This is a genomic window from Massilia atriviolacea, from assembly GCF_003953935.1.
Classification (GTDB): Bacteria; Pseudomonadota; Gammaproteobacteria; order Burkholderiales; family Burkholderiaceae_D; genus Telluria_A; species Telluria_A atriviolacea.
On the sequence record NZ_RXLQ01000004.1, the window covers coordinates 228,492 to 557,148 of the forward strand.

The 328,657-nt window shown below is 65.5% G+C and carries 288 protein-coding genes and 3 tRNA genes (1 of these 291 running past the window's edge); 148 read left to right on the forward strand and 143 right to left on the reverse strand.

Translation table 11 applies throughout. The features are described 5' to 3' along the window. From EJB06_RS09055 to EJB06_RS09120, 14 genes are all read left to right on the forward strand, one after another. On the forward strand, positions 1-225 hold the 3' portion of the coding sequence (locus EJB06_RS09055; protein WP_229426986.1) for an XrtA system polysaccharide deacetylase. It extends 660 nt beyond the left edge of the window; the window shows 225 of its 885 coding nt (coding positions 661-885); the start codon falls outside the window, past its left edge; it ends in the stop codon at positions 223-225. Continuing rightward, positions 222-1,319, forward strand: a complete 1,098-nt coding sequence (locus EJB06_RS09060; protein WP_126073682.1) for a FemAB family XrtA/PEP-CTERM system-associated protein — start codon at positions 222-224, stop codon at positions 1,317-1,319. The genes EJB06_RS09055 and EJB06_RS09060 overlap by 4 nt, the downstream gene beginning before the upstream one ends. 2 nt (positions 1,320-1,321) lie before the next feature. Beyond that, positions 1,322-2,530 carry a TIGR03087 family PEP-CTERM/XrtA system glycosyltransferase gene (locus tag EJB06_RS09065; RefSeq protein WP_126073683.1) on the forward strand — a complete coding sequence of 403 codons (1,209 nt, stop codon included), beginning with the start codon at positions 1,322-1,324 and terminating at the stop codon, positions 2,528-2,530. Continuing rightward, positions 2,530-4,077 carry an exosortase A gene (xrtA, locus tag EJB06_RS09070; RefSeq protein ID WP_126073684.1) on the forward strand — a complete coding sequence of 516 codons (1,548 nt, stop codon included), beginning with the start codon at positions 2,530-2,532 and terminating at the stop codon, positions 4,075-4,077. The genes EJB06_RS09065 and xrtA overlap by 1 nt, the downstream gene beginning before the upstream one ends. Then, positions 4,074-5,222 (forward strand): TIGR03088 family PEP-CTERM/XrtA system glycosyltransferase, encoded by a 1,149-nt coding sequence (locus EJB06_RS09075; RefSeq protein ID WP_126073685.1) that lies wholly within the window; start codon positions 4,074-4,076, stop codon positions 5,220-5,222. The genes xrtA and EJB06_RS09075 overlap by 4 nt, the downstream gene beginning before the upstream one ends. Continuing rightward, positions 5,210-7,114 (forward strand): XrtA/PEP-CTERM system amidotransferase, encoded by a 1,905-nt coding sequence (locus EJB06_RS09080; protein ID WP_126073686.1) that lies wholly within the window; start codon positions 5,210-5,212, stop codon positions 7,112-7,114. The genes EJB06_RS09075 and EJB06_RS09080 overlap by 13 nt, the downstream gene beginning before the upstream one ends. Positions 7,115-7,143: 29 nt before the next feature. Then, the gene (locus EJB06_RS09085) at positions 7,144-8,343 is read left to right on the forward strand and encodes a TIGR04063 family PEP-CTERM/XrtA system glycosyltransferase (protein ID WP_126073965.1); all 1,200 of its coding nucleotides are present in this window, start codon (positions 7,144-7,146) and stop codon (positions 8,341-8,343) included. Beyond that, on the forward strand, positions 8,340-9,521 hold the full coding sequence (locus EJB06_RS09090) for a glycosyltransferase family 4 protein (RefSeq protein ID WP_126073687.1): 1,182 nt from the start codon (positions 8,340-8,342) through the stop codon (positions 9,519-9,521). The genes EJB06_RS09085 and EJB06_RS09090 overlap by 4 nt, the downstream gene beginning before the upstream one ends. Beyond that, positions 9,512-10,486, forward strand: coding sequence for a glycosyltransferase family 2 protein (locus EJB06_RS09095; protein ID WP_126073688.1), 975 nt, complete (start codon positions 9,512-9,514; stop codon positions 10,484-10,486). Before EJB06_RS09090 ends, EJB06_RS09095 begins: the two co-directional genes overlap by 10 nt. Further along, complete coding sequence (locus tag EJB06_RS09100; protein WP_164557875.1) at positions 10,483-11,607, forward strand: glycosyltransferase family 4 protein; 1,125 nt, start codon at positions 10,483-10,485, stop codon at positions 11,605-11,607. Before EJB06_RS09095 ends, EJB06_RS09100 begins: the two co-directional genes overlap by 4 nt. Beyond that, complete coding sequence (locus EJB06_RS09105; protein ID WP_126073690.1) at positions 11,604-12,884, forward strand: glycosyltransferase; 1,281 nt, start codon at positions 11,604-11,606, stop codon at positions 12,882-12,884. The genes EJB06_RS09100 and EJB06_RS09105 overlap by 4 nt, the downstream gene beginning before the upstream one ends. Continuing rightward, a complete protein-coding gene (locus EJB06_RS09110; RefSeq protein ID WP_126073691.1) occupies positions 12,881-14,338 on the forward strand; it encodes a lipopolysaccharide biosynthesis protein in 1,458 nt (485 codons plus the stop codon). The genes EJB06_RS09105 and EJB06_RS09110 overlap by 4 nt, the downstream gene beginning before the upstream one ends. Next, complete coding sequence (locus tag EJB06_RS09115; RefSeq protein WP_126073692.1) at positions 14,335-15,321, forward strand: acyltransferase family protein; 987 nt, start codon at positions 14,335-14,337, stop codon at positions 15,319-15,321. Before EJB06_RS09110 ends, EJB06_RS09115 begins: the two co-directional genes overlap by 4 nt. A 348-nt stretch (positions 15,322-15,669) precedes the next feature. After that, positions 15,670-18,921, forward strand: a complete 3,252-nt coding sequence (locus tag EJB06_RS09120) for a hypothetical protein (protein ID WP_126073693.1) — start codon at positions 15,670-15,672, stop codon at positions 18,919-18,921. Between the two features lie 7 nt (positions 18,922-18,928). Here the strand turns inward: EJB06_RS09120 and EJB06_RS09125 are convergent, their stop codons facing one another. The 5 genes from EJB06_RS09125 to EJB06_RS09145 all read right to left on the reverse strand — a co-directional run bounded on the left by EJB06_RS09125 (position 18,929) and on the right by EJB06_RS09145 (position 27,029). Then, a complete protein-coding gene (locus EJB06_RS09125; protein ID WP_126073694.1) occupies positions 18,929-21,046 on the reverse strand; it encodes a GNAT family N-acetyltransferase in 2,118 nt (705 codons plus the stop codon). Continuing rightward, positions 21,043-22,209, reverse strand: a complete 1,167-nt coding sequence (locus EJB06_RS09130; protein ID WP_126073695.1) for a DegT/DnrJ/EryC1/StrS family aminotransferase — start codon at positions 22,207-22,209, stop codon at positions 21,043-21,045. Before EJB06_RS09130 ends, EJB06_RS09125 begins: the two co-directional genes overlap by 4 nt. Before the next feature lie 6 nt (positions 22,210-22,215). Further along, a complete protein-coding gene (locus EJB06_RS09135) occupies positions 22,216-24,120 on the reverse strand; it encodes an asparagine synthetase B family protein (protein WP_126073696.1) in 1,905 nt (634 codons plus the stop codon). A 78-nt stretch (positions 24,121-24,198) separates the two neighbouring features. Continuing rightward, a complete protein-coding gene (locus EJB06_RS09140; protein WP_126073697.1) occupies positions 24,199-25,434 on the reverse strand; it encodes a pyridoxal-dependent decarboxylase, exosortase A system-associated in 1,236 nt (411 codons plus the stop codon). After that, positions 25,431-27,029 carry an acyl-CoA ligase (AMP-forming), exosortase A system-associated gene (locus EJB06_RS09145; protein WP_126073698.1) on the reverse strand — a complete coding sequence of 533 codons (1,599 nt, stop codon included), beginning with the start codon at positions 27,027-27,029 and terminating at the stop codon, positions 25,431-25,433. Before EJB06_RS09145 ends, EJB06_RS09140 begins: the two co-directional genes overlap by 4 nt. A gap of 236 nt (positions 27,030-27,265) precedes the next feature. On the opposite strand from EJB06_RS09145, the gene EJB06_RS09150 reads away from it, so the two are divergent. The 7 genes from EJB06_RS09150 (at position 27,266) to EJB06_RS09180 (ending at position 33,702) form a co-directional block, all read left to right on the forward strand. Then, positions 27,266-28,600: a putative O-glycosylation ligase, exosortase A system-associated gene (locus EJB06_RS09150; protein WP_126073699.1), complete on the forward strand. Its 1,335-nt coding sequence runs from the start codon at positions 27,266-27,268 to the stop codon at positions 28,598-28,600. Positions 28,601-28,626: 26 nt separating this feature from the next. Then, positions 28,627-29,643 carry a polysaccharide deacetylase family protein gene (locus EJB06_RS09155; protein WP_229426987.1) on the forward strand — a complete coding sequence of 339 codons (1,017 nt, stop codon included), beginning with the start codon at positions 28,627-28,629 and terminating at the stop codon, positions 29,641-29,643. A 128-nt stretch (positions 29,644-29,771) separates the two neighbouring features. Then, positions 29,772-30,017: an acyl carrier protein gene (locus EJB06_RS09160; RefSeq protein ID WP_126073700.1), complete on the forward strand. Its 246-nt coding sequence runs from the start codon at positions 29,772-29,774 to the stop codon at positions 30,015-30,017. After that, positions 30,017-30,913: a hydrolase 2, exosortase A system-associated gene (locus tag EJB06_RS09165; RefSeq protein WP_126073701.1), complete on the forward strand. Its 897-nt coding sequence runs from the start codon at positions 30,017-30,019 to the stop codon at positions 30,911-30,913. Before EJB06_RS09160 ends, EJB06_RS09165 begins: the two co-directional genes overlap by 1 nt. Next, the gene (locus EJB06_RS09170) at positions 30,900-31,769 is read left to right on the forward strand and encodes a hydrolase 1, exosortase A system-associated (protein WP_229426989.1); all 870 of its coding nucleotides are present in this window, start codon (positions 30,900-30,902) and stop codon (positions 31,767-31,769) included. Before EJB06_RS09165 ends, EJB06_RS09170 begins: the two co-directional genes overlap by 14 nt. Positions 31,770-31,806: 37 nt before the next feature. Further along, complete coding sequence (locus EJB06_RS09175; RefSeq protein WP_126073702.1) at positions 31,807-32,433, forward strand: tetratricopeptide repeat protein; 627 nt, start codon at positions 31,807-31,809, stop codon at positions 32,431-32,433. 51 nt (positions 32,434-32,484) lie between these two features. Then, entirely contained in the window at positions 32,485-33,702 is a 1,218-nt protein-coding gene (locus EJB06_RS09180) for a VanZ family protein (protein ID WP_126073703.1), read from the forward strand. Between the two features lie 21 nt (positions 33,703-33,723). Here the strand turns inward: EJB06_RS09180 and zapE are convergent, their stop codons facing one another. Then, positions 33,724-34,812 carry a cell division protein ZapE gene (gene zapE, locus EJB06_RS09185; protein ID WP_126073704.1) on the reverse strand — a complete coding sequence of 363 codons (1,089 nt, stop codon included), beginning with the start codon at positions 34,810-34,812 and terminating at the stop codon, positions 33,724-33,726. Positions 34,813-35,457: 645 nt separating this feature from the next. Here zapE and EJB06_RS09190 point away from each other — a divergent pair. The 7 genes from EJB06_RS09190 (at position 35,458) to EJB06_RS09215 (ending at position 46,408) form a co-directional block, all read left to right on the forward strand. Next, positions 35,458-36,207: an iron-containing redox enzyme family protein gene (locus EJB06_RS09190; protein WP_164557876.1), complete on the forward strand. Its 750-nt coding sequence runs from the start codon at positions 35,458-35,460 to the stop codon at positions 36,205-36,207. A 148-nt stretch (positions 36,208-36,355) separates the two neighbouring features. Continuing rightward, positions 36,356-37,636, forward strand: a complete 1,281-nt coding sequence (locus EJB06_RS09195) for a pyridoxal phosphate-dependent aminotransferase (protein ID WP_126073706.1) — start codon at positions 36,356-36,358, stop codon at positions 37,634-37,636. Beyond that, on the forward strand, positions 37,636-39,294 hold the full coding sequence (locus EJB06_RS09200; protein WP_126073707.1) for an FAD/NAD(P)-binding protein: 1,659 nt from the start codon (positions 37,636-37,638) through the stop codon (positions 39,292-39,294). The genes EJB06_RS09195 and EJB06_RS09200 overlap by 1 nt, the downstream gene beginning before the upstream one ends. A 4-nt stretch (positions 39,295-39,298) precedes the next feature. Beyond that, positions 39,299-39,868, forward strand: coding sequence for a hypothetical protein (locus EJB06_RS31815; protein ID WP_164557877.1), 570 nt, complete (start codon positions 39,299-39,301; stop codon positions 39,866-39,868). A 19-nt stretch (positions 39,869-39,887) separates the two neighbouring features. Next, complete coding sequence (locus EJB06_RS09205; protein WP_164557878.1) at positions 39,888-41,120, forward strand: MFS transporter; 1,233 nt, start codon at positions 39,888-39,890, stop codon at positions 41,118-41,120. A gap of 273 nt (positions 41,121-41,393) precedes the next feature. Continuing rightward, positions 41,394-45,782, forward strand: coding sequence for an RHS repeat-associated core domain-containing protein (locus EJB06_RS09210; protein ID WP_126073709.1), 4,389 nt, complete (start codon positions 41,394-41,396; stop codon positions 45,780-45,782). A 53-nt stretch (positions 45,783-45,835) separates the two neighbouring features. Next, positions 45,836-46,408 carry a tetratricopeptide repeat protein gene (locus EJB06_RS09215; RefSeq protein ID WP_126073710.1) on the forward strand — a complete coding sequence of 191 codons (573 nt, stop codon included), beginning with the start codon at positions 45,836-45,838 and terminating at the stop codon, positions 46,406-46,408. An 8-nt stretch (positions 46,409-46,416) separates the two neighbouring features. On the opposite strand, the gene EJB06_RS09220 is transcribed toward EJB06_RS09215, so the two are convergent. The 6 genes from EJB06_RS09220 to EJB06_RS09245 form a co-directional block, all read right to left on the reverse strand. Next, the gene (locus tag EJB06_RS09220; protein WP_126073711.1) at positions 46,417-46,608 is read right to left on the reverse strand and encodes a hypothetical protein; all 192 of its coding nucleotides are present in this window, start codon (positions 46,606-46,608) and stop codon (positions 46,417-46,419) included. A gap of 66 nt (positions 46,609-46,674) precedes the next feature. Beyond that, positions 46,675-48,024, reverse strand: a complete 1,350-nt coding sequence (prsR, locus tag EJB06_RS09225; RefSeq protein ID WP_370660120.1) for a PEP-CTERM-box response regulator transcription factor — start codon at positions 48,022-48,024, stop codon at positions 46,675-46,677. A gap of 37 nt (positions 48,025-48,061) precedes the next feature. Next, positions 48,062-50,137 (reverse strand): XrtA/PEP-CTERM system histidine kinase PrsK, encoded by a 2,076-nt coding sequence (gene prsK, locus EJB06_RS09230; protein ID WP_126073713.1) that lies wholly within the window; start codon positions 50,135-50,137, stop codon positions 48,062-48,064. A 94-nt stretch (positions 50,138-50,231) separates the two neighbouring features. Then, the gene (locus EJB06_RS09235; RefSeq protein ID WP_370660121.1) at positions 50,232-51,596 is read right to left on the reverse strand and encodes a TIGR03013 family XrtA/PEP-CTERM system glycosyltransferase; all 1,365 of its coding nucleotides are present in this window, start codon (positions 51,594-51,596) and stop codon (positions 50,232-50,234) included. Between the two features lie 110 nt (positions 51,597-51,706). Then, positions 51,707-52,768 (reverse strand): SDR family oxidoreductase, encoded by a 1,062-nt coding sequence (locus tag EJB06_RS09240; protein ID WP_126073715.1) that lies wholly within the window; start codon positions 52,766-52,768, stop codon positions 51,707-51,709. Positions 52,769-52,810: 42 nt separating this feature from the next. After that, positions 52,811-54,103, reverse strand: coding sequence for a nucleotide sugar dehydrogenase (locus EJB06_RS09245; protein ID WP_126073716.1), 1,293 nt, complete (start codon positions 54,101-54,103; stop codon positions 52,811-52,813). A gap of 788 nt (positions 54,104-54,891) precedes the next feature. On the opposite strand from EJB06_RS09245, the gene EJB06_RS09250 reads away from it, so the two are divergent. Together EJB06_RS09250 and EJB06_RS09255 are read left to right on the forward strand one after the other, a co-directional pair. Next, a complete protein-coding gene (locus EJB06_RS09250) occupies positions 54,892-55,344 on the forward strand; it encodes a hypothetical protein (protein ID WP_126073717.1) in 453 nt (150 codons plus the stop codon). 106 nt (positions 55,345-55,450) lie between these two features. Beyond that, entirely contained in the window at positions 55,451-55,786 is a 336-nt protein-coding gene (locus EJB06_RS09255) for a hypothetical protein (RefSeq protein ID WP_126073718.1), read from the forward strand. On the opposite strand, the gene EJB06_RS09260 is transcribed toward EJB06_RS09255, so the two are convergent. The 3 genes from EJB06_RS09260 to EJB06_RS09270 form a co-directional block, all read right to left on the reverse strand. After that, positions 55,783-56,595, reverse strand: a complete 813-nt coding sequence (locus tag EJB06_RS09260) for an ATP-grasp domain-containing protein (protein ID WP_164557879.1) — start codon at positions 56,593-56,595, stop codon at positions 55,783-55,785. The genes EJB06_RS09255 and EJB06_RS09260 overlap by 4 nt on opposite strands. Next, a complete protein-coding gene (locus tag EJB06_RS09265) occupies positions 56,592-57,083 on the reverse strand; it encodes a hypothetical protein (RefSeq protein WP_126073719.1) in 492 nt (163 codons plus the stop codon). Before EJB06_RS09265 ends, EJB06_RS09260 begins: the two co-directional genes overlap by 4 nt. Positions 57,084-57,154: 71 nt before the next feature. Further along, positions 57,155-57,466: a hypothetical protein gene (locus tag EJB06_RS09270; RefSeq protein ID WP_126073720.1), complete on the reverse strand. Its 312-nt coding sequence runs from the start codon at positions 57,464-57,466 to the stop codon at positions 57,155-57,157. A 120-nt stretch (positions 57,467-57,586) separates the two neighbouring features. Between EJB06_RS09270 and EJB06_RS09275 the strand changes: the two genes are divergently transcribed. Both EJB06_RS09275 and EJB06_RS09280 read left to right on the forward strand, forming a co-directional pair. Next, positions 57,587-57,856 (forward strand): MoaD/ThiS family protein, encoded by a 270-nt coding sequence (locus EJB06_RS09275; RefSeq protein ID WP_126073721.1) that lies wholly within the window; start codon positions 57,587-57,589, stop codon positions 57,854-57,856. 2 nt (positions 57,857-57,858) lie between these two features. After that, entirely contained in the window at positions 57,859-58,947 is a 1,089-nt protein-coding gene (locus EJB06_RS09280) for a WD40/YVTN/BNR-like repeat-containing protein (protein ID WP_126073722.1), read from the forward strand. On the opposite strand, the gene EJB06_RS09285 is transcribed toward EJB06_RS09280, so the two are convergent. Further along, on the reverse strand, positions 58,926-59,564 hold the full coding sequence (locus EJB06_RS09285) for a TetR/AcrR family transcriptional regulator (protein WP_126073723.1): 639 nt from the start codon (positions 59,562-59,564) through the stop codon (positions 58,926-58,928). The genes EJB06_RS09280 and EJB06_RS09285 overlap by 22 nt on opposite strands. A 127-nt stretch (positions 59,565-59,691) precedes the next feature. Here EJB06_RS09285 and EJB06_RS09290 point away from each other — a divergent pair, with 127 nt between their 5' ends. Further along, on the forward strand, positions 59,692-60,729 hold the full coding sequence (locus EJB06_RS09290) for an MBL fold metallo-hydrolase (protein ID WP_198420796.1): 1,038 nt from the start codon (positions 59,692-59,694) through the stop codon (positions 60,727-60,729). A 324-nt stretch (positions 60,730-61,053) separates the two neighbouring features. Then, on the forward strand, positions 61,054-61,407 hold the full coding sequence (locus tag EJB06_RS09295; protein WP_164557880.1) for an energy transducer TonB: 354 nt from the start codon (positions 61,054-61,056) through the stop codon (positions 61,405-61,407). A gap of 50 nt (positions 61,408-61,457) precedes the next feature. Here the strand turns inward: EJB06_RS09295 and EJB06_RS09300 are convergent, their stop codons facing one another. Next, complete coding sequence (locus tag EJB06_RS09300) at positions 61,458-63,914, reverse strand: TonB-dependent receptor (protein WP_126073726.1); 2,457 nt, start codon at positions 63,912-63,914, stop codon at positions 61,458-61,460. A 339-nt stretch (positions 63,915-64,253) separates the two neighbouring features. Here EJB06_RS09300 and EJB06_RS09305 point away from each other — a divergent pair, with 339 nt between their 5' ends. The 10 genes from EJB06_RS09305 to EJB06_RS09350 all read left to right on the forward strand — a co-directional run bounded on the left by EJB06_RS09305 (position 64,254) and on the right by EJB06_RS09350 (position 74,762). Beyond that, entirely contained in the window at positions 64,254-65,237 is a 984-nt protein-coding gene (locus EJB06_RS09305; protein WP_229426991.1) for a LacI family DNA-binding transcriptional regulator, read from the forward strand. A 125-nt stretch (positions 65,238-65,362) separates the two neighbouring features. After that, positions 65,363-67,708, forward strand: a complete 2,346-nt coding sequence (locus EJB06_RS09310) for a glycoside hydrolase family 65 protein (protein WP_229426992.1) — start codon at positions 65,363-65,365, stop codon at positions 67,706-67,708. After that, entirely contained in the window at positions 67,705-68,346 is a 642-nt protein-coding gene (gene pgmB / locus EJB06_RS09315; RefSeq protein WP_126073728.1) for a beta-phosphoglucomutase, read from the forward strand. Before EJB06_RS09310 ends, pgmB begins: the two co-directional genes overlap by 4 nt. A gap of 156 nt (positions 68,347-68,502) precedes the next feature. Beyond that, positions 68,503-69,714, forward strand: coding sequence for an MFS transporter (locus EJB06_RS09320; protein ID WP_229426993.1), 1,212 nt, complete (start codon positions 68,503-68,505; stop codon positions 69,712-69,714). 51 nt (positions 69,715-69,765) lie between these two features. Further along, positions 69,766-70,776, forward strand: a complete 1,011-nt coding sequence (locus EJB06_RS09325; protein WP_126073730.1) for a substrate-binding domain-containing protein — start codon at positions 69,766-69,768, stop codon at positions 70,774-70,776. 240 nt (positions 70,777-71,016) lie between these two features. Further along, positions 71,017-72,351, forward strand: a complete 1,335-nt coding sequence (locus EJB06_RS09330; protein WP_126073731.1) for a reverse transcriptase family protein — start codon at positions 71,017-71,019, stop codon at positions 72,349-72,351. Beyond that, positions 72,348-72,878 carry a hypothetical protein gene (locus tag EJB06_RS09335; RefSeq protein ID WP_126073732.1) on the forward strand — a complete coding sequence of 177 codons (531 nt, stop codon included), beginning with the start codon at positions 72,348-72,350 and terminating at the stop codon, positions 72,876-72,878. Before EJB06_RS09330 ends, EJB06_RS09335 begins: the two co-directional genes overlap by 4 nt. 17 nt (positions 72,879-72,895) lie before the next feature. Continuing rightward, positions 72,896-73,339: an ATP-binding protein gene (locus tag EJB06_RS09340; protein WP_126073733.1), complete on the forward strand. Its 444-nt coding sequence runs from the start codon at positions 72,896-72,898 to the stop codon at positions 73,337-73,339. Further along, positions 73,329-74,087 carry a tRNA(His) guanylyltransferase Thg1 family protein gene (locus EJB06_RS09345; protein WP_126073734.1) on the forward strand — a complete coding sequence of 253 codons (759 nt, stop codon included), beginning with the start codon at positions 73,329-73,331 and terminating at the stop codon, positions 74,085-74,087. The genes EJB06_RS09340 and EJB06_RS09345 overlap by 11 nt, the downstream gene beginning before the upstream one ends. Positions 74,088-74,222: 135 nt before the next feature. Then, positions 74,223-74,762 (forward strand): hypothetical protein, encoded by a 540-nt coding sequence (locus EJB06_RS09350; RefSeq protein WP_126073735.1) that lies wholly within the window; start codon positions 74,223-74,225, stop codon positions 74,760-74,762. 11 nt (positions 74,763-74,773) lie between these two features. Here EJB06_RS09350 and icmF read toward each other — a convergent pair whose 3' ends face one another. The 3 genes from icmF to EJB06_RS09365 form a co-directional block, all read right to left on the reverse strand. Continuing rightward, entirely contained in the window at positions 74,774-78,061 is a 3,288-nt protein-coding gene (icmF, locus tag EJB06_RS09355; protein ID WP_126073736.1) for a fused isobutyryl-CoA mutase/GTPase IcmF, read from the reverse strand. Between the two features lie 172 nt (positions 78,062-78,233). Continuing rightward, positions 78,234-81,797, reverse strand: coding sequence for an indolepyruvate ferredoxin oxidoreductase family protein (locus tag EJB06_RS09360; protein ID WP_126073737.1), 3,564 nt, complete (start codon positions 81,795-81,797; stop codon positions 78,234-78,236). Positions 81,798-82,026: 229 nt separating this feature from the next. Then, positions 82,027-82,959 carry a LysR substrate-binding domain-containing protein gene (locus tag EJB06_RS09365; protein WP_126073738.1) on the reverse strand — a complete coding sequence of 311 codons (933 nt, stop codon included), beginning with the start codon at positions 82,957-82,959 and terminating at the stop codon, positions 82,027-82,029. A 115-nt stretch (positions 82,960-83,074) separates the two neighbouring features. On the opposite strand from EJB06_RS09365, the gene EJB06_RS09370 reads away from it, so the two are divergent. Continuing rightward, entirely contained in the window at positions 83,075-84,295 is a 1,221-nt protein-coding gene (locus tag EJB06_RS09370; protein ID WP_126073739.1) for an HD-GYP domain-containing protein, read from the forward strand. Positions 84,296-84,328: 33 nt separating this feature from the next. On the opposite strand, the gene EJB06_RS09375 is transcribed toward EJB06_RS09370, so the two are convergent. Next, positions 84,329-85,369, reverse strand: coding sequence for a GGDEF domain-containing protein (locus EJB06_RS09375; protein WP_126073740.1), 1,041 nt, complete (start codon positions 85,367-85,369; stop codon positions 84,329-84,331). A gap of 449 nt (positions 85,370-85,818) precedes the next feature. Here EJB06_RS09375 and EJB06_RS09380 point away from each other — a divergent pair, with 449 nt between their 5' ends. The 15 genes from EJB06_RS09380 (at position 85,819) to EJB06_RS09450 (ending at position 99,538) form a co-directional block, all read left to right on the forward strand. Further along, a complete protein-coding gene (locus EJB06_RS09380) occupies positions 85,819-85,995 on the forward strand; it encodes a Flp family type IVb pilin (RefSeq protein WP_126073741.1) in 177 nt (58 codons plus the stop codon). Positions 85,996-86,083: 88 nt separating this feature from the next. Continuing rightward, positions 86,084-86,641 (forward strand): prepilin peptidase, encoded by a 558-nt coding sequence (locus EJB06_RS09385; protein ID WP_126073742.1) that lies wholly within the window; start codon positions 86,084-86,086, stop codon positions 86,639-86,641. Positions 86,642-86,730: 89 nt separating this feature from the next. Then, entirely contained in the window at positions 86,731-88,176 is a 1,446-nt protein-coding gene (locus EJB06_RS09390) for a DUF8689 domain-containing protein (RefSeq protein WP_126073743.1), read from the forward strand. Continuing rightward, entirely contained in the window at positions 88,173-89,060 is an 888-nt protein-coding gene (cpaB, locus tag EJB06_RS09395) for a Flp pilus assembly protein CpaB (protein ID WP_126073744.1), read from the forward strand. Before EJB06_RS09390 ends, cpaB begins: the two co-directional genes overlap by 4 nt. Before the next feature lie 32 nt (positions 89,061-89,092). Next, complete coding sequence (locus tag EJB06_RS09400) at positions 89,093-90,634, forward strand: type II and III secretion system protein family protein (RefSeq protein WP_229426994.1); 1,542 nt, start codon at positions 89,093-89,095, stop codon at positions 90,632-90,634. An 11-nt stretch (positions 90,635-90,645) separates the two neighbouring features. After that, entirely contained in the window at positions 90,646-90,921 is a 276-nt protein-coding gene (locus EJB06_RS09405; RefSeq protein ID WP_126073745.1) for a hypothetical protein, read from the forward strand. Next, complete coding sequence (locus EJB06_RS09410) at positions 90,918-92,393, forward strand: TadE/TadG family type IV pilus assembly protein (RefSeq protein WP_126073746.1); 1,476 nt, start codon at positions 90,918-90,920, stop codon at positions 92,391-92,393. The genes EJB06_RS09405 and EJB06_RS09410 overlap by 4 nt, the downstream gene beginning before the upstream one ends. Then, entirely contained in the window at positions 92,390-92,854 is a 465-nt protein-coding gene (locus tag EJB06_RS09415) for a hypothetical protein (protein WP_126073747.1), read from the forward strand. The genes EJB06_RS09410 and EJB06_RS09415 overlap by 4 nt, the downstream gene beginning before the upstream one ends. A 15-nt stretch (positions 92,855-92,869) precedes the next feature. Further along, positions 92,870-93,472, forward strand: a complete 603-nt coding sequence (locus tag EJB06_RS09420; RefSeq protein ID WP_126073748.1) for a TadE family protein — start codon at positions 92,870-92,872, stop codon at positions 93,470-93,472. 30 nt (positions 93,473-93,502) lie between these two features. Continuing rightward, positions 93,503-94,678 (forward strand): CpaE/TadZ family protein, encoded by a 1,176-nt coding sequence (locus EJB06_RS09425; RefSeq protein WP_126073749.1) that lies wholly within the window; start codon positions 93,503-93,505, stop codon positions 94,676-94,678. A gap of 49 nt (positions 94,679-94,727) precedes the next feature. Continuing rightward, entirely contained in the window at positions 94,728-96,074 is a 1,347-nt protein-coding gene (locus EJB06_RS09430) for a TadA family conjugal transfer-associated ATPase (protein ID WP_126073750.1), read from the forward strand. 8 nt (positions 96,075-96,082) lie between these two features. Beyond that, positions 96,083-97,060 carry a type II secretion system F family protein gene (locus EJB06_RS09435; protein ID WP_126073751.1) on the forward strand — a complete coding sequence of 326 codons (978 nt, stop codon included), beginning with the start codon at positions 96,083-96,085 and terminating at the stop codon, positions 97,058-97,060. Between the two features lie 9 nt (positions 97,061-97,069). Further along, positions 97,070-98,005: a type II secretion system F family protein gene (locus tag EJB06_RS09440; RefSeq protein ID WP_126073752.1), complete on the forward strand. Its 936-nt coding sequence runs from the start codon at positions 97,070-97,072 to the stop codon at positions 98,003-98,005. 27 nt (positions 98,006-98,032) lie between these two features. Next, positions 98,033-99,130, forward strand: coding sequence for a LytR C-terminal domain-containing protein (locus EJB06_RS09445; protein WP_126073753.1), 1,098 nt, complete (start codon positions 98,033-98,035; stop codon positions 99,128-99,130). A gap of 96 nt (positions 99,131-99,226) precedes the next feature. Then, on the forward strand, positions 99,227-99,538 hold the full coding sequence (locus EJB06_RS09450) for a BON domain-containing protein (protein WP_126073754.1): 312 nt from the start codon (positions 99,227-99,229) through the stop codon (positions 99,536-99,538). Between the two features lie 46 nt (positions 99,539-99,584). On the opposite strand, the gene EJB06_RS09455 is transcribed toward EJB06_RS09450, so the two are convergent. The 15 genes from EJB06_RS09455 to petA form a co-directional block, all read right to left on the reverse strand. Continuing rightward, a complete protein-coding gene (locus EJB06_RS09455; protein WP_126073755.1) occupies positions 99,585-99,800 on the reverse strand; it encodes a hypothetical protein in 216 nt (71 codons plus the stop codon). Between the two features lie 161 nt (positions 99,801-99,961). Then, complete coding sequence (locus tag EJB06_RS09460) at positions 99,962-100,477, reverse strand: hypothetical protein (RefSeq protein WP_126073756.1); 516 nt, start codon at positions 100,475-100,477, stop codon at positions 99,962-99,964. A 147-nt stretch (positions 100,478-100,624) separates the two neighbouring features. Further along, on the reverse strand, positions 100,625-101,149 hold the full coding sequence (locus tag EJB06_RS09465) for a DUF2867 domain-containing protein (RefSeq protein WP_126073757.1): 525 nt from the start codon (positions 101,147-101,149) through the stop codon (positions 100,625-100,627). Positions 101,150-101,279: 130 nt separating this feature from the next. Beyond that, positions 101,280-102,062, reverse strand: a complete 783-nt coding sequence (locus EJB06_RS09470; protein ID WP_126073758.1) for a 3-hydroxybutyrate dehydrogenase — start codon at positions 102,060-102,062, stop codon at positions 101,280-101,282. Further along, positions 102,046-103,281 (reverse strand): patatin-like phospholipase family protein, encoded by a 1,236-nt coding sequence (locus EJB06_RS09475; RefSeq protein ID WP_126073759.1) that lies wholly within the window; start codon positions 103,279-103,281, stop codon positions 102,046-102,048. Before EJB06_RS09475 ends, EJB06_RS09470 begins: the two co-directional genes overlap by 17 nt. Beyond that, entirely contained in the window at positions 103,274-103,840 is a 567-nt protein-coding gene (locus EJB06_RS09480; protein ID WP_126073760.1) for a carboxymuconolactone decarboxylase family protein, read from the reverse strand. Before EJB06_RS09480 ends, EJB06_RS09475 begins: the two co-directional genes overlap by 8 nt. A 185-nt stretch (positions 103,841-104,025) precedes the next feature. Next, positions 104,026-104,448 (reverse strand): helix-turn-helix domain-containing protein, encoded by a 423-nt coding sequence (locus EJB06_RS09485; RefSeq protein WP_126073761.1) that lies wholly within the window; start codon positions 104,446-104,448, stop codon positions 104,026-104,028. 133 nt (positions 104,449-104,581) lie between these two features. After that, complete coding sequence (locus EJB06_RS09495; protein WP_126073762.1) at positions 104,582-107,206, reverse strand: S8 family peptidase; 2,625 nt, start codon at positions 107,204-107,206, stop codon at positions 104,582-104,584. Positions 107,207-107,247: 41 nt separating this feature from the next. Further along, complete coding sequence (locus tag EJB06_RS09500; protein ID WP_126073763.1) at positions 107,248-108,240, reverse strand: AAA family ATPase; 993 nt, start codon at positions 108,238-108,240, stop codon at positions 107,248-107,250. 924 nt (positions 108,241-109,164) lie between these two features. Beyond that, a tRNA-Thr gene (locus EJB06_RS09505) sits at positions 109,165-109,240 on the reverse strand. 26 nt (positions 109,241-109,266) lie between these two features. Then, complete coding sequence (locus tag EJB06_RS09510) at positions 109,267-109,785, reverse strand: ClpXP protease specificity-enhancing factor (protein WP_126073764.1); 519 nt, start codon at positions 109,783-109,785, stop codon at positions 109,267-109,269. A gap of 102 nt (positions 109,786-109,887) precedes the next feature. Beyond that, the gene (locus EJB06_RS09515) at positions 109,888-110,499 is read right to left on the reverse strand and encodes a glutathione S-transferase N-terminal domain-containing protein (RefSeq protein ID WP_054265664.1); all 612 of its coding nucleotides are present in this window, start codon (positions 110,497-110,499) and stop codon (positions 109,888-109,890) included. A gap of 106 nt (positions 110,500-110,605) precedes the next feature. Further along, positions 110,606-111,367 carry a cytochrome c1 gene (locus tag EJB06_RS09520; protein ID WP_126073765.1) on the reverse strand — a complete coding sequence of 254 codons (762 nt, stop codon included), beginning with the start codon at positions 111,365-111,367 and terminating at the stop codon, positions 110,606-110,608. A gap of 29 nt (positions 111,368-111,396) precedes the next feature. After that, positions 111,397-112,809, reverse strand: coding sequence for a cytochrome b (locus EJB06_RS09525; RefSeq protein WP_126073766.1), 1,413 nt, complete (start codon positions 112,807-112,809; stop codon positions 111,397-111,399). 2 nt (positions 112,810-112,811) lie between these two features. Further along, entirely contained in the window at positions 112,812-113,420 is a 609-nt protein-coding gene (petA, locus tag EJB06_RS09530) for a ubiquinol-cytochrome c reductase iron-sulfur subunit (protein WP_126073767.1), read from the reverse strand. Between the two features lie 292 nt (positions 113,421-113,712). Between petA and mscL the strand changes: the two genes are divergently transcribed. The 6 genes from mscL (at position 113,713) to EJB06_RS09560 (ending at position 118,281) form a co-directional block, all read left to right on the forward strand. Beyond that, positions 113,713-114,132 carry a large conductance mechanosensitive channel protein MscL gene (gene mscL / locus EJB06_RS09535; RefSeq protein ID WP_126073768.1) on the forward strand — a complete coding sequence of 140 codons (420 nt, stop codon included), beginning with the start codon at positions 113,713-113,715 and terminating at the stop codon, positions 114,130-114,132. Positions 114,133-114,144: 12 nt separating this feature from the next. Then, the gene (locus EJB06_RS09540) at positions 114,145-115,293 is read left to right on the forward strand and encodes a Do family serine endopeptidase (RefSeq protein ID WP_126073769.1); all 1,149 of its coding nucleotides are present in this window, start codon (positions 114,145-114,147) and stop codon (positions 115,291-115,293) included. 56 nt (positions 115,294-115,349) lie between these two features. Then, positions 115,350-116,039, forward strand: coding sequence for a DUF2461 domain-containing protein (locus EJB06_RS09545; protein WP_126073770.1), 690 nt, complete (start codon positions 115,350-115,352; stop codon positions 116,037-116,039). Positions 116,040-116,050: 11 nt separating this feature from the next. Beyond that, positions 116,051-116,380: a cupin domain-containing protein gene (locus EJB06_RS09550; RefSeq protein ID WP_126073771.1), complete on the forward strand. Its 330-nt coding sequence runs from the start codon at positions 116,051-116,053 to the stop codon at positions 116,378-116,380. A 75-nt stretch (positions 116,381-116,455) separates the two neighbouring features. Then, positions 116,456-117,181 (forward strand): substrate-binding periplasmic protein, encoded by a 726-nt coding sequence (locus tag EJB06_RS09555; RefSeq protein WP_229426995.1) that lies wholly within the window; start codon positions 116,456-116,458, stop codon positions 117,179-117,181. Between the two features lie 83 nt (positions 117,182-117,264). After that, a complete protein-coding gene (locus EJB06_RS09560; protein WP_126073772.1) occupies positions 117,265-118,281 on the forward strand; it encodes an Rpn family recombination-promoting nuclease/putative transposase in 1,017 nt (338 codons plus the stop codon). Here the strand turns inward: EJB06_RS09560 and EJB06_RS09565 are convergent. After that, positions 118,278-119,858: a methyl-accepting chemotaxis protein gene (locus EJB06_RS09565; protein ID WP_164557881.1), complete on the reverse strand. Its 1,581-nt coding sequence runs from the start codon at positions 119,856-119,858 to the stop codon at positions 118,278-118,280. The genes EJB06_RS09560 and EJB06_RS09565 overlap by 4 nt on opposite strands. A gap of 269 nt (positions 119,859-120,127) precedes the next feature. Between EJB06_RS09565 and EJB06_RS09570 the strand changes: the two genes are divergently transcribed. Next, the gene (locus EJB06_RS09570) at positions 120,128-120,559 is read left to right on the forward strand and encodes a cupin domain-containing protein (protein ID WP_229426996.1); all 432 of its coding nucleotides are present in this window, start codon (positions 120,128-120,130) and stop codon (positions 120,557-120,559) included. 20 nt (positions 120,560-120,579) lie between these two features. After that, positions 120,580-121,650, forward strand: coding sequence for a thioredoxin family protein (locus EJB06_RS09575; protein ID WP_229426997.1), 1,071 nt, complete (start codon positions 120,580-120,582; stop codon positions 121,648-121,650). Here EJB06_RS09575 and EJB06_RS09580 read toward each other — a convergent pair. After that, on the reverse strand, positions 121,629-122,984 hold the full coding sequence (locus tag EJB06_RS09580) for an ATP-binding protein (protein WP_126073775.1): 1,356 nt from the start codon (positions 122,982-122,984) through the stop codon (positions 121,629-121,631). The two genes, EJB06_RS09575 and EJB06_RS09580, sit on opposite strands and share 22 nt — an antisense overlap. Beyond that, positions 122,981-123,721 (reverse strand): response regulator, encoded by a 741-nt coding sequence (locus EJB06_RS09585; protein ID WP_126073776.1) that lies wholly within the window; start codon positions 123,719-123,721, stop codon positions 122,981-122,983. The genes EJB06_RS09580 and EJB06_RS09585 overlap by 4 nt, the downstream gene beginning before the upstream one ends. A 210-nt stretch (positions 123,722-123,931) precedes the next feature. Here EJB06_RS09585 and EJB06_RS09590 point away from each other — a divergent pair, with 210 nt between their 5' ends. Next, positions 123,932-124,333, forward strand: coding sequence for a RidA family protein (locus EJB06_RS09590; RefSeq protein ID WP_126073777.1), 402 nt, complete (start codon positions 123,932-123,934; stop codon positions 124,331-124,333). Between the two features lie 3 nt (positions 124,334-124,336). On the opposite strand, the gene EJB06_RS09595 is transcribed toward EJB06_RS09590, so the two are convergent. The 11 genes from EJB06_RS09595 to EJB06_RS09645 all read right to left on the reverse strand — a co-directional run bounded on the left by EJB06_RS09595 (position 124,337) and on the right by EJB06_RS09645 (position 136,846). Continuing rightward, positions 124,337-125,224 (reverse strand): LysR family transcriptional regulator, encoded by an 888-nt coding sequence (locus EJB06_RS09595; protein WP_126073778.1) that lies wholly within the window; start codon positions 125,222-125,224, stop codon positions 124,337-124,339. A 214-nt stretch (positions 125,225-125,438) separates the two neighbouring features. Continuing rightward, positions 125,439-126,899, reverse strand: a complete 1,461-nt coding sequence (locus EJB06_RS09600) for a sigma 54-interacting transcriptional regulator (protein WP_126073779.1) — start codon at positions 126,897-126,899, stop codon at positions 125,439-125,441. A 1-nt stretch (position 126,900) separates the two neighbouring features. Continuing rightward, complete coding sequence (gene kdpE / locus EJB06_RS09605) at positions 126,901-127,599, reverse strand: two-component system response regulator KdpE (RefSeq protein WP_126073780.1); 699 nt, start codon at positions 127,597-127,599, stop codon at positions 126,901-126,903. Further along, positions 127,592-130,294, reverse strand: a complete 2,703-nt coding sequence (locus EJB06_RS09610) for a DUF4118 domain-containing protein (protein ID WP_126073781.1) — start codon at positions 130,292-130,294, stop codon at positions 127,592-127,594. The genes kdpE and EJB06_RS09610 overlap by 8 nt, the downstream gene beginning before the upstream one ends. 92 nt (positions 130,295-130,386) lie before the next feature. Further along, a complete protein-coding gene (gene kdpC, locus EJB06_RS09615) occupies positions 130,387-130,959 on the reverse strand; it encodes a potassium-transporting ATPase subunit KdpC (protein ID WP_126073782.1) in 573 nt (190 codons plus the stop codon). A gap of 12 nt (positions 130,960-130,971) precedes the next feature. Continuing rightward, the gene (kdpB, locus tag EJB06_RS09620) at positions 130,972-133,071 is read right to left on the reverse strand and encodes a potassium-transporting ATPase subunit KdpB (protein WP_126073783.1); all 2,100 of its coding nucleotides are present in this window, start codon (positions 133,069-133,071) and stop codon (positions 130,972-130,974) included. Positions 133,072-133,090: 19 nt separating this feature from the next. Continuing rightward, complete coding sequence (gene kdpA, locus EJB06_RS09625) at positions 133,091-134,842, reverse strand: potassium-transporting ATPase subunit KdpA (RefSeq protein WP_126073784.1); 1,752 nt, start codon at positions 134,840-134,842, stop codon at positions 133,091-133,093. Then, entirely contained in the window at positions 134,842-134,928 is an 87-nt protein-coding gene (kdpF, locus tag EJB06_RS33085) for a K(+)-transporting ATPase subunit F (protein ID WP_126073974.1), read from the reverse strand. Before kdpF ends, kdpA begins: the two co-directional genes overlap by 1 nt. A gap of 199 nt (positions 134,929-135,127) precedes the next feature. Further along, on the reverse strand, positions 135,128-135,874 hold the full coding sequence (locus EJB06_RS09635; protein WP_126073785.1) for a TorF family putative porin: 747 nt from the start codon (positions 135,872-135,874) through the stop codon (positions 135,128-135,130). A 34-nt stretch (positions 135,875-135,908) separates the two neighbouring features. Then, positions 135,909-136,547 (reverse strand): nucleotide-binding protein, encoded by a 639-nt coding sequence (locus EJB06_RS09640; protein WP_126073786.1) that lies wholly within the window; start codon positions 136,545-136,547, stop codon positions 135,909-135,911. Next, positions 136,544-136,846 (reverse strand): hypothetical protein, encoded by a 303-nt coding sequence (locus EJB06_RS09645; RefSeq protein ID WP_229426998.1) that lies wholly within the window; start codon positions 136,844-136,846, stop codon positions 136,544-136,546. Before EJB06_RS09645 ends, EJB06_RS09640 begins: the two co-directional genes overlap by 4 nt. A gap of 238 nt (positions 136,847-137,084) precedes the next feature. On the opposite strand from EJB06_RS09645, the gene EJB06_RS09650 reads away from it, so the two are divergent. From EJB06_RS09650 to EJB06_RS09660, 3 genes are all read left to right on the forward strand, one after another. Beyond that, the gene (locus EJB06_RS09650; RefSeq protein ID WP_126073787.1) at positions 137,085-138,209 is read left to right on the forward strand and encodes a GNAT family N-acetyltransferase/peptidase C39 family protein; all 1,125 of its coding nucleotides are present in this window, start codon (positions 137,085-137,087) and stop codon (positions 138,207-138,209) included. A 28-nt stretch (positions 138,210-138,237) separates the two neighbouring features. Further along, positions 138,238-139,866: a RimK family ATP-grasp domain-containing protein gene (locus tag EJB06_RS09655; protein WP_126073788.1), complete on the forward strand. Its 1,629-nt coding sequence runs from the start codon at positions 138,238-138,240 to the stop codon at positions 139,864-139,866. Positions 139,867-140,044: 178 nt separating this feature from the next. Continuing rightward, positions 140,045-141,877, forward strand: coding sequence for a TFIIB-type zinc ribbon-containing protein (locus tag EJB06_RS09660; protein ID WP_126073789.1), 1,833 nt, complete (start codon positions 140,045-140,047; stop codon positions 141,875-141,877). Positions 141,878-142,067: 190 nt separating this feature from the next. Here EJB06_RS09660 and cueR read toward each other — a convergent pair whose 3' ends face one another. Both cueR and EJB06_RS09670 read right to left on the reverse strand, forming a co-directional pair. Beyond that, the gene (gene cueR / locus EJB06_RS09665; protein ID WP_126073976.1) at positions 142,068-142,457 is read right to left on the reverse strand and encodes a Cu(I)-responsive transcriptional regulator; all 390 of its coding nucleotides are present in this window, start codon (positions 142,455-142,457) and stop codon (positions 142,068-142,070) included. Between the two features lie 5 nt (positions 142,458-142,462). Further along, entirely contained in the window at positions 142,463-144,652 is a 2,190-nt protein-coding gene (locus EJB06_RS09670) for a heavy metal translocating P-type ATPase (RefSeq protein WP_126073790.1), read from the reverse strand. Positions 144,653-144,790: 138 nt separating this feature from the next. On the opposite strand from EJB06_RS09670, the gene EJB06_RS09675 reads away from it, so the two are divergent. The 6 genes from EJB06_RS09675 (at position 144,791) to EJB06_RS09700 (ending at position 149,052) form a co-directional block, all read left to right on the forward strand. Continuing rightward, positions 144,791-144,988 carry a heavy-metal-associated domain-containing protein gene (locus tag EJB06_RS09675; RefSeq protein WP_126073791.1) on the forward strand — a complete coding sequence of 66 codons (198 nt, stop codon included), beginning with the start codon at positions 144,791-144,793 and terminating at the stop codon, positions 144,986-144,988. Between the two features lie 77 nt (positions 144,989-145,065). Continuing rightward, positions 145,066-145,386 carry a hypothetical protein gene (locus tag EJB06_RS09680; RefSeq protein WP_126073792.1) on the forward strand — a complete coding sequence of 107 codons (321 nt, stop codon included), beginning with the start codon at positions 145,066-145,068 and terminating at the stop codon, positions 145,384-145,386. A 56-nt stretch (positions 145,387-145,442) separates the two neighbouring features. Then, positions 145,443-145,775, forward strand: coding sequence for a hypothetical protein (locus tag EJB06_RS09685; RefSeq protein WP_126073793.1), 333 nt, complete (start codon positions 145,443-145,445; stop codon positions 145,773-145,775). Positions 145,776-145,777: 2 nt separating this feature from the next. After that, positions 145,778-147,187, forward strand: a complete 1,410-nt coding sequence (locus EJB06_RS09690; protein WP_126073794.1) for a TolC family protein — start codon at positions 145,778-145,780, stop codon at positions 147,185-147,187. A gap of 13 nt (positions 147,188-147,200) precedes the next feature. Further along, positions 147,201-148,595, forward strand: a complete 1,395-nt coding sequence (locus EJB06_RS09695; protein WP_126073795.1) for a multicopper oxidase family protein — start codon at positions 147,201-147,203, stop codon at positions 148,593-148,595. Between the two features lie 28 nt (positions 148,596-148,623). Beyond that, on the forward strand, positions 148,624-149,052 hold the full coding sequence (locus EJB06_RS09700) for a nuclear transport factor 2 family protein (protein WP_126073796.1): 429 nt from the start codon (positions 148,624-148,626) through the stop codon (positions 149,050-149,052). Here the strand turns inward: EJB06_RS09700 and EJB06_RS09705 are convergent. The 6 genes from EJB06_RS09705 to EJB06_RS09730 form a co-directional block, all read right to left on the reverse strand. Next, positions 149,025-149,561: a GNAT family N-acetyltransferase gene (locus EJB06_RS09705; RefSeq protein WP_126073797.1), complete on the reverse strand. Its 537-nt coding sequence runs from the start codon at positions 149,559-149,561 to the stop codon at positions 149,025-149,027. The two genes, EJB06_RS09700 and EJB06_RS09705, sit on opposite strands and share 28 nt — an antisense overlap. Positions 149,562-149,601: 40 nt before the next feature. Then, entirely contained in the window at positions 149,602-150,495 is an 894-nt protein-coding gene (locus tag EJB06_RS09710; protein WP_198420799.1) for an SMP-30/gluconolactonase/LRE family protein, read from the reverse strand. 7 nt (positions 150,496-150,502) lie between these two features. Beyond that, entirely contained in the window at positions 150,503-151,870 is a 1,368-nt protein-coding gene (locus EJB06_RS09715; protein ID WP_126073798.1) for an MFS transporter, read from the reverse strand. A gap of 89 nt (positions 151,871-151,959) precedes the next feature. Further along, positions 151,960-153,540, reverse strand: a complete 1,581-nt coding sequence (locus tag EJB06_RS09720) for an aldehyde dehydrogenase (NADP(+)) (protein ID WP_126073799.1) — start codon at positions 153,538-153,540, stop codon at positions 151,960-151,962. Between the two features lie 20 nt (positions 153,541-153,560). Continuing rightward, the gene (gene kdgD / locus EJB06_RS09725) at positions 153,561-154,472 is read right to left on the reverse strand and encodes a 5-dehydro-4-deoxyglucarate dehydratase (protein ID WP_126073800.1); all 912 of its coding nucleotides are present in this window, start codon (positions 154,470-154,472) and stop codon (positions 153,561-153,563) included. 205 nt (positions 154,473-154,677) lie between these two features. Continuing rightward, entirely contained in the window at positions 154,678-155,433 is a 756-nt protein-coding gene (locus EJB06_RS09730) for a FadR/GntR family transcriptional regulator (protein ID WP_229426999.1), read from the reverse strand. Between the two features lie 97 nt (positions 155,434-155,530). On the opposite strand from EJB06_RS09730, the gene EJB06_RS31820 reads away from it, so the two are divergent. Then, entirely contained in the window at positions 155,531-155,797 is a 267-nt protein-coding gene (locus tag EJB06_RS31820) for a YkgJ family cysteine cluster protein (protein ID WP_164557882.1), read from the forward strand. Positions 155,798-155,812: 15 nt separating this feature from the next. Here EJB06_RS31820 and EJB06_RS09740 read toward each other — a convergent pair whose 3' ends face one another. Beyond that, positions 155,813-156,352, reverse strand: a complete 540-nt coding sequence (locus tag EJB06_RS09740; protein WP_126073802.1) for a hypothetical protein — start codon at positions 156,350-156,352, stop codon at positions 155,813-155,815. A 792-nt stretch (positions 156,353-157,144) separates the two neighbouring features. Between EJB06_RS09740 and EJB06_RS09745 the strand changes: the two genes are divergently transcribed. Then, complete coding sequence (locus tag EJB06_RS09745; protein WP_229427000.1) at positions 157,145-159,793, forward strand: TonB-dependent receptor; 2,649 nt, start codon at positions 157,145-157,147, stop codon at positions 159,791-159,793. Positions 159,794-159,798: 5 nt separating this feature from the next. Here the strand turns inward: EJB06_RS09745 and axe2C are convergent, their stop codons facing one another. The 5 genes from axe2C to EJB06_RS09770 are packed head-to-tail and all read right to left on the reverse strand — an operon-like array spanning position 159,799 to position 166,408. After that, positions 159,799-160,842 (reverse strand): bifunctional acetylxylan esterase/glucomannan deacetylase AxeC2, encoded by a 1,044-nt coding sequence (axe2C, locus tag EJB06_RS09750; RefSeq protein WP_126073804.1) that lies wholly within the window; start codon positions 160,840-160,842, stop codon positions 159,799-159,801. Between the two features lie 6 nt (positions 160,843-160,848). Further along, positions 160,849-161,586: a GDSL-type esterase/lipase family protein gene (locus EJB06_RS09755; RefSeq protein ID WP_126073805.1), complete on the reverse strand. Its 738-nt coding sequence runs from the start codon at positions 161,584-161,586 to the stop codon at positions 160,849-160,851. A 6-nt stretch (positions 161,587-161,592) separates the two neighbouring features. Then, entirely contained in the window at positions 161,593-162,801 is a 1,209-nt protein-coding gene (locus EJB06_RS09760) for a glycoside hydrolase family 27 protein (protein ID WP_164557883.1), read from the reverse strand. Positions 162,802-162,820: 19 nt separating this feature from the next. Then, the gene (locus tag EJB06_RS09765; protein ID WP_126073806.1) at positions 162,821-164,158 is read right to left on the reverse strand and encodes a glycoside hydrolase 5 family protein; all 1,338 of its coding nucleotides are present in this window, start codon (positions 164,156-164,158) and stop codon (positions 162,821-162,823) included. Positions 164,159-164,164: 6 nt separating this feature from the next. Continuing rightward, positions 164,165-166,408: a beta-glucosidase gene (locus tag EJB06_RS09770; RefSeq protein WP_126073807.1), complete on the reverse strand. Its 2,244-nt coding sequence runs from the start codon at positions 166,406-166,408 to the stop codon at positions 164,165-164,167. A gap of 372 nt (positions 166,409-166,780) precedes the next feature. Between EJB06_RS09770 and EJB06_RS09775 the strand changes: the two genes are divergently transcribed. The 3 genes from EJB06_RS09775 (at position 166,781) to EJB06_RS09785 (ending at position 170,024) form a co-directional block, all read left to right on the forward strand. Continuing rightward, the gene (locus tag EJB06_RS09775; RefSeq protein ID WP_126073808.1) at positions 166,781-167,800 is read left to right on the forward strand and encodes a LacI family DNA-binding transcriptional regulator; all 1,020 of its coding nucleotides are present in this window, start codon (positions 166,781-166,783) and stop codon (positions 167,798-167,800) included. Between the two features lie 105 nt (positions 167,801-167,905). Further along, positions 167,906-169,114, forward strand: coding sequence for an AGE family epimerase/isomerase (locus tag EJB06_RS09780; protein WP_126073809.1), 1,209 nt, complete (start codon positions 167,906-167,908; stop codon positions 169,112-169,114). A 1-nt stretch (position 169,115) separates the two neighbouring features. Beyond that, positions 169,116-170,024 (forward strand): carbohydrate kinase family protein, encoded by a 909-nt coding sequence (locus tag EJB06_RS09785; protein WP_126073810.1) that lies wholly within the window; start codon positions 169,116-169,118, stop codon positions 170,022-170,024. A 3-nt stretch (positions 170,025-170,027) separates the two neighbouring features. Here EJB06_RS09785 and EJB06_RS09790 read toward each other — a convergent pair whose 3' ends face one another. Further along, complete coding sequence (locus tag EJB06_RS09790; protein WP_126073811.1) at positions 170,028-170,927, reverse strand: AraC family transcriptional regulator; 900 nt, start codon at positions 170,925-170,927, stop codon at positions 170,028-170,030. Between the two features lie 100 nt (positions 170,928-171,027). Here EJB06_RS09790 and EJB06_RS09795 point away from each other — a divergent pair, with 100 nt between their 5' ends. The 4 genes from EJB06_RS09795 to recQ all read left to right on the forward strand — a co-directional run bounded on the left by EJB06_RS09795 (position 171,028) and on the right by recQ (position 175,383). Then, entirely contained in the window at positions 171,028-171,774 is a 747-nt protein-coding gene (locus EJB06_RS09795) for an SDR family oxidoreductase (RefSeq protein ID WP_126073812.1), read from the forward strand. Between the two features lie 68 nt (positions 171,775-171,842). After that, complete coding sequence (locus tag EJB06_RS09800; protein WP_126073813.1) at positions 171,843-172,589, forward strand: YoaK family protein; 747 nt, start codon at positions 171,843-171,845, stop codon at positions 172,587-172,589. 137 nt (positions 172,590-172,726) lie between these two features. Next, complete coding sequence (locus tag EJB06_RS09805) at positions 172,727-173,560, forward strand: undecaprenyl-diphosphate phosphatase (protein ID WP_126073980.1); 834 nt, start codon at positions 172,727-172,729, stop codon at positions 173,558-173,560. Then, positions 173,560-175,383: a DNA helicase RecQ gene (gene recQ / locus EJB06_RS09810; protein WP_126073814.1), complete on the forward strand. Its 1,824-nt coding sequence runs from the start codon at positions 173,560-173,562 to the stop codon at positions 175,381-175,383. Before EJB06_RS09805 ends, recQ begins: the two co-directional genes overlap by 1 nt. Before the next feature lie 3 nt (positions 175,384-175,386). Here the strand turns inward: recQ and EJB06_RS09815 are convergent, their stop codons facing one another. Continuing rightward, complete coding sequence (locus EJB06_RS09815) at positions 175,387-176,274, reverse strand: helix-turn-helix domain-containing protein (RefSeq protein WP_126073815.1); 888 nt, start codon at positions 176,272-176,274, stop codon at positions 175,387-175,389. 101 nt (positions 176,275-176,375) lie between these two features. Between EJB06_RS09815 and EJB06_RS09820 the strand changes: the two genes are divergently transcribed. Then, on the forward strand, positions 176,376-177,305 hold the full coding sequence (locus tag EJB06_RS09820; RefSeq protein WP_126073816.1) for a DMT family transporter: 930 nt from the start codon (positions 176,376-176,378) through the stop codon (positions 177,303-177,305). Here EJB06_RS09820 and EJB06_RS09825 read toward each other — a convergent pair. The 4 genes from EJB06_RS09825 to EJB06_RS09840 all read right to left on the reverse strand — a co-directional run bounded on the left by EJB06_RS09825 (position 177,229) and on the right by EJB06_RS09840 (position 180,127). Further along, entirely contained in the window at positions 177,229-178,404 is a 1,176-nt protein-coding gene (locus tag EJB06_RS09825; RefSeq protein ID WP_126073817.1) for a DUF418 domain-containing protein, read from the reverse strand. The two genes, EJB06_RS09820 and EJB06_RS09825, sit on opposite strands and share 77 nt — an antisense overlap. 128 nt (positions 178,405-178,532) lie before the next feature. Continuing rightward, a complete protein-coding gene (trmB, locus tag EJB06_RS09830; protein WP_126073981.1) occupies positions 178,533-179,213 on the reverse strand; it encodes a tRNA (guanosine(46)-N7)-methyltransferase TrmB in 681 nt (226 codons plus the stop codon). A 103-nt stretch (positions 179,214-179,316) separates the two neighbouring features. Beyond that, positions 179,317-179,739, reverse strand: a complete 423-nt coding sequence (locus EJB06_RS09835) for a phage holin family protein (RefSeq protein ID WP_126073818.1) — start codon at positions 179,737-179,739, stop codon at positions 179,317-179,319. A 181-nt stretch (positions 179,740-179,920) separates the two neighbouring features. Then, complete coding sequence (locus tag EJB06_RS09840) at positions 179,921-180,127, reverse strand: helix-turn-helix transcriptional regulator (RefSeq protein ID WP_126073819.1); 207 nt, start codon at positions 180,125-180,127, stop codon at positions 179,921-179,923. Between the two features lie 89 nt (positions 180,128-180,216). Here EJB06_RS09840 and EJB06_RS09845 point away from each other — a divergent pair, with 89 nt between their 5' ends. Both EJB06_RS09845 and EJB06_RS09850 read left to right on the forward strand, forming a co-directional pair. After that, on the forward strand, positions 180,217-180,924 hold the full coding sequence (locus tag EJB06_RS09845) for a LexA family transcriptional regulator (protein ID WP_126073820.1): 708 nt from the start codon (positions 180,217-180,219) through the stop codon (positions 180,922-180,924). A gap of 141 nt (positions 180,925-181,065) precedes the next feature. Then, positions 181,066-181,347: a hypothetical protein gene (locus tag EJB06_RS09850; protein ID WP_126073821.1), complete on the forward strand. Its 282-nt coding sequence runs from the start codon at positions 181,066-181,068 to the stop codon at positions 181,345-181,347. A 4-nt stretch (positions 181,348-181,351) separates the two neighbouring features. Here EJB06_RS09850 and EJB06_RS09855 read toward each other — a convergent pair whose 3' ends face one another. The 3 genes from EJB06_RS09855 to EJB06_RS09865 form a co-directional block, all read right to left on the reverse strand. After that, entirely contained in the window at positions 181,352-181,657 is a 306-nt protein-coding gene (locus EJB06_RS09855) for a hypothetical protein (protein WP_126073822.1), read from the reverse strand. Positions 181,658-181,752: 95 nt separating this feature from the next. Then, positions 181,753-181,826, reverse strand: a tRNA-Gly gene (locus EJB06_RS09860). A gap of 85 nt (positions 181,827-181,911) precedes the next feature. Continuing rightward, positions 181,912-181,987, reverse strand: a tRNA-Arg gene (locus EJB06_RS09865). Between the two features lie 279 nt (positions 181,988-182,266). Between EJB06_RS09865 and EJB06_RS09870 the strand changes: the two genes are divergently transcribed. Then, a complete protein-coding gene (locus EJB06_RS09870) occupies positions 182,267-183,376 on the forward strand; it encodes a hypothetical protein (RefSeq protein ID WP_126073823.1) in 1,110 nt (369 codons plus the stop codon). Between the two features lie 19 nt (positions 183,377-183,395). Here the strand turns inward: EJB06_RS09870 and EJB06_RS09875 are convergent, their stop codons facing one another. The 11 genes from EJB06_RS09875 to leuS all read right to left on the reverse strand — a co-directional run bounded on the left by EJB06_RS09875 (position 183,396) and on the right by leuS (position 197,963). Beyond that, entirely contained in the window at positions 183,396-184,871 is a 1,476-nt protein-coding gene (locus tag EJB06_RS09875; RefSeq protein WP_126073824.1) for a UdgX family uracil-DNA binding protein, read from the reverse strand. After that, entirely contained in the window at positions 184,847-186,079 is a 1,233-nt protein-coding gene (locus EJB06_RS09880; RefSeq protein ID WP_126073825.1) for a putative DNA modification/repair radical SAM protein, read from the reverse strand. The genes EJB06_RS09875 and EJB06_RS09880 overlap by 25 nt, the downstream gene beginning before the upstream one ends. Positions 186,080-186,192: 113 nt before the next feature. After that, positions 186,193-188,409 (reverse strand): putative bifunctional diguanylate cyclase/phosphodiesterase, encoded by a 2,217-nt coding sequence (locus tag EJB06_RS09885; RefSeq protein ID WP_126073826.1) that lies wholly within the window; start codon positions 188,407-188,409, stop codon positions 186,193-186,195. Positions 188,410-188,738: 329 nt separating this feature from the next. Beyond that, on the reverse strand, positions 188,739-190,019 hold the full coding sequence (locus tag EJB06_RS09890) for a multidrug effflux MFS transporter (RefSeq protein ID WP_126073827.1): 1,281 nt from the start codon (positions 190,017-190,019) through the stop codon (positions 188,739-188,741). A gap of 2 nt (positions 190,020-190,021) precedes the next feature. After that, positions 190,022-191,224, reverse strand: coding sequence for a THUMP domain-containing class I SAM-dependent RNA methyltransferase (locus EJB06_RS09895; protein WP_404932166.1), 1,203 nt, complete (start codon positions 191,222-191,224; stop codon positions 190,022-190,024). Between the two features lie 188 nt (positions 191,225-191,412). Further along, entirely contained in the window at positions 191,413-192,012 is a 600-nt protein-coding gene (locus EJB06_RS09900; RefSeq protein ID WP_126073828.1) for a 2-hydroxychromene-2-carboxylate isomerase, read from the reverse strand. A gap of 10 nt (positions 192,013-192,022) precedes the next feature. Further along, a complete protein-coding gene (locus tag EJB06_RS09905) occupies positions 192,023-192,433 on the reverse strand; it encodes a CopD family protein (protein ID WP_126073829.1) in 411 nt (136 codons plus the stop codon). 15 nt (positions 192,434-192,448) lie between these two features. After that, complete coding sequence (locus EJB06_RS09910) at positions 192,449-193,714, reverse strand: glutamate-5-semialdehyde dehydrogenase (RefSeq protein ID WP_126073830.1); 1,266 nt, start codon at positions 193,712-193,714, stop codon at positions 192,449-192,451. 60 nt (positions 193,715-193,774) lie between these two features. Next, complete coding sequence (gene holA / locus EJB06_RS09915; protein ID WP_126073831.1) at positions 193,775-194,791, reverse strand: DNA polymerase III subunit delta; 1,017 nt, start codon at positions 194,789-194,791, stop codon at positions 193,775-193,777. A 7-nt stretch (positions 194,792-194,798) separates the two neighbouring features. After that, positions 194,799-195,317, reverse strand: coding sequence for an LPS-assembly lipoprotein LptE (locus EJB06_RS09920; RefSeq protein ID WP_126073832.1), 519 nt, complete (start codon positions 195,315-195,317; stop codon positions 194,799-194,801). 3 nt (positions 195,318-195,320) lie between these two features. Further along, positions 195,321-197,963, reverse strand: coding sequence for a leucine--tRNA ligase (gene leuS / locus EJB06_RS09925; RefSeq protein ID WP_126073833.1), 2,643 nt, complete (start codon positions 197,961-197,963; stop codon positions 195,321-195,323). Positions 197,964-198,111: 148 nt separating this feature from the next. Here leuS and EJB06_RS09930 point away from each other — a divergent pair, with 148 nt between their 5' ends. From EJB06_RS09930 to EJB06_RS09945, 4 genes are all read left to right on the forward strand, one after another. Next, positions 198,112-198,291, forward strand: a complete 180-nt coding sequence (locus EJB06_RS09930) for a hypothetical protein (protein ID WP_126073834.1) — start codon at positions 198,112-198,114, stop codon at positions 198,289-198,291. A gap of 4 nt (positions 198,292-198,295) precedes the next feature. After that, a complete protein-coding gene (locus tag EJB06_RS09935) occupies positions 198,296-199,126 on the forward strand; it encodes a CCDC90 family protein (protein ID WP_126073835.1) in 831 nt (276 codons plus the stop codon). Between the two features lie 53 nt (positions 199,127-199,179). Next, positions 199,180-199,944, forward strand: coding sequence for a DUF6597 domain-containing transcriptional factor (locus EJB06_RS09940; RefSeq protein ID WP_126073836.1), 765 nt, complete (start codon positions 199,180-199,182; stop codon positions 199,942-199,944). Positions 199,945-200,017: 73 nt separating this feature from the next. Beyond that, positions 200,018-200,380, forward strand: a complete 363-nt coding sequence (locus tag EJB06_RS09945; RefSeq protein ID WP_126073837.1) for a VOC family protein — start codon at positions 200,018-200,020, stop codon at positions 200,378-200,380. Positions 200,381-200,440: 60 nt separating this feature from the next. Here EJB06_RS09945 and EJB06_RS09950 read toward each other — a convergent pair whose 3' ends face one another. From EJB06_RS09950 to EJB06_RS09970, 5 genes are all read right to left on the reverse strand, one after another. Further along, a complete protein-coding gene (locus EJB06_RS09950) occupies positions 200,441-200,767 on the reverse strand; it encodes a barstar family protein (RefSeq protein WP_126073838.1) in 327 nt (108 codons plus the stop codon). 1 nt (position 200,768) lies between these two features. Further along, a complete protein-coding gene (locus EJB06_RS09955) occupies positions 200,769-201,191 on the reverse strand; it encodes an ExbD/TolR family protein (protein WP_126073839.1) in 423 nt (140 codons plus the stop codon). 9 nt (positions 201,192-201,200) lie between these two features. Continuing rightward, positions 201,201-201,857 carry a MotA/TolQ/ExbB proton channel family protein gene (locus EJB06_RS09960; RefSeq protein ID WP_126073840.1) on the reverse strand — a complete coding sequence of 219 codons (657 nt, stop codon included), beginning with the start codon at positions 201,855-201,857 and terminating at the stop codon, positions 201,201-201,203. 8 nt (positions 201,858-201,865) lie between these two features. Further along, positions 201,866-202,660: a 4-hydroxy-tetrahydrodipicolinate reductase gene (dapB, locus tag EJB06_RS09965; protein WP_126073841.1), complete on the reverse strand. Its 795-nt coding sequence runs from the start codon at positions 202,658-202,660 to the stop codon at positions 201,866-201,868. Between the two features lie 68 nt (positions 202,661-202,728). Continuing rightward, on the reverse strand, positions 202,729-203,289 hold the full coding sequence (locus EJB06_RS09970; RefSeq protein WP_126073842.1) for an outer membrane protein assembly factor BamE: 561 nt from the start codon (positions 203,287-203,289) through the stop codon (positions 202,729-202,731). 90 nt (positions 203,290-203,379) lie between these two features. Here EJB06_RS09970 and fur point away from each other — a divergent pair, with 90 nt between their 5' ends. Next, the gene (fur, locus tag EJB06_RS09975; RefSeq protein ID WP_126073843.1) at positions 203,380-203,808 is read left to right on the forward strand and encodes a ferric iron uptake transcriptional regulator; all 429 of its coding nucleotides are present in this window, start codon (positions 203,380-203,382) and stop codon (positions 203,806-203,808) included. A 45-nt stretch (positions 203,809-203,853) separates the two neighbouring features. Here the strand turns inward: fur and hrcA are convergent, their stop codons facing one another. Together hrcA and EJB06_RS09985 are read right to left on the reverse strand one after the other, a co-directional pair. Beyond that, positions 203,854-204,870, reverse strand: coding sequence for a heat-inducible transcriptional repressor HrcA (hrcA, locus tag EJB06_RS09980; RefSeq protein WP_126073844.1), 1,017 nt, complete (start codon positions 204,868-204,870; stop codon positions 203,854-203,856). Positions 204,871-204,987: 117 nt separating this feature from the next. Beyond that, positions 204,988-205,704: an HAD family hydrolase gene (locus EJB06_RS09985; protein ID WP_126073845.1), complete on the reverse strand. Its 717-nt coding sequence runs from the start codon at positions 205,702-205,704 to the stop codon at positions 204,988-204,990. 214 nt (positions 205,705-205,918) lie between these two features. Here EJB06_RS09985 and EJB06_RS09990 point away from each other — a divergent pair, with 214 nt between their 5' ends. Then, the gene (locus tag EJB06_RS09990; RefSeq protein WP_126073846.1) at positions 205,919-206,527 is read left to right on the forward strand and encodes a hypothetical protein; all 609 of its coding nucleotides are present in this window, start codon (positions 205,919-205,921) and stop codon (positions 206,525-206,527) included. A gap of 49 nt (positions 206,528-206,576) precedes the next feature. Then, complete coding sequence (locus tag EJB06_RS09995) at positions 206,577-207,191, forward strand: hypothetical protein (protein WP_126073847.1); 615 nt, start codon at positions 206,577-206,579, stop codon at positions 207,189-207,191. Positions 207,192-207,374: 183 nt separating this feature from the next. On the opposite strand, the gene EJB06_RS10000 is transcribed toward EJB06_RS09995, so the two are convergent. Beyond that, positions 207,375-208,511 carry a serine hydrolase domain-containing protein gene (locus tag EJB06_RS10000; RefSeq protein WP_126073848.1) on the reverse strand — a complete coding sequence of 379 codons (1,137 nt, stop codon included), beginning with the start codon at positions 208,509-208,511 and terminating at the stop codon, positions 207,375-207,377. A gap of 220 nt (positions 208,512-208,731) precedes the next feature. On the opposite strand from EJB06_RS10000, the gene EJB06_RS10005 reads away from it, so the two are divergent. Then, positions 208,732-210,984, forward strand: a complete 2,253-nt coding sequence (locus tag EJB06_RS10005) for a PhoX family protein (RefSeq protein WP_126073849.1) — start codon at positions 208,732-208,734, stop codon at positions 210,982-210,984. Positions 210,985-211,106: 122 nt separating this feature from the next. Here the strand turns inward: EJB06_RS10005 and EJB06_RS10010 are convergent, their stop codons facing one another. Genes EJB06_RS10010 through EJB06_RS10030 form a run of 5 tightly spaced genes read right to left on the reverse strand, consistent with a single transcriptional unit; the run spans position 211,107 to position 217,006 of the window. After that, a complete protein-coding gene (locus EJB06_RS10010) occupies positions 211,107-211,448 on the reverse strand; it encodes a DUF5710 domain-containing protein (RefSeq protein ID WP_126073850.1) in 342 nt (113 codons plus the stop codon). A gap of 13 nt (positions 211,449-211,461) precedes the next feature. Then, positions 211,462-212,241: a 16S rRNA (adenine(1518)-N(6)/adenine(1519)-N(6))-dimethyltransferase RsmA gene (rsmA, locus tag EJB06_RS10015; protein WP_126073851.1), complete on the reverse strand. Its 780-nt coding sequence runs from the start codon at positions 212,239-212,241 to the stop codon at positions 211,462-211,464. Positions 212,242-212,275: 34 nt separating this feature from the next. Next, positions 212,276-213,334 (reverse strand): 4-hydroxythreonine-4-phosphate dehydrogenase PdxA, encoded by a 1,059-nt coding sequence (pdxA, locus tag EJB06_RS10020; protein WP_126073852.1) that lies wholly within the window; start codon positions 213,332-213,334, stop codon positions 212,276-212,278. Between the two features lie 4 nt (positions 213,335-213,338). Beyond that, on the reverse strand, positions 213,339-214,721 hold the full coding sequence (locus tag EJB06_RS10025) for a peptidylprolyl isomerase (RefSeq protein WP_126073853.1): 1,383 nt from the start codon (positions 214,719-214,721) through the stop codon (positions 213,339-213,341). A gap of 50 nt (positions 214,722-214,771) precedes the next feature. Next, positions 214,772-217,006 (reverse strand): LPS-assembly protein LptD, encoded by a 2,235-nt coding sequence (locus EJB06_RS10030; RefSeq protein WP_126073854.1) that lies wholly within the window; start codon positions 217,004-217,006, stop codon positions 214,772-214,774. Between the two features lie 97 nt (positions 217,007-217,103). On the opposite strand from EJB06_RS10030, the gene EJB06_RS10035 reads away from it, so the two are divergent. From EJB06_RS10035 to EJB06_RS10050, 4 genes are read left to right on the forward strand one after another with little or no spacing between them, the layout of a single operon-like run. After that, complete coding sequence (locus tag EJB06_RS10035) at positions 217,104-218,159, forward strand: aminoglycoside phosphotransferase family protein (protein WP_126073855.1); 1,056 nt, start codon at positions 217,104-217,106, stop codon at positions 218,157-218,159. A gap of 13 nt (positions 218,160-218,172) precedes the next feature. Then, on the forward strand, positions 218,173-218,895 hold the full coding sequence (gene murU / locus EJB06_RS10040) for an N-acetylmuramate alpha-1-phosphate uridylyltransferase MurU (RefSeq protein ID WP_126073856.1): 723 nt from the start codon (positions 218,173-218,175) through the stop codon (positions 218,893-218,895). After that, the gene (gene pepP / locus EJB06_RS10045) at positions 218,892-220,238 is read left to right on the forward strand and encodes a Xaa-Pro aminopeptidase (protein WP_126073857.1); all 1,347 of its coding nucleotides are present in this window, start codon (positions 218,892-218,894) and stop codon (positions 220,236-220,238) included. Before murU ends, pepP begins: the two co-directional genes overlap by 4 nt. Then, entirely contained in the window at positions 220,238-221,386 is a 1,149-nt protein-coding gene (locus tag EJB06_RS10050; protein ID WP_126073858.1) for an FAD-dependent monooxygenase, read from the forward strand. Before pepP ends, EJB06_RS10050 begins: the two co-directional genes overlap by 1 nt. Positions 221,387-221,521: 135 nt before the next feature. Here the strand turns inward: EJB06_RS10050 and EJB06_RS32970 are convergent, their stop codons facing one another. Next, complete coding sequence (locus tag EJB06_RS32970; protein WP_126073859.1) at positions 221,522-223,198, reverse strand: methyl-accepting chemotaxis protein; 1,677 nt, start codon at positions 223,196-223,198, stop codon at positions 221,522-221,524. A 290-nt stretch (positions 223,199-223,488) separates the two neighbouring features. Between EJB06_RS32970 and EJB06_RS10060 the strand changes: the two genes are divergently transcribed. The 3 genes from EJB06_RS10060 to EJB06_RS10070 all read left to right on the forward strand — a co-directional run bounded on the left by EJB06_RS10060 (position 223,489) and on the right by EJB06_RS10070 (position 225,615). Further along, a complete protein-coding gene (locus EJB06_RS10060; RefSeq protein ID WP_164557884.1) occupies positions 223,489-224,406 on the forward strand; it encodes a sensor domain-containing diguanylate cyclase in 918 nt (305 codons plus the stop codon). Positions 224,407-224,672: 266 nt separating this feature from the next. Further along, positions 224,673-224,945, forward strand: a complete 273-nt coding sequence (locus EJB06_RS10065) for a hypothetical protein (RefSeq protein ID WP_126073861.1) — start codon at positions 224,673-224,675, stop codon at positions 224,943-224,945. A 214-nt stretch (positions 224,946-225,159) separates the two neighbouring features. Beyond that, the gene (locus EJB06_RS10070; protein ID WP_126073862.1) at positions 225,160-225,615 is read left to right on the forward strand and encodes an Hsp20 family protein; all 456 of its coding nucleotides are present in this window, start codon (positions 225,160-225,162) and stop codon (positions 225,613-225,615) included. A gap of 93 nt (positions 225,616-225,708) precedes the next feature. Here the strand turns inward: EJB06_RS10070 and EJB06_RS10075 are convergent, their stop codons facing one another. From EJB06_RS10075 to EJB06_RS10085, 3 genes are all read right to left on the reverse strand, one after another. Beyond that, positions 225,709-227,169, reverse strand: coding sequence for an NAD(P)(+) transhydrogenase (Re/Si-specific) subunit beta (locus EJB06_RS10075; protein WP_126073863.1), 1,461 nt, complete (start codon positions 227,167-227,169; stop codon positions 225,709-225,711). After that, on the reverse strand, positions 227,166-227,492 hold the full coding sequence (locus EJB06_RS10080; RefSeq protein ID WP_126073864.1) for a proton-translocating transhydrogenase family protein: 327 nt from the start codon (positions 227,490-227,492) through the stop codon (positions 227,166-227,168). The genes EJB06_RS10075 and EJB06_RS10080 overlap by 4 nt, the downstream gene beginning before the upstream one ends. A gap of 147 nt (positions 227,493-227,639) precedes the next feature. Further along, positions 227,640-228,752, reverse strand: a complete 1,113-nt coding sequence (locus tag EJB06_RS10085) for a Re/Si-specific NAD(P)(+) transhydrogenase subunit alpha (RefSeq protein WP_126073865.1) — start codon at positions 228,750-228,752, stop codon at positions 227,640-227,642. 244 nt (positions 228,753-228,996) lie between these two features. Between EJB06_RS10085 and EJB06_RS10090 the strand changes: the two genes are divergently transcribed. Continuing rightward, a complete protein-coding gene (locus tag EJB06_RS10090; protein WP_126073866.1) occupies positions 228,997-229,482 on the forward strand; it encodes an NUDIX hydrolase in 486 nt (161 codons plus the stop codon). Between the two features lie 29 nt (positions 229,483-229,511). Further along, positions 229,512-230,627 (forward strand): tRNA 2-thiouridine(34) synthase MnmA, encoded by a 1,116-nt coding sequence (mnmA, locus tag EJB06_RS10095; RefSeq protein WP_126073867.1) that lies wholly within the window; start codon positions 229,512-229,514, stop codon positions 230,625-230,627. Positions 230,628-230,900: 273 nt separating this feature from the next. Here the strand turns inward: mnmA and EJB06_RS10100 are convergent, their stop codons facing one another. From EJB06_RS10100 to EJB06_RS10110, 3 genes are read right to left on the reverse strand one after another with little or no spacing between them, the layout of a single operon-like run. Further along, positions 230,901-231,284 carry an ANTAR domain-containing response regulator gene (locus EJB06_RS10100; RefSeq protein WP_126073868.1) on the reverse strand — a complete coding sequence of 128 codons (384 nt, stop codon included), beginning with the start codon at positions 231,282-231,284 and terminating at the stop codon, positions 230,901-230,903. A gap of 19 nt (positions 231,285-231,303) precedes the next feature. Then, on the reverse strand, positions 231,304-232,080 hold the full coding sequence (locus tag EJB06_RS10105; RefSeq protein ID WP_126073869.1) for a 5'-3' exonuclease: 777 nt from the start codon (positions 232,078-232,080) through the stop codon (positions 231,304-231,306). 4 nt (positions 232,081-232,084) lie between these two features. Then, complete coding sequence (locus EJB06_RS10110; RefSeq protein ID WP_126073870.1) at positions 232,085-232,756, reverse strand: glutathione S-transferase family protein; 672 nt, start codon at positions 232,754-232,756, stop codon at positions 232,085-232,087. Positions 232,757-232,827: 71 nt separating this feature from the next. Here EJB06_RS10110 and EJB06_RS10115 point away from each other — a divergent pair, with 71 nt between their 5' ends. Together EJB06_RS10115 and EJB06_RS10120 are read left to right on the forward strand one after the other, a co-directional pair. After that, a complete protein-coding gene (locus EJB06_RS10115) occupies positions 232,828-234,453 on the forward strand; it encodes an FMN-binding glutamate synthase family protein (RefSeq protein ID WP_126073871.1) in 1,626 nt (541 codons plus the stop codon). Between the two features lie 196 nt (positions 234,454-234,649). Beyond that, positions 234,650-236,572 (forward strand): CocE/NonD family hydrolase, encoded by a 1,923-nt coding sequence (locus tag EJB06_RS10120; RefSeq protein ID WP_126073872.1) that lies wholly within the window; start codon positions 234,650-234,652, stop codon positions 236,570-236,572. 40 nt (positions 236,573-236,612) lie between these two features. Here the strand turns inward: EJB06_RS10120 and EJB06_RS10125 are convergent, their stop codons facing one another. Genes EJB06_RS10125 through EJB06_RS10135 form a run of 3 tightly spaced genes read right to left on the reverse strand, consistent with a single transcriptional unit; the run spans position 236,613 to position 239,014 of the window. Further along, positions 236,613-236,831 carry a hypothetical protein gene (locus EJB06_RS10125; RefSeq protein WP_198420800.1) on the reverse strand — a complete coding sequence of 73 codons (219 nt, stop codon included), beginning with the start codon at positions 236,829-236,831 and terminating at the stop codon, positions 236,613-236,615. Position 236,832: 1 nt separating this feature from the next. Beyond that, positions 236,833-238,725, reverse strand: coding sequence for a ferrous iron transporter B (gene feoB, locus EJB06_RS10130; protein ID WP_126073873.1), 1,893 nt, complete (start codon positions 238,723-238,725; stop codon positions 236,833-236,835). A gap of 22 nt (positions 238,726-238,747) precedes the next feature. Further along, positions 238,748-239,014: a FeoA family protein gene (locus EJB06_RS10135; protein WP_126073874.1), complete on the reverse strand. Its 267-nt coding sequence runs from the start codon at positions 239,012-239,014 to the stop codon at positions 238,748-238,750. Between the two features lie 225 nt (positions 239,015-239,239). Here EJB06_RS10135 and EJB06_RS10140 point away from each other — a divergent pair, with 225 nt between their 5' ends. The 3 genes from EJB06_RS10140 to bfr all read left to right on the forward strand — a co-directional run bounded on the left by EJB06_RS10140 (position 239,240) and on the right by bfr (position 240,748). Continuing rightward, positions 239,240-239,455 carry a (2Fe-2S)-binding protein gene (locus tag EJB06_RS10140; RefSeq protein WP_126073875.1) on the forward strand — a complete coding sequence of 72 codons (216 nt, stop codon included), beginning with the start codon at positions 239,240-239,242 and terminating at the stop codon, positions 239,453-239,455. Positions 239,456-239,463: 8 nt separating this feature from the next. Beyond that, on the forward strand, positions 239,464-240,165 hold the full coding sequence (locus tag EJB06_RS10145; protein WP_126073876.1) for an energy transducer TonB: 702 nt from the start codon (positions 239,464-239,466) through the stop codon (positions 240,163-240,165). Positions 240,166-240,271: 106 nt separating this feature from the next. Continuing rightward, complete coding sequence (bfr, locus tag EJB06_RS10150) at positions 240,272-240,748, forward strand: bacterioferritin (RefSeq protein ID WP_126073877.1); 477 nt, start codon at positions 240,272-240,274, stop codon at positions 240,746-240,748. 250 nt (positions 240,749-240,998) lie between these two features. On the opposite strand, the gene EJB06_RS10155 is transcribed toward bfr, so the two are convergent. From EJB06_RS10155 to EJB06_RS10165, 3 genes are read right to left on the reverse strand one after another with little or no spacing between them, the layout of a single operon-like run. Continuing rightward, positions 240,999-241,925, reverse strand: a complete 927-nt coding sequence (locus EJB06_RS10155; protein WP_126073878.1) for a PfkB family carbohydrate kinase — start codon at positions 241,923-241,925, stop codon at positions 240,999-241,001. Beyond that, the gene (locus EJB06_RS10160; protein ID WP_229427001.1) at positions 241,922-242,950 is read right to left on the reverse strand and encodes a LacI family DNA-binding transcriptional regulator; all 1,029 of its coding nucleotides are present in this window, start codon (positions 242,948-242,950) and stop codon (positions 241,922-241,924) included. The genes EJB06_RS10155 and EJB06_RS10160 overlap by 4 nt, the downstream gene beginning before the upstream one ends. A 19-nt stretch (positions 242,951-242,969) precedes the next feature. After that, positions 242,970-243,578, reverse strand: coding sequence for a glutathione S-transferase family protein (locus EJB06_RS10165; protein WP_126073879.1), 609 nt, complete (start codon positions 243,576-243,578; stop codon positions 242,970-242,972). A gap of 179 nt (positions 243,579-243,757) precedes the next feature. On the opposite strand from EJB06_RS10165, the gene purB reads away from it, so the two are divergent. Together purB and EJB06_RS10175 are read left to right on the forward strand one after the other, a co-directional pair. Beyond that, positions 243,758-245,137, forward strand: a complete 1,380-nt coding sequence (gene purB / locus EJB06_RS10170; protein WP_126073880.1) for an adenylosuccinate lyase — start codon at positions 243,758-243,760, stop codon at positions 245,135-245,137. 141 nt (positions 245,138-245,278) lie between these two features. Further along, entirely contained in the window at positions 245,279-245,821 is a 543-nt protein-coding gene (locus EJB06_RS10175) for a glycine zipper 2TM domain-containing protein (RefSeq protein ID WP_126073881.1), read from the forward strand. A gap of 5 nt (positions 245,822-245,826) precedes the next feature. Here the strand turns inward: EJB06_RS10175 and EJB06_RS10180 are convergent, their stop codons facing one another. Both EJB06_RS10180 and EJB06_RS10185 read right to left on the reverse strand, forming a co-directional pair. Beyond that, positions 245,827-246,267 carry a zinc-ribbon domain containing protein gene (locus EJB06_RS10180; protein ID WP_164557885.1) on the reverse strand — a complete coding sequence of 147 codons (441 nt, stop codon included), beginning with the start codon at positions 246,265-246,267 and terminating at the stop codon, positions 245,827-245,829. Then, the gene (locus EJB06_RS10185; protein ID WP_126073883.1) at positions 246,264-248,201 is read right to left on the reverse strand and encodes a TOL_0244 family TonB-dependent receptor; all 1,938 of its coding nucleotides are present in this window, start codon (positions 248,199-248,201) and stop codon (positions 246,264-246,266) included. The genes EJB06_RS10180 and EJB06_RS10185 overlap by 4 nt, the downstream gene beginning before the upstream one ends. A gap of 174 nt (positions 248,202-248,375) precedes the next feature. Here EJB06_RS10185 and EJB06_RS10190 point away from each other — a divergent pair, with 174 nt between their 5' ends. The 3 genes from EJB06_RS10190 (at position 248,376) to EJB06_RS10200 (ending at position 250,120) form a co-directional block, all read left to right on the forward strand. Then, positions 248,376-248,903, forward strand: coding sequence for a cytochrome b (locus EJB06_RS10190; protein ID WP_126073884.1), 528 nt, complete (start codon positions 248,376-248,378; stop codon positions 248,901-248,903). Between the two features lie 29 nt (positions 248,904-248,932). Continuing rightward, on the forward strand, positions 248,933-249,487 hold the full coding sequence (locus EJB06_RS10195; RefSeq protein ID WP_126073885.1) for a YceI family protein: 555 nt from the start codon (positions 248,933-248,935) through the stop codon (positions 249,485-249,487). Between the two features lie 63 nt (positions 249,488-249,550). Continuing rightward, a complete protein-coding gene (locus EJB06_RS10200) occupies positions 249,551-250,120 on the forward strand; it encodes a YceI family protein (RefSeq protein ID WP_126073886.1) in 570 nt (189 codons plus the stop codon). 92 nt (positions 250,121-250,212) lie between these two features. On the opposite strand, the gene EJB06_RS10205 is transcribed toward EJB06_RS10200, so the two are convergent. After that, complete coding sequence (locus tag EJB06_RS10205; protein ID WP_126073887.1) at positions 250,213-251,355, reverse strand: hypothetical protein; 1,143 nt, start codon at positions 251,353-251,355, stop codon at positions 250,213-250,215. Positions 251,356-251,700: 345 nt separating this feature from the next. On the opposite strand from EJB06_RS10205, the gene EJB06_RS10210 reads away from it, so the two are divergent. From EJB06_RS10210 to EJB06_RS10265, 12 genes are all read left to right on the forward strand, one after another. Next, positions 251,701-251,970, forward strand: a complete 270-nt coding sequence (locus EJB06_RS10210) for a GlsB/YeaQ/YmgE family stress response membrane protein (protein ID WP_126073888.1) — start codon at positions 251,701-251,703, stop codon at positions 251,968-251,970. A 60-nt stretch (positions 251,971-252,030) separates the two neighbouring features. Beyond that, positions 252,031-253,308 (forward strand): cardiolipin synthase, encoded by a 1,278-nt coding sequence (gene cls / locus EJB06_RS10215; RefSeq protein WP_126073889.1) that lies wholly within the window; start codon positions 252,031-252,033, stop codon positions 253,306-253,308. A 158-nt stretch (positions 253,309-253,466) separates the two neighbouring features. Further along, positions 253,467-255,623 carry a S46 family peptidase gene (locus EJB06_RS10220; protein ID WP_126073890.1) on the forward strand — a complete coding sequence of 719 codons (2,157 nt, stop codon included), beginning with the start codon at positions 253,467-253,469 and terminating at the stop codon, positions 255,621-255,623. Between the two features lie 484 nt (positions 255,624-256,107). Beyond that, a complete protein-coding gene (locus EJB06_RS10225; protein ID WP_126073891.1) occupies positions 256,108-257,325 on the forward strand; it encodes an MFS transporter in 1,218 nt (405 codons plus the stop codon). Positions 257,326-257,351: 26 nt separating this feature from the next. Beyond that, the gene (locus EJB06_RS32475; RefSeq protein WP_126073892.1) at positions 257,352-258,818 is read left to right on the forward strand and encodes a glycosyltransferase; all 1,467 of its coding nucleotides are present in this window, start codon (positions 257,352-257,354) and stop codon (positions 258,816-258,818) included. Further along, positions 258,808-259,434 (forward strand): GNAT family N-acetyltransferase, encoded by a 627-nt coding sequence (locus tag EJB06_RS10235; RefSeq protein WP_229427002.1) that lies wholly within the window; start codon positions 258,808-258,810, stop codon positions 259,432-259,434. The genes EJB06_RS32475 and EJB06_RS10235 overlap by 11 nt, the downstream gene beginning before the upstream one ends. After that, positions 259,431-260,402 (forward strand): phytanoyl-CoA dioxygenase family protein, encoded by a 972-nt coding sequence (locus EJB06_RS10240; RefSeq protein ID WP_126073894.1) that lies wholly within the window; start codon positions 259,431-259,433, stop codon positions 260,400-260,402. The genes EJB06_RS10235 and EJB06_RS10240 overlap by 4 nt, the downstream gene beginning before the upstream one ends. A gap of 32 nt (positions 260,403-260,434) precedes the next feature. After that, positions 260,435-261,988 (forward strand): beta-N-acetylhexosaminidase, encoded by a 1,554-nt coding sequence (nagZ, locus tag EJB06_RS10245; protein ID WP_126073895.1) that lies wholly within the window; start codon positions 260,435-260,437, stop codon positions 261,986-261,988. Positions 261,989-262,729: 741 nt separating this feature from the next. After that, on the forward strand, positions 262,730-263,116 hold the full coding sequence (locus EJB06_RS10250) for a hypothetical protein (RefSeq protein ID WP_126073896.1): 387 nt from the start codon (positions 262,730-262,732) through the stop codon (positions 263,114-263,116). 14 nt (positions 263,117-263,130) lie between these two features. After that, complete coding sequence (locus EJB06_RS10255) at positions 263,131-264,483, forward strand: peptidylprolyl isomerase (protein WP_126073897.1); 1,353 nt, start codon at positions 263,131-263,133, stop codon at positions 264,481-264,483. Continuing rightward, the gene (locus EJB06_RS10260) at positions 264,480-265,016 is read left to right on the forward strand and encodes a hypothetical protein (protein WP_126073898.1); all 537 of its coding nucleotides are present in this window, start codon (positions 264,480-264,482) and stop codon (positions 265,014-265,016) included. The genes EJB06_RS10255 and EJB06_RS10260 overlap by 4 nt, the downstream gene beginning before the upstream one ends. 91 nt (positions 265,017-265,107) lie before the next feature. Continuing rightward, positions 265,108-266,130, forward strand: a complete 1,023-nt coding sequence (locus EJB06_RS10265) for a phospholipase C/P1 nuclease family protein (protein ID WP_126073899.1) — start codon at positions 265,108-265,110, stop codon at positions 266,128-266,130. A gap of 58 nt (positions 266,131-266,188) precedes the next feature. On the opposite strand, the gene EJB06_RS10270 is transcribed toward EJB06_RS10265, so the two are convergent. Further along, positions 266,189-267,661 carry an APC family permease gene (locus tag EJB06_RS10270; protein WP_126073900.1) on the reverse strand — a complete coding sequence of 491 codons (1,473 nt, stop codon included), beginning with the start codon at positions 267,659-267,661 and terminating at the stop codon, positions 266,189-266,191. Between the two features lie 222 nt (positions 267,662-267,883). Here EJB06_RS10270 and EJB06_RS10275 point away from each other — a divergent pair, with 222 nt between their 5' ends. After that, on the forward strand, positions 267,884-268,348 hold the full coding sequence (locus EJB06_RS10275) for an RrF2 family transcriptional regulator (protein ID WP_126073901.1): 465 nt from the start codon (positions 267,884-267,886) through the stop codon (positions 268,346-268,348). An 87-nt stretch (positions 268,349-268,435) separates the two neighbouring features. Next, positions 268,436-269,632 (forward strand): globin domain-containing protein, encoded by a 1,197-nt coding sequence (locus tag EJB06_RS10280; RefSeq protein WP_126073902.1) that lies wholly within the window; start codon positions 268,436-268,438, stop codon positions 269,630-269,632. Between the two features lie 25 nt (positions 269,633-269,657). On the opposite strand, the gene EJB06_RS10285 is transcribed toward EJB06_RS10280, so the two are convergent. The 9 genes from EJB06_RS10285 to EJB06_RS10325 form a co-directional block, all read right to left on the reverse strand. Beyond that, positions 269,658-270,758: an NADH:flavin oxidoreductase/NADH oxidase gene (locus EJB06_RS10285; protein ID WP_126073903.1), complete on the reverse strand. Its 1,101-nt coding sequence runs from the start codon at positions 270,756-270,758 to the stop codon at positions 269,658-269,660. Positions 270,759-270,814: 56 nt separating this feature from the next. Then, positions 270,815-271,834: a succinylglutamate desuccinylase gene (locus tag EJB06_RS10290; protein ID WP_126073904.1), complete on the reverse strand. Its 1,020-nt coding sequence runs from the start codon at positions 271,832-271,834 to the stop codon at positions 270,815-270,817. After that, the gene (locus tag EJB06_RS10295; protein ID WP_126073905.1) at positions 271,835-276,541 is read right to left on the reverse strand and encodes an NAD-glutamate dehydrogenase domain-containing protein; all 4,707 of its coding nucleotides are present in this window, start codon (positions 276,539-276,541) and stop codon (positions 271,835-271,837) included. Between the two features lie 127 nt (positions 276,542-276,668). Next, positions 276,669-278,009 carry an N-succinylarginine dihydrolase gene (astB, locus tag EJB06_RS10300; protein ID WP_126073906.1) on the reverse strand — a complete coding sequence of 447 codons (1,341 nt, stop codon included), beginning with the start codon at positions 278,007-278,009 and terminating at the stop codon, positions 276,669-276,671. Further along, complete coding sequence (gene astD, locus EJB06_RS10305) at positions 278,006-279,517, reverse strand: succinylglutamate-semialdehyde dehydrogenase (protein ID WP_126073907.1); 1,512 nt, start codon at positions 279,515-279,517, stop codon at positions 278,006-278,008. Before astD ends, astB begins: the two co-directional genes overlap by 4 nt. Then, the gene (astA, locus tag EJB06_RS10310) at positions 279,504-280,538 is read right to left on the reverse strand and encodes an arginine N-succinyltransferase (protein WP_126073908.1); all 1,035 of its coding nucleotides are present in this window, start codon (positions 280,536-280,538) and stop codon (positions 279,504-279,506) included. The genes astD and astA overlap by 14 nt, the downstream gene beginning before the upstream one ends. Before the next feature lie 11 nt (positions 280,539-280,549). Next, entirely contained in the window at positions 280,550-281,581 is a 1,032-nt protein-coding gene (locus EJB06_RS10315; protein ID WP_126073909.1) for an arginine N-succinyltransferase, read from the reverse strand. Positions 281,582-281,650: 69 nt separating this feature from the next. Further along, positions 281,651-282,904: an acetylornithine/succinylornithine family transaminase gene (gene astC / locus EJB06_RS10320; protein WP_126073910.1), complete on the reverse strand. Its 1,254-nt coding sequence runs from the start codon at positions 282,902-282,904 to the stop codon at positions 281,651-281,653. A 408-nt stretch (positions 282,905-283,312) separates the two neighbouring features. Next, a complete protein-coding gene (locus tag EJB06_RS10325; RefSeq protein ID WP_126073911.1) occupies positions 283,313-284,263 on the reverse strand; it encodes a GlxA family transcriptional regulator in 951 nt (316 codons plus the stop codon). A 247-nt stretch (positions 284,264-284,510) separates the two neighbouring features. Here EJB06_RS10325 and EJB06_RS10330 point away from each other — a divergent pair, with 247 nt between their 5' ends. From EJB06_RS10330 to gntR, 4 genes are all read left to right on the forward strand, one after another. Further along, the gene (locus EJB06_RS10330; RefSeq protein WP_126073912.1) at positions 284,511-284,978 is read left to right on the forward strand and encodes a MarR family winged helix-turn-helix transcriptional regulator; all 468 of its coding nucleotides are present in this window, start codon (positions 284,511-284,513) and stop codon (positions 284,976-284,978) included. Next, complete coding sequence (locus EJB06_RS10335; protein ID WP_126073913.1) at positions 284,975-285,256, forward strand: hypothetical protein; 282 nt, start codon at positions 284,975-284,977, stop codon at positions 285,254-285,256. Before EJB06_RS10330 ends, EJB06_RS10335 begins: the two co-directional genes overlap by 4 nt. A 121-nt stretch (positions 285,257-285,377) precedes the next feature. After that, positions 285,378-286,211: an HDOD domain-containing protein gene (locus EJB06_RS10340; RefSeq protein ID WP_126073914.1), complete on the forward strand. Its 834-nt coding sequence runs from the start codon at positions 285,378-285,380 to the stop codon at positions 286,209-286,211. A gap of 285 nt (positions 286,212-286,496) precedes the next feature. Then, complete coding sequence (gene gntR / locus EJB06_RS10345; protein WP_126073915.1) at positions 286,497-287,525, forward strand: HTH-type transcriptional regulator GntR; 1,029 nt, start codon at positions 286,497-286,499, stop codon at positions 287,523-287,525. A gap of 14 nt (positions 287,526-287,539) precedes the next feature. On the opposite strand, the gene EJB06_RS10350 is transcribed toward gntR, so the two are convergent. From EJB06_RS10350 to queA, 9 genes are all read right to left on the reverse strand, one after another. Next, positions 287,540-289,891, reverse strand: coding sequence for a GH36-type glycosyl hydrolase domain-containing protein (locus tag EJB06_RS10350; protein WP_126073916.1), 2,352 nt, complete (start codon positions 289,889-289,891; stop codon positions 287,540-287,542). 21 nt (positions 289,892-289,912) lie between these two features. Then, on the reverse strand, positions 289,913-291,259 hold the full coding sequence (locus EJB06_RS10355) for an MFS transporter (RefSeq protein ID WP_229427003.1): 1,347 nt from the start codon (positions 291,257-291,259) through the stop codon (positions 289,913-289,915). A gap of 361 nt (positions 291,260-291,620) precedes the next feature. Then, positions 291,621-292,235: a glutathione S-transferase family protein gene (locus EJB06_RS10360; RefSeq protein ID WP_126073917.1), complete on the reverse strand. Its 615-nt coding sequence runs from the start codon at positions 292,233-292,235 to the stop codon at positions 291,621-291,623. A gap of 62 nt (positions 292,236-292,297) precedes the next feature. Then, entirely contained in the window at positions 292,298-292,990 is a 693-nt protein-coding gene (locus tag EJB06_RS10365; RefSeq protein WP_126073918.1) for a helix-turn-helix transcriptional regulator, read from the reverse strand. Between the two features lie 106 nt (positions 292,991-293,096). Further along, positions 293,097-294,116: a protein translocase subunit SecF gene (secF, locus tag EJB06_RS10370; RefSeq protein ID WP_126073919.1), complete on the reverse strand. Its 1,020-nt coding sequence runs from the start codon at positions 294,114-294,116 to the stop codon at positions 293,097-293,099. 27 nt (positions 294,117-294,143) lie between these two features. Continuing rightward, positions 294,144-296,018 carry a protein translocase subunit SecD gene (gene secD / locus EJB06_RS10375; RefSeq protein ID WP_126073920.1) on the reverse strand — a complete coding sequence of 625 codons (1,875 nt, stop codon included), beginning with the start codon at positions 296,016-296,018 and terminating at the stop codon, positions 294,144-294,146. 55 nt (positions 296,019-296,073) lie between these two features. After that, complete coding sequence (gene yajC / locus EJB06_RS10380) at positions 296,074-296,409, reverse strand: preprotein translocase subunit YajC (RefSeq protein ID WP_126073921.1); 336 nt, start codon at positions 296,407-296,409, stop codon at positions 296,074-296,076. 314 nt (positions 296,410-296,723) lie between these two features. Beyond that, entirely contained in the window at positions 296,724-297,863 is a 1,140-nt protein-coding gene (gene tgt / locus EJB06_RS10385; protein WP_126073922.1) for a tRNA guanosine(34) transglycosylase Tgt, read from the reverse strand. 26 nt (positions 297,864-297,889) lie between these two features. Next, entirely contained in the window at positions 297,890-298,912 is a 1,023-nt protein-coding gene (gene queA / locus EJB06_RS10390; RefSeq protein ID WP_126073923.1) for a tRNA preQ1(34) S-adenosylmethionine ribosyltransferase-isomerase QueA, read from the reverse strand. A gap of 114 nt (positions 298,913-299,026) precedes the next feature. Here queA and recG point away from each other — a divergent pair, with 114 nt between their 5' ends. Continuing rightward, positions 299,027-301,078: an ATP-dependent DNA helicase RecG gene (gene recG / locus EJB06_RS10395; protein WP_126073924.1), complete on the forward strand. Its 2,052-nt coding sequence runs from the start codon at positions 299,027-299,029 to the stop codon at positions 301,076-301,078. Between the two features lie 41 nt (positions 301,079-301,119). Here recG and EJB06_RS10400 read toward each other — a convergent pair whose 3' ends face one another. The 3 genes from EJB06_RS10400 to pyrC are packed head-to-tail and all read right to left on the reverse strand — an operon-like array spanning position 301,120 to position 303,969. Continuing rightward, complete coding sequence (locus EJB06_RS10400) at positions 301,120-302,103, reverse strand: Gfo/Idh/MocA family protein (RefSeq protein WP_126073925.1); 984 nt, start codon at positions 302,101-302,103, stop codon at positions 301,120-301,122. Between the two features lie 9 nt (positions 302,104-302,112). Continuing rightward, positions 302,113-302,916 (reverse strand): DUF3025 domain-containing protein, encoded by an 804-nt coding sequence (locus EJB06_RS10405; protein ID WP_126073926.1) that lies wholly within the window; start codon positions 302,914-302,916, stop codon positions 302,113-302,115. Between the two features lie 3 nt (positions 302,917-302,919). Then, complete coding sequence (gene pyrC / locus EJB06_RS10410; RefSeq protein WP_126073927.1) at positions 302,920-303,969, reverse strand: dihydroorotase; 1,050 nt, start codon at positions 303,967-303,969, stop codon at positions 302,920-302,922. Here pyrC and EJB06_RS10415 point away from each other — a divergent pair. Then, a complete protein-coding gene (locus EJB06_RS10415) occupies positions 303,968-304,300 on the forward strand; it encodes a hypothetical protein (RefSeq protein ID WP_126073928.1) in 333 nt (110 codons plus the stop codon). The genes pyrC and EJB06_RS10415 overlap by 2 nt on opposite strands. After that, positions 304,288-304,545 (forward strand): type II toxin-antitoxin system RelE/ParE family toxin, encoded by a 258-nt coding sequence (locus EJB06_RS10420; RefSeq protein ID WP_229427004.1) that lies wholly within the window; start codon positions 304,288-304,290, stop codon positions 304,543-304,545. Before EJB06_RS10415 ends, EJB06_RS10420 begins: the two co-directional genes overlap by 13 nt. A gap of 33 nt (positions 304,546-304,578) precedes the next feature. On the opposite strand, the gene EJB06_RS10425 is transcribed toward EJB06_RS10420, so the two are convergent. Beyond that, the gene (locus EJB06_RS10425) at positions 304,579-305,304 is read right to left on the reverse strand and encodes an amino acid ABC transporter ATP-binding protein (protein ID WP_126073930.1); all 726 of its coding nucleotides are present in this window, start codon (positions 305,302-305,304) and stop codon (positions 304,579-304,581) included. A 206-nt stretch (positions 305,305-305,510) separates the two neighbouring features. Between EJB06_RS10425 and EJB06_RS10430 the strand changes: the two genes are divergently transcribed. The 3 genes from EJB06_RS10430 (at position 305,511) to EJB06_RS10440 (ending at position 309,295) form a co-directional block, all read left to right on the forward strand. Further along, positions 305,511-306,770, forward strand: a complete 1,260-nt coding sequence (locus EJB06_RS10430; RefSeq protein WP_126073931.1) for a dicarboxylate/amino acid:cation symporter — start codon at positions 305,511-305,513, stop codon at positions 306,768-306,770. Positions 306,771-306,893: 123 nt separating this feature from the next. Further along, on the forward strand, positions 306,894-308,189 hold the full coding sequence (locus tag EJB06_RS10435; RefSeq protein WP_126073932.1) for a metal-dependent hydrolase family protein: 1,296 nt from the start codon (positions 306,894-306,896) through the stop codon (positions 308,187-308,189). Between the two features lie 65 nt (positions 308,190-308,254). After that, positions 308,255-309,295, forward strand: coding sequence for a type II asparaginase (locus tag EJB06_RS10440; protein ID WP_229427012.1), 1,041 nt, complete (start codon positions 308,255-308,257; stop codon positions 309,293-309,295). 61 nt (positions 309,296-309,356) lie between these two features. Here EJB06_RS10440 and EJB06_RS10445 read toward each other — a convergent pair whose 3' ends face one another. After that, positions 309,357-311,195 (reverse strand): ABCB family ABC transporter ATP-binding protein/permease, encoded by a 1,839-nt coding sequence (locus EJB06_RS10445; protein WP_126073934.1) that lies wholly within the window; start codon positions 311,193-311,195, stop codon positions 309,357-309,359. 62 nt (positions 311,196-311,257) lie between these two features. On the opposite strand from EJB06_RS10445, the gene EJB06_RS10450 reads away from it, so the two are divergent. Both EJB06_RS10450 and EJB06_RS10455 read left to right on the forward strand, forming a co-directional pair. Next, a complete protein-coding gene (locus tag EJB06_RS10450; RefSeq protein WP_126073935.1) occupies positions 311,258-311,719 on the forward strand; it encodes an acyl-CoA thioesterase in 462 nt (153 codons plus the stop codon). A 3-nt stretch (positions 311,720-311,722) separates the two neighbouring features. Further along, positions 311,723-313,288 (forward strand): alkaline phosphatase D family protein, encoded by a 1,566-nt coding sequence (locus tag EJB06_RS10455; RefSeq protein ID WP_126073936.1) that lies wholly within the window; start codon positions 311,723-311,725, stop codon positions 313,286-313,288. 48 nt (positions 313,289-313,336) lie between these two features. On the opposite strand, the gene EJB06_RS10460 is transcribed toward EJB06_RS10455, so the two are convergent. From EJB06_RS10460 to EJB06_RS10475, 4 genes are all read right to left on the reverse strand, one after another. Further along, on the reverse strand, positions 313,337-315,019 hold the full coding sequence (locus EJB06_RS10460; protein ID WP_126073937.1) for a long-chain fatty acid--CoA ligase: 1,683 nt from the start codon (positions 315,017-315,019) through the stop codon (positions 313,337-313,339). 94 nt (positions 315,020-315,113) lie between these two features. Next, the gene (locus EJB06_RS10465; protein WP_126073938.1) at positions 315,114-316,802 is read right to left on the reverse strand and encodes a long-chain-fatty-acid--CoA ligase; all 1,689 of its coding nucleotides are present in this window, start codon (positions 316,800-316,802) and stop codon (positions 315,114-315,116) included. A gap of 234 nt (positions 316,803-317,036) precedes the next feature. Beyond that, positions 317,037-318,095 (reverse strand): aminopeptidase, encoded by a 1,059-nt coding sequence (locus EJB06_RS10470; RefSeq protein ID WP_126073939.1) that lies wholly within the window; start codon positions 318,093-318,095, stop codon positions 317,037-317,039. Between the two features lie 21 nt (positions 318,096-318,116). After that, entirely contained in the window at positions 318,117-320,195 is a 2,079-nt protein-coding gene (locus EJB06_RS10475) for a molybdopterin-containing oxidoreductase family protein (protein ID WP_126073940.1), read from the reverse strand. Between the two features lie 152 nt (positions 320,196-320,347). Here EJB06_RS10475 and EJB06_RS10480 point away from each other — a divergent pair, with 152 nt between their 5' ends. Beyond that, positions 320,348-321,541, forward strand: coding sequence for a M20 aminoacylase family protein (locus tag EJB06_RS10480; RefSeq protein ID WP_126073941.1), 1,194 nt, complete (start codon positions 320,348-320,350; stop codon positions 321,539-321,541). Between the two features lie 38 nt (positions 321,542-321,579). Here the strand turns inward: EJB06_RS10480 and EJB06_RS10485 are convergent, their stop codons facing one another. Beyond that, on the reverse strand, positions 321,580-322,485 hold the full coding sequence (locus EJB06_RS10485; RefSeq protein ID WP_126073942.1) for an NAD(P)-dependent oxidoreductase: 906 nt from the start codon (positions 322,483-322,485) through the stop codon (positions 321,580-321,582). 156 nt (positions 322,486-322,641) lie between these two features. Between EJB06_RS10485 and EJB06_RS10490 the strand changes: the two genes are divergently transcribed. Continuing rightward, the gene (locus EJB06_RS10490) at positions 322,642-323,202 is read left to right on the forward strand and encodes an acyloxyacyl hydrolase (RefSeq protein WP_198420801.1); all 561 of its coding nucleotides are present in this window, start codon (positions 322,642-322,644) and stop codon (positions 323,200-323,202) included. 67 nt (positions 323,203-323,269) lie between these two features. On the opposite strand, the gene EJB06_RS10495 is transcribed toward EJB06_RS10490, so the two are convergent. Next, positions 323,270-325,306, reverse strand: coding sequence for an esterase-like activity of phytase family protein (locus EJB06_RS10495; protein WP_126073943.1), 2,037 nt, complete (start codon positions 325,304-325,306; stop codon positions 323,270-323,272). A 169-nt stretch (positions 325,307-325,475) separates the two neighbouring features. Between EJB06_RS10495 and EJB06_RS10500 the strand changes: the two genes are divergently transcribed. Continuing rightward, a complete protein-coding gene (locus EJB06_RS10500; protein WP_126073987.1) occupies positions 325,476-326,681 on the forward strand; it encodes a M20/M25/M40 family metallo-hydrolase in 1,206 nt (401 codons plus the stop codon). Positions 326,682-326,985: 304 nt separating this feature from the next. Further along, complete coding sequence (locus EJB06_RS10505) at positions 326,986-328,542, forward strand: M20/M25/M40 family metallo-hydrolase (protein ID WP_229427007.1); 1,557 nt, start codon at positions 326,986-326,988, stop codon at positions 328,540-328,542. Positions 328,543-328,657: the final 115 nt, after the last annotated feature.

The window sequence follows — 328,657 nt, forward strand, 5'->3', positions numbered from 1 at the left end:
TCGCGCTGGATGATGCGGCGCGTGAACAGCGAGGACGGACAGCCGGCGATCTTCTACTTCCATCCGTGGGAGCTCGATCCCGGCCAGCCGCGTCCCGGCGGCGCCAGCCTGAAAACCCGTTTCCGCCATTACGTCAACCTGCAACGCATGGAAGGGCGCATCAAGCTGCTCACCCGCGACTTTGCCTGGGACCGCATGGACCGCATCTTTTTAGGGACCCAATGAGTTCGACCACCGACGCAGTGCAGGACCGCTCGCCCACCACCCACGGCGCAGGCGCCAGCGTGCACCTGCTGCGCGCCGGCGACGCGCGCGACATGGCGCGCTGGGACGCCTTCGTGGCGGCCTGCCCGGAAGCGACCTTCTTCCACCGCGCCGGCTGGCAGACCGTGATCGAGCGCGTGTACGGCCACAAGACCTGGTTCTACTACGCCGAACGCGATGGCCTGATCATCGGCGTGCTGCCGCTGGCCGAAATCAAGAGCCGCCTGTTCGGCCACTCGCTCGGATCGCTGCCCTTCTGCGTGCTCGGCGGGGTGGCCGCGAGCGACCCCGCGGCCCGTCCCCTGCTCGACGCCGCCGCCGACAGGCTGGCCGCGCAGCTCGGCGTCGGCCACCTCGAATACCGCAACCTGCTGCCGGCGCACGCGGGCGACCCGGCCTGGCACCAGAAGGAACTGTACGTCACCTTCCGCAAGGCCATCAGCGCCGACGACGACGAGAACATGAACGCCATCCCGCGCAAGCAGCGCGCCATGGTGCGCAAGGGGATCAAGTGCGGCCTCGCCGCCGAAATCGACCAGGGCGTCGAGCGCTTCTTCACCGCCTACGCCACCAGCGTGCACCGCCTCGGCACCCCGGTGTTCCCGAAAAAATACTTCGCGGTCATCAAGGAAGTCTTCGGCGAGGAATGCGAGATCCGCATCATCGTCAAGGATGGCGCCATCGTGGCCGGGGTGCTCAGTTTCTACTTCCGCGACGAAGTGCTGCCCTACTACGGCGGCGGCATGCCGGCCGCGCGCGAATTCGCCGGCAACGACTTCATGTACTGGAACCTGATGCAGGCCGCCGCCGCGCGCGGCGCCCGCATCTTCGACTTCGGGCGCAGCAAGCTCGGTACCGGCGCCTTCGACTTCAAGAAGAACTGGGGTTTTTCGCCCACCCCGCTGGCCTACGAGTACCGCCTGTACGCCTCGACCGAACTGCCCGACAACAACCCGCTCAATCCCAAGTACCAGCTGTTCATCAAGCTGTGGAAGAAGATGCCGCTGGCGCTGGCCAATGTCCTCGGCCCGCACATCGTCAAGAGCCTGGGCTGAGCGTGGACGACCTGCTGCTGCTGATCCACCGGATTCCCTACCCGCCCAACAAGGGCGACAAGATCCGCTCGTATCATCTGCTCAAGCACCTGGCGCGCCACTACAGGGTGCACCTGGGGACCTTCGTCGACGACGCCGACGACTGGCAGCACCTGCCGCGCGTGCAGGCCCTGTGCGCGTCGAGCCACTTCGCCCGGCTCGATCCCGCCATGGCGCGCGTGCGCAGCCTGGGCGCGCTGCTGGCCAACCGGTCGCTCTCGCTCGACTACTACCGCGACAGGGGTTTGCGCGACTGGGTCGGCAAGACCATGGCGGCCCACAAGATCGGGCGCATCCTGGTGTTTTCCTCGGCCATGGCGCAGTATGCCGAGCCGTATCCGCAGGCGCGCCGCGTGGTCGACTTCTGCGATGTCGACTCCGACAAATGGCGCCAGTACGCCGCGCAGAAGCCCTGGCCGATGAGCATGCTGTACGCGCACGAAGCGCGCCAGTTGCTGCGCTACGAGCGCAAGGTGGCGCTCGAAAGCGCCGCCGCGCTGTTCGTCTCGGCGCCGGAAGCGGCCCTGTTCCGCCAACTCGCGCCCGAAAGCGCCGAGCGCACCGGCTTTTTCAATAACGGCGTCGATACCGACTACTTCACGCCGCAGGCGGCCTACCCGAATCCCTTCGTCGCCGGCCAGCAGGCGCTGGTGTTTTGCGGGGCCATGGATTACTGGCCCAACGTGGACGCGGTGAGCTGGTTCGCGCGCGAGATTTTTCCGGCGCTGCTGGCGCGCCATCCGGCGGCGCAATTCGTCATCGTCGGCGCGCGCCCCTCGGCCGAGGTGCTGCAGCTGGCCGCGCTGCCCGGCGTGACCGTCACCGGCACCGTGCCCGACGTGCGCCCCTTCGTCGCGCACGCCGCGCTGTGCGTGGCGCCGCTGCGCATTGCGCGCGGCATCCAGAACAAGGTGCTGGAGGCCATGTCGATGGCCAGGACGGTGGTGGTCTCGCCGCAGGCCCTGGAGGGCATCGCCGCCGAACCCGGGCGCGACCTGCTGCTGGCCGCCGACGCGCCGCAGTTCGCCGCCGCCATCGGCCAGGCCTTGAACGCGCCCCGTCCCGAGATGGGCGCCTCCGCGCGCCACGTGGTGGAAACCCGCTACGGCTGGTCCAGCAACCTGGCGCCGGTGGTCTCCCTGTTAGAACAGATGTCTGTCGAAAGCGCATAGTGGAACAAGGTCTTGCCCTCAATCCGGTGCGCCCGGCCCAGTCGTACCTCCTGCAATCGCTCCTGATCGGGGCCGTGCTGCTGTTTCCCTTCCTCGCCTATTTCGGCACGGCGGCGTCCATCGTCGGCATCTGGGACAGTTCCGGCACCTTTGCGCACGGCTACGTGATCCTGCCCATCAGCCTGTGGCTGATCTGGGGCCGGCGCGAGCAGCTGCGTTCCATGCCGGTGCGGCCGTGGTGGCCCGCGCTGCCGCTGCTGGCCGCCTGCGGCGCCGCCTGGCTGCTGGGCGAGATGGGCCAGGTGCAGATCGTGCGCCACTACGCCTTCGTGGCCATGCTGCCCCTGTCGGCGCTGGCGATCCTCGGGCTGCCGATCGCGCGCAGCCTGGCGTTTCCGCTCGCTTTCATCCTGTTCGCGGTGCCCTTCGGCGACGTCTTCATCGAACCGCTGATCGGCATGACCGCCAACTTCACCATCGATGCCCTGATCGCCACCGGGATTCCGGTTTTCCGCGAAGGGAACAACTTCAGTATCCCGAGCGGCAACTGGTCGGTGGTGGAAGCCTGCAGCGGGGTGCGCTACCTGATTTCGTCGGTGACGCTCGGCTGCCTGTACGCCTACCTGACTTACCGCAGCACCTGGCGCCGCGCGCTGTTCATCGTCGCCTCGATCATCGTGCCGGTGTTCGCCAACGGCGCGCGCGCCTACCTGATCGTGATGATCGGCCACCTGAGCGGCATGACGCTGGCGGTCGGCGTCGACCACCTGATCTACGGCTGGGTGTTTTTCGGCATCGTGATGTTCCTGCTGTTCTGGATCGGCGCCATCTGGCGCGAAGACACCGCCCCCGACGCCGCGCCGGCGGCCGCGCCGGCCCTGCCCGACGCGCCGCCGGCGCCGCTGCGCAAGCTGCTGCCGGCCGCGCTGGCGATCGTCGCCTGCGTCGGCATCTGGCCCGCCTACCAGTACTATCTGGAGAAGAGCGAAGCGGCGCCGGCGCCGGTGCTGCTGGCCGGCGTGGCGGCCGCGGCGCCGCGCGCCCCGGCCTTTGTCGACTGGACCCCGGCCTTCCCCAAAGCGAGCGCCGAACTGCAGCAGTTCCACGACGTTGGCGGCCAGCCGGTCGGCTTCAAGCTGCTGTACTACCGCAAGCCGCCCGACGGCACCAAGCTCATTACCACCACCAACCGCCTGTCGCCGGTGACCGACCCGGTATGGCGCACCATCACCACCGCCGTGCGCGATGAAGCCATCGGCGCGCGCGCCCTGCGCCTGCGCGAGAGCACCATGCACGGCCCGGGCGGCAAGATGCTGGTGTGGCACTGGTACTGGATCGACGGCAGCACCACCAGCAACGACTACGCCGGCAAGCTGCTGCAGATCCGCCAGAAGCTGCTGCACGCCAGCGACGACGGCGCCGCCGTGATGGTGTTCGCGCTGTACGACGAGGATCCGGAGCCGGCGCGGGTGGCGCTGCGCGCCTTCCTCAAGGACGACCTGGCCGCCATCGAAGCCGCGCTGGCTGCCAACACGGTGCGCCGATGAGCGATATTCCGCTCGTGGTCCACCTGATCTACCGGCTCGACTTCGGCGGCCTGGAGACCTTGCTCGTCGAGCGCATCAACCGCATGCCGGCCGCGCACTACCGCCACGCGGTGGTGTGCCTGACCGACTACACCGCCTTTGCCGACAAGATCGGCAAACCGGGGGTGGAACTGTTCGCCCTGCACAAGCGGCCCGGTTTGTCGCCCGCGACCCACGCGGCCTTGTGGAAGCTGCTGCGCCGCCTGCGCCCGACCATCCTGCACACCTACAACCTGGCCGCCGTCGAATACGCGCCGGCGGCGCTGCTGGCCGGGGTCCCGGTGCGCATCAACGGCCTGCACGGGCGCGACGCCGCCGATCCGCAAGGGCGCAACCGCAAGCACAATCTGCTGCGCCGGCTGATGGTCCCGTTCTACGACTGCTGCTACGCCAATTCGGCCGACATGCTGGCCTGGAACCGCACTGTCATCGGCGTGGCCGAGAACAAGAGCCTGCTGCTGTCGAACGGCATCGACGCCGACAAATTCCAGCCGCAGGGCGGCGTGGTGCGCCATTTCGGGCCGGAGACCGTCGTCATCGGCAGCGTCGGCCGCATCCAGGACGTCAAGGACCACGCCAGCCTGCTGCGCGCCTTCGTGCTGCTGCACGCGCGCCTGCCGCAGGTGCGCCTGGCCATCGTCGGCGGCGGCCCGCTGCTGGCGGCCCTGCAGGCCCAGGCCGAACAGGCCGGCGTGGCGCACCTGGTCTGGCTGCCCGGCGCGCGCCTCGACGTGGCCGAGATCCTGCGCGGCTTCGACATCTTTGCGCTGTCCTCGATCGCCGAAGGCACGCCCGGTTCGGCCCTGGAAGCGATGGCGAGCGGCCTGCCGGTGGTCGGCACGCGCGTCGGCGGGGTGCCCGAAGTCGTCGCCGAGGGCACCACCGGCGCGCTGGTTCCGCCGTCCGACGCGCCCGCCATGGCCGCCGCGCTGGAACGCTACGCGCTCGACGCCGGACTGAGGACGGCGCACGGCACGGCGGGCCGCGCGCGGATCGAACGCCACTACAACATGGCGGCCATGGTGGCCGCTTACGAATCTTTGTACGATGCCTTGTGCGAACATAAAAAACAATTCAGGAAGAGTGCGAAATCATGTGTGGAATAGTCGGCATTTTTGATACGCGCGGTGCGCGCGAGATCGACCCGGCGCTGGTCAGGCGCATGAACGAAACCCAGCACCATCGCGGTCCGGACGAAGGCGACGTGTACACCGAGCCCGGGGTCGGCTTCGGCCACCGGCGCCTGTCGGTGATCGACATCCTGAGCGGCCAGCAGCCCATGTTCAACGCCGAGGGCAATGTCGGCGTGGTCTTCAACGGCGAAATCTACAACTACCCCGAGCTGACCGAGGAACTGCAGCAGCTGGGCTACGTGTTCCGCACCAAAAGCGACACCGAAACCATCGTGCACGCCTGGTCGGCCTGGGGCGAGGAGTGCGTGCAGCGCTTTCGCGGCATGTTCGCCATCGCCGTGTGGGACCGGGTCAAACAGACCATGTTCATGGCGCGCGACCGCCTCGGCGTCAAGCCCTTCTACTACGCCGTGCTGCCGGACGGGATGTTCATCTTCGGCTCGGAACTCAAATCGCTGCGCGCCCATCCCGGCCTGCCGCGCGCGATCGACCCGCGCGCGGTGGAAGACTACTTCGCCTACGGCTACGTGCCGGAGCCGAAGACCATCTACAGCAGCGCCTTTAAGCTCTCGCCGGGCTTTTGCCTGACCGTGAAAATCGGCCAGCCGATTCCGCAGCCGCGCCAGTTCTGGGACGTGCCGTTCAAGCTGCACGGCGCCATGACCCAGGCCGACGCCGAGGGCGAACTGGTGGTGCGCCTGCGCGAAGCGGTCAGGATCCGCCTCAAGGCCGAAGTGCCGCTCGGCGCCTTTTTGTCGGGCGGGGTCGATTCGAGCGCCATCGTGGCCATGATGGCCGGCCTGATGAAGGACCCGGTCAACACCTGCTCGATCGCCTTCAACGACAAGGCCTTCGACGAATCGGAATACGCCGAACAGGTGGCGCGCCAGTACCGGACCCACCACCATACCGACACCGTGGACACCGACGACTACGCGCTGCTCGACACCCTGGCCGACCTGTACGACGAGCCGTATGCCGACAGTTCCGCCATTCCCACCTACCGCGTGTGCCAGCTGGCGAGGAAGCGCGTGACGGTGGCCCTGTCGGGCGACGGCGGCGACGAGAACCTGGCCGGCTACCGCCGCTACCGCTACGCCATGGCCGAAGACAGCGTGCGTTCGCGCCTGCCGACCGGCCTGCGCAAGCTGGTGTTCGGACCGCTCGGAAAATACTATCCCAAGGCCGACTGGGCGCCGCGCATGTTCCGCGCCAAGACCACCTTCGAAGCGCTCGCGCGCGACCTGGTCGAAGGCTACTTCCATGGCGTGTCGATCATGTCCGACGCCATGCGCGCGCAGCTGTTTACGCCCGCCTTCCGCACCCGCTTGCAGGGCTACCGCGCGATCGACGTGATGCAGGGCCACGCGGCCAAGTCGCCCACCGACGATCCGCTGTCGATGATCCAGTACCTCGACATGAAAACCTACCTGCCGGGCGACATCCTCACCAAGGTCGACCGGGCCAGCATGGCGCACGCGCTCGAAGTGCGCGTGCCGCTGCTGGACCACAAGCTGGTGGAATGGATTTCGGGCCTGCCGCCGGAGATGAAGCTGCGCGGCAGCGAAGGCAAGTACATCTTCAAGAAAAGCCTGGAGCAGTACCTGCCCCACGATATCCTGTACCGCAAGAAGATGGGCTTCGCGGTGCCGCTGGCCGGCTGGTTCCGCGGCCCGCTGCGCCAGCGCGTGCGCGATTCGCTGCTGGGCGACACGCTCAAGGAAACCGGCATCTTCAACAACGCCTACCTGAGCGAGATGGTGGAACAGCACGAGTCGGGCCGGCGCGACTACAGCGCGCCGATCTGGACCCTGCTGATGTTCGAAGCCTTCTTGCGCAAAGAGCTGCTGGGAGCGGGCGCATGACGGTGGCTGCTTCTTCCGCCGGCGCAGCCCTGCGCATCCTGCACGTGCTCGATCATTCGATTCCGCTGCACAGCGGCTACACCTTCCGCACGCGCGCGATCCTGAACGAACAGCGCATCCGGGGCTGGCAGACCTTCCACCTCACCAGCCCCAAACAGGGCATGACGCAGGCCGCCTTCGAGCATGTCGACGGCCTCGATTTCTATCGCACGGCCGCCGCCGGCGGACCGCTCTCGCGCCTGCCGGTGTTCAACCAGGTGGCCGTCATCGACGTGCTGGAAGACCGCCTGTACAACGTCGCTCTCGAAGTCAAGCCCGACGTGCTGCACGCGCATTCGCCGGCGCTGAACGCGGTGGCCGCGCTGCGCGTCGGACGGCGCCTCGGCATCCCGGTGGTGTACGAAATCCGCGCCTTCTGGGAAGACGCCGCCGTCGACCACGGCACCAGCCGCGAATGGGGCCTGCGCTACCGCATGACGCGGGCGCTGGAAACCTACGCGCTCAAGCGCGTCGACGCCGCCACCACCATCTGCGAAGGCTTGCGCGCCGAAATCGTCGGGCGCGGCATCCCGGCCGGCAAGGTCACCGTCATCCCCAACGCGGTCGACGTGGCCGACTTCAGCGTCGACGGCGCGCGCGACGAAGCGCTGGCCTCGCGCCTGCAACTGGCCGGCAAGTCGGTGCTCGGCTTCATCGGTTCCTTCTACGCCTACGAAGGCCTGGACGTGCTGCTGCGTGCGCTGCCGGCCATGCTGGCGGCCGATCCCGGCATCCGCGTGCTGCTGGTCGGCGGCGGCCCCCAGGATGCGGCGCTCAAGGCGCTGGCGCAGGAGCTGAACGTGGCGCAGCAGGTGGTCTTCACGGGGCGCGTGCCGCACGACCAGGTGCAGCGCTACTACAACCTGGTCGACGTGCTGGTCTACCCGCGCCTGAAGATGCGCCTGACCGACCTGGTCACGCCATTGAAGCCGCTCGAAGCGATGGCCCAGGGCCGCCTGCTGGCCGCCTCCGACGTGGGCGGGCACCGCGAACTGATCGAGGACGGCCGCACCGGGGTGCTGTTCGCCGCCGGCGACCCGGCCGCGCTGGCGCGCAAGGTGCTCGATTTGCTGGGCGCGCCGCAGCGCTGGCCCGCGCTGCGCGCCAACGGCCGCGCGTTCGTGGAGCGCGAACGCACCTGGGCCGCCAGCGTGGCGCGTTATCAGAAGGTGTATGGCTCCCTGACATGAAGATCCTGACCTTCACGACGCTGTTTCCGAACCAGGTCAAGCCGAACCAGGCCATTTTTGTCGAAACCCGCCTGCGCCACCTGGTCGCCAGCGGCCAGGTGGAGGCGCGCGTGGTGGCGCCGGTGCCGTGGTTTCCGTTTACCGGCAAGCGCTTCGGCCAGTACGGCGACTTCGCGCGCGTGCCCGCCGTCGAGGAGCGCTTCGGCCTGCCGGTGCTGCATCCGCGCTACCCGGTGATCCCGAAGGTCGGCATGAATTTTTCGCCGGCGCTGCTGGCCGGCGCCGCCAGGGCCACGGTGGGGCGCATGCTGGACGAAGGCTACGACTTCGACCTGATCGACGCCCACTATTTTTATCCGGACGGGGTGGCGGCGGTCAAGCTGGGCCAGCATTTCAACAAGCCGGTGGTGATCACCGCGCGCGGCTCGGACATCAGCCTGATTCCCAACTTTGCCAAACCGCGCAGGATGATCCAGTGGGCGGCCGCCAATGCCGCCGCCGTCATCACCGTGTGCGACGCGCTCAAGACGGAGCTGGTGCAGCTGGGCGCCGACCCGGCCAGCATCACGCCGCTGCGCAACGGCGTCGACCTGCGCCGCTTCCACCAGGGCGACCGCGCCGCGCTGCGCCGCGCGATCGGGCTCGATGGCTTTACCCTGCTGTCGGTCGGGCACCTGGTGGAGCTCAAGGGCCACGACCTGGCCATCGGCGCGCTGCCGCTGCTGCCGGGCGTGAGCCTGCTGATCGCCGGCAGCGGCGTCGAACTGCCACGCCTGCAGGCGCTGGCGCGCGAACTGAAGGTGGAGGAACGGGTGCGCTTCCTCGGCGCCGTGCCGCAGCCCGAGCTGCCGCGCTACTACGGCGCGGCCGACGCGCTGGTGCTGGCATCGAGCCGCGAAGGCTGGGCCAATGTGCTGCTCGAATCGATGGCCTGCGGGACGCCCGTGGTGGCCAGCCGCGTGTGGGGCACGCCGGAAGTGGTGGCCGCGCCGGCCGCCGGTGTGCTGATGCGCGAACGCAGCCGCCAGGGCGTGGCCGACGCCGTGGACGCCCTGCGCGCCGCCTATCCCGCGCACGGCGACACGCGCCGCTACGCCGAGCAGTTCAGCTGGGACAGCACCACCGCCGGCCAGCTGACCCTCTTTAACGCGATCCTGGGGAGACAGCGATGCCGTTGAAAAGTTCGCCGTTGACGACGCCGCCGCTGGTCTCGGTCATCATCCCCTGCTACAACGCCTACCGCTACATCGGCGCGACCATCGCCTCGGTGCTGGCGCAAAAGGACATCGCGCTGGAGATCATCGTGGTCGACGACGGCTCGCGCGACGAGTCGGTGGCGCTGGTGCGGCGCGGTTTTCCGGCGGTGCGCATCGTCGAGCAGGCCAATGCCGGCGTGGCGGCGGCGCGCAATACCGGCATCGCCGCCGCGCGCGGCGAGTGGGTGGCCTTTATCGACGCCGACGACATCTGGCTGCCCGGCAAACTGGCGGCCCAGCTGGCGCAGATGGCGGCGCTGCCCGGGTGCCGCATGGGCTACACCGCGTGGAAGGTGTGGCCGAGCGACGTGGCGCAGCCGTCGCCCGACTACCTGGCGCGCCTGCAGGAGGAAGCGGCGGACGGCGCGCGCTGGAGCGGCGCCTCCGGCTGGATCTATCCGCAACTGCTGCTCGACTGCGTGGTGTGGACCTCGACGGTGCTGATGCAGCGCTCCCTGCTGGCCGAATTGAACGGCTTCGACACCAGCCTGCGCCTGGGCGAAGATTACGACCTGTGGCTGCGCGCCTCGCGCATCACGCCGATCGTGCGCGTGGCGCGCCCGTACGCCCTGTACCGCATCCACCCGGCCAGCATCACCCGGGCCACGCCGGCCGAAAACTACCGCGCGCGCGTGATCGGCCAGGCCCTGGGCCGCTGGGGCCTGGCCTCGCCGGACGGGCGCAGCGGCGACGCCCGGGCGGTGCGGCGCATGCTGGCCAAGAGCTGGAGCGACTTCGCCGGCGCCCACCTGGAAGCGCGCAACCTGGGCCAGGCGCGGCGCGCCGCCTTTGCCGCGCTGCGCACCGACCCCGCCCACCTGCCGGGATGGAAAGTGCTGGTCAAGACCGGCCTCAAGGCGCTGTCGCCATCAAAGGAAAAAGCATGAGCCTGAACATCGGACTGGTAGCGCGCTGCCTGAACACGGAACACATTCGCGGCATGGGCAAGTACGTGTTCGAGCTGCTCAGCCACTCGAAGCACCATCCCGAGATGCACTGGCGCCTGTTCGGCGACGACCAGCGCTTCGGCATGGTCACGCCGCCCGGGGCCAACGTGGAAACCGATATCTTCACGTTTCGCGGCGACCGCTTCCGCGCCTGGGAACAGGTCGGCCTGCCGCTGCGCCTGCGCAAGCTCGATGTCGACCTGCTGCACGCCACCGAAGGCGTGCTCTCGCTGTGGCAGCCGAAACCGACGGTGGTGACCCTGCACGACACGCTGGCCTGGGAAGAACGCGCCGACACGCTTGGCGCGCGCCTGTACTGGGACCATACGATTCCGGCGGCCCTGAAAAAGTGCGCGCACGTGATCACCATCAGCGAATGCTCGCGCACCGACATCCTGGCGCGCTGGCCGTGGCTGGAGCCGAAGCTGACGGTGATCCCGCACGGGATCGACGAAGCCTACTTCACCAGGGACTCGGTCGATCACCCCTGCCCGATGCATCCGCAACTGGCGCAGAGCATCGGCGCCGCGCCATACGCCGTCTACCTGGGCGGGCCGATGAAGCGCAAGCGCCCCGAGTGGGCGATGGAAGTGATCGCCGCCAGCCGCCAGAAGGACCTGAAACTGGTGGTCTGCGGTTTCGGCGCCGCCGCCCGCCGCGCGGCCCTGGCCGAACTGCCGCCGCATTTGCAGGGGCGCGTGCTGTTCGCCGAATTCCTGTCCGACGCCGAGCTGCGCGCGCTGTACCGGGGCGCGCAGGCGGTGCTGTATCCGACCCTGTACGAAGGTTTCGGCTTTCCCGCGCTGGAAGCGCAGGCGGCCGGCGTGCCGGTCATCTTCAGCGCGCTGGGCAGCCTGAAGGAGCTGATCGGCCCGCTCGCCATGGTGGTGCCGCCGCACGACCTGGACGCGTGGGTGGCGGCGCTCGAGCGCGCCGGCAATCTAGGCGAGCAGCGCGCGCCGATGGTGGCGGCGGCGTTCGACTGGGTGCGCAGGTTCGCCTGGTCGGAGAGCTTCGCCAGCCACCTGGCGGTGTATCGCAAAGTGCGTGGCGGCCGATGAAGCGCGTGCTGGCGATCGCCTATCTTTATCCGCCGATTTTCAATTCGGGGACGCGCCGCAGCCTGGAGTTCGTCAACCACCTGCCGGACCATGGCTGGACGCCGACCGTGCTGACGGTGGACAGCCCCGACCCGGCGTCCTGCGATGCCTCGCTGCTCGATGAAGTGCGCCCCGGCACCCGCATCGAGCGCGCGCCCCTGTGGACGCGCCACATGGCGCCCAGGATCGCGGCCCGCTTCGCCAGGCTGGTCGACCCGCAACGCCTGGCCGGCGCGCTGGAATGGCGGGTGCGCCGCCTGTGGAACGTGCCGGACGAATGCGCCAGCTGGATTCCGATGGCGGTCGCGCATGCGCTGCGCCTGCACGCGCAGGAGCCGTTCGACGCCATCTACGCCAGCGGCTGGCCGTGGTCGTCCTTCCTGGTCGCGCGGCAGGTCGCCCGCCGCACCGGCCTGCCCTTCGTGGTCGATTACCGCGACCTGTGGAAGCCGGCCGAGGTGGAGTGGGACAAGACCAGCTGGCTGCAGCGGCGCCTGAACCCGGGCATGGAACGGCGCGTGCTGCGCGCGGCGTCGGGCGTGATCGCCACCACCGAATCGTTCCTGGGACTGCTGCCGCAGGAGCTGCTGCCGCCCAACCGCTTCTTCATCACCAACGGCTTCGATGAAGACGATTTTCCGCCCGCCGCGGCGGCGCCGGCCGGCGACGGCATGCGCATCGTCTACACCGGCGTGTGGCGCCCGGGCTACGGCCCGGACGACCTGTACGCGGCGGTGCGCCTGCTGAAAGAGAAGGGCGCGCCGAACCTCGCGCGCCTGAAGATCGTGGCGGCCGGCTACGCGCCCGGCCCCGCGCGCGAGTACGGCATCGACGACATCGTCGAGGAACGCGGGCGCGTGCAGCACGCCGAGGCGACCGCGCTGATGTCGGGCGCCAGCGTGTTGTACCTGCCGGTCTCGAAAGGCGTCTACGAGCACGCCAGCATGCCCGGCAAGCTGTTCGAATACCTGGGCAGCGGGCGCCCGATCCTGGCCTCGGCGCAGCCGGTCAGCGAAGTGGCCAAGACGCTCACCCAGGTGGGCGGCGCGCGCCGCGCCGACCCGGGCGACGTGGCCGGGCTGGCCGCCATCCTCGCCACCCTGTGCGAGAGCGGCCCCGGCGCGATCTTCTCGCCGCGCATTCCGAGCGAACTGGCGATGTACACGCGCGCCAGCCTGACCGGCAAGCTGGCGCGCGCGCTGGACGCCATCGTGAACCAGCCACGGAGCGCCGCATGAGCGCCGTGCGGCGCGCGATGGCGTTTTCGTTCCTCGAGAGTTATCTCGGGATCGCCCTGAACCTGGTGTCCTTCGTACTGCTGGCGCGCCTGCTCACGCCCAAGGAGGTCGGCCTGTTTTCGGTGGCGCTGGCGATCATCAGCGTCACCCAGGTCATTCGCGATTTCGGACTGGTGAACTTCCTGATCCAGAAAAAGGAGCTCACCGCCGAGTACATCGCCAGCGCCTGGGGCCTGGCCCTGATCCTCGGCACCGGCCTGTTCCTGCTGATCCAGCTGTGCGCGCCGCTGATCGGCGCCTTTTATCATGAAGACAGCCTGACCGCCATCGCCCGCATCGTCGCGCTCAACTTCCTGATCCTGCCTTTCAATTCGGTGTGCCTGGCGCTGCTGCGGCGCGAACTCAATTTCAAGACGGTCATGCGCATCAACCTGTCCGGCGCGCTGCTCTCGACCGTCGCCACCCTGCTGATGGCGTGGCAGGGCGCGGGCGCCTACGCGCTGGCCTTCGGCGCGGTGCTCAACAACGCGATCATTGCGGCCGGCATCTGGCACGTGGGCGCGGCCGCGCGCCTGCTGCGGCCGGCCCTGAGCAAGTGGCGCGAGATCATGAAGTTCGGCGGGCCGCTGACGGTGGCCAATGTGATCACCTCGATCACGATGGATATCAACGACCTCGCGGTCGGCAAGATCATGGGCTTTTCGGCGGTGGCGATCGCCAGCCGCGCGCAGGGCTTGATGAACCTGTTCCACCGCGACTTCATGGGCGCGGTGCGCAATGTGGCGTATCCGGCGTTTTCGAAGGCGGTGCGCAACGACGACAATCTGGAAGAGAAGTACGTCGCCAGCGTCACCAACGTGACGGCGATCGCCTGGACCTTTTATGGTTTTGCGGCCCTGTTCCCGCTCGAAGTGCTGCGCCTGATGTTCGGGCCGCAGTGGGACCAGTCGGCGCCGCTGGTGCCGTATTTCTGCCTGGCCGGCGCCGCCAGCGCCCTGATCAACCTGACCCCGACCGTGCTGCTGGCCGCCGGCCACTCGCAACTGGTGGCCACGGCCGAACTGATTATCCAGCCGGTCAAGGCGATCGCCCTGTGCCTGGTGGTCTTCTATTACCGCAACCTGCAGTATTTCGCGATCGGCTTCATGGTCATGGCCGTGGTCAGCGTGCCGTACTGGTATGCGCTCAAGCAGCGCCGCCTGCCGACCGACTTCGGCGCGCTGGGCCGGAATGCGGGCATGAACCTGATGCTGGCCGTGCTCAGCCTCGCGCCGGCAATCGGCATCGCGCTGTGGCTGCGCCCTGCCGGCCAGGCGCTCGGCCACGCCGCCTTCTTTGCCTGCGTCGGCGCCACCTGCGCGGCCTGGCCGCTGCTGCTGTGGGCTTGCCGCCATCCCCTGTACCGCGAGTTCCTGGCCGTCGTCCAGGCGCGCCGCGCGCAGGCCGGCGCATGAGCGCGCAAGCGGGCTACGTCCCGGCCCTCGACGGCTGGCGCGGCATGGCCATCGGCCTGCTGCTGGTCGGGCACTTCATGCCGCTGCCCGGGATCAATATGGGGCGGATCGGCGTCAGCCTGTTTTTCGTGCTCTCGGGAATGCTGATGGCGCGCTTGCTGTTTATCGACAACGTGGAGATCGGCCATTTTTACAGGCGCCGCATTGCGCGGATTATTCCCGCGCACCTGGTGTTTATTCTCCTGACCTCGATTGCCTGGCTGCTTCTCGGATTGCCGATAAGCTTGTCAGAGATATTACCACCGTTGTTTTTCTTTAATAATTACGTATTCAGCAGCGCGCTCCAATTCGGCCATATCTGGTCCTTGTCGGTCGAGGAGCACAGTTATATCGCGCTGTCGCTGGTGGCCATGGCGGCGCGCGCCTGGCGCCGCACCCCGCTGCTCATCCTGCCGGTATTGGCGCTGCTGTGCGCCGCCGCGATTATCGGGTACCAGCGCGCTTATCCGCCCGGCCAGCAATTGTACGGGCTGATGCTGCATACCGAAACGGCGGCCTATGGAATTGTGCTGTCGGCATTGTTTTGCGTACTGTTTCACCGGCGCGGCCTGCCGCGCACGCATGGCGCCGTCGTTCCGCTGCTACTGGCCGGCGGCATCTGCCTGCACTGGTGGTCGGTGCCGCCCGCCATCGCCCAGGTGGTGGGCGTGGGCGCCTTCGCGCTGGCGGTCAACCTGTTGCCGCGCGCCGCCGCGCCCGTGCAGGCCCTGTTCGCGCTGCGCCCGCTGCGCCAGCTGGGCTTGTGGTCGTTTTCGCTGTACCTGTGGCAGCAGCCCTTGTATGCGGGATGCCTGAAACACGGCTTGCCCCTGCCGCTGGCCCTGGCCGGCGCGGCGGCGTTCGGCCTGGCCTCGTACTACCTGGTCGAAGGGCCGGCGCGCCGCTTCCTCAATGCGCGCTGGGCGCCGCCGCGCGCCGCTTGACCATGCCCGCGCTGTTAATTCGCCGCGCCGTCGGTTAATATACCCACGCTGCTTAAGATAATGCCATCAGGCTATCTGATTATTCGCAGGGTAATATTGAGCAGACTTTCATTGTTATTCCTATTCGGCAATTAAATAATCATTGCCATTCAATCATCCCGCGAAAATTTAATGCGAATTATCTGGATTTGTTTGTGAACGGTCATTTCGTGCGCGGCAAATATGCGGTTAGAATGCTGTTTCCATGCCGCAACAAAAGATATCCTCTCCTCGCTATTGGGGCTGTTGAATGAACGAGCGACGCCGCGTTAATAGCACTCTTTTCATTGTTATTACGAAGAAACCATTATGACCGATTTGCAACGCCGTATTTTCCTCCGCCGCTCCACCATGCTGATCGCTTCCGGCGCGCTGACCGCCTGCGGCGGCGGCGGTGGCGGCGGCAATGGCGCAGCGGCCGCGCCCACCTCGACCGCCGCTTCCGGCGTGCAGACGCCCACCGCCGGTCCGTTCGACCCGGGCACGCCGCCGGTCGTACCGCAGCCGGGCGCGCCGATCGCGAATGCCTCGTTCAGCGTCGTCAGCACCACCGGCCAGGCTTCGGTGCCGTTCTGCCTGGGCTTTGCCTTCCGCCGCGGCGACGTGCCCTCGGTGCGCACGCTCGGTTCGGACAAGGGCGCCTTGCAGGTCAACGTCAAGAACCTGTGGCCGGACGGTTCGATCAAGTTCGCGCTGCTGTCCGGCCAGGCCAGCCTGCCCAGCGCCGCCGGCACCACCGTCAACCTGGGCGTGATCGCCACGCCGGCGGCCGAGACCCCGATCGACACCGCGCGCCTGCGCAACAGCGGCGCCATCGCCGAAGTCGGCTGCGGCGCTTTCGGCACGGTCAGCTGGCAGGGCGCCGACTGGGACAACCCGTTCAAGGTCTGGGTCAGCGGTCCGCAGATGTCGTCCTGGATCTACCGCAAGCCGGTCGGCAGCGACCCGCACCTGGTGGCCTGGCTGGAAGTGCGCCTGTGGGCCAGCGGCGCGCTCGAAGTGCTGCCGTGGATCGAGAACGGCTACCTGCGCGTGGCCGCGCCGAGCAACAAGGCGGCCACGTATACGTTTTCGCTCAATGGCAGCCTGCGCATGTCGGCCGCCATCGACCTCAAACACCACCAGCGCACCCCGCTGATCAGCGGCACCGCCCTGTCGTACTGGGGCGGCGCCGATCCCGGCGTGGTGCCGCGCCAGAATCCGGCCTACCTGCAGGCGACCGAACTGGTGCCCTCGTACCAGGCGCGCCTGGCCGCCGATGCGGCCGCGGTGAAGGCCCTGGCGGCCAGCTACACGCCGCTCCAGGCCGGCAATTTCACCTACGACGGCGACAGCATGGCCTCGTCGGGCTACCAGGATCCGATCGGCCTGCTGCCGCAGCACGACGTGCTGTTCCTGGTGGCCGACACCCCGGCCACCTTCGCCGGCGTGGTGCGCAACGGCTTTTCGGCCGGCCGCTACGGCCTGCACTACCGCGACGAGAGCACCAACCGCCCGCTGCGCTTTTCCAGCTATCCGACCCTGAACATCCGCAACGGCCATGGCTTCAAGGATGCCGGCGGCTCCACCAACGGCCAGTACACCCCGGTGGCCACCGGCGGCAATCCGCCCGGCTGGGACGTGGCGCACAGCCCCTCGGTCGGTTTCGCGGCCTACCTGGTCACCGGCCGTTTCTACTTCATGGAGCAGGTGCAGTTCGCCGCCACCGCGAATTACCTCGGCAATGGCGACAACGCCGCGCTGCGCACCGGCAGCAAGGGGCTGGTGCAGACCGCGGTCGGCGCATGGCAGACGCGCAGCTGCGCGTGGGACTGGCGCACCCGCGTACAGGCCCTGTGCGTCACGCCCGACGACGACAGCGCCCTGCGCGCCGAATTCATCGCCTCGGTGGAAGCGAATATCGAGCATTTCCACGGCCGTTACGTGGCCCGTCCGAACAATCCGTTCGGCTGGATCAAGCCGGGCGAAGGCTACGACGGCACCATCCGCGTGGCCTCGCCCTGGCAGCAGGACTTCGTCACCGCCGCCTTCGGCTATTCGCTCTCGCTGGGCTTGCCCATTTCCGCAGCCGCCAGCACCAAGCTGGGCGCCTTCTTCGCCTGGAAGGCGCGCAGCGCGGTGGGACGGCTCGGCACCAAGGACGGATTCTGGTACGTCAACGCGGTGCCGTACACGATGGTCATCTCGCCCGATGCCAAGCCCGATTACGATAACGGCACCGGTCCCTGGTACAGCTCCGAGGCCGAGGTGTATCGCGCCACCTATGCCACGCCGCCGGCCTGGCTGGGCAAGGTCGAGGGCACCCTGGCGGCCGAATACATGCCGGGCGAACGCGCCATGTGGGGCAACCTGGTGCCGGCCATCGCCTATGCGGTGCGCCACGGCGTGCCGGGCGCGCGCGAGGCGTACGAGCGCATGACGCGCGCCAGCAACTGGGGCGCCTTGCGCGCCGCCTTCGACGTCAAGCCGGTGTGGGGCGTGAAACCGGCGTTCTATACCGCGATCCAGCCGCTGCCGGTGCCCACCACGCCGCAGGAAGGCGATCCGTCCTGGTTCGCCGGCAAGGCGCTCGGCGAATGGATCGAGATCGCCGGCACCGCCGGCGCGGGCGGTTCGGCGGTGCATGCGTACAGCGGCATCGCCTTCAACGAGCGCACCAACGAGATCCTGATCGCGGCCGCCGGCGGCCACCTCGATTCGGCCGACAACCGCGTGGTGTCGCTGCGCCTGACCGACAATGCGCCGGTATGGCAGCTGCGCCACAGCCAGACCGTGACCACCGCGATCGACCTGGCGCACTACGTCGACGGCAAGCCGACCTCGCGCCACCTGTACAGCACCATGCATTACGTGCCGCAGCTGAACCGGGTGATGACCTTCGGCGTGCGCGCCGCCTACGGCAACGCGCATTCCTTCCACAAGGTCGACGGCTTCGACCTGGAGACCAACACCTGGGACCCGGCCGGCACCTGGCCCGACATTCCGGTCGGCCACCTGGGCGCGGTCGGCATCCGCGCCACGGGCGACGTCTGGAGCACCGGACTGGCGCGTTTTTCGGCCAGCACCCGCAGCTGGAGCCAGCCGATCACGCAGCGCACCAACGACAGCGTGCGCTGGCCGATCGCGCACGACTCGCTGCGCAACCAGCTGTTTTCGCTGAACTGGGCGGACGGCATGGGTTACGGGGCGCTGGGGGTCTTCGCTTCGCGCGTGCCGCTCGACGGCGCGGCGCAGATCTCGGTGTCGTTCAATCCGAGTGAAGCGCTGGAGCGCTTCAAGGCCGACAAGCCGACCTACGCCGGCATGGACTACGATCCGGCCAACGACCGCTTCCTGTTCTACTGCGGCCAGGACGGCGGCGCGGGGCGCATCTACGTGATCAAGCCGAACGGGGGCAATACCTGGGACATGAGCATGTTCGAGGTGGCCGGCAGCACCATGCCGCCCGCGACCTCGTCGGCCGGGGTGCATAACCGCTTCCGCTACGTGCCGGCGCTGCGCGGTTTCATGCTGATGCCGAACGGGAAGTCGAACATCTTCTTCATCCGTACTTCGGCATAGGCGCGGCCTATTTCAGCTGGTCGGCCACGCCGCGCGCGGCGCGGCCGGCCGCTTCGCGCGCCAGTCCGGTCAGGCCGCGCAGCGCTTTGGGGTTGTACGCCACCAGGCCCCAGCGCTCGCGCCGGTGGCTCATCCAGGTCGCCTTGTACGGGTCGTCGCCGATCAGGTAATCGATCTCGCTGACCTTGTCCTTGTCGAGCGCATGCTCCATCAGCATGGCCGTGACCAGGGTCCCCGGCGAGTAGTTCTTGAAGCGCTCGTCGTAGGCCAGCTTGTAGATCTCGGCCCGTCCGTGCGCGACGATCCACAACTGCGCCGCCACCGCCTCGCCGTTCAGCCACGCCACGCCCAGGCGCAGGAAGCCCTTGGCGGCGTAGGTCTGCATCAGCGCCGGCATGAACCTGGGGAAGGGCTCCGGCTTCTTCCAGCTGGCCGCGTACACCTTCTCGTAGGCCGCGATCGCCGCCGGCAGTTCCTTCGGGCTGGTGACCATGGCCAGGGTGCCGCCGTCGGCGGCGAACTTCTTGCCCATGCGGCGCAGGGTGTTCTGCAGCTGCCCGCTGCGCGCCTTCAGGTAGCTGGCCCAGTCGAAATCGACCGGCTGGTACCAGTTCCCGAACGAGAAATACTCGAACGCGATCCAGCCCTTGATCCGCATCGCGCTCAGCAAGGTCTGGTAGGCGTGCGAGTCCGGGTCCATCGGCGTCAGGGTCAGCGAGGCCATGCCGGGGAATTCCTGTTGAATCGCCGTCAGCACCGCCACCATGTCGCGCGATTTGAGGCCCGCATCGAGCACCGGTTCGTACAGGCTGGTGTAGAAGTTCGACAGCGAAGCGAGCTGCCACGCGCCGCGCACTTTCTCGGCGCGCAGCGGCAGCACCGCCAGCGGATGGTCGCCGTTGCGCAGCACGTAGAAACGCAGGCCCGGATTGTCCGGGTACACCGTCTCGACCAGGTTGCGGTACCACGCCAGGCCGCAGCCGACGTTGTGCTTTTCGGCCTTGGTCATGAAGGCCTGCACGTCCGCCGGCAGCTCGTCCGGGTGGTGGAACACGTCCACCGCCAGGGCGTCGGGGGTCCTGGGATTGCTGCGCCAGGCGTGCAGCGTTAACGTCAGCGCTTCCGTCACGTCCCACCGGTACAGCGTGCGGTGGCGGATCCAGCGCTGGCCGGTGGCCCACTCGAGCTGGTTGTGGTCGGCGTCGGTGTAGAACTCGATGACGCCGCCCGGTTGGTCCGCAAACGCGTGCTCGATCACGCTGCGCAGCAGCAGGCGGCCCGGCGAAAAGTCCGACAGGGTCTCGTCGTAGCAGGTCTTGAGCATCACGTACATGCCGTTCTGGCGCAGGATCAGGCGCGAGGCGGCCAGCCTGTCGTCGAACCACAGCTCGCAGACCAGGGCATGTCCCTCCCTGGCGGCGCGCCGCAGCAGGTCGCGGTAGAACTGGTGCTGGGCCGGCGACGAGCCGACCGAGGTGCCGCTGCGGCCCTTCCAGCCGGCGCCTTCGAGTGCGGCGTAGCGATCCACCGCGGCGTCCATGTCGTCGACGTCGACCAGGCGCGCCTGGTGCTTGACCACGCCGCTTTCGGCCAGGCGTTTCTGGTAGCGCTTGATATTGCTTTGCAGGCGAGGGCGCGCGGCCCAGTACTGTTCCAGGGTGCCGGCCAGGGAAATCTGCATCGTCAGCGCGTGATTGAGCAAATGCCCGCGCGGCGCGGCGCCCGACAGCACGCCGCCGACGTGCGGATCGTTGCACATCAGGTCGAGCTGGATCGCCATGCCGGGCAGGCTGGCCAGCAGCAAGGGCAGCAGCGTGGCATCGGCCACCAGGGTGGGGGCGATCTGCGCCTGCGACGGCAAAAAGCTGGTCCACACCAGCGGATTGCGCCGCCGCAGCACGCACATGGCCTCGATCGCGCCGTCGCGCCGGTACACGCACAGGCGTTCCTGGCCGTTGCCGAAGTGCTGCAGCAGGTCCTCGATGAACACCGTGGTAAGCAGCGGATGGTCGCCGAAACGGCGCGTGTTCAGCTCATCCCACACGGGGCCGTAGGCGCCCAGGGAGCGCCGCAGCGCCATGGTGGTCCAGCCATCCGGGCCGCGCAAATCGTCCGCACTCCTCATGCCAGCACTTTCGCGACCAGCGCCGTCATCCACGCCATCTGCTGCGCGGACAGGCCCTGGTGGCAGGGCAGGTGCAGCAGGTGCAGGCGGTAGTTGCGCGCCACCGTGCAGCTCGACACCGCCATGTCGTCCCAGCGGAAGATCGGCATGCCGGCTTGCTTCAACTGGTAGAACACCGGGTCCGGTTCGGCGATCGTGATCGGGAACATATACGGCGCGCAGTCGTCCGGCAGGTCGGGCATGAGGGCCTGGCCGCCGCGCGCGCCCGCTACGGCGTCGAGCCACTGGCGGTAGTGCAGGCGCCGTTGTTCGACCAGCGGCGCGATGCGGGTGTGGCGCATGACCCAGCGCGACAGGGCCAGGCTGTTCTTGTTTTCCATGGCGCGCTCGTACATGGGCGAGGGCTGGTCGTGGCGCTCGGCGATGTCGTGCCCGCGCAGCGCGGGGTCGCGCGGCACGGCGTCGCTGGCATCGGCACGGGCGGCGCGGTTGCGCGACCAGGCCGACGTGAAGGCCTTGATCTCGCGCAGCAGGCCGGGACGGGCCGGCGGCGTGATCGGAAACAGCGCCGGGTTGGCCCACAACACGCCGCCGTCTTCGCAGCCGAAGAATTTATAGGGGCTGGCCATCAGCACATGGTCGGCGTTGGCCTGGCCGGTCTGGGCCCGTTTGGCGGCCACCTGCCAGGCGTGCGAACAGTCTTCGATGAACATGATGCCGTGGTGGCGGCACACCGCGCTCACCGCCGCCAGCAGCGCCGGCGGCTGTTCGAAGCCGAAGTAGTGCGGCAGCACCAGCGCCTTGACGCCATGGTCGCCCGGCGCCAGCAGGGCGCGGATGCTGTCCACGCGCGGGCGCAGGTCGCTGTCGACCTCATAGAACAGCACCGTGCCGCCCAGCGCCAGCGCCGGGTCGATCATGGTGCGGCAGTGGTAGGACGGGGCCAGCAGCACGCTGCCGGGACCGATGCCGCCGGCCTGGCAGGCCGCGTGCATGGCGTAGCGGCCGCGCGCGAAGTGGCGCACGGCGGTGCCGTCGATCAGGGCCGGGGCCACCGTGCCGCCGCCGAAACCCAGGTCGGCCCAGCGCAGGACCGGGAACAGGGGAGCGCGCGGACGGGGAAACTCACATGCAACGGCGTCGAAACGCTGGTATTCGGGCATCGGTAATCAGCTTTGCGGTGCGGAGCGCTGCTTGAACCACTGCTCCATCATCATCAGGACCCACACCATGGTGCCGTGGTAGCCGGCATGCTCGTTGAGGTGCTGGCCGACCAGCGCGTCGATGAACTCCGGACGCACGATCTGGCGCGCCTTGAGGTCGGACAGGCTGTCGAGCGCGAGCTGCTGCAGCGGCTTGTGCTTTTGCAGCCACACGCCGAAGGGCAGGCCGAAGCCGTGCTTCTGCTTGGTGATGATGTCGTCGGGCAGGAAGCCGCGCAGCGCTTCCTTGAAGAAGTAGCGCAGCTGGGTGCCGTTCAGTTTCTGCCTGGCGGTCAGGCGCGCCGAGAAGGCGACCATGCGGTCCGACAGGAAGGGGAAGGCCGCTTCCATCGCCGCCAGCTCGCAGGCCTTGATCACTTTCGGCAGGTCGTTGTCGGCCAGGGTGACCTTGAGGTCGAGCGCCAGCATGCGGTTGATCAGGCTCGATGCATCGTTCTGGGCCCAGGTGTGCGCCAGGCTGGCCAGCGGCGCGCCGGTGTCGGCACCGGCCAGGAAGCCGGCGGTAAACACCTGCGACGGGCCGAAGCGACCCAGCAGGTTGTAGGTTTCCAGGCGCGCCGGCATCGGCAGCGAGGCTTGCTCGATGTAGCTGCGCGCCTTGCGGATCAGTTTCAGGTGGCGGCCGGCCGGGAAGTTGAAGACGGCCGGTTCCAGCAGGGCCTTGCGCAGCAGGCCGGGGACCTTGTCGTACAGGGCGAACACGTGCTGCTTGGAGTAGCGCTCGTTGCCGCCGAAAAGTTCGTCGCCGCCGTCGCCGCCCAGCATGCGGGTGATGCCGTCGGCGCGCGCCATGCGCGCGCAGTAAAAAGCCGGCACCGCCGAGGCGTTGCCGAAGGGCTGGTCGAACACCGCGCCGATGCGCGGAATCGCGGCCACCACGTCGTCCGGGGTGACGTAGTACTCGTGGTGGCTGGTGCCGAAGTGCTTCGAGGCCAGGCGCGCGTACGACATTTCGTCGTAGCCTTCGGCTTCGAAGCCGATCGAGTAGGTGTTGACCGGCTTGTCGTTCAGCTCGCGCATGACGCCGGCGATGGTGGAACTGTCGGTGCCGCCGGACAGGAAGGCGCCGTAGGGCTGGGTGCCGGCGGCATCGAGCACGCTGCTGCGCAGCAGCTCGCGGAACTGCTGCTTGAGGTCCTCGAAGGAGTGTTGCGGCTGTTCGTCGAACACCATGCGCCAGTAGGTGCGCTTTTCCACGCCGCCGTGTCTGAAGCGCAGGCATTCGCCCGGCAGCAGGCGTTGCTGGCCGCGGTACACGGTGCCCGGCGCCGGCACCATGTGGAAGTAGACGTAGTTGTACAAGCCTTGCGGATCGATGGCGGCCGGCGTTTTCGGGTGGCGGATCAGGGCGTCGGACGAGGTGGCGAACACCAGCGCCTCGCCCGCCGTCTGGTAGCTCAACTGGTGGGTGCCCATGCGGTCGATCGCCAGCAGGGCGTCGCCTTTGGCGTCGTCCAGGATGGCGAGCGCGAAGGCGCCGCCCAGTTTGACGCAGACGGCGTCCGGGTCGCGCCGCCACAGGCGCGCCACGCGCTCGGCCAGGCCATCCTGCTGGCCTTGGCCTTGGCCTTGGCCTTGGCCTTGGCCTTGGCCTTGGCTTTGGCCTTGGCCCTGCGCGGCGGCGCCGTCGTCGAGTTCAGGTTCGCCCCATACCGCCACCAGCAAGCCGTCGCCCTGCCAGACATGGCTGCTTTGCGCGCGCGCGGACAGCGCCAGCGCGCTGCGCGAGGCCTGCAGGGTGGCGACCGGGTTCTGGTCGAAGGCCGCCAGCGGGACCGCCATGGCCTCGATCAGGACCCGGTTGTCGGCGGCGCCGGCGCCGTGGCCGATCCAACCACACAGCCCGCTCACTGCGGCATCCCGGAAAATTCAGTCATTGCACTCCTCGCGCTTGCGTTGGGTTTTATTCGTTGGTTGCGGATTATGGCATCAGACCAGCACTTCCAGCGCCACGGGATGGCTGAGGAAGGCGGCCGGGCTGGCCGACAGGCCGTAGGCGCCCGACTGGAACACCACCACCAGGTCGCCGACGTCCGCTTTGGCGAGCGACATCTGGTCGGCCAGCAGGTCGAGCGGGGTGCACAGGGGGCCGACCACGGAGACGGTTTCGCGTTCTTGCGCGTGCATGCGGTTGCCGATGGCGACCGGGTAGTTCTTGCGGATCACCTGGCCGAAATTGCCCGATGCCGCCAGGTGGTGGTGCAGGCCGCCGTCGGTGACCAGGTAGACCTGGCCGCGCGACTCCTTGCGCTCGATCACGCGGCTGACGTAAATGCCCGCCTCGGCCACCAGGTAGCGACCCAGTTCGATCACGATCTCGGTGTCCGGCAGGTCGCGCCGCACGTCCGGCAGGATGCGCTTGAGGTTTTCGCCCACGGCGGCCAGGTCGAGCCGTTCTTCGCCGGGGAAGTAGGGAATGCCGAAGCCGCCGCCGATGTTGAGCGTGCGCAGGGGCCCGGGCCAGTGCGCGGCCAGGCGGATCGCCAGCGCGAAGGTTTTTTCGTGGGCGTCCTGGATCGAGGCCGCTTTCAGGTTTTGCGAGCCGCTGTAGATATGAAAGCCCTGGAAGTCGAGCGCCAGTTCGCGGATGCGGCCCAGCATGGCGGGCACGCGCTCGGCGTCGACGCCGAACTGTTTCGGCCCGCCGCCCATTTTCATGCCGGACGATTTGAGTTCGAAATCGGGATTGACGCGCACCGCCACGCGCGGCGCGAGGCCCAGACGGCGGCCGATGACGGCGATGCGTTCCATCTCCGCCTCGGACTCCATGTTCAGGGTCACGCCGGCGGCGATGGCGCAGCTCACATCGCTGTCGCTCTTGCCCGGACCGGCGAAGCTGACCAGGTGCGGCGCCATCGGCGTGTCGAGCGCGACCCGCTGTTCGCCGCCGGAGGCGATGTCGATGCCGTCGACCAGGGTGGCCATGTGCTGCACCACGGCCGGCATCGGGTTCGCTTTCATGGCGTAGTGCAGGCGGATCTCGGGCGGCAGGTGGCGCCGCAGCAGTTCGACCCGCTCGGTCAGGCTGGCGCGGTCGTAGGCGTAGAAGGGCGTGCGTCCGACCCGTTCGGCCAGGCGCGTGAGCGGCATGCCGCCGATCCGCAGGCAGTCGCCCTCGACCTCGAATTGCGTCAGCGGCGCGTGTTGCGGGCGCGGGGCGCTCATTGCGCGGCTCCGTGCGCGGTTTCCATGAACAGCTGTTCCATTTGTACGCTCAAGAGTTTGCGGTCGATCTTGCCGTTCGGGTTGCGCGGCAGGCTCTCGGGCGCGATGATCACGCGCGCCGGCAGCATGTAGGCCGGCAGGTGCGGCTTGCAGGCCGCCAGCAGGCTGTCCGCCGTCAGGCCGCAGCCTTCCTTCGGATGGGCGACGACGACGATGGCCTGCCCCAGGGTGGGATGGGCCAGGCCGATGGCGGCCGCTTCGGCCACGCCTTCGCGCGCGTAGATCACTTCTTCGACTTCGGAAGGGCTGACCCGGTAGCCCGAGGTCTTGATCATTTCATCGTTGCGGCTGATGAAGTACAAAAAGCCTTCTTCATCCTTGCGCACGGTGTCGCCCGACCACACCGCCATTTCGGTCAGGGTCAGGCCGTGGTGGATGGACACCACCGGCTTGAAGCGTTCGGCGGTCTTGGCGCGGTCGTTCCAGTAGCCGAGCGAGACCAGCGCGCCGCGGTGCACCAGTTCACCGGCTTCGCCGGGATCGCATTGGCTGCCGTCGGGACGCAGGACCATCACTTCGGCATTCGGGATCGCCTTGCCCATCGAGTCGGGACGGCGATCGAGTTCCGCCGGCGGCAGGTAGGTGGAGCGGAAGGCTTCGGTCAGGCCGTACATCAGGAACGGTTGCGCCTTCGGCAGCGCGCGGCGCAGCGCGTCCAGGGTGGGGCGCTGCATGGCGCCGCCGGAATTGGTGAGGTAGCGCAGGGTGCAGTCGGCCGGCCAGGGCAGGGGCGCGATCTGGATCCACAGCGGCGGCACGGCGGCCAGGCCGGTGATGCGTTCCGCTTCCACGGCCTTGAGGATATCGCGCGCCAGCAGGTGGTTGATCAGCACCGCGGTGGCGCCGACCGAAAACGCGGTGGTCAGCTGGCTCAGGCCATAGTCGAAACTGAGGGGCAGCACGGCCAGGATGCGGTCGGCCGGCGTGTTGTCCAGGTAGCTGGCCACGCTGTTGGCGCCGGCCACCATGTTGCGGTGCGACAGCACCACGCCTTTCGGCTTGCCGGTGCTGCCCGAGGTGTACAGGATGGCCGCCATGTCGGTATCGATATTGCGCGCCGGGGTGGCCGGCGCGGCGGCGGCCAGGGCCGCATCCCAGGCCAGCACCCTGACGCCGTCGAGCGCGGGCGCGCTGTCGAACTTGCCGGTGACGATGACGGTGTGCAGGTCGGGGCAGGCGCCCAGGGCCGCTGCCAGCAACTTGAGGCGGTCGGCCGAGGTGACCAGGATGCGCACATTGCAGTCGGCCAGGATGTAGGCCACCTGCTCGGGTTTGAGCAAGGGGTTGACGGGAACGAACACCCCGCCGGCGGCCGCCGCGCCGAACATGGCGGCCACATTCTCGATGTTTTTCTCAAGATAGACGGCGAGCCGCTCGCCCCGGCCCAGGCCCAGGCCGAGCACGCTTGTCGAGACTTGCCGTACGGAATCCGCAAGTGTTGCGTAATCCAGACGGCGGCTGCCATAAACCAGCGCCTCCGCTTGTGGTGAACGGCCGGCAGAGCGGAAGATGAAGTCGTGGATCAAGTCACTCATTGAAACCTTGCATACGGCTGGAAGCCAAAGCGTTGCTGTTCGGGGTGAAAAGGGGGCGACTTGCGCCATGGTTGCGCGCTGGTCAAATTGTGCGGAGAACAATTTTTCTCCGCAAGCGATATTTGGAAGAAGTTCAAGTACAATCTTACCACTTGAACACTAACAATATCAATTACATATTACTTAAGCGAATCCGTCATGGCCGCTTAGCCTAACCGGACCTTGCCAGATCGTTCATGAGAGACCTTGTCATTACGCTGGCTGTGTTCGGCTCGCTACCGTTCATCCTGAAGCGCCCGTATATCGGCGTGCTGATGTGGGTATGGATCAGCGTGATGAATCCGCACCGGCTCAGCTGGGGCTTCGCGTATTCCTTCCCGTTCGCCGCCATTATCGCCGGGGTGACCCTGATCGGCCTGCTGGTCACGCGCGAGCCCAAGAAGCTGCCCATGACGCCGATCGTGTGCACCCTGATGCTGTTCAGCGCGTGGATGGGGATCACGACGATTTTCTCGATGTGGCCGGACGAATCGGTGGTGATGCTCAACCGCGTCTCGAAGATCATGCTGATGACCTTCGCCACCATCATGCTGATCAAGACGCAGAAGCAGATACAGCTGCTGATCTGGACCCTGGTCGGCTCGCTCGGCTATTACGGGGTGAAAGGCGGCATCTTTACCGTCGCCACGGGCGGCAGCAGCATCGTGTGGGGGCCGCAGGGCAGTTATATCGAGGGCAATAACGAAGTCGCGCTGGCCTTCATCACCATCATTCCGATCATGTTCTACCTGTATATGTCGGCGGAAAAGAAGTGGATTCGCTGGGGCATGGCGGCCTCGATCATGCTGTGTTCCTTCGCCGCGCTCGGTTCCTATTCGCGCGGGGCGCTGGTGGGGATTGCCGCGATGCTGTTTTTCCTGTGGCTGAAAAGCCCGAAAAAGGTCTTGCTGGGCGGCCTGATGGTGCTGATGGTGCCGTTCGCCATCGCCTTCATGCCCGACAAATGGTCCTCGCGCATGGAGACCATCAATACCTACAAGGAAGACAGTTCGGCCATGGGGCGCATCAATGCCTGGTATATGGCCTACAACATGGCCAAGGACCGTCCGCTCGGCGGCGGTTTCGAGATCTATAACCGCACCGCCTTCGAGCTGTACGCGCCGGTGCCGGACGATGTGCACGCCGCCCACAGCATCTATTTCCAGGCGCTGGGCGAGCATGGCTTTGTCGGGCTCGGCATTTATTTGCTGCTGGCTTTCCTCACCTGGCGCAAGGCGGCCTGGATCGTGCGCATCTCGGCCACAAGGGAGGACTTCAAATGGGCCGGCAACCTGGCCCGCATGATCCAGGTGAGCCTGCTCGGCTTCGGGGTGGGCGGCGCCTTCCTCAGCCTGCTGTACTACGACGTGCCCTATTACCTGATGGCGGCGGTGGTGAGCATGGGCTACATTATCGATAAAACGCTGGAGGCCGAAGCCGCCGCCGCCAGGGTGGCCGCGCGCGAAGCCGCCCGCGCCGCCCAGATCGAGGCCCATGCCCAGTCCCAGGCCCACAGTCCGGCCGCGCCATGACCCTGTCGACCATGAAAGAGCATTCCATGCCGTATCAGCGTACCGATCGCTTCGATTCCGGACCGGCAGGACCGGCCTGGGCCGGCATGGCCAGCCGGGCCATGCGCCACCTGGGCTTCCTGGGCAGTGCGCGCCAGCGCCTGTCGATCCTGATCTTCCACCGCGTGCTGCAGCAGCAGGATGCGATTTTTCCGGACGAGGTCGATGCGCGCCGTTTCGACGCCCAGCTGACCCAGCTGAAGCAGTGTTTCAACATCATCCCGCTGGCCGAGGGCGTGCGCGGCCTGAAGGCGGGCAAGCTGCCGCCGCGCGCGGCCTGCATCACCTTCGACGACGGCTATGCCGACAACGCCACCGTCGCGCTGCCGATCCTGCAGCGGCACGGGGTGCACGCGACCTTCTTTATCGCCAGCGGCTTCCTGGACGGCGGGCGCATGTGGAACGACACGGTGATCGAGCTGATCCGCCGCGCGCCTGCGCGCATCGACCTGCGGCCAGCCGGGCAGGGCGAATTCGCGCTCGATGGCGCGGGCCAGCGCCAGGCGGCGATTGCGACCCTGCTCGGGGCGCTCAAGTACCTGCCGCTCGAGCAGCGCCTGCGCCAGGTGGCGGCGCTGTGCGCGCTGGTGCCGGTCGACTTGCCGGACGACCTGATGATGACCTCCGGCCAGGTGCGCCTGCTGCACCGGGCCGGGATGACGATCGGGGCGCATACGGTCAACCATCCGATCGTGGCGCGCATGGACGCGGCCGGGGCGCGCCAGGAAATTGCCGATGGCAAGGCCGCGCTGGAAGCGATCGTCGGCGCGCCGGTCACGCTGTTCGCTTACCCGAACGGCAAGCCGGGACAGGATTACCTGGCCGAGCATGTGGCGATCGTGAAGGAACTGGGTTTCGAGGCGGCGGTGTCGACCTCCTGGGGCGCGGCGCGGCCGGGCGGCGACCTGTTTCAATTGCCGCGATTTACGCCGTGGGACAAGGGCCAGTTCCGCTACCTGCTGCGCATGATGCAAAATTTGCGGCGCAATGGCGATACCGTCTGAGGGGCGCACGCGAAGTGGCGCTCTGGACGGTTTATCCGGGCGCCGTGTACCATGGCGCGCTCTCCACGTCGTTGCCGCCCTGACGCGGGAACGGCGCTACATCTGCATTCAATCTCTCTAGGATTTCCATGTATCTCGAAGACATCAAAACCATCCTCACCGACGTGCTCAGCCTGGGCGATGCCGGCAAGGACCTGAACGAACAGTCGGCCCTGCTGGGCAGCATCCCCGAGCTCGACTCGATGGCGGTGGTGAACCTGATGGCCGCGCTGGAAGAACATTTCGGCATCACCATCGACGACGACGAAATCAGCGCCAGCACCTTCGAAACGCTGGGCAGCCTGAACGCCTTCGTGCAGCAAAAACTGGCCTGATGACTGCCCATCCCAAGCCGCCGGGCGCCGAGCCCTTCTTTCTCCGGACGGACTTGGGTCAACGTTTCTGCCTGTTTCACCCGCCCGCCGGCGCGCGCTGCCGTGGCGCGGTGCTGTACGTCCATCCTTTTGGCGACGAAATGAACAAGGCGCGCCGCATGGCCGCCCTGCAGGCGCGCGCGCTGGCGGCGCAGGGTGTCGGCGTGCTCCAGCTCGACCTGTACGGCAGCGGCGACAGCAGCGGCGAGTTCGCCGAGGCGCGCTGGGAGATCTGGAAAGACGACCTGGCGGCCGGCTGCGCCTGGCTGTCGGCGCGCCTCGACGGCGCGCCGCCAAGCTTGTGGGGCCTGCGCCTGGGCGCCCTGCTGGCGCTGGACTACGCGCATGCCGCCCGCCATCCCCTGGCCAGTCTGGTGCTGTGGCAACCGGTGCAGAACGGCGCCACCTTCCTGACCCAGTTCCTGCGCCTGCTGACCGCCAACGCCATGCTGGCCGAGGGCGCCGACGGCGCCGTCGGCGCCCTTGGCGCCCTCGGCAAGGCGTCCGGCAAGAGCGCCAGCGCCTTGCGCGCGGCCCTGCTCGGCGGCGAGATGCTGGAAGTGGCCGGCTACGAAATCGCCCCCGCGCTGGCGGCCGCCATCGATGGGGTCGACGCGGCCCGGCTGGCGCCGCTCGGCTACCCGGTGCACTGGCTGGAAACGTCCAGCGCGGCCGAGCGAGCGCTCACGCCCGCCGTGACGCGCCTGGCCGACGCCTGGCGCGCGGCGGGCGTCGCGCTGCACCTGCAGCAGGTGAGCAGCGCGCCGTTCTGGTCGACCCAGGAAATCGCCGAGTCGCCCGCGCTGCTGGCGGCCACCTCGGCCCTGTTCGCAGGAGGACCGCATGCACGATCGTGACATGGACTATGCTGAAAACGTCGTGCGCTTCAGCTGCGCCGGCGAGGCCTTGTTCGGGATCGTCAGCCTGCCCGTCCAGCCGGCCAGGCGCGCCGTGCTGATCGTGGTCGGCGGCCCGCAGTACCGGGTCGGCAGCCACCGCCAGTTCACCACCCTGGCGCGCGGCCTGGCGGCGCAAGGCATCGCCGTGCTGCGCTTCGATTACCGGGGCATGGGCGACAGCGAAGGCGCCATGCGCGACTTCGAGGCGGTCGGCGAAGACTTGCGCGCCGCCGTCGACAGCCTGTTCGAGGCCGTGCCCGGCCTCGACGACGTGGTCATCTGGGGCTTGTGCGACGGCGCCTCGGCCGCGCTGTTCTACGCCGCCGGCGATGCCCGCGTGAGCGGGCTGGTGCTGCTCAACCCGTGGGTGCGCACCAGCGGCGGCCATGCCAAGGCCACCATCAAGCACTATTACCGCGCCCGCCTGTTCGACCCGGCACTGTGGAAGAAGATCGTGCGCGGTCAATTCGACGTGCGGGCGGCCGCCGGCTCCTTCCTGCGCATCGCCGCTGCGGCGCTCGGCAAGGGGCAGGGCGGCGCGGCCGGCAGTGCTGTCGCGGCGGCATCGCTGCCCGAACGCATGCAGGCCGGGCTGGCGCGCTTTCGCGGCAAGGTGCTGTTGATCATCAGCGGCGCCGACCTGACCGCCCAGGAATTTCTCGACACCGCCGCCGGTTCGGACGCGTGGCAGGCCTTGCTGGCCGCGCCGCGCGTGTCGCGCCAGACCCTGGCGGAAGCCGACCACACATTTTCGCGCCGCGTGTGGAAAGAGCAGGTGCTGCACTGGACCGGCGACTGGCTGCGCTCGTGGTAAGCCGCGCCGCCCCTTCATGCCAGACGAGAGGACATCGATGAAACTATTGCCTTACCTGTTAGCCGGCACCGTGCTGCTGACCTCGACGGGCGCCCAGGCGCTCAATTATTGCGGCGAGCTGAAGAACCACTACGGCCCGCTCGACTACCGCAAGCGCGGCCAGGTCAACCTGGAAATCGTCGAGGGCGCCCACTTCACGCCCGACATCGAGGCCGGCATCCGGGGCAACACCAGCTATCTCGGCGGCGACCTCGACTACACCCTGCGCGCCATTCCCAACCACGTGCGCGCCCTGGCGACCCTGGCCATGGTCAGCCTGCGCGACAAGCAGGTCAAGGTGCCGGCCACCAAGTGGCCGACCGAATGCTATTTCAACCGCGCCATCCGCTTCGCCCCGGACGACGGCGCGGTGCGCGCCACCTATGGCAGCTACCTGCTCGCGCTCGGCAAGACCGGCGAGGCGGTCGACATGTTCGCCACCGCCGTCGAGCTGGCGCCGGAAGACCCGACCATCAATTACAACGCCGGGCTCGCGTATCTCAAAAAGAAGGACTACGACAAGGCCAGGCTGCACGCCAAAAAGGCCTACGACTTGGGATTCCCATTGCCGGGGCTCAAGAACAAGCTGGTCGAGGCCGGCAAATGGGACGAGCCGGCCAAATGAGCGGCATGCCGCGCTCCGGCCATCCCCTTTGCACGCCCTGAGGCGCAGCCGATGCGCCGCCTGGTCCTTGTCTTCCTTGTCCTGATCGTCTACGGCAGCCTGTATCCCTTCGGCGGCTGGAGCGAGCCGCCCGCGCCCCTGTTCAGCTTCCTGTTCGCCAGCCCCGCGCGCGTGGAAAAAGCCGACCTGGTCCAGAACGTGCTGGCCTATATGCCCTTCGGCCTGTTCATGGTGGCCTGGCTGATGCGCAGCACGCGCTTCGGCGTGGCGCTGCTGACGGCGGCCGTGGCCGGCGGCGTGCTGAGCCTGGCGATGGAGTCGATCCAGCAATTCCTGCCGAGCCGGGACGCTTCGCGCATCGACCTGGTCTTGAATATTGCCGGCAGCGTGGCCGGCGGCATGCTGGCCTCCCTGTTGCGTGGCCACACCCTGGGCGGACCGCGCCTGGCGGCCGTGCGCGCGCAATGGCTGCGCAGCGGCACCTTGCCCAACCTGGGGCTGGCGGCGCTGGCGCTGTGGGCGCTGTCGCAGACCAGCCCGCTTGTGCCGACCTTCGACATCGGCCAGGTGCGGCACGGGCTGGCGCTGCTCTACCACGCGCTGCGCGAACCGGGCAGCATGCAGCCGGCCCAGCTGCTGACCTACGCCTGCTACCTGGCCGGCCTGGGCTTGCTGGCGCGCACCCTGACGCGCGACGGCAAGCCGGCCCTGCCGCTGTTCGGCGCGCTGGTCGCTTGCGTACTCCTGCTCAAGATCATCGTCGAGGGGCGCCAGTTGTCGCTCGAAGCGGTGGCCGGGGCCTTTGCCGCCTGGATGTTCCTGCTCGCCGCCAGCCGCCTGCGCCAGGCTGCGTGGATGGGGATGGCGCTGATCGGCGCCGGCTTCGTCGTCAGCGAACTGGCGCCGGGGCCGGAAGGCATGGTCTACGGCTTCAACTGGATTCCGCTGATGGGGCAGATGCGCTCGCTGTCGGGCTTGCAGAATATCCTGGAGATTTTCTGGCCGTTTTTCGCGATCGCGTATTTTGCGCGCCTGGCGACCCCGATCGGGCACCGCCAGCCGGTGGTGGTGATCGGCAGCGCGGCGATCGCGGCGCTGGTATTCTGGCTGGAATGGTCGCAGCAAGGCTTGCCGGGGCGCTTCGGCGATATCACCCAGGTCTTGCTGGCCTGTGCCGGGTGGATCATTCCCTGGACCTTCGCCGGACCGGATTTCAGTGCGTATCGGGCGCCAGGCGAGCGCTGCCTTCGCCGCGCGCCGGATCGCTGACGGCGCGGCCCGCGGCGCCGCTCAGGCCGGTTCCCCCGCCACCCGCGCATCCTGCGCCAGCAGCGCGCTGACCTCGTCATAGCTGCGCGCCTGCATTTCCGCCAGCCGGCTGAGCGTCCTCGACAAGTCATGCGCGCCTTCCAGCTCGCGGATCGCCGGGGCGAGCGGGCGGTCGGACGCGATCAGGAGCTGGTGGCGGCGGTCGTAAAAAATGTCCACCAGCCAGATAAAGCGCTGCAAGGTGCTGGGAGAGGACAATGCCTTCACATGCACCTGGTCGAGGATCAGGGCTTGCCAGCGCTCGGCCAGTTCCAGGTAATCGAGGTGCGAACGGCTGGCCACGCACAGGGCGTCGAAGTCCACCCACAGCATGCGCTTGCCGGCGCCGCGCGCCTGCAGCGGGCGCCCGGCCACGGCCACCATGGCCGCCTGGGGCTGGTAGCTGTCCTCGGCGTGCGCGTAGATGCGGCCCAGCTGCCCGGCCGTCAGGGAGTTCAGCGGGGTCAGGAAGCGCTGCGCTTCAGGACGTTCGCCCTTGCAGCGGTAATCGCGCGCGCCGGTGAAATGGACGACCTCGAAATCCTTCTCGATACGCTCGATGGTGGGGCGGAAACGTTCGTGAAACTGCGGATTGGGCAGCAAGCCCTCGGGCGCGTAGTTCGAGGTCAGCACGACGCGCACCTCGAGTGCCAGCGCGGTGTCGAGAAACCAGCCGACCAGGAAGGCGTCGGCAATGTCGTGGACGTGGAATTCGTCGAAGCACAGCAGTTCGATGCCGTCCAGCCAGCGCCGGGTCGCCATGACCAGCGGATCGCCGGCGCCGGGCGGCTCGCTCATCTGGCGCTGCCGGATCTCGCGCAGGAATTCGTGGAAATGGATGCGCCGCTTCGAACACGTGGCCAGGGCGAAGATCGTATCGACCACCATGCTCTTGCCGCGCCCGGGCAAGCCGTGGCAATACACGCCCAGCGGGCCGCGCCGGCGCCGCAGCCAGCCGCCCTTGTCCGCGTCCAGCAAGGCCAGGATGGCGCCGATGGCGCGCCGCTGGCTGTCGTCGGGATCGATGCCGCGCGCGGCCAGGGTGCGCAGGACCAGGGCGTCGTCAAGCATGGCCCACCCTTCGCCATCGAACAGATTCTCTGCCTCCGCTGATCATCGCTTGTTTTCTCCGGATTATGATAATCGAATAAGTCGCGCATGCCGCGCGCGCTCACGATACCACAAACGCATTTTTAATTGTTCTCGGATGCAATCCGGATAAAACAAACGGATTGTTCGTGATTATATGGAGTAATTCATAATACCGCCGCCCGCGCTTATCGGCCCGGCTATCCGGCAAGTCAATTTTTTCTGCATGATTTCGTTTAAAAATTTTTCTGCTTGAAGATAGGCGCAAGATAAACCGAAAATTCCTCTGAAAACGTCGTCAGGTCGAATAAAATTTCTCTAAATTGCCGTGCAATATTATTTTATAAAAAACATTGCGTAAAATATAAAATATGACTTGCAGCGGTTCCCGGCTGCATTAGAATTCATTCCGTGCCACGTGAATACCGGGATAAAAAATCAAGGCCGAACTGGGCCTGGCGCAACCACGCCGATCTCTCACCATATAAACCGGGCAGCGCGCGCATACGCTATCAAGACGTATCGGGACGCCATGCGAAAGGGATGCAGGACAAGCATTGCGTGTTTAAGGGAATGTACAGTACCTAACTTTGCGAAATATCAATGAAACATCAATTACTTGACCATATGAAAAGCCTCGAAGTCCACCCGGTCTTCGATAACGACTACTTCAGGTTTGTCAAAGAAACGCCGCTGACGCCGCAGCTGTATGCGGTGCACCGCGCCAATTTCTTTTTCAGGACCATGGCGACCGTGATCGGCATCGCCCATGTCTGCGCCGCAGCGGCCGCCAACCACGACCAGGATACCCTGATCCTCTTTTCCTATATCCTCAACGAGGAATGCGGCGACGGCCAGCAGTCGAAATGCCACGAACTCCTGATGGAGCATTCGCATAATCTGTTCGGGCAGTTCGAATTCGATTTGCCGGCCCTGAAAGTGCGGGATCTGGAAGGCCGCCGCGATGGCACGCGCGATGAAAAAGCAACTAGCCTGGTGATCGATGAAACCAAGGATTACCGCACCAGGATCCATGCCTTGTTAACCCGGAATTATCCAACCATGCTGGGCGTCGCTTATGCGCTGGAAACGCATGCCAGCGTCATGCTGACCTGCTTCAGGGACATGTTCAACCTGAACCGCAAATATCTGGACAAGGACGATTTCGTGCGCAAGGTGGAGATTTACTTTAATTGCCACCTCGATAGCGGCGTCGAAGACCGGCATGCCAGCGATGCGCAGCAATGCGTGCTGAATAATTGCGTCTCCGAACAGGATCTGGCCGATATCAAACACGGTATCGATGCCACGCTGGAGATTCAGCATGCCATGTGGAATGGCATGTACCGGCGCGCCATGGAAATCCGGAACAACTAGCAAAACAAGCGGCGGAACGGGCAGTGACGACCGGTTAATTCCCGCCAGCCTGTTTTCGTGCCGCCCTGCCGGACTACACGGTCCGGCAGGCGGCCGAGCTGTTCCGCGATACGCCATCGGGCCCCCCTACATTCTAAAGGTTGACATAATGAGCAAGACACAAAGTGCTTTTTCCGATGCCGCCCTGAGCATCGGCGAATCGATCACGCATGGCGCGCGCATGCGCATCGCCAAACTCAATGCGGGCTACGACGAGAAGGACAAGATCATCGACCTGAGCATCGGCACGCTGGACCTGGCGACCGACCGCTTTATCGACAACGGCGTGATCGAGTTTATCAAGACCAAGCCCGAGCTGATCCACCAGTTCGCGCCGGTCAAGGGCTTCGATTTCCTGCTTGAAGCGATCTCCAGGCGGCACGAGCGCCTGCATGGCGTCGTCTACGATCCGGCCACCGAGATCATGGTCACGCCGGGCGGCATCAAGGGTTCGATCGCCGTGGTGCTGCATACCTTGCTCAATCCCGGCGACGAGGTGGTGGTGCCGCTGCCGAACTGGCCGCATTATGCCGACATGATCCATCTGCACGGCGGCAAGCCGGTGTTCGTGCAGTCGCGCGATTTTGTCGAAAAGGGACTCGATGCCGAGGACCTGGACCGTGCCATCACGGCCAGGACCAAGCTGCTGATCCTGGGCGATTGCATCAATCCGACCGGAAAAGTGTATACGACCGAGGAGTTGACCAGCCTGGCCGCGGTGATCGCCAGGCACAACCGGCAGCGCGCCCACGATGGGCAGAGCCCGCTGTTCGTCCTGTACGACTGTCCGTACGAAGCGCACGTGCTGCATAAGCGGCCGCAGGCGCTGGCGGCGCTGTCGGTGGGCGACTATGCCTTGCGCCAGCATGTCATCAACGTCACCGGACCAGGCAAGACCTATGGCATGCATGGCGACCGGATCGGCTATCTGTGCGCGCCGGCCGGCTTCGTTGCCGTGGCCGCGAATGTGCAGGTCAACCTGAATTCCTTTGCCTGCACCTACGGCCAGGTGGCCTGTTTTTACGCCTTGCACCGCAATATGGACGAAGTCGCCCTCAGCCGGGCCACGCACGCACGCGAGAATACCCTGCACATGATCGACCTGCTGCGCGCCAGCGGCCTGTCGGTGCACACGCCGCAAGGGGGTTATTTCATCTTCGTCGACCTGGCCGCGTATGCCGGGCGCTATGCGCAGCGCGGCATGGACAGTGCCGAGCAGTTTCTGCTTGAAAAAGCCCGTGTCGCGGCGATCAACGGCGAGCATTTCGCCGAAGGCTATGCCGACGCCAGCCGCTACCGGCACTTTGTGCGCATCAACTGCGGCAGGGAGCGCGAGGTACTGGTGCAGGCGGCGCGGCGCATCGCGCTTGCCTTGGAAGAGCTCGGCTGATGGTGCGCTACTGCATCATCGGCACCGGCTTCTCCGGCACCTGCATGCTCTGGCATCTGGTCGATGCCTTGTGCAGGCAGGCGCCGGAGAATGGCGGCCTGCGCCATGTCGAGATAGCCACGGTCGAGCGGCGCCCGCGCAACGGGCCGGGCCTGCCTTACGACAGCGACGAGGTTGCGCCTTACCATCTGTGCAATAACCCGGCCGACAAAATGGCGCTGTTCGGGAACGATTTCGTGGACTGGATGCTGGCGCACCGGGACGAGCTGATCGCGCTGCACCCGGACCTGATCCGGGAAGCCCATCCGACCCTGGCGCTGGACCAGTGGCAGCCGCAGGCGTCGACCTTCTATCCGCGCGCCCTGTTCGGCGTGTATCTGTCGATGCGCTTCGAGCAGGCATGCGCGCTGGCGCGCAGCCGTGGCGCCACGATTCGCCGCTACAACGGGGTCGAGGCGATCGACGGCGTCACGCGCGACGGCGGCTTCGACCTGACCCTGCGCGAGCTGGCCACCGGGCAGCTGCGGATCCTGGCCGGCATGGACAAGGTCTTGCTGGCGTCCGGGCATTGGGAGCAGGCGGCGCCGCGCGCGCCGCACGTGCTGGCCTCGCCCTATCCGGCGCGCCAGGTGCATCGCGCCATCGCCGCCCTGCAGCTGGCGCAGCCGAAGGAGCGCCTGACCCTGTGCGTGCGCGGCATGGGGCCGAGCGCGGTGGACGCCATCCTGAGCCTGTGCGAAGGCGGGGTGTTCGAACTCGACGCCGACGGCCTGGCGACCCGCTTCCTGCCGTGCTGGGACAGTTTCCGGGCCAGCGCGGTGCGCATCGTCGCCACCTCGCGTTCGGGCTTCTTTCCGGGCGTGCGCTGGCCGCTGGCCGATTACGCCTTTGCCCACCTGACGGACGAAAACATGGCCGCCCTGCGCGCGCGCCATGACGGGCGCGTCGACCTGACGGCGCTGATGGCGCTGGTCGAGCGCGAACTGCGCGCGGCCAGCCACAACGATCTGGACCTGGACGCGGTATTCCGGCCGCCCTACGCCGACGCCTACCGCAAATTGCTGGTCGACGTGCGCGGCGAGCCGCTCGAGCGGCTGGCCCATACCATCATCCTGCGTGCGCGCCGCCTGCGCTTTTATCAGGACCTGAACGCGGCCGACAAGCGCCTCTACGATACCCAGCTCGATACCCACTTCATCCGGACCGCGGTGCCGATTCCCCTGCAGAACGCCAGGAAGCTGATCGCCCTGATCGAGGCCGGCGTGCTGTCGACAGTCGCGCTCGGCTATGAGGCCGACGCGGCGGGCCCGGCCGGCCTGACCGGCATCGAACCCGATCTGGTGATCTGCTCGCACGGCCAGAACTACGACCTGAACCGGCATCCCTCGCCCCTGATCCGGCACTTGCTCGAAAGGAAGGAAGTGCTTGCCTACAGCGAAGACGGTTACCGCACCGGCGGCATCGGCGCCAGCGAGGCCACCGGCTTCCGGGTCTTGAACGGGCTGGGCGCAGCGGGCGCCTGCTCGGCGCATCTGTCTTCCTTCGGTCCGGTCACGCAGTACTGGCAAAACCAGAACAACTTTGCCGCCGCTTTCGTCAGCGCCGCCCAGGTCGTTGCGCAAGACTGGCTGGCCAGCGCATCCATTGAGAGGGAGTGAAGGGATGGATTTCAAGGATTTTTCGTTCAGCCCGGATATCCGGGTGAGCATCTATCACGTCGGCCATGAAAACCTGGCCTATCATCGGCACATGCATGTGTCGGACATTACCTATTGCGCTGCGGGGCGGCTGATGCTGGAGCTGCCGGCGCTGGAGAGCGCGTTCGTGTTTCATCCGGGGCAGTTCGTCCAGGTTCCCTGCGATACGGTGCACCGGGTTTCCCACTGCGGAGCGCAGACCGGGGAGTCGACCTACATCCTGGTGCAGATCGGGCAATTCGGCATCGACTTCGTGCGCGACGAGGCCATGGCCGCGGCCCCGGATCCGGTCGACCTGGGCGCGACCGCGCTCGGCTACCGCATCGGCGACGCCAGGGAGCGCCTGCTGGCGGTCGCGCGGCAATTGCGCGAGGAACGCCCGGCCAACTTGTCCGACAGCGAACATGCCAGTATCCTCGGCATGCTCGATACCGTGTGCAAGGATGGGATTGCGCTTGCGCCCGACAGGGAGGCGCTGCTCGCGCAGTTCCGCGCGCTCGGGGCCGGAGCGGCCGAGGCGCGGGCGCACCACTAACCATGTTCTGGAATTTCCGATGACGACAGACAGCAATCGCAACGAAAGCAATCGCAACATATCGATCGTACTGATGGTCCTGCTGTTGTTTGCGACCCAGGCCTGCACCGACATCTTCCTGTCGGGCTTGCCGATGATGGCGCAGGAATTCGGCACCACGATGAACGTCACCAACCTCACGATCTCGGTGTATAACTACAGCCAGGCGGCGGTGGTGCTGTTCATCGGCGTGATCAGCGATGTGCGCGGGCGCCGCGCCACCATCCTGACCTGCCTGGCGCTGCATATCGGGGCGACGGTCTGGATCGCGCTGTCGTCCTCGATCTCGTGGGTGATCGTGATGCGCGTGCTGCAGGCGACCGGCAGCGCGGCGGTGTACATCATCCTGCGGCTGATCATCAAGGATACGATGGACAAGAAGGCGCAGATCCACGCGACCGGCCTGCTGGTGGTGGGCCTGGTGCTCTCGCCCATCCTGGCGCCGGTGGTGGGGGCGTGGATCATCCACTGGTCGAGCTGGCGCAACTGCTTCTGGGCCATCGCCCTGTTCGAAGCGCCGCTGTTCGTCTGGGCCTGGATGACCATCCGCGAAACCAATCACAAGCAGATGGCGCTGCGTGCCGCGTTCAGCCTGAAGAACCACTTCCTCAGCTATCTCGGCGTGCTGCAGGACCGCTACTTCCTCGGCATGGCCTTGATTGTGGGGTCGGTGTTCGCGGCGTTTTATGCCTTCATCAGCATTTCCAGCTACCTGTACATCCAGCAGTTCGGGATGCGCGAGACCAGCTATGCGTATGTGTTCATCGGCATCGCCGTGTCCTACCTGATCGGCAATCGCCTGATGAGCAAGCTCAATGCCGACAATCTGACGCCGCAGCGTATCATCGGCCTGGGGATCTCGGTCTCGCTGGTCGGGGCCGCCTGCATATTCGGCGAGCTGCTGACCGGAAACCGGATTGCCGTCATCGCGCTGATCACGCTCGGCACCTGCCTGCTGCGCCTGGCGACGGCGCTCATCAACCCGCCGGCGCAAGTGGTCGTGACGAATCATTTTCCCGACAGCGGATCGCATGCGCTGGGCATGCTCACCTGCATCCAGTATTCGTTCGCGGCCATCGGCACCATGGTCGTTTCCGGACTGCCGCTGGCGCCGAGCGGCAATTTCATGATCAGCACGGCCCTGTTCGTCGCGCTGTCGGTCGCCGGTTATCTGTTTGCGTTCAGGCGCGGCGCCGCGGTGCAAGCGAGTTAGGCAAGGCCAGGCTGCGCTCGGCGGCGCGTCCGCCCGCAGCCTGGCTGTGCGATCCTGGCGCCGCCTTGCAGGCCAGTGCCGGTGCCATCCATTGACCCCCTCGGGTCGTGCAGGCGCGATTTCCCCCCACTCTTCAGAGCAGACCACCCGCTCATTCTCTAGCCGCAACCGTCTATTGCGGTAAAGCAACGTCAACGACACTGGCTTCGCTACGCTGTGCTTTCCATGTGGCAATCACTTGCAATCATTCTCTTGAAAAAGACTGGATAAGCCATGCATGCTTCCCCCAAGCGCCTTCGCGTTTCCATAGTCCATATCCTGCAGTGGGTATTTCTGTCCCTGGTACTGGCACAGACCAGCGTGCGCGCGGAGCAAGAAATGCCCGAGGGAACGTTGGGCTGGATCTATTACACGGGCGTGTTCGGGCCGGACATCTATGCGCCCGATCCGGTGACGGCATGTCACAGGCAGTCCACGCGTCATAACATGCGTCAACCGCTGGTCGCGGTGCGGCCCATGAACAATGCCGGCACCTGGTTCGACTGCAAATACCGTCATTTTCTGATCACCGGCGGGGTCACCTGGTTTGGCGGCCCATTGCTAGTGTGTAAGCCGGGATACAAGCCTTACGCGCCAGGTATCTGTCTGAAGGATGCGCCGGAAGTGCCGGTGCCTGTCAGCTGCAAATCGGGCGCGCCTGGAAGGGCCAATGGCAATCCGGTGCAACTGGCCAGTGGCGCGAAAGTACAAACCGAGTCCGATTTGCCGGGCGCTGCCGAAGGGGCGCTGCGGGTCGATCGTACCTATCGCAGCCTGCGCCGCAGCATCAAGGGCCAATCGGCCGGTGCGGGCTGGTCATTTTCTTTCGACCGTGCCTTCGTCGCCCGCCGCGAGTTCGGTACCAAAATCCGGTCGACTGTCACCGGCGCCCTCGGGGATGGCAGTTATTTCGAGTTCTGGCGGCAAAGCGACGGCAGCTATCGGTCCGTCTACGACAGCGGCATGACGCTGGCAGTGCAAGGCGCCGATGACGCCGTGTGGCTGCTGACGACCCCGGATGGCAGCGTGGAGCGCTACACCCGGCTCGACGACGATTTCAGGCTCGGCAGCGTGCATACCCGCGACGGCAGGGTCACGCAGTACGCTTACGATAGCAACAACCAGCTCAGCACGATTACCGATGCCAGCGACCGCAGCGTCTCCATCCGGTGGCAAGGCGATGTCGTCGAGCAGGTGTCGAGTGCCAGCGGCAGCGTGCGCTACGAATACGACAGGGTCGCAGTGGACGGGGGCATGCCCGTGGAAGGCTCCGAACGCCTGGTTGCCGTCCATTTCCTCGACGGTTCCGGCGCCGCGACGGCCTCACGCAGGTATCACTACGAAGACCGCTACCAACGCTACCTGCTGACAGGGATCAGCGACGAACTCGGCAAGCGTTTTGCCACCTACGCCTATAACGGCCAGGCCCAGGCCGTGCTGTCCGAGCATGCCGGCGGCGTCCAGCGCCATGTGTTTGCGTATCCCAGCCGGACCAGCCGGATCGTCACCGATCCGCTCGGTAGCAACCGCACGCTGGGCATCGCCTACGGCGCGGACGGCAAGGGCAGGATTACCACCGAAAGCCAGCCGGCCGGCGCTGGCTGCGCCGCGTCGGCGAGCGAGCTGACCTACAGCGCCAAAGGCGACCTGACCAGCAGCACCGACTTCAACGGCGGCAAGACGTGCTTGATCAGCGACCCGGCACGTGGGCTTGAGCTGGCGCGGGTGAGCGGCTTGTCCAAGGGGACGGCGTGCCCCGCGGGAATCGATCGGGCGATCCCCGCCAGCGCGCGTAAAACCAGTACGCGCTGGCATCCTGACTGGGCCCTGGCGCTTGCCACCGCCGCGCCGGGACGGCTGGAGACCAAGGTGTACAACGGCCAGCGCGACGCCGCCGGCACGGTGGTGGAATGTGCCGACGGAGCGTTGCTTCCGAACGGGAAGCCGATTGCCGTGGTCTGTCGTGCCACGGCCCAGGCGAGCAACGACGGCAACGGCGGACTCGGGTTTGCAGCGGCAGGAACCGGCCCGGTCCAGGAATGGCGCTACACCTACAACCGCAACGGGCAATTGCTGACCAGTAGCGGTCCGGCCGATGCCGACGGCAAGGCCGCATCGGCCAGCATGCGCTATTACGCCGACAGCGGTGCAAGCCACCGTCCGGGTGACCTGGAAAGCGTGCGCAACAGCGTTGGCGAAGTCACCAATTACCTCGAATACAGCGAGGATGGCTTGCCGACTAAAATCCGGCGCCCGAATGGCCAGATTGTCGAATCCGACTACGGCCCGCGCCAGCGCTTGCTGTCCAGCACTGTCCGCGCGGACGGCGTGCAGGCCGAAGTTACGCGCTACGAGTACGACCTTGCGGGCCAGCTGACCCGCATGACGGGGCCCGACGGCGCGGTGCTGGAATACGCGTACGACGAGGCCCACCGCCTGATCGGCGTGCGCGATAGCACCGGCAACAGCATCGATTTCACGCTCGATGCGATGGGCAATACCGTGCGTCAGGAAGTGAAAGATCCCGCAGGCAAACTCGTGACAGCGACCACGCGCGCCTTCGATGCGCTCAACCGCCTGCAGCGCGAGCAAAAGAGTCAGGCTGACCCGGGCGCGCGCTTCGAATATGATGCGGTCGGCAACCTGACCGCGAGCATCGATCCGATGGCGCGCGTCAGCAAGGGAACTTACGACACGTTCAACCGTCTGATACAACAGACGCTCCCTGCGGCGGGGGCGACAGGCAAGCCGGCAACGATCGATTACGCCTACACGCCGCAGGACCAGCTCGCGTCCGTGCTCGATCCGCGCCGCTTGCAGACGCGCTATGTCCTCAACGGACTGGGGCAGCGCACGACGCTGATCAGTCCGGACACCGGCACCACGACCGCGCAGTTCGACGGTGCCGGGAACCTGACATCGAGCCTGGATGCGGCCGGACGCAATACCGCTTTTCGGTACGACGCGGCGGGGCGGGTGACCGCCATCGGCGCCAGCACGTTCGAGTACGGCGCGTCCGGCACGCCCGCAGCCGGCCTGGTCACGACGATGACGGATGAGGCTGGAAAAACTGTCTACACCTACGACGGCATGGGGAGGATGTTAAGGAAAGAGCAGACAAACGGAGGGGCGTCACGGCGCTTCGTCACCGCCTATACCTACGGCGACACTGGCAGTGCAGTCGGTCACGTCACGTCGATGACCTATCCCAGCGGCAATCGCATCGACATCACGTACGACAGGAATGGGAAACCCTCCGCCCTCGGCCTGACGCGTCCGAATGCGGCGCGCATGACGATTTTGAGTGACGTTGCGTATCAGCCGTTCGGTGCCGTGCGTTCTTGGCTGTGGGGCAATCACAGCGCAAGCAGTCCCAATAAATACGAGCGTCAGTTCGACCTTGAAAATCGCCTGATTAGTTATCCGCTGGGGCATCTTGCGGCCGGCGGTGCGTTGCGCACGCTCAGTTACGATGCTGCCGGACGCATTGTGGCCAGCACGCACAAGGGGAATGCCACGCCGGGCAGACTGGACCAACGCTACTACTACGATGGACGGGATCGCTTGATCGGATTCGACAGCGTTACCACGAGCCAGCGATTCGAATATGACGCCAACGGAAACCGCACCAAGGCGACGCTGGGTTCCAACAGCTACCTCAACACGATCGATCCCGGCAGCAATCGGCTCGCTTTCACTTCCGGGCCGGTGCCGGCCAGACGGAACACGTACGACGCCACGGGGAACCTGACTAGCGATGGAACGCTGCGCTTCGGCTACGGCAACAATGGTCGCTTGAACAGCGTGTCGGGTGGCAGTGGTGTTGCCGTTCAATACCGCTACAACGGAATTGGACAGCGGACGATCAAATCGAATGCTGCCGAGGGCACAACGTACTTTGTCTATGATGAGGCAGGGCACATGGTCGGCGAGTATGACGGCGCCGGTTTGCCTATACAGGAGACGATCTACCTCAAGGGGATGCCGGTTGCGGTAATCAAACCGCGTGCGGCTGGTCGCGGGGAAGATGCATACTACATCTATGCGGATCATCTGGCAGCGCCGCGAGTAATCACAGGTGTAAGTGACAACAGGATGGTATGGCGCTGGGACGCATCCAATCCGTTCGGCGAGGATTTCCCAGATGAAAACCCAAGTCGTTTCGGACGCTTCTCCTACGACTCGCGTTTTCCAGGACAATATTATGATCACGAAACTAATCTCTTCTACAACTATTACCGCGATTACGATCCACAAATCGGCCGGTACGTGCAGAGCGATCCAATCGGCCTTGACGGCGGAATTAATACATATACCTATGTGGGGGCAAATCCCGTTTCTCGGATCGATCCCTTCGGCCTATCGTTTAGGGAAAGCGTTGAAGAAGACTCTCCAGGCCCCACCAATGCGGAGACGTCTGGTACCTGTGATCAGAAAGATCATAAATGCGAGCCACCAAAAAAACTCGCGGCTTTTGCAAAAGCTCTTTGGCTAGCACTCTGCTTGATAGAGGGGAAGAAACCACCGGAAACTCCTAAAACCCCACCTAAACCACCACCAGCACAGCCGGGTCCGCCGCCTCCGAAAAAGCCTACGATTCCGCCTTTGAAGCCTAAAAAATAGTTTTACGGGCATAGGGTAGCTTCGACACAGAGAATTTTTATTTTGGATGAATCATGAAACAGGATGAAAAAAATAGCCGTCTCTTAAAAGCACACGCTGACCTGTTGGCCGGAAGGTACGATGCGGCTCGGGCAGTGTTCGAGGAACTCGGTGCACTGGGCGACGACCGAGCCTTGCTTTATTTGGGTTCGATGCACGAACGCGGTCTCGGGGGGCCGGTCGACGAAGTTCGGGCGGCTGCATTGTTTAAAAAGTCGTGCGACGGCGGAAATTCCACGAGTTGTTTTTTCCTGGGGATGCTGCAATACAGAAATCGCGACCTTGCGGCAGCGCTTGAGTCATATTGCCTCGCCGCCGCCGCGGGTCATCCTGCTGCGGCATACTGGATTGCGCAAATCTACGGAGACACCAGTCATGCCATTGCAGACAACGTCGAAGAAATGCGCTATTTGGAAATAGCTGATCGAGGCGGACATGCATTTGCCGCTCGTGATTTGGCCAAAAAGCGCATGCATGCATCAGGATCGATCATGTCGAAGCTACTTGCCCGCGCGCAGTATATTAATGCGATCATTAAAGGAATTATGATCATTGCCAGAGATGCTGATGACCCCCGAGTGCAATAGACAATCGTTCAAACGACGACATAAGTTGCTGCCTGGATGAGCTTGTCCACCGTACTCCTCAGCCTGCCGGCAGCGAACGTCGTCTTCGAGCTGCCCGGCCTGTTTCGGCTCCATCCCCGATGGATATCGGCGCCGACATTGTCCATGGATTCGGCGCCCCGGCCGCGCTGGTCGCGGACCTCGGCAAGGCCTTCGGCCATGGGGCCCTGGCAGCGTCGCTATACTGGCTGGTGCAAGGCGCCATCGCCCTATCCCGGCTAAACGCCTTACCCGCCCGCCGCCGCCGACTTGATCGCGTGCCGCCCCATCAGATCGTACAAGGTCGGCCGGCTGATCCCCAGCAACTCCGCAGCGCGCACGATATTCCCGTCGACCCGCGCCAATGCCTTGACGATGGCCGCGTACTCGGCCTCGTCGCGCACCTGGCGCAGGTTGATCGGCTGTTCCGGCTCGGCCGAGGCCGACAATCCCAGATCGTCCGCCGTGATCTGCGGCCCGTCCGCCATGATGATGGCGCGCTTGATGCAGTTTTCCATCTCGCGCACATTGCCCGGCCACGGGTAGCTTTCGATCACGCCGATCGCTTCCTGGCTGAAATGCAGGGTCGGACGCGATTCCTGCGCGCAGAACTTGTTCTTGAAGTGATGCGCCAGCAAGGCCGCGTCGCCCACCCGGTCGCGCAGCGGCGGAATGGTGACCACGATTTCCGACAGGCGGTAATACAAATCCTCGCGGAAGCGCCCGCTGGCCGACAAGGCTTTGAGGTTCTGGTGGGTCGCGCAGACGATCCGCACATCGACCGCGATTTCCTCGTGCCCGCCGACGCGCTCGATCACCCGTTCCTGCAGGAAGCGCAGCAGTTTGGCCTGTAGCGACATCGGCAGATCGCCCACTTCATCGAGGAAGAAGGTGCCGCCGTGGGCCAGCTCGACCTTGCCCTTGGTCTGCTTGGCCGCGCCCGTGAACGCGCCTTTTTCGTAGCCGAACAATTCGCTCTCGAGCAAATTCTCGGGAATCGCCGCGCAGTTGATCGCCATGAAGCGCTGGCTGGCGCGCGGACTCAACTGGTGCAGCGCCCGCGCCAGCACTTCCTTGCCGGTGCCGCTTTCGCCCAGCACCATCACCGAGGCCGAGGTCGGGGCGACTTTTTCGATATTCCGGCACACGCGCTGCATGCCGGCGTCGCGGCTGATCACCCCGCTCAGCGGCGAATCGACCTGCGACTGGCGCATGCGCCGGTTTTCCTGCTGTAAGGCGTGCAGATAGAAGGCGCGCTGCACCACCAGTCCCAGCATTTCGGGATCGAAGGGCTTCTGGTGGAAGTCGTACGCGCCCAGCCCGATCGCTTCGACCGCGTGCGCGTGGTTCTGGTTCCCGGTCAGGACGATGACCTTGGTGTCCGGCGCCAGCGCCAGGATCTGGCGCAGGGTGGCCAGGCCTTCGGTGGCGCCGTCCGGATCGGGCGGCAGGCCCAGGTCCATGGTCACCACCGCCGGCTCGTGGCGGCGTACTTGCGCCAGCGCGGCGTCGCGGTCGCCCGCCACCACCACCTCGTAGGCATCGAAGCACCAGCGCAACTGCTTTTGCAGGCCGGGGTCGTCTTCGATGATGAGCATTTTCATTTTATTCTGGGTCACAGCGATCCTCTGGCCGTCAGGCGGCTTTGTCGACAGTTTGAGTGTCCTGCTGGCACATCGGCAGGGTGATTCTGAAGGTGGTGCCACGGGGCGGTGTACTGCTGACCGCCAGGCTGCCGCCAAGTTCGTGGATGTACTCGCGGCTCTCGAAAGCGCCTATCCCCATGCCCGCCGATTTGGTCGATTCGAACGGTTTGTACAGGCGCTCGCGGATGAATTCTTCGCTCATGCCTTCGCCGGTGTCGCGGATCTCGATGATAACCGAATCGTCCGCACGGCTGAGCGTGATTGCCACCTGGCCCTCCTTGGGCGTGGCTTCGATGGCGTTCTGGATCAGGTGGCCCACCACCCGTTCCAGCCGTTCCCAGTCGGCCAGCACGCGCAGGCGCGGCTCGGCGATCGTCAGCAGCGGACGCGGCTCGAAGGCGGCCTTGCTGGCCACCGCCTGCGCCAGCAGTTTTTCGATCGACAGCGGCGCCGGGCGTTCCTGCGAGGCGCTGCGGCTGAGCTTTTGCAGCATCAGGCGCATCTTTTGCACCGACAGTGTCACCGTTTCGAGCATGTCGCGCTGGAATTCGGGGTTGTCCTTGTGCTTTTCGGCATTCGGGATCAGCAAGCCCAGTTGCGACACCAGGTTCTTCAGGTCGTGCACCACGAAGGTGGACATGCGGTTGAACGATTCGAACTGGCGCGCCAGCATCAGGGCGCTGGCCGCTTCGTGCTGGGCCAGGTAGCTGGCGGCCTGGCTGCCGGCAATCTTGAGCAGGTCGATCACTTCCCAGTTCAGGGTGATGGCGCTGCGCGGCTGCAACAGCAGCATGTAGCCGAACAGGCGGCCCTGCAGCATCAGCGGCACCACCAGGCGTCCGCGCGGAAACTTGCCCAGCCACTCGGGCAGCACCAGGCCTTCGTACTTGTCTGGATCCTTGGCGAATTCCTGCAGGTCGACCACCCACTGGCGCGATTCCAGGAAGCGGCAGAAGGCCGAGTCGTCCGGCTCGGCCGGCGCCAGCTCCGGCATGTGCCAGCTGGCCGCCGGTTCGCACAGGCCCGCTTCGCGCCGGATCCACAGCATGCCGCCGGAACTTTCGACCAGCTCGCCCACGGCTTGCAGGGTGCGCTCGCCCAGGTTGGGGCCGGCTTCGGAGAGGGTGCGCGTAAAGCGCAGCCATTCTTCGCGGTAATCGTAGTTGTAGCTGTAAAAATGCTTGCTGATGAAAACCTTCAGCCAGGAGCGGAAGGTGCCCGAGAACAAAATCCCGGCCAGCAACACCACGGCGCCGAACAGGAAGGCCATCTGCATCAGCGAGCCCCACTGGCCGCCGAAGTAGCGCAGGTAGTAACCGGCCGCGCCCATGGCCAGCAGGTAGGCGGCCGAGCCGAACAGGGCGGCCGAATGGAACAGCAGGCGGCGCGACACCGCGATGTGCGAGGACCACGAGGCGCTGCGCGCCACCGAGACCGCGATCAGGGGCGCGGTCAGGGCGTCGACCACGCCGCGCGCCGACCAGATTTCGGGATTGACCTGGCGCATCAGGAGCGCGTTGCTGTACAAATAAAAATCGAAGACGAAGATGCCGCCGATGCCGAGGCAGGCGAACTTGATGGCCCAGCGTTCCTGCACCGGCTTGTTGCGGTACAGCTGTTCGACCAGCAGCATGCCGAGCACGGCCATGCCGATGCGCGCCATCACGCCCAGGATCCCGCTTTGCTGGCCCAGCACGGAGGGCATCAATTCGGACAGGATCTTGTCGCCCAGCACAATCAGATACAGCAGGGCGATGGCCGGCAGGGCCGGGGTGCGGCGCAGCTGGCGCCAGCTGCTGCCGTCGAAGTGGCCGAGCAGCGACAGCAGCACCACGGTCCAGGCGCCGTTGCGCGCCACTTCCAGCAGTTCGCCGGCCCAGGCATAGCCCTGCCGGCCCCAGGCCTGGGCCGCCAGCGCGGCGCCCCACAGCACCGTCAGCGCGCAGGCGCAGGCCAGCACCGACGCATGCTGGCGGCTGCGCCAGTGCGTCAGCAGGACGGCGCCGAGCAGCGCAAACGCGAGCGCGGCAATCGAATAGCTAAAGGTGGCGATGTTGGTCAGCATTCCGCTCCGCTTGTCTTTCCGCTGTGGATCACGGTGTGGATCGACGCGCCGGGCCGGGCCGGCGCCCGCGCCCGCCCCGCGCCGCAGGACGCGGTCAACGCCCGTGACTGCCCATGACGACCTTGAGCGTGTCGATCAGGATCAGCAGGTCGAGGAACAGACTGTTGTTTTTCACATAATACAGATCATACTGGAGCTTTTGCACCGCGTCATCGACAGATGCGCCATAACCGTAACGCACCTGGGCCCAGCCGGTGATGCCGGGCTTGATGCTGTGGCGCACGTTGTAGTAGGGAACCTGCTCGTTCAACTGTTCCACGAAGTAAGGCCGCTCCGGACGCGGGCCGACGAAACTCATCTCGCCCTTGAACACGTTGAGGATCTGCGGCAACTCGTCGATGCGGCATTTGCGGATGAAGTTGCCCACCCGCGTGACGCGCGGATCGTTCTGGGCCGCCCACTGCGGCTTGCCGCCCTTTTCGGCATCGTTGTACATGCTGCGGAACTTGAGCACCTTGAAGGTCTGGCCGTTGGTGCCGACCCGTTCCTGCTGGTAAAAGATCGGGGCGCGGTCTTCGATGTAGATGGCCAGCGCGGTCAGGAACATGACCGGCAGGGACACCACCAGCAAGGTGCCGCTGACCACCAGGTCGAAGGTGCGCTTGACGAAAATGCGGATGAAGCTCTGGTCGAAGCCGCCGCCGAAGACCAGCCAGCTCGGCTGCAGCGAATCGACCCGGATCTGGCTCGTTTCGCGCTCGAAGAAGGTGGCGGCGTCGATGACTTTCACGCCGTACAGCTTGCATTCGAGCAAATCCTTGATGGGAAAGGCGCCGCCGCGGCGGTTTTCCACCGACACCACGATTTCCTCCACATCGTGGCGGCGCGCCAGGGTCAGCAGCGATTCGCCGCCGCGCACTTCCAGCAGGGCCGAGGCCGGCACACGCGATTCTTCCGAGGGCATGGCGATGAAGCCGGCGATTTCGTAGCGGTGGTAGACCTGGTCGCGGTTGGCCAGTTCGCGGCATTCGTTGGCCAGGGCGCCGCCGCCGACGAACAGGATGCGCGATTCGAACTTGCGCGCTTCCGAAGTCTTGAGGAAAATCGTGCGCGCCACAAAGATGCCGGCGGCGCCGATCATGAAGACCAGCAGCATGATGCCGCGCCCGAAATACAGGTTCGGCACCACGTAGAACAGCAGGGTCAGGATGCAGAAGCCCATCGCGAACGAGGGCAGCAGCTTCTGGAAGAAGGGATTGCGCAAGCCTTCGGTCAGGTTGAGCTGGTACATGCCGAGCGCGCTCATGCTGAAGACGATGGCGACCGCGTAGGCGATCGCGGAAATCAGGAAATTGTCCAGGTGCGGCGGCATGGAAGTCTTGCCGTCTTCGTAGACGCGCAGCGCCGCGCCCGCGTACGCCGAACCGATCAGTATCAGCACCTCGACAAACAGCAGCACGAATACGACGCGTGAGACATAGTGATTAGAAATCCGAAGCATTTTTCCACCCCTGGACAGGATAAGTGGCGTTGTATGGCGGGCGACTCTGGCGCCCTGCCGCAGCGCTTTTAGTTGTTGTAAGTCAAATTCCGGATGTACCACGCCATGGCTTGCTGCATGCCCTCGCCGATCCGGTGGGTGGGGGCAAAGCCGAGCAACTTGATCGCTTTGGAAATATCGGCCTGCGAGTGGCGCACATCGCCGGCGCGGAACGGCGCGTACTGCGGCTGGTGCGCTCGCACGTGCGGAAACTGTTCTGCCAGCAATTCGCACATCATCGCGTGCAGCTGGTTCAGGCTGGTGCGCTCGTTGAGGGCGACGTTGTAGACCTGGTTGCTCGCTTCCGGGTCGTCGGCCAGGGCGGCCAGCAGGTTGGCCTGCACCACATTGTCGATGTAGCAGAAGTCGCGGCTGGTTTCGCCGTCGCCATTGATGAACAGCGGCTTGTTCTTGATCAGCGCGGCAATCCATTGCGGGATCACGGCGGCGTAGGCGCCGTCCGGGTCCTGGCGCGGGCCGAACACATTGAAGTAGCGCAGGCCGATGGTCTGGGTGCCGTAGCAGCGCCCGAACACCTCGGCGTACAGCTCGTTGACATACTTGGTGATGGCGTAGGGCGACAGCGGGCTGCCGATCTCGTCCTCGACCTTGGGCAGGGCCGGGTGGTCGCCGTAGGTCGAGCTGGAGGCGGCGTACACGAAGCGCCTGACCTTGGCATCGCGCGCGGCCACCAGCATGTTCAGGAAACCTGTGACGTTGGTGTCGTTGGTGGCGATCGGGTCTTCCATCGAGCGCGATACCGAGCCCAGCGCCGCTTCGTGCAGCACATAGTCGGCCCCGGCCACGGCGCGCGCGCAGTCGGCGGGGTCGCGGATGTCGCCGCGGATAAAGCTGAAGCTGGCCCAGGCCGCGCTGCCGACCAGTTCGCGCACCTGGTCGAGGTTGTGCTGGTGGCCGGTGGCGAAGTTGTCGAGGCCGGTGACCTTCTGGCCCAGCCGCAGCAAGGCTTCCACCAGGTTCGACCCGATGAAGCCGGCCGCGCCCGTGACCAGCCAGTGGCTGCGGTGTTCGCGCAAATGCTGTTGAACCTCGATAAATTTACCCACGGCAGACTCCAGTTTCTTATTCATGCTGCATACAGGGAAGCGCCGGCGGGCGCCTCCCGAAGGCCACTACAGGCGCCAGACCGAAAAGCCGGCGGCGCGCAAGGCATCCTGGTCGAACAGCGATTTGACATCCATGAAGCAGCCGCCCGGGTTCAGCTTGGCCTGCAGGTCGGACAGCGGGCGCGCCAGCAATTGCTGGTGCGAGACCGCCGCGATGATGGCGTCGGCCTGCGGCAAGGCTTCCCAGCTGTCGAGTTGCACGCCGTACTCGTGCATGGCTTCGGCGGCGTCGGCCACCGGATCGTGCACATGCACCTGCACCCCGTAGCTGGCCAGCTCGGTAATGATATCGGCCACCTTGGAATTGCGCAGGTCCGGGCAGTTTTCCTTGAACGTCAGGCCGATCACGTTGACCTTGGCGCCCTTGACGCTGAAGCCGGCCGCGATCATCGACTTGACGGTCTTTTCGGCCACGAACTTGGCCATGCCGTCGTTGATGCGGCGTCCGGCCAGGATCACCTGCGGGTGGTAGCCGATCATGTCGGCCTTGTGCGTCAGGTAATACGGGTCGACCCCGATGCAGTGCCCGCCCACCAGGCCCGGACGGAACGGCAGGAAATTCCATTTGGTGCCGGCCGCTTTCAGCACTTCCAGCGTATCGATGCCGATCTTGTCGAAAATGATGGCTAGTTCGTTCATCAGCGCGATATTCAGGTCGCGCTGGGTGTTTTCGATGACCTTGGCCGCTTCCGCCACCTTGACGCTCGGGGCGCGGTAGACGCCGGCCGTGATGATCGATTCGTACAGCTTGGCCACGTCGTCGAGGGTGGCCTCGTCGTCGCCCGAGACCACCTTGAGGATGGTGGTCAGGGTGTGTTCCTTGTCGCCCGGATTGATGCGTTCTGGCGAAAAGCCGACGTGGAAATCCTGCTTCCAGGTCAGGCCGGAATGCTGTTCCAGGATCGGAATGCAGACTTCCTCGGTCGCGCCCGGATACACGGTGGACTCGAAGATGACGATCGCGCCCTTCTTCATGTGCAGGCCGACGGTCTTACTGGCGCCCGCGAGCGGGGTGAAGTCGGGATTGTGGGCGCTATCGACCGGGGTCGGCACGGCTACCACGATGTAATCGGCGCCGGCGATGGCGGCCGGGTCGGCGCTGACGGTCAGGTGCCGGGCGGCGCGCATTTGTTCACTGCTCAGTTCGCCGGTAGGGTCGATGAAGCGCCGATAGCTGTCGATCTTGCTGGTCGACAGGTCGAAACCGATGGTCGTGCGTTTTTTGCCGAACTCGACAGCCAACGGCAGGCCGACGTAACCCAGGCCAACGACGGCCACTACTTTTGCTGCTGCTTCCATCTTCGGATTCCCTGTTTAAAACGTATTTTGTTATTATAACAACTGAATTACGCCAGCATAATTTCCATCTTGAAAACAAGTGTGCGCCCTGTGGCGCCAGTGTCAATACCGGTCAGGCATCGAGGCGCTCCGCTGCGCCAAGATGGCATGGACCAGGGCAATGAACGCCGCAGCGGTCTCAGCGGACGACAGGCGGGAGCTGTCGCTGAGCAATAAATAATGATCGGAATTGTATACTTAGGAATATACACTCTTTCCTTGCGAAATAGCAAAGTTCGTTACAACTTAACTAACTATTAGAGAAATTGGTGTTGTTATTTTTATCTGTCCATGACAGGACGGGTCGTTCGCGGGAGAGGCGCGCCCGGATGCGTCCGGAGGCGGCGGCGCAGGCCGTGCCGCGTTCCGGAAAAGGCCGCATAAGACGGGCCTGAATCCTTATTGTAATGAGGTGCACGCAGGCCCAAAAAGTATTATTGGTAACTGTTGCGTTTTCGCCCTGAGGGCCGATTTCCGCTATGTGAGCAGGGTATCGGCGCCTGGTTTGCGCGTGCGCAAAGTGCCCGGCGCGATCTTGAACATCGATGGCCGCGCGCGCCGCAACAGGCGAGGGGCAGTGGCAGGTTTTTGCCCATTTGGTATCGAATATCGCTACCTGTCGATACGTTTACTTTTTTGAAAGAGGGTTACCTATACTGCGACCCATCCGAACCTGCAGTGCGTCAGCCAGACTGGATGACGCTGCAGAGGCGCGCTTGCAGTGCGTTTATACTCAGGAGATTGGTAACATGGTCAAGGCAAAAACTATTCTGGCATTGGTGGCGGTATCGAGCCTGCTGTCGGCATGCTACGTCGTTCCGATCGATCAGTATCCGCCGCGCGCCAACGGCAATTACAGCCACAACAATGGCGGTGTCGCCATCGTGCCGGCAGCGGCGGTCCGGCCGGTCTACACCGCCCGCCTGTATCCCGCCAACGACGCGGCATCGCGCATCGGCCGCATTTCCGGCACGATCAGCAATCCCGAACGCGGCCATGGCGAATTCTCGTTCGCGGCCGACGGCGAAGCCTTCTCCGGCGAAGCGACGCGCGATCCGGGCGCGGCCAAAGGCGTGGCCAACGCCTCCGGCAACCGCGGCGGCTATGTGCGCTGCGACTACGCGATGACCCGCGCCGAAATGGGTTCGGGCACCTGCGTGTTTTCCAGCGGCGCGCGTTTCGACATGCACATCACGCAGTAAGCCGAGGAGCCCGGGCAGGGCGGGCGGATACGGGACAAGCACGCTGTGTGTATGACACGATGGTGCGCAGCAGCCTGTCCAAGCTGTCCTGTTTGTGGCTGTATCGATGAACATGTCTATTCTGGTGCGCGACGACGTGCCGCTCGGTTTTGCGATGGTGGCCGTGGCCCATGCATCGCTGGCCGGCTATCTTCAATTCAGGGACACACCGGAAGTCCAGGCATGGCTGGCAGGCCCGTTTTTCAAGGCGGTCTGCATCGTCAACGCCAAGCAATTCGAGAATGCCAAGCAGGTGGCCGACCATGTCGTGCTCACCGAGTCCGCGCTCGACAAGCGCGAAGTGGCGATTGTCTTGCGTCCGCGCGAGGAGTGGCCGAAGATGTTCAAGTTCCTCAAGCTGTACCGCAGCGTGCCGGTGGCCGGCGAAGACAAGACCGCTTAAAGACGCCTGCCGTCCAGCATGGCCATGAAGCGCTCCACCTGCCACTGCTTGCGGTCCGATACCTGGCCGTCGCCCAGCTCGATCAGGCGGAGGGTCCCCTCGCTGGAAGCGGCCACGTCAACCGAGAAGAACGGGCTGTCGATGCGGCGCGCAAGTTCATGCACCAGCGCCGGTGCAATGCCCTCGCGGCCGAACGCCTGTCCACGCAGCACGAAATAGCGCTCCTCGCTGTCCGCTTGCAGTTGTTCGAATTTGCGGATGCATACCCCGCCCTCGAGCGCGCCCCGGTAGCGTTCGATCAGGCCGACCAGCTCGCCAATCTCGTGCGGGGTTGCCGCCACCGAGCCGCGCTGGGTCGTCAGCGATTTGACGTAGTCCTTCACGAAATAGGCGGGCCAGTTGCGGCCCTCCATGGCGGCGGCAAAGTCCGCATCGCGCGCAAGGACCACTGTTTCAGGCGTGAATTCTTCGCACAGTGCGTACCACTCGGGCAAGTAATGGCAATGACGATACTGGGCCGGACTCGTCAGCATCGCGCAGCCAACCCCGGCAATGCCCTGATGCAGGCGCACATAGCGATCGGGCGAGAGCATCCAGCCACGGTAGAGCACCTCGACGCCGGCAGAGAGGGCCGGCAGCGCCCTGAATTGCCCCGTTTCAAAGTCTTCGAAGGAAAACAGCGAGCATGCGACACCGGCCGCGCGCGCGGCCGCGTATTCCTCGCCATACGCTTCGTCGGCAAGGCGCTTGTTGAAGGGATCGCTGGGGAACAGCAATTGGACCGGATGGGCAGCCTGGACCTTGGTCATGTGTTCAGCAGCCCTTTGTAATAGTCGGCAACGTTATATCCTGCACCCTTGCCGATGCGCTGCGCCGCCTGTGTCCATGGCCAGAAGGGGGTCCCCGCCGCAGTCCGCATCCCCGGCAATGTCTGTCCTTCGCGCGTGGCCATGCCCCAGGCCCCGCCGTGCTTGAGCCGAACAACTTCGCCAAGGTAACTGCCGTACATCCGCGCTACCGCCATGAGCTGCTCGTCCGACGGACGCGGCGATTTGCTGGCGTAGGCGATGTGAACGCGTGCCAGCACGGCGTCGAGCTGCGCCATGCTGGCATCGGTACCGTCGAGCTTGATGCCGAACTGGTCGCGCGCCGTCGCCACCGCTTGCGCCGCGTAGGCGGTGGCGGCGCGCTGCACCGCCGCGTCGGGGACGAACCCGGCTGCCGGTGTGCCGGCCGCCAGCGTCGCGTTAGCGAACAGCGCGGCGGAGACGAACAGGAGGGTTTTGATCGGCGGCATGCGGACTTTCCATGGGGGAACGCGTCGATTTTAACATCGCGATGCCGCCCGGCCGCACCGGCGCCGGCCGCTCACGCCCCGTCCTGCTTGCGCAGCCGGCTCAGCAGTTCCTCGACGCTGTCGCTCACCGGCAAGCCGTGCTGGCGCAGCAACTGCAGGTGCAGCACCAGGTTTTCCAGCACCAGCTTGGCCGACACCGCCAGCAAGGTCATCAGCCGGTCTTCGGTGCTGAAGTTCTCCATCGCGGCGGCCATCTCGCACAGATGCGCCGCCACCAGCTCGCGCAGCTCGCCCTCGCCGAAGGGCAGGTCGGCAAAGTCGATGGGGTCTTCCTGCTCGACTTCTTGCATCAGCGCGGCAAGTTCCTGAGGTTTGATCGGCATGCCCATCTCCAGAAAGTTGACTCGCTTCCATTCTAGGCCGGGACGCGACAGGCGCGCCGATCCACGCTAAAATGAAGCGGCGTTGATTCCCCATCGTCGTCAGCCACGTGATCGGATGCCATGGCGCGTCTCATTTTCACTCAGCAACTCGCCCGCTTCACCGCCGTGCCCCAGGTCGAGACCAGCGCGGCCACCCTGCGCGGCGGACTCGATGCCGCCTTCGCGGCCAATCCTTTGCTGCGTGGCTACGTTCTCGACGACCAGGACCACCTGCGCGAGAATGTCGTCGTGTTCATCGATGGCCGCCGCAGCGAGGAACGCATCCGCCTCGACGATCCGCTCGCACCCCACAGTACTGTTTACATTCTTCAAGCACTTTCCGGAGGCTGACTATGCAAGCGCGTGCCTATCTTTCCACCCGCAAGGGCCTGTTCGAATTGCAGCGCGGCGGCAGCGGATGGGAGATCGGCCCCAGCCACTTTCTGGGCGAGCCGGTCTCGATCGCCCTGGCCGACCGGCGCGACGGCGCGCTGTACGCGGCACTGAACCTGGGCCACTTCGGCGTCAAGCTGCACCGCAAGGATGCCGGCAGCGGGGCCTGGACCGAGATCGCCGCGCCCGCCTATCCGCTCAAGCCGGAAGACAGTCCCGACAAGATCGAGTGGAAAAACAAGCTGATCTGGTCGCTGGAGCCCGGCGGCGCCGACCAGCCCGGCGTGCTGTGGGCCGGCACCCTGCCGGGCGGCCTGTTCCGCTCGAACGACCGCGGCGCCTCGTGGGAGCTGGTGCGTTCGCTGTGGGACGTGCCGCAGCGCGCCGAATGGTTCGGCGGCGGCTACGACGTGCCCGGCATTCACAGCATCTGCGTCGATCCGCGCAACAGCGACCATGTGCTGATCGGCGTCTCCTGCGGCGGCGTCTGGCGCACCGAAGACGGCGGGGCCAGCTGGGCCATCAGCGCCACCGGCATGCGCGCCGACTACATGCCGCCCGAACTCAACGAAAATGAAGCCGTGCAGGACCCGCACCGCATCGTGCGCTGCGCAGGCGACCCGGACGTGCTGTGGTGCCAGCATCACAACGGCATCTGGCGCTCCGCCGACAACGGCCACCGCTGGACCGAAGTCACGCAGGCGCCGCTGTCGAACTTCGGCTTTGCCGTGGCCGCCCATCCGCGCGATGGCGGCACTGCCTGGTTTGCCCCGGCCGAGGCCGACCAGCGCCGCATTCCGGTCGGCGCCGCCATGGCGGTGACCCGCACCCGCGACGGCGGCGGCAGTTTCACGGTGGGCAAGGCGGGGCTGCCGCAGGCGCATTGCTACGACCTGGTCTACCGCCATGGCCTGGCGGTGGCCGAAGATGGCGCCACCTTGCTGATGGCCTCGACCAGCGGCGGCGTGTGGATGTCCGACAATGGCGGCGACAGCTGGCATACGCTGTCGACCACCATGCCGCCTGTCTATGCTGCGTGTTTTGCCTGAGCGAAATAGCTCAGGAACATGCTGACGGCGGCGTCGACCACGGCCGCCTGCAAGGCCGGCGCCAGCGGCGGGGCGCCCATGGTCACCTGCGGCCAGAACGCCATCGCCTTGACCTGTCCCTGCAGCAGGGTGGCGGCGAAGACGGGGTCGCATTCCTTGAGCCTGCCGTCGGCCAGGGCGGCGCGGATCCAGCGCGTCACGCCTTCCTCGCGTTCGCCCAGGCGCGCCACGATCGCGCGCGCCCGTTCGGGTGCGTGCATGCCTTCGGCAATGGCCACCCGCGCCAGGTCGAGAAAGTCCTGGTCGGCCATCGCTGCGACCTTAACGGTCATCAACTCCGTCAACTGCGCGCGCAGGCTGGCGTCCTTGCGATAAGGCAAGTCCAGCGCGGCGGCGCTGCGCTCGAACAATTGCACCAGGGTTTCGGCGAATAACTCATCCTTGCTGGGGAAATGGTTGTAGACCGTGCGTTTCGACACGCCGGCATTCGCGGCGATCTTGTCCATGCTGCTCGCTTCGAAGCCCAGGCTGCGAAATTGTTCGGCGGCCGCCGCCAGGATGGCCAGGCGCTTGCGGTCGGTCAGGCGCTGAGGCGCCTTCGTTTGCGGTGAGTTCATCTCAATATTTTACACCCGCCAGTTTACTTTTCCAAAAATTGAAACTACACTGTGTAGTGTACATTTTTGATCGGGACTTTCCGTGCACCGACTTTTTCTCCCTCTCCTGTTAATAGGAATATGCATCATGGCCTCTTGCACCTTCGCCGGCAGCCCCGCGCCGCGTTATTCCTCGCCCCAGTTCAGCGAGGGCAAGTTCCGCAATCCGGTTCCCATGTTCAAGCAAAGCGCGACCGAGATGGTGGGCATCTTCTGGACCTTTTTGACGGGCAAGAACAAGAACACCATGCCGAGCGGCGCGATCCCGGTGCAAGCGCTTACCCGCGCCCAGTTGCTGTCCGCGCCAGACAATACCCTGTTCCGCCTCGGCCATTCGACCCTGCTGCTCAAGCTCGACAACGCCTTTTACCTGACCGATCCCGTGTTTTCCAAGCGCGCCTCGCCGGTGCAGTGGGCCGGTCCCGCGCGCTTTCACCAGCCGCCGATCGGCATCGACGAGCTGCCGCCGCTCAAGGCGGTGATCCTCTCGCACGACCATTACGACCACCTCGACCACGCCTCGGTGCTGGCGCTGGCCGCCAAGACCGAGCAATTCCTCACGCCCCTGGGCGTGGGCGACCGTCTGGTGGCCTGGGGCATCGATGCCGCCAAGGTGAGCCAGCTCGACTGGTGGCAGGAGCGCAAGGTCGGCAATGTGCGCCTGGTCGCCACCCCGGCCCAGCACTTTTCCGGACGCAGCCTGTCCGATGCCAACTCGACCCTGTGGGCTTCCTGGGTGTTCGTGCACAAGGACTTGCGCGTGTTTTTCAGCGGCGACACCGGTTACTTCGACGGTTTCAAGGCCATCGGCGACAAGTTCGGCCCCTTCGACGTCGCCATGCTGGAAACCGGCGCCTACGACAAGCAGTGGCCCGATGTCCACATGCAGCCCGAACAAACCCTGCAAGCTTTTCTCGACCTCAAGGGAAAATGGCTGATGCCGGTGCATAACGGCACCTTCGACCTCAGCCTGCACCCCTGGAGCGAGCCTTTCGACCGCATCGCCGCGCTCGCCACCGCGCGCGGGGTGCTCCTGACCACCCCCGAAATGGGGCAGGCGCTCGACCTGAACCAGCCCGCAGCGGGCCAGGCGTGGTGGAAACGCGTCGATCCGGCACCGGGCTGAGGATTTTTTGCCCTTGGCGTCGCATTATTTCCACATGCCAATATCATGCGGATATAGTGCGTTTTGCTATAAATCGGGTCATCTGAAAGCGTTTTCGCGAGGAGTTGCACCAGCATGGATCTGGCATAACCGTCATACGGTTTATGAATGCAATATGTTGGTGCAAGGCAACAAGTTATGCGAATCCGGCATAACTGCCATTGGGAGAATAAATTAAGAAAATATGCTGCGGCGCAGTATATTTTGAACCGTCAGCTGGCTACGCAGCAGACGATTCGAGCGCCAGAAGCGCCGGATTTATCCATCATCCCCTCTGGAGGTTTTATGTTTGCCACTACCCGTTTTGCCACCGTACTGTCCGCGACCTTACTGTGCCTGAGCGCGACCCAGGCCATGGCTGAAGACCGCCCGGCCCGTCTCGACGTAGCTGGCTGCGAAAAACCCGAGTTCCCGGTGCGTTGGCAGGATGACGGCGAAAGCGGCACCGTCACCGTCGCCTACCTGATCGATACCGACGGCAAGGTCGTGCAGTCGAAAGTGGTGGAGTCGAGCGGCGCGGTGCGCGTCGATCGCGCCTCGGTGCGCGCCGGCGCCCGCTGCAAGTTCGAACCGGGCGCCAAGGACGGCCAGGCCGCCCTGGCGTGGGCCAAGGTCAAGTATTCCTGGATCGTCGAGTAAATGGGCGTGCCCCGGCGTGGACATCTGCCTGTCCACGCCTGCCAGGTGGTTTAGAAGCGGTACAGTAGCGACGCTTCCAGCGCGCGCCCGAAGATCGGCCGTGCATTGATCGGACCGCTGCTCTGCGCCCCGGTCAGGCGGGAATTGCCTTCCGTCAGCCCCAGTTCATTGCCCAGGTTCGTGCCCGCGAGCCGGAATTCCCAATGCGTGCCCACCGATGCAAGGATGCCGGCGTCCACCGTTTGATACGATGGCAGGTAGGACAGATTGGCCTGGTCGGCCCAGCGGCTACCCACGTGCGCGTAGGTCCCATACAGTTTCAGCGAATTGTCGCCCATCGGAATCCGGTAGCTCGGCGACAGGCGGAACTGCATCTTCGGCTGGCGCTGCACCAGCTTGCCCGCAATCGCCGGATTGTCGCGGTATGTCGATTCCTGATAGTTGCCCATCAAGCTCACCTGCAGGTTCTTCACCGGCCGCACGGCCAGTTCGAACTCCACGCCATGCCCGCGCGAGCCGCTCACCGAGTTCAGCACGGCGTCGGTCGTGATCTGCTGGAAGGAAATGCCGGTGAAGTCCGTGTAAAAGCCGTTGATGTAGGCACTGTACAGTTCGCCCACGGTCTTGAAGCCGACTTCGTACTGCGTCACCTTCGGCGTCGGCACGCCCTTGCGGTCGTTCAGCGCCGCCTGGGTGCCGGCGTTGCGCATGTCGTCGAAATAGATGAAGGTGTGGCCGGTATTGGCGCGCGCAAACACGCTCATGTCCTTGGAAAACTTGTAGATCCCGCCCACGGTAAAGGAATTGACGCTGTCGTCGCGGCTGAGCTGGGTGTTGGTGCCGGTCGGCACCGAGGTGCCGTTGTTGTACACCGTCAGCGGATTGGCGTCGGTATCCATCGACGTCAGCGTGGAAATCGTCGCTTTCAGGCTCTGCTTTTCGCGGCGCGCGCCCACGTCCAGCTTGATCTGCTCGTTCACCTTCCATTCGTTGGCGAGGAACAGGGCGGTATTGTTGCCCTTGTACGATGCCACAGGCGCATAGAACACATTCCCGTCGACCCCGTTGCGCGAGACGATGGTGCCGTTCGCCAGTTGCACATCGATCAGGCTGGCGTTGGGCGTGGCCGTCATCAGGTGGCTGTTGCCCAGGTACCATTCGTCATTCGACTTGTAGCGCGCCAGGTAGGCGCCGACGGTGGTCGTGTTGTTCTTGAGCAGTTCGCGGCTGATGCGGAATTCGTTGGTGAACGAGCTCAATTTCTTCTCGACCGACCACAATCCCGCCTGCACCACTTGCTGGTTGGGGTCGACCACGCCGCCTTTCACATAGCTGATGCTGCCCGAACCGGCGGCCGCGCCCGGATTGTGGGTCGCGTTGGCATTGGCCAGGTAAGCCGCCGCCGTCAGCGGGTTGTTCCCGGTGAACATCGAGATCGTGTTCAGGTCGCCGTTGAAGTAGTTCGCCTTGTTCGACACGTCCCAGCCGCCCAGTTTTTGCTCGTACTCGGCGCCGAAGACTGTCGCATCCATGCCGCGCCCGTCGGCCAGGTCGCGCGTGAGGGTCTTGCCGGGCGCCGCGTCGATGGTGAAGTGGCGCATCTCATTGCTCATCAGGGTGCCGGTGAGCGGATCGAAGCCGGGAAATGCCGTGATCGTGCGCCCGTTGTCGCTCGAAATGAGCGGCACGCCGGTGTAGAAGGCGTTCTTGTCCTTGGTGCTGCGCACGTAGGCCGTCACTTCGCCTTCGTTCAGCTTGCGCGTGACGGACGCCGTCAGCTGCTTGCCGTCGTCGGCCTTGAATTGCGGATCGCGCACGCCCTGGGTCTGGCGCGCGAAGCCGCCGATGGTCCCGTACCAGCCATCGGCAATCTTGCCGCCCACAAAGGCATCGAGCCGGCGCAGCTTGCCGGTGCCGGTGGTAAAGCGCAGGGTGGCTTCCGGCGTATCCTCGCCCTTTTTCAGGATGAAGTTCATCGTCGCGCCCGGCTGGCCGACCGAATAAATCGTGCTCGGCCCGCCGCGCAGCACTTCGACGCGCTCGACCGTGTCGTCCAGGCGGAAGGCCGACGATCCTTCGAAGAACGACAGCACCGGTACCGGATAGATGGGATTGCCGTTCATCTGCACCGACACGAAGGGCGAATCGCTACCCGAGGGAAAGCCGCGCACCTCGATATTCGCGCCCGACTGGCCGCCGGTCGACTCCGCATACACGCCCGGCACCAGTTTCAGCACGTCGGCGGTGCTGCTGGGCGAGGCCGATTTGAGCTGCTCCTCGGTCGCCGTGGTGATCGAAAAGCTGGTGTCGATCTTGCGCGTGCCGCGCGCCGACGCGGTGCCGGTCACCACCACCTGCTGGATTTCGGTCGCCACCGCTTCGGCGGCCGCCGCATCCAGCGCCGCCGGGGCAGGGGGCGCGGACTGGCCGGCTGCCTGGGCCTGGTTGATCAGGGTCAGCACGGCCAGCGTGACTGAGGAAAGCAGGAAGTGCTTGTGACTGTTCATCGTTATGCTCGCTTTTTTATCTGTGTTCTTGTTGAAATCCGTCTCCTGGACTGGCGGCGCCCTGGCTTGGTGGCGCCCGCCGCATGCCTGTCCCCTGTCCGTTCCCGCCACGCCGCGCGGTGGGCCGGTCGGCAATTTATTATGATGGCAAGAAAAGACGAATCATTGAAACAAGAAATGATATCGATGTCAATCGAAATGTTATCGATGTCATTTGGCCTGTAGAAAGGCGTAAACCTGTCATAATGCGTCGGTGTCGTTGTTTTCCTACCAAAATTGAGCGTTTCCATGCCCGCAAACAAGGCTGCAAAAAAGACTGCCGCGCCGGCACCGAATAGCGTGCCGCGCAAGAATGAGGCCTCCCTGACGATGGAAGACCTCGCCAGCCTGGCGGGCGTATCCACGATCACGGTCTCGCGCGCGCTGCGCGACAGCCCGCTCGTGACCGAAAAGACGCGCGAAAAGATCCGCCGCATCGCCGACGAGCAGGGCTATCGCCTGAACATCAGCGCGCGCAACCTGCGCATGCGGCGCAGCTACTCGGTCGCGGTGGTGGTCGAAATGACGCCGGTGAAGGGCCGCCCCATGTCGGACCCGTATCCGCTCGAACTGTTGGGCGGCATCACCCAGGAACTGACCACGGCCGGCTACAGCGTGGTGCTCACCTCCAAGCAGTTGATGGATACCGCGCCGGTGCAGGGCGCCGACGGCCTGATTCTGCTCGGCCAGGGCTCGCACGGCGAAGCGGTGCGCTTCCTGCAGAAGGCCAACCTGCCGCTGGTGGTGTGGGGCGCGCCCGAGAGCGGCGCCATCGTGGTCGGCAGCGACAACCGCCGTGGCGGCGCCAGCGTGGCCGAACGCTTCCTCGCGCAGGGCCGGCGCAAGCTGGTGTTCCTGGGCGATGTGGACCACGCCGAAGTCCAGGAACGCTGCGCCGGCTTCATCGACGCGCTGGGCGGGCAGGGCACGGTGCACATCATCCGGCCCAAGGCCTTCACCTTCGAATCGGGCTTCGACAGCATGACCGCGCTGCTCAAGAAAAAGGGGCATGCCTTCGACGGCGTGTTCGCCGCCAGCGACCTGCTGGCCATGGGCGCGATCCGCGCGCTCACCGAAGACCAGCTGCGCGTGCCGGACGACGTGTCGGTGATCGGCTACGACGACACGCCCGGCGCGGCCAGCTTCGTGCCGCCGCTGACCAGCGTGCACCAGTACCTGCGCGACGGCGGCGTGCTGCTCGCCAAAAAAATGCTGGCGCTGATGAACGGCGAGCCGGTCGAGTCCGAAATGCTGCCGACCACCCTGATCGCGCGCCAGACCTGATTTTTCCTGATTTTTCCAAGGTAATCTAAATAAATTGACAGTCCAAACCGATTTGAAATAGACTCGGCTCGAATCCAAACCGGTTTGAAACGTAAAAATTCAAAAGACAGACAAAGGACAAACCCGTGCCGCACGCCAGCATCCCCCACGCTCTTCCGACCGATCCATGGTCTCTTCGCGAGACCAGCTTCGACCCCGCCACGCATTTTCTGCACGAGACCCTGTTCGCGCTCGGTAACGGCTACATCGGCCAGCGCGCCACGCCCGAAGAAGGCTATAGCGGCCCGGCCGGCAGCTCGCTCGACGGCACCTACCTCAACGGCTTCTACGAGTCCGAAGCGATCGTCTATCCGGAAGCGGCGTACGGGCTGGCCAGGACCAGGCAGTTCATGCTCAACGTGCCGAACGCGAAAGGCATCGCCATCTGGATCGGCGACGAGCGCTTCGACCCCTTGCAAGGCACGCTCGACCGCTACGAGCGCGTGCTGGACTTTCGCACCGGCGTGCTGCGGCGCAGCCTGGAATGGACCTCGGCCGGCGGCAAGCGCCTCGGCCTCGTCACGCGGCGCGTGGTCTCACTGGCCGACAAGCACCTGTTCGCGCTCGATGTCGAACTGACCGCGCTCAATTTTTCGGGCCAGGTGCGGGTCGAGTCGGGCATCGACGGCGCCGTGCGCAACCAGGAAGCTGGCGACGATCCGCGCATCGGCTCCGCCGTCTCCGGTCCCGCGCTGCACCTGCTGGCGCTGGAGCAGGGCGCCACCATGTCCAGCCTGACCCAGCGCACCCACAACAGCGGCTTCACGCTGGTGAGCGCGATCGACACCTTGGCCGCGGTGGCGGGCAGCGCGATCTCGCGCGATCTCGCGGCCAGCCACAGCTTCACCTTCGACCTGGATGTGATGCTGCCGCAACGCCTGACCAAATACGGGGTCTACTTTTCCTCGCGCGACTATCCGGAGGCCGAACTGGCAGGACTCGCCGGCGCCGCCCTGGCCAAGGCCAGGCTCGATGGCTTCGACGCCCTGTGCGCGCGCCAGGCGGCCTACCTCGCCGACTTCTGGGACCGCGCCGACGTGGAAATCGCCGGCGACGACGCGCTCCAGCAAGGCATCCGCTTCAACCAGTTCCACCTGCTGCAATCGGTGGGCCGCGACGGCAAGACCAATATCGCCGCCAAGGGCGTCACCGGCGAAGGCTACGAAGGCCACTACTTCTGGGACACCGAGATCTACATCTTCCCGTTTTTCTTGTACAGCAAACCCGACGTCGCCAGAGCGCTGCTGGCCTACCGCTACGCCGGCCTGGAACAAGCCCGCGCACGCGCGCGCCAGATGTCGCACGCCAAAGGCGCGCTGTACCCGTGGCGCACCATCGCCGGCGAAGAGTGCTCCGCCTACTTCCCGGCCGGCACCGCGCAGTACCACATCAACGCCGACATCGCCTACTCCATCAAGCTGTATCTGGACGCCACCGGCGACCTCGATTACATGGCGCAGGCCGGGGCCGAAATCGTGCTGGAAACCGCGCGCATCTGGATCGGCATCGGCAATTACGACCGCGCCGGGCGCTTCTGCATCAACGAAGTCACCGGTCCCGACGAATACACGGCGCTGGTGAACAACAACTACTACACCAATGCCATGGCGCAGATGCACCTGCGCTTCGCGGCGGAGATTGTCGACACCCTGCGCGGCGCGCGTGCGCACGACTTCGAACGCATCGCGCAAGCCATCGGCCTGGACGACGCCGAACCGGCCGCCTGGCGCCGCGCCGCCGGCCGCATGGCGCTGCCCTACGACGCCGCCCTCGGCATCCACGAGCAGGACGACAGCTTCCTCGGCAAAAAGCCGTGGGACTTCGCCGCCACGCCGAAAGAGAACTACCCGCTGCTGCTGCACTACCACCCGCTGGTGATCTACCGCCACCAGGTCTGCAAGCAGGCCGACGTGGTGCTGGCGCTGCTGCTGCTGTCCGACCAGTTCACGCAGGACGACAAGAAGCGCGACTTCGACTACTACGAAGCGGTGACCACCCACGATTCGTCGCTGTCGTCCTGTATCTTCAGCATCATCGCGTCCGAAGTGGGCTACCACGACAAGGCCTACGACTATTTTCTCGAGACCGCGCGCCTGGACCTGGACGACACGCACGGGAACACCCATTACGGCGTGCACACGGCGGCCATGGCCGGCACCTGGATGGGCGTGGCCTACGGCTTTGCCGGCATGCGCGTGGCCGACGGCGCGCTGCGCTTCGCGCCCACCCTGCCGCCGCGCTGGCAGCACTACCAGTTCCGGATTCACATCCACGGCGCGCTGCTGCAAGTGCGCGTCGACGCCGCCGAAGCGCGTTACACCCTGCTGCAGGGCGAGTCGCTGACGTTGACCCACGCAAGCGAGCGCGTGTCGCTCACGCGCGCCGCGCCATCGGCAGCGGTGGCGCGCCAACTTCAGGAGCAAACGGCATGAGCAGGTTCAAGGCAGTCATTTTCGATCTGGACGGCGTCATCACCGACACCGCGCATTATCATTACCTGGCCTGGAAGCGGCTGGCCGAAGCGGAGGGCGTGCATTTCGACGAAGCCTTCAACGAACAGTTGAAGGGCATCGACCGCATGGGTTCCCTGAACCTGATCCTGGCCGGCGCGCCGCGCAGCTACAGCGATGCGCGCAAGCTGGCGCTGGCCGACGCCAAGAACGGCCACTACCAGGAGCTGATCGCCACCATGTCGGAGGCCGACCTGCTGCCCGGCGCGGTCGAGGCGCTGGCGGCGGTGCGCGCGGCCGGCCTGCGCATCGGCCTCGCCTCGGTCAGCAAGAACGCCTTCACGGTGCTCGAACGGCTCGGCATCCGCGCGCGCTTCGATTACGTGGTCGACGCCGCGCTGATCGCCAACAGCAAGCCGCATCCGGAGATCTTCTTGACGGCCGCGCGCGAACTGGGCGTGGCGCCGGCCGACTGCCTGGGCGTGGAAGACGCGGTGGCCGGCGTGGCATCGATCAAGAGCGCCGGCATGTGGGCGCTCGGCATCGGCAGAGCGGACGTGCTCACGCAAGCCGACCGGGTCATCCCGGCGCTGGACCGCTTCAAGCTGGAGGAATATTAATACCAATAAGCGCCATGACACCGTCATTCCCGCGCAGGCGGGAATCCAAGGCTTCTTCGCCGTGGGGCGCCTGGCCCGTCGCGGGAATGACGGTGCAGCAGGAAGTAGCACACCAAAATAAAAAATATTGGAGACAGTGTGAAAAACCAACGCATCATGTTAGCCCTCTTCTTGATTTACTTCGTCTTTGCGATCCTGTTGAACAGCGTCGGCACGGTCATCCTCCAGGTCATCGGCAACTACGGCGTGAGCAAATCGAGCGCCAGCATCCTGGAAGCGTTCAAGGACTTGCCGATCGCGCTCGTGTCCTTCCTGGTGGCGTCCTTCCTGCCGCGCATCGGCTACAAGAACGCCATGCTGGCCGCGCTGGCGCTGGTCACCGCCGCCTGCGTCGCCATGCCGCTGCTGCCCGCCTTCTGGACCGCCAAGCTGCTGTTCCTGTGCGTGGGCGTGGCGTTCGCGCTGGTCAAGGTGTCGGTGTATTCGACCCTGGGCCTGATCGCGCGCGACCGCCGCCATCACGCCGGCATCATGAATACGCTGGAAGGCGTGTTCATGGTCGGTGTGTTGAGCGCCTACTGGATCTTCGGCTGGTTCATCGACTCGTCCGACCCCGCCTCGCGCAGCTGGCTGCAGGTGTACTGGGTGCTGGCCGCGCTGTGCGGCCTGACCTTCGTGCTGGTTCTTTGCACCGCCTTCGACGAAGGCACGGCGCAGCTGCCGCAAGGGCGCAGCCGCTGGGACGACTTTACGGCCATGCTCAAGCTGTTCTTCAAGCCGCTGGTGTGCGTGTTCGTCATGACCGCCTTCCTGTACGTGCTGATCGAGCAGAGCGTGGGCACCTGGCTGCCGACCTTCAATAACGAAATCCTCAAGCTGCCGGCGGCCATGAGCGTGCAGGTCACCAGCATCTTCGCCGCCTGCCTCGCCATCGGGCGCCTGTCCGCCGGATTCGTCATGCGCAGGATGAACTGGTACCCGGTGATGAACATCTGCGTGATCGGCATGGCCGCGATGGTGCTGCTGGCGCTTCCGCTCACGCACGACGTGGTGGCCGACCCCGGCATCAGCTGGTCCAGCGCGCCGCTGGCGACCTTCCTGTTTCCGCTGATCGGGCTGTTCATGGCGCCGATCTACCCCGGCATCAATTCGGTCATGCTCAGTTCCCTGCCGCCGCACCAGCACTCGTCGATGACCGGGCTGCTGGTGATTTTTTCGGCGCTGGGCGGCACCACCGGCTCCTTCATCACCGGCTACGTGTTCGGCAATTTCAGCGGCCACTTCGCCTTCTACCTGACGCTGGTGCCGATCACCCTGGTGCTGGTTACCTTGTACTTCTTCAAGCGGCAGGTCGATCGTGCCGCCTGACCGTGTTGCTATAATTGCCGTCTTTACGACATCGACCAACGAAGTTCGACCATGAATCTCAAGAGCCTGGCCCGTACGCTCGGGATTTCGAAGACCACCGTCAGCCGCGCCCTGAACGGCTACCCCGAAGTCAATGTCCACACCCGCGAACGCGTGCTGGCCGCCGCCAAGGAAGCCGGCTACGAAGCCAATCCGATGGCGCGCAGCCTCGCGGTGGGCCGCACCAATGTCTTCGGCATCATCTACCCGCTGCTGCCCAGCGACCTGGGCGACCCGATGTTCCTGGGTGTGGTGGGCGGCATGTCGGCCGCGCTCGAAAAGAGCAAGATGAACCTGATCATCGCGCCGGTCTCGCCGCAGAACGAGCTGCCCTCGTACGAACAGATGGTGCGCGGGCGCCGCGTCGATGGCCTGGTCGTCAGCCGCACGCTGGTGCACGACGAGCGCATTGCCTACCTGGTGAAGAAGGGTTTTCCCTTCGTGGCGCACGGGCGCACGGAACTCAAGCAAGCGTACGCCTGGTTCGACTACGACAACGAGGCCGGCATCGGCCTGGCGTGCGCGCACCTGATCGAACATGGCCACCGCCGCATCGCGCTGGTGAGCGCACCGCTCGAACTCAATTTTGCATGCCAGCGCAAGAACAGCTTCATCGCCTGCATGACGCAGGCCGGCCTGGCTGTCGATCCGCGCCACCTGGTCGAGAACACGCTGGACCGGCGCACCGGCTACCAGGCCATGCAGGAGCTGCTGGCCTGTTCGCCGCGCCCGAGCGCCGTCATCGTCGACAATCACCTCTCCGGCGTGGGCGCGGTGCGCGCGCTGCTGGACGCCGGGATCGACATCGGCAAGGACATGTCGGTCATCGTCTGGGGCAGCATCGAGGACAGCCTGGTCGGATCGAACGTCACCACCATCGACCAGCCGGGTCCCACCGAGGCCGGCGCGAAGATGACCGAGATGCTCTCGGCCCTGGTGGCGGGCACGCCGCCGGCGCAGTTGCAGGTCCTGTGGCAGCCGGTGCTGCTGCCCGGCGCCACGGTCGGGCGCTGTCCCGCTTAGATTGCGGCGCGCCAGTCGCATTGACGTTCATGCAAAATTGCCTTACTCTCTACACGGGCGGATCCTTCAAGCCGGCCTGTTCTTGCCTCGTGCAGGGACAAGCCTCTACGGGGCTACCCCGTGGGACAGGTAGTATTGTGCAATTCACCGCATGAGCCGCCGTGCGCTGCCGCGCACGCTAGCTCGCGCATCACGAGACTGGTTGAAGGCGCTCCGCCCACCCCTCAAAGTTAAGCAGGTATGATTCCCAAAGACGCCGTCGCCCTGGCGCTCGCCGACACCATGCTGGCGCGCGATGCAACGCTCGCAGGCCTGATCGCCAGTGCGACCTGGGCGTTCGACCATCCATGGCCGTGGATCCCGGCGCTGTGCGAAGCGATCCACGCGCGCACCGCCGAACACTTTTACCATGTCAGCCGCGATGAACTGGCGCGTATCATCTTCGAGCTCGACGTGTTTCACGACGCCTGGGAGGGCGACGCGCCCGCGCCGCACATCAAGCGCTACTGCCTCGACCTGCCGATCGTGCCGCTTGCGCCCGACTGGCTGGCCGCGCTCGCGCTGCCGGCCCTGCCGTCGGTGGGCGAACTGGCGCAGTGGCTGCGCCTGCGTCCCGACGAACTCGACTGGTTCGCCGACCGGTGGCGCGTGGCGCCGTCGGCGCAGGCGCAGCTTCGGCACTACCACTACCGCTGGGTGCCCAAGCGCAGCGGCGGCGTGCGCCTGATTGAAATTCCCAAGCAGCGCCTGCGCGCCATGCAGGCGACCATCCTGCGCGAGATCCTCGAGCGCGTGCCCGCGCATCCGGCTGCGCATGGCTTCCGCCGTGGGCGGTCCTGCCTCACCCATGCGGCCCTGCATACCGGACAGCGCGTGGTAATCCGCATGGACCTCAAGGATTTCTTCCCCAGCATTCCGGCCTCGCGCATTCACGCGCTGTTTGCCAGGCTCGGTTACTCGCAGACCGTCGCGGGCGTGCTGGCGCGCCTGTGCGTCAATCGCGTGCCGGCCGGCGTGCTGCGCGAACCGGCCGGCGAGAACACGCTCACCTGGGCCCAGCGCCAGGCACTGCGCGCGCCGCACCTGCCGCAAGGCTCGCCCTGTTCGCCCGCGCTGGCCAATGCCTGCGCCTGGCGCCTCGACGTGCGCCTGGACACGCTGGCGCACTCGCTCGGCGCGCGCTACAGCCGCTATGCGGACGACCTGGTGTTTTCCGGCGGGCGCGCACTGGAACGGGCGATGGACCGCTTTCACGCGCAGGTCGGCGCCATCGCCCTCGAAGAAGGCTTTGCCGTCAACACCCGCAAGACGCGCATGATGCGTGAAGGCGTGCGCCAGCAGGTCACCGGGATCGTCGTCAACCGCCATCCGAATATCGCGCGCAGCGAGTTCGACCTGCTCAAGGCCACGCTGACCAACTGCGTGCGCCACGGACCGCAGGGGCAGAACCGCGACAACCGGCCGGATTTTCGCGCCTGGCTGGCGGGCAAGGTGGCCTATGCCGCGATGGTCAATCCCCGCCGCGGCGCGCGCTTGCAGCGCCTGTTCGGCGCGATCGCCTGGAGTGCGCCGTGACGCCGGTGCCGCCCAATGTGTACGCCGCGCCCAAGTCCAGCTTCCAGGAAGCGCCCCTGGCGCATTGCTGGCGCGAGGGCGACATGCTGGTCGCCCCGGCCCAATCGCGCCTGCCGCTGCGCTGCGTCAAGTGCAACGCGCCGGCGACCCTGGACAGGCCGCGTGCCTTTTACTGGAACCATCCTGGCTGGTACCTGCTGTTACTGGTCGTCGTGTACGTCGCGATCGCCCTGTTCGTGCGCAAAAAGGCGATTGTCTCGATCGGCCTGTGCGGCCGGCACCGCCGCCGTCGCCGCCTTCTGTCCTGGGGCGGCTATGGCCTGTTTGCGCTCGGCCTGTACGCGCTGATGTCGGCCATCGACCCGGTCAGGCCGTTCCTGGGATGGGTCGGATGCCTGCTCATGCTCGCAGGTATTCTGTGCGCCAGCATCGGCGCGCGCTTGCTGCGCGTGGTGCGCATTACCGACCACGAGATCCGTTTCAAAGGCTGCGGCCCCGCCTTTCTCGACTCGCTCCCCCCGCATTGAGAAAACACAGGAAACAATTGGAAGCCATCATCTTCGTCGGCCTGCAAGCCAGCGGCAAGTCGACCTTTTACAAGAACAACTATTTCAACACGCACCTGCGCATCAGCAACGACCTGTTGAAAACCAGATACCGCGAGAAAAAGCTGCTGGAGATCTGCCTCGAAACCGGTATGCCTTTCGTGGTCGACAACACGAATCCCACGCGCGAGGTGCGGGCGAAGTACATCGATATGCTCAAAGGCAGCAAGTTCAAGATCCGCTGCGTGTATTTTCGCATCGACCTGGAACGCTCGCTGGCCTGGAACCGCGGCCGCAGCGGCGCCGCGCTGATCCCGGATGTCGGCATTTTCGACACCCACAAGCGCATCGAACTGCCCAGCCTGGCGGAAGGCTTCGACGAACTGCATTACGTCGACATCATCGACAATCAATTTATCGTAAAGGCATGGAATGAAATTTGACGAACTCGACGCGATGATGCGCGCTTACGAAACCGCCAGCGACCGTTGCGTGGAGCCCGGCGTGTACATGGTGGCGCGCATCGACGGCCGTAGTTTTACCAGGCTGACCAAGGAAAAAGTCAGTTTCGAGGCGCTGTTCGACGTGCGTTTTCGCGACCTGATGGCCGAGACCACGCGTCACCTGATGAACTGCGGTTTCAAGGTCGTCTACGCCTACACCGAAAGCGACGAAATCTCGCTGCTGTTCGACCTCGATATCGATGCCTACGGCCGCAAGCTGCGCAAGTATACCTCGATCCTGGCGGCTGAGGCCTCGGCAAAATTGAGTCTGATGCTGGGCGAGCTGGCCGCATTCGATTGCCGCATTTGCGAGCTGCCTGACCGCAAGACCGTGGTCGATTATTTCCGCTGGCGTAATGAAGACGCGCATCGTAACGGCCTCAATGCGCACTGCTACTGGATGCTGAGGAAAGAGGGTGTGGCCAGGGGCGCGGCGGCGGCGCAGATCGAGGGCCGCAGCATCGAGGACAAGGTGGCGCTGCTGGCCAGTCGCGGCATCGATTTCCACAGCTTGCCGGCATGGCAGTTGCGCGGCGCCGGGTTTTACTGGGTGGACCAGGAAAAACGCGGCTACAACCCAAAGCAGCGGATCGAGGTCGTGTCCAGCAAGCGGGTCATCAAAACCGACATCGCTCTGCCCGCAGGTGTGGCCTATGCCGACTTTGTGCGCGCCATGCTGCCGGCATGAGTCCGCGGTCTGGGCGTGCGTCAAGCTGCCAGCGACGATACAAAAGCAACGACCGGTCGAAATGGTCGCTGGTTGCCGCCAGTGATTGCTTATACTTTTCTCGGATGAAAATGGAACCCTTCGCCGAAAGCCGCCATGCAAGAGACGCCGACCAAGCTTGATGTGCCGCTGCGAAGCGATGCCGACATCAGTCCGGCAAGCGCTAGCCGGCGCGATGGCCAGCTGATCGTCATTCCTGCCGGGGCATCGTTGCCTGCGCGCTGCGTCAAATGCAATGCGCCAGCGCAGGTGGGCAAGCCACAAACGTTTTCCTGGCACGATCCTGCATGGGACTCATTTATATCGGTTAACTTCCTGCTGCATATCGCGGGGGCGGCTGCGTTACAGGAATCGGTCAGCTTGGCCGTTGGCCTGTGCGAACGACATCGGCGCTGGCCCCGCTGGCTCAACTATCTCTCGCATGTCTCGACCGCGCTCGGTTTTGCAACGCTCGCCGCCGCGTTCTTTGTGGAGGAAAGCCTGCTCATCGGATCGATGGCTTGCGCCATCTGGCTGGTCGCCGCCATCATCGGCAGCGCCGCCGGGCATGCGCTGACGGCGACCTACGTCAGCAAGACTGAAGCCCGGCTGAAAGGGGGCGGCGCCGCGTTCCTCGATTCGCTGCCGCCCCGCTAAGCGTTACCGTCTTACATATTGCGGCGGTACTGCCCGCCCACCTCGAACAGCGCCGTCGTAATCTGCCCCAGCGAGCAGACCCGCACCGCGTCCATCAGCTTCTCGAACACATTCGCATTGTCGATGGCGGCTTGCTGCAAGGCGGCCAGCATCTGCGGCGCCTGCTCGGCATTGCGCTTGTGGAAGTCGTCCAGGCGCGTCAACTGCGACTGCTTCTCGTCGTCGGTGGAGCGCGCCAGTTCGATCTTTTGCGGCGTGTCGTTGGCCTTCGGATTGCGGAAGGTGTTCACGCCGATGATCGGCAGGGTGCCGTCGTGCTTCTGGTGCTCGTACAGCATCGACTCTTCCTGGATCTTGCCGCGCTGGTAGCCGGTTTCCATCGCCCCCAGCACGCCGCCGCGTTCGGCGATGCGCTCGAACTCCTGCAGCACCGCTTCTTCCACCAGGTCCGTCAGTTCCTCGATGATGAACGAGCCCTGGTTCGGATTTTCGTTCTTGGCCAGGCCCCATTCGCGGTTGATGATCAGCTGGATCGCCAGCGCGCGCCGCACCGATTCGTCGGTCGGGGTGGTGATCGCCTCGTCGTAGGCGTTGGTGTGCAGCGAGTTGCAGTTGTCGTAGATCGCGATCAGCGCCTGCAGGGTGGTGCGGATATCGTTGAAGTCGATCTCCTGCGCGTGCAGCGAGCGGCCCGAGGTCTGGATGTGGTACTTGAGCTTCTGGCTGCGGTCGTTGGCGCCGTACTTGTCGCGCATGGCGACGGCCCACAGGCGGCGCGCCACGCGGCCCAGCACCGTGTATTCCGGGTCCATGCCGTTACTGAAGAAGAACGACAGGTTGGGCGCAAAATCGTCGATGTGCATGCCGCGCGCCAGGTACGCTTCCACGAAGGTGAAGCCGTTCGAGAGCGTGAACGCCAGCTGCGAAATCGGGTTCGCGCCCGCTTCGGCGATGTGGTAGCCCGAGATCGACACCGAGTAGAAATTGCGCACCTGGTGGTGCACGAAGTATTCCTGGATGTCGCCCATGACTTTCAGCGAAAACTCGGTCGAGAAGATGCAGGTGTTCTGGCCCTGGTCTTCCTTCAGAATGTCGGCCTGCACCGTGCCGCGCACGTTCTGCAGCACCCAGGCGCGGATCTTGGCCGCTTCGTCATCGGTCGGCTGGCGCTTGTTCTCCGCCACGAACTTGTCGATCTGCTGGTCGATGGCGGTATTCATGAACATCGCCAGGATGGTCGGCGCCGGGCCGTTGATCGTCATCGACACCGAGGTGCTCGGGCTGCACAGGTTAAAGCCGTCGTACAGCACCTTCATGTCGTCCAGCGTGGCGATCGAGACGCCCGAATTGCCGACCTTGCCGTAGATGTCGGGACGCAGCGCCGGGTCGGCGCCGTACAGGGTGACCGAGTCGAACGCGGTCGACAGGCGCTTGGCGTCCATGCCTTCCGAGACCAGCTTGAAGCGGCGGTTGGTGCGGAAGGAATCGCCTTCGCCGGCGAACATGCGGGTCGGGTCTTCGCCTTCGCGCTTGAACGCGAACACGCCGGCCGTGAAGGGGAAGGAGCCCGGCACGTTTTCCAGCATCAGGAAGCGCAGCACTTCGCCGTGGTCTTCATAGCGCGGCAGGGCCACCTTGCGGATCCTGGTGCCCGACAGCGTGTGGGCAATGAGGCGCGTGCGGATTTCCTTGTCGCGGATCTTGACCACGTAATCGTCGCCCGCGTAGGCGGCCTGCATTTCGGGCCACATCGCCAGCAGCTTCCTGGCGCTGGCGTCGAGCGCGTTATCGCGTTCGGTAATCAGGTCGTCGAAGTCCGCCGTCCTGGAGGCCAGCGCCAGCATGCGTTTGGCTTCCGTCAGTTGCTGGCGTTCGCGCGCCAGCTTGACCTGCTTCGAGGCGTTCTTGTGGTAGCCGCGCACGGTGTCGGCGATTTCGGCCAGGTAGCGCGCGCGCGCCGGCGGCACGATCACGTGCTTGCCGCTCGAATGGCGGATCTCCGCCTGCGGCAGCTTGCCCGGCGTGATGTGCAGGCCGAATTCGCCGAGCTTCGGCAGCAGGCCGTGGTACAGGGCGGTGACGCCATCGTCGTTGAAGCGCGACGCCTGGGTGCCGTACACCGGCATCTCTTCCGGGCGCTTGCTCCACAGTTCGCGGTTGCGCTGGTATTGCTTGGCGACGTCGCGCAGGGCGTCGAGCGAGCCTTTGCGGTCGAATTTGTTGATCGCGATGAAGTCGGCGAAGTCCAGCATGTCGATCTTTTCGAGCTGCGAGGCGGCGCCGAATTCCGGCGTCATCACGTACATCGACACGTCCACGTGCGGGACGATGGCGGCGTCGCCCTGGCCGATGCCGGAGGTTTCGACGATCACCAGGTCGAAGCCGGCCACCTTGCAGGCGGCGATCACGTCGGGCAGCGCCTGCGAGATCTCGGAACCGGCTTCGCGCGTGGCGAGCGAGCGCATGAAGACGCGCGCCTGCCCGTTCCACGGGTTGATCGCGTTCATGCGGATGCGGTCGCCCAGCAGCGCGCCGCCCGATTTGCGGCGCGACGGGTCGATCGAGATGATCGCGATGTTGACCGCGTCGTTCTGGTCCAGGCGGATGCGGCGGATCAGTTCATCGGTCAGCGAGGACTTGCCGGCGCCGCCGGTGCCGGTGATGCCCAGGGTCGGCACGCGCAGGCCTTCGGCCGCGTCCATGATGGCGCGGCGCAGTTCCGGCGCGGCCTTGTCGTTCTCCAGGGCGGTGATCAGCTGCGCCAGCGGGCGGTGGCGCGAGGCCACGTCGCCCTGCCGCAGCGGCTCCAGGGTGGTCGGGGAATAGGTGGACAGGTCGATGTCGCAGGTCTGGATCATCGACTGGATCATGCCCACGAGGCCCATGCGCTGGCCGTCTTCGGGACTGAAAATGCGGGTTACGCCGTAGGAGTGCAGGTCCGCGATTTCGTCGGGGACGATCACGCCGCCGCCGCCGCCGAACACCTTGATGTGGGCGCCGCCGCGTTCGCGCAGCAGGTCGATCATGTACTTGAAGTATTCGACGTGGCCGCCCTGGTAGCTGGAGATGGCGATGCCCTGCACGTCTTCGGCCAGGGCCGCGGTGACGACGTCGTCGACCGAGCGGTTGTGGCCGAGGTGGACCACCTCGACGCCGTTCGACTGCAGGATGCGGCGCATGATGTTGATCGATGCGTCATGGCCGTCGAACAGCGAGGCGGCGGTCACGAAGCGGACCTTGTTGGCCAGTTTCGGCTGTTCGGGGAGATTCAGTTTGGCGGCGGGAGTCAGGTCGTTCATGATGATCCTTGCGATAGCGTTCTTGTAAGGTATATGACGTTTACGTAAACGTCAAGCGACGTGTCCGTCACGGGAGAAGCGGGAATTACCACCGTCGCTCCCGCGCAGGCGGGAGCCCAAGTTCCTCGGTAACCGACGAACTTGGGTTCCCGCCTGCGCGGGAACGACGCGATTACGCCGCGTGCTGGCGCGTCCCATCCCCCAGCAGCCGCGCCTTCTCCACGCGGAACTGCGCCACTGCCTTTTCCTTCACATGGCCGTACCCGCGGATCTGTTCCGGCAGGTTGGCCAGTGCCACCGCCGTCGCGTGATTGTCGGCATTGAGGCCGGCGACCAGGCCTTCGATCATCTGGCGGTACTCCACGATCAGCGCGCGCTCCATCTTGCGTTCTTCGGTGCGCCCGAAAATATCGAACGCGCCGCCGCGCAGGCCCTTGAACCTGGCCAGCAAGGCAAACGCCTTCCACATCCACGAGCCGAATTCCGCCTTCACCAGATGGCCCTTGGCGTCCTTCTTGGCGAACATCGGCGGCGCCAGGTTGAACTTGACCGAGAAGTCGCCTTCGAACTGCGACTTGAGCTGCTCCACGAAGCGCCCGTCGGTGTACAGGCGCGCCACTTCGTATTCGTCCTTGTAGGCCATCAGCTTGAAGTAGTACTTGGCCACGGCCGTCGACAGCTTGTTGCCCAGTCCCTGCGCCGTTTCCGCCGCGCGCACCTTGGCCACCAGCTGCTCGTAGATGGCCGCATACGCGCCATCCTGGTAGGCGGTCAGGAATTGGACGCGCTTCTTGATCACGTTCTCCAGGCTTTGCGGCATCTGCACCACGATGGCCTGGGTCGGCGTGGCGACCTTTTCCACGCGCTTGAGGTCCACCGCGGCGCGGCGGCCCCACAGGAAGCTCTTCTTGTTCGGCTCCACGCCCACGCCGTTCAACTCGATGGCGCGCAGCAGCGACGCTTCGGTCAGCGGAATGCGGCCCTTCTGCCACGCGTACCCCATCATGAACAGGTTGGCGGCGATCGAGTCGCCCATCAGCGCGGTCGCCAGCTTGGTGGCGTCGATGAAATCGGCGGCCTCGATGGCCGGCGCACCGACCGATTCCATGATCAGCGCGCGCACTTCGTCGGCCGGATACTCCCAGTCGGCCTGCTGCGCGAAGGTGCCCGGCGGCTGCTCGTGCAGGTTGATCACGGCCATGGTGCGGCCCGGACGCATCTTGGAAATCGCATCCTGCGCACCGGCGGTGAGCATGTCGCAGCCCAGCACCAGGTCCGCCTCGCCGGTGGCGATGCGCTGCGCGCGCAGGTGTTCCGGCGAACGTGCGACCTTCACGTGCGAAGTCACCGAGCCGTTTTTCTGCGACATGCCGGTCATGTCCAGCACCGACGCGCCCTTGCCTTCGAGGTGGGCGGCCATGCCCATCAGCGCGCCGACGGTAATCACGCCGGTGCCGCCGATGCCGTTGATCAGGATGTTGTACGGCTGGTCGATATTCGGCAGCACCGGTTCCGGCAGCGCGCCGAAGCCGTCGTCCACGTTACCCTTGGTGACGCCGGTCTTGGTTTTCTTGAGGGTGCCGCCTTCGACCGTCACGAAGCTCGGGCAAAAGCCCTTCACGCACGAGTAGTCCTTGTTGCAGGACGACTGGTCGATGGTGCGCTTGCGGCCGAATTCGGTCTCTTTCGGCAGGATCGAGACGCAGTTCGACTGCACGCCGCAGTCGCCGCAGCCTTCGCACACGGCGTCGTTGATGACCATGCGCTTGTTCGGGTCGGGGAACTCGCCCTTCTTGCGGCGGCGGCGCTTTTCGGCCGCGCAGGTCTGGTCGTAGATCAGCACCGACACGCCTTCGACCTCGCGCAGTTCGCGCTGGACCGCGTCCATCTCCTTGCGGTCGTGCAGGCTGACGATGGACGGCAGCGCCGAGCGGTCGCTGTAGCGCGACAGGTCTTCGGTGACCAGCGCGATGCGCTTGATGCCTTCGGCCGCCATCTGCTGGGCGATCATCGGCACCGAGGTCTGGCCGTCGACCGGCTGGCCGCCCGTCATCGCCACCGCATCGTTGTACAGGATCTTGTAGGTCATGTTGACCTTGGCCGCCACCGCCGCGCGGATCGCCAGGTAACCGGAGTGGAAGTAGGTGCCGTCGCCCAGGTTCTGGAACACGTGCGGCACCTGCGAGAACGCCTGCTGCCCGATCCACGGCGCGCCTTCGCCGCCCATGTGGGTGGTCAGCTTGTTCATGCCCGGGTAGATCGCGGTGGCCATCACGTGGCAGCCGATGCCGGCCAGCGCGAAGCTGCCGTCGGGGACCTTGGTCGAGGTGTTGTGCGGGCAGCCGGAGCAGTAGAACGCGGGGCGGAACGGCGTGTTGATCGCCTTGCGCAGGACCGCATCCTTGGCGTCCAAAAAGCTCAGGCGCGCCTTGATCAGGTCGCAGGTGCGCGCATCGGTGATCAGGCGCGAGACGCGCGAGGCGATCACGCGCGCCACTTGCGAGACCGAGAAGTCGGCCTTGGAGGTCAGCAGCCATTCGCCGCGCGGCGCCACCCACTCGCCTTTTTCGTCGAACTTGCCGATCACTTTCGGGCGCACGTCGTCGCGCCAGTTATACAGCTGCTCCTTGAGCTGGTATTCGACGATCTGGCGCTTTTCTTCGACCACCAGGATTTCGTCCAGGCCCTGGGCGAATTCGCGCACGCTGTCCGGCTCCAGCGGCCATGGCATGGCGACCTTGAACAGGCGCAGGCCGACCTCGGCCGCCATCTGCTCGTCGATGCCCAGTTCTTCCAGCGCTTCGAGCACGTCCAGGTAGGATTTGCCGGAGGCGATGATGCCCAGCTTGGCGTTGGCGCTGTCGATGGTGGTGTGATTGAGCTTGTTTTCGCGCGCATAGGCCAGCGCCGCGTAGATCTTATAGTCCTGCATCAGCGCTTCCTGCTTGCGCGCCTGCAGGCCGAGCGGGTCGGACGAGAGGCGCGTATTCAGGCCGCCTTCGGGCATCACGAAGTCCTGCGGAATCTTGACCTGCACGCGGAACGGGTTGGCGTCGACCGAGGCGCTCGATTCGACCGTGTCGGCCAGCGCCTTGAAGGCCACCGTGCAGCCGGAAAAGCGCGACATGGCCCAGCCGTGCACGCCCAGGTCCAGGTATTCCTGCACATTGCACGGGTACAGCACCGGCACCATGCAGGCCGAGAAAATGTGGTCGGACTGGTGCGGCAGGGTCGAGGAATACGCGCCATGGTCGTCGCCGGCCACCAGCAGCACGCCGCCGTGCTTGCTCGTGCCGGCATGGTTCATGTGCTTGAAGACGTCGCCGCAGCGGTCCACGCCCGGACCCTTGCCGTACCACATGGCGAACACGCCGTCGTACTTGGCCGGGCCGATCAGGTCGACCGTCTGCGAGCCCCAGACGGCGGTCGCGGCCAGGTCTTCGTTCACGCCCGGCACGAACTTGATGTGCTGCGCTTCCAGGTGGGCCTTGGCCTTCCACAGGTTTTCATCGAGGCCGCCCAGGGGCGAGCCGCGGTAGCCGGAAATGAAGCCGGCCGTGTTCAGGCCGGCGGCCTGGTCGCGTTCGCGCTGCATCATCGGGAGGCGCACCAGCGCCTGGATACCTGACAGGAAAATATTGCCCGTGGTCGCCGTGTATTTGTCGTCGAGGGTGACCGTGGTCAGGCGTGAAGCGACGTCCTGCGGCGCAGGCGTCGTTGCCGTGGTATCTGGCATGTGTGTCTCCAAAAGGGTATTCGGGATCGTGCCCGCCGGGTCGGCGCCGGGTAAGCGCTTCGATGACGGACTGGGTGCCGCTGTAGGCGACTGTTTTATATAGCGATTCTACAAGACTCTCCGGTACGGAGCGCCGCTGGCGTGGAGTGTATGACCTTCCTGGCCATAGGGGAAATACGGTTTCGGGATGGGGGTATAAGAAAAAACGATGGCCCTGGCTGCCTGCCGCTTATTTGGGCAGCTGCGCGCCGGGCCAGGCCCCGCCGGCGCACAGGTCCGCCGTCACCTGGTGCACCAGGCGCTTGACCGCGGCCGCCGCGTTGGTCAGGGGAATATTGCGCGAGGCGCACAGGGTGACCTTGCGCGCCAGCGCCGGGCTGTGGATCGGGCGCGCCAGCATGGCGCCGCGCTCTATGTCGGCCAGCAAGGGCGCGACCGGCAGGATGGTGGCGCCCATGTCGGCCAGGATGGCCGACTTGAGGATGGCGATCGAGTTGATTTCAATCACGCTCGACAGGTGCAAGCCCGCTTCGCGCGCCACGTTTTCGATGCGCGGACGCACTCCCTGCTGCTGGGCCGGCAGGATCAGGGTGGTGGCCAGCGCCTCGGCCAGCGCCACCCGCTCGCCCGGCGGGCCGAAGACCGAGCCGGTGCGGCAGATGAAACGCAGTTCTTCCTCCACCAGCGCGCTGCTGGCAAAGGCGCCCAGCTGGCCGTCGTCGAACAGCACCGCCAGGTTGATCCGGCCCGACTTTAACTGTTCGTTCAGATTGCCGGACAGCTCTTCGGTCAACTGCAGGGTGATCTCGGGATAAGTGTTGCGCGCCGCCATCAGCAAGGGCAGGGCCAGGGCATTCGAGATGCTGTGCGGCAGCCCCAAGCTGACACTTCCCGATGGCCTGGTGGTAGACTGAATCACGGCCGAACGGGCGTCGCCGACCTGCTTCAGGATGGCCTGGGCATGCTCGTAAAACACCTTGCCGGCATCGGTGGCCAGCACCCCCTGCGCCGAGCGGTGCAGCAATTGCGCGCCCAGTTCGTCTTCCAGCTGGCGCAGCTGCTGGGTCAGGGCCGGCTGGGCCACGTGCAGCACCAGCGCCGCGCGCGAGAGCGAGCCGTGATCGACGATGGCGACGTAATAGCGCAGCTGGCGTAGTTCCATGAGTCGGCTCGGGATTAGTGGTTTTTGGAAAGCATTAATGCAATAGGGAAATATTGACGCTATACTGGTCGGGTTGCCGCGATTGCGCGAGATTACACCACAGACGGACAGAACCATGCTCAAGAAAATCGACGCTTCCCAACTCAAGACCGGCATGTACATCCATGACCTCAGTTGCGACTGGATGACGCATCCCTTCGTGCGCAACCGTTTCCTGCTCAGCAGCGAGGACGAAATCCGCAAGATCGTCCAGGCCGGCATCCACGACGTGGTCATCGATTGCAGCAAGGGGCTCGACGTCGACCATGCGCCGACCCTGGAAGAAACCCGCGAGAGCACCGAGCAGGCGCTGGTGGAAATCGCCGCGCGCCCGGTGATCGTCACCCGCACCACCCTGGGCGAGGAACTCAAGCGCGCCGCCGTGATCCGCCAGCAGGCCAGCGGCCTGGTGCGCACCGTGATGCAGGATGCGCGCCTGGGCAAGGCCATCGAAATCGACAATGTCTCGCCGGTGGTGGAAAACATCACCGAATCGATCCTGCGCAATCCCGGCGCCCTGATGGGCATGCTGCGCATCAAGACCAAGGACGACTACACCTTTTTGCATTCGGTCAGCGTGTGCACCCTGCTGGTGGCCTTCTGCCGCTCGCGCGGGATGGATCCCGAGACCACCTACCAGGCCGGCCTGGGCGGGCTGCTGCACGATACCGGCAAGGCCCTGGTGCCCGACCATATCCTCAACAAGCCGGGACCGCTGACGGACGAGGAATTCGCCATCATCAAGAAGCACCCGCGCGACGGCTACGATATCCTGCTCAAGTCGCCCGAGGTCGGTCCGATTCCGCTCGACATCACCCTGCACCACCACGAGCGGCGCGACGGCAGCGGCTATCCGGACAAGCAGGGCGAGGGCACGATCAGCGAACTGGCGCAGATGGCCGCCATCGTGGACGTGTACGACGCCATCACGGCCGACCGCTGCTACCACAAGGGCATGTCGGCGGCCGAAGCGCTGCGCAAGATTTACGAATGGAGCAAGTTCCACTTCCATCCCACCTATGCGCAGGAATTCATGCGCTGCGTCGGGATTTATCCGGTCGGCACCATGGTCATGCTCGAATCGGGGCGGCTGGGGGTGGTGATCGAGCCGCACGAGACCAATCTGCTGGCGCCCAAGGTGAATGTGTTCTTCAATACCCGGCGCAATGTCTACATCAAGCCGGAAACCGTGGACCTGTCGCGCCCGCTGGGCTTCGGCGGCGGCGACAAGATCGTGCGTCCCGAGTCGCCCCAGAAGTGGCATGTGGACCCGATGCAGTTCATCAGCGTCGGCTAAGCGGCACGCGCGGCGCCCTGGGGCGCCGGCTTGCTAGAAGAATTCCGCCGTATCGTTCGACGCCACCGCATGCAGCAGTCCGCCCGAGACCAGCTGGTCGTAATGGCAAGCCTGGTTGCGTCCGTGGCTCTTGGCGTAGTACAGCGCCTGGTCGGCATGGCCGAGGATGATCACCGGCGACTCGTACGGGCTGATGCTGACGAAGCCCACGCTCACCGTCACCTGTCCCACCTGCGGGAAATCGTGCGATTCGACATTCATGCGGAAGCGGTCGATGATCTTTTGCGCATTGTCCAGGGTCGTCGAGCGCAGCAGCACCACGAATTCCTCGCCGCCGAAGCGGAACACCCGGTCTTGCGAGCGGAACGACGATTGCAGCAGGTTGGCGATCAGGATCAGCACTTCGTCGCCGTACAGGTGGCCGAATTTGTCGTTGACCAGCTTGAAATGGTCGACGTCGACCACCGCCAGCCACTGCTTTTCGGCATCCGACGGCTGGCGCCGCTCTTCCTGGCCCGGTTCCGGCGACTCCTGCTCGGCCGTGACATGCAGCATCTTGGCCAGCTGGTCGTCGAAGGTCTTGCGGTTGAGCAGGCCGGTGAGCGAGTCGCGCTCGCTGTAGTCGAGCAGGTTCTGGAAGTTGCGGTACACGCTGACGATCCCGCCGATGACATGGATGGTGTCGCTCGTGTACGGGGTCGGGTGCAGGATTTCGAGGCAGGTGTCGACCTTCTCGCCGATCCAGATCGGCAGCCACAGGGTGCGCTTGCCGTCCGCCGACAGGGTCACCGCGCTGGTTTCATTGTTGGCGATGCAGGCCGCCAGGTCCGGAAAGTTGCCGATTGGCTCGCCCGGCGTGTTCACATCGGCCGGCTCTTCCATGCGGGCCGTGCCGCCGGCGCAGATGCTGGCGCGCGCGCGCACATACTGCTGGCCGCGCACATGCATGATGGTCAGCACGCGCGTCTGCGACGCCCGTGCCAGTTCCTGCACCGCCGAGATCACCGAGATGTCGAGCATCGTGTGGTCGCGGTGGCCAGTCATGTCCACCATGTGTTTAAGAAGGGAATCCATGTCGTTCTCAGAAATGTAAATCAAACAACTACCACGTAGTGCGGGCATGTCTTTCGACATGGGCGCTCGCTCGTCTGCCTGATGGCCGGACCCCCTCGGCTGGCACCGCGTCGCGCGCCGCGGCGCCGTGCATGCGGGCTTATTTTGCTTTTTAAGCAATTGTCATGCATAAACGCTCGCGTTCACCCGATTCTACCGTTGTGTGACAGCTTGCGGCTCACCGCACAGCAACTTTTTCACGATCTTGTCGTATATCGACCGTTTCCATAATAACAAAAATAGTACCTTTAGGAAAGTTGTTCCAAGTCAACCCCCTGATTCCCCCTGTCTTTATAGTCGACTCAATGGCGGAAAAATTGAAGTACAGCAGCAACGTACCTCAAGGCAAGGCAGTAGCGCAGCCGAACCCGGAGCCAGAAGTTGGCAGTTTTAACTAACCGGAGGTCACCATGAGCACCATCACCACCGCAGTGCAAGCCTTTATCAACGACGAAGACGGCGCCACCGCCATCGAGTACGGCCTGATCGCCGCCCTGATCGCGGTCGCGATCGTCGGCTCGCTGAGGGAGGTCCAGGTGGAACTGAAAGCCCTGTTCGCTACCGTCGTTTCGGAACTGCAAGCCTGATAAGTCGCTCGTCCGCTCCCCAGCCGACGTCATCCCCGCCCCCCGGAACAGGGCCCTGTTCCGGGGGGCTTTTTTTTTGCGAGACGCCATGCCTACCTTGAGCCCGACCCTGTCCCAATGCGTCCTGATTGCCTTGCTGCTGGCCGCCGCCGCCACCGACCTGGCCTGGCGCCGCATTCCCAACCGCCTGCTGGCGGCCGGCCTGGCCTGCGCCGCCATCCTGCACCTGTGTTCCGGCACCCCGCTGGCGCTGCTCGATACCGGCCTGGCCGGCTTCGGCGCCGGCCTGCTCCTGTTCCTGCCCCTGTATTTCCTGCGCGGCATGGCGGCTGGCGACGTCAAGCTGATGGCCACCGTGGGCGCCTTCACCGGCCCCGCCCTGGCCCTGCAGATCGCGCTGGCCGCGTTTTGCGCCGGCGGCCTGATGGCGCTGGCGATCATCCTCGCCAGCGGGCGCCTGCGCGACACCGGCGCCAACCTGATGGCGCTGCTGCGCCCCCTGTTCCTGCGCCTGGGCGGGATGCCGCTGGTGGCCGAGCCGCTGCCGACCCCGAGTGTGGGAAATATGCCATACGCGGTCGCGATCGCCGCCGGCGCCTTTTTCACTCTGGCACGGCCCTGGCTAGAAATTTCCCTACGGCCATAGCTTGTTCCTTGTCAAACCGGGCCAGGGGCTGCTGACTAAAATAAATTGTGGCTTCTGGAAACGCCACTTGCCGATGCGAGGAACCCGACATGAGTTATACCGCCCCACCCGCAGCGCTTGCGCCCAGCGGCCTGCGCTTGCGCTGCCCCGCACCCGACTACGCCGACGGCAGCGCGCCGCCGCAACCGCGCTGCGTGCGCGACACCGGCCTGGAAGCGGGGCTGATCGTGGAACTGGTGGCCAAGGCGATGTATTCGATCGGCAAGATCCACCTGCCTACCCTGACCGCCAGGCTCAAGCTGTCGATCGGGGTCCTGCGCGAAACGCTCGACGCCATGCAGGCCGATCACCTGGCAGAAGTGGCCGGGCGCGGCGACTCCGACCTCGACGTGCATTACCAGCTGACCGAGGGCGGGCGCCTGCGCGCGGCCGAGTTCCTGGCGCGCTGCCGCTATGTGGGACCGGCCCCGGTCACCCTGCAAGCCTACCGCGACCTGGCCGCGCGCCAGTCGGGCCGGCAGGACGGGGCGCAGCAGATCGGCATGGCCGAGATGGCCGCCGCCTTTGCCGACGACGTGCTCGATACGGCGGTGCGCGACCAGCTCGGCGCCGCCCTGCAGTCGCGCCGCCCGCTGCTGCTGCACGGTCCGTCCGGCAGCGGCAAGACCACCCTGGCGCGCAAGCTCGGGCAGCTGCAGACCGGACTGGTGGCGATTCCGCACGCCATCCTGGTCGAGGGCCGCATCGTCCAGTTCCACGATCCCGCCGTGCACGTGCCGGCCACGCCGATCCACGCGCGCCAGCAGCAGGAACGCCAGGAGCGGCGCAATCCGGACGCGCGCTGGATCCTGTGCCGCCGTCCGGTGGTCCAGGTCGGCGCCGAACTGGCCTACGACATGCTCGACCTGCGCCTCGACCAGGCCAGCGGCGTGTACCGCGCGCCGCCGCATTTCATGGCCAATAACGGCATGCTGCTGATCGACGACCTGGGACGCCAGCGCCTGCCCACCGAGGAATTGCTGAACCGCTTCAGCGGCCCGCTCGACAGCGGCTGCGACCAGCTCACCATCGAGGGCGGCTGCAAGATCGCGGTGCCGTTCGACGTCACCGTGGTGCTGGCCACCAACCTGGCGCCCCAGCGCCTGCTGGACGATGCCTTCCTGCGCCGCATCGGCTACAAGATCCTGGTCGGGCCGCTCTCCGAAGCGTCCTATGCCGCCCTGTTCCGGCGCCAGTGCCGCCAGCATGGACTGGCTTGCGACGAGGCGGTGCTGGGCTACCTGATCGGCGGCCTGCATGGCGCCAGCGGCCGGCCGCTGCTGGCCAACTACCCTGCCGAGCTGATCGGGCGGATCCACGATTTCGCCGCCTTCGCCGGCACCACGGCGCGCCTGAGCCTGGGCGCCATCGAACAAGCCTGGCACAGCATGGCGCCGGCCCTGCCGCCCGCGCCGCCGCCGGCCAGCGCCGCGGCCCATCCGCCGGTTTCCTTTTCCGCCGATAGCGGCACCACCCTGTACGAGAGGATCTCATGAAAAACAAACGCGCATTGCTGACCATGGGCGTGGCGGTCCTGTTCGGAATCGGCGCCGTGGTGCTGGCCTCGCTCTGGCTGCTCGCGCAGCCCGGCAACGCCGCCACCCGCATCGTCGTCGCCAGCGGCGACATCAGCCGCGGGCAGCGCATCTCGCCCGACATGCTGCGCCTGGTCGACTGGCCCAGCGCGACCATCCCGAAAGACGCCTTCAAGGATAGCCTGAAGCTGGCCGACCGGGTGCTCAAGGCCAACGTCCTCAAGGGCGAGCCGCTGACCGAGGCCAAGCTGGCCCCGGCCGGCACCCTGGGCGGGCTGTCGGCCCTGATCAGCGAAGGCAAGCGCGCCATCACGGTGCGCGTCAACGATGTCATCGGCGTGGCCGGCTTTGCGCTGCCGGGCAATTACGTCGACATCATCGTGCACACCGAACGCGAACCGGAAGAGCCGGCGCGGCACGCGCGCAACGGCCTGCATATTTCGAAGATCGTGCTCGAACGCATACTGGTGCTGGCGGTGGCGCAGGAAGTCGGGCGCGACGAGACCAAGCCGAAAGTGGTCAACGCGGTCACGCTCGAAGTCACGCCGGAACAGGCCGAAGCGCTCGACCTGGCGCGCGGGGTCGGCACGCTCTCGCTGGCGCTGCGCAACCAGGTCGATCCAAGTTCGCCGCAGACGGCCGGCGCCACCAAGGCCAGCGTGCTCGAGCAGATCGCGGCGGCCGCCCCGGGCACCGCGCCCGCCGCGCCGGCGCCGGGCGCCGCCGCGCCGCGCAAGCCGAAGCCGGCGCCACGGGCCGCGCCGCGCGCGCCGCAGGTGGCGCAGGCCCGGCGCGACTGCGTCAGCGTATTGAACGGCGTGACCACGTCGCAAGAATGTTTCTGATGTTCGAGCAATCACCTCACAGGATGGCCGATATGAACCGCTTCATCGCACAAGCAAGCATGACCCGCGCCGCCGCCTTCGGCGTGTGGCTGGCGCTGGCCGCCGGCAATGCCAGCGCCGCCGGCGCCGCCCCCAAGGAAGCCCAGCCCCCGGCCCAGCGCGCCGACAGCGGGCCGCGCTGCAGCGGCCAGGCCGCGCATCCCGGCAAGCTGACCCTGCTGGTAGGCAAGTCGAACCTGATGCGCCTGTCCGAACCGGTGCGCAACCGCAGCATCGGCAATGCCGCCGTGGTGCAGGCCATGCTGGTCGCGCCCGACACCCTGTACCTGCTCGGGGTCGATGTCGGCACCACCAATATGATCGTGCAGGGCAAGAGCGGGGCCTGCAGCATCGTCGACATCGTGGTCGGGATGGATCCGGCCGCGCTGCAGGCCAGCCTGGCGGCCCTGATGCCGGAAGAAAAGGATATCCGCGTGCACAGCGCCGCCGATTCGCTGGTCCTGAGCGGCACCGTGGCCGATGGCGCCGCCGTGCTGCGCGCGCTCGAACTGGCGACCGCCTTCGTCAACCGGCCGCTGCGCTCGCTGGCGCAGCAGGGCGGCGACGCGGCCAGCGGCGGCGCCGCCGCCGCCGCCGGGGCCGGCGCATCGGGCGCCTCGGGGACGGGCGCGGCGCCGCCGGCGCTGCGCGTGATCAACCTGCTGGCGGTCGGCGCGCCCCAGCAGGTGATGCTGGAAGTGAAGATCGCCGAAGTCTCGAAAAGCTTGATCGAACGGCTCGAAGGGGGCGTCAAGTGGGGCTTCGGCTCGGGCAGCTGGGCCACCACCCTGCTGGCCGATTTCATCAGCGGCAATGCCCAGGCCGCGCTCGGCGTGCAGCGCCTGAGCGGCAAGGGGGCCCGGCTCGAAGCCCAGAAGCACGATGGCATCGTGCGCATCCTGGCCGAGCCGAACGTGATGGCCGTCAGCGGCCAGGAGGGCAGTTTCCTGGCCGGCGGCAGCATCTTCATCCCGGTGGCCCAGGACAATAACAAGGTCACCCTGGAAGAGAAGGAATTCGGGATCGGCCTGCGCTTTACCCCGACCGTGCTGGGCGGCGGACGCATCAACCTGCGGGTGGCGCCGCAAGTGTCGGAAGTCTCGCGCGAAGGGATCGGCATCTCGGCCGCCGGTTTCAGCGGCGGGGCGGTGCTGCCGCTGATCACCACCCGGCGCGCCAGCACCACCTTGCAGCTGTACGACGGCCAGAGCTTCGCCATCGGCGGCCTGATCAAGAACAACCTGGTCAGCAACCGCAAGGGCTTGCCGCTGCTGGGCGAAGTGCCGGTGCTCGGGGCCCTGTTCCGCAGCACCGATTTCCAGGAAGACCGCACCGAACTGGTGTTCGTGGTGACCGCGCGCCTGATCAAGCCGCTGCCGTCCGGCTACAGCTTGCCGACCGATGCCCTGGCGCCGCCCTCGCGCACCCAGATGCTGCTCGGTTCGCGCCTGGAAGGCCGCCTGGAGCGGCCCGCAGCGGCCGGCGCGGCGCCGCCGCCATCGTCGCCATCGCCCGCCGGTTTCGAACTGAAATAGAGGAGAACGCCATGAACCCACGCATCGCATGCAGCATCGCCATCCTGCTGGCGTCGACGGTCTTGCTGGGCGCCTGCTCCAGCACCCGCAACTGGGACGCGCGCTTCGGCAAGTCGCTGCGCGCCTCGCTGGCGAGCCAGGCCATCGATCCGGGCGCCGGGCGCGCCGCACGGTCCGTGAACGGACTCGACGGTAAGTCGGCGGCGGCGGCCCAGGAACGCTACCAGCGCTCGGCCGACGCGCCGGCCGCGCTGGCGCCGCAGTCCATCGGCGGGGGCGCAAAATGAGGCCGCCGCGGCTTGCGTCCGGCCGCCGCCGGCGCCAGCGCGGCGTCTATGCGATCGTGTTCGCGCTGATGCTGATGCCGCTGATTTTGCTGGGTGGCATGGCCATCGACCTGTCGATGGCCTATATGCGCCGCACCGACCTGCAGACGGTGGCCGACGGCGCCGCGCTGGCGGCGGCGCGCGCGCTCGACGGCACCGAGGCCGGCGCCGCCAGCGCCGTGCTGCGCGCCGCCTCGGTCGTCAATGCCAGCAGGCTGGCCCTGAACGGCGCCATGGCCTGGTCGCCGGCCGCCCTGCGTTTCAGCGATACCCCCGACGGTGCCTGGCTGCCGGTGGCCGCCGTCAACGCCGCCAACGCGCCCAGCTTGCGCTATGCCCGCATCGACAGCGCCGGCCTGGCGCCGGCCTACGGCGCGGTGCGCGCCGTGTTCGCCGGCGCCATCGATTCGAGCTTCTCCACCTTGCGGGTGGAGGTGCGGGCGGTGGCCGGACGCAACGCGGTCCAGATCACGCCGCTGGCCATCTGCGCCCTGGACGCCCAGGCCGCCTCGATGCGGGCGAATACGGCCGGCTTCGAAGAATTCGTCGAGCACGGCTTCCGGCGCGGGGTCAGCTACAACCTGCTCGACCTCAACCCGGTCGGCGCCAACCCGCTGCATTACCAGGTCAATCCCATCGATTTCCCGCCGGCCATCGAGAACGTGGCGCACCGCGGCCTGGCCACCCTGCGCCCGATGGTGTGCAGCGGCAACCTGGCGCTTCCCTTCCTGCCCAGCGGCGCGCGGATCTACGTCAGCGAAGGTTTTCCCGCCTCGCTCACGAGCGAACTCAATTCGCGCTTCGGCAGCGCGAGCGGTTCCAGCTGCGACACGATCGCGGCGCCGGCCGATATCAACGTCAAGGAGTACACCGTGCCCGCCTTCTGGATGCGCATGCCGGCCGCGACCCCCAACCTGGCCGTGATCCCGCCCAGCGCCGCCAGGCTGGTCGCCGGCAACCAGCGCAAGACCATCGCCGAGGCCAGCGGCGCCACGCCCGCGACCGATCCGGTCAGCTACGGCCCGCTGTGGACCTTCGCCAAGCCGCGCCGCTACGTGGCGGCCACCCCCGGCACGCCGGGCGCGGTCTTCCCCGCCAGCGCCTGGCCCCAGCTGTATCCGGTCGCCAGCACCGAAAAAGTCGGCCTGGTCGGCTCCTACCCCGCCGATCCGCTGATGCCGTACCGGGCCCTGGGCGCGTTTCGCCAGATGCCGAGCCCGTCGTCCTATCCCAAGGTGAGCGGGCGGCGCATCCTCAACATTCCCTTGCTGGCCTGCCCGGTCGACAGCGGCGGCACGGCCACGGTGCTGGCGGTCGGCAGTTTCCTGATGACGTCGCGCGCCACCGTCTCGCCCCAGCTGGGCGTGTATGCCGAATTCGGCGGCCTGGCCAAGGCCGACGCGCTCGGCGCTTCCGTGGTGCTGTACCGATGAAAGCGCGCTTCCTGCCACGGCGCGCGCCCGGCATCGCGCATCTCGAACTGGCCCTGCTGTTTACCTTCGTGTCCTTCCTGCTGCCGCTGATCTTCAGCCTGGGACGCATCTTCTACATCTACATGGTGCTCAAGCAGAGCACCGCCACGGTCGCCACCTACCTGGCCACGCTGCCGCAGGCCGAATGGAACTCGACCACCGTGATGGGCAACGCGATGATGAACAAGATGTACCAGCTGGGCGAGAAGAGCTTGCGCGATGCCGGCGTGGCGCCCGGCATCCCGCTGTACGCCGCCGGCTACCGCTGCGACGGCGAAATCTTCTGCGGCGGCGAGCGCCAGGAAACGGTGACGGCATCGATGATGGTGCACGTGCCCTACGGCTACACCATCATGGCCGAACTGGGCCTGCCGGAAACCCTGACGATCTATACCAGCGTCACCGTCCCCTACGCCCGCTGAGCCCAGGAGCCGCCCATGCACGCCATCCTTCGTCCCGCGTCCCGCCGATGCCCGCCGCGCCGCCTGCGCGCCGGCGGCGCCACCATGATCGAATTCGCCCTGACCCTGCCGCTGTTCCTGCTGTTCATGCTGGGCACCTTCGAAGTGGCGCGTGCGCTGTACCTGTGGAGCGTGCTGGCCAATGCCACCGCCGTGGCGGCGCGCGGCGCGGCCGTGATCGACGCCACCGACCAGGGCGCGCTGGGCACGCTGGCGCAGGCGGCCGGGATCGCGGCGCGCGCCGGCGGCATGGCGCTCGGCAGCGCCGCCCGGCCCGACGCCCGCATCGTGATCACGCACCTGGCCGCCGATTTTGCGCCGGTCGCGCTGCTGCCGGCCTGCCCGGCGCAAAACATTGTCAACTGCAACGCCAATCCGAATGGCAACAACTGCGTGCGCTTCGTGCAAGCCCAGCTGTGCGCCCCGGGCGCCGGCGCCTGCGTGCCGGCCAGCTACAAGCCCCTGTTTACCGGCAGCGCGCTGCTCCAGGGATTGACGTACCCGACCTTCGCGACGATCACGCCGGCCGCGTCGCTGGGGCATCAGGCAGGTAGCACCGAAGTCTGCCCCGGTCCCTGAGCCGCGCGGCCTTACCCAAGAGGAAGTTCCATGAAAGCTCTACTGATCACCCACGACAACCAGCTGCAAGCCGAAATCGCGGCCCAGGGCGCCGCCCGCATGCCGCCCGTGACCCTGGTGGCGGTGCGCAGCCGCCTGCGCGACGCGCTCGAGCGCGTGCTGCCCGAGAACCCGGCGCTGGTGATCGTCGACGCCAGCGGCCTGGCGGGCGACGAGGCCGAACTGCTGCTGCGCCTGGCCAAGCTGTACCCGGGGGCGACCTTCATGCTGCTCACCCGCGACCAGCAGCAGGACCTGCTGATCCGCGCCATGCGCGCCGGCGTGCGCGAGGTGCTGCAGCTGCCGCTGGTGCACAGCGCCTTCCACGACGCCATCAACCGCATCGCCGACGCCGCCAATGCCGGCAAGCTGTGCGACGGCAAGGTGCTGGCCTTCATTTCCTGCAAGGGCGGCAGCGGCGCCACCTTCCTGTCGACCAATTTCGCCTATGCGCTGGCCAGCCTGGCCGACAAGAAGGTGATCCTGATCGACCTGCACGGGCAGTTCGGCGACGCCACCCTGTACGTGTCGGACCAGAAGCCGGCCATGACCCTGTCCGACGTGTGCGGCCAGATCGCGCGCATCGACGGCGCCTTCCTCGACTCCTGCCTGGTGCACGTCACGCCCGGCTTCGGGATACTGGCGGCGGCCGACGACCCGGCCCAGGCGGTCGAGCTGAAGCCGGAGCAGATGGACGTGATCCTGCGCGTGGCGCGCCAGCACTACGACTACGTGGTGCTCGACGTGGGGCGCCAGATCGACGCCATTTCGCTGCGCGCGCTCGACAACGCCGACGCCATCTACCCGGTGCTGCAACTGGCCCTGCCCGACCTGCGCGACGGCCGCCGCCTGCTCGACATCTTCCGCTCGCTCGGCTACGCCATCGAAAACACGCGCCTGATCGTGAACCGCTACGAAAAGGGCGGGCGCCTGCGCCTGCAAGACGTGCAAGCCTCGCTCGGCGCCGAGGTCATGCACACCGTGCCCAACGATTACGTGAACGTCACCGATTCGGTGAACCAGGGCGTGCCGGTGCTGCAACTGTCGCGCGCCAGCCCGGTGGCGCGCAGCCTGTCCGAACTGGTCGAGCTGGTGACCGCGCGCCGCGTGCCGGAAGCGAAGGGCTTGCTCACGCGCCTGTTCGGGCGCGCCGAAGCCGAACAGTAGCCGAACGATAGCCGAACCATAGTCGAACAATCAGCCCCAGGAGAAACCCATGACCTTGCGCGAACGCCTGAGCGCGGCCGAGGAGAGCCGCCACACGCAGCCGGTGGAAGCGGAATCGTCCAACCACGCCTACCACGACCTGAAGAAGAACATGCACCAGATGGTGCTCGACCGCATCGACCTGGAACGCCTCAAGCGCCTCACGCCGGAGCAGTTCAAGCACGAGCTGGGCCTGCTGGTGCAGCACATCATCGAGGAAGAGCACATCGTGCTCAACCAGCACGAACGGCACGAGCTGGTGCTCGACATCCAGCACGAAATGCTCGGTTTCGGCCCGCTCGAACCGCTGCTGTCCGACCCGACCGTGTCGGACATCCTGGTCAACACGTTCAACCAGGTGTACGTGGAACGGCGCGGCAAGCTGGAGCTGACCGACATCACCTTCCACGACAGCGCCCACCTGATGAAGATCATCGACAAGATCGTCTCGCGGGTCGGGCGCCGGGTCGACGAATCGAGCCCGATGGTCGACGCCCGCCTGCCGGACGGCTCGCGCGTGAACGCGATCATCCCGCCGCTGGCGGTCGACGGCGCGATCCTGTCGATCCGGCGCTTTTCGGCGACCCCGCTGACGGTCGAGAACCTGCTGCGCTACAAGAGCATGACCCCGCCCATGGTGCAGGTGCTGCAGTCGCTCGGCCACGCCAAGATCAACATCCTGATCTCGGGCGGCACCGGGAGCGGCAAGACCACCCTGCTCAACCTGCTGTCGGGCTTCATCCCGGCCAACGAACGCATCATCACCATCGAAGACGCGGCCGAACTGCAGATGCGCCAGCCGCACGTGGTGCGCCTGGAAACGCGGCCGCCGAATATCGAAGGCAAGGGCGAGGTGACCCAGCGCGCGCTGGTGCGCAACGCGCTGCGCATGCGCCCCGACCGCATCATCCTGGGCGAGGTGCGCGGGGCCGAAGCGATGGACATGCTGCAGGCGATGAACACCGGACACGAAGGCTCGCTCGCGACGATCCACTCGAACACCCCGCGCGACGCCCTGGCGCGCCTGGAAAACATGGTCGGCATGGCGGGCGTGACCCTGACCCCGCGCGCGGTGCGCCAGCAGATCTGCTCGGCCATCACGGTGGTGCTGCAGGTCACGCGCCTGACCGATGGCGCGCGCAAGCTGGTCAGCCTGCAGGAAATCACCGGCATGGAAGGCGAGATGATCGCCATGCAGGAAATCTTTTGCTTCGAGCAGACCGGGGTCGACCCGGACGGCAGGGTGGTCGGGCATTTCCGCGCCACCGGGGTGCGCCCGCGCTTCGCCGACCGCCTGCGCCTGTTCGGCGCGCCGGTGCCCGACTCGGCCTTCGACCCCAGCCGCATTTTCGAATAGGAACGGCCATGGATTATGTCTTTTACGGCTTTGCCGTGCTGTTGTTCGCGGCCGTCATCCTGATGGTCGAGGGTGGCTGGCTGCTGTGGTCGCAAACGCGCGGCGGCGGCGCCCAGCGCATCGCGCGCCGCCTGCGCGTGATGTCGGGCGGCACCGACATCGAGGGCGGCGCCATCTCGATCCTCAAGCGGCGCCGCTTCAGCGCCTCCGACAGCCTCGACAGCGCGCTGCACCGCCTGCGCCTGGCGCACGCCATCGACCGCCTGCTGATGCAGGCCGGGGTGCACTGGATGGTGGCGCAGTTCCTGGCGGCCTCGCTGGCGCTGCTGTGCGCGGGCGGCGTGATGGCGCACCTGTGGGACACGCCGCCGCTGCTGACCTGGACGCTGCCGCTGCTGGGGGCCGCCCTGCCGCTGATGGTGCTGCGGCGCACGCGCGCCACGCGCCTGTGCAAGATCGAGGAACAGTTACCCGAAGCGGCAGACTTCCTGGCGCGCGCCATGCGCGCCGGCCACTCGTTTACCAATGTGATGCAAATGGTCGGCAGCGAACTGCCGGAACCGCTCAGCGGCGAATTCCGCACCGTGCACCAGGAGATCAACTACGGCGTGCCCATGAACGAGGCGCTGCACAGCCTGGCCGAGCGGGTGCCCCTGACCGACCTGCGCTACATGGTGATCGCGGTGCTGATCCAGCGCGAGTCGGGCGGCAACCTGGCTGAAATCCTGGGCAATATCGGCCACATCATCCGCGAGCGCCTCAAGCTGCTGGGCCAGATCCGGGTGCTGTCGGCCGAAGGGCGCATTTCGGCCTGGATCCTGGGCGTGCTGCCGTTCGCGGTGGCCGGCATGATGTACCTTGCCAATCCGGAGTACATCAGCATGCTGTGGACCGATCCGGCCGGCATACGCCTGCTGGGCTACGCCGCCGTGATGATCTGCATCGGGGTGGTGTGGCTGCGCAAACTGATTCACATTCGCGTCTAGGAGGCCAGCATGAGCGGCTCGCAATTACTGTTTTTGCTGATCGTGTTCGTGGTGGTGTGCGCCCTGGCGGCGCTGGCCATCAGCACCTTCTGGCCCGGCTATATGCGCCAGCGCCTGGCGCGCGTGGGCGCGGCCAGCGCCGATACCGGCGCCGGGCGCAGCGATGGCTGGGTGGAAAAGGTGGCCAAGGTGGCCCAGCCCTTCGGCACGCTGTCGCTGCCCGAGCAGGGCTGGGAAAAGTCGCCCCTGCGCACCCGCTTCATGAACGCCGGCTGGCGCGGGCCGTCGGTGGCGCCCCTGTATTTCGCGGCCAAGACCGTGCTGGCGCTGTTCCTGCCGGCGCTGGTGGGCGTGTGGATCGCGCTTTCGAGCGAGGTGCTGAGCGGACAGCGCATCATGCTGATGCTGCTCGGTACGGCCACCTGCGGCTACTACCTGCCCAACGTCGTGCTCGAAATGACGGCGCGCCGGCGCCGGCGCGAGATCTTCGAATCGATTCCCGATGCGCTCGACCTGCTGACCGTGTGCGTGGAAGCGGGCCTGAGCCTGGAGCGCGCGCTGATCAAGGTGGCCGGCGAAATCCACATCAAGTCGCTGGTGCTGGCCCAGGAAATGCAGCTGGTGCTGATGGAAATGCGGGCCGGCTTCAGCAAGGAAAAGGCGCTGCGCAATTTTGCCCTGCGCAGCGGCGTGGAAGACGTCGACACGCTGGTGGCGATGATGATCCAGTCCGAGCGCTTCGGCACCAGCATGGGCACCTCGCTGCGCGTGCATGCCGACACCCTGCGCACCAAGCGGCGCCAGATGGCCGAGGAACAGGCCGCCAAGATCGGCGTCAAGCTGATGTTCCCGCTGATCTTCTTTATCTTCCCGACCCTGCTGATGGTCCTGCTCGGCCCGGCCGCCATGCAGATCATGCGTACGCTCAGGTCGGTCAACTCCTAGCCCATCCCGTTTCTACCGGAGCCGCTCATGCCAAGCCCCCTGACCCGCTACTGCCTGCTGTGCGCCGGCGCGCTGCTGCTGGCCTGCGCCGGCCCGCGCCGCGAGTTGCCCGATACGCCCGATGCGCCCGATAGGCCCGATAGGCCCGATACGCCGGCGGCGGCCCCGCTGCGCGCCGAGGACGCCTATCTGAAGGGGCGCGACGCGCATCTGGCGCGGCGCCACGCTGCGGCGCTGGCGGCCTACCGCGCCGCGCTGGCGCGCGATCCGGCGCACCTGAAGGCGCGCAACGGCCTGGCCACCCTGTACGCGGAGCAAGGCGATTTCGAGCGCGCCATCGCGCTGTGGGAAGCCATGACGCAGGAGGGCGAGGGCGCCGGCGGCCAGGCCAGCGCCTTCCTGTTCAGCAATCTCGGCTACGCCCATTTCCTCAACGGCCAGTTCGGACAAGCCCTGGCCGCGCTCGAAAAAGCCTGCCTGCTCGACCCGCTCAATGCGCGCGCCTGGGACCATCTGGGCGGCGCGCTCGACAAGCTCGGGCAGCACCAGCGCGCAGAGCAGATGTACCGCCAGGCCAGTGCCCTGCGCAGCCATGATTTCAGGGCCGACTACGCGGTCGCCGAGCGCGCCGGCGTGGCCGCCATCGACAGCGCGGTCAAGGCCGACGCGCAAGGCGCGCCGCGCGAGCCGCAGTGGGCGCGCACCGAGGTGCAGCAGGATGGCGCCGGCGTGTTCGTGCTGCGGCGTGTGGGGGAGGCTGCGCCGGCGGTGGCGGCAGTGGCGGCGCCGCGTTCCGGCCAGGCCTTGCTGGAAATTCGCAACGGCAATGGCGTGACCGGCATGGCCCGTTCGCTGGCCGCCACCATGGACGCCAGCGCCGTGCGCGTGGTGCGCCTGAGTAACCAGAAAGGCTTCGGCGTGCGCCGGACCCGCATCGAATACCAGGGCGAATTTCGCGAAGCCGCCGAGCGCCTGGCCGAGCGCTTCGGCGCCGCGCGCGTGGTGGCGGTGGGCGATGTCGGGCGCGCCGACCTGCGCCTGGTGATCGGGCGCGACCTGGCGCCGGGTGCCGCGGCCGGCGTCGCCGTGGCTGTGCGCACACGGCCGTTGGCGGGACAGGGCTGACGCGGGGGCGATGGTCGGCACGTTTGCGCCAGATCAAATCCGGAGTGGGGGCTCACGCGACAATAGCCTGGTCCAAGCACTTACCGGAGCATTTCCATGACACTTGCAGAACGTTTCATGCGCTTCCTGTGCGGCTGCGCACTGCTGGCGCTGGTCGCTTGCGCCCCGACCCCGCAGCGCGAGGGCACCGGCGAATACATCGACGACACCGTCATCACCGCCAAGGTCAAGGCCGCGCTGGTGGCCGACCCGGATCTCAAGGCTACCCAGATCAATGTCGAGACGTTCAAGGGCAGGGTGCAGCTGAGCGGCTTCGTTCCGGCCGCCGACATTGCCAGGGCGGTCGCGCTGGTACGCAAGATCGAGGGCGTCAAGGACGTCAAGAACGACATGGTGCCCAGGAACTGAGGCGGTGCCGCCTGTGCGGGCGGCGTGACGCGCCGGATGTTTGTGCTCAGCCTTCCAGCTGGGCCTTTTCGGCGGCGCTCAGGCGCTTGGCGCTGACGGTGACGACGGTCATGTTGGCGTCCATGCCGGCGTCCACCCTGGCTTGCACGGCGGCCGGTGCGGCAAGGCGCGGGGCCGGTGCGCTGGCGGTCGCGAAGCTGGTTGCGGACACGACGACGAGGGCGGCGAGGAAGATGGTTTCCATGTTTTTTGCGATGTTCATGTTGGGCTCCTGTGGGTGAAGTGCGTTGGGTTGAGTGAACTATAGCCACAGGGGCGTTCGTCAACTACCCGATTGCGACGGAAGGCCGGTTTTGCGGGATGGAAGGTCGGATTCGGGGAAAAACCTGCGGCGGCTGCGAAGGGCAGCGCCGAGGAGGGCGCTTACTGCTTGAAGCGGATGACGATCTGAGGGCGCTGCTCGAGGCTGTCGATTTTCCACGCATAGGTGCCGATCAGGCCGAAGAACGACGGGGTCGTGGTGGCGTTATGCGCGATGACCTCGGCGCTGATCGGCACCGTCACCGATAGCGTACCGTCGAGCTTGATGCCGAGTCTCGCCATGCTGGCTTTTTCCTTGTCGTCGAGCTTGCCGGCTTGCAGGTTCAGCACGCCATCCGGTCCGGTCCGCACGCGCAGCACGCCGGCCAGGTCGAGCGCCTGGGCGCGCTGGCGCTTGCCCTCGACGCTCAGGTCGTAGCGTTTCGGACTGCCCGCCTCGCCGCCGCTGCCCTTGCCCATCTGCCCGGCCGTCAAGGTGTGCACGGCGGTGCCGGCGTAGGAATACGCGTAGCTGCCATCGGCCGCGAAAGCAATCCTGGCGGTAAAGCGTTCGGGAACCAGGCATGCGGTCAGCAGCAGGGCGGCGCAGGCGCCAGTTGCCAGGAGTCGAAGGCTCATCGGGCAATCCATGAATGGTCGGAATGGCGCCAGTGTAGCTCAGTCAATACAATCTTGTCAGAGTTGACAATTTTGCTTACAAGATGCAACGTGGCTTACCGTACTACCCCCGTGCTACCCTCGTGCCGCCCGCGTGCTACCCGCGTGCTACCCTCGTGCCGCCCCCCTCAGCACGGCCGGCGCAATCACGCGGTGCATGGGCGTCACCGGCAGCATGTAGAGGCGCCCGAGCCAGTTGTGCACGTGCACCACGGTCGACACCGTCGCCAGCACCCGCCCGTTGCGCGCATCGACTGCCTTGTGCACCGACAGGACGACGTCGAGGTGCTTGTCCTTGTCGCCCAGCAACACCTCGTCGGGCGTGTTGGCAAACAGGGTGAAGATGCCGACCCGGTCGCCGATCCGGTACGCCGACGCCGGCTTGGCCGGATCGAGCCCGGACAGGGTGCCGAGGTTTTTCAGGCCCAGCAGCGACACCACGCGGTTGCGCAAGCTCATCAGCGCATTCACCCAGCCCGGCGTGTTGGCAGTCACCTTGAGGAACATCTCCAGCGCCGTGGCATCGCCATCGCTCGGTACGATCGCCCAGGCATCGTAAAAATAGGCGCCGGGCAGCGACGCGGCCAGCGCGCTGGAGGCGGGAACAGTGGTTTCGACGGGGGTGGCGTGCATGGGGTCCGCGGGCAATGACAGTGTGTGCCGGTCCGGCCGGACGCATGGCAGCCCGCCGGGCGAGCATGCCATCTTAATACGGAAGCGCGCGCCGCGCCGGGAAGCACCCGCCCGGCGCGCCTTGCGGGTGTTACTGCATGAACCAGCCATGGCTGACCACGATCGACTGGCCGGTCAGCGCATTGCTGGGGAAGGCCGCCAGGAACAGCGCGGTCTGCGCCACATCGTCGACGGTGGTGAATTCGCCGTCCACGGTTTCCTTGAGCATCACATTCTTGACCACATCCTGTTCCGAGATGCCGAGTTCCCTTGCCTGCTCGGGAATCTGCTTTTCGACCAGCGGCGTGCGCACGAAACCGGGGCAAATCACGTTCGCGCGCACCCCGTGCGCCGCGCCTTCCTTGGCCACCACCTTGCACAGGCCGATCAGGCCGTGCTTGGCCGTCACGTAGGCCGACTTGAGCGGCGAGGCTTCTTTCGAATGCACCGAGCCCATGTAGATCACGCTGCCGCCGCGGCCTTGCGCGTACATCAGCTTGAGGCAGGCGCGGGTGGTGAGGAAGGCGCCGTCCAGGTGGATCGCCAGCATTTTTTTCCAGTCGTCGAAGGCGAAGCTCTCGAGCGGCGCGACGATCTGGATGCCGGCATTCGACACCAGCACATCGATGCCGCCGAAGCGCGCCGCCACGGCCGCGATGCCCGCGTCGACTTCGGCTTCGCTGGTGACGTTCATGGCTACCGCCATGCTGCGTTCGCCGGAAGGATCGAGTTCCCGGGCCGTGGCCTCGGCCGCTTTCAGGTCGAGGTCGGCGATGACGACCCTGGCGCCGTTGTCGAAGTAGACCTTGGCGATGTGCTTGCCGATGCCGCTGGCGGCGCCGGTGATGACAGACACTTTATCTTGCAGGTTCATGGGATGGCTCTTTCTGTGTGTGGGTGGCGGCACTGGCGTGCCGGGAGGTCAGGAAATCGTAGATGGCGGGGCTTTTGCCGGCCGGCGGCAAGGCCAGGATCTGCGGATGCGACAAGGTCAGGGCGGCATCATCGTAGCCCGCACGCCAGTGCTCGTTCATGGTGCGGCGCGAAAATTCGAAGTCCTTCGACTGGCCTTCGTAATTGGGCGAGCGGTACACCAGCTGGACGATGTTGTAGACCGCCTCGTCGGAGGCCTCGGCCAGCAGGCGCGCCTGCGGGGTAGCGGCCAGGGCGGCCGGCATCCGGGCCAGCAGTTCGTTGAAGGCGGTGCGCAGCTCGGCCAGCTTGCGGAACTTGTCGGTGGCGGCCCGCGTGCGGCTCGAAAACTGGACTTCCTTCATGCGCACGGCCACGTCGGTCAGGTCGCGCGACAGTTCGCCGCTGGCGCTCCACAGGTCGACCTGCAGCACCAGGGTATCGACGCCCGAGTGCGACGACAGCACCCAGTCGAGCGGGGTGTTCGAGACCAGTCCGCCGTCCCAGTAATGCTGGCCGTCGATCTCGACCGCGTCGAAGCCCGGCGGCAGGGCCCCGCTGGCCATGATGTGTTTGGCGGCGATGGTGTCGACCGCGTTGTCGAAGTAGGCGAAGTTGCCGGTGCGGACGTTGACGGCGCCGACCGAGAGGCGCATCTCGCGGCGGTTGATGCGGTCGAAGTCGACCAGCTTGTCGAGCGTGCCTTCGAGCATCGACGTGTCGTAGTAGCTGGTGGCGGCGCGGTTGGCCAGCGGCAGCCAGGGCGGCGGCATGCGCGGCTGGAAAAAGCCCGGCACGCCGTGCGAGAGCACGCGCCCGGCCGCCATCTGGTTGGCCCAGCCGCGCAGGGTGTCGTCGGCCAGCAAGCCGGTCCACCATGCGCTGGCGCCGCCGTCGCCGGCGTTGCTGACCTGTTCCCAGAAGCTGCGCAATTTGGCGACCCGGTCCGCGCGCGGATTGCCGGCGATGATGGCGCTGTTAATCGCCCCGATCGAGATGCCGGCGATCCAGGTCGGCTCGATGCCCGCTTCCAGCAGGCGCTCGTAGACCCCGGCCTGGTAGGCGCCGAGCGCGCCGCCGCCCTGCAGCAACAGCGCGATGCTGCCGAAGGCCGAGGCGCAGGGGCGCGCCGCTTCGGGCGGCGCGCTGGCGCGCTTGTGCAATGTGGAACCGTCACGCATGCTCGGGCACCGGAACGTCGAAGCCGTTGAGGGTGGTCGATACCATGGAATAGAGTCCGACCAGGTAAATCAGTTCATTCGTGCCTTTCTGGCCGAAGGTGGCCAGTGCCAGGCGGTAGATCGGCTCGGGCAGCAGGCCGCCCCGGCACAGGGCGTAGGCGAGGTCGTAGGCCACGCTCTCTTCCTTGTTCAGGTCGGATGGCTTGAGGTCGGCCACCAGGGTCGCCAGGCGTTCCAGCGGCATCCCTTCGGCCTCGGCCACGGCGATGTGGGCGTACAGTTCGTAGGCGGCATCGAAGCGCGCGCCGACCACCAGGATGGCGATCTGGCGCACATTGTCCGGCAGTACGGCGTTGGCCGTCATCGCCAGGGTCAGGTTCCAGATCGCCTTGCCGATGGCGGGCTCGTGCAGCCACGGATTCCACGGGCCCATCAGGGCGCCATCCTCGCGCTGGGAAACGAAGGCGTTGAAGTTCGAGGCGATGCCTTTGCGCATGTCCTGGTACAGGGGCTGTTGTTCGGGGCTGAGGTCGGAAGGGGCGATCAGGGGCAGGCGCATGGCGGCTTTCTGGATGGGTTGGCAAGGGGAAGCCGGACCGGTCCATGCGGGTGGCGCGCGGCGCTGGCCGGCATGCGGATCGTTGCAGCTTCTTGCCAAAGAATACAGCCGCTGACTTAGGCGAAAATTGGTTCGTGCGCGGGCTTGTTGCGGGACGAGATGGGATTGGGCGCCTGGCCCTGACATCAAATGAAGAGCGTTGCAGGAACCTTGAAGCGGGTGGCAAGAGCCTTGACTTGCCGGAGGTAGAGTTGTCTCTTTCCGCTGAGGATGTCGTCGACGACGGCCTGGCTGCCCAGCTCGGGAAGCGCCGACGCCGACAGCCGATGCTGCTCCATCAGAAACCGCAGCAGGTTGAGAGGTGACACGGGAGGGGCGGGATAATGCGTCTCGTCATAGGCGGCGATCAAGGTGGCCAGCAAAGTGGCGAGGTCGGCCAGCGCATGCTGTTCGTCCGCAGCGCCGGCGTCGAGCAACTGGTTCAAGGCGGTGACGGCGTTGTCGTAATCAAGTTCCGGGCGAATTGGATGACGCGAACAAAGGGAAGTCAGCGCGCTGAAATGTCGGGCAATTTTTTCAACGACTTCCTGATCCATCAAGGTGTCCATTGATCGTATTCCTTGTGCGTGAAGACGTGCCGTATAAATAGTTGTCGGTTGTTGAAGTAAAGAACAAAAGCAATTTTGAATCGGTAATTTGAGGGAATCGGAATGAGAACAGCGCTGCATACAAAATTTGTACCTAACGCTGAGCTGCGCCAACGACAACTTGAGGCCTAATCCTTGCGCGGACCTGCTGATAAATAGGAATCTGCACATCCTCCTTCACTTCCAACGTAACGGCCAACCCGTAGGGAATCATCTCATCCAGTCTGGCGGTTGCGTCCTTCTTGCAGACCACTCTGAGTCGTAGGGTCTCACCATCTTGATATGCCGCAATCAAATTTTTCCCATCAAGCACCTCATGTTGAACAGTCCCCCGGAGCACCTGATTATGATCGCTGTCTTGGCGTTTGAGTTTCAACGGGATGTTGTCCCAAGTTGAACCGCCCGGTTCCATTTCTAACTTCGCTTCACGAAGGTCACGATGATCAGGGTTGATCGGAGAAAGCCAAGCCAGAGTGACAATCAGTCGACGCCAAAGCTTTTGTGCGGATAATGCGGGCGGTAGTGGAAACTCATACTCATGCACCTCATTTTCAGCAATTTCACCAAAGCCGAGGATAGTTGCGCGTTGATCTGTACACGTTAGCACCCGGTCAACATCGGGCGCACCGTAGCCAATATAGCGAGCAACAACCTCTTTGAACTGCCGAGAATTCGATTCGTTTTTAAGAGCTTTGACCAGTTGGTCTTTCGCAGTCTCGGGCTGACGCGCGCCGTGAATGAGTAACGTCTTAATTATTACTGCTTCTAAAGAATCCGGTATGTGTTGTTGTTCTTCGTCGCGAAGCGACGCAAGCATCTCGTGAATTCGCCCGGCGTTGCGACTAGCAATGGCAGTAGCATTGCTGGTCCCACGTGTGAATACTGTGTTGTTCAGATGCCCTTCGGTTGGGCTGTCCCAGGCGACACGCTGACCCGGGCTAAGCTTAGTTTTGTCGGCAGAGTAAACTGTTGTTCCATTCATCAACGGTTTTTGATACAACTGTCTGCCGCCAGCGAATAGTACTTCTGGTTTTACAGATCGCCGAAATCCATGACCAACCCGCATTGCTGGGCTAAACATTTGGTCATGGGGCATCAAATCGATTCTTGGAGGATAATCTAGATATTCTCCAGCCTCATCCGTGTGTAGTGCCCCAACTGTTATTGCATTAAGCGACTCTGCAGGAGATAACAAGCGGCGCGAACTGAGCGAGGCAGCGACCGATTTGAGCGTTGCTTGTACTCGTTTATCTTTGCTGAGTGCCGAAAACGCTACGTGACTGAGTCCAATTTCAATTGACTCTGGATAGTTTCCAGCGCTGACAATAAAAATTACACGATATTTCCAGGAGAGCCAATCCAGCAAGCGTGCCCAAGGGCTAGGTGTGTGGATAAAGGGGCGCGCAGGGTCGCCGATAGAAATATTTATAATTTTCACGGTTGGGGCTTGCGGAGGAACGTCATTAGTCCCTTCGAACATTCGACGAACGGCAACGTGTATTCTGTCTTCAAAAAAGACATCGTTTGGCATGTGTTCATCTTTAGCGGCACTTCCTTGGTCCGGCTGCATCACAGGGACACAATACAATTTACTCACTAAGGGCCGGCTATTGAGGCTGGCTAAATCACCATGAACAATCAGTGATGCCATGCTCGTTCCGTGCCGACGTTGGCCTGGTTGATATAGCCGGTCAAGGTCAAATATGTCATCAAGCAATATTCTGTTTCGTAGAAAATTGTGCCTCTGGAGCGGCGCGCCATCAAGGAGTGCAAGCACCGGCAACTCGTCCGCTTCCCCGGCATCAAGCTCTGCAGGCGTGCCTTCATCTTCTTCTGACACAGCCAAAGTTTGCCCTGTTGGTCGGAAGTACATGATTCCAGAGAAATTGAAGAGCTGAATATCTACGATGCTATTTGGATCGTCAACCTCATCAATCAGCTGTCGAATACTCTCAACTGGAAGTATAGCTTTTACCGCGTGAAAAGCGATTTCTGGTAGGTCAATAAATGGCCCGAGTGTTCCGCCGCCAAGCTCTGCCAGTAGCGAGTGAATGGCGCGTTCGTTTTGTTGTCGTTTTAGCGCATTGCGTCGATAAAATAGTTCTATCTGGAAGGGAACTTCCTCGCCCGGTATAATTGCTTGAAGTAATTCTCTCCACTGTTCTATCATTCCAGTTTCGCGAAGTGTTTCCTCAATACTCCAGCGTCTAATATTACGCAGTTGGGAGAAAACCTCTGCCCATTTCGCGCGACCGTATGGCAGCGGTCGTCCTTCTGTCCATTGGCGCCAAAGAGCAAGCATACCCTGAAGTCCCGCCTCACTACCCATTGAAAGAAATAACCGACCTTTCAGTGGTTTAGCGGCGAAGTTGCCGTGAGTATCTAGTTCATAAAATTCGTCATCCGGCTCGATATCACTGAGATCCCATTCCCCGAGCCACTCTAGGTCAGCAGCCTCGACGGCTTGCTTAAAATCGTTCACAGTGCCGACAATTTCGATCACTAGAACGGCTTCCGGTTCTAAACCAGCCAATGCACCTGCAATACCTACGCGGTACTCCACAAAAGAACGTTGTAGCTCACGCATTTGTGCGCCGATACGAATAGACTGGGCGGCGCGTCCTGGCAGGTGAGGCTTACTTTGCGGGAATCCCCTCCCCGGCTCAGGTGGGACAATTCGTTTCTCAGGAAATACCAAAAGCGGTAAGTGATTTGCCATGCGCTTCTTTCTTCAGCTTCCTATTCTGGAATCCCCTAAATTCAAATCTCTTGGGAAAATGGTTTCAAACGATCGTTTAACTGATCTAGCTTTGTAAGCGTAACAGCCTTTGCGTCACCTGTTCGTTGATCGAGAATTGCCCGCCGGGCGACTGATAGGCAAAATTCTTCTACTTCCGCAAAGTTAAGTCCAAGCAACCGTTTCGCAATTGTCTCAGGCGCAAATCCAAAGTTCACATTTAAGCGACTCCCAAGGGTTGTGATAAATTGGGTGAGTTGCGCTCGGGTGGGCATTGAAAGTTCAATTCTAACCTGAAAACGTCGCCATACGGCACGATCCAGTAATTCTGGGTGGTTGCTAGCAGCAATAATAACTACATAGTCCGGCAATTCGTCCATTTGCAGCAGCAAGGAACTAACTACACGTTTTATTTCGCCGGTTTCATGCGTGTCGCCACGTTCTTTTCCTAAAGTCTCAAATTCGTCAAAAAACAGTACGCAACGCTGGGTTTTCGCATAGTCGATTAGACTTTTTAGCCGCCCCGACGTTTCGCCCAGATAGCTACCTATCACGTTCTCGTAACGAACTGCAATCAAAGGGACCATGAGCTCATGAGCTATCGCTTCGGCCAAGGTCGTCTTGCCATTGCCAGGTGGACCCGCAAGCAATATTCGATGACGAGGACGCATATTATGCGAGTGTAGCAGCTCAGTGCGATGCTGCTCTTCGATGACTTCATTAAGCTGATCACGGACCTTAGTTGCCAGTACTATGCTGTCCAGCGTTCGTTCCGGGTACGTTTCAAATATCAAATCCTTGTGTGCGCTGACAATACTTCCACCTCCAGCAAATTGGCGCGGGGATGAGAATTTGATTGTCGACTGTTGCAGCGACTTTGCGAGTCGATCTGCCAAAATTCGGTGCCCTTTAGCCCGCTCTTCCTTGATCAATGACTCTGCTGCCGATCGAAACGACTGCTGGTCGCCGTTGCTGGCTGCCTTGACCATCTCTACCAAGGTATCAGCTTGTGCCATCAGTATTTCCTTTAAGTATTTTTCTCAAGTGCATTATGTTTGTACCCGAAGCATCCCGTATGAGAGCCTGCGAAAGTGTCGATTTAAGCAGTTTTTCGCTGAGTGCGGGAACGTAAGTCATTGATCTGTATGAAGCTCGAAGTGCGAAGATGAGTAAATCAGCGTTCTCTTAGGTGCCAGACAACGACTGATATGTCCTTTTTCGACCATATTACGTAGTTTGGCGTTTTAGTCGGACCGTGACTTTGTGGCGTGTTGTGCTCCATTAACTAATGCGAAGCATTGGATGATCAGGGAATTTTGACAGAAAAGGAGCAAAAAGTCTTACATTCCCCCTCAACCTTAGCTGAAGACGGAGTTTGAACGTCCACGTAGTCACTGAATGCATCATCACTCAAGTGCGTCTGAGTGGCGTTGCCCGCAGACATGCTGGCGTTTACGAACAGCGAGGTCTGTTCGTCATTCCTAAGTGGAAGTGCTAGTATGTCTACCGACAAGATAGTTAGTAGAATCGAGTACACAGCCGCGTGCTAAAGCCATCTCTCGAAACGGAGAGGACTGTAAGCACTACCCCTCTCGTTTGATGCACTCTACCTTGCGACTTTCTTGATGATTTGATTACAGCGGCCGACGTTGAGCTCATAGAATCCAATTACTTTTCTTGATCAGCCTCTCACGTTGCGAATAAAGCTGTGTTGTTTTAGCGTGTCCTGGTGAGCCTCGCTCGCGTACTGGCTGACTGATCGGAATGTACGCTCAGACACTGCGCTTGCTTGCGCTGTTGAATGGTCATCTTCAACGCATCGCACATCAGTTTCGTAGTTTTGCTAGGCGCCAATGCCGATCCATCAATTTGCGCGCAGGATGTATTGACACTCGTCCAAATGAAAAGGGCTTACATTTCTGTAAGCCCCTTGATATTTCTGGTGCCGACTGCCGGTTTCGAACTGGCCACCTGATGATTACAAATCAACTGCTCTACCAAATGAGCTAAGTCGGCGAAACTTTTACAGCGGCGATTATACGCTATTTGATGCGCGTGAGCGTCGGACGGCCACCTTTTTTAGGCGGGTCGTTGTTGTCGTCCGGCCCCGGCGCCGGGGCGCCGCCCGGCGCACTGTCCGAACCGGTATCCGGCACGCTCTGCAGCCCCACGGGCGCCGCTTTGGCAGGCGCCGGCACGCTCGACAGCGGGCTGTCGGTCGGCTGGCTGGCGGCGTTTTCGGAGGCGGTACTGCTCACTTCGAAGGCCATGCCCTGGCCGTTCTCGTTGCCGTAGATTGCCAGCACATTCTGCACCGGCACGTAGATCTCGCGCGAGACGCCGCCGAAGCGGGCGTGGAACTGGATCGCTTCGTTGTCCATCTTCAAGCCCGAGGTGGCGCCGAAGCTGATGTTGAGCACGATTTCGCCTTTTTTGACGTATTCCATCGGCACCGTGGTCGCGGCGTCGACCTTGACGGCGAGGTAGGGCGTGAACCCGTTGTCGGTGCACCACTCGTAGATGGCGCGCAGCAGGTAGGGCTTGGTTGAGATCTCGGACATGTTCTGTAGTGGTGTGGTACGAGGTGGACACGCCAGTCTACTGCGATTCGCCCGAAGGCGTGGCGACTGGCGTGCCGGGGTGCGATCGGCCTGCGGCGCCGATCAGCGGCGCATGACTTTCTCGGACGGGGTCAGCGCTTCGATGTAGGCCGGACGCGAGAAAATGCGCTCGGCGTACTTCATCAGCGGCGCGGCCGTCTTCGACAGTTCGATCCCGTAGTGATCCAGGCGCCACAGCAGCGGGGCGACGGCCACGTCCAGCATCGAGAACTCGTCGCCGAGCATGTACTTGTTCTTCAGGAACAGCGGCGCGAGCGTGGTCAGGCGGTCGCGGATTTCGGCGCGCGCCTTGTCGTGGCTCTTGTCGTTGGCCTTGGCGCGCTCGCTCTCGAGCACGTGCACATGGACGAACAGTTCTTTTTCGAAGTTGAACAGCATCAGGCGGGCGCGCGCGCGCATCAGCGGATCGGCCGGCATCAGCTGCGGATGCGGGAAGCGCTCGTCGATGTATTCGTTGATGATGTTCGATTCGTACAAGATCAGTTCGCGCTCGACCAGGATCGGTACCTGGCCGTACGGGTTCATCGTCGAGATGTCTTCTGGCTTGTTGAACAGGTCCACATCGCGCACTTCGAAGTCCATGCCTTTTTCGAACAGGACCAGGCGGCAGCGTTGGGAGAACGGGCACGTGGTGCCGGAGTAGAGAACCATCATTTTTATAGTTCCTTAGAAACAAAGGGGGTGAAACGACGAGCGGATCACCCCGAAATGTGCCCGCCGATCGACTCGGCGGGCAATGAAATGAAGCGTGAAGCCGGTCTTACTTGACTTCTTTCCAGAACGATGCGCTCAGGCGCCATGCGAACAGGGCGAAGATCGACATCAGGAACAGAACCCAGACGCCCAGGCTCTTGCGGGTTTCCGCTGCCGGTTCGGCCATCCACTCGAGGTAGGCGACCAGGTCGGCCGTCGCTTCGTCGAACTGGATCGGGGTCATGCTGCCCGGCGTAACTTGTACGAAACCATTGAACTTGTGCACGGTTTTGCTTGCATCATGCGGATCTTTGACTTCATCCATCTTGACGGTGCGCACACCCTGTTCCTTCCACATCACGTGCGGCATGGCGACGTTTTCCACCACCATATTGTTCCATCCGGTCGGACGGGTATCGTCCTTGTAGAAGGTGCGCAGGTAGGTGTACAGATAGTCGGGGCCGGTGCCGTGCGAGGAAGCCTTGGCGCGGGCGATCACGGACAGGTCGGGCGGTACCACGCCGAACCATTCCTTGGCGTCCGCCGGACGCAGCGCGGTGGTCATCATGGCGCCGACTTTTTCACCGGTAAACAGCAGGTTTTCCTTGATCTGCTCTTCCGACAGCCCCAGGTCTTTCAGGCGGTTGTAGCGCATCGAGGAAGCCGAGTGGCAGTTCAGGCAATGGTTGACGAACAGCTTGGCGCCGTTTTGCAGCGAGGCCAGGCTCGGGCGCGCCGGCGCCTTGTCCAGTGGGTGGCCGCCGCCGCTGGCCAGGGCCAGGCCCGGCAGCAATGCCAGGATCGCAATCAGTTTTTTCGGAAAATTCATGTAATGTCCTTTTGCTGTGATGTCGTCGATTAGTGCGGATGGAACGTCACACGTTTCGGCACGGGCTTGAAGGTGCCCATCGAGCTCCACCAAGGCATCAACATGAAGAAACCGAAGTACAGCAGCGTGCACACTTGCGACATGATCGTGAACACGGCGGTCGGCAGCTGGGTGCCGAGGTAGCCGAGCAGCACGAAGGAGATGCCGAACACCATGTACACATATTTGTGCCAGTCAGGACGGTAGCGGATCGATTTGACCGGCGACTGGTCCAGCCACGGCAGGGCGGCGATGATCATCACCGACGAACCGAACAGCACCACACCCCAGAATTTCGCATCCAGCACCTGCGGCAGCATGCCGACGATGACCAGCAGCGCGAAACCGGCGATGGCGACCTTGACCAGGAAAGGCAGGCGCGTCTTGACCCAGATGAAGGCCACGTACAGGGCGATCGCACCCATCAGCACGTACATGAAGTCGGCCGTGGTGGCGCGCAGCACCGAGTAGAACGGCGTGAAGTACCAGGTCGGGGCGATGTGCGCCGGGGTCTTGAGCGAATCGGCCGGGATGAAGTTGTTGTACTCCAGGAAGTAGCCGCCCATTTCCGGGGCGAAGAACACCACCGCGCTGAAGATCAGCAGGAAGATCGATACGCCGAACAGATCGTGCGCCGAGTAGTAGGGATGGGACGGGATCGCATCGAGCGGATGGCCGTCCGGGCCCAGGGTTTCCTTGACTTCGATACCGTCAGGATTGTTCGAACCGACTTCGTGCAGGGCGATCAGGTGGGCTGCAACGAGACCGAGCAGAACCAGCGGGATCGCGATCACGTGGAAGGCGAAGAAGCGGTTCAGGGTTGCGTCGGAGACCACGTAGTCGCCGCGGATCCACAGCGACAGGTCAGGGCCGATGAAAGGAATCGCACCGAACAGGTTGACGATCACCTGGGCGCCCCAGTACGACATCTGGCCCCATGGCAGCAGGTAGCCGAAGAAGGCTTCGGCCATCAGGCACAGGAAGATCGCAAAGCCGAACAGCCAGATCAGTTCGCGCGGCTTGCGGTAGGAACCGTACAGCAGCCCGCGCGTCATGTGCAGGTAGACGATGATGAAGAAGGCCGAAGCGCCGGTCGAGTGCATGTAACGCACCAGCCAGCCCCACGGTACTTCGCGCATGATGTATTCGACCGAACCGAAGGCCAGGTTGGCGTCCGGCTTGTAGTGCATGGTCAGGAAGATACCGGTGACGATCTGCAATACCAGTACCAGCATCGCGAGCGAGCCGAAGATGTACCAGAAATTGAAGTTCTTCGGGGCGTAGTACTGGCCCCACTGGTCGTTCCAGAGTTTGGACAGCGGAAAGCGGTCGTCCACCCAGCCCAGGGCCTTGTCGGCCACCGGCGCATTCGCGGGGAACTTGGTTTCTTTAAAAGCGGCCATGATTACGCCTCGCCTTTCTCGTCTTTACCGATGATCAGCTTGTTGTCGCTCAAGTACATATGGCGCGGCACTTCGAGGTTGTCCGGCGCCGGCTTGTTCTTGAACACGCGGCCGGCCAGGTCGAAGGTCGAACCGTGGCAAGGGCACAGGAAGCCGCCGGCCCAGTCGTCCGGCAGGTTCGGCTGGGCGCCTTCCGCGAACTTCGAGGTTGGCGAGCAGCCGAGGTGCGAACAGATGCCGACCGCGACCAGGTATTCCGGCTTGATCGAACGGTGTTCGTTGCGCGCGTAGGCCGGCGTGAGCGCGTCAGGCGTGCGCTCCGACTTCGGATCGGCGACCACGCCGTCGGTCTTCTTCAGCGAAGCGACCATTTCGGGCGAACGCTTGAGAATCCATACGGGCTTGCCGCGCCATTCCACGGTCTTCATTTCGCCGACAGCCATGCCGGTAATATCTACTTCTACCGGCGCGCCAGCGGCTTTTGCCTTCTCCGACGGCTGGAATGTGCTTACCAAGGCTCCCGCCGTGGCCAAACCGACAACACCACCCGCCGCGCACGTAGCGGCGAGCATGACGCGTCGGCCCGGATCGACCTGCTTTTCGTTACTCATACCAACCCCAATCAGTCAAAATGCGAAATCTTAAAAAGCTACTTAGAGCTTCTAGCAACCTTAAATTATAAGGGAAGAGGGGGGCGAGTTAAAGAAAAAATGTTGCTCGCGCGCCTGTCAAGAGCGAATCATCGCCTTTTTGAAACGAATCGGGCGCCCGCAAGCCCCGATTCCCCCTTTTCCGGCCCCTGCGGTCCCAAGGGCGCTGCGGGGGGAACCGATGACGCGGTTTGGTTTCTAACAGCGGTGAGGTATGATCGGCGTGGTTATTTCACAATTTTGGGGGCAAAACATGACGATGATGAGCGAGTTCCGGCAGTTCGCAATGAAGGGCAATGTGGTCGACCTCGCCGTTGGCGTGATCATCGGTGGTGCTTTCGGCAAGATTGTCGATTCACTGGTGCAAGACATCATCATGCCGCCCATCGGCCGCCTGTTCGGCGGTCTCGATTTTGCCAATTACTACATTCCGCTGAACGGCCAGGCCATGAACCTGACCCTGGTCGAAGCCAAGAAGGCGGGCGCGGTGCTCGCTTACGGCAATTTCCTGACGATTTTGCTCAACTTCATCATTCTTGCCTTCATCATCTTCCAGATGATCCGCGTGATGAACAAGCTGCGCCGCGCCGAGGAAGCGCCTGCGGTGGCGGCCGCGCCGACCCCGGAAGACGTGCTGCTGCTGCGCGAGATCCGGGATTCCCTGAAAAAATAAGTGGAGGGCGCAATGCGGCGCTGCTGGTTGTTGTTTGCGCAAGTGGTGACGGTTGCCCTGGCGCTGTACTTCGTGGTCGCGGCCCTGCGTCCCGACTGGCTGGCGCGGCCCTCAAGCCGGGTCGAAGCGGCCAAGGTCGCCAGCAACGTGTCGGTGCTGCAAGCGCCAAGTGCGGCGCCGGCGGCCGGCAGCTACCGCGAGGCGGCCGGGCGCGCCATGCCGGCCGTGGTCAACATCCTCACCAGCAAGCAGCGCGGGCGCGAGCATCCGCTCATGCGCGACCCCTTCTTCCGGCGCTTCTTCGGCGACCGCCTGCCGCCCGAGGAGCAGCAAGCCAGCCTCGGTTCGGGCGTGATCGTCAGCCCGGACGGCTACATCCTCACGAATAACCATGTCATCGAAGGCGCCGACCAGATCCAGGTGGTGCTGGCCGACGGCCGCAAGGCGCCGGCGCGCCTGGTCGGCAGCGACCCGGAAACCGACCTGGCGGTGATCCGCATCGACGTGCCCAGGCTGCCCGCCATCGTGCTCGGCAACGACGAGAGCGTGCGCGTGGGCGACGTGGTGCTGGCCATCGGCAACCCCTTCGGGGTGGGCCAGACCGTCACCCTCGGGATCGTCTCCGCGCTGGGGCGCAACAATCTGCACATCAACCAGTTCGAAAACTTCATCCAGACCGACGCCGCCATCAACTTCGGCAATTCGGGCGGGGCCCTGGTCGATACCAACGGCAACCTGCTCGGCATCAATTCGGCCATTTATTCGCAGAGCGGCGGTTCGGTCGGGATCGGCTTCGCGATTCCCGTCACCACCGCCAAGGCCGTGCTCGACGCCATCATCCGCGACGGCGCCGTGGTGCGCGGCTGGATCGGCATCGAAACCCAGGACATCACGCCCGAGCTGGCCGACAGCTTCGGCCTGGAGCGGCAGAGCGGCACCATCATCGCCGGCGTGGTGCGCAACGGTCCGGCCGACCGCGCCGGCTTGCGTCCGGGCGACATCCTGCTCGCGGTCGACGGCAAGGAGGCCGGCAGCACCAACGACACGCTCAATCTGATCGCGCAGCTTGCGCCGGGCGGCAAGGCTACAATGACCGTGATGCGCAAGAATCGCCCGGCCAGGGTCGACGTTACCGTCGGCACGCGCCCGCGTCCGCAGTAAAGTAGTCATTTACCCAGGTAGTCATTCACCCGCCGTCCCTCTTTTTTGGATCCATAATGCATTTGCGCGACCTGACGCAGTTTCTCAACGAATTAAGCGAAAATAACAACCGTCCCTGGTTCATCATGAACAAACCGCGCTACGACATCCTGCGCGAGGAATTCCTGGCCGTCGTGACCGAATTGATCCAGGAACTGACCAAGTTCGACCGGCAGGTGGCCGCCTGCAATCCCAAGAAGGCGATGTTCCGCATCAACCGCGACATCCGCTTCGCCAACGACAAGCGCCCCTACAAGACGCGCTTTTCGGCCGGCATCACGCCCAAGGACTTGCGCCGGCCCAGCGCCGGCGGCGGCTCCACCTATTATTTCCAGATCGAAGGCAACGGCAAGCTGCAGTTCGGGGTAGGCGAATACCTGCCGCCGCCGCCGCGCCTGAAGGCGATCCGCGAGCACATCGTCAACGATGCGACAGGATTTGCCAAAGTGCTGAAGAATAAACAACTGCGCGCCACCTACGGCGACTTGCTGGACGAAGACAAGCTGCAGCGTCCGCCCAAGGGCTTCGATCCGCAGCATGTGCATGTCGACTACCTGAAGCTGAAGAGCTTTTTCGTCTGGACCGAGATCGACCTCAAGCTGAACCAGCCGGACCAGCTGGTGCCGGACCTGGCGCGCGGATTCAAGGATGCCTTCGCGCTGGTGACGTGGCTGCGCAGCGTGGAGACGATCGACGCCGAAGCATAAAGGGAACCATCATGGCCTTACAACATGCCGCCTCGGGCGAGCTGATTCCACTCCAGCGGGGCGACGACGACATCGCCCATTTCACTTCGGTGGCGCTGGCCAAGACCGACAATATGGAATTGATCCGGCTGGTGCTGCCCAAGGACCGCGACATGCCGGTGCACAAGGTGGATGGCGAAATTACCCTGCTGTGCCTGCAGGGCGAAATCGTCTGCGATGCGCACGGCAAGAGCGTGCTGCTGCGTCCGGGCGAGATGCTGTACCTGCTCGGCGGCGTGCCGCACGGCCTGCGCGCGAATCAGGACGCGGTGGCGCTGCTGACCATCCTGCTCACGCGCTAGGGCTGCCGGGGGGGCTTGACTGCGGCAGGGAAGGGCTTAGTATGGGTATTGCATCAATTCTTACGGAGAAACCCCGTGGACCGCCGCCGCCTGTTGACACTCGCCCTTGCCCTGAGCGCCATGGAGCGCGCCGGGCCAGTTTCCGCCGCGCAGGAGATCCACATTTCCACCCTGGTCGGCAGCGATCCGTCCAGCAGGATCGCCGAACTGGTGATGGCGGAAGCCTACCGCCGCATCGGGCGGCAGTTGGTGGTGCACCCCTTGCCGGGCGAGCGCACCCTGATGATGGCCAACGAAGGCAGGATGGACGGCGAACTGTACCGAAAAGCCGGCATGGAACGCGACTATCCGAACCTGCTCATCGTTCCCGTGCCCTTGCTGACCTACGAGATCGTGGTGTTCACGCGCGGGACCTCCTTCGTCGTCAACGGCTGGGAAAGCCTGCGGCCGTTCACGATCGGCTACGTGCGCGGCATCAAGATCGTCAAGGAAAACACGGCGGGCATGCGGACCGAGCCGGTGCCGGCCATGGACATGGCTTTCCGCAAGCTGACCATGGGACGCACCGATATCGTGGTCGGCAACCGCCTGGCGGGACTGGCCGCCGCCGCCGCGCTGCGCATCGACGATGTGCAGGTGCTCTCGCCGGCACTGGCTTCGTTCCCGGTTTACCACTACGTGCACAGGAAGCACGCCGCGCTGGTGCCGGGACTGGCGGCGGCCCTGCAGGCGATGACGGCGGACAAGACCATCGAGAGGCTGCAGAGACAGGGCGCGGCGCTCGCCGGCCGCCTGCCGTGACAGCGCGTCCCGAACGGCAGGACGGCGGCGCGCACGACTGAGGCAGCGCAAAGCTGGCGCGTTTTCGCTGGCTAGAATGCCTCATGCCCGTCCATCACGACCTCCCCTACCGTTCGCTGTTCGCCCACCCGGAACTGGTGCGCGAGCTGCTCACGACCCTGACGCCCTTCACCGTGTTCGACGATCTTGCGCTGTCGGCGTTCGAAGCGGTCGATCCGGCCTATGTCAGCGAAGGCCTGGCCGCGCGCCAGAACGACCTCGTCTGGCGCGTGCGGATCGGCGGGCAATGCCTGTATGTGTACATCCTGCTCGAATTCCAGTCCGGCATGGACCGCTGGATGGCGCTGCGCATGCAGAACTACGTCGGCCTGCTGTGCCAGAACCTGGTCAAGCGGCATGCCTTGCCGCCGTCGCTGATGTTGCCGCCGGTATTGCCGCTGGTGTTCTACAACGGCGTGCCGCGCTGGAACGCCTGCGTCGACCTGGCCGACCTGGTGGACGCGCCGCCCGAGCTGTTGCCGTTCCAGCCATCCCAGCGCTACGTGCTGATCGACCGGCAGCGCCTCGATCCGGTGGCGCTGGAAGCGAATGCCAGCTTGCTGGCCCTGCTGATCCGGATGGAACTTTCGAGCGCGCCCAAGGTCAGATACAAGGTCTTGCCCGCGCTGCTTACCTGGTTCAAGGACGCGCCACAGGCCAGCCTGATGCGCTCGGTCGAGGTGTGGCTGCAGGCCCTGGCGGCACGGCGCGGCAATCCGGAAGCGTTCAGTTTGGACAGTGGGGAGGAGGTCGGCGACATGGGACGTCAATTTGAAACCTGGGCCGAAGAATTCGAAGATCTCGGCTTTCAGAAGGGAAGCGAACAAGGGAAGGCGGAAGGCCGGGCCCTCGGCCAGGCGCAGGGCCGGGCCGAGGGTCATGTCGCAGCACTGCGCGGCATGCTGGGCAGACTGTTGCGCAAGCGCTTCGGCGACCTGCCCGAGCCGGCGGCGCAGCGCATCGCCGCAGCGACGCAGGCGCAACTGGAACAGTGGTTCGAACGCGGCATCGACGCGCCCGGGCTCGATGCCGTCTTCGGCGACGAGCCGGCATCCGCCTAGCCGATCAGCAAGGGGCGCGCTGCGCCGGCCTGCCGCCCGGTCTGGAAATACGCCACCATGCGCGCCAGTTCGCGCGCCTGGCCGCGCATTGCGCCGGACGCCGCCGCCGCCTCGTCCACCAGGCTGGCGTTCTGCTGGGTCACGCCATCCATCGCCCGGATGGCGCTGCTCACCTGCCCGATGCTGTGTTCCTGGTCGCTGCTGGCCGTGCTGATGGCGGCCATGATGGTGGTCACCTTCTGCACCCGCAGCATGATCTCGTCCATGGTCGCGCCGGCCGCCTGTGCCAGTTCGCTGCCGTTGACGATCTTGGCCGAGGAATTGCCCAGCAAGGTATGGATATCGCGCGCCGCCGCCGCCGAGCGCTGCGCCAGGTTGCGCACTTCGGCCGCCACCACCGCAAAGCCACGGCCCTGCTCGCCCGCGCGCGCCGCCTCCACCGCCGCGTTGAGCGCCAGGATGTTGGTCTGGAACGCGATGGCGTCGATCACGCTGGTGATGTCGGCGATCTTCTTGCCGAAGTCGTTGATGTGCGTCATCGTGTGCATCACGTCCGCCACCACCCGGCTGCCCTCGCGCGCCACGCTCGACGCCGACTCCGCCAGTTCCCTGGCCAGGCGCGCGTTGGCGCTGTTCTGGCGCACGGCCTCGGTCAGCGTTTCCATCGACGAGGCCGTTTCTTCCAGCGCGGCCGCCTGCTGCTCGGTGCGGCCCGATAATTCGAGGTTGCCTTCGGCAATCGCACGCGAGGCCAGGTCGATCGCCAGCGCGCCCTCGTGCACATTGCCGACGGTGCTGGCCAGGCGCGCCGCCATGTCGCTCAGGGCCGTGAGCAGCTGGCCGATTTCGTCGGCGCGCGCGTGTTCGATCGACATGCGCAAATCGCCTTGCGCCACCCGCGCCGCCAGTCCCACCGCGCGTTTCAGGGGCGCCACGATGCCGCGCGTGAGCATCCACGACAGCAGCGCCGCGACGGCCAGCGCGGCCAGCCCGAGCCCGACCAGCAGGTTGCGGCTGTGGCGGAACTGAACCGCCGAGGCCGCCGCCAGCGCCTGCGACTGCGCGCCCTGGTGCTGCGCGGCCGCTTGCATCGCCGCCACGTAGGCGTTGAAGGTCGATTCGAGCGTGCTGGCGGCCAGCGTGGCGACATCCTGGGTGCGCCCGATTTCCTTGAGCCGGAACACCTCGGCGCGCACCGCCGCATAGGCTTGCTTGCGCTGCACCACGGCCTGCCACAACTGGCGCTCTTCCATGGTCGGGGACAAGGCGGCCAGGCGCTGTTCGGTCTGCCGCAACACGGTCTCGCCCGCATCGAGCTGGGCCTGGAAATAATCGGCGACTTCGAGGCTGTCGCTGCGCGCGATGGCCGAGGTGCGCGCGCCGTTCAGGCGCGCCGTCGCCAGCTGCTCCGACAGCGCCTGCTGCTTGGCCAGGTGGACCTCCACCAGGCTCGTCATTGCCTGTTCGGCCGCCTGCTGGCGCCACAGCGAAGCGCCGGTCATGCAAGCCATGATCAGCAAGACCAGGGAAAACGAACCGACGACGCGCATGCCGGTGGAAAAACGGGGAATCTTCATGGACATCTCACATTCAATGCGAATTTGCAGAGCGATGATGCACGCGGACTATGACAGGGTAATTACTTGATAGAAATTACCATGATCAAAAAGGCATGAATTCCAATGAGATTTGTGTCCGATTGTTTCCACTGCCGCGTTGGACACGATCGGCGCGCTTTCGCGCGCATTCCCGACATCGGACAGAAACACCGACACGGTCTAATGAGTCCTCGTCGACGCAGCAGGCCACCCCGGCCTGCCGCCGGCAAACCCACAGGAGAGAGCCCATGAACGCCATGCACAACACCACCCGTCCATCGCCGGTCCGGCGCGCCGCCTGCGCCATGCTGATGGCGGCAGCCGGCCTGCTGTCGTCGGCCGCCGGCGCGCAACAGTTCGACGCCAGGGGCATCGCCCGCACCGAATCGGTCCGCCACGATTTCGACGGCAACCGCGAGGCGATCCAGGTGCGCGTCGATTTCGCCCCGGGCGCCTCGTTCCCGAAGCACTCCCACCCGGGCGTGGAAATCGCCTACGTCCTGTCGGGCACGATCGAATATGACATGAACGGCAAAACCTTCCGCCTGCAGGCCGGCGAGTCCCTGTACATTCCGGCCGGCGCCGCCCACTCGGCCAGGAATGTCTCGACCGGCGTCACCGCCGAACTGGCGACCTACCTGGTCGAAAAGAACAAACCCATCGTCGTCCTCGAAAAATGAACCTGACCAAGGGAGCCGCCATGAAGCGCTATTCCATCGCCGCCCTCGGCTGCATCGCCATCCTCGGCGTGGCCGCCTGGTCGATGCCGTCCGGCGGCAATGCCGCCAGTGCGCACGGCAGCAGCTTGCCGGTCCAGGGGGCCATGCCCGGTTTCGACGGCGCCACCACCTGGTTCAACAGCGCGCCGCTGACGCCGGCGCAGTTGCGCGGCAAGGTGGTGCTGGTCGATTTCTGGACCTACTCCTGCATCAACTGCATCCGCACAGTGCCCTACGTGCGCGCCTGGGCCGACAAATACCGCGCCCAGGGCCTGACGGTGGTCGGCGTGCATTCGCCCGAGTTCAGGTTCGAAAAAGACCTCACCAACGTCAGCGCCGCGGTCGAGCGCTTCAAGATCGATTTCCCGGTGGCGGTCGACAGCGAGCACCGCATCTGGCAAGCCTGGGGCAACAATGCCTGGCCGGCCTGGTACCTGGTCGACGCCAACGGCAAGATCCGCTACCGCCAGGTGGGCGAAGGCGGCTACGACAAGCTGGAACGGGCGATGCAGTCGCTGCTGGCGCAATCGCGCGGCGCGCCGGTCGACGCCACGCTGGTCGATCCGCCCAAGCCGGCGGAACAGATGGCGCCCGACCTGCGCGAACGCGAGTCGGCCGAAACCTACGTCGGCTATCGCCAGGCTTCCGGCTTCAACTCGCCCGAAAGGATGCGCAGCGACGTGCCGCAGCACTACTCGGTGAACCAGCTCGGCCTGAACCAGTGGGGCCTGTCCGGACGCTGGACCGTGAGCGCCGAATCGGCCAGGGCCGACCTGGCGCAGAGCGCCATCGCGCACACCTTCCGCGCGCGCGACCTGCATTTGGTGATGGGACCCGGCAAGGCCGGACGCAGCGTGCGTATCCAGGTCAGCATCGACGGCCGCGCGCCGGGCGCCGACCACGGGGCCGACATCGACGCCGCCGGCAACGGCGTCGTCACGGCCACCCGCCTGTACCAGCTGGTCAGGCAGTCGGGTGCGGTCGGGCAGCGGCGCGTCGAGATCCGTTTTCTCGACAGCGGCGCCGACGTCTACGCGTTCACCTTCAGCTGAGCGGCGGGCGCCAGGGGGCGCAGCAGCAGCCGCGCTTCCAGCCCGCCCTCCGGACGATTGTGCAGGGTCAGGCCGCCGCCCAGCGTGAGCGCCAGCTGGCGCGCGATGGCCAGACCCAGGCCGGTGCCGCCGGTATCGCGGTTGCGCGAGCCCTCCAGGCGGTAGAAAGGTTCGAACACCTGCTCCAGCGCCGCCTCCGGAATGCCCGGCCCCTTGTCCAGCACCCGGATCGTGACGCCGCCGTCGGCCGCGCGCGCCATCTCGATGTGCGCCTGGCCCGCGTACTTCAGGGCGTTGTCGACCAGGTTGGTCACGACGCGGCGCAGGGCGCCCGGACGCGTGACCAGCGGCGCGCCGCCCTGGCTGTCGAAGGCCACGTCGGCGCCGCTGTCGCGGTAGTCGAGCGCCATGGCGTCGAGCAGGCCGCCGGGATCGATCGCGCGCGCCGGCTCCAGCTGGCCGTGCATGGCGCGCGCATAGCCGATCCCCTGGCGCGCCAGGTCTTCCAGATGGCGCAGGTCGTCGGTCAGGCGTTGCTGCTGCGGCGATTCGTCCATCAGGTCGAGGCGCAGGCGCATGCGCGTGATCGGCGTCTGCAAATCGTGCGAGATGGCCGCCAGGATGCGCAGCCGTTCGTCGACATAGGCGGCGATCCGCTGCTGCATGGCGTTGAAGGCGCGCGCGGCCGCCACCACTTCCGACGGGCCCTGTTCGGGCATGCGCACCGGGCGCAGGTCGGGCCCGAGCGCGTCGGCGGCGTCGGCCAGGGTGCGCAGGGGTCTGATGGCGAGGCGCACCGCCAGCCAGCAGGCCAGCGCCAGCAGGGCCAGCTGCCCCGCCAGCATGTAGGGCAGGCGCTCCGACAGCGGCAGCCCGCGCCGCGGGCGGAAGTCGACCGTCAGCGGCTGCCCGTCGGCCAGCCGCAGGTGCACCTGGAAGCGTTCGACAGGGCCGTCGACCGCGTGCGCGCTGAAGGCATGGCCGGGCGTGAGCGCGCGCGCGACCGAGGCCAGCAGGCGCATCGAGTGCGGCGCGCTGAGCGCCGGCCCGGCCTGGCCGGCGGCCAGCGCAAAGCGGTAGCCGCCGCGTTCGAGGCGCGGCAGCCAGGCCGCCCGTTCCTCATGCGGCAAGCGGTCCAGCAGGGCGACGGCGGTGCGCAGGTCGACTTCGACGTAATCGATCATCGCGCCCATGTTCACGTCGTTGCGTTCTTCGATGGCCAGCGTGGCCGACAGGAACTGGGCCGCGGCCAGTCCCGCCAGCAGAATCAGGGACAGGCGCGCGAACAGGCTGGCCGGCGCCAGGGTGCGCAGGACCGTGGCGATGCGTTTCACGCCGCGCCGGCCAGTGGCGTGACGGGGCAGGACAGCACATACCCTTCGCTGCGCAGCGTCTTGATATAGCGCGGCTCGCGCGGGTCGTCGCGCAGGCGCTGGCGCAGGCGGCTGACCAGGATGTCGATCGAGCGGTCGAAGGCCTGCGCATCGTGGCCATGGGTCAGTTCCAGCAATTGATCGCGGGTCAGCACGCGCTGCGGATGGTCGAGGAAGACCCGCAGCAGCCGGTATTCGGCGCTGCTGAGCGCGACCGCGACATCGTCCTCGGCCAGCAGGTGGCGCCCCACCACGTCGAGCCGCCACGCGCCGAAGCCGATCAGGGACGCCGTTTCGCTCGCCTGCATATTCGGCGGCAGCATGCGCGTGCGGCGCAGCACGGCGCGGATGCGCGCCAGCAGCTCGCGCGCCGCGAACGGCTTGGACATGTAGTCGTCGGCGCCCAGCTCCAGGCCGACCACGCGGTCGGTCTCATCGTCGCGCGCGGTGAGCATCAGGATCGGAACGGCGCGCTGCTTGCCGGAGCGGATCTCGCGGCACAGGGCCAGCCCGTCGTCGCCGGGCAGCATGAGGTCGAGCACGATGACGTCCGGCGTGGCCCGTTGCAGGGCCGAGCGCATCGCCCGGCCGTCTGCCACCGCGGTGCAGCTCAGCCCCTGTTTTTCGAGGTAGGCCGCGACCAGCTCACGAATGTCGCGGTCGTCATCCACGATCAGTACATGATCGATCTCTGCCACGGTAAATCTCCTCTGCTGACGGTGGACAGGGCAAACCTTGCCCCAAAAACAACTCATTGATTTAGCTTAGCAGAAACTTTCTAAGCCAGCCGGATTGTCCATGACTATGGATAGTAATGGCAAGAAACGCGTATGTTGTTCGTGGTTCGATTCCAATATGATGAATCCCGCCATTCATCCACTGCCTAAAGGAACACCATGAGGAACACCATGAACAAGCCCGAATTTTTCGTCACCCCCGGTTACGGCGAGCGCCAGCTGGCCAGTATGCATTACTCGCAGGCGCTCAGGATCGGCAAGCGCATCGAGACCTCGGGCCAGGGCGGCTGGAGCGACGACTGGCAGTTTCCCGCCCTGCTGGAAGACGAAATCGCGCAAGCCTTCGATAACCTCAGCCGCACCCTGGCGGCGGCCGGCGCCTGCTGGGAGCATGTGGTGCACGTCAATTCGTATCACGTGGGCGGCTATCCGCCGGGCGTAAACGAGACCATGGTCAAGCTGTTCCGCCACTACATGCCGGGCCACGCGCCGATCTGGACCTCGCTCGGCGTGGCCGCGCTGGGCGACCCGGCGATGCGGGTGGAGATCCGCGTCAGCGCCGTCCTTCCCTGACAGCTACGGCGCGCCAGGCGCGTCGCCGAAGGTCTGCATCACCCAATCGATAAACACTTTCAGCCTGGCGCTCTGGTGCCGGTTGGGCGGATAGATCACATGCAGGGGAAAAGCGGGCCGCGACCAGTCTTCCAGCAGGGGCACCAGCTGGCCCGCATCGAGATAGGGCTGCACGATGCGGCGGAAGTGCTGGCCCACGCCCAGGCCGGCGACCAGCATCTCCTTGAGGCCATTGCCGTCGTTGGTCGAAAACACGCTGCGCTGCATCTCGACGCGCTCGCCGCCGCGCTCGAAAACCAGGGGTTCGGGCTTGCCGCCGGCGGCGAAAAAGTAGGCCGCCTGCACATGCCCGGCCTCCAGTTCGTGCGGTGTCGACGGCGTGCCCATGCGCGCCAGATAGGCCGGCGCGGCGCAGGTGACGTAGGCCAGGTCGGCCAGCTTGCGGCCGATCATGCTCATGTCGTCGATGCGGCCGGCGCGGATCACGCAGTCGACGCCCTCGCCCACGATATTCACAGGGCGGTCGCCGATACCCAGGGCGACTGTGACATCCGGACAGGCGCGGTGAAAATCGGGCAGCGCCGGAATCAGCAGGCAGTTGGCGAACGAGGCCGGCGCATCGATGCGCAGGTGCCCGACGGGCTTGAGCGTCTTGCCGCGCGCGGCGTTGTCGATATCGTCCACTTCGCCGACCAGCCGCAGCGCGTGACGGTAGTATTCCAGCCCGTCCGCCGTGGCGGCGACGGCGCGCGTGGTGCGCTGCATCAGCTTGATGCCGAGATGCTGTTCGAGGTCGGTGACCAGCTTGCTGACTGTCGAACGCGGCAGCGCCAGCTGGTCGGCGCTCCGGCTGAAGGAACCGGTCTCCACCACCCGGACAAAGGCGCGCATTGCCAACAATTGATCCACTGCCGTTCACCCGTTCAAAAAAGACCGGCTTCGATTGTACATAGCTCTGCACCATGCGCGCAAAAGTGCGCCTTTATACGCCGAAGCCGGAGCGCTCGATGTTTTGCTCGATAATCTCGTCCAGCGACCACAGGCGCCAGTTCTCCTTGTCCATCTGTCCATGCCGCCGTTGCGGTACAGGGCCGGCAGGTCCGCTTCATGACACTTTCCCGGCCATGCGCCCGCGCAGATAACGGCGCAGCGCTTCGCTCGGGGTCTTGAGCGCGGCCGCGCAGCGTCCGGCGTCGCCGCCATGGGCCGCCAGCGCCGCGTCGATCTCGGCCGGCGCAATCTGGCCGATCTGGCGGATCGCCGGATGCGCCTCCATCAGCTTGTACATCGAGGGACGCGACACGCCCAGCGCCAGCGCCGCATTGCGGATCAGCCAACCGTTCGCCTCCAGCGCGTCGAGCACCGCCTGCGCGCCCAGTTTTCCCGGCCGGGTGCGCGCCGGCCGGCCCGCCACGCCCGGCACCAGCGTCCCGAAGTCGGGCGCCTCGCCGGCCTGCGCGACGCTCAGGGCGCGCTGCACCACGCTGCCGAGCTGGCGCACATTGCCGGGCCAGTCGTAGACGCACAACTGGCTGATGAAGGCGAGCGGCAGCTCCGGCGCGCCGCCGGTGCGCGCGCTCCAGGCCTGCATGAAGTGCAGCGCCAGCACGCCGATATCGCAGCGCCGCGCGCGCAGGGGCGGCAGCTGCACCACCAGCGCTTCCAGGCGGCGCAGCAAGGCCTGGTTGAAGCTGGCGTCGTGCAGGTCGTCGTCGCTGGCGCCGATCAGGCGCGCCCGCGCCGCCTCCTTGGTGCGCGCGCCGGGCGGGCGGTACTCGCGCGTTTGCAGCACGCGACGCAGCATGGCCTGCACCGGCTGCGGCGCCTTGCCGATCTTGTCGAGGAAGACGCTGCCCTCGCCCGCCTGCGCGAAGGCGCCGGTGCCGGCGCCGAACAGCTCGGCCTCGGCCAGCGACGCGCCGACGGTCGCCATGTTCACCGTCACCATCGGCTCGCGGCAGCGCGCGCTGGCCTGGTGGATCGCGCGCGCGGCCAGTTCCTTGCCGCTGCCGGCTTCACCGAGCAGCAGCACCGGCAGGTCGGTCGCGGCCACCTGCCGGATCAGTTCACGCACACGTATCGCCGCCGCGCTCACCCCGCGCACGGAAGCGATCGCGCTGTCCTGCGGCAGGCGGTCCATCCAGTGCACGCACAGCAGCACCACGCCGCCCAGGCCGATCACCAGGCCGGCGTCCACCTGTTCCGGCGTGCAGCGCGTCTCCGGCGCGGCCAGCATGGCGCCGTTCAGTTCCACCCGCATGCGGCTTTGCGGCAGCAGCAGGCTGACGCCATCGTCGCGATGGCGGCGCAGGCGCAGCGAATCGCGCGCGACACGGCGCTGGTCGAGCGGCGCGCAGCGGCCGCCGGGGGCGCCGAACAGGGGCGCGAAGCGGTTCACGTCGATGTCGGCGCTGCGCGCGGTAGCGATGTACTGCTCGCCGATGCGCCGCGCATCCGGATGCCACAGGATGGTCAGCGCCAGCATCTGCGTGGCGCGCCCGGCCGGCACGGGCACCGGCGAAGCCAGCGTGTTTTCGGCATCGAGCAGGGAAAACGGCGCCTGCATGTCAGTCCTGGGCCAGCAGGCGGTAGCCGACGCCGGTTTCGGTGAGCAGGTGGCGCGGCTGGGCCGGGTCGTCTTCCAGCTTGTGGCGCAGGTGGCCCATGTAGATGCGCAGGTAGTGGCCGTCCTCGGCGTGCGACGGTCCCCACACCTCGCGCAGCAGCTGCGGATTGGTCACCACGCGTCCGGCATTGGCCACGATCACCGACAGCAGGCGAAATTCGGTCGGGGTCAGGTGCACGTGCCGGCCGGCCTTGGTGATGCGGCGCGCCTGCAGGTCGACGCAAACGTCGCCGAAGCGCACCAGCGCGGACGGACTGGCGCCGGGCTGGCGCTGGCGGCGCAGGGTGGCGCGCACGCGCGCCTGCAGCTCGCCCACGCCGAAAGGCTTGGTCAGGTAATCGTCGGCGCCGGCGTCGAGCGCGCGGATCTTGTCGGCCTCGCCCACCCGCGCCGACAGCACGATCACCGGCACCGAGGACCAGGTGCGCAGGTCGGCGATGAAGGCGACGCCGTCGCCGTCGGGCAGGCCGAGGTCGAGCACCACCAGGTCCGGCGTGCGGGTGCCGGCGTCGATCAGGCCGCGCTGCATGGTGGCCGCTTCGAACACCACCCAGCCCTCGTCTTCGAGCGCGGCGCGCACGAAGCGGCGGATCTGCGGTTCGTCTTCGACCAGCAGGGCGGTGGGAGCGGGATCAGTCATCGGGCAAATCGAGGCTTTCTGGTTCTGGGCCGGGCGGCGGGGTCCCGAGCGGCAAGGTAATGACAAGCGAAGCGCCGCCGGTCGGCGACGCGCCAGCCTCGATTTTACCGCCATGCGCCTCGATGATCGCGCGGCAGATCGCCAGCCCCAGTCCCACGCCCGGTTTGGCCGACTCGCGCTCGCCGCGCGCGAACTTCTCGAACAGGGTATCGGCGCGGCCTGCGGGAAAGCCCGGTCCATCGTCGCTCACGCTCAATCTGAGCGAGCTACCCAGGCGCGTACCCGCGATCACGATGGTCGACGCCGGCGGCGTGTACTTGGCGGCGTTCTCCAGCAGGTTGTACAGGACGCGCTCGATCAGTACCGCGTCGAAGCGCACCAGCGGCAGGCCGGGCGCCAGCTCGGTGCGCACCGCATGCCCGCGCAAGGGCGCGGCGCAGGCCCGCAAGGCGCTGCCGACCACTTCTTCGAGCGGCTGCCACTGCATGTTGAAGGTGATCTGGCCGCTCTGGATGCGCGCCATCTCCAGCAGGTTGGCGACCAGGGCGCTCATGCGCAGCGCCTCGTCGTGCAGGATGCCGGCCATCTCGCGCTGGGGCGCGGCCAGCGCGGGGCTGGAGGACGCCAGCGATTCGGACAGGCCCACCAGCAGCGTGAGGGGCGTGCGCAGGTCGTGCGAGAGCGCCGCCAGCAGGGAATTGCGCAGGCGTTCGGACTCCATGTCGACCAGCGCATCCTGCGCCACCTCGATGTAATGCACCCGTTCGAGCGCGATGGCGGCCAGCGCGGCGAAGGTGTCGAGCTGCTTGCGCTGCTCGGGGATCAGGATCCAGCGCTGCTGTTCGGGTGCGATGGCCAGCACGCCGCGGGTGCGCATGGGCGCCACCAGCGGCAGGTAGAACAGGGCGCTGGCCGGCAGGGTGCCGGTGCCCAGGCCCGCGCTCTGCGCATGGTCGAAAGCCCATTGGGCCACGCCCAGGTCGGCGCTGGCGCCTGGCGGCGCCTGCAGGCGGCCGTCGGCGTCGGGCACCAGCAGGGTGGCGCTGGCGCGGAAGGTGCGGGCGATGGCGTCGCGCGTGGTGTCGACGATCTGCTCGGTCTGGAGCGCGCCGGAGAGCTCGCGCGCGAATTCGTACAGGGCGCGCGAGCGGCGCTCGCGGTGCGCCGCCACGCGCGCCTGGAAGCGCAGGCCGGCGGTCAGGTGGCCGGTGATCAGGCCTACCGCCAGCATGACCACGAAGGTGATCAGGTATTCCAGGTCCGAGACGGCGAAGTCGAAGCGCGGCGTGACGAAGAAAAAATCAAAGCAGGCCACCGACAGGCAGGTGCACAGCACCGACGGCCCGCGTCCGAAGCGCACCGCCACCAGCAGCACCACCAGCAGGAACAGCATGGCGATGTTGGCCAGGTCGACGTAGCCGACCAGCGGCGAGAGCAGCAGCGCGGCGGCCAGGCTGGCCGCGCCCGACCAGGCGTAGGCCTGGGCGCGCCGCTTGCCGCTGTCGATCGCCAGGGTGACGGTGTTGGCGCCGGCGGCGGGCGCGGCTTCGCGCGGCTTGGCGCCGCCGACTTCGATCAGGTCGATGTCCGGCGCCAGGCCGGCGATGCGTGCCCGGTGCGGCCGGCGCCACGGCCATGACGAATGCGCGCGCGCCAGCACCAGTTTCGACACATTGTGGTCGCGCGCGTAGTCGACGATGGCGTCGGCGATGTCGCGCCCGGCCAGCACCGCCGTGCTCGCGCCAAGTTCCTGCGCCAGGCGCAAGGTGGTCAGGGTCAGTTCGCGCCGCGGCGCCGGCATGCGCTGCAGGGCCGGGGTTTCGACATACACCGCGTGCCAGTCGGCGCCCAGCTGGCCGGCCAGGCGCGCGGTGCTGCGCACCACGTGCTCGGCGTCCGCGCGCGGCCCCACGCAGGCCAGCAGCGCGCCGCCGGTCTTCCAGACGGTGTCGATCGATTGCTCGATGCGGTAGGCGCGCACGTCGTCTTCGACGCGGTCGGCGGTGCGGCGCAGGGCCAGTTCGCGCAGCGCGATCAGGTTCCCTTTGCGGAAAAAGTTTTTGGCGGCGCGTTCGGCCTGTTCCGGCCGATATACCTTGCCGCTGCGCAGGCGCGCCAGCAGTTCGTCGGCCGGCAGGTCGACCAGCACCACTTCGTCGGCGCCGTCGAACACGGTGTCGGGCACGGTTTCGGCCACGCGCACGCCGGTGATGCCGCCGACCACGTCGTTCAGGCTGTCCAGGTGCTGCACGTTGACGGTGGTGAAAACGTCGATGCCGGCCGCCAGCAGCTCCTCCACGTCCTGCCAGCGCTTGGGGTGGCGCGAGCCGGGGGCGTTGGAGTGGGCCAGTTCGTCGACCAGGATCAGCGCCGGGGCGGCGGCCAGGGCGGAATCGAGGTCGAATTCCTGCAGCGTCTTGCCGCGATGGGACAGGGTGCCCGGCGCGAGGCGGCGCAGGCCGTCGAGCAGGGCGGCGGTGTCGGCGCGGCCGTGGGTTTCGAGCACGCCGACCAGCACGTCGACGCCGTCGGCCTGCAGCTTGCGCGCGGCGGCCAGCATGGCACAGGTCTTGCCGACGCCGGCCGAGGCGCCGAAGTAGATGCGCAGCTTGCCGCGCGCGGCCTTGCGTTCCTCGGTCTGGACCTGGGCCAGCAGGGCGTCGGGGTCGGGGCGTTGGGGATCGGTTGAGGACATTGCCACCTTTGTTACGAACTTGACTGAGTATGACGAGCTTTCGCGATTAGCGCCAATAGCCCAGTCGTTCCCGCGCAGGCGGGAACGACGGCTCAACGTTCAGCGTCGAGCGCCAGGTTCAGCGCCAGCACGTTCACGCGCGCCTCGCCGAACACGCCCAGTACCGGCTCGATGGCCGCAGCCTTGATGATCGCCTCGACCCGCTCGCGCGGCAGCTTGCGCGCGCTCGCCACCCGGCCCGCCTGGTAGCGCGCCGCCGCCAGGCTGATCTCCGGATCGAGCCCGCTGGCCGATGCCGTCACCAGGTCCACCGGCACCAAGGCCGTGTTGCCGGGGTCGAGCGCCCGCAGCGCGGCCACCCTGCCCTTGACGGCGTCGACCAGCGCCGGATTGAGCGGCCCCTGGTTCGAGCCCGAACTGGCGGCCGCATTGTTGGCCATCGGCGCGGTGGCCGATGGCCGGCCCCAAAAATAGCCGGGCGAGGTGAACGACTGTCCGATCAGGCTGGAGCCGACCGTCTTGCCGCCCTGCGTGACCAGGCTGCCGCGCACCTTGTCGGGAAAGGCGACATACCCGATCCCGGTCACCGCCAGCGGATAGAGCACGCCCACGGCCAGGGTCAGGGCGCCGAACAGCATGATGGCGGGGCGAAAAGTGGTTTGCATGGGATGTCCTTTCTAGACCAGGTGAAGCGCCGACAGCAGCATGTCGATCAGTTTGATGCCGATGAAGGGCAGCACGATGCCGCCCACACCGTAAATGAAGATATTGCGGCGCAGCAGGGCCGCCGCGCCGATGGCCCGGTAACGCACGCCCTTGAGCGCCAGCGGAATCAGCACCACGATGATCAGGGCATTGAAGATCACCGCCGACATGATGGCCGAATCGGGACTGGTCAGGCGCATCACGTCCAGGCTTTTCAGCTGCGGATAGGTGCCGACAAAGGCCGCCGGGATGATGGCGAAGTACTTGGCGATGTCGTTGGCGATCGAGAAGGTGGTGAGCGAGCCGCGCGTCATCAGCATCTGCTTGCCGATTTCGACGATCTCCAGCAGCTTGGTCGGATTCGAATCCAGGTCGACCATATTGCCCGCTTCCTTGGCGGCCTGGGTGCCCGAGTTCATGGCCACCGCCACGTCGGCCTGGGCCAGCGCCGGCGCGTCGTTGGTGCCGTCGCCGGTCATCGCCACCAGCCGCCCCTCGGCCTGGTAGCTGCGAATCAGTTTGAGCTTGTCCTCGGGCGTCGCCTCGGCCAGGAAGTCGTCCACCCCCGCTTCGGCGGCGATCGCGGCGGCGGTCAGCTTGTTGTCGCCGGTGATCATCACGGTCTTGATGCCCATGCGCCGCAGTTCCGCGAAGCGCTCGCGGATGCCGCCCTTGACGATGTCCTTGAGCTCCACCACGCCCATCACGCGGCCGTCGTCGACCACCACCAGCGGCGTGCTGCCCCGGCGCGACACATCGTCCACCGTGCGCGCCAGTTCAAGCGGATATGGCATCCCGAGCGCCTCCACGTGCTTTTTCACCGAATCGGCGGCGCCCTTGCGCACCTGGCGCGCGCCGATATCGACGCCGCTCATGCGCGTGTTGGCGCTGAACGGAATGAAGCTGGCCTGCAGGCTGGCCATGTCGCGCTCGCGGATATTGAAGCGCTGCTTGGCCAGCACCACGATCGAACGCCCTTCCGGGGTTTCGTCGGCCAGCGAGGCCAGTTGCGCGACGTCGGCCAGTTCCTGCTCGGCGACGCCGGGCGCCGGAAAGAAGCCGGCGGCCTGGCGGTTGCCGAGGGTGATGGTGCCGGTTTTATCCAGCATCAGCACGTCGACGTCGCCCGCCGCTTCCACCGCGCGGCCCGAGGTGGCGATGACGTTCGCGCCCATCATGCGGCTCATGCCGGCCACGCCGATCGACGACAGCAGCGCGCCGATGGTGGTCGGGATCAGGCACACCAGCAGGGCGATCAGCACCGTCACGCCGACCGGCTTGCCGGCGCCGGCGGCCGCCACGCCGAACAGCGAGAACGGCAGCAGGGTCACTGTGACGACCAGGAACACGATGCTCAGCGCCACCAGCAGGATGGTCAGCGCGATCTCGTTGGGCGTCTTCTGGCGCTTGGCGCCTTCGACCATCGAGATCATGCGGTCCAAAAAGGTCTCGCCGGGATTGACCGACACGCGCACCACCAGCCAGTCCGACAGCACGCGGGTGCCGCCGGTGACGGCCGAAAAGTCGCCGCCCGACTCGCGGATGACCGGCGCCGATTCGCCGGTGATGGCGCTTTCGTCGACCGAGGCCACGCCTTCGATCACCTCGCCGTCGATGGGAATCACATCGCCCGCTTCGACCAGGATGGTATTGCCCTTGCGCAGATCGGCGCCGGGAATCGGCAGCCAGGTGGTGCCGTACTTGGGCGTGGCCAGCTGCTTGGCGCTGACGGTCTGCTTGAGACCGCGCAGGGACGCGGCCTGCGCCTTGCTGCGACCTTCGGCCAGCGCTTCGGCGAAGTTCGCGAACAGCACGGTGAACCACAGCCAGATGCTGATCGCCAGGATAAAGCCGCTGTCGGCGTCGCCCTTGCCGGCGACGGCCTGGAAGTACATCAAGGTGGTGAGGATGCTGCCGACGTAGACGACGAACATGACGGGGCTGCGCAGTTGCGTGCGCGGTCCCAGCTTCATGACGGCGTCGAGGATGGCCGGCTTGACCAGCGCCGGATCGAACAGCGTGAGCGTCTTGCGGGTGGTCGCTGCCGGGGGCAGCGGGAGTGCTTGCGACATCATATGCTCCGACGTGAAGTTATTTGGTATAGAGCTGCAAATGCTCGACAACGGGACCGAGCGCCAGCGCCGGGACGTAATTGAGCACGCCGACCAGCATCACCACGCCGACCAGCAGGCCGATGAAGACCGGGCCGTGGGTGGGCATGGTGCCGGCGTTCTCTTTCAGGCGCGGCTTGGCGGCCAGCGCGCCGGCGATCGCCAGCACCGGCACGATCACGGCAAAGCGCCCGAACCACATGGCGATGGCCAGCATGGTGTTGTAGAAGGGCGTATTGGCCGACAGGCCCGCGAAAGCGCTGCCGTTGTTGTTGGCGGCCGAACTGAAGGCGTACAGGATCTCCGAGAAGCCGTGCGCGCCGGGGTTGGCGATGCCGGCGCGGCCGGCATCGAGCATCACCGCCAGCGCGGTGCCGCCCAGGACCAGCAGCGGGGTGACCAGGATGGCGATCGAGGTCATTTTCATTTCGTGGGCCTGGATCTTCTTGCCCAGGTATTCCGGCGTGCGGCCGATCATCAGGCCGGCGATGAAGACCGCCATGATGGCGAACACCAGCATCCCGTACAGGCCCGAACCGACCCCGCCGAACACCACTTCGCCCAGCTGCATCAGCAGCATCGGCAGCATGCCGCCGATGGGCGTAAACGAGTCGTGCATGGCGTTGACCGCGCCGCAGGAGGCGGCGGTGGTGACGGCGGCGAACAGCGACGAGGCGGCGATGCCGAAGCGCGCCTCCTTGCCTTCCATATTGCCGCCCGCCTGCAGGCTGCTTGCGCCCTGGTCCACGCCCAGCGCCGCCAGTTGCGGATGCACGGCCTGTTCGGCATTCATCACCACGCCGGCGGCGACCACGAACATCAGGCTCATGGCCCCGAGGATGGCCCAGCCCTGGCGCGTATCGCCGACCATGCGGCCGAAGGCGAAGCACAGCGCGGCGGGAATCAGGAAGATCGCCAGCATCTGCGCAAAGTTCGACAGCGCGCTCGGGTTCTCGTACGGGTGGGCCGAATTGGCGTTGAAGAAGCCGCCGCCGTTGGTGCCGATCAGCTTGATGGCTTCCTGCGAGGCGACCGGCCCCATGGCGATGGTCTGGGTGGCGGCGACCTTGGCCTCCGGCGCCGCATACGCCACCGGCTCGATCAGCTGCACTTCCTGGTAGCTGTTGAAGTTCTGGACCACGCCCTGCCCCATCAGGAACACCGCGAAGACCAGCGACAGCGGCAGCAGCACGTACAGGGTGGAGCGGGTGAGGTCGGCCCAGAAGTTACCGATCGACGCGGCCGAGCGCGCACTGAAGCCGCGGATCAGCGCAAAGGCGACCGCGATCCCGGTGGCGGCCGAAAAGAAGTTCTGGCCGCTCAGCGCCACCATCTGGGTCAGGTAGCTCATGGTCTGCTCGCCGCCGTAGCCCTGCCAGTTGGTGTTGGCGACGAAGCTGACAGCGGTGTTGAACGAGGAATCGGGGCTGACGTTCCCCAGCGCCTGCGGATTGAGCGGCAGGAAAGCTTGCAGGCGCTGCACGCCGTACACGAACAGCGCGCCGAGGCCGTTGAACACCAGCAGCGCGGTCGCGTACGATTTCCAGCCCATGCCGGTATCCGGCGCCACGCCGCCGGCGCGGTACAACAGCCGCTCGAGCGGCGCCAGCCAGCCGAAGCCCGGAACGGGGCCGCCCTCGCCGACCCTGGCCAGCAGGCGCCCCAGCGGCCAGGCCAGCGCCAGCAGCACGGCCAGGAAGGCGCCCAGCAGCGCCATCGATTGCATGCTCATCACAGGTCCTCCGCGTTCAGCAGCGCATGGAGCAGGTAGGCCAGCAGGCCGGCGGCCACCAGACCGCCTATGTAAATGGCTTCCATTATTTCTTGTCCCCCAGTGTGGCGCAGCCGGCCGCAAAGGCCCGGCACAGGCCGAAAAAGAGCAGCAGCGCTCCGATGAAAATCAGGTCCATATCAGCCTCGACAGAATTGGTTTTGTTATTGATGAGCGTATCGGCAAGCGCCTAAAAACGGTGTAAAGAGTTGCCGCGCAGGTGTAAACAAAGCGTAAACGCCGCCCTCAAAAGGTCTTGCTGACGGTCAGTTGCAGCGCGCTCTTGCCGAGGAACTTGCCGTTGGCGGGCGAGGCGTAGGCGGCCTTGCCGGCGTTGGTGCCGATGGCGGCCAGCGCCACGGTCGCCACGCCGAACTCGCGCGTGACGCCGATCTTGTAGTCGGTGTAGCTGGCGCCGCCGTTGTGGGCCACGCGCTGGCGTCCCGCGTGCAGGTTGAGCACGAAGCCATTGCCGAGCCCGGGATTGGCGGACAGGTCGAGGTAGCCGCTGTGCTTGCTGTCGACATAGCCGAACAGATTGGTCAGCGCGTGCGAATACTTGAGGAGCGCCACGCCGTACGCGAGCTGCCCGTAGACCTCGGTGGTGTTGGCGCTGGCAAAGCCCGCCACCTGGCCGAGCCGGTTGGAGGGGTAAACATAGGTCAGCACGCCGGCATCGTAGCCGATGCCGCCGGCCAGCTGGCCGCGCCTGCCGCCGTAGATGTCGAGCTCGGCCTTGCCGCCGCCGCCGGCGTCACTGGTCCACTTGATGGTCGAGGCCCAGGCGCCGGCGTACCAGCCGGACGCTTCGTGGACCAGGTCGGCGCCGCCCTGCAAGGCCGGCTGGAGGCGGGTTTGCGAGATGCCGCGATAGCGGTAGTCGCTGGTGGCGGCGGCGTTATAACTGAGTTCGATGCCGCTGGACGGCGTCTCTTGCGCGCTGGCTGCGCCGGCGATACTCATCAGGGATACGGCGAAAATGATGCGCTTCATGGTGCTTCTTTCTTGACTGTGGAATGAACTGGGATCAGTGCGGATAGACTTCGTGGTACAGCGCCTGCATCTCGGCGGCCATGGCCGGGTCGCAGGTGTCGGCATCGCACACGCAGCGGCCCTGGCCGCAGGCATGCAGGCATGGGGTATGAATGACGGTGGCGGCCAGCGTGGCCGACATCACGCGCGAGGCATACGCGCGCACCGCCGCCAGCTCGGCGGCATCCGGACCGTCGGCGCCGCCGACAACGACGAACAGCACGCGCAGCCCGGGATTGAACATGCGCGCGCAGTTCAGGCGCGCGATCAGCTTGTACTGGGTGGCCAGGTCGACCTGGCCGGGCTGCACCGGCACCAGGACCAGGCGCGCGGCGATCAGGGCCGAGCGGCTGTCGTGGGTGTCGCGCGCCTCGGTACTGATCAGGATATCGTGATAGCGCTCGCTCATCTGCGCAAGGTCCTCCGGCAGCGAGCGTCCGCCCAGGGCGCGCGCCGGCACCGGGGGCCGCACCCCGGCCGCGCTGCGCGCGCAGCCCCACATGAACGAGGGGCGCTGCGGATCGGTGTCGACCAGGCAGACCTTGCGGCCGCTGCGCGCGCGCAGCACCGCCAGGTTATTCGCCAGCACGGTCCTGCCGGGATCGCCGTGGGGGCAGGCAATGGCGACGATCATGATTGCCCCCGCGCGCCGGTCAGCAGCACCCCGGGCAGCTGCTGGCGCAGCGCGTACGTGACAGCTCCCGCGAGCGCGGCATGCACGCACAGCCAGACCTGCATGCGCCCTTCCTGTCGGTCGCGGGCGATGCGCATGAATTCGAGCGCCTCGCCGCACACTCGCATGGCCAGCCGACGGGCGCCGGTCACCGAAGCGGTGTCGATCGTCAGGTGGATGGTGCAGGTCGGCTGCGCCGCGCTGAAAGGCGCCACGGCATGTTGGCGCAGGGTCGAACGGGTGGACTGGTGCAATTGCATGAAGCCTCCGGAAAACACGTCGGGATGACGGTTCCCAGCCTATCGGCCCAGCCGTAAAAACGGTCTAAAAAGTCCGGGGCCTCCTGTAAACAAAGCATAAAAACAGGGCGACGCGCAGGCTGCGTTTACGCCTTCTTTATGCGTAGCCGGCAATTCTTGATGCCGTTTTTACACCTCGCTGTGTACGATGAGCTGGTGCCGGAAGCGCCGGTGCCCGAACCAGGAGCGAAGGATGGACATGCAACAAGCCGCTGCGATCCGCCATGCGGATATTGACGATCTCGATGCCCTGGTGGCGATCGAAACCGCCAGCTTCAGCGGCGACCGGCTCAGCCGGCGCAGTTTTCGCCATCTGCTCACCGAAGGCAATTGCCTGACCCTCGTCGCCGGCGCCGGCGCCGCCCTGCGCGGCTACGCCACGGTGCTGTTTCGCGACGGCGTGTCGGTGGCGCGCATCTACACCATTGCCACCACTCCCGCGTGGCAGGGCTGCGGGGTGGCGGCGGGCCTGGTACGGGCCGCCGAACAGGCCGCGCTGGCCAGGGGCTGCGTGAGCGTGCGCCTGGAAATCCGCAAGGACAACGCCGCCTCGCTCGCCCTGTTCGCCAGCCGCGGCTACCAGGTGTTCGGCGAATACCGCGCTTACTACGAGGACGGCATGGCCGCGTGGCGCCTGCAGAAAGCGCTGCCGCCGCACAGGCGCCCGGCGCGGGCGCGCGCCGCCTACTATCGGCAGACGCTGGGCTTTACCTGCGGCGCCTCGTGCCTGATGATGGCCATGAAGGCGTTCGAGCCGGGGCTGGAATTGAACCGCACCCTGGAATTGCAGCTGTGGCGCGAAGCGACCACGATCTTCATGACGGCCGGGCATGGCGGATGCGGCCCCTACGGCCTGGCGCTGGCCGCGCACCGGCGTGGTTTTCCTGCCGAGATCCACGTCAATGGCGGCGGCGTGCTGTTTCGCGAATCGGTGCGCAGCGAAGAAAAGCGCGAGGTCATCACCCTGGTGCACGAGGACTTCGTGCGCCAGGTGAAGGCCTGCCCGATTCCGGTGCATGCCAACCTGGCGGGCACGGCGGAACTGCGCCGCTGTGTCGACGCCGGCGGCGTTGTGCTGGTGCTCATATCAACCTGGCGCCTGACGCGCGAACGGGCGCCGCACTGGGTGGTGATCAGCGCTTGCGACGCGCAGTATGTGTACATCCACGACCCCGACAACGCCGCCGCGCGCGCGCCCGAGCAGCGCATCGACATGCCGATCCCGAAAAAAGACTTCGAGCGCATGGCGCGCTACGGCCGCAACGGCGCCAGGGCAGCGGTGGTGGTGTATCCGCGCGGCCACCCGTTGCCTGCAACAGCCTGATTAACCGAACCCCTCACCCCGAGCAGCCATGTCCACGCAACGCAGCAATCCCATTCCCAGCCTCCCCCTCGCGCCGGATCACGATTCCCATGCCAACGCCGCTATCCTCCCCGCGCCATCGCGCAGGCTGTCGACGCTCAAGGCCGGGGCGGGCGCGCTGATCGTGGTCGAACAGCGGCGCGACTGGATCGGCGATGGGGGCGGCCACACTGTCGTCACGGCGGCCGATTTCCTGCACGGCGGCGATACGCAGCGCGCCAGCGGCACCGTGATCAACCTGTGCCGCGGCTATAAATACCTGTCGGTCGGCTACTATTGCTCGCTGCTGGCCGAGGCGCGCGGGCAGGCGGTGCTGCCGTCGGTAAAAACCATCAACGATTTATCGCGCAAGGCCATCTACGGTCTCGATACAAGCGAACTGAACTACGCACTGAACGCCTTGCTGGAGCAATCGGGCGAGCGGCCGATGCCGGTCGAATTTTCGATGGATATCCGCTTCGGCACGACCGACTACACGCCGCTGGCGGCGCTGGCGCGGCAGATCTTCGAGACCTTTCCGGCGCCGCTGATGCGGATCGAGTTCGCGCGCGGCGATCACTGGCGCATCGACGCCATCAAGCTGCACAACGTGAGCAGCCTGGGCGAGAGCCAGCTGGGCGCGGCGGCGGCGGCCCTGCGCGCGATGGGATGCGCGCCGCTGCCGGCCCGGACCGGCGTCAAGCCGTACCGTTATCACATCGCGATCCTGCACGATCCCGAGGAGGCGCTGGCGCCCAGCAATGCCGGTGCGCTGGCCTGTTTCGTCGATGCCGGACGGCGGATCGGCGTAGATGTGTCGCTGATCGGCAAACGGGACTTGTCGCGCCTGCCTGAATTCGACGCGCTGCTGATCCGCGAAACCACAGCCATCAACCACCACACCTATCTGTTCGCGAAAAAGGCGCAAAGCGAAGGCATGGTCGTGATCGACGATCCGGTCTCGATCCTGCGCTGTACCAACAAGGTGTATCTGGCCGACCTGATGCGCATGAACGGCGTGCCGACGCCACGCACCTTTACCCTGCAACGCGCCGACATTGCCGACATCGGCGCCATCGAGGCGGCCATCGGCTATCCGATGGTGATGAAAATTCCTGACGGCGCGTTTTCGCGCGGGGTGAGCAAAGTGGCCGATGCGGCCCAGTTCCAGCAGACGGCGCACGCTTTGCTGGCGCAGTCGGCGCTGATCCTGGTTCAGGAATACATGTACACCGAGTTCGATTGGCGTATTGGCGTGCTGAACCGTAAGGCCATTTTCGCGAGCAAGTACTTCATGTCCAAGGGACACTGGCAGATCGCCCGGCGCGACGCCGGCGGCAATGCCGAATTCGGCCCGACACGCGGGGTGCCGCTGGCGGATGTACCGCCGGAGCTGCTGCGCCACGCAGTGGCGGCAGCGAGCCTGATCGGCGACGGTCTGTATGGCGTGGATATGAAGATGAGCGAACGCGGGCCGGTGCTGATCGAGGTGAACGACAATCCCAACATCGATGCCGGCAATGAGGATGCGGCGCTGGGGGACGCCTTGTACCGGACGGTGCTCGGCGAGATGGTGCGGCGGCTCGACGAAGCGCATGGGGTAGGTGCCGGGCACGGAGGTGCGCTGTTGTCGAGGTGATGTCGACGTGCCGCATTTGCACGGAATACGGATGCGACGATACCTGTCGGCCCTCACCGGCAAGGCATCGACGCGCCTGGGCGCCAGCTGCGCGGGACTTTCTCAATTAAAACATTTCCTAGAATAACATCCTCCAGTATCCTCTTGCCACAGAGAACAATCTATGATCGAGGATGTCATGGCGGCACAATTGGACACATTGACCTGCACCGGATGCGGCGCGCAGCTGCGCTACGCGGCGGGCCTGCAAGCCTTGCAATGCGAATACTGCGAGACGGTCATGGAGATTGCGCGGGTGTCGCCGCTGGCGGCGGCGACGGCGGCGCAACTGCTGATTCCGATGACGATCGAAGAGAACGCGCTCGCCTGCGCCGTGCTGCAGCATCTGGCTGCCAACGATGAGGTCCCGGACGACATGGTCGAACGCGCCGTGCTGACCGTCGAGCGGTTCTACATGCCCTGCTTTTCCTTCAAGGGTTCCTTCAACGCCACCTGGACCGCCAGCTTCGGCTACAAGCGGACCGAAACCTATACCGCCCATGTGGACCGGCGCGTGGATGGCAGGACGCAAAGGGTGGCGCTCACCCGGAATCGCACCGTGGTCGACTGGCGCCCGGTCAACGGCCACGACGCCGGCAACTTCAACGTCGTCGGCTACGGCGGCAGCGGCCTGGCGCCATCGGTCCTGCCCTTGCTTGCCCGTTTGCGCAAGCTGCCGCAGGCGACGCCGTTCGACGTCGGCTTTGTCAGCGGCGTGGACACCCAGCCCTACACACTGGACCCGAAGGAGGCCTATGCGCTGCACACCGAGGCGCAGGTCGGCAAGCTGGTCGAGGCGAGCGTCATGCGCCACGCGCAGGGCGACCAGCAGCGCGACTGGCACTGGAACGCCAGCTCGCGCTGGGACGCCTCGGCCGTGTATGTGCCGGTCGGCCACGTCATGATCGGGTACGAGGGCCGGCAATACCATGCCTGGGCCGACGGCACCGATGCGGCCAATCTGGTGACGGACGCGCTGCCGGCCAACAAGGGCAAGGAAAACCACATCTTTCGCGGCCTCATGCTGCCGCTTGCCGCAACGTCGGCGCTGATGATCGCAGGCTGGGCGTCCAGCAGCTTCTTTCACGCATTGACGTGGGAACGCGTGGCCATGGTCGGCGCGGCCTGGATCCTGTGGGGCTGGCGCGAAGTGCGGCGCGCCATGCGCGCCAAGCGGTCGCGCCAGGCCGCCCTGGCAAGGCGCGCGCTGCGCTATGCCCAGCCCGCGACCACGCCAGCCCCGGCTGCCTCGACTGAACCGGCGGCCCCGGCTGGCGCCACGGACTGGTTTTCGGTCGCGCTGTCCACGGTGTCGTCGGTGATCGTATGCGCCTTGATCTACAAGCTGGCCACGGGTCCTGCCGCGCCTGCGCCCGAAGCGGCGGGCGCCACAGCGGCCGCCGCCGCCGCCGCCGCCGCAGCCCCGCTCGTGCCGCCAGCGCCGCCGCTGTCCCCGATCATGGCCGCGGCCGAAGCCCAGGACTGGGCGGCCGTGCGGACCATGACGGCAAAGACGGCGCCACGGGCGCCGGTATCGAAGGCCGACAAGGCTGCCTCGGCGGCGGCCTTCTCGCGCGGCACGAAAGCCCTGGCCAACAAGAACCATGCGGCTGCCATCACCGCGTTCGAGGCCGCGCTCGAGGCCAACGGCGCCAACATGGATGCGCGCGGCAAGCTCGGTGCCGCCCTCATCCGCGCGGGCCAGCATGCGCGTGCGCGCCAGGTGCTCGGCGAACTGGTCGCCGCTGCGCCCGGCCACGTCGAGGGCTGGAGAAACCTGGCCGAGGCGGCCGCGCTGGCCGGCCATCCTGCCGAGGCCGATGCCAGCCTGCGCATGCTGCTGCACCTGAGCAAGGACCGCAAGCGCAGCACGGAGGCGCTGAGAAAGCGCGCCGCCGCGGGCGCGCCGGACAGGTTCAGCGAGGCCATCGCCAGGGTCGTCAAGCCGGCTGCCAAACAGGCCGGCAAATAATCCGCCGGCTGGGCCCGCGGCATCGTTTTACCCTGGCGAAAATCGACGCTGCGCCAGCCCCATCGCCCCGTCCGGCAAGCTGCTTTTTCTGTTGCGCATGTACGGCGCATGGGAGGGCACACGCCCGCCGATGCCGTTGCCGACTGAAAATCCGATGTTGCGATGCGCAGGGCGCTTGACGACGCAAGACTCAACCGAGCGACAGGTCATCGAGGATCGGGCAATCCGGCCGCTCGTCCCCATGGCAGGCCGTGGCCAGTTTTTCCAGGGTGCGCTTCATGGCCTGCATCTCGCCGATCTTGCGCTCCAGCTCGGCGATGTGCTGCCTGGCCATGGCCCGCACATCCTTGCTGGCGCGCCGCTTGTCCTGCCACAAGGCCAGCAGGGTCTTGATCTGCTCCAGCGAAAACCCCAGCTCGCGGCTGCGGTGAATGAACTGCAGCACCTGCACATCCTGCGGTCCGTACACGCGGTAGCCGGCGTCGGTGCGCTGCGCCTCGCCGATCAGCCCGATCGATTCGTAGTGCCGGATCATCTTGGCCGACACGCCCGAGGCCTTGGCCGTGTCGCCGATATTCATCGTCGTCATGCTTTCCCTCCCGCCGCCCAGCGCTTGAGCAGCAAGGCATTGCTGACCACCGACACGCTCGAAAACGCCATCGCCGCCCCCGCAATCATCGGATTGAGCAAGCCGAAGGCGGCCAGCGGCACGCCGATCGCATTGAACACGAAGGCCCAGAACAGGTTCTGGCGGATCTTGCCGTAGGTGCGACGCGAAATGTCGATGGCGTCGACCAGCAGGCGCGGGTCGCCCCGCATCAGGGTCACGCCGGCCGTGTGCATCGCCACGTCGGTGCCGCTGCCCATGGCCACGCCGATATCGGCCGCCGCCAGGGCCGGCGCGTCGTTGATGCCGTCGCCCACCATCGCCACCCGCCCGCCCCTGGCGCGCAGGGCCGCGATGATCTCGGCCTTGCCCTCGGGCAGCACCTGCGCATGCACCTCGTCGATGCCGAGCTGGTCCGCGATGTGGCGCGCGCTGCCGGGATTGTCGCCGCTCAGCATCACGGTGCGGATGCCGGCCGCGTGCAGGCGCTCGACCGCCTCGCGGCTCTCGGGCTTGAGCGCGTCGCCGAAGGCGAGCATGCCGAGCAGGCGCGATCCCTCGGCCAGCCACGAGACCGTCTCGCCGGCCGCTTCGCGCGCCTGCCCCTGCGCGCCCAGCGCGGCGAGGTCGACGCCATGCTGGCGCATCAGGGCCGCATTGCCCAGCACCAGCTCGCGGCCATCGACCGTGGCGGCCACGCCCAGGCCGGCCAGCGCGCGCGTGCCCGGTGCCGGCGCCGGCTTGATGCCGGCCGCGCGCGCCGCCTCGCCCACGGCGCGCGCCAGCGGATGCTCGCTGCCCTGCTGCACGGCGGCCGCCAGCGCCAGCAGGGCGTGCTCCTCGCCCCGGGCCGCCACGCAGGCGGTCAGGCGCGGCTTGCCGGCGGTCAGGGTGCCGGTCTTGTCGAACGCAACCACGGTGACGCCGTGCAGGAGTTCGAGCGCTTCGGCGTCCTTGATCAGGATGCCGTACCGGGCGGCCACGCCGGTGCCGGCCATGATCGCCGTCGGCGTCGCCAGACCCAAGGCGCAGGGGCAGGCGATGACCAGCACCGCCACCGCGTTGAGCAGCGCCGCGCTCCAGTCGCCGTTGGCCAGCCACCAGCCGCAGAAGGTCAGCAGCGCGATGACCACGATGGCCGGCACGAACACGGCGCTGACCTTGTCCACCAGGCGCTGGATCGGCGCCTTGGCGGCCTGCGCGTCCTCGACCGCGCGGATGATGCGTGCCAGCACGGTTTCGGCGCCGATGGCGCTGGCGCGGGCCAGCAGCAGGCCTTCGCCGTTGACCGCCCCGCCGATCACGCGCGCGCCCACGCCCTTGCTCACGGGCAGGCTTTCGCCGGTGAGCATCGATTCGTCGGCATGGCTGGCGCCCTCGATGACCTCGCCATCCATGGGAATGCGCTCGCCGGGGCGAATGACGACCTCGTCGCCGACCTTGAGTTTGCTGATCGGAATGTCGCTCTCCACGCCGTTGCGGCGCACGCGCGCCGTTTCCGGACGCAGGGACTGCAGGGCGCGGATCGCTTCGGTGGTCTGGCGCTTGGCGCGCGTTTCCAGCCATTTGCCCAGGCGCACCAGGGTGATCACCACGGCGGCGGCCTCGAAGTACAGGTGGGCGCCATGATGCTGGGGCTGGCCCAGCCACTGGTACAGGCTCAGGCCGTACGCGGCCGAGGTGCCGAGCGCGACCAGCAAGTCCATATTGCCGCTGCGGGCCAGCAGCGCTTTCCAGGCCGAACGGTAAAAGCGCGCGCCGATCCAGAACTGCACGGGCGTGGCCAGCAGCCACTGCACCCAGGCCGGCAGCATCGCGTCGATGCCGGCCGCCGCCAGCAGCATGGGCGCAACCAGGGGAATGGTAAGGGCGGCGGCGATGGCGATTTCCAGCGCTTCGGACAAGCCGCGCGGCGTGGCGGGCGGCGCCGCTGTCTCGGCCGGGACGCTGGCGCTGTAGCCGGCGCGCTCGACGGCGGCGATCAACTGGGCCGGATCGAGCGAGGCGCCGGTCACCAGCGCCTTCTCGGTGGCCAGGTTGACGGTCGCGCCCTGCACGCCGGGGATGGCGCGCAAGGCTTTTTCGACCCGTCCGGCGCACGAGGCGCAGGTCATGCCGCCCACCTCGAGCGAGGTTTCGAGGGCGTCCTTCATTGTCGTGGTAGTCATTGCCAGCTCCTTTACATCCGTATGCCGCCATGATTAAGCTTCCCATTATAGTAAGGTCAAGCGAAAAAAACGCTTGACCTTCCCACTGTGGGAACGTCGAGAATGGCCCTTGTTATCTTCACCAACAGGAGTGTTGCCATGATCAAGCTGCGTATTCCCGAGATGAGCTGCGGCCATTGTGCCGGCATCATCAACAAGACCCTCAAGGAACTCGACCGCGATGCCGTCATCCAGATCGACGTACCGGCCCGCACCGTCGAGCTGGACACGGCGGCGGCCCAGGACGAGGTGCTGGCCAGCCTGGCCGAGGCCGGCTATCCCGCCAGCGTCGCTTGACGCGCCCGGCGCGCGCCCGATTTTCCATGTGCTAGACTTCGCCCATGAAGTGCTTCCGAACATTGCTGGTATGGCTGATGCTGCTTGCGATCCCCTTGCAGGGCTTCGCCGCGGCATCGTCGGCGCTGTGCGGCGCGGCCGCCGCGCCGGCCGCCAGCCATGCCGCCGCCAGCATGGACCAGGGCCACTGCGCTACGCCAGACCAGCCCGCTCCGGACACCCCCTACAAATGTAGTCACTGCGCCTTCTGCTGCGTGGGCATGACCATTGCCCCGGCCTTTGCCGCGCCGGCCGCCGCGCATCCGCTCGCATCCGAACCGATCGCCTACGCCGCCATGCACGTGACAGCCCATATCCCGGGCGGCCTGGAACGCCCCCCACACTCCCCGATCGCCTGAATGCCCCTGGTCCGTCCACGGACCCGCGTCTTTTAACCAACACGATTGAGGTTGTCATGCATTCCCTTCGCCTGATATGGCCCCTGCTCGCCTGCGCCGGGCCGGCGCTGGCGCAAACGCCGCCCGCGGCGCCCGCCTACGACTCGGCCTTTGCCGGTTACCGCACCTACCGGGAGCCGCAAGCGGCCTCCTGGAAGGACACCAACGAACAACTGCTCAAGCGCCCCGGCCACATGGGGCACATGGGGCACGCCATGGGAGCCGCCAAGCCTGCCGGCACGCCCAAGGCCGACGATCCCCATGCCGGCCACGACATGGGCAAGATGAACCAGAACCCCGCGCCGGCAAAAGAGAAGGCCGATCCGCACCACGGCCAGCACAAGGAATGACGATGCGACGATTCTCTACTCCGCTGCGCCGCATCGCGCTCGCCAGCCTGTGCGCCACCGCCGCCGGCTGCGCCTCCTTCGCGCCGGACGGCGGCTACGCCGAGGTGCGCCAGCTCGCCCAGCAACGCACCGGCGATACGATTCCCGCCACCGCACCGGGCGCCGGCAGCGCCGACCGGCAGCTCCGGACACTGCTGGCCAGGCCCCTGTCGGCCGAGGATGCGGTCACCATCGCCCTGCTCAATAACCGTGGCCTGCAAGCCGGCTACGCGGAACTCGGCATCGCCGAAGCGGACCTGGTGCAGGCCGGCCGCCTCGCCAATCCGGTGCTCAGTTTCGGCCGCATGAAAAGCCACGAGGGCATCGAGATCGAGCGCAAGCTGATGCTGCCCGTGATCGGCCTGCTGACGATGCCGGTCGCCACCCGCCTCGAACGGCGCCGCTACGAACAGGCGCAGCTGCGCGCCGCCGGCGCGGTGCTGCGCACCGCCGACGCCACCCGGCGCGCCTGGTACGGCGCGGTCGCGGCGCGGCAAAGCGCGCTGTACATGGAACAGGTGAAGAACGCGGCGGAAGCGAGCGCCGAACTGGCGCGCCGCATGGCCCTGGCCGGCAACTGGAGCAAATTGCAGCACGCGCGCGAACAAGCCTTCTACGCCGATTCGGTGGCCCAGCTGGCCCGTGCGCGCCAGGCCCGCACCGTCGAAACCGAAAAACTCACGCGCCTGCTGGGCCTTTCCGGCCCGGACGCGTTTACCCTGCCCGAACGCCTGCCCGACCTGCCGCCCGCCCCGCGCGACGCCGCCGGCGTCGAAACGCAAGCCATGAACAACCGGCTCGACCTGCTGATGGCGCAAAAGGAGCTGGCCGGCCTGGCTTCCTCGCTCGGCCTGACGCGCACTACCCGCTTCGTCAACCTGCTCGACCTGAGCTACCTGCGCAACACCGGCGAGACCGGCGAGCGCGCCACCGGCTACGAGATCGAACTGCAGATCCCCCTGTTCGACTGGGGCGGCGCCAGGGTCGCCAAGGCGGAGGCGATGTACATGCAGGCCGTGCACCGCGCCGCCGGGCTGGCCGTCGACGCGCGCTCGCAGGTACGCGAAAACTACGCCGGCTACCGCACCGCCTACGACCTGGCGCGCCACTACCGCGACGAGGTGGTGCCGCTCAAGAAACGCATCGCCGACGAACAGCTGCTGCGCTACAACGGCATGCTGATCAGCGTGTTCGAACTGCTGGCCGACGCGCGCGAGCAGGTGGTCAGCGTCAACGCCGCCATCGAAGCGCAGCGCGACTACTGGATCGCCGACGCCGCCCTGCAGGCGGCACTGACCGGCAGCGGCGACGCCGCGCCAGCCACGCCCCGCGCCGCCGGCGCAGCGCCAGGCGCCGCCCCGGCCCAACACTGAAAGGAACTGCAGCATGGTCTCACGTAGAAATTTCTTCACCGGCGCGGGCGCGCTCGCCGTCAGCTCGGCGCTGGTCTCGCGCGCCGGCGCCGCCTCGCTGCCGGAAGCGGTCATCATGGACAAGGCGGCGACCCAGCCGCCCCTGAACCCGCCCAACGGCCGCCCGTACAACCCGGTGGTCACCCTCAACGGCTGGACTTTGCCATGGCGGATGAAGGACGGCGTCAAGGAATTCCACCTCGTGGCCGAGCCGGTGGTGCGCGAAATCGCGCCCGGCATGAAGGCCAACCTGTGGGGTTACAACGGCCAGTCGCCGGGACCGACCATCGAAGTGGTGGAAGGCGACAGGGTGCGCATTTTCGTCACCAACAAGCTGCCCGAGCACACCAGCGTTCACTGGCACGGCCAGCGCCTGCCGAACGGCATGGACGGCGTGACCGGCCTGACCCAGCCCGGCATCGACCCGGGCAAGACCTTCGTCTACGAATTCGTGGCCAAGCGTCCCGGCACCTTCATGTACCACCCGCACGCCGACGAAATGACGCAGATGGCGATGGGGATGATGGGCTTCTGGATCACCCATCCCAAGGACCACAACTTCATGCGGGTCGACCGCGACTTCTGCTTTCTGCTCAACGCCTACGACATCGATCCGGGCAGCTACACGCCCAAGGTCAACACGATGCTCGACTTTAACCTGTGGACCTTCAACAGCCGCGCCTTTCCCGGCATCGACCCGATGGTGATCGCGCACAACGACAAGGTGCGCATCCGGGTCGGCAACCTGACCATGACCAACCACCCGATCCACATGCACGGCCACGAGTTCACGGTCACCGGCACCGATGGCGGCTGGACCCCGCCGGCCTCGCGCTGGCCGGAAGTGACGACCGATATCGCGGTCGGCCAGATGCGGGCGATCGAATTCGTCGCCAGCGAACCGGGCGACTGGGCCTTCCACTGCCACAAATCGCACCACACCATGAACGCCATGGGCCACGACGTGCCGACCCTGATCGGGGTCGACCAGCGCGAAGTGCTCGGAAAGATCAACAAGCTGGTGCCGGGCTACATGGTCATGGGCGACAAGGGCATGGCCGACATGGGCGAGATGGAGATGCCGCTGCCGGACAACACGCTGCCGATGATGACCGGCTACGGCCCGTTCGGCGGCATCGGCATGGGCGGCATGTTCACCACCATGAAGGTGCGCAAAGGGCTGGCGCGCGGCGACTACAAGGACCCCGGCTGGTACAAGCATCCGCCCGGGACCGTGGCGTACGAGTGGAAGGAAGGCGGCATCGCCAGGCCGGAAGCGGCGCGCGCGCCGGACGCCGACAGGATGGCGGCAAAACCGGGCGAGAAGGTGCTGCAAGTGACCAAACCGGGCAAAAATCATGCACACTGACGCTTTTTTCGATCATTGAAAGAAGCCGATGCGCCAATTCGTTCTGCTTGCCGTCCTCGGACTGGCATCGCTCCAGGCCTGGGCGGCGACGCCCGCCGAGACGCTGGCGGCCTATCACGCCGCCCTGCACGCGGGCGACGAGGCGCGCGCGATGAAGCTGCTCAGTCCCGAAGCCGTCATCTACGAGGCCGGCCATGTGGAGCGTTCGCGCAGCGAGTATGCGGACCACCACCTGGCCAACGACATCGCCTTCGCCAGGGCGACCACGCGCCGCGTGGTGCGCCATAAGGAGCGCCTGGAGGGCAATCTGGCGATCCTGCTCGACGAGGTCGAAACCAGAGGCGCCTTCAAGGGCAAGACCATCAATGCGGTAAGCACCGAAACCGCCATCCTCGAGAAAAAGGGCGACGGCTGGGTGGTGCTGCATTTTCACTGGTCGTCGCGCAAGGCGAAGTAGTCCAGCGCGCGCCACATGTGGACCTTGGCCAGGTAGCGCTCGCCGAGCGCGATGGCGCAGGGCTCGACCCCGAACGTGGCAAAGCCGAGCCGCTCGTACAGGCTGCGGGCTGGCGCATTGCCTTCGGTGACCGAAAGCTGGATGATCTTGGCATGCGCACGGGCGCCGGCGTAGTCCAGCGCGGCGTTCAACAGTTGCGCGCCCAGGCCCATGCGGCGGCAGCGCGGCGTGATGTACATGCCGAACAGGGTGACCTTGTGGCGCCCTTTTTCGCGCGCTTCGAACGACAGTCCGGCGGTGCCGACCAGCGCGCCGCCGGCATCGAAGGCGCCGAGCACCACTTCGTTCGATTCCGGATCGGGATCGAGGCGCGCTTCCCACCATGACGCAGGGTTTGCCTCGCGTTCCTGCGCGCTGGACGTGTAGGCGTCCGGATGCAGGGCCAGCGCTTCGAGCGTGATGGCGCGGTATGCCGGGGCGTGCGTGGGGTTCAGGCGTTCGATCTTCATGCCCCCATCTTAACCAGAAACCGGGCCCGCAGGCCCGGATTCATGCGCGAAACGCCGTCTCCGGCATGCCCTGCACGCCAGGGCGCACCAGCAGCAGCGCGCCCGACTCGGTATCCTCGGGCAGCCTGCCGGCCGCGATCGAGGTGACCAGCAGGGTATCCATGTCCGGACCGCCGAAGCTGCACATCGAGGGTTTAAGCAGCGGCAGGTCGATGCTGCGATCGAGCTTGCCCTCGGGTGTGAAGCGCAGCAGGCAGCCGCCGTCGTTCCCGCAGATCCAGTAGCAGCCGTCGACATCGACCGCCGCGCCGTCGGGACGGCCGCGCTGCCCGTTCATGTCGACGAACACGCGCTGCCTGGTCGGCGTGCCGCTGTCGGTGTCGTAGTCGAAGGCCCAGATCGTCTGGCGCGAGACGTGCGAGTCGGACAGGTACATGGTGCGCCCGTCAGGCGAAAAACCCAGGCCGTTCTGCACCACCAGGTTCGACACCAGCGGCGCCGAAAATCCCTGCTCGCGCGTGTAGCGGTACAGGGCGCCCTCGGCGCGCAGTTCGGGCTGGTCGAGGACCAGCGTGCCGCTCCAGAAGCGCCCCTGGCGGTCGCAGCGGCCGTCATTGAAGCGCATGCCGGTCTTCAGGCCGGGGAGCGCGGCCAGCAGCGAGGCCTGCGCATGCTCCCCGGCGTCCAGCGTGAGCGCGAACACGCCGCTTTCCATCGCGGCGACCAGGCCGCCGCTCTCGGCGAGCGCGAGGCAGGCCGGCATTTCGGCAGTCGACCAGATGCGCTGCTCGCCGCTGGCGGCATCGAGGCGCCAGACGCGCCGGCCCAGGATATCGACCCAGTACCAGGCGCCCTCGCGCGCGCTCCACAGCGGGCTTTCGCCCACCGCGCAGTGAACGCCCGGTATTTTTTCGATGCTCGCTTGCGTGCCCATGGTGTCCTTACAGATCGGTGATTTCGCGGTAGCGCGGCACCAGTGTTTTCATCATCGCCCATGCCGCCAGGTAGGCCAGCGCGCAGATCGAGAACATGATCATGTAGCCGGTGCTGATCTGCCCCATGCCGCCATAATAATCGAACAGCCAGCCACCGAGCTTGGTCAGCAGGACGCCGCCCATGCCGCCGGCCATGCCGCCGATGCCCACCACCGAACCGACGCTATGTTTCGGGAACATGTCGGAGACGGTGGTGAAGATGTTGGCCGACCAGGCCTGGTGCGCGGAGGCGCCGATGCCGATCAGGAGCACCGGCACCCAGAAGCTGATGTAGCCGAACGGCTGCGCCAGCAGCACCACCAGCGGAATGAAGGCGATGCACAGCATCGCTTTCATGCGGCCGTCGTAGGGGTTGTCGCCCCGGTTGATGAAGTAGGTCGGGAACCAGCCGCCGCCGATACTGCCGACCATGGTCATGCTGTACAGGACCGCGAGCGGCACGACGATGTCGGTGCCTTTCAGGCCATAGGTCGCGGCCAGGTACTTGGGCAGCCAGAAAAGGAAGAACCACCAGACGCCGTCGGTCATGAACTTGCCGAGCGCGAAAGCCCAGGTCTGGCGGTAGCCGAGCAGCTTGAACCAGGAGGTCTTGGGCTTGACCACACCGGGAACCGGCTCGGGAACCACGGCGCAATCGCTGTTGATGTAATCGAGTTCCGCCCGGCCCATGCGCTTCTGCTCGGCCGGGACATCGTAGAACACCATCCACAGCGCCATCCACACGAAGCCGATGGCGCCGATGATGATGAAGGCCATCTGCCAGCCCCACGCGGCGGCGATCACCGGTACCGTCAGCGGCGCCAGGATGGCGCCGACATTGGCGCCGGAGTTGAAAATACCGGTGGCAAACGAGCGTTCCTTCTTGGGGAAGTATTCGGCGGTGGCCTTGATCGCGGCGGGGAAGTTACCCGCTTCGCCCAGCGCCAGCACCGCGCGCGACATCATGAAGCCGGCGATCGACACCGGCACCGCCGTCATGCCGAAGGCGGTCAGGACGCCGTTGATGCCCTCGCCCACGCCGATGGCAAAGGCGTGCATGATCGCGCCGAGCGACCAGACGGTAATGGCCAGCACGAAGGCGCGCTTGGTACCGAGTTTGTCGATCACGCGGCCGGCGAACAGCATCGAGAACGCGTACACGAACTGGAAGGCCGCCGTGATGTTGGCGTAATCGGTATTCGACCAGCCGAATTCCTTGGACAGGTCGGTGGCTAACAGGCTCAGGACCTGACGGTCCAGATAATTGATGGTGGTGGCGAAAAACAGGAGGGCGCAAATGGTCCACCGGTACTTGCCTATGACTTGCTGGTTCATCGGTCGCTTCTTCTTTATGGTTGTTTTCAGAAACAGCGCGCTGCCGCCAGGCGTCTCCACACCTTGCGTCGACGGCAGCGCGACCAGCCTTACTTCGCTTGTTGCATGCCTCCGTCGACGAGGCGGGTCAGGCCCAGGGGATTATGGTCGGCGAGTGCCTCGGGAAGCAAGTCCGCCGGCACATTCTGGTAGCACACCGGGCGCAGGAAGCGGTCGATGGCGGACGCGCCGACCGAGGTGCTGCGGCTGTCCGAGGTGGCCGGGAACGGGCCGCCGTGGACCATCGCATGCGCCACTTCGACACCGGTCGGATAGCCGTTGAAGAGGATGCGGCCGGCCTTGCGTTCCAGGACCGGCAGCAGCGCTGCGGCATGGGCGCGGTCGGCGGCCAGCGCGTGCACGGTGGCGGTCAGCTGGCCTTCGAGGTGTTCGGCGACCTGCTGCATCTGCTGCGCATCGCGGCAGCGCACCAGCAAGGCGCACGGACCGAAGATTTCGGATTCGAGCGCGGGAGTGGCCAGGTAGGTGGCCGCGTCGCACACGTACAGCGAGGCTTGCGCCGCGCAGCCGGCGCCATCGTCCTTGCCCTTGGCGACCAGGGTCACGCCGGAGATGGCGGAGAGCTGCTCGACGCCGCCCAGGTAGGCCTGGTGGATGCCCGGGGTGAGCATGGTGCCGGCGCCCTTGGCTTGCAGCGCGCTTGCCGCCGCCTCGACGAACTGGTCGAAGTGCTCGCCCTTCAGGCCCATGACCAGGCCCGGGTTGGTGCAGAACTGGCCGACGCCCAGGGTCAGCGAATCGACGAAGCCTTGCGCCACGGCGGCGCGGTCGCTTGACAAGGCCGCCGGCAGCAGGAATACCGGATTGATGCTGCTCATTTCGGCGTACACGGGAATCGGTTCCGGACGCAGGGCCGCGGTGCGCATCAGCGCCAGGCCGCCCTGGCGCGAGCCGGTGAAGCCGACCGCCTTGATGGCCGGATGGTCGACCAGGCGCTGGCCGATCTGGCGGCCTTCGCCGAACAGCATCGAGAACACGCCTTGCGGCAGCTGGCAGTCGGCCACCGCCTGTTGAATGACCTTGCCCACCAGTTCCGAGGTGCCGAGGTGGGCGCCGTGCGCCTTGACCACGACCGGGCAGCCGGCGGCCAGCGCCGAGGCGGTGTCGCCGCCGCCGACCGAGAAGGCCAGCGGGAAGTTACTGGCGCCGAACACGGCGACCGGTCCCAGGGGGATCTTGCGCAGGCGCAGATCGGGACGCGGCGGCACCCGTTCCGGCAGGGCCGAATCGATGGTGGCGTCGATGAAGTAACCGTCGCGCGCGACCTTGGCGAACAGGCGCAGTTGATTGACGGTGCGGCCACGCTCCCCTTCCAGGCGCGCGGTCGGCAGGCCGGTCTCCAACGCGGCGCGTTCGATCAGCGTCGGGCCGAGCTTGAGGATGCCTTCGGCGATGGTCTCCAGGAAGACCGCGCGCTGCTCCAGCGTGGTGTTGCGGTAGGCGTCGAAGGCGCTTTGCGCCAGGGCGCAGGCGGCATCGACATCGGCATCGGTGGCCAGGCCGAAGTCCGGGCCGATGGTGTCGTTGCGGGACGGGTCGATCGCGCGCACCACGCCGGCGGTGCCGACAAAGGTGCGCTGGCCGATGACCATTTCTCCGTTGATGTTCATATGCGCTTCCTCGATCCGGATTATTGGGCGCCCTGGGCGGTGATCAGCTTGAGCAGCATCGCGTCTTCTTCGGCCGTCATGTCGGTCAATGGCGCGCGGACCGGACCGGCCGAGTGGCCGACCAGGCGTGCGCCGGCCTTGACGATGCTCACTGCGTAGCCGGCCTTGCGGTTGCGGATCTCGAGGTAAGGCAGGAAGAACTGGTCGAGCAGGCGGTTGGTGGTCGCGTGGTCTTCGGCGGCGACCGCGTGGTAGAAGTCCATCGCCATTTTCGGCATGAAGTTGAACACGGCCGAGGAGTACACCGGCGTGCCCAGCGCCTTGTAGGCCGCTGCGTAGACTTCGGCGGTCGGCAGGCCGCCCAGGTAGCTGAAGCGGTCGCCCATGCGGCGCCAGATCTGCACCATCAGTTCGATGTCGCCGATGCCGTCCTTGAAGCCGATCAGGTTAGGGCAGCGCGCGGCCAGCTTTTCGAGCGAGTCGGCGCTCAGGCGGCACTGGCCGCGGTTGTAGACGACGACGCCGAACTTGACGGAAGCGCAGACCGCTTCGACGTGGGCGATCAGGCCATCCTGGCTCGCTTCGGTCAGGTAGTGCGGCAGCAGCAGGATGCCGTGGGCGCCAAGGCGCTCGGCTTCCTGGGCCAGGGCGATCGCGGTGCGGGTCGGGCCGCCGGCGCCGGCCAGGATCGGCACCTTGCCACGGCAGGTCTCGACCGCGGTGCGGATCACGTCCGCATATTCGGTCGGGGTCAGGGAGAAGAACTCACCGGTGCCGCCGGCCGCGAACAGGGCGCTGGCGCCGTACGGAGCCAGCCATTCGAGGCGCTCGGCGTACGTACGCGCATTGAAATTGCCCTGCTCGTCGAAGTCGGTCAGCGGGAAGGACAGCAGGCCGGACGACAGGATGTGTTTGAGTTCTTGCGGATTCATGGGGTCTCCAGAGAGGTAGGCGGGTTGTTTGGCGCTAGTGATACGTCATCGTACAACCAGTCTTCGACATAAGCAAGCACAACGTTAAAGCCGTCGGCGCAGCCCGCGCAGGCGGACATCGGGGAGGAGCTAGGGGAGGAGCAAGGGGGGATTGGCGGGAGCGCTGGCGCTGCGCCCCCGTATGCGGGATCGGTCGGCGGGCCTGTCAGGCCCCGTTCGACTCCAGCTGCTGCTGGGCCTGGCGCAGGCGTTCGCGGCTGTTGCTGAGGTGGGTGCGCATGGCGGCGCGCGCCGCTTCCGGATCCTTGCGCAGGATCGCGTTGAAGATGTCTTCGTGCTCGCGGTTGACGCGCTCCAGGTAGGCGGCCGGATCGTCGTGCCCCAGCTGCGGCATGTTGACGCGCGCGCGCGGGATGATGGTGGTGCCCAGCTGGCTCAGGATGTCGACGAAATAGCGGTTGCCGGTGGCTTGCGCGATCAACAGGTGGAACTGCACATCGGCGTCGACGGCGGGGCTTCCGCGCGCCACGCTGCGCTGCATGGCGCCCAGCACCTTGGCCAGTTCGGCCACCTGGGCTTCGCTGCGGCGCGCGGCCGCCAGCCAGGCCGCTTCGGCCTCCATGCTGATGCGCAGCTCCAGCATCGCCAGCACGTCCATCACGGTGACGATGCTCTCGGCGTTGATCGCCAGGCCGGCGTTGCTGCGTTCGATGACGAAGGTGCCGATGCCGTGCCGGGTCTGGGCCCAGCCGGCCGCCTGCAGGTGCGAGATGGCTTCGCGCACCACGGTGCGGCTCACGCCATGCTGCTCCATGATGGCCGATTCGGTCGGCAGCTTGTCGCCGGGCTTGAGGACGCCCTGCTGGATGCTGCCCGTGATGTGCTCGACCACGCCTTGGGCAAGGGTGCGGTGTTTCTTGCGGGGTGGCGGCATCGCCTGGGCAGTGTTGAGAGATGTCATGCTCATATTATACAACCCGAATAGTTGTACGACATCTTATGATTTGATGGGGTGTATACTGAGGCGATGTATGACTTACCGACAGAAATGAGATGGCATGAATTGCCGTGACAATTGCGGCGCCTGCTGCACCGCCCCTTCCATCACTAGTCCGATTCCCGGGATGCCCAATGGCAAAGCGGCGGGCGAACGCTGCATCCAGCTTGGCGCGGACAAGCGCTGCCTGATTTTCGGCAAGCCGGAACGGCCGGCCTTCTGCGGCGGCCTGCAGCCGTCGCTGGAGATGTGCGGCAGCAGCCGCGAACACGCGATCCAGTGGCTGGGCGAGCTGGAGCGCGCGACCGCGCCGGCTTGCAACGCCTGATATTCAATCGCCTGCTCAAGGTATCGCGGGACTCGCATCCTTTACCGACACTGTCCACCCTTCCTGCGCCAACCCGATCCTGAGCCGCCAGCCACCGGGATAGCCGGCGATGACAATCTCGACCTCCGCGCTTTTTGCTGCGTGGGTCGACTCGCCGATGAAGAGCGCATCGATGTCGCATCGTGTACTGGCGCTGATCGTGTCGTCGACGTCGAAAAACGCTCCCTCAAAAGGTGCTTTGTACACGATCTGGCTTGCAGTCCATTCAATTCTCTTGACGCGTGTGAATCGCAACTCGCTATTCATGTCGTTTAGTTTGGGTGGCGCCGTGCCGTCATGCCATTCACTGCGTTGACGGCGCAGGGGAATGACTAAACTCTGCTTCTCATGCGTGATATCGCCCAGCGTAAAACTCGCGTCCTTGACTAGGCTGTAAACAAAATGAATGTCGTGCTGAAAATTCGAATCGCTCCGCACTTTGTAATGAATACCCGCCGGGCAGTCTTTGAACGTGTCAAAAAACAGTCTGTTGAAATCCGGTTGTTTCATCGGCACCGTTGCTCCCTTGCTTGATAACGGAAAATAGCGCAAGCCTAACATGGTGAGATGACGGGACTCCAGGCGCGATCAAGCACCGCTGTTCCACTCGTCATGCATATCGACCTCTGGGGGGATTTCTCGGCTTACGCTTGAACGCCATCGCATCCCGTCTGGCAATGGCAATGGCATTGTTATATTCCTGATCCAATAACAGATGCTGGCCTTTAGGGAGGAACCATCCCTCCACACAAGCAGGATCGGGTAAGTGCTTTTGCCGCCTCCTGTCGCGACAGCGCATACGGTTCAGGCTGTACGGACTTCGTTACCACCGACGGAATTCGGACAGGTAACGGCGCGTTCCCAGGGGCAGCGACATTTTTTATCTTCGGTTTCAGCGCTTTCATCATGCATTCCCGGACACCACGATCGATGCGGCAAAATCAAAAACCCTTGCCAACATATGCAGGGGAGCCTATTCCTGCAGTTAGACCTGGTCAATAGCAGCTGGTTCAAACAATATTCAACTTTTTGATTTGATGGTGGACGGCGCATTCACACCTATCGTATCCCTGTTTAGTAAATCCCATGAAACTCCACCCCGTTTCCGGGAATCGTTTGACCCTCCATTTTTCCGAATGCAATACTCGATTCAGTCGATTCGTCCATACACGCAATGCTGCATCGCTTGCCGCAGTTGGCGCGTCGCCACGGTGCTGCACATCAGCGCAAAGCGGGCTCCGCAAGCCGCGCGCATATTCCAAACGGAAATCAGGAGACAAGATGCGATTCACAACGACACGGACTCTCATGAGCCTGGCGGTCGCCAGCGCGTTCGGCTGTGCGGTCCTGCCGGGCCACGCGCAAACCGCCGGCAGCGCCAGCGATCCCGCGCCCCCCGCCAACAACGACCCGAACCAGATCCAGGAAGTCAAGGTCACCGCCACCCGCCATTCCACCTCGCTGCTGCGCACCCCGCTGGCGGTCACCGCCCTGAGCCAGGACCAGCTCACGCGCAAGGGCGCCACCAGCCTGCGGGACCTGGCCGGCGACATCCCCAACGTCGTCATCCAGAACACCGGCCTCGATTCGGCGGTGCAGATCACCATCCGCGGCATCACCTCGACCAACTTCACCGAAACGGGCGACCCCGCCGTGGGCTTTCACGTCGACGGCCTGTACTCGCCGCGTCCGCAGGGGGCGCAGGCGCTGATGTTCGACATCGACCAGCTCGAAGTGCTGCGCGGCCCGCAAGGCACCCTGTTCGGCCGCAATTCGACCGGCGGCAGCGTCAACGTCATCTCGGCCAAGCCTGACTTCAGCGGCAACTACGGCAAGGCCAATCTCGAACTGGGCAACTACAACAGACAGCAGGCCAACATCGTCCAGAACCTCGTCGTCAACGACATGCTGGCCCTGCGCGCCACCTACATGACAGTGCGGCGCGACGGCTACGCCAACCAGCTGCGCGACCTGAGCGAAGCGAACGCGCCGGCCTACGGCTGGATCCCGGATGGCATTCCCGATGTCGACCAGCGCTTCAACCGCAAGGTGGGCAAGAAGGACTTCTATACCAACCAGGACCAGTGGGCCGCGCGCGTGGCCGCCGCGCTCAAGATCAACAAGGACCTCACCGCGCGCCTGGCGTACGAACAATTCCAGGACTCGGGCGCCGGCTGGTCGAATTTTCGCGACTGCGACGCGGGCGCCGGCACGCGCTACGCCTGTAGCGGCGGCAAATGGGACATCAACGTCAACGTGCCGGGCATGACGGACCTGAACATCCGCACCGTGCGCGCCGGCGTGAACTGGAGCCTGAGCGACACGGCAAGCGTCGACTACAGCTTCCAGGTCGCCGACCAGCGCCGCAAGGAGACCACCGACGACGACAAGGGCATGCAGCACCCCGCCCCGTTCCAGATCAACGGCAGATACCCGAATATGGCGGGCGGCGACTGGGGCACCTGGCCGCTGACCGACGTCTTCCACCGCACCATGGATTCGCGCTACCTCTCCACCGTGCACGAAGCGCAGCTCAAGCAAACGCTCGGCCCCGTGCAGTACGTGGCGGGCCTGTTCTGGATGCACGAGCGTAACCGCATCGACTACGAAATGACCAACGTGATCCAGAAGCCCTACGGCGATCCGGGCAGCGTGCTGTATCACCAGCCGAACCGCCAGGTTGATGCCAAGGCCGCCTTCGCGCAGGCCGACTGGAAGTTCATGCCCGGCTGGACCGGCACCCTCGGCGCGCGCTTTTCGTCCGACAGCAAGGAAGACAAGGGCGGCGAAGTGTATGGCCGCAACTGGATCGGCGACACCGCCTATTACCGCGGCTGGTACAACCGCGGCATCCCCGGCACGCCGGGCTTCCGGGTCCACAACGGCACCGACCTGTCGACCGACATGGGCGCCGGCGGCGGTCTTGGCGCCTACGCCGGCTACGCGGCGCCGACCTCCAACGACCACAAGGAAACCTGGAAGAAGACCACCTGGCGCGCCGGCCTGCAAAAGCAGATCAACCCCAACCAGATGGCCTACGCCTCGGTGTCGACCGGCTACAAGGCGGGCGGCTTCGCCGACAAGACCGACTCCTGCAATTACCGCCTGTGCGCCGACGGCAAACCGGGCGTCGAGACCTTTTTGCCGTACGATGCGGAGACCGTCACCAACTATGAACTGGGCTACAAGGGCAAGTTCCTCGACAACCGCCTGAACCTGTCGGCCACCGCCTTCTTCATGAAGTACAAGGGCATGCAGCTGACCGGCACCTACTTCATCAACCAGATCATTCCGGAAAACGGCCTGCCCTGCCCCGCCGACCAGCCCAAGTGCGATGTGTACGACGCCTGGCGCACGATCAACGTCGGCAAGGTCGATATTCCCGGCCTGGAGATCGAAGCCGACTGGCGGCCATGGCGCGGCGCGCGCATCGGCGGCGGCTTCGCCTACATCGACACCGAGGTGCACGACTTCAGGGAGTTCAGCGACGAGTACCAGTGCGGTGAGGTGCGCGCGGAACTGGGCATCGAACCCTGCCCGGCCATCTACAACGGTCCCGACAAGGCGCTGATCGGCCGCCGGCTGTACAACATCGACGGCAACCACCTGCCCAACACGCCCAGGTTCCAAGTCAACCTGAGTTTCTCGCAGGAGTTCGAACTGGCAAACGGCTACCGCCTCACGCCCTACCTCAAGGTGAACTGGCGCGACAAGGCCTACTTCGACTTGCGCAATTCCGAGTTCGCGCATATCGGCCGCTATCAGAAGGCCTATGCGATGGGCGACGCCTCGGTGCGGCTCGATGCGCCCAACGACAAGTGGCATGCCGAAGCGTTTGTGCGCAATGTCGCCGACAGCCACGCCAAGACCAGCGGCGACTCGGTGTTCGGCGGCTTCATGCAGGCCAGCTTCGTCGAACCGCGCATGTTCGGCGTGCGCGTGGGGATGAATTATTGATCCGCTTATTCCCAGCCGGTGACGGCGCGCAGTTGCGGCAGCAGTTCGCGCGCCATGGCCGCGTGCTGCGCTTTGGTCGGGTGGGCATCGGTAGCGTCGCCCGGATGGTGCTGCGATGCGGCGGCATGCACGCGCGCGCTGCCGACACGGCCGATGGTGGCGGCGATGTAGCGGCGCAAGGCCGCCTTGCGTGCGCCATCGAGCATGGCGCCCTCGGTCAGCACGATCTGCGCGCGCGGATGATTGCGCAGCAAGGTGCGCACCAGTGCCGCGTAGGCGTTGACGTAAGCCGCACGGGCGGGAATGCTTGTACCGAAATCGTTGGTGCCGATCGCGCTGACGATCAGGTCCGGATCGTAGGCCGCGTGGTCCCAGCGCACCGCCTGGCCGTCGGTGGCGATGGCCAGTTCGTAGAAATCGGGGAGGTTCTTTTCGTCGGTGCGGCCGTTCCAGCTGCGTACCAGCCCGCGCCCGCCATGGCAGACCAGGTGGACCTGCGCACCGAGCGCCTGCGCCGCCAGCATGCCGTAGGACGCGCGCGGGTTCCACCACGACGAATCGTTGTCAGCGCCGCGAACCCGGTCGACGGCTTCGCCGCAGGTGACCGAGTCGCCCAGAACGAGCATTTTGCGCCGTGGCAGCGCCGGCGCGGCAAGCAGTGCGCCATCGGTGGCGAAGCGGGCCAGGGTGACGACGCCTTGCCAGCTTTCGGTCCGGTGCAGGATCTCGACCCGGTGCACGCCCGGCTCGGGCTCGTCCACCAGATTGATTGTGCGCGATGCCGGCGACAAGCGGATCGTGCGCGGCGCGCCACCGTCGACGGACACGTCCAGATAACTGCGCTCGCCGCTCGCCGCCGCATCGACCGCCAGCGCCCTGCCCTCGAACGTCAGCGACAACTGCACGCCGGGATAGGCGAAGCGCAGGCTGCCATCGGCCTGCGCCACGGTCCTGCCCATGCGCGCGATACGCGCGTCGCTCGCAGGCACGGGCGGCTCGGCGCCGGCGGCGCCACAGGCCAGCATCAGCAGCAACGCGATGCGACGCATGGGGCCCTACTTCATCAGCTTTTTCAGGTCGGGCAGCATCGCCTCGGCCCAGATGCCGTAACCCTTCCGGGTCAGGTGCAGATGGTCGCCCATGATGTCGGTGCCGATGCTGCCGTCGGGCCGCACGAAGGAGGCGCCGTAATCGCGGAATACCACGTTGCGGCCGTCGTCCAGGGTCGCGACCATCCTGTTCAGCGCGACCACGTTCCGGCGCCGTTCGCTCTGCGCCAGCTCACCCGTCGGCAGCACGGCATTGAGCAGGATGCGCGCCGCCGGGTACTGTTTGCGCAGCGCGGCGACCACCGCCTTGATGCCCGCGAAAACCTGTTCCGGCTTCTCGTCGCACAGACCGAAGTTGTTCACGCCGATCAGCAGCACGATCGCCTTGGGCGAGAGCCTGGCCATGCGCTTGTCCTGCAGGCGCCACAGCACATTGCCGGTATTGTCGCCGCCGATGCCGAAGTTGCCGGCCTGGTAGGCGGCAAAGTTGGCCTCCCAGATGTCGCGCGGCCAGCCTTCGGTGATCGAGTCGCCGAGGAACATCAGCGCCACATCGCCCTTGTCGGCCATGGCCAGCTGTTCTTCGTGCATGCGCGTCCAGCGTTCGATCGTCATCCACGGGTATTCCTGGGTACGCGGCTTGACGTTGACGGCGCACGACTGCGCGCCATCGGCGGCGCCGGCGTGCGCAACATGGCAGGCCAGGACGCCGGCCAGCAGGATGGGAAGAAGTCGCAGGTTCATGGTCGGTCACTTCACTTTCAGGTGCAGCATCGCCACGCTGTGCGAGGCGATGGTGAGGTCGAGGTTCTTGCCGGTGTCGCCCGTCTGGCCGGTCCAGGCGTCGGTCCAGCGGTAGGCGGTCTTGGCGACATCGAGTTCGCGCTTGCTCAGGTCATCGCCGATCTTGTGCTTTTTCCAGTCTACCTTGTAGTCGATGGAGCCGGCGCCCCGGTTCAGGATCATCAGCGCCCACTCGTTGCCGGCCAGCGGCTTGGCCCACAGCTCCAGCGTGCCTTCGGACAGGAACTTCCAGGCCTGTACGCCCAGTTTATCCTGGTTGATCGCGATGACGGCCTTGTTGGTCAGGATCTTGCGGGTCGCCTCCGGCATCGAGCGCAGGTCGTTGCCGGAGATGAGGGGCGAGGCCATCATGGCCCAGATCGAGAAGTGCGCGCGGTCTTCGTCTTCGCTCATGCCCATGCCGACTTCCAGCATGTCCATGTCGTTCCAGTGCCCGGGACCGGCGTGCTTGCGCAGGCCGGCCTGCTTGTCGAAGATGCGCAGCACGCCGAAGGCGGACCAGGAGCCGTGACTGATCTCGCAGTCCCAGCACGGATAAATGTCGCCCGTGGTGCGCCACGAATGGCCGACGTCAGGGCCCCACTCCCACGGCTTGTTGTCGCCCCATTCGCACATGCTGAACAACATCGGCCGTCCGGCGCTGCGGATGGCGTCGCGCATGGTGGCGTAGGCGGCGGCCGCGTTCAGGCCCTTGGTGTCGCACCAGTCGTACTTGACGTAGTCGATGCCCCAGGCGGCGTAGGTGAGGGCATCCTGGTATTCGTGACCGCGGCTGCCCGGACGGCCGCCGCAGGTGGTGGCGCCGGCGTCGGAATAGATGCCCAGCTTGAGCCCTTTGGCATGCACGTAGTCGGCCAGCGCCTTCATCCCGGACGGGAAGCGCTCGGGATCGGGCTCGATGTTGCCGTTCCTGTCACGCTTGCCGTGCCAGCAGTCGTCGATGTTGACGTACTCGTAGCCGGCGTCCTTCATCCCGATCCGGACCATGGCGTCGGCCGTCTCGCGGATCAGTTTTTCATCGATATTGCAGCCGAACTTGTTCCAGCTGTTCCAGCCCATCTGGGGCGTGGCCGCCAGGTTCTCGAACTTCTGCGCGGCGGCGTTCGCGCCAAGCAGGAGCCCCGCCGGGATCAACAGCGTTTTGATGAGGTTCATGGTGGTCCTCTCGGCAGGCTTACTTCTGGAGTGAACGCAGCTTGCCCGCGTGGCCCTTGATCAGCGCCAGCGAGCTGGCATCGGTGTCGAACACCGAATACAGGCCCTGCTCCTCCTGCGGCGGATCGCCCATGAAGTCGTTCCCCTGCTTCCACCAGTAGTCGGCATTGGCGGCGCGGCCGGCGCCGCCCCAGGCCCAGAAGTTCCAGCCCGCGACCGGGTCGCCGGCGGCGGCGCGGCGGCCGATCAGCTCGAAAATCTCGCCATAGAAGCGGTCGCGGATTTTGGTGCCGGCCTTGATGTCGAAGGAAGCGCCATCGCGATCCAGGCCGAATTCCTCCAGCACGATGGGTTTGCCCAGGGTCTTGGCCATGTCGATGTGCGAGTTCAGGTAGTCGCGGCTCTTGGCGATCGCCCCGTCCCAGCTCTGCACCGGCTTTCTGGAATCGAACCAGCCCCAGTTCTTCGGCCACAGGTGGTAGGTCAGGTAGTCGATATGCTTCGTCGAGTGCGACGCCATGAACAGCCTGGCGTCCTGCGCCGACCCGGCCAGGCCCTCGCTGCCGCTGCTGACCAGGTGGTTCTTGTCGAGTTCATGGATGTATTTCGCGGTCTCGGCGATCCAGGTGGTGTAGATCGCCTTTTCCTTGGCGCTCGCCTTGCCGTTGCCCGGACGCGGCTCGTTCGCCAGCTGCCACGACATGATCGCCGGATCGTCGCGGTACGGCTTGCCGTTGATGGTGTTGACCCGGTGGACGATCTTCCTGATCGTGTCGCGGTACTCCTTCTGCGCGTCCTTGTTGGCGTAGAAGCGCGCCGTCTTGGCCATGTAGTCGTCGTAATCCTTGGTCACGTTGGGGTCGAGCGCCGGCGTGCCTTCGAACCAGTTCAGGTACTGCGTCATCCCGCCCGACCACTGCCAGAAGTTGTTCAGGTAAAGCACCACCGTCATGTCGCGCTTGCCCAGTTCATCGACCAGGAAGTCCAGGCCGGCCAGCAGGTCCTCGTCGTACTTGCCGGGCGCGTTGGTGGTGGCCGGGCGCACCGCGCTCGTCATGTCGGTTTTTTCGGAGACGGCCAGCACCCGCACATTGTTGATGCCGATCGCCTTCATGGTGTCGAGCTCCTTGCGCAGGCGCGCGCGCTCGCCCACGCCGGACGGCGAACCCAGATAACCGCCGTACCAGAAATTGGCGCCGGCGATGTAGTACGTCTTGCCCTTGCGCGCGAAGTGCGTCTTCTTCACCGTCACGAATTCGCTCTTGTCCGCCGCGCTCAGCGGCGCCGCCGCCGACGCCGCACCGCTCACGAGGCCTGCCATTGCCAATGCCGCCACCACCTGGTTCATCTTGATCATCGCGTTCTACCTTTTCCGGGTTGAAGGAAGTGCTTTGCCATGCAGGTCCAGGCTGCGCGCGGGCAGGTCGACCATGATGCTGCTTGCGCCGGTGCCGGCGGCATCCTGCGCAAGTATCAGCTTGTACTTGCCCCTGGCGATGCGCCAGGTCTTGGACGGGCCATCGAGCACGGCCAGCATGCGCGGCTCCACCGTCAGGGTCACGTCGCGGCTCTCGCCCGGCTGCAGGTCGACCTTGTCCCAGCCGGCCAGGCGCCTGGGCGCTTCCCAGCGCGCGTCGAGCGGGGCGACGTACAGCTGCGCCACATCCTTGCCGGCCACCTTGCCGGTGTTACTGACCTTGAAGCGCACCTGCAACTGGCCGTTCCTGTAGTCGCCCACCAGTCCCGAATACGCAAACTCGGTGTACGACAGGCCATGCCCGAACGGGAACAGCGGCTTGTGCTTCTTGAGGTCGAACCATTTGTAACCGACCGCCGCGCCCTCGTGATAATCGACGGTGAACTGCATCTGCGGCCTGGCCGGGTCGCCATCGAGCACGGGACGCGGCAACTGCGCCAGCGATGCCGGGAAGGTGGCCGGCAGGTGGCCGGACGGATTGACGTCCCCGAACAGCACGCGCGCGATCGCTTCGCCGCCGCGCGTGCCCGGATACCAGGCTTGCAGCACGGCGGCCGCCTGGTCCAGCCACGGCATCAGCACCGGGCCGCCCGTCTCCAGCACCACCACGGTGCGCGGATTGGCGCCGGCGACGGCCGCGATCAGCGCATCCTGCCTGTCCGGCAGCGACAGGTCGACCGCATCGTTCGCCTCGCCGATCCAGTGGGTGCCGAACACGATCGCCGCGTCCGCCGAGGCGGCCAGTCGCGCCGCCGCCGCCGGGTCGGCGCCGCTGTCGAAGACGACCTTGGCGCCCGGCGCGAGTTTGCCGATTTCCGTCACCGGCGCGGAGGGGTGGTACACCACCGGTCCGGGCCAGGTGGCCGGCAGCAGTCCTTTGACGGCGCTGCCGCCGATCGGGTACACCTGCGACGAGCCGCCGCCGGACAACACCCCCTTGTCGGCATGGCCGCCGATCACTGCAATCGTTTTCACGTCTTTGCGCAAAGGGAGCGTGCGATGCGCGTTCTTGAGCAGGACCATGCCTTCTTCGGCATCGAGGCGGCTGACCAGGCCATGGGCGGCGAAGTCGATCGCGCCGTCCGGCTTGACCGGATGGTCGACCACGCCCTTGTCGAACATGGCGAACAGGATGCGGTACACCATATCGTCCAGGCGCGCCTGCGGCACGGCGCCGGTCTTGACCGCTTCTTCCAGCGCGCCCGCGAAGTAGGGCGACTTGTCGAATTCGGAGCCGGACTGCTGGTCCAGGCCATTGTTGGCCGATGCCACGGTGCTGTGCACCGCGCCCCAGTCGGACATGACATAGCCCTTGTAGCCCCAGTCCTGCTTGAGCACCTCGTTCAGGAGCCAGGCGTTCTCGCACGCGTACGGACCGTTGACGCGGTTGTAGGCGCACATCACCGAACCCGGATCGCCCTGTTCGATCGCCAGCTGCATGGCCAGCAGGTCGCTGGTGCGCGCGGCCACGTTGCCGATGCGCGCATCGAGTTCGGTGCGGCCGGTTTCCTGGTTGTTCAGCGCAAAGTGCTTGATTGTCGAAATCAGGCGATTGGACTGGATGCCCTTGATCGCCTGGCCCACCATGATCCCGGACAGCAGCGGGTCTTCGCCGGCGTATTCGAAATTGCGGCCGTTGCGCGGATCGCGCATCAGGTTCACGCCGCCGGCCAGCATCACGTTAAAACCCGAGGCGCGCGCCTCGTAGCCGATCATCGCGCCGCCCTGGTAGGCAAGCCTGGGGTTCCAGGTGGCCGCCGTGGCCAGGCCGGACGGCAGCGCGGTGCGCTCGCGCGGATTGGCGCTGGCCTGCGAAGCTACGCCGATGCCGGCATCGGTCTCGAACAGCGCCGGCAGGCCAAGGCGCGGCACGCCGGGAATGTAGCCGGCCGACGACGGCAGGGCCGCCGCGATCTTGATGGTTTTCTTGGGGGCGAAATCGGCGCCGAAGTAGCCGTACACCCATTGCAGCTTTTCTTCCTGCGTCATTTCCTTGAGCGCCAGGGTGGCGCGCTGCCCGGCGCCGAGGGTGCGGTCCAGCCAGGGCTTGGGCGTGTCGGCGGCGCCGGCCCACAGCGGCAGCGCGGCCGCCATCGCCACGGCCAGGGCGTGTTTGCTCAGGGTGTTCATCGTGCTGTCTCCTCTTTGTATTGACCGGCTCGGCGCCTGGAAAGGTCGCCGGCCGGTTTATATGGATGAGGTGAGTGTGCATGCGGCGCATCGGCCGGTCAAACAAAAAATGGCACTTTCGACCATGTTTAGCCGTGATCGCTAAACACGCGGGAGGCCGCGCGCGGGGCGTCGCGCCCGGCGCGGCGGCCGAACCCGCCCTGTTTAGTAAAACCCGGCTAAACTGTTTGCAAACCGGACCAATCGTTTGACCATGGGATCATCGATATGCAAGACTCTCAGCATAAAAAGGCATCTGCCCCTGGAGAAGCTTGTGACCCATCCGACCCCGTTTTTGCAAACAGCGCTGCGGAACGCGAGCGTTCCGTTCCGATGAGCGCCGCCAGCCCATCGAACGTCACCATCCGCGACATCGCCAAGTTTGCCGGCGTCTCGGCGGGGACCATTTCGCGCGCGCTCAAGAACGAGCCGGGCCTGACCGAGAGCACGCGCCAGATGGTGCTCTCGGCCGCCCATACACTGGGCTACGATTTTGCCAACCTGCGGCGCAAGCGCATGCGGCGCCTGACGTTCCTGCTGCACCGCCAGCACAACACGGCGGCCAGCAGCCCGTTTTATTCGCCGGTGCTGCACGGCGCCGAGGAAGCCTGCCGCAAGCAGGGCATCGTGCTCTCGTTCATGGCGGTCGGTCCGGCCGACGGCGTGACCGAGCAGTTGCGCATGCACGCGCCGGACGCGGTGGTGTGCGCCGGCTTCTTCGAACCCGAATTGCTGGGCGCCCTGCGCGCGAGCGGCAAGCCGCTGGTCCTGATCGACATGAAGCTGCGCGGTTACAGCTCGGTCAATCCGGATAACTTCATGGGCGGCTACCTGGCCACCAGGCACCTGATCGGCCTGGGGCGCACCCGCATCGGCATGATTTCGGGCTCGCTCGGCCACTACAGCGTGCGCGAACGGAACAAGGGCTACCGCCAGGCCCTGTTCGAGGCGGGCATGCTGGCCGATCCGCGCCTGGAAGCGAGCCTGCCGGACGGCGTCGACCTCGAAACCGGCGCCTGCGAAGCGATGCAGTCCCTGCTGGCCCTGTCCAACCCGCCGGACGCGGTGTTCTGCTACAACGACAGCGCCGCCCTGGTGGCGATGCGCTGCTGCCTGGCGGCCGGCCTGACGGTGCCGCACGACGTGTCGATCGTCGGCTTCGACGACATCTCCAGCGCGGTGCTCGGACACCGCCCCCTGACCACCCTGCGCATCGACAAGAAGCAGCTCGGCGCGATGGGCGTGGAACTGCTGCTGCGCGACCAGCAGGAGGCGCCCGTGGAGCAGGTCGCGCCGGTGGAACTGATCGTGCGCGCCAGCACCGTGTGCGACGACTTCGGGCCGCACAGATAGAACGAGCTTCCCTCACCGACCGGTTAAACCATTTCGCAACGCGGCCTGCCGGCCCGCGTCCGCACGCTGACGAACACCCCTTTTTTTTGACAACGAGACCTGACGATGGCCCCCGATTTCCGTTCACGCGACACCCTGCTCGATCACATTCGCCACACCAAACGCTTCTACGATCCGCGCTGCGTCGATCCGAGCGGCGGCTTCCATCACTTCTACAAGGACGACGGCACCGTCTACGACGCGCAGACGCGCCACCTGGTGAGCAGCACGCGCTTCATCTTCAATTACGCGATGGCGTTGCGCCAGTTCGGCGATCCGGCCGACCGCCAGCGCCTCCTGCACGGCATGGACTTTCTGCGTGTGGCGCACCGCAACCCGGCCACCGGCGGCTATTGCTGGCAGCTGCGCTGGGCCGACGGCAAGGCCGAGGTCACGGACGCCACCAACCACTGCTACGGCCTGGCCTTCGTCCTGCTGGCGTATTCGCACGCGCTGATGGCCGGCGTGGAAAAAGCGCGCCTGTATATCGCGGAGACCTTCGCCCTGATGGAGCGCCATTTCTGGGAGCCCCAGCACGGCCTGTACGCCGACGAAGCGAGCGCCGACTGGTCGCAGCTGGCACCGTATCGCGGCCAGAACGCCAACATGCACGCCTGCGAAGCGCTGATCAGCGCCTTCGAAGCGACCGGCGACAAGGCCTACCTTCAGCGCGCCGAAACGCTGGCCCGCAACATCACCGTGCGCCAGGCCGCGCTGTGCGACAACAGCGTGTGGGAACACTACCACCAGGACTGGTCGGTCGACCATGACTACAACCGCCACGACAGCAGCAATATCTTCCGCCCATGGGGATTCCAGCCCGGCCACCTGACCGAGTGGAGCAAGCTGCTGCTGATCCTGGAACGCCACCAGGCGCATCTGGCGGGCGACGGCGCCTGGCTGCTGCCGCGCGCCTGCGCGCTGTTCCTGCAGGCGATGGACAAGGCCTGGGACGCGCAGCACGGCGGCATCTTCTACGGCTTCGCGCCGGACGGCAGCATCTGCGACGGCCACAAGTACTTCTGGGTGCAGGCCGAAAGCCTGGCCGCCGCCGCCCTGCTGGGCGCGCGCACGGGCGAGGCGGCGTACTGGGACTGGTACCAGCGCATCTGGGAATACAGCTGGACCCATTTCGTCGACCACCGGCATGGCGCGTGGTACCGCATCCTCAGCCCGTCCAACGGCAAGCTGACCGACGAAAAAAGCCCGGCCGGCAAGGTCGATTACCACACCATGGGCGCCTGCTACGAAGTGCTCAACGTACTCAAGGACTGACATGAACGGAGCGACATTCCCGATCTTCGTTGCGGCCGGCGAGGCGCTGACCGACATGATCGCCGAAGCGGGCCAGCAGCACTGGCGCAGCCAGGTGGGCGGCTCGACCTGGAACGTGGCGCGCGTCATGGCGCGCCTGGGCGTGCCGAGCGCGTTTGCCGGCGCGGTCAGCCGCGACGTGTTCGGCGACCAGCTGTGGGACGCCAGCGTGGCCGCCGGCCTGGATGTGCGCTTCGTGCAGCGCGAGGCGCGTTCGCCGCTGCTGGCGATCGTCTACCGGACCGACCCGCCCAGCTATTTTTTCGTCGGCGACGACAGCGCCGACCTGCACTTCGACGCCGCGCGCCTGCCGGACGGCTGGCGCGCGCACTGCAAGTGGGTGCACTTCGGCGGCATCAGCCTGGCGCGCGAGCCGCTGGCGGGCAAGCTGGTGGCGCTGGCGGCCTCGCTCAAGGCCGATGGCGTGAGAATCAGCTACGACCCGAACTTCCGCGCGCTGATGGACCAGCGCTACGACGCCACGCTGCAGCGCATGACGGCGCTGGCCGATGTGATCAAGGTGTCGGACGAAGACCTGGCCGGGCTGTTCCGCACCAGCGAGCTTGAGAGTGCCTTCGCCACCCTGCGCAGCTATAACCCGGGCGCGAGCTACCTGTACACGCGCGGCGCGCAGGGCGCGTCGCTGCACATCGGCGCGGACAGCTGGCATGCGGCCGCGCCGCGCATCGCGCTCGTCGACAGCGTCGGCGCGGGCGACGCCAGCATCGCGGCGCTGGCCTGGAGCCTGTTGCACCAGCCGCAGCGCGTGCCGGCCGATCACCTGCGCTTTGCGGTGGCCGCGGGCGCGGCGGCCTGCCAGTCGGCCGGCGCGGCGCCGCCCTCGCTGGAGGCAATTGCGGCGCTGATGTAAGGCTCAGGGCTGCGCGCGTGCAAAGCGCGCGGGCGGCAGGCCGACGTGGCGGGTAAAGGCGACGCTGAACGCGCTGGCCGAGGCGTAGCCGACCCGTGCGGCCACCTCGGCCACCCCGCCTTCCCGGCGCCGCAGCAGATCGCTGGCCAGCGCCATGCGCCAGGCCAGCAGGTAGGCCATCGGCGGCATGCCGACCGCGCGGCTGAAGCGCTCGAAGAAGGCGGAGCGCGACAGGGCCGCTTCCTTCGCCAGCTGCGCCACGGTCCAGGGGCGGGTGATATTTTCGTGGATGCGGCGCAGCGCCAGCGCCAGGCGCTCGTCGGCCAGGCCGCGCAACAGGCCCGGCGGGGCCGCGGTGCCGGCCGAGCAGCGCAGCGCTTCGATCAGCAGCACCTCCAGCAGGCGCGCCAGGACCGGGTCGCGCGCGGGCCGCTGCGCGCGCGATTCGTCGGCGACCAGCCGCACGAGGGTGGCCAGGCGCGCCTCGCCGCGCACATGCACCAGCTGCGGCAGCAGCGACACCAGCAGGGCCGCATCGGGCGAGCCGAACACGCAGTGCCCCACCAAAAGCAGGACATCGGCCGGCGCATCCTGCGCGCCGAGCCGGACCTGGCCATCGAGCAGCGCGACCGGCGTGGTGTCGGCATCGCGCGCCGGCGGCGGCGTCCCGCTCGACATCGTAAATCCGGACACCGAAGGGATCAGCACGAAGTCGCCCTGCGCCAGCGCGACCGGCGCGCAGCCATCGACCTGCAGGCGGCAGGCGCCGTCGAGCAGCACGCAATAAAACGGCTGGCCCGCACCGGCGCGCCGCAGCCGCCAGGCGCCGGCGCCGCCGACCACCTTGGAAAACGGTGCGCGCGGCTGCAGCAAGGTGACAACCTCGGCGAGTGGATCGACCATGAACCGGACTCCTGCACATGAAAACTGGACTGGCGATTGTAGCAAGTCCGGCCCCATCCCTCTACAGTGGATGCACTGCCAACCACCTACAGGAGTCATCATGAACACCGTCCTCATTACCGGCTGCTCGTCCGGCTTCGGCCTGGAAACCGCCCGCCACTTCCTGGAACGCGACTGGAACGTCATCGCCGCCATGCGCACGCCGCGCGCCGATGTGCTGCCGCCGTCGCCGCGCCTGCGCATCGTCGCGCTCGACGTCACCAGTGCCGACAGCATCGCCAGCGCCATCGGCGCCGCCGGGCCGATCGACGTCCTGGTCAATAACGCCGGCATCGGCATGCTGGGCGCCCTGGAAGGCACGACCATGACCAGCGCGCGCGAGGTGTTCGAGACCAACACCCTCGGCACGATCGCGATGACGCAGGCGGTGCTGCCCCGGTTCAGGCAGCGCAGGTCCGGCGCGATCGTCAACGTCAGCTCGAGCGTGACCTGCGAGCCGCTGCCGCTGCTGTCGGTGTACACGGCCAGCAAGGCGGCGGTGAACGCCTTTACCGAGTCGCTGGCGCTGGAACTGGCGCCATTCGGCATCCATGCGCGGCTGGTGCTGCCGGGACGCGCGCCGCAAACCCGCTTCGGCGAGAATGCCCGCGCGCGCATGGAAGGCGCCATCCCCGACGCCTATGCCGACCTGGCGCAGCGCGTCTTTGCGGGACGGAGCGCATCGGCGGCGGTCACGCTGGCGCAGGACGTGGCCGACGCCGTGTGGCGCGCGGCGACCGACCCGGCGGCGCCGATGCGCATCGCCGCCGGCGCCGACGCGCTCGCCCTGGCCGGATCGCAGCGCTAGCCCGGCGCGGCGGGCGCCGGTGCGCGCCGCGCTACAATGCCTGACCGGTCCCCGAGAAAGCGCCGCCCATGCCCGTCAACTACGCCAGAAGGCTTACCGCGCCAAGCCGCTCCAGCCACGCCAATGCGCACCTGGGCTACATGCTGGCGTTCGTGGCCGGCGCCATCAACGCCGGCGGCTTCCTGGCGGTGAAGCGCTACACCTCGCACATGACCGGCGTGGTCTCGGCCATGGCCGACGACCTGGTGCTGGGCGCGCACGCGCTGGTCTGGACCGGCCTGGGCGCGCTGCTCGCCTTCATGGCCGGCGCGGCCTGCACCGCGATCATGGTCAACTACGGCCGCCGCCGCGCCCTGCATGGCGAATATGCGCTGCCCTTGATGCTCGAAGCGCTCCTGCTGCTGTGCTTCGGCCTGCTCGGCGCACGCCTGGCCGGAATCGACGGCCTGTTCGCCTCGGTGACGGTGATGCTGCTCAGTTTTATCATGGGCTTGCAGAACGCCCTGATCACCAAACTCTCGCGCGCCGAGATCCGCACCACGCACATCACCGGCATCGTCACCGACATCGGCATCGAACTGGGCAAGATGATGTACTGGAACCGCGCCGCGCTGGAACCGGTCGCCGGCAACCGCAAACGCCTGGCCGTGCTGGGCACGCTGGCCTGCTGCTTCTTTCTCGGCGGCATCGCCGGCGCCTTCGGTTTCAGCCGGCTCGGTTACGTGGCGACGGTCCCGCTGGCGCTTGCACTGATGAGCTTGGCTGTGCTGCCGCTGCTGGACGACATTAAAAATCTTGCAACACGCAAGCCTTAGCGCGCCATCGCCAGAAAAACGCCGCGCGCATGCGGCCCGATCATAAGACGGAGGCGTGCTCGTGGTAAGCTTCGACCCCGCACCGTGCCGTCATCCGGTCCGACTTTTCTGATAACAACACAAACTGCTTCATGGACATAACTCTCGCACTCGCGCTTAAAGCCATCATCATGGGCCTGGTGGAAGGATTCACCGAATTCCTGCCGATTTCCTCGACCGGCCACCTGATCCTTGCAGGCAGCCTGCTCGACTTCACCGACGAGAAAGCGAAAGTGTTCGAGATCGTGATCCAGGCCGGCGCCATCATGGCGGTGTGCTGGGAATACCGCGCGCGCATCGCCTCGGTGATGAGCGGGCTGACCTCCGACCCGAAGGCGCAGAAGTTCATGATCAACCTGATCGTCGCCTTCCTGCCGCTCGCGCTGCTCGGTCTGGTGCTGGGCAAGATGATCAAGTCGGCCCTGTTCAAGCCGGTGCCGGTGGCGATGGCCTTCATCATCGGCGGCTTCATCATCCTGTGGGTGGAGCGCCGCAACAGGCTCCATCCGCCGGTGGTGCGGGTCGAAACGGTGGACGACATGACCCTGCTCGACGCCTTCAAGGTCGGCTGCGCGCAGGCGGTGGCGCTCATTCCCGGCACCAGCCGCTCGGGCGCGACCATCATCGGCGCGATGATGTTCGGCCTGCCGCGCAAGGCCGCCACCGAATTCTCGTTCTTCCTCGCGATCCCGACCCTGCTGCTGGCCACCGTGTATTCCCTGATCAAGGAACGCGACGTGCTGTCGATGGCCGACCTGCCGCTGTTCTCGATCGGCTCGATCGCGGCCTTCATCTCGGCCTTCCTGTGCGTGCGCTGGCTGCTGCGCTACATCAGCACCCATGACTTCACGGTGTTCGCCTGGTACCGGATCGTGTTCGGCATCGTGGTGCTGGCCAGCTCGCACTACGGATGGGTCGTTTGGGCGGAATAATGGACGCAGATCTCTCGGCACGCGCACTCGACCAGCTGCAGACGGTCTTCGGCTACCCGGCCTTTCGCGGGCAGCAGAAGGAGATCGTCGAACACGTCGCCAGCGGCGGCGACGCGCTGGTGCTCATGCCGACCGGCGGCGGCAAGTCGCTGTGCTACCAGATTCCGGCGCTGCTGCGCGACGGCGTCGGCGTGGTGGTCTCGCCCCTGATCGCGCTGATGCAGGACCAGGTCGACGCCCTGGCCGAAGTCGGCGTGCGCGCCGCCTTCCTCAATTCGACCCAGACCTTCGAGGAGTCGATGCGCATCGAACGGCTGGTGCGCACCGGCGAGATCGACCTGGTCTACGTGGCGCCCGAGCGCCTGATGACGCAGCGCTGCCTGGACCTGTTCCAGGCCTCCAGGATCGCCCTGTTCGCGATCGACGAGGCGCATTGCGTGTCGCAGTGGGGACATGACTTCCGCCCCGAGTACATCAAGCTGTCGATCCTGCACGAGCAGTTTCCGGACGTGCCGCGCATTGCGCTCACCGCCACCGCCGACCAGCAGACGCGCGCCGAAATCGCGCTGCGCTTGCAGCTGGGCGACGCGCGCCAGTTCGTGTCCTCGTTCGACCGCCCCAACATCCGCTACCAGATCGTCGAAAAAGGCAACGGGCGCAAGCAGCTGCTCGACTTCATCAGCACCGAGCATGGCAGCGACGCCGGCATCGTGTACTGCCTGTCGCGCAAAAAAGTCGAAGAAACCGCCGACTTCCTCAACGAGAACGGCATCCGCGCCCTGCCCTACCACGCCGGCATGGACTACCCCAAGCGCAGCGCCAACCAGGCCCGCTTCCTGCGCGAGGAAAGCATCGTCATGGTCGCCACCATCGCCTTCGGCATGGGGATCGACAAGCCCGACGTGCGCTTTGTGTGCCACCTGGACCTGCCGAAAAGTATCGAGGGCTATTACCAGGAGACCGGACGCGCGGGCCGCGACGGCCTGCCGGCCAGCGCCTGGATGGCCTACGGCCTGCAGGACGTGGTGCTGCAGCGGCGCATGATCGACGAGTCGGAAGCCGACGAGACCTTCAAGCGCGTGCTGTCGATGAAGCTCGACGCCATGCTGGGACTGTGCGAGACGCTCAGCTGCCGGCGCGTGCGCCTGCTCGAATACTTCGGCGAACAGTCCACCCCGTGCGGCAATTGCGATACCTGCCTGATTCCGCCGGTCTCCTTCGACGGCACGGTGCCGGTGCAAAAACTGCTGTCGGCGATTTACCGGGTCGACCAGCGCTTCGCGGCCGGCCACGTGATCGACGTGCTGCGCGGGGTCGAGACCGACCGCATCAAGCAGTGGCACCACGATTCGCTGTCGGTGTACGGCATCGGCAGCGAGCGCACCGAGGCCGAGTGGCGCGCGATCCTGCGCCAGGCCATCGCGCTCGGCCTGATCACGGTCGACCATGAAGTCTACAGCTCCCTCAAGCTGACCGACGCCGCGCGCCCGGTGCTCAAGGGCGGGCAGAAGGTGCAGCTGCGCCAGTATCAGAAGCCGGTCAAGCAGAAGCGCGCGCCGGGCGTGTCGTCCAAGACGCATGTGGAGATGGAGCTGTCCAAATCCGAACAGGCGATCTTCGAGAAGCTGCGCTGGTGGCGCGTCGAGACCGCGCGCGCGCACAACGTGCCGGCCTACGTGATCTTTGTCGACGCCACCCTGCGCGAAATCGCCAAGGCCAAGCCAGGCTCGCTGCAGGAACTGCGCGGCGTGACCGGCGTGGGCGAGAAGAAGCTGGTCTCCTACGGCGACGAGATCGTCGCCATCATCATGGAAATGAGCTAAAGCCTATTCCGTCACCGCCTGGCGGTAGCGTCCCGGCGGCGCGCCGAGCGCCTTGCTGAAGCGGTGGCTGAAGTGACTCAGGTCGGCGTAGCCGCAGGCGGCGGCAATCTGCTGCAAGGGCAGCTTGCCGGCCTTGAGCAGGACGCGCGCGCGCTCGATGCGGCGCTGCGCCACCCAGCCCGAGGGCGGCATCCCGAACGAGACGCGGAACATGCGCGCCAGGTGAAACTCCGACATGCACGCCAGCTGCGCCAGCTCGCCCAGGGTGATCGGCTGCGCCAGGCGCTGCTCGATGTAGTCGGCCAGGCGGCGCCGGACCAGCGGCGCCAGGCCGCCGCGCAGGCGCGGGTCGCGCCGCACGATGGCCTGCGAACGAAGCAGTTCGCTCAGGGCGTCGTGGGTGGTCTCGTTGGCGCGCAGCAGCTGGCCGGGGTCTTCCCACGACTGCCCGACCAGGGCCTCGCACAGCTGCACGATGCGCGGATTCTCGAAGTAGGTGCGGTCGGCCAGGGTCAGTTCGCGCGGTTCGCGGTCCAGCTCCAGCACCGCGCGCCGGGTGAAATGCTCGGGCATGAAATATACGTGCAGCAGGCGCAGATGGTCGCGCACCACCCATTCAGATTCGTGCCAGTCGGGCATGGAGCACAGGCGCTGCGGCGCGCCGTAGCGGCCCGGCACGCCGGCGCGCTCGGTGCGGTAGCCGCCGCCCAGGTAGCACGACAGGGTATGGTGGCCCGGCTGCACGTAGCTGGTGACGGCTTCGCGCGTGTCGCGGCGCCAGATCGCCGCGGCCATGCCGTCGCCCAGCCACGCGAAACGTTCGAGCGTGGCGTCGGTGCCGTACATGGTGTTGAAGACGGCGTGCGAGATGGGCAAAGGGCGTGAATCCATGCTGAAAAGTCTAGCATGGCGGGCGCGCAATCGACGCCCGCCCCTGCAAAGTGCGCAAGATCAGACAAATGGCGCCGGCCCGGCCGGGGCAAGATGGCGCCATGAATATCTTCCTCTACTTCCTCACCGTCCTGATCTGGGGTACCACCTGGATCGCCATCACCTTTCAACTCGGCGTGGTGCCGGCGCCGGTATCGATCGCCTACCGCTTCTGGATCGCCAGCGCGGTGCTGATGCTGTTTTTGATCGCCACGCGCAAGCCGCTCTGGCCGCCGCGCAGCGCCTGGCGCTACCTGCTGGCGCAGGGACTGGCCCTGTTCTGCTGTAATTTCCTGTGTTTTTACTATGCCAGCCAGTGGGTCCCGAGCGGGCTGGTGGCGGTGGTGTTTTCGACCGCGCCGATCTGGAACGCCATCAACGGCCGCCTTTTCATGGGACGCCCGATCCGGCCCCAGGTCCTCGGCGGCGCGCTGCTCGGACTGGGCGGGATCGCCCTGCTGTTCCTGCCGCAGATGCGCAGCCACTGGAACGACAGCGGCATGCTGCTCGGCCTGGCCCTGGCGCTGCTGGGCACCTTGTGCTTCTCGACCGGGAACCTGCTGTCGTCGCGCATGCAGTCGCTCGGCCTGACGCCCTGGCTGACCAATACCTGGGCCATGCTGATCGGCGCCACCATCCTCGGTTGCGGCGCCTGGCTCCTGAACATGCCCTTCACGATCGAACCCGGCGTGCGCTACGCGGCCTCGCTGCTGTACCTGGCCATTCCCGGCTCGGTGGTGGGGTTTACCGCCTACCTGCTGCTGGTCGGGCGCATCGGCCCGGACCGCGCCGCCTATTCGACGGTGCTGTTCCCGGTGGTGGCGCTGAGCGTGTCGACCGTCCTCGAAGGCTACCAGTGGAGCGCCATGGCGGTCGGCGGCCTGCTGCTGGTGTTGGGCGGGAACCTGCTGGCCTTCATGCAGCCCGGCGCGCGCCGATCCAGGTCGCCCGGTGCCACAAGCGTTCCAGCGGCCCCTGGGCGTGGCGCCTGAGCCACCAGGCGCAGAAGGCGCACTGCAGCGCCGCCAGCACCACGCCGATCAAGAGGCACACGCTGGCGCCGGTGACCTTGTACAGGCCCAGGCCGAAGCCGTAGTAGATAAACGAGCCGACGACCGACTGCGTGAAGTAGGCGGTCAGGCTCATTCTTCCCAGGGGAGCGAGCACGCGCAGCGCGCGCGTGAGCGCCCCGCCCTGGTACAGCAGGACGAAGCAGGCCACCAGCACCAGCATCAACGCCACATTCGACCAGGAGGCGACGATGGTGCCCAGCGGGCGGCGCACGGCGGCGCTTGCGACCCAGTCGGGCAGCAGGGTACGGATGGTGTACAGCGGCAGGAACAGCGCGCTGGCGGCAAGCAGCGTGCGGCGCCAGAAGCGCATGGCGTTCGCGCTTGCCGCGAACAGGCCGCGCCGCCCGGCCAGCATGCCGAGCATGAACAGCGCCACGATCTGGAAGACGCGGCCGTTTTCCCAGCTCCAGTGGATCACCGCCAGCTTGCCGTTGGTGAGGTTGCCGGCCCAGGCGCGCAGGACCGAGTCGCCCGCCAGGTAATCGTTGATGCGGCCGAAGTACTGCCACGAGACCGGATCGCCGATGAGCGCATCCGGATGGCGCAGGGCGCCGGCCAGCACCAGCCATTCGTAGGGCTGGAGCATGAGGACGGCGGCCAGCGCCAGCAAGGCGCCGTCGCGCAGGCGCGCCGCCGGCAGCAGGCACAGGCCGAGGACCGCGTAGATGGTGAGGATGTCGCCATGGAAGAACATCGAATTGAGCATGCCGAAGCCGAACAGCACCAGCAGGCGCCAGCCGTAGCGCACCCGAAAATCCTCGCCGCGCTCCTGGCGCGCCTGCGACTGCAGGTGGAAGGTCAGGCCGAACAGCAGCGCGAAGATGGCGTACGACTTGCCGCCGAAAAGGAAGAAGGCCACTTCCCACACGATCTTGTCGAGGGCGGCCAGCCAGGCCGGCGCGCCGGGCACGACGTAGTACAGGTCGAAATGCTCGATGTTATGGAGCAGCATGATCGAGACGACGGCGAAGCCGCGCAATGTGTCGACCACGTCCAGGCGGGGTGCATGTGAACCCATCGGGTTGACTCCTCGTGAAGAAGCGTACCAAGAAATCGTATTCTATTTGGAAACGCTACCACCATGGAGAAAAATAATCGGCGATGCAGCCGGGTCGCCGCACCGCCGGGTGCCGTCTGGCGAGCCGCTTATTTTCTGGTAAACACCAGGTCCCACACGCCGTGGCCGAGCTTGATGCCGCGGTTTTCGAACTTGGTCAGCGGACGGTAGGCCGGCTGCGGCGCGTAGCCCTCGGCCGTGTTTTGCAGCAGCGGCTCGGCGCCCAGCACCTCGAGCATCTGGACCGCATAGTCTTCCCAGTCGGTAGCGCAATGCAGGTAGCCGCCCGGCGCCAGGCGCTCGGCCAGCAGCTTGACGAACGGCGGCTGCAGCAGGCGGCGCTTGTTGTGGCGCGCCTTGTGCCACGGGTCCGGGAAGAACACGTGCACGCCGGCCAGCGAGCCGGGCGGGATCATCTGGTTCAGCACTTCGACCGCGTCGTGCTGGATCAGGCGCAGGTTGCTCAGGCCCTGTTCGCCGATCTGCTTGAGCAGGCTGCCGACGCCGGGCGTGTGCACTTCGACGCCGATGAAGTCCTTCTCCGGCATGCCCTTGGCGATGTGCGAGGTGGTGTCGCCCATGCCGAAGCCGATTTCGAGGATCACCGGGGCCTTGCGGCCGAAGGCCTGTTCGAAGTCGAGCGGCGCCTTGGCATACGCGAGCAGGAACTTCGGTCCCAGTTCTTCCAGCGCGCGCGCCTGGGCGATCGACAGGCGCCCGGCGCGCGTGACGAAGCTGCGGATGCGATGTTCGGTCGGGTCGTACAACATCGGGCGGTTCGGGGTATCTGCGGACATGGGGATGGGGGAAGAAAAAAAGGCCGGACGACATTATATCGTACCGGCCTGCGCTACAGGCGGCGGGCGTGAGGCCTTACATGGGTTTGTCGGATTGGCCGTTCAGGTGCTCCATGCGCGAGATGCCGGCCGAGAGATAGCGTTCCAGCACGCGCGAGCCGCCGTACGCCGCAATCGTGATGCAGCCCGGTTGCAGCAGGAGCGGGATCTCCTGCCACGCGCACAGCGAGTACGTGACCAGGCCGGCCACCAGGGAGACCAGGATATCCTTGGCGATTTCGAGCGGCAGCGACTTGATCGTCACGTTCGGGCTGGCGATCTTTTGCAAGGTGCCGGCGGCGCCGCCGACCAGGGACAGGGTGACGGCGACCGCCACGCCATCGAGCGGGATGCTCGACAGGTCGCTGGCGAAGCTGGTGGCGGCCGATGCGCTGGCGTCCCATGAGGCGAGCAGCCAGGTGGGGGCAAGCCCTTGTTTCAGGTTGAGTAAGGCGCGCATGGGACCTCCTTGAAGCGCAGGTGGGAATCAGGAGCGTCAGCGCCTTCCGGGCTCCGGCGTTCCAGTACATGGGTGTTCGGTGCGCGCCCGGCGGACCGGGCGGGCTGCGGACGTGACGGTCCCGCTGCGGCGGCAACGCCGCCGGCAATGTTGGTGCTGTTCATAGGTGCCTCAGGTCAACTCAACGGTCCGCTTTCGGAGCAAGCGGGCATTTCAGTGCGTGCAGTGCGCAGATGGCGTGAAAGGTGGCGATTTTGCAATCCGCCTGGCCATTCAGAATGCGGCTGACGGTCGGCTGGGTGCTACCCAGCGCCCGCGCGATCCGCATCTCCGTCCACCCCGTTGCTTCCTTGATTTCCCGTAACAGGGTGGAGATTTCTTTATCCATGTACACAGTCTATACGCGCTCGGATAGACTTTCAACAAGAGCACGCTACAAAGCTGAAAAAATCTATTCGCACGTGTATAATTGGCAGCATGACTATCTCAGACCGCCTCACACACGCGATGGAAGAAGCCGGTTTCCAGTCGCAGAGCGCCTTGGCGCGCGCCTCCGGCGTACCGCAGCCGACCATCAACCGCATCCTCAATCGCACTGGCACGCGCGGGCCGGAGGCGGCCACGCTGGCGGCCCTGGCGTCGGCCTGCAAGGTGGCGTTCGAGTGGCTGCACGAAGGCACGGGGCCGATGGCGCGCCGTGGGGCCGGCGCGGACGGCTTGCCCGGGGAGATGGCGCCGGTGGTCGTGGCCGAAGACGGCGACCCGCGTTTCGTGCAGATCAAGATGGTGACCTTGCAGCTGTCGGCGGGCATCAGCGGTTTCCAGACCGATGCGGGGCACGATTCCGGGGCCACCCTGCCGCTCGACCCGGCCTGGGTGGGGCGCCACAAGTTCATCCCGGAGCGGCTGGTGGCCACGCGCGTGAAGGGCCAGAGCATGGAGCCGACCTTGTACGAGGGCGATATCATCGTGATCAACACGGCCGACAACCGGCCGGCGGACGGGGTGGTGTTCGCCGTCAATTACGAAGGCGAGGCGGTGGTCAAGCGGCTCTCGCGCGATGCGGGAGAGTGGTGGCTGGAGTCCGACAATTCCGACAAGCGCAAGTATCACCGCAAGGTCTGCCGGGGCAGCGACTGCATCATCGTGGGACGGGTGGTGCGCAAGGAGAGTGAGCGGATCTGATGTTGTGAAAGAAGGCTGCCATGTTGAAAGCACCCGAGAAATGTGTGCGATGAAAAAATTACGTTCGGCATCCAAGCCCCTCGCCATGGCCCTGTGCGTAGCTAACTTGGGCGCTGGCAAGCGACGCGAAGCAGGGGCCGAATGAAGGCAGCCTGCATCAACGTGGGCAGGTCTGCGCTGGCAATCGTGCTGGTCGATTCGGCCGACACCCTGCCCGAGCGCGGACCGGCAATGCTCACGCGCCTGCAGCCGCATTTTCCTACCCTGCCGATCATGCTGGTGTCGATCGAGGACAATGGCTTTCGCGCGTACGCCACCTTCCAGACCAGCGAACTGCTGGCGCTGGTGCAGCTTGAGCATGTCGAGTTTGTCGAGATCGATGTCGATGCCGGACCCGCTGATGCGGGCGTTTTGCCGTTCTAGCCTGTCACGGCGCCCCGCTTCCCTCGTGGCTCACTTGCCGGGCAAGGACAAAGGCGTTGCGCCGGCCGGGATGTGCGTCTTGAGGCGGCGCAAGGCGGCGCAAGGCGGCGAGGATCTGCTGCACGCTGTGGCCGATCGGATAGGCCATCGCATGTCCTCTGCCCTTTGGGTCGAGAAACAATACTTCGGCCACGCCTGGTCGCGGCGTGCGGTCGCAGCTGGTTTCGTCGGCCGGCACGTCCGCCGCTGCAGTGGCGGACACGAGCAAAAGTAGCGCGAACGAGAGGCAAGCGCGGGCAAGGAGTTTCATGTGGACTTCAGGGATTGACGGATGCCTGCGGTGGGTCCAGAAATGCGTGGAACCGGTCCGCTCCGGCGGCAAGTGTGGATCGGTGCCGGAGTCGGTGGAGCGGGTGAAGGGAATCGAACCCTCGTCGTAAGCTTGGGAAGCTTCTGCTCTACCATTGAGCTACACCCGCGTGCAAGGCATTCTACGCTGGATCGACTGTTACCGACAAGTTTCCCTCGCCTCAAAATGAGGATGGGCAAGGCCGATTGTCTTGTTGGTGCGGCTGGCGGGGATCGAACCCACAACCCTTGGCTTCGGAGGCCAATACTCTATCCATTGAGCTACAGCCGCATTCCTGGTCCGCTTCGGACGCCTGGACGACCTGGACGGTCGCAGGCATTATAAGCTCCCCGCCGCCCTCTACCCAAGGGATTTCGAATCCGTCGTCATCTTGCCCTCAGGATTTCGCGCCCACCCGCCCTTTTCTCCCGGTGCGGGCCGGGCTTGCAAGCAGTCATCCCAAACTTCGGGCCGAGGCCTGCGACTTTGTCGGACCACAAACCCGTGCCAGTCGCCTGCATCGACAATGGGCCGCCGGGCTGCCGCCCGGGCCGTGTAAAGGAGAGCGACATGAGCAAGCGCTTTGCAACATTTCTCGATATGTCGCTGTGGATCAGCGCCATGACGGCGCTCGTGTACCACGTGCGCTTCCTCATGTTCGTCGACTACGAGACAGTGCAGGCGCGCTCGTGGCTCGACCAGGCATTCTATTTCCTCAGCGGACTGGGACACGAGGCGTTCGCCGTCTTCTTCGTCGTCAACGGCATCTTCGCCGGCCTGTTCCTGCGGCGCATGCCGGCGCCGCAGGGCGACCGTGCCCTGCTCGGCCGCTGGTGGCGCTCGCACCTGGCGCTGTTGCCGGTCCTGGCGCTGGGCGGCCTGCTCGACCTGGCCGGCGCGCATTTTCTCAACGGATCGGGCCTGTACTCGGACTTTCCGGCGTTTAGCACGGTCACCCTGAGCTGGAGTGCGTTTCTCGGCAACCTGTTCATGCTGCAACCCGCGCTGGCGCCCACCTTCGGCAGCAACGGCATGCTGTATCTGTATGCCTACCTCTGGTGGTCCTGCTGCCTGCTGGTGCTGCTGCGGCGCGCCTGGCGCAGCCACGCGCCCTCGGACGCGGCGAGCGGCGCGGCGCTGCTGCTGGCGCTGGCGCTGTGGATGCCGTCCACCTTCTGGCCCTGGCTGACGGTCTGGCTGCTGGGCGTGGCAGTGGGCCTGCGCGGACCGTGGCCGCGCCCCCTGCTCCACCCGCTGGCGGCCTGGGCCCTGCTGGCGGCGGCGATCGTGTTTTCGCGCCTCGCGGGAGCCCGCACCGACCTGTTGCCGGCTCCATGGGGAACATGGCTGATGCTGTGGAAGTACGTGCTCGTCGGCATAGGATTTGCCGCCGTCGCCAGCGTGCTCCACCACCGCCCGATGGCCCCGGCGGCGGCCGGCGCGGCGCCCTCCCTGCTGGCCCGCCTGAACCGCCAGCTGGCCGACGGCGCCAGCGTGGCCTTCCTGTTTCATTTTCCCTTGATGATGCTGCTCACCGCACTCGGCGCCGACCTGTTCGGACACCGCCTGATGCAGCAGCCGGGGCCGCTTTGCTATGCGCTGGTGGGCGCCATCGTCGCCCTCTGCTACGGCGCCAGTATTGCGCTGGTGCGCTGCATCGGCGTGCGCCAACTTGCCTGAGGTCCGACCGTGTCCCGCCTCATGACAGCGGCGCCGCCAGTTCGCGCGCCTGGCGGAAACCGTCGACCATCACGCCGAAGGCTTGCGCCTTCATGTCCTCGCCCGGCACGCGCAGGATATACGACGGGTGGTACACCACCACCACCCAGCGTCCCTCGTGCAGGAAGGGCTTGCCCAGCACCTCCTTGAGGGTGGCGTGCGGATTGCCGGTCACCGCCTTGAGCGCGGTGCTGCCGAGGGCAACGACCACCTCGGGCTGGACCTGCTCCAGCTCGCTACTGAGCCAGTAGGCGCAGGCATCGACCTCGCGCTGGGCCGGGGTCTTGTGCATGCGCCGCTTGCCGCGCGGTTCCCATTTGAAGTGCTTGACGGCATTGGTGAGGTAGATCGCGCGCCGGTCCAGCTCGGCCTTGGCCATGGCGCGGTCCAGCAGTTGCCCGGCCGGACCGACAAAGGGCAAGCCGGCCAGGTCTTCCTGGTCGCCCGGCTGCTCGCCCACCAGCATGATGCGCGCCGCCTGCGGGCCGACCCCGCCGACCGCCTGGGTCGCGTGCTGCCACAGTTCGCAGCGGCGGCACTGGTCGAGCGTGGTCGGCGCGTCGCGCTGCGGCTGGGCCTTGTCGGCGGAAATGGGAATGACGGTGCCGCCGCGCTGCCCCACGCTGTGGGTCTGGCCCACCTTGCGCGCCCCGGCCGCCGCCTGCGACACCATCTCGGGCACGACAGCGCCTTCGGGCAGGTTTTTCCAGAAGCGCGTGGGGATGTGCCCGTGCATCAGGTCGGCGTTCAGGCGCGCCGGGTTGAAGATGCTGCGGTAATAGGTGAGCCACAGGGCTTCGCCGGCATCGTCGATGTCTTCGGGGCCGCGCATCAGCGGGCCGGTGCTGTGCAGGGTGGCGCCGTCCCACAGCACGCTGGCCTCGGGCGTGGCGATCATCCAGCTGACCTTGCCCATGCGGCTGGTGAAGTGGCGCGCCACCTGCGGCAGCACGTCGTGGGCCGGTTCGAACCAGGCCACGAAACGGGGCGGGCCGGCGTCTTCGCGCCGTTCGCGGAAACGGATGTAGGCATGCATGTCGTGTTCCTCGCGGTGCACCGCCTTGACCATGGCGTGCAGGCGGGCGCCGTCTTCGTCGGCGGCCGAGAGCACGTCTTTTTCGCCCTGTTGCCAGCGCCACAGCACGAGATACAGGAAGGCCCAGCGGTTCGGCACGCGGCAGCAGGCCGCGCTTTGCAGCATGTCCATCAGCTGGCGCGGAATGCGCATGGTGGACTTGCTGTCCGGTTGGACCGCATGCGCGGCCGCCGGTTCCGCGCCCTGCGAAAAAAGATCGCCATCGTCCTTGTGCGAAATCCATTGCACCGCGTGGGGCGGCACTTTGTGCGCCAGCAAGTCGCGCGCGGCGTGGCGCCATTGCTCGAAGGAATGGACCAGGACCGGACGCCCCGCCGCGGCGGACGCGGCCGCGCTTACGCCGCCTGCAATTCCGCCCATAAATCCAGCTGCCGAGGTGAATGCTCGGCCATCGAGCGGCGCAGGACCTCGGACGCGGTGGTGTCCGAGGCCGGCCGGTAGTCGGCCGTGACGATGAAGGGGGCGATTTTTTTCATGCTGCAGCGCAGGCGGGTCAGGTCGGCGTAGCGGATGCGGCGCAGGCGGCGCAGTTCCACCAGCCGCTTGGCGTTGCGCAGGCCGATGCCCGGAATGCGCGCGATCATCGTCTCGTCGGCCATGTTCAGGTCCATCGGGAAATGCTCGCGGTGCGCCAGCGCCCAGGCCAGCTTGGGGTCGATGTCGAGCGCCAGGTTGCCGGCCGCCGGCAGCAGTTCGGCCGCGTTGAAGCCATAGCCGCGCATCAGGAAGTCGGCCTGGTACAGCCGGTGTTCGCGCTGCATGGGCGGCGGCGCCAGCGGCACGCTGTCGGGGCTCTGCGGGATCGGGCTGAAGGCCGAATAGTAGACGCGCTTGAGCTTGTAGCTGCCGTACAGGGTTTCGGCGGTGTTGAGGATGGTCTGGTCGTCGCTGGCGTCGGCGCCGACGATCATCTGCGTGCTCTGCCCGGCCGGCGCGAACTTGGACGCGCGCGGCTCTTCGGCCTTTTCGTCGAGCTTGCGGCGGATCGAGCCCATCGCCAGCTTGATGGTGTGCACGCTTTTTTCGGGCGCCAGGCGCGTGATGCTGCCTTCGGTCGGCAGCTCGATGTTGACGCTGAGCCGGTCGGCATACTTGCCGGCGGCCGCGATCAGGGCGGCGTCGGCGTCGGGAATGGTCTTGAGGTGGATATAGCCACGGAAGTTGTGGACTTCGCGCAACTGGCGCGCGATCGCCACCAATTGCTCCATGGTGTAGTCGGCCGACTGGATGATGCCGGAACTGAGGAACAGGCCATCGATATAGTTGCGCAGGTAAAAATCGACAGTCAGCTTGACCACTTCATCGACCGAAAAGCGCGCGCGCGGCACGTTGGACGTGCGCCGGTTGACGCAGTACTGGCAGTCGTAGACGCAAAAATTGGTCAGCAGGATCTTGAGCAGGGACACGCAGCGCCCGTCCGGCGTATAGCTGTGGCAGATGCCCATGCCGTTGGTGGCGCCGATGCCGTCCTTGCCCTCCGACGAACGCCTGGGCGCGCCGCTGCTGGCGCAGGAAGCGTCGTATTTGGCCGCATCGGCGAGGATTTCGAGCTTGTCGGTCAGTTCCATGGGCTTGGCGCTCAACTGTATATATATACAGTATGGTACACCATTCCCCTGGCGCGGCGCACACGCTGTGCGCGCCCTGTGCGGGAATGCGACGCCGGCCCGCGGCGGCCGGATCAGGCGCGCTTGGCCTGCGGCACGCTGGCGCGGCAGGCCGCCAGCTGCGCTTCCTGCTCCTGCAGCACGTCGAGGAAGCGCCCCAGCGACACCGGATGGTGGAACAGGTAGCCCTGCATGGTCAGGCAGCCGTTCGACTTGAGGTAGCGCGCCTGCACCTCGGTTTCCACGCCTTCGGCGATCAGGTGCAGGCCGAGGCCGCGCGCGATCGAGATGATCGCCAGGATCACCGGATAATGTCCCTGCTCGTCGTGGATTTCCTTCACAAACGACTGGTCGATCTTGATCGTGTGGATCGGGAAGCGGTGCAGGTAGGACAGCGACGAATAACCGGTGCCGAAATCGTCGATCGCCACCGACACGCCCAGCTGGCACAGTTTGTTCAACTGCTCGATCGCGTACTGCGGATTGCGGATGCAGATATTCTCGGTGATTTCGACTTCGATCTGGGCCGGCGAAATCCCGTAGCGCAGCAGCGCGCCGCGCATCTTCTCGAAAAAGTCGCCGCGGTCCAGGTATTGCGGCGACAAGTTCAAGGACAGGCGGATCGCCTCGCCGCCGTTCTCGTTCCAGACCAGCATGTCGCGGCACAGGGCGCCCAGCATCCAGTCCGAAATCGGCAGCATCAGGCCATTGTCTTCGGCGAAGGGCAGGAACTCGTTGGCGGTCAGGAGGCCGCGCTGCGGATGGTTCCAGCGCATCAGCCCCTCGGCGCCGATGATGCGCCCGGTGATCACGTCGATCTGCGGCTGGTAGTACATTTCCAGCTCGTTCTGTTCGAGCGCCTTGCGCAGGCTCTGTTCGAGCGCGATCTTCTGGTGCGACACGTCGAGCATCGAGTTGTGATAAAAACTGTGGCCGTTCTTGCCCAGCGCCTTGACCTGGTACATGGCGATGTCGGCATGGCGCAGCAGTTCGTCGATCGACTCGCCGTCGCCCGGATAGATGGCGATGCCGATGCTGGCCGAAATGTGCACCTGGTGCCCATCGAGGTCGAACGGCAGGTGCAGGCAGGCCAGGAACTTCTCGGCGATGGCTTGCGCTTCGCCGCGTCCGGCCAGTTCCGGCAGCACGATGGTGAATTCGTCGCCGCCCTGGCGCGCCAGGGTGTCGCCCTCGCGCAGGCATTGCTTCAGGCGCAGCGCGACCTGCTGCAGCAGCTCGTCGCCCTTGACGTGGCCGAGCGTGTCGTTGACCAGCTTGAAGCGGTCGAGGTCGATGAACATCACGGCCAGCTCGGTCAGCTTGCGCTTGGCCTGGATGATGGCCAGCCCGAGGCGGTCCTTGAACAGCATGCGGTTCGGCAGGTCGGTCAGGATGTCGTGGTAGGCCTGGTACGAAATCACTTCCTCGGCGCGCTTGCGGTCGGTGATGTCGCGCGCCACGCCGTAGGTGCCGTAGAACTCCAGCTTCTTGACGTCGTTGTCCGGCACATGCATGCCCATCGAATTGAGCGAGATCGTCATCAGGGTGGTGTTGAACTCGCGGTCCTGGCCGGCGCGCGCATGGCACTTCAGGCGCAGTTCGACATTGCGCGAGGCGCGCTCGTCGACGCGGCGTTCGTTGAAGGCATAGCGCGCGCGCTCCAGGTCCTCGTCGTGCACCAGGATCGTGTAGTGCTGGCCGATCAGGTCTTCGCGCGTAAAGCCCAGCAGCTGGAAGGCGCGGTCGTTGACGAAGGTGAAGCGGCCCTCGTGATTGAGGGTGTAGATGATGTCGGGCGAACTGTCGACCAGGTAGCGGTACAGCTTTTCGGAGTTTTCCAGCTGCGAGGCGATGCGCTCGTTGTCGTGGGCCAGGCTGCGCTGCTGCAGCGCGTTGCCGACCGTCTTGAGCATCTCTTCGCGGCTGTAGGGCTTGCGCAGGTAATCGTAGGCGCCGCGCTTGAGGGCGCCGATGGCCGCTTCGATGCCGACGTCGCCGCTCATCACGATCACGTCGGCGTCGATCTCGCGCTCGTTGATGAAGTCCATGATCTCATGGCCGCTCATGTCGGGCAGGCGCAGGTCGAGCAGCACCAGGTCGAAGCGCCGCCCGCTCAGCTGCGCCAGCGCCTCGGCGCCGCTTTTGGCGGTCACCAGTTCGAAGCCGCGGTCGCGCAGCAGCTCGTGCAGCGCCGACAGCAGGCGCGGTTCGTCGTCGATCAGCAGGATGCGCGGCAGCGCGTCGCTCCCGGCCTCGGTCGGCAACAGCGCGCTGGCAGGATGGTCGTTCATTGGAGCCTTAACCGGAATCCATGGTCCGCATCCGCCCCGCGCCCTGGCCCGGCCGGCGCGCAAAACTGTGGGGCCAGGGCGCGCCCTGGCCGTGTGCGAAGATGCTTGTCCGAATGCTGCATGGTGTCGAAAACTGCCGCCAAATGGTCGATGGTTGGAGGTGGCGCACAAGCCGATGCGGCCACGACGAATGGATCACACACCTGGCGCGCGCGCGATTTGGACAGCGTGTCAGGTTTAAAAAACGGCTATCTTAGCATATATGCACGAATGTTGACCCGAGGAACGTTACTCAAAGCAAAACTTTTATTGTCAAGTGTTGTGATTGCTCACGATGCGAGGGCCGCCGGACGGCTGCGCCGGTACAGGCGCGAGGCCACCCACAAGCCCAGGGCGCACAAGGCAAAGCCGACCTGGCCCAGGGCCAGCCACAGCATCGAATGCGACAGGAAGGGCGCGATCACGCCCGCCACCAGCGCCCCCAGCAGGGTGGTGGCGAACGACTGGCAGGATGCGACAGTGCCACGGATGTGCGGGAACAGGTCGAGCGCGAGCAGGGTGGCGCCGGGCGCGATCACGGACATGCCGAAGGTGTAGAAAAACATCGGCAGCACGCTCCACGGCAGCGCCGGCGTAAAGACGCTGTGATACAACAGATTGGCGGCGGCGGCCGTCAGCAGGAAGCCGAAACCGATGCCGATCTGGCGCGCAAAGGTCATTTTGCCGGCGATGCGGTTGGCCGCCAGCGCCCCCAGGAAGATGCCGCCCACCGAGGGAATGAACAGCCAGCCGAACTGGTCGGGCCCGAGGCCCAGGTGCAGCGGCAGCGCCACCGGCGCGGCCGAGATGTACAAAAACAGGCCGGAGAAATTGCAGGCCACGATGCCGGCCTTCATGTGGAACAGGGGCGAGCTGAAAATGGCGCTGTAGTTCTGCCACAGGTAGCGCGGATTGAAGGCCTGGCGCTTCTCCGGCGGCAGCGTTTCGGGCAGGCGCCGGTAGCAGTACACGAACAGGATCACGGTGTAGGCCAGCAGCACCAGGAAGATGGTGCGCCAGTCGGCATACTTGACGATCCAGCCGCCCAGGATCGGCGCGATGGCCGGCGCGATGGTGAAGATCATCGTCACCAGCGACAGCAGGCGCGCCGCCGGCGCATCGTCGTACAGGTCGCGGATGATGGCGCGTCCCACCACCACCCCGGCCCCGGCCGAGACGCCCTGCATGATGCGGAAGATCCACAGGTAGTGCACCGAATGCGAGGCGGCGCAGCCGAAGGTGCCGATCGCGAACACCACCAGCGCGCACAGCACCACGTTGCGCCGTCCGAAGGCGTCGGCCAGCGCGCCATGCCACAGCACCATGCCGGCAAAGGCCAGCATGTAGGCGGTCAGGGTTTGCTGGACCTCGATCGGGGTGGCGTGCAGCGAGGCCTGGATGTTGGGAAAGGCCGGCAGGTAGGCGTCGATCGAGAACGGTCCCAGCATCGACAGCCCGGCCAGCAGGGTCGCCAGCCCCACCGTCCCGGGCACTGCGCGCCGCTTCGGCGGCGGCGGCGGCACCGGCGTGACGGGATCCGGCGGCAGGTCGGGCGGCGGGCTGGGGAACATGCTTACTCCGGTTTCGGCTTGGCTTCTTCGCGCCGGTTGTAGCCGGCCACCATGTCGAACCTGAACAGGCGGCATTCGAGCGCGCCGTTGAAGAACGGGGTCTTGCGCGCTTCTTTCAGGCGCAGCAGCTTGGGCAGGCTCAGGTCGGCGGTGAACAGGAACACGGTCCAGCCGGCGAAGCGCTGCTTGAGCGTGGTGCCCAGCGCCGAGTAGAAGGCGACCGACATGTCGTCGGCCGGAATGGTGCTGTCGCCGCGCACGCCGATCCGCTCGCCGTACGGCGGGTTGGTCAGGAGGATGCCCGGCTGCTCGGTCGGCGCCTTGACTTCCTGGGCCTCGATCTGCTTGAGCGGGACGTCGAACAGGATGCCGGCGATTTTCAGGTTATGGCGCGTCATGGCCACCATGTCGCCCGAGATGTCGCTGCCGAAAATGGTCGGTTCGGCCGGCAGCGGATGCGGCTTGATCGCGTTCTTCATGTCCTGCCACGGGGCGGCCACGAAGTTGTGGAACTTCTCGAAGGCGAAACGGCGGCGCGCGCCGGGCGGAATGCCCTGCACCATCTGGGCCGCTTCGATCAGGATGGTGCCCGAGCCGCACATCGGATCGAACAGCACCGTGCCCGGCTTCCAGCCGGAGACGCGCAGCATGCCGGCCGCCAGGTTCTCGCGCAGCGGCGCGTCGCCCGTTTCTTCGCGCCAGCCGCGCTTGAACAGGGCTTCGCCCGAGGTGTCCAGGTAGACCGTGAAGTTGCGGTTGTCGAGGAAGCCGACGATGCGCATGTCCGGCTCGCGCGTGTTGACCGAGGGGCGCTTGTCGAACTGGTCGCGGAAGCGGTCGCAGATGGCGTCCTTGATCTTGAGCGTGGTGAATTCGAGGCTGCGCAGGGGCGACTTGACGGCGGTGACGTCGACCCGGATGGTGTGGTCGACGCTGAACCAGTCTTCCCAGGGCTGGGCCAGGACCAGGTCGTAGATATCGTTCTCGTTGGCGTAGCTGGCGTGCGCCATGCGCATCAGCACGCGCGAGGCGATGCGCGAATGCAGGTTGATGCGGTAGGCATCAAGCTGGTCGCCCGAGCAGTGCACGCCGCCGGGAACCTGGTTGTGCACCTTCATGGTGGTGCTGGCGAGGGCGATTTCGCCCAGTTCTTCGGCAAGCGCCGCTTCCATGCCGCGTGGGCATGGGCAGAAAAATGATGGCATGTGGTGAACCCTTTGTCCGTTGTGAAAAATCGTTAAATCGTTAAATCGTTAAATCGTTACTGCAACCGCCCTCGTTCCCGCGCCGAGGCGGCCCCGGCGAGAACCCAAGTTCGTGGCTATGGCGCGGATTTACTTGGATTCCCGCCTGCGCGGGGACGACGGTTTTGAAGATGGCGCGAACGGTGAAGCTAACTTAATGCGCGCTCCACGAAATCGAGCCGGTCCTGTCCCCAGAACCCCTCCCCGTCCACCACGTACCACGGCACCCCGAACACGCTGGCGGCCATGGCTTCATCGGTGTTGCGGTCGTACTGTTCCTGCACGCCGGCCGTGGCGGACGACTTGACCAGCATTTTTCCATCGAGTCCGCAGGCGCTGGCGATCTGCGCCAGCGTATCCTCGTCCGAGATATTCCGGTCCTCGGCCCACAGCGCGCGCATGATGGCGCCGGTCAGCCCCAGGGCCGCATCGGCGCCCAGGCCGGTGCGCGCCGCGATGATCAGGCGCGCCGCCGCATCGGGCGGCACCGGGAAAAACGTCGGATGCGCAATCAGCGGCAAGCCCAGATGCCTGGACCAGCGCGCCAGCTCCTGCAGGCGATAGGCCTGGCGCTGCGGCGCGCGCTTGGCCAGCGGCAGCCCGCCGGAGACGCTGAACACCTTGCCCAGGTCGAAGGGCTTGATGTCGATCAGCGCGCCGCGCGCCTGCGCCATGGCCACGAAGCGCTCGTGACCCAGGTAGGCCCAGGGCGACTGCGGCGCGAAAAAATACTGAACCGTTTTACTCATGAAGCCCCCGTCAGAAGGGTTTGACCACGACCAGGATCACGATGGCGGCCAGCAGCAGCACCGGCACCTCGTTGAAATAGCGGTACCAGACATGGCTGCGCTTGTTCGCGCCGTTCTCGAATTTTTTCAGGAGCGAGCCGCAGGCGTGGTGGTAGCCGATCACCAGCAGCACCAGCGTCAGCTTGGCGTGCATCCAGCCGCCGCGGAAGCCATATCCCAGCCACAGCCAGACCCCGAGCAGCACCGCCGGCACCGCCAGCATGGTGGTGAAGCGCAGCAGCTTGCGCGCCATCAGCAGCAGGCGCGCGCTGGCGACGTCGTTGGTCTCCTGCGCCAGGTTGACGAAAATGCGCGGCAGGTAAAACAGCCCGGCGAACCAGGAGGCGATGAAGACGATGTGAAACGCTTTAATCCAGAGCATGACAATCCAAAGTAGTTAGGTGCGGACTTCGCCGTGGCCGAACACCACGTATTTGAGGGACGTCAAGCCGTCCAGCCCGACCGGGCCGCGCGCGTGCAGCTTGTCGTTGGAGATGCCGATTTCGGCGCCCAGGCCGTATTCGAAGCCGTCCGCGAAACGGGTCGAGGCGTTCACCATCACCGAGGCCGAATCGACTTCGCGCAGGAAGCGCAGGGCGTCGCTGTAGTCTTCGGTGACGATCGCCTCGGTGTGCTTCGACGAATAGGTATTGATATGCTCGATCGCCGCGTCCATGCCGTCGACCAGCTTGAGCGCCAGCACCGGCGCCAGGTATTCGGTGGACCAGTCCTCTTCCACGGCCGCCACCAGGTGCGGATAGCCCGCCAGCAGCGCGAACGCTTCCGGATCGGCGCGCAGCTCGACTGCCTTTTCCGCGTACACGGCGGCCAGGCGTGGCAGCACGGCCGGGGCGATGGCGCGCGCCACCAGCAGGGTTTCCATGGTGTTGCAGGTGCCGTAGCGGTGGCACTTGGCGTTGAAGGCGATCGCCACGGCCTTGTCCAGATCGGCCTTGCCGTCGATGTAGACGTGGCAGATGCCGTCCAGGTGCTTGATCATCGGAACCGTGGCCTCGGCCATCAGGCGCGCGATCAGGCTCTTGCCGCCGCGCGGCACGATCACGTCCACGTACTCGGGCATGGTGATCAGCGCGCCGACGGCGGCGCGGTCGGTGGTGTCGACGATCTGCACGCCATCCTGCGGCAGGCCGGCGCCGGCCAGGCCTTCGGCCACGATGGCGGCCAGCGCGCGGTTGCAGTGGATCGCTTCCGAGCCGCCGCGCAGGATGGTCGCGTTGCCGCTCTTGATGCACAGCCCCGCCGCGTCGACGGTGACGTTCGGACGCGCTTCGTAGATGATGCCGATCACCCCCAGCGGCACGCGCATCTGGCCCACCTGGATGCCGCTCGGGCGGAATTTCATGTTCGAGATTTCGCCGATCGGGTCGGCCAGCGAGACGATCTGGCGCAAGCCTTCGACCATGGTGTCGATGGCCTTGTCCGACAGCTGCAGGCGGTCCAGCATGGCCGGCGCCAGGCCGGCGGCGGCCGCCGCATCGAGGTCGCGCGCATTGGCGGCGCGCAGCAGCGCGGCATCGCGCACGATGGCGTCGGCGATCAGCAGCAGCGCGCGGTTGCGCGTGGCGCTGTCGGAGCGCGCCATGGCGCGCGAAGCGGCGCGGGCGCGCTGGCCGACCTGTTGCATGTATTCGGTAATGTTCATTGTCTCGTCCAGGTGAAGCGCATCCGTCGCGCCGGCACCATGCCAGCGTGCCGCAGCGGTCTATCCGCGCGTTACTTTCAGGGCCAGCTGCAGCATTGCATCCCAAGCGTCGCCCGCAAAGCCTTTGGCGCGCAGGCCCTTGATCATCTTGTCGACCTGCGCGGCGTCGCGCATCGCGCCTTCCAGGGTGGGCAGCGAGATGCGGCGCAGCGCCGGCTCCATCATGCGTTCGCGCGGACCCCAGATGCGGTGTTCCTTGAGCAGCACGCCGAGCGGCCGTCCCTGCGCCATCCCGGATTTCAATTTTAACAGCGTCCGGATTTCTTCGGCGACCGCCCATAACACCAGCGGCAGCGCCTCGCCCTCGCCTTTCAGCCCTTCCAGCATGCGCACCAGGCGCGCGGGATCGCCCGCCAGCATGGCTTCGGACAGCTTGAAGACATCGTAGCGCGCCACGTTCAGTACCGCGTCGTGCACCTGTTCGAAGGTCAGCTTGCCCGGGTCGTGCAGCAGGGCGAGCTTTTGGATCTCTTGGTGCGCCGCCAGCAGGTTGCCCTCGACCCGGTCGGCGATGAAGTCGAGCGACTGGCGGTCGGCGGAGAGGCCGTGCGCGGCCAGGCGCGTGCCGATCCAGCCGGGCAGCTGGGGACGCTCGACCGCGGGGATGTCGATGTACACGGCGGCCTGCTGCAAGGCGCCGACCCAGGCCGCCTTGGCGGTCTGCCAGTCCAGCTTGGGCAGGGTGATGAGGGTCAGGTTGTCGGGACTGAGGTCCTTGGCGTAGCTTTGCAGCGCCGCCCCGCCATCCTTGCCCGGCTTGCCGGTCGGGATGCGCAGTTCGATCAGCTTCTTGTCGCCGAACAGCGACAGGGCCTGGTTGGCCGCCAGCAGCTCGCCCCATTTGAAGGTGCGCTCCACCGTCAGCACGTCGCGTTCGGAGTAGCCGTTGGCGCGCGCGGCGCGCCGGATTTTGTCGGCCGCCTCCAGCGCCAGCAGATGCTCGTCGCTGGAAATGACGTACAGCGGCGCGATGGTCTTGGCCAGGTGCCCTTCGAGCGCGTCAACCCTTAGCTGCATCGCATGCTCATGTCGGTTTGACCGCCACCAGGCGGCGCAGGATCTGCTGGACCAGGTCGGTCTGCATGTCGCGGTACAGCAGCACTTCTTCCGATTCCTTGCCCAGCACCTGGCTCTCGTCGAAGGTGATCGAGCGCTTGAGCGAGATTTCGGTGGCCGGCAGCAGCTCGGCGCCCTTGTTGTCGCGCAGGCGGAACACCAGCGTGTAGGTGAGCAGGTATTCGCGCACGCGGCCCTGGGCGTTGAGCGAGAGGATCTGCTTGCCGCGCGTCTCGGACAGCACGTCGAACAGGGTCTCGGCCTGGGCCGCGTCGGCCACCACCCGCACGTCGTCGCCGCCGCGCAGGTTGCGCCGCAACTCGGTGCCGAGGGCCGAGGTTTCGGGGAACGACAGGTAGATGCTATTGAACGGCATCTTGAACTGGCCGTTCGCGCCGCGCAGCTGGAAGCCGCACGCGCTCAGGGACGCGAGCAGCACCAGCGCGGCAGTCGCGCGCAGCACGGTGGCGGAGCGAAAGGTGGTCATCGCTCAGACCACGATGCTGATCAATTTGCCGGGAACCACGATCACCTTTTTCGGCGGCGTCTCGATGTACTTCTGCACCGCTTCGCAGGCCAGCGCCATCGCTTCGATGGACGCCTTGTCGGCATCCTTGGCGACCTTGATCGAGCCGCGCAGCTTGCCGTTCACCTGGATCATCATCTCGATCTCGGCCTGTTCCAGCGCGGCCGGGTCGACCTGCGGCCACTGCACGTTGAGGATGTCGCCATGGACCCTGGCGTAGCCCAGTTCTTCCCACAGCACGTGGGTGATGTGCGGCGCGACCGGGTTGAGCACGCGCAGGAAGATCGACAGGCCTTCGGCGATCACGGCGTCGGTGGCCGCGCCGTCTTCCAGCTTGGCCGATTCCATTGTGTTGAGCATCTTCATGCAGGCCGAGACGACCGTGTTGTACTGGATGCGTTTCAGGTCGTAGTCGGCCTGCTGCAGGATCTTGTGCAGTTCGCGGCGCAGGGTCTTGTGCGCTTCGCCGCCGTCGGCCTTGTCGCTCGCGGCCAGGCTTGAAGCGATGCGCGGCGACTGCGCGTAGGCATACGCCCACACGCGGCGCAGGAAGCGGCTGGCGCCTTCGACGCCGCTGTCGGACCACTCGAGCGTCTGCTCCGGCGGCGAGGCGAACATGGTGAACAGGCGCGCGGTGTCGGCGCCGTACTGGCCGATCTGGGCTTGCGGGTCGATGCCGTTGTTCTTCGACTTCGACATTTTTTCCGTGCCGCCGATGATGACCGGCTGGCCGTCGCTCTTGAGCGTGGCGCCTTGCGGACGGCCCTTGTCGTCCAGGGTCAGGTCGATGTCGGCCGGGTTGTACCAGGTCTTCTTGCTGGCGTCATCTTCGCGGTAGTAGGTTTCGTTGAGCACCATGCCCTGCGTGAGCAGGTTGACGAAGGGCTCGTCGAACTTGACCAGGCCGAATTCGCGCATGATCTTGGTCCAGAAGCGTGCGTACAGCAGGTGCATGACGGCGTGTTCGATGCCGCCGATGTACTGGTCCATCGGCATCCAGTAATCGTTGCGCGCGTCGACCATGGCGTCGTGGCTGCCCGGCGAGGTATAGCGCATGTAGTACCACGACGAGTCGACGAAGGTGTCCATCGTATCGGTCTCGCGGCGCGCGGGCTTGCCGCACTGCGGGCAGTCGCACTTGAGGAAGGCTTCGTGTTTATTCAGCGGGTTGCCGCTGCCGTCCGGGACGCAGTCTTCCGGCAGCACCACCGGCAGGTCTTTTTCGGGCACCGGCACCACGCCACAATCGGCGCAGTGGATCATCGGGATCGGCGTGCCCCAGTAGCGCTGGCGCGAAATGCCCCAGTCGCGCAGGCGGAAGGTGATCTTCTTGTCGCCCAGGCCGGCGGCGGCCAGGTCGCCCGCCACCGCGTTGACGGCGGCGATGTGGTCGAGCCCGTCGTATTTGCCGGAGTTGATGGCGACGCCGCTCTCCTTGTCGCCGTACCATTCCTGCCAGCCGTCCGTCGAGTATTGCTTGCCTTCGACGGCGACGACCTGCTTGATCGGCAGATCGTATTTTTTGGCGAAGGCGAAATCGCGCTCGTCGTGCGCGGGCACGCCCATGACGGCGCCGTCGCCGTAGGTGATCAGGACGTAGTTGCCGACCCAGACTTCGACTTGTTCGCCCGTGACCGGATGGGTGACGAACAGGCCGGTCGGCATGCCCTTCTTCTCCATGGTCGCCATGTCGGCTTCGATCACGCTACCGAGCTTGCACTCGGCGATAAAGGCCGCCAGTTCCGGATTGGTCTGGGCGGCGTGCTGCGCCAGCGCGTGTTCCGGCGCCACGGCGCAGAAGGTCACGCCCATGATGGTGTCGGCGCGGGTGGTGAAGACGTACATCTTGCCGTCGTCGATCAGTGTACCGTCGGCGTTGGCGATGGTGTGCGGGAAGGCGAAGCGCACGCCGACCGATTTGCCGATCCAGTTGGCCTGCATGACGCGCACGCGTTCCGGCCAGCCGGGCAGCTTGTTGTCGACGTAGTCGAGCAGTTCGTCGGCGTAGTCGGTGATGCGCGCGTAGTACATCGGGATTTCGCGCTTTTCGATGGGCGCGCCGGAACGCCAGCCACGCCCGTCAACGACCTGCTCGTTGGCCAGCACGGTCTGGTCGACCGGGTCCCAGTTCACGGTGCCGGTTTTTTTGTAGATGATGCCTTTTTCGAGCATCTTGAGGAACATCCACTGGTTCCACTTGTAGTATTCGGGCTTGCAGGCCGTCATTTCGCGCGACCAGTCGATCGCCAGGCCCATCGACTCCATCTGCTCGCGCATGTGGGCGATGTTGGAATAGGTCCACTGCGCCGGCGGCACATTGTTTTGCATCGCCGCGTTCTCGGCCGGCATGCCGAAGGCGTCCCAGCCCATCGGCATGAGCACGTTGTAGCCGTTCATGCGCAGGTAGCGGTACATCACATCATTGATCGTATAGTTGCGCACGTGGCCCATGTGCAGCTTGCCGGAAGGGTAAGGCAGCATGGAGCAAGCGTAGTACTTCCCTTTCGGGAAACGCGGGTCGTTTTCGACTGCCTTGTAGGCGTCGATGGCCTTCCAGTGGGCTTGGGCGGCTTGTTCTACGTCGGCGGGACTATATTTATCTTGCATGATGTGTGCGGCCAAGCGGGCGCGGCCAAAAGTAATATGAACCGATCATTATACTGGCACATGCCGTATACAGGCACGGCCGGGGGCCGGGGGCAAAAATTCGCTGAAGTGCGCTGAACTATCCGGCGACATCGACGTCTAAATTGACATGATGAGCAATTTCGACACAGCAGGCCAGGCGCGGCAGCTGGCGTTGGCAGGTTTGCCAATACCGCAGGCGCATGCGCAAGCCCTGGCCAAGGTATTCGATAAGCTCGCCCACGAGGCGCAGCTGTTGACCCTGCAATACGATGTGCAAACAGCGAGCCGTCCGCGTACGGGAGACTGAGGTCATGACAATCGAATTCGATGCGATCAACTACGCTCAGCAGCTGGAATCGGCCGGCGTACCGAGGAACCAGGCTGACGTGCATGCCAAGGCGCTGACCGAGGTAGTCGGCGAGGTCGTCTCGACAACGGACCTGCTGCAAACGAAAAATGAATTGCAGCGTGATCTACGGCATACGGAAGAACGGCTGACGTCACGGATCGATGTAACGAAGACCGAATTGAGCGCCAAAGTCGACACCTTCAGAGGCGACTTGAGCACCAAGGTCGAGACCTTCAGAGGTGAATTCAGCAGCAAGATCGAGACCTTCAAAGGTGAATTCAGCAGCAGAATCGAGACCTTCAGAGGCGAATTCAACACCAAAATCGACCTGCTCGACGCAAAAATAGAGCGGATACGCACTGAGCTGAGGGCCGACATGAAGCTACTGGAGGGAAAAATTGACAAAAACAAGACGGAGCTGGAAGCGAAAATTGATGGGTGCAGAGTTGAACTGAACGCAAAAATTGATGGGTGCAGAGTTGAACTGAACGCAAAAATCGATGGATTTCATGTTGAACTGAACGCAAAAATCGATGGATTCCATGTTGGACTGAACGCAAAAATCGATGGAATCAAAGCTGATCTGGACGCGAAAATCGATGGATTCCATGTTGGACTGAACGCAAAAATCGATGGAATCAAAGCTGATCTGGACGCAAAAATCCACGAGCTCATGTCGGGGCAGAAGGCGCTTGAGAAGGACTTCCATCGGGTGTACTGGATTTTCGGCCTACTTTTCAGTCTCATCGTCCCGATGTTCCTGAAAACCTTCTGGCCCGGACTGCTGGGCTGAACGCCGCGACGGCACGGTAAAATACCCTCCTGCCCACTCGCCCAGCCATCCTGATGGTCCTCTACCAGGAATACCCGCCCCACCCCGCGCTGGCCCCCTATCTGGCCTGCCTGTGGACCTGCCAGGTGTTCCCGGGCGCCCGGCCCGTCACGCACCGGGTGCTGCCCGATAACTGCATGGACATCCTGTGGCAGGACGTGGCAACGCTGAGCCGCGTGTCGGGCATGATGAGCACGGTCATCCACGTGCCCGTGCACCAGCCTGTGCGCACCATCGCGGCGCGCTTCAAGGCGGGCGCCGCCGCCCACTTTTTCACCATGCCATTGCACCAGCTGGCCGACCAGCATCCCCTGCTGGACGCGCTGTGGGATGGTGCCACGGCGCGCCGGTTCACCGACGCCCTGTGGTCGCGCCCGCTGTCCGACAGCGAGGCTGTCGCCACCGTCGAACGCCTGCTGCTGCAGCGCCTGCGCCGCGCGGCGAACGTTGCCAGGCCGGGCCTGGCCGAGGCGGCCATCGCCGCCATCGAACGTTCCCACGGTTCCGTGCGCATCGAGACCCTGGCCGCGCAACTGGGCGTGTCGCGCCAGCACCTGTCGAGCCAGTTCCGCGCGCGGGTCGGCCTGGGCGCCAAGCAATTCGCGCGCGTGTGCCGCTTTCGCCAGGCCAGCGCGCGCATCCGTGCCGCCATCGATCCGCACCAGCTCGACTGGACCAGCCTCGCGCTCGAGCTCGGCTACTACGACCAGCCGCACCTGATCCACGAATTTCGCGAATTGTCGGGCAGCACGCCGGAATCCTTCGCAACACGGACCTGAGCGCCTTACATTTTTACAATACACGCGGCGCGCGCCGTGGCACGATGCTGCTTTGCACTCACAGGAGACGATCATGATCAAGGGAATGCGCACTGTCTGCTACCCGGTCCAGGATATGGACGCGGCCAAGGCCTGGTTCACCGAGGTGTTCCGCACCGCCCCCTACTTCGACCAGCCGTTCTACATCGGCTTCGAGATCGGCGGTTTCGAATTGGGCCTGCATCCGGGCGAGCCGGGCATGGCGGGCTGCGTGGCTTACTGGGGCGTGGACGATATCGAGGCTGAAGTCGAGCGCATCACCACCCTGGGCGCGAGCATCCACTCGGCGATCCAGGACGTGGGCGAGGGCATCAAGGTGGTCGAGTTGAAGGATCCGTTCGGCAACACCCTGGGCCTGATCTACAACCCGACGTTCGACCTCAAGAAGGTGCGCTGAGCACCGGTGCGCCCCTGCGGGCGGTCGCCGCCCGCGCGCAGCGGTGCGCCTTGCAGCGCATCAGCGCAATACCAGCGCCAGCGCCGGCTTCTCGCCGTAATCCTCGTAGCGCTCGTTGATGCCGGCGATGCAGAAGGTCATCTCCTCGAGCAGGTCGGGCACGCGCTCGCGCATCGATGCCGCGTCCTTGATGACGATCTCCAGCACCTCGTTCGGCTTGAGCCGGAAGCGGGTCATGCCGTCTTCGTCGCGCAGGTAGCTCAGGCAGTCGACCCAGGCATCCATGGTATTGGCGTAAAACTCGGGAAAGCCGAACGCCGCGCGGCTTTCGGAATGAAAGGTATCCCAGCCGAGGATCGAGGCGCCATTCAGTTCGGCACTGGCCATATTATTTCTCCTTGTGTGGGTCGGTCACGAAGCCGAGCTTGCCCAGTCCACGGGACTGCGCCGCCGCCATGACCTGGGCCACGGCTTCGTAACGGGTGTTTTTGTCTGCGCGCAGCAGCAGTTCGGGCTGCGGCGCCCGGCGCGCGGCCTGGGTCAGGCGCGCATCGAGTCCGGCCGCGTCGACCTGCTCCTCGCCCCAGTACAGCGCGCCTTGCGCGTCGATGGCGATGGTCACCGTCTGCGGCTGCTGCTGCACGGCGCCGGCCTGCGCGCGCGGCAGGTCGAGCTTGACCGCATGCGTGAACATCGGCGCGGTGATGATGAAAATGACGAGCAGCACCAGCATCACGTCCACCATCGGGGTCACGTTAATATCGCTCATCATCGCATGCTGGCGCGATGGATCGAAGCTGCCGAATGCCATGCTGTTCCCCTAGTTGCCGAAGTAGGAATGCAGATCGTGGGCAAAGCCGTCGAGCTCGGCCAGGGTGAGCCGGTTCAGGCGGTTCAATCCGTTATACGCCAGAACGGCGGGAATCGCCACCACCAGCCCGAAGCCGGTCATGATCAGGGCTTCGCCGACCGGTCCGGCGACCCTGTCGATCTGCACGATGCCGGCCGCCGACACAGTCGACAGTGCATGGTAAATCCCCCACACCGTGCCCAGCAGGCCCACGAAGGGGGCGGTGGCGCCGATCGAGGCCAGCACGGTCAGTCCGCTGTCGATGCGGTGGGTGGCGCGCGTGATTTCCCGGCGCAGCACGCGGACCAGTTGTTCGTCGCGGCTCATGGCGCCGGCCAGGGTGGCGCCGCCGCCGGCATGGGCCAGTCCCTGTTCGGGCAAGCGCACGTAGACGCGCTCGCGGTCGGCCAGGGCGAGCAGGGCGATGCCGTCCTGCAGGTTGGGCGCGCCCCAGAAGGCGTCCAGCGCGGGCGCGGCGCGCCGCACGCGCCAGGTACTGAAGGCCTTGGACAGGATGACGAACCAGCTCACCAGCGACATCAGCATCAGCACATAGGCCACCGCGTGGCTGATGGCGTCGCCCTGTTCCCAGTAGCGCGCGACGCTGAAGTGATTCACCGGCGCCATGGCGGACGCTAGTCCTTGAGTGCCAGCACGTCCTGCATATCGTACAAACCGGTGGCCTTGTCGGCCAGGAAGCGGCAGGCGCGCAGCGCGCCGGTGGCGTAGCTGGCCCGGCTGCTGGACTTGTGGCTGATTTCGATGCGCTCGCCGGTGCCGGCGAACAGCACCGTATGGTCGCCGATGATGTCGCCGCCGCGGATGGTGGCAAAGCCGATGGTCGAGGGATCGCGCTCGCCGGTGACGCCTTCGCGTCCGTAGACGGCGCATTCCTTGAGGTCGCGACCGAGCGCGTCGGCGATGACTTCGCCCATCTTGAGCGCGGTGCCGGACGGCGCGTCGACCTTGTGGCGGTGGTGCGCTTCGATGATTTCGATGTCGTAGCCTTCGGCAAAGCTCTTGGCGGCCAGTTCGAGCAGCTTGAGGGTGACGTTCACGCCGACGCTCATGTTGGGGGCGAACATGATCGCGGTTTTTTCGGCGGCGGCGGCAATCGCGGCCTTGCCGGCATCGTCGAAACCGGTGGTGCCGATGATCAGCTTGATGCCGTGTTCGGCGCAATACGCGAGGTGCTGGAGCGTGCCTTCCGGGCGGGTGAAGTCGATCAGGTATTCGGCGCCGGCCAGGCCGGTGGCCAGGTCGGCGTCGATCCGGATGCCGGACTGGCCGACCTGCTGGCCGATGGCCGGTGTGCCGGCCAGGCCGAGCGCCCCCGCCAGCACGGCGTCCGGGGCGGCGTCCACCGCGTCCACCAGCATCCGTCCCATGCGCCCGTCGGCGCCCGCTACCGCAATTTTCATCTGACTCATTGTGCCGCCCCTCGTGCTACCCGCTACCGTTGTGTGAATGACTTGTGTGACTGACTTGCGTAAACGATTTACTTGTTGATCTTGATCGAGGCCGAACCGGCTTCTTCCTTCTTCGGCGCTTCCTTGGCGGCCACCTTGGACGGACCGGCGATGCGCGCGATGTATTCCTTCTCGGTCGGCAGGTTGCCGCCTTCGAATTTCTCGACCTTGTTATCCTTGAAGTAGACCGTGACCCGGCTGCTGGTCAGCTCGCCATCGCCGCGCGCCAGGTAGAACGGAAAGTCCCAGCGGTCGGCGTGGAAGATATCGGTCAGCAGCGGGGTGCCGAGCAGGAACTTGACCTGCTCGCGGGTCTGGCCGACCTTCAGCTGAGTCAGCATTTCCTGGGAGATGAAGTTGCCTTGCTGGATGTCGGGGCGGTAGGGCGAGAAGATCCACAGGACCTTTTGCAGCTTGCTCGCCTGCACAGTCTGGGCGCCGGCATCGGGCGAGGCCTTGACCGGGACCACGGGATCCTTGGCGCCGCCGAACATGGCGCAGCCGGACAGGCTCAGGACGGCGCCGGCCAGGGTCGCCACGAGCGGGGCGCGCAGGCTGAAACGGTGCAAAACGGCAGTATCGACAGGCATAGATGACCTCAAATCGTTGTACGGAAGCCTAGGCACCTCCGTCTAAAACGCTATATGATAAAGCACTACGCCAATATACGAGTAACAAACATGAGTAACAATCCTAGCGACCTCAAAGCCAGCGGCCTGAAAGCCACCCTGCCCCGCCTGAAAATCCTCGAGATTTTCCAGAACAGCGAGGTACGCCACCTGACTGCGGAAGATGTTTACAAGATTTTGTTGACCGACAATATGGATGTCGGCCTGGCGACCGTGTACCGCGTACTGACCCAATTCGAGCAAGCGGGCCTGCTCAACCGCAACCATTTTGAAACCGGCAAGGCGATTTTCGAGCTCAACGCCGGCTCCCACCACGATCACCTGGTGTGCCTGGACTGCGGCCGCGTGGAAGAGTTCTACGACGACGAAATCGAATCGCGCCAGCACAAGGTGGCGGTCGAGCGCGGCTTCAAGATTGCCGAACACGCACTGGCCATCTACGGCAACTGCGTGAAACCAGCCTGCCCCCACAAAACCTGACCGGGGGCCTCGACCCAAGCTGCTGCGCGGCGCGCTACGCGCGGCTCAGGAATGGCTGAGCGCGTTCGAGAGCAGCTTGGCGGTGATATCCACGATCGGAATGACGCGCTCGTAGGCCATGCGGGTCGGTCCGATCACGCCCAGGGTGCCGACGATCTTGCCGTTGACCTCGTAGGGCGCGGTCACCACGCTCATTTCATCCATCGGCACCAGGTTCGATTCGCCGCCGATGAAGATCTGCACCCCGGTGGCCTTGCTCGAGACGTCGAGCAGCTGCATCAGCCCGGTCTTCTGCTCGAACATGTCGAACATCTGGCGCAGCGACGTCATGTTGGACGACAGGTCCGACACGCTGAGCAGGTTGCGTTCGCCGGAAATGACCATATCGTCCGACTGGTCGGCCATCGCCTCGCTGCCGGCTTCGACCGCCGCCTGCATCAGGCTGCCCATATCGTCGCGCAACTGGCGCAATTCGGTGGTCAGGCGCGCGCGCACGTCGTCGAAGGACAGGCCGCCGTAATTCTGGTTGATGTAATTGGCCGAACGCACCAGCTGGGCCGGCGTGTAGTCGGACTCGGTCAATAGCAGACGGTTCTGCACGTCGCCGCGCGGATCGACGATGACGAGCAGGATGCGTTTTTCGGACAGGCGCAGGAATTCGATCTGCTGGAACACCGATTCGCGCCGCGGACTGAGCACCACGCCGGCGAACTGCGACAGCGAGGACAGCATCTGCGCCGCATTGGCGATCATCTTTTGCGGCTGGTGGGCCGGCAGGCGCAGGCGCCCCTCGACCGCGTGCTCGTCGAGATGTTGCACAGTGAGCAAGGTGTCGACGAAGATGCGGTAGCCGCGCGGGGTCGGAATGCGCCCGGCCGAGGTGTGCGGACTGGCCACGTAGCCGAGTTCTTCCAGGTCGGCCATGATGTTGCGGATGGTCGCGGGCGAGAGGTCGAGTCCGGAAATCTTCGACAGCGCGCGCGACCCCACCGGCTGGCCGTCGGCGATATACCGTTCGACCAGGGCCTTGAGCAGCGTTTGCGCGCGGGTATCGAGTTGCATGATTCTAGATGTGGTGCGGTAAGGGCAAATACAAGGGCAAGCACAAGTGCTGATCCGCCTATTATGCACGTTCGCCGACGCGGCGGGGACTTATGTGGCCGGCGCGCCCGGCCCGCCTCAATCGTGCTCGCGCTTGAGCCAGTCGATCAGTTCGTCGAAACTGCGGCAGATGGCGTCCGGCACCACGCCGTGTTCGAGGTGGCGCTCGCTGCCGGTGCGGTTGAGCCAGACCGCGCGCAGGCCGGCGCGCTGGGCGCCCTGCACGTCGAGCAGCACGTCGTCGCCCACGTACACGGCATCGGCCGGATCGACCCCGAGTTCCTCGCAGGCAGCCAGGAAAATGGCGGCATCGGGCTTGGCGCGGCCGAAGCGGCTGGCCGCCACCGAGACCTTGAAGTGGTGCGACAGGCCGATCGCCTGCAGGTCGGCATTGCCGTTGGTGACCGCGCCGAGCAGGCTGCGGCCTTTCAGGCGCAGCAGGCCGGGCACCACGTCGTCGTAGGGAATCACGGCATTGCGCGCGGCATAGAAATGGACCATGGCCTGCTCGACCTTGGCGGCGTCTTCCCCGGCTTGCTCGAAGGCCGAGAGCAGGCCGGCGCGGCGCAGGGCGCCCAGGTCGAGCTCGAATTCGGGCTGCTGGGCCAGCAGGGCCAGGCGCGCCTGGCGCAGGGCGTCGATGGTGAAGCGCTCGGCCACCCGCGGCGCATTGCTGTGCAGCCAGGCGTGCAGGGTTTCCTCGGCTTGCAGGATGACCGGCGCGATCGGCCACAGCGTGTCGTCCAGGTCGAACAGGATGGCTTTGGGCCAGGTACGGCGCGGCGGGGTCGTCATGGTCTTCTCGGTAGTGGGTCCGCTTCCAGCATAGCGAGGCGCCCGCCGAAAATCAACCGCATTGCCGGGCCGCCGGCGCGCCGGGGCCGCGCCTTACACACCGATACAAGGCAATGAGCCGCGGCGTTGACAAATGCTCTAAAATGACGTCCACCTCAGGCTGTCCGCCGGCGGCCCAGCTTCCCACCTTACCCGCATTCGTTTTGGAGAAAGTATGAAAAATCTGTACCTGCGTTCCGCCGTGGCACTTGCTTGCGCGCTCAGCCTGGCCGCTTGCGGCGGCGACGATGATGGCACCATGCAACTGGGCGGTGGCGTGGAAGGCGTGACCGTGGCCGGCCTGGTGCTGCAGAACAAGGGCGGACCGGAGCTGAAGGTCGAGCCCTTCGCCAGCAGCTTCGTGTTCCCGGACCTGATCGCCACCAATACCGAGTACGACATCACCATCAAGTCGGCGCCGTCGAACGCCACCTGCGTGATGATCAACGGCAAGGGCAAGTCCAGCATCTACGGCGTCGGCTCGATCGGCGTGCGCTGCACCCTGAAACCGCACGATGTCAAAGGCAAGGTAGTCGGCCTGACCACCGGTCCGCTGGTGATCATCAACGGCACCTACCGCCTGACGATTCCGGCCAACGCCACCGCGTTCAACCTGACCACCGAGTCCGAGGACAAGAAAACCAAATTCGGCCAGGTCGGCGAAACCCAGGCCTACGGCTTGAGCGTGCTGCAGCAGCCGCCCGGCCTGACTTGCCGCATCGACAACGCGATCGGCGTCATGGGCAAGGCCGACGTCGACAACATCCTCATCACCTGCAACTGATCCCGGCAGCCGCCCCGCGCGGGCGGCGCCCTATTTTCTGGAGAATTTTATGAAGTCATCCGTCCTGCGCCATTCGCTGCTGCTGACGCTCGCCCTGGGCCTGGCCGCATGCGGCGGCAAAGCGACCTTCCCGGTCGAAGGCAGAATCACCAACCTGAAATACGCGGGCATGGTTGTGAGCAATATCGGCATGAACGACCTGACGGTCGACGCCAAGGCCACCAGCTTCCGTTTCCCGAACACCATCGAGTACGGCATCCAGTACGACGTCAAGGTCAAGCAGAGCCCCCCGCACCAGACCTGTTCCGCAGACAACGGCAAGGACACCGCAGGCCGCCAGGCCTCGATCAACGTCCTCATCACCTGCCTCGACATCCTCAATTCGATCGGCGGCGCGGTCAAGATCGTCGGCCTCGACGGCACCGTCAAGCCCTACGTCGGCGAAAACCTGGTGCTGATCAACGGCAGCAGCGACAGGATCACGGTGGCCAAGGATTCCCAGTCGTACAAATTCGCCGGCCAGCTCGCTTTCGGCGTCAGCTATGGCGTGTCTGTCCTGCAACAGCCGGATGGCGGCAAAGTCGCATGCGAGGTCGACCGCGGCGTAGGGGAAATGGGCGATGCCGAGATTACCAACGTCAACGTGATCTGCCGCGAGAAGTAATCCGGCCGAGGGTTGCGAAGGTGATATTTGCGAAAGGCATAACTGATATTACAAAGATAAATTGGCCTGATATGCTGTAGCGCAGCATAATTGCACCTGTCTCCTCCAACTCTCCTCAAAAAGAATTGGATTTCAAGCCCGCTTCACAGCGGGCTTTTTTTTGTCCCGATTTTCGCTCCAGCCTCAGTTGCGCCGCTGTTCCAGCGCGTTGTGGCGCAGCGCCGGCACATAGAAGCCGGCCACCGTGTCGATCAGCTGGTCCGGCCTGGCGCCGGCCAGGTTGGTCAGGATGATCACCGCCAGGTCGTCGTCGGGATACACATAGAAGGCCGAGCGCCCGCCGCCGATCCCCGCCACCGCCCGCTGCGCCTGCGCGCCGCGGCGGATCGCCGGCCAGCCCAGGGCCCACGGCGCCGGACGGCCGTCGGCGAAGGAGGACGGGGTCCACATCGCGGCCAGGCTGGCCGGCTTGAGCAGGCGCCCCTGCTGCAGGGCGACAATCCACTTGCCCAGCTCGGTCGCGGTGGTATTCATGCCCGCGCCGGTGCGCATGGCCGGCGGAAACTCCTCGACCACATTGCGCAGCACGCCGCCCGCGAAGCGGTAGGAATTGGCCTTGTTCATGACGATGTCGCCGCTGTCGCCGAAGCTGCTGCCCGGCATGCCCACCACGTCGAACTGCTGGTGCCGGATGAAATCGAGGAAGGGCTCGCCGCCGAGGCGGTCGATAATCTTACCCAGCAACACATAGTTGGTCTGGTTATAGCTGAAGCGCTGGCCGGGAGCGAAGGCGAGCGGCGCCGCCAGGGCGCGCTTCCACGCCCCCTCCATGCCACCCGGGAGCAGGTCGCCTTGCTCGTCGAGGATGTCGGGCAGTCCGGACGTATGGTCGAGCAGTCGGGCCACGCTGACGCCCTGCCACGCCGCCGGCAAGCCGTCCAGGTAGCGCGCCAGCGGCGCGTCCAGCGCCAGCTTGCCCTGCTCCACCAGCTGCATGATGGCCACCCCGGTGATGGCCTTGGTCCCCGAATTGATCGAGAACACGGTGTGCTCGCCGACCGCCACCTGGTGCTGGATATTGGCCACGCCGAGCGCGCGCGACAGCACCACCTTCCCCTGCCGGATCACGGCAATCTGCAGGCCGGGAATGCGGCGCTCCCGCATCTGGGCCTGAATATAGTCGAGGACGGCCTGGCTGGCCGCGCTGTCGCTCGCGGAGGCCGGCGCGGCAATGGGCGCAGGCGCCGCCAGGGACGGTGCCCCGGGCACGCCGGCCGCCAGCGCGGCCAGCAATAAAAACAGGGTGCGTGAACATTTCATCGGATCGACTTCCTTATGGCAGAGGTAAAGCATTCGGGCAAGCAACGCTCCATCATGGCATGAAAATGGAAAATGTTGGCGATTTGAAAACGTTATTTCTGGACGGATCGTATAGCTGACGTGCGGCTTGTCATCGTCCTGTCATCTTGCCGTCACGGCACGGTCATCTGGGCTGGCTAGAATCCCGCTTGCTAAATTCAACCCCAGCCATAGGACCTTCATGAACAAGCCAAACGATCTGGTTAGCTCCATCGACCCAGATGACATCGACTGCAACGATTCGCCGAACGAACACTTCAACACGGTGCTCAACGCCCGCCTGAGCCGCCGCAGCCTGCTGCGCGGCGGCATGGCATCGGCCGCCACGGCGATCTTCGGCGCAGTCGGTCTGTCGGCCTGCAGCAGCGACGACCCGGCTCCGGTCGCGCCAACCCCGACCCCGACCCCGACGCCGGTGCCGACTGAAAAACTGCTGGCGTTCAATGCCGTTCCGAAAACCCTGGCCGATATGGTCACCGTTCCGGCCGGCTACACCGCGTCGGTCATCTATGCGCTGGGCGACCCGCTCAACGGCACCACCCCTGCCTACAAGAACGACGGCACCGACGACAACTTCGACACCCGTGCCGGCGACCATCACGACGGCATGGAGTTCTACGGCCTGTCGGCCAACGGCACTGCCACCACCAGCAGCTCCGACCGCGGCCTGCTGGCCGTGAACCACGAAGCGACCACGGACGCGAAACTGTCGTCCTTCTTCCTGCACGCCAATGGCGGCGTGACCACCCTGCCGCGCCCCGTGGCCGAAGTCGACAAGGAAGTGGCGATCCACGGCGTGAGCGTGGTCGAAGTCAAGAAGACCGGCGCGGCCTGGGCCTACGTCAAGGAATCCTCGTTCAACCGCCGCATCACCCCGCTGACCGACATCGAACTGTCGGGCCCGGCGCGCGGGAATGCGCTGCTGGTGACCAAATACTCGCCGACCGCAACCAAGACGCGCGGCACCCTGAACAACTGCGGCACCGGCAAATCGCCATGGGGCTCGTTCCTGACCGGTGAAGAAAACTGGTCCGGCTACTTCGTGCGCGGCGCCGCCGACGACGCCGCCCGTGCCGGCGACAAGAGCATCGCTTCGCTCAAGCGCTACGGCCGCAACCAGGGCGCCGCCTCGCGCCACGGCTGGGAAAGCGCCGGCAGCGACGACAAGTACGCGCGCTGGGACATCAGCAAAAAAGGCGCGTCGGCCGACGGCAGCGACGACTACCGCAACGAAATGAACGGCATGGGCTACATCGTCGAAATGGACCCGTACGACAAGTCCAAATCGGCCAGGAAGCGCACCGCCCTGGGCCGCTACGCCCACGAAAGCGCCGCCTTCGGCAACCCGGTGGTCGGCCAGCAGCTGGCGGTATACATGGGCGACGATTCGCGCAACGAATACATCTACAAATTCGTCTCGACCGCCGTCTGGGCCGCCGCCGACGCCAGCGCCTCGGACCGCATGGCCACCGGCGACAAATACCTCGACAGCGGCAAGCTGTATGTGGCCAAGATCAACGCCGACGGCAGCGGCCAGTGGATCGAGCTGGCCATGTCGAACGCCGCCATCGCCGGCTACAGCGCGTACAAGTTCGCCGACCAGGCCGACATTGCGATTAACGCCCGCCTGGCCGCCGATGCGGTCGGCGCGACCAAGATGGACCGTCCGGAATGGTGCTCGGTCAATCCGGCCAACGGCGAGATCTACTACTCGCTGACCAACAACTCGAACCGCGCGGTCGACCCGAGCTCGTCGCAACTGGCACCGGACAGCTCGAATCCACGCGCCTACACCGACATGAAAGGCAGCTCGGCCCAGACCGGTAACCCGAACGGCCATATCCTGCGCATGAAAGAAGGCGCGGGCGGCTCGGCGGCGACCAGCTTTACCTGGGACGTGTACCTGTTCGGCGCCGAAGCGGGCGCCAATGGCGGCTTCGTCAACCTGTCGAACCTGACCGCCGACCAGGACTTCTCGAGCCCGGACGGCCTGGCATTCAGCCCGTACACCGGCATCTGCTGGATCCAGACCGACGATGGCGCCTACACCGACGTCACCAACTGCATGATGCTGGCCGCCGTGCCGGGCACGGTCGGCGACGGCGCCAAGGTCACGCTGAACCATCCGAAGGCCAATGGCGGCACGCTGGCGGTCGATACCTATGTGGGCAAGAAGCCGACGGCGGAAACCCTCAAGCGCTTCCTGGTCGGTCCGGTGGGATCGGAAATCACGGGGATTTGCGAAACGCCGGATGGCAAGTCGATGTTCATCAACATCCAGCACCCGGGCGAGAACACCTCGCAGGCCAACCTGGCCGATCCGTCGAAGTACACCAGCCAATGGCCGAGCAACGCCGGCTACGGCCCGGGCAAGCGCCCACGTTCGGCGACCATCGTCATTACCAAGAACGATGGCGGTCGGATCGGGTCGTAAGCAGCAGTGAGGGTGGGCCGGCCTGACAGACGGGTTGGCTCGCTTGAAACGACAACCGCTAACGCAAAAGCCGTCGTCCCCGCGCAGGCGGGGACGACGGCTTCAACTTTTAGCGCAGGAAACTACGTCTTCAGCCCACCGACGATCCGCAGCACCTGCGCGCGCGCGTCGGTCCATCCGGACGCGGCCAGCTTCGGCCCGCACTCGGCGCAGGGCTCGAACGGATTGCAATCGTGTTCCAGCGCCACATAGCGCGCTCCCACCACCTGCTTGCCCACATACGAATCGACCCGGCCGGCCGGCTTGGCCGACGCCGGCAGCGGCACGCCCTTGAGCAGCCAGCGCTGGAACGGCGCCGCGTCCACCCCGTCGGGCACGTACCACAGCTTGCTGTCCTTGTTCCAGCGCGCGCCCAGGGCCTTGGCCTCGTCCTTTTCGGCGTACGGGACTTTGAGCATGATCATGAGCTCGCTCCTGTCAGGCCGGCTGCTTGAGCAGATTCGACAGCGCCACATACTGCTCCAGGCTGACCGTCTCCGGACGCGTCGACGGATCGATGCCCGCCTCGACCAGCTGCGCTTCGGTCAACATCCCGGCCACGCAGTTGCGGATCACCTTGCGGCGCTGCGAGAAGGCCTTCATCACCACCGCTTCCAGGGTCGGGCCGTCGCAGGCCAGCTTGCGCGCGGTCGGCACCATGCGCACGATGGCCGACTCGACCTGCGGCGGCGGATCGAAGGCGGTCGGCGGCACGATGAACAGCAGCGACATGTCGTAGCGCCACTGCAGCATCACGGACAGGCGCCCGTACACCTTGCTGCCGGGCGCGGCCACCATGCGCTCGACGACTTCTTTCTGGAGCATGAAGTGCTGGTCTTCGATCAGGTGCGCGAATTCGGCCAGGTGGAACAGCAGCGGGCTCGAAATGTTGTACGGCAGGTTGCCGACCACGCGCAGCTTTTGCCCCGGCGGCACCGGAATGCTGCCGTAGTCGAACTTGAGCGCGTCGCCCGAATGAATGGTCAGCTTTTCGCGCGGGAAGTTGTTTTCCAGGCGCGCGACCAGGTCGCGGTCCAGCTCCACCACGTGCATGTGGTCCATGTGCTTGAGCAGCAGCGCCGTCATGGCGGCCAGGCCCGGCCCGATTTCGACCATCGCCTGGCCCTGTTCGGGACCGATGGCGTCGATGATGTCATCGAGGACGTGTTTGTCGGTCAAAAAATTCTGGCCGAAGCGCTTGCGGGCGACGTGTTTCATATTCTTCTTCTCAATGCGATTCTGGGACTGTGATTTAACGCTGCGATGCGCGCTGTGCGCTCACCATATGCAGTGCGGTGCGGATGGCCTGCTCCATGCTGCCGCAGTCGGCCCGTCCCAGTCCGGCGGCGGCCAGGTCGAGCGCGGTGCCGTGGTCGACCGAGGTGCGGATCAGCGGCAGGCCGAGCGTGATGTTGACGCCGCGCCCGAAGGTGGCGAACTTGAGCACCGGCAGGCCCTGGTCGTGGTACATGGCGAGCACGCAGTCGGCGTGCGCCAGGTACTTGGGCTGGAACAGGGTATCGGCCGGATACGGCCCGCGCGCGTCGATGCCGCGTGCGCGCGCATCGTCCAGCGCCGGCGTAATGGTGTCGATTTCCTCGCGCCCCAGGTAGCCGTTCTCGCCCGCGTGCGGATTGAGGCCGGTGACCAGGATGCGCGGCGCGGCAATGCCGAACTTGGTCTTCAGGTCGGTGTGGATGATGTCGATCACCCGCCCCAGGCCTGCGCGCGTGATGGCCGCCGACACGTCCTTGAGCGGCAGGTGGGTGGTGGCCAGCGCCACCCGCAGCGGCATGGGTTCCAGCGCGTCATCGGCGGTGTCGCCGGCCAGCATCATCACCACCTGCGCGGTGGCGGTCTGCTCGGCCAGGTATTCGGTATGGCCCGAAAAGGCCACGCCGGCGTCGTTGATGGTGCTCTTTTGCAGGGGCGCGGTGACCATGGCGTCGAACCAGCCGGCGCGCGCGCCTTCGACCGCCAGGTCGAGCGTGGCCAGCACCGCGCGGCCGTTGGCCGGATCGAGCACGCCCGGCACCACATGGGCGCCCAGCGGCACGTCGATGACGGCGATGCGCGCGGGGCCGAACTGCGGCAGGCCGCCGTTGCGCAGCGCCTGCACCGACAGCGCGGCCAGCTGGATCGTCGGATCGATCAGGCTGGCGGTGAGCGCCAAAAAGGCGGCGTCGCCGAGCAGCACGCAGTTGACCTGCGCGCGCATGGCCCAGGCGGCGCGGATCGCGATTTCCGGGCCGATCCCGGCCGGTTCGCCCGTGGTGATGGCGATCGCCGGCCGTGTGCTTGCCTGCCGCATGCGCTTATTTGTTCTCGTCGCGGAATTCGACGTAGGCGCGGTCGCGCACCTGGCGCGCCCAGTCTTCGGTCGCTTCTTCGAGCTTGCGGTCGCGGATCACCTGGCGCGCCGCCATGCGCACGCGTTCCTTGTTCTGGTCGTCGCTCTTGCGCTCCATGACTTCGATCAGGTGGAAGCCGTACGGCGTTTCGATGACGTCGCTCACTTCGCCCGGTTTCAGGGTGGCCATGGCGGTTTCGAATTCGGGCACGGTGTCGCCCGGGTACAGCCAACCGAGGTCGCCGCCCTTGCTGGCCGAGCCGTCGTTGGAGAACAGGCGCGCCAGTTCCTCGAACTTGGCGGCCTTGTTGTCGAGGCGTTCCTTCAGTTCGACCAGCTTGCGCTTGGCGTCGGCCGCCGTCATGGTCGGGCTGACCTTGAGCAGGATGTGGCGCGCGCGCGTCTGCTGCACCGGCGCCGGGCCGCTGGCGTCGGCCAGGTTGCGCTTGTCGACCATTTTCAGGATGTGGAAACCGGTGGTGCTTTTCAGGACCGGCGTGACCTGGCCGGCCTTGAGCTTGGACAGCGCGTCGGCGAACAGCGGCGGCAGGCGGTCCAGCGCGCGCCAGCCGATTTCGCCGCCCTTGAGCGCATCGCTCGAATCGGAGTAGGTGGCGGCGATCTTGGCGAAGTCGCCGCCGGTGCGCAGCTGGCGCATCACGTCGTCGGCCCGCGCGCGGCGCGCGGCGATCTGCTCGGGCGAGGCGTTTTCGGGAATGCGCACCATGATCTGCGACAGGTTCATCTCGACCTTGTCGGCGGCGGCGGCTTTTTCGGCGGCCAGGTAGGTGTCGACTTCGGCGTCGGAAATCTGGATCTTGTTGTCGACTTCATGCTCGCGCAGGCGCTGCATCATGATCTCGCTGCGGATCTCTTCGCGGAAGGCGGCAAAGGTGGTGCCGCTCTTTTCCATCTGGTTGCGCATCTCCTGCACCGACATCTTCTGCTGCTCGGCGATGCGGCCGATGGCGCGGTCGAGCATGGTGTCGTCGACGCGCACGCCCATCTCCTTGGCCAGCTGCATCTGGGCGCGTTCGACGATCATGCGCTCGATGACCTGGCGCTGCAGGTCGGCCGCTTCCGGCACGGGCGCGTTCTGCGCCTTCATGGCGCCTTCGACGGCGCGCACGCGGGCGGCGATTTCGTTGCGGGTGATGACTTCATCGTTGACCACCACGGCGATCGAATCGATGACGTTGGCCGAGGCCGACGCCGGCGGCAGGAAGCCGCTCGACGGCTTGGCCGCGGCCGGCCTGGCCGGCGTCGCCTGCGCGGCCGCCTGGCCGGCGGTCAGGGCGCACAGCAGGGCGGCGGCGATCTTGAGTTGGTGCAGACGGACATTACGCATAATCTGGGAAGCACTTATATTCAGTTGAATGAAAAAAACCGACGTCCCGCTCAGCGGCCCGAGCCCTGGTTCAGTCTCGTGTAGCCTGGGACGCTCTTGTAAAACGATTCGAGCGGGCTGCCCAAACCGAGCTTGGACAAGCCGTTCAGCTCCAGCTGGAAGAAGATCGGCGTCGAGGTATTGCGCGTGGTGGTCACGAAGCGCTGTCCCCCCATGCGGAACACCCAGCAGTCGGCCTGGTATTCGAGTCCGACCAGGCTCTCGACGACCTTGTGTTCGAGTACCGAATACGTCACCCGGCCCACACCATACCAGCGTTTCGACAGCGGCCACTGGGAAGATACCATCGCATTCTTGACGACGTCGCGCAAATAGCGGTATTCGGCGTTGATGACCTTCTTCTCGCCCGGCTGCCATTGCACGCCGTAGTTCTGCGTGACCACGCTGCTGGCGCTGGCATTGTATTGCACGGCGCTGTCGAAGCTCCATTTGTCCGAAATCCGGCCCGAGGCGGCCAGCAGCACGTCGGAACGGCTTTCCGTGCGCGGCGTGTTGGCCAGCTGCACGCGCTGCTCGTTCAGGTAGAAGCGCTGCCCCAGCACCAGGCGCAGGCGCTCGGCGCCGTTGGTTTCCAGGAAGCGCGAGACCACGGCCGCCGTCACCTGGTTGGCGTCCGACACGCGGTCGTTGCCGATGAAGCGGTTTTCGTTGAAGATCTGGGCCAGGTTGAAGGTCGCTTCGAAGGTATCGAAGTTGGGGAACTTGCTCTGGTCCTTGTACGGCGTGTACACGTAGAACAGGCGCGGCTCCAAGGTCTGGGTCATCTTGCGCCCGGTCAGCTTGGCATCGCGTTCGAACACCAGCCCGCTGTCGAGCGAGAAGGTGGGCAAGGCGCGCGTGAGCGTGCGCGGGGCGTCGACGACGGTCTTTTCGAGCTCGTAGGCGCTGGCGTGCAGCATCAGCTTGGGCGTCACAAAATAGCCGGGACGCACGATCGGATAACTGAGCTGCGACAGCACCACCGCCCGGTTGCCGGTCGGCAGGTCGGGATGCGAGAAGCGCGTGATTTCCGAGTCGACCGCCCAGTCGAAGCCCTTGACGTCGTAGCGGCCGGCGTGGAACAGCAGTTCCGGCAAGCGGTCGTAGGGGCGCGGCACGGTGCGGCTCGGATCGGTCGCCGAGACCGGGTCCTGCAGCACCTGGTAGCTCTGCACGCGGGCCGACATATTCCAGTACCTGGCGCGGTAATCGGTGCGGATTTCGCGCACCAGCTGGCGTTCCGCGCTGGTCGAGATCGACTGCGAAAAGTCGCTCGGATAATTATCGTCCGAAGCCGCCTTCAGGTTCCAGCCGTAGGACCAGCCCGGCCCGATGGCCTGGGTGTGCTGGGAATCGAGGCGCCAGCGGTCGGTCTTGGTGACTTTGTCGTTGAGCAGGAATTCGCCGTGGGTCTGGCCCGAATAGCCGCCGTACTCGTTCTCGCCCAGGTAGCGCCCGGTGCCGCCCAGCTGCAGGCCGCGGTCGAGCATCCAGCGCGGATAGACGGTCAGGTCGCGGTTCGGCGCGATATTGAAATAATACGGTTGCAAAATCTCGGCCCGGCCCTTGGAGCGGAACCCGATGGTCGGCGGCAGCCAGCCCGAGCGGCGCGCGCCCGACAGCGAGAACGACAGCGCCGGCGCGCCGATGATCGGCACGCCCTTGAAATAGATGACCGTCTTGCCGGCCACGCCGACGTCGCGCCCTGCATCGAGGCGCAGGGTGTTCGACTTGAGGTACCAGTCCGGCAGCAGGCCTTCGCAGGTGGTGTAGGTGCCGTCGGTGACGATGGCCTCGTCTTCGCTGATGAAATCGACGCGCCTGGCCGCGCCCTGCGCGTTATTGAGCTGCATGCGGTACTCGGGATGCAGCACCCAGCCCTTGCCCGACGACAGGTTCAGCTGCAACTCATCGCCCTTGTAGATATCGCCGAAGCGTTCCATCCAGACATTGCCGTTGGCGGTGACTTCATTCTCGACGTTCCTGAAGCAGGCGCGGTCGGCTTTCATCCGGGTCTGACCCCGGGTCAGTTCGACATCGCGCTCGAGAACGAGTTCGCGTTCGGGGCGGCCGCTGAACTCTTCCGCGCGCACGGTGACGGGCAGGTTGGGATCGTCGTTACGGTCGCGTGGCGGGGCGTTCTGGACGGTCTGGGCGTGCAAGGGCACCGCGGTGGCGGTGACGAGCGCCGTCAGGGCGTAGGCCCAACGCTGCGAGGGGAGAGCTGCCGGTTTTTTCAAGCTCATGAAATGACGTGTGCAAACACCATGGCAGGCGATTTTTTGAGTTTAATCCCTTATTATATGGGAATCTTCATCTTCAATCGGATTCTCAGGCTGCAACATGTCCTCATCGCTTACCACCACCCCCGCAACATCGTCGGACACCCGCCTGACGCAGCTCACCGCCTGGCTCGCCACGCTCGGCCTGGTCGAGGTCGAATCGTGCCGGCCGGCCTCGGCCGACGCCAGCTTCCGCCGCTACTTCCGGCTCGACGTCGCCCCCGCACTGCGCGCCAGACTGGGCGAGACCCTGGTCGCCATGGATGCCCCGCCCGAGCGCGAAAACGTGCCGGCCTTCATCCACGTGCAAGGCTTGCTGCTGGAAGCCGGCGTGAGCGTGCCCGCCATCGTGGCGCAGGACGTGGCCAACGGCTTCCTGCTGCTGTCCGACCTCGGCACCACCACCTACCTGCAGCGCCTCGACATCGACAACGCGCCCTTCATGTATTCGGACGCGGTCGACGCGCTGATCAAGTTCCAGCTGACCAGCGCACCGGGCGTGCTGCCCGACTACGACCGCGCCTTCATCGAGCGCGAGCTGAAGCTGTTCCCTGAATGGTTCGTCGGCAAGCACCTGGGCGTGACCATGACGGACGCCCAGACGGCCACCCTGAACAAGGTGTTCGAGGCGATCATCGCCAACAACCTGGCGCAGCAACAAGTCTTCATGCACCGCGATTTCCATTCGCGCAACCTGATGTTCATGGACCAGGGCAATCCGGGCGTGCTCGACTTCCAGGATGCCGTGTTCGGCCCGGTCACCTACGACCTGGCCTCGCTGCTGCGCGACGCCTACGTGCAGTGGGACGAAGAAATCGTGCTCGACTGGGTGGTGCGTTACTGGCAGCGCGCCAAGGCGGTCGGGCTGCCGGTCAATCCGGACATCGACGCCTTTTACCAGGACTTCGAATTCATGGCCCTGCAGCGCCACCTGAAAATCCTCGGCCTGTTCTGCCGCCTGAACTACCGCGACGGCAAGAGCGCCTACCTGGGCGACCTGCCGACCGTGGCGGACTACGTGCGCAAGACCTGCAACCGCTACATCGCCCTCAAGCCGCTGGCGCGCCTGCTCGACACCTTCGAGGACAAGGCGCCGCAAGTGGGCTACACCTTCTGATGCGGAGCCCATCATGAAAGCCATGATCCTGGCCGCCGGCCGCGGCGAACGCATGCGGCCCCTGACGGACGACTGCCCCAAGCCGCTGCTGAAGGTGCGCGGCCGCCCGCTGATCGTCTGGCACATCCTGAACCTGGTACGCGCCGGCATCACCGAGATCGTCATCAACCACGCCTGGATGGGCGAGACGATCGAGCGCGAACTGGGCGACGGCGGCAAGTACGGCGCGCGCATCGTCTACTCGCCCGAAACGGTGGCGCTGGAAACGGCCGGCGGCATCGCCAACGCGCTGCACCTGCTGGGCGAGGAACCGTTCCTGGTGCTCTCGGCCGACATCTACTGTCCCTACTTCGATTTTGCGCAGGTCGCCGACGTGCTGGTCGACGACGACATGTGGGGCAATCCCTACCCGCCCGACAAGCGCGACGCCTGCTGGATCTACCTGACCCCGAATCCCTTCCACAACCCGGAGGGCGACTTCGGCCTGACCATGTACCAGGTGGCCAACCACGGCGAGCCGAAGTGGAATTTCTCGAACATCGGCGTGTACCGGCCCGAGATGTTCAAGGCCATCGCCCCGGGCACGCATGCGCGCCTGGGGACCCTGATCCGCCAGTACGCGGACCTGGGCCGGGTGGGCGGCGAAATCTACCAGGGCGACTGGGTCAATGTGGGCACGGTGGCGCAGCTGGAAGAACTGAACGCGCCGCTGGGCGCGCGCAAGGCGCAGGCATGAACACGGCGCCTTGCAGCACGCCATTTGCGGCGCGGCGCGCGCGCCTGTGCGCCGCCATGCAGCCGGGCGCGGTGGCGATCCTGCCGACCGCGCCCGAAGTGCAGCGCAACAGCGACACCGACTACCTTTACCGGCACGACAGCTATTTCTACTACCTGACCGGCTTCACGGAACCGGACAGCGTGCTGGTGCTGGTGGCCGCCCACGGCGCCAGGCCGGCGCAAGCGATCCTGTTCTGCCGCCAGAAGAACATGGAGCGCGAAATCTGGGAGGGCTTCCGCCACGGCCCGGAAGGCGCGCGCGCCGCCTTCGGCTTCGACACGGCGTTCGCGATCGAGGAGCTCGACGCCGAAATGGCGCGCCTGCTGGCCGACGCGCCGGCCGCCTACTACGCGCTCGGCCACAGCGCGGCGCTCGACATGCAAATGAAGAACTGGCTGCTGGCGGTACGGCGCCAGGCGCGCGCCGGCGTGACCGCGCCGGCGGTGGCGCACGACCTGCTGGCGATGCTCGACGAGATGCGCCTGTTCAAGGACGACGCCGAGCAGGCCACCATGCTGCGCGCGGCGACCATCTCGGGCGTCGCCCACGCGCGCGCGATGATGGCGGCCCGGCCGGGCATGTTCGAATACGAGCTCGAAGCCGAACTGCTGCACGAATTTCGCCGCAACGGCGCCCAGTATCCGGCCTATACGCCGATCGTGGCGGCCGGCGCGAACGCCTGCGTGCTGCACTACAACGTCAACAGCGCGCAGACGCGCGACGGCGACCTGGTGCTGATCGACGCCGGCTGCGAACTCGATAGCTACGCCGCCGACATCACCCGCACCTTTCCCGTCAACGGCCGTTTCAGCGCGCCGCAGCGGGCGCTGTACGAGCTGGTACTGGCGGCGCAGAACGCCGCGCTGGCGGCGGTGCGGCCGGGGCGCAAGTACAGCGACATCCACGACGCCGCCACGCGCGTGCTGGCGCAGGGCATGCTCGACCTGGGCTTGCTGTCCAGGGACAAATTCGGCAGCGCCGAGGACGCGATCGCCGAACGCGCGCACCAGCAGTTCTACATGCACGGCACCGGCCACTGGCTGGGGCTCGACGTGCACGACGCCGGCGCCTACCGCGACGTGCATGCCGAAGGCAAGCCATCGCGCCCGCTGCAGCCGGGCATGGCGCTGACGGTCGAACCGGGCATCTACGTGCGCCCGGCCGAAGGCGTGCCGGAACAGTACTGGCACATCGGCATCCGCATCGAAGACGATGTGCTGGTGACGCAGGACGGCCACACCATCCTGAGCGCGTCCGCGCCCAAGCTGGCCGACGATATCGAACAACTGATGCGACCCTGATGGACAAGACACCTAGCAAGTTTGACGTGGCAATCTGCGGCGCCGGCCCGGTCGGCCTGGCGCTGGCCGCCCTGCTGGCGCGGCGCGGCATGGACAGCGCGCGCATCGGCCTGGTCGACGCCAGGGCGCTCGGCACGGCGCTGACCGACCCGCGTTCGATCGCGCTGTCCTACGGCAGCCGCATGCTGCTGGAAGAGATCGGCGCCTGGCCGCTGCCGGCCACCGCCATCCACCAGGTGCACGTATCGCGCCGCGGCCATTTCGGGCGCAGCCTGATCGACCGCGGCGAACACGAGGTCGAGGCGCTCGGCTACGTGGCGCGCTATGGCGACCTGGTGGCGGCGCTGGCGGGGGCGTGCGAGCGCGCCGGCGTGGCGGCGCTGCGGCCGGTGCGGGTGAGCGGCCACAGCGAGCAGGCCGACAGCGTCGCGCTCGCGCTCGACGACGGACGCACGCTGGAAGCGGCGGTGGTGGTGCAGGCCGAAGGCGGCGTGTTCGGCGAACAGGATGCGCGCGCGCGCGCGCACGATTACCGGCAGACGGCGCTGATCGCGCGCGTGAGCACCAGCGCGCCGGTCGCGCATCGCGCGTACGAACGGTTTACCGAGGAAGGCCCGCTGGCCATGCTGCCGCAGGACGGCGCCGACGGCCATCAGTACGCGCTGGTGTGGTGCGTGCGGCCCGAGCGCGCGCAGGCGCTGCTGGCGCTGGACGACGCGCAGTTCCTGGCGCAGCTGGGCGAGGCGTTCGGCCAGCGTCTGGGGCGGATGAGCGCGACCGGCGCGCGCATCGCGTATCGGCTCGGCCTGAATGCCGAACCGGGTACGACGGCGCGCACGGTGGCCATCGGGAACGCGGCGCAGACCCTGCATCCGGTGGCGGGACAGGGCCTGAACCTCGGCCTGCGCGATGCGGCGGTACTGGCGCGCCTGCTGGCGCGCGATGCCGGTCCGGCGGCGCTGGCCGCGTTCGCGCGCGAGCGCCAGGCGGACCGCAAGCTGGTGGTGGAACTGACCGACACCATGGCGCGCGCCTTTGCGCACCGGGGGCCGGGCCAGGCGCTGCTGGGCTTGTCGCTGGGATTACTCGATACCTTCACCCCGGCGAAGAACCTGCTGGGCGAGTGGATGATGTTCGGGCGGCGCTGAGCGCCAGGCGATCGCTTGAGAACCGTGGTTCCCGCGCAGGCGGGAGCGACGGTTACCTGACCGGAAATAGAGGCAAGTCCTGGCCGCCAAGAATACATCGGTGCCTGGGCGAGTACGACACGTAAGCACACAGGTTCAGAATTCTTCCCAGTCGTCCGTCTTGGCGGTGCTGGCCAACTGCTTCTTCACCGGCGCGCGCAGCACCGGCTTCGGGGCCGGCCTGGCCGCCACCTGCCGCGGCGCGGCCGACGCCGCCGCCGCGCCCGCGCCGGCGCTCAGCTTGAACACGCTGACCACCTCGGCCAGCTGGCGCGCCTGGTCCTGCATCGCTTCCGACGCCGCCGCCGCTTCTTCCACCAGCGCCGCATTCTGCTGCGTCACCTGATCCATCTGCGTCACCGCCTGGTTGATCTGGTCGATCCCCAGGGTCTGCTCCTGGCTGGCCGCCGCGATATCGCCCATGATGTCGGTCACGCGGCGGATGCTCTGGACGATATCGTCCATCGTGCTACCCGCCTCGTTCACCAGCCGGCTGCCCGCTTCGACCTGCTCGACCGAGCTGCCGATCAGGCCCTTGATCTCCTTGGCCGCCTGCGCCGAGCGTTGCGCCAGGTTGCGCACTTCGCTCGCCACCACCGCAAAGCCGCGTCCCTGCTCGCCGGCGCGCGCCGCTTCCACGGCCGCGTTCAAGGCCAGGATATTGGTCTGGAACGCAATGCCGTCGATCACGCCGATGATGTCGACGATCTTGTTGCTGGCCTCATTGATGCGGCCCATCGTATCGACCACGTTGCCGATCACGTTGCCGCCCTTGGTGGCCACCTCCGACGCCGTCTCGGCCAGGGTGCTGGCCTGGCGCGCGTTGTCGGCGCTCGCCTTCACAGTGGAAGTCAGTTCTTCCATCGAGGAGGCGGTTTCCTCCAGCGAGCTGGCCTGCTCCTCGGTGCGGCTCGACAGGTCCTGGTTGCCGGCCGCGATTTCGGACGAGGCCACCGAAATCGTATCGGTGCCGCTGCGCACCCGGCTCACCACTTCCACCAGGCTGTCGTTCATCTTTTGCAGCGCCACCAGCAGCTGGCCGATTTCGTCGTGCGAGTCGATCCGGATGGTGTCGGTCAGGTTGCCGGAGGCGATGTTGTTGGCGAAGCGCAGCGCTTCGGCGATCGAGCGCGAGATGCCGCGAATCAGCGCGGTCCCGGTCAGCAGGCCGATGACGACGCTGAACACGATCAGGCCGATGGCCAATGCACGCGCCGTCTCGAAGCGTGCCGTGGCCTGCTGGTACTCGGTCTTGCCGACGCTGAGCTGGTAGACCACCAGGTCGTGCATGTTCTCGCGCACCGGCAGGAAGTGCTGCTTGAGCGGGCCTTGCACCAGCGCGACGGCGGCCGCCGCGTCCTTGGCCTTGAACGCGACCAGTGTCGGCCTGATCCCCTGCGCCACGAAAGTTTCCCTGCTGGCCGCGAACTTGGCGGCGAGCGTCTTTTCCTCCGCCGTCAGGTAGGTTTCCATGTACTTGCCCCAGAGCGCGGTGATGCTCTGCACGCGCTGCTCGACCTCGCTGCTGGCCGCAGGCATGCCGGCCGGGTCGCCGCTGACCGCCATCGCCAGCGTGTTCTGGTTTTGCTGGATCAGCGTCAGCACTTCGGCCAGCATCCCGGCCGCCACCAGGCGGTCCTCGTACACCGTCTTGAGCGAGGCATTGGTCACGCTCAGGTTGCGCAAGCCGATCAATCCGATCGCCAGCGAAACCGCGCTGAGGACACCGATGACAAAAATAAGCCGTGCCTTGATCGTCACGTTTTTAAACATGGTCCTTGACCTTTCAGTTGTCTTTGCCGGGCAGGCGGGATGCGACACGAAAATACTGTCTCCAAAGAAATATACCGAACTTGGATAGCGAGTTAAATGGCGCAATACCAACATGGGACAAATTCAGCGCGTCTTGTGTTTGTGACGCGACAAGCGAAACAGCAATATTGTCTGCTTGCATCCGCTGATGTCGCCACGCGTCACCCTGAGCGCGATTCCGGCAATTTTTCATGTTTTTATGCAACTTGTATGCTAAGGTCGGAGGCAGTCCCGTCCCTGCGGCCACGATCATGCTCGACACCCTGCCCTGCACCCTCTCCCTGCGCCTGCTCGACAACGCGCTCGATGCCATCGTCGTCATCGATGAAGATGGCGCCATTCGCTACCAGAACGGCGCGATGCAGGCGCTGTCGGGCTACGCCTGCGGGGAAGCGCTGGGCCAGCCGCTGGCCGGGCTGTTGCCGGCCGCGATGGCGGAACAGCACCACCGCTACGTGCGCGCCTACCTGGACAGCTGCAAGGAATCGACGGTGCTCGGCCAGGTGCGCGAATTCGCGATCCGCCACCGCACCGGCGAAATGGTCCCGATCGGGATGAAGGCGATCGACCTGGGCATCCATGAGGGCAAGCGCTACTTCGGCGCCTTCCTGGAAGACCTGCGCGCGCGGCGGCGCATGCAAGCCGAACGCGAAGCGCTGCTGGCCCAGCTCGAAAAGCAGGCCCTGAGCGATGCGCTGACCGGCCTGCCCAACCGGCGCGCCTTCGATGCCGAGGCCGCGCTCACGTGCGCGCGGGCGGCCCGCAGCGGCGCGCTCACGTGCGTGGGCATCGCCGACATCGATTTTTTCAAGAAGGTCAACGACCGTTACGGCCACGCCGCCGGCGACGCGGTGCTGGCCTCGGTGGCGGGCCTGATCGGCCAGGCTTCGCGCGCCACCGATTTCGTCGCGCGCACCGGCGGCGAGGAATTCAGCCTGCTGTTTCCGGGAATCGGCAGCGACATTGCGCTGGTGGTGGCGGAGCGGATTCGCGCAGCGGTGGAGCGCGAACCGATCGTCACGCCCGACGGCCAGCAGGTGAGCGTGACGATCAGCATCGGGCTGGCGCAACTGGCGCCCGGTGCGCCGTTCGCCGAGGCGCTCGCGCGCGCCGATGCGGCCCTGTACGAGGCAAAAAACGGGGGACGCAACCTGGTCTGCGCGCGCTGAGCGCCGCAGGCATCGGTCCCCACGTTGAAGATCGTTACGCAAACGGCGCAGCCTTGTCCCTATTGCCGGCCGGCCTGCCGCGGCAAACCGTCTCGTTTCGCTGTCTCGTTTTGTCTCGTTTTGTCTCGTTTGAACCAATACCCGGCAGCGCTGTCCAAATGAGACAGAATGAGACAAAACGAGACAAAAATGGACAGTCAAACGAGACACTTTGCCGCAGCGGGCCTGCAGGCAAAAGACACAAAAAAGACACAACACTGGCGCGCTTGCTTGCCCACTTGCATGCGCGCGGCGGCACGATGTCGGTCGATGACGCCCTCGGCCTGGCTGTCGATGCCTGGCTGGCCGCCCAGACGGCCGGCGCGGCCGACAGGGAGGCCGACGGCTATCAGTGGAAGTGCCTGCTGTTACCGCACGGGACCCATCTGCGCATGCATGTCGACGGGCGCACCGAATACGCCACCGTCGTCGGCGACGCCGGCCGGCAGCATGGCCGCCGCGAAAGCGACAAGCTGGGTGAGGATTGCGCCTTCGATTGAGGCGGCTTCCCTCGCCGCGGCGCTCGCGTCACCCCCCGGCCGCCGAATTGTTTTTGCCCAAGCCAAAATTTTTCAAGCTATTTTTCGGCGCATGGGGCAAAAAATCGCATTTTTCAAGGCCTTGAAAACCCTTGGGCCCGCCTTTAGATTGGATTCAACGGATGCTCCACGGAGGTCCGTCAACTTATCGCTTAACTTCTAAAGGATATTTATCATGCGTACATTCGACCTTGCTCCCCTCTATCGTTCCGCTATCGGTTTCGACCGCCTGGCCCATCTGCTGGAATCGCAGCGCGCCGACGCGCAGCCCAGCTATCCGCCCTACAACATCGAACTGGTCAGCGAAGACAAGTACCGCATCGTGATGGCCCTGGCCGGCTTCGACCGTTCGGAAGTCGAGATCGTTACCGAGCGCGACAGCCTGCACGTCACCGGCCGCAAGCAGAAAGACGACAGCGAGCGCACCTTCCTGCACCGCGGCATCGCGGCGCGCGATTTCGAGCAGCGCTTCCAGCTGGCCAACCACGTCAAGGTCACCACGGCCTCGTTCGACAACGGCATGCTGACCATCGAACTGGTGCGTGAAGTGCCCGAGGCCCTCAAGCCGCGCCGCATCGTCATCGACGGTGGCGACAAGGTGCAGGTGCTGGAACAGCGCCAGGCTGCCTGACCCGGCCTGCCGGCCGGCGCGCTCCATGCCGGCCGCGCTAAAAAAAACGCCGCCCCGACAGGGCGGCGTTATTGCGCTGCGCAGGCGTGGCAGTTAATCGACCGCCTTGACCATGGCCTCGATCACCTTCTTGGCGTCGCCGAACACCATCATCGTGTTCGCCTGGTAGAACAGGTCGTTGTCCAGCCCCGCATAGCCGGAGGCCATCGAGCGCTTGTTGACGATGATGCTCTTGGCCTTGTACGCCTCCAGGATCGGCATGCCGGCGATCGGCGACTTGGGATCCTTGGCCGCCGGGTTGACCACGTCGTTCGCGCCCAGCACCAGCACCACGTCGGTCTGGCCGAATTCGCCGTTGATGTCCTCCATCTCGAACACCTGGTCGTACGGCACCTCGGCCTCGGCCAGCAGCACGTTCATGTGGCCCGGCATGCGCCCCGCGACCGGGTGGATCGCATACTTGACGATGACGCCCTTGTGGGTCAGCTTTTCGACCAGCTCCTTGAGCGAGTGCTGGGCGCGCGCCACCGCCAGGCCGTAGCCCGGCACGATGATCACGGTTTCGGCATTGCTCATGATGAAGGCCGCGTCGTCGGCGGAACCCGACTTGACCGGACGCTGTTCCTGCGCCGCGCCGCCGCCGGCAGCCGCCGCATCGCCGCCGAAGCCGCCCAGGATCACGTTGAAGAACGAGCGGTTCATGGCCTTGCACATGATGTACGACAGGATCGCGCCGGACGAACCGACCAGGGAACCGGCAATGATCAGCATCGAGTTATTCAGCGAGAAGCCGATGCCCGCCGCCGCCCAGCCGGAATAGCTGTTCAACATCGACACCACCACCGGCATGTCGGCCCCGCCGATCGGAATGATGATCAGCACGCCGAGCACGAAGGCCAGCGCCGCCATGATGATGAACGGCGTCCAGGCCGGCTCCACGCCGGGCGCGAAGCAGAACACCAGGCCGAGTGCGATGATGGCGATCGCGATCCCCAGGTTGAGCATGTGCTGGCCGGCGAAGCTGACCGGCGCGCCCTGGAACAGGCGGAACTTGTACTTGCCCGACAGCTTGCCGAAGGCGATCACGGAACCCGAAAAGGTCACCGCGCCGACAAAGGTGCCGATGAACAGTTCGAGGCGGTTCCCGAACGGCAGCGCCACGCCCTGCGTGGTGATCTGGAACACCCACGGTTCGGCCACCACGGCGACCGCGATGCAGACTGCGGCCAGGCCGATCAGCGAGTGCATCGCCGCGACCAGTTCCGGCATCTTGGTCATCTCGACTTTTTTGGCGGCAAACGCGCCGATGCCGCCACCGACCACGACGCCCAGCAGCACCAGCCCGAAGCCGAGGCCTCCGGTGCTCGCGGCCTGCGCCTGCAGCTTGAAGATCAGCGCCACGGTGGTGATGGTGGCAATGGCCATGCCGCTCATGCCGAAGGCGTTGCCGGTACGCGCGGTGGCCGGCGACGACAAGCCCTTGAGCGCCTGGATGAAGCACACCGACGCGATCAGGTAGAACATCGTCACCAGGTTCATGCTGATATAACTCATGCGTGGTCTCCCGCCTTGGCCGCCGGCGCCGCCTTGGGCTCCTTTTTGCGGAACATTTCGAGCATGCGCTGGGTGACCATGAAGCCGCCGAACACATTGACCGCCGCCAGCGCCACCGCCACCGTGCCGGCGACCTGGCCGACGATGCCGGTGGTCAGGCCGGCGGCCAGCATGGCGCCGACGATGATGATCGCCGAGATGGCGTTGGTGACCGCCATCAGCGGCGTGTGCAGCGCGGGTGTGACGGTCCAGACGACGTGGTAGCCGACGTAGATCGCCAGCACGAAGATGATGAGATTAATGATGGTGTGACTGACTTCCATGCTGCCTCCCTCTTGACGTTGATGTGACGGCGGGCCGCGGCCCGTCCCCCTTAGTTGCGTAAATTTTTTTGCGTAATTTTTTTTGCGTAATTTTTTTTACGTAAATTTTTTGCGTAAATTTTTGCTTTATCCCTGCGGCCCGGCGCCCTACTTGCGCAGCACCGTGCCGTCCGCGCACACCAGGGTGGCCTTGAGAATCTCGTCCTCGCGGTCGATCGTCAGCTGCTCGTCCTTGTCGATGATCAGCTTGAGGAAATCGAGCACATTGCGCGCATACAGGGCCGAGGCATCGGCCGCCACCAGGGTCGCCAGGTCCGGCTCGCCGATGATGTGCACGCCGTGCCTGGTGACCGTCTTGTTCAGTTCCGACAGCGGGCAGTTGCCGCCCTGCGACACCGCCAGGTCGACGATCACCGAGCCCGGCTTCATGGCCTTGACCGTCTCTTCCGAAATGAGCACCGGCGCGGCGCGGCCGGGAATCAGGGCGGTGGTGATGATGATGTCGGCCAGCTTGGCGCGTTCGTGCACCAGTTCGCCCTGGCGCCGCATCCAGTCGGCCGGCATAGGGCGCGCATAGCCGCCCGAGCCCTGGGCGATTTCCTTCTCTTCGTCGGTCAGGTAGGGCACGTCGATGAACTTGGCGCCGAGCGACTCGACCTGCTCCTTGACGGGCGGGCGCACGTCGGACGCTTCGATCACCGCGCCCAGGCGCTTGGCGGTGGCGATGGCCTGCAGGCCGGCCACGCCCACGCCCATGATCAGCACGCGCGCCGCTTTCACGGTGCCGGCCGCCGTCATCAGCATCGGCATGAAGCGCTGGTAAGTGTTCGCCGCCATCATCACGGCCTTGTAGCCGGCGATGTTGGCCTGCGAGGACAGCACGTCCATCGACTGCGCGCGCGTGATGCGCGGCACCGCTTCGAGCGCAAAGGCGCGCAGTCGGGCCCCGGCCATGGCGGCCAGGTTCTCGCTATCGAAGGGGTTGAGCATGCCGATCAGGACGGCGTCGGCTTTCATGAGGGGACGTTCCTCGGCGTTCGGGGCGCGTACCTTGAGCACCACGTCGCAGCCGAAGGCGTCGGCGGCGCTGCCGATGGTCGCGCCGGCGGCGGCGTAAGCCTCGTCGGTCACGGAGGCCATCACGCCGGCGCCCGCCTGGACTACCACCTGATGCTTGGCGGCGAGCTTCTTGACCGTCTCGGGAGTTGCAGCAACACGGGTTTCACCCGACCGCGTTTCGGCCGGTATGCCTATTCTCATGACGCCTCCATAGAATTAATAAACTGCTCACGATAGTACACGGAAACCTAAAAATAGCACGACCATCCGTTTTTTCTAGATGAAGTCCTCCAGATCCAAACCGGTTGCACTGCACACTGCGCAACATCCACGGTTTTCTTGTATCAGATCAATACCTTGTTGCCTGATTTAAGCTTGCGTTGCTGCCGGATCGGCAACCGATGCTGCATGAAGGTAAAATGGCGGCTCATTTTGAAGGACACGCATGCCGCATATCTGGAAACCCTCCGTTACCGTTGCCGCCATCATCGAGCGTGATGGCAAGTTCCTCCTGATTGAAGAAGAAACCAGCGAAGGCATCCGCCTGAACCAGCCGGCGGGCCACCTGGACCCGCTCGAAACGCTGGCCCAGGCGGTGGTGCGCGAAGTGCTGGAAGAGACGGCGCACGATTTCACGCCGCAGGCGCTGGTGGGCGTGTACATGTCGCGCTACACCTCCAAGCGGCGCGGCACCGACGTGACCTACCTGCGCTTCACCTTTTGCGGCGAGGCCGGCAAGGAGCACGACCAGCCGCTCGACGAAGGCATCATCCGCACCTTGTGGATGACGCGCGACGAAATGGCCGCCTGCCAGGAGCGCCACCGCAGCCCGCTGATGCTGCAGTGCGTGGACGACTACCTGGCCGGCCGCCGCATGCCTTTGGCCATGCTGCACACCCACGCCTCGGTGTTCGAGGGTGGATTAACTTAAGACGGATGTACTTGGACGGATGTAATACGATGAGCAACGCAGGGAAGAAGCAGAAAGTCGTGATCGGCATGTCGGGCGGAGTCGACTCCTCGGTCGCGGCGTGGATGCTCAAGGAACAGGGCTACGACGTGGTCGGCCTGTTCATGAAAAACTGGGAAGACGACGACGATTCCGAATACTGTTCGACGCGCCAGGACTGGATCGACGCGGCCAGCGTGGCCGACGTGGTGGGCGTGGACATCGAGGCGGTCAATTTCGCGGCCGAATACAAGGACCGCGTGTTCGCCGACTTCCTGCGCGAATACCAGGCCGGGCGCACCCCGAACCCGGATGTGCTGTGCAACGCCGAGATCAAATTCAAGGCCTTCCTCGACCACGCGATGCACCTGGGCGCGGACCTGATCGCCACCGGCCACTATGCGCGCGTGCGCCGCAACGGCGCCAGCTTCGAGCTGCTCAAGGCCTTCGACCACACCAAGGACCAGAGCTACTTCCTGCACCGCCTGAACCAGGCGCAGTTGTCGCGCACCCTGTTCCCGCTGGGCGAAATCCCGAAGACGGAAGTGCGCAAGATCGCCGAAAAGCTGGCCCTGCCGAACGCCGCCAAGAAGGATTCGACCGGCATCTGCTTCATCGGCGAGCGGCCGTTCCGCGATTTCCTGAACCGCTACCTGTCCTACAAGCCGGGACCGATGAAGACCGACGACGGCACCGTGGTGGGCGAGCATGTGGGACTGTCGTTCTACACGCTGGGCCAGCGCAAGGGCATCGGCGTGGGCGGCATGAAGAAGTACCGGAACGACGACGGATCGAGCGACGCCTGGTACGTGGCGCGCAAGGATATCGCCAGCAACACCCTGTACATCGTGCAGGGGCACGACCATCCGTGGCTGTTGTCGGGCGCCCTGCAGGCCGACCAGGCCAGCTGGGTGGCGGGCGCGCCGCCCGAGGCGCGCGCCATGTCGGCCAAGACGCGCTACCGCCAGGCCGACGTGCCGTGCGTGCTCACGCCCGACGGCATGGGCAACTTCGGCCTCGGTTTTACCGATCCGCAGTGGGCGGTGACGCCGGGGCAGTCGGCCGTGCTGTACGACGGCGACGTGTGCCTGGGCGGCGGGATCATCGCGGGATCGAGCGCGGGGTAATACGCCATTCCCGCCACCGCCTCCGTCGTTCCCGCGCAGGCGGGAACCCAAGTACGTACAGACGCCCTTGGCTGCGCTTGCAACTTGGGTTCCCGCCTTCGCGGGAACGACGGGGGGCGGGCGAACGGGAACGACGGGGGAGCGGGGACGACGGGGGGCGGGCGAACGGGAACGACGGGGGAGCGGGGACGATGGGCGAACGGGAACGACGGGCGAACGGGAACGACGGGAGACCCGGACCAACGAAGACAGTGGCCGAAGCGGCGCCCTGCGTCAGCCGGCCTTCTGTTTTTTAATCACCGCCAGCACCGTGTTCCTGATCGTATTGAGCACCGCGTCGGCCTTGAACGGCTTGACGATAAACCCCTGCACCCCGCGCGCCACCGCCGCCTGCACGGTCGGCGCGTCGAGCGTGCCGGAGACCATGAAGATCAGCGTCTTCGGATAATGCGCGCGGATCTGCTCGACGATCTCGGCGCCATCGTTCACCTGCTCCAGCGCCACGCAAATGAGCTGCGGGTGGTGCTTCTGCACCAGCAGATAGCCCTTCAGCCCCGTGTGCGTATCGCCGACCACGTTGTAGCCGCCATCGGTCAACACGCTGTTCAACAAGCCGCGCGAAATCGCATTTCCATCGACGATCACTGCTTTTAACATCGCGTCTTTTCCTTTTTGGTCAGAACGTTTCGAATGCCAGCATGTTCCAGGTCACGCCCAGGCGCACGTCGGTCTTGAGCTGCACCAGCTGGCGCGACAGATACAACATCTCGCGTTCGGCGCGCAGGCGCTCGCCGAGCGGGGTCTTGAGAATGCCGGCGCCGGCCATCACCGCGTCCAGGTTGCCGTAGGCGCCAAGCAGCTTGGCCGCCGTCTTCATGCCGACCTTGGACACGCCCGGCACGCCGTCCGTCACATCGCCCATCAGCGCCAGCAGGTCCACCAGCAGCTCGGGCGCCACGCCGAATTTCTTGCGCACCCAGGCGTCATCGTGCCACTCGCCCTTGAAATGGTCCCACACCAGCGCCCCTTGCGCAATCAGGCCGTGCAAGTCCTTGTCGGTGCTTGCCACAATCGCCTCGCCGCGCCCTTCGGCCAGCCAGCGCAGCACCCCGGTGCCGATCACGTCGTCGGCCTCGACCCCGGGCAGCATCAGCACGTGCAGGCCCTCCCCCGCCAGCTTCGCATGAAAGCCGGGCAGCGCGTCGCGCAGGAAGGAGGGCATCGGTGCGCACTGCTCGCGGTAGCGCGGATACAGTGCGTGGCGCCAGGTCGGGCCGCCGTAGTCGAAGGCGGCCAGCACGTGGGTCGGCGCGTGCGCGCCGAGCAGCTTGCGGAACGAGGACAGCGCGTGGCGCAGGGCGATATCGGCCTTGTCGGCGGAATCGGGTTCGGGACTGGCCTCGTACACGCGCCGTACGATATTGAGCCCGTCGATGGCCAGCAGCTTGCCCACGGCCTTACTTGAGCAGTTCGTACAGGCCGCCGCGTTCCAGCGCGCGCTGGTAGGCTGGTCGGGCGTGGATGCGGTTCAAAAAATCCATCAGCTTCGGATACTTGTCGCCCAGGCCGCCGCGCGAGGCGGCCGCCTCCAGCACGAAGCTGATCTGGATGTCGGCGCCGCTGAACTCCGGGCCGGCGAACCAGTTGGCCTTGGCCAGTTCGGCTTCGAGGTAGGCCAGGTGCTGCGCGATCTGCGGCAGGATGTAGGTCTGCTTGACCTTGTGCGCGATGCCGCGCGCGATCGGCCTGGCGAAGAACGGCATCGGGCTCGATTCGACCCGGTCGAACACCAGCTTCATCAGCAGCGGCGTCATGGCCGAGCCTTCGGCATAGTGCATGAAGTAGGTGTAGCGCAGCTTGTCCGGGGTGCCGGCGGCGGGCACGAATTTGCCGTTTCCATAACGTTCGAGCAGGTACTCGATGATGGCGCCCGATTCGGCCACCGTGTTCGCGCCGTCGCTGATGACGGGCGATTTGCCCAGCGGGTGCACGGCGCGCAGTTCGGGCGGCGCCAGCATGGTCTTGGCGTCGCGCTGGTACTTCCTGATCTCGTAGTCCAGTCCCAGTTCTTCCAGCAGCCACAAGATACGCTGGGAGCGCGAATTATTCAAATGGTGGACAATGATCATCGGGTTCTTTCGCCGGGGTGGAATCGGCGCTAGCTTAGCATTGTTAACGTTTATTGACCACGGAGTCCCCCATGCGCTTCGCCTCGCCGCGCTACCTGCCTTTCCTCGTTTCGCTGCTCGTCTTCGGCTGGTCGGCCATCCTCGCGTTCAGGGGCGACGGTCCCGGATGGTGGCTGGCCGTCATCAGCGGCGCCCTGGCGGCGCTCGGCATCGCCGACCTGGCCCAGAGCCGGCGCGCGCTGCGCCGCAATTATCCGATCCTGGCGCACTTCCGCTTTTTCTTCGAATCGATCCGTCCCGAGATCCGCCAGTACTTCCTGGAAGACGACACCGAGGCCAAGCCGTTCTCGCGCAACCAGCGCAGCATCGTCTACCAGCGCGCCAAGATGGAAACCGACAAGCGCCCCTTCGGCACCCAGCTCGATGTCTACGAAGCCGGCTACGAGTGGATCAACCATTCGATGGCGCCGGCGCCCGTGGGCGGCCCCGACTTCCGCATCGAGATCGGCAACCACCCGTCCTGCCCGCGCGCGCAGCCCTACCGCGCCAGCGTCTTCAACATCTCGGCGATGAGTTTCGGCTCGCTCTCGGCCAACGCCATCCTGGCCCTGAACGGCGGCGCGCGCCTGGGCGGCTTCATGCACGACACCGGCGAAGGCAGCATCAGCCGCTATCACCGCCAGCACGGCGGCGACCTGGTATGGGAAATCGGCTCCGGCTACTTCGGCTGCCGCGACGCCGACGGCGGCTTTTCGGAAGCGAACTTCGTGGCCAACGCCAGCGCCCCGCAGGTGAAGATGATCGAACTCAAACTGTCGCAGGGCGCCAAGCCGGGCCAGGGCGGCATCCTGCCGGGCGCCAAGGTGAGCATCGAAATCGCGGCCGCGCGCGGCGTCGCGGTGGGCGTCGATTGCCTGTCGCCGGCCAGCCATTCGGCGTTTACCACCCCGATCGGGATGCTGCACTTTATCGAGCGCCTGCGCACCCTCTCGGGCGGCAAGCCGACCGGCTTCAAGCTCGCCATCGGCCACCCGTGGGAATTCTTCGGCATCGTCAAGGCCATGCTGGCGACCGGCATCGTGCCGGACTTCATCGTGGTCGACGGCGGCGAAGGCGGCACCGGCGCCGCGCCGGTGGAATTCTCGGACCACGTCGGCACGCCCTTGCAGGAAGCGCTGGTGCTGGTGCATAACACCCTGGTCGGCGCGAACCTGCGCGAGAAGATCAAGATCGGCGCCTCGGGCAAGATCATCACCGCCTTCGACATCGCGCGCACCATCGCGCTCGGCGCCGACTGGTGCAATTCGGCGCGCGGCTTCATGTTCGCGCTCGGCTGCGTGCAGTCGCAGAGCTGCCACACCGACCGCTGTCCGACCGGCGTGGCGACCCAGGACGAGCAGCGCCAGAAGGCGCTCGACGTGCCCGACAAAACCGCGCGCGTGGCCAACTTCCATCTGAGTACAATGAAGGCCCTGGCCCACCTGATCGCCGCCGCCGGGCTGACCCATCCCGACCAGCTCAACCCGCACCACCTGGTGCGGCGCGTCTCGCCCAACCAGGTCAAGCAGGTCTCGACCCTGATCCCTTACCTGTCCGAAGGCGAGCTGCTGGACCCGGAACAGCTCGACCGCCTGCCGCCCGTGTTCGCGCTGTACTGGCCGATCGCCCAGGCCGACTCGTTCCAGCCGCTGTCCTAGCGTGCCGGCGCGGGGGCAGCGAGGATACACGGATTTGTCGGCGAAAAAAGCGCGGTTTGTCACAGCGGCAGGTAAATTTTTCTTTACCGCAAATGTCGCCCGATGCGGATTGCATACCCGTGTTTCGTTAGGTACTATCAAGCAATATTGTAAAAAATGATTTACATCGACGACAAGATCATCCTGGAGATAATGAATGCCGCGCCAACGCACCATCCGCCTGTCCGCCCTGTCCCTGCTCCTGCTGGCCGCCGCGCCGCTGGCCTGCGCCCAGACCGCGCCGATGACGCCCGACATCGCCGCCACGCCCTTCGAACAACCCGATAACGGCGCCGACTACGTCAAGCGCATCGTGATGATCCCGATGCGCGACGGCGTCAAGCTGCACACCGTGATCACGATTCCCAAGGGCGCCACGCGCGCGCCGATGATCCTCTCGCGCACGCCCTACAACGCGGCCAGGCGCAGCGAGCGCAATGTGAGCCCGCACATGGCGTCGATGCTGGCCGAAGGCGACGACGGCTACGTGGCCAACGGCTACATCCGGGTCTACCAGGATGTGCGCGGCAAGTACGGCTCGGAAGGCGACTACGTGATGACGCGCCCCCTGCGCGGCCCGCTCAACGACACCGCGGTCGACCATGCCACCGACGCCTGGGACACGATCGACTGGCTGGTCAAGAATATCGCGCAGAGCAACGGCAAGGTGGGCATGGTCGGTTCGTCCTACGAGGGCTTCACGGTGCTCATGGCGCTGGCCGACCCGCATCCGGCGCTCAAGGCCGCGGTGCCGATGAGCGCCATGGTGGACGGCTGGCGCGGCGACGACTGGTTCCACAACGGCGCCTTCCGCCTCAATAACCTGTCGTACATCGCCGGCCAGACCGCCGCGCGCGGCAGCGGCCCGGCGATCGCCACCGGCGTCTACGACGACTACGACTTCGCGCTGCGCGCCGGTTCCGCCTCCGACTACGCCAGGCGCTTCGGGATCGACAAGCTGACCTTCGCCAAAAAGATCTTCGAGCATCCGGCCTACGACAGCTACTGGCAGAACCAGGCGCTCGACCGCGTGCTCGGCGCGCGTCCGCTCAAGGTGCCGACCATGCACGTGGTGGGACGCTGGGACCAGGAAGACATCTACGGCCCCTACGCCGCCTACGCCGCCACCGAAAAGCGCGACACCGCCAACAGCATGAACCACCTGGTGGTCGGCCCGTGGCGCCACAGCGGCGTCAATTACGACGGCTCCAGCCTGGGCCCGATCCGCTTCACCGGCGACACCGCCGCCGAATTCCGGCGCGAGGTGATGCTGCCCTTCTTTAACCAGTACCTGCAGGACGGCGCCCCGAAGGCCGACACGCCGCCGGTGCTGTCGTACCGCACCGGCACCAACAAGTGGCAGCGCCTCGACAAGTGGCCGCTCGCCGAGGTACTGCGCCCCCTGTACCTGAAGGCCGGCGCGCGCCTGGACTTCGACAAGCCGGCCGCCGCCGCCAGTGCGGACCAGGCCGACGAGTTCGTATCCGACCCGGCCAAGCCGGTGCCCTTCATCCCGCGTCCGGTGCGCATGTTCGACGGCGCGGTCTGGAAGCCGTGGCTGGTCAGCGACCAGCGCTCCTTCTCGGACCGCCCGGACGTGCTGACCTATGTGTCGGACAGGCTCGAGGCGCCGCTGCAGATTTCTGGACAGGCGCTGGTCAAGCTGTTCGCCTCGACCAGCGGCAGCGACGCCGACTGGGTAGTGAAACTGATCGACGTCTACCCGGACGAAGTGGCTTCGCAGCCGGAACTGGGCGGCTACCAGCTGGGCATCGCGATGGATATTTTCCGGGGCCGCTACCGCACCGGCCTGGACAAGCCGACGGCGATCGTGCCGAACAAGGTGGAGCGCTACCACTTCGCCCTGCCGAACGCCGACCACGTGTTCCTCAAGGGGCACCGGATCATGGTGCAGGTGCAGTCGAGCTGGTTCCCCCTGTACGACCGCAATCCGCAGACCTTCGTGCCGAATATCTTCTTCGCCAGGCCGGGCGACTACCGCAAGGCCACGCACAAGGTGTTCCACGCCCCGGGCATGGAAAGCGCGGTCGAACTGCCGGTGGTGCCGGCGGCGCAGTAAACGCTTGCGCAGGAGCGCGGGCGCGCGCAGGCGCTTAAGGCTATTTGCGGTGCAGCGGGATCACGCGCGGCCCGCCCGCATCGAGCGGCGCCGCCGGCCCGTCCTCGCAGGTGCCGCAGCTGCTGCACCCGCTGCCGCAGCCGCTTGATGCCTTCTTCTTGCCGAACAGCCTGTCGCGCAGGCTTTTCGGCAGATACTTGGATGCCGCATACCAGGCGGCCACGCCGACGATCAGTGCAACGACCAGGTATTCCAGCATCTCAGGCTCCCATCGCGATGGCGACGCGGTAAGTGATGAACGAGGCGGTGTAGGCCAGCGCGAACATGTAGCCGGCCATGATGAAGGCGTAGCGCGCGCTGCCCGTTTCGCGCCGCACCACCGACAGGGTGGCGATGCACTGGGGCGCGAACACATACCAGGCCAGCAAGGAGAGCGCGGTCGGCATCGACCACGATTGCGAAATGATCGGCGCCAGGGTGGTGGCCAGCTCGTCGCCGGTCTGCGACAGCGCATACACGGTGCCGAGGGCGCCGACAGCCACTTCGCGCGCCGCCATGCCCGGCACCAGCGCGATGCAGATCTGCCAGCCGAAGCCGATCGGTTCGAACACCAGCGCCAGCGCGCGGCCCAGCATGCCGGCGATGCTGTAATAGATCGGCGGCTGGGTGGCGCCTTCCGGCGCCCCGGGGAAGCTCGACAGGAACCACAGCAGCACCATCAGCGCCAGGATCACGGTACCGACGCGCGCCAGGAAGATCTTGGCGCGTTCCCACAGGCCCATGGCCAGGTTGCGCAGGTGCGGCCAGTGGTAGCTCGGCAGTTCCAGCATCAGCGGCTGGTGCGTGTTGGCGCCCATGAAACGCTTGATCACCCAGGCCACGCCCATGGCGCTGAAGATGCCGGCGAAGTACAGGATGAACAGCACCAGGCCCTGCAGGTTGATCCAGCCGTCGGCCACGTCGCGGTTGGGGATGAAGGCGGCGATGATCAGCGCGTACACCGGCAGGCGCGCGGAACAGGTCATCAGCGGGGCGATCATGATCGTCACCAGCCTGTCGCGCGGATTCTGGATGGTGCGCGCGGCCATCACGCCCGGAATGGCGCAGGCAAAGCTCGACAGCAGCGGAATGAAGGCGCGTCCCGACAGGCCGACCCCGCCCATGACACGGTCGAGCAGGAAGGCGGCGCGCGGCAGGTAGCCGCAGTCTTCCAGCACCAGGATGAAGAAGAACAGGATCAGGATCTGCGGCAGGAACACCAGCACGCTGCCGACGCCGCCGAGGATGCCCTCGACCAGCAGGCTGCGCAGCACGCCCTCGCCCATCATGCCGCCGACCCAGGCGCCGACCGCCTCGACCCCGCCGCTGATCATTTCCATCGGCGTCGCCGCCCAGCTGAACACGGCCTGGAACACCAGGAACATCAATGCCGCCAGCAGGATCGGGCCGAGCACCGGATGCAGCACCACGTCGTCGATCTTTTCGGACAGGTTGCCGGTATCGCCGGCGAAGCTGACGCAGGCGTCCAGGATGCGGCGCACTTCGCGCTGGGTTTCCTCGACCGGCACGGCGTCGATGGCCGACAGCGGCGCGGCCTTGACGAGCGCGTCCTGCGGCATCAGGTCGAGCGCCTTGAGCAGGGCGACTTCGCCGCCGCTCTGCACGGCCACGGTTTCGACCACGGGCATGCCCAGTTCGCGCGCCAGCCTGGCGCTGTCGATCTTGATGCCGCGCTTGTTGGCCACGTCGACCATGTTCAGGGCCAGCACCATCGGCAGGCCGAGGCGGCGGATTTCGAGCACCAGGCGCAGGTTCAGGCGCAGGTTGGTGGCGTTGACCACGCAGACGATGGCGTCGGGCGCCTGCTCGCCGGCGCGCAGGCCGCCGACCACGTCGCGCGTGATGGCTTCGTCGGGCGTGGTGGCCGACAGGCTGTAGGCGCCCGGCAGGTCCAGCACTTTATAGGCGCGGCCCAGCGGCGAGGTGAAGCTGCCTTCCTTGCGCTCGATGGTCACGCCGGCGTAGTTGGCGACCTTCTGGCGCGCGCCGGTGAGGCGGTTGAACAAGGCGGTCTTGCCGCAATTCGGATTGCCCAACAGCGCAATGAGCGGCGTGCGCGTCACTGCCTGGACTGGTGTTTCTACTGCACCCATGTGTTTGCTTCCGTTGTTTCTGTTATTCCGGTTTGACCGAGACCAGCGACGCCTCGAAGCGGCGCAGCGCGAAGGTGGAGTCGCCCACCTTGACCGCCACCGGATCGCCGCCCGGCAGGCGCTTGAGCATGCGAATAGTCTCGCCCGGCACGAAGCCGAGTTCCATCAGGCGGCGCGCGACATCGACGCCGGCCCCCGCGTCCGCCGCACAGGGCGCAATGTGGATCACGGTGCCGCTCTGGCCGGGGACGAGGGCATCGAGCGTGATCAGGGTGGGGGCTAGAGTCATAGTGTCACTTCAATAAGATCAGTGGAATTCACGCTACATCGTGTTGGATACTAGCATCATAATCCTAAATGCGAACGATTTCTATTTGGAGTTGGGCCTTTTTTGGGTAAACCGCTTGCAATCGATCGCGACTTCCGACAAAATACAAATCTTAATGATAATGATTCTCATTAATGTGAAAGCGGCAAGATTGTCCGCTGAGCCGACTACAAGGAAGGTGCTTCGATGATCGTCTGTGTTTGCAATAACATTTCCGACCGCGAAATTCGTCAGGCGGTCGATCTCGGCCTGTCGTCGATGGCCGAGCTGCGCCGCGACCTGGGCGTGGGCACCTGCTGCGGCAAGTGCGCGAGCTGCGCCAGGCAGGTACTGAACGATCACCTCGACACCAAAACCATCCACGCCACCGAGTTGTCCTTCCGCTCGGCGCAGACAGCCTGAGTGTATTTATGAGCGCAATGACCTTTTCCACCGACCCCGGCATGGGCGATCCCGTTGCCGTGGTGGCGAAGCTGCGCGCCAAGTTCGGCCCCTTCGCCGCGGTGATCGCGATCCACGCCGTGCTGTTCTACCTGATTTCCAGCGGCCTGCTGCACCGCATGGCCGAAGTGGCGCTGCCGCAGGCGGTCATGGTCACCTTCGTGGCCCCGCCGCCGCCGCCGAAGCCGGCCGCCCCGGCCGCGCCGAAGGTGGTTTCCGTGGCCACGGTGCGTCCGCCGCCGCGCGTTGTCGTGCCGCCGACCCCGATCGTGCAGGTGCAGGTCCAGAATACGATTACCGCTTCGCCGCCGTCGGCGCCTGTCGCGAGCGAAGCGCCGGCCGCCCCGGTGGCCGTGGCCGCGCCGCCGGCGCCGCCGTCGACCGGGCCGAAAACGATCAGCTCGGGCGTGGAATACATCCAGGCGCCGCAGCCGGTGTACCCGACCATGTCCAAGCGCATGGGCGAACAGGGCAAGGTCGTGCTGCTCATCCTGGTCAACGAAAAAGGCATGCCCGACCAGGTCAAGGTGCAATCCTCGTCCGGTTCCACGCGCCTCGATGAAGCCGGCCGCCAGGCGGCCATGCGCGCGGTGTTCAAGCCGCACGTGGAAGACGGCCGCGCGGTGTCGGTGTATGTGATCGTCCCCCTGACCTTCCAGCTCGCCAGCTGATCGGTTTGGGAACAACAACATGGCCCCTGCGAGGGGCCTTTTTGGCGTGTGCCCCCCGTTTTTTTGCTATCATGGAGAAACTCTCCATCACTAAAGAAAGCCTCCCATGAAGGGCGACAAGAATGTCATCCGGCTGCTCAATGCGCAGCTGACCAACGAACTGTCCGCGATCAATCAGTATTTCCTGCATGCGCGCATGTACCGTCACTGGGGCCTGGAGAAGCTGGCCAAGAAGGAATACGAAGAATCGATCGGCGAGATGAAGCACGCCGACAAGCTGATCGACCGCATCCTGATGCTGGACGGCTTGCCGAACCTGCAAGCGCTGCACAAGCTGCTGATCGGCGAATCGACCCAGGAAATGATCGAATGCGACCTGAAACTGGAGCAAGCCGCGCACGCCACGGTCAAGGAAGGCATCGCCGCCGCCGAGCTGGCAGCCGACTACGTGACGCGCGACCTGTTCCTGCTGATCCTGGAAGACACCGAAGAACATATCGACTGGCTGGAAACCCAGCTCGACCTGATCGTCAAGGTCGGCATCCAGAACTACCTGCAGAGCCAGATGGGCGAGCACGCCTGATCAGTGTCCGAGGCGTTTGGCTTGCGCCTTTGTTGCCCCGTCACCGGGCTCCCTCATTCCCGCCCAGGCGGGAAGCGAAGGCATCTTTGCCGAGCGGCGGCGCCTTGGCCCCCGCCTGCGCGGGGGCGACGGTTTTCTGCGCGGAGGCGACGGTTTTCTGCGCGGGGGCGACGGTTTTCTGCGCGGAGGCGACGGTTTTCTGCGCGGGGGCGACGGTTTTTAAGGTAGCGATGCCGTCCGCTGCATCCCATCACCCGCTGCGCCAGCGCGCCACCCATTTGTCGTAGAAATTCAGGCTCCTCGGTATCGCACCGGGGATCGCGCACACCGCGCCGGCGAATTCGTTGGCGCGCGCCAGGGTCGTGCCCAGCGCCCAGCCGCGCGTGCGGCCCAGCAGGAAGATCGCCGAAAACGCGTCCCCGGCCCCCACCGAATCGATCACGAACGGCGGCGGCGGATTGTCCCGATGGACGATCACCTCCCCATCGGCGCCGAAGTACACCGAGCCGCGGTGACCCAGGGTCACGATCAGCGCTTCCAGCCCGAAGATCTGCACCAGCACCGCGCACGCCGCGCGCACTTCGTCGCCGTCGAGCGGCGGCTCGGACGGATGGATATCCACATACCACGCGAACAGCGACTCCAGCTCTTCCTCGTTGACCTTGACGATATCGGCCGCGTGCAGCGAGTGGAACACGCAGCGCTCGTCGAACTGGCCTTCGCGCAGGTTCAGGTCCAGATAGCGGGTGGCGTTGCTGGCGTCGAGCAGCGCGTACAGGGTGTCGCGCGAGCGCGGGCAGCGCTGCGCCAGCGTGCCGAAGTAAATCGCCGACGCCTCCACCGACTCCAGCGCGGCCAGCGCCTGTTCCGGATTGATGTAATCGTAGGCCTGGCCGGGCAGGATCACGAAGCGGTGGCCGCGCACATTGCGCTCGACCACCACGCGCCCGGTTTCTTCCATCTGGTCGAGCTGCAGGCCGGCCTCGGACATCGCGAAGCGCTCGAATTCGGCGCGCACGATGGTGCCGTTGCGGTCGTCGCCGATGCGGGTGATCGCCAGCTGCGGCGACATGAAGGCCGCCAGGTGGCGCGCCACGTTGAAGGGCGCCCCGCCCACCGCCTGCTCGCTCAAAAAATCGTCGACCAGCGCTTCGCCATACACCACCGTGGTCGTCATCGGCGCACCACCAGTTCGGCCGGCAGCTGCAGCGAGGCGGCCGGGCGCCCCTCGATCTGCGCCATCAGCGTCGCCACCAGCGCCTCGCCGGCGGCGCGCACCGGCTGGCGGATGGTGGACAGGGGCGGATGGAAATAGCTGGCCAGCGCGATATCGTCGTAGCCGACCACGCCGACATCGCGCGGCACCTCGCGTCCCAGGGTGCGCAGGGCGTTAATCGCGGTCATGGCCAGCAGGTCGCTGCAGGCGAACAGGCCGTCGTAGGCCGCGCCTCGGCGCGCCAGTTCGTGCACGGCATGCGCGCCGTCCTGCGCCTGGAACGAGGCCGGCACGCACAGCTGCGGATCGGGCGCCAGGCCCTGCGCGGCCAGCGCCTGGCAATAGCCGCGATAGCGCTCGGCCACCTCGGGCTGGGCGCTGTCGCCGATGAAGGCGATGCGGCGCCGGCCGGCCGCCAGCAGGTGGCCGGTGGCCAGCATGCCGCCGCTGGCGTTGTCGCCGCCGACGCTCACGTAGCGCTGCCCCGGCGCCTGCGCGCCCCACACCACCATCGGCACCTGGCGCGCCGCCAGCGCGTCGAGCTGCGCGTGGCCGCGCCATTCGCCGACCAGGATGATGCCCGCCACGCGCCCGGTATCGTAGGGCGTGGCGGCGGCGTCGAGCTGTTCGGCGTCGACGCGCGAGAGCAGCAGGTCGTAGCCGCGCGCGGTCAGCGCATCGGCCAGGCTGCCCAGCAGGCTGAGGAAAAACGGATCGGCCAGTTCATGGCGCGCGTCCGCGTCGTAGGGCACCACCACGCCCACCGTGCGGTTTTGCCGCAGGCGCAGGTTCTGGGCGCCGATGTTGATGCTGTAATTGAGGGAACTGGCCAGCGCCAGGATGCGCTCGCGCGTGTCGTCGCTGACCAGCGGGCTGCGGTTGAGCGCGCGCGAGACCGTGGCCTTGGACACGCCGGCCAGGCGCGCGATGTCGGCCATCTGCAGGCGCTTTTGCAGGGAGCTGCCCTGCGCGGGTAAGGGGTCCATCAAGCGTCCGCCGCCCCGCTCAGAAAGGCACGGTGTCTTTGAACGAGGGGCGCTCGGAGAGCTTGTCGAACAGCTTGGCCAGGTTGGGGTAGGCGCCGCGCCAGTCGATCTCGGGGAAGCGGAAGGCGATCCAGCCGAGCGCGCAGCCGAGCGCGACGTCGGCCAGGGTGTAGTGATTGCCCTTGCAGAAAGGCGACTCGCCCAGGTTGGCCGACATGACGGCCAGGCCGGCGTGCACCTTGCCCATCTGGCGTTCGATCCAGGCGGCGCTCTGCTGCGCTTCCGGGCGCAGGGTTTTTTCAAGGCGCACCAGCACGGCCGCATCGAGCACGCCGTCGGCCAGCGCTTCCCAGACCTTGACGTCGGAGCGGTCGCGCCCGTTCGGCGGGAGCAGCTTGCAGACCGGCGTGAGGGTGTCGAGGTACTCGACGATGACGCGCGAATCGTACATCGGGCTGCCGTCTTCCATGATCAGGCAGGGCACCTTGCCCAGCGGATTGGACAGATGAATCTTCGTTTCGGCCGTCCAGACGTTCTCGAGTTCGAGATCGTAGTCGAGCTTTTTCTCGGCCATGACGACACGAACCTTGCGGACAAACGGACTGGCGGTGGAACCGATGAGTTTCATAGATGCTTCAGGTGGAGGATTGGCAGACAGTATAGCATCGCGCCCGGGCCGCGATGGCCTCGAAACCGGCCGCTTGCGCATGCCAGCAACACCGGCTTGACAAGGCGGCCGGGTGGTAAAATATCGGTCTTTGCTGCAATGCACACGACTCCCCTACTCCTCCATAAGCGCCCTCGCCCATGACCTCTACCGCTCCCTATTCCACGCTGTCGGCCCTGTCCCCGCTGGACGGCCGCTACGCCGCCAAGACCGACAAACTGCGTCCGATCCTGTCCGAAGCCGGCTTCATGCACCACCGCGTCAAGGTGGAAATTTCCTGGCTGCAAGCGCTGTCGCAAGCCGGCTTTGCCGAAATCAAGCCCTTCTCGCCCGAGGCCACCGCCCTGCTCGACAAGATGGCCAGCGATTTCACGGAAGCCGACGCGGCGCGCATCAAGGCCATCGAAGCGGTCACCAACCACGACGTCAAGGCGGTCGAGTACTGGCTCAAGGAACAGGTCAAGGATGTGCCGGAACTGGTCGCGGCGACCGAGTTCATCCACTTTGCCTGCACCTCGGAAGACATCAACAACACCTCGCACGGCATGATGCTCAAAGCGGCGCGCGACGGCGTGATGCTGCCGGCGCTGCAGGGCCTGGTCGCCAAGCTGACCCAGATCGCGCATGCGAATGCCGCGCTGCCGATGCTCTCGCGCACGCACGGCCAGACGGCCAGCCCGACCACCCTGGGCAAGGAAATGGCGAACGTCGTCGCGCGCCTGCAACGCGCGATCAAGCGCATTGCCGACGTGGAAATCATGGGCAAGATGAACGGCGCGGTCGGCAACTACAACGCCCACCTGTCGGCCTATCCCGATTTTGACTGGGAAACGTTCTCGAAGAACGTGATCGAGCAGCGCCTCGGCCTGACCTTCAATCCTTACACCATCCAGATCGAGCCGCACGACTACATGGCCGAGCTGTTCGACGCCATCGCGCGCACCAACACCATCCTGCTGGACCTGAACCGCGATATCTGGACCTACATTTCGCTCGGCTACTTCAAGCAGACCACCAAGGCGGGCGAAATCGGTTCCTCGACCATGCCGCACAAGGTCAACCCGATCGACTTCGAAAATTCCGAAGGCAACCTGGGCCTGGCCAATGCGGTGCTCAAGCACATGGCGGAAAAGCTGCCGGTCTCGCGCATGCAGCGCGACCTGACCGACTCGACCGTGCTGCGCAATATCGGCGTCGGCTTCGGTTACGCCCTGCTGGCCTACGACAGCTGCCTGCGCGGCCTGAACAAGCTGGAAGTCAATGCCGTGCGCCTGGAGCAGGACCTGGACGCGAACTGGGAAGTGCTGGCCGAGCCGGTGCAGACCGTGATGCGCCGCTACGGCATCGACAACCCGTACGAGCAGCTCAAGGAATTGACGCGCGGCAAGGGCATTTCGAAAGACGCGCTGCGCGAATTCGTGCTGACCCTGGCGATTCCGCAGGAAGCCAAGGACTTGCTGCTGGCAATGACGCCGTCGAACTACATCGGCATCGCGGCCAAGCTGGCCAGGGCGATCTAAGCGCTTCACTGCGCCATGCGATGGAAACGGGCCTGCGGGCCCGTTTTACATTCGCTTACGACTGATACGGCTTTCGATCTAGGTTGGGCAGCTTCCCTACGTTAATCTTTTACCCAAGATCAAACGAACAGGAGCACTACCATGGAACAGGTCAACAACACCCTCTCGCGTATTCACCCATTGATGGCGGCAGCGGCGGTGTCGGTCATCGCGGTCAGCGTCGCCGGCACGGCGGCCATCACCGGCCTGCTTCCGAGCTCCAAGGCCGACAACAGCCTGGCGGCGGCGCCGCAGGCACTGGCGGCACCGGCCGCGCCTCAGGCGCTGGCGGCCCAGCCGGCGCCGACGGCGCAGCAGCTGGCCGACGCGCAAATGCTGGTCGCAAAGTATTCGCCGCAAGCCGTACAGCCCGCGCCGGAACCGGTCTACCAGAAGCCGGTCGTGAAGAAAGTGGTGCACCGCGCGCCGCAGCACACCCGCGTGGCGCAGCAGGCGCCGAGCTACCGCGCCCAGCCGGCGCAGCAAGCCAGCGGACCTAACTATGTAGGCATCGGCACCGGCGCCATCATCGGCGGCCTGATCGGCAACCAGATCGGTGGCGGTAACGGCAAGAAGATCGCCACCGTGGCCGGCGTGATCGGCGGCGGCATGCTGGGTAACGAAATCGCCAACCGCAACAAGTAAGCGCCTCAATTCGCTTCAACTAAGCGATCCAGCAACTTGTGCAGCATGTTGCTGGTCGCTCTGTTCAGCCGGGCGCCGTAGTGATGGTGTTCCAGCAGCAATGCACGCCAGGTCGACAGGAATGCCGCGTCCAGCGCCAGCTCCGGCTTCGACGCGGCCCACTGCGCCTCGCAGGCGGCAATCTTCCCTTGCACCGCCCGCCGCTCGCGCCAGCAGGCCTCGCACAGCACCCGCCGCACATCGATGTGCGTCTTCTTCACCTCGTAGACGAACTTTTGCTCGGCCGCGCTGAACAGAGCCTCCTTGCGGCAGGCGTGGCAACGGTAAGCCTGGTCCGTGTAGTGCGTGCGAAACGAGGCCGCCACCGAACCCTGGCTTTTCTCCGACCACTGGCGCGGATCGGCAAGCGCGGTGGCCGGCGGCGGCAAACCTCGTTTCTTCTTCAATGCATCCACACCAGCTTGACGGCGATCTCGCGCGGAATCTCCGAACGCGTGGCCAGCGGGCCGTACTCGGCATGCGCGCCATTCAGGTTGTGTCCGGACACCGACAACTCCAGGTTGCGCCGCAGGCGCCAGCCGGCACGCGCGTCCAGCGCGGTGTAGCCCGGCACCTTGTCGCTGTCGAGCCGCGCCACCTTGCGCCAAGCCAGTTCGAGCTCCTTGTCGGCGGACAAGGCGAAAGTGGAGCGCAGCTGCGCCGTGTGCGACGGGTCGCGTGCGCTGGTGCGCGGCGCCGCCGCATCGTTGCTGCCCGGCTTGAGGGCAAAGCGCTGGTGCAGCGCCATCGCTCCCAGGTTCAGGCGCCACCAGGGCGTGGCCTGGTAGCTGCCCCACAGTTCGATGCCGCTCGACTTGCCTTCCATCTTGCTGTCGAAGGTCAGGAAGCTGCCGCCCGGATCGACTTCCTGGGTGCGCAAATGGTCGTAGCGGTTATGGAACACCGTGGCCGAGTACGACAGCCCCGCCAGCGGCTGGCCGCGATAACCGAGTTCGAACACCTTGGCCACTTCGGCGCGCACCTGCGGACCGCCGCGCAGCAGATACGGAGGCTTGCCGGGAATGAAGGTATCGGCATCGAGCCGCGACGGCGCGCGCACCGTGCGCGACACGCCGCTCCACACGGCATGCCGCGGCGCCAGCTGCCACGCCACGCGCATGCTGGGCAAGAACTCCGCGCCGGTGTAGTCGTTATGCTCGACGCGCGCGCCCAGGATCAGGCGCACCTGCTCGCGCAGGGCCAGCTCGTGCTGCGCGAACACGCTGGCCCAGTCCTGCTGGACCTTGGCCGGCAGGAAAGCGACAGTGGGGCTGTTGGTCACCGCATCCCAGGTATGGCGCACATTCGCACCCCACACCAGTTGCCCGATGCCGGTCGCGGGCAGGCTGTGCTGGAATTGCAGGTCGGCCACCTGGATGCGCTCGGCGTAGGTCGGCGGCACCTCGCGCTCGCTGTGGTCGATGTAGCCTTGCAGCATCAGGCTGCCGCCCCCCGCCAGCGCATGGGTCCAGCGCGCCGTCAGGCTGGCGCCGGAGGAGCGCACCGTGCCCAGGTCGAGCTTGCCGCCGGTGGTAATCGCTCCGGGCTCAGGCTGGTCCAGCGCGCCCCGGTAGGCATTCGCGTGCACGCTGAACAGGTCGGCGCCGCTGCCCCAGTCGCGCCGCATGCCGGCCTGCCACTGGTGGCGCGCATCGGCCACCGGCGCGCCGCTGGCCAGTTCGGTATGGCGCTCGTCGAGATAGCTGGCCTGCAGGCGCCAGTCGCCCGTGCCCTGGCGCAGCGCCACATGCTGGCCGCGCTCGCCGGCGCGCAGCGCCGCCAGGCTGCCCTGGGTGGCGCCGGCGGCGCGCGTGCTGATGTTGATGACGCCGTTGACGGCATTGACGCCCCACAAGGTGCCGCCGGGGCCGCTGATGACTTCGATGCGCTCGATGTCTTCGAGCATGACTTGCTGGGCATCCCAGGTCACCCCGGAAAAGAAAGGCGAATACACCGAGCGCCCGTCTATCAGCACCAGCAACTTGTTGGGCACCGTGTTACGGCTGCTGTTGAAGCCGCGCGCGCTGATGGCGTAGCTGTAGCGGCTGCTCTGCGCCACCTGCAGGTTGGGCGCCAGGCGCAGCAGCTCGGGCAGGGTCGCGGCGCCGGAGCGGCGGATATCGTCGGCGGTGATCACGAACACGGAAGCGGCGGCGGCGCCCAGGCGTTCGGGCTTTTTCGACACCGAGGTGACCTGGATGTTCGCCAGTTCCTCGATCGACATATCGGCCATGGCGTCGGCCGCCGCCGGCGATAGCTGGGCGGCCGCCGGCCAGGCCGGCAGCAGCAAGGGCGCGACGACGGCGGCGTGCCTTGCGGCGCGCAAAAAAGTGATCTCCATGGCATTCCAGCGACAAGTCTGTTTCCGGCCCGATGAATGAATAGGTCCGAGGCAATTTTACAGTACGGATACTGCTGCACGGCGCGCGCTGTATGGTAATCTGCCCTTCGCAAGCGACGTTGCTGTTTATTTGGTATATTAGTCCTAATCAGTACTATTTCCAGGAGCAGGTCCATGCAGGAACGCTACACCATCACCGCGATCGTTTTCCACTGGCTCATCGCCGTGCTGATCGTGGGCGCCTTCATCATGGGCCTGGTGATGACCGACATTCCCGGCATCACCCCCACCAAGCTCAAATACTATTCCTGGCACAAATGGGCCGGCGTGACCGTGCTGGCGCTGGCCGCCCTGCGCCTGCTGTGGCGCCTGAGTCATCGCGCCCCGCCCTATCCGGCCAGCATGCCGGCCTGGCAGAAAGGCGCGGCCCACGGCCTGCACGGCATGCTGTACCTGCTGATGTTCGCGGTGCCGCTGTCGGGCTACCTGTACACCTTGTCGGCCGGCATTCCCGTTGTTTACTTCGGCCTGTTCGAACTGCCGGTCATCATGGCCGCCGATCCCGAACTCAAGCCGCTGCTCAAAGGCGTGCACTACTGGCTCAACATGGGCCTGGCCGGCGCCGTCGGCCTGCACCTGGCGGCCGCCCTGAAACACCAGTTCATCGACCGCGACGGCGTGCTCAAGCGCATGCTGCCCTAGGTCATCTTATTGTTTTCCAAGGAGATTGTATGAAGTTAACCAAAGGCGCTTTGCTTGCCTCCCTGCTGGCCGTGGCGGTCATCGCCCACGCCGTTCCGCTCAAGACCGACACCGCCAGGAGCATGGTGTCGGCCTCGTTCAAGCAGATGAACGTGCCGGTCGAAGCGAAGTTCACCAAATTTGCGGCCAGCATCGATTACGACGCGGCCAAGCCGGACGCCGCCAAGGCCAGTGTCGAGATCGACACCGCCAGCCTGGACCTGGGCGATCCGCTGATGAACAAGGAAGTCGCCAAGAAGGATTGGTTCAACTCCGCACAGTTTCCGAAAGCGAGCTTCGTTTCTTCGGGAATCAAGGCGGCCGGCCCGGGCAAGATGACCGTCACCGGCAAGCTGTCGATCAAGGGCAAGACGACCGATGTGAGCTTTCCGCTGACGGTCAAGACCGAGGGCGGCAAGCACACCTTCGACGGCAGCTTGCCGATCAAGCGCCTCGCCTACAATATCGGCGATGGCGAGTGGAAAGACACCAGCATGGTCGCCGATGAAGTCCTCATCAAATTCCGCGTCAGCGCGGCGCAGTAAACCCGTATTTTTCGTTCACAGGCACGCATTCACACATTAATCAGTTAACCAAAGGGACACTACATGAACATCAAGCACCTGATCATCGCCATGGCCGCCGCCGCGACCGCCACCGCCAGCTTCGCCGCCGACACCTACAAGATCGACCCGACCCATACCTTCCCGAGCTTCGAAGCCGACCACATGGGCATTTCCATCCTGCGCGGCAAGTTCACCAAGACCGAAGGCAGCGTCGTGCTGGACCGCGCCGCGAAAACCGGCTCGATCGACATCAAGATCGATGCCGATTCGATCGATTTCGGTAACGACAAGCTCAACAAGCACGCCAAGAACGAAGACATGTTCGACGTCGCCAAGTTCCCCGACGTGACCTACAAATCGAAATCGATCACCTTCAAGGGCGATGTGCCGGTCTCGGTCGACGGCACCCTGACCCTGCACGGCGTGAGCAAACCGGTGACCCTGACCATCAACAAGTTCAAGTGCATCATCCACCCGATGCACAAGAAGGAAGTGTGCGGCGCCGACGCCTCGGCCCAATTCCTGCGCACCGACTTCGGCATCAGCTACGCCGTGCCGCCGTTCGCACCGGAAGTCAAGCTGCAGATCCAGGTCGAAGCGGTCAAGAACTAAGCACGCGCCGCCTGCGGCACATGTGAAAAAGCCTCGCTTCCGGTGACGGAAGCGAGGCTTTTTTTGGTGCCGACTAAGGTCGGACGCCCGGATTAACGGCCATCGCGGTCGAAGTCGCCCGGCATGGCGCGCTCGACTTTATCCCAGGCTGCGCGGGTAGCCGACTTGGCTTGCTGCCAGTTCAGGCGCGATTTGCCTTTCATGGCTTCCCAATCGTCCGACAGGTTGTTCTCGACCGAATCGAAGCTGGTGCCGGCATAACGGCCGCGGCTGTTGTAGCCGAGTTCGTACGCAGGACCGTAGTCGTCGTAGGTGTAGCCTGGCGAATAGTATGGAGCGGTCTGGTACGAGCTGCGCCAGTAAGCCGCTTCCTCTTCCGGATTGACCAGCTGGCCGGCCGCCTTGCCAGCCATGCCGCCGGCCATCGCGCCGATCGCGGCGCCGGCAGCCATGCCGACCGGACCGCCTACCGCACCGGCGGCCGCGCCCATCGCTGCGCCGCTACCGGCGCCCATGCCCTTGGCAAAGTGATGCTCGTGCAGCTCGTCACCGGCTTTCGGGTTGATGACTTCGGCTGCGCCCTTGCCAGCCAGGCCGCCGGCGATACCGCCGATGGCCGCGCCCGCCGCCATGCCGATCGGACCGGCGGCTGCGCCGATGCCGGCGCCGGTCAGCGCACCGGCGCCAGCGCCGACGCCGGTACCGATGATGTGCTCGCCCTTGTTTTCAGTCCAGCTGCGCTCGATGTGGGTGGCGTCCTCGTCGTTGCGTGGGTTGACACCCATCAGGATGCCGCCGTTCTTGATGCCTTCTTCGTAGTGCACGACGCGCTCTTCAGGAATGCCCGCGCCGATCAGTGCGCCAACCAGGCCGCCGGCGATACCGCCAGCGCCGGCGCCAGCCAGGGCTGCTGCGATCGGACCGGCGACGACCAGGCCGATGCCGGGCAGGACCAGGGTGGTGCCGACGGCGGCGATGCCAGCCAGTACGGCGCCGATGGTGCCGCCGATGCCGGCGCCAACGCCTGCGCCTTCAGCCGCTTTGCTGCCGAGTTCAGTATCGGTGTCGTTGAAATAGGTTTTCCGGGTATCGTCCGACATCATCAGCGTGACATCGTCCTTGCTGTAGCCGCGGTCGGAGAGGGAGTTGTAAGCCCGCTCTGCACTGTCGCGATCACGGAACAGGCCGGTGACCATGCGGGAATCTTTCTGGGTCGTGGTGTCGTAATTGCTCATTTCAATTTCCTTTCGAATTATGGATGTGCGGGGCTCGCATGCAAACCTGGAAATCAATGCCAGTGACGAAACGATAAGCCCGACTGGACAATGCTTCCGTACGTTGCCGCACTCAAAAACAGTGTTTCCAAATGGCATGCGACAGGCTGGCGCGGCGCCCGCGGCGGCGCCGGGGCGCCTGCAACGGCGGCCGGCGTTTTTACAACGCCGGCCCCAGAAAGATGTTGAATCGTCCATTACGTTCGTTGCCGCACCGACCGTGCAGGAGGCGCGAATTATTCTTTTTCCATGGCCCGGCAATTGCACGTGGCCCGGGTAAATCATTCAACCAAAGGAGGAATCAACATGTTATTCATCATCTGGCTCATCGTCGGCGGCATCCTGGGTTGGCTCGCAAGCATGGTCATGAAAACCGATGCCCAGCAAGGCATGATCCTCAACGTGGTGGTCGGTATCGTCGGCGCCTTCCTGGGCGGCTGGCTGCTCTCGCCGCTGTTCGGCACCGGCACCATCAATGCCGACGACTTCAGCGTTTCCTCGCTGCTGGTGTCCTTCCTGGGCGCCGTGATCCTGCTGGCCATCGTCAACCTGCTGCGTCGCGGCAAAGTACGCTGAATGCAGCTCCCCCCATGACCAACGCACGCGTGCGTTGGTTTTTTTTTGCCTGGAATTCCGATGACCAAGAAACCCCTCTACGTCGCATTGATCAGCTGTGCGCTTACCTTGCTGGCCGTGTTCTTGGTTTTTAACTTCATGCCGAGCGAGAAGAAAATCGAACGGCAGCTGCACCGCCTGTACGCTACCGACGACCCGCAATTCCGCCGTTCCATGGGCGTCCTGCTGGGCCCGCCAATTCTCGAAGGCAACCAGGTCGAGGTCTTGCTGAACGGCGAACAGATCTTCCCCTCCATGCTCAAGGCCATCCGCGAGGCCAGGCACACGATCACGCTGGAAACCTATATCTACTGGTCCGAATCGATCGGCCAGGAATTCACCGCCGCCCTGATCGAGCGCGCGCGCGCCGGCGTCAAGGTGCACGTCATGCTCGACTTCATCGGCAGCATGAAGATGGACCTGGCCGCCCTCGACCGGATGAAGGCGGCCGGGGTCGAAGTGCAGCGCTACCACAAGCCGGTCTGGTGGAAATTCACGCGCCTGAACAACCGCACCCACCGCAAGGTGCTGGTGGTGGACGGCCAGGTCGGCTTTACCGGCGGGGTCGGCATTGCCGACCAGTGGCGCGGCGCCGCACAGGACAAGCAGCACTGGCGCGACACCCACTTCCGCGTCGAAGGCCCGGTGGTCGGGCAGATGCAGGCCGTGTTCGCCGACAACTGGACCAAGGCCACCGGCACCGTGCTCGACGGCCCGCACTACTTTCCTCCGCTCAAACCCGTGGGCGGCCACGCGGCCCAGATGTTCAGCAGCTCGCCCAGCGGCGGCAGCGAAAGCATGCTGCTGATGTACCTGATGGCGATCACGGCCGCGCGCGACACGATCCACCTGTCGAGCTCCTACTTCGTGCCGGACGAGCTGACCATCCACGCGCTGGTCACGGCCGCCAGGCGCGGCGTCAAGGTGCGCATCATCACGCCCGGCGACGACATCGATTCCGACGTGGTGCGGATCGCCTCGCGCGAGCGCTGGGGCGCCCTGCTCGAAGCGGGCATCGAGATCGCCGAATACCAGCCCACCATGTTCCACGTCAAGGCGCTGGTGGTCGACTCGCTGATGGTCTCGGTCGGCTCGACCAACTTCGACAACCGCTCCTTCAGCCTCAACGACGAAGCCAACCTGAACATCATCGACCGCGCCTTCGCCACCGAGCAGGTGGCCATTTTCGAAGACGACTGGAAACGCGCGCGCCCGATCAGCCTGCAAGCCTGGCAGCAGCGCCCGTGGACCGAGAAAGTGGCGGGCGAAGTGGCCTCGCTGATCGGCGACCAGTTGTAGGACGACTGCGGCATACCGTGGGAAAGCGGCGCAATTCGCGGCGGGCCCGGCCGGCAGTCCATCAAAATGTGGTTGACTATTATTTTGGCGATACGGATACTCTAGGGCGCTCAGCGAGCCAAGCCTGTTCCGATTGACCAAAAAGAGACGAAATGCGAATGAAAAAGACCTTCCTAACGCTAGCCATCCTCAGCACCGTCGCGCAAGCCGACGAAGGCATGTGGATGCCGCAGCAGCTGCCACAAGTAGCCAAACAACTCAAAGCGGCCGGCCTCAAGCTCGATCCGGCAAGCCTGACCAAGCTCACCGAATTCCCGATGAACGCGATCGTCAGCCTGGGAGGCTGCTCGGCCTCGTTCGTCTCGCCGCAGGGCCTGGTAGCGACCAACCACCACTGCGTGTACAACAGCGTGGCGGTCAACTCGACCCCTGAGCGCGACCTGCTGGCCAACGGCTTCCTGGCCAAGACGTTTGCGGAAGAACTGCCGGCCGCGCCGGGCAGCCGCGTCTACGTCACCAAGGACGTGAGCAACGTCAGCGACAAGATCATCAGCCCCGACGTCGCCAGGCTGGCCGGCAAGGCCCGGGTCGACGCGATGGAAAAGAACATGAAGTCGATGGTTGCCGAGTGCGAAAAAGACGCCGGCCACCGTTGCACCGTGTCCAGCTACTACGGCGGACTCGAGTTTTACCTGATCAAGCAGCTGGAAATCCGCGACGTGCGCCTGGTGCACGCGCCGCCGGCCGGCGTGGGCAAGTTCGGCGGCGACACCGACAACTGGATGTGGCCGCGCCACACCGGCGACTACGGCTTCTACCGCGCCTACGTGAGCAAGGACGGCAAGGCTGCCGACTTCTCCAAGGACAACGTGCCGTACGTACCGAAGACCCACCTGAAGATCGCCAGGGAAGGCGTGAAGGAAGGCGACTTCATCATGGCGCTCGGCTATCCGGGCCGCACCAACCGCCACCGCCTGCCGTCGGAAGTGGCGTTCACCTTCGACTGGAGCTATCCGGCCTTCGTCAAAGCCTCGGCCGAGACCCTGGCCATCATCGAGCGCGAAACCAAGACCAATGAAGATGCCAAGTTGAAATACGCAGGCCAGGTCGCCAACGTCAACAACTACTACAAGAACCGCAAGGGCATGCTGACCAGCTACGAAGGCAGCGACTTCCTGGCCCGCAAGACCAAGGAACATGCGGACATGAAAGCCTGGGTCAACGCCAACCCGGCGCGCCAGAAAGAATACGCGGCCGACATCGAGCAGGTTGAAAAACTGATCGCCCAGCGCGATGCCGAAACCAAGCGCGACTTCTTCCTGAACGCCTCGGCGCCGCGCCTGTTGAACGTGGCCCGCCGCCTGTACCGCCTGTCGAACGAAAGCGCCAAGCCGAACGTCGAGCGCAAATCGGGCTACCAGGAACGCGACCTGCCGGCGCTGAAATCGTCGGTGGCCGCGATCGAGCGCACCTACGACGAAAAAGTCGACAAGGCGCTGGTCCTGAACAGCCTGAAGAAATACGCGGCCCAGCCGAAAGCCGAGCGCAACGCCAGTTTCGACGCCGCTGTCGGCATCGCGAACAGCATGAGCGAAGCCCAGCTGAAAACCGTGCTCGACACCATGTACGCCGGCTCCAAGCTCGGCACCGCGGCCGAGCGCGCGGCCTGGATCGGCAAGACCCCGGCCGACTTCAAGGCCAGCAACGACAGCTTCATCAAGGCGGCCGTGGCCATGTACGACGCCGGCATGAAGAGCGAAGCCGAGGAAGAAGAACTGGCAGGCAAGATCCAGCAAGCCTACGCCAACTACATGAAGGCCAAGATCGCCTACATGACCAGCAAGGGCCAGCCGGTCTATCCGGACGCCAACAGCACCCTGCGCGTCACTTTCGGCAAGATTGCCGGCCGTGACCATGGCGCCGACGGCACCGGCTCGTGGTCCGCGTTCACGACCGTCAAGGGCGTGGTAGCGAAAGCGACCGGCGAAGGCGAGTTCAACGCTCCTGCGGCGCAGCTGGCGGCGATCAAGGCCAAGGACTTCGGCAAGTATGTCGATCCGAAGCTCAAGAGCGTGCCGGTGAACTACCTGGCGACGTTGGACATCACCGGCGGCAACTCCGGTTCGGCAGCGCTGAACAGCAAGGCCGAGTTCATCGGTCTGGCCTTCGACGGCACCCTGGACTCGATCATTTCGGATTGGGACTTCAACAAGGCCAACACGCGCGACATCCAGGTCGACGTGCGTTACATGCTGTGGAACATGAAGCATGTCGACAAGGCCGACAACCTGCTCAAGGAAATGAACGTGGAATAAGCCGGCGCGGGGCCTGCCCCGTCCGGATCGATTCCGAGATGCCTGCCTCCTCCGGGACGCAGGCATTTTTTTCGTCCATCGCTGCCGGAAAAAGTCCCCCGGCCGCCTCTAGATGACAAAATTCTACAATTTTTTAATACCAATCTACGACCAGTCGCGTTACTATACATTCCAATCTAAGACCACATTCCCAACCGGGGTCAGAGCTTTAATTAGCAACAGATTGCCGGCAGAACAAGTGCAAACGCGACTTCTGGTGCATTCGGCAGGCCATACACCAGCGCGTCGGCACTTCTGCGCAGACGAAGCAACGATATCCGGGGGCGGAGTGATCGAAAACGCATTTGTTGCTCATTAAAGCTCTGACCCCGGTTGTAGGAGTTTTGACGCAAAACGCGTTTGTTGCTAATTAAAGCTCTGACCCCGGTTGTAGGGGTTGGAACTCGGCCGTAGGAATATCGGAAAATTTTTACAGGTGGAAAATATGTTCGAGAAACGCCAGCATCTGCTCTACTTTTCCCTGTTTTTCATCCTCTATGAGCTGACCGTTTACTTGTCGAACGATATGATCATGCCGGCCATGCCGCAGGTCGTGCGCGAGTTCCAGGCGTCCAACCGGCATATCGGACTGTCGCTGAGCCTGTTCATCCTGGGCGGCAGCATGCTGCAGATCTTTCTCGGACCGATCGCCGACCGCGTCGGCAAGCGCAAGGTGATGCTGGCCGGCGTGACCCTGTATCTGGTGGCGACCGCATGCGTACCCTTCTCGGCCACCATCGGCCAGTTCCTCACCGCCCGTTTCTTCCAGGGCATGGGCTCCTGCTTCATCTTCATCGGCTACGCCGCCATCCACGAACTGTTCGACGATGCCGAGGCCGTCAAGCTGACCGCCATGCTGTCGAATACCACCGTCTTCGCGCCCCTGATCGGCCCGGTCGTCGGCAGCGCCGTCATCAGCATGTTTCCGTGGCAATCGATCTTCGGGATCGGCTTCGTGCTTGGCTGCATCGCCTGGCTCGGCCTGTTCACCTTCATGCCGCGCACCGAGGCCGTCAAGCCGCGCGCCGACCTGGCCGCGATCCGCGCCAGTTACCTGACCATCTTGCGCAACAAGAAATTTATGTCCGGAATCTTGATCGCGGCCATGTCCATCACGCCGCTGACGGCATGGATCGGCCTGTCGCCGCTGATCATCATGGAACACATGGGCCAGTCCTACGGCACCTATATCCTGTACCAGCTGGTGATTTTCTCCGGATTCATCCTCAGCACCATGGCGATTCAAAAACTCGGCGACGGCTTTTCGCTCACGCGCCTGATTCGCCAGGGCGCGGGACTGGCCGTGATCGGCATGCTGGGCGCGGGACTGGTCTATCGCCACGGGCACCTGTTCATCGTCTGCATGTTCATCTTCTCGGCCGGCTTCGGCCTGTTCAACGGCGCCCTGATCCGCCTGTCGCTGACCGCCACCGGCGTCTCGATGAACCTCACCTCGTCCGCGATGAGCCTGCTGTATTGCGTGTATATCGCCGCCGGCGTCGAGATCTATAACCTGGTGTGCGCCCGTTTCGATTATTCGCTGGCGTCGTACGCCCTTTTCAATGTGCCTCTGGGCGTGCTGATCGGCATCTGCCTGATGCGCTTTGCAAGCAAACACGATGGACAGGAAACGGCCCTGGCGCAATCGCCCCAGGCCGAATAGCAAGCGGACACGGAACGGGGGCCACCATGCATGTCGAGCTGGAATACGAAGTGCGGATCAAGGATCTGAAGGCCGAATTCCTTGCGTACAAACAGTGGGAAGCGTTTTGCCGCCAGGATGCGCACGGCGGCGCCGATGCCCAGGCGCGCCTGCAGGCGGCGCAATCGGGCTACTATACCCATCTGCGCGAACTGCGGCATCTCGTGCGCCGCCACGGCGGCCGGTTCGATGCGCGCAGGGTCTCCTCGCTGCTGGCCATTCCCACCCAGCCGCTGGGCGCGGACGAGATGCTCATGCACCGCATCTGGCTCGGCGGAGCGCTGCCGGCCATGGCGCGCGAATCGGTGCGCCAGTGGGATTGCGCACTCGACGCGATCGGCCCGCTCGACCCCGGCCCGTATCGCCTGATGCTGTGGGTCTGGAATGGCGCCCAATTGCGCGACGACCCCTGCTTCCATCCCGCGCCGGCCGCGCGCCATGTGGTCGGCACCTATCTGTGTGGAACGCGCCTGCTGACCGTCCATTCGCTGGAAGCGCTGGCCTACGAGCGCTGCCCCGCGATCGCCCCGCTGCTGGCGCAATTGCACCGCCAGCGCTACTTCGTCAACCTGGCCGATTATTTCAGGCTGCAGATCCTGCACCGCTGCGGCGGCATCTATCTCGATGCCGACACCCTGCCCTATCGCTCCGCCACCGTCTTCCTGTGCAAGCCGGAAGTGCCCGATTACGTCGGTTTTGCCCTCAACCGGGAAGGCAGCCGGATCGATGCCAGCTTTGTCTGCTGGATGAATCTGTTCAAGGATGAAAACGGGATGCTGGTCGCGCGCAAGGCCACGCCCTCGATTGCGCAGCTGATCGCGCGCATCGATGCCAACCTCGCCGCCATCGACCAGGACGTCCCCGATAAAGCGCAGGGCGCGGCCTACGCCTCGACCCTGCACGACGCCACCTACGGCGCCTGGCACGACACGATCGGGCGCTCGCTGGCGGCCTACCACGACCTGGCCAAGCGCCACGGGGTGCTGCATGACGACACGCCGGAATCCATCGTCAGCGGCCTGCACGGCATGCGCCTGCGCGTCGACGCCCTGAGCGGCATGCCGGTGCCGCTGACGGCGGCGGAACAGGCCAGCTACGAGCGCTGCCTCGAGGCGCTGGAGCGGCGCAACTGGACCCTGGGCGACATCCGCGAGCTGGCCGACGTCGCCGAGCTACTGTCCACCACCGAGCTGCCGCGCATGGCCTACGCAGCGCAACTGCGCGCCTCGCCCGAAGGCTGCCACTACTATTCCTTCCTGTCGCAGGACGCGCGCCTGGACCGCGTCAACGACCTGTTCGGCGCCTATCTGATGGCGATCAATGCCGACCGCATCCGGCGCGGGAACTTCTGGCACCCGACGGGCGGACACGATGCGCCGGACCGCCACGGCGATGCGCGCGTCCATGCCCTGCTCACGACACGACTGCACGGTGCCCACGCCAATGAACGCTGAATTGCACGCCCGCTTGCAGCCCGAGACGCACCACTTCGTGCCCGGCCCGCGCATCGCCGATGCCCAGCGCGAGCGCATGGCGGCGCTGCTGTTTGCGACCAGTTATCTCGAATACTGCTCGTTCGGCAATCGCCTGCGCCTGCCCCTGGTGGCCTTGCAGCGGCGCCAGAATATCGATCCGTATATCGCCCATTCCTACGGCCTGTTCGACGCCGCCGGCCGCTTCAGCGGTTTTTACACGGCCGCCACCATCGCCGAATTCGGCAAGGTCGATGCGGTGTCCTATTACCGCGACGAGATGCGCGCCATGGATGCCGCCTACGACGCCTTTATCGCCCTGCACGCGCGCGCCGACGATCTGTTCGTCTCCAGCCTGGCGCTGGAAGAGCGCGACCGCGGGCGCGGCCTGCTCAATGTCCTGCTGGCGCATATCGAGGCGCTGGCGCGCAGCAAAGGCAGCCCGCGCATCGTGCTCACCGTGTGGGAAAACAGCGCCGCCATGGGCATCTACCTGCACAAGGGTTTCCGCTCGCGCGCGGTATTCGATTACGCGGCCGAGCTGTTTTTCGACCGTCTGCATTTCATGGAACTGCTGCCACCTGGAGGATCGCAATGAACGCCCATATCGAGGCCATCGGCAAGCATCATGTCGACACCCGCAATCAATCGACCGTGTCCACCGCCACGGCGCGCCTGAACGACCGGTCCGACGGCGCGCCGCTGCGCGTGCTGTCGGAACAGGATTGGGACTTCTGGATCAATAACGGCTATATCGTCATTCCGAACGCGGTCGAGCCGGAACAGCTGGCGCGCCTGGAACAGCTGATCTGGGAATTCGAGGAACTCGATCCGGACGACCCGCTGACCTGGTATCCGCCCGAAAAGTCGCGCCTGCGAAAAACAGAGCTGAGCTTCAATGCGGGGATGATAGAGTTATACCATCACCAGTATCTGTGGGATACGCGCCAGATGCCGCGGGTGCACCAGGCCTTTGCCGATATCTGGGGCACGCACAAGCTGTGGGTATCGATCGACCGCATCAACCTGAACCTGCCGCCCGAGCCGGGATTCGAATTCAAGAGCTTCATGCACTGGGATTACGACCCCGACACCGCGCCGCCGAATGTGCAGGGGGTGCTCTCGATCGGCGACCAGACCGATATCGAGGTCGGCGGTTTTGTCTGCGTGCCGTCGCTGTTCCGCGATTTCGCGGCCTGGCGCGCCACCCAGCCGGCCGATTGGGACTGGTACCGGCCGGATGTCTCGGCCTTGCCGCACGTGCCGGTGTTATTGAAAAAGGGCGATCTGCTCATTTTCAACAGCCGCCTGTGCCACGGCATCCGCCAGAACGTCTCGGCCAGCAAGGTGCGGATGGCGCAGTATATTTCGATGATGCCGGCCCAGGAGCACGACGCGGCATTGAAAGCATGGCGCATCCGCTCCTGGCGCGAGCGCGAAGCGCCGGCCGGCTACAGCTTGCACGGCGATCCGCGCAAATGGGAACAGACCAAATACCCGCGGGCGCAATTATCCCCGCTGGGCGAACAACTGCTGGGCCTGCGCCCATGGCAGGATACCGAATAAACGCTTTTTACGGACAGACAAGGAACGACAAGATGCAATCGAGTACACAGCAGGACGCGCGGCACGCAATCGGGCAGTTATTCATGGTCGGCTTCGACGCCCTGGAACCGAACGAGCACATCATCAGCCTGATCCGGGAACGCCGCATCGGCGGCGTGATCCTGTTCCGGCGCAACGTGCACACGCCGGCGCAAGTCTCGCGGCTGTGCCAGAAGCTGCAGGAAATCAACGCCGAAGTCAGCGACCAACCCTTGCTGATCGCCCTCGACCAGGAAGGCGGCATGGTGATGCGCATCGAACAGGGCGTGACACCGATTCCCGCCGCCATGGCATTCCAGGCGGCAGGCTCGGTCGAGGATTGCCGGCAGGTCAACTTCATCAACGGCGACGAGATGCGCCAGATCGGCATCAACATGCTGCTCGCGCCCGTGCTCGATGTGAACAACAACCGCCTCAATCCGATCATCGGCGTGCGTGCCTATGGCGAGGATGCCGATACCGTGGTGCGCTACGGCATGGCGGCCTTGCGCGGCCAGCAGGAAGCCGGCGTGATCGTCACCGCCAAGCATTTCCCCGGGCATGGCGACACCGCGGTCGACTCGCACTACACGATGGCGCTGGTACCGCACGACCTGGCACGCCTGCGCGCGGTCGAGCTGGTGCCGTTCCGCGCCGCCATCGAGGGCGGCGTCGACGTGATCATGACCGCGCACGTGGCCTTCCCCGCGATCGAAGCCGACCCCTCGGTGCCGGCCACCTTGTCCAAGGCCGTGCTGAGCGGCCTGCTGCGCGAGGAAATGGGCTACCAGGGCGCGATCATTTCGGACTGCCTGGAAATGGGCGCGATTGCCGACGGCGTCGGCGTGGCGGCGGGCGCGGTGGCGACCTTGCAGGCCGGCTGCGACATCGTGCTGATCTCGCACCGCGAAGACCAGCAGCGCGCCGCCCTGGAAGCGGTCGCGCGCGCCGTGGCGGACGGCACCATCGATGGCGGGCGGATCGACGCGGCGCTGGCGCGCGTGCGCCGCCTGAAGCAGGCGCGGGCGGTGGGCGACTGGCGCGCGCGCGCGGCCACGCCGGCCGGACTGATGACGGCCGAGTCGATTGCACTGAGCAAAAAAGTACAGAAAGCGGCGCTGCTGGTGCAGGGCGATTTCCGTCCGCTCGACCGGGCGCTGCCGGTGCGCCTGATCACGGTCGAGGTGCGTTCGCGCAGCGAGGTGGACGAAGTGGCAAACGGGCGCAACAACGAAGCGCGCAGTTCGATGCTGCCGGCGCTGCGCCAGGCCGGGCTCGACGTGCAGGAGTATGCGATGTCGGCCGACGCCTCGGACGCCGAAGTGGCCGAAGCGATCGCTTTTGCGGCCGGTGCGCAGCAGATCGTGGTGCAGACCTACAACGCGATGCTGGTCGAAGGCCAGCGCCGCCTGCTGGCCGCCATGCCGGTGGACAAGCTGTGGGTGGTCGCCGGCCGCCTGCCGTACGACCTCGACCTGGCGCCGCTGGCGCAAGGCCGCCTGGCCGCCTTCGGCTGCCGTCCGGCCGCGCTGGAACCGGTAGTCGAGCGCCTCGTCAGCGCCGCCTGACGCTCCCGGCAACTGCCCACTCCGTGTCCACCCCGGTGCCAGGTCTGACATCCGGACACGGCCTGTGCCATAAAAGCCATCCATCGCTCGCACACGGCAGAGTTCGTGTCCGATTGTCAGACCTGGCACTGAAGTGGACACGGCTAACTGCCCACTCCGTGTCCACCCCGGTGTCAGGTCTGACATCCGGACACGGCCTGTGCCATAGAAACCATCCATCGCTCGCACACGGCACAGTCCGTGTCCGATTGTCAGACCTGGCACTGAAGTGGACACGGCTAACTGCCCACTCCGTGTCCACCCCGGTGTCAGGTCTGACATCCGGACACGGCCTGTGCCATAGAAACCATCCATCGCTCGCACACGGCACAGTCCGTGTCCGATTGTCAGACCTGGCACTGAAGTGGACACGGCTAACTGCCCACTCCGTGTCCACCCCGGTGTCAGGTCTGACATCCGGACACGGCCTGTGCCATAGAAACCATCCATCGCTCGCACACGGCACAGTCCGTGTCCGATTGTCAGACCTGGCACTGAAGTGGACATGGCACCGGCGTGGAAAAGCGTCTGACCCGCGCGGCATAATTCGCCCCCCTGACGCGCAAGCGCCACAGAGGCCGATAAGGGATCGGTTACCGATGGCGGCTTTGGCGTAACTCCACTATTGCCTGTCGCATTCCGACAAGACGCTGTACCGACACGCCACTTACATTGGCTGCTCCATCCAACGGAGGAGCCACCATGTCGGACAGCATCAAGCGTCGTCATTTTATGGCAGCACTCGGCAGCCTGGCGCCGGGCCGCTCGCTGGCCGCGCTCGAACGCGGCAAGGATTGGCCGCCGCATGCCTTTGCCACCAGCCTGGTCGATACACTGGCGCAAGTGCGCTCGTCTTCCGCCCCGCTCGGCCTGTTCGATTTTTCCTGCGCCAACGAGACCGCCCGCGCACGCGCCTTCCGGATCCGCTACACCTTCTTCAGCCCGGCAAGAAAGCCGCAGCGGGCGGTGGGCGAAACCTGGGCCGTCTGCTTCGATGGCGAGCCGCCCCGCCGCTTCAGCTCGCGCCACGGCCCCCCCTTCGACATCCTGACCGACCGCAGCGACCACCGTGTCGCCATCCTTGCCTGATAAGAAAGCCCGCCATGAAAACCATCCCGACAGCGCGCCGCCTGGCCGCCCTGCTGATCCTGGCAAGCAGCCTGTGCCACGCCCACGCAAACCCGCCAGCGGACGATGCCGCGCCGGCGGCCTGGCTCGACGGCGCGCCCGTGCACGCGCTGACCTTGCGCGCCCTGCGGCACCAGGCGCTCGACCAGCCAGGCCGCCCATCGGCCGAGGCGGTGCTGGCCGACATCGTGGCCGACCGCCTGCAGGCGCGCTGGTCGCGCAGCCGCTTCAGCGCGGCCCAGCTGTATCCCGCCAGCACGGTCGGCTTCGCCCCGAGCGTGATGGTCGACGAACGCCTGGTCGGCCTGCTGCGCAGCATGCACGCGAGCGAACTGGACGCGGCCGTGCGCGCCCTGCCCGGCGCCACCCTGGACGGCGCGATCGAGGCGGCGTATCCGCTGGCCGCAGGCACGCTCGAACGCCTGTTCGGCACGCCGGGCGCGCTGCGCCTTGGCTACGATATCGACGCCGCGCAAGCCGCGCTGGCCGCCGGCACCCCGCTGCTGCGCTATCGCCTGGGCGGCGCGGCGCCTGTCACCCTGAGCCTGCTGGACATCTACCGGCGCCAGAACGTGCAGGGCCGCATGGAGTTCTTCAACCGCAACCACGACTTCATCGTGCGCCAGGCACGGCTGCGCGTGGCCGGCCTGTTCGTGCTCGACTGGGCCACGCGCCGCTTCGGCGCGCCAGCCGTGGCCGACCTGCGCCAGGCGCTCGACGAGCAGGAAACGGTGCGCGGAGCGATGCGACTGTACGGCCTGGCCGACGGCGCCGAAGCGCACAGCCCGCTGCAAGCGGCGCTGGCGCGCCAGGTCACGCAGGCCGAGATCGGCGCCTTCTACCAGGCCCACAAGGAGCAGTTCCGGCGCACCGACAGGGTCAAGGCGCGCCACATCCGGGTCGGCAGCGAAGCGCTGGCGCAGCGCATCGTGGCCGAGCTGGCGGCCGGCAAGGACTTCGGCCTGCTGGCGCGGCGCCATTCGCTGGCCCCGAGCGCGCCGCGTGGCGGCGAACTGGGCTGGGTGATGCAGAGCGATGCGCCGGACTGGCTGGCGGCGCTGGCGCTGCAACAGCCGGCCGGCAAGGTTTCGAGTCCGTTCCGCGCGCCGGTCGGACCGGGCGCGCCGGCCACCTGGGACATTCTGCTGGTCGAGCAGCGGCGCGAGGGCTTCTATCCGCCCGGGTCGGAAACCGTGCGCTACATGGCGCGCAAAGCCATCGCCCATGAGCGCGCCCGCGCCGAATTCGCCGGCGCGCGCCAGGCCCTGGTGCGCGCCGCCAGGGCCTGGCCGACGCCCAAGGCAGCCGGCGCGGCGGGCGCGCCATGAAAGCGTTACTGCTGACCCTGGCCGGCGTGCTGGCGGCGGCCGGCGCGCTCTGGCTGGCATGGCCGCAAGCGCCGCACAGTCCCGCGCCCGCGCCCGTCAGCGCCAGTGCCAATGCCAGCGTGCCCCCGGCCGCCGCGCGCCCGTGGCTGGACGCCTGGCCCCCGGCCGGGCAGGCCGCGCGGGCCGCCGACGCGGCGGTACCGGCCGCGCGCAGCCTGGCGCAAACGCGCCTGCACGGCGACCCCGACGCCCCGCCGATCGCGCGCGACAGCGCCGTGCCCACGCGTCCGACGGCGGCGGAACTGGCCGACCCGGGCGCCTACCAGGCCTTCGAAGCGCGCCGGAACGCGCAGGTGCTGGCGGCCTACATCAAGGCGGTGGACGAGGAGCTGCCGCGCCTGCGCGAGGACATCGCGCGCGGGCGCGCCATGGGCATCGCCGCCGACAAGATCGCCAGGGCGGAGGACAAGGCGCGCGGGCTCGAAGCCATGCGCGCGCAACTGGTGAAAGATCATCCCGCGCTGGGGAGATGAACGCGACAGTACGCAGTCGCGCAATGCAGCAAGCCGGCCGGGCATCGCATCCGCGCTGCCCGCAATCACGACAAGAAAAAACGGAGACCCGATGAAGCACCTGTTCAAGCTCGCCCCTGTGGCGTTCGCCATGCTCGCCTGCATGCCCGCCAAGGCCTGGAATACCGAAACGCACCGCCGCATCGTGCTCGACGCCGTCGAGTTCATGAAGGCGCACCCGAACCAGACCCGCTACGCCAGCCTGGTCGCGGGCGTGACGCGGGCCGGCTATACGATGGAGCAGTTCGCCGCCGCCATCGGCCAGGGCGCGCACGATGTCGATTATTTCGAGGACACCTACCTCTGCGGCGCCACCACCGGCAACTGCCAGGGCGCGCCGCTGTGGGGACTCGGTTCCGGGCTGGCGCGCTACACCTCGTTCTGGCACTTCCAGAACCACACGGCCGGCGCCGACGTGCACGGCAACGACTTCGGCGGCTACCACTACGCCAAACTCGGCAATCCGGGCGACATCGACAGGCTGGCCGCCACCTGGCTGGTGGGCGATTACCTGGACGACGGCGCCGGCGGGCTGGGCGGCTGGTTCGGCGACACCAGCAAGTACAACAGCTTCGGCGTCACCGAAGCGCGCTACCGCCAGGGCGGCTATTCGACGGCCAGCATGTACCAGGATTACGAAAAGATGCCGTTCCAGCCGATCGACAACCTGGCGCAGCACTTCTGGAGCCGCTTCCTGCAGGCGCCGTCGGCGCAGTCGCTCGGCTTCGTCCTGCACGCGACCGACCTGCTGCAGCCGCACCACACCTTCAATGTGCTCGGACACAACCATTCCGGTTGGGAAAGCTGGATCGAGGATTACTACGATACCGAAAAGCTCAACGATGGAGCGCTGGTGCTGGCGGCGCTGAACGACTTCACGCCGCTGGCCGCCACGGCGACCGACATCCGGCCGCTGCTCACGCAGGGCGGCACCTACTCCTATAAATATGGCGGGGCGGTCATGTCGTCGACCGATCACGCGCTGCGGCGCGGCGTGGCCAAAAAAATGGTGCCGCACGCCATTGCCATGGTGGTGCGCGTGCTGGACCGGGCGGCCGTGCGGCTGGGCCAGTAACAGCAGAGCCCGTGTCCACCCCGGTGTCAGGTCTGACAAACGGACACGGGCCCGGCCGTCAGGGCGCGCTGTCGTTCAGGCGCGAGTGGCGGATGCTGTAGGCGAAGTAGGTCAGCACCGCCACGCACATCCAGATCGCGAACACGGTAAACGTGGTCTTCGACAAATCCTTCATGATGTACAGACAGGCGGCCACGCTCAGGCCCGGCACCACGTACGGGCCGAACGGCACGCGGAAGCCCTTGGTCGCCGACTCGCCCATTTTCTTGCGCATCACCGGAACCGCGATCGAGACCACGATGAAGGCCGTGAGCGTACCCATGCTGACCATGTCCCACAGGTAGGTCGAGTCGACGAAGCCGGCCACCAGCCCCACCACCAGGCACACGATCACGGTATTGCTGACCGGCGACTGGGTGCGCGGGCTGACTTTCTGGAACGTCTGCGGAATCAGGCCATCCTTGCTGATCGCGTACAGGATCCGGGTCTGGCCGTAGATCGTCACCAGGGTCACGCTGAACACCGAAATGACGGCGCCGGCCGACAGCACCAGGGCCGGCCAGGCCTGGCCCGTGACGTTTTGCAGGATCACCGCGAGGCCCGCTTCCTGGCCGGCGAACATCCTGGCCGGCTGGGCGCCGAGCGCGGCCACCGCCACCAGCATGTAGAACACGGTGACGATGCCGAGCGCCGACAGGATGCCGATCGGCACGTTGCGGGTCGGGTTGCGCACTTCTTCGCCGGCGGTGGCGACCGTGTCCAGGCCAATAAACGAGAAGAACACCGTGCCCGCCGCCGCCGTCACGCCGGCCATGTTGGCGAAGCCCTTGCTGTTGTCGGTGTTGAAGAAGGGCGTGAAGTTGTTGATGTCGAAGCCGGAAAACGCGATCACGATGAAAAACACCAGGATCGCCAGCTTGACCAGCACCATGATGGCGTTGGTGGTGGCCGATTCCTTGGTGCCGCGGATCAGCAGCAAGCCGCACATGATCACCAGCAGAATCGGCGGCAGGTTGATGTGCCCGGCGCGGATTTCCATCCCATGCTCGCCGGAGACGAACATCGGCGTTCGCAGTATCTCGGGAATCTGCCAGCCGATCGCATTGGTGAGGAAGTTATTCAGGTAGGCCGACCAGCCGATCGCGGTGGCGCTGGCCGCCAGCCCATATTCGAGCAGCAGGCAGGCGGCCATGATGAAGGCGGCAAATTCGCCCACGGTGGCGTAGGCGAAGGAGTAGGACGAGCCGGAGGCCGGAATGCGGAACGACAGTTCGGCGTAGCACAGCGCGGTCAGGCCGGCGGTCAGCGCGGCCAGCAGGAAGGACAGCACGACCGAGGGCCCGGCCTTGGGCACCGCCTCGACCATGGTGAAAAAGATGCCGGTGCCGATGGTGGCGCCGACGCCGATCATGGTCAGCGGGAACAATCCCATGCTGCGCGCCAGGCCGGTTCCTGCATGCCCGGGTTGGGGGTCTGTTTTGCCGACGGCAGGTTTGATGCGGAACAGCTTCTGGCCCAGAGTTTGATTCACGGATTCGTCCCTTTTTGTCGCGCTAGATGAATGGCAGCAGCGATTATAGGGGCTATTCCCATTTACTTATACACATCTTTTGCGCGCGAAAAACGCGGCTTGCCGGACCGGCAAGACCCCTGCCTCGGCACGTTCGCAACGTTTCCCGCCTTGTCCGATTTTTAAAGATGCATTTTCTATGCATATTTGCTAGAATGAATTCGTTCTCATCCGGAGTGGCGCATGCACCTGACCCGTTTTACCGATATTGGCTTGCGCGTCCTGATCTACCTGGCGCGCGCCGGCGAGCGCCGCGTCCCGGTCACGGTGGCCGAAGTGGCAGCCCAGTTCGAGCTGCCGGTCAACCATCTGGTCAAGGTGGTGGGCCACCTGGCGCGCGCCGGCTGGGTCTGCGCGACCCGGGGGCGCAACGGCGGCCTGCGCCTGGCCGCCGATGCCGCCACCCTCTCGATCGGGACGGTGCTGCGCGAGCTCGAAGGCGACAACGAACTGGTCGACTGCGAAGGCACAGGCTGCCGCCTGAGCGGCGACTGCCAGCTGCGCGCCGCCCTGAGGACCGGCATGGAAGCGTTTTACGGGGCCATGGACCAGGTCACCCTGGCCCATATCACCCAAGGCAACACGGGCGAGAAGATCGTGCGCATGCACAGGATGTTCCTCGACCAGGGCGGCGGCACGGCTGCCTGAGCACCGCGATTGGCACGGGCGCGTCGACACGCGCCTTTTTTACGACGTTAAAGTTGCATTTTACATGCAAGATATTGAAAGGATTGTATGATTTCTGCCGTTTCCCGCCCCTACATCGACGCCAGCGTTCCGGTCCTGCGCGCGCACGGCGTGGCCATCACCACCACGTTTTACCGCAATATGTTCGCCGAGCATCCGGAGCTGACCATGCTGTTCAATATGGGCAACCAGGCCAACGGCGCCCAGCAACAGTCGCTCGCCTCGGCCGTGTTCGCCTACGCCGCCAACATCGGCGACCCGGGCGCGCTGGCGCCGGTGATCGAACGCATCGTCCACAAGCATGTGTCGGTGGGGATTCGCGAAGAGCACTACCCCATCGTCGGCCGCCACCTGCTCGGCGCCATCGCCAGCACCCTGGGCGAGGCCGCCACGGCGCCGCTGATGGCGGCCTGGGACGAGGCCTACCGCTCGCTGGCCGCGCTGTTCATCGAGGCCGAGCGCGCTCTGTACGCCGGGGCCGGCATCGCCCAGGGCCAGCGCCGCGCCCTGCGCGTGACCGAGGTGACGCAGGAAAGCGCGGACGTGGTGTCGATCCGCCTGGCGGCCATGGACGGCGCGCCGCTGGCGTCCGGCAAGCCCGGCCAGTACCTGAGCGTGCAGGTCGATTTTGCCGACGGCCGGCGCCAGATCCGCCAGTACAGCCTGTCCGACACGACCCAGCCCGACAGCCTGCGCATCTCGGTCAAGCGCGAGCCGGCCGGCGCCGCCACCCCGGCGGGGGAAGTGTCGAACTGGATTCACGACCAGGTGCGGGTGGGCAGCGTGCTGCAGGTCTCGCCGCCGTTCGGCGATTTTGCGCCAGATACCGAGTCCGGGGAAGCGCTGGTGCTGATCTCGGCCGGAGTCGGCATCACGCCGATGATCGCGGCCCTCAAGCGCATCGCCCAAGTCCATCCGGAACGGCGCGTGATCTTCGCCCACGCCGCCCGCGACGCGCAGCACCATGCGCACCGGGCCGACCTGGCCGCCGCGCGTGCGCGCATGCCGCATCTGCAGGTGGCCACCTTCTACGAGCAAGTGAGCGCTCACGACGAGGCGGTGCTGGGCGGGCGCATGGAGGTCTCGCGCATGCCGTCCTGGCCGCGCTCCGAGGCCGAGGTGTATATGTGCGGGCCGCTGCCCTTCATGCAGGCGCAATGGCTGGCGCTGCTCGGCGCCGGCGTGCCGGTCGCGCGCCTGCACCGCGAGGTGTTCGGTCCGGACATGCTGGACCATCTGCTGTAGGCGGCCTGGCAGGCAGGCCGCCGCCTTACGCCGCCGGCCCGAACAGGTCCTTGTACTGGCGCGGCTGCGAGCGCCAGTACTGGGGCGGCGCGTCGACCCTGGCGCCCAGCTGCGCCGCCGCATGCCACGGCCAGCGCGGATCGAACAGCATGGCGCGCGCCAGCGCCACCACGTCGGCGTCGCCGCGCGCGACGATGTCTTCGGCCTGCCGCGCCTCGGTGATCAGGCCCACGCCGATGGTCGGCATGCCGGTCGCCTCGCGGATGCGGGAGGCGAAGCCGATCTGGTAGGACGGCCCCAGCGCAATCTGCTGGGCCGGCGAAATGCCGCCGCTCGAGACATGAATGAAGTCGGCGCCGGCGGCGCTCAGTTCCTGCGAAAAACGCACGCTCTGCTCGATGTCCCAGCCGCCCTCGACCCAGTCGGTGGCCGAGATGCGCACTCCCACGGCCATGCTGGCCGGCACCGCCTCGCGCACCGCCGCGAACACCTCCAGCGGATAGCGCATGCGGTTCTCCAGCGACCCGCCGTACTGGTCCTCGCGCCGGTTCGACAGCGGCGACAGGAACTGGTGCAGCAGGTAGCCGTGCGCGGCGTGCAGTTCGATCGCGTCCAGCCCCAGCGCATGGCTGCGCACGGCGGCCGCCACGAAGGCGTCGCGGATGCGCGCCAGGCCGTCGTCGTCGAGCGCCAGCGGCACCGTGTCGCCTTCCGCATGCGGCAGCGCCGACGGCGCCACGGTCTGCCAGCCGCCCTCGCCGACGGCGATGTTGGCGCCGCCTTCCCACGGCACCATGGAAGACGCCTTGCGCCCCGCGTGCGCAAGCTGGATCGCCAGGCGGATCGGCGCGTGGCGGCGCATGGCGGCCACGATCGGCGCCAGTGCGGCGGCATGGCCGTCCGACCAGATACCGAGATCTTTGGGAGAAATGCGTCCTTCGGGCGAGACGGCGCTCGCCTCCAGGAACAGGATGGCCGCCCCGGACAAGGCCAGGTGGCCCAGGTGGATCATGTGCCAGTCGCCGGCCATGCCTTCATCGGCGCAATACTGGCACATCGGCGCGATGGCGATGCGGTTGGCCAGCGTGAGCGGCCCCATGCTGAAAGGTGTGAACAAGGTACTCATGGCAGGCCCTGTAACGCGTGTAAAAAACGGTACGGGGCATGCCGCCGGCATCCCGGCTACTGCGTCCGCACCACCATCAATCCGGCGCGCAGACCGACGCGCACATCCGGGTTCGGGAATACTACCAGTTCCTCCGGATGCTTGACGGCGTACACGATGTCGCCATCGGTGGCGATGACCTGCCCTTGCCTGAGCGCGGTGAAGTTCTGGGTGCTGCGGTCGAAGGCCATCTTGAAGCCGTCGCTGTGCTTGATGATTTCCTGCGCCACCGCGAACACATGCGACGCCACCTTGGGCCCGGCCGGACTGGCGCCGCGCAGCAGGTCGTCGAGCGCGCTGCCGACGTCCGCGAACAGGCTCAGGTCGTTCTGGCCCAGGGTGCCGACCCGGCCCAGTTCCACGGTGCTTGCCGCCGCCCCGTGATGCTCGGCCGAATAGTAGCTGTACGTTCCCGCCGACTGCGGATTCATGACGATGGCGCCGATGGCCGCCTGGCCGAGCCAGGCGATCAGCGCGCATTTGCCTTCTTCCGCAATCAGCTCCGGCACGATGGCAAAGGTCGGATACACCGACGGCCGGATCGCCGTGTGCAGGTCGAGATGCCAGCGGTCCGGCCCGGCGCCCTCGAAGAAGTCCACGGTGGCGGCGATCATGGTGTCGGCGCGCGCCGCTTCCGCCGCGCCGGCCAGGCTACCGCGCACCGGACGGAACATCCGGTTCAGGTCCGCATCGATGAAGCGCTTGCCGGCGGAAATCGCGTCGATATTGCCGACGCAGACCATCAGGTCCACCGCCAGCGCGTCCGGGTCCTGCGACAGCGCGTCGAGCACGTAGGCCAGCACTTCGATCGGCCCGGTCTCGTCGCCATGCACGCCGACCGAGACGATCACGCTGGCGCAGGCGGGCGCCTGGCCGGACTTGATCGTCACGATGCCGGGCGCCGGCTGCGCCACCGCAAAACCGGCATCAAGGAAGCGCTTGGCCAGCACCGTGAAGTCGGCGCCGGCCAGCGCCCGCACGGCGGCGGGAAGCGCTTGCGCGCCCCCGTTTGCCGTTGGTGGAACGTAGGCGGTCATTTACGCCGCCACCGGCGCCGTGTTGGTCGCCTCGGACAAGGCCCATACGTCCAGCATCGCCTGTTCCAGGTCGGTGGCCGGCGCATAGCCCGACAAGCCCATGCCGTTGGTGACCACTTCCACCGCTTCCAGGGTGTCGCCGCCGTTGCCGGAACGGGCCAGCACTTGCTGCAGCAGGCGTTGCTGGGTGCGGCGCAAGGCTTGCATCGCATAGTTGCGCAGCTGTTCCTGCGATTTGCTGTGCGGCGCCAGCTTGAGGCCACGCTCCAGGGTATCGATGCCGGCCTGGCCGCGCAGCGCCATCCCCACCTGCAGGAATTGCGCCAGGCTCATGCCCGCAGGACGGTTGACCGACACCGCCGCGAACAGGAAGGTGGCCACCGCTTCGATCGCGTCGACCGCTTTCCAGGCTTGCGTGAACGAGGCAGGCAGGGAGACGAAAGCGTCGGCGTCGGCCGTTGCCGGCATCAGCTGCTTGAGCATCTCCGGCTGCGAGAACAGGCGCGAGAGTTCTTCCATGCCGCCCGCGCGCTGGTGCTCGCCCGGTACCGACAGCACGCCTTCGACGATCGCCTTGAACAGCACGCGGGTGCGCGCATCGACCTTGATCGACACGGCGCGCGGCACCTTGAGTGCATCGGCGTCGAGCGCGGCGAAGATCGGCGCCAGGTGCAGCGCGGACCACGACTGGCCCCAGGCCTTGACCACCTCGGTCTCGTCGACCTGGTGGGCGGTGGCGAGGTCGCGGATCATCAGCGGACCGCAGCGGTTGACCGACTCGTTGGCCAGCACGGTCGCCAGGATGGCGTTGGCCAGCGGATGCGCCAGCGCATTGCGGGTGGCGACCAGTTGCGCCGGGAAGTAAGGCTTGAGCACCGACTCGGCCCAGCTTTCGTCCGTCAGCGGCAGTGCGGACAGCAGGCGCTTGAAGCGGTTCTTGACGTTGGCGATCACCACCGCCAGTTCCGGTGCGGTCAGGCCCGCGCCCAGCGCCTTGCGGCGCTGCAGTTCGGCGTCGGTGGGCAGCTGTTCCAGTTCGCGCGAGAGCGCGCCTTCCGCCTCCAGGCTGGCGATCAGCGCGGCGTAGCCGTCGACCACTGCCGGATCGGCCTGGGCCTGCACTTCGCGCACCAGCAGGTGGGTTTGCAGGGTATTGTCGCGCAGGACCAGGTCTTCGATGTCGAGGGTCATCTCGTTGAGGATGCGGTTGCGGTCCGCTTCAGGCAGTTCGCCGGCATTGACTTCGGTGTCGAGCCAGATCTTGACGTTCACTTCATGGTCCGAGCAATCCACGCCGGCCGAGTTGTCGATCGCATCGGTGAAGATGCGGCCGCCGGCCAGGGCGAATTCGATGCGGCCGTTCTGGGTCGCGCCCAGGTTGCCGCCTTCGGAGACGACCTTGCAGCGCAGCTGGTTGCCGTCGACGCGGATATTGTCGTTGGCGCGGTCCTTGACCTGCGCGTGGGTTTCGGTCGAGGCCTTGATGTAGGTACCGATACCGCCGTTGTAGAACAGGTCCACCGGCGCCATCAGGATGCGGTGCATCAGTTCTTCAGGCGGCAGCACGGTCTCGGCGATGTCGAGCGCGGCGCGCACTTGCGGCGACAGCTCGATCGAACGGGCGCTGCGCGGGAACACGCCGCCGCCAGCCGAGATCAGGTCCTTGTTGTAGTCGTCCCACGACGAGCGTGGCAGCGCGAACATGCGTGCGCGCTCGGCGTACGAGGTGACGACGTCCGGGGTCGGGTCGAGGAAAATGTGGCGGTGGTCGAACGCGGCCAGCACTTTGAGCTGGCGCGACAGCAGCACGCCGTTGCCGAACACGTCGCCCGACATGTCGCCCACGCCGACCATGGTGATCGGGGTGGTGTTCATGTCGTGGTCCATCTCGTAGAAGTGGCGCTTGACCGCTTCGAACGCGCCCTTGGCGGTGATGCCCATTTTCTTGTGGTCGTAACCGTTCGAGCCGCCCGAGGCAAAGGCGTCGCCCAGCCAGAAGCCGCGCTTGACGGCGATGCTGTTGGCGATGTCCGAGAACGTCGCGGTGCCCTTGTCGGCGGCCACCACCAGGTACGGATCGTCCTGGTCGTAGCGCACGGTGTCGCTTGGGGGCACGATGGCGCCGCGCACGCGGTTGTCGGTCACTTCCAGCAGGCTGGAAATGAACAGGCGGTAGACTGCTTCGCCTTCGGCGGCGATGGTTTCGCGCACGGCGTCCTTCGGCATCTGCTTGCAGACGAAACCGCCCTTGGAACCGGCCGGCACGATGACCGCGTTCTTGACCATCTGCGCCTTGACCAGGCCCAGCACTTCGGTGCGGTAGTCTTCCATGCGGTCCGACCAGCGCAAGCCGCCACGGGCCACAGGGCCGCCGCGCAGGTGCACGCCTTCGAAGCGGCGCGAGAACACGTAGATCTCGCGGTACGGACGCGGTTCCGGTACCAGCGCCAGGCTGCTGGTGTCGAACTTGAAGATGATCTTGTCGCCTTGCTGCCCGTTCTGGAAGTAGTTGGTGCGCACGGTGGCCAGGATCAGGTCGACCAGGGCGGCGACGATTTCCTCGGTGTCGGCGTGGTTGACGGTCGCCAGGCGCGTCTTGATGGCGGCGATGCGCTCGGCCGCGGCCAGGCGCTGCTCTTCCGGCACCGACGGATCGAAACGCTGGACGAAACCTTCGACCAGTTCCTTGACCAGCGCGGGCTGGCGGCGCAGGGTGTCGGCCATGTAGCGCACCGAGAATTTGCTGCCGGTCTGGCGCCAGTAGCTGATGTAGGCGCGGATCAGCTGCACTTCGCGCATGCGCAAGCCGCCTTCGATCACCAGGCCGTTCATGCGGCCGTCTTCGGCTTCGTTGTTGAACAGCGAGGCAAACAGTTCCTGCGCCACGGTCACGACGTTCGGCTTGGCCAGCTTGGCCGCGCTGTCGGCGTCGACCGCCAGGCTGGTGACGAAATGGCGGCTGCCGTCGGCGACCGCGATGGCGTAGGTCTGTTCGCGGTCGATGGCGACGCCGGCGTTATGCAGCGCCGGCAGGATGCGCGACAGCGACGGCACGCCGTCCACCGAGTACAGGCGGATGGTGGCGCTGCCGGCATCGTCCAGCTCCACGCGCACCGACACGCGGCCGGCGTGGCCGTTGTGCAGGATGGCGTTCAGGTCGCGGAAGGCCACCGCCGGCGCGGTGGCGCTGACGTAGTTGACCGGCAGGGTCGAGCACAGCTTGCGCAGGGTGCTACGGGTCGGCACGTCGAACACATTGTCGGTCAGGGCGGCGAACTTGTCGTGCCAGCCGTCGAGCACCGACAGGAGCGGCTGCTGGATATCGGTTTCGAGGTCGAGCGGATTGCGCGCGGCGTGGGCGATCAGGTACACGCGGGCCAGCGGGCCGTCGGCCACCAGAGTTTGCGAGCGCACCTCGGTCGCGCCCGAGCTTTCTTTCAGGGCGTGGGCCAGGCTGGCGGCCACGCTGGCGCTGTAACGCTCGCGCGGCATGTAGACCAGCACGTTCAGGTGGCGCGCGTAGACGTCGCGCCGCGCAAACACCTTGGCGCGCGGCTGCTTGTACAGCGACACGACCGAGCTGCATACCTGCGACAGCCATTCCGGATCGGCTTCCAGCGCTTCGGTGCGCGGCAGCGATTCGAGGATTTCGAGGAATTTCTCGGCGCGGAAGCCTTCCTGGCGCACGCCGGCCAGGCTCAGGACCTTGGCCACGCGGCCGCGCGCGAACGGCAGGCGCGCCAGCGGGGTGGAAGTGGCGGCGCGGGTGAACAGGCCCACAAAACAGTGCTCGCCACGGATATTGCCCTGTGCGTCGGTGTCGCGCACGCCGATGAAGTCGAGCGGCTGGTCGCGGTGCAGGGTGCCTTCGACGTCGGCCTTGACGATCGACAGCGCGTCAGGGCGCTTGGACAGGGTATCGAAGTCGCCCGGGATATTCGCCAGGCAGGTGCCGTAGACCGGATGCGCGGTATCCTGCAGCACGCCGATGCGGCTCGGGATGTCGCGTTCGAGTTCGCGCTCGCCGGCCTTGACGACGTAGTAGGCGTAGCCGAACGGCTCGAAGCCTTCGTTCTTGGCCCATTCCAGGAAAGCGGCCACTTCCTGGCCGTCGGTGCCGTTGGCGGCGGCGGCCGCAGCGACGGCGGTCAGGCGGTCGCCCATGGCGACCGAGTCGCGCCGCACCACGGCGGCGTCGCGCGCCACCATCTGCAGCTTGGCGACCAGCGCGGCCAGTTCGTCGGCGCCCAGGTCTTCGGCCAGCAGGCACAGGACCACGGATTCGAGCGGTGCGCCGGCTTCGCCGACAGCGACCGCATTGCCGCTGGCGTCGCGGCGTACGGCCAGCACGGCGTTCATCACGCCGTTGACCGCCACGCGCTGCTTGCGCATCGCCATGACGATGGAGTCGACCAGGTAAGGCATGTCATCGTTGATGACCAGCAGGGCGGTCGCTTGCGCGCCGCGGCCGTCGGAGTAGCGCAGCTGCGCGATCTGGCAGCCGGCGGCGGTGCGCTGCGCTGCTTGCGTAAAGCCGTCGCGCAGGACCGGCGCCAGGCTATCCGGCGACGTGCCCGCGAGGTCTTCGTCGTCGAGCGAACCGAGCCAGGCGCCGATCAGCGCCGTTACCTGGCCGCCGTCGGCAGGCTGGCTCGCATTGATCAGGTCCAGCGTCTGTTTACGCAAATCTTGTGGCATCTGTTTCATCTTTGCTTCTCCGTTGCTTTTGGTTGTATTCCATCGTTCCGGCGCCAGCTTGTGACGGCGCTTTCGCGATTTGCAGAAAGGCGGGTTTACCCGCCCAAATTGGGTGCACCGTCCGGCTGGCGGTATTCTACGTCAGGTCGTACAGGCCGGGCAGTCCCAGGATGCGGCTCAATTCCTCCAGCGCTGCGCTGCATTCCAGCGCCAGTTGGGGATCGGCCAGGTCTTTCGGTTCGAGGTGGTCGCGGTAGTATTTACCGACCCAGGCCACCAGGGTGTCGTACAGGGCGTCGGTCATGATCACGCCCTGGTGCATGGCCGCGACTTCCGCGTCGGTGAGCGCCACGCGCAGGCGCAGGCAGGCAGGCCCGCCGCCGTTGCGCATGCTCTGGCGCAGGTCGAAGTGAATCAGCTCGTCGACCGGGCCGCCGCTGGCGACCAGTTCTTCGAGGTAGCGCGCCACGGCGCGGTTTTCCTGGCATTCCTGCGGAATCACCAGCGCCATCGCGCCATCGGGCTTGGTGAGCAGCTGGCTGTTGAACAGGTAGCTGGCCACGGCGTCGCCCACCGAGACCACGCGGGTATCGACGCGGATCGCGGCCAGCTCGGTTTCCACGCCGGCCAGCGCATTTCTCAATTGATTGAGCACCGCGCCTTCGTCGTGAAAGGCCTGCTCGTGATAGAACAGCACATTGCCGTTCCCGACCGCGATGACGTCGTTGTGGAACACGCCCTGGTCGATCACGTCCGGATTTTGCGAGGCGAACACGGTGCGTGCCGCGTCCAGGCCGTGCAGGCGCGCGATGGCTTGCGACGCTTCCAGGCTCTGGCGCGCCGGGTACTTTTTCGGCGCCGGCGCGGACGGATCGAATTCGACCCGGCCGTAGGTAAACAACTCGACGCCCTTGCCGCCATGGGTGGCGCAAAAACGCGTGTGGTTGGCCGCGCCCTCGTCGCCGAAGGCCGACGTCGGCGGCAGCGCCTCGTGCACCGCGAAATGGCGCTCGTCGGCGAACAGCGCGCGCAGGGTGCGGGTCGACTGCAGGTGCTCTTCCGAGCGGTGCAGCTTGTTGTTCAGGTTGGCGGCGGTGAAGTGCGCGCGGCCGTCGAAGGTATCGGCCGACGGGCTGACCGTGGCCGCGTTGGCGGTCCACATGGGCGAGGCCGAATAGGCGCACGCCAGGATGACGGGCGACTCGCGGTAGGCGCGCGCCAGCACCTCGGCGTCGGTCCCGGTAAACCCGATGCGGCGCAGCAGGCGGAAGTTGGGACGCGCCTGCGGCGGCATGACCGCCTGCGCGAAGCCGCGCGCGGCCAGCTCGCGCATCTTGGCCAGGCCCTGCAGGGCCGCCTCGCGCGGGTTCGACGCGCTCTTCACATTGCTGAACGAGGCGACGTTGCCGAACGAGAGGCCGGCGTAATTGTGGCTCGGCCCGACCAGGCCGTCGAAGTTGAATTCGCGTGCGCTCATGGCAGGTCCTGGAAAGTCAGGCCGGGCGACAGCTTGGCCGGCAGTTCAAGTTCGCTCGTTTCGATCGACGCGACCGGATAGGCGCAGTAGTCGGCCGCGTAGTAGGCGCTCGGGCGATGATTGCCCGACTTGCCCACGCCGCCGAACGGCGCGCTGCTGGCCGCGCCCGTGGTCGGGCGGTTCCAGTTGACGATGCCGGCGCGCGCCTGCACCGAGAACTGCTTCCACAGCGCTTCGTCGTTCGACAGCAGCGCGGCGGCCAGGCCGAATTCGGTGGCGTTGGCGACCTTGACGGCGCTGGCGAAGTCCTTGACGCGGATGATCTGCAGCAGGGGACCGAACCACTCTTCGTCCGGAATACCGCTGGCGCCGGTGACGTCGACGATGCCGGCCGTGACGAAACCGGCGTTCGGATCGAGCTGCTTCATTTGCAGCAGCACGGTGCCGCCCCTGGCGGCCATGTCGGCCTGCGCCTGCACCAGGCGCGCGGCGACGGCGCTCGACACCACGGGACCCATGAACGGTTGCGGTTCGGCGTCGGAGGCGCCCACGGCAAGCCGGGATGCCACCTCGACCAGGCGCTTGACGAAGGCCTCGCCGGCCGGGCTGTCCTGCACCACCAGGCGGCGCGCGCAGGTGCAGCGCTGGCCGGCCGAGATGAAGGCGGACATGACGGCGTGGTGCACGGCGGCGTCGACATCCTTGACGTCCCACACCACCAGCGGATTGTTGCCGCCCATTTCCAGCGCCAGCATCTTGCCCGGCTGGCCGCCGAACTGCTTGTGCAGTGCGACGCCGGTCTGGCAGGAGCCGGTAAACAGCACGCCGTCCAGGCCCGCATCCTGGCCCAGGGCGACACCGGTATTGCGCCCGCCGTTGACCAGGTTGATCACGCCGTCCGGCAAGCCCGCCTGCTGCCACAGCCGCACGGTCTTGATGGCGGTGCGCGGCGCGTATTCGCTCGGCTTGAACACCACCGTGTTACCGGCGATCAGGGCCGGGACGATATGCCCGTTGGGCAGGTGGCCGGGGAAGTTGTACGGTCCGAACACGCCGAACACGCCGTGCGGGCGATGGCGCAGCACGGCATTGCCGTCGGCGACCCTGGCGGCGACTTCACCGGTGCGCGCGCCGTAGGCCTGCACCGAGATATCGACCTTGTTAGCCATGGTGGTCACCTCGGTGCGGGCTTCCCACAGCGGTTTGCCGACTTCCTCGGAAATGGTGCGCGCCAGCTCCTCGGCATTGGCCTTGAGCAGGTCGCGGAAACGCACGCAGACGGCGATGCGCTCGTCGAGCGGGGTCGAGGCCCAGGCGTCGAAAGCGGCGCGCGCGGCCTGCACGGCCTGCGCCACGTCGGCGGCGGTCGATTCGCGGCTGGTCCAGGTTTGCTTGCCGGTGGACGGATCGGTGGTGACCAGTTCGGCGCCGCTGCCGGCGCGCCATTCGCCGCCGATGAAGTTACTGGCAGCGTTGCTTAATACATTGCTCGATTCAGACATGGACATTTTTCCTTACATTGAGTGACAGCGTGCGAACCGTGTCGCCGCCTTGGCAATGCAGCAGCGCCTGTTCGTCCGGGGTCAGGGCCAGCTTGCCCGAGACCGGATTGGCGTGTGCGACGATCATGCGAAAATCACTGAGCACGGTGTTCGACACCAGCAGCGGCTCGGTCTCAAGCGGGGTGGCCGCTTCGTCGACAATGGCCACCGCGCTGTCGCGCATGGCGCGCAGTTCCGACACGCGCGCCTGCAGCACCGGACCGGCATCGAAAATATCGACATAGCCTTCGAAGTGCATGCCTTCCTGCTCCAGCAGGCGGCGCGCCGGCGCGGTCGACAGGTGCACCTTGCCGATGACTTCCTGCGCATCTTCCGGCAGGTAGGCCACGTACAGCGGCTGGCGCGGCATCAGTTCGGCGATGAAGGACTTCTTGCCCATCGCGGTCAGGTGGTCGACGTGGTTGAAATCCATCTTGAAGAAGTGGCGCCCCAGGCCTTCGTAGAAGGGCGAGCTGCCATCCTCGGCCTGGTAGCCGCGCATCTCGGCGATCAGCTTGGCCGTGAACAGCTGCGGGAACTGGGCGATGAACAGGAAGCGGCTTTTCGAGAGCCACTTGCCGTTGTTCCCGCTGCGGTAATCCGGATGCAGGAACAGCGAGCACAGTTCGGTGGCGCCGGTCAGGTCGTTCGACAGGTACAGGGTGTCCATGCGGGTGAACACCTCGAGCTCGCGGCTCGAATGCACCAGGGTGCCGATGCGGTAGTTATAGAACGGCTCGTCCAGGCCCACCGCGCCCTTGATCGCGCACACGCCGGCCAGGCGGCCGCTGGTGGTGTCTTCCATGACGAACATGTAGTCGCGCTGCTCGGGCGGGATGGTCTCGGCGAACGAGGCCACCGCCACCGAGATGCGGTCGCCCAGCATCTTGCGGTCCGGTTTCAGGGTCGTCATGCCGCTCCCGACCTGGTGCGCCAGTTCGATCAGGGCATCCAGATCGGACGCGTGAATTGCGCGTACAACTAGCATAGGGTTCTCTTTCAGATTCTGACGCAAATGACGTTATCGCCCGGGGCCACCATCAGCGCATCCTGCGCGTCCTGCGGCAGGAACACGCTGTCGCCGCCCTCGGCGGAGGGGCACGAGACGGTGATGGCGCGGAAGTTGCGCTCATTGCTGGCGGCGACCGCGTAGGTCACCGGCAGCTCGGACGACATGCCCGCATCGAGCGGCGCCACGCGGCGCAGCATCGAACCGGCAAAGGTGCGCAGCGCGTTCTTGTGGGCTTGCAGGATCGGGCCGCCGTCGAAGATGTCGATGTAGTCGTCGGCCTCGAAGCCTTCTTCGGTGAGCAGGCTGAAGGCGAGTTCGCCGTCGCCGTGGATCTGGCCCATGGCCGCCTGGGCGTCGCCCGGCAGCAGCGGCACGTAGACCGGATAGTGCGGCATCAGCTCGACGATCAGGGTGCGGTTGCGGGCGCCGCCGATGACCCGTTCGGCCTCCAGGAAATCCATCTTGAAGAACTTGCGGCCCAGCGCTTCCCAGAACGGCGACTGGCCGTTCTTGTCGGTCACGCCGGCCAGCGGCACGAAGAAGCGGTCGCCGAAGCGGTGCGGCGCGAGCACCGCGAACAGCAGGCGCGCGCGCGACAGCAGGGCCGCTTCCAGGCCGGCGCTGCCGCGATTGCTCACGTAAAAACCGGACAGCTGGGAATACGCGGTCAGCTCCGAGCAGAGCGTCAGCGCATGCACGCTGTGGCTGATATTGAGGTCGCGCGAGACCTGCTGGATCACGTCGTTACGGAATGAAAAATAGGTGCCGTTGGAACCGGCCGACGCGAAGATGGCGGCGGTGCCGACGATGGCGCGGGTGGCCTGCTGTTCGAGCACGAAGAGATAGGACTCCTCGCTGGGGATGTCGACATGGGCGGCGAACGAGGCGATCGAACGCTCGACCGAGGCGGCGATTTTTTCTCGCGTCCTGGGCAAGGTATGCACGCCCGGCATCGTCACTGCTGCCAACGTTTCGAGGGCGTCGATATCCGACAGTTCAACCGGACGGACAACAAACATGGGTTTTCCCTTTATAGGCAAAGCGTGCCGTGGCCGGCCGCGGCGTGTGCCGGGCCGGCCGTGTGCTGATTACTTGGCGGGAGCCGCGTTGAGCATGCCGTCGACGGCGGCGCGCAGGATGCGGTCGGCTTCGTCGATCTGCGCGTCGGTGACGATCAGCGCGGGTGCGAAGCGCACCACGTCGGTGCCGGCGATGAGCAGCATCAGGCCGAGCGCTTCGGCGGCCTTGGTGATGTCTTTGGCGCGGCCCTTGAAGGCTTCCGCGACCGGCAGGCCGATCAGGAGGCCGCTGCCGCGCACTTCGCCGAACACTTGCGGGTAGTCGGCGGCGAGCTTGCGCAGCTTGGCGAAGATCTTGTCCGACGCTTCCTTGACGCGCGCCAGGAAGGCCGGCTGGTTGATCGTTTCGAGCACGTTGAGCGCGACGGTGGCCGCCAGCGGGTTGCCGCCGTAGGTGGTGCCGTGCGAGCCGACGCCGAAATGGGCCGCGATCTCGTTGGTGGTCAGCATGGCGCCGATCGGGTAGCCGTTGCCGAGGGCCTTGGCGCTGGTCAGGATGTCCGGCGTGACGCCCTTGTCCATGTAGGCGTACAGGGCGCCGGTGCGGCCCACGCCCGATTGGACTTCGTCGAAAATGAGCAGCGCGCCGGTCTGGTCGCACAGCTCGCGCAGCGCTTTCAGGTAGGCCGGGTCGCCCGGAATGACGCCGCCTTCGCCCTGGATCGGCTCGACGATCACTGCGCACACATCGTCGCCGATGGCGGCGCGCGCCGCGTCGATGTCGTTGTAAGGGATGTGGTTGATCTCTTGCGGCAGCGGCTCGAAGCCTTCGGTGTATTTCGGCTGGCCGCCGACCGACACGGTAAACAGGGTACGGCCGTGGAAGGACGACAGGCAGGAGATGATGCGCGACTTGTGCGGGCCGAATTTGGTGTGGGCGTACTTACGCGCCAGCTTGAGGGCGCCTTCGTTGGCTTCCGCGCCGGAGTTGCAGAAGAACGCGCGGTCGGCGAAGGTCGCTTCGGTCAGGGCCAGGGCCAGGCGCAGGACGGGCTCGTTGGTGTAGCCGTTGCCGAGGTGCCAGACATTGTTGAGCTGGGCGGTCAGGGCGGCGACCAGGGCCGGGTTGCAATGGCCGAGGCTGGACACGGCGATGCCGGAAGTGAAATCGAGGTAATGCTTGCCGTTCTGGTCCCACAGGTCGAGGCCGGAGGCACGCACGGGCACCATGGCGGCGGGCGCGTAGGTAGGGACGAGGACGTCGTCGAAGGTTTGTCTGGTCACCGGCCGCGTGGTTGCACCCGTTTCAAGCTTTGCGTTCATGGCATTCCTCATCCAATGTTAGTGGGCGTCCCGGAGCGAAACCGCTGGGCACGTCGGACCATTATAAGAACAGCAGCCCCAAACATCTTTTGAATACGCGACAAGCATTTTCATTTTTGCTCGCCACCAAAACTTGCAAAACCCACAAACCGGGGTCACAAACCGGGGTCAGAGCTTTAACTTGCAACATTTCCTAACCTGGCTCAGACCTCCGACTCGAAACGCATTGCCCGCAAGCCTGTCAGGTCGCGCCTCACGCACCTCAACGCTGGGCAGGTATTGACGTACGCTCCCGCGGGACAGGGCGTGATGCGGGCGTAATGCGGAGCTCGAACCCCGGTTAGGAAATATTTCTAATTAAAGCTCTGACCCCGGTTGTAGGGGGGTGCCGCGATTGGCGTTCGGAATTCATGCCGGTGGGGCGGCGAGTTTGCGTTGGCGTTCTTCGCGCGGGGTGTTGCCGAACAGGGCGCCGAAGGCGGTCGAGAAGTGCGAGCCGCTCGAGAAACCGCACATCAATCCAACCTGTACGATCGAATAGTGCGTGTCGAGCAGCAGCTGGCGCGCGCGCTGCAAGCGCAGCTCCAGGTAGTAGCGCGACGGCAGGCTGCCCAGGTATTGCTTGAACAGCCGCTCCAGCTGGCGCCGCGAGATGCCGACCAGGTTGGCAATGTCGTCCGTCGACAGGGGCTCTTCGATGTTCGCTTCCATCAAGCTCACCGCTTCGGTCAGCTTCGGCTGCAGGGCGCCGAAGCGCGCCTGCAAGGCCACCCGCTGCCGCTCTTCCTTGCCGCGCACGCGGTCGATGCACAGGGTTTCCTTGATGCGCGCCTGGACCCCCGCCCCGTAGATGATCTCGACCAGGTTCAGCGCGAAGTCGATGCTGGCCGCGCCGCCGCAGCAGGTGAGCCGGTTGTCGTCGATTTCGAACAGGTTGGGCGTGAACACGGCGCGGTCGGCCACCGTGTCGACCTCGGCATACAGCGCCCACGGCAGCGCCGTGCGCACGCCGTTGAGCACGCCGGCGTCGGCCAGCCACAGCACGCCCGCTCCGACCCCGCCCCAGAACGGCGCGGCGCGGCAGCGCTCGATCAGGATGCGGCTGTTGGCCGGTTTCAGCGAGGCTTGCGCTTCGTCCGCCACCAGCAGCACCAGGTGCCAGTGGCGCTGGGCGTCGGCGGCGAATTTGTCGGGGCTGCGCACGTCCACATGCAGGCGCTCGGGACCGAGGATCTTGGCCGCCAGGCGCAGCGGCTGGAACAGGCCGGCCCAGGTCAGCGCGTCGGGTTCGCCGGCGTTGATGAGGAGCACGCGCAGCGGCGTTTCTTGCGCCAGGCGGGCGAGTTTAGCGAGTGGCATCGGACAGGCGTGGGTGCGTCATTGCAATATAAGCCATAAGGGACGAGCGCCCGCAAGGCGCCAATCGGATTTCCATTGGCTGGCTATCATACCGGAGATCAACCATCCTGCCCGGACCGGGCCCGCCTTCCGACCCATCCGGCCGCTGTAGCAAATCAGCATCAACAGCGCCATCGGCGCGGCGCGCAGGCCACACAAGCGACCGCGCCGCCGTCAAACCGGGCGCGGCCAGCTATAATCACGGCCTATGGGGGAACGTTATTTAAGGAGTGTGCGCTTGCTGGCCGAGTGCCTGCAGAGCTTCGAGCGCTTTTCGGGCGAGTCGGTGCGCCAGTGCGGCTTGACGCATGCCCAGTTCGACATCATCGCCACGCTCGGCAATACGCAGGGCATGACGTACAAGGAACTGGGCGAAAAAACCTTGATCACCAAGGGCACGCTGACCGGCGTGATCGACCGCCTGGAACAGAAGGGCCTGGTCGCGCGCGAACGCAGCTGCGACGACAAGCGCTCGTTTTACGTGCGCCTGACCGCCAGCGGCGAGGCCGTGTTCCAGGACGTCTTTCCGAAAGTGGTCGGGCATGGCAGGCAATTGTTTTCGTCCTTGTCGGACAAGGATTTCGATGACATCGATGCCAGCTTGCGCAAACTGAAACACGTTATCGCCGAGCATGCCGTTTGCCCCACATTACAACAACACAAGGAAGAAGATTGAAAACCACCCTGCTCGAAGGCAAAAAGCCCGCTCACTTTGACAAGCACATCATCGGCAACCTCTTGCTCAACGTGGCCACGCCCGACGAAGTGCGTCAGGAAAAGATGCTGATCGGCGTGCGCAACGAAGCCGGCGAAATCTATCGCCTCATCGGCGCCACCAAGCTCAACAGTTTCATGAACGCGGTCGAGGAATTGTTCGACCTGGGCCTGGTCGATGAGCTGGAAGATACCGAAGCGACCCAGGACGGCTGCGACGCCATTTTCAGCGAGCCCTGAACGACAGGCCCCGCCGTGTGCGCCGGAGGAGCCGCGAGGCGCTCCGGCGCCCGATCAGATAAATGCTTTAAAGCACGTTTTTACGACAAACACGGCTGGGTTATCGGAGTATAATTTTTTCATGGACAGACTCGAAGCGTACAAGAGCATTGCTGCTCAAGCAAGCCGGGGGGAACTGAGTTTCCCGACCAATGTCGATGCCACGCTGAAGTTGCAGCGCGCGCTGAACGATCCCGACTGTCATGCCGACGCGGCGGCCCGCCTGGTGCAGGCCGAGCCCCTGCTGGCGGCGCGCACCGTGGCGATCGCCAATTCGGTGGCCTATAACCGCTCCGGCAACGAAGTGACGAACGTGCGCACCGCCGTGCAGCGCGTGGGGTTTCGCACCCTCAACGCGCTGGGCGCCTCGGTCATCGTGCGCCAGCTCGGCAGCAAGATCACCGAACCGTCGCTGCGCGACAAGGCCAATCAGTTGTGGCAGCACTCGGCCCACGTGGCGGCGCTGTCGCAGGTGATCGCGCGGCGCGTGGCCCACCTCGATCCGGAGACGGCGATGTTCGCCGGCATCGTGCACGAGGTCGGCGGCTTTTACATGCTCTCGCGCGCCGATGAATTTCCGGGCCTGTTCGACGGCGAAGCGGACGAGTGGATCGAACATGGCGAACAGATGGTCGGCCGCTGCGTCCTGCAACGGCTGGGCGTGCCCGCGCCGGTGATGGCGGCCATCGAAGCGCTGTGGGTCGGGATGCGCGCCTTGCCGCCCGAAACCCTGGGCGACACCCTGCTGCTGGCCAACGACCTGGCCCCCGTCCCCTCGCCCCTGTACGAACGCGCCGGGGCCACCTCGCGCCAGGCGGCGGCCACCATCGACTTCGTCATCGGCGATGGCACCCTCAACAGCATCCTGGAAGAGTCGGCCGCCGAAGTGAGCAGCCTGACCTCGGCCCTGATGTAAGCGGCGGCGCGGCGTCCTGCCGCGCCCGGTTGTTCCCTTTGGATGCTTGTCGCGCACGCGGCCCGGGCAAAAAAATGCCCGCTTTGAAAGCGGGCGAAGTCCAAAACTAGGGATGTCCTGAAAGAGACAGTTCCACTATAGTCCGCCGCATGCCGCACTTCTGTGCGTGAACACACACAAGTTAAAGATTCCCATGAGAAACATCCAATGTGTTGACGGAAAGCATGCCGAACGCACGCCACACGGGGAAAACGTGTTAAAAAAATATCGCTGGCAGCCAGGCGCATGAGCATAACGGGCAGCATCAAAGGCCGCTCCAGCGGCAAGGCCACCCTGGCATCGGTGGCGGCGCATGCCGGGGTATCGGCGATGACGGCCTCGCGCGCGCTGAACCAGCCGGATCGCGTGTCGGACGCCGTGCGCGCGCGGGTCGCACTTGCCGTGGCCGAACTCGGCTACGTGCCGAACCGCGCCGCGCGCGCGCTGGCGTCGGCGCAGTCGAACGTGATCGTGGTGCTGGTGCCCTCGCTGTCGAATGCGGTGTTTACCGCCGTGCTGGAGGGGATCCAGGATGCCATCGGGTCGGGCAACTACCAGCTCCTAATCGGCAACACGCGTTACTCCGATGCGGAGGAAGAAAAGCTGCTCGGCATCTATCTGCAATCGAACCCGGACGGCATCCTGCTCTCCAGCCTGAGCCACAGCGCGCGCGTGACGCAGATGCTGGCCGCCTGCGGCGTGCCGGTGGTGTCGATGATGGACCTGGCCGGCGCCCCGGGGCAGCTGTCGGTCGGGTTTTCGCAGTGCGACGCGGGCCACGCGATGACGCGCTACCTGATCGACAAGGGCCACACGCGCATCGGCTTCATCGGCGCCCAGCTCGACGAGCGCACCCTGCGCCGCGCCGACGGCTATCGCAAGGCCATGGGCGAGGCCGGCCTGCTGGACGCGCGCCTGGAGCTGATGGTCGGCGATCCGTCGAGCATCGCGCTGGGGGCCGAACTGCTGCAGCGGATGCTGGCGCAGGCGCCCGACTGCGAGGCCGTTTTCTGCTGCAACGACGACCTGGCGCATGGCGCGATTTACCAGTGCCAGCGGCGCGGGATCGCGGTGCCGCAACAGCTGGCGGTGTGCGGGTTTAACGATCTGCCGGCGTCGGCGTGGATGACGCCCTCGCTCACCACGATCGACACGCCGCGCTACAGGATCGGCTTCGAGGCGGCCGGCTTGCTGCTGGCGGCGATCGCCGGCGAGACGCCGCCGGCCACCCAGATCGACCTGGGGTTTACGCTGATGGCGCGCGAGAGCGCTTAAGCGCCGGGCCGCGTTCACGGCACGAAGACATCGAGCCGGTACTCCGCGCCCGCCACGATTGCCGTCATGCGCGCCTGCGGCAGGAACTTGCCTTCATGCCTGACCAGGACGCTCTTCACATCGGCGCGCTCGATATGCACGTGAAAGCGCGCACCGCGAAACTCGCGCTCCACGTCCATGCGCTGCCACGCCGCCGGCATCTGCGGATGGATGGTCAATCCCTCGGCATCGCCCTTCAAGCCGCACAAGCCTTCGACGATGCAGCGGTACACCCACGAGACGGTCCCGGTATTGAACAACTGGCTCGACCTGCCGGCCGTCCTCGGATACTGGCGGTGCGCGCCCCGGTAGTAGTTCGGGATGAACACCGGCAGCTGCCCGCGCTGCAGGTAATCGGCTTCCTGCGGCCCCGGGATCATCTGCCGCAGCAGCATGTGCGCGCGCTCCGACTCGCCGATGCTGTACAGGCTGAAGATGTAGAAAATCGCCGCGTGGTTGTACACCGCGCCATTCTCCGCCGACCCCGGGTGCTTCTGGGTGACGCGCCCGACGTCGTCGCGCATGGCGCTGTAGGGCGGCGCGAACATGGTCACGCCGTAGGGCGAATACAGCTGGCGCTCGACTTCGGCCAGCATGCTCGCCATCTGCTCCTGGTTCGCCGCCCCGCCCAGGATCGCCCAGGCCTGCGGATTGAGGTAAATGCGCCCTTCCGCATCGGTGCTCACGCCGAACTTCACGTCGTCATCGGTGATGCCGCGCGCGAACCAGGCGCCGTCCCACAGATGCGCGTTGGCCGCCGCGTTCATGGCCGCCGCGCCGTCGCGGAAGTGCTGCGCCCGCGCCGCATCGCCGCGCTGCGCGCACACGGCCGACCACAGCTTGAGCGCATACGCCGCCGCCACCGTCAGCCAGCCGGACACGCCACGGCCCTTGTAGCCGACCATGTTCATCGGATCGCACCAGTCGCCCTGCGCGATGAACGACAGGCCGCGCCGGTCGCGTTCCGCCAGCAGCCAGTCCATGGCGCGGCAGACGCGCTCGAAGGCGCGCTCGCTGCGGCCCTGGGCATCGGCCACGGCTTCATCGAGGATCGCCATGTCGGCGGTCTCGTCGAGGTAAGCCTGCAGGCACACGGGCAGCCACACGCAATGGTCGGTATGCGGCACCTGGTTGATGTACTTGAGCTCCGCGCCGGCCGCCAGCAGGATCCCGTCGGGCATGGCGCCGCTGGCTTCCTGCTGGCTGAGCGCATGCAGAAAGGCCGCGCGCATCACGGACGGGCGCACGAAGCTCATTCCCATATTGTCCTGCAGGTAGTTGCGCGTCTGCGGATCGGTGGTGAGGCGGTTCACGTCGCCGTGGTAGAACACCTGGCGCGGCAGCCACCGGTTGACGAAATTATCGAGCTCCTTGTCGGGGGTGGAAATGCGCACGCAACCGCGTCCGCCGGCCACGTAGGCCTGGGCCTCGGCGGCGGCGCGCGCGAAGCCGTCTTCGCTCAGCCAGGCGCTGCGCAGGGCCGCGATGTCGGCGTCGTCGAACGCGGGGCCGAACAGGAAGCGCTGGATGCTGGCCGCACCGGCGTCCAGCGCCAGCCGGTACTGCACCACCGCCGCCGGCGTCTCGTAGCGCGCGTCGCCCTTGGCGAGCGCGGGGCCCTGCAGGGCCGAGGGATTGTGCAGGCCGCCCTCCCCTTCGAAGGCGGCCTGGTTGGCTTCCCACGAATCGGGCGCGTGCTCGCACAGGAAGAAGGTCTTGTCCTTGAAGTCCCTGTTCTTGAAGTAGTCCGCCACTTTCTGGTACGGCGTGACGCTGCTGGCGACGATGCCGCCCAGGTCGGCGCGGTATTCGGCCGACTGGTTCATCCACGACATGTAGCCGATCGGGAAGTAGGGCGTGACGCTGATCCGGCGCGCGCGGCAGGACCGGTTGGTCACCGTCAGCGACCACAGTTCGAGCACCGCGTCCGGCGCCAGGCACAGGCGCAGGTCGATGCCGATGCCGAGATGCTCGACGTGCCAGGCCAGGTCGCTCTGGCCGACCGAAAAGGCAAAGCGCGCGAGCGGCGCGCGCACCGGCTCGTAGGGCGCCGAAAACAGCTCGCCCGTGTCTTCATCCTTCACATAAAAGAAGCGGCCCGGATGATGCGCAAAATAGGCCTGCTCCGGCTGCATGAAGGACTTTGCCTCCATGTTCGGCGCGTGCGCATACTTGGCAGGTTCCGGCTGCATGAACTGCGCCACCGCGTAGCCGCGGCAGGTCGCCTGGATCATCATCTTGCGGTTCCACAGGAAGCCGGCGGCGTGCGGCATCGCGGTCGGGCTGCTCAACTCGTAGCGGGCACCGTCGTCGGTGGGGCGTAACATGGAAGCTCTCCTGATAAGGACTTACAGCGCTGCCTTGCGCGCCGCCAGGTCGGCCTGGACCTGGCGCAGCGTGCGGCTGTCGAGGTTATAGAAAAACATGACCGCCACCGCGAGCAGGGCGAACAGGGCGGGAATGATGGACATCAGCCAGACGATGCCGGCCTGCGATCCGCCCGACTGCGCCGCATTCGGCACGTAGCCGAGCTGCGTGAAGACCGCGCCGATGACGGCCACCGCCAGCGCGGTGCCGAGTTTTTGCGAGAAGGTGGCGGCGGCGAAGGTCATCGCGGTGGCGCGCCGGCCGTTGCGCCACTCGTTGTAGTCGGCGGTATCGGCATACATCGAAAACGCCAGCGGCGACTTCGGCCCCAGCACCAGGCCGAGCGCGATCTGCAGCGCATACATGGCCTTAATCTGCTCCGGGCCGACAAGGAAGAAGGCGGCCGACAGCAGCGCAGTGAGCGACATCAATGCGATCATCAGCGTCTTCTTGTCGACGAAGCGCGTCATCAGCGGCGTGAGTGCGGCGCCGGCGGCGGCGGCGGCCATGTAGGCGGGCAGGAAGGACGCCAGCAGCCCGGGCCGGGCCACCACGTACTTGAAGTAGTAGGCGGCCGTGCTGGTGCGCAGGGTGATCGAGACCATGATGATCAGCGCCAGGAAGAACAGCACCATCCACGGGCGGTTGCCGGCCAGGTCGCGCAGGTCGTCGCGCACGCGCGTCTGCTGGCGCGCTGGCGGCGCGATGCGTTCGCGCGTGTTGAAAAAGGTGGCCGCGAACAGCAGCGAGGCGAAAACGCCCCAGGCCAGCATGGTCAGTTGCCATCCGCGCTGCTCGTCCCCGGCACCGAGAAAGGCGACCATGGCCGGCGTGGCGGCCGTCACCAGCATGCTGCCGGCGAAGGCGAAGATGAAACGCAGGCCGTTGATGGTGGAGCGCTCCTGCGGCTCGGCCGACATCACGCCGGACAGGGCGTTGTAGGGGATGTTGATGCAGGTGTAGCAAACCATCATCAGCAGGTAGGTGGCGTAGGCCCAGGCCAGCCTGCCGCCGGGGCCGAGGTCCGGCGTGGTGTAGGTAAGCACGCCGGCGCCGGCCAGCGGCAGCGCCATCCAGACCAGATAGGGGCGGAACTTGCCGAAGCGGGTGCTGGTCCGGTCGGCCACGGCGCCGATCAGGGGATCGGTGAAGGCGTTGACGAGCTTGATGACGAACATCATCGACGCGGCCGCGGCGGCGGAGATGCCGTACACGTCCGTGTAGAACATCATCAGGAAGGTCGCGATATTGGCCCAATAAAAATTGAAGCCCATGTCGGCGAGGCCGTAACTGATTTTTTCACGCCACGGCAGCGGGGGGGCGATCAATGCGCTCTCTCCTCGGTGGACGGCGACCGGAGGTGCGCCGCCGAATGCAATGTTAGCGCTAACATCGAAACGTCCAGTATGCCCATGCCGCGCATGAGTGTCAATGAAGAAAGTTGCCTGATCGGTGGCAGCCGCCCAACCGGGGTCAGAGCTTTAACTTGAAACATTTCTGCTTAATGCGCTCACTCCTGATGCGGTGCTATTTGAGCGTGGAGCCGGATCTCCCTCTGCGGCGCGTCACGACGTGACGCCGAAGGGAGGCCACCTGCCTCGAAATCGGCATCGAAACAGGCTAAAAACGAGAAAGTTTCAAATAAAAGCTCTGACCCCGGTTGTAGGTGGAATCGCCGGTTTTGAAGGTTTATCCGGCTTCGGTGTTTTTCCAGAGGTCGAGCTGGCGCAGGCGGTCGAACCAGCGCATCAGGTGCGGGAAGCCGCGCAGCGGCAGCCGGGCCTGGTCCAGGTACATCAGCGGCGCGACCACGGCGATGTCGGCCAGGCTCAGGGCGTCGCCCGCCAGCCAGTCGCGTTCGGCCAGGCGGGTGTCGAGCACCGCGCCAAGTTGCTTCAGCTGGCCTTCGGCGCGCGCGACTTCGTCCGGGTCCGGCTCGCCCATGCCGATCATCGCCTTCCACAGGTTTTCGAAGGAGAGGATGCTGACCGTTTCGGCAAAGTGCTGGCTGCCCCAGAACAGCCAGCGGTTCACATCCGCCCGCTCCCGCGCATCCTGGGGATAGAGCGTCTGGCCGGGCGTGATGTCGCACAGGTACTGCATGATGGCGCAGGATTCCCACAGCAGGAAGCCGCCGTCGTCGAGCACCGGCAGCTTGCCGTTGGGGTTGATTTCGTGCAGGCGCGCGCGCTCGCTTTCGCTCATCAGGTCGACCTGGACGATGTCCAGCGGCAGGCCAAGCTGCTCGGCGACCATCAGGACGCGGCGGCCATTCGATGACAGGGTATTGTGAAACAGGCGCATGGCGCAGCTCCGTGAAAAGTTGTTGGAGCGGCCATGATAGAAGCCCGCTGCGTCAGTTTTTGTCAGGAGTCGTCTTCCATGCACATTTCGATGCGCCAGCGCTTGATGAGCTCCCGCCGGTGTTCGGGATAGCGCTCGCCGCAGGACACCGCGCTGGCGATGCGGTCGATGCGGAAGTGGCGGTTCGCAGCGCGCAGTTCGCACCAGGCGACCAGCACGCGCGCGCCCTCGAAAAACGCCAGCGCGAACGGCCACACGGTGCGTTCGCTCGCCACGCCGGCCGCATCGCGGTAGCCGATGCGCAGCTTGTGCTGGTCGCGGATGGCTTCGCGCGCGGGCCGTACGAAGGCGGTCGTCTCGGGCGCCCCCGAGCCGACCGGCACCCACAGGCTGGTCTCGGCGATGCAATCGCGCAGGTCCTTCGGCGTGGCCGTGGCGATCTTGGCCAGCGCGTTCGAAGCCGCGTCGGCCAGCGCGTCGTCGCCCTGGCGCCGTACCCAGCGCGCGCCCAGCACCAGCGCTTCGAGTTCGTCGGTGCTGAACATCAGCGGCGGCAGGAACAGGCCGGCGCGCATCATGAATCCGACCCCCGCTTCGCCTTCGACCGGCGCACCGAGTTGGCACAGGGTCTGGATGTCGCGGTAGATGGTGCGCTCGGAAACGCCCAGGCGCTCGGCCAGCACGGCGGCCGTGACCGGCCGGCGGTGTCCGCGCAGGGCGTCGAGCAGCAGGAACAGGCGGCTGGTGCGGCTCATGGCAGCGGGCGGGTATCAGTGAGCATGGCTGGGCGGGCGCAGGTGCGAAAAAAATGCCGCGCAGCGTAAGCCGGGCGGCATTGTTCGGGACACGGCGTGAAGGCGTTTAAACGACGGCGCCGTCGGTTTCGTCCTTTTCCTTGATCGGCTTGATCAGGTCTTCGCGTTTCACGCCCAGCCACATGGCGATGGCCGCGGCGACGAATACCGACGAGTAGATACCGAACAGGATACCGATGGTCAGCGCCACGGCGAAGTAGTGCAGGGTCGCGCCGCCGAACAGCAGCATCGACAGCACCATCATCTGGGTACAGCCGTGGGTGATGATGGTACGCGAGATGGTGCTGGTGATCGCGTTGTCGATGACTTCTTCGACGCTGGCCTTGCGCTGCTTGCGGAAGTTTTCGCGGATCCGGTCGAAGATGACCACCGATTCGTTGACCGAGTAGCCCAGCACCGCCAGCACGCCGGCCAGCACCGCCAGCGAGAATTCCCACTGGAAGAAGGCGAAGAAGCCGAGGATGATGACGACGTCGTGCAGGTTGGCGATGATGGCCGAGACGGCGTACTTCCACTCGAAGCGGATGGCCAGGTAGATCACCACGAACAGCACCACCATCAGCAGCGCGCTCACGCCGTTATGCGCCAGTTCGTCGCCCACCTGCGGGCCGACGAATTCGACCTTCTGCAGACTGAGCACGTCGGCGCCGGCCGCCGAGTGGCAGACATCCTTGGCCACGCTCTGGCCCTTGACCACGGTGTCGACCCGGGTGACCGCGCCGCCTTCGGATTTGCACAGCGCGGCGAACACCTTTTGCGATCCGGTCGAACCGGTCACCGATTCGATGATCGGCAGGCGCAGCATGACTTCCTGCGCGGTGCCGAAGCTGGACACTTCAGGCTGTTCGTAACCGAGCGCGATCAGGTCCGTGCGGATCTTCTCCTGGTTGGCGGCGGCCGGATATTTGAGCTCCATCACGGTGCCGCCCTTGAATTCGACCGACAGGTGCAGGCCGCGCGTCACCAGGAAAAACACGGCTGCCACGAAGGTCAGCGCCGACACCACGTTGAAAATCAACGCGTGGCGCATGAAGGGAATATCTTTCTTGATGCGGAAAAATTCCATCTTGAGTCCTGTTGTAGTAAGTGCTGCTTATTTGTTGACCGACAGGCCAGGAGTCCAGACAGTACCGATCGAGACTTTGTTCAGCTTTTTGGTGCGGCCGTACCAGAGGTTGACCACGCCGCGCGAGACGAACACGGACGAGAACATCGACGTCAGGATGCCCAGGCAGTGCACCACGGCGAAGCCGCGCACCGGACCGGAACCGAAGACCAGCAGGGCGATACCGACGATCAGGGTGGTCACGTTCGAGTCCAGGATGGTGGCCCAGGCGCGGTCGAAACCGGCGGCGATGGCCTTCTGCGGCGTTTCGCCGGCGCGCAGTTCCTCGCGGATCCGTTCGTTAATCAGCACGTTGGCGTCGATCGCCATGCCCAGCGCCAGCGCGATCGCGGCGATGCCCGGCAGGGTCAATGTCACCTGCATCCACGACAGCAGCGCCAGCAGGAACAGCAGGTTCGAGGCCAGCGCCACGACGCTGAAGGCGCCGAACATATGGTAGTAGATGATCATGAAGATGGCGATCGCGGCAAAGCCGTACACGGTCGAGTACAGGCCCTTGGCGATGTTCTCGGCGCCCAGCTGCGGGCCGATCACGCGTTCTTCGATGATTTCCATCGGCGCCGACAGGGCGCCGGAGCGCAGCAGCAGCGCCAGTTCGTTGGCTTTCTGCGGGGTGCCCATGCCGGTGATCTGGAAGCGGCTGCCCAGTTCACTGTTGATGACCGGCGCCGACAGCACGTTGTACTTGCCTTTTTCCTTGAGCAGGATGGCCATGCGCTTGCCGATGCGCTCGCGCGTCGCGTTGCGCATCTTGCTGCCGCCGTTGCCGTTCAGGTCCAGGCTGACCGCAGGCTGGTTGTTCTGGTCCATGGTGCCGATGGCGCTCGAGATGTATTCGCCGGTCAGGATGATGTCCTTCAACAGCACGATCGGCTGGCCGCGTTCGTCGGTGAACAGTTCGGAGGTCAGCGGAATGTTCGCCGCCGATTCCATGCCCGGCACCACGGTGTCGTCGACCATGCGCATTTCGAGGGTGGCGGTGCGGCCGATGATGTCCTTGGCGCGCGCCACGTCCTGCACGCCGGGCAGCTGCACCACGATGCGGTCGCGGCCCTGCTGCTGGATGATCGGCTCGGACACGCCCAGTTCATTGACCCGCTTCGACAGGGTCAGGATGTTCTGCTTGACGCCTTCGTCGATGGTGCGCTGCAGCGCTTCCGGCTTGAGCGCGACCACCAGTTTCAGGCCGTTGGCGTCGGCCGCATCGGTCAGCAGCAGATCGTTCGAGTCGGCGGCGATGATCGTGCGCGCCTTGGCGCGCTTGGCGGCATCGGCAAAGCGCACTTCGATGGTCTGGCCGACGCGCTCGATGCCGCTGTGGCGCGCATCGTCCTTGTTCAGGAGCTGGCTGCGCACGGCTTGCTGGATGCCCTTGATCTTGGTTTCGGTGGTCGCGGCCACGTCCACCTGCATCAGGAAGTGCACGCCGCCGCGCAGGTCCAGGCCCAGGTTCATCGGCAAGGCGCGCAAGGCCTGCATCCACTGCGGGGTATTCTTCACCAGGTTGACGGTGACGATGTAGTCGGCTTCGGCGGGGTTGCGGTTCAGGGCGCGTTCCAGTGCCAGCTTGGCCTTGAACTGGGCGTCGGTGCTGGCGAAACGCGCGCGCACGGAGGTGCTGTTTTCATTCCCGTCCAGGGTCACGCCCTCGTGCGCGATGCCGGCCGCCTTGAGGGCGGCTTCGACCTGTTCGCTCGTGGCGCTGGTGATCTTCAGGATCGAACTGCCGGTCGTCACCTGCAGCGCGGGCGATTCGACGAAGTAGTTGGGCGCCGTGTACAGGGCACCGAGCAACAGCGCAAAGACGATGAGTATGTATTTCCAGACGGGATAGCGGTTCATAGTGTTCCAGCGTTCAATGTTGAGCAGTCAGGCGGCGCCAGGCCGCGCCTCGGGCTTACAGGGACTTCAGCGTGTCTTTCGGCAGCAGCGTGGTGATCGAACTCTTCTGCACAACGATCGGCGTATTGGCGGAGATGTCGATCGTGACATAGCTCTCGTTGACCTTGACGACTTTGCCGAGAATGCCGCCGGCGGTGACGACTTCATCGCCCTTGGCCAGCGCGTCCATCATCGTTTTCTGCTCTTTGGCGCGCTTTTGCTGAGGACGGATCATCAGGAAATACATGACCACGAACATCAGGATCAGGGGCAGGAAGGTGCTCAGATTGCCCATCAGGCTGGTATCGGCGGCAGCGGGGGCAGCTTGCGCATAAGCGTTGGAAATAAACACGGGGAACTCCGATATTGAGGTTAGTTTCGTTAAAAAATCAGCGCTGTATTCTAGCACCGCATACCGCGGGGTAGCCAATTTGGCCTATGTGAATGCCAACTTCGTTTTTGCAAGCGGCATGGAGTTATTTATTTTTCAACAAGAACTTGCTGAATTTCCATCGCCACTCACTGCGCCCCACAGAGGTCCGAGGCATTTGGCGTTCCCGTCATTCCCGCACAGGCGGGAATGACGGAGCTTAAGTTAGCGGCCTTCGGGTCTCGGCATGAGGCTCCGACCCCGAGGAGGAAATGAGTGGTGGTTTTGCAACTTTCTCAGACGCCGCGGGCGCGGGCGGCGTTGAATTCGAGGCGGAAGGCGTGGAAGCGGTCGGCGTCGATCGCGTCGCGCACTTCGCTCATCAGCTTGAGGTAGTAGTGCAGGTTGTGGATCGTGTTCAGGCGCGCGCCCAGGATTTCTTTCGAGCGGTGCAGATGGTGCAGATAGGCGCGCGAGAAGTTCTTGCAGCAGTAGCAGTCGCAGCTCTCGTCGAGCGGGCCCTGGTCGTCCTTGTAGCGCGCGTTCTTGATCTTCACATCGCCGAAACGGGTAAACAACCAGCCGTTGCGCGCGTTCCGGGTCGGCATGACGCAGTCGAACATGTCGATCCCGTTGGCCACGCCGGCCACCAGGTCTTCCGGCGTACCCACGCCCATCAGGTAGTGCGGCTTGTGGGCCGGCAGGCGCGGGCCGACGTGCTCGAGCATGCGCATCATGTCTTCCTTCGGCTCGCCCACCGACAGGCCGCCGATGGCGATGCCCGGGAAATCGATCTCTTCCAGCCCGGCCAGCGATTCGTCGCGCAGGTTTTCGAACATGCCGCCCTGGACGATGCCGAACAGCGCGTTCGGATTGCCGCCCTGCTTGAATTCGTTCATCGAACGCTGGGCCCAGCGCAGCGACATGCGCATCGATTGCGCCGCTTCGACCGAGGTGGCCGGCCGGCCGTCGATCTCGTAGGGCGTGCATTCGTCGAACTGCATGACGATGTCGGAATTGAGCGCGCGCTGGATCTGCATCGAGATCTCGGGCGACAGGAACAGCTTGCTGCCGTCGATCGGCGAGGAGAACTTGACGCCCTCCTCCGTGATCTTGCGCATCGCGCCCAGCGAGAATACCTGGAAGCCGCCGGAGTCGGTCAGGATCGGCTTGTCCCAGCCCATGAAACCGTGCAGGCCGCCGAATTTGTTCATCACTTCGGTGCCCGGGCGCAGCCACAGGTGGAAGGTGTTGCCCAGGATGATCTGCGAGCCGACCTCTTTCAGTTCGACCGGCGACATCGCCTTGACCGAGCCGTAGGTCCCGACCGGCATGAAGATCGGGGTCTCGATGACGCCGTGATTGAGCGTGAGGCGGCCGCGCCGCGCGTGCGACAGGCCGCTGGTGTCGGTCTTGAGAAGTTGGAAGTCGAGCATAGTTGTCTGGGCGCTTATCGTGTGGTCTACTTGTTGTCGGTCGTGAGCAGCATGGCGTCGCCATAGCTGAAGAAGCGGTATTGGCTGGCGATCGCGTGCGCGTACGCCGCGCGGATGGCCTCATACCCGGCAAAGGCCGACACCAGCATCAGCAGGGTCGATTTGGGCAGGTGGAAGTTGGTAATCAGGCGCGACACCGTTTTGAAGGTGTAGCCGGGCGTGATGAACAGGGCCGTGTCGGCGCTGCCGGCCACCAGTTCACCCGACTGCGAGGCCGATTCGAGCGCGCGCAGGCTGGTGGTGCCGACCGCCACCACGTCGCGCCCGGCCGCCCTGGCGGCGCGCACGGCGTCCACCGTTTCCTGCGGCACGGTGTACCACTCGGTATGCATCTTGTGCTCGGCCAGCGCTTCGACCCGCACCGGCTGGAAGGTGCCGGCGCCCACGTGCAGGGTCACGTAGGCGAAGTGGACGCCCTTCGCTTTCAGGGCGGCCAGCAGCGCTTCGTCGAAATGCAGGCCGGCGGTCGGCGCCGCCACCGCGCCCGGCTCGCGCGAGTACACGGTCTGGTAGCGCGTTTCGTCGAATTCGTCGGCATCGTGTTCAATATAGGGCGGCAGCGGCAGGCGGCCGTGCGCTTCGATCAGTTCGAACACGTCGCCGTCGAACACGAGGGTGAAGAATTCGCCGGCGCGCTCGCCCGCCGTGACATTGAAGGCGTCGGCCAGGCGGATGCGGTTGCCGGGCTTGGGCGACTTGGAGGCGCGCACCTGGGCCAGCACGGTGCGGCTGTCGAGGATGCGCTCGACCAGCACCTCGACGTTGCCGCCGGTTTCCTTGACGCCGAAAAAGCGCGCCTTGAGCACGCGCGTGTCGTTCATCACCAGCAGGTCGCCGGGGGCGAGCAGGCTGACGATGTCGGCGAACTGGCGGTCGACGATGGCCGTGCCGTCCAGGTGCAGCAGGCGGGAAGCGCTGCGGTTAGGCAGCGGCGTTTGCGCGATGCGCTCGGCGGGCAGGTCGAAATCGAAGTCGGAGAGCGAGTACATTCTGCTAATTTTGTAAAAAAGAGGGTCAAGAGCCGTACAATAAGGGCTCACGCGTGCAGGGCAACCCTCTATTTTACCCCCTTACGCACCGCCGTTGCTTCACCTTGCTTCAATATGCCGCCGACCAAACCGAAAACGCCGCCGAAAACCAACGAAAGCAAGCTCGCCAAGCTCGGCCTGCGCACCGACATGGACCTGGTGCTGCACCTGCCCATGCGCTACGAGGACGAAACCGTGGTGGTGTCGATCCGCGAAGCCTGCCTGCGCGGCGGCCATGTGTCGCAGGTCGAGGGGGTGGTCACGAAGAACGAGATCAGCTTCCGCCCGCGGCGCCAGTTACTGGTCACCATCGCCGACGCGAGCGGCGACCTGCTGCTGCGCTTCATGAATTTCTACGGCAGCCAGGTCAAGCAACTGGCCGAGGGCACGCGCGTGCGCGCCCGCTCGGAACTCAAGCACGGCTTCTTCGGGGCCGAGATGGTCCATCCCACATACAAGGTGATCAACGAGGGCGCGCCGCTGCCGACCGTGCTCACGCCCGTGTATCCCTCCGGCGAAGGCCTGTCGCAGGCGATCCTGCGGCGTTCGATCGCCGACGCGATGAAGCGCATCGACTGGCGCGACACCCTGCCGCCGGCCCTGCGCGAAGAGATGAACCTGAGCGACTTCGAGCCCTCGGTGCGGCTGCTGCACTACCCGCCGCAGGAAATCGACGCCCATGCGCTGGTCGAGCGCTCGCACCCGGCCTGGATCCGCATGAAGTTCGACGAACTGCTGGCGCAGCAGCTCTCGCTCAAACGCGCGCAGCGGGCGCGCCGGGTCAAGGGGGCGCCGGTACTGAAGGCCATCGGCGACCTGTCCGAGGCGTTCCTGGGCCAGCTGCCCTTCAAGCTGACCGGCGCCCAGCAGCGCGTGCTCAGGGAAATCCGCGCCGACCTGAAAAACGGCTATCCGATGCAGCGCCTGCTGCAGGGCGATGTCGGCAGCGGCAAGACGGTGGTGTCGGCGCTGGCCGCCGCCCAGGCCATCGACAGCGGCTACCAGGCGGCCCTGATGGCGCCGACCGAAATCCTGGCCGACCAGCACTTCCGCAAGATCGCCGGCTGGATGGAGCCGCTCGGCGTGAAGGTGGCGTGGCTGACCGGCAGCCTGAAAAAGAAGGACAAGCTGGCCGCCACGGCGCTGGTGGAGTCGGGCGAGGCGCAGCTGGTGATCGGCACCCACGCGCTGATCCAGGACACGGTGCAGTTTGCGAAACTGGGGCTGGTGATCGTCGACGAGCAGCACCGCTTCGGCGTGGGCCAGCGCCTCACCCTGCGCAACAAGGGCAGCAACGGCAAGACCCCGCACCAGCTGATGATGTCGGCCACGCCGATTCCGCGCACGCTGGCGATGACCTATTACGCCGACCTGGAAGTGTCGGTCATCGATGAACTGCCGCCCGGACGCAGCCCGATCGTCACGCGCGCCATCGACCAGAACCGGCGCGACGAGGTGATCGAACGGGTGCACGCGGCGGCGCTGGAAGGACGCCAGATTTACTGGGTGTGCCCCCTGATCGAGGAATCGGAGGCGCTGCAGCTGCAGACTGCCACCGAAACGCATGCCATGCTGGCCGAGGCGCTGCCCGATCTGCAGGTGGGGCTGGTGCACGGACGCCTCAAGCCGGCCGAAAAGCAGGAGGTGATGGATGCCTTCACCGCCAACGCGGTGCAGGTGCTGGTGGCCACCACCGTGATCGAGGTGGGGGTCGATGTGCCGAATGCGTCGCTGATGGTGATCGAGCACGCGGAGCGCTTCGGCCTGTCGCAGCTGCACCAGCTGCGCGGCCGCGTGGGACGCGGGTCGGCGGCCAGCGTGTGCCTGCTGCTGTATCAGAGTCCCTTGGGGCCGATCGCCAAACAGCGCTTGATGACCATGCGCGAGACCACCGACGGATTCGAAATCGCGCGCAGGGACCTCGAGATTCGCGGGCCGGGCGAGTTCCTGGGGGCGCGCCAGTCGGGCCAGGCGATGCTCAGGTTCGCCGACCTGGAAACCGACCAGTGGCTGGTGGAACAGGCGCGCGACGTGGCGCACCAGCTGATTCATGACGCCGTCGATGACGTGGTGGAAGCGCACCTGGCGCGCTGGCTGGGTGGCAAGGAAGAGTTTTTGAAGGTGTAGGTAGCGCCGCTCCCGCGCCCTGGCGCGGGAGCGGCGGCGGTCTAAGCGTCCGCCGGGTAGCGCAGCCCGATCTGCGCGCGGATCGTATCGAGCACCCCCATCAGGTGCAAGGTCTCGTCGAGCGGCATGCCCGGGCTCTCCAGCAGCCCTTGCTTCAGGCAGCGCCCCACTTCCATCGCCTCGTGCACATAGCCGTTGCCCAGATACGGCGTGTCGATCGTGCGCGCGCCCTCAAGCGTGGTCACGGTCACCGATTGCGCGCGGTGGAACATGGTGTTCATGCGCACCTGGCCGAGCGATCCGGACACGGTCAGCTCGGCCGGGGTCCTGGCCCTGAGCGAGCAGCTGCACACCGACATGCCGCCCCCCTCGTGCCGCATGGTGAAGCCGGTCTGGATATCGACGCCGGTCTCGCCCATCAGCGCCATGGCCCGCACCTCGGCCACCGGCCCAAGCAGCGCGGCGGCGATCGACAGCGGGTAAATGCCCAGGTCGAGCAGGCCGCCGCCGCCCAGTTCCGGATTATTCAGGCGGTGCAGCGGGTCCTGCGTGCCCGCGAAACCGAAATCGGCCGTCACCTGGTGCACCGTGCCGATCTCGCCGGAGGCGATGATGCGCCGCACTTCGGCCAGCGCCGGCATGTAGCGCGTCCACATCGCCTCCATCAGGAACAGCTTCTTTGCGCGCGCCAGCGCCACGATTTCTTCGGCCTCGCGCCGGTTCATGGTGAAGGGCTTCTCGCACAGCACGCCCTTGCCGCCGTTCAGCGCCATGACGGCATTGTCGGCGTGCATGGGGTGCGGGGTGCCGATGTAGATCACATCGACGCCGGGCGCATCGGCCAGTTCCTGGTACGACCCGTAGCAGGCGCTCGCGCCGAATTCGGCGCCGAAGGCTTGCGCGCCTTCCAGGCTGCGCGATGCCACGCCGGCCAGCACGGCGCCCGGCGTATCGCGCAAGGCAGCCGCAAACGCGCGCGCAATCTTGCCCGTGCCCAGAATTCCCCAACGTACCGCTTCAGTCATCTTCTCTCCTCAAACGGCCCGCCTGGGCCGGAATACCGTGGTATCGGCGTAAAACGCATGATCCTGCCCTTCCCACCAGCCCGGCACGCCAAGCACCGGCAAGGGGGTAAAGCAGGCCGTGCTCAATCCTTCGGCCGCCAGTTCGTCCGCCACCTGGCGGTCGATCCAGGCGCGCCGCGCCTCATGCGGCAGGGCGAAATAATCGTCGCCGGCGACCACCACGCGCGTGTGCGCGGTGATCGCCTTGCGCGGCGCGACCAGCTTTTCCATCAGCGCGTGGCCGAACAGCCAGACCTCGGCATCGGCGCCCGCGCCGTGGCCAAACCGTGCGCGCCGTTCGTATAGTGCCTCAATCCAGCCGTGCGCGCGCAGGGCGGCCACCAGCTGCTCGCCCTCGGCGCCGGCGCGCACCACCAGCAGGGCCGCGTTTTCGTCGAAGATGGTGGCGCCGTCGCGCGCCGCGCCGCGCGACTTGCCCACCCCGGCCAGCGCAATCTGGGCCGCCTGCAGGGCGTTGAGTTGCTGCTTGATGCGCGGGAAGGTCAGCCACACCAGGCCATTGAAGAAGTCGTGCAGGTTCTCGCGCGTGGGCACGCAGCCGGTCGCGCCGATGAATTCTTCGTAGGCGCGCCCTTCGGGCAAGTCATCCTGCGGCACGAAGCGCAGCGGCAGGCCGCGCCGGTTGACCAGCGCCAGCGGCGCGCAAGCGGCATTGAGGGCGTCGGCCACGCAGGCCACGCCGGCATCGAGCCGCGCAAAGGCGGGGCGCACGGCGTCGTACCACGGTCGCGCCCAGTCGATCTGCGACAGCATCGCCTACAGCAGTTTCCAGTTGATTTGTTCGCCGCCGTTGAGCGGCACCAGGGTGGAATCGGCCATCGGCACGCTCTGCGGCAGGGTCCAGGCTTCGCGCTTGAGCGTCACCTGCCCGGTGTTGCGCGGCAGGTCGTAGAAGTCGGGGCCGTGGAAGCTGGCAAAGGCTTCGAGCTTGTCGAGCGCACCGGCGCGTTCGAACGCCTCGGTGTACATCTCCATCGCGTGCAGCGCCGTATAGCAGCCGGCGCAGCCGCACGAGGTCTCCTTGGCGCCCACCGCGTGCGGGGCCGAGTCGGTGCCGAGGAAGAAGCGCTCGTCGCCGCTGGTGGCGGCCGTCATCAGCGCCAGGCGGTGTTCTTCGCGCTTGAGCACCGGCAGGCAGTAGTAATGGGGACGGATGCCGCCCTTGAAGATCTCGTTGCGGTTGTACAGCAGGTGGTGCGCGGTGATGGTGGCGGCGATCGGGCCGTCGGCTTCGGCCACGTACTGGGCCGCGTCCTTGGTGGTGATGTGCTCGAACACGATCTTCAGTTCCGGCATGTCGCGCCGCAGCGGACGCATGACGCGCTCGATGAACACCGCTTCGCGGTCGAACAGGTCGATCTCCTGGTCGGTCACTTCGCCGTGCACGAGGAAGGGCATGCCGACTTCCTGCATCACTTCGAGCGTCTTGTAGCAGCGCGCCAGGTCGGTCACGCCGGCGTCGGAATTGGTGGTGGCGCCGGCCGGGTAGAGCTTGACGGCGTGGACGAAGCCGCTGTCCTGGGCGCGCCGGATTTCGTCCGGGTCGGTGTTGTCGGTCAGGTAGAGCGTCATCAGCGGTTCGAAGCGCATGCCGGCCGGCAGCGCGGCCAGGATGCGCTCGCGGTAGGCCTGGGCCATGGCGGTGGTGGTCACCGGGGGTTTGAGGTTCGGCATGACGATGGCGCGGGCGAACTGGCGCGCGCTGTGCGGCAGCACGCTGGCCAGCGCGGCGCCGTCGCGCAGGTGCAGGTGCCAGTCGTCGGGACGGGTGATGGTCAGGCTCTGGGGGGTATCGATGGTGGACATGGCGGCTTTCGGAGAACGGATGCGGTATTTTAACCTCCGCAGGCATCGCATCGCTCGGGCTTCCTCCAAGAAACATGACGCACGTTCGAACATGCTGCCTGCATCCGCTTCTCAAGCTTGCGATACTGCGTTGCAAATACAACGCATGGATCTCCGCGAGTGTCATCCGAGTTGCGAAGCCGCCGAGAGCGTGCTGGTAAGCGGCCAATACGACAGCGTCGACGATGTGCTGCATGACCTCGATGACATCGCCGATGCCGAGGCGCGGGCAGTCAAATCAGTTTTCGCGTCAGGTATGCAAAAGCGGCGCGATCCGACTTGCGCCGGCTGAATATTCATCTGGCCGCCAAGGAGGCCCGCGCGTCCAGGCGGGCGCGTACGATCATCGCCAAAGCCATGACGCTGCTGGAGAAATTTCCCTTCACCTGCAGAAAAGCGGCTGCCGACTCGCCCCGCCTCGGGGAATTGGTCATTGACTTTGGCGGCGCCGGGTATGTCGCCTTGTTCGCGATTGAGGACGCGCATACCGTCACCGTTCTCGCGGTGCGGCGCCAGCGGGAAGACGACCTCCTGTAATTGCAGGTGCGGAGAGCATCGGGGGCGCCGGCGTCAGTGAAGGATCCGGGCCAAAAACTCGCGCGCCCGCTCGGAGCGCGGCGCCGTGAAAAATTCCTGGGTCGAACTGTCTTCCACGATGCGGCCATGGTCCATGAACAGGATGCGCCCCGCCACCTTGCGCGCAAAGCCCATTTCGTGGGTCACGACCATCATGGTCATGCCTTCCTGCGCCAGCCCGACCATCACGTCGAGCACTTCGTTGATCATTTCCGGGTCGAGCGCGGAGGTGGGTTCGTCGAACAGCATGGCGATCGGGTCCATCGACAGGGCGCGCGCGATCGCCACCCGCTGCTGCTGGCCGCCCGATAGCTGGCTGGGGTACTTATCCTGCTGCGCCAGCAGGCCGACCCGGTCCAGGTACTGCAAGCCCTTGGCGGTGGCCTCGTCCAGGCTGCGCCCGAGCACCCGGGTCTGGCCGAGCGTCAGGTTGTCGCGTACCGACAGGTGCGGGAACAGCTCGAAATTCTGGAACACCATGCCGATGCGCGCGCGCAGGGCCGACAGGTCGGTCTTTTTGTCGCCCACGGCGATGCCGTCGACCGTCACTTCGCCCTGCTGGAACGGCTCCAGGCCGTTGACGGTCTTGATCAGGGTCGACTTGCCGGAACCCGACGGACCGCAGATGACCACCACGTCGCCCTTGCCGACCCGGGTCGTACAGTCGGCCAGAACCTGGAACTGGCCATACCACTTGCTGACATTTTTTAGTTCGATCATGTTGTTTTTCGTGTGTTCTGATGCGGAAGGTACGAGCTTGACAGCACTTGCGGCCCCTAGGATACTGCGGAACTTGCCAAAAAAATTATCACATTGCTGGCTGGTTCGCTCACAAAATACCGCTATTTTGCCCGAGAACGCAGGGGGACCGGCTTTCCGCAGCCCCTGACGACACCGAATCGACTCAAATACAGGATGCACAGCCCATGAACCAGAAAAATCGCCTTACCCTCTACATCCTGCTGGCACTCGTGCTCGGGGTGGTCGTCGGGTATGTCATCAACGTCAGCACATCCAACGCGGCCGCCTTTGCCGAATACATGTCGCTGGTGACCACCCTGTTCCTGCGCCTGATCAAGATGATCATCGCGCCGCTGGTGTTTTCGACCCTGGTCGTGGGCATCGCCAAAATGGGCGACGCCAAGGAAGTCGGCCGCATCGGCGCCAAGGCGCTGGGCTGGTTCGTGATCGCCTCGGTCCTCTCGCTCTCGCTCGGCCTGATCCTGGTCAACCTGTTCCGCCCGGGCGACGCCATGGTGGCCCACCTGCCGCCGGCCGGCGCCGTGTCGGGCATCGTCACCACCAGCCTGACGCTCAAGGAATTCGTCACCCACCTGGTGCCGTCGTCGATCGTGGACGGCATGGCCAAGAACGAAATCCTGCAGATCGTGATCTTCTCGCTGTTCTTCGGCACCGCCGCGGCGGCCGTGGGCGCACGCGCCAACCCGATGATCGAAGCCATCGACGGCGTCGCCCACGTCATGCTCAAGGTGACCGGCTATGTGATGAACCTGGCCCCGATCGCGGTGCTCGCTGCCGTCTCCGGCATCATCGCCAAGAGCGGGATCGGGATCCTGTCCACCTACGGCATCTTCATGGGGGAGTTCTACATCGCCATCATCGTGCTGTGGATCGTGCTGACGATTGCCGGCTTCATCTTCCTGGGCCCGCGCGTGTTCGCCCTGCTGCGTGAAGTGCGCGAACCGACCATCCTGGCGTTTTCGACCGCGTCGTCGGAAGCGGCGTTTCCGAAGACCCTGGAAGGCCTGGAGCGCTTCGGTGTGCGCAACCGCATCGCCGCCTTCGTGCTGCCGATCGGTTATTCGTTCAACCTCGACGGTTCGATGATGTACTGTACCTTCGCCACCATCTTCATCGCCCAGGCTTACGGGATCGAGCTGTCGCTGTCGACCCAGCTGACCATGATGCTGGTGCTGATGCTCACCTCCAAGGGCATGGCCGGCGTGCCGCGCGCCTCGCTGGTGGTGATCGCCGCCACGCTCGGACAGTTCAACATTCCGGAAGCGGGCCTGCTGCTGTTGCTGGGCATCGACCACTTCCTCGACATGGCGCGTTCGGCCACCAACGTGATCGGCAACGCCATCGCCACGGCGGTCGTGGCCAAGTGGGAGGGCGAATTGAGCGATCCGGGCAAGGTCGATCCGGCCACCTCGCCGCTCAGGTAGATCGCCAGCGCTCACAGGGCGGAAAAGCACAGCTTTTCCGCCCTTTGCCTTTGGGCCGGCATCGGCTTTGCCGGCCCGATTTCATGTATGCTCTTCTGCCATTATTCTTCTCGGAGACCCGCCATGCACAAGCTGTCCGCCATCGGTATTTTGCTCGCTTGCGGCAGCGCGCAAGCTGCCACCCAGACCATCGATTGCGCCCGCCTGCTCGATGTCAAGGCCGGCGTCTGGCGCGAGAAGGTGAGCATCGTGGTCGAAGACGGCGCCATCAAGTCGGTCGCTCCGATGAACGCCGGCGCGGGCGCGGCCCCCGGCCGCATCGACCTGTCGGCCCACTCCTGCCTGCCCGGCCTGATCGACATGCACGTGCACCTGACCGGCGAAACCCAGAAGCAGGCCGACGCCCTGCGCGACGCCATCAGCCTCAATCCGGCCGACCATGCCTACCGCTCCGTCATCTTTGCCGAGCGCACCCTGAAGGCCGGTTTTACCACCGTGCGCGACCTGGGCGCCGGCGATGGGCTCAATGTCTCGCTCAAGCGCGCCATTGCGGCCGGCAGCATTCCGGGACCGCGCATGTTCACCTCGGGTAAATCGATTGCGACCACCGGCGGGCACGCCGATCCGACCAACAATTTTTCGCACCGCCTGAGCCACGCGCTGGGCACGCCCGGGCCGAACGAAGGCGTGGTCAACAGCGCGGAAGGCGCGCGCGAAGCGGTGCGCGCGCGCTACAAGGAAGGTGCGGACCTGATCAAGGTCACCGCCACCGGCGGCGTGTTGAGCCAGGCCCGCAGCGGCCAGAATTCGCAGTACACCGAAGACGAACTGCGCGCCATCGTCAGCACCGCCAGGGACTACGGCTTCCGCGTCGCGGCCCACGCGCACGGCGCCGAAGGCATGAAGCGCGCGCTGCGCGCCGGGATCGACTCGATCGAACACGGCACCATGATGGACGACGAAACCATCGCCCTGTTCAAGAAACACGGCGCCTGGTTCGTGCCCACCATTTCGGCCGGCCGCTACGTGGCCGACAAGGCCAGGGAGCCGGATTACTATTCGCCGCTGGTGCGCCCGAAGGCGGCCGCCATCGGCCCGCAGATCCAGGCCACCTTCGCTCGCGCCTACAAGGCGGGCGTGAAGATCGCCTTCGGCACCGACGCCGGCGTTTTCCCGCATGGCGACAACGCCAGGGAATTCGCCTACATGGTCGAAGCGGGCATGCCGCCGCTCGAAGCGATCCGCTCGGCCACCATCAACGCCGCCGCCCTGCTCGACCAGGGCACGCGCCTCGGTTCCGTGGAAGCGGGCTACGCGGCCGACATCATCGCCGTCACGGGCGACCCGCTGCGCGACATCGCGCTGATGCAGCAGGTGCGCTTCGTCATGAAAGACGGCGTGATCTACAAACAACCATAACTTCCACTCAAGGAGAACCCATGCTGTACCAGAAAACCACGCAATCGATGATTGCCATCTTCGCCATGCTGGTGGCGGTGACCGGCTCCGTGCACGCTGAAAGCGCGGCGCCGAAGCTGGCCAACGTGACCATCCTGGCCACCGGCGGCACCATCGCCGGCACCGGCGCCTCCAGCACCACCACGGTCGGCTACACCGCCGCCACGGTGGGCGTGCAAAGCCTGATCAAGGCGGTGCCGGAACTGGCCAAGGTGGCCAACGTCACAGGCGAACAGGTGTTCCAGATCGCCAGCGAGAACATGAGCAACGAGCATTGGCTGACCCTCGCCAAGCGCGTCAACGTGCTGCTGGCGCAGAACAATGTCGACGGCATCGTCATCACCCACGGCACCGACACGCTGGAAGAAACCGCCTACTTCCTGGACCTGGTGGTCAAGAGCCGCAAGCCGGTGGTGCTGGTCGGCGCCATGCGGCCATCGACCGCGCTGTCGGCCGACGGCCCGATCAACCTGTATAACTCGGTGCTGCTGGCGGCGAGCCCCGAGGCGGCCGGCAAGGGCGTGCTGGTGGCGATGAACGACCAGATCCAGTCCGCGCGCGATGTGTCGAAGGTCAATACCTCGACCCTGGACAGCTTCCGCAGCAGCGAATTGGGCTTCCTCGGCTACATCCAGGGCGGCAAACCGTTCTTCTATCGCCAGTCGCTGCGCAAGCACACCACCGAGACCGAATTCGATATCGGCGCGCTGCAGTCGCTGCCGCAGGTCGACATCGTGTACGGTTACGCGAACATGAATCCGGTGGCGGTCGACGCCTTCATGGCCGCCGGCGCGAAGGGCATCATCCACGCGGGCGTCGGTGACGGCAGCCTGGCCGCCAAAGTGGTGCCGTCCTTGAAAGCGGCGCGCGCCAAGGGCGCGATCGTCGTGCGCGCCAGCCGCGTGGGCCAGGGGATTTTGGCGCGCAACGGCGAAGCCAACGACGACCAGCTCGACTTCGTGGCGGCCGATACGCTCAATCCGCAAAAGGCGCGCATCCTGCTGATGCTGGCGCTGACCAAGACCAACAGCACCAAGGAAATCCAGCGCATGTTCTACACGTACTGAGAGCCGATCTACTGAGATAGACTCCAAGCGCTTCAGGGGCGGGCGCCACGCGTCCGCCCTGTCACTCCACTTCGAGCGGCGACCCCGCCGCTTCTTCCTCCTGCCTTGCCTGCTGGCGTTCCCACATCTGCGCGTACAAGCCGTTCGCCCCCAGCAGCGCCAGGTGCGTCCCCCTTTCCACAATCCGTCCGTGGTCGAGCACCAGGATCTGTTCGGCGTCGGCCACGGTCGACAGGCGGTGCGCGATCACCAGGGTGGTGCGGTTCTTCGCGATTTCCTTCAATTGCGCCTGGATCGCCTGTTCGGCCTTGGAGTCGAGGGCGGAAGTGGCTTCGTCGAAGATCAGGATCGCCGGGTCCTTGAGCAGGGTGCGCGCAATGGCCACGCGCTGCTTTTCGCCGCCCGACAGTTTCAGCCCCCGTTCGCCGACCATGGTGGCGTAACCGTCCGGCAGCGATTCGATGAAGTCGTGGATCGAGGCGGCGCGCGCGGCGGCCACGATGTCCTCCTTGCCGGCGCCCGGTTTGCCGTAGGCGATGTTGTATTCGATGGTGTCGTTGAACAGCACCGTATCCTGCGGCACGATGCCGATCGCGCGGCGCAGCGATTCCTGGGTGACGTTGCGCAGGTCCTGGCCGTCGATGGCGATGCTGCCGCTGTTGACGTCATAAAAGCGGAACAACAGGCGCGACAAGGTCGACTTGCCCGAGCCGCTGTGGCCCACCACGGCGGTGGTGGTGCCGGCCGCAATCGTGAAATCGACGTCGAACAGGATCTGGCGCTTGGCTTCGTAGCTGAAGTTCACGTTCGAGAACGCGACCTGGGCGCCGTGGGTAACGAGTGTCCTGGCGTCCTTGCTGTCGGCCACTTCGCGGTTCTGGTCCAGCAGCGAAAACAGGCGCTCCATGTCGGCCAGGCTTTGCTTGATTTCGCGGTAGATCACGCCGAGGAAGTTGAGCGGAATGTACAGCTGGATCATGAAGGAATTCACCAGCACCAGGTCGCCCAGGGTCATGGTGCCGGCGATCACGCCTTCGGTCGCGCGCCACAGGATCAGGGTGACGGCGGTGGCGATGATCAGCGACTGGCCGGTGTTCAGGACCGAGAGCGAGGTTTGCGACTTGACGCCGGCATTCTCGTAGTTCTTCAGGCCTTCGTCGTAGCGCGCCGCTTCGTAGTCTTCGTTGCCGAAGTACTTGACGGTTTCGTAGTTGATCAGCGAGTCGATGGCCTTGGTGTTGGCCTTGGAATCGAGGTCGTTCATGGTGCGCCGGAAGTGGGTGCGCCAGTCGGTCACGATGACGGTGAACGCGATATAGGTCACCAGCGCCACGCCGGTGATCGCGCTGAACCAGATGTCGTAGTGGGTTACCAGGTAGCCCAGCACCAGCGTGATCTCGACCAGGGTCGGCAGGATGTTGAACAGGGTGTACGAGATGAGCGAACTGACGCCGCGCGTACCGCGTTCGATATCGCGCGTCATGCCGCCGGTCTGGCGGTTCAGGTGAAAGCGCAGCGACAGCGCATGCAGGTGGCGGAACACGCGCAGGGCGATGGTGCGCACCGCGCGCTGGGTAACGCGCGCGAACAGGAATTCGCGCAGCTCGGTAAACACCGTGGTCGACAGGCGCAGCAGGCCGTAGGCCACCAGCGCGCCGAGCGGCAGCACCAGCAGCGCCCTGGGGTTGGACGGGTCGATGGTCAGCTGGTCGATCAGCTGCTTCATCACCAGCGGCACGCCGACGTTGGCCAGCTTGGCCGCGATCAGGCAGCCGAGGGCCGCCATCACGCGCCATTTGTAGACCCACAGGTAGGGAATCAGGGTTGTCAGGGTGCCCCAGTCGCTGCGGCGCGGGGCGTTCGGGTCGGTCGGAGGCGGGGGTGAGGAATTACGGCGCATGGCGGAGCTCGGGGATTTGTGGTTCAATTCCGGTCGATTGTAGCCCTTCAAGAGATTTTACGATGACCACGCCAGAAAACGCCGCACCCGCTTGCACTCCCGCGCCAGCCACCCGAGGACTCCCAGCCGGCAGAATGCCGGAGCTGCGCGTCATGCCCGCGCCGTCCGACGCCAACGTCTACGGCGACGTGTTCGGCGGCTGGATCATGGCGCAGGTCGACATCGCCGGTTCGCTGCCGGCCACGCGGCGCGCCAACGGCCGCGTCGCCACCATTGCGGTCAATTCCTTCGTCTTCAAAAATCCCGTGTTCGTCGGCGATCTGCTGTCTTTTTATGCAGAAATCACCAAGGTCGGCAATACCTCGATCACCGTCTACGTGGAAGTCTACGCCGAGCGTAACCGCCTGCAGGCCAACACCGTCAAGGTGACCGAGGCCACCCTGACGTATGTGGCCACGGGCGACGACCGCAAGCCGCGCAAGGTGCCGGCGCTCGATGAACTGATTTTCCCGCAAGAGCGCTAGGCGGTGCACGCACAGCGCCGCCAGTTCCTGCACGCCGCCGCGCTGGCGGCGGGCGGCATCGCGCTGCCGGGCGCGCACGCGCGTGCGGCCGGGACCAGCTACCCTTTCAGCCTGGGGGTGGCCTCCGGCTCTCCCCTGCCCGATTCGGTGGTGCTGTGGACGCGCATCCTGAACGACCCCTTGAATGCCGCGAGCACGCCGGCGGTCGCGTTTTCGGTGCGCTGGGAAGTGGCGCACGACCAGGCGTTTACCCGCATCGCGGCCAGGGGCACGGCCAGCGCGCTGCCGGCGCTGGCGCACAGCGTGCACGTGGACGTGCGCGGACTCGAACCTGCGCGCTGGTACTGGTATCGCTTCATGCTGGGCGACGCCGTCAGCCCGGCCGGGCGCACGCGCACCGCGCCGGCGCCCGACAGCATGCCGGGCGCGCTCAAGCTGGCGGTGGCCTCGTGCCAGCACTGGGAATTCGGCAGCTATGCGGCGCATCGCCATCTCGCGGCCGCCGCGCCGGACCTGGTGGCGTTTTTGGGCGACTATATCTATGAGTGGGGACCGTACCGCCTGACGCATCCGGCCTCCGCGCTGCGCACGGCGGAATCGTTTTCGCTGGCCGAGTACCGCGCCCGTTATGCGCAGTACAAGAGCGACGCCGATCTGCAGGGCGCGCACCTGGCGGCGCCGTGGATCGTGACCTGGGACGATCACGAGGTCGGCAACGATTACGCGGCCGACCGCGACGAGCGGCTGGCCGCCGATTTTGCGCTGCGGCGCGCGGCGGCCTACCAGGCGTTTTACGAGCATATGCCGCTGCGGCTGGCGCTGGCGCGGCCCGGCGACTATGGCGCCATGCGCATGTACCAGCGCTACGACTGGGGGCGGCTGGCGCGCTTTCATGTGCTGGACGACCGCCAGTACCGCGCCGCGCATGCCTGCGGGCCGGCGGGACGGGGCGGTTCGAGTTCGGTCACGCGCGCCTGCGCGGCGCTGCGCGACCCGGGCCGCACGATGCTGGGACGCGAGCAGGAAGCGTGGCTGGCCGAGGGCCTCGACTCCTCCCGGGCGCGCTGGAACCTGATCGCGCAGCAAACGCCGATGGCGCAATCGAGCCAGCTGCCGGTGCTCAAACCTGCCGACGGGCGCTTCTGGACTGACGGCTGGGATGGGTATCCGGTCGCGCGCCAGCGCCTGTTCGATGCGCTGGGCAAGAGCGGCGCGGCCAATCCGGTGGTGCTGGCGGGCGACGTGCACACCTTTTATGCGTCGGACCTGCAGAGGGATTTCAACCGGCCGGCCTCGAAAAGCAATCCGGTGATCGCGACCGAGTTTTGCGGGACCTCGGTGACCTCCAGCTCGCGCCCGCAGGCGCGCACCCTGCAGTACCTGGAGATGAACCGGCATACCAGGTACGGGCGCAGCGACAAGCGCGGCTTCATGCTGATGGAGGTAAGGCCCGAGAAAACCACGACCGTGTTCGTCGGGCTCGACGATGTGCGCAACGCGCAGTCGGGCAAGGCGACGCTGGCGACCTTCGAAGTCGCCAGCGGCAAGCCCGGTGCGCGCCAGGTGTAGCAATGACATCGAGCTCCGTCGTCCCCGCCTGCGCGGGGATGACGGTAGTTAAGCCGCCGGCGCGGGCTCGCGCAGTTCGCGGCGCAGGATCTTGCCGACGTTGGTTTTTGGGAGCTCGGTGCGGAACTCGATGTACTTCGGCTTCTTGTAGGCCGTGAGCTGCTCCTTGCAGAATTCGAGCAGGTCTTCGGCGGTCAGGTTCGGGTCCTTGCGCACCACGAACAGCTTGACCGCTTCGCCCGAATTATGGTCCGGCACACCGATGCAGGCACATTCGAGCACGCCCGGATGCGAGGAGATCACGCCTTCGATTTCGTTCGGATAAACGTTAAAGCCCGACACCAGGATCATGTCCTTCTTGCGGTCGACGATCTTGGTGTAGCCGCGTTCGTCCATGATGCCGATGTCGCCGGTCTTGAAGAAGCCGTCGGCGGTGATCGACTTGGCGGTTTCGTCGTCGCGCTTCCAGTAGCCGGCCATGACCTGCGGGCCGCGGATGCCGATTTCGCCACGCTCGCCGAGCGGCACCTGCTTGCCGTTGTCGTCGAGGATGGCGATGTCGGTGGACGGATACGGCAGGCCGATCGAGCCGGTGAATTCGGTGATATCGCAGCGGTTGGCGGTGGCCACCGGCGACGTTTCGGACATGCCGTAGCCTTCGATGATCGGGGTGCCGGTCAGCTTGAGCCAGCGGTCCGCCACCGACTGCTGCACCGACATGCCGCCGCCGTTGCACACCTTGAAGCTGGAAAAATCGAGCTTGGCGAATTCGGCGTTGTTGAGCAGGCCGTTGTACAGGGTATTCACGGCCGGGAAGACGTTGATGCGGTACTTGCCCAACTCCTTGACGAAGCCCGGCATGTCGCGCGGGTTCGGAATCAGCACATTCATGCCGCCCAGGCGCGTGGACATCAGCGCGCACACGGTCAGCGAGTAGATGTGGTACAGCGGCAGCGCGCACATGAATTGCAGCTGCTGGCCCTTGGGCAGGGTGTCGAGGGTCGGCTGCAGCCAGGCTTCGTTCTGCAGCACGTTGGCGATCACGTTCTTGTGCAGCAGGACCGCGCCCTTGGACACGCCGGTGGTGCCGCCGGTGTACTGCAGGAAGGCGATGTCGTCGTGGCCCAGGGTGGCCGGGGTGAGCGTCAGGCGCGCGCCTTCGGCCAGCACCTTGTTGAAGGCGATCGCGTTCGGCAGCGAGAACGACGGCACCAGTTTTTTGACCTTGCGCACCACCAGGTTGACGATCATGCCTTTCAGGGGACCGAGCAGGTCGCCCATGGAGGCCAGGATGATGTGCTTGACCTGGGTCTTGGCCAGCACTTCCTGCACCGTGTGCGCAAAGTTTTCCAGCACGATGATCGCTTCGGCGCCCGAATCGATCATCTGGTGCTGCAGTTCGCGCGGGGTGTAGAGCGGGTTGACGTTGACGATCACGTAGCCGGCGCGCAGCACGGCGGCCATGGCCACCGGATACTGGAGCACGTTGGGCAGCATGATGCCGACGCGCGCGCCGGGTTTCAGGCCGCGGCTTTGCAGCCAGGCGCCCATCTGCGCCGACATGCGATCGAGTTCGGCGTAGGTGATGGACTTGTCCATGCAAACGTAGGCCTTGCGGTCGGCGTACTTGCGGAAAGCTTCTTCCAGCAGGTGGGTGAGCGAGCGGTATTGCGTGTAATCGATTTCCGCAGGCACGCCCGCCTGGTACGACTTGAGCCAAAACTTGTCCATCTATGCCTCGTCTTTTCTACTGTAACTGTTAATGCAAAAGACCGCCCGCAGGCGGTCGTGCCGCTGATTCAAAATGTACTTCTGGTCGGTTCGATCACCCTTGCGCCACATGCTTTTCGTCGCGCAGCACGCGGCGCAGGATTTTGCCGACGTTGGTTTTCGGGAGCTCGGTGCGAAATTCGATGTGCTTCGGCCGTTTGTAGCCGGTGAATTCCTGTTTGCAGTAAGCCATCAATTGTTCGACCGTCAGGTTGGGGTCCTTGCGCACCACGAAGACTTTCACCGCCTCGCCGGAATGCTCGTCCGGCACGCCGACGCAGGCGCATTCGAGCACTCCGGGGTGTCTGGCGATGACTTCTTCGAGTTCGTTCGGGTACACATTAAAGCCCGAGACCAGAATCATATCCTTTTTGCGGTCGACGATTTTAACGACGCCGTCCGCGTTCATGATGCCGACGTCGCCGGACTTGAAGAAACCGTCGGCCGTCATGACCTTGGCCGTTTCGTCCGGGCGGTTCCAGTAACCGGCCATGACCTGCGGTCCGCGGATGACGATCTCGCCCGGCTCGCCCAGCGCCACCGGCTGGCCGTTGTCGTCGACGATGGCCACCTCGGTCGACGGCACCGGCATGCCGATGGTGCCGGTGAACGCCATCAGGTCGGAGCGGTTGCTGATGGCGACCGGCGAGGTTTCGGACAGGCCGTAGCCTTCGATGATGCAGCTGCCGGTGAGCTGCTTCCATTTGTCGTTGACGACCCGCTGCATCGCCATGCCGCCGCCGTTGGAAATCTTCAGGCCGGAAAAATCGACCTTGCTGAAATCGGGATGGTTGAGCAGCGCATTGAACAGGGTGTTGACCGCCGGCAGCATGTTGATCTTGTATTTGCACAGTTCCTTGATCAAGCCGCCGATATCGCGCGGATTGGGAATCAGGATGTTCAGGGCGCCCACGCGCATGCCCCACATGGCGCAGCAGGTCAGCGCAAAGATGTGGTACATGGGCAGCGCGCACACGATCACCACCTGCTCGACCACGGGCGCCTTGGCCAGCGCCGGCTGCGACCAGGCTTCGCTTTGCAGCACATTGGCGATGATGTTGCGGTGGGTCAGGGTCGCGCCCTTGGATACGCCGGTGGTGCCGCCCGTGTACTGCAGGAAGGCGACATCGGTGGCGCTGGCCTTGACCGGCGTGAAGCTCATTCTTTCGCCCTGCGCCAGCACATCCCTGAAGCGCACGATATTGGGCAGCGAAAACGCCGGCACCATTTTCTTGACATTGCGCACGACAAAATTGACGATCGCGCCTTTCAGCCCGCCGAGCATCTCGCCCATGCTGGCCACCACGATGTGCTTGACCGGGGTCCTGGCGAGCACCTGTTCGAGCGTGTGGGCAAAATTTTCCAGGACGATGATCGCTTCGCTGCCGGAATCGGTGAGCTGGTGCTCCAGTTCGCGCGGGGTGTACAGCGGGTTGACGTTGACCACGCTGTAGCCGGCGCGCAGGATGGCGGCGATGGCGATCGGATATTGCAGCACGTTCGGCATCATCACGGCGACGCGCGCGCCTTTGGAGAGGCCGCGGCTCTGGAGCCAGGCCGCCATGCGTTTCGAATACTGGTCGAGCTCGCCATAGGTGAGGAATTTGTCCATGCACACATAGGCCTTGCGGGTCGCGAATTTCTGAAAGGACTCTTCCAGCAACTGCACCAGGGAACCATACTGGTCGGGATCGATCTCCGCAGGGACGTTCGCGGGATAGGATTTCAGCCAAATCTTGTCCATATGTGCCTTTGTCTCAATATGATCGTTATGGGTTCGGCGCACATTGCCGACCAGTATTTTCGCGCTCAAAAAAATAAACCGAGCGTGCGCTTTATTACGCTGTCTGCGATGCTATCGGGCGATGCGCTTGGACGCAAGCGCTTTTGCTGCTATTTCGGACGGGCTTGACGCACGCTACTATTGGTGCGGCGCCGCAACACCCATTGGTATGGAAGAAAAATTGGCGGCAGGCGTTCAGGCGCCCGCCAGCGCTTTCAGGCGGCGGTGGCGTTCCTCGCGGTCGAGTTCGGCCAGGGCTTTGGCGGCGGCGTAGAAACGCGGAAAGGTTTTCTCGCGCGCCAGCAAGGCGCGGAAGGCCGGGATGAAATCGTTGTAGGTGGCGATCGAGGCCAGGTGGGCGTTCGAAAGCGGTTCGGCGAAGAAGCGGTCGTAGCCGGCGTAGCCGCCCCAGCTGGCCTTGAGGACCTGGTAATCGTCTTGCAGCTTCCGGAACAGGCGGGCTTTGGCGGCGCGTTTCTCGGCCACGCTGGCTTTGGAGGTGTAGGCCTGGTCGAGCGCGGCGCGGCAGTCCAGCAGCAGCGCGAGGAATTGCTTCTTGCGCGCCGAAATGTTGAGGTAGTTCTCGCGCATGGTTTCGTTGCCGTAACCGCTGAGCCAGCGTTCCACCCCGGCCTCTTCCACCGCGCTGGCGAAGGATTCGTTAAATTGCGAGTCGCCCGCCACGTACACCACCTGGTGCGACAGTTCGTGGAAGATCAGGCGCGCCAGTTCGGCGTCGGGATAGTGGATGAAGGTGGAAATGAGCGGATCGTTGAACCAGCCCAGGGTGGAATAGGCCGGCACGCCGCCGACCTGGACATCGTTGCCTTCGGCGCGCAGTTCGCGCGCGTACTCAAGCGCATCGTCCTTGCTGTAATAGCCGCGGTAGGTGACGCAGCCGGCCACCGGGAAGCACCACTGGATCGGCCGGAGCGACAGTTCGGGCGCGGCCACCACGTTCCACAGCACGAAGGGCCGGGTCAGGGCCGCGTAGTTCTTGTAGCTGTTGTTGTCGGGCAGGCCCAGTTCCTTGACGGCGAAGGTGCGGATCTGGCGCGCCGTGGCCAGGCGCACGCGCAGCCTGGCGTCGGTGGCGTTGTCGTTCAGCCAATCGTCGATGGGGCGCGCGTCGGACAGCAGGGTCAGCTGGCCCTGGGCCGCCTGGCGGTAATAATTCAGACTGGAACAACTCGCCAGCAGCAGTGCTGCGCTCGCCGCCATCAGGCCGTGCCGGGCCCGTCTGCTGAGTTTCATCCTGCACCCCCTTTGGGATTTCTAGGCCACTACTTTTTCCACCTGGACCAGGGTGTCGTAAAAGGTCGGCGCGCGGCCCATGTCGGTCAGGCGCTGGCTGGTCACTTCATTGGCGTTCTTGCCGTCGCTGGCCAGTTTCTTCCACCACACCGACAGGCCGACCACCAGGCCGGCGCGCGCTTTCGGCGTGACCCTTGCCTTGGCGACAAAGGAGCCACGGTCGTTGAAGATGCGCACCATCTGGCCATGCTCGATGCCGCGCGCGGCGCTGTCGTCGGGATGGATGTCCAGATGCGGCTCGCCTTCGGTCGCGCGCAGGCTGGTCACGTTCACAAACGTCGAATTGAGGAAATTGCGTGCCGGCGGAGAGATCATGGCGAGCGGATATTTTGCCGCCAGCAGCGGATTGCTGGCCACCGATTCGTACGGCGGAATATGCGCCGGCAGCGGATCGAGGCCGTCGGCGAGCATGCTGGCCGAATAGAATTCGCACTTGCCCGATGGCGTGGGGAAACCACCTTCGGCGAAGGGCGCGGCCGGCATGGACAGCTTTTGCCAGCCCTTGCGCTTGAGCGATTCCCAGTCGAAATGGATCGCGCGCGGATGGCTGGCATCGAACGATTGCGCGGCCAGCTGGTCGTCGGTTTCCTTGAAGCAGGGATCGTCGAAACCCATGCGCGCGGCCAGCAGGCGGAAGATTTCCGTGTTGGGCTTGGCCTCGCCCAAGGGCGCGATGGCGGCGTTATTGGCCATCATGTACAGGTGGCCGTAGGTGCTGTGGGCATCCACGTGTTCCAGCTGGGTGGTGGCGGGCAAGAGGATGTCGGCGTAGTCGGCGCTGTCGGTCTGGAAATGTTCGAGCACGACGGTAAACAGGTCGTCGCGCGCGAAGCCGCGCATGACCTTGCCGGAATCGGGAGCGATCGCCAGCGGGTTGGCGTTGTAGACGATCACCGCTTCGATCTTCGGACCGAATGCATCCGACGTGTCGCGCAGCAGGTCGTCGCCGATGGTGGTCATATTGATGGTGCGCACGGGATGCTTGAGCAGATCCGGACGCTGCAGCTTTTGCTTGTTGGTCGGAAAAGACCCCGAGGATGAGAGCTGCACGCCGCCGGCCGGATGGCGCCAGGCGCCCACCAGCGCCGGCAGGCAGGTGATGTTGCGCACGGCCATGCCGCCGCCGCGCACCCGCTGCACGCCGTAATTGGTGCGGATCGCCACCGCTTCGCCGCGCCGCGCGGTGTCGCCGTAGTCGCGCGCCAGGTTCTCGACTTCCTCGGCAGTAATGCCGCAGGTCTCGGCCACCCGCTGCGGCGGCCATGCGGCGGCGCGCTCCTTGAGTTGCTCGTAGCCCAGGGTGTAGCGGGCGATGTAATCCGCGTCGACCAGATTGTCGCGGATCAGCACGTGCATCATGCCCAGCGCCAGCGCGGTGTCGGTGCCGGGCAGCAGCGCAATGTGCTGGTGGCATTTTTCGGCCGTCAGGGAACGGTAGGGATCGATGGCGATCAGGCGCGCGCCCTTGCGCTTGGCTTCCTGCGCGCGCATCCAGAAATGCAGGTTGGAGGCGATCGGGTTGCCGCCCCAGATGATGATCAGCTTGGCATCCTGGAACTGCTCGACATCGGTGCCGATGGTGGCGCCGATGGTGTATTTGTATCCGGTGAATCCGGCCGTGGCGCAGATGGTGCGGTCGAGCAAGGAGGCGCCGAGGTGGTGGAAAAAGCGCGCCGACATCGAATCGCCCTGCACCAGGCCCATGGTACCGGCGTAGCTGTAGGGCAGGATGGCTTGCGGGGCGCGCGCGGCGATTTCTGTCAAGCGGCTGGCAATGGTGCCGATCGCCTCCTCCCAGCTGATGCGCTCGAACTTGCCCTCGCCCTTGTTGCCGACGCGGCGCATCGGATGCAGCAGGCGTTCGGCATGGTAGGTGCGGTCGGCATAGCGCGACACCTTGGTGCACAGCACGCCGGCCGTGGTCGGATGGTCGGGGTCGCCTTTGACTTCGGTGGCAACGCCGTCTTCCACGGTAATCAACAGGGCGCAGGTATCGGGACAGTCGTGCGGGCAGGTCGCCCTCACTTGGGTGGTGGTCATTGCAAGATCCAGGGAAACAGGCGTTGAAACCATTACTTTATACGATTCCGGGGCCGTTGATGAGAAGCCGGGCCGGTCTGGCCGGGCGATCCCCAGAAGGGCTACAAAACTGCCACAAATGGGTTAACATTCCAGCATCAGTGGAGAATGATATGAACCTTGTTGAACCGATCATCGCCTTCCAGAGTGCGCTCGAACAGATCCGGCGCGACCTGCATGCGCACCCGGAACTGTGTTACGAAGAGGTACGCACCGCCGATGTCGTGGCGGCCCGCCTGACCGAATGGGGCATCCCCATCGTGCGCGGCCTGGGGCTGACGGGCGTGGTGGGCATCATCCGGAACGGCACTTCCAGGCGCGCGATCGGCCTGCGCGCCGACATGGATGCCTTGCCCATGCAGGAAGTCAACAGCTTCGAGCACGCCTCCCGCCATCCGGGCAAGATGCACGCCTGCGGCCACGACGGCCACACGGCCATGCTGCTCGGGGCGGCGCATCACCTGGCCAAGCACCGCAATTTCGACGGCACCGTGTACCTGATCTTCCAGCCGGCCGAAGAAGGCGGCGGCGGCGCGCGGCGCATGATGGAGGACGGCCTGTTCGAGCAGTTCCCGATGGATGCCGTGTACGGCATGCATAACTGGCCGGGCATGCCGATGGGCACCTTCGGCGTGGTGGCGGGGCCGATGATGGCGTCCAGTAACGAATTCCGCGTCGTGGTGAAGGGCAAGGGTTGCCATGCGGCCCAGCCGCACCGCGGCGTCGACCCGGTCATGGTGGCGGTGCAGATCGCCCAGGCATGGCAGACCATCATCTCGCGCGAGAAAAGTCCGCTCGATACGGCGGTGTTGTCGATCACGCAAATCCATGCGGGCAGCGCCACCAATGTGATTCCCGACGAGGCGGTGCTGATCGGCACCGTGCGCACCTTCACCACGCCGGTGCTGGACCTGATCGAACGGCGCATGGGCGAGATGGCGCAGCACTGCGCGGCCGGCTTCAACGCCACGGTCGACTTCCATTTCAGGCGCAACTATCCGGCGCTGGTCAATCATGCGCGCGAGACGGCGTATGCGGTCGAGGCCATGACGGCCGTGGTGGGGGCGGACAAGGTCAATGCCGACACCGAGCCGACCATGGGGGCGGAGGATTTCGCCTTCATGCTGCAGAAGATGCCCGGATGCTATGTGTTCATCGGCAATGGCGAAGGCGACCACCGGGCCGGCGGCCATGGACTGGGGCCGTGCCAGTTGCACAATGCCAGCTACGATTTCAACGACAATCTGTTGCCGATCGGCGCCAGCTACTGGGTGCGGCTGGCGGAGATGCAGCTGGCCGCGCGCTAGGGAAGCAACGTGGACTCCCGCCTGCGCGGGAGCGACGCTTACGGTAGCGGCAACTGGTCCGGCGCCGTGCCCAGACGTTGCCCCGGGTTCATTTTCTCCAGCGCCAGCAGGGCGGCGGCATGGTCGGCGCGGGGGAACTGCCCGACAATGCTGCGGTAGTTGGCGGTAACGGCCGAGGTGAGCGGCAAGACCAGGCCGGCGTCGGCGGCAGCCACCAGCACATTGTCCAGATCCTTGAGCTGGCTCGTGACCTGGCCGCCGGGAATGAAGTTGCGGTCCAGCATGCGCTGGCCGTGCAGTTCCAGGATGCGGCTGTCGGCAAAGCCGCCGCGTATCGCACTGCGCACGGCGGCCGGATCGGCGCCGGCGGCCTGGGCCAGCAGCAAGGCTTCGGCCACGATGTTCAAGGTAGCGCCCACGATCAACTGATTACACAGTTTGGCGACCTGGCCGCTGCCGGCGGGACCGACCAGGGTGGGCCTTCCCATCGCGCGCAGGACCGGCTCGGCCTTGCCAAAGTCATCGCTGGCGCCGCCGGCCATGATCGCCAGGCTGCCCGCTTGCGCGCCGGCAACACCGCCGGACACGGGGGCATCGAGGAAACGGATATGCTGCGCGGCAAGGCGCGCATGGAAGGCCAGGGCTTCGCCATGCTGGGTGGAACTCATGTCGATCCAGAGCGCGCCCGGTGGCAGGCTGGGCAGGGCCAGGGCGATCACCTCGCCCACCACGGCGCCGGACGCGAGCATGGAAATGACGATATCGGCCGCGCCGACGGCCTCGTCCAGCCGCGCGCAGGGATGGATGCCGGCCGGGCGCAGGGCCTCGGCTTTATCGGGAGAGCGGTTCCAGGCGCGCACGGTCCAGCCGGCGGCGGCCAGGCGGGTGGCCATCGGATGGCCCATCAGGCCGATGCCGAGAAAGGCGATGGTAGCGGTGGTCAGGGCAGCCTCCCAAGCTAAACATGGATGCGATGTTCAGCATCCGATTGAACAAATTGCACGCACACCCGATCCAAGGCGAGGTTTTTGCTTCGCCGGTACAATAGTGCATACGTTAATCATTATGAATTAGCGTGCCTATCTACGAAAGCCTTATCTATGTCCCTGTTAAACATGAAGCTGTGCGCCTCGCTGGCAACACTTGCGGTGATGGCCGCAGCCCCGTGCGCGTTTGCGTCCGATAAATTGATCGATCATGCGTCGCTGGAAGTCGGCGGCGGCGCCAAGGTCCAGATGGTCCGTTTCGGCGTGCAAAAAGACTGGAGCCAGCGCTGGTTCCAGTCCAACGGCACCCACATCAGCGGTTATTGGGATGCGTCGATTGCCCAATGGCGCGGCAATGCGTACCAGAACGTCGACGGCCAACACCAGAACATCACGAATATCGGTTTCACCCCGGTATTTCGTTTCCAGGCCGACGATCTGACCGGCTGGTATGGCGAGGCGGGCATCGGCCTGAACTTGCTGTCCAAGCGTTACGACAACGATTCGAATTACCTGTCGACCGCCTTCCAGTTCGGCGACCATATCGGCACCGGCTATGTCTTCGCCAATGGCTGGGATGTGGGCATGAAGATTCAGCACTTCTCGAACGGCGGCTACAAAAAGCCGAACAGCGGCGTGAACTTTCTGGTGCTGAAGGCCTCGCGCACATTCTGATGCACAATGTGTTGTGACAGCCCGAACGGCGCCGGATCCCCCTCCAGCGCCGTTTTTCATTGGCGGCTCAGTAAGCCGACAGGGCTTTGTCGAACTTGATCAGCCACAGGCGGCTCGGGCGTTCCTTGTCGGCGCCACGGCCGACGCGGATCCGGTTGGCGTCGCTGCAGCCGGCGCCATTGCCCGCCACGATGGCGCCGGCGGCGTTGACGTTGCATTTGGTGACGTCAGCGTCGGCCACGGTCTTGCCGTCCGCACTTGTGACGCGGGTAAGCATGCCGAAATCGTTGTCGTTCGTCAGCGCCAGGGTGCTGCCGTCGACCAGAGCCAGGCCTTCGGCTTTTTCGGCCAGCCAGCCGATCGCGTTCAAATCCAGCAGCAAGGTCTTTTTCAAAGGCACCACGCCGGCCCAGCTGGCGCCGTTCACGGCGCTGCCGCTCATGCTGCTTTTTTCCAGGTCGGACGTGTCCGGATTGAAACCCGGCGCGAGGATATTGCTGGCGTCGCCGATCTGGACCAGCATCAACTTGTTGAATACCTTGCCGTTGGCGCCGGCGCCCTGCTCGATGACGATGAATTTGCCGTTGCCCAGCGCCACCATGTCGCCCAGCTTGGCGTTGCCGGTGCGGCCGTCCGCGTACTCCTTGGCGTCGAGCGGGTAGGCGAACATGCGGGTGGTCGCGCCGGTAAGCGGGTCGAATTCGATCCAGCGCGTAAAGCGGGCGAAGCGCTCGACCTGCTCGTTCTTGCCGGTCACCGCGTAGGCGGCGCTGCCGTCGCTGAGCGGACTTTGCAGGAAGGCGTGGACCTTGTCGCTGGCCGTGTCGAGGGTCATGCCTTCCATGCCGCGATTGGCGCGGCGCTTGGCGAGGATGGCCGGCAAGCCGCTGCCGGGAGCATATTTGGCCTGGATCACGCCGCTGGTGGCGTCGATGCGCGCCAGGAAAGGGCCGTACTCGTCGCTGACCCAGAGGGCGTTGCGGCGCTGGTCGAGGGCAATGGCTTCGCTGTCGATGCCGCCGGCGTTGAACACTGCTTTGCCGGAAGGATCGAACTTCATGGCATCGAAGACGGGAATTTCGGCGGAGTTGCCGATCGAGCCGGCGGGGACAGGCAGGCCTGAGGCATTCACGCCGGCAGCCACCTTGATCGGCAAGCTGGCGCTCAGGGTGGCGCCATTTTTTCCGATGGTGAACACGCCGATCGATGGCGTGAAGCTGGGCGAAGGGAAAATCTTGCTGCCCATCGTGCCTTTGCCGTCCAGCGCGGGGACATTCGGGCCGTCACCGTTGGGGCCGCGGTCGGTCAGGCCGTAGAATTCCAGGTCGCCATTGGCATTCTTGCCCTTGAAAGCGAGTCCGGAGCCGTACGATGGCAGGAATCCCTGTGGAAATTCGGCCTTCACTGCCGCGTTGGCGCCTTCGTACGGGACGTGGAAGCCGGCCGCCGCCTTGACCTGGTAACGCGTCACGCTGGCGGCCACCTGGCCGAGCGGCGTGGACTGGGTGAATTGCTCGACGGCAGGCGTGCCGACGGTCGCGGCGAGGGTGTCTTCGAAATGTTCGCGCACCAGCATGCGGCGCTCGTCGTCGATGCCACGGGCGCCATAGGCACTGCCGGCGGCGGCCAGGCTGCCTGCCAGGGCAAGGTTGAAGGCGGGCGCGGCCGCACTGAAATCGAGGGTCTTGCCGGCCAGCGCAGCTTTTGCGTCGGCACCGAGCTTGATGCCGTTCGACGGGTCGTTATCTTCGTCGAGCAATTGCAAGGCCAGCAAGCGGTTGACTACCTTGGGGTCGGTCACCTTGCTTACTCCTGAAAGCGACAGCGGCGTCAACAGCGCGCCGCAGCTCGCGCTGCCGAATGCCATCCCGCCAATGCTGAAGGCAACTGTTTCGCCGACTATACAGGAGAACTCGCCTTTGGCATTGGTTGTCGCGCGCGCGCCGTTGCCGGCGACGTAGTCGAGCCCTTCGACGGCGGAATCGAGGAAGACGCCGGTTTGCGGGGCGGGCGTGCTGCGCACGGTGTCGCTGCTGCCACCGCAGCCGCTCACGGCCATGGCGGCCGCGGCTGCGATCAAGGAAAGTTGCGGGAGAAACTTCATGCAAGCCTCATCAAAGATGTCGTTCAAAAACGCCAGAGTGTACTGAGCGAGCGTGACCGCCGGATGACATGGCTGTTTGAGAAGGATCAACCATCACGCATTTTGAATTGAACTTTTAGTGAACAACCGCAGTAAGCTTTTTCCATCTGCCAGGCGGGAGGGCGTGACGATGCGAAAATGGATGCTGGCAATGCTGTTGGCGGCGGCCACTGCGCGTGCGGACGCGCAGAGCAGCTGGCTGACCGTGGACGCGGCGGCCTACCGCCTGCTGGACCCGGCCGTGCCGAGCGCGCGCCTGCATGCGGCGCCCGCCAGCGGCGCGGCCGGTCCGGCGGCGCTGCTGGTGGAAGTGCCGTCGGCCGATGTCGCCCGCGTGGCGCGCCTGCTGCACAAACGGCTGGGACATTGCGGCGGCTTCATGGCGCATGCCGACCAGGCCAGTGCGCAGCGCAGCCTGGCGCAGGGGGCGGCGGCGCCGATGGCCGGGCTGGCGCGGCCGGACTATCTGATCGCGAACCAGGCCAAGGTCACCCCCTTGCTGTCGGGTATGAGCGCCAAAAATATTGCCCGCACGATTGCTGGACTATCTGCCTTTCCCGACCGCTTTTACACCAGCCCGCACGGCGCCCGCGCGTCCGAGTGGCTGCGCAAAGACTGGGCCGCCGTGGGCGCGCGCCATGGCGGCGTGCTGGTCGAAACCTTCGCTCACGCAGGCTTTCCGCAGGCATCGGTGCTCGCCACCATCGCCGGGACCGACCTGGCCGACCAAGTCGTCGTGATCGGCGCCCATCTCGATTCGATCAATGCCAACGCCATGGACGAGCCCGGGCAGGCGCCCGGCGCCGACGACGATGCCTCCGGCGTGGCCGGCCTGACGGAAGTGTTGCGCGTGATCAGCGACGCCAGGTACCGGCCACGCCGCACCATCAAGCTGATCGCCTACGCGGCGGAAGAAGTCGGCTTGCGCGGCTCGCAGGACCTGGCGCGCGCGTTTCGCCAGGCCGGCATCCAGGTGGTCGGGGTGCTGCAGCTGGACATGATCAACTACAAGGGGGCCGACAAGGATATCTACCTGTTGCGCGATTACAGCAGTGCGGACCAGAACGCGTTCCTCAGGAAATTGATCGCCGCCTATTTGCCAGGCATTACGGTCGGCAGCGATTCCTGCGGTTATGCCTGCTCGGACCATGCCTCCTGGCACGCCGAAGGCTACCCGGCCTCGATGCCTTTCGAATCCTCGCTGGCGCAAGCCAATCCGCATATCCATAGCAAGAACGACACCCTCGCCAGTTCAGGCGGGCAAGCCGTGCATGCGTTGAAGTTCGCACGCCTCGCAGCCGCCTTTGCCATTGAGCTCGGCAGTTCCACACCTTAACGGCTCATGCTTAAGGGATACAAAATTGCCTTAAGTCATTGATTTATATATAGATTTACTGTGAACAAATTCCCACAATCTAGGTTGCATGGCACTTCCGCGTGATAATATTTTTTGCAAAGTATGTACAACCATTAAGCAGTACAGGCATCCGACCGGTGCAGCCATTTCGGCTGCATTGTTTTTGGATGAGCGCCGTCTGACCCACAAGTCACGCCATCGCTCGACAAATGGGCTACAACGCCCATCTATAAAAAAGGAAAATCCGATGGAGAACCAAGTGCACCAAATCCAGCGTCGTGCGATGCCTGCCCTGCTTGCGGTCCTGATTTCCGGGCTGCTGGCGACCACCCCTGCCACTGCTGCCGCCCCCGGCAAAGGGTGGATCACGGTGGGCGACACCGCGTACACGCATTTGCAAAAAGTAGCGCCGCAAGCGATTGCCCGCCAGAGTCAGGTTGTGAGGACCAACGACCAGGCCGGGCTTGTCGCTGCCGAGAGAGTTCACCTGGTGCAAGTGAACGAAGAAGAAATGCTGAAGCTGAACGAGTCGATCCACCACGAGCTCAAGCGCTGCGGCGGCTATATGTATCACGAGACCGAAGCCGAGGGCAAACGCGCGCTGGCCAAGCTGGCCTCGCCGCCGAGCGCGGCCAGCCTGGCGGCATTGGCCCGGCCGAGCTACACCATCGACAACCAGGCGCTGGTGACCCCGGTCCTGTCGCAAATGCAGGCAAGTAATATCGGCACGACGATTACCGAGCTGTCCTCGTTTACCAACCGCTTCTACACGACCACGGGCGGCTCCGACGCCTCCAACTGGCTCAAGCAAAAATGGGCCGGCATGGCCACCGGCCGTCCCGATATCACGGTGACGCAATTCACGCACAGCGGCTATAACCAGAAGTCGGTCATCGCGACGATTACCGGGACCGATAACCCATCCGAGGTGATCGTGCTCGGCGGCCACCTCGATTCGACGGTCGGTTCCGGCACCGGCGAAACCTCGCGCGCGCCGGGCGCCGATGACGATGCGTCGGGTATCGCCAGCATGACCGAAGTGCTGCGCGCGATGATCGCCAACGGCTACAAGCCGCGCCGCACCATCAAGATGATCGGCTATGCCGCCGAAGAAGTGGGCCTGCGCGGTTCGCAAGCGATCGCCCAGAACTTCAAGGCGAATAATGTGAATGTGGTCGGCGTCATGCAGCTCGACATGACCAACTACAAAGGCTCGGCCAACGATATTTATATCTATACCGATTACACCGACAGCGCGCAGAACACCTTTGTCGCCAATCTGATCACGACCTACCAGCCGACCCTGACGATCGGTTACGACAAGTGCGGTTACGGCTGCTCGGATCACGCTTCGTGGACGGCGCAGGGTTATTACGCATCGATGCCGTTCGAAACGGCGATGTCGCAGTCGAACCGGTATATCCACACGGTGAACGATACCTTTGCCAATGCCGGCGGCCAGGCCAATCACTCGCTCAAATTCGCGCGTCTGGCGGCATCGTTCGCGATCGAGCTGGGCAGCGATGGCGCGGCGCCAGGCGGTACCGACAAGACCGAAACGTTTACCGGCAGCCTGACCTCGGGCCAGAAGAAAACCTTCGGCCCGTTCAAGGCCGCTATCGGAACGGTGGTGTCGTCGACCACCGGAACGGGCGATACGGACCTGTATGTGCGTAAAACCTCGGTGCCGACCACCACCAGCTACACCTGCAAGTCGGATGGTTCGACCAGTACCGAAAACTGCACGGTGAATATGACCGCGAATGGCGATGTATATGTGCTGTTGAACGGTTATACGGCGTCGAGCTACACCTTGAAAGTGACGTACAAGCCGCAGTAATCGCTGCCCGCTGAGCGCTCCCGCCGCGCGCATGCCTGGTCCAGGCTGCGCGCGGCGTTTTTTTACGCGTCTCTGATATCCGCGGACGAAAAAAAACCCCGGTTTGCACCAAGCG

What these genes read in the sequence shown, in the direction of transcription:
- EJB06_RS09060 (WP_126073682.1), top strand. Translation starts at nt 222, where the DNA reads ATGAGTTCGACCACCGACGCAGTGCAGGACCGCTCGCCCACCACCCAC.
- EJB06_RS09075 (WP_126073685.1), top strand. Translation starts at nt 4,074, where the DNA reads ATGAGCGATATTCCGCTCGTGGTCCACCTGATCTACCGGCTCGACTTC.
- EJB06_RS09080 (WP_126073686.1), top strand. Translation starts at nt 5,210, where the DNA reads ATGTGTGGAATAGTCGGCATTTTTGATACGCGCGGTGCGCGCGAGATC.
- EJB06_RS09090 (WP_126073687.1), top strand. Translation starts at nt 8,340, where the DNA reads ATGAAGATCCTGACCTTCACGACGCTGTTTCCGAACCAGGTCAAGCCG.
- EJB06_RS09095 (WP_126073688.1), top strand. Translation starts at nt 9,512, where the DNA reads ATGCCGTTGAAAAGTTCGCCGTTGACGACGCCGCCGCTGGTCTCGGTC.
- EJB06_RS09100 (WP_164557875.1), top strand. Translation starts at nt 10,483, where the DNA reads ATGAGCCTGAACATCGGACTGGTAGCGCGCTGCCTGAACACGGAACAC.
- EJB06_RS09105 (WP_126073690.1), top strand. Translation starts at nt 11,604, where the DNA reads ATGAAGCGCGTGCTGGCGATCGCCTATCTTTATCCGCCGATTTTCAAT.
- EJB06_RS09110 (WP_126073691.1), top strand. Translation starts at nt 12,881, where the DNA reads ATGAGCGCCGTGCGGCGCGCGATGGCGTTTTCGTTCCTCGAGAGTTAT.
- EJB06_RS09115 (WP_126073692.1), top strand. Translation starts at nt 14,335, where the DNA reads ATGAGCGCGCAAGCGGGCTACGTCCCGGCCCTCGACGGCTGGCGCGGC.
- EJB06_RS09120 (WP_126073693.1), top strand. Translation starts at nt 15,670, where the DNA reads ATGACCGATTTGCAACGCCGTATTTTCCTCCGCCGCTCCACCATGCTG.
- EJB06_RS09125 (WP_126073694.1), bottom strand. Translation starts at nt 21,046, where the DNA reads ATGAGGAGTGCGGACGATTTGCGCGGCCCGGATGGCTGGACCACCATG.
- EJB06_RS09130 (WP_126073695.1), bottom strand. Translation starts at nt 22,209, where the DNA reads ATGCCCGAATACCAGCGTTTCGACGCCGTTGCATGTGAGTTTCCCCGT.
- EJB06_RS09140 (WP_126073697.1), bottom strand. Translation starts at nt 25,434, where the DNA reads ATGAGCGCCCCGCGCCCGCAACACGCGCCGCTGACGCAATTCGAGGTC.
- EJB06_RS09145 (WP_126073698.1), bottom strand. Translation starts at nt 27,029, where the DNA reads ATGAGTGACTTGATCCACGACTTCATCTTCCGCTCTGCCGGCCGTTCA.
- EJB06_RS09150 (WP_126073699.1), top strand. Translation starts at nt 27,266, where the DNA reads ATGAGAGACCTTGTCATTACGCTGGCTGTGTTCGGCTCGCTACCGTTC.
- EJB06_RS09155 (WP_229426987.1), top strand. Translation starts at nt 28,627, where the DNA reads ATGCCGTATCAGCGTACCGATCGCTTCGATTCCGGACCGGCAGGACCG.
- EJB06_RS09160 (WP_126073700.1), top strand. Translation starts at nt 29,772, where the DNA reads ATGTATCTCGAAGACATCAAAACCATCCTCACCGACGTGCTCAGCCTG.
- EJB06_RS09165 (WP_126073701.1), top strand. Translation starts at nt 30,017, where the DNA reads ATGACTGCCCATCCCAAGCCGCCGGGCGCCGAGCCCTTCTTTCTCCGG.
- EJB06_RS09170 (WP_229426989.1), top strand. Translation starts at nt 30,900, where the DNA reads ATGCACGATCGTGACATGGACTATGCTGAAAACGTCGTGCGCTTCAGC.
- EJB06_RS09175 (WP_126073702.1), top strand. Translation starts at nt 31,807, where the DNA reads ATGAAACTATTGCCTTACCTGTTAGCCGGCACCGTGCTGCTGACCTCG.
- EJB06_RS09180 (WP_126073703.1), top strand. Translation starts at nt 32,485, where the DNA reads ATGCGCCGCCTGGTCCTTGTCTTCCTTGTCCTGATCGTCTACGGCAGC.
- zapE (WP_126073704.1), bottom strand. Translation starts at nt 34,812, where the DNA reads ATGCTTGACGACGCCCTGGTCCTGCGCACCCTGGCCGCGCGCGGCATC.
- EJB06_RS09190 (WP_164557876.1), top strand. Translation starts at nt 35,458, where the DNA reads ATGAAAAGCCTCGAAGTCCACCCGGTCTTCGATAACGACTACTTCAGG.
- EJB06_RS09195 (WP_126073706.1), top strand. Translation starts at nt 36,356, where the DNA reads ATGAGCAAGACACAAAGTGCTTTTTCCGATGCCGCCCTGAGCATCGGC.
- EJB06_RS09200 (WP_126073707.1), top strand. Translation starts at nt 37,636, where the DNA reads ATGGTGCGCTACTGCATCATCGGCACCGGCTTCTCCGGCACCTGCATG.
- EJB06_RS31815 (WP_164557877.1), top strand. Translation starts at nt 39,299, where the DNA reads ATGGATTTCAAGGATTTTTCGTTCAGCCCGGATATCCGGGTGAGCATC.
- EJB06_RS09205 (WP_164557878.1), top strand. Translation starts at nt 39,888, where the DNA reads ATGACGACAGACAGCAATCGCAACGAAAGCAATCGCAACATATCGATC.
- EJB06_RS09210 (WP_126073709.1), top strand. Translation starts at nt 41,394, where the DNA reads ATGCATGCTTCCCCCAAGCGCCTTCGCGTTTCCATAGTCCATATCCTG.
- EJB06_RS09215 (WP_126073710.1), top strand. Translation starts at nt 45,836, where the DNA reads ATGAAACAGGATGAAAAAAATAGCCGTCTCTTAAAAGCACACGCTGAC.
- EJB06_RS09220 (WP_126073711.1), bottom strand. Translation starts at nt 46,608, where the DNA reads ATGGCCGAAGGCCTTGCCGAGGTCCGCGACCAGCGCGGCCGGGGCGCC.
- prsR (WP_370660120.1), bottom strand. Translation starts at nt 48,024, where the DNA reads ATGCTCATCATCGAAGACGACCCCGGCCTGCAAAAGCAGTTGCGCTGG.
- prsK (WP_126073713.1), bottom strand. Translation starts at nt 50,137, where the DNA reads ATGCTGACCAACATCGCCACCTTTAGCTATTCGATTGCCGCGCTCGCG.
- EJB06_RS09240 (WP_126073715.1), bottom strand. Translation starts at nt 52,768, where the DNA reads ATGAATAAGAAACTGGAGTCTGCCGTGGGTAAATTTATCGAGGTTCAA.
- EJB06_RS09245 (WP_126073716.1), bottom strand. Translation starts at nt 54,103, where the DNA reads ATGGAAGCAGCAGCAAAAGTAGTGGCCGTCGTTGGCCTGGGTTACGTC.
- EJB06_RS09250 (WP_126073717.1), top strand. Translation starts at nt 54,892, where the DNA reads ATGGTCAAGGCAAAAACTATTCTGGCATTGGTGGCGGTATCGAGCCTG.
- EJB06_RS09255 (WP_126073718.1), top strand. Translation starts at nt 55,451, where the DNA reads ATGAACATGTCTATTCTGGTGCGCGACGACGTGCCGCTCGGTTTTGCG.
- EJB06_RS09260 (WP_164557879.1), bottom strand. Translation starts at nt 56,595, where the DNA reads ATGACCAAGGTCCAGGCTGCCCATCCGGTCCAATTGCTGTTCCCCAGC.
- EJB06_RS09265 (WP_126073719.1), bottom strand. Translation starts at nt 57,083, where the DNA reads ATGCCGCCGATCAAAACCCTCCTGTTCGTCTCCGCCGCGCTGTTCGCT.
- EJB06_RS09270 (WP_126073720.1), bottom strand. Translation starts at nt 57,466, where the DNA reads ATGCCGATCAAACCTCAGGAACTTGCCGCGCTGATGCAAGAAGTCGAG.
- EJB06_RS09275 (WP_126073721.1), top strand. Translation starts at nt 57,587, where the DNA reads ATGGCGCGTCTCATTTTCACTCAGCAACTCGCCCGCTTCACCGCCGTG.
- EJB06_RS09280 (WP_126073722.1), top strand. Translation starts at nt 57,859, where the DNA reads ATGCAAGCGCGTGCCTATCTTTCCACCCGCAAGGGCCTGTTCGAATTG.
- EJB06_RS09285 (WP_126073723.1), bottom strand. Translation starts at nt 59,564, where the DNA reads ATGAACTCACCGCAAACGAAGGCGCCTCAGCGCCTGACCGACCGCAAG.
- EJB06_RS09290 (WP_198420796.1), top strand. Translation starts at nt 59,692, where the DNA reads ATGGCCTCTTGCACCTTCGCCGGCAGCCCCGCGCCGCGTTATTCCTCG.
- EJB06_RS09295 (WP_164557880.1), top strand. Translation starts at nt 61,054, where the DNA reads ATGTTTGCCACTACCCGTTTTGCCACCGTACTGTCCGCGACCTTACTG.
- EJB06_RS09300 (WP_126073726.1), bottom strand. Translation starts at nt 63,914, where the DNA reads ATGAACAGTCACAAGCACTTCCTGCTTTCCTCAGTCACGCTGGCCGTG.
- pgmB (WP_126073728.1), top strand. Translation starts at nt 67,705, where the DNA reads ATGAGCAGGTTCAAGGCAGTCATTTTCGATCTGGACGGCGTCATCACC.
- EJB06_RS09320 (WP_229426993.1), top strand. Translation starts at nt 68,503, where the DNA reads ATGTTAGCCCTCTTCTTGATTTACTTCGTCTTTGCGATCCTGTTGAAC.
- EJB06_RS09325 (WP_126073730.1), top strand. Translation starts at nt 69,766, where the DNA reads ATGAATCTCAAGAGCCTGGCCCGTACGCTCGGGATTTCGAAGACCACC.
- EJB06_RS09330 (WP_126073731.1), top strand. Translation starts at nt 71,017, where the DNA reads ATGATTCCCAAAGACGCCGTCGCCCTGGCGCTCGCCGACACCATGCTG.
- EJB06_RS09345 (WP_126073734.1), top strand. Translation starts at nt 73,329, where the DNA reads ATGAAATTTGACGAACTCGACGCGATGATGCGCGCTTACGAAACCGCC.
- EJB06_RS09350 (WP_126073735.1), top strand. Translation starts at nt 74,223, where the DNA reads ATGCAAGAGACGCCGACCAAGCTTGATGTGCCGCTGCGAAGCGATGCC.
- icmF (WP_126073736.1), bottom strand. Translation starts at nt 78,061, where the DNA reads ATGAACGACCTGACTCCCGCCGCCAAACTGAATCTCCCCGAACAGCCG.
- EJB06_RS09360 (WP_126073737.1), bottom strand. Translation starts at nt 81,797, where the DNA reads ATGCCAGATACCACGGCAACGACGCCTGCGCCGCAGGACGTCGCTTCA.
- EJB06_RS09365 (WP_126073738.1), bottom strand. Translation starts at nt 82,959, where the DNA reads ATGGAACTACGCCAGCTGCGCTATTACGTCGCCATCGTCGATCACGGC.
- EJB06_RS09370 (WP_126073739.1), top strand. Translation starts at nt 83,075, where the DNA reads ATGCTCAAGAAAATCGACGCTTCCCAACTCAAGACCGGCATGTACATC.
- EJB06_RS09375 (WP_126073740.1), bottom strand. Translation starts at nt 85,369, where the DNA reads ATGGATTCCCTTCTTAAACACATGGTGGACATGACTGGCCACCGCGAC.
- EJB06_RS09380 (WP_126073741.1), top strand. Translation starts at nt 85,819, where the DNA reads ATGAGCACCATCACCACCGCAGTGCAAGCCTTTATCAACGACGAAGAC.
- EJB06_RS09385 (WP_126073742.1), top strand. Translation starts at nt 86,084, where the DNA reads ATGCCTACCTTGAGCCCGACCCTGTCCCAATGCGTCCTGATTGCCTTG.
- EJB06_RS09390 (WP_126073743.1), top strand. Translation starts at nt 86,731, where the DNA reads ATGAGTTATACCGCCCCACCCGCAGCGCTTGCGCCCAGCGGCCTGCGC.
- cpaB (WP_126073744.1), top strand. Translation starts at nt 88,173, where the DNA reads ATGAAAAACAAACGCGCATTGCTGACCATGGGCGTGGCGGTCCTGTTC.
- EJB06_RS09400 (WP_229426994.1), top strand. Translation starts at nt 89,093, where the DNA reads ATGAACCGCTTCATCGCACAAGCAAGCATGACCCGCGCCGCCGCCTTC.
- EJB06_RS09405 (WP_126073745.1), top strand. Translation starts at nt 90,646, where the DNA reads ATGAACCCACGCATCGCATGCAGCATCGCCATCCTGCTGGCGTCGACG.
- EJB06_RS09410 (WP_126073746.1), top strand. Translation starts at nt 90,918, where the DNA reads ATGAGGCCGCCGCGGCTTGCGTCCGGCCGCCGCCGGCGCCAGCGCGGC.
- EJB06_RS09415 (WP_126073747.1), top strand. Translation starts at nt 92,390, where the DNA reads ATGAAAGCGCGCTTCCTGCCACGGCGCGCGCCCGGCATCGCGCATCTC.
- EJB06_RS09420 (WP_126073748.1), top strand. Translation starts at nt 92,870, where the DNA reads ATGCACGCCATCCTTCGTCCCGCGTCCCGCCGATGCCCGCCGCGCCGC.
- EJB06_RS09425 (WP_126073749.1), top strand. Translation starts at nt 93,503, where the DNA reads ATGAAAGCTCTACTGATCACCCACGACAACCAGCTGCAAGCCGAAATC.
- EJB06_RS09430 (WP_126073750.1), top strand. Translation starts at nt 94,728, where the DNA reads ATGACCTTGCGCGAACGCCTGAGCGCGGCCGAGGAGAGCCGCCACACG.
- EJB06_RS09435 (WP_126073751.1), top strand. Translation starts at nt 96,083, where the DNA reads ATGGATTATGTCTTTTACGGCTTTGCCGTGCTGTTGTTCGCGGCCGTC.
- EJB06_RS09440 (WP_126073752.1), top strand. Translation starts at nt 97,070, where the DNA reads ATGAGCGGCTCGCAATTACTGTTTTTGCTGATCGTGTTCGTGGTGGTG.
- EJB06_RS09445 (WP_126073753.1), top strand. Translation starts at nt 98,033, where the DNA reads ATGCCAAGCCCCCTGACCCGCTACTGCCTGCTGTGCGCCGGCGCGCTG.
- EJB06_RS09450 (WP_126073754.1), top strand. Translation starts at nt 99,227, where the DNA reads ATGACACTTGCAGAACGTTTCATGCGCTTCCTGTGCGGCTGCGCACTG.
- EJB06_RS09455 (WP_126073755.1), bottom strand. Translation starts at nt 99,800, where the DNA reads ATGAACATCGCAAAAAACATGGAAACCATCTTCCTCGCCGCCCTCGTC.
- EJB06_RS09460 (WP_126073756.1), bottom strand. Translation starts at nt 100,477, where the DNA reads ATGAGCCTTCGACTCCTGGCAACTGGCGCCTGCGCCGCCCTGCTGCTG.
- EJB06_RS09465 (WP_126073757.1), bottom strand. Translation starts at nt 101,149, where the DNA reads ATGCACGCCACCCCCGTCGAAACCACTGTTCCCGCCTCCAGCGCGCTG.
- EJB06_RS09470 (WP_126073758.1), bottom strand. Translation starts at nt 102,062, where the DNA reads ATGAACCTGCAAGATAAAGTGTCTGTCATCACCGGCGCCGCCAGCGGC.
- EJB06_RS09475 (WP_126073759.1), bottom strand. Translation starts at nt 103,281, where the DNA reads ATGCGTGACGGTTCCACATTGCACAAGCGCGCCAGCGCGCCGCCCGAA.
- EJB06_RS09480 (WP_126073760.1), bottom strand. Translation starts at nt 103,840, where the DNA reads ATGCGCCTGCCCCTGATCGCCCCTTCCGACCTCAGCCCCGAACAACAG.
- EJB06_RS09485 (WP_126073761.1), bottom strand. Translation starts at nt 104,448, where the DNA reads ATGGACACCTTGATGGATCAGGAAGTCGTTGAAAAAATTGCCCGACAT.
- EJB06_RS09495 (WP_126073762.1), bottom strand. Translation starts at nt 107,206, where the DNA reads ATGGCAAATCACTTACCGCTTTTGGTATTTCCTGAGAAACGAATTGTC.
- EJB06_RS09500 (WP_126073763.1), bottom strand. Translation starts at nt 108,240, where the DNA reads ATGGCACAAGCTGATACCTTGGTAGAGATGGTCAAGGCAGCCAGCAAC.
- EJB06_RS09510 (WP_126073764.1), bottom strand. Translation starts at nt 109,785, where the DNA reads ATGTCCGAGATCTCAACCAAGCCCTACCTGCTGCGCGCCATCTACGAG.
- EJB06_RS09515 (WP_054265664.1), bottom strand. Translation starts at nt 110,499, where the DNA reads ATGATGGTTCTCTACTCCGGCACCACGTGCCCGTTCTCCCAACGCTGC.
- EJB06_RS09520 (WP_126073765.1), bottom strand. Translation starts at nt 111,367, where the DNA reads ATGAATTTTCCGAAAAAACTGATTGCGATCCTGGCATTGCTGCCGGGC.
- EJB06_RS09525 (WP_126073766.1), bottom strand. Translation starts at nt 112,809, where the DNA reads ATGGCCGCTTTTAAAGAAACCAAGTTCCCCGCGAATGCGCCGGTGGCC.
- petA (WP_126073767.1), bottom strand. Translation starts at nt 113,420, where the DNA reads ATGAGTAACGAAAAGCAGGTCGATCCGGGCCGACGCGTCATGCTCGCC.
- mscL (WP_126073768.1), top strand. Translation starts at nt 113,713, where the DNA reads ATGACGATGATGAGCGAGTTCCGGCAGTTCGCAATGAAGGGCAATGTG.
- EJB06_RS09540 (WP_126073769.1), top strand. Translation starts at nt 114,145, where the DNA reads ATGCGGCGCTGCTGGTTGTTGTTTGCGCAAGTGGTGACGGTTGCCCTG.
- EJB06_RS09545 (WP_126073770.1), top strand. Translation starts at nt 115,350, where the DNA reads ATGCATTTGCGCGACCTGACGCAGTTTCTCAACGAATTAAGCGAAAAT.
- EJB06_RS09550 (WP_126073771.1), top strand. Translation starts at nt 116,051, where the DNA reads ATGGCCTTACAACATGCCGCCTCGGGCGAGCTGATTCCACTCCAGCGG.
- EJB06_RS09560 (WP_126073772.1), top strand. Translation starts at nt 117,265, where the DNA reads ATGCCCGTCCATCACGACCTCCCCTACCGTTCGCTGTTCGCCCACCCG.
- EJB06_RS09565 (WP_164557881.1), bottom strand. Translation starts at nt 119,858, where the DNA reads ATGAAGATTCCCCGTTTTTCCACCGGCATGCGCGTCGTCGGTTCGTTT.
- EJB06_RS09570 (WP_229426996.1), top strand. Translation starts at nt 120,128, where the DNA reads ATGAACGCCATGCACAACACCACCCGTCCATCGCCGGTCCGGCGCGCC.
- EJB06_RS09575 (WP_229426997.1), top strand. Translation starts at nt 120,580, where the DNA reads ATGAAGCGCTATTCCATCGCCGCCCTCGGCTGCATCGCCATCCTCGGC.
- EJB06_RS09590 (WP_126073777.1), top strand. Translation starts at nt 123,932, where the DNA reads ATGAACAAGCCCGAATTTTTCGTCACCCCCGGTTACGGCGAGCGCCAG.
- EJB06_RS09595 (WP_126073778.1), bottom strand. Translation starts at nt 125,224, where the DNA reads ATGCGCGCCTTTGTCCGGGTGGTGGAGACCGGTTCCTTCAGCCGGAGC.
- EJB06_RS09600 (WP_126073779.1), bottom strand. Translation starts at nt 126,899, where the DNA reads ATGCAGGCGCCGTTTTCCCTGCTCGATGCCGAAAACACGCTGGCTTCG.
- kdpE (WP_126073780.1), bottom strand. Translation starts at nt 127,599, where the DNA reads ATGACTGATCCCGCTCCCACCGCCCTGCTGGTCGAAGACGAACCGCAG.
- EJB06_RS09610 (WP_126073781.1), bottom strand. Translation starts at nt 130,294, where the DNA reads ATGTCCTCAACCGATCCCCAACGCCCCGACCCCGACGCCCTGCTGGCC.
- kdpC (WP_126073782.1), bottom strand. Translation starts at nt 130,959, where the DNA reads ATGCAAACCACTTTTCGCCCCGCCATCATGCTGTTCGGCGCCCTGACC.
- kdpB (WP_126073783.1), bottom strand. Translation starts at nt 133,071, where the DNA reads ATGTCGCAAGCACTCCCGCTGCCCCCGGCAGCGACCACCCGCAAGACG.
- kdpA (WP_126073784.1), bottom strand. Translation starts at nt 134,842, where the DNA reads ATGAGCATGCAATCGATGGCGCTGCTGGGCGCCTTCCTGGCCGTGCTG.
- kdpF (WP_126073974.1), bottom strand. Translation starts at nt 134,928, where the DNA reads ATGGAAGCCATTTACATAGGCGGTCTGGTGGCCGCCGGCCTGCTGGCC.
- EJB06_RS09635 (WP_126073785.1), bottom strand. Translation starts at nt 135,874, where the DNA reads ATGAAGCGCATCATTTTCGCCGTATCCCTGATGAGTATCGCCGGCGCA.
- EJB06_RS09640 (WP_126073786.1), bottom strand. Translation starts at nt 136,547, where the DNA reads ATGATCGTCGCCATTGCCTGCCCCCACGGCGATCCCGGCAGGACCGTG.
- EJB06_RS09645 (WP_229426998.1), bottom strand. Translation starts at nt 136,846, where the DNA reads ATGCAATTGCACCAGTCCACCCGTTCGACCCTGCGCCAACATGCCGTG.
- EJB06_RS09650 (WP_126073787.1), top strand. Translation starts at nt 137,085, where the DNA reads ATGCAACAAGCCGCTGCGATCCGCCATGCGGATATTGACGATCTCGAT.
- EJB06_RS09655 (WP_126073788.1), top strand. Translation starts at nt 138,238, where the DNA reads ATGTCCACGCAACGCAGCAATCCCATTCCCAGCCTCCCCCTCGCGCCG.
- EJB06_RS09660 (WP_126073789.1), top strand. Translation starts at nt 140,045, where the DNA reads ATGGCGGCACAATTGGACACATTGACCTGCACCGGATGCGGCGCGCAG.
- cueR (WP_126073976.1), bottom strand. Translation starts at nt 142,457, where the DNA reads ATGAATATCGGCGACACGGCCAAGGCCTCGGGCGTGTCGGCCAAGATG.
- EJB06_RS09670 (WP_126073790.1), bottom strand. Translation starts at nt 144,652, where the DNA reads ATGACTACCACGACAATGAAGGACGCCCTCGAAACCTCGCTCGAGGTG.
- EJB06_RS09675 (WP_126073791.1), top strand. Translation starts at nt 144,791, where the DNA reads ATGATCAAGCTGCGTATTCCCGAGATGAGCTGCGGCCATTGTGCCGGC.
- EJB06_RS09680 (WP_126073792.1), top strand. Translation starts at nt 145,066, where the DNA reads ATGCTGCTTGCGATCCCCTTGCAGGGCTTCGCCGCGGCATCGTCGGCG.
- EJB06_RS09685 (WP_126073793.1), top strand. Translation starts at nt 145,443, where the DNA reads ATGCATTCCCTTCGCCTGATATGGCCCCTGCTCGCCTGCGCCGGGCCG.
- EJB06_RS09690 (WP_126073794.1), top strand. Translation starts at nt 145,778, where the DNA reads ATGCGACGATTCTCTACTCCGCTGCGCCGCATCGCGCTCGCCAGCCTG.
- EJB06_RS09695 (WP_126073795.1), top strand. Translation starts at nt 147,201, where the DNA reads ATGGTCTCACGTAGAAATTTCTTCACCGGCGCGGGCGCGCTCGCCGTC.
- EJB06_RS09700 (WP_126073796.1), top strand. Translation starts at nt 148,624, where the DNA reads ATGCGCCAATTCGTTCTGCTTGCCGTCCTCGGACTGGCATCGCTCCAG.
- EJB06_RS09705 (WP_126073797.1), bottom strand. Translation starts at nt 149,561, where the DNA reads ATGAAGATCGAACGCCTGAACCCCACGCACGCCCCGGCATACCGCGCC.
- EJB06_RS09710 (WP_198420799.1), bottom strand. Translation starts at nt 150,495, where the DNA reads ATGGGCACGCAAGCGAGCATCGAAAAAATACCGGGCGTTCACTGCGCG.
- EJB06_RS09715 (WP_126073798.1), bottom strand. Translation starts at nt 151,870, where the DNA reads ATGAACCAGCAAGTCATAGGCAAGTACCGGTGGACCATTTGCGCCCTC.
- EJB06_RS09720 (WP_126073799.1), bottom strand. Translation starts at nt 153,540, where the DNA reads ATGAACATCAACGGAGAAATGGTCATCGGCCAGCGCACCTTTGTCGGC.
- kdgD (WP_126073800.1), bottom strand. Translation starts at nt 154,472, where the DNA reads ATGAATCCGCAAGAACTCAAACACATCCTGTCGTCCGGCCTGCTGTCC.
- EJB06_RS09730 (WP_229426999.1), bottom strand. Translation starts at nt 155,433, where the DNA reads ATGACATCTCTCAACACTGCCCAGGCGATGCCGCCACCCCGCAAGAAA.
- EJB06_RS31820 (WP_164557882.1), top strand. Translation starts at nt 155,531, where the DNA reads ATGAATTGCCGTGACAATTGCGGCGCCTGCTGCACCGCCCCTTCCATC.
- EJB06_RS09745 (WP_229427000.1), top strand. Translation starts at nt 157,145, where the DNA reads ATGAGCCTGGCGGTCGCCAGCGCGTTCGGCTGTGCGGTCCTGCCGGGC.
- axe2C (WP_126073804.1), bottom strand. Translation starts at nt 160,842, where the DNA reads ATGCGTCGCATCGCGTTGCTGCTGATGCTGGCCTGTGGCGCCGCCGGC.
- EJB06_RS09755 (WP_126073805.1), bottom strand. Translation starts at nt 161,586, where the DNA reads ATGAACCTGCGACTTCTTCCCATCCTGCTGGCCGGCGTCCTGGCCTGC.
- EJB06_RS09760 (WP_164557883.1), bottom strand. Translation starts at nt 162,801, where the DNA reads ATGAACCTCATCAAAACGCTGTTGATCCCGGCGGGGCTCCTGCTTGGC.
- EJB06_RS09765 (WP_126073806.1), bottom strand. Translation starts at nt 164,158, where the DNA reads ATGATCAAGATGAACCAGGTGGTGGCGGCATTGGCAATGGCAGGCCTC.
- EJB06_RS09770 (WP_126073807.1), bottom strand. Translation starts at nt 166,408, where the DNA reads ATGAACACCCTGAGCAAACACGCCCTGGCCGTGGCGATGGCGGCCGCG.
- EJB06_RS09775 (WP_126073808.1), top strand. Translation starts at nt 166,781, where the DNA reads ATGAGCGCCGCCAGCCCATCGAACGTCACCATCCGCGACATCGCCAAG.
- EJB06_RS09780 (WP_126073809.1), top strand. Translation starts at nt 167,906, where the DNA reads ATGGCCCCCGATTTCCGTTCACGCGACACCCTGCTCGATCACATTCGC.
- EJB06_RS09785 (WP_126073810.1), top strand. Translation starts at nt 169,116, where the DNA reads ATGAACGGAGCGACATTCCCGATCTTCGTTGCGGCCGGCGAGGCGCTG.
- EJB06_RS09790 (WP_126073811.1), bottom strand. Translation starts at nt 170,927, where the DNA reads ATGGTCGATCCACTCGCCGAGGTTGTCACCTTGCTGCAGCCGCGCGCA.
- EJB06_RS09795 (WP_126073812.1), top strand. Translation starts at nt 171,028, where the DNA reads ATGAACACCGTCCTCATTACCGGCTGCTCGTCCGGCTTCGGCCTGGAA.
- EJB06_RS09800 (WP_126073813.1), top strand. Translation starts at nt 171,843, where the DNA reads ATGCCCGTCAACTACGCCAGAAGGCTTACCGCGCCAAGCCGCTCCAGC.
- recQ (WP_126073814.1), top strand. Translation starts at nt 173,560, where the DNA reads ATGGACGCAGATCTCTCGGCACGCGCACTCGACCAGCTGCAGACGGTC.
- EJB06_RS09815 (WP_126073815.1), bottom strand. Translation starts at nt 176,274, where the DNA reads ATGGATTCACGCCCTTTGCCCATCTCGCACGCCGTCTTCAACACCATG.
- EJB06_RS09820 (WP_126073816.1), top strand. Translation starts at nt 176,376, where the DNA reads ATGAATATCTTCCTCTACTTCCTCACCGTCCTGATCTGGGGTACCACC.
- EJB06_RS09825 (WP_126073817.1), bottom strand. Translation starts at nt 178,404, where the DNA reads ATGGGTTCACATGCACCCCGCCTGGACGTGGTCGACACATTGCGCGGC.
- trmB (WP_126073981.1), bottom strand. Translation starts at nt 179,213, where the DNA reads ATGTTGTACGACCCGACCGAACATCGCATCCGCAGCTTCGTCACGCGC.
- EJB06_RS09835 (WP_126073818.1), bottom strand. Translation starts at nt 179,739, where the DNA reads ATGCGCGCCTTACTCAACCTGAAACAAGGGCTTGCCCCCACCTGGCTG.
- EJB06_RS09840 (WP_126073819.1), bottom strand. Translation starts at nt 180,127, where the DNA reads ATGGATAAAGAAATCTCCACCCTGTTACGGGAAATCAAGGAAGCAACG.
- EJB06_RS09845 (WP_126073820.1), top strand. Translation starts at nt 180,217, where the DNA reads ATGACTATCTCAGACCGCCTCACACACGCGATGGAAGAAGCCGGTTTC.
- EJB06_RS09850 (WP_126073821.1), top strand. Translation starts at nt 181,066, where the DNA reads ATGAAGGCAGCCTGCATCAACGTGGGCAGGTCTGCGCTGGCAATCGTG.
- EJB06_RS09855 (WP_126073822.1), bottom strand. Translation starts at nt 181,657, where the DNA reads ATGAAACTCCTTGCCCGCGCTTGCCTCTCGTTCGCGCTACTTTTGCTC.
- EJB06_RS09870 (WP_126073823.1), top strand. Translation starts at nt 182,267, where the DNA reads ATGAGCAAGCGCTTTGCAACATTTCTCGATATGTCGCTGTGGATCAGC.
- EJB06_RS09875 (WP_126073824.1), bottom strand. Translation starts at nt 184,871, where the DNA reads ATGGGCGGAATTGCAGGCGGCGTAAGCGCGGCCGCGTCCGCCGCGGCG.
- EJB06_RS09880 (WP_126073825.1), bottom strand. Translation starts at nt 186,079, where the DNA reads ATGGAACTGACCGACAAGCTCGAAATCCTCGCCGATGCGGCCAAATAC.
- EJB06_RS09885 (WP_126073826.1), bottom strand. Translation starts at nt 188,409, where the DNA reads ATGAACGACCATCCTGCCAGCGCGCTGTTGCCGACCGAGGCCGGGAGC.
- EJB06_RS09890 (WP_126073827.1), bottom strand. Translation starts at nt 190,019, where the DNA reads ATGTTCCCCAGCCCGCCGCCCGACCTGCCGCCGGATCCCGTCACGCCG.
- EJB06_RS09895 (WP_404932166.1), bottom strand. Translation starts at nt 191,224, where the DNA reads ATGCCATCATTTTTCTGCCCATGCCCACGCGGCATGGAAGCGGCGCTT.
- EJB06_RS09900 (WP_126073828.1), bottom strand. Translation starts at nt 192,012, where the DNA reads ATGAGTAAAACGGTTCAGTATTTTTTCGCGCCGCAGTCGCCCTGGGCC.
- EJB06_RS09905 (WP_126073829.1), bottom strand. Translation starts at nt 192,433, where the DNA reads ATGCTCTGGATTAAAGCGTTTCACATCGTCTTCATCGCCTCCTGGTTC.
- EJB06_RS09910 (WP_126073830.1), bottom strand. Translation starts at nt 193,714, where the DNA reads ATGAACATTACCGAATACATGCAACAGGTCGGCCAGCGCGCCCGCGCC.
- holA (WP_126073831.1), bottom strand. Translation starts at nt 194,791, where the DNA reads ATGCAGCTAAGGGTTGACGCGCTCGAAGGGCACCTGGCCAAGACCATC.
- EJB06_RS09920 (WP_126073832.1), bottom strand. Translation starts at nt 195,317, where the DNA reads ATGACCACCTTTCGCTCCGCCACCGTGCTGCGCGCGACTGCCGCGCTG.
- leuS (WP_126073833.1), bottom strand. Translation starts at nt 197,963, where the DNA reads ATGCAAGATAAATATAGTCCCGCCGACGTAGAACAAGCCGCCCAAGCC.
- EJB06_RS09930 (WP_126073834.1), top strand. Translation starts at nt 198,112, where the DNA reads ATGATGAGCAATTTCGACACAGCAGGCCAGGCGCGGCAGCTGGCGTTG.
- EJB06_RS09935 (WP_126073835.1), top strand. Translation starts at nt 198,296, where the DNA reads ATGACAATCGAATTCGATGCGATCAACTACGCTCAGCAGCTGGAATCG.
- EJB06_RS09940 (WP_126073836.1), top strand. Translation starts at nt 199,180, where the DNA reads ATGGTCCTCTACCAGGAATACCCGCCCCACCCCGCGCTGGCCCCCTAT.
- EJB06_RS09945 (WP_126073837.1), top strand. Translation starts at nt 200,018, where the DNA reads ATGATCAAGGGAATGCGCACTGTCTGCTACCCGGTCCAGGATATGGAC.
- EJB06_RS09950 (WP_126073838.1), bottom strand. Translation starts at nt 200,767, where the DNA reads ATGGCCAGTGCCGAACTGAATGGCGCCTCGATCCTCGGCTGGGATACC.
- EJB06_RS09955 (WP_126073839.1), bottom strand. Translation starts at nt 201,191, where the DNA reads ATGGCATTCGGCAGCTTCGATCCATCGCGCCAGCATGCGATGATGAGC.
- EJB06_RS09960 (WP_126073840.1), bottom strand. Translation starts at nt 201,857, where the DNA reads ATGGCGCCGGTGAATCACTTCAGCGTCGCGCGCTACTGGGAACAGGGC.
- dapB (WP_126073841.1), bottom strand. Translation starts at nt 202,660, where the DNA reads ATGAGTCAGATGAAAATTGCGGTAGCGGGCGCCGACGGGCGCATGGGA.
- EJB06_RS09970 (WP_126073842.1), bottom strand. Translation starts at nt 203,289, where the DNA reads ATGCCTGTCGATACTGCCGTTTTGCACCGTTTCAGCCTGCGCGCCCCG.
- fur (WP_126073843.1), top strand. Translation starts at nt 203,380, where the DNA reads ATGAGTAACAATCCTAGCGACCTCAAAGCCAGCGGCCTGAAAGCCACC.
- hrcA (WP_126073844.1), bottom strand. Translation starts at nt 204,870, where the DNA reads ATGCAACTCGATACCCGCGCGCAAACGCTGCTCAAGGCCCTGGTCGAA.
- EJB06_RS09985 (WP_126073845.1), bottom strand. Translation starts at nt 205,704, where the DNA reads ATGACGACCCCGCCGCGCCGTACCTGGCCCAAAGCCATCCTGTTCGAC.
- EJB06_RS09990 (WP_126073846.1), top strand. Translation starts at nt 205,919, where the DNA reads ATGAAAAATCTGTACCTGCGTTCCGCCGTGGCACTTGCTTGCGCGCTC.
- EJB06_RS09995 (WP_126073847.1), top strand. Translation starts at nt 206,577, where the DNA reads ATGAAGTCATCCGTCCTGCGCCATTCGCTGCTGCTGACGCTCGCCCTG.
- EJB06_RS10000 (WP_126073848.1), bottom strand. Translation starts at nt 208,511, where the DNA reads ATGAAATGTTCACGCACCCTGTTTTTATTGCTGGCCGCGCTGGCGGCC.
- EJB06_RS10005 (WP_126073849.1), top strand. Translation starts at nt 208,732, where the DNA reads ATGAACAAGCCAAACGATCTGGTTAGCTCCATCGACCCAGATGACATC.
- EJB06_RS10010 (WP_126073850.1), bottom strand. Translation starts at nt 211,448, where the DNA reads ATGATCATGCTCAAAGTCCCGTACGCCGAAAAGGACGAGGCCAAGGCC.
- rsmA (WP_126073851.1), bottom strand. Translation starts at nt 212,241, where the DNA reads ATGAAACACGTCGCCCGCAAGCGCTTCGGCCAGAATTTTTTGACCGAC.
- pdxA (WP_126073852.1), bottom strand. Translation starts at nt 213,334, where the DNA reads ATGCGGCAGGCAAGCACACGGCCGGCGATCGCCATCACCACGGGCGAA.
- EJB06_RS10025 (WP_126073853.1), bottom strand. Translation starts at nt 214,721, where the DNA reads ATGCGTAATGTCCGTCTGCACCAACTCAAGATCGCCGCCGCCCTGCTG.
- EJB06_RS10030 (WP_126073854.1), bottom strand. Translation starts at nt 217,006, where the DNA reads ATGAGCTTGAAAAAACCGGCAGCTCTCCCCTCGCAGCGTTGGGCCTAC.
- EJB06_RS10035 (WP_126073855.1), top strand. Translation starts at nt 217,104, where the DNA reads ATGTCCTCATCGCTTACCACCACCCCCGCAACATCGTCGGACACCCGC.
- murU (WP_126073856.1), top strand. Translation starts at nt 218,173, where the DNA reads ATGAAAGCCATGATCCTGGCCGCCGGCCGCGGCGAACGCATGCGGCCC.
- pepP (WP_126073857.1), top strand. Translation starts at nt 218,892, where the DNA reads ATGAACACGGCGCCTTGCAGCACGCCATTTGCGGCGCGGCGCGCGCGC.
- EJB06_RS10050 (WP_126073858.1), top strand. Translation starts at nt 220,238, where the DNA reads ATGGACAAGACACCTAGCAAGTTTGACGTGGCAATCTGCGGCGCCGGC.
- EJB06_RS32970 (WP_126073859.1), bottom strand. Translation starts at nt 223,198, where the DNA reads ATGTTTAAAAACGTGACGATCAAGGCACGGCTTATTTTTGTCATCGGT.
- EJB06_RS10060 (WP_164557884.1), top strand. Translation starts at nt 223,489, where the DNA reads ATGCTCGACACCCTGCCCTGCACCCTCTCCCTGCGCCTGCTCGACAAC.
- EJB06_RS10070 (WP_126073862.1), top strand. Translation starts at nt 225,160, where the DNA reads ATGCGTACATTCGACCTTGCTCCCCTCTATCGTTCCGCTATCGGTTTC.
- EJB06_RS10075 (WP_126073863.1), bottom strand. Translation starts at nt 227,169, where the DNA reads ATGAGTTATATCAGCATGAACCTGGTGACGATGTTCTACCTGATCGCG.
- EJB06_RS10080 (WP_126073864.1), bottom strand. Translation starts at nt 227,492, where the DNA reads ATGGAAGTCAGTCACACCATCATTAATCTCATCATCTTCGTGCTGGCG.
- EJB06_RS10085 (WP_126073865.1), bottom strand. Translation starts at nt 228,752, where the DNA reads ATGAGAATAGGCATACCGGCCGAAACGCGGTCGGGTGAAACCCGTGTT.
- EJB06_RS10090 (WP_126073866.1), top strand. Translation starts at nt 228,997, where the DNA reads ATGCCGCATATCTGGAAACCCTCCGTTACCGTTGCCGCCATCATCGAG.
- mnmA (WP_126073867.1), top strand. Translation starts at nt 229,512, where the DNA reads ATGAGCAACGCAGGGAAGAAGCAGAAAGTCGTGATCGGCATGTCGGGC.
- EJB06_RS10100 (WP_126073868.1), bottom strand. Translation starts at nt 231,284, where the DNA reads ATGTTAAAAGCAGTGATCGTCGATGGAAATGCGATTTCGCGCGGCTTG.
- EJB06_RS10110 (WP_126073870.1), bottom strand. Translation starts at nt 232,756, where the DNA reads ATGATCATTGTCCACCATTTGAATAATTCGCGCTCCCAGCGTATCTTG.
- EJB06_RS10115 (WP_126073871.1), top strand. Translation starts at nt 232,828, where the DNA reads ATGCGCTTCGCCTCGCCGCGCTACCTGCCTTTCCTCGTTTCGCTGCTC.
- EJB06_RS10120 (WP_126073872.1), top strand. Translation starts at nt 234,650, where the DNA reads ATGCCGCGCCAACGCACCATCCGCCTGTCCGCCCTGTCCCTGCTCCTG.
- EJB06_RS10125 (WP_198420800.1), bottom strand. Translation starts at nt 236,831, where the DNA reads ATGCTGGAATACCTGGTCGTTGCACTGATCGTCGGCGTGGCCGCCTGG.
- feoB (WP_126073873.1), bottom strand. Translation starts at nt 238,725, where the DNA reads ATGGGTGCAGTAGAAACACCAGTCCAGGCAGTGACGCGCACGCCGCTC.
- EJB06_RS10135 (WP_126073874.1), bottom strand. Translation starts at nt 239,014, where the DNA reads ATGACTCTAGCCCCCACCCTGATCACGCTCGATGCCCTCGTCCCCGGC.
- EJB06_RS10140 (WP_126073875.1), top strand. Translation starts at nt 239,240, where the DNA reads ATGATCGTCTGTGTTTGCAATAACATTTCCGACCGCGAAATTCGTCAG.
- EJB06_RS10145 (WP_126073876.1), top strand. Translation starts at nt 239,464, where the DNA reads ATGAGCGCAATGACCTTTTCCACCGACCCCGGCATGGGCGATCCCGTT.
- bfr (WP_126073877.1), top strand. Translation starts at nt 240,272, where the DNA reads ATGAAGGGCGACAAGAATGTCATCCGGCTGCTCAATGCGCAGCTGACC.
- EJB06_RS10155 (WP_126073878.1), bottom strand. Translation starts at nt 241,925, where the DNA reads ATGACGACCACGGTGGTGTATGGCGAAGCGCTGGTCGACGATTTTTTG.
- EJB06_RS10160 (WP_229427001.1), bottom strand. Translation starts at nt 242,950, where the DNA reads ATGGACCCCTTACCCGCGCAGGGCAGCTCCCTGCAAAAGCGCCTGCAG.
- EJB06_RS10165 (WP_126073879.1), bottom strand. Translation starts at nt 243,578, where the DNA reads ATGAAACTCATCGGTTCCACCGCCAGTCCGTTTGTCCGCAAGGTTCGT.
- purB (WP_126073880.1), top strand. Translation starts at nt 243,758, where the DNA reads ATGACCTCTACCGCTCCCTATTCCACGCTGTCGGCCCTGTCCCCGCTG.
- EJB06_RS10175 (WP_126073881.1), top strand. Translation starts at nt 245,279, where the DNA reads ATGGAACAGGTCAACAACACCCTCTCGCGTATTCACCCATTGATGGCG.
- EJB06_RS10185 (WP_126073883.1), bottom strand. Translation starts at nt 248,201, where the DNA reads ATGGAGATCACTTTTTTGCGCGCCGCAAGGCACGCCGCCGTCGTCGCG.
- EJB06_RS10190 (WP_126073884.1), top strand. Translation starts at nt 248,376, where the DNA reads ATGCAGGAACGCTACACCATCACCGCGATCGTTTTCCACTGGCTCATC.
- EJB06_RS10195 (WP_126073885.1), top strand. Translation starts at nt 248,933, where the DNA reads ATGAAGTTAACCAAAGGCGCTTTGCTTGCCTCCCTGCTGGCCGTGGCG.
- EJB06_RS10200 (WP_126073886.1), top strand. Translation starts at nt 249,551, where the DNA reads ATGAACATCAAGCACCTGATCATCGCCATGGCCGCCGCCGCGACCGCC.
- EJB06_RS10205 (WP_126073887.1), bottom strand. Translation starts at nt 251,355, where the DNA reads ATGAGCAATTACGACACCACGACCCAGAAAGATTCCCGCATGGTCACC.
- EJB06_RS10210 (WP_126073888.1), top strand. Translation starts at nt 251,701, where the DNA reads ATGTTATTCATCATCTGGCTCATCGTCGGCGGCATCCTGGGTTGGCTC.
- cls (WP_126073889.1), top strand. Translation starts at nt 252,031, where the DNA reads ATGACCAAGAAACCCCTCTACGTCGCATTGATCAGCTGTGCGCTTACC.
- EJB06_RS10220 (WP_126073890.1), top strand. Translation starts at nt 253,467, where the DNA reads ATGAAAAAGACCTTCCTAACGCTAGCCATCCTCAGCACCGTCGCGCAA.
- EJB06_RS10225 (WP_126073891.1), top strand. Translation starts at nt 256,108, where the DNA reads ATGTTCGAGAAACGCCAGCATCTGCTCTACTTTTCCCTGTTTTTCATC.
- EJB06_RS32475 (WP_126073892.1), top strand. Translation starts at nt 257,352, where the DNA reads ATGCATGTCGAGCTGGAATACGAAGTGCGGATCAAGGATCTGAAGGCC.
- EJB06_RS10235 (WP_229427002.1), top strand. Translation starts at nt 258,808, where the DNA reads ATGAACGCTGAATTGCACGCCCGCTTGCAGCCCGAGACGCACCACTTC.
- EJB06_RS10240 (WP_126073894.1), top strand. Translation starts at nt 259,431, where the DNA reads ATGAACGCCCATATCGAGGCCATCGGCAAGCATCATGTCGACACCCGC.
- nagZ (WP_126073895.1), top strand. Translation starts at nt 260,435, where the DNA reads ATGCAATCGAGTACACAGCAGGACGCGCGGCACGCAATCGGGCAGTTA.
- EJB06_RS10250 (WP_126073896.1), top strand. Translation starts at nt 262,730, where the DNA reads ATGTCGGACAGCATCAAGCGTCGTCATTTTATGGCAGCACTCGGCAGC.
- EJB06_RS10255 (WP_126073897.1), top strand. Translation starts at nt 263,131, where the DNA reads ATGAAAACCATCCCGACAGCGCGCCGCCTGGCCGCCCTGCTGATCCTG.
- EJB06_RS10260 (WP_126073898.1), top strand. Translation starts at nt 264,480, where the DNA reads ATGAAAGCGTTACTGCTGACCCTGGCCGGCGTGCTGGCGGCGGCCGGC.
- EJB06_RS10265 (WP_126073899.1), top strand. Translation starts at nt 265,108, where the DNA reads ATGAAGCACCTGTTCAAGCTCGCCCCTGTGGCGTTCGCCATGCTCGCC.
- EJB06_RS10275 (WP_126073901.1), top strand. Translation starts at nt 267,884, where the DNA reads ATGCACCTGACCCGTTTTACCGATATTGGCTTGCGCGTCCTGATCTAC.
- EJB06_RS10280 (WP_126073902.1), top strand. Translation starts at nt 268,436, where the DNA reads ATGATTTCTGCCGTTTCCCGCCCCTACATCGACGCCAGCGTTCCGGTC.
- EJB06_RS10285 (WP_126073903.1), bottom strand. Translation starts at nt 270,758, where the DNA reads ATGAGTACCTTGTTCACACCTTTCAGCATGGGGCCGCTCACGCTGGCC.
- EJB06_RS10290 (WP_126073904.1), bottom strand. Translation starts at nt 271,834, where the DNA reads ATGACCGCCTACGTTCCACCAACGGCAAACGGGGGCGCGCAAGCGCTT.
- EJB06_RS10295 (WP_126073905.1), bottom strand. Translation starts at nt 276,541, where the DNA reads ATGAAACAGATGCCACAAGATTTGCGTAAACAGACGCTGGACCTGATC.
- astB (WP_126073906.1), bottom strand. Translation starts at nt 278,009, where the DNA reads ATGAGCGCACGCGAATTCAACTTCGACGGCCTGGTCGGGCCGAGCCAC.
- astD (WP_126073907.1), bottom strand. Translation starts at nt 279,517, where the DNA reads ATGTCCATGTCTGAATCGAGCAATGTATTAAGCAACGCTGCCAGTAAC.
- astA (WP_126073908.1), bottom strand. Translation starts at nt 280,538, where the DNA reads ATGCTAGTTGTACGCGCAATTCACGCGTCCGATCTGGATGCCCTGATC.
- EJB06_RS10315 (WP_126073909.1), bottom strand. Translation starts at nt 281,581, where the DNA reads ATGTTTGTTGTCCGTCCGGTTGAACTGTCGGATATCGACGCCCTCGAA.
- astC (WP_126073910.1), bottom strand. Translation starts at nt 282,904, where the DNA reads ATGAACGCAAAGCTTGAAACGGGTGCAACCACGCGGCCGGTGACCAGA.
- EJB06_RS10325 (WP_126073911.1), bottom strand. Translation starts at nt 284,263, where the DNA reads ATGCCACTCGCTAAACTCGCCCGCCTGGCGCAAGAAACGCCGCTGCGC.
- EJB06_RS10330 (WP_126073912.1), top strand. Translation starts at nt 284,511, where the DNA reads ATGGGGGAACGTTATTTAAGGAGTGTGCGCTTGCTGGCCGAGTGCCTG.
- EJB06_RS10340 (WP_126073914.1), top strand. Translation starts at nt 285,378, where the DNA reads ATGGACAGACTCGAAGCGTACAAGAGCATTGCTGCTCAAGCAAGCCGG.
- gntR (WP_126073915.1), top strand. Translation starts at nt 286,497, where the DNA reads ATGAGCATAACGGGCAGCATCAAAGGCCGCTCCAGCGGCAAGGCCACC.
- EJB06_RS10350 (WP_126073916.1), bottom strand. Translation starts at nt 289,891, where the DNA reads ATGTTACGCCCCACCGACGACGGTGCCCGCTACGAGTTGAGCAGCCCG.
- EJB06_RS10360 (WP_126073917.1), bottom strand. Translation starts at nt 292,235, where the DNA reads ATGCGCCTGTTTCACAATACCCTGTCATCGAATGGCCGCCGCGTCCTG.
- EJB06_RS10365 (WP_126073918.1), bottom strand. Translation starts at nt 292,990, where the DNA reads ATGAGCCGCACCAGCCGCCTGTTCCTGCTGCTCGACGCCCTGCGCGGA.
- secF (WP_126073919.1), bottom strand. Translation starts at nt 294,116, where the DNA reads ATGGAATTTTTCCGCATCAAGAAAGATATTCCCTTCATGCGCCACGCG.
- secD (WP_126073920.1), bottom strand. Translation starts at nt 296,018, where the DNA reads ATGAACCGCTATCCCGTCTGGAAATACATACTCATCGTCTTTGCGCTG.
- tgt (WP_126073922.1), bottom strand. Translation starts at nt 297,863, where the DNA reads ATGCTCGACTTCCAACTTCTCAAGACCGACACCAGCGGCCTGTCGCAC.
- queA (WP_126073923.1), bottom strand. Translation starts at nt 298,912, where the DNA reads ATGTACTCGCTCTCCGACTTCGATTTCGACCTGCCCGCCGAGCGCATC.
- recG (WP_126073924.1), top strand. Translation starts at nt 299,027, where the DNA reads ATGCCGCCGACCAAACCGAAAACGCCGCCGAAAACCAACGAAAGCAAG.
- EJB06_RS10400 (WP_126073925.1), bottom strand. Translation starts at nt 302,103, where the DNA reads ATGACTGAAGCGGTACGTTGGGGAATTCTGGGCACGGGCAAGATTGCG.
- EJB06_RS10405 (WP_126073926.1), bottom strand. Translation starts at nt 302,916, where the DNA reads ATGCTGTCGCAGATCGACTGGGCGCGACCGTGGTACGACGCCGTGCGC.
- EJB06_RS10415 (WP_126073928.1), top strand. Translation starts at nt 303,968, where the DNA reads ATGGCGGCTTTCGGAGAACGGATGCGGTATTTTAACCTCCGCAGGCAT.
- pyrC (WP_126073927.1), bottom strand. Translation starts at nt 303,969, where the DNA reads ATGTCCACCATCGATACCCCCCAGAGCCTGACCATCACCCGTCCCGAC.
- EJB06_RS10425 (WP_126073930.1), bottom strand. Translation starts at nt 305,304, where the DNA reads ATGATCGAACTAAAAAATGTCAGCAAGTGGTATGGCCAGTTCCAGGTT.
- EJB06_RS10430 (WP_126073931.1), top strand. Translation starts at nt 305,511, where the DNA reads ATGAACCAGAAAAATCGCCTTACCCTCTACATCCTGCTGGCACTCGTG.
- EJB06_RS10435 (WP_126073932.1), top strand. Translation starts at nt 306,894, where the DNA reads ATGCACAAGCTGTCCGCCATCGGTATTTTGCTCGCTTGCGGCAGCGCG.
- EJB06_RS10440 (WP_229427012.1), top strand. Translation starts at nt 308,255, where the DNA reads ATGCTGGTGGCGGTGACCGGCTCCGTGCACGCTGAAAGCGCGGCGCCG.
- EJB06_RS10445 (WP_126073934.1), bottom strand. Translation starts at nt 311,195, where the DNA reads ATGCGCCGTAATTCCTCACCCCCGCCTCCGACCGACCCGAACGCCCCG.
- EJB06_RS10450 (WP_126073935.1), top strand. Translation starts at nt 311,258, where the DNA reads ATGACCACGCCAGAAAACGCCGCACCCGCTTGCACTCCCGCGCCAGCC.
- EJB06_RS10460 (WP_126073937.1), bottom strand. Translation starts at nt 315,019, where the DNA reads ATGGACAAGTTTTGGCTCAAGTCGTACCAGGCGGGCGTGCCTGCGGAA.
- EJB06_RS10465 (WP_126073938.1), bottom strand. Translation starts at nt 316,802, where the DNA reads ATGGACAAGATTTGGCTGAAATCCTATCCCGCGAACGTCCCTGCGGAG.
- EJB06_RS10470 (WP_126073939.1), bottom strand. Translation starts at nt 318,095, where the DNA reads ATGAAACTCAGCAGACGGGCCCGGCACGGCCTGATGGCGGCGAGCGCA.
- EJB06_RS10475 (WP_126073940.1), bottom strand. Translation starts at nt 320,195, where the DNA reads ATGACCACCACCCAAGTGAGGGCGACCTGCCCGCACGACTGTCCCGAT.
- EJB06_RS10480 (WP_126073941.1), top strand. Translation starts at nt 320,348, where the DNA reads ATGAACCTTGTTGAACCGATCATCGCCTTCCAGAGTGCGCTCGAACAG.
- EJB06_RS10490 (WP_198420801.1), top strand. Translation starts at nt 322,642, where the DNA reads ATGTCCCTGTTAAACATGAAGCTGTGCGCCTCGCTGGCAACACTTGCG.
- EJB06_RS10495 (WP_126073943.1), bottom strand. Translation starts at nt 325,306, where the DNA reads ATGAAGTTTCTCCCGCAACTTTCCTTGATCGCAGCCGCGGCCGCCATG.
- EJB06_RS10500 (WP_126073987.1), top strand. Translation starts at nt 325,476, where the DNA reads ATGCGAAAATGGATGCTGGCAATGCTGTTGGCGGCGGCCACTGCGCGT.
- EJB06_RS10505 (WP_229427007.1), top strand. Translation starts at nt 326,986, where the DNA reads ATGCCTGCCCTGCTTGCGGTCCTGATTTCCGGGCTGCTGGCGACCACC.